Source organism: Nonomuraea sp. NPDC049684, assembly GCF_044465345.1.
GTDB lineage: Bacteria > Actinomycetota > Actinomycetes > Streptosporangiales > Streptosporangiaceae > Nonomuraea.
In genome coordinates this window covers 171532-624861 of sequence record NZ_JBITLO010000003.1, presented here as the reverse complement: position 1 = coordinate 624861, position 453330 = coordinate 171532, and the positions used below count along the sequence as shown (strand labels likewise).

The window sequence follows — 453330 nt, the reverse complement described above, 5'->3', positions numbered from 1 at the left end:
CTCCTGGACCTTGTTGGCCAGCGGCAGGTACTCCATCGCCTGGTAGACGCCCTTGAGCTCGCGCCCGGCGACCGGCAGGTCGCGCCACTGGGTGGCGCCGCCCGACAGCACCACCGCGTCGAACTGCTCGCGCAGCTCGGCCGCGGTGACGTCGACGCCGACGTTCACGCCGGTGCGGAACCGGGTGCCCTCGGCCCGCATCTGCTCCAGGCGCCGCTCGATGTGGCGCTTCTCCATCTTGAACTCGGGGATGCCGTACCGCAGCAGGCCGCCGAGGCGGTCGGCGCGTTCGAACACCACCACGTCGTGCCCGGCCCTGGTGAGCTGCTGGGCGGCGGCCAGGCCCGCGGGGCCCGAGCCGACGACGGCCACCTTCTTGCCGGTGCGCACCCGCGGCGGCTGCGGGGTCACCCAGCCCTCGGCGAAGGCGCGGTCGATGATCTCGACCTCGACCCGCTTGATCGCCACCGGGTCGGAGTTGATGCCGAGCACGCACGCCGCCTCGCACGGAGCCGGGCAGAGCCTGCCGGTGAACTCCGGGAAGTTGTTCGTGGCGTGCAGCCGCTCGATCGCCTCGCGCCAGTCGGTGCGGTAGACGAGGTCGTTCCACTCGGGGATGAGGTTCCCGAGCGGGCAGCCGTTGTGGCAGAACGGGATGCCGCAGTCCATGCAGCGAGCCGCCTGCCTGGTCAGCTTCTCCTGCGGGAAGTCCTGGTAGACCTCCCGCCAGTCGCTGATGCGGACGTCGACCGGGCGGCGCGCCGGCAGCTCCCGCTCGTGCGTGAGAAAACCCTTGGGGTCAGCCATCGAGTACGCCTCCCTAGCCCTGAACCGCAGCCGCCATGACGGCCTCGTCGATGTCCCTGCCTTCGGCGCGGGCGGCCTCGGCGGCCTCCAGCACCCTCTTGTAGTCGGTCGGCATGATCTTGCCGAACCGGGCGAGCGCGGCGTCCCAGTCGGCCAGCAGCTGCTTGGCCACCGGGGACGCGGTCTCGGCGAAGTGCTTCTCGACCGTCTCCTTCAGGAACTCCGCGTCCTGCGCGGTCAGCGGCTCGATGGCGACCATCTCCCGGTTGACCCGCTCGGGCCGCAGGTCGAGCAGGTACGCCACGCCGCCGGACATGCCGGCCGCGAAGTTGCGCCCGGTCGGCCCGAGCACGACCACCCGGCCGCCGGTCATGTACTCGCACCCGTGGTCGCCCACGCCCTCGACGACCGCCGTGGCGCCGGAGTTGCGGACGCAGAACCGCTCGCCGACCACCCCGCGGACGAACACCTCGCCGGACGTGGCGCCGTACAGGGCGACGTTGCCGGCGATGATGTGCCCGTCGAGCGGGGCCTCCTCGTGCGGCCGGACGGTGATCCGCCCGCCCGACAGGCCCTTGCCGAGGTAGTCGTTGGCGTCGCCGGTCAGCCGCAGCGTGATCCCGCGGGGCACGAACGCGCCGAAGGAGTTGCCCGCCGAGCCGGTGAAGCCGATGTCGATGGTGTTCTCGGGCAGGCCCTGGCCGCCGTACCGCTTGGTCACCTGGTAGCCGAGCATGGTGCCGACCGTGCGGTTGACGTTGCGGATGGGCAGCTCCAGCGTGACCGGGGTGCCGTCGTCGAGGGCGCCCTCGGCGAGCTGGATCAGGGTGTTGTCGAGGGCGTGCTCCAGGCCGTGGTCCTGCTCGACGGTGCGCCGCTTGGGCGTGCCGGCGGGCAGCTCGGGCTGGTGCAGGATCGGCGACAGGTCGAGCCCGCCGGCCTTCCAGTGGTTCTCGGCGGCCGTCGTGTCGAGCATCTCGACGTGCCCGATCGCCTCGTCGAGCGAGCGGAAGCCCAGCTCGGCCAGGTACTCGCGGATCTCCTCGGCGATGAACTCGAAGAAGTTGACCACGAACTCGGGCTTGCCGCTGAAGCGCTTGCGCAGCTCGGGGTTCTGCGTGGCCACGCCCACCGGGCAGGTGTCGAGGTGGCAGACCCGCATCATCACGCAGCCGGAGACGACCAGCGGGGCGGTGGCGAAGCCGTACTCCTCGGCGCCCAGCAGGGCGGCGATGACGACGTCGCGGCCGGTCTTGAGCTGGCCGTCCACCTGCACCACGATGCGGTCGCGCAGGTCGTTCAGCAGCAGCGTCTGCTGGGTCTCGGCCAGGCCGAGCTCCCAGGGCGCGCCAGCGTGCTTGAGCGAGGTCAGCGGCGAGGCGCCGGTGCCGCCGTCGTGGCCGGAGATGAGCACCACGTCGGCGTGCGCCTTGGACACGCCCGCCGCGACCGTGCCGACGCCGACCTCGGCGACCAGCTTCACGTGGACCCTGGCCTCCGGGTTGGAGTTCTTCAGGTCGTGGATGAGCTGGGCCAGGTCCTCGATCGAGTAGATGTCGTGGTGCGGCGGCGGCGAGATGAGGCCGACGCCGGGCGTGGAGTGGCGGGTCTTGGCGATCCACGGGTAGACCTTGTGGCCGGGGAGCTGGCCGCCCTCGCCGGGCTTGGCACCCTGAGCCATCTTGATCTGCAGGTCGGTCGCGTTGACCAGGTATTCGCTGGTGACGCCGAACCGGCCGGAGGCGACCTGCTTGATCGCCGACCTGCGGGTGGCGTCGTACAGGCGCTCGGGGTCCTCGCCGCCCTCGCCGGTGTTGGACTTGCCGCCGAGCCGGTTCATCGCGATGGCGAGCGTCTCGTGCGCCTCCATCGAGATCGAGCCGTACGACATCGCGCCCGTGGAGAAGCGCTTGACGATGCTCTCGACCGGCTCGACCTCCTCGATCGGGATCGACCGGCCCTTGCGCAGCTTGAACAGGCCGCGCAGGGTCATCAGCCGCTCGGCCTGGGAGTCCACGAGGCTCGTGTACTCCTTGAAGATCTCGTAGCGGCGGGTGCGGGTGGCGTGCTGGAGCTTGAAGACGGTCTCGGGGTTGAACAGGTGCGGCTCGCCCTCGCGCCGCCACTGGTACTCGCCGCCGACCTGGAGCCTGCGGTGGGCGTTCTCCGCCCGCGGGTAGGCGTGGCGGTGACGCTGGGCGGTCTCCTCGGCCAGCACGTCGAAGCCGACGCCGCCCAGCCGGGACGTCGTGCCGGTGAAGCAGGCGTCGATGACCTCCTGGCTCAGGCCGAGCGCCTCGAAGATCTGCGCGCCGGTGTAGGAGGCCACCGTGGACACGCCCATCTTGGACATGACCTTGATGACGCCCTTGCCGTACGCCTTGATCAGGTTGCGCACCGCCTTGTGCTTGCCGATCTGCAGCACACCGGTGTCGACCAGGTCCTCGACGGTCTCGATCGCCAGGTACGGGTTGACCGCGCCGGCGCCGTAGCCGATGAGCAGCGCCATGTGGTGGCACTCGCGTGCCTCGCCGGTCTCGATGACCAGCCCGATCTTGGTCCGGGTCTTCTCCTGGATCAGGTGGTGGTGCACCGCGCCGGTGAGCAGCAGCGACGGGATCGGGGCGAGCGCGTCGGAGGAGCCACGGTCGGACAGCACGATGATGCGCGCGCCGTCGGCGATGGCCGCGGACGCCTCGGCCCTGATCTCCTCAAGGCGCGCGAGCAGCGCCTGGCCGCCGCCGGCCACCTCGTACAGGCCGCTGATGACGTGCGGGTGGAAGCCCGGCAGGTCGTGCTCGTCGTTGATGTGGATGATCTTGGCGAGCTCGTCGTTGTCGATCACCGGGTACGGCAGCACGAGCTGGCGGCAGGAGGTCGGGCCCGGGTCGAGCAGGTTGCCCTCGGGGCCGAGCACGCTGGCCAGCGAGGTGACCAGCTCCTCCCGGATGGCGTCCAGCGGCGGGTTGGTGACCTGCGCGAACAGCTGGGTGAAGTAGTCGAACAGCAGCCGCGGCTTCTCGCTCAGCACCGCGACCGGCGTGTCGGTGCCCATCGAGCCGATCGGCTCGGCGCCGGTCCTGGCCATCGGCGACAGGATGATCCGCAGCTCTTCCTCGGTGTAGCCGAAGGTCTGCTGCCGCTTGACCAGCGCCTCGTGCGTGGGGATCTCCCGCTGCCGCGCGGGCAGCTCCTCGAACCTGACCAGCCCGGCGTGCAGCCACTCCTCGTATGGGAGCGCGGCGGCCAGCTCGGCCTTGATCTCGTCGTCCTCGATGATCTTGCCGCGGGCGGTGTCGATGAGGAACATGCGGCCCGGCTGCAGGCGGCCCTTGCGGACGACGTCCTCGGGCTTGAAGTCGAGCACGCCGGCCTCCGAGGCCAGCACGACCAGCCCGTCGGCGGTCACCCAGAACCGCCCGGGACGCAGCCCGTTGCGGTCGAGCACGGCCCCGGCCAGGGTGCCGTCGGTGAACGTGATCGAGGCCGGGCCGTCCCACGCCTCCATCAGGGAGGAGTGGAACTCGTAGAAGGCGCGGCGCGCCGGATCCATCTCGGTGTGGTTCTCCCACGCCTCGGGGATCATCATCAGCACCGCGTGCGGCAGGCTCCGGCCGCCGATGTGCAGCAGCTCCAGGGCCTCGTCGAAGCTGGCGGTGTCGCTGCCGTCGGGGTCGCAGATCGGGAAGAGCCGCGAGATGTCGCCCGGGATGTGGGCCGATGACAGCATCGCCTCGCGGGCCCGCATCCAGTTGCGGTTGCCCTTGACCGTGTTGATCTCGCCGTTGTGCGCCACGTACCGGTAGGGGTGGGCCAGCGGCCAGCTCGGGAAGGTGTTGGTGGAGAAGCGCGAGTGCACCAGCGCGATCGCGCTCTCGTAACGCTCGTCGCTCAGGTCGGGGAAGAACGGCTCCACCTGGTCGGGCGTGAGCATCCCCTTGTAGACCACCGTGCGGGCCGACAGCGAGGGGAAGTAGACGTCCGCCTCGTGCTCGGACCGCTTGCGCAGGCAGAAGGCCAGCCGGTCGAGGTCGAGGCCCTGCTCGCCGCCGGGGCTCGAGACGAAGAGCTGGGCGAAGTGCGGCATGACGGCGCGGGCGCTCGGGCCCGGCAGGGCGCGGTCGACGGGGACGTCCCGCCAGCCCAGCACCGTGAGGTTCTCCTCGGCCGCGATCTCCTCGATCAGGCCGGTGGCGACGGCCCTGGCCTGCTCGTCGGCCGGCAGGAAGGCGATGCCGGTCGCGTACGCGCCGGCCTCGGGCAGCGCGAACGGCACGCTCGCGCGGTAGAACTCATCGGGGATCTGCGTCAGGATCCCGGCTCCGTCGCCGGTGTCCGGCTCGCTACCCTTGGCTCCCCTGTGATCGAGATTGCACAACGCCGTCAGCGCCTTGACCACGATCGTGTGCCCACGGCGTCCTGCGACGTCGGCGACCATGGCGACACCGCAGGCATCATGCTCGTTGGCGGGGTGGTAGAGGCCCTGAGGCTCGGGGAATCCGAGGTGGGCAGCAGGCATTGAATCCCTCCCGTCGTCTTCGTCTGTCAAGAACTGCTCTACAGGCGGGGACGACGTTGGCCCTGCTGCATATCGTGGGTAGAGATTACCGCACGATGCCGGAATGGTGCCCGCCACGTCCGCATTGCGAACATTGCGCAGGGTTCCAGCATCCGAACTCCTCATCCCAAACCCCGGACCCGGCCATCAGAATTCCCAGTTCACGCCCCTGTTGTCCCATGACCCTCACAGACCCCGGACGCTCCCCCGAACGGGCCCGCCCCTCCCCGGCGGGCGGCCGGAGCCGGGCCCGCCCCTCGATAGGGTTGGCGTATGGATCGTGACGGGGTGGAGCGCCTGCTCGCCGAGGCGGGCGTCGACGGCAGGCGGCTGCGGCACGCCCTCACCCTCCTGTGCGACGGCCAGTGGTGGTCCCTGGCAGGTCTGGTCAGGGAGACCGCCACCTCCCGGCGGACCGTCGAGGCGCTGCTGCGCGAGGTGCGCCTGGAGCGCTCGGGCGAGAGGTTCCGGGTGCCGCCCGGCGACACGCCCGCCTATCAGGACCTGCTGGCCATGGCGCCGCCGCCCGAAGACCCGGTGGCCCACCTGCTCCCCCACTACCCCGGCGTGCTCGAACGCCTGACCGCGCTGGTCGCGGGCGCGCCGCGGGCCCGTCACGTGCTCGACCACGTCTCGGCCACTCCCGAGACGGCCCTGCGGCGCGCGCTGCTGCTCGGGGCGCGGTTCTGGCTGCCCGGGGCGCGGCTGCTGTGCGTCGGCGACCACGACCTGACCTCGCTGGCCGTCAAGCTGGTCCATCCCGAGACCGACGTCACGGTGGTCGACGTCGACGAGCGCATCCTGGCCTACATCGACGAGCAGGGGCTCGGGGTCCGCACGCGCTGGGCCGACCTGCGGCTCGGGCTGCCGGCCTCGGCGCGGGAGCACGACCTGGCCTTCACCGACCCGCCGTACACGCCGGAGGGGATCGGGCTGTTCGCGGCGCGCGCCGTGGAGGGGCTGAAGGACGACGGGCGGGTGCTGGTGGCGTACGGGGCCAGCGAGCGTACGCCGATGCTGGCGTTCAAGGTTCAGCAGGCGTTGTCGGAGCTCAACCTCGCCTATGAGGCGATCTATCCGGATTTCAATCGCTATTTCGGGGCGGAGGCGATCGGCTCGGCGGCCGACCTCTACCTGCTGCGTCCCACCACCAAGACCCGCCCGGCGGTCAACGCCCGGCTGGGCCGTCAGGCCACGGCCATCTACACCCAGGGCCCCCAGTCGGTCGAGTCGGCCCCGGCGGCGGTCCCGGCCTCCGATCTGGCCGGGTTCGAGGCTGACCTGCTGGTGGGCGAGTGGCCCAAGGAGCTGCCCCAGGGCCGGGTGCGGCTGGCGACCTGGCTGGCCAAGCCGTACGCGGCGGCCGTCGAGCGGGTGGCCGTCGCGCTGCCGCCGGGGCTGGAGGCGGCGCTCCCCCGCGTGCTGCTCGCCACCCGCGCGGCGCACGTACGCGTGTGGGGGGCCGACCTGCCCTCGCTGCCGGAGGCGCTGTCCGCCGTCTACGAGTTCCGCCGCACGGGCGGGGCGCTCGACGCCGTACGCCGCCCGCAACCCGCCGGGGCGGCCGGCGCGGTGCTGCGCAGGATCCTCGACAACGGCCACGCCAAGCTGGCCAACACCTGGCGGGAGGCGCTCATCGCGGTCGCCCGCGACCAGGGCACGGCGCTCACCAAGAACGAGGCCCGCACCCTCATCCGCCAGACCGCTCCCTGGTCCGACGACCTGACCCCCCTGGAAGCCCCCCTCCACCGCCTGACCGGCCTCGCCGCCGCCGTCTCCACCACCGTCACCGCCCTCACCACCACAACCCCCTGACCTCCCGGAAGCCCGCAGGAGCGGGTGGCTGGACGGGGTGGGCGGTCAGGTGGCGGCGAGGATGCGGTTCTGGACCACGCGGCCGAGGCCGTCGAGGGCGACCAGCGCCGTGACCAGGTCGTCGGCGGAGACCGTGCCGCCCGCCCAGCTCACCGTCACGTAGTGGCCCATGGCACGCGCCTGGGCACGGCTGCGGGCGGCGTCGAACGCGGCGTCCTGCCGGACGAAGCCGTCCTTGCCCAGGGCCGCCACCAGGGCGTCGGCCGCGCGGCCGTCGGGCAGGTTGAAGATGGCGAACTGCCCGGCCAGCCCGTCGCCCTCGTACGCCGCCGCCAGCACCTGCGTGCACCCGGACGCCGACGCCCCCCACAGGACCTCGTCGCAGTCGTCGTGCTCCTGCGTGGAGACCCGCCGCAGCGCGCCGAGCGTCTGCGTCTCGGCGGTGAAGACCTCCTGCGCGGTCAGCGGCGCGGCGTCGGCCTGACGGGAGTCGACGGCCGCGTAGAAGGCCGAGGTGGGCTCGCCCCGGAAGGCGGCCGGCCGCGGCTCCCCCGGACGCAGCCACAACCACCCGGCCACGGCGACCGCCAGCGCCCCCACGGCCGCCCCCGCCACCACGACGACACGACGGGACATCACGCGCACCCCACCCCGACGCGGGACATCAGGGCCGCTCCCTTGATCGCGACCGCCCGAGGCGACGTCACGAGGCCGGTCCCGTGATCGCGACGACGCGGCGGTAGACGGACTTCTCGGCCCCGCGCAGGGCCAGGGTGACGGAGACGAAGTCGTCCCGGGCGGTGGGGTCGAGGCCGTCGGTCTTGCCGAGCCAGACCAGGCCGACGTAGTGGCCGAGCGCGTAGCCGCCGCCCTCGGAGTAGCCGCCCGCCGGGAAGGCCGCCTTGGACGAGGTCAACGGCCGTGCCCAGCCGCCCCGGTAGAGCGTCTTCAGGGATTCGACCAGGTCGCCGGCCGACTGGCCGTCCTTGAGATTGAGCAGCGTGTACTGGCCGACGTAGCGGCCGTCGGAGCTGACGTACAGGCCGCGGGCCGCCTGGAGGCAGTCGGCGTCGGCCACCTTCTCCAGCAGGGCCGTGCCCCACAGGGCGGCCGAGCAGTCGGCGTCGATGCGCTTGGCGGCCAGCTTGAGCGTGAGCTTCTTGGAGACCGCGAGCTCGCTCTGCCCGAAGACCTCCTTGTCGGTGAGCTCCCGGCTGTCCTTGGCCCGGTCGGCCAGCGCCGCGAACAGCTTGGGCGAGCTCCAGCCCTGGTAGGACATGGGCATGGCGGCGTCCGGGCCGAGGACGGCGGCGCTGGCCTCCCGCTCGGGGGCGTAGTCGCCGAGCGAGCCGACGACCGCCACCAGCCCCGCCGCGCCCGCGACGACGCCGATGACCGTGGCGATGATGACGATCAGCCGCTGCTGCTCCGGGCGCAGGCCCCACTCGGTGAGCACCGGGAACTGCCAGTCGGAACGCGGTGTGCGGCGTCGTTTGCGCGACCCGGAGCCGGTCGGGATCTCGGCGGACTCCCCGGTCCTTCCGGACTCCGCGGACGATACCGACGCCCCGAACGCGGCGAAACCCTCTGCGTCGTCGTGCCCGCCACCGTCCGCGGGGGCGCTCCGGCGTCCCGGACGGGACTGCGCGCCGCCGTCGGTGGCCGCGGCTCGACGACCCGTACGGGCGGCCTCGGCCAGGTCGTCCATGCTCGCGGCCCAGACGGAGTCGTCGTCGTCCGACGCCCGCCTCCTCCCGCGAGCGGTTTCCCCGCCGTCGTGGGCGCGTCTCCCTCGGGACGCCTCTCCGCCCTCCTGGGCACGCCTGCCCCGGCTGGACTCCGGGCCTGCCTGGGAACGTCTGCCCCGCTGGGAACGTCTGCCGCGCGGCGCGTCGGCGTCGTCGGCAGGCATGGACGCCGCCGGCGCAGCGGGCTGCGCGGCCCGTCCGGCATCGGAAGCCGGGGACGCGGCCCGCTGACCGTCACTCCGCTCACCCCGAGCCGCCCACTGCGCGTCCGACCTCTGCGCACCGGCCCCGGCGGGCCACTGCGCGTCGGACCCTTGCGACCCAGAACCCACAGGCCACTGCGCGTTCGATCCCTGAGAGGCAGCGGGCCACTGCGCGTTGGAACCCTGCGAGCCCGGACGAGCCGCCCCCTGTGCGTCGGACCCCTGAGAGGCGGCGGGCCACTGCGCGTTCGAGCCCTGGGAGCCCGGACGAGCCGCCCACTGTGCGTCGGAGCCCTGAGGGGCGGGATGCGAAGGCCAGGAAGCGTCGGGCCCCTGGGGGGCGGGTGGGCGGGCGGCCCAGCCTGCGTCGGCGGGCTGTTGGGGGCGGGCGGCGCGGCGGGCCGCCCAGAGGTCCTGTCCGCCCTCGGCACCGGCCACCGGCTGCTCGGGGGCCGCGGCCTCGGCAGCGCGAGCAGCGGCACGGCGACGAGCCCTCCCGGACCCCGCGCCACGCCCGCCACGCGAACCACCGCCTCGCCCGCCGCCGACCCCGCCAGCAGCACCGCCGTCGGCCCCGCCAAGAGCGCCGCCGCCACCGACGCCACCGGCAGTGCCAGGAGCGCCGGGAGCGCCGAGAACACCGGGAGCACCCGAAGCACCCGAAGCGCCCGCAGCACCGGGAGCACCGCTGGAACGGCCGGAACCGTCATAGGTGCCAGGAGCACCGCCATACCCGCCCGAAGCGCCGCCGGAGCCGAAGGGTCCGCCGGTGCCCGGAGTGTTGTCGCCGGCGGAGTCGCCGGAGCGTCGTCCCGATCTCACAGCCCTGACGCCCCGATCAGGTTGCCCAGCCCGTACGTGATGCCCGCGGCCACCGCGCCCACCACGAGCTGCCGCAACCCCGAGTACCACCAGCTGCGCGCCGTCACGGCGGACACCAGCGCGCCCGCCCCGAACAACGCCGCGCACGACACCACGGCCGACAAGGTAAGCCCCTCGACTCCGAACAGGTACGGCAGGAGCGGCAGCACCGCCCCCACACTGAACGACAGGAACGACGACACCGCCGCCACCTTCGGCGAGGGCAGCGCGCCGGGAACGACACCCAGCTCGTTCTGGGCGTGGACCTCAAGGGCCCGCTCGGGATTGCGGGAGATCTGCCCGGCCACCGCCGCGGCGAGGTCGGGCTCGACCCCCTTGTCCACGAACGACTGAGCCAGCTCGGCCAGCTCGGCCTCCGGGTTGCCGGCGAGCTCCCGCTGCTCCACGGCGATCTCGGCCTGGGCCAGTTCGCGCTGGCTGGCCACGGAGACGTACTCGCCGCCCGCCATGGACAGGGCCCCGGCCGCCAGCCCGGCCACGCCGCTGAGGGCGACGACCTTGGTGCTGGCGGTGCCGCCCGCGACGCCGGCGATGAGCGCGAAGTTCGACACCAGGCCGTCCATCGCGCCGAACACCGAGGGCCGCAACCAGCCCCCGCTGACGTCGCGATGGCGATGGTGGATCTCCGCGCCGCCGGTCATCGCGGGTTCTTCTCCTTCGTCGCGGCACCGTCGTCGGCGTCGTCATCCGCGTCGTCGTCCGCGCCGGTGCCGGTGTCGGCGGGTTCGGCGGACTCGTCCGAGGCGGCCGAGGCGGCCGGCGCGTCGGACGAGCCGGGATCGGCCTGGCCGCTCTCGTGCGCCGGATCCACCGCCAGGTCGAGCGGCACGACCCGCTCCTCGGTGTCCTTGTTCCTGGTCACCCAGAGGTAGACCAGCGCGCCGACGAACAGCACGATGGACGTCCACTGGTTGAGCCGCAGGCTGAGGAAGGTCACCGCGTGGTCGACCCCGCCGACCGGGTCGATGCGCAGGCCCTCGATCCAGAAGCGGCCCAGCGTGTAGCCGGCGACGTACAGGGCGAACAGCCGCCCGTGCCGCAGCGCGAACCGCTTGCCCGCCAGGATGAGCAGGAAGCCGAGCGCGACGTCCCACAACGACTCGTACAGGAAGGTCGGGTGGTACAGGACGCCCGGCTCGCCGCCGTGGTCGACGTCGATCTCCAGGCCCCACGGCAGCGTGGTCGGGCCGCCGTAGAGCTCCTGGTTGAACCAGTTGCCCCAGCGGCCGATGGCCTGCGCGAAGGCGATGCCCGGCGCGACCGTGTCGGCGACGGCGCTCATGGAGATGCCGCGCTTGCGCACGGCCCACCACACGCCGACGCCGCCGAGCGCGATCGCGCCCCAGATGCCGAGCCCGCCCTCCCAGATGAACAGGGCCTGGTACGGCTCCTTGATCGCACGGCTGCCGAAGTAGGTCTGCCAGTCGGTGATGACGTGGTAGAGCCGGCCGCCGATCAGACCGAAGATCACCGCGGGGACGGCGATGTCGATGATCGTCCCCTTCTGGCCGCCGCGGGCGACCCAGCGCCGCTCGCTCAGCCAGACGGCGACGACGACGCCGAGCACGATGCACAGTGCATAGGCCCGGATCGGGATGATTCCGAGATACCAGACCCCCTGGGAAGGGCTGGGAATCGAGGCTAGGGGCATGTCAGGTGAGGGTAGCGCAGCCTGCGGCTACTTGGCGGCCTTCGTGACCGCATCGCGAAGTTGCTGCGGCGAGAACGCCGCCTCGCCGATGCCGGTGCCGTTGAGCTTCACGGTGGGCGTGCCCTCGATCGACTGCGCCGACATGATCTTCGCACTGTCGGTCAGCACGGCGGGCGCGTGCTTCTGGGACGTGACGCAACTCTCGAAATCGGGCGAGGTGACCCCGGCCTCCTTTCCCCACTCGACGAGCTGGTCGGTCTTGAACCCCTCGACGGTCTCGGCCGGCTGGTTCTTGTAGATCAGGTCGTGGAAGGCCATCCACTGCTTGCCGTCGGCGACGCAGCGGGCGGCCGCGGCCGCGCGTACGGAGTTGCCCTTCGTCGGCTCCCTGGAGAAGATCGTGATCGGGTGGAAGACGACCTTGGCCTTGCCCTCGGCGGCCAGGTTCTTGAAGGTCGAGCCGCTGACCCGCTCCAGCTCCTTGCAGACCGGGCACTGGAAGTCCTCGTAGACGTCGACCACCGGCTGCGTCACGCCCGCCTTGGCCATCACCGCGCTGCCGTCGGGCTGCAGGGTGATCGGCGCGAGCTCGGCCCCGGCCTCCTCCGACTTGGAGGAGCTGATCGTGTACCAGGCGCCGAGGCCGACCGCGGCCACCGCGACCACGGCCGCCGTGGTGTAGGTCACCAGCTTCCTGCGCTTCTCCTGGGCACGGGCCGCCGCCTGCTGCTCTCTGATCTTCTCGCGCGCCGACATGTTCTGGTCAGACTTGGTGCGCTGCGCTTTGTTCATCCTCGATCTCCTCTTCGTCACCTGTGTCCTCCTCGGCACCCGCCAGTCCGAGCGCCCCGTCGAGGGCGAACCGTCCCGGCGGGAAGCGGGCCGTCCATGCGCCGAGCAGCACCAGGCCGAAGTCGCGCAGGATGTCGAGCAGGTAGGCCGGCTCTTGCCCTGTCTCCAGCTGGCCGCCGCCGCCGAAGCAGCCGCAGTCGATCCGCAGGCCGTGCGCCCAGGCCCAGGCGATGCCGAACACGAAGGCGAACATGAGCAGCGCGGCGATCACCGCTGCCACCCTGGTCAGCAGACCGACGACCAGGAGCACGCCGACGACGATCTCCAGGATCGGCAGGACGTAGCCCACCATCTCGGCGATCGACTCGGGCAGCAACTGGTACGCCTTGACCGCGACCACGGAGTCGGACGGATTGCCGATCTTCAGCGCCCCCGCCGCGATCAGCACGCCCCCCAGGATCAGCCGGGCGACGGTCGTCACCCAGGGTATCGCCGATCTGCCGTTGTGTGACGGTTGTGACGCGGCCACGGGTGATCTCCTCTTTCTCTGCGCCGGGAATGCGCACAGTACCGGGACATCATCCGATCACGCTCGGGATAAGCGTCGGCTAAGGCAGAGTCCCGTTCATGAAATGGTAGGAAGTCCACGATACTGCTGCGCCCGGAATTCGCTCGGCGGCAGACCGGCGCGGCGGGTGAACAACCTGGTGAAATAGGCCGGGTCGTCGTAGCCGACACGCCGGGCCACGGCGGCGACCGGCAGGTCGGTGGTGGCCAGCAGGTCCTTGGCCCGGTTGAGCCTGATGGACAGCACGTAGTCCTTGGGGCTGCACCCGGCCAGCCGGCGCACGGCGCGGCGCAGCTCGGTCAGCGGCATGCCGAGGCGCCTGGCGTGCTCGGCGACCGGCACCGGCAGGCAGGCGTCCCTGGCCAGCCCGGCCAGCACCGGGTCGCCGTAGGGGTCCTCGTCGGCGCGGCTGCGCCTGAGGGCGACCAGGACCTCGTGCACGATGGCCGAGGTCTCCACCTCCAGGTACGGGCCGCCCCTGCGGCACGCCTGGGCGATGCGGCCGATGGCGTGGGCGGCCGGTTCGGCCGTGGTGAGCGGGGTGACGGGGTTGTCCGCGTCCACGAAGCCGAGGTCCTGGTAGGCGGTGGCGGCGGGGCCGGTGAAGTCGACGAACCACTCGTCCCAGCCGGCCTCGTCGGGCGCGTAGTGGTGGCGTACGCCGGGCAGGAGCCAGATGACGGCGGGCGCGACGACGTCGACGACGGGCCCCTCCCCCTGGCAGAACCAGCCGCGGCCCGCGGTCACCAGGACGGCAACGTGGTGCTGCAGGGTGCGCGGCCCGACCGTGGGCAGCCGCCCCTCCTGCCGCCCGACGCCGAGGCACACCAGGCCGAGCCCGCGATGGGCGGGGCCCGGGGTCAGGTACTGCATCCACTTGTCGTAGGGCGGGGTCATCCGGTCTCCGCGGGTGAGTCCAACAGGTTGTCTGGGTTTGTCCATGGCCGTTGACCTGCGGTCTTGGCAGGGTTGCGGGGCGCGAAATCCTACCGGAGGAAGAGTTATGGGTGTTTTCTCGGTCGAGAACGGAGTGTTCCGGCTCGACGGTGCGGAGTTCAGGGTGTTGTCGGGCGCCATGCACTACTTCCGGGTGCATCCCGGCCAGTGGCGGCACCGGCTGGCGATGCTGCGGGCGATGGGGCTGAACACCGTCGAGACGTACGTGCCGTGGAACCTGCACGAGCCGCGCAGGGGCGAGTTCCACCGGCTGGAGGAGCTGGGCGCGTTCCTGGACGCGGCGGCCGAGGAGGGGCTGCTGGCGATCGTGCGGCCGGGCCCGTACATCTGCGCGGAATGGGACAACGGCGGCCTGCCCGCCTGGCTCACCGGCCGGATCAGGACCTGCGACCCCGAGTACCTGGGCCACGTGGACCGCTACTTCGACCGGCTGCTCCCCCAGGTCGTCGAGCGGCAGGTGACCCGCGGCGGCAACGTGATCATGGTCCAGGTGGAGAACGAGTACGGCTCCTACGGCAGCGACCCGGCCTACCTGCGGCACCTGGCCGACGGCCTGACGGCCAGGGGCGTCGAGGTGCCCCTGTTCACCTCCGACGGCCCGGCCGACTGGTACCTGACCGGCGGCACCCTGCCGGGTGTGCTGGCCACGGTGAACTTCGGCTCCGACCCCGACCGGGCGTTCGCCGCGCTGCGCGAGCACCGGCCGGACGACCCGCCGTTCTGCATGGAGTTTTGGTGCGGCTGGTTCGACCACTGGGGCCACAAGCACATGACCAGGGACGCCGGTGACGCGGCCGCCGTCCTGGAGCGCATCCTCGAACTCGGCGCGTCGGTGAACCTGTACATGGCGCACGGCGGCACCAACTTCGGCACCTGGGCGGGCGCCAACCAGGCCGGCGAGCGGGCGATGGGCGACTGGCGGCCGACCGTGACCTCCTACGACTACGACGCGCCGATCGACGAGCGCGGGGCGCCGACCGAGAAGTTCTGGCGCTTCCGCGAGGTGTTGTCGCGCTTCGCGGGCGAGCCGCCGGCGGTGCCGCCGGTCCCGGCCGTGCTGCCGCCGGCGACGTTGCGGCCGGTCCAGTCGGTGCCGCTGGTCGACGCGCTGGAGGCGGTGGCGGGGCCGCCGGCGAGCGCGCCGGTGCCGCCGTCGTTCGAGGAGCTGGGGCTGGAGCACGGGCTGGTGCTGTACAGGGCGCAGGTGCCGGGGCCGCGCGGCGCGTACCGGCTGCGGCTGCCGGGGCTGCGCGACCGGGCGCACGTGTTCGTGGACGGCCGGCTCGCCGGGGTGTTCGAGCGCGACGCCGAGGAGCCGGAGGTGACGGTGTCCGGCCCCGCCACGGTGGAGCTGCTGGTGGAGTCGATGGGACGGACGAACTACGGGCCGCTGACCGGCGAGAGCAAGGGCCTGACCGGCGGGGTCCTGCACCACCAGCAGTACCTGAACGGGTGGAGCGCGCGGCCGATCCCGCTGCGGGACGTCTCCGCGGTGCCGTTCGCCGACGGCGCGCAGGCCGGGCCCAGGTCGTTCTTCCGGTTCGTCCTGGAGGTGGACGAGCCCGCCGACACGTTCCTGGCGCTGCCCGGCTGGGGCAAGGGGTACGTCTGGGTGAACGGCTTCTGCCTGGGCCGCTACTGGGACCGCGGCCCGCAGCGCACCCTCTACGTCCCGGCCCCGCTGCTGCGCGCCGGGACGAACGAGATCGTCGTCCTGGAGCTGGACCAGGTGGGCCCGGCCGTGGAACTGCGCGCGGAACCCGACCTGGGCTGACCCCCGCGGCACGACATGACGGAAGGCGCGCCCCCGCTCAGGGGACGCGCCTTCGTGATGATCGGGACAGCCCGCAGAGGGCTCAGCGGCGCACGCCGCGGGCCATGTCACCGGCCAGCGCCATGATCGACTCGCGCCCGGCGGCCTCGTCGGGCGCGTCGAGGATGCGGCGGATGAACGCCGACCCGACGATCACGCCGTCGGCGTAGCGGGCCACCTCGGCCGCCTGCGCGCCCGTGCCGACGCCCAGGCCCACGCACACGGGCAGGTCGGTGTGCGCGCGGGTGCGCTTGACCAGGCCCTCGGCCGCCGAGTTCACGCTCTCCCTGGCGCCTGTGACGCCCATCAGCGAGGCGGCGTAGACGAAGCCGGTGCAGCAGTCGACCACGGCCTTGATGCGCTCCTCCGTGGAGCTGGGCGCCACCAGGAACACCGTGTCGATGCCCGCCGCGGCCGAGGCGGTGCGCCACGGCTCGGACTCCTCCGGCGTCAGGTCGGGCGTGATCGTGCCCACGCCGCCCGCGTTGGCCAGGTCGCGGGCGAACCGGTCGGCGCCGTAGCGGTCGATCGGGTTCCAGTACGTCATGACGAGCGTGGCGGCGCCGGTGGCGGCGACCCCCTCGACGGTGCGCATCACGTCGGCGATGCGGGTGCCGTTGACCAGCGAGCGGTGCACCGCGTCCTGGATCGTCGGCCCGTCCATGAGCGGGTCGGAGTAGGGCAGGCCGATCTCGATGACGTCGCAGCCCGCCTCGACCAGGGCCGCGGCGGCGGCGATCGCGCCGTCCTTGGACGGGAAGCCGGCAGGCAGGTAGCCGACGAGCGCGGCCCGGTTGTCCGCCTTCGCCTTGGCGAAAACCGTCTGAAGAGTCGTCATGTCTGTCCGTTTCGAAGGTCGAGTCCCACCATGATGCCCTGACGCGGGCCGTCGTCCGGTCACCCGCGCCGCGCTGCCGAGGGCGTCAGAGGTTGAAGTACTTCATGGCGGTGCCCATGTCCTTGTCGCCGCGCCCGGACAGGTTGACCAGGATCGTCGACTCGGGGCCGAGCTCGCGGCCCAGCTTCAGCGCGCCCGCCAGCGCGTGGGAGGACTCGATGGCCGGGATGATGCCCTCGGTCCTGGCCAGCAGCGAGAACGCCGCCATGGCCTCGTCGTCGGTGACGCCGTGGTAGGTGGCGCGGCCGGAGTCCTTCAGCCAGGCGTGCTCGGGGCCGACGCCCGGGTAGTCGAGGCCGGCCGAGATCGAGTGGGACTCGATCGTCTGGCCCTCGTCGTCCTGGAGCACGTACGTGCGCGAGCCGTGCAGCACGCCCACCGAGCCGGCGGTGAGGGTGAGCGCGTGCTCGCCGCTCTCCAGGCCGTGGCCGGCCGCCTCGTAGCCGTGCAGGGCCACGCTCTCGTCGCCGATGAAGGCGTGGAAGATGCCGATGGCGTTGCTGCCGCCGCCGACCGCCGCGCACACGGCGTCGGGCAGGGCGCCGGTCAGCTCCTGCATCTGGCGGCGGGCCTCGACGCCGATGATGCGGGCGAAGTCGCGCACGATCTCGGGGAAGGGATGGGGGCCGGCGACGGTGCCGAACAGGTAGTGGGTGGTGTCGACGTTGGTCACCCAGTCGCGGAACGCCTCGTTGATGGCGTCCTTCAGCGTCTTGGAGCCGTTGTGGACGGGCACCACGGTGGCGCCGAGCAGCTTCATCCGGGCCACGTTGAGCGCCTGGCGCTCGCAGTCGACCGCGCCCATGTAGATGACGCACTCCAGGCCGAGCAGCGCGGCCGCGGTGGCCGTGGCCACGCCGTGCTGGCCGGCGCCGGTCTCGGCGATCACCCGCTTCTTGCCCAGGCGCCTGGTCAGCAGCGCCTGGCCGAGCACGTTGTTGATCTTGTGGGCGCCGGTGTGGGTGAGGTCTTCCCGCTTGAGCACGATGCGCGCGCCGCCGGCCTCCTGGCTGAAGCGCGGCACGTCGGTCAGCGTGGTCGGCCGGCCGGCGTAGGTGCGCAGCAGGTGGTCGAACTCGCGCAGGAACTCGGGGTCGGTCTTGGCCTTGTCGTAGACGGCGGCCACCTCGTCGAGCGCGGGGATCAGCGCCTCGGGCACGTAGCGGCCGCCGAAGATGCCGAACTTGCCGTGCAGGTCGGGGTCGTTGCCGTACGCGGCGCCACCGGCCAGGTCGGCGGCGCTGAGGATGGAGCCTTCGTTAGCCACTGCTATCCCTCTGCTGAGTGGTCGGGGCGCGTCGACGGGTGAGCGCCGGCGGTCACCAGCGCCTCCACGGCCTTGCGCGGATCCTTGCCGGTGACCAGGCTCTCCCCCACCAGGACGGCGTCGGCGCCACCCCTGGCGTAGGCGAGCAGGTCGTGCGGGCCGCGCACGCCCGACTCGGCGATCTTGATCACATTATCCGGGATCTTCGGCGCCAGCTTCGCGAAGACGTCGCGGTCGACCTCAAGAGTCTTCAAATTACGCGCGTTGACCCCGATGACCCGCGCCCCGGCGGCGACCGCCCGCTCCAGCTCCTCCTCGGTGTGCACCTCGACCAGCGGGGTGAGCCCGATGGACTCGGCCCGCTCGATCAGCGACACCAGCGCCTCCTGCTCCAGGCAGACGACCATCAGCAGCGCCAGGTCGGCGCCGTGGGCCCGGGCCTCCCAGAGCTGGTAGGAGGTGAGGATGAAATCTTTACGCAGGATGGGGATGTCGACGCGGGCGCGGACGGCCGCCAGGTCCTCCAGGCTGCCCCCGAACTTGCGCCGCTCGGTCAGCACGCTGATCACGTGGGCCCCGCCGGCCTCGTAGTCGGCCGCAAGCGCGGCGGGGTCGGCGATGGCGGCGAGCGCGCCCTTGGACGGGCTCGACCGCTTGACCTCGGCGATCACCGAGATCCTGTCACCCCCGAGGGCGGCCATCGCGTCTCTGGGCCCCTGGGCCCGCTCGGCTCGCCGCTTGAGCTCGTCGATCGACACGGCCTGCTGACGTGCGGCGAGATCGGCGCGCACCCCTTCGAGGATGTCGTCGAGGACACTCGGTCCTTCCGTCCGCTCACTCACGCGCTTGGGGTCCCTCCGGTTGACAGTGGGGGTGGCAGAGAGTTCGCCTCGCGTCCGCTCTCGGCCTTGTCCTGCGATGGTATCGGCCCCACCGGGGTCACCTCGCCACAGGGCCCGTACTACGGCGCGAGGAACGCCCCGAAGGGGAGGTTTCGGACGACCCAGTAGACCATCACGACCGCGAGGAAGGCCCACAGCCACGCCGGATGGGCCAAAGTGGTGCGCCGCGGCCTGCCCTGCCACGCCCGTACGACCCACCGGCCCCACCAGAACAGCAGGAACGGGATCATGGCGACGGCCAGCGGATTGAGCCCCAGGGCGGCCACCGGGTCGAGGTGGGCCAGCGCGTGGATGGTGCGCAGCGTGCCGCAGCCCGGGCAGTAGAGGCCGGTGACCCACAGGAACGGGCAGGTCGGATAGTGGCCGGGCTGGTTGGGGTCGACCACGCCGACCACCCCGAACACGGCGCCCGTCGCGGCCGCAACACCGAGCGGCGCGAGCAGGCCCTTCAGCCGCCCCGTCCCCCGCCGCCCGGTTGTTGCGATGTCCATGCTTTCAGTATCCCGCTTGTCAGTACGAGCCGTAGCTGCTCGTCGAGGCGGCGAGCAGCACGAACACCACCACGTAGAAGATGATGAGCAGGACGATGGCGATGATGCCGAAGATCAGGCTGCGCTTCCACCAGGTCTTGGCCTCCTCGGCGGCCTGCATGGCGCCCTGGACGTCGCCGACCTGCCACTTGGAGTTGACCTGCGACGACTTCACGATCGCCACGATGCCGAGGGGCAGGCAGCAGAACAGGGTGGTGAGGATCGCCGGGACCAGCTGGTTGTCCGGCGGGGTGCCGCCGGGGCCGTAACCGCCACCGGGGTAGCCACCGGGCGGCTGCCCGTAACCGCCGCCAGGGGGCTGGCCGTAGCCGCCACCGCTCGGGGGCTGCTGGCCGTAGCCGCCACCGGGGGGCTGCTCACCATAGCCGCCGCCACTCGGAGGCTGCTGGCCGTAGCCGCCGCCGTAACCGCCGCCGCTGGGCGGCTGCTGGCCGTAGCCGCCACCACCGCTCGGCGGCTGCTGCCCGTAACCGCCGCCGGGCGGCTGGGCGCCGTAACCGCCGTCGCCCTGGTTTCCGTAACTCATGCTCGTGACTCCTCATGTCGTCAGCGTGAAGCGAGTTGCGCGCGGCAGCCTAGCGATAAAGCATCCCCTACGTGGACTAACGCCCACGTTGCGGACAATTCGTAATCACACCGCAAGCGGGGCGTCACGCTGCGCCCCGCCCGTTCACGAGTAGTCGCTGACGGAGGCCGCCGAGCCGAGGCCGATCAGGGTCAGCCAGAAGCCGCCGAAGAAGATCCAGAAGAGCACGAACAGCACGACCATGATGTAGGAGGTCACCAGGCCGCCCATCGCCATGCCCTGGCCCTCCTCCCCCGTGCGCTTGATGCGGTTGAGCGCGATGTGGCCGAGGACGACGCCGACGATGCTGGTCGCGCCGCAGGTGACCAGGCCGACGATGCCCAGGATGAGCGAGGCCACCGCCATGCCGTTGGTGGAGCGGGGCTGGGGGGCGCCGTACTGGCCGTAGCCGGGCTGGCCGTAGCCCTGCTGCCCGTAATTCTGCTGGCCGTAGCCGGGCTGGGCGTAGCCGCCGCTCGGGGGCTGGGGCTGCTGGCCGTACCCCAGGGGCTCCTGGGGGTAGCTCGGCGGCTGCTGGTTGTAGCCGTAACCGCCGCCGCTGGGCGGCTGCTGGTTGTAACCGCCGCCGCTCTGGGGCTGCTGACCGTAACCGCCGCCGCTCTGCGGCTGCTGGCCGTAACCCCCGTTGTTCTGGGGCTGCTGGCCGTAGCCCGGGCCCTGGCCGTAGCCGCCGCCGGTGGGCGGCTGCTGGCCGTAGCCGCCGCCGGGGGGCTGCGCGCCGTAGCCCCCGCTGCCGCCCTGGTCCCCGTAGCTCATGAGCTGGCTCCTCTTGTCTTTTGACGAGTTGCACCGGCAGCTTATTGAGAAAACGTTTGCCAAGCAGACAGAGGTTCAGAACCGTGGAGATTTCGTAACTACCGACCTCAGCGGGGTTCCGGGGACTCCGTCGGGTCGTCGCCGCGGTCGAGCGCGTCCCACAGCTCGCGGTCCTCATGGCCCCTGCGGGCCGCGACCGCGCCCGCCCGCTCGCCGGCCGGCTCGCCCGCCCGCTCGCCCGCCCGCTCGCCCGTCGCGTCGGCCGCCCTGTCGTAGCGCGACGACATGCCCGCCCACCTGCCGCCGCGCACCGCGGCCAGCACGCCGCCGGCCAGGAGCAGGAACGCGCCGAGCCCGGCCACGACCGGCCAGCCCGGCACCGGCTCCCACGGCAGGCCGGCCACCGCGCGGACCGCGTTGTGCTCGCGCAGCCAGCCGGTCACGGTGTTCGAGGCCAGCCCCGCCCACGTGCCCGCCGCCGCGCCCGCGCCGCAGAGCGCGACCAGCGCGCCGACGACCCGGCGCCCGGCGCCCTTGGTCGCCGGCACGGCGACCACGCCCGCCAGCCCCGCCAGCCCCAGCGGCGAGAGCACGGGGCTCAGGTCGCCGCCGGTCGGCGCGGCCGCGTCGGCGGCCTGCGCGCCGAGCACCCGCACCCACACCTGACCGGCCGCCAGCAGCACGAGGCAGCTCCCCAGGACGGTCAGCGCCAGCCACGCCCACAACTCGCGCCGCCCGTTCCCGGAGCCTTTGCCGGAAACCTCACCAGACGTCATGCCGGAAGCCGCTAACCGAGCGAACCGGCGTCGAAGCAGGTGCGGTCGCCGGTGTGGCACGCGGCGCCGACCTGGTCGACCTTGAGCAGGATCGTGTCGCCGTCGCAGTCGAGGGCCACGCTCTTGACGTGCTGGACGTTGCCCGAGGTGTCGCCCTTGACCCACAGCTCGTCGCGGCTGCGCGACCAGTAGGTGGCCCGGCCGGTGGTGAGCGTGCGATACAGCGCCTCGTCGTTCATCCAGGCCATCATGAGCACTTCGCCGGTGTCGTGCTGCTGGGCGATGGCGGGCACGAGGCCGTCCGCGTTGCGCTTCAGCCGTGCGGCGATCTCGGGGTCGAGGGACATGCTGCCATTCAACCAGCCCGCCCCCGTGCTCCCGCCTCCGGCTGGGCCAGCGCCTGCGGCAAGGTGTCGTGGATGGGGAACAGGGCCGCCAGGTTCGTCCTGCGCAGCCGCCGCAGCACCTGGCCGTCGGAGGCCACCAGCGCCATCGTGCCGTCCCTGTCGCGCAACGCGGCGAGCTGGCGCACCAGGACCCCGAGCCCCGTGGTGTCGATGAAGGTCAGCCCGGTCAGGTCGACCACCAGCCGGGTGCCGTCGGCCGCCATCGCCTCGTCGAGGCACTTCCTGACCTGGGCGACGTTGTCCACGTCGACCTCGCCCGCGAGGGCGACCACCACGATCTCCCCGTGCCTGCTGTGCGTCGTCTCCAGAACGTCCACGCCCATGCCTTTCGTGACCCTTCCTGGGCGGCCCCGCCGAAAACGTACACCGGCGGAACGGGTGACGGTGTGTTTTGCCGAGAACGCGCTACGTGATCGCGGGCATCACGGTAATTTCTAGGCGACGCGTGCTAGGGAGGACACATCGTGGTGCACGTCGCGGGCTCGGTCCTCGACCCGGATCTGGGGGACCACGTCTGCCTGCCGTTCGAGGGCGAGCGGGAGCGCATGACGACGACCAGGCAGTTCACACTCAACGGGCTGCGCCGCCGGACCAAGGTGGTGATCATCACCCATGCGGAGACCCCTGAGCGCACCCGGGGCTGGCTGGCGCCGCTCGTCCCGGGGTTCGACGACGCCGAGGCGGCCGGGCAGGTGGAGATCCTGTCCTGCGCCGACACGCACTTCACCGACGGCCGCCTCGACCCCGACCGCCTGCTGCACGCCCTGGCCGACGCCCACCACCGGGCGCGCAGGCACGGCCAGCACGGCGTCTACGCCCTGATCGACGCCTCCTGGGGAGCGCGCGACGCGCAGGCCCAGGCGGCGTTCGAGGCCACCGCCAACGAGCTGTTCGGCGAGCGCTGGCTGGCCGCGGTGTGCCAGTACGACCGCGAGCTGTTCCCCCTCGACGCCATCGAGCACGCCACCGCGGTGCACCCCATCGCGCCCGAGCAGGCCCTGCTGCGCTTCGCCAGCACCTCCTCGCCGCCGGGGCTGCGGGTGTGGGGCGACGTCGACCTCACCAACAGGCCGGCGTTCGGCTCCGTGTTGTCGCCGCTGCAGAAGGAGCCGGGGCAGGTCGTGATCGACGCCTCCCACCTCGACTTCATCGACGCCGGCTCGGCCCGGCTGCTGACCGTCACGGCCGCGGCCAGGCCCTACGGCTCGACCGTGGTCGTCTGCGCCGAGCGGGTGGCCCGGGTGCTGCGGCTGGTCAGGGCGGACACGCACGTCGTCGTCCGCCGGGTGGGCGATGGGTAGGCAGGTGCTGCGCGCGACCTTCGCGCGCGGGCGCATCACGTTCCTGCGCAGGGCCGTGGCCGAGCAGGCCGCCTACGAGGGGCTGAGCGGGCGGCGCCTGGAGGACTTCGTGCTGGCGGTCAACGAGGTCACCACCAACGCGGTCCTGCACGGCGGCGGCCAGGGACGGCTGCGGCTCTGGTCGGGCGAGGGACGGCTGTGGTGCGAGGTCACCGACCAGGGCCCGGGGCTGCCGCCCGGCTGGATGGGCCAGGCGCGCCCGCCCGCGGGGCTGGAGTTCCGCGGGCGGGGGCTGTGGCTGACCCGGATGTTGTGCGACCACATCACGATCGTGTCCGGCCCGGCGGGCACGAGCGTGACGTTCGCCGCCGCCCTCGACTAGGACCGCGTGCTCAGGAGTGCGCCGCCGAGACCCAGGAGGCGTGCAGGTCGGCGTAGACGCCCGGCTGGGTGACCAGCTCGGCGTGCGGGCCGCGCTGCACCAGTCGGCCGGCGTCGAACACCAGCACCTCGTCGGCGTTCTCCGCCGTCGAGAGCCGGTGGGCGATCGAGACGGCCGTGCGGCCCCTGGTGACGCCCTCCAGCGCGCGGGCCAGGCGCACCTCGGTGGCCGGGTCGACGGCCGAGGTGGCCTCGTCCAGCAGCAGCAGGTCGGGGTCGGCGAGGTAGGCGCGGGCCAGGGCGACGAGCTGGCGCTCGCCCGCCGACAGCGACTCCCCGCGCTGGCCGACGGGCGTGTCCAGGCCCGCGGGCAGGCCCTCGACCCAGTCGGCCAGGCCCAGCTCGGTCATCGCGAGCTGGATCTCCTCGCGGGTGGCCGGCGGCCTGCCGTACCGGACGTTGTCCTCCAGGGTGCCGTCGAACAGGAAGCCGTCCTGGGGGACCATGACGATGCGTTCGCGCAGGGAGGAGAAGCGCACGTCGCGCAGGTCGTGGCCGTCCACCGTGACGCGGCCGCCGACCGGGTCCATGAGCCGGGTCAGCAGCTTGGCGAACGTGGTCTTGCCCGACCCGGTCTCGCCGACGACGGCGACGCGCGAGCGCGGCGGGATCTCCAGCGAGACCTCGCGCAGCACGGGCGGGCCGCCCGGGTAGGAGAAGTGCACGTTCTCGAAGGCCACCGAGATCGGGCCCCTGGGCAGCCGCACGCCCTTGTCGCCGGGGTCGGCGACGTCCGGCGGGGTGTCCAGGACGCCCAGGATGCGGCGGTACCCGGCCACCGCGTTCTGGGCCTCGTTCAGCACCTCGGTGGCGGTCTGCAGCGGCGAGACGAACAGCGTGACCAGGAAGAGGAAGGCCACCAGCTTGCCCGCGGTGATGTCGCCGGACACGCCGAGCCGGACCCCGAGCAGCACGATCCCGGCGATGGCCAGCGCCGCGACGATCTCGGTCAGCGGGAAGACGAAGCCGACGATGGTCTGCGCCTTGATCTGCGCGGTCCGGTTGGCGTCCACGGCCTTGTCGATGCGGTCGGCGGTACGCCGCTCTGAGGCGTAGGCCCTGATGACGGCCGCGCCGACCACGGACTCGCTGACCGCGGCCAGCATGTCGCCGGTCCGCTCGCGCACGGTCGTGTACGCCCGCGACAACAGCCGCTGGAAGCGCGGCAGCGCGATCATCAGCGGCACGAAGCACACCCACACCAGCAGCGTGAGCTGCCAGGAGTAGACCAGCATGAGCACGCTGGCCACGAAGAGCTGGCCGAACGCCACGATGATCATCAGCCCGCCCCACTGCATGAACGTGCTGATCTGGTCGATGTCGTTGGTGACCCGCGAGACCAGCGCGCCGCGCCGCTCGCTGTTCTGGGTGAGCACCGACAGGTCGTGCACGTGCCGGAACCCGCGCACGCGCAGGCTGGCCAGCGAGGACTCGGTGGCCTTGTACAGGCGCACGTTCATGACGTAGCCGGCCAGCGCGGTCAGCAGCACGGCCGCGGCGCACACCAGGACGGCCCGGGTGATGTACGGCAGGTCCGGCGTGCCGCTCTTGATGCCGGTGTCGATCGTCTGCTGCACCGCGATCGGCACGATGATCTTGCCGATGGTCGCCACGACGGCCAGTCCGAGCGTGCCGGCCAGGCCCTTGCGGAACTCGGGGGTGAGCGACAGGCCGTGCCAGATGGTGGCCAGCGCCGACCGCTCGACGTTGCCCTGGAGCGCCTCGCTCATGCGCTGACCTCTTCCTCTTCGGCGTCCCCCGCAGGCGACAGGTCGATGGCGGCCCGTTCGGCCTCCTCGCGCTCGTAGGCGGTCACCAGGTTGCGGTAGCCGGGGCAGCGCACGAGCAGCTCCTCGTGGGTCCCGCGGTCCACGACCCGGCCGTGGTCGAGGTAGACCACCTCGTCGGCCAGGGCGATGGTGGCCATCCGGTAGGCGACGACCACGACGGTGGAGGCGTGCGCGGTGTCCCGCAGCCCGTGCAGGATCTTGGCCTCGACCTGGGGGTCCACGCTGGAGGTGGCGTCGTCCAGGATGAGCAGGCGGGGGCGGCGGACCACCGCGCGGGCCAGCGCGATGCGCTGGCGCTGGCCGCCGGACAGCGAGGCGCCGCGCTCGCCGACGCGGGTGTCGAGCCCGTCGCCCAGGCGGCCGACGAAGCCGTCGGCCTGGGCCAGGCGCAGCGCCGCCCGCACGTCCTCGTCGGCGGCGTCCAGGCCGAGCGCGACGTTGCCGCGTACGGTGTCGTCGAACAGGAACGTCTGCTGCGGCACCAGGGCGGCGGAGGCGGCGATGGCGCCGTAGGGCAGGTCGCGCACGTCGACGCCGTCGAGCAGCACCTGCCCGGAGTCGGGGTCGACGAGCCGGACCAGGAGCTGGACCAGCGTCGACTTGCCCGACCCGGTCGGCCCCACCAGGGCCACGGTACGGCCGGGCGGCACGTCGAAGGTGACGTCGTGCAGCACCTCGGCCTGGTCGTAGGCGTAGGACACGCCGGCCACCTTCAGCTCGGCGGGCCCGGACGTGGCCACGGGCGTGTCGCCGTAGTCCATGGAGCCCTCGGCGTCGAGCACGGCCTGCACCCGCTGCCAGCCGACGACGCTGCGCGGCAGCTCGGCCAGCACCCAGCCCAGCGCCCTGATCGGGAAGGCCAGCAGCGTGAACAGGTAGGCGACCTGCACCAGATCGCCGGAGTCGATCGAGCCGGTGGACAGGCGCAGCGCGCCGACCGCCAGCACGGCCAGCACGCCGATCGTGGGCAGCGCCTCCAGCATGGGGTCGAACAGCCCGCGCACCCGGCCGACGGCGATGTTGGCGTCGCGCAGCTCGTGGGCGCGGCGGCGGAACCGGTCGGTCTCCAGCTCCTCGCGGCCGAGGGTCTTGATGACCAGGGCGCCGTCGAAGCTCTCGTGCGCGATCTCGCTCACCTCGGCGCGCAACTGCTGGGCGCGGGTGGCCAGGGGGCTGAGCCGGCGCTGGTAGATCAGGTTCAGCACGGCGATGGCCGGGAAGATCAGGAAGCCCACCAGCGCGAGCACCAGGTCGGTGAACAGCATGGCGACGGCCGCGGTGAACAGCATGACCAGCACGCCGACGGCCATCGGCAGCGGCGCGAGCGGCGCCCAGGCGGCCTCGGCGTCGGCGCTGGCGTTGGACAGCAGTTGCCCGGTCGGGTGCCGGTGGTGCCAGGACAGCGGCAGCCGCAGGTACTGCTTGGTCACGTCCCTGCGCGACCTGGCCTGCATGCGGTACTGCACGACGCCGGCCAGGATGCGCCGCCCCGCCACGCCGATCGCCTTGAGCAGCGCGGTGCCGATGATCAGCAGTGCTCCGGTCCACATGGCGCCGGCGGAGGTCCGGCCCTGGTCGAAGGCGGGCAGCACCACGTTCTGCGTCGCCCAGCCCAGTGCCCAGGCCGAGGCGACGGTCATGCCGCCGTAGACCGCGCTGGCCAGCGCGGCCATCGCGAACACGGCTCTCTCCGTGCGAATGGCCACCCCAAGGACCCGCAGTCCTTGACGCATGACGGCCGAGGTGACCTTGCTCGCCACTCGATATTTTTCCCTTCAAACGTCGATATTTCTATCTATGTCCCTATCACGGCCGATCGTCTCCTTATTCCCACAGGTAGGCTTGGCCGGGTGACTCACGCTCGTGGCGAACGCACCGCGCTCTGCGACCTGTTCGACCGGCTCGGCCCCGAGGCGCCCACGTTGTGCGAGGGGTGGACCACCTACGACCTGGCCGCCCACCTCGTCCTGCGCGAGCGCCGGCCGGACGCCATGGGCGGCATCGGGATCAGCGCGCTGGCGGGCTACACCGCCTCGGTCCAGAACGGCCTGAAGGCCAAGCACCCCTACCCCGAGCTGGTGGGCATCGTGCGGCGGCCGGGCGGCGTCTACGGCCTGCTGCCCTTCCTGGACACGGCGGTCAACACGCTGGAGTTCTTCGTCCATCACGAGGACGTGCGCCGCGCGCAGCCCGGATGGGAGCCGCGCGAGCTGCCGGCCGACCTCGACGAGCTCATCTGGAAGCGGGTGTCGGCGGGCGCCCGGATCATGCTGCGCCGCTCGCCGGTGCGCCTGGTGCTGCGCCGCACGGGCGGCGGAAGTGCGGCCGGCCGGGGTTCGGCCGGCGGGGTGGCGCTCGGCGGGGCGCGGGAGGGCGCCAAGGTGCAGGTCACCGGCACGGCCCAGGAGCTGCTGCTGTTCTGCTTCGGCCGGCAGGAGCACGCCCGGGTGGAGCTGACCGGCGACGACGCGGCGGTGAGCCGGGCAACCGAAGCCCGGCTCGGATTCTGACCGAAACCCTCGGCCCAGAAACCCCTCGTCTTAAACCTCCAGCCCGTACGATGGCACAGGAAAGAAGCCCCCCGGTTAGGATCTTGGACATCTTCACAGAAGATGACCGTGATCGCCCAGATCCGGGTATATACGGCTGGGAATGGACTGCAGGAGGCCCCCCATGCAGGTCAAGAAGGTGGCTACGTACGTTCTGGTGGCGTTCGTGGTCTTCTACCTGTTCACCCGGCCGGCCCAGGCGGCGGCCGCGGTCAACGGTGTGTTTGACGGAATTGTCCAAGGAGCCAACCAATTGGCGGTCTTCTTTACGAATGTTCTGACCTGATGTTCGCGTTCTGTCCGCGCTAGGTGCTTCCACGCGCTGACAGATCGTGTTACGCAGGCAGGATGAGAGATCGCCCCAGCGGCACCAAGATCAATCAGCTCGATCCGCAGGCCCGGCGCGTCCTCGAACGGGCAGAGCTTGAGGGCATCGAGCTGATCCGTTTCCTGTACGCCGACCACGGTGGCGTGGTCCGTGGCAAGGCGGCGTCCCGGTCCCGGTTGGCCGAACGGCTCAACTCGGGCATCGGGCACACGGTGGCCATGATGGCGATGAACATGCTCGACCAGCTCCAGGAGGTCGAGCATCTGGGTCCGGTGGGCGAGGTTCGCATTGTCCCCGACCCGGCCACGTTCGTCCCGTTGCCCCATGCACCGGGCGCCGCCGCGATGCTGTCGGACCTGCGCCGGCCCGACGGCTCGCCCTGGGAAGCCTGCGCACGCACGTTCCTCAAGGACGCCGTCGCGGAGCTGGCCGGCGACGGCTACCGGATCGAGGCGGCCTTCGAGCCCGAGTTCACGCTCGGCCGCCGCCTGCCCGACCTCAACGGCGGCCCCGACCGGCTGGTGCCGCTCGACGACTCTCTTTGCTATGCCGGCACGGGCTTCGACACCGCGCACGACTACACGATCAAGCTCATGCGCGCGCTGGAGACCCAGGGCCTGCGCGTCGAGCACTACCACCCCGAGCTCGGCCCCGGCCAGCAGGAGCTGTCGGTGCGCCACGCGCCCGCGCTGCGCGCCGCCGACAACCACGTGCTCTACCGGGAGACCGTGCGCGGCGTGGCGATGCGCATGTCGATGTGGGCCTCGCTGGCCCCCAAGCCGCTGGCCGACCAGGCCGGCAACGGCGCCCACCTGCACCTGTCGCTGTGGCGCGACACCCACAACCTGTTCGCCGAGGACGGCGCCGAACGCGCGCACTTCATCGGCGGCCTGATCGCCCACCTGCCCGGCCTGACCGCCCTGACCTGCGGCAGCGTCAACAGCTTCCGCCGGCTCGCACCCCGCATGTGGTCCAGCGCCTACGCGGTCTACGGCCCCGACAACCGGGAGGCGGCCGTGCGCGTGTGCTCGCCGCTGGGCGAGAGCGGCGAGCCGAACCTGGAGCTGAAGCCGTCGGACTCCTCGGCCAACCCGTACCTGTCGCTCGGCGCGGTCATCCACGCCGGGCTCGACGGCATCCGCCGCAAGCTCGACCCGGGCGAGGCCGTGGACGTCGATCCCGACACCGTGCCGGACCGCTATCCCCGCCTGCCCGGCTCCCTGGAGGAGGCGCTCGACGCGCTGGAGGCCGACGAGGTGCTCATGGAGGCGCTCGGGCCGTTGCGGCGCAGCGCGTACCTGGCGGTCAAACGCTCGGAGGCGGCCGCGTTCGCCGCCAAGGACGCCTCCTACGAGCTCTTCCACCACATGCGCGTGTTCTGACCGGCCGCCGGGCCCACGCCGCCGGCCCCGCACGGGCGGGGCCGACGGCCGGTCACCACGGACCAGGTGTCAATGGACCGGTGTCAGCGGACCGGGTGGCCCGCCATCCGCAGCGTCTCCTTGACGTCGCCGATCTTCAGCGTGCCGAAGTGGAACACGCTGGCGGCCAGCACGGCGTCGGCCCCGGCCTCGATCGCCGGCGGGAAGTCCTCCAGCCGGCCGGCCCCGCCGCTGGCGATCACCGGCACCCGCACCGCCGCGCGCACCGCGTGCAGCAGCTCCAGGTCGTAGCCGTCGAGGGTGCCGTCGCCGTCCATGGAGTTGAGCAGGATCTCGCCGACGCCCAGCTCCTCGCCGCGCGCCGACCACTCCACCGCGTCGATGCCGGTGCCGCGCCGGCCGCCGTGGGTGGTCACCTCGAACCCGCTGGGCATGCCCGGCGCCCGGCGGGCGTCGACCGACAGCACCACGCACTGCGCGCCGAACCGCCGCGACGCCTCGGTCAGCAGCTCGGGCCTGGCGATGGCCGCGGTGTTCAGGGACACCTTGTCGGCCCCGGCCCGCAGCAGCCGGTTGACGTCGTCGACCGCGCGCACGCCGCCGCCCACGGTGAGCGGGATGAACACCTGCTCGGCGGTCCTGCGCACCACGTCGAGCATGGTCTCCCGCTCGCCCGACGAGGCGGTGATGTCGAGGAAGGTCAGCTCGTCGGCGCCCTCCTCGTCGTAGCGCCTGGCCAGCTCGACCGGATCTCCCGCGTCGCGCATGTTCTCGAAGTTGACGCCCTTGACGACCCGCCCGGCGTCCACGTCGAGACAGGGGATCACTCTTACCGCTACGGTCATGCTCGCAGTGCCTCGATTTCGATCTCGACCAGCATTCGAGGGTCGACCAGCCCGGCGACCCTCACTCCTGTGCAGGCGGGCCGCACGTGCCCGAAGACTTCGTGAATGGCCCGGCCGACGAGGTCGAAGTGGCGCTGCTCCACCACGTAGTAGCGGACCATGACGACGTCCTCGCGGGTCAGGCCGCCGACCTCGACGGCGTCGAGCGCGATGTCGATGGCGGTCAGGCTCTGCCGGTAGGCGTCGCCGACGTGGCGTACCTCGCCGTCGATCGTGGCCGTGCACCCGGAGACGATCACGCGCTCGCCCACGACCACGGCGCGGGCGTAGCCGTACTTCTCCTCCCAGATGCCGCCCGAAAACACCCTCGGACCGGTGCTTTCCATGCTGACGCTCATTCCGCCCCCTCCCGGCGAAGCTAAACGCGTACCGCGGCCAGCGCGTCCTCCAGAGTGAACGCGTGAGCGTACAGGGCCCTGCCCACGATGGCTCCCTCCACTCCGTCCGGGACGAGAGAAGCCAGTGCCACCAGGTCGTCAAGACTGGACACGCCGCCACTGGCGATCACGGGCTTGTCGGTGTGTGCGCAGATCCGCCGGTAGAGGTCGAGATTGGGCCCCTGGAGCATGCCGTCCTTGGTCACGTCGGTGACGACGTAGCGGGGGCAGCCGTCGGCCTCCAGGCGGTCGAGCACCTCCCACAGGTCGCCGCCGTCCTTCGTCCAGCCGCGGGCGGCCAGCGTGGTGCCGCGCACGTCGAGGCCCACCGCGATCCGGTCGCCGTGCTCGGCGATGATCTTCCGGCACCAGTCGGGGTTCTCCAGGGCGGCGGTGCCGATGTTGACCCGGCGGCAGCCGGTGGCCAGGGCGGCGGCCAGCGACTCGTCGTCGCGGATGCCGCCGGACAGCTCCACCTTGACGTCGAGCTTGCCGATCACCTCGCTGATCAGCTCCTTGTTGGAGCCCCTGCCGAACGCGGCGTCGAGGTCGACCAGATGGATCCACTCGGCGCCCGCCTCCTGCCAGGCCAGCGCCGCGGCGAGCGGCTCGCCGAAGCCGGTCTCGGTCCCGGCCTCACCCTGGACGAGACGTACGGCCTGGCCATCGGCGACGTCCACGGCGGGCAGCAATACGAGCGACATTCAGGTCCTCCGGTCGAAAGCGAGGGTCACGACAACAGGTGCGAGCAGCAGGGAGAAGACGAACACGGCCAGGCTCACCGCCGGCGAGCCCCAGACCAGCCACGCGATCGCCTGCACGATCAGGAAGCCGAGCGCCACCGCGACGTTCTGGGCGCGATGGCGGCGGGCGATCAGGCCGCCCTGCCGGGCGAACCTGACCGGGCGCGGGATCAGACGGGCGGTCAGGGCGCGGCGCCGGGCGCGGCGCGCCTGCCGCTCCTCGTTGAGCCGGATCGCGCGCGCCCGCCCGGCCTCCCGCTCGGCCCGCCGGCGCGCCCGCTCCTTGCTCATACCGTCTCTAGCCAGTTCCTCAGCAGGGCGGCTCCGGCGTCGCCGGACTTCTCCGGGTGGAACTGGGTGGCCATGAGCGGGCCGTTCTCGGCGGCGGCCACGAACGGCACGCCGTGCTCGGCCCAGGTCACCACGGGCGCGGCGAAACCGGGGTCGGCCGGCTGCAGCTCCCACTCGCGCACGCCGTAGGAGTGCACGAAGTAGAAGCGGGTGTCGGCGTCGAGCCCGGCGAACAGCACGCTGTCGGCGGGCGCCTTGACCGTGTTCCACCCCATGTGCGGCAGCACGGGCGCCTCCAGCCGCTCGACCGTGCCCGGCCACTCACCGCAGCCCTCGGTCTCGACGCCGTGCTCGACGCCCCGAGCGAACAGGATCTGCATGCCGACGCAGATGCCCAGCACCGGCCGCCCGCCGGCCAGGCGGCGGCCGATGACCCGGTCGCCGTGGACGCCCTTCAGGCCCGCCATGCAGGCGGCGAACGCGCCGACGCCCGGCACGACCAGCCCCTCGGCGTCGAGCGCCGTGTCGAAGTCGGCCGTCACGGTGACGTCGGCGCCCACCCTGGCCAGGGCCCGCTCGGCCGAGCGCAGGTTGCCCGAGCCGTAGTCGAGCACCACGATCTTCTTGCTCACCACCACAACACCCCCGCCGTGATCGCCATCGCCGCGCCGAGCGCGCAGCACGCCGCGCCGACCTTGAGACCCTGCTTGGCCAGCGAGAACACGCCTCCGGCGAGGAACAGCCCGAGGAACACCATCACGCCCGCGATGAGGTTGTCGGTCATAGGACGCCCTTGGTGCTCGGCACGCCCGAGGCGCGCGGGTCGAGCTCGGACGCCTCGCGCATCGCCCTGGCCAGCGCCTTGAACTGGGCCTCGACGATGTGATGGGCGTTGCGCCCGTACGGCACGTGCACGTGCAGGCAGATGGCCGCCTGGGCCACCAGCGACTCCAGGATGTGCCGGGTCATCGTCGTGTCGTAGTCGGGGCCGATCATCGGGGCCATGCCCTCGGGCTCGGTGTGCACGAGGTACGGCCGCCCGGACAGGTCGACCGTGACCTGGGCCAGCGACTCGTCCAGCGGGCACGACGCGCTGCCGAACCGCCGGATGCCGGACTTGTCGCCCAGCGCCTGGCGGAAGGCCGCGCCCAGCGCCAGCGCGGTGTCCTCGATCGTGTGGTGGGAGTCGATGTGCAGGTCGCCCTCGGTCTTGACGGTCAGGTCGAACAGACCGTGCTTGCCGAGCTGGGCCAGCATGTGGTCGAAGAAGCCCACCCCGGTCGAGACGTCGACCAGGCCGGTGCCGTCGAGGCCCACCTCGACCAGGACCGAGGTCTCCTTCGTTGCCCGCTCCACGCGCCCTACGCGACTCACAGAACCTCCTCCATCGCGGCGCGGAAGGCCGCCATCTCCTCGCCGGTGCCGATCGACACACGCAGCCATTCTGGCGGGCCCACCTCGCGGATGAGCACACCGCGCGCCAGCAGCCCCTCCCACACCGCGCGCCGGTCGGGGAACCGCCCGAACAGCACGAAGTTGGCGTCGGAGTCGGCCACCGACAGCCCCTTGCCGCGCAGCCACGCGACCGTGGCGTCGCGCTCGGCGCGCAGCGCGTCGACCGTGCCGAGCAGTTCGGCGCGGTGGCGCAGCGCGACCCGCGCGGCCGTCTGGGTGAGCGTGGACAGGTGGTACGGCAGCCGCACCAGCAGCAGCGCCTGCACCACCGCCGGGTGCGCGGCCAGGTAGCCGAGGCGGGTGCCGGCCATGGCGAACGCCTTGGACATCGTGCGGGTGACGATCAGCCTCGGGTGGCGCGGCAGCAGCGTGAGCGCCGACGGAGTGCCCTGGCGGGCGAACTCGGCGTAGGCCTCGTCGATCACCACCACGCCCGGCGCGGCGGCGAGCACCGCCTCGATCGTCGACAGCGGCTGCGCGGTGCCCGTCGGGTTGTTGGGCGAGGCCAGGAAGACGATGTCGGGCCGGTGCTCCTCGATCGCCGCCACGGCCTTGCCGGGGTCGAGGGAGAAGTCGTCCTCGCGGGCGGCGCTGATCCACTCGGTGCTGGTGCCGGTCGTGAGGATCGGGTGCATCGAGTACGACGGCTCGAACCCGATCGCGGTGCGCCCGTGGCCGCCGAAGGCCTGCAGGATCTGCTGGAGCACCTCGTTGGAGCCGTTGGCCGCCCACACCTGCTCGGGGCTCAGCCCGTGGCCCAGGTAGGCGGCCAGGTCGGCGCGCAGCCCGGTGGCGTCGCGGTCGGGGTAGCGGTTGAGCTCGCCGGCGTTCGCGGCGACCGCCTCGGCCAGGTCGGCGACCAGCGCCGGCGAGGGCGGATAGGGGTTCTCGTTGGTGTTGAGCCGGACCGGCACGTCGATCTGCGGCGCGCCGTAGGGCGAGCGGCCCTTCAGGTCGTCGCGGATCGGCAGGTCGTCGAGCGTCACGTCGGTGGGCGTCACGCCGGGCGGCACGTCGGTGGGGTTCACTCTGACTCCGTGGGGACTCGCCAGTCGAAACGGGCGCGGATCGCGGCGCCGTGCGCCGGCAGGTCTTCGGCGTCGGCCAGCACCGACACGTGGGCCGCCGCGCCGGCCAGCGCGTCGCGCGTGTAGTCGACGACGTGGATGCCGCGCAGGAACGACTGCACCGACAGGCCGCTGGAGTGGCAGGCGCAGCCGCCCGTGGGCAGCACGTGGTTGGATCCGGCGAGGTAGTCGCCGAGCGAGACCGGCGCGTAGGGGCCGACGAAGATCGCCCCGGCGTTGCGGATCCGGGCCGCGACCTCGGCCGCGTCGGCGGTGTGGATCTCCAGGTGCTCGGCCGCGTACGCGTCGACGACCTTGATGCCGTCGTCGATCGAGGAGACCAGCACGATGCCCGACTGCCGGCCGCCGAGGGCCTCGGTGATGCGCTCGGAGTGGCGGGTGGCCGAGACCTGGCCCGGCAGCTCCTTCTCGACCGCCTCGGCCAGCTCAAGGCTGGTGGTGACCAGGACGGCGGCGGCGATCGTGTCGTGCTCGGCCTGGCTGATCAGGTCGGCGGCGACGTGCACCGGGTCGGCGGTCTCGTCGGCCAGGATGGCGATCTCGGTGGGGCCGGCCTCGGAGTCGATGCCGATGCGGCCCTTGAGCAGGCGCTTGGCGGCGGCGACCCAGATGTTGCCGGGGCCGGTCACCATGGTCGCGGGCGGGCACTCCTCGGTGCCGTAGGCGAACATGGCCACGGCCTGCGCCCCGCCCACGGAGTAGACCTCCTCGACGCCGAGCAGCGCGCACGCGGCCAGGACGGTGGGGTGAGGCAGCCCGCCGAACTCCTTCTGCGCCGGGCTGGTGACGGCCAGCGAGGCGACGCCCGCCTCCTGGGCCGGGACGACGTTCATGACCACGCTGGAGGGATAGACGGCACGGCCGCCGGGCACGTAGAGGCCCACGCGGTCGACCGGCACCCAGCGCTCGGTCACCGTGCCGCCGGGCACGACCTGCGTGGTGACGTCGGAGCGGCGCTGGTCGCGGTGGACCAGCCGGGCCCGCCTGATCGACTCCTCCAGCGCGGCCCTGACCCGGGGGTCGAGCTCGTCGAGCGCCCGCCGGACGGCGTCGGCGGGGACGCGGGCGGAGGCGATCTCGACACCGTCGAACCTGGCGGTCAGCTCCCGTACGGCTGCCGCCCCGCGATGGCGCACGTCGTCGCAGATGGGCCGCACCTTCTCCAGGGCGGCCTCGACGTCGAGCTCGGCGCGGGGCAGCACGTCGCGCAGGTCCGCAGGAAGGGAACCGCGCATGTCAATACGGGAAATCACCCTGACAGTCTACGGAGTCCGGGCCCCGGATCCGCTTCTGTCCAGAATGCGGGACGCAGGCAGGACGCCTTACGGGGGCCGCGAGCGCGGCGTTCGCCGACACCGCGCTCGCGGCCGCCGGAGCCCCGGACCGGGCCAAGCCGGGGCCGAGTGGCCGTGGCCGCCACGGGGGCGCGGTCACGGCCGGGGGAATGGCCTGGCCCCCTTCTGCCCGGCGCGCCAGGCGTCTAACACCCTGCGGCAAAGAAAACTCTCGGTGAGTTAAAAATAACCTTGCGGCTGTTTGCCCCGCTTGGCGCGGCGTAGGCGGTTCGTAACGCCTTTCGCATTACATGTCCATTATGTCCGCTCGCCTACTCTGGGCGGCATGGGACAGTGGCGAGCCCCCGGCGGCATCCTGGTGGAGGCGATCATCCTCGGTGATCGTCCACTGCTGCGCGTCTCCCACCGCGTCAACGGCCGGACGTACCTGCGCGGCTACTGCAAGACGGTGTCCGAACTGGACGAACACGGCGTGGACCTCGGCGAACTGGTGGAAGACACCCCGCTTGACCATTTGTAGACCCCGGCCCGCCACTGTCGATCAACCCCCCGGGGTACGGCATGATCCATGGTGGGGCTGCCGGCCTACGCGCCGATGATGGCCCAGCTGGGCACCCTGACCTCCGTCCAGGGCGAGGGCTGGGCCGTGGAGATGAAATGGGACGGCGTACGCGCCCTCGCCTACGTCGAAGGCGGCTCGGTCCGCCTGATGTCGCGCAACAACAAGAACATCACCCCCGCCTACCCCGAGCTGCAGCTCATGGCCGGCTCCACCGGCCGGCACGCGGCCGTGATCGACGGCGAGATCGTCGCCTTCGACGAGACCGGACGCCCCAGCTTCGCCGCCCTCCAGCCCCGCATGCACCAGCGCAACCCCGCCACCGTCGCCGAGCTCACCCGGGCGGTGCCGGTGACGTTCATGGCCTTCGACATCCTGCACCTCGACGCCGACAGCGTGATCGGCCGCCCCTACCGCGAGCGCCGCGAGCTGCTGGAGGGCACCCTGCGGCCCGGCTTCCGCTGGGAGGTGCCCGTGTGGTTCGCCGACCACGCCGACCGCGCCTTCGACTCCTCCCGCCAGCTCGGGCTCGAAGGGATCGTCTGCAAGCGGCTCGGCTCCCCCTACCGGCCCGGCCGGCGCAGCGGCGAATGGACCAAGGTCAAGAACGTCAGCGCCGCCGAGGTCGTCATCGGCGGCTGGCACCCCGGCGGCGGACGGCGGTCCGGCATGATCGGCTCGCTGCTGCTCGGCGCCTACGACCCGCGCGGCCGGCTGCTCTACGTCGGGCACGTCGGCACCGGCTTCACCCAGCAGATGCTGCGCGACCTCCAGGACCTCCTCACGCCCCTGGAACGCCCCGGCCCGCCCTTCGACGAGCCCGTCCCGCGCGAGCACGCCCGCCACGCGCGCTGGGTCGAACCCCGCGTCGTCGGCGAGGTCCAGTACGCCGAGGTCACCGGCGACGGCCGCCTGCGCCACCCGTCCTGGCGCGGCCTGCGGCCAGACCGCGAACCCGGCGAGGCGAGCACCGCCGAGTTCCTCGCCCCGGGGGACGCCGCGGCGGGCTGACCGGGCGCAGGACATGGCGCGACACGTCCCGCTTGGCCACGTTAAGCGATGAAGTCATGACTTACAGTGATCGGAATCGCTCCGGACCGCTCAAGGGGACATCGTGTCGAAGACCCTGGTCACCACGCTGGCCGCGCTCGCCGGCGTCTCGCTCACCACCGCACTCGCCAGCACGCTCACCACCGCACCAGCCACCGCCGAACCGCCCCCGCTCAGGGCCGCCACCGCGCAGAGCCCCGCCCAGCGGCCGGCGCAGAGCCCCGCCCAGAGCCCTGCCGCGACCAGAAACCGGGACCGCAGTCCGGGCGCCGCCTCGTCGCCGCTCATGCGACCCGGACGCGCCGCCCGCTACTGGACGCCCGGCAAACAGGCCAAGGCCAAGGCCGTCCCCCTCCCCCTCAGCACGTCCGTCCCCGACCCGGCCGACCACAGCGCCGCCGAGCGGCGCAGCGTGCCCGGCGCCAAACGGCTCACCCCCGGCGGCGACGCCAACGGCTACGCCCCCGTGCGCCGGCCGTACACCGCCGACGGCAGCAGCCGCGTCACCGGACGCCTGTTCTTCGTCAACGCCACCGGCCGCGACGACTCCTGCAGCGCCTCCGTCGTCCGCTCGGCCAGCAGGCTGCTGGTCATCACCGCCGCCCACTGCGTCTACAGCAGCCCCGACGGCTCGGCGTCCGGCACGTGGCACACCAACTTCGCGTTCGTCCCCGCCTACGACGGCCGCGCCGCCACCGCCGCGCAGCGCGAGCCGTACGGCAGATGGGGCGGACGGCGCGCCTGGAAGCCCGACGCCTACACCGGACGCACCGGCGGCGACTGGAACTCCGTCTACGACGTCGCGCTCGTCGAGGTCGGCGGCCGCAACCGCACCCTGCAGGACACCGTCGGCGCCCTCACCCCCCTGCGCAACGAGGGCGGCCGCTTCACCATCGCCACCACCGGCTACCCCGGCGTGCTCGGCCGCCGGCCCTACGACGGCCGCGACCAGCTCTGGTGCCTCGGCCGCACCCAGCAGGCCCGCGGCGAGAACACCACCGGCGACATGCTCGCCGCCCGGCTGGCCGGCGCCGGCGACCCGGCCGGACGGATGGAGACCTACAACTGCCACCTGGCCAAGGGCCACAGCGGCGGGCCATGGATCGTCCGCGGCAGCGACGACCTGGTCGGCGTGCTGTCGGCCGGCAAGGAGGACGGCGAGCCCGACGGCAACTCCGTCGCCACCGCGCTCAACGCCGAGGGCTACGGCGCGATCGTCCGCCAGGCCGACCCCAAGGGCGTCTACGACTCCCTCTCCCTCGACGCCGCCGGCCCCGGCGCGCCCGTCCGCCGCGGCGGCACCGCCACCGTCACCGCGACCGTCACCATGCGCGGGCTCATGGCCGCCGCCCAGGTGCCCGTCACCCTCACGCTCCCGTCCGGCGCCACCCTGACCTCCGTCGACGGCGCCGCCTGCCGCCACGGCGACCACCGCGCCGAATGCGTGATCGACGTCATCCACCCCGGCCGGCCGGTCCGCATCTCCGCCAAGGTCTCCGTCGGCCGCGACGCCGAGGCCGCCCTGCCGGTCACCATGCACGTCACCTCCACCCGCCTCGACCCCGCCCAGCGCGACAACTCCGCCGTCGTGCGCCTGCGCACCGCCACCGGTTAGGCCGCGGCCGGCGCCGGCTCCCGCAGCGTCCGCGCCAGCAGCCAGGCCAGCACCGGGAAGGCGATCAGGCAGGCCAGCGCCATCCTGAGCGAGGCGGCCTCGGCCACCGCGCCCACCAGCGGGCTGGTCAGGCCGCCCACGCTCACCGCCAGCCCCAGCGTGACGCCGCTCGCCGTGCCCACCCGGTTCGGCAGGAGATCCTGGCCCAGGGTCACATGCAGGGAGAACGGGACGTACAGGGCGACCGACGACGCGGCGACGAAGACGTAGACCAGCGGGCCCGGGGCCAGCACCACCCCCGCCACCGCGGGCGCCGCCGCCGCGTACGCCGCCCGCATCGCCGGCACCCTCCCCCACCGGGCCGCCAGCCGCCCGCCCAGCACCGTGCCCGCCGCCCCGCCCGCGAACAGCACGAACAACGCCGCCGCGCCCGCCGCGCCGCCGCCCACGTACAGGGCCACGAACGCGCTCAGACCGACGTACACCACCGACCGGAAGACGATCACCGACGTCAGCCGGACGAACCCCGGCCAGTCGTCACGACCCGCCGCCCGCACCGCCGGACGCGCCCCGCCCCGCCCGCCCGCCAGGGCCCGCACCGCCGGGAGCGTCAGCACCGCCCCCAGCACCGCCGGCCCGGCCAGCAGCGGCGAGGCCCCCAGCCCCCACGCCGACAACAGCGGCGTCACCAGCACCGGCGCCGCGGCGAACCCCAGCGTCCCGCCCAAGGAGAACCAGCTCATCCGCACATGACCGCCCTGGCTGGCGATCCTGGCCAGCCGCGCCGACTCCGGATGGTAGGCCGCCACCCCCAGCCCCGACACCGCCGCCGCCAGCCACGTCACCGCGTACGACCCCGTCACCCCGGCGCACGCCACGCCCGCCCCCGCCACCACCATGGCCGACGGGATCAGCCACGGCATCCGCCACCGGTCCGTCAGCAGCCCGAACACCGGCTGCACGACCGACGACGACAACGTGGCCGCCAGCACGATCCCCGACACCGCCACATAGCCGTACCCCCGCCCGGACACCAGGAACGGCACCAACGCCGGCACCGCTCCCTGGTAGAAGTCCACACACGCGTGCCCCGCAGCCAGCGACCGGATCCTGTTCACGCCCCCGATGATGTCCCCGGCCCGATCTGGCCTGCTTCCGATAAAATGCCAACCTATGCCGAATATCCGCCACACCCCCGTGGCGCCCACCGGCCGCCGCCCCCTGGCCCCCGGCACGGGCATCGACGCCCACCGGCACGACACCCACCAGATCGCCTACGCCTGCGCCGGCATGCTCTCCGTCACCACCGACGCCGGCACCTGGGTCGCCCCCGCCAACCGAGCCATCTGGGTGCCCGCGGGCACCGTGCACGAACACCGCGCCCACGGCAGCACCGACCTGCGCCTGGTCGGGCTCACCGGCAACCCGCTCGGCCTCGACCGGCCCGCCGTGCTCGCCGTCGGCCCGCTGCTGCGCGAGCTCGTCATGGCCTACACCGACGACGACGCCCCCGTGGGCGCGGAGCGCGAACGGCTGCTCGCCGTCCTGCTCGACCGGCTCAGACGCGCCCCCGAACAGCCCTTCCACGTGCCCGCCGCGCGCGACCCGCGCCTGGCCGCCGTCTGCGCCGCCCTGCACGACGACCCCGCCGACGGGCGCACCCTGGCCACCCTCGCCGCCGTGGCGGGCACCAGCGAGCGGACGCTCGCCCGGCTGTGCCGCCGCGAGCTCGGCATGAGCTTCCCCCAGTGGCGCACCCAGCTCCGCCTGCACCAGGCGCTGCTGCTGCTGGCCGACGGCCTGCCGGTGACCGTGGTCGCCCATCGCTGCGGCTGGGCCTCGGCCAGCGCGTTCATCGACGTCTTCCGGCGGGCGCTCGGGTACACGCCGGGCCGCGCCTTTACAATGTAGATTCGCTACACTTGTCAGACGTGAGCAAAACGAAAGGCAAGGGCGGCGGCACCCCGGCCACCATGGCGCTGACCAAGGCCAAGGCCGACTTCACGCTCCACCCCTACGACCACGACCCGAGCGCCCAGGCGTACGGCGAGGAGGCGGCCGACGCGCTCGGCGTGCCCTACGACCGCATCTTCAAGACCCTGGTCGCCGAGACCGACAGCGGCCTCGCGGTGGCGGTCGTGCCGGTGTCGGGCAAGCTCGACCTCAAGGCCCTGGCCTCGGCGCTGGGCGGCAAGCGGGCCGCCATGGCCGAGGCGGCCAAGGTCGAGCGGGTGACCGGCTACGTGGTGGGCGGCATCAGCCCGCTCGGCCAGCGCAAGCAGCTTCCCACCGTGGTCGACTCCTCGGCGCTCGACCACGAGACGATCTACTTCTCGGCCGGCCGGCGCGGGCTCCAGATCGAGACCGGCCCCGACAACCTGATCACCCTCACCCGCGCGGTCACCGCCCCCATCGGCAAGGCGGGCTGAGCCTCCCGCCGGGCGGCTACCGGGAGCGGTGGCGCGGGCGGCGGAACGACGGGTCGGGCGGGCCCTGCCCGAGCAGCCACTCGAACAGCCGCCGGTGGTGCCGGAAGAACGCGCGCTCGCCCTGCCGCCGGTTCTTCTTCTTGTCCTGCTCCAGCGCCTCGGCCTCCTTCAGGCCGGGCGTGAACCCGCCGCCGAACCGGCCCATGTCCGGCCCGGGGAACCCTCTCGGCCCGGTGTTCTCCAGGGCCTGCTGCATCGACTCCACCCAGATCGGGCCGGGCAGCGACGCCCCCTGCACGGCGCCGTAGTACTGGTCGCCGATCTGCACGCCCTGGAGCGGGTAGCGGTAGGAGCCCCGGATGTCGCCCAGGCTCACCGCCGCGGCCAGGTCCGGCGTGTACCCGGCGAACCAGGCCGAGGTGTAGCCGTTGTTGGTGCCGGTCTTGCCGGCGGCCGGGCGGCCGATGCTCTGCCCCTGCATGGTGCCCTTGTCGAACACCCCGGACAGGACGTGGTTGACCGCGTCGGCGACCGGCCGTTCCATGACCTGCTCGCAGGACGGCGGCACGTGCGCGCGCCGGCCGCTCCGGTCGGTGATCTCCACGATCGCCAGCGGCCGGCAGTGCACGCCGCGGGCCGCGAACGTGGCGAAGGCCCCCGCGACCGTCACCGGGTCCATCTCGTTGACGCCCAGTGTGAACGTCGGCACCTCGCGCAGCGGCCTGCCGTCGGCCCGCACCGCCCCGAGGGCCCTGGCCGTCTTGACCACGTTGCAGAGCCCGACCTTGCGCTCCAGCATCATGTAGAAGATGTTCACCGACTTCCAGGTGCCCGTCTCGATGCTGTGCGGGCCGCCCGAGCCCTCGCCGCTGGCGTTGAGAATGCGCGTGCCGGGGTCGTTGACCGGGCGGCCGGCGCAGTTGCGGTAGCCCTGCGCGGGCACCAGCTCGCCCGGCGTCTGGAAGCCGTCGCCGAACCGCCAGCCCTGCTGCAACGCCGTGGCCAGGGTGAAGACCTTGAACGTCGAGCCCGCCTGAAAGCCCTGGCCGCCGCCGTGCGCCACGTCGGCGGGCAGGTTGAAGGTGGTCCTCGGGCCGTTCTTCTTGTTGCCGCGGTTGCGGCCGAACTCCTTGCTGGCCGCCATCGCCCTGATCCGGCCGGTGCCGGGCTCGATCATGGCCTCCGCGGCCACCTCGGTGTCCTCCGGCGAGACGTGCCGCCGGATCGCGCGCTCGGCCGCGCGCTGCGCGACCGGGTCGAGGCCGGTCCTGATCACCAGGCCGCCCCTGGCCATCCTGGCCCGCCGCTCGGCCGGGGTGTTGCCGAACGCCGGGTTCGACAACATCTCGTTCTGGACGTACAGGCAGTAATAGGGGTACGGGCTCTGCCCGCAGCCGCCCGGCTCGGGCCGCAGCCGCAGCGCCAGCGGCGTGCTCTTGGCGGCGCCGGCCTGGGCCTGCGTGATCAGCTTGAGCCCGGCCATCCGGTCCAGCACGAGGTCGCGCCGCTCCTTCAGCCGCGCCTGGTGCGAGCGGCCGAGCGAGGGATCGGTCGAGTACGGCATCCGCACCGCCCCCGCCAGCGTGGCCGCCTGGGTCAGTGTCAGCTTGGAGGCGGTGGTGGAGAAGAAGCGCCGGGCCGCCGCCTCAACCCCGTGGGCGCCGGCGCCGAAGTAGGCGATGTTGAGGTAACGCTCAAGGATCTCGTCCTTGCGGTACTTGTGTTCCAGGGCCATCGCGTACCGCAGTTCGGTGATCTTGCGGGCCAGGTTGGGGGCGCGCGCCTTGTCCCGTTCAGCGTCGGTGCGTGCGCTCTCGACCAGGATGTTCTTGACGAGCTGCTGCGTCAGCGACGAGCCGCCCTGCCGGATGCCGCCCGCCTGCGTGTTGGTGAGCAGCGCCCGCAACGTGCCCCGGACGTCGAGGCCGCCGTGCTCGTAGAAGCGGGCGTCCTCGATGGCCACGATGGCCTTGCGCATCATGGGCGCCACGGACGCGAGCGGCACGGCCGTCCTGTTGGCCTCGTAGAACTGGGCGAACTGCCTGCCGTCCTTGTCCAGCAGCCTGGTCACCTGCGCCAGGGGCTCCTCGCGGGGCGCGGGCGGCAGGTCGACGAAGGTGTCGGCGACGTTCTTGGCGGCCAGGCCGCCGCCGCTCACCACGGGAACGGCCAGTGCCGCCGCCAGCACCCCGCCGAGCGCCCCCGCCATGGCGAGGCCACCGATGGATCTGAGTACGGTCACGCAGATGATCTGCAACCAGCAGATCATCGGCAAACGCCCACTTCCTCGGTCTTTACCGTTCTCTTCGGATGTTCAGACCAAGCGAGGCGAACTGCTCGTACGGCCGGTGGTAGCCCCGCTCGATGTGGTGCACGCCGCGCAGCGTGGACGTCCCGTCGGCCACCGCGGCGGCCAGCACGGCCGAGAACCCGGCCCGGATGTCGGGCAGCGTCACGTCGGCGCCCCTGAGCTTGGAGACGCCGCGCACCACGGCCGAGTGCCGGGCGTTGGTGTCGTGGTAACGGCAGGCAGGCCCGCCCAGGCACTGGTCGAACACCTCGATCTCGCAGCCCATCCGCTGCAGCGCGGGCACGTAGACCAGACGGTTCTCGAAGACCGTCTCGTGCAGCACCGACATGCCCTGGCTCTGCGTGAACAGCACCATGAGCGGGGTCTGCCAGTCAGTCATGAAGCCGGGGTGGGTGTCGGTCTGCACGGCCGCCGAGCGCAGCCCCTCGGGCGGGGCGGTGGCGCACAGGTACTCGTCGTTGATGTCGAACCGGGCGCCCATCCTGGCCAGCGTGGTGATCGCGGTGACCAGGCGGTCCTGGGGGCAGCCGTGCACGCGCACCTCGCCCCCGGTGATCAGCCCGGCCGCCAGGTAGGAGAACGCCTCGATGCGGTCGCCGTTCAGCCAGGTGGAGGCGCCGCGCAGGTGGTCGACGCCCTCGATGACGATCCGGCGGTCGGGCGACAGCTCGATCCGGGCGCCCATGCGCTGCAGGAACAGCGCCAGCTCCACCACCTCGGGCTCCATGGCGGCGTTCTTCAGCACGGTCTTGCCCTCGGCCAGCACCGCCGACATGAGGATCGTCTCCGTCGCCCCCACGCTGGGGTACGGCAGTTCGAGCCGGGCCCCGTTGAGCCGCTTGGCCTTGGCCGAGATGCCGGTGTCGCCCACCTCCACCTCGGCCCCCATCGAGCGCAACGCCTCCACGTGGAAGTTCACCGGCCGCCGCCCGATCGGGTCGCCGCCGACCAGCGGCACGAACGCCTCCCCCGCCAGGTGCAGCAACGGCCCGAGCATGAGGATGGGGATGCGGTTGAGCCCGGTGAACGCGTCGGGCACCCGCGGCCTGATCTCCGCCCCGCGCTCGATGCGGATCTCGGGACCGGCGATCTCGACGTGGATGCCGAGCGCCTCCAGCATCGCCGCGGTGATGCCCACCTCGCCCACGTCGGGGGCGTTGTGGATGCTGCTCTCGCCATTGCCCAGCATGGCGGCGACCATGTGCTTGGACACACCGTTCTTGGAGCCCCGTACGACGACGTCCCCGCGGAGGGGGCCGGAGGGCTCGATCAGCCAGACCTCTTCTGCAATCACGAAGCGAGCCTAACCGGGAGATACCATCGAGCTGGTTCGGATGCAGTTGTGAGGGGGAATGGCGTGACGAGGGAAGTACGCGCTTTTGCGGTAACTGTCCTCATACTCGCCACTCTCGGGGTCGCCGCCGGGCTGAGCTGGTCCGCGATCTCGCCGCGGGCTCCGTACCAGGTGACCGAGCACGGCCTGGTGCTGGCCGACCTCACCACGCAGGCGTTGATCGCGGCCGACGGCTGGTTCGCGGTGATCACGGGCGCGCTGGGGCTGCTCTGCGGCGGTCTGGCGTGGTTCGCCGGGCGGCGCTGGATGCTGGCGGTGCTGCTCGGGCTGTGCGCGGGCGGGGTGGCGGGCAGCTTCCTCACGTTGTGGGCCGGGTCCACGTTCACGGTCGGCGCGGTGGCGGTGGAGGCCGCGGCCGAGCCCGGGGTGCGGATCGTCCCGGGAGCGCTGAAGCTGACCGCCGAAGGGGTGCTGGTGGCCTGGCCGCTGCTCGCGGTCGGCCTGTTCGGGCTGCTGGAGGGCATGCACGGCTACCGCGAGTCGCCGTTGCGGCACCCGTACGGCATCGAGCCCTAGACCGGCGGGCGGCGCAGGCCGTGGCCGGTGGCCTGCTCGAACGCGCGGGCCACGCGCAGCACCCTGGCGTCGGCGAACGGCCGCCCGACGATCTGCACCCCGACCGGCAGCCCCTCGGGCGTGAACCCGGCCGGCACCGAGGCCGCCGGCGCGTGCAGCACGCTGATCCAGTACGCCGAGCGCATCCAGGCCAGGTAGTCGGGCAGCCTTTCGCCGTTGATCTCGCTCACGTGCGGCTGCTCCACCGGGAACGGCGGCACCTGGCTGACCGGCGCGATGAGCACGTCGTAGGTGTCGAAGAAGCCGGCCATGCGCTGGTAGAGGCCGCTGCGCAGCCGTTCGGCGCGGGCCAGGTCGGCGCCGGTGACCGTGCGGCCGCGCTCGACGTTCCAGCTCGTGTTGGGGCCGAGGCCGGTCAGGTCGCCGAAGGACAGCGCGTAGTACCAGGCGCGGTAGATCCGGAAGGCGTCCTCGGCGTCGGACAGGTCGAGCGCGACCTGCTCCACGTGCGCCCCCAGCGCCTCGAACACGGCCGGCGCCGTCGCGGTCACCGCGGCCGTGCGCGGGTCGACGGGCAGCCCGCCCAGGTCGGGGCTCCACGCCACCCGCATCCCGCGCACCCCCTGCTCGGGCTCGGGCGCGAAGGTCTCCTTGATCGCGTACGGCGAGCGGGCGTCGAACCCGGCGACGGCCCCGAGCATCAGCGTGAGGTCCTCGACCGTGCGCGCCATCGGCCCCGGCACGGCCAGCGTGTACCAGGCGGCCGTGTCGGAGGGGTCGGGGACGCGCCCCGGCGTGGGGCGCAGGCCCACGACGTTGCAGAACGAGGCGGGGTTGCGCAGCGAGCCGCCCATGTCGGAGCCGTCGGCCAGCGGGACCATGCCGGTGGCCAGGGCCGCCGCGGCCCCGCCGCTGCTGCCGCCGGCCGACCTGGCCAGGTCGTAGGGGTTCCTGGTGGCGCCGAAGACCTCGTTGACGGTGTGCGAGCCGGTGCCGAACTCGGGCGTGTTGGTCTTGCCGATCGTGATCGCCCCGGCGGCGCGCAGGCGGCGCACGATCAGGTCGTCCTTGTCGGGGACGTTCCGCGCGAACAGCGGCGAACCGTACGTGGTGCGGATGCCCGCGGTGTCCACCAGGTCCTTGTGGGCCACCGGGACGCCGTGCAGCGGCCCCTCGGGCTCGGCCGCGTCGGCCGCCCTGGCCGCCTCCAGCGCCCGCTCGGCCACCAGCGTCACGATGGCGTTGACCCGGGGGTTGACCTGCTCGATGCGGTCGAGGTGGGCCTGGAGCAGCTCGACGGCGCTCACCTGCCCGGCCCTGATCAGGCGGGCCATCTCGGTCGCGGTCAGGTAGTGCAGTTCGCTCACCCTGCGATCCTGCCCCACCCGCGCGCCGGGACACGACGGCGACCTTTGCCCACCTCCCCCGCCCGCCTTGGCATCCACGCACAAGACAGGCCGGGGAGCCTCGGCGCGGTCAGGCGCCGGGACGGGCCGGCCGGGGAGTCCGCAGAGGGTCAGGCGCCCAGGCAGGCCGGGCCGAGGAGCTGCTTGAGGTCGCCCATCAGCGCCGGTGACGGCGACACCCGCAGGCGGTCGTCGACCCGCATGACGGTCGTCTTCGGGCCGTTGTGCACCTGGAGGTGCACCTCCGAGGTGCCCGGATGCGTGGTGAGGATCTCCTTCAGCCGCCCGACCACCGGCGGCGTGCACCGGGTCAGCGGCAGGCTCACCAGCAGCGGCCCGCCCGCCTCCTGGGTCAGGTCGGGCGCGGTCACCTCCATGGCGATGATCTTCGCGACGTCCTCCCGCTTGTCGATGCGCCCCTTGACGAAGACGATCGCGTCCTCGGCCAGGATCGTCGAGCACAGCTGGTACGCCGACGGGAAGATCATCACCTCGATCGCGCCTTCGAGGTCTTCGAGCTGGGTGAGCACCCACGTGTCACCCTTCTTGGTGACCTTGCGCTGCACCCCGCTCAGGATGCCGCCCAGCGTCACGACCTGCCCGTCGGCCCGGCTCTCGTCCTGGACGGCGGCGATCGAGCAGTCGGCCCCCGCGGCCAGGATGTGCTCCACGCCGAACAGCGGGTGGTCGGAGACGTAGAGGCCGAGCATCTCCCGCTCGAACTGCAGCAGCGTGTTCTTGTCCCACTCCCCGGGCGGGATCTGCACGTCGAAGGTCTGGTCCTCGCCGCCGTCGATCGCGCCGAACAGGGAGTCCTGGCCGATGGCCTCGTTCTTCTTGATGTCGATGATCGCGTCGACGGCCTGCTCGTGCACCATGACCAGGCCCTTGCGCACATGGCCGAGCGAGTCGAAGGCCCCGGCCTTGACCAGCGACTCGATCACGCGCTTGTTGCACACGATCGCGGGCACCTTGCGCAGGAAGTCCTTGAAGTCGGCGAAGCGGCCCTTGGACTTGCGCGCCGCGATGATGCCGTCGACGACGTTGCCGCCGACGTTGCGCACCGCCGACAGGCCGAAGCGGATGTCGGTGCCGCGCGGGGTGAAGTCGAAGTCGGAGTCGTTGACGTCCGGCGGGAACACCTTGATGCCCATGCGGCGGCACTCGTTGAGGTAGAGGGCCGACTTGTCCTTGTCGTCCTTGACGCTCGACAGCAGCGCCGCCATGTACGCGGCCGGGTGGTTGGCCTTGAGGTAGGCCGTCCAGTAGGAGACCAGGCCGTAGGCCGCCGAGTGGGCCTTGTTGAAGGCGTAGTCGGAGAAGGGCAGCAGGATGTCCCAGAGCGTCTTGACGGCCTCGGAGGAGTAGCCGTTGTCCTTCATGCCGCTCTCGAAGGACTCGAACTGTTTGTCCAGCTCGGCCTTCTTCTTCTTGCCCATCGCCCGGCGCAGCAGGTCGGCTTTGCCGAGCGAGAACCCGGCGACCTTCTGCGCGATGGCCATGACCTGCTCCTGATAGACGATCAGGCCGTAGGTCGTGTCGAGGATCTCGGCCAGCGACTCCTTGAACTCCGGATGGATCGGGGTGATCTCCTGCTGGCCGTTCTTGCGCAGGGCGTAGTTGGTGTGGGAGTTGGCGCCCATCGGGCCGGGACGGTAGAGGGCGCCGACGGCCGAGATGTCCTCGAAGTTGTCGGGCTTCATCAGCCGCAGCAGCGAGCGCATGCCGCCGCCGTCGAGCTGGAACACGCCCAGCGTGTCGCCCCTGCCCAGCAGCTCGTACGTCTTGCGGTCGTCGAGCGGCAGCTTCAGCAGGTCGATCTGCTCGCCGGTGGTGGACTCGATCATCTTCAGGCAGTCGTCGATGATCGTGAGGTTGCGCAGGCCCAGGAAGTCCATCTTCAGCAGGCCGAGCGTCTCGCAGGTCGGGTAGTCGAACTGCGTGATGATCGCGCCGTCGGAGTCGCGGCGCATGATCGGGATGTGGTCGGTGATCACCTCGCGGGACATGATCACGCCGGCGGCGTGCACGCCCGTCTGCCTGATCAGGCCCTCCAGGCCCTTGCCGAGGTCCATCGTCGCCTTGACGTCGACGTCTTCCTCGTAGAGCCGGCGCAGCTCGCCGGCCTCGTTGTAGCGCGGGTGGTCCTTGTCGAAGATGCCCGACAGCGGGATGTCCTTGCCCATCACGGCCGGCGGGAACGCCTTGGACACCTTGTCGCCCAGCGCGTAGGGATAGCCCAGGACGCGACCGGCGTCCTTGATGGCGGCCTTCGCCTTGATGGTGCCGAACGTGGCGATCATGGCGACCTTGTCGGCGCCCCACTTCTCGGTCACGTAGCGGATCACGTCGCCGCGCCTGCGCTCGTCGAAGTCGATGTCGACGTCGGGCATGGAGACGCGGTCGGGGTTGAGGAAGCGCTCGAAGATCAGGCCGTGCGGGAGCGGGTCGAGGTCGGTGATGCCCATCGCGTACGCCACCAGCGAGCCGGCCGCCGAGCCACGGCCCGGGCCGACCGGGATGCCGTTCTGCTTGGCCCACATGATGAAGTCGGCGACCACGAGGAAGTAGCTCGGGAAGCCCATCTGCTCGATGATGCCGATCTCGTAGTCGGCCTGCCGCTTGTGCTCGTCGTCGTAGCCCTCGGGCCAGCGGCGGTCCATGCCCTCCCAGACGGTCTTGCGGAAGAACTCGCTCTCCGTCATGCCGTCGGGGATGGGGTAGGTGGGCATGAGGTTCTTGAACTCGAAGAACCCGGTCGGATCGACCTTCTCGGCCACCAGCAGCGTGTTGCGGCAGCCCTCGGCCCACAGGTCGGAGGAGTCGACGGCGCGCATCTCGTCGGCGGTCTTGATGTAGTAGCCGGACCCGTCGAAGCGGAAGCGGTCGGGGTCGGACAGCTGCTTGCCGGTCTGGATGCACAGGAGGGCGTCGTGGGAGGCGGCGTCGGACTCGTAGGTGTAGTGGGAGTCGTTGGTCACCAGCGGCGGGATGGCGAGCTCTTTGCTGATGCGGGTCAGGCCGTCGCGGACCCGGCGCTCGATGTCGAGGCCGTGGTCCATGATCTCCAGGAAGAAATTGTCCTTGCCGAAGATTTCCTGATATTTCGCGGCGGCCTTGAGGGCCTCGTCGTACTGGCCGAGCCGCAGCCTCGTCTGCACCTCGCCCGACGGGCAGCCGGTGGTGGCCATCAGGCCGTCGGCGTGCTCGGCCAGGATCTCGGCGTCCATGCGGGCCCACTTGCGCACGAAGCCCTCGGTGTAGGCGCGCGAGCTGAGCTTCATCAGGTTGTGCAGGCCGGTCTTGTTGCGCGCCCAGATCGTCATGTGGGTGTAGTAGCCACCCGCCGAGACGTCGTCCTTCTTCTGGTGCGGCTCGCCCCACAGCACGGGCTTCTTGTTGTGCCGCAGCTCCGGCGCGACGTAGGCCTCGATGCCGATGATCGGCTTGATGCCGGCGCCCGTGGCCTGCCGGTAGAAGTCGTACGCGCCGTGCATGTTGCCGTGGTCGGTGATCGCGATGGCGGGCATGCCCAGGTCGCCGACCTGTTTGAACATCTGCTTGAGCCGGGCGGCCCCGTCGAGCATGGAGTATTCGGTGTGCACATGCAGATGGACGAACGAGTCGCTGGACGACATGGAGCGGCGCCTCCCCGGGTCTGGATGCGATGGTGCGCTCCGACTCTAGTGGGCCTGACCGACATCCCGGAGCCGCCTCGCGCGCCCCGCGAACCCGGCGCGCCGGAAGCGTCGCGGCCACCGGCCTCGATATCGTCTCCCTCACGCAAAGTAATGAAGGAGACACCGGGTGCGCACGCAGTCCGACGAGGGGTACAGCCACGCGCTGGGCAACCGCCAGATCCAGATGATCGCGATCGGCGGCGCGATCGGGGTCGGCCTCTTCCTCGGCGCGGGCGGCCGCCTGGCCGCCACCGGGCCCGCGCTCGTGCTCTCCTACGCCACCGCCGGGCTGGCCGCCTTCTTCGTCATGCGGGCGCTCGGCGAGCTGGTGCTCTACCGCCCGGCCTCGGGGTCCTTCGTCGAGTACGCCGGCGAGTTCATCGGCCCGTGGGCGGCCTTCGCCAGCGGCTGGATGTACTGGGTCAACTGGGCCTTCACCGGCATCGCCGAGCTGACCGCCATCGCCGCGTACGTCCACTACTGGGCCGGCGGCTTCCCCCAGTGGCTGACCGCGCTGCTCGCGCTGGGGTTCGTGCTGGTGGTCAACCTGCTGTCGGTCCGCCTGTTCGGCGAGCTGGAGTTCTGGTTCGCGATGCTCAAGGTGCTGGCCATCGTGATCTTCCTGGTGGTCGCGCTGGTGCTGGTGGTCTTCGCCGTCGGCGAGGCCGGGCCGCGCAACCTGGTCGCGCACGGCGGCTTCTTCCCCACCGGCTTCCCGCTGGTGCTGATGAGCCTGCAGTCGGTGGTGTTCGCCTACGCCTCGATCGAGCTGGTCGGCATCACCGCCGGCGAGACCGCCCGGCCGCACGAGGTCATGCCGCGGGCGATCAACGGCGTCATCTGGCGCATCGCGATCTTCTACGTGGGCTCGGTGCTGCTGCTGGCGATGGTCCTGCCCTGGACGGCCTACAGCGCCGGCACCTCGCCGTTCGTCACGTTCTTCGCCGGGCTCGGGGTGCCCTGGGCGGCCGACGCGATGAACCTCGTGGTGATCACGGCCGCGCTCTCGTCCTGCAACTCGGGCCTGTACGCCACCGGGCGCATCCTGCGGTCGATGGCCACCAAGCGGGAGGCCCCCGCCTTCGCCGCCACGCTCAGCTCCCGGCACGTGCCGATCGGCGGGATCGTGTTCACCGCGGCCATGTTCCTCGGCGGCGTGGCGCTGTTCTACTACCTGCCCGAGCGCGCCTTCAACATCGCCACGGCGGTCGCCTCGCTGGGGGTGATCACCACGTGGGGGGTGCTGGTCCATTGCCAGACGCGGCTGCGCGCCACCGGGCACCGGTCGGCGTTCCCGATGCCGGGCTCGCCGTACACCAACTGGCTGACGCTCGGGTTCCTGGCGCTGGTGATCCTGCTGATGCCGTTCGCCGACCGCGATCAGCGGGTGGCCTTCTTCCTCATCCCGGCCCTGGTCGCGGGCATCGCGCTCGGCTGGCTGATGGTACGCCGCCGCCGCCGGACGCGGGAGGCCGCGCAGGAGGCGGGTTAGTCTCGTCCGGGCAGGATTCGCCACTCGGGGGAGGCCAAACTGGACAAGCTGGACGACACACTCGGCCGTACGGCACCCGCCACCCCCACCCCCAAGCCACCGAACGCCACCGGGCCCGTCACCGGGCCGCCGGACACCGCTGAGCCCGTCGCCGGGTCGCCGGACACCGTCGGGGCCGCCACCGCCACGGTGCCCGCCGCCATGCCCGCCACCATGCTTCCCGCGATGCCCGCCATCGAGCCCGCCATCGAGCCCGGCGCCGTGCCCTCGGCCCCGGTCGGAGCCGGGGTCGGGGCGGAGCGGCGGGGGCGGGAGCGGCGGGGGGCCGGATGGCGGGTCGCGGTGGCGGCCGCGGCGGCGGCGGGTGCCGCGCTCGCGCTGATCGGCGTGCCGCTGGGCGTCTACCCGAAGCTCGCCTGCGCCGTGCTCTCCCCCGGCTGCCCGTCGGGGCCGCTGCAGGAGCCGCGCGGCGACCTGCCGCGGCTGACCCGGCTGACGCCCGTCCAGGCCGCGCTGAGCGGCACGTACGTCGCGCTCGGCGACTCCTACTCCTCCGGCGAGGGCGTTTACGAGCAGGACGCCGGCCCGGTCAACGACGGCGCCGACCGCTGCCACCGCGCCCGCGGCTCCTACGTCCCGCTGGTGGCGAAGGCACACCCGTTCACCGGCGGCAGCGCCTTCTACGCCTGCAGCGGCGCCACCACCCGCCAGCTCCTGTCCGGCCAGTACGGCCAGCAGCCCCAGATCACCCGCGTCGGCCCGTCGGCCACCCTGGTGACGCTGAGCATCGGCGGCAACGACGCCGGGTTCACCGACGTCCTGACCGGGTGCATCGTCAAGCTGCCCTGGTCGTCGGCCTGCGTCGACCAGGACGCCGCGGTCGCCCGGCGCATCGCCGAGCTGCGGCCGAGCCTGACCAGGGTGCTCGGCGAGCTGCGCGCCCGCGCGCCGGGGGCCCGGGTCATCGTTCTCGGCTACCCCAGGCCGTTCCCCGCCTCGCCCGTCCGCACGGTCGACAACCTGAGCGTGGCCGACCAGCGGTGGCTCAACACCGTCACGCGCAAGCTCAACGACACGGTCGGCGCCGTCGCGGCCGAGCACGACCGCGGCCTGGCCGGCCTCGGCGCCCCCGGCAGCGTCGAGTACGTCGACGCCTACGAGGCGTTCACGGGCCACGAGGCCGGCACGCCGCAGCCGTACCTCAACAGCCTGGCCGTCGACATGGACCCGCTGACCGTCAACGCCCGCAGCTTCCACCCCACCGGCGACGGCTACCGCCGCTTCGCCGAGCTGATCAACCACCAGATCGCCACCGGCCCCGGCCGCCCGTTGCACAACTACCACCTCACCACCCCCTGAGCCCCCAATGCACGCCCCCGCACGACGTCCGGTCCCCGGACGGGCAGGTGGCCCACCCGCGGCTCGGGGGTGGCTCAGAGCGGGCTGGATGAGGGATCAGCGGCGGGCGCGTTCCTCTGCCAGGTGGAGGCCCGCTTCGATGACGGCGTTCATGACGGCCGCCAGCCGCTCCTCGCCCAGTTGGGGGGCCCGCGTCGCCATCCGGGCCACCAGCGCACGCTCCCGCGCCAGGTCCCGTCCGGCGAACCCGCCCACCGGCTTGAGCCGCTGCACGACGCCCGCCAGGGCGGCGCGCCGCTCCAGGAGGGTCGCCAGCGCCGCGTCGACCCGGTCGATCGCCTCCCGGCACTCGGCCAGCGTCTCCGGCGACTCGGGCCGCAGCAACGCGCCGACCAGCGTCACGGCCTCCTCGGCCGCCCGCACGTCCGCAGCCTCCTCCCCGCGCCCGGACGCGCCCGAGCCACCGGAGCCGCCAGAGGTGCCCGAGCCGCCGGGCCCGGCGATCACGAGGCCGTCGGCGCCCGCCGCCACGGCCGCCGCCGCCAGCCCCGGGTCGCGCGAGACGTCGGCCAGCACCGGACGCCCCGACGCGGCCCGCGCCGCCCGCAGCACCCCGAGGTCGAGCCGGCCCCCCTCGCACAGGACCACCTGGTCGTTCCCCTCGGCCGCGCAGTAGCCGGCCAGGCCCACCCACTCCTCCACCGACGCCGACGGCCGCCGCTCGACCACCACCGGCAGCCCGAGCCCGGCCGCGGCCCGCACCAGCGGGATGTCGCGCGTCCACGTGGCCCCCACCACCACGGCGTCGGCCAGCGCCGCGATCGCCGGCAGGTCGGCCGCCGAGTACGGCTCCACCAGCGTGGCCCGCTCCCCCAGCGCCTCACGCGCGTCGACCTGCCCCCGATGCGGGCGCAGGCTCACCCGCCCGCCGATCACCACGGCCGGGCCGTGACCCACGCGCAGCCCGCCGATCGTCACCATGTGCCGCTCCAAGGTCGATGTCATCTCGACTCCCCACTCGGGCCGGCCCAGCGAAGCCGGCAGGAAAAACCAAAAGGCAGAGACGGGGCGTCTCTGCCTTGTGCCGACTCCAGGTGGTCGCTAGCTGACGACCGGCCCTCCCGGAGCCGGCTCGGTAAAGATGTAGCGACAAGTCATGTCTGAAACCTTACACCCGCCTCCACCTGCTGGACGTTCCTTCTCATATGGCGGACTGACCTTCCGGCGAGTCGCCGATGATCCCTCGCTATGGGAGTATTTCTTGGCCGAGAGGGAGGGTTTGAGGCCGTTGATGTCGGATCGCAAGCAGGACGGACGCCGCATCGCCGGCCGGTACGAGCTGCTGGAGCCCATCGGCAAGGGCGGCATGGGCATCGTCTGGCGCGCCCACGACGAGCTCCTCGACCGCACCGTCGCCATCAAGGAAGTCCGTTACGCCGCTGCCCTGGGCGACGAGGTGCAGCTGCTCAACCGGCGCACGATGCGCGAGGCGCGGGCCGCGGCCAGGTTCGAGCACCCCAACGTGATCGTCGTCCACGACGTGATCGAGGAGGACGGCCGGCCCTGGATCGTCATGCAGCTGGTCCAGTCGCGCTCCCTGGGGGCGGTGATCAAGCAGGAGGGGCCGCTGCCGCCCGAGCGGGTGGCCGAGATCGGCGTCGCCGTGCTCGACGCGCTGCACCGGGCGCACGAGGCCGGGGTGCTCCACCGCGACGTCAAGCCCGAGAACGTGCTGCTGGCCGACGACGGCAGGGTGGTGCTGACCGACTTCGGCATCGCCACGCTGGAGACCGAGACGCAGCTCACCGTGACGGGCCTGGCGGGCACCCCCGCCTTCATCGCGCCCGAGCGGCTCAAGGGGCTGCCCGCGCGCCGCGAGTCCGACCTGTGGTCGCTGGGCGCGACGCTCTACACGGCCGTGGAGGGCCGCTCGCCGCACGAGCGCGGCATGGCGCTGGCCACGATGCACGCCGTCCTGACCGACGAGCCCGACCCCGCGCCGCACGCCGGGCCGCTGGCCGGGGTGATCAGCGGGCTGCTGGTCAAGGAGCCGGTGCAGCGCCTGACGTACGAGGAGGCCGCGCGGATGCTGCGCGAGGCCGCCACCGCGTCGAGCCCGGCGGAGACCAGGCGCTTCCCCAGCCGGAAGCTGCGCGCCGCCGTCCCGGCCCCGGACCCCGTCGAGGACGAGGACGACACCCCCACCGACCCCGACCTGGCCGTCCCCCCGCCCCGGTCCGCGCCCCGGTCCTCGTCCCGGCCCGCGCCCCGGACCGCTCCGAGGCCCGCGCCCACGCCGAGGGGCAGGGCCGCCGGCACGCCGCCGCCCGTCGAGACCGGCCGGCGGATCCCACCCTCGACCAGGGACTCCGCGCTCCCCGACGAGCCCACCGGCGAGCCCACGGTGGGCAGCCGCCAGGAGGGCCGCAAGTTCGGGCCGATCGCGCTGGCCGCCGCGGCGGTCGTGCTGGTCGCCGGGGTCGGCGGCTATCTCGGCCTGAGATCGGCCCCCGAGGACCACTCGTCCAGGCCGCCGCAGGCCAGGCAGTCGGCCAAGGCCCACACCTCGCCGTCCGGGCCCGCCTCGGGCTCCGAGTCGAAGCCGCCGGCCACGAGCACGCCGTCGGCTTCGCCGTCCTCCTCGCCCTCGGCCACGCCGGACAAGACGGAGGAGTCCGACCCGCTGCCCAGCGGCTGGAAGATGTACAAGGACAAGGAGCTCGGCTTCTCCATCGGGCTCCCCAAGGGCTGGAACGTCTGGGACCGCGGCGGCCGTCAGGTCAAGTTCAAGGGCCCCGGCGCGGCCTCGAACGCGTACCTGATGATCGAGGAGGCGGCCAAGCCCGGCAAGGACCCGTACAAGGACTGGAAGAAGCAGGAGCCGTCGCTCAAGCACAACTTCGGCGGCTACAAGAAGATCGGCATCAAGAAGGTCGACTACATGAAGGCCGCCGCCGACTGGGACTTCACCTGGAACACCAACACGGGCAAGACCCGGGTGCGCGACCGCGGCTTCATCACCGAGAACGGGAAGGCGTACGCCATCTACTGGCACACCCTCAACAGCCACTGGAAGAAGGACTACCACTTCTTCGAGGGGTTCAGCGCGACCTTCAAACCCGCCAAGTAGGCTTCCCCGCGTGGAAAGGCAGGTCAGCAACCGGTATCGCCTCATCGAGCCCCTCGGGGAGGGCGGCATGGGGGTGGTCTGGCGTGCCTACGACGAGCTGCTCGACCGTACGGTGGCGATCAAGGAGGTCCGCTACACGGGCGTGGGCGACGCCAAGCGGGCCGACCTCAACCGCCGGACCATCAGGGAGGCCAGGGCGGCCGGCCGCCTCGACCACCCGTCGGTGATCGTCATCCACGACGTCGTCGAGGAGGACGGCCGGCCGTGGATCGTCATGCAGCTCGTCCGGTCCCGTTCGCTGGCCGAGGTGATCGGCGAGCGCGGGCCGCTGCCGGCGGCGCTGGTGGCGATGGTCGGCGGCCGGGTGCTCGACGCGCTGCGGGCCGCCCACGCCACCGGGGTGCTCCACCGTGACGTGAAACCCGAGAACGTGCTGCTGGCCGACGACGGCAGGGTGGTGCTGACCGACTTCGGCATCGCCGCGCTGGAGGCCGAGTCGGGGCTGACGGCGACCGGCGGGCTGGTGGGCACGCCGGCGTACATGCCGCCGGAGCGGCTCAACGGCGAGGCCGCCCGTCCGGAGTCCGACCTGTGGTCGCTGGGGGCCACCCTCTACGCGGCGGTGGAGGGGCGGCCGCCGTTCAAGCGCGACTCGTGGGCGGCCACGGTGGCGGCCGTGCTGCGCGACGAGCCCGAGCCGCCCGTGCGGGCGGGGGCGTTGCAGCCGGTCGTCATGGGGCTGCTGCGCCGCGACCCGGCGGCCAGGATGCCGGCCGGCGAGGCGGCGCGCCTGCTCCACCAGGTGGCCACCGGGCAGCCGCTGCTGGCCGACCAGACCCCCATGTGGTCGACGCCCTTCCCGGCCCCGGGCCCCGCCGCCCCCGGCCCGTACCCCCCAGGCCCGTACCCCCAAGACCAGGCCCCGCACGGCCCGCACGCCACACCCAGTGGCCCCCACCCCACACCCAGCGGCCCGCACCCGCACCCAATGCCGAGCGGTCCCCATCCAACCCCCAGCGGCCCCTACCCGCCGCCGCAGGGATCGCAGCCCGTCACCGGCGACGCGCGGCCGCCGCACCGGACGGTCCCGGGAGAGCCGCGGCGGCGCGCCCGGACGATGTGGATCGCGGTGCCCGCCACGGCGGCCGTCCTGGCGCTCCTGGGCGGCGGCGGCGTGCTGCTCTACGACCAGTTGTCAGGGTCCGCCACGCCCACCCCGACGGCCGGCGCCCAGCCGCCCGCCACCGGCGAAGCCACCGCCTCGACACCGCCGTCGACACCGCCGTCGACACCGCCGTCGACATCGCCGCCGAAGTCCCCGACGCCCGAGCCGAGCCCCCAGCCGACCGAGGAGCCCACCGAGGAGCCCACCGGCGAGCCCACCGCGACGGCCCCGGCGGTGCCCGCCGGCTGGCGACCCCTCACCAGCGCCGCCGGCCGCTTCTCCATGGCCATCCCCAAGACCTGGACGGCCGCCAAGAACCCGACCAGGGACAGCATCCGCCTGTCCGGCCCCGGCACCCCCGGCGCGATGATCGTCGAGTGGACCGTCCCCGACATCCCGTGGAAGGACCCGCAACAGCACTGGATCGGCCTGGAGAAGGAGATCAAGGCCAAGGGCGAGTTCGACCAGTACACCCGGATCGGCATCACCCCCACCGAATACCTCGGCCTGCGCGCCTCCGACTGGGAGTTCACCCACATGCGCAAGGGGCAGCTCATCCACGTGATCAACCGCGGCTTCCACACCGCGGCCGGCCGCCCGTACGCCCTGTACTGGGAGACCCTCGACTCCCGCTGGGCCGCCGACCGGCACTGGTTCGACGCCTTCGTCAAGACCTTCCGTCCGGAATGACGCCGGAGCACGACGGCGCGCGCGAACGGGCCCGGTTCTGGCGGCATCCGGCGGTCCCCGGGACCGACCTGCTCAAGGCCCGCTACGTCACCCACCGCTTCTCCCGGCACGTCCACGACGGGTACGCCATCGGGCTGATCGTGGCGGGCGTGGAGGAGTTCGAGTACCGCGGAACCCTGCATCGGGCGGGCGCGGGCGAGCTGGTGCTGGTCAACGCGGACTCGGTGCACACCGGTCAGGCGGGCACGCCGGGCGGGTGGGCGTACCGGATGCTGTATCCGTCGGTCGAGGCGCTGGCCGGGATCGCGGCCGAGCTCGACGCGCCGGCGGGCACCCCGTACTTCCCCGAGCAGGTGGTGCGCGACCCGGAGCTGGCGGTGCTGCTCGGGCGGGCGCACCGGGCGGCCGAGCGCGGCGACGCGCTGGCCGCCTCCACGCTGTCGCGCACGCTGTTCGCCCGGCTGCTGAGCAGGCACGCCGCGCCCAGGCCGGACGCGAGCCCGCCGGGCGCGGGCCGGCAGGCGGTGCGCGAGGCGATGGCGCTGCTGCACGAGAGCCTGCTCGACCCGCCGACGCTGGAGACGCTGGCCGCGGCGGTGGGGGTGCGGCCGTTCCCGCTGCTGCGCGCGTTCAAGGCCGTGACGGGCCTGCCGCCGCACGCCTACCTCACCTCGCTGCGGGTGCGGCAGGCCCGCCGGCTGCTCCTTGAGGGGGTACGCCCGGCGCAGGTGGCGGCGGACGTGGGCTTCACCGACCAGGCCCACCTGAACCGGCACTTCAAACGTGTCGTGGGCGTGCCGCCCGCCGCCTACCAAAAGGCCGCAGGAACGTACAAGACCGGATATTTGCCCAGTTCATAAGCTGTTTCCCATGGAACAGACAACTCGCCGTTCCGCCGCGGTGCGTGACGGCCTCGGTGTGGGACTGGCCGTGGGGTTGTCCGGTCTCGCGTTCGGCGCGGCGGCGATCACCGCCGGGCTCAGCGTGCCGCAGGCGTGCGTGCTGAGCCTGCTGGCCTTCACCGGCGCCTCGCAGTTCGCGCTGGCCGGGGCGATCGGCGCCGGCGGCGACCTGACGGCCGCGGCCGCGGGCGCCCTGCTGCTCGGCGGCCGCAACACCCTTTACGGCCTGCGCCTGGCCGACCTGCTGAACGTCCGCGGCCCGCGCCGCCTGCTGGCCGCCCACGGCGTGATCGACGAGACCACGGCCGTCACGCTGGCCCAGCCGGACGAGCCCTCGGCCCGCACCGGCTTCCTGACCACCTTCGCCAGCCTGTACGTCGCCTGGAACCTCACCACCCTGGCCGGCGCGGTCGGCACGTCCTTCCTGGGCGACCCGCGGGTGCTCGGGCTGGACGCCGTGGGCCCGGCCACGTTCCTGGCCATCCTGTGGCCCCGGCTGGCGGCCAGCGGGCGGCTGCGGGTGCTGGCGGTGGCCGGGGCGGCGGTCGCGCTGGCGGCCAGCCCGTTCTTCCCGCCGGGCGTGCCGGTGCTGCTGTCGGCCGTCGCGGTGCTGGTGGTGATGGTGCGATGACGGTCTGGTGGGCCATCGTCGCGGTCAGCCTCGGCTGCTACGCGCTCAAGCTGGCCGGGCTGGCCGCGCCGCGCCGGGTGCTGGACCATCCGGCGGTGCGCAGGTTCGCCGAGCTGGTGCCCGTGGCGCTGCTGTCGGCTCTGATCGCGGTGCAGATGTTCACCGAGGAGGGCAGGCCCGCGTTCGACCCGGCGCGTACGGCGGGGCTGGTGGCGGCCGTGGTCGCCCTGGTGCTGCGGGCGCCGTTCCTCGTCGTCCTGGCGGCGGCGGCCGTCGTCACCGCGCTTGCCCGGATGTTTCTTGGGTAGTCGCCGTGCATGTCCGATTCTGCGGGGATGGTCGGTGGCCGCTACCGGCTGCTCAGGACGATCGGCCAGGGCGGTATGGGAACCGTGTGGCAGGCGCACGACGAGGTGCTCGGCCGTGACGTGGCCGTCAAGGAGGTGCTGCCGCCACCGGACCTGAGCGGCCCTGAGCGCGAGGTGTTCGCCGTGCGCACGTTCCGCGAGGCGCGGGCGGCCGGCCGGGTGGCGCATCCGGGGGTGGCGGCGGTCTACGACGTGCTGGAGGAGGGCGGGCATCCGTGGATCGTCATGCAGCTCGTGCACTCCCGCACCCTGGGCGAGACCATCCGCGCCGACGGCCCGCTGCCGCCGGCCAAGGTCGCCGCCATCGGGCTGCAGCTGCTGGAGGCGCTGCGCGCCGCGCACGCGGCGGGCGTGCTCCATCGTGACGTCAAGCCCGACAACGTGCTGCTGACCGAGGACGGCCGGGCGGTGCTGACCGACTTCGGCATCGCCACCACCGAGGACGAGGCCCCCGTCACCAGGACCGGCATCCTCATCGGCACCCCCGCCTTCATGGCCCCTGAACGGGCGGCCGGCGGCCAGGCCAGGCCCGCCTCCGACCTGTGGTCGCTGGGCGTGACGCTGTACATGGCGGTGGAGGGCCACTCCCCCTTCCACCGGGACAACGCCCTGGCCACGCTCGGCGCGGTCATGCACGCCGAGCCGGAGCCGCTGGCCCGCGCGGGCGTGCTCGCCCCCGTCCTGCTCGGGCTGCTGCGCAAGAACCCCGCGCAGCGCATGTCGCTGGAGGAGGCCGAGCAGCGGCTGAGGCTGGTCCTGACCGGCGGGCCGCTGGAGCAGACCGGCCCGGTGCCGGTGCCCCCGATGGCCGTACGCCGCCCGCGCAGGACGCCGATCCTGGCCATCGCGGCGGGCGCGCTGCTCGTGGGCCTGGTCACCGGCGGCGCGGCCTGGTGGACGAAGCAGTCGGACCAGCCGGTGCAGGGCCGCGCCCCGACGATCCCGGCGGTCGTCACCCCGCCCGGCAGCGACGCCCCGACGGACGCCCCGACGGACGCGCCGAAGACCGCCGTCACCGACTCCGAGCCGCCCCCCGCGACCTCGCAACCCGCGCGTCCCTCGCAGTCCGCCGCCCCCCGGCGCAGCGCCCCCTCGCCCACCAGCGGCGAACGGACCAGCACCCCCGCGAAGTCCCCGGCGAAGAAGCCGACGCCGACCAGATCGGCGGCCGAGCGGGACGAGCAGGACGACAAGAAGGACGACGCCCCCTCCAGAACCCCCGGCCAGATCGACCCCTCGCAGGACGGCGAGGAGTAGCGCCCGGCTCAGGCGTCGGCGGCGACGGCGTCGAGCGCCTTCTGCAGGTCCTCGGGGTAGTCGGTGCTGAAGGACATCCACTCGCCGGTGGCCGGGTGCTCGAAGCCGAGCGAGACCGCGTGCAGCCACTGCCGGGTGACGCCCAGCCGGGCCGCGAGCGTGGGGTCGGCGCCGTAGAGCATGTCGCCGACGCAGGGGTGGCGCAGGGCCGACATGTGCACCCGGATCTGGTGCGTACGGCCGGTCTCCAGCTTGATGTCGAGCAGCGAGGCCGCCCGGAACGCCTCGATCGTGTCGTAGTGGGTGACCGACGGCTTGCCGCCCGCCACCACGGCGAACTTGCCCTCGCCCGAGGGGTGGCGGTCGATGGGCGCGTCGACGGTGCCCCGGAACGGGTCGGGGTGGCCCTGGACCAGCGCGTGGTAGCGCTTGTCGACCGTGCGCTCCTTGAAGGCCCGCTTCAGCACCGAGTACGCGTGCTCGCTCTTGGCCACGACCATCGCGCCCGTGGTGTTGGCGTCGAGCCGGTGGACGATGCCCTGCCGCTCGGCCGCGCCGCTGGTGGCGATCGTGTGCCCGGCGCCGAGCAGGCCGCCGATCACGGTCGGGCCGGTCCAGCCGACGGTGGGATGGGCGGCCACCCCGATCGGCTTGTTGACCACGATGATGTCGTCGTCCTCGTAGACGATCGTCATGCCCGGCACCGGCTCGGCCACCGGCATCGGCGTGCTGACCGGGGGCGGCAGCGTCACCTCCAGCCAGGCGCCGGCGTGCACGCGGTCGGACTTGGCCGGCTGCCCGCCGTCGACCTGCACCTCGCCGGCGGCGATCAGCTCGGCCGCGCGGGTGCGCGAGAAGCCGAACAGCCGCGAGATCGCCGCGTCGACCCGCTCGCCCTCCAGCCCGTCGGGGACGGGCAGGCTCCGCCGCTCAGCCATCCTGGGGCTCCTTCCCGGTCTCCGCAGTGCTTCCCGTGGTGGTGTCGGTCTCCCTGGTGCCGTCGATCTGCACGTTGCGCCAGGCCAGCAGCACCGCCAGGATGCCGCCGCAGACGATCGCCGAGTCGGCGACGTTGAACACCGGGAAGTAGTCGATCACCGGGAAGTGACCGGGCAGCACCTCGATGAAGTCCACGACGTGCCCCTGGAGCTGCGTGGACCGGCCGAACCCCGACGGGTAGCGCAGCAGCCTGTCGGTCAGGTTGCCGAGCGCCCCGCCGAGGAGCAGCCCGAGAGTGATCGCCCACGGCAGGCTGTGGAGCTTGCGCGCGGTGCGCACGATCGCCACCACCACGCCCGCCGCGATGAACGTGAACACGAACGTCATCCCCGTGCCGATGCTGAACGCCGCGCCCGAGTTGAAGATCACCCGGAACTGCAGGACGTCCTGGAGGACGACGAGCGGCGCCTTGCCTTCGAGCGCTCGCAGCACGATCGTCTTGCTGATCAGGTCAGCCGCGTAGACGACGACCGCCAGCGAGGTGAGGATCGCGAGGAGACGTCCGCGCGGCCTGCCTAGCGGCGTTCCTCCTTCTGCTTGCAGGCCACGCACAGCGTCGCCCTCGGGAACGCCTGAAGACGTTCCTTGCCGATCGGCTTGTGGCACGATTCGCACACTCCATAGGTCCCTGCGTCGATCCTGGCGATCGCACGTTCGTTCTGCGCGACCAGATCGCGCGCATTCAGGGTAAGGGCGATCTCGCGTTCGCGCTCGTACGTCTTGGCGCCGGCGTCCGCCTGGTCGTCGCCCGCGCCCTGGGTGACGTCACCAGAGGCTATCTCCGACTCGTGGCGGAGGATGTCGGCCTCGAGCTCGTCGATCTCGGTCCGCAGCCTGCCGCGTACCTCGGCCAGCTCCTCTTCCGACCACATCGACGGTGTAGCGGTCTGCGTGACTGCCGCCATGGCTGCCTCCATGCTGATCAAGGCCGTGAATGGTGCGGGCAGCTTAGGATCCTCATAACGGAACGGCAAACGACCCGCCGGATGGTTTACCTCACCCGTACTATCCCGCCTCGCCCGTTCAACTCCTCCCCGGGGACGTCCATTCCCACAAATTTCCTCCTTGCGTACCAACGGCGCCGGCAGCGGGAGGAAACCTGGAAGTCTTCGGCTCCACTCTGCGTTATGGTTTGAGACTGCAAGGCGTTGATGGGGCCCCACCGCGAGCGATGCTGTGAGGGATATCACCCCGGAGCCGCCGGAAGAACGGCTCGGCAGAGCTCACTAGACCCGGCAGCAAGCGAATGAAGAGGGCCTCCCCGGAGGCCAAGAAGGGTGGTACCGCGGAGCCGCGAGGCTTCGTCCCTTCGCGCACGCCACAACCGGCCGACGACGCGTGGAGGTCCCGCCCGACATGTCTTCCCCATCATTCCGCTCTCTTCCCGCGCAGGTCGACCTGCCCGCGCTCGAGCGCGAGGTCCTCGACCGCTGGCGGGACGGGAAGATCTTCGAGCGGTCCGTCGAGCAGAACGCCGGCAACCCCTCCTGGGTCTTCTACGAGGGCCCGCCCACCGCCAACGGCCTGCCCGGCGTGCACCACGTCGAGGCCCGGGTGTTCAAGGACCTGTTCCCGCGCTACAAGTCGATGCGCGGCTTCAGCGTCCCGCGCAAGGCCGGCTGGGACTGCCACGGCCTGCCCGTCGAGGTCGGCATCGAGCGTGAGCTGGGCCTGACCGGCAAGAAGGACATCGAGGACTACGGCATCGCCGAGTTCAACGCCAAGTGCCGCGAGTCGGTGCTGCGGCACGTCGACGCGTTCGAGCAGATGACCGAGCGCATGGGCTACTGGATCGACCTGTCCCAGGCGTACCGGACGATGGACCCGTCCTACATCGAGTCGGTCTGGTGGTCGCTGAAGGTCGTCTTCGACAAGGGGCTGCTGTTCCGCGACTTCCGCATCACGCCGTACTGCCCGCGCTGCGGCACCGGCCTGTCCGACCACGAGCTGGGCCAGCCGGGCGGCTACGAGAACGTCTCCAGCCCGTCGGTCTACGTGCGCATGCCCGTGACGTCCGGGCCGCTGGCAGAGCTGGGCGCGGCGCTGCTGATCTGGACCACCACCCCCTGGACGCTGGTGTCCAACACGGCCGTCGCCGTGCACCCCGACGTCACCTACGTCGCGGCCAGGACCGCCGACGGCGAGGTGCTGGTGGTGGCCGAGCCGCTGCTGTCCGTCCTCGGCGAGGACGTCACCGAGGTGGCCCGCTGCACCGGCCGCGAGCTGGAGCGCACCCGCTACAGCCGGCCCTTCGACCTGGTCGACATCCCCGGCGCCCACTACGTCGTGCTCGGCGACTATGTCACCGTCGAGGACGGCACCGGCCTGGTCCACCAGGCCCCCGCCTTCGGCGCCGACGACATGGCCGTCATCAAGCGGTACGACATGCCGATCGTCAACCCGATCGGCCCCGACGGCCGCTTCCTCGACGACGTGCCCATGGTCGGCGGCCGCTTCTTCAAGGACGCCGACGAGGAGCTCACCGAGGACCTGCGCCGGCGCGGACTGCTGTACCGGGGCACCCACTTCGAGCACGCCTACCCCCACTGCTGGCGCTGCCACACCGCGCTGCTGTACTACGCGCTCCCGTCCTGGTACATCCGCACCACCGCGGTCAAGGACCAGATGCTGTCGGAGAACGCCGGCACCAACTGGTTCCCCGAGACCATCAAGTGGGGCCGGTTCGGCGAGTGGCTGCGCAACAACGTCGACTGGTCGCTGTCGCGCTCGCGCTACTGGGGCACGCCGCTGCCGCTGTGGGTGTGCTCGGCGGACGAGAGCCACGTCACCTGCGTCGGCTCGCTGGCCGAGCTGGGCACGCTGGCCGGCCAGGACGTCTCCGCGCTCGACCCGCACCGCCCGTACGTCGACGACGTGAGCTTCGACTGCCCCTCCTGCGGCGCGCTCGCCACCCGCGTGCCCGACGTGATCGACGCCTGGTACGACTCGGGCTCGATGCCGTTCGCGCAGTGGGGCGAGCACGGCAAGCCGGAGGGCGTCTACCCCGCGCAGTTCATCTGCGAGGCCACCGACCAGACCCGCGGCTGGTTCTACTCGCTGATGGCGGTCGGCACGCTGGTCTTCGGCCAGTCCTCCTACGAGAACGTGCTCTGCCTCGGCCTCATCCTGGCCGAGGACGGCCGCAAGATGAGCAAGCACCTGGGCAACATCCTGGAGCCGATCCCGCTGATGGACCAGCACGGCGCCGACGCGCTGCGCTGGTTCATGGCCTGCTCCGGATCGCCGTGGGCGGCCCGCCGGGTGGGGCACAACGCCCTGGAGGAGATCGTCCGCAAGGTCCTGCTGACCCTGTGGAACACCTCCTCCTTCTTCACCCTGTACGCCAACGCCGAGTCCTGGAGCCCGTCCGAGCCGGCTCCGCCGGCCGCCGAGCGTCCGCTGCTGGACCGCTGGGTGCTGGCCGAGCTGCACCGGACGGTCGCCGAGGTCACCGCGTCCCTCGACGAGTACGACACCCAGCGCGCCGGCCGCCGCCTGGCCGACTTCCTCGACGACCTGTCCAACTGGTACGTCCGCCGCTCCCGCCGCCGCTTCTGGCAGGGTTCGCGCGAGGCGTTCGCCACCCTGTACGAGTGCCTGGAGACGGTCACCCGGCTGATGGCGCCGATCACGCCGTTCGTCACCGACTACCTCTGGGACGTGCTGCGCGCGCCCGGCGCGCCCTCCTCGGTCCACCTGACGAGCTGGCCGCAGGTGCGCGAGGACCTGCTCGATCCGGCGCTGTCGGACCAGATGGCCCTGGTCCGCCGGCTGGTCGAGCTGGGCCGCTCGGCGCGCGCCTCCTCCGGCGTGAAGACGCGGCAGCCGCTGCGCCGGGCGCTGGTGGGCGCGCACGGCTGGCCGTCGCTGCCCGCCGAGCTGCGGGGGCTGGTGGCGGACGAGCTGAACGTCCAGGCTCTTGAGGACATGTCCGGATTCGACGCCGATCTCGTGTCGTACACGGTGAAGCCGAACTTCCGGGCGCTCGGCAAGCGGTTCGGGTCGCGTACCAAGCTGGTGGCCGCCGCGGTGACCGCCGCCGACGCCACCCGCGTGGCCCGTACGCTGCGTGGCGGCACCCCCGTCATGATCGAGGCGGACGAGCTGGGCGAGATCATGCTCGGCCCCGACGAGGTGATCGTCACCGAGCAGCCGCGCGCGGGCTGGGCCGTGGAGACCGGCGCCATCGGCACCGGCACCGGCGAGACCGTCGCCCTCGACCTGGAGCTGTCCGACGAGCTGCGCCGCGCGGGCCTGCTGCGCGAGGTGATCCGGCTGGTCCAGGAGGCCCGCAAGTCCTCCGGCCTGTCGATCACCGACCGCATCGACCTGTGGTGGACGTCCTCCTCGCCCGACCTGGCCGCCGCGCTGCGCTCCGGCGGCGGCACGGTCGCCGAGGAGGTCCTGGCCGCGTCCCTCACCGAGGGCGGTCAGGAGGACCTTCCGGCCCACCACGACGAGGACCTGGGCCTGACGTTCCACCTCCGCCGCGCCTGACCCCGCCCGCCGCGGAGCCTTCGCTCCCGGACCGGCGAACGGCGTGCCGGACCTGATCCGGCCGGCGAACGCGCGGGGGCGCCACCGATGATCTCGGTGGCGCCCCCGACGCGCATGACCGCCTCCTCTCGCCCGCGATACGCCGCTTCGTCCGGACATGGTCGGACAATGGGCGCATGACGTGGACCGACACGCCATGGGGCCCTTGGGAGGCGGCGCCTCTGGAGGAGGTCGTCGCGCTGCTGCGCGGGTCGGCCGCGCCGTGATGGGTGGCGGCGGCCACGCGCTGGAACCGACCGCCGGACGCGCCTGCCGCGAGCACGACGACGTCGACATCGCTCCGCCGCCCCCTGACAGACCTGACAATCACGCGGGACGGCTTCCGGCGCCTCGCACCGGAAGTCCAGCTCCTCCACAGGTCCACGGCCCGCGCCCCAAGGACGAGATCGACTTCGAGACCGTCCTGCCGCTGCTGGACGAAGGCCGCCGCCGCTGGCCGGCCGCGGCCCTGCGTACCGAGCACGCCACCCACCCGTCGCTCACCCGCCTGCACCACGGCCTGCACGCCGCCGCCACCGAACGCCACCCCTGACGCCCGCCCTCCGCGGACCCGGACGAGCCCGAAAGCCCGCCGGCGAATGCGCGGCGGGCCGGGGGCGGTCGGGTGTTACTTGGCCGTCTCGCGGTCGTGCTGGCACACCGGGCAACTGGTCAGACCGGCGTCCTCGGCCTCGGGGACCGTCATGGTCTCCACGCCCGTCTCCCCCGCGCCCCTGATCAGCGGGCAGGTGGCGCTGTGGTAGCGGCGGGTGCCGGTGATGACCTTGACCGTCCTCGGGCGGGCGGCCGGACCGGACGCGGCGCCGGTCTCGCCCTTCGAGCCTTCGCCCGTCTTGCCGGGCTTGGCGCCGGACGTCTCGCCCTTCGCCGCGCTCTCCTTGCCGGTCGTGCCGGGCTTGGCGTCCTTGCTCTCGCCCTTCGCCGCCGGGGCGGCCGCCCCCGCCGGACGGGCGGAGGGGGCCGGCGCAGCCCCAGAGGGCCGCTCGGACGCCCCGGAAGCCCCACCGGAGGGTTCCGGCTGGACCGGCAGCCCGGAGGACGTCACACGAGGCTGCGGAGCCGTGTCGGGGTCGGACGCGTCGTCACCGTCATCGGCGGGCCGCTCGGGCTGCTCGGCGGGCCGTGCGGGCCGGTCGGCGGGCCGTGCTGGCCGGTCGGCGGGCCGTGCTGGCCGGTCGGCGGGCCGTGCTGGCTGGTCGGCGGGCGACGGCCGGGCTGCCGAGGACGGCTTGCCCGGCGCGCTCTCGCTCGACTTGCCGGAAACAGCCGCGTCATCGCCGCTCTGCCCCGAAGCCGCCGCATCCGCGCCGGCCTTGGCCGCAGCCGCGCCCTTGGACGACTTGGCCGCAGCCTCACCCTCACCAGCCCCGGCAGCCGACGAGCTCTTGGACGGGCTCTTGGAGGCGGGGCTCGCGGGGGCGGCCGACGGGCCCTTGGCGTCGTCCGGCGAAGCGGGACGCGCGGGCCGCTCGCGCTCCGACGGCGGCCGGAAGTAGGAAGTCTCGATCTCCCCCTGCTCGTCGTCGTCCGGACCGGTCCCGGAATCGGGCGCAGGATCAGGCACGGCGGCGGAGGGGGACTTGGCCGGGTCGCTCGCCTTCGCGGCGGCGGCCGGACGGCCGAACCACCCGGTGGCGCCCTCCTCGCGGGGGGCGGCGGGCTCCGGGGCGGGGGTGGAAGCCTTCGTGTCGGGCTTCGGCGGTACGACCGGCGGGCGCAGGTCCCGGGTCTCCGCGGAGGTCTCGGCCCGGCTCTCCGCCACGGCGGAGGGGGTGACACCGGGGCCGGGGGCGACGACGGGCTCGGGGTCGGCGGCAGGCGGCAACTGCCGTCCGCCGAGCGCGGCGTCCGGAAGGCACGTGGTGCAGGGCGTGAAGCCCTCCTCGCGTGCCTCCTCGTAGGTGAGCTCCTCGTGATCCCGTCCGGCCAGCTGGCGGCAGCCCGGCACGTGGTATCTCCTGCGGCCCGGGATCACCAGCACGATCGCGTCCGGCGAGATGCCGCTCGCCGCGGGGCGGTGAGGCGCGGAGGCCGGAACGGCGGTCCGCTGAAGCGTCTGCGGGTGCGGTTGCGGGTGGGGTTGCGGCCGCGGGTGCGGCTGGGGCCCGGCAGGACCGGTCTGGTTGTACGGCAGGCCGGGCGGCGGGAGCGGGGCCGGAGGGGTGGCCGGCGCAGCGGCCCGCCCACCACCGGGAAACAGCTCGTGACGCCGCAGCAACGCCCCGATCACCAGGAACAGCGCGGACAGCACGCTGACCACGATGGACCACATGATCAGGAACGGCTTAGCCAGTACGAAGCCCGCGATCAGCAGCACGACCGCCGCGAGCACCAAACCAGCACTGATAAGGATCACAGGGGGCTCTTTCGAGTGACAGGTCCTAGTGACCCGTTACTTTACCGGCGGTCGTTGTGCGGACCGTCGCCGCCGGGGAAGGCGCCCTGCGGAGCCTCGCCGCCGAACGGGTTGGGGCCACCGGGAAGAGGCTGCTGGCCACCCTGGGGAACCGCGTGCGACATGGCGGGAGCCTGACCCTGCGGACCGGACATGACCGGGAACCCGCCGCTGCCCTCCGCGGAGACGTTGAGCTCGGCGAGCTGGTTCTCCAGGTAGAGCTTGAGGCGGCTGCGGTACTCGCGCTCGAAGCTGCGCAGCTCCTCGACCTTGCGCTCGAGCTCGTCGCGGGTCTGCACCAGCGAGCCCATCGCCTGGCGGTGGCGCTCCTGCGCGTCGCGCTCAAGCGTCTCGGCGCGGGCGCGGGCGTCGCCGATGACCTGCTCGGCCTGGCGGCGGGCCTTGGTGAGGATCTCGTCGGCCTCGCGGCGGGCGCGGGTCACCGTCTCGTCCGCCTCCCGGCGGGCGTCGGCGATCGCCTGGTCGGCGGTCTGCTGGGCGAGGGCCAGCACGCGGGCCGCGGTGTCCATGTTGTCCTCGGCGGGAGGCATGCTCATGGCCACGGGCTGCGGCTCGGGGGCTCGCATCGGCTGCGGCTCGGGGGCCCGCATGGGCTCCGGCTGCGGCGGCGCCATCATCTCCGGCTTCGGCTGCTCCTGGACGGGCGCGGAGGCCATGGGCATGCCCATGCCGCCCGGCACCTTCCCACGCAGGCACTCGGCCAGTTTGGCGCGTAGCTCCTCGTTCTCTTGGATCAGGCGGTCGAGCTCAGCCTCCACCTCGTCGAGGAAGGCGTCGACCTCCTCCTCGTCGTAGCCCGGCCGCAGCCGGGTGGTACTGAACTGCTTGTTCCGCACATCAGCGGGCGTCAGCGGCATTTTTTGGTCTCCTTGGCGCGCTTGGAGTCTGTCCGGAGGGACGGTGAACCCGAATCACTTCAGCGCGGACACGAGTTGGATCACGACCGCCACCCCACCAGCCCGCCTCACCGGCCGCCCAGTGACCCAGCGATCTGGATCAAGATCAGAACGACGATGAACAGGACAGTGAAGCTTAGGTCAAAGGCCACCGTACCCAACCGGAGCGGGGGAATGAAACGGCGGAGGAACTTGAGAGGTGGGTCTGTCGCGGTGTACGTGGCCTCCGCCAGCACCAGCACGACCCCGGAGGGCCGCCACTGCCGGGCGAACGCCTGCACCGTCTCAAAGATCATCCTGCCGATGAGCAGTACCAAATACAGAGACAGGACTACGACCAAGATCCCACTCACGATCTCCACGGCCCGGCCGCGCCTCCACTTCTGGTGTGCCCTCCCGGCCGCGCGTGGACCCGGTTGGGTGCGATGGACATACAGAGACTCTAACTCTGGTTGAAGAACCCGCGTTCCGCGATTCGGGCCTTGTCCTCGGCGGTCACCTCGACATTGGCAGGGGACAACAGGAACACCTTGTTGGTAACACGTTCAATGCTTCCATGTAGGCCGAAGACCAGACCTGCCGCGAAATCCACGAGCCGCTTCGCGTCGCTGTCAACCATTTCGGTCAGATTCATGATGACCGGGGTGCCGTCGCGGAAGTGCTCTCCGATGGTTCGGGCCTCGTTGTAGGTCCGGGGATGGAGGGTCGTGATGCGCGCCAGGTCGGTCGTACGGCGCTCCAGGATCGTCGTGGCGGGCCTGGGCGCGGGGACCCCGGAGTCGGCCTCCTCGTCGCGGTCCTGGACCGCCACGGGCCGTTCCTCGCCGGTCCGCTGGACATCGTCGTCGTAGGCGTACTCGTCGGTGTAGGTCTCGTACCTCTCGTAGCGGTCGTCCTCCACGAGACCGAGGTAGACCGCCATCTTGCGCATCGCGCCGGCCATCGCTACGTCGTCCTCCTGCTCATGGTCGCACTGGCTCGGACCCGTCGCCGGGGCCGAGGCGGCAGCCGTACCCCCTTGGAGCTCACCGCGGATCGACCTCTACTTGATCATGGGCCTGAAGACCCACTTGAGGGGACATTACCTGACGAAGGGCCTGCGACGACCGAGCAACGCCGTACCGATCCGCACGTGTGTCGCACCGTACGCGACCGCCTCGTCGAGGTCCTGGCTCATGCCCGCGGAGACCATCGTGGCCCGCGGATGCTGCTCCTGGACGCGGTCGGCGACATCGCGCAGCACGGCGAAGGCGCGGGCGGGCTCCTCCCCCAAGGGAGCGACCGCCATGACGCCGCCCAGCCACACTCCGTCGGCCAGCGCCACCTCGTCGGCCAGCGCGAGCACGTCGGCGGGCCGGGCGCCGCCCCTGGAGGGGTCGTCGTCGAGCGCCACCTGGATCAGGCAGCCGACCTTGCGGCCCTGCCGCACGGCCTCCTTGCTGATCGCCTCCAGCAGCCGGAGGCGGTCGAGCGAGTGGATCACGTCGGCGTACCCGACGACGGACCGCACCTTGTTGGTCTGCAACTGGCCGACGAAGTGCCAGGTCAGCGGCAGGCCGGCCAGCTCGTGCGCCTTGGGCGCGGCCTCCTGGTCGCGGTTCTCGCCGACGTCGCGCACACCCAGCTCGCACAGGATGCGCACGTCGTCGGCCGGTCTGGTCTTGGTGACCGCGATCAGGGTGACCTCGCCGCGGTCGCGGCCCACCGCGTGGCAGGCCGCGCCGATGCGGGCCTCGATCTCGCCGAGACCGGCCGCGATCTCGTCCCTCCGCACGCCTGCCTCCCTCTCCGTGCCTCCATCGCCTCGCAGTTCGGCCTGTACGCCGTACGCCACGATGGCCCCCTTTCCGTGCCGCGGGTCGGATCCCGGCACACACGACGGCGCCGCTCCCGTATGCCTGCGGGGAGCGGCGGTGGGTGGTGAGCTACTTGAGGAAGTCGGGGACGTCGAGCTCCTCCTCCTGCTCCTCGAAGATCACCCGAGGACGTTTGGGAGGCTCCGACATGCGGGAGGTGATGGGCGTGGGCGGGTTGGCCGGTTCGGGCGTGGGCCTCGGGATGGAGACCGGGGCCTGCGGCTCGTCGTCGCCGAGTGCGGTGACGGGCTCGGCGGCCTGGACCGGCTCGACCGGGCGCACCGGCTCAGGACGCGGCTCCGGGCGGGGCTCAGGACGCGGCTCCGGCCTGAACTCGCGCGGCTCCGGGCGAGGCTCGGGGCGCGGCTCGGGACGGAACTCCTGCCGGGGCTCGGGCCTGAACTCCTGGCGCGGCTCGGGCCTGAACTCCTGGCGCGGCTCCGACCTGAGCTCGGCACGCGGCTCAGGCCGCGGTTCTGGCCTCGGCTCGGGGCGCGGCGCGGGCGGCTCGGACTTCACGCTGGGCGAGGCCGGGACGCCGGGCCGCAGGGCCGAGGACGACACCGGCGCCGCCTGCTGCGCGGCCGGCCGGGCGGCGGGCCTGGGCAGCGGCTTCTCGGCCGGCGGCGGCACGTCGTCGAAGCCCGCCGCGATCACGGTGACCCGCACCTCGTCGCCGAGGGCGTCGTCGATGACCGTGCCGAAGATGATGTTGGCGTCGGGCGCGGCGGCCATCGAGACGAGCTGGGCCGCCTCGTTGATCTCGAACAGGCCGAGGTCGGAGCCGCCCGCGATCGACAGCAGCACGCCGTGGGCGCCGTCGATGCTCGCCTCCAGCAGCGGGCTGGAGACCGCCATCTCGGCGGCGGCGACCGACCGGTCGTCGCCGCGCGCGTGGCCGATGCCCATGAGCGCCGAGCCCGCGCCCGACATGACCGACTTGACGTCGGCGAAGTCGAGGTTGATCAGGCCGGGCGTGGTGATCAGATCGGTGATGCCCTGGACACCGGACAGCAGCACCTGGTCGGCCGCCTTGAACGCGTCGAGCACGCTCACCTGGCGGTCGGAGATCGACAGCAGCCGGTCGTTGGGGATCACGATGAGGGTGTCGACCTCGTCGCGCAGTGTCTCTATGCCGGCCTCGGCCTGCGAGGCGCGACGCCGCCCCTCGAAGCTGAAGGGCCGGGTCACCACGCCGATCGTCAGCGCGCCGAGCGACCGGGCGATGTTGGCCACGACCGGCGCGCCGCCGGTGCCCGTGCCACCGCCCTCGCCGGCCGTGACGAAGACCATGTCGGCCCCCTTGAGGACCTCCTCGATCTCCTCACGGTGGTCTTCGGCCGCCTTGCGCCCCACGTCGGGGTTGGCTCCGGCGCCCAGTCCGCGCGTGAGCTCGCGGCCCACGTCGAGTTTCACATCGGCGTCACTCATCAGCAGCGCCTGGGCGTCGGTGTTTATGGCGATGAACTCGACGCCCTTGAGTCCCTCCTCGATCATCCGGTTGACGGCGTTCACTCCGCCGCCGCCAATGCCGACGACCTTGATGACCGCGAGGTAGTTCTGCGGTGCTGCCACGACGAGGGGCCTTTCCGCTCGTTGACTTGCCATTTCGGTGCGGATCGTCTCCGCTTTTTCTCAGTTTTCGTAACTCTCAACCTCAGGTTGAGATTTAGATTTATGTCAACCTGAGGATTGATACGGACAGTAGGAGGCCCCTACCAGGCGGGTCAACTAACCGCGCCGCAAGCACGTCCGGCGTGTCGCGGGCTGTCCGATTCGCTCCGAAGTCGCGCCTGGTCGGGGCCTTCCTCTGCCGAAGCTCCGATCTACAGGCTCTCACGCCGCGACCCCCACCTCGCACAGGCACGCGATGCCCTTGCCACGGAGTTGCCAGACCCTGACACTCGTGATCACTTCAAGGTCACGACGTCGGGAGAGCTGACGTCGTACAGGGTGGCCTTGCGGCCCAGGAGCGAGACCAGGATGCGGCCTTTCTCCTGCGGCCTGTCGGTCCCGCCCCACAGGACGGTACGGCCGTCGGACAGCTCCAGCGTCACGCCCTCGGCCGAGGCCGCGCGCACCTGCCGGACCTTGCCCGCCACCACCGGCGGCAGCGCCTGGACGACCTGGAGCGCCGCCATGGTGGCCGGGTCGCCCGCGGCCGGCCGGTCGACCTTGAGCAACGGCAGCATGAACGGCGACGCGTCCTTGACCTCGATCACCACGCCCTGCTTGTCGACCACGGCGAACCGGCCGCCCGCGGGGATCACCGCCACCGGCTCGCGCTCGACGACCTCGATCTTGAGCGTGCCGGGCCACACCCGGTCGACCTTCGCCGTCGCGAGCTGCCGGATGCCGAGCACGCGGGCCTGGACGTCGGCCAGGTCGACCGTGGCCAGCGGATGCAGGTCGGGGACGGCGGCCTGCTGCTTGATGCGCTCGCTGGTGACTGTGAGATTTCCCACGATCTCGACCGACCGCACGCCCAGCACCGGCGAGAAGAACACCAGCCAGGCGGCCGAGCCGACCACCCCCGCCGTCAACAGCACCAGGAACGCGTTACGCGCCTTCATCGCCCTCCTCGCACGCCGGCTTCGAACGTACGCCGCCGGACCGCCCGGCGCCCGCCCGCCACGCCCGTACGGCTCAGGACAGGCGCGCCACGAGCTGCGGCCCCAGCTCGGTCACGTCGCCCGCCCCCATCGTCAGCACGATGTCGCCCGGACGCGCCCGCCCGGCCACCAGGTCGGGCACCGCCGCCCGGTCGGGGGCGTAGGCCACCCGCTCGGCGGGCAGCGGCACGCGCCCGGCCACCATCGCGCCGGACACGCCCGGCTCGGGATCCTCCCGCGCGCCGTAGACGTCGAGCACGATGACCTCGTCGGCCAGCCCGAGGGCGGCGCCGAAGTCGTCGGCGAAGAACCGGGTGCGCGAGTACAGGTGGGGCTGGAAGATCGCGATGACCCGGCCGGTGCCCGAGTAGGAGGCCACGACGTCGCGCGCGGCCCGCAGGTCGGCGGCCAGCTCGGTCGGGTGGTGGGCGTAGCTGTCGAACACCGCGACGCCGCCCGCCTCGCCCTTGGCCTCGAAGCGCCGCTTGGCCCCCGTGAAGGCCGCCAGGCCGTCTCTGACGTCCTCGAACGCCAGCCCCAGCTCGTCGGCCACGGCGATGGCGGCGGTGGCGTTGAGGGCGTTGTGCGCCCCGGGGACGGCCAGCCGCACGTCTCCCCTGCCCTCGATGGAGAAGACCGTGCCGAAGCCGTCGGGACGCACGCCGGTCACCCGGTAGTCCTCGCCCCGCTCGCCGTAGGTCCTGACCCGCAGCCCGCGCTCGCGCGCCCGCCCGACCAGCTCGGCGGCGCCCGGGTCGTCGGCGCAGACGATGAGCAGCGAGCCCACCCGGTCGGCGAAGCGGGCGAAGCTGTCGTGCACCGCGCGCGGGTCGCCGTAGTTGTCGAGGTGGTCGGCCTCGACGTTGGTCACCACGGCGATGTCGGGGGCCAGCATGAGGAAGGAGCCGTCGCTCTCGTCGGCCTCGGCCACGAACACCCGGCCCGTGCCCTCGTCGGCGCCCAGCCCGGTGGTGACGAGCTGGCCGCCCACGCAGTAGGACGGCTCGGCGCCGCACTTCTGCAGCGCCACGGTGAGCATGGAGGTGGTGGTGGTCTTGCCGTGGGTGCCGGCGATGGCCACGCCGGTGCGGCCGGCCATCACCGAGGCCAGCGCGGCGGCCCGCGGGATGATCCGCAGGCCCTGCTTGAGCGCCTCGCCCAGCTCGGGGTTGGAGTCGCGGATGGCGGTGGAGACCACGACGGTGTCGACGTCGCGGATGTGCGAGGCGGCGTGCCCGATGTGCACGGTCGCGCCCAGCTCGCGCAGCTCGGTCACCAGCTCGGAGCTGCGCGCGTCGCTTCCGGTGACGCGGACGCCGCGCTTGAGCAGGATGCGGGCGATGCCTGACATGCCCGCGCCGCCGATGCCGATGAAGTGCACGCGGCCGAGGTCTTCGACGGCTACGGGATCGACCAGCTTGACGAGACTCATCGGGCTATCTCCAACACTTTCCTGGCAAGCATGATATCGGCGTCCTTGCGCCCCAGCCGGGAGGCGGCCTCCGACATGACGGCGACCCGTTCGGGGTCGTGGAGCATGGGCAGCACGTTCTGGATGATCCAATCGGGTGACAAATCGGAGTCGTCGACCATCAGGCCGCCGCCGCCGCGCACGACGCGCTCGGCGTTGACGGTCTGCTCGCCGTTGCCGTGCGGCAGCGGCACGTACGCGGCCGGCAGCCCCACGGCCGTCAGCTCGGCGCAGGTCAGGGCCCCGCTGCGGCACAGCGCGACGTCGGCGGCGGCGTAGGCGAGGTCCATGCGGTCGACGTAGGGCAGCAGCACGTACTGGGGGTCGCCGGGCGGCGGCTCGTGCTCGACGGTGTTGTTCAGGCCGAGCACGTGGAGCACCTGGATGCCGGCCCGGCGCAGCACCGGCGCGGCGGCCAGCGCGGCCTGGTTGAGCGACCTGGCGCCCTGCGAGCCGCCGAACACCAGCAGCGTGGGCCGGTCGTTCTCCAGCCCGAACCAGGAGCGCGCCTTGTCGCCGGTGGACAGCCGGTCGAGGGTGACGATCTCGCGGCGCAGCGGGGTGCCGATGAACTCGGCCTTGGGCAGCGCGGCGTCGGGGAAGCCGGTGAAGACGTGGTCGGTCAGCCGGGCGCCCAGCCGGTTGGCCAGGCCGGGACGGGGGTTGGCCTCATGGACGACGATCGGCAGGCCCTTGCGCTTGGCCGCCAGGTAGGCGGGCGTGGCGACGTAGCCGCCGAACCCGACCAGGATGTCGGCGCCGACCCGGTCGAGGACGCCCGACACGGCGTTGATCGCCCCGGCCAGCCGGCCCGGCACGGTCAGCAGGCTCGGGGTGATCGCCCTGGGCAGCGGCACGGCCGGCACCAGTTCGAGTTCGTAGCCTCTGGCGGGCACCAGCCGCGTCTCCAGGCCGCGCTCGGTGCCCACGCAGGTGATGCCGACGCTCCGGTCAAGATGGCGCAGCGCGTCCGCAAGGGCGAGCGCGGGCTCGATGTGCCCGGCCGTCCCCCCACCGGCGAGGACCACCCTCATCTCGGTCACTCCCTAACGTCTCACTCGGCCTCTGGACGTACCCCCCAGGCCAAGCCAGCTTAGGCCCCGTGCGGCGGGTCCGGGGCCACGCGCGGCCAAGGCTTCGCGCGCGCCGGGCTCGCGTTTGGCGAACGACAGCAGGATGCCCAGCGCGGCGAGCGTGGGGAGCAGGGACGATCCGCCGTAGGAGACCAGCGGCAGCGGGATGCCGGTGATGGGCAGGACGCCGAGCACGGCGCCCATGTTGACGGTCGCCTGCCCGACGATCCAGGCCACCATGGCCGCCGCGGCCAGGCGGACGAAGCCGTCGTTGACCCGGACCGCCACCCGCAGCCCCGCGTAGCCGAGCAGGCCGAACAGCGCCACCACCATCAGGGTGCCCATCAGCCCCAGCTCCTCGCCGAGGATGGCGAAGATGAAGTCGCTCTCGCCATGGGGCAGCCAGCTCCACTTCTGGCGGCTGCTGCCCAGGCCGAGCCCGAACCAGCCGCCCGAGCCCATCGCGATCTGCCCCTGCACGGCCTGGTAGCCGGCGCCCTGGGCGTCGGCCCACGGGTCGAGGAAGGCCCCGATGCGCGCCATCCGGTACGGCTCCACCTTGATCATGATGACCGCGGCCAGCACCGCCAGCGCCAGGATGCCGCCGAACAGCTTGATCGGCGCCCCCACCACCCACAGCAGCGCCAGGAAGATCATGAAGAGCACGAGGGTGGTGCCGAGGTCGCGGCCGAGCAGGACCATGACGACCAGGATCGCGGTGCCGGGCATGAGCGGGATCAGCATCTGCCGCCACTCGATCCGGCCCTGCCTGGCCCGTCTGGCCAGCAGGTCGGCCCCCCACAGCACGAGCGCCAGCTTGGCCGGCTCGGACGGCTGGAGGGTGAACGGCCCGAGGTAGATCCACCGCTGCGCGCCCAGCTCGGACTCGCCGATGAACAGCACCATGACCAGCGCCAGCACCGCCAGCGCCATGAGCGGGTAGCCCGCCCAGCGGAAGAACTTCGGCGGCAGGCGCGAGCAGGCGTACATGACGGGCACGCCGACGCCGGCCGACAGCGACTGCTTGATGAACCACGAGAACGGGTTGCCGGTCTTCTGCTGGGCCTCGATCGCGGAGGCCGACAACACCATCATGAGCCCGAGCGCGAGCAGCAGCGCGCTGCACATGATGATCAGGTAGTAGGTCGTCAGCGGCTTGTCGAGCAGTTCCTTCAGCACGGCGCGCTGCTCGCGGACCCAGCTCGCCGGGCCCTCCTGGGCCTTGGTCCTGGGGGGCTCGCCGGCGGCCGGACGGGCGCCGGCGGTGCCGGTGCTACTGCTCACGCCGCCGCCTCAGCTCGTGGACGGCACGCGCGAAGGCCTCCCCTCGTGCCGGGTAGCCGGGGAACATGTCGAGCGAGGCGCCCGCTGGGGAGAGCAGCACGGTGTCCCCGGGGGAGGCCAGCCGCGCGGCTTCGGTGACGACGGTGTCCATCACACCAGTGTCTTGGCCCGGGATGTCCACGACGGGGACATTCGGCGCGTGTCGCGCGAGTGCTTCGGCGATCGCCGCGCGGTCGGCGCCCAGCAGCACCGCGCCGCGCAGCCGGGGCGCGGCCCGCCGGACCAGGTCGTCGACGTCGGCGCCCTTGAGCTGGCCGCCGGCCACCCACACGATCGACGGGTAGGCGCTCAGCGCGGCAGCGGCTGCGTGCGGGTTGGTGGCCTTGGAGTCGTCGACGTAGTCGACGTCGCCGACCCGGTCGACGTGGGACAGGCGGTGGGGGTCGGGCTTGAAGGCGCGCAGGCCCAGCCGCACGGCCTCGGACGGCACGCCGAGCGAGCGGGCCAGGGCGGAGGCGGCCAGCGCGTTGGCCACGTTGTGGGGGGCCAGGGGCCGGATGTCGGCGAAGGTGGCCAGCTCTTCCGCCGCCTCGACCGGGTCCTCCACGAACGCCCGGTCGACCAGCAGGTCCTCGACCACGCCGATCTGGCCGCTGCGCGGCGCCCGCAGCGTGAAGCCGACGGCGCCCTCGTAGGGCTCGGCCAGGCGGGTGCACTCGGGGTCGTCGGCGTTGTAGATCACCGTGCCGGCGCGTTCGTAGATGCGGCCCTTGGCGGCGGCGTACTCGGCCATGGAGCCGTGCCAGTCGAGGTGGTCGGGGGCGATGTTCAGGATCGCCGCGGCGTGCGGGGCCAGGGTGCCGGACCAGTGGAGCTGGAAGCTGGACAGCTCGACGGCCAGGGCGTCGTACGGCTCGGCGACGGCGCGCACGACCGGGACGCCCACGTTCCCCACGGCCAGGGCGTCGAGCCCGGCGGCCTGGAGGATCGAGGTGAGCATGCGCACGGCCGTGGTCTTGCCGTTGGTGCCGGTCAGCGCGAGCCAGGGCGCGGCGTGCGGCGGGCGCAGCCGCCAGGCCAGCTCCACCTCGCCGACGACCTCGACGCCGGCCGCCAGCGCGGCGGCGACCAGCGGGTGGTGCGGGGCCCAGCCGGTGGTGACGAGCCTGGTCGCGCCCTCGGGCAGGACCATCTCGCCGAACCTGGTCTCGACCCCGGCCCGGGCCAGCTCGGCCGCGGCGGCGAGCTGCCGCTCCCCCTCCACGGCCTCCACGACCACGACCCGCTCGCCGCGTCCGGCCAGCGCCGCGGCCACCGCGGTGCCGGAGACGCCGAGCCCGGCCACGCACGTCAACGTCATGGCTTGGGCATCCACTCGACGTAGAACAGCCCGAGCCCGAGCGCCGCGCAGAGCCCGGCGATCAGCCAGAACCGCACCACGATCGTGGTCTCGGCCCAGCCCTTCAGCTCGAAGTGGTGCTGCAGCGGCGCCATCCTGAACACCCGTTTCCCGGTCATCTTGAAGAACCCGACCTGGATGATGACGGACGCCGTGATGATCACGCACAGCCCGGCCAGGATGATCAGCAGGAGCTGCGTGCGGGTGGCGATGGCCAGGCCGGCCAGCACGCCGCCCAGGGCCAGCGAGCCGGTGTCGCCCATGAAGATCTTGGCCGGCGGGGCGTTCCACCACAGGAACCCGACCAGCGCCCCCAGCACGGCCGCGGCCACCACCGACAGGTCGAGCGGGTCGCGCACCCAGTAGCAGTTGGGCCCGAGCTGGTCGATGCAGTTGTTGCGGAGCTGCCAGTTGCCGATCAGCACGTACGCGCCGAGCACGACGCCGGTCGCGCCGCTGGCCAGGCCGTCGAGGCCGTCGGTGAGGTTCACGGCGTTGGAGAACCCGACGATCATGAACAGCACCCAGATGGTGAAGCCGACGATGCCGATCGAGGGGCCGATGTCGCGCAGGAACGACAGCCGGGTCTCGGCGGGGGTGATGCCGTAGACGTTGGGCTGGCGGGTGATCAGCACGGCGAACACGGCGCCGACGACGAGCTGGCCGAGGGCCTTGGCGCCGCTGCGCAGGCCCAGGCTGCGCTGCTTGTAGATCTTGATGAAGTCGTCGAGGAAGCCGACCGCGCCGAGGCCGGTCATCAGGAACAGCACGAGCATGCCCGACACCGTCGGCGGCGACAGCGTGGCCAGGTGGGAGCCGCCGTAGGCCAGCAGCGCGGCCAGCACGAACACGATGCCGCCCATGGTGGGGGTGCCGCGCTTGCCCAGGTGGGCCTGCACCCCCTCCTCGCGGATCTCCTGGCCGTAGCCGCGCCGCGAGAACAGCCTGATCGCCAAGGGGGTCCCCAGCATCGACAGGACCAGGCCCACCGCGCCGGCGATGACGATGTTGATCACTGAGCGGCACCTCCGAGGAGGAGCTCCGCCGTGCGTTCCAGGCCCATCGCGCGGGGGCCCTTGACGAGCACCGCGTCGCCGGGGCGCAGCAGGCCGGCCAGTGCGGCCGCCGCTGCCTCGGCGTCAGGGACGTGTACGATCCGGGTCATCTGGGGAGCATATGGCCCTCCGCCACCTGGCGGTCCCGCGACGGCCGAGGCCGCCTCGTTCGCGCCCTCCAGCACCGGGCCCGCGTCGGGACCGACGACGACCAGGCCCGTCAGGCCCGAACCGCCCGCCAGCCGCCCCAGTTCGGCGTTGAGCGCCGCGCTCTCCTCGCCCAGCTCGCGCAGCGCCGCGATGACCGCGAACCGCCGCCGCTCCTGCCCCATCACGCCGAACATGTCGAACGCGGCCCGCATCGAGTCGGGGTTGGCGTTGTAGGCGTCGTTGACCACCGTGACGCCGTCGGGCCGGTCGGTGACCTCCATGCGCCAGCGGCTGCGCGGCGTGGCCTCCGACAGCTCCTCGGCGATCGTGGCGACCGGCAGGCCGAGCTCGTAGGCCGCGGCGGCGGCGGCCAGGGCGTTCTCCACGGCATGGGCGCCGTAGAGCTGGAGCGTGACCGGCGCGGCCCCCGACGGGGTGCGCAACGTGAACGAGGCCCGCCCGCGCCCGTCGACCGTCTCCTGCTCGGCCCTGATGGCCGCGCCCTCGCCGCGCCCGAAGTACGTGACGCGCGCGTCGGTGCGCGAGGCCATCTGCGACACCAGCGGGTCGTCGGCGTTGAGCACCGCCACCCCGGTGCGCGGCAGGGCCTCGACCAGCTCGCCCTTGGCCTTGGCGATGGCCTCCTTGCCGCCGAACACGCCGAGGTGCGCGGTGCCGACGTTGAGCACGACGCCGATCGTCGGCGGCGCGATGCGGGTGAGGTCCTTGATGTGGCCGATGTTGCGGGCGGCCAGTTCGAGCACCATGAAGCGGGTGTCGACGTCGGCGCGCAGCACGGTCAGCGGGTGGCCCAGCTCGTTGTTGAAGCTGCCGACGGGCGCGATGGTCGGGCCCATCCGGCCGGCCAGCCTGGCCAGCAGGTCTTTGGTGCTGGTCTTGCCCGCCGAGCCGGTCACGCCGATCACGGTGGCCTGCGGCAGCGCGGCGGCCTGCGCGGCGGCCAGCTCGGCCAGCGCGACCGCGGCGTCGGGGACGATCACCGCCGGCGCGTCGACCGGCCTGGAGGCCAGGACGGCGACCGCTCCGGCCCGGATCGCCTGCGCGGCGTAGTCGTGACCGTCGACCCGCTCTCCGGCGAGGGCGACGAACAGCGATCCCGGCTCCACCGCGCGTGAGTCGATCACTACGGGCCCGCGCACCACGGCGCGGGGGTCTGCCATGCCCGACAGGGCGCCCGAGGTTATCTCGGCGATCCTGGCCAGCGGCAACGGGATCATCGGTGCTTCCTGCTTTCCTTGCGTGCGTCGATCGCTTCGGCGACCACTTCGCGGTCGTCGAACGGGATCACTTCGCCTGAGACGTACTGGCCCTGCTCGTGACCCTTGCCCGCGACGACGATCACGTCGCCGCGGCCGGCCCGGCCGACGGCCAGGTCGATCGCGGCCGCGCGGTCGGGCTCAATGATCACATGGGCGCGGTCGCGGGGCGGAACGCCGAGCGCTCCCTCCATCATCGCGGCCAGGATGGCGAGCGGATCCTCCGAGCGCGGGTTGTCGTTGGTGAAAATCGCCACATCGGCCAGCCGGGCGGCGATCTCGCCCATGATCGGGCGTTTGCCGGTGTCGCGGTCGCCGCCGCAGCCCAGCACGATCGTCAGCGTGCCCGCCGTCACCTCCCGCAGCGAGCGCAGCACCGACTCCACGGCGCCCGGCTTGTGGGAGTAGTCCACGAGCGCCTGGAACTCCTCCTCGGCGGAGGTGATGCGCTGCATGCGGCCGGGCACCCCGGTGAGGCTGCCCACGCCGTGCACGGCGGTCTGGAGCGGCACCCCCGACTCCACCAGGCAGACGATCGCGCCGAGCGCGTTGGCGACGTTGAAGGGACCGGGCAGCGAGATCTGCGCGTCGGCCTCGACCCCGCCGGGACCGGCCACCCGGAACGCGCTGCCGTCGGCGCCGAGCCGGACCTCCAGCGCCCGCCACTCCGCCTCCGGGTCGCCGAGCGCCGAGAACGTGGTCATCGGCACCTTGGCCCGGTGCAGCAGCTCCCGGCCGTGCGGGTCGTCGATGTTGGTCACGCCGACGCGGCTCAGCTCGGGCTGGAACAGCCTGGCCTTGGTGGCGAAGTAGTCCTCGAAGTCCTTGTGGAAGTCGAGGTGGTCCTGGGAGAGGTTGGTGAACAGGGCGACGTCGTAGAAGATGCCGTCGACCCGGCCGAGCGCCAGCGCGTGGCTGGAGACCTCCATGGTGGCCGCGGTGACCCCCTGCTCGCGCATCAGCGCGAACAGGGCGTGCAGCTGCGGTGCCTCCGGCGTGGTCAGCGTGGGCTCGAAGCGCAGGTCTCCGGCGGCGATCTCGACGCCGCCGACCAGGCCCGTCGTGTGGCCGGCCGCCCGCAGGCCGGCCTCCACCATGAAGGTGGTGGTGGACTTGCCGCTCGTGCCGGTCACCCCGATCACCTGGACGTCGTGGGCCGGCTGGCCGTAGACCCAGGAGGAGACCTGCCCGAGCAGCGCGCGCGGATCGGGCACGATCAGCACCGGCAGGCCGGTGGCCACGGCGGCCTCCCGCCCGGCCGGGTCGGTGAGGACGGCCACGGCTCCGCGCGCCATCGCCTCTGCGGCGAAGGTCGCGCCGTGCACGCGGTTGCCCGGCAGCGCCACGTAGAGATCGCCGCGCTGCACGGCGCGGGAGTCGATGGTGACGCCGGTCAGGGCGGCATGGGGCGACCTCGACGTGCCGGAATCGGCGTCGAGCATGGTCGCGAGCCCGGTCAGCGGACGGGGCGGGCTGGTCTTGGGACGCATAGACGACGGGGGACGCACGGCGAGAGCGTACCTTCCCTGCTCACTGTCCCGCGCGCGTACGCACCGGCGGCGCGTCCGAGCCTGTGGGAGGAATCTTCCTGCTCTTGATGGCGAACGTCATCACATCCTTGAACACGGGGGCCGCGAGCTGGCCGCCGAAATGGCCGTTCTTGGGGTTCTGGAGCACCGAGAGCACCACCAGCCGGGGCGCGTCCGCAGGCGCGAAACCGACGAAGGAGGCCGTGTAGCCGTCGTAGCGGCCCAGCTCGGCGTCGTAGCGGTCGGCGGTGCCGGTCTTGCCCGCCACCCGGTAGCCGGGGATGGCGGCCAGCGCGCCGGTGCCCTCGGCGCTCACCGCGGTCTCCAGCATCGTCGTGATCTCCTTGGCCGTCGTCTCGCTCACCACTCTGGTCTGCCTGCCCGCGGGAGCCGGGACGAACCTGCCGGAGGCGTCGGTGGTGCCCGCCACGATCTGCGGATCGACGCGGACGCCGCCGTTGGCGATGGTCTGGTAGACGCTGGCGGTCTGCAGGGCGGTCACCGACACGCCCTGGCCGTAGGCGACCGTGCAGCTCTGGCTGCCCGACCAGTTCTTGTAGTTGGGCAGCAGGCCCGCCTCGGCGTTGGGCACGCCGCCCGCCGGGGTGGTGCCGAACCCGAACGCCCTGAGCATCGCGTACAGGCGCTCGCTGCCGACCTTGCGGGCGGCCATGATCGTGGCGACGTTGCTGGACTGGGCCATGGCCTGCCGGAAGGTCATCGCCTCGGGCTTGTGGGCGTGGGCGTCGCGCAGCACCCGGTCGGCGCACCTGATGTTGTCGGGCACCTGGAACACCGTGTCGGGGGTGACCTCCTTGGCCTCCAGCGCGGCGGCGGCGGTGATCACCTTGTTGGTGCTGCCGGGCTCGAACACGTCCGCGGCGGCCTTGTTGACGTAGGAGGAGGCGGGGGCCCTGCGCCAGTTGCCCAGGTCGAGCTCGGGCGCGTTGGCCATGGCGATGATCTGGGCGGTCCTGACGTCCATGACGATGACCGCGCCGCTGCTCGCGCCGGACTCGCGCACCTGCTCGGCGACCGCCTTCTGGGCGGCCCACTGGATGTCGCGGTCGATGGTGAGCCGCACGTCCTGGCCGTTGACGGGCGCGGTGCGCTCGCTGCTGGTCATGGGGATGCGCAGGCCGTCGCGGCCGGTCTCGACCCGCTGCTTGCCGTCGCGGCCGGCCAGGATCGTGTTCTTGGCCTGCTCCATGCCGCCCAGGCCGTTGCCCTCGTCGCCGACGAAGCCGATGAGGCTGCCGGCCAGGTCGCCGGCCGGGTAGTCGCGGCGGTAGGTCTTCTTCGCGCTGAGCGCGGGCACGCGGGCCTGCAGCAGGCGGGTGGCCACGACCGGGTCGACGTCTCTGGCCAGGAGCTGGTAGCGGCTGCCGGTCCTGGACAGCTTGGCGGTCATCTCCTCGACGGTCTTGCCGAGCTGCCTGGCCAGGATCGCGGCCACGTTGGCGCGGACGTCCGCGGGGACCTTGGAGGGGTCGATGGACACCTCGCGGGCCTCCGACGTACGGGCCAGCGCGTTGCCGTTGACGTCGGTGATCGTGCCGCGCTTGGCGGGGATCTCCTCGACGTGCTGGCGCTGGCCGACGGCGGCGGCCTCGTAGACCTTGGAGTCGAGGCCCTGCATCTGGATCAGCCGGCCGGCGAAGATCGACAGGATGAACGTCATGCCGATCAGGCCGATGTTGATGCGCCGGCGCGGGCTGCCCAGGCGCAGCACCAGCGGGGGCCGCGGCGGGCGGGGCGGCGTGGGCGGGCGGCGCGGGCCCCTGGGGGGCGGCACGTCCGCGCCGCGGCGCAGCATGCCGCGCTCACGCCCGCGTGCCTGGTCCAGCCCGGAGGCGCGCACCTGGCCGGAGGCCGGACCGCGCGCCTGACCGGCCCTCGGACCGCGGGTCTGCTCGGGCCTGCCGGCGCGCCCCTGATCTGATCGGGAGCCCCGGCTCTGACCCGGCCCCGACCCGGGCCGCGCCGGCTCGGACCGCGAGCTGCGCCCCTCGTCCGGCCGGGGGCCGCGCCCCTGGTCCGGCCTTGAGCCGCGCGCCTGGTCGGATCTTGAGCCGCGGGCCTGGTCGGGGCCGGGGCCGTCGCCGCGGCGGCGCGGCCCCTCCTGCGGCGCCCTGTTCCGGGCGCCGTCGTCTCGGCCCTGGGCGGCACGGCCACGCGTCCGGTCGCTCTCGTCGCGGCCCTGGGCGGCGCGGCCACGCGGGCGGTCGTCGCCGTCGCGGCTCTGCGGGGTGCGCCCGCGCGGGCGGTCGTCGTCGTCGCGGCCCCGGGAGGCGGCGCGGTTACCGGAGTCGTCGCGGGAGTCGTCGCGCGGACGGCGGCGCGGGCCGTCGCCCGGGTCGCGGCGCGAGCGGGCGCCCTCGTCGTCGTCACGGGGCCGGGCGCGGTCGCCGTCGTCGCGGCGCTGCCGGCCACGGGAGCCGCCCGCGGAGTCGCGGCGGGCGCTGCCGCGCGCGTCGTCGCCGGGTTCGTGGGGCCTGCGGCCCCTCAGGTCGTCGTCGAACGGCAGGTCGAACGGGTCGGGAGGACGCTTGCGCGGCGAGTCGTCCGGCGCCGCCGGGCGGCCCGTCCCGTCGGAACGGGCAGAGCCCCCTCGCCCTGCCCGCCCCGGACCGCCCGGCGTACGACGAGCGGCGCCGGGCCCTCCAGGAGAGCCGGCGCCGCCAGCGCCGCGGCCGGGACGCTGTCCCCTGCCGCCTGAATCCCTCACCGCTCCGGGACCGCCTGGCCACTCGGCTCGCCCTTGTCCCAGGGCCGCAGGTTCTTGTCCAGGTGGTAGCCCTGCGCCTCGGCACGGTCGGCGATGTTCTGGGGCTGCATCTTGCGCTCGTACTCCAGCCGCAGCGCTTCCTTCTCCTGCTGGGCCACCGCGATCTCCTCGCGCAGCTTGGCGTCGGTGATGGCGTCGCGGTTGAGCATGATGTTGAGCAGCAGCAGGCTCACCAGCCCGCCGCACATCAACCCGACGACGAGCAGCACGAACGGCGCCCGCTGCCGCTTGGTCGAGGGTCGCCGCGCGGCGGGACGGCGCGCGGGCGCGGCGCTCTCGCCGGGACGCGCGGCCGCCGGCCGCCGGCCGCCGGTGTCAGGACGGGGCCGCGGCTTGGTCTGGTGCGAGACGCCCGGCCTGCGCGTGCCCGGCTTGGGCATGGCGCGGCGGACGGGCGCGACCCGGCCGGTCTCCTGCTCAATCGTCAACGCGGATCCTCTCTGCCGCCCGTAGCCGGGCCGAGGCCGCCCGCGGGTTGCGGGCGAGCTCTTCATCGCTGGGGAGCTCGGCTCCCCTCGTCAGCAGGCGGAACCTCGGCTGGTGTGCCGGTAGCGGGACGGGCAGCCCTGGCGGGCTGGTGTCCTTGGTTCGCGCCGTGAGGGCCTGCTTGGTGAGCCGGTCCTCAAGGGAGTGGTAGGAGAGCACGACGACCCGCCCACCCAGCGCCAGCGCGTCGAGCGCCGCGGGCAGCGCCGCCTCCAGGGCGGACAGCTCCGCGTTGACCTCGATGCGCAGCGCCTGGAAAGTCCTCTTGGCGGGGTTGCCGCCGGTGCGCCTGGTCGCCGCGGGGATCGCGTCGCGCACGATGTCGGCGAGTCTCTTGGTGGAGGTGATGGGCTCCTTGGCGCGTTCCTTGACGATAAGCCCCGCGACCCTCGGCGCGAAACGTTCCTCGCCGTAGTCGCGCAGGATTCGTGCCAGGTCGGCGGCCGGATAGGTGTTGACCACCCGCTCGGCCGTCAGCTCCTGCTCGGTGTCCATGCGCATGTCGAGCGGGGCGTCGTAGGAGTAGGCGAAGCCGCGTTCGGCCTCGTCGAGCTGCGGCGAGGAGACGCCGAGGTCGAACAGCACGCCGTGGACCGCGGCATGCCCGGCCTCGGCGACGATCTGGGCCAGGTCGCCCGAGGAGGCGTGGACCAGGGTGGTGCGGTCGGCGTAGGGGGCGAGCCTGCGGGTGGAGAAGTCGATCGCGAACGGGTCGCGGTCGATCCCGATGAGGCGCAGGGAGGGGAAGGCGGCGAGCAGGGCCTCGGAGTGGCCCCCGAGCCCGAGATTGGCGTCGACGACGACCGGCTCCGGCCCCGTCAGCGCCGGGCCCAGCAGCTCCAGTACGCGCTCGAGCATCACCGGAACGTGACCGCCCGTGCCTGCGTTGTCGTCCATCTCCAACCCCCCCTCTCGCGTCCTGCTCGCGGATGACGCGTATCGGTCAATCGTCAGTCATTCCTGGGTCCCCACCCGGCGCCGCCCGGCCAGGTCCCCATCCGCACCCTCTTCGTGGACGCCCGCCCTCTGACACCGGGGAAGGTGCATCAGTTGGCAGGCAGTGGTTGCGGGTGGAGACCTCGCCGAACGACATCACCGACGGATCGACCGTGATCACTACAAGATCCCTGGCAGCACCTCCTCCGACAGATCGGCGAACGCCTGCTCCTGCGCGTTGAGATAGGTGTCCCAAGCCTGGGAGTCCCAGATCTCCAGCCGGGTGTTGGCCCCGATGACGACGCAGTCACGCTCCAGGCCGGCGTATTGACGCAGGCTCTGCGGGATCGTGACGCGTCCCTGCTTGTCTGGTTTCTCGTCGGACGCGCTGGCGAAGAAGACGCGGCTGTAGTCACGCACCGCCTTGGCGGTGACCGGGGCGGTGCTGAGAGCCTCGGTTATGCGCTGGAACTCCTCTACTGGAAAGACGTAGAGGCATCGCTCCTGGCCTTTGGTGATCACAAGACCCTCCGCCAGCTCCTCACGGTACTTAGCCGGCAGGAACAGCCGTCCCTTGTCGTCAAGACGCGGTTGATGGGTGCCGAGGAACATCGGCGCCACCTCCCGTGCCTCAGCGAAGCGCTCAGCGCTGGTGCACCGGGCCCTCCACTGCGCACCACCATACTCCACTTCTCCCCACCGTCAACTGATTCGAACCGTCTTCATCATCAGTTTCCGTTGCGTTACCGCAGGTCAGGGCGGTGGAGCGGGGGTGGGGGGCGCCGGGGGGCGGGCCAACCCTCATGGGCGTGTCGAGGGTTGGAAAGACCGGCGGTATAGGGGCTCGCGGCAGACGCGAAGGCGGGGGTGGAGGAAAGTGGGGCGGCCGAGGGGGTCAGTGTCACGGGATTCGCACTGCTATGCGACAAGAACAGGAACATCAGCGGGGTTCCCTGGAATATCCACAAATGTCGCTCAAGAACCCGCAGCGTCGTAGGGTCGTACAGACAATGGAAAAGGAATGGCATGGCTCCCGTAATGGCACCGTGCGGGACAGCCGTCGCACTATGGAGGCCTGGTGGCACTAACCCATGACGTCCCTCCCCAGCTTGACGAGCTGGTCTCCACCGCCCACCGAATCCGGCAGGCCATCGAGTCGGTGATCGAGGGAAAGAGCGACGCCGTCCGTCTCACGCTGACCGTCCTGCTCGCCGAGGGCCACCTTTTGATCGAGGACGTGCCGGGGGTCGGCAAGACGATGCTCGCCAAGGCTCTGGCGCGCTCCATCGACTGCCCGGTGCGCCGCGTGCAGTTCACGCCCGACCTGTTGCCCAGTGACATCACCGGGGTCAGCGCCTACAACCAGCAGACGCGTGAGTTCGAGTTCAAGCCCGGGCCGGTGTTCGCCAACATCGTCGTGGGCGACGAGATCAACCGCGCCTCCCCCAAGACGCAGTCGGCGTTGCTGGAGTGCATGGAGGAGCACCAGGTCACCGTGGACGGCGTGACGTACCCCCTGGACGCCCCCTTCATGGTGATCGCCACCCAGAACCCCATCGAGATGGAGGGCACCTATCCCCTCCCCGAGGCCCAGCGCGACCGGTTCACCGCCCGGGTCGCCATGGGCTACCCGGAGCCGACCGCCGAGCTGGAGATGCTCGACGTGCACGGCAGCACCTCGCCGCTGGACAAGCTGGAGCCGGTCGCCACGACCGCAGAGGTGCGCGCGCTGATCGAGGCCGTGCGCGGCGTGTACGTCTCGCAGCCGGTCAAGAAGTACGCCATCGACCTCGTCGTGGCCACCCGTCACTCCCCCGACCTGCGGCTGGGCGCCTCACCCCGGTCCACGCTGCAGCTCGTCCGCGCGGCCAGGGCGCACGCGGCGCTGGCCGGACGCGACTACGTCATCCCCGACGACCTGCAGGACCTGGCCGTGCCCGTGCTGGCGCACCGGCTGCTGCCCAGCGTCGAGGCCCAGGGCCAGCGCCGGCTGCCCGAGCAGGTGGTGACCGACCTCGTCAGGCGCGTGCCGGTGCCGGAGACGCGAGCGTCGTGAGGGCCGGACTGCGGGCGCTGACCTCCCGCGGCAGGTCGTTCCTGGCCTCGGGGATCGCGGCGCTGCTGATGGCGCTGATCCTGGGTGAGAACGACCTGTTCAGGATCGGCGTGCTGGTCACGGCGCTGCCGCTGCTGGCCGCGCTGGTGGTGGCACGTACCAGGTACCGGCTGAGCTGCGCGCGGAGGCTGGACCCGCCCCGGGCGGAGGTGGGCGGGGAGGCCACGGTGACGCTGCGCCTGGAGAACGTGACCCGGCTGCCGACCGGGCTGCTGCTGATCGAGGACACCGTGCCGTACGCGCTGGGCGTGCGGCCGCGGTTCGTGCTCGACCGGGTCGAGTCCAAGGGCGTGCGTGAGATCGACTACCGGGTCCGGTCCGACCTGCGCGGCAGGTACACGATCGGGCCGCTGTCGGTGCGCATCGCCGACCCGTTCGGGCTGGTGGAGCTGACGCGGGCGTTCACGATCAGCGACACGCTGGTGGTGACGCCGCAGGTGGTGGCGCTGCCGCACGTACGGCTGTCGGGCGAGTGGACGGGCGGCGGCGACAGCCGCACCAGGAGCGTGGCCGCGGCCGGGGACGACGACGTGGCGCCGCGCGAGTACCGGCAGGGCGACGACCTGCGCCGGGTGCACTGGCGCTCGACCGCCCGGCACGGCGAGCTGATGGTGCGCCGCGAGGAGCAGCAGTGGCAGAGCCGCGGCGCGCTCCTGCTGGACACCCGCAGGCACGCCCACCGCGGCGAGGGCCCGCGCTCCTCCTTCGAGGTGGCGGTCTCGGCCGCCGCCTCGATCGGCGTGCACCTCGCCCACGAGGGCCTGGGCCTGCGGCTGGTGACCGACCAGGGCGCCGAGCACCTGACCGACCAGGGGCTCAGCTACTCGCTGCTGGACACGCTCGCCGTGGTGCGGCACAGCTCGGCCCGCTCGCTGGAGATGGGCGTCTCGGCCCTGCGCCAGGGCGGCGGCGACGGACTGATCGTGGCCGTGCTCGGCGCGCTCGACCCGGAGGAGGCCAGGGAGCTGGCCAGGCTGCGGCACAGCGGCGTCACCGGTGTCGCGGTCCTGCTCGACGCCGGCACCTGGGAGGGCGCCGGCCGGGGCTCGCACGAGAACTTCGACGCCGTGCAGGGCGTCCTGGCCGGTTACGGGTGGCGGATCGTCCGCCTGCCCGCCGGCACCTCCATCGCCTCGGTCTGGCCGGACGCCGCCAACCGCGGCAGGTACGCGCTCAACCCCACGGGAGGTGCGGCATGAGGCTGACGGCCGCCTCGGGTGTGGCCGCGTTCGCCGCGGCGATCCTGCTCTATCCGCTCTTCCAGGGCGGCGCCTGGTTCTGGACGTCGCTCGGCGCGGTGCTGGCCGTGATGGCCGCCGGGCTGGTCGGCTCCCGCCTGTCGCTGCCGGCCTGGGCCGCGCCGCTGGCCGGGCTGGCCGCGTTAGGGATCTTCCTGACCGTGGTCTTCGCCTCCGGCAAGGCGTGGGCGCTGGTCATCCCGACCAAGGAGTCGGTGTGGGAGCTGGGCCGGCTGCTCGGGGTCGGCTGGGCCGACATCCAGCGCTACGCCGCGCCCGTGCCGTCCACGGACGGCATCACGCTGCTGACCGCGGGCGGCGTGGGCGTCATCGCGATCGCCGTGGACCTGCTCGCCGCGCGGCTGCGGCGGGCGGCGCTGGCCGGGCTGCCGCTGCTGGCGCTGGCCACGGTCCCGGCGACGATCCTGGCCGAGCCGATCAGCTGGCCCGCCTTCATCATCGCCGCGCTCGGCTTCGTCAGCCTGCTGATCGCCGACGGGCGCGAGCGGGTGGGCCACTGGGGACGGGCGGTGCTCGTCCGCCGGACCAGGGCGGCGACCGGGCCGCGTCCGGACACCGGCGGGGCCAGGGCCGACACCAGCGGGCTGCGGCTGTCGGGCAAGCGCATCGGGTTCGCCGCCATCGCGCTGGCCGTGCTGCTGCCCGCCGCGCTGCCGGTGATGGAGCCGGTCTCCTTCTTCCAGTTCGGCGTGGGCGGCCGGGGCGGCGGCAAGGGCAACTCGATCAGCATCGCGAGCCCGATCGCGAGCCTGCGGGGGCAGCTCGAACTGCCCGAGCGGCGCGTGGTGCTCACCTACAACAACAACGACAACAAGCCCAGGTACCTGCGGATCTACGCGCTGGACACCTTCGACGGCCAGCAGTTCGGCATGACCGAGCCGAAGGGCTCGCCGGACAACAGGACGGAGAACGGCCCGCTGCCGCCGCCGCCGGGGCTGAGCGCGAGCACGAAGGTCAGCAACGTCGTCACCAAGATCCGGATGAGCGACGAGATCGAGCGGCTGCAGTTCCTGCCGCTGCCGTACCCGCCGCGGCAGATCCGGGTGGACGGCGACTGGCGCGCCGACGTGGGCACGCTGATGGTCTTCTCCATCCCCGACGAGGCGGCCGGCCTGGAGTACGAGGTCGCCACCAGCGAGCCGGCCGCCACGCCGGAGCTGCTGGAGTCGCTGGAGGGCGTCCAGCCGAGCGTGGACCGGCGCTACCTGAAGCTGCCGGACAACCTGCCGCCGGAGATCGTCCGGCTGGCGCGCTCGCTGACGGCGCAGACCAACTCCAACTACGAGGCGGCGGTGAAGCTCCAGCAGTTCTTCACCAAGGACGGCGACTTCCGCTACGACCTGCGCACGCAGGGCCACGGCAACTCCGCGCTGCGCGACTTCCTGCTGCGCGACCGCACGGGTTACTGCGAGCAGTTCGCGGCCTCGATGGCGGTGCTGGCCAGGATCGTCGGCATCCCGTCGCGGGTGGCGATCGGCTACACCGGCGGCACGAAGGTCGGCGACAACTGGACGGTCACGACCGGCGACTCGCACTCCTGGCCCGAGCTGTACTTCGAGGGCGTGGGCTGGCTGCCGTTCGAGCCGACGCCGGCCGGGTCGCTGGGGCAGGGCAGCGCGCGGGTGCCGGACTACACGGTCCCGCCGGCGCCTTCGACGACGCCGTCCACCTCGCCGAGCAGCGGCGCGACCGAGTCCGGCGCCGACGACCCGATCAACCCCTCGACCCGGCGCAACCCGCGCGAGCTCGACCGTGAGGGCCTGATCGCCACGGGCGGCCTGCCGCCGGACGACTCGATGCCGCTGATCGGCAAGCTCGGCATCGGCGCGGGCGCGCTGCTGCTGCTCCTGCTGGTCCCGGCGGCGCTGCGGCTGCTCACCAGGAACCGGCGGGTGCGCGCGCTGGGCTGGAAGGTCTCGCAACCGGCCGACGACCTGACGGCCAGGATCGCGACCGCCCACCACCCGTCGATCGCGGCCGTGTGGGCCGAGCTGGACGACGTGCTGTGCGACTACGGCATGACCCGCGGCGCCAGCGAGACCCCGCGGGCCCTGGCCCGGCGGCTGAGCCAGCAGTACGAGTTCGACGCCGAGTCGGCGGCCGCCATGACGGCCATCGCGACGACGGTCGAGCGGGTGCTGTTCGCCAGGGACCCGGGCACGATCGGGCCCATGAGAAAGGACCTGCGCAAGGTGCGGCAGGCCCTGGCGGCGACGGTGTCGCGGGGAAGGCGGGTGCGGGCGGTGCTGCTGCCGCCCTCGACGCTGCGGCGGCTGCGGGCGCTGGGCGAGCGCCTGCTGGACGGCTTCGACCTGCTGGAGAACATCAGGCTGCGGCGGACGGCGGCGCACAAGAGCGCCTGAGCCGCCCAGGACCGAGCGTGCGGTCGCTCCCCGGAAGGGGAACGGCCGCACGTTCGCGTATGGCGGAAGGTCCGGGGCCGGCGAGGAGCCGCGAGGAGGTCAGCGCTCGTCGTGACGACGGCGCCAGCGCTCCTCCATGCGCTCCATGAAGGTGCCCCGGTTGGCGCGCCTGGTCTGCCTGCCCGCGCCGCCCGCGCCCGGGGCCGGCGGCGAGTCGCCGAACCCGTTCATGCGCTTCCAGCTGGACAGACCCCACAGACACGCGGCGAGCATGACCACGAAACCGCCGACGCCGAGCGGGATCTGACTCATGACCACGCCGACCATCATGATCACGACGCCGAGCGCAAAGCCGATGGAGGCTTTGATCAGGCGACGCTTGTAATGGCTGCGCGGGTCACTGATCCTTACGGTGTTGGCCCACTTCGGGTCCTCGGCGTAGAGGGCCTGCTCGATCTGGTCGAGCAAGCGCTGCTCGTGCTCAGAGAGCGGCACGGCGCCTCCCAAGGACAGCCCCAGGACGGGGAAGACGGCAACGGACGACACGGGGTGTCCGAACCTCGCGGTCGGTTATCCCCAGAATACGAGGCTGTAGACGTAGGCGAAAGCAAACGTCCAACGCAGACCAAACCGGAGGTGACGTCATGGCTCCATTGTGGACCATCTCGCACCCCTTCCCCCAAAATCGCGACATCCTTCTCCTACCCGACTGACCGATCAAGTAGGACATGGGCGTCATGTCTCTATTTCATCAAGCTTGCCACGTACCAGCGACGCTGGGAGCACCGCATCGGGGCCAAATCTCCGGATCGCCTTGTCCATCGCCTGTTCGGCCTCGCGCCAGCCGGTCTCGCGCTCGCCCAGACCGAGCTGATGGGTGGCCTCGCCGGCCGGGCGGAGGTTCTCCATCCGGACCCCGACCAGGCGCAGGCGCACCCGCTGGAGACCGGCGGCCTCGAACAGCTCGCAGGCGGTCGCGTAGATCACCTGGGCCACGTCGGTCGGCTCCCGCAGGGTGCGCGACCTGGTGATCGTGGTGAAATCGGCCCGGCGCAGCTTCACACTTACAGTTCTGCCCACGTGGCCGCCCTTACGCATCCGGGCCGCCACGCGCTCGGCCAGGCGCAGCAGCTCGCGCCGGATCACCTCGGGGTCGTCGACGTCGGCCGCGAAGGTCTCCTCGTTGCCGATGCTCTTGTCGGGCACGTGCGCGGTCACCGGACGCTCGTCGCGCCCCCAGGCCAGCGTCGCCAGGTGGCCGCCGACGGCCTGCCCGAGCTCGCGCTGGAGCGTGCCCAGGGGCACCCTGGCCAGGTCGCCGACCGTGCGGATGCCGAGCCGTACGAGGGACTGCTCGGTGCGCTCCCCCACGCCCCACAACGCCGAGACCGGCAGCGGGTGGAGGAAGTCGACCACCTGCCCTTCTGGCACCACCAGCAGCCCGTCGGGCTTGCACTGCTTGGAGGCCAGCTTTGCCACGAATTTGCTGGAGGCCACCCCGACCGAGCAGGTGATGCCGTAGCGGTCGAGGACCTGCTCCCTGATCATGGCGGCGATCGCCGCGGGCGGGCCGAGCCGCCGCCGGGCGCCGCCGACGTCGAGGAACGCCTCGTCGGAGGCGATCGGCTCGACCAGCGGGGTGATCGAGTGGAAGATCTCCATGACGCCCTTGGAGACCTCGGAGTACTTGCCGTGGCTGGGCGGGATGATCGTGGCCTGCGGGCACAGCCGGCGCGCCCTGCTCATCGGCATCGCCGAGTGGACGCCGAACGCCCTGGCCTCGTAGGTGGCGCTGAGCACGACGCCGCGCCCGGCCGGCGAGCCGACGATCACCGGACGGCCCCGCAGCTCCGGCCGCTCCAGCAGCTCGACGCTGGCGAAGAAGGCGTCCATGTCGACGTGGAGAATCGGGCAGCCGCTGTCATCGACCCCGGTCCGCGGCGCGGGGCCGATGCCTGTGATCTGCTTGCGGGACACGCCTGCGAGTCTATCCGAACAGACGTTCCAGACTAGGGCCGGTGACCGAGGACGTGCACCTGGGTCGCGACGTCCCGCAGCACGGGGTGGACGGCGGCGGCCTGCTCCAGCGCCGCGAGCGCCTCGGCCGCGCCGGGCTCGCCGTCGACGAGCCGGCTGGGCACCAGGTCGGCGAAGACCCGCACGCCGTGGACCGCGCCGACGGTGAAGCCCGTGGCGGTCAGCAGCTGCGCCAGGGTCTCGGCGGTGAAGCGCCGCGGCGTGGGGTCGCGGTCGCCCCACGTGCCGCGCGGGTCGGCCAGCACGGCCCTGGCCTCGTCGAACTGCCCGGCCAGCGCCCGGTGGATCGCGCTGGCCACGGGGTTGGCGGCCAGCACGCTGACGGCGCCACCCGGGCGCAGCAGCCCGGCGACGGCGGCCAGCGCGCCGGTGGGGTCGTCGACGTACTCCAGGACGCTGTGGCACAGGACCAGGTCGGCGCTGTCGCGGTCGAGCAGGTCGCCGAGGTCGGCGGTGTCGCCCTGCAGGCCGCGCACGCCCACGCCCTTCTCCTTGGCCCGGCGCTCCAGCGCGGCCAGCGAGTCGGGGCTGGGGTCGACGACGGTGACGGTGTGGCCGAGCTCGGCCAGCGGCACGGCGAACCCGCCGGTGCCCCCGCCGGCGTCGACGATGTCGAGCGCGGCCCGGCCGACGGCCTCGGCACGCTCGGCCAGCACCGACCGCAACGCGCCCCACACGACGGCGGTGCGCACCGCCGGGGTCTTCGTGGTGACGCCTTCTGCTCGCAACGTCGGCTCGCCTCTCTCTCCTCCGCGGGCGGCCCTCGCCCTGTGCGGACGGGCCCAGCCTACGCCGTACGCGCCCTCGCCCGCAGGCCGGACCCTAACCGTCGAAGGCCGCCGCCACCCTCTTGGGCGCCCGCAGCCGCCAGGCGTCGGTCAGCAGCTCGGCCAGCTCGCCGGCCGCCACGGCCGCCAGGCGCACCAGCACCACGGCGTGCCCGTCGTAGTGGGGCGTGGAGAAGAACGTGCCGGGGACGGCGGCGATCAGCTCGTGCTTGAGCTCCACGCCGCCCACCGGCACCGCGAGCACGCCGTCCTCCTGCGTGATCCGGGCGAACCACCGGCCGCGCACGTAGAAGGCGGGCGTGCCGTACATGGGTTTCTCGGCGGTCTCGGGGAGCGCCAGGGCCAGGGCGCGCACCTCGTCTTCGGTCACCATGGGACCGATGCTCACACAGAAAGCCGGACAAGGCCGGAAAAGGGCGCGTCGCGGCTGGTGACGCGCCACTTCCCCGGACCGGCTCACGGCTCAGGGCTCGCGGCCCCGCGGCCAGGCCGGGGACCGCATCGGAAGGCCGCGCGGCGTGCCTTCCGCCGCCTCTTCGCGAGCCGTACGGACCGTCTGAGTGGAACGTACCCCGAAACGGCCTTCGCGGCCTTTGTCTAAAGGGTGAGGCTTGGCTTGAGTTGCTTGAACCGGGCCAGCAGCCCGTTGATGAACTGCGGCGACTCGTCGGTCGACAGCTCGCCCGCCAGGTGCACCCACTCGCTGATGACCACGCCCTCCGGCACGTCGGGCATCCACAGCAGCTCGTACGTGCCGCCGCGCAGCAGGTTGCGGTCGACGGCGGGCATGCGGTCGAGTGTCCAGCCCTCGGAGTAGGTGGTGATCAGCTCGTCGATGCGGGCGTGGTGGCGGGCCACGCCCTCGACGATGGCCGAGGTGTACTCGTTGACCGGCGGCTCCTGCCGCTCGACGCGCTCGGCGAGGATCCGCAGCGGATCCTCCGAGCGCAGCTCGGCCTCGAAGAGGATGTCAAGGGCGCGCCTGCGTGCTTTGCCGCGTGCAGACACCTCAGGCCCGGCCGAGGTATTCGCCGCTGCGGGTGTCGACCTTGACCTTCTCGCCGGTGGTGATGAACAGCGGCACCTTGATCTCGGCGCCGGTCTCCAGCGTGGCGGGCTTGGTGCCGCCGGTGGAGCGGTCGCCCTGCAGGCCGGGCTCGGTGTTGGAGATCAGCAGCTCGACGGCGGCGGGCAGGTCGACGTAGAGCGCCGAGCCCTCGTTGAAGGCGATCGTGGCGAGGGTGTTCTCCAGCATGTAGTTGGCGGCGGTGCCGACGGTGCGGGCGGGCACGTTGACCATGTCGTAGGTCTCGGTGTCCATGAAGACGAAGTCGTCGCCGTCCTTGTAGGAGTACTGCATCTCGCGCTTGTCGACGTTGGCCACGTCGACCTTCACGCCGGCGTTGAAGGTCTTGTCGACGACCTTGCCGGAGAGGACGTTCTTGAGCTTGGTGCGCACGAACGCGCCGCCCTTGCCCGGCTTGACGTGCTGGAACTCGACAACGCTCCAGAGCTCACCGCCCTCGAGCTTCAGCACCATGCCGTTCTTGAGGTCGTTGGTCGTCGCCACTCGTTCTCTCCCGCGTGTGGCCGCTCTAAAGGACGAGCAGCTCCTTGGTCGTCTTGGTGAAAAGTTCCGGCCCGCCCTCACGGGTCACGAGGGTGTCCTCGATGCGAACCCCGCCCCGCTCGGGGAGGTAGATCCCAGGCTCGACGGTGATCGGAACTCGATCCTCTAGTCTACCGGTCCTGGAGGGGCCCAGGAACGGGTCCTCGTGGATCTCCAGGCCGACGCCGTGGCCCAGGCCGTGCCGGAAGTGCTCGCCGTGGCCCGCCGCCTCGATCAGGCCGCGGGCGGCGGCGTCGACGTACTTGGCCGCGGCCCCCGGGGCCAGGGCGTGCCGGCCGGCCCGCTGGGCGCGCCTGACCAGGTCGTACAGGTCGCGCTGCCAGGCGGCGGGCGGGCCCAGGCAGACCGTCCTGGTCATGTCGGCGTGGTAGCCGTGGTACCGGGCGCCGAAGTCCATCGTGACCAGGTCGCCGGCGCGCAGCTCGCGGTCGGTGGGGGCGTGGTGCGGGATCGCGCCGTTCTCGCCGGCGGCGACGATCGTGTCGAACGCCGGCTTGTCGGCGCCCAGCTCGGTCATGCGGTTGTCGAGCAGGCGGGCCAGGGCGCGCTCGGTGAGGCCCGGCGCGATCAGCGGGAGCACGTCGGCGAAGGCCTGGTCGGTCAGGGCGCAGGCGGTGCGGATGAGCTCCAGCTCCGCCTCGTCCTTGACCGCGCGCAGCTCCTCGACCAGCGGGCCGAGCGGCACCAGGCCCCCGCCCTCGCCCCCGCCCTCCTTGAGGCCGGCCTCCAGGCGGCGGAAGGTCGCCACGGTCATGGCGGCGGCCTCGATGCCCACGCCCGGCGCGGCCAGCCGGCCGGCCACGTCGGGAGCCTCGACCGCGGGCACGTCGAGGGCGCGGGTCTTGTCGATGTAGCGGTTGTCGGTCGCCAGCAGCGCCGACCCGTCGGCCCTGACCAGGACGGCCGCGTTCGAGCTGACCAGCCCGGTGAGGTAGCGGACGTTGACGGGGGAGGTGACGAGGAGCGCGGGGACCTCGCGGGCGGGCAGCGCCGCGGCCAGGCGTGCCCGGCGCGCGGCGTGGTCGATGGTCATCCCGCCAATGTACGCGCGCCCCGGCCCCTCCCCCATCCCGGCCGGGCCGCCCCCGTCCCGGTCAGGAGAGGGCGAAGTCGTCCAGGAAGGAGGCGAGCGGGCCGGACAGGGGGACCTCGCCCTTCACCTGGGCGTTGCGCAGGTCCCGGTAGACGCCGGCGATCTGGCCGCGGGCGGGCTCGAAATGGCCGTCCTGGAGCTTCTTGGCGGCCTTCCTGAGCTTGTCGTGGACCTTCTCGGCGACATGGGGGTCGATGTCGCCGATGTCCTCCTGGGCCGTCACCGCCTCGTCGAACTTCACCAGCCAGTGGTCCCAGCCGCCCGCCGGGGTCTGCCCGGAGCCCAGGGTCGCCTTGGGGCCGACCGTCTGGACCAGGCTGGTGGAGTCGTCGCCCGGGGTGAGGTCGGTGGGAGTGACCTCGGGCGGCTCGGGGGTCGGGCTGGTGGTCGGCGTGACGTCCGGCGACAGGACGGGCGTGGGGGGCGTGCTCGCGCTCGGCTCGGCCACCGGCGTCTCCTTGCGCGAGCCGACCCACATCACCATGGCGACGGCCACCACCGCGATGACGGCGACGGCGATCCCCATCTGGAGCAGCAGCTTGTTCCCGGTACGCGGCGGCGCCTGGTCGAGCTCGGCGGACTCGTAGACGGCGGTGTCACCGGCCCGCGGGACGCCGTTGAAGTCGTAGACCTGGGTGTCGCCCGGCCGGCCCGCCGGGGCGCCGGCGGGGTTCGCGGCGGCGGCGTTCGCGGGGGCCGCTCCGGGAGCCGCGCCGGGACGGGCGATGGCGGCCAGGGCCCGGCGGACGGGCTCGCCGCCCGAGGGCCGCCTGGCGGGGTCGGGCGAGAGCATCGCGAGGACGAGCCGGTCCAGCTCGGCGGGGATCTCGGGCCGGATCGCACTGGGCGGGACGACCCCCTGCCCGGCACCCCCGGAACCCGCAGTTGCGGGGGCCGCGGGGGCCGCCGTCTCCGGGCCCTCGGTTCCGGGGGTTCCGGCGGCCGGGGTTCCGGGGGCGGGGGGCGGGGTGGCGCGCATGCCGGTTACCGGGAGGTCCGAGGCGGCGGGCGGGCGGCCGCAGAGGAGCTCGTAGCAGACGGCGCCGAGGGCGTACAGGTCGGCGGCGGCCGTGGCGGGACGGCCGGAGGCCCGCTCAGGGGCCAGGTAGCGGCGTTCGGCCTGGGACGGCTCCTCGTCCGGCAGCCCGAACCCGACGACCTTCAGCACGCCGCTGGCCGCCCGCCGGAAGCTGCCGGAGTCGATCTGCCCGTGGAACACCCCGGCGCGGTGCGCGGCGTCCAGCCCGGCGGCCGCCTGGCCGACCAGGTCGCACACCTCGACGATCGGCATGGGCCCCTCGGCCGCCAGGTCCTCCCCCACGCTGGTCCCGGTGAGGAACTCGGTCACCAGGAAGGGGGCGCCCTCCTGGTCGCCCACGTCGAGGACCATGGCCACGTTGGGGTGGATCACCCTGGCCACCGCCTGCGCGTGCTGCTTCAGCGCCTCCCTGGCGGCCTCGCCGGCCGCTCCAGCGCCCAGGATCTTCACGGCCACGACCCAGTCGGCGCGGGTGTCGTAGGCCCGCCACACCTCACCCATCGGACCGCTGCCGATGAGCTCGTCAAGCCGGTACCGGTCGGCGACCATCGAAGGCGTAGCGTCGGACATATCCCCGCCAAAAACTCGAAAAGTGGGCTATTTCCGACCCACCATAGGGCCCCCAGCCCCTCCCCGCCCCATGATCCACACTTCGCAGCCCCCGTCACGCCGCGCCGGCCGTCCCTCGACATGACGACTTTCGTTATTCACGATGAAGTGGATCGACCGGCTGGAGGTCCTGTTGAGCATCGGCCTCGTCCTCGGCCGCCTCGGGGCGCTCACCGCCCCGGGTCCGGCGTTCGTCCCGGCGCCGGGCGTGCCGCTCGCGGGGCTCGTGGCGGGCCTGTGCGCGCTCGGGGTCTCGGAGATCGTCCGCCGGGACGTGGCCCCGCTCACCGAGCTGTCGCACCAGGTCGAGATCGCCGTCGTCAACCTGTCGATCCTCAAGAACGGCCACGCCAAGGCCATCCGCTTCTCCACGCTGACCCGGCTGTGCGAGGCCCTGGGCTGTCAGCCCGGCGACCTGCTCACCTACGACTGAGGGCGGGCGGCCGTACGGCCACCCGCCCTCAGCGGAATCCCGGTCAGACCGCCGCGGGCTCCGGCGCGCGCGGCGCGCGGGCGGGCGCTGCCGGGGCGTCGTCGAGCGGCTGCGGCGGCGCGTTGAAGACCGCCTCGTCCAGACGGCCCTCCGAGCGGGCCACCAGGACCGGGACGACCATCTGGCCGGCCACGTTGGTCGCGGTGCGGATCATGTCGAGGATCGGGTCGATCGCCAGCAGCAGGCCGACGCCTTCCAGCGGCAGGCCCAGCGTGCTCAGCGTGAGCGTCAGCATGACGATCGCGCCGGTCAGACCGGCGGTGGCGGCCGAGCCGACGACCGAGACGAACGCGATCAGCAGGTAGTCCCCCACCCCGAGGTGCACGCCGAACACCTGGGCCACGAAGATCGCGGCCAGGGCCGGGTAGACCGAGGCGCAGCCGTCCATCTTGGTGGTGGCGCCGAAGGGCACGGCGAAGGAGGCGTAGTCACGGTCCACGCCGTTGCGCTCGACGGTGACGCGCTGGGTCAGGGGCAGCGTGCCGACCGAGGAACGGGAGACGAAGGCCAGCTCGATGGCGGGCCAGGCGTTGCGGAAGAAGGTGATCGGGTTGACCTTGCCCCAGACCGCGAGCAGCGTCGGGTAGACGGCCAGCAGGACGATGAAGCAGCCGACGTACACGCCGACGCTGAACTTGGCCAGCGGGGCCAGCAGGTCCCAGCCGTACGTGGAGACGGCCTTGCCGATGAGGCCGGCGGTGCCGATCGGGGCCAGGCGGATGACCCACCACAGGGCCTTCTGCACCAGTTCGAGCACCGAACGGCTGAGGTTGAGGAACGGCTCGGCCTTCTCGCCCACCGCCAGGGCCGCCGCGCCGAGGACGACCCCCAGGAACACGATCTGGAGGACGTTCACCTCGGTGAAGGCCGTGACGATGTTGGTGGGCAGGATGCCGGTGACGAAGTCGAGCCAGGTGCCGGCGCCCTCGGTGTCGACGGCCTTGGCCGCGCCGGTGTCGAGGGTGACGCCCTGGCCGGGGTTGATGATCAGGCCGAGCGCGATGGCGAAGGCCACGGAGACGAACGCGGTGATCAGGAACCACAGCAGGGTCTTGGTGGCCAGGCGGGCGGCGCCGTTGACGTTGCGCAGGTTGGCCACGCTGACCAGCACGGCGGTGAACACCAGCGGCGGCACGGCCAGCTTGAGGAGCTGGACGAAGATCTTGCCGACCTGGGTCAGCGTCTCGGCCAGCCAGGCCACGTCCCAGATCTTGGCGACGAACCCCAGGGCGACGCCGGCCACGAGGCCGAGCAGAAGCTGAAGGGAGAAGGTGAATCTCTTCACGGGAGGAAGGCTCCGGAAGTCAGGCATGCCACAGCGAAGGGGGCATGCGGGTGAGGAAGGGGGGAGTCTGGGGGACGCGCCGGTCAGCGACAGAGGGATCCGTGCAGACGGCACAGATCCACGTGCAGACGCTCGACGAGCCGCACGATGACCACAGAGAACCTCACGAGGACGTACAACACCATGCGAAACGGGGCATATTCCCGCTCGACATTGTGACGTGCGTCACACCCCTCCCGGAGCCCGTCCGATCAGCCGGCCAGCTCCTTGACCTTCTCCAGCAGGCGGACGCGCTCCTCGTGGGTACGGCCGAGCGGCGCGACGTTGAGCGTCGTCACCCCCGACTCCTTCAGCGCCGCGATCCGGTCGCGGACGAACCCCTCGCTGCCGATCAGCGACATGTTCTCCAGCAGCTCGGCGGGCACCAGCGCGGCGGCCTCGTCCTTCTTGCCCTCCAGGTAGAGGTCCTGGATCTGCTCGGCCTCCTTCTCGTAGCCGTAGCGCCGGGCCAGGTCGTTGTAGAAGTTCTTGCCCTTGGCGCCCATGCCGCCGATGTACAGGGCCGCCATCGCCCGGCCGAAGTCGCGCAGCCCGGCCACGTCGTCGCCGACGGCCAGCGCCGCCTGGGCGATCACGTCGAGCTCGCCCAGCTCGGGGTCGCGCTTCGCCCGGCCGGCGGCCAGCGAGGGGCCCCACACGTCGGCGGCCTTCTCCGGGTAGTAGAAGATCGGCTCCCAGCCCTCGGCCAGCTCGGCGGTCATCTCCACGTTCTTGGGGCCGATGGCCGCGACCACGATGGGGATGCGCGGGCGCACCGGGTGGTTGATGATCTTCAGCGGCTTGCCCAGCCCGGTGCCCTCCCCGGCGGGCAGCGGCACCTGGTAGTTGCGGCCCGCGTGCTCCAGCCGCTCGCGCCGCCACACCTTGCGGCAGATCTCGATGACCTCCCTGGTACGCCCGATCGGCGCGGTGTACGGCACCCCGTGGAAGCCCTCGATGACCTGCGGCCCGGACGTGCCGATGCCCAGCGTGAAGCGCCCGTCGGAGACGAAGTCCATGCCCGCGGCGGTCATGGCCAGCAACGTCGGCGTACGGGAGTAGATCGGCAGGATGCCCGAGGCGATCTGCACCCGCTCGGTCTTCGCCGCGATGTACCCCATCTGGCTGACCGCGTCGAAGCTGTACGCCTCGGCCACGAAGACGATGTCGAGGCCCGCCTTCTCGTAGTCGGCCAGCTCGGCGACCGTCTCCTTGAAACCGCCCGAGTAGTTGAGTGCCATACCGATGCGCATGCCGGGCTCCCGATGAACCGAATGTTGTTCCGTTGCGACGTCAACAGGTTAGCGTGTCGGCGTGTCGCGCGGCGAAGCACTAGCCTGGTTCGGGTGCTGAGCCGGGTCGTCGTCATCGCCTCCGCAGTGGTCGCCCTGGCCCTGGCGGGTCATTCGCTGATCCCGTCGCTCGGCGGGTTCACCCCGGTCCTGGAGAGCCTGCTCCCCTGGATGGGGGTGGCGGTGCCGCTGCTGCTGCTTCTCGCCCTGCTGGCGCGTTCCAGGGCGGCCGCGCTCGCGGCGCTGGCGCCCGGCCTGGTGTGGGCGGCGATGTTCGGCTCCACGCTGCTGGCCGCGCCGCCCGGCGGCCCCAGCGACCTGGCCGTCGGCACGGTCAACGTCGGCGTGCGCAACAGCGCCTCCGGTGAGGCGGTCAAGGCCATCGCCGAAGAGCTCGACCTGCTGGCCGCCCAGGAGCTGACCCCCGGCGGCCCCGCGGCCAAGCAGCTCAACAAGATGTTCCGCTACCACTACCCGGTCAGCACGGTCGGCCTGTGGAGCCGCTACCCGATCAGCGAGACCAGCCCCCTCGACGTCGGCATGGGCTGGCCGCGGGCGCTGCGCGCGGTGGTGACCACCCCCAAGGGCAAGGTCACCGTCTACGTCATGCACCTGGCCTCGGCCAGGCCCGGCCACACCGCCTCCCGCGACGCCTCCCTGGCCCACGCCCGCCGGCTCGTCGACGCCGACCCCAGCAAGCGCGTCCTGCTGCTCGGCGACCTCAACACCGCCACCACCGACCGCGGCATGCGCGGCCTGACCCCGCCGCTGACCGACGCCCAGAGCGTGGCCGGCGACGGGTTCGGCTTCACCTGGCCGGCCGAGTTCCCGATCACCCGGCCCGACCACATCCTGTTCAGGGGCATGACGGCGACCAAGGCGGGGGTGGCCCCGGCCACCGGCAGCGACCACCGCGCGGCGATCGCCTCGTTGCGTTTCTAGCGGCCTTCCAGCAGCTCCAGGTCCTGCGGCGTGTCGATGTCGGCCGGGTCGCCGTGCTCGTCGCAGGCGACCTCGGTGACCAGCCCGGGATGCGCCTTCATGAACGCCCGCGCCCCCACGTCGCCCACGGCCAGCTCCGCCACCCCGGCGAAGTGCTCGCGCGCGATCAGCACCGGGTTTCCCCGCCGTCCGCCGTACGTGGCCACCGCCAGCCCGGCCCCCGACGCGGCCAGCGCCCGCACCGCGCCCGCCCGGACGAGGGGCTGGTCCACCAGCGCGACCACCACGGCCGTCGCCTCCGGCGGCAGCGCGGCCAGCCCGGCCCGCAGCGAGGAGCCCATGCCGGTGCGCCAGTCCGGGTTGCGCACGCCGACCGCCCCGCGCACCTGCACGGTCGCCGCGCCCAGCACGACCACCACCGGACGGCAGCCGCCCTCCGCCAGCAGGCGCACCCCGCGGTCGACCAGCCGTTCGCCGCCGAACTCCACGAGCGCCTTGGGCGTGCCCAGCCGGGCGCCCTCCCCCGCGGCGAGCAGCAGCCCGGCGATCACGCGGGCTCCCCGTGGATGCGCCCGCCGGTCTGCGACAGGGGCCGGCCCGAGCCGCCCCACCGGAGCTGGATCAGCTCGGCGGCGATCGACACGGCCGTCTCCTCCGGCGTGCGGGCGCCCAGGTCGAGGCCGATGGGCGATCTCAGCCGGGCCAGCTCGGCCTCGGTGAGCCCCGACTCGCGCAGGCGGGCCAGCCGGTCCTCGTGCGTACGGCGCGAGCCCATGGCCCCGATGTAGCCCGCCTCGGTCCGCAGCGCCACCTCCAGCAGCGGCACGTCGAACTTGGGGTCGTGGGTCAGCACGCAGATCACCGTGCGCTCGTCCACCTGCACCGAGGCCAGGTAGTCGTGCGGCCACTTGACCACCACCTCGTCGGCCTCGGGGAACCGCTTGGCGGTGGCGAAGACCGGCCGGGCGTCGCAGACGGTGACGTGGTAGCCGAGGAACTTGCCCACCTTGGCGACGGCCGCGGCGAAGTCGATCGCGCCGAAGACCAGCATGCGCGGCGGCGGCGCGAACGACTGGACGAACACCGACAGGTCGTCCAGCCGCCGCTCGCCGTGCCCGCCGTAGTGCCTGATGCCGGTCAGGCCCTGGGCGAGCATGCCGCGGGCGTCGTCGTCCACGGCCTCGTCGAGGCGGTCGAGGCCCAGGGTGCCCGACGAGCGGCCGGGCCAGACGATCCGGCGGGCGCCGATCGGGCCGGGGCCGGCGACGATGGTGGCGACCGCGACCGGCTGGTGCGCCTCGACCGAGGCGAAGATCTCGCCCAGCTCCGGGAAGGTCTCGATGGAGACCGGCTCGACCAGGATGTCGATGATGCCGCCGCAGGTCAGCCCGACGGCGAAGGCGTCGTCGTCGCTGACGCCGTACCGCTGCAGGACGGGCGCGTCGGCCTCGGAGGCCAGCTCGAAGACCGCCCCCTCGACGCACCCGCCCGAGACGCTGCCCACCACCTCGTCGCCGCGCACCGCCATCGCCGCGCCCGGCGGGCGTGGCGCGCTGCTGAACGTGCTCACCACGGTCGCCAGCCCGAACCTGAGCCCCGACCTCCACCACCGCATGATCTCCGGGAGCACGTCACGCATGGGCGAGCCTTTCGCTGAGTTCCTCGTAGGCGGCCAGGCTGTGCCCGGCCACCAGATCGTCCAGATGCGGCAGGGCGGCCCGCATGCCTCCGGTCAGCGGCTGGTAATCCTCATATCCCTTGTGCGGATTGACCCAGATGAGCCGGTACGCCTGCCGGGCCAGCCTGGCGAGCTGTGCGCCCAGCAGCGCGGGGTCACCGCGTTCCCAGCCGTCGGAGGCGATGACCACGATCGCCCCCCGGGCGCTGTGCCGGGTCAGGTACTCCTTGAACTCCTCTCCGAGCCGGGTCCCGCCGCTCCAGTCGGGGATGGCCGCGGACGCCGCGTTCAGCGCCGTGCCGGGGTCGCGGTGGCGCAGCTCGGCGGTGACCTCGGTGAGCCGGGTGCCGACCGAGTAGACCCTCGTGGCCCGCGGCTCGCTCCTGACCAGCGCGTGGGCGAAGCGCAGCAGGGTCTCGGCGTAGGGGGCCATCGACCCGCTGACGTCCACGAACAGCACCACCTGCCGGGGCCTGGTCGTGTGCCTGCGGCGGCGGAGCCGGGCCACCTCGCCGGTGCGCAGCGCCTCGCGCACGGTACGGCGCCGGTCCAGCCCGCCCCGGTGGGCCCGCTCGAAGCGGCGGGAGCGGCGCGCGGCCCGGCCGCGGCCGAGCAGGGCCAGCATGCGGTGCACCTCGGCCCGTTCGGCCTCGGTGAGCCGGGCGACGTCCCGGTGCCGCAGCACCTCGGCGCGGCTGGCCGTGGCCGGGGCGGCGGCGTCCTCGCCCGGTCCCGCCTCCTCGCCGTCGCCGGCCGCCAGGTGCCGGGTGACGCTGGTCGTCCCGGCACGGGCCGCCGCCGCCCGCCGTCCGCCGAAGTAGGCGGCGAAGCAGCGGTCGTAGCGGGGCAGGTCGTCGGGCGTGGCGCACAGGGTGAGCCGGCCGGCCCAGTAGAACGCCTCCCGGTCCCCGGCGTCGAGGTGGCCGAGGGCCTGCAGCAGGCTCCGCGTCCGCTCGTGGTCGGCGTCCACGCCCGCCGCGCGCAACGTCCTGACGAAGCCCGTCACGGTCCGGACCGGCTCATCCACCGGACAGCAGCCCGTCGCCCAGGACGGCGGCGACGTCCTCGCGGTACTTCAGCGCGGCGCCCAGCGTGGCCGCGGCCAGGTCGGGGTCGAGCTCCCTGGCCCCGAGCGTCAGCAGCGCCTCGGTCCAGTCGAGGGTCTCGGCCACGCCCGGCGGCTTGACCAGGTCGGCCCCGCGCAGCCGCTCGGCCGCCCGCGCCACCTGCAGGGCCAGCTCCTCGGTGCAGCCGGGCAGGCGGCGCAGCAGGATCGCGACCTCACGGTCGAAGCTCGGGTGCTCCAGCCAGTGGTAGAGGCAGCGCCGCTTGAGCGCGTCGTGCACCTCGCGGGTGCGGTTGGAGGTCACCAGGACGACCGGCGGCGTGGCGGCCCTGATCGTGCCCAGCTCGGGGATGGAGACGGTGAAGTCGGACAGCACTTCGAGCAGGAACGCCTCGAACTCGTCGTCGGCCCGGTCGATCTCGTCCACCAGCAGCACGCTCGGCTGGGTCTCCACGGCCTTCAGCAGGGGACGGGCGATCAGGAAGCGGCGGTCGTAGATCTCCCCCTCCAGCCGGGCCGCGTCGGTGATCCCGGCGGCCTCGGCGGCCTTGAGGTGGAGGAGCTGGCGGGCGAAGTCCCAGTCGTACAGGGCCTGGGAGGCGTCGAGGCCCTCGTAGCACTGCAACCGGATCAGCGGGGCCTTGAGCAGCGTCGCGAGGGTCTTGGCCAGCTCGGTCTTGCCGACGCCCGCCTCTCCCTCCAGGAACAGCGGCCGCCCCATCCGCAGCGCCAGGAAGGCGGCCGTGGCCAGCCCCCGGTCGGCCAGGTAGTCGTGCCGGTCGAGCAGCTCGATGAGCTTGTCCGGCGACTCGATGTCCATTGCCCTGATTGTCCGCCGCAGCACGCCTTCAGGCTACGTCGCAACCCCGCTCCGGCGATATCGGCTCGCCCTCGTCATCGGGTTTCAGTCGCCGGACTCGGACGCCTCGCCGCGCTCGCGGATCAGCGCGGCCAGCTCGGCCGTGGCCCGGCGGGCGCGGGCCTTCTCCGAGCCCTGGATGCCCATGGCGCCGATCGTCCGGCCGTCGGAGAAGTCGATCTTCGGCCACGGGTCGCCCACCAGGAGGGTCACGTCGATGACCTCGGGCCAGGTGTAGCGGTGGACGCGCAGGGCGTTGACGACGGTCAGGCCCTTGTCGTCGGCCTCCACCCGGACCCGGCCCAGCAGGTGGAGCACGTACGCCACCGCCAGGCCGAAGCCCACGATCGCCACCCGGTCGGGCAGCTTGAACGGGTCGGCGATGAAGATCGCCATGAGGACCGCCCCCGCCACCACCACCAGGGCGAAGGCGTAGGGCACGATCCGGCCCCGGCGGGGACGCCAGGTCACGGGCAGGGGCGGCGGGGTCACGGGCTCGGGCACGAGGGAAACCTACCGCAGGTCAGTGGAGGTCCCTCAGGAGGAGTGCGGTCTCCAGGGCGGCCAGCGCCGACTCGTAGCCCTTGTCCTCCTTGCTGCCCGGCAGCCCCGAGCGGTCGAGCGCCTGGTCCATCGTCTCGCAGGTGAGCACGCCGTTGCCGACGGGCGTCTCCTCGTCGAGCGAGACGCGGGTCAGCCCGCTGGTGACCGAGTCGCAGACGTAGTCGAAATGGGCGGTCTCGCCCTTGATGACCGCGCCGAGGGCGACCACCGCGTCACAACGCCGGGCCAGGGCCTGGGCCACGACGGGGATCTCCAGCGAGCCGGGCACGCGGACCACGGTCGCGGTGGCGCCGCTGTCGTCGCACGCCTGCACGGCCCGCGCCACGAGCTGGTCGGTGATCTTGGCGTGCCAGCTCGCCGCCACCACGCCCACGACCAGGCCCGCCGCGTCCACCACGGCCACTCCGGGACGGCCTTCTCCACTCATGACGCCTCCGAGATCTCGTGCGGGACGCTGGAGGAGATGTCATGGCCGAGCCGCTCGCGCTTGGCCTCCAGGTACCGCTCGTTGTGCGGGTTCAGGGCCACGGGCATGGGCTCGCGGCCGAGCACCTTGATGCCGTAGCCGTCCATGCCCTTGAGCTTGGCCGGGTTGTTGGTGAGCAGCCGCACCGAGCGCACGCCGAGGTCGGCCAGGATCTGCCCGGCGTTGGAGAACTCGCGGGCGTCCACCGGCAGCCCCAGCTCGACGTTGGCGTCGACGGTGTCGCTGCCGTTGTCCTGGAGGCTGTAGGCCCGGAGCTTGGCCAGCAGGCCGATGCCCCGGCCCTCGTGGCCGCGCAGGTAGACGACGACGCCCCGGCCCTCCCGCGCGATGGCGCCCATGGCGTGGTCGAGCTGCACGCCGCAGTCGCAGCGCAGCGAGCCGAACACGTCGCCGGTCAGGCACTCGGAGTGGGCCCTGACCAGGATGTTCTCGCCGCCGCCGAGGTCTCCATAGACGAGCGCGACGTGCTCGCCGCCGTCGAGGGCGCTGGAGTAGCCGTAGGCCCGCCACATGCCGTACGCGTTGGGCAGCCGGGTCTCGGCGACCCTGGTGACCATGCTCTCGGCGCGGCGGCGGTGGTCGACGAGCTGCTCGATGGAGACCAGCGCCAGGTCGTGCTCGTCGGCGAAGCGGCGAAGCTGCGGCAGCCGGGCCATGGTGCCGTCGTCGTTGACCACCTCGGCCAGCGCCCCGGCGGGCGACAGCCCGGCGAGCCTGGCCAGGTCGACGGCCGCCTCGGTGTGGCCGCGCCGGGCCAGCACGCCGCCCTCGCGGTAGCGCAGCGGGAAGATGTGGCCGGGCCGGACCAGCTCGTTGGGCTCGGTGGCCGAGTCGGCGAGGGTGCGGATGGTCCTGGCGCGGTCGGCGGCGGAGATGCCGGTGGTGACGCCGTCGCGGGCGTCCACGGTGATCGTGTACGCCGTGCGCATGCGCTCGCGGTTCTGGGACACCATGAGCGGCAGCCCGAGCCGGTCGAGCTCCTTGCCGTCCATGGCCACGCAGATCATGCCGCTGGTGTGCCGGATGAGGAACGTGCACAGCTCCGGCGTGGCCTTCTGGGCGGCGAAGATCAGGTCGCCCTCGTTCTCCCGGTTCTCGTCGTCCACGACCACGACGGGACGGCCGTTGCGGATGTCCTCGACGGCCCGCTCGATCGGGTCGAGCCTGAACTCGCTCATGCCGCTGCCACCACTTCCGGACGGGCGGCGCGGTACTCGCGCAGCCACTTGGCGAAGCCCGTGAGGACCATGACGAAGAACACGGCGTAGACGGCGCCGGAGACGTAGAGGCCGGAGTTGAACGCCACCGGCACGCCCACCAGGTCGACCAGCACCCAGACGATCCAGAAGTCGACCAGCGCGCGGCCCTGCGCCCAGGTGGCGACTGCGCCGCCGACGAAGATGTAGGCGTCGGAGGCCACGACGGCCGGCGGCGCGCCCGGGTACCACGACAGGTCGAACGTCTTGAACAGCACCGTCACCACCGCGGTGCCCACCGCGAGCGCCGCCAGCATCCGCCACCGCTCGCCGCCCGTGGCGGGCCGGACGGACAGGGCGTGCTCCTGGGTGCCCTGCCGCCACTTCCACCACCCGTAGACGGCCAGCACGGCGAACAGGGCCTGCTTGAGCGCGTTGCCGGTGACGTGCGCGCTGATCGAGGCGAGGAACAGCAGCACCGAACCGGTGAACTGCACCGGCCAGGTCCACATGGACTTGCGCATCGCGAACGCCACCGTGGCGAGGGCGAACACGTTGCCCACCAGGTCGGTCCACTTCACCGGCAGACCGAAGATGTCAATCGATGCGTCCACCCAGCTCATCGGGTGCCCACCAGCCTCTCCACATACTTGGCGATCACGTCGACCTCAAGGTTCACCACGTCGCCCACCTGGCGGTCGCCCATGGTGGTCAGCTTCAGCGTGGTCGGGATGAGGCTCACGCCGAAGCTGTCGTCGTCAACCGTCGTGACGGTCAGGCTGATTCCGTCGATGGCGATCGAGCCCTTCTCGGCCACGTACCGGCTGAGCGGGCCGGGCAGGGAGAAGCGCAGGTCGTCCCAGTTCTCGCCGGGGGCGCGGGACAGCAGGCGGGCGGTGCCGTCGACGTGGCCCTGGACGATGTGGCCGCCGAGGCGCTGGTCGGCGCGTACGGACCGTTCGAGGTTGACCGCCGAGCCCGCGGTGAGGCCGCCGAGCGAGCTGCGGTCGAGCGACTCCCTGATGACGTCGACGGTGAACACGTCGTCCTTGACCTCGACGACCGTCAGGCAGACGCCGTTGACGGCGATCGAGTCCCCGTGGGCGGCGTCGGAGGTGACGAGCGGGCCGCGTACGGACAGCCGGGCGCCGCCCCCGACGTGCCCGCCCGCCGGCTCGATGGCGACGACCTCGCCCTTCTCCTCGATGATTCCGGTGAACATCACTTCTCCCTGCCTTGATGCGGAGCGGGCCGCGCGGTCAGCCGCAGATCCGGCCCGATGGGGGAAAACTCGTCGAAGGTGAGGCGGTGGGCGCCGCTGATCGTGCCGACGCCCGCCGGGCCGAGCGCGGCCCTGCCCTCGCCGAGGAGGGCGGGGGCGAGGTAGGCGATCACGCGGTCGATGAGGCCCTGCCGCAGGAACGCGCCGGCGAGGGTGGGGCCGCCTTCCAGGAACACGCCGACCACCTCGCGGGCGGCCAGCTCGCGCAGGAGGGCGTGCAGGTCGAGGCCGCCGTCCGCGTGCCGGGGCAGGCGCAGCAGGCCGGTCTTGAGCTCCGTCACGGCGTCGTCGGCGACGGCGACCAGCGTGGGGGCCTCGTCGTCGAGGACGCGGGCCGCGGGCGGCGTCCTGCCCTCGGTGTCCACGACGACCCGCAGCGGCGGGCGGGCGCCCAGGGGCCGGCCGGCCAGCGGCGGGCTCCCGGCCAGCAGCGCCCCCGCGTCGCCCTCCCCCGCGTCCGCCCCGGCGTTCTCCGGCAGGCGGACGGTGAGGTGGGGGTCGTCGGCCAGCACGGTGCCGATCCCGGCCACGATCGCGTCGCAAGCGGCGCGCAGCCGGTGCACGTCGGCCCGCGCCTGGGGCGAGGTGATCCATTGGCTGGTGCCGTCGGCGGCGGCCGACCTGCCGTCGAGGGTCGCGGCGAACTTCCAGGTCACGTGCGGCCTGCCGAGCCGGGCGTAGGTGAGCCATTCCTCGTTGACCCGCTCGGCCGCCTCGGCCAGCACGCCCTGCGTCACGCTCACCCCGGCCGCGCGCAGCCGCGCCGCGCCGCCGGCGGCCTTCGGGTTGGGGTCGGCCACGGCGACGACCACCCGGGCCACGCCCGCGTCGAGCAGCGCCCGGCTGCACGGCCCGGTGCGGCCGGTGTGGTCGCAGGGCTCCAGCGTCACGTACGCCGTGCCGCCGCGCGCCCGCTCGCCCGCCTGCGCCAGCGCCACGACCTCGGCGTGCGGCCCGCCCGCGTACGCGTGGAAGCCCTCGCCGGCGACCTGCCCGGCGGCCGACAGCACGACGCAGCCGACGACGGGGTTGGGGCTGGTGCCGCCATGTCCGCGCGCGGCCAGCTCGACGGCGCGCGCCATGTGCGCGGCGTCGGCGGCTGAGATGTCCACCCGGGTCTCCTACTCGCCAGTAGCTTCAAGCCACGGCGGGCCCCGGGGGTTTTCGGGTGCCGGCACGGCACCACGTCAGGCGCCCGGCTGGGACGCCGGACACCTCGCGCGCTTCCTCCCATCCGGACTTTAACCGTCGGTCCTGGAATTTCACCAGGTCAACCGGCCGATGGCATCGGCCGGGTCGCGGACTGTAACCGCCGGTTCGGACTTTCACCGACCCCGGAGCACGCTAGCTCTCTTCTTGTACCAGTTTGCCATGCCGATTACGGAAAGCGCGACCGCCCCCGTGCTATTTGAACAAGCGCTCGCTCAGGCGGCCATCAGCTTGCGCGCCCGGCGGGCCGAGGGCGCGTAGCGGACCTGCTCGGGGACCAGGCCGATGCCGGTGTGCAGGGCGCGCAGCGTGGCCGAGGCCCACAGGTCGCCGACGGGCGTGGCGGGCAGGCCGTACAGGCGGCGGGCCCAGCGCGGCAGCGTGGCCAGCGCCAGCACGGTCAGCGCGGGCACGGCGGGCCGCAGCGCGGACAGCGCGCCGGGCAGCGGCGTGTGCAGCGACAGCCGCAGCGGATGGGCCGCCTCGGGCACCAGCCGCAGTTCGGGACGCCGGCCGTCGATGTAGCCGCGCAGCTCGGCCACCGAGCCCGGCACGTCCTCCGCGCTCAGGCCCACGACCTCGGCGGCGCGCCGCCACTCGGCGACGAACCGGTCGGCGTCGGCGTCGGACAGCCGCACGCCGGCGCGGCGGGCCACCGTCAGGTAGGAGTCGACCTCGCCGACGTGCACCCAGCGCAGCGCTTCGGGGTCGTCGAGGTGGTAGGTCTCGCCGGTGTCGGGGTCGCGGGCGGTCAGCGTGGCGTGGATCTTGCGCACCCGGCGGCCGGCCCGCTCCACCTCCGCGCGGGTGCCGTACGTGCGCACCCGGACGAACTCGCTGGTCCGCAGGAAGCGCGACCACGCCTCGGCCGGGTCGAGCAGCGCCGAGTTCTGCAGCACGCCGCGCATCGCCCTGGGGTGCAGCCCCTGCATCAGCAGCGCCCGGAAGCCGCCGACGAGCTGGATCGGCTCCCCCATCACCCGCCAGGTCACCGACTCGGGGCCGAAGATCCCATAGTCGTCGTCCATAAGTGAACAGTTACCCCGATAGGTGGCGAAGCATGCCGAAAACCCCCGGCCGGGAACCGGCCGGGGGCTTTCGTCGAGGCTACGGAGATCAGCCGGTGAAGCCGATCGCCGTGTAGTCACGGGCCTGGTACCCGAAGGTGCCGAAGTTGGCCAGCGTCTTCTTGGTCGCCTGGATGGCCGGACGCTGGTACAGCGGGATGGTGTGCACCTGGTCCCAGATCAGCTTGTCGGCGGCGTTGGCCAGCTCGTAGGCCTTGGTCTGGTCCATCTCACCGACGGCGGCGTCGATCGCGGCGTCCAGCGCCGGGTCGCTGCCCTTGGGGAAGTTCGACTCGGAGCCGGTCTTGTAGATCTGCGGCAGGCCGCCGAGAGGCAGCGGCGTGCCGATCCAGGAGAACGGCACCAGGTCGAAGTCGCCCTTGATGATGTAGTCGGTGAAGAACTTGTCATCGGGGACCGGGCGGATCGTCAGCTTGATCCCGGCCTCCTTGAGCATGGCCTGGGTGAGCTCGCCCTCGGTCTTGGCGTACGGCACGCCCGCCGGGACGACGAAGCTCAGCGAGAACTCCTTGCCGTCCTTCTTGCGGACGTCGCCCTCCTGCTTCCAGCCGGCCGCGTCGAGCAGCTCCTTGGCCTTGGGCAGGTTGTACTTGCCCAGCTCGCCGGAGTTGTCGACGTACGCCTTGTGGTTGTTCATGAAGACGTGGTTGCCCAGCGTCTGCAGCGGCCACTCCATGTCCTTGAGGTCGGACTGGGTGATCACGTCACGGTTGATCGCGTACGCGACGGCCTGGCGGACCGACTTGTCCTTCAGGAACTCGCTCTGGTTGTTGACGGTGATGTGCCGCCAGTTCGGGCTGAGCGACTTGCGGATGTCCACGTTCGGGACTTCCTTGGCCCGCTTGAGGTCGGCCGGGCTGCCCGGCGGGATCTCCACCGCGTCCAGCTCGTCGTTGGCGAAGGCGTTCACCTGCGCGGCGGGCGTCTCGATGGTCCGGTAGATGACCTTGTCGAGCTTGGGCTTGCGGCCCCACCACTTGTCGTCGCGCACCACGGTGAGGGTCTTGGTGCCCTCGTTGATGCTCTCGACCTTGAAGGGCCCGGCGGTGACCGGGATCTTCTGCAGGTAGTCCTTCTCGTACTTCTCCGGGGTCTCCATGTGGGAGGCCGGGTAGAGGTGCGGCGAACGGGAGAACTGGCCCTGCCACTCGGGGTAGTTCTTGCCGTAGGTCACGATGGCGACCTTGTCGGAGTCACCCTTGGTGACCGACTCGATGCGGTCCCAGCCGTCGGTGGAGGCCGGCTTGAACTTCTTGTTCTTGCCGCTGTTGGCCTTCCACGCCGCCTCGAGGTCCTTCCAGGTGATCGGCGTGCCGTCCGACCACTGGGCCTTCTCGTTCAGCGTGTAGGTGACGACCTGCTTGCCCGACGACAGGTCCATCTTGACGTCGGTGAGGTAGTCGGGGTTCGCCTTGAAGTTGGCCTGGGAGTCGGCGACCATCAACATCGGCATCAGCGAGTCGAGCATGTCCGCCGTGTCCAGCTGGTTGCCGTCGACGTGGTTGCCGTTCCACTGGCTCGGCCACTGGCCGACCGCCAGGGTGAGCGTGCCGCCGTCCTTGACCTGCTCGTACGGGACGGGGTTGATCGAGATGCCCGGCAGCTCCGACATCTGCTGCTGAGCCTGCTGCGACTGCTCGGCGCTCGGCTTCTTGGCCTCGCCGCCACCACCGCCACAAGCCGCCGCGGCCATGGCGAGGACGGCGATACCCGCCGCCGCCCGGTAACGAACCTTCACTTTTCCTCCTGATCGTCCGAGGCCGTGATGACCTCGACTTCCTCCGCGTAGTGGCAGGCGGCGCCGTGGTCCACGGCGGTCGCGAGCCGGGCAACCGAGGGCTCTTCGTCCACGCAGCGCCGGCGTTCGGCCTCGGTGAGGAGGGCGAACTTGGGGCAGCGCGTGCGGAACCGGCAACCCGATGGCGGGTCGGCCGGGCTGGGCAGGTCGCCTTCGAGCAGGATCCGCTTGCGCGTGCGCTCCATGTCGGGGTCGGGCAGCGGGATCGCTGACAGCAGCGCCTGCGTGTAGGGGTGCGCGGGGCGTTCGTAGACCTCCTCGACCGTGCCGATCTCGGCGATCCTGCCGAGGTACATGACCGCGACGCGGTCGGCGAGATGCCGGACCACGGCCAGGTCGTGCGCCACGAACAGGTACGACAGCCCCAGGGTGTTCTTCAGCTCGTCCAGCAGGTTGATGACGCCGGCCTGGATGGACACGTCCAGTGCCGAGACCGGCTCGTCCAGGACGAGCAGCTTGGGCTCCAGGGCCAGCGCGCGGGCGATGCCGATGCGCTGGCGCTGGCCGCCGGAGAAGCTCTGCGGGTAGCGCTCGGCGTACTCGGGCGCCAGGCCCACCAGTTCGAGCAGCTCGGCGACCCGCTGGTTGACGTTCTTGCGCCCGTGGGCGCGCAGCGGCTCGGCGATGATGTCGCCGACCGGCATGCGCGGGTCGAGCGCCGCCATCGGGTCCTGGAAGACGATCTGCAGGTCGCCCCTGAGCGCCTTGCGCCCGGACGGGCCGAGCTTGGCGCTGTCCTGGCCGAGCACGACGATCCGGCCGCTCTGCGGCGGGGCGAGCTGCATGATCTGCTGCAGGGTCGTGGTCTTGCCGCAGCCCGACTCGCCGACCAGGGCCAGCGTCTCGCCCTCGGCGATGTCGAAGCTGATGCCGTCCACGGCGTGCACGGTGCCGACGCGGCGCTTGAACACCGCGCCCTTCATCAGCGGGTAGTGCCGGATGAGGTTGTCCAGCTCCAGCACGGTCGCGCGCTGCTCGCGCGGCACGCGGACCACCTCGCTGACCGGGATGACCGGGACCGGGAACACGTCCGTGCCGGTCAGGCCCTTGTACTCGATCTCGCGGGAGCGGATGCAGGCGACGTGCCTGCCGCCGCCGACGTCGGTGAGCGGGGGCTCCTCGTCGTCGCACGAGTCGATCTTCATCGGGCAGCGCGGCGCGAACGGGCAGCCCGGCGGCAGCGCCGCCGGGGAGGGCGGGTTGCCCTCGATCGGCACCAGCGGCCCCTCCTCGCCGTCGATCCTGGGGATCGAGGCGAGCAGTCCCATCGTGTACGGCATCCGCGGCCGGTAGTAGATGTCGTCGACGTTGCCCTGCTCGACCGGCTTGCCGGCGTACATGACCAGCACCCGGTCGGCCATGCCCGCGACGACGCCCAGGTCGTGCGTGATCATGACGATGCCGGCGCCCGTCTCGCGCTGGGCGGTCTTGAGCACCTCCAGCACCTGGGCCTGGATGGTCACGTCGAGCGCGGTGGTCGGCTCGTCGCAGATCAGCAGGTCGGGGTCGTTGGCGATGGCCATCGCGATCATCGCGCGCTGGCGCATGCCGCCGGAGAACTCGTGCGGGAACGCCTTGGCCCGGACGTCCGGGTGCGGGATGCCGACCAGGTCGAGCAGCTCGACGGCGCGCTTGGCGGCCTTGTCCTTGCCCAGCTTCTGGTGGACGCGCAGCGCCTCGGAGATCTGGTCGCCGATCGTGTACACGGGCGTGAAGGCCGACAGCGGATCCTGGAAGATCATGCTCATCGACTTGCCGCGGACCTTGACCAGGTCGTCTTCCTTCATCCCGATCAGCTCCTGGCCGTGGAGCTTGACCGAGCCGCTGATCTGGGCGTTGCGCGGCAGCAGGCCCATGATCGCCAGGGACGTGACGGACTTGCCCGAACCGGACTCGCCCACGATGCCCAGGACCTCGCCGCGGGCGACGTCGTAGCTGACGCCGCGCACGGCCTCGATGCCGCCGGGGAACGTCACGGTGAGGTCGCGTACCTCCAGGATGCTCATGAGTTGCTCCCCGGGTCGAGTGCGTCGCGCAGGCCGTCTCCGATGAGGTTGATGCTCAGGACCAGCAGCACCAGGAGCCCGGCGGGGAAGGCGAACAGCCAGGGGTAGCCGGTGGCGTTGCGGGAGCCCTCGGCGATCAGCGTGCCGAGCGAGACGTCGGGCGGCTGGATGCCGAAGCCGAAGAAGGACAGCGCGGCCTCGCCGATGACCGCGCCACTCACGTTGAGGGTGGCGTCGATGATCAGCAAGGAGGACAGGTTCGGCACGATGTGCCGGAAAATGATCTTCCAGCGGGGGATGCCCATGTAGACGGCCGCCTGCACGTACTCGCGCTCACGGAGCGAGAGCGTCATGCTGCGCACCACCCTGGAGGTGATCATCCAGGCGAACGCCGCCAGCAGGACCACGAACCAGAGCCAGGAGGCGCCGCGCAGGCGCGGCGAGGCGATCGCGATGATCAGGAAGCTGGGCAGCACGAGGAGCAGGTCGACGCCCCACATGAGGACGCGGTCCACCCAGCCGCCGAAGTACCCGGCGAAGGCGCCGACCATCGCGGCCAGGCCGGTCGAGATGAGCGCCACGAGCAGGCCGATGATGATCGACTTCTGCATGCCGCGCAGGGTGACGGCGTACATGTCCTGGCCGATCGAGGTGGTGCCCCACCAGTGGTCGGACGAGGGGCCCGACAGGAAGGCGAGGAAGTCCTTGTCCCTCCAGTCGTAGGCGCCGAAGGAGGGGCCGATGTAGGCCAGCGCCACCAGCAGCAGGAGGGCGATGAAGCCGTAGCGGGCCTGCCGGTTGCGCAGCATCCGCCCGAGAACAACCTTGGAACGCACTTAGCTCACCCGCACTCGAGGGTCGAGGGCCGCCACCAGCAGGTCCGACAGGAAGCCGGCGAACAGGACGCAGACGGAGGCGAACATGCTGACCGCGGCCACCGAGTTCACGTCGTTCTGGTTGATCGAGTCGACCAGCCAGGCGCCCATGCCGTTCCAGGCGAAGATCTTCTCGGTGAAGGTGGCGCCGGTGAGCATCGTGCCGAAGGCGAAGGCGAAGTACGTGGCCGCGGGGATCAGCGCGGTGCGCAGCGCGTGCTTGATCAGGGCCGTCCTGCGCCGCAGGCCCTTGGCCATCGCGGTGCGGACGAAGTCCTGGCCGAGCACGTCCAGCATCATGTTGCGCTGGATGCGGCTGTAGAAGGCGATCGAGCCCAGGCTGAGCGAGATGGTCGGCAGGATCAGGTGGTTCAGCCTGTTGGCGAACTGGTCCCAGCCGGACAGCTTGGGGTTGTACTCGCCGGTGAACTCGATCAGCGTGAAGCCGAGCCCGCGGTTGAGGTTGTAGGCGGCGATCGCGAGCAGCGTGGCCAGCACGAACACCGGCACCGCCATGATCACGAACGAGCCGACCCCGATCGCCCGGTCGGTTATCCGATACTGCTTGACCGCCGACAGCGCGCCGAGCGCCACTCCCAGGACGAACCCGACGATCGTGCCCACCAGCAGCAGCCGGAGGCTGACGAAGATCCGCCGGCCCATCTCGTCGTTGACCGAACCGCCGTTCCAGGTCTTGCCGAAGTCACCCGTGACGACGCCCTTGGCCCAGGTCGCGTAGCGCTCCAGGACGGGCGTCTTGTCGTTGAGGTTGTAGCTGTCGAGGGTGGCGTCGATGACTTCCTCGGCGACGGGAGGCTGGCGGCCTTCGTACGCGCCGCGGGGGTTCATGGTCGTCGCGGCGAGCATGTAAGCCAAGCTGGCCGCGATCGCGACCAAGATCAGATTGATCGCCAACCTGCGGAGCAGGTACTTGCCCATTACCCTCCGTTCGCACTGAACGAGGGCCCGGAAACCCCGGTAGGAGAAGACCCCCGCAATGGAAAAAGACCGTCTTACGCCGCGAAAAGTCATGACGCGGAACGGCGATCAAAACGCAGGATATCTAGCCAAACATCACAGTCAGCAATAGTTCGACATAACGGTAAGGTCACTAAGCATGGTGGGGGGCTGCCGTCGGTCATGGTCCTACATGGGGGTTGACCTGGGGAAATACGCGTTACCAAGATCGGTAACCGGCGCTATCGGATCAGCGTATGTCACAGAATCCTGACAAAAAATAACCCAATCTCAAAGTGACGCACGTCATACTGATCAATAGGCTGGGGATTGATATTTCGCGACGTCGCGGCTTTTGATCTCACGCGGGTGGTCGAGGCGGCTCCGTCGGAGGGCACGCTCCCGCCCGCCCGAAGCCGTCCCCGGGCCCTTCCCCCCACGCTCACGCTCCGCTCACCACCCCACCCGGCCCCACCCCCGCCTCCGCCCAAACCGGCCCCGCCACCCACCCCGGCTCCAAGTAGGCGGCGAACTTCCAGCGGGCCACATAGCGAGCCCCGCCTCCAGCAGGCCCACTCCCCCAGCCCCGCGCCTCCAGCAGGGCCACACCCCAGTGAGCCCCACACCCCCGGGGGCTTGCACCCGAGCGGACCTGCGCTTCCCTGAGCCCGCACCCGAGCGGGCCTGCACCCCGGGTGAGCCTGCACCCTCAGTGGGCCTGCACTCCCCTGGACCGCACCTTCAGTGAGCCGCACCCCAGTGGGCGCGCACCCAGCACACCGAGGCGCGGCGGCAGGACTGTAGTGCGCGCCTCATGGAGGGGTGGAGGAGTCACGGGAGCGCGCGGGGCACGCCCGTGGCGGGAAGGGACAGCGGGAACACGGGCAAGGGTGGAGCGGGTGGCGGCGAACGGTCGGCGAGCGCCAGGGAACCGCAGGCGAGCGCCGGGGAACGGTGGACGAGTGCCGGGGAACGGTGAGCGAGCGCCCGGAACGACAGGCGGGGGTTGAGGGGTGGGCGGTCAGCGGGTGGCGGCGGCGCGGAGGGCGTCGATGGCGGCCACCGGGTCGTCGGCCCCGTAGACGGCGCTGCCGGCCACGAACACGTCGGCGCCCGCCTCCGCGCAGCGCTCGATCGTCTCGGCCGTCACACCGCCGTCGACCTGCAGCCAGACCGACCCGCCGTGCCGCTCGATCATCGCCCGCGCCGCCCGCACCTTCGGCAGCACCATGTCGAGGAACTTCTGCCCGCCGAACCCGGGCTCGACCGTCATCAGCAGCAGCATGTCGATCTCACCGAACAGCCCCTCGAACGGCTCCACCGCCGTGGCCGGGTTGAGCGCGAGCCCCGCCCTGGCGCCGAGCGACCGGATCTCGCGCAACGTACGCACCGGCGCCTTGGACGCCTCCGCGTGGATGGTCACGCTGCCCGCCCCGGCCTCGGCGTACTGGGGGGCCCAGCGGTCGGGGTCGGCGATCATGAGGTGGCAGTCGAGGGGTGTCTGGGTGGCTTTGCGCAGGGACTCCACCACGGGCAGCCCGAGGGTGAGATTGGGCACGAAGTGGTAGTCCATGACATCCACGTGCAGCCAGTCGGCGTTCGGCACGGCGGCGGCCTCGTCGGCCAGCCGCGCGAAGTCGGCGGCGAGGATGCTGGGCGAGATCTGTACGGCCATGATGCGCCAGTCTATTGAACGGCCCGTCCCCCCTCGACTCCCCCTCCCACCGCCTCACCCGCGCCCACCGCACGGGCGCGCGACCAAGGGGCGGACGTGCGCCCAGCACGCGTGCGTCCGGCAGGCGGGCGTCCGGCAGGCGGGCGCCCAGCACGGCGCGGGCGAGAGACTAGCGGAGTCAGGGGCGTTTGCGGAGGAGGGCCAGGAACATGGCGTCGGTGCCATGGCGGTGGGGCCAGAACTGCGCGTGCGGGCCGTCGCCGAGCCCGTCGACCTCCGGCAGGTAGTCGCGCGCGTCGAGCTGCTCCACGTCGCCCCTGCGGCCCATGACGTCGCCGACCACGACGCGCGTCTCGGCCAGGTGCGGCGAGCAGGTCACGTACGCCACCACCCCACCCGGGCGCACGGCGTCGAGGGCCGTGCCGAGCAGCCGCCGCTGCAACGCGCCCAGCTCGGCGATGCTGGCCGGGTCGCGTCGCCACCGGGCCTCCGGACGCCGCCGCAGCGCGCCCAGCCCCGTGCAGGGGGCGTCGAGCATGACCCGGTCGAACACCCCGGGCCGCCAGGCGGGTTCGGTGCCGTCGGCGGTGACGACCGAGGCCGTCCTGGTGGTCTGCCAGACCAGCCGCGCCCGGTGGTACTGCACGTCGGCGGCCAGCACCCGCGCCCCACCGGGGAACGCCACGGAACCGCCGCCCGCCGCACCGCCGCCGCCCGGACGGCGCTCGCCGTCGAGACGCGCCACGTCACCGTCGAGGCCCGCCAGGTCGCCGTAGGTGGCGACGGCGTCGAGCAGGCCCGCCTTGCCGCCCGGACCGGCGCACATGTCGAGCCAGAGCTCGTCCTCGCCGTCGAGCGGCACGCGGGTCAGGGCGAGCGCCACGAGCTGGCTGGCTTCGTCCTGGACGGCCGCGCGCGTCTCGGCCACGGCCTCGATCTGCCCGGGATCGCCCTCGCGCAGGTAGGCCGCGTACGGCGAGTAGCGGCCGGGCGCGGCGCCGGACTCGGCCAGCTCGGCCACCGAGCTGCGCCCCGGCCGGGCGACCAGCGTCACCAGCGGCCGGACGTTGTCGGCGTCGAGCAGGTCGGCCAGCTCCCCGCCGCCGCCCAGCGCGTCGCGGAAGGCCGAGACGATCCACCGGGGATGCCCGTAGGCGACGGCCAGATGGCCGACCGGGTCCTGCTCGGAGTCGGGCGCGACGATGGGGATCCAGTCCTCCAGCTCGCGCGAGCCGATCTTGCGCAGCACCGCGTTGACGAACTTGGCCGCGCCCTGGCCGATGCGCAGGCGTACGAGATCGACGGTCGTGCCGACCGCGGCGTGCGGCGGGACGCGCATGCGCAGGAGCTGGTGGGCCCCCAGCCGCAGGGCGTCGCGCACGGCCGGGTCGGGCGCGCGGTCGCTGCACATCTCGATGATCGCGTCGTAGGTGCCGAGGCCGCGCAGCGTGCCGTAGGCCAGCTCGGTGGCCAGCGCCGCGTCGCGCCCGCGGATGTCGCGCTCGCGCAGCAGCCGCGGCAGGAGCAGGTTGGCGTAGGCGTCGCGCTCGTCGACCGCCCGCAGGAGGTCGAAGGCGGCGTTGCGGGCGTGGTCGCGGGCGGGGCGGCGCGGACCGCCGGCTCCGCGGGGCTTGGTGCCCGTGGATCCGGCCGGCGACCGGCGGGGGTCACGCGAAGGCATCGTCACTCGCAAGCCGGACGCCGCGCGCCCACTCGACCGCGCTCATCGCCCGCTTGCCCTGCGGCTGCACCTCGCCCAGCTCGACCGGGTCGGTGGCGGTGCCGACGAGCACGTGGCTCTTCGTGGCCAGGATCCGGCCGGGCGCGAGCCGGTCGGCCCGGACGGCGACCTTGGCCGGGCCGAGCTTCACCCGCTGCCCCCTGAACTCGCTCCAGGCTCCCGGCCCGGGGGTGCAGGCGCGGATCAGGCGGTCGACCCGCATGGCGGGCTTGGACCAGTCGACCCGCGCGTCGGCGACGTTGATCTTGGGCGCGATCGTCACGCCGTCGAGCGGCTGGGGACGGGCCTCCAGCGCGCCGTCCTCGACGCCGTCGAGCGTGGCGGCCAGCAGGCCGGCGCCGGAGACCGACAGGCGTTCGAGGAGGGAGCCGCTGGTGTCGGAGGTCAGGATCTCCTCGGTGACGACGCCGTAGACCGGGCCCGCGTCGAGCTCCTTGACGATCTGGAACGTCGTCGCGCCGGTGATCTCGTCGCCGTGCAGCACCGCGTGCTGCACGGGCGCCGCGCCGCGCCAGGCGGGCAGGACCGAGAAGTGCAGGTTGATCCAGCCGTGGCGGGGCACGTCGAGGGCCGACTGCGGCAACAGCGCGCCGTAGGCGACCACCGGGCAGCAGTCGGGCTCCAGCGCGCGCAGCGTGTCGAGGAAGGCGGGGTCGCCGACCTTGGCCGGGCGCAGCACCTCGATGCCGGCCTCCTCCGCGAGCTCGGCCACCGGCGAGGGGTGGACCTTGCGCCCCCGCCCTGACTGGGCGTCGGGACGGGTGATGACGGCCACGACCTCGTGCCGCGGCGAGTCGATCAGCATGCGCAGCGACGGCAGCGCCGTCTCGGGTGTGCCCGCGAAGACCAGCCGCATCGTCAGAGCGCCCTTCCGCCGGTGGCGTGCGGCGACATCTTGATCACGGGGGCGGACAGGCCGCTCCACTCGGCCTCGCGGATCGCCTTCATGGCCAGCTTGCGCTGCTTGGGATCCATGCGGTCGATGAACAGGATGCCGTCGAGGTGGTCGGTCTCGTGCTGGAAGCAGCGGGCCATCAGGTCGGTGCCCTCCAGCGTGACCGGCTCGCCGTGCATGTCGAAGCCCTTGGCCACGGCGCGGACGGCGCGCGGCGTCGGGTAGGACAGGCCGGGGAAGGACAGGCAGCCCTCCTCGCCCTCCTCGTCGAGGTCGGCGGACAGGTCGAGGTCGGGGTTGATGAGGTGGCCGAGCCGGTCGTCGACGTAGTAGGTGAACACCCGCAGGCCGACGCCGATCTGCGGGGCCGCCAGGCCCGCGCCCGGGGCGTCCATCATCGTGTCGGTGAGGTCCTTGACCAGCTTGCGGAGCTCCTTGTCGAAGTCGACGACCGGGGCCGCCGGGGTGCGCAGCACCGGATCTCCGAACAGCCGGATCGACTGGATCGCCAAGGGGCTCACTCCTGTTCTCGAACGTGGATCAGCCCAGTTTACCGGCGGTGGGCCGGCGGCCGGTCGTGGCGCAGGGAGCGGGCCTTCATCGCGGCCTTGCGCGCCGCCTTGGCCACCGCCCGGTCGTCGTGGGCGCCGGCGAGCATGTCGAGCACGGCCAGCGTGTCGGGGTGGCCGACCGCGGGCATCTCGCCGACGAGCTTGATCAGGTCTTCGCCCGGCTCGGGCATGTCGAGGCGGCCGGCGGCCGGACCGGACAGGTGCATGAGCGCGGCGAGGTTGTCGACCGCGATCCAGGTATGGTCCTCGGGGCTCAGCGGCGGGGCCTCAAGGTCGCGGATGTGCAGCCAGGAGGCGGCGTAGCGGCGGGTGAGCGGGTGGTCGAGCGCCTGCCGCACGGGCTGCTCGGCCTCGGGGCCGAGCTCCTCCAGGATCGCGCCGACCGCGCCGCGCTGCCCGGCGGTGCCGGAGGCGGCGATCTCGATCAGCTCGCGGGCGGCCTCCTCGGGGGGACGCCGCTCCAGCCAGCCCGCCACGGCGCTCTGCGTGGCGGTGCCCTTCACCAGCGCCTCGACCAGCTCGGCGGCCGACAGGTCGGCGAAGACCTGCACCTCGGCGGCGGTGGGCGCGTCGTGGCCCTCGCGCAGCAGGTCGCGCCGGACGGCCCAGACCCCGAGCGGCGTGAGCGCCGTGCGCCCGGCCTCGGTCTGCTCCACCAGCCCGCAGTACGTCAGCAGCGAGACCGCCTCCAGCAGCTCGGCCGGCAGCGCGGCGGCCAGCCTGCGCATCTCGACCGGGCCCGGCGCGCAGGCGACCTCGTGCGACTGCAGGATGCCCCTGGCCAGGTTGCCCACGGCGACGCCGGAGCGCACCGAGTAGATCGTGGCCAGCATCTCGGCCAGGTGGTCGTCGACCACGGAGGAGCCGGTCAGGCCCTCGTCGGCGCGGTCGAGGACGTCCATCACCACGCCGTCCCAGAACTCCAGCGTGGCCTCGACCGTGAGCTGCATCGACAGCGGGCCGCGGGAGGCCCGGCCGCCGAGGATGCGCAGCAGGCCGGTGTTGACCGCGACGATCCAGATCAGCCGCAGCCGCGACTCCTGGAGCCCCAGCTCTTCGGCGGCGGCCCTGGCGTCGGACTCGCTCAGCATGCCGTCGGCGCCCACCTCGCGGCTGCCCGTCCAGGCGGTCAGGCGGATGGCGTCGGCGACGAGCGGCACCGCGGGCACCGCGCGGGCCAGCTCGGCGTCGCTCGCCAGCAGGACCGGCGGGAAGGTCAGCGCCTCGTGCTCCACGGAGGTCTCCTCAGGTGGCCGTGGAGGCACGGCGGCCTGCTCATCGATCAGCTTGCGCAGCTCGGCGAGGTCGAAGACATTGTTTGCCACCCAGGAAACTTACTGCACAGCAGTCACAAGGACGTACTCAACGGATGGCCCGGGAGCGCGCCTTGAACGCCGCCTTGCGCGCCGCCTTGGCCACCGTGTCGTCGGGGATGGAGCGTCCGAGCAGCTCCAGAACCTCGACGACGTCGGGGTGGTCGACCCGCCACATCTCCTCGATCAGATGGGCCGGCGGACCGGACGCCGCCATGTTCTCGGCGAAGATCTCCGGATCCTCCCGCGCGGCCGGCATCGCCAGGGCGAGCATGTCGACGCTGACCCAGAGCAGTTCGTCCTGGGTGAGCGGCGGCGCGCCCAGACCACGTGCGGCCAGCCAGTGTATGACGTGCGGGCGCAACTCCTGGTCGTCGAGGTGGTCGCGCACCTGCGGCTCGGCCTCGGCGCCCAGCCGGTCGACGATGGTGATCGCGATGCCGCGGGCCACGGCGGGCGCGCCGGAGGCGGCGCTCAGCAGCTCGGCGGCGGCCTCGCCCGGCGCGCGGCCGGACAGCCAGCGGGAGATGTCCTGCTCGGCCAGCTCGGCGGGCAGCCCTTCGAGCAGCCCCTCGATGAGGCCGCGCGCGTCGGCCTCGCCCAGGTCGGGGGCCACGGGGGCGTCGAGGCCGAGCGAGAGGTAGTGCTCGCGCAGGCCCCAGACCGCCAGGGGCGTCAGCTCGGCCGACTCGCCGTCGATGCGGACCATGCCCCACCCGGCCAGCCGGTCGAGCGCCCCGGCCACGTCGATGCCGCCCTCGCCCGAGACCTCCTCCAGGTAGTCGGCGACTACCTGGAGCGGCACCGGCGCCTGGAGGCGGTAGAGCATGTCGAACAGGTCGTAGAGGCCCTCGTCGAGCTCGGCGTGGCCGGTGATCTCGCCGCCGGTGTCGTCCTCCAGCAGCCGGGCCACGGTCGCGGCCCAGGCGTCCAGCGGCTCGCCGTCGCCCGGTGGGGGGCCGCCGGCCAGCTTCGGAACGGTCCGCAGCGCCTCGGTCAGCTCCTCCTCCGAGGCCAGCCGGACGGCGGGCAGCGGGGTGCAGCCCGGGCAGTCGCACGGCGCCTCGCCCAGGTCGGGCAGCTCCCCGGACGGGATCGGCACCGCCTGTTCGAGCGATTCGGGCCCGATCGAGCTGAACAGGCTCTTGGCCATGCCGAAGTTGGCCGGGTCGGCCAGCGCCTCGGGCATGCGGGGGCCGATGTCGTCGAGCCGGGCGCGCATGCCGGCCACGGTGGCCGGGCTGGCGTGGCCGGCCTCGCCGAGGTAGTCCACCAGCGTGCGGGCGGCCGCCACGGTCTCGGGCGCGCTCTCCGGCGGCGCGATCACCTTGCGCGGGTAGATGGACAGCAGCAGCTCGTCGAAGGTCTCCGGCGTGAAGTCGCGCAGTTCGTTGACGTTGAGATAGTCGCTGGCGTAGTCGCAGAGCAGGCGGACCTCGTCCGCGTCCACTTCGACTTCCCGCGCGCGCCCCCATGCGCGCAGGTCGTCGATGGCCTGGTTCACCCATTCGATCGACACAGGGGCACGCTAACGGCTGACCAACAGATGAGCGAATCGGGGAAACGGTCTAAATCAGGTCGAGTGGGTCGACACTCACCCTCACGACATCTGGTGTCTTACGCGCCGCACGTACCCCACTGGCCCCCTTGAGGGCGGCCGACAACGCCGCCCCGCCGCCGCGCCGTACCCGGATCATGGCCCGCTCCAGGCCCGACTCGTCGACCGGGACGGGGCCGAGCACCTGGGCGTCCGGCGGGAGGCGCACCTCGTCGAGCATCTGCCGGACGGCGCTCGCCGAGCCCGTCAGCGTCGCCATCCGCACGGCGGGCGGGAACCCCAGCTCGGCCCGGTCGCCCAGTTCGCGCTCGGCGTGCGTGATCGGGTCCCACCGCAGCAGCGCCTGCACGGACGGCAGCCCGGCGTCCCCGAGCACCACCAGCTCGGCCGACGGCCGCAGCAGCGCGGCGGCGTTCATCCACCGGCGCAGCGTCTCCTCCCCCGCCCGCAGGTCGGCCCGGCCGAGCAGCGCCCACCCGTCGAGCAGCACGGCGGCCGCGTAGCCGCCCTCGGCCACCGGCTCGGCGCCGGGCGTGGCGACCACGAGGGCGCGCGCGGCGGGCACACTGGCCAGCACCCCGTCGCGGCCCGAGGTGCGCACCTGCACCGACGGGAAGGCCCGCCCCAGCTCTTCCGCGGTGCGCCGGGCGCCGGTGACGACCGCCCGCAACCGGGGGCTGCCGCAGGACGGGCACCGCCAGTCGGCGTCCACCCGGCCGCACCAGCGGCAGTAGGGGGCGGCGTGCCCGGCCCTGAGCGCGAGCGGCCCGTGGCACAGCGACTCGCCGCTCCCGTGCCCTTCCGGCGTCCCGCCCGTCGCGTCCGTGGCGGTGGCCAGAGCTCCGGCGTCCGGCTCCGCCGCGCCGAGAGCCGCCTGCGGACCCCCCGTGACCGGCGCGGCCAGGTGCGGGGCGATCCTGGTGGGCGGCAGGACGCAGCGCGCCGGGGCGCGGCAGTGCCGGCAGGCCAGCGCCGGGAGGTAACCGCGCCTGGGCACCTGCACCAGCACCGGCCCGCTCTCCAGCCCCTGGCGCAGCGCCCGCCAGGCCAGGCTGGGCAGCCTCGCCTGCCGGGCCGCCTGGTCCTTGGCCAGCTCGGCGTCCTCACCCGCGGGACGCACCCGCGGGGCCAGGCTCCTGATCGTGGTGCGCGCGGCCACGATGGGCCTGGCCCAGCGCGCGGCGATGAGCTGGGTGGCCTCGGCCGTACGCGCGTAGCCGCCGATCAGCATGGCCGCGCCCGTCCGGTGGGCGCGCAGGCCGAGGACCTCCCTGGCGTGGGGGTAGGGGGCCAGGCGTTCGGCGTGCAGGTCGTCGCCGTCGTCCCAGATGGCCACCAGGCCGAGCTCCGCGACGGGGGCGAACATGGCGGCCCGGGTGCCCACGACGGCGCGCACCTGGCCTCTGAGGACCTTCAGCCATCGCCTGTACCGCTCGGCGGGGCCGAGGTCGGCCGTGAGCGCCACATGCCTGCCGGGGCCGAGCAGCCGCTCGAACGCGGCGTCCGCCAGCGCGACGTCCTTGCCGTCGGGCACCACGAGGACCGCGCCCCGCCCGCCGTCGAGGGTGGCGAGCACCGCCTCCGCCATCGCTCCGGCCCATCCGGTGGCGCCGGGCAGCGCCGACCACACGGCCCGGGGGGCGCGGCCGTGGCGCAGCGCGTCCAGGAAGGAGGGGCCGGTCGGATAGGCGCCCCAGGCGCTCTTACGGCTTTCCGCCGCCCGTTCGTGGGCGTCCGTCCCGTTCACCCGCTCCGGACGAGCCTCCGCCCGTCCGCGCCCGGGGGCCTCCGCAGGTTCGGCCGCGGCCTGGTGCGGCGCGCCGACCCGTTGCGGTGCGCCGACCTGTTCGGGCCGCCCGTCCGCCGGGGCCACCGCTTCCAGCCCCCCTCCCGAGAACGCCTCGCGCGGGCCAGACGAGCCCTCCACGCCCCCGCTCTCCGCAGGCGTACCCGAAGCAACCTGCGCGACCGCAACAGCGGCAGGCTCGCTCCCGCCGACTCGGACGATGTCGGGCCCCCCGCTCCCGGCCACCTGGCCCGCGACAGGAGACGCACTCGCGACGGCCCGGGCCACGGCGGCGGAAGCACTCCGCGCCGCCTCACTTGAGGCGTCGGGCGCCGGGGCCAGGTCGGTGGTAGACGGGTCGGCGGCGGACAGATCGGCGGCGGACGGGCCAGCCGCAGACGGATCAGCGGCGGACGGGCCTGCGGGGGGCGGGTCAGCAGAAGGCGAGCCGGCGAGGGGCGAGGCGACGGAAGGCGGGCCGACAGGCGGCGGGGCGACGGAAGGCGGGGCGGCAGGCGGCGGAACCTCGGCCTCGGCCTTGGCGTGGCGCGGCGGAACGGCCAGGCGCAGCACGTCGGTGAGGGTGCCCGCGTAACGGTCGGCCACCGCGCGGGCCAGACCGGCGATCTCCGGCGTGAGCACCTGCTCGGGAGAGACCACCCGTTCGAGCGGCGTCAGCTTGCCCTCATGGTCGCTCTCGTCCACGCGCTCCAGCAGGAACGCGTCGATCAGCTTGCCCGCGAACCGCACCCGCACCCGCACCCCCGGCCGGGCCGCCTCGTGCATGGCGGCGGGCACCAGGTAGTCGAAGGGCCGGTCGAGGTGCGGCAGGGGACTGTCCACGACCACCCGCGCCACGGGCCGCTCGGGCGCCGCGACCACCGCCCCCTTGGTGTCCTTGGACGACGCAGGAGGCCGCACGGCGTCGAGCGGCAGGAGGGCGTCGTCGGAGTGGGTCACGCACTAACGTCTACCAGACCCCGCGCCCCGCCATCCCCACACCGCCGTCGCAGGGCACCGCGACGCGCCCCACCGTCCACCCGCTCCCCCACCAGCCCGAACAGCGCTCCCGCACCCCCACAGGACGACCGCGCAAAGGCGCGCAGACGCGACCGTTCGGCCTTCCGAGGCCGTTCCCGGTCCCGACGCCCGACGCCCGCCGACCGCCCCGACAAACCAGCCCGAGATCGTCACAGGGCCGCAGGCACGCCAGAAGAGAAAGTCAGCCCAGCAGGAACCCGAGAGCCCTCGGCCCAAGAGGTCAGGCGAACGCCCGCATTCAACCACCCCGGCCCACGACAAGTGCCGCACCCAACCCTCAAAAGGGCCGAATGCGGCACCTGCACGAAAACCAGAAACCCAGTGGGTCAGAGACCGGCAGCCGTCCGAAGGGCCTCGGCGCGGTCGGTGGACTCCCAGGAGAAGCCCTCACGGCCGAAGTGCCCGTACGCGGCGGTCTCGGAGTAGATCGGGCGCAGCAGGTCGAGGTCGCGGATGATCGCGGCCGGACGCAGGTCGAAGACGCGCAGCACGGCCGCCTGGATCTGCTCCACCGGCAGCTTCTCGGTGCCGAAGCACTCCACGAACAGACCCACCGGCTGCGCCTTGCCGATCGCGTACGCGACCTGCACCTCGCACCGGTCGGCCAGCCCGGCCGCGACGACGTTCTTGGCCACCCAGCGCATCGCGTAGGCCGCCGAGCGGTCGACCTTGGACGGGTCCTTGCCCGAGAACGCGCCACCGCCGTGACGGGCCATGCCGCCGTAGGTGTCGATGATGATCTTGCGGCCGGTCAGGCCGGCGTCGCCCATCGGGCCGCCGATCTCGAAGCGACCGGTCGGGTTGACCAGCAGCCGGTAGCCCTCGGTCTCGATCTCCAGCCCGTCGAGCACGGGGTCGACCACGTGCTCCTTGATGTCGGGGGCGAGCATCTCCTTGAGGTCGATCTCGGCCGCGTGCTGGGTGGAGACGACCACGGTGTCGAGGCGGACGGGCTTGTCGCCGTCGTACTCGATGGTGACCTGGGTCTTGCCGTCGGGGCGCAGGTAGGGAACCTTGCCGGTCTTGCGGACCTCGGACAGGCGCTGGGCGAGCCGGTGCGCGAGCGTGATCGGCAGCGGCATCAGCTCCGGCGTCTCGCGGCAGGCGTAGCCGAACATCAGGCCCTGGTCGCCGGCGCCCTGGCGGTCGAGCTCGTCGGCGTCGCCGCCCACGCGGTGCTCGTAGGCGTCGTCGACCCCCTGGGCGATGTCGGGCGACTGCGCGCCGATGGACACCGACACGCCGCAGGAGGCGCCGTCGAAGCCCTTGTGGGAAGCGTCGTAGCCGATCTCCAGGATCTTCTCCCGGATGACGCCGGGGATGTCGACGTAGGTCTCGGTCGTGACCTCGCCTGCGACATGGACCTGGCCGGTAGTGATCAGCGTCTCGACGGCGACCCGGCTCTTGGGGTCGTCCTTGAGCATGGCGTCGAGAATCGCGTCACTGATCTGGTCGGCGATCTTGTCCGGGTGGCCTTCGGTGACCGACTCGGAGGTGAACAGGCGACGTGACAACTCAGTGGCTCCTCATGCAGCGGCTGCTGACGGATGTGGGGCCCGGGACGGAAGAACACGCCAGGGCCTCGCCGAAGTCTAGCCCCACCCGGCGTCCGGTCGCGAAACCGTCCCGTGTCCGTGTCCGGTCACGTGTCCGGTCACGTGTCCGGTCACGTGTCAGGCCGTATGCCCGCTCACAGGTCGGGGAGGGGATCCGGCGGCAGCGTCTCGGGCGCGAAGACCTCGGCGTCGGCGGCGGAGACCACCGCCGCGTACTCCTCGTCGAACTCGAACACCGTGTTGCCGAGCTCGATGAACGGGCCGGGCAGGATCGGGCCGAGCCTGGTGTGCCGCGGGTACGTGGCGAACACCGCGACCGGGCGGTCGCTCCTGAGGGTCCGCGTGGTGAGCACCGAGACGGACGAATCGGTGACGACGATGAGGAAGTGGCCCGTTCCCGTCGGCCCCACGGACAACGCGGGGAAGACGTAACGGATCCCTCCCTGGTCTTCCAGCAATCTCCTGCAACGATCCCTGACAGCGGAACCCACCGGCATTCCGTCCCCCTTTGCCCCCAAGTATCGGTAGGCGTCCGGGGTGCCGCAACTGGCGATCAGGTAATCGTTCTTGCACGAAGGCGCGCGTCAGGACAGACGGGGCGCGACCAGGTCCCAGACGGCGTCGGCGACGTCGTCCTTGGGGCCGCGCGGCACCTCGACCGGCTCGCCGCCGGCGACCAGGACGGTGGCGGCGTTGTCGGGCGTGCCGAACGCCAGCCCCTCCCCCACCTGGTTGACGACCAGCAGGTCGCAGCCCTTCCTGGCCAGCTTGGCCTGCCCGTTGGCGAGCACGTCGTCGGTCTCGGCCGCGAACCCGACGATCACCCGGGGAGCTGCGCCGCCCTCGCGCCGCAGCCGGCCCAGCTCGGCCAGGATGTCGGGGTTCTTCGTCAGGCGGATGGGGTCGGGCTCGCCGTCGGTCTTCTTGATCTTCGTCTCGTGCCGGGACGCCGGGCGGAAGTCGGCCACCGCGGCCGCCATGACGACGGCGTCGGCCTTCTCGGTGGCGGACAGCACCGCCTCGCGCAGCTCGGCCGTGGACCCCACCCGCACCACGGCGGCCCCCGCGGGATCGGGGAGCGCGACGTTGGCCGCCACCAGGGTCACCTCGGCGCCGCGCGCGACCGCCGTGCGGGCCAGGGCGTACCCCTGCAGGCCGGAGGAGCGGTTGCCGATGTAGCGGACCGGGTCGATCGCCTCGCGGGTGCCTCCTGCGGAGATCACCACCTTGCGCCCGGCCAGGTCGCGCGGCCTGCCGCGCAGCACGCGCAGGCAGACCTGGAAGATCTCGGCGGGGTCGGGCAGGCGGCCGGGGCCGGTGTCGGCGCCGGTGAGGCGCCCCACGGCCGGGTCGATGACGACGGCCCCGCGCTCGCGCAGGGTCGCGACGTTGGCGCGGGTGGCCGGATGCTGCCACATCTCGGTGTGCATGGCCGGGGCGAACACGACCGGGCAGCGCGCCGTCAGCAGCGTGTTGGTCAGCAGGTCGTCGGCGAGCCCGTGGGCCGCCTTGGCCAGGGTGTTGGCGGTCGCCGGCGCCACCACGACGAGATCGGCGCGCTGGCCGATGCGGACGTGGGGCACCTCGTGAACGTCGTCCCAGACGTCGGCGGTCACGGGGTTGCCCGACAGGGCGGCCCACGTGGGCTCGCCCACGAAACGCAGGACCTCGCGGGTCGGCACGACCCGCACCTCGTGACCTGACTCGGTGAACAGCCGCAGCAGCTCACATGCCTTGTACGCGGCGATGCCGCCGCTGACGCCGAGGACGACCTTCATCGAAGGGGTCAGACCGCGCCTTCGATGGGCTCGGCGTTGAGCAGGCCCTCGGAGACCTCGCGCAGCGCGATGGACAGCGGCTTCTCCTGAGCATGCGTCTCGACCAGCGGCCCGACGTATTCCAGCAGGCCCTCGCCGAGCTGGGAGTAGTAGGCGTTGATCTGGCGGGCGCGCTTGGCGCCCATGATCACCAGGGAGTACTTGCTGTCGACGATGTCGAGCAGCGCGTCGATCGGCGGGTTGGTGATGCCCTCCGCGGCCGGGGTGGTGCCTGCCACGATTGTCAGACCTCTCGGTTGATGGTGGTGGTGACCCCCTGAGGGTCAGTCATCAAGGCTATCAGCCGGTGACACACTTCTTGGACACTCGTGTTCACCAGCGTGAGGTCGAACTCCGACTCGGCCGCCATCTCGACCCGTCCGGCCTTGAGCCGGCGCTCGATGACGTCCTCCGGCTCGGTGCCGCGGCCGCGCAGCCGCTTCTCCAGCTCCTCCCACGTCGGGGGGGCCAGGAAGACCAGCAGGGCGTCGGGCATGGTGGTGCGCACCTGCCTGGCGCCTTCCAGATCGATCTCCAGGACGGTCGGCACGCCCTGGGCGAGCTTGTCCAGCACCGGCTCGCGCGGGGTGCCGTAGCGGTTGCCCGCGAACTCGGCCCACTCCAGCAGCTCGCCGGCCTCGACCAGGCGGTCGAACTCCGCGCCGTCGACGAAGAAGTAGTGGACCCCGTTGACCTCGCCGGGACGGGGCCTCCTGGTGGTCACCGAGACCGACAGCCACACCTCGGGGTGTGCCCGCCGGAGCTCGGCGACGACCGTGGACTTGCCGACGCCCGACGGCCCTGACAGGACCGTCAGACGCCTCCTGCTCAGGGGGAGGAAGCCGACCTTCGCTCCCGATCCGACTGCCTCGTGGGCCCTTGCTTCGCCGGACCAGGACCTGTCGGTCACTTCCTACCCCCCGTTGAACCTGCGCTTTCTTGTGGAACAGAGATTAGCTCTCGTTGCCACCGAACTCGCGCTCGAGGGAAGCCCTCTGGTTCGCGCCGAGACCCCGCACGCGGCGGGACTCGGCGATGGCAAGCCGCTCCATGAGCTGCTTGGCGCGGACCTTGCCCACGCCGGGGAGCGATTCCAACAGTGCCGACACCTTCATCTTGCCGATGACGTCGTCGGTCTGCCCATCCTTGAGCACCTCAGCCAGAGAAACCGCGCCATGCTTGAGCCGGTTCTTGACCTCGGCACGCTCTTTACGGGCCTTGGCAGCCTTCTCAAGGGCTGCGGCGCGCTGCTCAGGGGTCAGGGGAGGAAGAGCCACGCCGGGTCACCTCGAATTTCTGTCGATGTACTCGGACGGGAAGGGAAACTAGCTGGTCATCGCCCCCTAAGCAACGTCAAGAGCGGTTTCTCTCCTCACAAAATCCACTTCATCACTGTCCGTGAGCGTAAAATTACACACTGCTGATCAAATCGCCCTCACTTCCCGCTTCGCGCGTCCGCTCGGGACGGCGTCCCGGAACAGGGCGAAGATCGCTGGCGCGATGCCGGCCGATGTCCGAAACCAGGGCCGGACCAGGACCGAAACCAGAATCGGGAAGGGTGCGCGAACGCCCGGCGGATGCATTACGATCTTGTGAAGCGAGGGCTGCGCGAACGGTCCGGCGACACCTGCCGCCATGCCCCCGCCCGCACGGAGAACCACCCTCCGCGCACGCGAAGCTCGTGCCCCCGCCCCCCGCGGACAAGCACCTCTCCGCCGCACGCCAGAAGCGCGCCTCCGCCCGCACGGAGAGGCTCAGCCGAGCGCACGCCGGAAGCGCGCCTCCGCCTGCGAGGAAGGCGGGTCTCCACGCCGCGGAGACCCCTCCCCTGCCTCGCGCCAGAACGCGCGCGCCGGGAGCCGGCACGGCGGCCCGGAGGCGGACGCCCGACCCCAGAACCGGCGCAGCAAGCTGGAGGCGGATGCCCGAGCCCAGGGCCGGCGCGGCGGACGGAAGGCGGACGCCCGGGACAGGAGCCAGCGGGACGCGGGTGGGTGCCCGGGGTGGTGGCCCGGGCGCCGGGGTCAGGAGGTGGTCGTGCGGCGGAGTGAGGCGGCGATGGCGGCGGCGGCCGCGCCCGGGTCCGCCGCGCCCGTGATCGGACGCCCGATCACCAGCAGGTCGGCCCCGTCGGCCAGCGCCTGCTCGGGCGTCGCCACGCGCACCTGGTCCTGGACGTCGGCCCCCTGAGGCCGCACGCCCGGCGTGATGAGGGTGATGCCGGGCCCCACCTCGGCCCGCACCGCCGCGACCTCGTTGGGCGAGCACACCAGCGCCGTGGCCCCGGCCTCGACCGACAGGGCCGCCAGGCGGCGCACGGCCTCGTCGGCCGGTCCGGCCAGGCCCATGCGGTCGAGGTCGGACTCGTCCAGCGAGGTGAGGATCGTCACAGCGGCGATCTTGGTCTGCGGGGCGGACTCGACCGCGGCCCGGATCATCGCCGCGCCGCCGGCCGCGTGCACGGTCAGGATGGCCGGACGCAGGCGGGAGACGGCCTTGGCGGCGCCCGCGACGGTGTTGGGGATGTCGTGCAGCTTGAGGTCGAGGAAGATCTGGACGCCGCTGGCGCCGCGCACGGAGGCGATCACGTCGGGGCCGTAGCGCAGGTACAGCTCCAGGCCCACCTTGATGGTGCTGACGTGCGGCGTCACCAGGCTCGCCCACCTGGCGGCGGTCTCCAGGTCGGGGGCGTCGAGGGCGACGGCGATGGGTGCGGGCGTCAAGGGGAGCTCTCCTCGGAGTCGACTAGAAGGTGCCGGGGAGCGCTCCCCGGCGGCCGGTGTGCCAGGCCGACGGCGTCGGCGAGGCGTTGGAAGCCGCGTGCCCGCAGCAGGTCCTCAAGCTCGCGCTCGATGCGCAGGCACGCGTAGGGGTCGTGGAACAGCGCGGTGCCCACCCCGACCAGGCAGGCGCCCGCCAGGATGAGCTGGAAGGCGTCCCGGCCGGTCATCACGCCGCCCATGCCGATCAGCGGCACCCCGGGCAGGGCCGCGTGCACCTGCCACACGCACCGGACGGCCAGGGGCAGGATGGCGGGCCCCGACAGCCCTCCGGTGACGGCGGCCAGCGACGGGCGCAGCGCCTCGGTGTCGATGGCCATGCCGAGCGGGTTGTTGATCATGGACAGGGCGTCCGCCCCGGCGTCCACGCAGGCGCGGGCGACCGAGACGATGTCGGCCACGTCGGGCGCGAGCTTGGCCACCACGGGGACGTCGTAGCGCATGATGGAGCGCACCGAGGCGATCACCTCGGCCGCGGCGCTGCCCTCGCGCGCGAAGACACGCCCTCTGTCCTCCATGTTCGGGCAAGAAAGGTTGACCTCCAGCGCGGTCACCCCGGGCGCGTCGGCGAGCCTGCGGGCCAGCTCGGAGTACTCGGCGACGGTGCCGCCGCCGATCGAGACGATGGTCTTGATGCCGCGCTGGGCCAGCCAGGGCAGCTCGCGCTCCAGGAACGCCTCGATGCCCGGCCCCTGGAGCCCGACGGCGTTGAGCATGCCGGAGGGCGTCTCGGCCATGCGCGGGGTCGGCCGGCCCGCCCGGGGGGCCATGGTGATGGACCGGGTGGTCAGCGCGCCGAGCCGGTGGAGGTCGAAGAACTGGGCGAGCTCCCGTCCGGAGCCCGCGCAGCCGGCGGCCGTGGTGACGGGGTTCGCCAGCTCGACGTGCGCCAGAAACGTACGCATATCAACTGACATGTCGTGCACCGCCTCCGGGGGCGCCGAGCGCGTCGAACGGGATCGTTCCCACGTCCTCGAAGCGCACCCGCTCCCCCCGGAACACCGGCCCCTCCGCGCACGCGCGGACCATCCTGGTCGCGCCGTCGTCGCCGATGACGGGGATGACGCACGTCATGCACACCCCGATGCCGCAGGCCATCTGTTCCTCGACGGCCACCTGCACGGGGATGTCGAACTCCATCGCCACCGCCGTCACCGCCCGCAGCGCCGGCATGGGCGCGCAGGCGTAGACGGCGTCGGCCCGGGTGTCGGCGATCACCGAGGGCAGCGCGTCGGTGACCTTGCCGCGCAGGCCGAGCGAGCCGTCCTCGGTGGTCAGGGTCGTCGTCTCGGCGATGCGGCGGGCCCGCATGGCGCCGAAGACGCGGTCGGCCCCGGCGCCGCCGAGCACGAAGTCGACCCGGCAGCCGCGCGCCAGCAGCGCGTCGGCCAGCGGGAACAGCACGGCCGAGCCGTACTCGGCGCCGACCAGCACGCAGTTGACCGGGTCGCGCGGCAGCGGGAAGGGCCGGCCGAGCGGCCCGACCAGGTCGAGCGTGTCGCGGGCGCGCCGCTCGGCCAGCCAGGACGTGCCCGGCCCGGCGGCGGTGAAGACGAGCTCGACCGTGCCGCCGTAGTCGGACTTGACGTCATGGATGGACAGCGCGCGGCGCGTCACCATCGACGTGTGGGCCCCGCCGACCGCCACGGAGACGAAGTGGCCAGGGCGGTAACGCTCGGCGATGCCGGGCGCCACCACCGTCAGCGCATGGTAGGCGTCGACCCGGCGCGTCGTCAGCACCGTGCCCGTCACCTGCACAGGTGTGCCGGCCAGTCGTCTTCACCTCCCGCGCGGGTCAGCCGCGTAGTGCCTGTGCGTGCTCCTGGAGTGACCGCACGCCGACGTCGCCGCGGACGATCGCCTGGATCCCGGCCGCCGCCGCGGCCAGCCCCGCGACGGTGGTGATGCACGGGATGCCGCGCAGCACCGCCGCGGTGCGGATCTCGTAGCCGTCCAGGCGCGGCCCGGACTGGCCGGGGCTGCCGAACGGCGTGTTGACGATCAGGTCCACCTCGCCGTCGAGAATCGCCTGCACGCTCGTAGGCTCACCTCCGGGCCCGGTCCCCTCGCTGTGCTTTCGCACGATCTTGGCATGGACACCGTTGCGGCGCAGCACCTCGGCCGTGCCCTCGGTGGCGAGGATCTCGAAGCCGAGGTCGGCCAGTGCCTTCACAGGGAAGATCATCGCACGCTTGTCCCTGTTGGCCACGGACACGAACGCGCGTCCCTTGGTCGGAAGTTCGCCGTAGGCCCCGGCCTGGGACTTGGCGAACGCCACGCCGAAGAACGCGTCGATGCCCATGACCTCGCCCGTGGAGCGCATCTCGGGCCCGAGCACGGTGTCGACGCCCCGGAAGCGGTTGAAGGGCAGCACGGCCTCCTTGACCGCGATGGACGCCTCCAGCGGCAGCGTGCCGCCGTCGCCGGTGGCCGGCAGCATGCCCTCGGCGCGCAGCGAGGCGATCGAGGAGCCGAGCATCACCCGGGCCGCCGCCTTGGCCAGCGGCGTGGCCGTCGCCTTGGACACGAACGGCACGGTACGGCTGGCCCGCGGGTTTGCCTCCAGGACGTACAGGACGCCGGCCGACATGGCGTACTGGACGTTCAGCAGCCCGCGCACGCCCACCCCGGCGGCGATGGCCTCGGTGGCGGCGCGGATGCGCTTGACGTCGTGGCTGCCGAGCGTGAGCGGCGGCAGCGCGCAGGCCGAGTCGCCGGAGTGGATGCCGGCCTCCTCGATGTGCTCCATGACGCCGCCGAGGAACAGCTCCTGGCCGTCGTAGAGCGCGTCGACGTCGATCTCGATGGCCTCGTCGAGGAACTTGTCCACCAGGACCGGGTGGCCGCCCTCCTGGGCCGCCATGTACGTCGTCAGCGTCTCGTCGTCGTAGACGATGGCCATGCCGGCCCCGCCGAGCACGTACGAGGGCCGCACCAGCACCGGGTAGCCGATCTCCCCGGCGATCTCCAGCGCCTCGGGCACCGTCAGCGCGGTGCCGTGCTTGGGCGCGGGCAGCCCGGCCTCGGCCAGCACCCGCCCGAACGCGCCGCGCTCCTCGGCCAGGTGGATCGACTCGGGCGAGGTGCCGACCACGGGCACGCCCGCGTCCTTCAGCGCCTGCGCCAGGCCGAGCGGCGTCTGGCCGCCGAGCTGCACGATCACGCCCACGACCGGGCCGGTCTGCTGCTCGGCGTGCACGACCTCCAGGACGTCCTCCAGCGTGAGCGGCTCGAAGTAGAGCCGGTCGGAGGTGTCGTAGTCGGTCGAGACGGTCTCGGGGTTGCAGTTGACCATGACGGTCTCGAACCCGGCCCGCGACAGCTCGAAGGAGGCGTGCACGCACGCGTAGTCGAACTCGATGCCCTGCCCGATGCGGTTGGGCCCGGAGCCGAGGATGATGACCTTCTCCCGCTCGCCGGAGGGGACCTCGGTCTCCTCGTCGTAGGTGGAGTACAGGTACGGCGTCCTGGCGGCGAACTCGGCGGCGCAGGTGTCGACGGTGTTGTAGACCGGCCGCACGCCGAGCGCGTGCCGCAGGCCGCGCACGTGGGCCTCCTCGACGCCGCGGAGCTCGGCGATCTGCACGTCGGAGAAGCCGTGGTGCTTGGCGCGGGTCAGCACGTCGGCGGTGAGCTCGGGCGCGGCGGCGATCTCCTGGGCCTCCTCCTCCAGCAGCAGGAGCTGGTCGAGGAACCAGGGGTCGACGCTGGTGGCCTCGAACAGCTCGGCCGCGGTCGCGCCCGCGCGCACGGCCTGCTGCATCGTGCGCAGCCGCCCGTCGTGCGGGGTGCGGCAGGCCGCCAGCAGCTCGTCCTTGTCCTGGACGGGCCCGGCCCAGGTGAAGGCGGAGTCCTTCTTCTCCAGCGAGCGCAGCGCCTTCTGCAGCGCCTCGGTGAAGGAGCGGCCGATGGCCATGGCCTCGCCGACGGACTTCATGTGCGTGGTCAGCGTGCGGTCGGCCCCGCGGAACTTCTCGAAGGCGAAGCGCGGCACCTTGACCACGATGTAGTCGAGGGTCGGCTCGAAGGAGGCCGGGGTCTCCTTGGTGATGTCGTTGGGGATCTCGTCGAGGGTGTAGCCGATGGCCAGCTTGGCGGCGATCTTGGCGATCGGGAAGCCGGTGGCCTTGGAGGCCAGCGCGCTGGAGCGGGAGACGCGCGGGTTCATCTCGATGACGATCATGCGCCCGGTGCGCGGGTCGACGGCGAACTGGATGTTGCAGCCGCCGGTGTCCACGCCGACCTCGCGGATGACCGCGATGGCCACGTCGCGCATGTTCTGGTACTCGCGGTCGGTCAGGGTCAGCGCGGGCGCGACGGTGACGCTGTCGCCGGTGTGCACGCCCATCGGGTCGATGTTCTCGATGGAGCACACGATGACGACGTTGTCCGCCTTGTCGCGCATGACCTCCAGCTCGTACTCCTTCCAGCCGAGGATGGACTCCTCCAGGAGCACCTCGGTGGTCGGCGAGGCGTCGAGGCCGGCGCCGGCGATGCGGCGCAGGTCGTCCTCGCCGTAGGCGAAGCCGGAGCCGACGCCGCCCATGGTGAAGCTGGGCCGGACGACCAGCGGGTAGCCCAGCTCGCCGGCGGCGGCCAGGCAGTCCTCCATCGTGTGGCAGATGACCGATCTGGCCGACTCGGCGTTGAGCCCGTGCTCGCGGGCGACCTTGGCGACGATCTCCTTGAACTTCTCGCGGTTCTCGCCCGCCTGGATCGCGTCGAAGTCGGCGCCGATCAGCTCGACCTCGTACTTCTCCAGCACGCCCGACTCGTGCAGCGCGACCGCGGTGTTCAGCGCGGTCTGGCCGCCCAGCGTGGGCAGCAGCGCGTCGGGGCGCTCCTTGGCGATGATCTTCTCGACGTACTCGGGGGTGATCGGCTCGACGTACGTGGCGTCGGCGAACTCGGGGTCCGTCATGATCGTGGCCGGGTTGCTGTTGACCAGGATGACGCGGAAGCCCTCGGCCCGCAGCACGCGGCAGGCCTGCGTGCCCGAGTAGTCGAACTCGCACGCCTGGCCGATCACGATCGGGCCGGAGCCGATCACCAGGACCGACCGGATGTCCTCACGCTTGGGCACGGCTCATGACCTCACAGAACTCGTCGAAGAGATAAGCGGCGTCGTGCGGCCCCGCGGCGGCCTCGGGGTGGTACTGGACGCTGAAGGCGCGCCCGTCGAGCAGGCGCAGGCCCTCCACGCACCGGTCGTTGAGGTTGACGTGGCTGACCTCGGCCGGGCCGTAGGGGGTCTCGAACGGCTCGCCGATCGGCGCCTCGACGGCGAACCCGTGGTTGTGGGCCGAGATCTCGACCTTGCCCGTGCGCACGTCCTGGACCGGCTGGTTGACGCCGCGGTGGCCGTAGCGCAGCTTGTACGTGGACAGCCCGAGCGCCCGGCCGAAGAGCTGGTTGCCGAAGCAGATGCCGAAGAACGGCACCCCGGCCTCCAGCACGCTCCGCAGCGCCGACACGTCGGCGGTGGCGGGGTCGCCGGGGCCGTTGGAGAAGAACACGCCGTCGGGCCCGACCGCCATGATCTGCTCGTACGTGGCCGTGGCGGGCAGCACGTGCACCTCGCAGCCGCGTTCGGCCATCCGGTGCGGGGTCATGCCCTTGATGCCGAGGTCCACGGCGGCGACGGTGAAGCGCTTGTCGCCGACCGCCGGCACGACGTACGGCTCGGCGGTGGCCACCTCGGCGGCCAGGTCGGCGCCCTCCATGGCGGGCGCGCGCCGCACCCGCTCGACGAGCTCCTCGACCGTCGCGGAGGGGGCCGAGAAGATGCCGGCCCGCATCGCGCCGCGCTCGCGCAGGTGGCGGGTCAGGGCGCGGGTGCCGGTGATGGCGATGCCGACCACGCCCTGCTGCTTGAGGTAGTCGTCGAGCGAGCGGTCGGCCCGCCAGTTGGAGACGACCCTGGACGGCTCGCGCACGACGTACCCGGCGACCCAGACGCGGCCCGACTCGGGGTCTTCGTCGTTGACGCCGGTGTTGCCGATGTGCGGGGCCGTCATGGCGACGATCTGCCGGTGGTAGGAGGGGTCGGTGAGGGTCTCCTGGTAGCCGGTCATGCCGGTGTTGAAGACCATCTCGCCGAACGTCTCGCCTTCGGCGCCGTAAGGAGTTCCGTGGAAGACGCGGCCGTCTTCCAGGACGAGCACCGCGGTGTTCAAACCAGCTTCCCTTCGAGAACGGTCGGCGTGCCGCGCAGGAACGTGGCGACCACCCGGCCGGGCAACGTCATCCCCTCGTACGGGGTGTTCCTGCTCTTGGAGGCGTAGGCGGAGGGGTCCACCTCGGTGCGGGCCGACGGGTCGTACAGCGTGATGTTGGCCGGCGCGCCCGGCTCCAGCGGACGGCCGTGGCCGGACAGGCGGCCGATGCGGGCGGGGGTGATCGACATGCGCTCGGCGACCCCGGCCCAGTCGAGCAGCCCGGTCTCGACCATGGCCTCCTGGACGACGCTCAGCGCGGTCTCCAGGCCGATCATGCCCATGGCCGCGGCCGGCCACTCGGTCTCCTTGTCCTCGACCGGGTGCGGGGCGTGGTCGGTGGCGACGACGTCGATCGTGCCGTCGGCCAGCGCGGCGCGCAGCGCCTGGACGTCGGCGTGCGTGCGCAGCGGCGGGTTGACCTTGTAGATCGGGTTGTAGGCGCCGACCGGGGACTCCTCGACGAGGTCGTCGGTGAGGAGCAGGTGGTGAGGGGTGACCTCGGCGGTGACGTTCCAGCCCTTGGACTTGGCCCAGCGGATGATCTCGACCGAGCCGGCGGTGGAGACGTGGCAGACGTGCAGGCGGGAGCCGACGTGCGCGGCCAGCAGGCAGTCGCGGGCGATGATCGCCTCCTCGGCCACGGCCGGCCAGCCGGTCAGGCCGAGCCTGCCGGAGACGACGCCCTCGTTCATCTGGGCGCCCTCGGTGAGCCTGGGCTCCTGGGCGTGCTGGGCGACGACGCCGTCGAACGCCTTGACGTACTCCAGGGCGCGGCGCATCAGCACGGCGTCGCTGACGCACTTGCCGTCGTCGGAGAAGACCCGGACCCGGGCGGCCGAGTCGGCCATCGCGCCGAGCTCGGCGAGCTGCCTGCCCTCCAGGCCGACGGTCACCGCGCCGACCGGCTGCACGTCGCAGTGGCCGAACTCGCGGCCGAGCCGCCACACCTGCTCGACCACGCCGGCGGTGTCGGCGACGGGCGAGGTGTTGGCCATGGCGTGCACGGCGGTGTAGCCGCCGCGGGCCGCGGACTGGGTGCCGGTCTGGACGGTCTCGGCGTCCTCGCGGCCGGGCTCGCGCAGGTGGGTGTGCAGGTCGACCAGGCCGGGCAGCGCGATCGCGCCGCCGCCGTCGACGCTCTCGCCGCCGGGGCCGGCGTCGAGGCCGGCGCCGATCTCGGCGACGCGCCCGTCGGCGATCCGGAGGTCCACCGGCTCCCCGCCGAGGATCCGCACGTTCTTGATGATCACTGGATCTCTCCCCCGAGCAGCAGGTACAGGACGGCCATGCGGATGGTCACGCCGTTGGCGACCTGCTCCACGATGGTGGAGCGCGGCGAGTCGGCCACCTCGGCGGCGATCTCCATGCCCCGGTTCATCGGCCCGGGGTGCATGACGATGGCCTCGTCCGGCATCTTGGCGAAGCGGTCGCGGTCGAGGCCGTAGCGGCGGGAGTACTCGCGCTCGCTGGGGAAGTAGGCGGCGTTCATCCGCTCCTTCTGCACCCGGAGCATCATGACCGCGTCGGACTTGGGCAGCACGGCGTCGAAGTCGTAGGACACCTCGCACGGCCAGGTGCCGACCGAGACGGGCAGCAGCGTGGGCGGCGCGACGAGGGTGACCTCGGCGCCGAGCGTGTTGAGCAGCAGCACGTTGGAGCGGGCGACCCGGCTGTGCAGCACGTCGCCGACGATGGTGACCCGGCGGCCGTCGAGCCCGCCGAGGCGGCGGCGCATCGAGAAGGCGTCGAGCAGCGCCTGCGTGGGGTGCTCGTGGGTGCCGTCGCCGGCGTTGACGACGCTGCCGCGCACCCAGCCGGCCAGCCGGTGCGGCGCGCCGGAGGAGCCGTGGCGGATGACGACGGCGTCGGCGCCCATGGCCTCCAGGGTGAGCGCGGTGTCCTTGAGCGACTCGCCCTTGGACACGCTCGACCCCTTGGCCGAGAAGTTGATGACGTCGGCCGACAGGCGCTTGGCCGCCGCCTCGAAGGAGATCCTGGTGCGGGTGGAGTCCTCGAAGAACAGGTTGACCACCGTGCGGCCGCGCAGCGTGGGCAGCTTCTTGATGGATCGTTCCGAGACCCTGGCCAGCTCCTCGGCGGTGTCGAGGATGAGCAGCGCGTCGTCCTTGGTCAGGTCGCCCGCCGAGATGAGGTGCCGGTTCATCGGTCGTCCTCCTTCATGAGCAGGACGGCGTCGCGGTCGTCGATCTCGGAGAGGTAGACCTTGACCTTCTCGCTCTTGGCGGTGGGCAGGTTCTTGCCCACGTAGTCGGCGCGGATGGGCAGCTCGCGATGGCCGCGGTCGACCAGCGTGGCGAGCTGCACGGCGGTCGGGCGGCCGAGGTCGTTGAGCGCGTCGAGCGCGGCGCGGACGGTGCGGCCGGAGTAGAGCACGTCGTCGACGAGGACGACCACCTTGCCGTCGATGCCGTCGGGCGGCAGCTCGGTGCGCCCGAGCGGGCGGACGGGGCCGCGGCGCAGGTCGTCGCGGTACATGGTGATGTCGATCGAGCCGACGGGGATCTTGAGCCCTTCGAACTGCTCGACGCGGTCGCCGAGCCGGCGGGCGAGCGTGGCGCCGCGGGTGGGGATGCCGAGGAGGACTACGTCACCGGCGCCCTTGGTGCGTTCGAGGATCTCGTGCGCGATCCGGGTCAGCGCCCGGTGGATGTCCGGGCCTTCGAGCACGGCCCTGGAATCGGACATGGAGGGATCTCACCACCTTTCCCGCCTCACGGGACGGGTCTTAAAAGGGTGTTGGTCGGGACACACAGTACCAGGGGCTACCTGGTACAACGTGAGCGCCCCGCCCTGCCGTCCGGGTGTGGCGGACGTCCCGGCCGGCCGTTCAGGCAGGCCGGCCCGGCGAATTTGGCAATTACCGACATACAGGTATAAAACCTGCTCTAAGTCTTCTCGGGGGAGGTTTCACATGGCGCTGTCGGCACGCGAGCGGTCGGTGCTCAAGGCCATCGCCCGGCAGGTCAGGGACGAGGACCCCGAGCTGTACGCGGCCATGTCCCGGCACGGCGCCCCCGCGTCGCTGGCCTGGCCGCTGGCGCTGATGGCGCTGTGCCTGGCGGTGTTCGCCGTCGTGCTGCTGCTGACCGGTTCACCCGGCCCCCTGCCGCACGCCGTGATCAGGTAAAACCCCCGCGACCCCGCGTGTCGGCGTCCTTCCCGTAGGGCACGTCCCCGAGGGCCGTACGCGCTCGGCGGCGGCTCTTCCTGGGGACTCGCGCGGGGGGCACGCATGGGGGAACCACGTCCGCCCTCGGAAGGCGTGACCACGGCGGCGCGCGGGAGGCGCCCGGCGGTGGCCGGCGGCCTCGGCCTCGGCGCGGCCGTCGCGCTGGTCATGGGGAACGTCGTGGGCACCGGCATCTTCCTGCTGCCCGCCTCGCTGGCCGCGTTCGGCACGGTGAGCCTGGTCTCCATGGTCCTGGTCACCGCGGGCGCCATCGCGATGGCGATCGTCTTCGGCCGCCTGGGCGGGCGCGTCCCGGCGGCGGGCGGCCCCTACGCCTACGCCCGCGAGGCGTTCGGGGAGTTCGCCGGGTTCTGGATCGCCTGGTCGTTCTGGCTGACCGCGTGGATCGGCAACGCGGCCATCGCCGTGGCCTGGGTGGGCTACGTCCAGTACCTGGCCCACGGGCTGTTCGGGCTCGACTGGGGCAGCACGCTCGGCGCGATCCTCATCGGCCTGACCGGGCTGTGGATCCCGGCCGTGGTCAACCTGGCCGGCGTGCGCAACGCGGCGGCCTTCCAGGTGGTCACCACGGTCCTGAAGTTCACGCCGCTGCTGTTCGTGGCGATCGTGGGCCTGTTCTTCGTGCACAAGGACAACTACCCGCCGTTCAACGCCAGCGGAGGCGGCTGGGTGTCGGCCGTCTCCCTGGCGGGGGCGGTCACGCTGTTCATCTACTCGGGCGTGGAGAGCGCCGCCATCGCGGCCGACCGGGTCAAGGACCCGGTCCGCACCATCGGCCGGGCCAGCGTCATCGGCGTGCTGGCCTGCGCCGTCATGTACATCCTCAGCACGGTCGCCGTCATGGGCACCGTGCCGCAGGAGGAGCTGGTCGGGTCCACCGCGCCCTTCGCCGCGGCGCTGGACCACATGTTCGGCGGCACCGGCGGCGGGCTGCTCATGGCGGCGTGCGCCGTCGTCTCCGGCATCGGCGCGCTCAACGGGTGGACGCTGCTGGTCGCCGAGATGCCGCTGGCCGCCGCCAAGGACGGCATGTTCCCGCCCGCCTTCTCCGCGGTCTCCCGCCGCGGCGCGCCCCTGACGGGCATCCTGGCCGGGACCGTCCTGACCTCGCTCATGCTGCTGGTGGGCTACGCCTCCGCCAACGCCTTCGACACGATCGTGCTGCTGGCCTCCTTCACCACGGTCATCCCCTACTTCTTCTCGGCCGCCGCGCAGCTGTTCTGGCTGGTCACCCGGGAGCGGCGGATCGACCGCGGGCGGCTGGCCCGCGACCTGGCCGTCGCGCTGCTCGCGCTGCTGTTCTCGTTCTGGATGGCGTACGGCTCTGGGCCCCCCGCCGTGCTCGGCGGGACGCTGATGCTGTTGGTCGGCGTGCCCGTCTACATCTGGCTGAAGGCCAGGCACGGCGAGTACGGCCCGCGTGATGTCCGCCGCGCTGAGGGGATATCTGAAAAATGACCTTTCATGTCGATTCAGAGGTCGGCCGACTGCGCCAGGTCCTGCTGCACAAGCCGGAGCTGGCCCTCAAGCGGCTGACCCCCAGCAACAAGGACGCCTTCCTGTTCGACGACGTGCTCTGGGTGCAGCGCGCGGTGGAGGAGCACGAGGAGTTCGAGCGGGTGCTGCGCGGCCGCGGCATCGTCGTCCACATGCTGGCCGACCTCCTGCGCGACGTGGTCGACATCCCCGAGGCCCGCAAGCACATCCTGGACGCGGTCATCGACGAACGCTGGCTCGGCCCGACCGCCATCGACGACATCCGCAACACCCTCGACGGCATGGACGCCGGCACCCTCCAGATGCACCTGACCGGCGGCATCACCAAGCGCGAGCTCGTCGCGATGGGCTGCGACCCCAAGTCGGTGGCCTTCCACACCACCGCCGACGACGACTTCGTCCTGCCGCCGCTGCCCAACCACCTGTTCACCCGCGACACCTCCTGCTGGATCTACGACGGCGTGTCGATCAACGCGATGCGCAAGAAGGCCCGCATGCGCGAGACGGTCAACCTGGAGGCCGTCTACCGGTTCCACCCCATGTTCGCCGCCGGCTTCGACCGGCCCTACGAGGGCGGCTTCCACTGCTGGCTGCCCGGCCACGCGATGGCGCCGGCGACCCTGGAGGGCGGCGACGTGCTGGTCATCGGGCGCGGCGCGGTGCTGGTCGGGATGAGCGAGCGCACCCAGCCGCAGGCGGTCGAGATGCTGGCCCAGCGGCTGTTCGCCGCCGGGTCGGCGAACCGGATCGTGGCGCTGGACATGCCGAAGGCGCGCGCGTTCATGCATCTCGACACGGTCATGACCATGCTCGACGTCGGGGTGTTCACCAAGTACGCCGGGCTCGGGATGTTGCCGGCGTACACCATCGAGCCGGGCGAGACCTCCAAGGAGCTGAGGGTCACCGACCACCCGCCCCAGGACATGCACAAGGCCATCGCCCACGCCCTGGACATGGACGACATCACCGTCCTGACCCCCCACCAGGACGTGTACGCCGCCGAACGCGAGCAGTGGGACGACGGCTGCAACGGCCTGGCCGTCGAGCCGGGCGTCGTCATCGCCTACGAGCGCAACACCACCACGAACAACCACCTGCGCGACAACGGCATCGAGGTCATCACCATCCGGGGCAGCGAGCTCGGCAGAGGGCGCGGCGGCCCGCGGTGCATGAGCTGCCCGCTGGAGCGCGACGGCATCTAGCGGACGTCCGGCCGGCACCCGGGCGGCCACAGGAAGGGGCGACATGGCGTTCAACCTGCGCAACCGCAGTTTCCTCAAGGAACTGGACTTCACGCCGGAGGAGTTCGGCTTCCTGCTGCACCTGTCGGCGGAGCTGAAGGCCGCCAAGTACGCCGGGATCGAACGGCAGCGGCTCAAGGGCAAGAACATCGCGCTCATCTTCGAGAAGACCTCCACCCGCACCCGCTGCGCGTTCGAGGTGGCCGCCCACGACCAGGGGGCGCACGTCACCTACCTCGACCCGGCCGGCTCGCACATCGGGCACAAGGAGTCGGTCAGGGACACCGCGCGGGTGCTGGGCCGGATGTTCGACGGCATCGAGTACCGGGGCAGCAAGCAGTCCTACGTCGAGGACCTGGCGGCCTTGTCCGGCGTGCCGGTGTGGAACGGCCTGACCGACGAGTGGCACCCCACGCAGATGCTGGCCGACATGCTCACCGTCCAGGAGCACAGCGACAAGCCGCTGCGCGAGGTGTCCCTGGCCTACCTGGGGGACGCCCGCAACAACACCGGCCATTCGCTGCTGGTCACCGGCGCGCTGCTCGGCCTGGACATCCGGCTGGTCACCCCGGCGGCGCTGCGGCCCGACCGGGACCTCGCGGTGCGGCCCGCCGAGGAGCTGGCCCGGTCCACCGGCGCCCGGATCACCATCACCGAGGACGTGGCCGAGGGCGTCAGGGGCGCCGACTTCCTCTACACCGACGTGTGGGTCTCGATGGGCGAGCCGAAGGAGGTGTGGGACGAGCGGATCGAGCTGCTGCTGCCGTACCAGGTGAACGACGACGTCGTCCGGGCCACCGGCAATCCGGACGTGAAGTTCATGCACTGCCTGCCCGCCTTCCACAACCGGGAGACCGGCGTCGGCGCCGACATCCACGCCAGGACCGGCCTGGAGGCGCTGGAGGTGACCGACGAGGTCTTCGAGTCGCCGCGCTCCATCGTCTTCGACGAGGCCGAGAACCGGCTGCACACCATCAAAGCGGTCATGGTCGCAACCCTGGGGGACTGAATGCGGGTCATCGTCGCACTCGGCGGCAACGCGGTGCTCAAGCGCGGCCAGAAGCCGGACGCCGACGTGCAGAGGGACAACATCGCCACCGCCGTCAGGACGCTGGCACAGCTGGCCGGCGAGCACGAGCTGGTCATCACCCACGGGAACGGCCCCCAAGTCGGCATGCTGGCGCTGGAGAGCGCCGCGGACCCCAACCTGAGCCGGCCCTATCCCTTCGACACGCTCGGCGCGCAGACGCAGGGCATGCTCGGCTACTGGATGCAGCAGGCGCTGCAGAACGCCCTGCCCGGCCGGCAGGTGCTCGCCATGGTCACCCAGACCCTGGTCAGCGCCGTCGACCCGGCCTTCGACGACCCCACCAAGTTCGTCGGCCAGATCTACGAGGAGGACGAGGCCCGCAAGCTGGCCGCCGAGTACGGCTGGACCGTCAAGCCCGACGGCGACCACTGGCGCCGCGTCGTCCCCTCCCCCGCGCCGCAGCGCATCGTGGAGACCCGGCTGATCCGCAAGATGATCCGCGAGGGCGTCGTGGTGGTCTGCGCGGGCGGCGGCGGCATCCCGGTCGTGCGGGACGCCCGCGGCCGGCTCGCCGGCGTCGAGGCCGTCATCGACAAGGACCTGACCGCCTCGATGCTGGCCGAGGCGCTGGAGTGCGACGCCTTCCTCATCCTGACCGACGTCCCGCGGGTGTACCGCGACTTCGGCGCCCCGGACCAGCGCGAGATCGCCTGCACCACCCCGCACGAGCTGCGCGGCCTGCGCTTCCCGGCCGGGTCGATGGGGCCGAAGGTCGAGGCGGTGTGCCGGTTCGTCGAGACGACCGGCGACATGGCCGCCATCGGCAGGCTGGACGAGGCCAAGGACATACTCGCCGGTTCCGCGGGCACGATTGTCACGCCCAACGGGATGTGGCCGTTGACGAGCACCCTCTAGGAGACCGACGTGACACTGGCCGCACGGCTGCTGCGCACCAAGCCGACCGAGCGCATCGTGGCCGAGGGCGGGCAGGGCGAGGGCGGCGAGCTGCGGCGCACGATGACGTTGTGGCAGCTCACGCTGTTCAGCGTGGGCGCCACGCTGGGCACCGGCATCTTCGTCATCCTCGGCCAGGCGGTGCCCAAGGCGGGCCCGGCGGTGGTGCTGGCGTTCGTGCTGGCGGCCGTCACGGCGCTGTTCTCGGCCCTGTCGTACGCCGAGCTGGCCGGGACGATCCCGGTGTCCGGGTCGTCCTACTCCTACGCGTACGCGACGCTGGGCGAGCTGGTGGCCTGGGTGTGCGGCTGGTGCCTCATGCTGGAGTACGCCGTGTCCGTCGCGGCCGTGGCCGTGGGCTGGGGCGAGTACCTCAACGCGTTCCTGCGCAGCCTGTTCGGCTGGACGCTGCCCGAGGCCGTCACCCGCTCCCCCGGCCAGGACGGCGGCGTGGTCAACGTCACCGCGATCCTCATCGTGCTCCTGGCCACCTGGCTGCTGCTCTACGGGGCCTCGGAGTCGGCCACCGCCAACGCGGTGTTCGTGCTGATCAAGATCGCGGTGCTGGTGTTCTTCTGCGTGGTGGCGTTCACGGCGTTCCAGGCCGGGAACTTCACCCCGTTCGCGCCGCTCGGGGTGGCCGGCATCACCGCGGCCGCCTCGCAGGTGTTCTTCTCCTACATCGGCTTCGACGCCGCCTCCACCGCCGGCGAGGAGGCCAGGAACCCCAAGCGCGACCTGCCCCTGGCCATCCTGCTGTCCCTGCTCATCGTCACCGCCGTGTACGTCCTGGTCGCCGTGGCCGCCGTCGGGGCCAAGCCGTGGACCGAGTTCGACCCGGAGAGCACCGAGGCGAGCCTGTCGCAGATCGTCGACCAGGCCACCGGCGCCGCCTGGCCGGGCATGATCGTCTCCTTCGGCGCGGTGATCGCCATCGCCAGCGTCGTGCTCACGGTCATCTACGGCCAGACCCGCATCCTGTTCGCGATGTCCCGCGACGGGCTCATCCCCCGGATCTTCCAGCGGGTGAACCCGCGCCACCAGGTGCCGGTCGCCAACACGCTGATCGTGGCCCTGTTCATCTCGGTCCTGGCCGGGCTGGTGCCGCTCGGCCAGCTCGCCGAGGCCACCAGCATCGGCACGCTGTTCGCCTTCCTCATCGTCAACGTCGGCGTGCTGGTCCTGCGCTACCGCAGCCCGGAGCTGCCGCGCAGCTTCCGCACGCCGCTCTTCCCCCTCACCCCGGCGCTCGGCGCGGTCTTCTGCGTCATCGTGATGGCCGGGCTGGCCGGCGTCACGTGGGCCGCCTTCGGCCTGTGGATGCTGGTCGGCCTGATCTGCTATTTCCTGTACGGCTACAGGCATTCACGGCTGAATGCCGAGGTGCGGTGACATGAAGTTCGACAAGGTGCTGGCCGGGTACATCGCCGAGCCGCGCGGCGGGGACGGGCTCGCGCTGGCCGTCGTGCTGACCCGGCAGACCGGGGGCAGCCTGACGGTCGCGACCGTCCAGCCGCCCGTGACGACCACGCCGGGCCCCGCCCGCGCCGACGAGGGCGCCTGGCGCTCCTATCTGCGCGAGCAGGCCGAGGCCGCGCTGGCGCAGGCCCGCGAGCTGGCCGGCGACCAGGCGGAATACGTCCGCCACACCAACAAGGGCAGCGGGCGCGGCCTGGTGGAGGTGGCCCGCAGGCGCGGCGCCGACGTCGTGGTCATCGGCTCCGCGCCCGGCGGCACCCGGTCGCGCATCACCGTCGGCAGCACCGCCGACCAGCTCCTGCACTCCTCGCCGGTGCCCGTGCTGCTCGCCCCGCGCGGCTACGGCGACGACCCGCCGGCCGCGTTCGAGCGCATCACCGTCGCCTACCGCCGCGGGCCCGGCGCCGACGCCGCCGTCCGGGGCGCGGCCAAGGCCGCGGTCACCCTGGACATCCCGCTGCGGCTGGTCACCCTGGTGGTCAGGACCGGCCGCCGCGTCCAGGTCGAGGAGGACATGCTCGTACGGCTGCGCGACCAGGCCGCCGCGGACCTGCGGGCGGCGGCGCGGGGGCAGCGGCGCAGGCTCCAGGTCGAGGTGGAGCTCCTGGAGGGCCGGAACGTGGCACAGGCGCTCGGCACGACCACGTGGCTGCCGGGAGAGCTGCTGGTGTGCGCCTCCAGCGACGCCGGGCCGCTGCGCCGGGTCTTCCTGGGCGACACGTCCATCAAGATCGTCCAGGCCGCGACCTGCCCGGTCATGATTCTGACCCGCGAGACCTGACGCTCGATTTCACTCGTCAAACTATGACGAAGTAGTGTTGCCATCGGTACAAGAGGGGCGTTTGTTGCGTTCCCTCCCGGACCGGATTCGGCATCTTTTTTCCAATCAGCTTGACCTTAGGCTCCCACCCCTTTACCGTCACTGTGCGTAACCACACCGCGCGGCGTTCTGGGGTAAACCCAGGGCCACGGCTACCGATGGTGCCGAGCCTGGCACCGTACCCCCCGGTGGCTGGGGCATATGCCGCAAGGGAGCACAATCTACTAAGAGCGATACATACGAGAGCCGGGGGGCCACACGATGCCGTCTGAGTACGCAAAGTCGCTGGGTGCACGACTCCGCGCCATCCGCACCCAGCAGGGCCTGTCCCTGCATGGAGTCGAAGAGAAGTCGCGCGGCAGGTGGAAAGCCGTGGTCGTGGGCTCTTACGAGCGTGGCGACCGAGCTGTCACCGTGCAGAAACTTGCCGAGCTTGCCGACTTCTACGGGGTGCCCGTCTCCGAGCTGCTGCCCGGAGGCGCCGCGCCGAGCCCGCTCGGGCCCACTCCCAAGCTTGTGATCGACCTGGAGCGCCTGGCGACACTGCCGAAGGAGAAGGCCGGAGCGCTTGCCCGTTACGCCGCCACCATTCAGAGCCAGCGTGGCGACTACAACGGCAAGGTCCTGTCGATCCGCCAGGAGGACCTGCGTTCGTTGGCTGTGATCTATGACAAGTCGCCCAGCGAGTTGACCGAGGAGCTCATCAGCTGGGGTGTGCTCGACGCCGAGGCGCGCCGGGCCGTCGAGTCGTTCTAGAACCCACCGCTTCACCCCCGAAGGGCCCGCCAATTCCCCTGGCGGGCCCTCCGTCGTACCGCCCCAAAATGAACTTTCAATTACCTCGGCGAACGCGACATTTGCCCCACCGAATCCTCAAAACCGATTCCCCGGCCCTCACGCACCCCCGACAGGCCAATGGGGCCGACGAACCGGAGCCCCACCGGCCCGACAGAGAGCCGGCAAAGACGCCCTAGAGGCAGCACGGGAGCCGCATACCGCCCCGCAGGCGTTGCGGACGGTCCCCTGCCCCCTTTTGGGCACGCGTGTCAGTGACAGCCGCCTTGCTTACGTTCATCGGCTTGGTTAGACCCCGCCACCCGCGCTCTTCCGCGCGGCGGCGTCGCCTGGAGAGCCGGGCGGCGGGGTCAGCCCGCCAGCGGCACGTCCACCGGAAGCTGGGGCTGGGCGGGGACGCCGAGCAGGTCTTCCACGGTCGAGACGAACGTCTCGGCCTCGGCCAGGATCTCACTGGCGTCGGCCGCGCTGATGCCACGGACGACGCCCGCCTCCGCGGCCGCGCGCTTGGCGGCGCTCACGGAGAAATAGGCGGCCCACTCGGCGAGGTGCGGCTCGGCCTCGGGCAGCAGCTCCCACGCGCTGCGCAGACGGCGCCTGCGGCCCTCCATGGGACGGGGACGGGCGGCCAGGATCGCCGCAGCCGCACGAAGAGCCGCCAGGTGGGCGGCCACATATCGGGATGCCGGGGTGCGAGCGGCGGTCGCCTCCGCCAGGCAGGAACGTGAATCGGTCAAGTGTGCCCGAACCGCAGGCGACAGCCGGGGCCCGGGCGTTTCTCTAGGCCGTGGTGCCATCTTGCGCGCCTCCTTGGAGTCGTGGGCGGCGGCCGGCGTCTCCGCCGGTGAGGCCAACACTCTCAGACGCCACCGACATTTCCGCCGGGCCGGCCGGACGAGGAGCTTCCCCTCTCCCCGTCCGGCCAGGACACGCCCACTCGTCTCCGCCGACGACGAGGACGCGCCCTTCGCCCGTGGAGCCTGGCCGCGGGAATCGCTTGGGGAAGCGAACGGCCGCGGCCAGGCCCTTGGGTGACGTTGAGCCGCGAGCCTCACCGCCACTAGGTCGAACATAATTTCGATCACGCTCGGTGTCAACCTGTTCCACGAACACAGGTTCGATGACCATGGAGCGAAACGATCGATCCGTCCCGTGACGTCCCTCCGTTCGGACATGATCGCCGCCCGGAACGCGCAAAGCCGCCGCCACCGGGGAAGGTGGCGGCGGCGGGACGGCCGGACCGGACGAGACGGCGGCTCAGGAGACGGAGATGGCCCCCGACGGACACAGGGACACCGCGCGCCGCACCGCCTCCTCCTGCCCTTCCTCGGGCACCTCGCGCAGCAGCACCACCGTGCCCTCGTCCTCACTCTGGTCGAACACCTCCGGCACCGTCAGGGCGCACATGCCCGCCCCGATGCACACCGTCGTATCCGCTGTGATCTTCATCGTGACCTACCAAGTGACAGGGAGGCGGTGCACTCCGTAGACGCTCATGTCCGAACGCATCGGCACCTCCTCAGGCGTTACGGCCAAGCGTAGGCCAGGCAGGCGGCGCAGCAGCGCCGGGTACGCGATGCGCATCTCGGTCCGGGCGAGCTGCTGCCCGAGGCACTGGTGGATGCCGTGGCCGAACGTCAGGTGCCCGCCGACCGGCCGGTGGACGTCGAGGCGGTCGGCGTCCTGGAAGCGGGAGGGGTCGCGGTTCACGGTGGGCAGGTGGAGGGCGATCGACTCGCCCGCCCTGACCAGGTGGCCCTCGATCTCGACGTCCTCCAGGGCGCTGCGCACCGGGCCGATGTGGATGATGGTGAGGTAGCGCAGCAGCTCCTCCACGCCGTTGTCCACCACCGAGGGGTCGTCGCGCATGGCGGCGAGCTGGTCGGGGTTGGTGAGCAGCGCGTACGTGCCCAGCCCCAGCATGTTGGCGGTCGTCTCGTGCCCGGCCAGCAGGAGCAGGAACGCGACCCCGGTCAGCTCCTCGTGGTTCAGCTCCCCGACGAGCCCGCTGAGCAGGTCGTCGGCCGGCTCGGCCCGCTTGCGCCCGATCAGCTCCGACAGGTACGCCCCGATCCTGGTGAACGCGGCCAGGGCGTCGTCGGCCTTGGTCTCCAGGTTGACCAGGATCCTGGTCTCCTCCTGGAACACCGCGCGGTCCTCGTACGGCACCCCGAGCAGCTCGCAGATCACCAGAGACGGGATCGGCAGCGCGAAGGACTGCACCAGGTCCGCGGGCGGCCCGGCGGCCTGCATGGCGTCGAGGCAGGAGTGGGTGATCTCCTCGATCCTGGGTTCGAGCGCCTTCATCCGCCGGACGGTGAACTGTCCCATGAGCAGCTTGCGGTAGCGCGTGTGCTCGGGTGCGTCCATGCGCAGGAAGAACCCGGGCGGCAGTTCCCGCTGGAGCTGCACCCGGGCGGGCACGACGGGGTGCAGCCGCTCAGGACGGTTGCTGAAGCGCGGGTCGGCCAGGATCGCGCGGGCGGCCGAGTAGCCGGTGACCAGCCAGCCGAGGTGGCCGTCGGCGAAGGTCAGGCGGTGCATGGTGCCCTGTTGTCGCAGGGCTGCGGCTTCCTCCGGCGGATCGAACGGCCGCCGGCGGGCGATGGGAAAGGTCAGGTCGGACATGCTGGCTCCCTTCCGAGCTCACCTCCCAGAAAACCTCAACCGATGCAAAACTTCAATGCATGAAATTCGTATATCGGTGTAGAGTTCCGTCATGGTAGGACTGCGGGAGCGCAAGAAGCAGCGCACGCGCCGGGCGCTGATCGAGGGCGCGCTCCGGCTGTTCGGCGAGAAGGGCTACGAGGAGACCACGCTGGCGGAGATCGCCGCCGCCGCCGAGGTCTCCACGCGCACCTTCTTCAGCTACTTCGCCAGCAAGGAGGACGTGCTGTTCTACGACTCCGAGCACCAGATCGAGCGCGCGCTGGCGTTCCTGTCCGCGCCCGCCCCCGGACAGCCGCCCGCCGACCTGCTGCGCGCCTTCATCGAGGACACGCTCTCGACGACGGACGACGGCCGCGACACCTGGTCGGAGCTCACGGCGCTGCGCCTCGACCTCATCATGCGCGAGCCGCCCCTCCAGGCGCGGGCGCTGCACCTGCTGTTCGACAGCCAGCTCCGGCTGGCCGAGGCCCTGTCGGCGGCCTATCCCGGCCGGCTCGACCGGGTGGAGGCGGCGGCGGCCGTTGGGTCGCTGATCGGCGCGGTGAAGCTGGCCGTGATGACCACGCTCAACGACGGCCTCCCGATGGAGCAGGCCCGCGACGCCGCCCGCCGGGCCGCCGACATCGCCCTCCACGGCCTCCCCCGCTGACCCGCCCCCGCCGATCCCCCGGCACGGCCGCGGGTGGCGGGTGACGGCGCGCGTCTGACAGGCTGTCGGCGCGGGCGGCGGACGACGGACCGGCCGTACGGGAACGGCCGCGTGAGGGGGATCGGTGCGAGAACGGACGGGCACTGTCGTCCTGCTGCTGTCGGGGCCGGTTCTGACGGCGGCGTACGCGGCCCTCAACTACGCGGCCCTGCGCACGGCGTCGGGGGCGCAGGGCGCCGGCCCGGCCGACCGGATCGTCTCCGGCGGCCTGACGTCGCTGGGCTCGGACCTGTGGTGGATCGTCAGGGGCGTCGCGCTGGTGGCGGGCGTCGCGACCGCGGGGATCGCCGTGGTGGGCCTGCTGCTGCGCCGGGCGGCCCGGGGGCGCGGCGCGCTGCTGGTGTCGTCGGGCGTGCTCATCCTGCCGTACACGCTCGGGCTGGCGGCGGCCGTCTACAACCCCGTGCCGCGGCTGGCCGGGTTCTACGACCATCCGGCCTTCGCCGACGCGCTCCCGCCGTACCAGTATGTGTCGGCCCTGCTTCTGCTGGTGGCGGCCCTGGCCCAGGCCGTGGGCATGGTCCGCGCGCACACCGCGGCCCGGAGGGTGTCACCGCCCCCGCGCTGACCCGCCGGGGCAGCGGTCGCTGACCCAGGTGGTCCAGCCCTGGCGGGCGCCGCCCGCGCCGGTCGCGGCCCACCCCGCGGGCGCCGGCCCAGAGCCGGGCGGGACGACGGCGGTGCAGACGCCGGCCGGCGGCGTGCCGTCGTAGAGCTCGGCCTCGGTCCAGGAGACGCGGTAGGCCAGGACGGCCCGGACGTTCCACGGCACCCGCCGGTCCACTCCCACCCGTCCCGGGCCCGTGAGGACGGGCAGCCAGTCGGACCCGGCGGCGGGCGCGGCCGGCGCCGACTTCGGCGCCAGGTCGGCGGCGAAGACCAGGTTGACCGCCGCCAGCACGGCCAGGACCCCCGGCCACCCCCCGCGGGCGGTCAGCAGGGCCGCGCCCGCCAGGCCCGCCAGCAGGGCGAGCGCCGCGAGGGAGGCGGCGACCAGGTCGAAGGAGTCACGCACCCGGCTGAGGAAGATCACCTCGGGGAAGTCGAAGGCGATGAACGCGTACCGCTGGAGCCGGTCCCCCGCGTACCAGACGACCACGCCGCCGGTCGCCGCGAGCAGCCCGGCCGCCGCGAGCGCGTGCCGGACGACGGTCCCGCGGCCGGCCCTGGCCAGCACGAGCAGCCCGGCCAGGGTCCAGGCGAGCGCCACGCAGGCCAGGTAGCGGCCGTAGGCGTAGTTGCCGATCCGGTGCTCGTCGGGGAGCGCGGCCGAGGAGGCGTAGGCGATGCCCAGGGTCGTGGCCAGCAGGACGGCCGCGAGCACGCGCCGCGGCCCCGGCGTCGACCGCCTGGTCACGAGGGCGACGGCGCCCGCGAGCCCGACCCCGGCCAGCCCCCAGGTCGCGGCGATCAGGTACCAGAGCTGCCCGGCCGCCCCCGCCAGCGCCCACGCCTGCCCGTCGAGGCCGCTCACCCGCTCGGCCAGCAGGCCGGACAGGTCACGCGCCCCGCCCGGGTACAGCGCCGCGGACAACGCCCGGTTGAGCACCGTCGCCGCCCCCGCCGCCGCCAAGGCCGCCACCAGCCCGGCCGCCGCACCCCTGCGGCACGCGAAGAACGTCCCCGCCGCGCCCCTGCGGCGGGCGATGAGCATCCCCGCCATCGCCAGCAGGGTCACCGCCAGGACGACGGTGCCGCGCAGGTGCACCGCCATGGCGTACCCCGCCAGGCCGCCCGCCAGCGCCCCCGCCCTGACCGACCCCCTGGCCACGAGGTCGTGCAGCGCGACCAGCCAGGCCAGGATCAGGGTGGGCAGGACCGCGTCGGCCAGCGCCAGCCCCGAGAACAGCAGCAGCGACGGCGACAACCCGCCCGCGAACGCCGCCGCCATCGCCGCCCGCGGCCCCGTCCCCAGCCGCCGCAGCAGCAGGTACGCCAGCGGGAACGCCCCCGCCGCCACCATCGACCCCACCGCGACGACCAGCCGGTAGGCCACCGCCGGGTCCGACGTGAACCAGAACACCGGCGCCAGCAGCAGCGCGTATCCGCCCTGGTAGAAGGTGAAACCGGTCAGATCCGCCCCGGGCCCGCCGGCCAGCCAGCGGGCGGCGATCAGGTATCCGGTCTCGTCCGGGTTGGCCACGGGCCCGGCGTGCTGCCGGAACAACCACAGCCGCAGCGCGACCTGCGCCACCCACCCGATCGCCGGCAACCACCACGAACGCGACCGGCCCCTGCGCCGCATGCGCGGGGCAGGAGCCGGAACACGCTCGACGAACGTCGTCGTCATGGAATTCCCCCTCAAGTCGGGGGAAGTCCAGCAAGAGGCGGATAACCCGGCCGTCACCGGATCCGGTTATGCGGACGTTATGCGCGCCTGAACGCACCTCTCACGTGCACCGGAACGCCCTTGCCGAGCAGGCCGGGCAGCACCTCGGCGACGTTCATCGGCATGCGCACGCAGCCGTGCGAGGCCGGGGAGAGCGGCACCGACAGCGCGCCGTGGAAGGCGATGCCGCCGTTGAAGAAGATCGGGTTGTAGAGCTGCCCCAGGTAGGACTTGTGCCAGCCGCTGGCCCGCCACGTCGTGCGGAAGTCGCCGGTCGGCGTGCGGGCCGAGCCGCAGAACCGCTGCTCCTTGCCCTGCCAGGTGGTCGTCTCGCAGTACGGGATGCCGCTGCCGGAGGAGACGTGGGTGATCAGCCGCACCTGGCCGCCGACGTACAGGACCATGATCTGCCTGGTCAGGTCGACCTCGGCGCGGGTCGGCTTGCCGTTGGCCACCAGCACCTTCGGGGTCCTCGGCTGCTCCAGCGCCTCCCACGTCCTGCGGGCGATCGTGCTGGTCGGCGTGATGCCGTTGACCTTCTGGAAGGCCCAGACGGCGGCGAGCGTGGTGCCGCCGTAACTGCCGTCGGCCTTGCCGGGCAGGTAGCCCAGAGCCGCCAGTCGCCGCTGCAACCAGGTGACGGACGTGCCCTTCGCGCCCAGCTTCAACGTCTTGCGCGGCGCCGTGACGGGCGCCGTGACGGGCGCTGCGAGGGGCGTCGTCGCCGGGCCCGCCTTGGCCCCCGCCGCGCTTGGCGCGGCGGGGGTGCCCGGCGCGCCGGCGATGCGGGTCGTCGCGGCTGACGGGTCCGCCTGCGCGCCGCAGCCCGTGAGTACGACGGCCCCAGCCGTCAGCAGAGCAGCCACTCCGGGCAGCCGTCGAGCCCCCACCGGTACCACCTCTCTTATCACGAACTATCCGGATCGATGGACCCTACACCACCCACCATGAACAGGTAATAAGCCGGTCAACCTGTTTAGAGTGTCCTCATGTCCGAGAAGTTGCCGGCGAACGCCGTCGTCGTGGAGGCCGCCCTGCGCGCGGCGGGCGCCACCGGAGAGATCGTCGTCCTGCCCGAGAAGGCTCCTACCGCGGCGACCGCGGCCGCCCAGCTCGGCTGCGAGGTGGGGGCGATCGCCAACAGCCTGATCTTCGACGCCGACGGCGCGCCGCTGCTGGTCCTGACCAGCGGCGCCCACCGGGTGGACGTCGAGCTCATCGCCCGTACGGCTGGCGTCGCCGAGGTGCGGCGGGCCACGCCGGAGTTCGTCAGGGCCGCGACCGGTCAGCCGATCGGCGGGGTGGCCCCGGTCGGCCATCCGGCGCCGGTCCGCACCCTGGTGGACAACTGGCTGAGCAAGCACGAGGTGGTGTGGGCGGCCGGCGGCCACCCGCTGACGGTGTTCCCGACGACGTTCGAGGAGTTGGTGGCGATCACCGGAGGCACTCCGGCCGACGTCGAGTAATGTGCGACGGGTGATCGAGTTTCGCGGGGCGGGCCCGGCCGAGTTCACCGAACGCCTGGACACGGTGATCGACATCTACACGGCGGCGATGAACCCGCCCCCCGAGCAGATCTTCGGCCGCAAGACCATCATGCGAAATCACGGCACATACCCCCATTTCCAGTGCTATCTCGCAGAACTGCGCGACCCGGCCGGGGTGGCGCGCCCCCGGATCGTCGGCTTCGCGTACGGCTTCCGCGGCGCGACCGGCCAGTGGTGGCACGACGTGGTGAGCAGGGCGCTGGCCGAGGAGGCGGGCGAGGAGGCCGCGCACGCCTGGATGGGCCACGCGTTCGAGCTGGCCGAGATCCACGTGCACCCCGACCACCAGGGCAAGGGCGTCGGCCGGGCGATGATCCGCACGCTGTGCGCCGGCCGCACCGAGCGCTCGGCCGTGTTGTCCACGCACGACCGCCCCACGGCCGCCCGCCACCTCTACGCCAGCATGGGCTTCACCGACCTGCTGACCCGCTTCGTCTTCCCCGGCGGCCACGAGGAGTACGCGATCGTCGGCCGGCCACTCCCCCTCGGCTGAGGGAGCCGCACATCACCGCAGGTAAAGCCGGTACTTGCCGGGTTTGCCGGAGCATGCCCGAGGGCATCTTCATGACAGAAAGTGACGGACACGTTACCGCGTGGATACCACCCCCTTGCCCGTCACCCGCCCGGTCCCCCTGCGGGCGGGTGACGGGCATTCGCTTGTACGGGGTGGGGCGGCGGGTCAGGCGGTGGCGGCGACCGGCGTCAGGCGCTGGAACACCTCGCGCGAGGCGCTGGACCGATTGAACGTGATGAAGTGGATGCCGGGCGCGCCCTCGTCGAGCAGCCGCTGGCACAGCTCCGCGCCGTGCTCGATGCCGAGCGCCCGCACCGCGGCCGGGTCGTCGGCGACCGCCTCGAAGCGGGCCGCCACCTCGGCCGGGAACGGCGCCCCCGACAGCTGCTCCGACCGCGCGATCGTGCTCATCTGCGTGACCGGCATGATGCACGGGATGATCGGCGTGTCACAGCCCTGGGCCGCCACCCGGTCGCGCAGCCGCAGGTAGTCGTCGGCCTGGAAGAACATCTGGGTGATCGCGTAGTCGGCCCCGGCGCGGCACTTGCGCACGAAGTATTCGGTGTCGGACTCGATCGACGGCGAGCGCGGATGCTTGTACGGGAACGCCGCCACCCCCACGCAGAATTCGCCCGCCTGCCGGATGAGCCGCACCAGCTCCTCGGCGTAGAGCACGCCCTCGGGATGCCGCACCCACTCGGCGGTCGGGTCGCCGGGCGGGTCGCCGCGCACGGCCAGGATGTTGCGCACCCCCGCGTCGGCGAAGCGGCCGACCAGGTGGCGCAGCTCGCGCAGCGAGTGGTTGACCGCCGTGAAGTGCGCCACAGGGGTGAGCGTGGTGTCGTGGGCCAGGCGCTCGACGATGTCGACCGTGCGGTCGCGGGTCGAGCCGCCGGCCCCGTAGGTCACCGAGACGAACGTGGGGCGCAGGGACTCCAGCTCCCTGATCGCCTTCCACAGCTGCCGCTCGCCCTCGTCGGTCTTCGGCGGGAAGAACTCGAAGGAGAACGACCGGCCACCGGTGGCGAGCAGCTCGCGGACGGTGGGGACACGATCGGGCAGGATGGAGGGTCGACCAAGCGCCATGTCCCAAGCGTACAGGCCGGTGTCCGGATCGGCCGCCCCTAGACCGGGGACCCGACCCCGAGTCCGCGCCCACTAGTCTCAAGGCATGACCACTGACGCCGCGAGCATGGACGCCCTGCGCACCCAGGTGGAGCGCGCCCTCGGGGAGTTCGTCGAACGGCAGCTGCCCGCCTCGGGCGACGCCGAGCTCGAACCGCTGCGCGCCGCCGCGGGCGACCTGCTGGCCGGCGGCAAGCGCCTGCGTCCCGCGTTCTGCTACTGGGGCTGGCGCGGCGCGGGCGGCACCGACGTGCCCGAGATCTTCACCGCCGCCGCGTCGCTGGAGCTGTTGCAGGCCAGCGCGCTCGTGCACGACGACGTGATGGACAAGAGCGACCTGCGCAGGGGCATGCCGGCCGCCCACCGCCGCTTCCAGTCCCTGCACGAGAAGGAGGGCTGGCACGGCTCGGCCGAGCAGTTCGGCGAGGGGGCCGCCATCCTGCTGGGCAACCTGCTGCTGGTGTGGTCGGGCGAGATGTGGCGCACCAGCGGCCTGCCGCCGGCGTCGCTGGCCGCCGCCCAGCCCGTCCACGACCACATGCGCACCGAGCTGATGTGCGGCCAGTACCTCGACCTGCTGGAGCAGGCCCACGGCGAGAACACCTTCGAGTCGGCGCTGCGGGTGGCGCTGTTCAAGAGCGGCAAGTACTCGGTGGAGCAGCCGCTGCGGCTCGGGCTGGTGCTCGCGGCCGGCGCGCTGGAGCCGTGGATGGACGAGCTGTGCACCGGCTACGGCCGCCGCGTCGGCATCGCCTTCCAGCTCAGGGACGACATCCTCGGCGTGTTCGGCGACCCGGCCCAGACCGGCAAGCCGGCCGGCGACGACCTGCGGGAGGGCAAGCGCACGATGCTGGTGGCCCGCACCCTGGCCGCGGCGCCCCCGGAGGCGGCCGCGACGGTGCGCAGGCTGCTCGGCGACCCCGCGCTCGACGAGGACGGCGTGAGCGCCCTGCGCCAGATCATCGCCGACAGCGGCGCGCTGCGGGAGTGCGAAGACCTGATCGCCGGTTATCTGGCCGACGCGCTGGCCGCGCTCGACGAGGCGCCGGTCACCGCCGGGTCGCGCGCGGCGCTGACCGAGCTGGCCATCGCCGCGACGTCCCGCAGGACCTGACCGCGCCGCCTGGCCTCAGGGAAAACCCCGGCATCTGGCCTCGACAAAAAGGCGGGCGCCCGTCGTAAACGGGCGCCCGGTCGGGTCAGGGGGTCAGGCGTTTGGCGAACTCGGCCGCCGCCGCTCCCGGGTCGTCCGCGTCGGTGATCGCGCGGACGACCACCACGCGGCTCACGCCGTACGACATGACCTCGTCGAGGTTGGCGAGGTCGATGCCGCCGATCCCGAACCACGGCCGCGGCGATCCGGAACCCGGGGCCGGGCCCAGCGAGGCCGCGTGCCGCAGCAGCGCCGGGCCGGGCGCGTGGCGGCCCGGCTTGGTCGGCGTGGGCCAGATCGGGCCGCAGCAGAAGTAGTCGACGCCCTCCTCCACGGCCGCGGCGGACGCCTCGGCGACGGAGTGGGTGGACCGGCCGATGACGATGTCGTCGCCGAGTATCTCTCGCGCGACCGTCACGGGAAGGTCGTCCTGCCCCAGGTGGAGCACGTCGGGCCGGGCGGCGAAGGCGATGTCCGCCCGGTCGTTGACGGCCAGCAGCTTGCCGTGCCGGTCGCAGGCGTCGCGGAAGACCTCCAGGAGCGCGAGTTCTTCGCGTGCCTCCAGGCCCTTCTCCCGCAGCTGGATGATGTCCACGCCGCCGGCCAGCACCGAGTCGAGGAACTCTGCCAGGTCGCCGCGGTCGCGGCGGCCGTCGGTGCAGAGATAGAGGCGGGCCTCAGAAAGCGAGGGCCTGGGCACGCCGCTTGACCTCCGTGTGACGGCCGGCCTTGATCGCCTCGATGGGCGACCCCGGCAGGGACTCGTCTGGGGTGAAGAGCCAGCGCAGCGACTCGACGTCGTCGTAGCCGGCGTCCTGCAACACGGTCAGTGTGCCGGGCAGGCCCTTCATCACGTCCTTCCCGTCGAGGAACACCGCGGGAACCTGTGGCCCGCCGCCGCCGCGGCGCACGCCGAGCAGCTTGTGGTCCTTGAGGAGTTGCTTGGCCCGCCCGATCGAGAGGTCGAGGCGTGAGGCCACTTCGGGGAGAGTGAGCCACTCGTCGACGAGCTGGTCGGTCTCCCGGTCGATCTGTGCAACAGAAAGCGTCACGAAACCACAACTACCACATGCCGTCCTTGCTCAAACAACACAATCCCGTAGGGGGACCTCTGGATCTACCAGGCGTTCTGTGTCGAGGCGATGCCCGCCTTCGATGATCCTACGGCCCTGCACGTAGTCCCGGGGCCGGTCGACGGCGAGCACGGCGGCGAGGGTGTCGCCGGACGTCAGCCAGACGGCCGACCACTTGCCCTCGGGCTCGCCCCGGTAGAGCAGGCGGTCGCCGGAGGGGTGGTGGCCGATGTACTGGACCATGTGACCGAACTGCTCGGACCAGAAGTAGGGCGCCGGGTCGTAGACGGCCTCCTCCCCCAGCAGGGTCGCGGCGGCGACCTCGGGCGAGCCGAGCGCGGTGTCCCAGTGCTCGACGCGCAGCCGGACGCCGTAGCGGCGCGACCACCAGGCCGCGCAGTCGCCGGCGGCGACCACGTTCGGCATGGACGTGCGCAGGTGCTCGTCGGTGACGACGCCGTTGTGCAGGTCGATGTCGGAGCCGGCCAGCCACTCGACGGCCGGCCGCACGCCGATGCCCGTGACGACCACGTGCGCCTGGACGAACTCGCCGCCCACCAGCCGCACGCCGCCCTCGTCCACCTCGTCGACCATGGTGTTCAGGCGCAGGTCGATGCCGTCGTACCAGTGCCGGGTGCGGGCGCCGATCTCCGGGCCGACGGCGTTGGCCAGCGGGGCGGGGCCCGCCTCGATCACGGTCACCGAGCAGCCGGCCTTGCGGGCGGCGGTGGCCACCTCGGCGCCGATCCAGCCGGCGCCGATGATCGCCACGTGGGCTCCGGCCACGAGCCCGGCGCGCAGCTCGTGGGCGTCGTCGAGGGTGCGCAGGACGTGCTGGGGGCCGTCGCCGGGCACGGTGATCGGCTCGGTGCCGGTGGCGATCACGAGACCGTCGTAGCCGAGCTGGCCCTCGGTCGTCTCCACGACGCCCTCGCGCAGGGCCTTGGCGGTGACGCCGGGCCAGAAGTCGACCTCCAGCGCGTCGAGGTCGGCCTCCAGGAAGCTGGAGTCGGCCGCGCCGGACAGGACGGCCTTGGACAACGGCGGACGGTCGTAGGGCCGATGGCGCTCCTGGCCGATCAGCGTGATCCGTCCGGTGAAGCCGCGCCCGCGCAGCGCCTCCGCGCTGCGCAGCCCGGCCAGGCCCGCTCCCACCACTACGACATGGTTCACGTTCATGACCATAACGGGGGCGGTGCCGGTGCGTCGCGCCGAGGCCGTAGGCTGGAGGCGCAAGACGCGCGGGAGTCCGGCCGTCACCGGGCTGAGAGGAAGGCTTGAGCGGGCCTTCGACCGCAAGACACCTGATCCGGATCATGCCGGCGAAGGGAGCGCGGATGAATGTGATCGTGGGCGGCGGGGTCGTCGGGTTGTCGATCGCCTGGCGGCTGGCCCGCGAGGGGTTGCCCGTCACGGTGGTCGATCCGGCCCCGGGCCGTGGGGCGTCCTACGCGGCGGCCGGGATGCTGGCGCCCGTCAGCGAGGTCGCCTACACCGAGGAGCCGCTGCTGCGGCTGGGGGCCGCCTCGCTGAGCCGGTGGCCGTCCTTCGCCGCCGAACTGGCCGCCGACGCCGGTCTCGCTTCGGGGCTTGGTGCAGGGCTTGGTACGGGCCTCGGTGCGGGGCTCGGGCCGGGTGGCGGCGCGGGCCTGAGCGGCGGTTCCGGTGGTCGTCCCGGTGGTACCGGTGGCGGGGCCGGGCGCGGGGGCTGGGAGGCGTTCGGGGGCTCGTTCGGGGTGATCGGGCCGGAGGGGGCCGCCGGCCGTGCGCTCGACCTGCGCGCCGACGGCACGCTCGACGTCGCCTTCGGGGCCGACGACCTCGCGGCGCTCGACGACCTGGCGGCGTTCATGGACAAGCTGGGGCTGCGGGTCGAGCGGCTGACCGGGCGCGAGTGCCGCCGTCTGGAGCCCATGCTGGCCCCTTCGGTGCGCGGCGGGCTGCTGGCCCCCGGTGACGCCTGGGTCGATCCGCGCCGGGTCACGGCGGCGCTGCTGGCCGCGCTCGACCGGCTGGGCGTACCCGTGGTGCGCGCGCGGGTGACCGGACTGCTGCGCGACGGCGACACCGCTCCAGACGCCGCGACAGACGCTGGGACCGGCTTTGGAACCGGCTCTGGGATTGGCCCTGGGTCCGGTGCTGGGCTCGGTGCTGGGACAGGCGGTGTGGCAGGGCCTGTGCCGGGGGCTGGGGCAGGTGCCGCGACGGGAGCTGTGACCGGGGTGCGGCTTGAGCCTGTGCCCGGTCAGCCTGAGCCGGCGGCGCGGGTGATCGAGGCCGAGCGGGTGGTGCTGGCCGCCGGGGCGTGGAGCGGAGAGCTGGCCGACGTGCCCGTCCGGCCGGTCAAGGGGCAGATCATGCGGTTGCGGTCGCCGCAGCCGCTGCTCGGCCGGTGCGTACGCGGGACGGTGCACGGCGCGCCCGTCTACCTCGTCCCCAGGGGCGACGGCGAGCTGGTGCTCGGGGCGACCCAGGAGGAGCTGGGGTTCGACACCCGGGTCACCGCTGGCGGGCTCTACGAGCTGCTGCGCGACGCCAGGGAGCTGGTGCCGGGCGTCACCGAGCTGGAGGTCGCGGACGTGGTCGCCGGGCTGCGTCCGGGCACCCCCGACAACCTGCCGATCATCGGGGCGGGCGGGGTCCCCGGGCTGGTGCTGGCGACCGGCCACCATCGGGGCGGCGTGCTGCTGGCCCCCCTGACGGCCGCCCTGGTCACAGCGACGGTGCTGACACCGGCCGCGACACCCCCGGCCACGACGACCCCGACGGCCACCTCGACAACGGCCCAGAAAGCCACACAGACAGCCACACAGACAGCGGCCCACACGGCGGACCAGGCGGCGGGTACTTCGGCGGGCGCGGGGATTCTGACGGGTGAGGAGGGCGAGCTGGCCGCGCTGTGCTCGCCCGCGAGATTTCGGGATATTTCATGATTGTGACGATCAACGGCGCCGCGCACGAGGTGGCCGACGGCACCACAGTGGCCCAGGCCGTACGGACGCTGACCACGGCCACCACCGGAGTGGCCGTGGCCGTGAACGACGAGGTGGTCACGCGCAGCTCGTGGGAGACGACGGCGCTCGGCGACCGCGACCGCGTCGAGGTGCTGACGGCGGTGCAGGGTGGATGAGCTGATCATCGCCGGGGAGAAGTTCGCCTCCCGGCTCATCATGGGCACCGGCGGCGCGCCCTCCCTCGACGTGCTCGACCAGGCCCTGGTCGCCTCGGGGACCGAGCTGACCACGGTGGCCATGCGGCGGCTCGACCCCGGCGCCCGCGGCTCGGTCCTCGACGTGCTGCGCCGCCGCGACATCAAGGTGCTGCCGAACACCGCGGGCTGCTTCACCGCGGGCGAGGCCGTGCTGACGGCCCGGCTGGCCCGCGAGGCCCTGGGGACGAACTGGGTCAAGCTTGAGGTCATCTCCGACGAGCGCACGCTGCTGCCCGACCCGATCGAGACCTTCGACGCGGCCGAGCGGCTGGTGGCCGACGGGTTCGTGGTGCTGCCGTACATCGGCGACGACCCGGCGCTGGCGCGGCGGCTGGAGCAGGCCGGCTGCGCGGCGGTGATGCCGCTGGGCGCGCCGATCGGCTCGGGGCTCGGGATCAGGAACCCGCACAACATCGAGCTGATCGTGGAGGCCGCCGGGGTGCCGGTGATCCTCGACGCCGGCATCGGCACGGCCAGCGACGCCGCCCTGGCCATGGAGCTGGGCTGCGACGCGGTGCTGCTGGCCACGGCGGTCACCCGGGCGCAGCGGCCCGAGCTCATGGCCTCGGCGATGAGGGCGGCCGTGGCGGCCGGGCGCCAGGCGCGGCAGGCGGGCCGCATCCCGCGTCGCCGCTACGCCGAGGCGTCCTCGCCGACGACCCCCTAGAGATCCCTTGATGATCCCCCTGAGGTCCACGGAGGGACCGGCTCGCGCCGGCCCTCCCGCCGGTCGGGGCCGTTCCGGCGGGAACGTCTCCGCATCGGTTTCGGGCGCGCGGGCCCTGCCGGTGGCAAAACGCCCGTAAACTCAGGGGGGTGGTGGATAAGACGACTGCGGACCCCCTGGTCGGGCGGCTCCTCGATGGGCGCTACCGCATCGAGAGCCGGATCGCCCGGGGCGGTATGGCGACCGTCTACCTGGCGCTCGACGTCCGGCTGGATCGCACTGTCGCGTTGAAGGTCATGCACCGCTCGCTCGCCGAGGACCCGGCCTTCGTCCGCAGGTTCATCGGCGAGGCCAAGTCGGTGGCCAGCCTGTCCCACCCCAACGTGGTGCACGTCTTCGACCAGGGCACCGACACCGACGTCGTCTACCTGTCGATGGAGTACGTGCCGGGCCGCACGCTGCGCGACATCCTGCGCGAGCGCGGCAGGCTGCCCGCCCGCGAGGCGCTGGAGATCATGATCCCGGTGCTGGCCGCCCTGGGCGCGGCCCACCAGGCCGGGATGGTCCACCGCGACGTGAAGCCCGAGAACGTGCTGATGACCGACGACGGCCGGGTCAAGGTCGTCGACTTCGGGCTGGCCAGGGCGATCGAGGCGACCAACCAGACCCGTACCGGCGTGATGATCGGCACGATCGGCTACATGTCGCCCGAGCAGGTCACCACCGGCGGCGCCGACGTGCGCAGCGACGTCTACGCCGCGGGCATCATGCTGTTCGAGCTGGTGACCGGGCAGCAGCCCTACGACGGCGAGACGCCGATGTCGGTGGCCTACCGGCACGTCCACGACACCGTGCCGCCGCCGTCGTCGCTGGTGCCCGAGGTGCCGCCGCTGATCGACACGCTGGTAGCGCACGCCACGGCCCGCGAGCCCCACGACCGTCCGGCCGACGCCACGGCGATGCTGGTGGAGGCGGTCGACGCCCACCGGATGCTGCCCCGGCTGAGCACCCCGCCGGCCATGACGGCGGTGTTCAACCAGTCGATGCCGCCGCGGCCGAGCGGCGCGGGCGCCCCGTCGATGCCGCTGGCCGCGCCGGCCCACACGCTGATCCAGCCGCGCGCCGAGGTGGCGCCGCCGGTGTCGCCGCCGCCGTCCAAGCGGTCGTTCCGGCCCAACTGGTTCCTGGTCCTGCTCGCCGCGGTCATGGTCGTCGCGGTGGCATTCACCGGCTGGTACTTCTCGCAGACCCAGTACGTGCAGGTGCCCGACCTGATCGGCCAGAACATGGTGGTCGCCGAGCGCGCCGCCACGAGCAAGGGCTTCAAGGTCAAGAAGATCGCCGGCGAGTACGACGAGGACACCGCCGAGGGGCTGGTGCTGCGTACCGACCCCGAGGGCAAGACCGAGGTCGAGAGCGGCAGCACGATCACGCTGGTGCCCTCGCTCGGCCCCAAGCGGGTGATCGTCCCCAGCGTCAGGGGCCTGACCAGCGACGAGGCCCGCATCAAGATCGCCGAGGCCGGGCTCACCGTGGGCAGCGTCAAGCGCCTGCCCAACGGCGAGGTCGAGCGGAACAAGGTGATCCGCAGCTCCCCCGAGGCCGGCGAGAAGGTCAAGGAGGGCGCGAAGGTCGGCATCTTCGTGAGCGCCGGCATGGTGATGCCCGACGTCACCGGCATGCCGAAGGACGAGGCCGCCGCCTACCTCGGCGGCCAGGGCTTCCAGGTGCAGGTCAACGAGGTCGACGACGACGCCGAGCCGTGCACGGTCATCGCCCAGGCGCCGAAGGCCAAGTCCGAGGTCGACAAGGGCACGCCCACGATGATCACGGTGGCGCGCTGCCAGACCGACTTCTGGGACTGGTTCAAGGGCGACAACGAGGCCCGCGACGACCAGGACTTCCGCCTGGTGCCCGCGGTCATCGGCAAGAACGTCAAGGACGCCAAGGCGGAGCTGGAGTCGCTGGGCTTCCACGTGCGGGTCCAGCGGCTGGCCAACGGCGGCGTCGTGCAGTACCAGCGGCCGTTACCGAACAGCGAGCGGCCGCCCGGCGCGACGGTCTTCCTCTGGCAGTAGCGCGCCGGGTCAGGCCAGGTGCCCGTGCAGGCGCACCCTGGCCAGCCCGCCGTCGGGGTAGATGTCGACCCGTACGTGGGTGACCGGTTCGGGGTGGCCGAGCCGGAAGCGGTGGGGCGTGTCGGGCTGCAACCGGGTCCTGGGCAGCAGCGTGACCTCGCGCCCGCCGGACAGCCCGGTGAGCGCGACGTGGCCGGGGGCGTTGAAGATGAGGTTCGTGGTGTCGATCTCGGCCAGGCGCACCAGACCCGGCCCGGCCAGGCGGATGAGCAGCCAGTCGTTGCCCGGCTCGCGGCGGCGCGCGGTCTCCCAGCCCTCCGCCTGGTGGCGGGCCAGGCCGGGGGCGATGACGTTGTTGGGCGCGGAGTAGAACTCGTCGGAGCAGGCGGTGACCAGGCCGCCGTTCTGGAGGGCGGCCAGGTCGAGGCTCAGCCCTTCGTAGACGGACAGGTCGGGGCGTACCTCGCCGTGCACGCGCAGGCGGGCGATGCCGCCGTCGGGATACATGTTCAGGCGTACGTGGGTGTAGCGGGTGTCGTCGCCGGTGACCTCGACATGGTGCTCGGCGTCGCCCTTGAGCGCGGTCCTCGGGACGATCTCCGTCCAGTCGGCGGCGGCCAGCTCGGCGGGCGAGGGATGGCCGGGCACGGCGGCGGCCTCGACCGAGGCGTACGGCGGGTAGTTGCCCTTGAACCAGGCCGTGTCGATCACCACGCCGCGGATCGCGCCCGGCAGGCCCAGCCGCACCAGCGCCCAGTCGTGGCCGGGGGTGCGGCGGCGGCGGGTCTCCCAGCCGTCGTACACCTGCCCCTTGTTGCCGAAGGTCTCGGCGCGGAAGCCGGGACGGCCCGGCCTGATCAGGCTCTCCTTCTCGGCGAAGGACTCGTCGCTGGCCGCCACGACCGCGCCGCCGAGGGTGCGCAGGGCCAGGTCGGGCAGGGTGGTGAAGCCGGGCATCTACTGCTCCCCGAGGATGAGTCGGCCGTGCGGCTCGCCGTCCACGGGACGGCCGCGCAGCCAGGTGGTCAGCACCGCGCCTTTGAGCACGCGGCCGTGGTAGGGGGTGACGGGGTTGCGGTGGTGCAGGCGGGCGGCGTCCACCGGGTTGTCGGCGTCGGGGTCGAAGGCGACCAGGTCGGCGTCGCCGCCGGGGCGGATCGCGCCCTTGCCGGGGAGTCCGGCCGTCTCGGCGGGCGCGGCCGACATCCAGCGGACGACGTCGGCGAGGGTGTGGCCGCGCCGGGCGGCCTCCGTCCAGACCGCGGACAGGCCGAGCTGGAGGGAGGCGACTCCGCCCCAGGCGGCGGCGAAGTCGGGCACCTTCAGGTCGGCGGGCGAGGGCGAGTGGTCGGAGACGACGCTGCTCAGCACGCCGCGGGCCAGGCCGTCCCACAGCAGCTCGCGGTTGGCCCGCGAGCGGATGGGCGGGCAGCACTTGTACGCCGTGCGCCCCTCGGGCACCTGCTCGGCCTCCAGCGTCAGGTAGTGGGGGCAGGTCTCGGCCGTGACCGCCACCCCGTCGGCCTGGGCCCGCGCCAGCACGTCGAGGCATTCGGCGCTGGAGACGTGCAGGACGTGCACGCGCGCGCCGGTCTCGGCGGCCAGCCCGACGACCGTGGCGACCGCGCTGCGCTCGGCGGCTCCCGGCCGCGACTCCAGGAACTCCCGGTACGTCGGCCCGCCCGGCTCGGCCAGCAGCTCGGGGTCCTCGGCGTGCACCACGACGAGCCCGCCGAACCCGGCCACCTCGGTCAGCACCGCCCGCAGCTCGGCCGTGGCGAGCGGCGGGAACTCCTCGACGCCCGAGGGGGACATGAAGCACTTGAAGCCCCGGACGCCGCGCTCGTGCAGCGGCCGGAGCTCCTTGAGGTTGCCGGGCACCGCGCCGCCCCAGAACGCGACGTCCACGTGGCACTGCCCGCGGGCGGCCCGCAGCTTGGCCTCCAGCGCCTCCACGCTGACGGTCGGCGGCACGGAGTTGAGCGGCATGTCCACGATCGTGGTCACCCCGCCGGCGGCGGCCGCCCTGGTGGCCGAGGCGAAGCCCTCCCAGTGGGTGCGGCCCGGCTCGTTGACGTGGACGTGCGCGTCCACCAGGCCGGGGAGCAGGGGCAGGTCGCGCAGGTCGATGTCCGCGGCGGCGTCGAGGGGCTCGGCGTAGTCGTACAGGGCCTGGACGCGTTCGCCCCGCACGGCGACGGCCGCGGCCCGCTCCCCCTCGGGCGTGACCACCCTGCGCGAGCGGACGACGAGGTCGTGGACGGTCATCCGGCCTCCAGATGCTCGGCGGCCACCCGGGCGGCCAGGCGTTCCAGCAGCGGCCCGGCCTCGGCCATGCACCGGGCCGGGTCGGGCTCCAGGTCGGTCAGGGCGTAGGCGGCCTCGATGCCGGCGTCCTTGAGCTCGGTGTCGCCGAGGGTGCGCCGGCCGCAGACCGCGACCACCGGCACGCCCGCCCTGGCCGCGGCCTGGGCCACGCCGATCGGCGCCTTGCCGCGCAGGGACTGCTCGTCGAGCGACCCCTCGCCGGTGATCACCAGCCGCGCGCCCTGGACGAGCGCGCCGAAGCCGAGCAGGTCGAGCAGGTACTCGATGCCGGGCCGCAGCTCGGCGTGGAGGAAGGCCAGCGCCGCGAACCCGACGCCGCCCGCCGCGCCCGCCCCGGGGGCTCCGGCCACGCCCATGGCGCGCGGGGTGTCGTCGTGCTCGACGGCGCCGAGCAGGCCGTGGGTCTGGGTGGCGACGGCGGCCAGCCGGGACAGGCCCGCCTCCAGCACCTTGACGTCCTCGGGCGTGGCGCCCTTCTGCGGCCCGTAGACGGCGGCGGCCCCGTGCGGGCCGAGCAGCGGGTTGTCCACGTCGCCCGCGACCACGAACTCCACCCCGGAGACGTCGGCGAACCCGGACAGGTCGATGCGGGCCAGCTCGCGCAGCGCGGCGCCGCCGTCGGGCAGCTCGGTGCCGTCGCCGTCGAGCAGGCGGGCGCCGAGCGCGCGGACCATGCCCGCTCCCCCGTCGGTGGAGGCGCTGCCGCCGAGCCCGAGGACGATCCGCCGGGCGCCCCTGCGCAGGGCGTCGGCGATCAGCTCCCCGGTGCCGTAGGAGGTGGCGGTCAAGGGGGCCGGTCCGGCGGACAGCCGCCGCAGCCCGGACGCCTCGGCCAGCTCGACCACGGCCGTCGGCGGGCCTCCGGCCGCCCGCCAGGCGTAGGCCGCGGGCACGCGTTCGCCGGTGGGCCCGGTGACCTCCACGGTGACGCGGTCGAACCCGCAGGCCACGGCCGCCTCGACGGTGCCGTCGCCGCCGTCGGCGACCGGCAGCTCGACCGTGGGCACCCCGAGCCCGGCCGACACCCGGGCCGCGACCTCGGCGGCCGTGAGGGAGCCCTTGAACTTGTCGGGTGCCACCAGAACCTGCTTTACCACTACGAACTCCCACAAGATGCTGAACAATGGCCGGACACGCCTTCCTGCCCGGTGCGAGCGGGCAGGAAGGCGTGACTCATCATCACATCAGCCCCCCGGCCGGCGGCGGCCGAGGGTAGGCGCCCTCGGTGAAAGTGCCCTCAAGGAGGGTGCCCTCAGTGAAACAGGCGTCCGCGCCCGCCGCCCATGGGCCGCGCGCACGAACCTGAGCCGTTCTGACGGGTTCTGAGGTGTGTGATCCTCCAATTAGGCTCACATCCCGTAAGGAGGCGTTTGATGCGCATATCTGAGCGGGAGAGGCGGCGCCGGCTGGGCGTGCGCCACAGCCTGGCGGCCAAGGCGGCGACCCCTGAGGAGGCGACGGCGTCCGTGGTGGCGCTGCACGCCACCGACCCGGCGACGGTGTTCCTGTCGGCGGGCGCCCGGCTCACCGCGCCCGGGACCGAGCCGGTCGAGCGGGCCCTGTACGAGGACCGCACGCTGGTGCGCATGCACGGGATGCGCCGCACGGTGTTCGTGGTCCCGGCCGCGCTGGTGCCCGTCGTGCACCACTCCTCCACGCTCGCGGTCGCCACGCGGGTGCGCAAGGCGCTGGTCAAGGAGCTCGCCGCGGCCGGCGGCTGGGACGAGGCGTGGCTGGCGGAGGTGGAGGCGTCGGTGCTGCGCGCCCTGGCGGCGGAGGGCACGGCGACCGCGGCCCGGCTCGGGGTGCTGGAGCCGCGGCTGCGCGAGCAGTTCCGGGTGGCCGCCGGCAAGCCGTACGAGGCCATGCACAGCGTCGGGCAGCGGCTGATCACGCTGATGGGCATGGAGGGCCGGCTGGTCCGCCAGGGCCGCCCGTCCGGCTCCTGGACGAGCACGCAGCACCTGTGGGCCGTCGCCCCGCCCATGGACGAGACCACGGTCCCGCAGGCCCAGGCGGAGCTGGTGCGCCGCTGGCTGGCCGCGTTCGGCCCCGGCACGGAGGCCGACGTCAAGTGGTGGACCGGCTGGACGCTGCGCGAGGTGCGCGCCGCGCTGGCCGCCGTCGGCGCGGTCGAGGTCGAGCTGGACGAGGGCGCGGGATACGTCCTGCCCGGCGATCTGGACGAGACGCCCGAGCCCGCGCCGTGGGCGGCGCTGCTGCCCGCCCTGGACCCCACGCCTATGGGCTGGCAGGGCCGCGACTGGTACCTGCCGAAGGAGCACCGGGCCGAGCTGTTCGACCGCAGCGGCAACGTCGGCCCGACCGTGTGGTGGGACGGGCAGGTCGTCGGCGGCTGGGGGCAGCGGCCCGGCGGCGAGATCGTGTGGCGGGCGCTCACCGACCTGGGCTCCGACGCCGTGGCGGCCGTGGAGGCCGAGATCGCCGGTCTGGCCTCCTGGCTCGGCGGCGTGCGGATCACACCCCGCTTCCGCACACCCCTGGAGCGCGCCCTGGCGGAGTAGGGCGCGCGAAGCCAGCACGGAGGCAGCGCAGGGGCCGCCCGCAGGCCGCCCGGGAGCCGCCCGCGGGCCGTCAGGAGACCACGCGGATGAACTCCTCCAGGGAGTAGCGCCCGTCCTGGTCGGAGTCGGCCTCCTGGCTGAGCGCCCCGAGGGCCTCGGCGGGCAGGTCGGGGAAGTGCCGCTTCAGCTCGGCCTCGCTGACGAAGCCGTCGCCGTCGGTGTCGATCTCGGCGAAGGTGCTCTTGAGCTGCGCCAGCCGCTCACCGGGGAGTTCTGCCGACACGGGACCGCCTTTCGGTACTGAATGCCACGTTCCGGACATTCACCACCCTAGTGCTGGATCTCCCTGCCCGCCGAGTGCCCGCGCTCGGCCGCCAGCCGCATCAGCCTGCGGTGGGCCTGCGCGCCCGCCCGTCCGGCCGCGTCGTGGGACGTCGTGCGCAGCTCGCCGTCCTCGACCACGGTCCGGCCGCCGACCAGGACGCGGGCCACCGGCGGCGGGGGCCCGAACACCAGCGCGCACACCGGGTCGGCCACGGCGGCGGCGAAGGGCCCGCCGGTGCGCCACAGGACGACGTCGGCCAGCTTGCCCGGCTCCAGCGAGCCGAGCTCGGCCTCGCGGCCCAGGTTGCGCGCCCCGCCCAGGGTGGCCAGCTCCAGCGCCTGACGGGCCGACAGCGCGCGGGGGCCGTACCTGGCCCGCTGGAACAGCAGGGCCTGCCGCATCTCCCCGGCCAGTGAGGTCAGCTCGGCGGAGGCGCTGCCGTCCACGCCGAGGCCGACGTTCACGCCCTGGCGCAGCATCTCCGACACGCGGGCGATCCCGGAGCCGAGGCGGCCGTTGGAGGAGGGGCAGTGGGCCGCGCCCGTGCCGGTGCGGGCGAGCTTGGCGATGTCGGCGTCGCTGAGGTGCACGGCGTGCGCGAGCCACACGTCGGGCCCCAGCCAGCCGAGCTTGTCCATGTAGTCGACCGGACGCAGCCCGAACCGCTCGACGCAGTGCTCGTCCTCGTCGAGCGTCTCGGCCAGATGGGTGTGCAGGCGGACGCCCTTGGCCCTGGCCAGGGCCGCCGACTCGGTCATCAGCTCGGCGCTGGCCGAGAACGGCGAGCAGGGCGCCACCGCGACCCGCACCATCGAGGACGGCGACGGGTCGTGGTGGGCGTCCACCGCCTGCGCCGTCGCGGCCAGCACGTCGTCGAGCTCCTCGACCACCTCGTCCGGCGGCAGCCCGCCCTGCGAGCGGCCGAGATCCATCGAGCCGCGCGCCGGGTGGAAGCGCAGGCCGATCTCCCGCGCCGCCTCGACCTCGGCCGCGAGCAGGTCGCCCCGGCCCTTGGGGAAGACGTAGTGGTGGTCGCTGGAGGTGGTGCAGCCGGCCAGCGCCAGCCAGCCGAGCCCGGCCGTGGCCGCGCCTTTGACGACCTCGGCGTCCATGGCGGCCCACACGTCGTAGAGCGCCACCAGCCACTCGAACAGTGTGGCGTCCTGGGCCAGCCCCTGGGAGGCCCACTGGTAGAGGTGGTGGTGGGTGTTGACCAGGCCGGGGGTGGCCAGGCAGCCGGAGCCGTCCACGCGGCGGGCGCCGGGGGTGGCGGGCGCGGGGCCGGGGCCGAGCGCGGCGATCCTGTCGCCCTCGACGACGAGGTGGCCGGACGGGATCTCGGGGCCGGCGACGGGCGCGATGTGCACGTTCTCGATCAGCAGGGTCATCGGGCCGCCTTCCGCGCGGCGGCCAGCCGGACCGCGTCGAGGATCTTCTCGTAGCCGGTGCAGCGGCACAGGTTGCCCGCCAGCGCCTCGCGGATCTCCGCGTCGGACGGCCTCGGCACGCGTTCGAGCAGGTCATGGGCCTGGACGACGAGCCCCGGGGTGCAGAACCCGCACTGCACGGCCCCGCACTCGACGAACGCCTCCTGCACCGGGTCCAGCCGGCCGCCCGCGGCCAGCCCCTCGACCGTACGCACCCGCCGCCCCTCGGCCTGCCCGGCGGCGACCAGGCACGAGCAGACCGGCAGCCCGTCGAGATAGACCGTGCACGAGCCGCATTCGCCCTGCTCGCAGGCGTTCTTGGAGCCGGGCAGCCCGATCCGCTCGCGCAGCACGTACAGCAGGCTCTCCCCCTCCCAGACGTCGTCCACGCTGTGGGCGCGGCCGTTGACGGTGACGTTCAGGCGCATCAGGCGGCCCTTCTCGCGAGGTGGTCGTTCCAGGCCCAGGTGAGCGTGCGCCGGGCCATCACGCCGACCGCGTGCACCCGGTAGGCGGCGGTGCCGCGCACGTCGTCGATCGGCGCGGCGGCCCGCGCGCACAGCTCGCCGAAGCGGGCCAGCAGGGCGGGGTCGAGCGGGGCGTGCCAGTCCAGCTCCCGGGCCAGCAGGTCCTCCGCCTCCAGGGCGCGGCGCGGCGTGGGCGCGGCCGAGCCGATCCCGGTGCCGACCCGCCGCTCGCCGGGGTGCAGCGCGACCGCGAACGAGCACACCGCGATCACCATGGCGTTGCGCGTGCCGACCTTGGAGAAGTACTGCGGCCCCCGGGCCGGTTCGACGCGCACGGCCCTGATCAGCTCGTCCGGCTCCAGGGCGTTGCGCTTGACCCCGAGGTAGAACTCGGCCGCGGGGATCAGCCGGGTGCCGCGCTCGCGCGACTCGACCTCGACGACCGCGCCCGCCGCCAGCAGCGGCGGATGGCTGTCGCCCGCGGGCGAGGCCGCGCCGAGGTTGCCGGCCACCGTGCCGCGGTTGCGGATCTGCGGCGAGCCGACCGTGCGCGCGGCCTGCGCGAGCCCCGGCAGCACGCCGCCCAGCTCGTCGACGACCGTGGCGTACGTGACCCCTGCCCCGATCCGGCAGACCCCGTCGGTCATGTGCCATTCGCGCAGCTCGGCCACCTGGTTGAGGTCGAGCAGCGCCTCCGGCCTGCGCACGTCGAAGTTGATCTCGACCATCACGTCGGTGCCGCCCTGGACGGGCAGCGCTCCGGGCCGGTCCGCCTTGGCGGCCAGCGCCTGCGCCCACGTGGTGGGCCGCAAGAAGTCCATCGTCCTCACTCCCAGGCGAATCCCGCGTCGGGTGCGTCCTCACGCAGCACACTGCCCTCGATCAGCCCGTAGGGACGGTCGGCGGCGTAGAAGACCTCGTTCTCGTTGTCCAGGCCGAACGGCGACAGGTCGACCAGGAAGTGGTGCCTGTTCGGCAGCGTGAGCCGCACCTCGCAGACCTGCGGGCAGGTCGTCAGCACCCGCTCGCCCATCGCGTAGAGCGTCTGCTGCAACGACAGGCTGTGGGTCTGCGCGAAGGCGTCCAGCAGGCAGGCGCGCACCTCCGCGTACGGCGGCCGCTCGCCCGTCCCGGCGTGCCGCCAGCGGGCGGTGACCGCGGTGGCCAGGACGCGGTCGGTCGTCGGCTGGAGGGTGGTGTACTCGTCCACGATGAAGCCGTGGAACTCCGAGCCGGTCGAGTTCAGCACGACCAGGTCCGTCAGGCCGGACACGACGGTGCTGCGGCCGTCCCTGTCGTGGTGGACGACGCAGGTGCGCACCTCGCCGCCGTCGCGCACGAAGGAGTGCCGCGACTCCCCGGGGATGCGGTTCCAGGCGTACTCCTCGATCTCCACCCGCGCGTGGTGGATGGACGGGTGCGCGGAGACGTAGTGGCGGGCCAGTAAGAGGGCGAAGTCCTCGATCTCGCCGACGCCGTGCTTCCTGGCGAAGGCGTAGGCGGTGTTCTTCTGCGTGTCGGTGGGCAGGACGGCGGCGTTCCCGCCGTTCCTGTGCGCCTCCTCCATGTCGCCCGACAGCGCGGTGCTGACGTTGATGTCCTTGAGGTGGTGGACGGCCCCGTCCCTGACCACGCGGACCAGCCTGGTCTCCGCCTTGCCGTAACGGTTGGGCCCGAGCTTGACGGTCATCTAGCTCCCTCGGTAGGTGGAGTAGGCGTACGGGCTGAGCAGCAGCGGCACGTGGTGGTGCGCCCCCGGGTCGGTGACGGTGAAGGCGATGACGACCTCGGGGTAGAAGGTGTCGGCCAGGTAGGCGCCGGTGTCGAAGACGACGCGGTGCACGCCCTCCCGGGTGTCCCAGCCCTTGATCCGGCCGTCCTCGTCGGTGCTGCCCCGGGCCAGCACCCGGCCCTCGTGCTCCAGCCGGACGCGCACCCCGGCGGCCGGGCGGCCCGAGACCGCGTCCAGGACGTGCGTCGAGAAGCTCAACTCCCCTCCCCTTCCATGAGCCTTCCCAGCCGCAGCCGGGTGATCTTCACCAGTTCGTCGCGGACGACCCCGCGCTCGGTCTCCTCGTCGTTGTCCAGCCGGGCGCGCAGCCGGGCCAGCAGCTCGGCCCCGCTCAGGCCGGTGGCGCAGACCAGGTAGACGTACCCGAACCGCTCCTCGTACGCGCGGTTGCCCGCCGCCAGTGCGGCCCGCAGCTCCGCGTCCCCTCGGGCGTCTCCTTGGGCGCCCGCCTGCTCCTCGCTCGACCAGCGCGCCTCCCGGCCGTCCCCGGACGGGCGTTCCCCGATGCGCGGGTGGGCCGCCAGCGCCTCCAGCACGTCGGGCCACGTCAGCTCGCGCACCGCCGTCTCGGCGGCCTCGGCGAGCCGTTCGCGGGCGGCGTAGGGCCTGCCGGCGGCCACCGCCGCGGCGAACGCGCGGGAGGCGCAGCAGGCCAGCAGCTCGGCCTCCGCCTCCGCGCGCGGCCGCCGGTTGAACCCGGCCAGGGAGTTGGACATGTCAGCAGTACACACACGGGCCCGGTTCCCGGTCCATCCGTGAGAACTCCCAAGTACGCAACGGGATGGCCAGGACTTTTCGTGTCATGCTCCAACCCGGCCCCGGCCGGGACGCCCCTGAGCTGCGCCTACACTGGGAGCCATCATGACCTTGACATCCCTGATCGGCGGGCACGTGTCCGTCACCGGCGGCCTGGCGACCGGCGGCCTGAAGTACATGGCCGAGATCGGCGCCGAGATGATCCAGGTGTTCGTCACCAACCCGCGCGGCTGGGCGCTCAACGACGGCAAGCCCGCCGAGGACGCCAAGCTGGCCGAGTCGGGCGTCACCGCGTTCATCCACGTGCCGTATCTGGTGAACTTCGGCTCGCCCAACCCCGAGACGCTGGCCAACTCCATCGCCGTCGTCCGCCACGGGCTGCGGCGCGGGGTCGAGACCGGCGCCAAGGGCGTCGTCGTCCACACCGGCTCGGCCGTCACCCAGTCCCGCGACGACGCGCTGCGGCAGATCCGCGAGACCCTGCTGCCGCTGCTCGACGAGATCCCCGAGGGCGGCCCCGACCTGCTGCTTGAGCCCATGGCGGGCCAGGGCGCGATGCTCTGCGCGACCGTCCAGGACCTGGAGCCCTATCTCGCCGCGCTCGACTGGCACCCGCGGGCCTGCGTCTGCCTCGACACCTGCCACGCCTTCGCGGCCGGCCACGACCTGGCCGCCGAGGGCGGGGTGCGGGAGACCTTCGACGCCCTGCACGCCATCGCGCCCGGCCGGCTCAAGCTCATCCACGCCAACGACAGCAAAGACGTGTGCGGCGCCAAGAAGGACCGGCACGAGAACATCGGCGCGGGCCACATCGGCGCGCAGCCGTTCGCCGAGATCATGCGGCATCCGGCGGTGGCGGGCGTGCCGATCTGCATCGAGACGCCCGGCAAGGCCGACAAGCACCGCGAGGACATCGAGCTGCTGAAGAAGCTGCGCGACGAGGAGTGATCCGGCGCGATCCCCGGCAACGGGGATGAAAGCCCGTCCTGGTCATCAATCGTGATAGGGGCGCCTGCTCGCACGATCCGGCCGCCCCCGAAGGCCGGATCGCGGGGCCGGGGTCCGTGGCCTCCGCAGGCGCCCCCTCACCTGATCGGCAGGCGGGCCCTACCCCCCGGTCAAAGGCCCGACAGCCGTGGTGACCTGGTTGGTCACCGGTGAAGCCGACGCATCAGGCCCTTGCTTGGGCCTTGCGGCCCGTCCCCCCCGATGCGCCGGGTGGCTTCCGATGCCGAAACACTACGGTCGCGATCTTGTGGGCGAAACCCTGTTTACGGTCAGCTCGCTGAACGGTCTGTAGTCATCGACATACGGAGGGTGTCCGGACGACGAGCGGTCACCGGGGAGCGACGAACGGCTCGTTCATGGGTCCTCCCAGCGCCCGGCAGCCCCCTGGAGGGCGCCACGGGAACCGGCGCCGAGGACCCGAACCCGACGTGACCTGGGGAATCTTTTACCATCGCGGCGGCGGACCGCCCGCCGCCCGAGGCCCGGCGCCCGCCGGACGCGCCCAGCTTCACGCCCACCCGTCGGTGCCGGCCCGCGCGGACGCGGGCGGGCCGGCGGTCAGGAGAAGGCGCCGCGATGCTGGCGGACGAGCTGCTCGCGCACCTGACGGCTGTGCCGCCGGCTGACCTGCAACGTCTCGGTGCCGACGGTGAGCGTGACCCGGCCGCCCTCGAAGCGCAGCTCGGTGACGTGCCGGGCCGAGACCAGCGTGCTGCGGTGGACGCGGATGAACCCCGCCTCCGACCAGCGGCGTTCGAGCGCGGCCAGCGACATGCGGACGAGGTAGCTGCCGTCGCCGGTGTGCAGCCGCACGTAGTCGCCCTTGGCCTCGGCGAACCAGATGGCCTGCTGCGGCACGAACCTGGTGCGGCCGCCCAGCTCGACCGGGATCACGTCGTCCTGGCTGGGCTCGGCGAGCGGCGCGGAGGCCGCCTCCAGCCGCCTGACCGCCTCCGCCAGGCGCTCGGCCCGGACCGGTTTGAGCAGGTAGTCGACGGCCTCCAGCTCGAACGCCTGCACCGCGCACTCCTCGTGCGCCGTGACGAACACCAGCTTGGGCGGGCTGGGGAAGCCGCCGACCAGCCGGGCGAGGTCGAGCCCGTCGAGGCCCGGCATCCGGATGTCGAGGAAGATCGCGTCGAGCCGCTCGCCGCCGCCGATCATCTGCACCATGTCCTGCAGCGCGGTGACGCCGTCGGACGCGGTGGCGACGTGTTCGATTCTCGTGTCCTGGCGCAGCAGGTAGGCGAGCTCCTCGAGAGCGGGCACCTCGTCGTCGACCGCCAGGACCCTCAGCATGGGCTCCACGCTGCCGTATGAAAGCAAAGGTCACAAGCGACACGCCAGCTCAGCGTAAGGAATTGGCTACAAGGAGGTAAGTTGCGTCTTCGGGACGCGCAGCCGTACCCGGGTGCCGGCGCCGAGGGCGGTCTCCACGACGAGGCCGTAGCCGTCGCCGTAGATCTGGCGCATGCGCAGGTCCACGTTGGCCAGGCCGATGCCGCCGCCCTCGCGGGCCGGCTCGCCGTCGAGCATGCGCCTGGCGCACTCGGGGTCCATGCCGGTGCCGTCGTCCTCGACGGTGATGTGGGCCTCGGGGCCGGCGTCGCGGACCACGACCCGCACCTCGCCGCCGCCGCGCCGGCCGCGCATGCCGTGCTTGATGGCGTTCTCCACCAGCGGCTGCAGGCACAGGAACGGCACCGGCACCGGCAGCACCTCGGGCGCGACCTGGAGGCTGAAGCGCAGCTTGTCGCCGAAGCGGGCGCGCTCCAGCAGCAGGTACCGGTCGACGCAGGTCAGCTCGTCGGCCAGGGTGGTGAAGTCGTGGGCCCGGCGCAGGGCGTAGCGGGAGAAGTCGGCGAAGTCGAGCAGGAGCTCGCGGGCGCGCTTGGGGTTCGTCCGGACGAACGAGGCGATCGTGGTCAGCGCGTTGTAGACGAAGTGCGGCGAGATCTGGGCGCGAAGGGCGCGCATCTCGGCCTCCAGGGCCCGCCTGCGGGAGGCGTCGAGGTCGGCCAGCTCCAACTGCCCCGACACCCAGCGGCCCAGCTCGGTCACGGCGCGCACGAGCGCCGCGCTGACCTCCTCGTCGAAGGCCGCCAGCGTGCCCACGACCGTGTCGTCCACGGTCAGCGGCACGACCACGGCCCCGTACGGCCGCCCGGCGAACACCTGCGCCCGCCCGGCGGCCAGGGTGGTGCGGGCGTAGGTGAGCACGTCGTCGGTGCACGGGCCGTTCCAGGCCAGCGCGGCGTCGGTGGAGGTGATCGCGACGGCGCGGGTGCCGAGCAGCGCGTGCAGGTGACGGACGGCCTTGCGCGCCGAGTCGCGGTCGAGCCCGCCGCGCAGGGCGGGCGCGGCCAGCCCCGCGACGTGCAACGCGGTGAAGGTGGCCTCGTGCTTGCCGCCTTCGGCCAGCGCGGGGCGGCGCGTCCTGGCGCAGGCGTAGCCGAGGAGGAAGAGCAGGAGGGAGAGCGCCACGCATGCGGTGGTCTGCATGCGCCAAACCGTAGCCAATAACCGGTCGTGTTCGGGTGGAAACCCACAGTGAAGTCTACGGGGGGCCCTCGCCGGGTTCCTCCTGGTAGGAGTAGCGCTGTTCCTGCCAGGGATCGGCCAGGTTGTGGTATCCGCGTTCCTCCCAGAAGCCGCGCCGGTCCTCCAGGAGGTATTCGACGGCGCGCACCCACTTGACGCTCTTCCACGCGTACAGGTGGGGGACCACGATGCGCACGGGGAATCCGCGGTCGGGGCTGAGCGGCTTCTCGTCCAGCTCGGTGGCGAACAGGGTGTCGGGGGCGGCGAAGTCGGACATGCGGAGGTTGGCGCTGTAGCCGTACTCGGCCCAGATCATGACGTGGCGCACGCCGGGGTCGGGCGGCGCCAGCTCCATGATCGTGGCCGGGGTGACGCCCCGCCATTCGTTGGCCATGAGGGAGAACTTGGTGACGCAGTGGAAGTCGGCGATGCGCGTGGCCCGGGGCAGCAGCTCGAAGTCCGCCCACGTCAGGCAGTGCTCCTCGCCGGAGGCCGTGGCGCCGAAGACGCGGAAGTCCCAGCTGTCCGGCTTGAACGCGGGCACCCTGCCGTAGTGGATCACGGGGCGGCCGCGCGGGACGTACTGGCCTGGAGGCAGGCGCGACTCCTCCACGATCACTCCCCTCACCGATCTCGCGTCTTGGGCCATCCTGCCATCGGCCCGCCCGCCCCCCGCGTCCGGGGCTGCGGCCGGGCCTTCCGTACTCAGGAGTAACTTGAGTACGGAAGCTCATGCGACGGCCTGGCCTGCGAGATCACCATGAACTCATGACCAAGCCCATCCGTCCCACGCAGACCGCCGCGTTCTACGTCCAGGCGGTCCTGTCGTTCGCCGTGTCCGTGTCGTCCGTGGTGATCGCGCTGATCTACCTGCCGGCCTCCGGCTGGATCAGGGCGTTCCTCGCGCTCGGCCTGCTGTACGTGGTCACCTCCACGGTCAACCTGTGCAAGGTCGTCCGCGACCGGCAGGAGCTCGCGGAGGTGACCAACCGCGTGGACCAGGCCAGGCTGGACAAGCTGCTGGCCGAGCACGACCCGTTCAAGGTCGACGCGGCCTGAGCTACAGCGTGTACTCCTGGATCGAGTCGGCGAGCTGCACGCACAGCTCCTCGGCGTCGAGCCGCTTCTCGATCTGCTTGAGGTCGTCGATCTTGGCCCGCGTCTCGGCGCGCTTGGGAGCCAGCAGGGAGCAGCAGTCCTCGTCGGGCAGCTCCGAGATCTCCAGCGTGCCGATGCGCCGGGCCTCGGCCATGATCTCAGTCTTGTCCCAGCCCACGAGCGGGCGCAGGATCGGCAGGTCGACCGCGTTGTCCTGGGCGGTGATGTTGGCCAGCGTCTGGGAGGAGACCTGGCCGAGCGCGTCGCCGGTGATCAGCGCGCCGGCGCGGATGCGGTGGGCGACCTCCTCGGCCGTCTTCAGCATGAGCCGCCGCTGGGCGATCACGGCCAGGCGGTCCTGGCCCGAGTTGCGGATCGACTGCTGCGCCTTGCCGAACGGCACCACCCACAACCGCGACCTGCCCTGGAACCTGTCGAGCTTCCTGACCAGCGCGTACGCCTTGTAGATCGACTCGGAGGTGGTGAACGGGATGCCGGAGAAGTGCAGGAAGTCGACGTGCAGGCCGCGCTTCATCATCCGGTAGGCCGCCACCGGCGAGTCGATGCCGCCCGACATGAGCACCAGCGCCCGGCCGCTGCTGCCGACCGGCAGGCCGCCCTGGCCGGGGATGCCGTCGGTGAAGACGAACACCTCGTCCCGGTCGACCTCGATGAAGACGGTCAGCTCGGGGTTCTTCAGGCTGACAGGCAGGTCGTACTCGTCGTTGATCGCGCCGCCGACGAGCCGGTCGAGCTCGTTGGAGCGCAGCGGGAAGCGCTTGTCGCGGCGGCGGGAGCGCACCGCGAAGCTGGCCTTGCGCGCCACCTCCTCGCGGTCGCGGATCAGCTCCAGGCCGGCCTTGAGCACGGTGTCGGGGTCCTTGGCCACCCGCCAGGCGCGGTGGATCCAGACCAGGCCGGGCACGTCGGCGACCCGCCGGGCCACCGCGTCGGCCTGCTCGACGTCCGAGCCCTCGGGCAGGAAGATCGCCACGACGCCGTGGCGGCGGCGCACGTCCGTCTTCAGGCCGAGGTCCTGCAGCGCGAAGCGGATGTTGTCGATCAGGCGGCGCTCGAACAGCTCACGGTTCTTGCCCTTGAGAACGATCTCGCCCAGCTTGAGCAGAACGCATGGCTCGCCCAGGGCGGACATCGTCATGGTGGAACCTCCGGGGAAGACGGGGAAAGCGCGGCCGCTAGGAAGGCAACGCCGCGACCTGTCGAGTTTAGTCCGCGTCGAGGCCCTGCTCGATCGCATATCGGACCAGTTCCACCCGGTTGTGCAGCTGGAGCTTGCTCAGCGTGTTCTGGACGTGGTTCTGGACCGTGCGGTGGGAGAGCACCAGGCGGTCGGCGACCTGCCGGTAGGTCAGGCCCTTGGCGACCAGCCTGAGCACCTCGGTCTCGCGCTCGGTCAGCCTCGGGCCGTCATTGTCCGCGCGTCCGGCGGCGGGGCTCGCGGCCAGCCGCCGGTACTCCCCGAGCACCAGCCCGGCCAGGCCCGGGGTGAAGACGGCGTCGCCCTCGGCGGTGCGGCGGACGGCGTCGAGGAACTCCTCCCGGCCGGCCGACTTCACCAGATATCCGGACGCGCCCGCCTTGACGGCCGCCAGCACGTCGTCCTGCTCGGCGCTGGCCGACAACACCAGGACCTTGGGTGCCGGCTCGGCCCCGGCCAGCCCGGCGGCCACCTCCGCGCCGGACATGTCGGGCAGGCGCAGATCCAGCACGACGACCTGGGGGCGTACGGCCGCGGCCGCCCTGATCGCCTGCCGCCCCTCCCCCACCACGGCCACGACCTCATAGCCCGCCTCGGACAGATCCCTGGCCACGCCGTCGCGCCACATGGGATGGTCGTCCACCACCATGACCCGCACCATGACGCCACTCTAACCGGGCCGGCCCCCGCCCTTCCGCGCCCGCCCGCAGGGAAGGCTGATCTCGATCTCGGTCCCGGCCGGCGTGGAGGCGACGGCGACCGTCCCGCCCAGGTCGGCCACGCGCCCGCGGATGGACTGCGCGACGCCCAGGCGGCCCTCGGCGGCGGCCCGCTCCAGGCGTCCCGCCGGGATGCCGGGGCCCTCGTCGCGGACGGTCACCATGACCACGTCGTCGCAGGACTCGGCGAACACCCAGGCCCGCGCGTCCGCGCCGCAGTGCTCGCGCACGTTGTCCAGCGCCGCCCCGACCGCGGCCGCCACGCCCGCGGCCGCCGGGGTGGGCAGGACGAGCGGCGTGGCCGGAGTGGAGACCGTCACCAGCGGCGAGCCGTGCCGCATGAGCAGGGAGCGCAGGTCCGTGGCACCGGTCGGGGCGGGACGGGCGGCGATGAGCTCGCGCAGCGCGGCCTCCTGCTCGCCGGCCAGGCGGCCCAGCTCGGCCGCCTCGCCGCCGATCTGCCGGCCGCGCCGCTGGACCAGGGCCAGCACCTGCAGGACGGAGTCGTGCAGGTCGCGGGCCAGCCGGTCGCGTTCGCGCTGGGCGGCCTCCATCTCGGCCGCGCGCTGCAGGCGCTCCTCGGCCTCCTTGGCCAGCCGGGCCACGTGCCCGACAACCACTCCTGACAGGAACAGCAGGACCGCGCCGTTGATCATCACCGGCGCCTCCGGGGCGCGCACGCGCAGCCACAGGTCCGCGGCGGCGACCAGGGCCGCCGCCACCGCGCCCGCGCGCCTGCCGCCGTACACGGCCCAGGCCAGGACGGGCCCGGCGACCCAGGTGGCGGGCACGGGCATGGTGCCCGCCACGCCCTGACGGGCGCCCTCCACGTACGGGGACGCCAGCAGGCAGGCCAGCGCCACCAGCAGGTCCACGGCCAGCAAGGGCCACCCGCGCAGCCTTTCTGACGCGTACGCATAGGTCGCCGCGGCCGTCCACAACGCCATCAGGGCGATCACCAGCCAGCCGGCGACGGGCTGCTCGTACCCGCGGTGCTGGGCCATCAGCACGGCGGCGTACAGCAACGACGCGGCGCGGAAGACCGCGATCGCGCGCCAGAAGGGCCGCTCGATGCTCATGAGACTCTCTCACGTTTCCGACACGCCGGTTGACAGATAGTTGCGTTATCCATGCGGAAGGGACAGACCGGATGACACAATCCGTCAACCCCTAATCACAAGGAATGTCGATATATGACCGCTGTTAATCATTTCACCCACGGACCGCTCACACCGCTGCTGGCGTACCTGATGTCGTGCCTGGGTTCGATGCTCGGACTGCGGCTCACCGCACAGGCGCACGCCAGCCGCGGCGCGTCGCGGGTGCGCTGGCTGATCGGCGCGGCCATCTCCATCGGCGGCACCGGGATCTGGGTCATGCACTTCGTCGCGATGATGGGCTTCGCGGTGGAGGGCACGCAGATCAAGTACGACGTGCCGCTCACCGTCGCCTCGGCCGCCGTGGCCGTCGTGGTGGTCGGCACCGGGCTGTTCCTGGTCTCCTACGGCCGCGGCCGGGCCCTGGCGCTGCTCGGCGGCGGCCTGCTCACCGGGCTCGGCGTGGCCAGCATGCACTACCTCGGCATGTACGCCATGAACATGAGCGCCCACGTCTCCTACGACCGCACGATCGTGGCCGGGTCCGTGGTGATCGCCGTCGTGGCCGCGACCGCCGCGCTCTGGTTCACGCTGCGGGTCAAGAAGCCGGTCTGGATCACAGGCGCGGCGCTGGTCATGGGCGTGGCCGTCTCGGGCATGCACTACACCGGCATGTACGCCATGCGGGTCTCCGTCGACGCCGAGCCCGGCATGGTCACCGGCGCCGACGCCCTCGACTTCCTCGTCCCCCTGATGACCGTGATCAGCCTGATCACGCTGACCATGCTGCTCATGGTGATCCTCGCGCCCTCGGAGGAGGAGCTGCACGAGGACGCCGAGATGGTCGCCCGTCTGGAGCTGCGCCGGCGCACCGCCCAGCAGCAGCGCCTGGCCTACCCCGCGCCGCCGGCCGCCCCCCGCCCGCAACAGCAGCCGATGATGCGCGCGCCCCGCAGGTAGCCCCCGGCGACGAGCGTCCGGACGGGGCCGGACGCGACGAGGGCGCGCCGGAGGTGGATCACCTCGGCACGCCCTGCGGTCGAGCTGTCTCCTGGGTACGGCTTGCGGCGCAAAGTGGGCCGCCGACTCGCTGCGCCCCAAGCCGTACCCCGAGGGGGGTTGTAAGCGGTAACCCCGCTGCCCAGAAGGTACGGCCCGGCGCTTGCAAGCCGCTTTCAGCCAGCCGTAGAAAGCCTCACCCGGCCGGCCGCCGTAGAAAGCCTCACCCGGCCGCGGCGACCTCAGCCGAAGAACACCTCGGCCTCGGAGTACCGGGAGGCCGGCACGGTCTTCAGCTCGGCCGTCGCCTCGTCGAGCCCGACCCGGACGATGTCGGTGCCGCGCAGCGCGACCATCGTGCCGTAGTCGCCCTCGTGCGCGGCGTCGATCGCCTGCAGCCCGAACCTGGTGGCCAGCACCCGGTCGTAGGCCGTCGGGGTGCCGCCGCGCTGGATGTGGCCGAGCACGGTGGTGCGGGCCTCCTTGCCGGTGCGCTTCTCGATCTCCTTGGCCAGCACCTCGCCGATGCCGCCGAGCCGGACGTGCCCGAACGCGTCGAGGGTGCCGGTCTGCAGCTCCATCTGGCCCTCGATCGGGTGGGCGCCCTCGGCCACGACGATGATCGGCGAGTAGCGGGTGCGGAAGCGGGACTCGACGTACTCGCAGACCCGGTCGATGTCGAAGGGCTTCTCGGGGATGAGGATCACGTTCGCGCCGCCGGCCATGCCCGCGTGCAGCGCGATCCAGCCCGCGTGGCGGCCCATGACCTCGCAGATCAGCGCGCGATGGTGGGACTCGGCGGTGGTGTGCAGCCGGTCGATGGCCTCCATCGCGATGTTGACCGCGGTGTCGAAGCCGAAGGTGTAGTCGGTGCCGGACAGGTCGTTGTCGATGGTCTTGGGCACGCCCACGACCTTGACGTCGCGGTCGTAGAGCTGCTTGGCCACGCCGAGCGTGTCCTCGCCGCCGATGGCGATCAGGGCGTCGACGCCGGTGGCGGCGAGGTTCTCCTTGATGCGGTCGACGCCGCCCTGGATCTTGATCGGGTTGGTGCGGGAGGATCCGAGAATGGTGCCGCCCCGCGGCAGGATGCCTCGTACGGCCTGGATGTCGAGCGGCATCGTGTCGCCTTCCAGGGGCCCGCGCCAGCCGTCGCGGAACCCCACGAACTCATGGCCGTACGTGCTCACCCCCTTACGCACCACGGCCCTGATGACGGCGTTGAGACCCGGACAGTCTCCGCCTCCGGTGAGCACTCCAATACGCATGGCGGGTTCCTCCCGATGGGGTTCACGAACCATTGCTCGGTGACAGCTCGCATTGTGCCTGCCGCGACGCTCAGTGGTCTAGACCAAACGCGCGGCCCTCGATCATTTCCCTGGAAGGAGCGATCGTCAACCCAGGGTTGACGATGCTTCATCGTCAACCTATGGTTGACGCATGGACGAAACCGTACGTCTCGACGACCTCATCGCCGCCATCAAGAGCCGTCATCCGGACGGCGACCCGCTCGGCCAGCTCTCCGACGCCGTCACGCTGGGCGAGCACCTCGGCGAGGTGGCCGACCACCTGATCGGCCACTTCGTGGACCACGCCCGCCACTCCGGCGCCTCCTGGACCGACATCGGCCGCAGCATGGGCGTGACCAAGCAGGCCGCGCAGAAGCGGTTCGTGGTCAAGGAGAGCGGCTCGCTCGCCGACGACCTGCGCAACTACGCCCGCTACACCGACAAGGCGCGGGTCGCGGTGGTCAAGTCCCAGGAGGAGGCGCGCCTGTCGGGGCACGACCACATCGAGGTCGGGCACCTGGTGCTCGGGCTGCTGCACATTCCCGAGGCGCTGGCCGCCTCGACCATGGCCGCGCTCGGGGCCTCCCCCGAGGCGGTCAGGGAGGCCGTCACGGCGGCCATGGGGCCCGGCGGCGGGCAGTCGCCCGTCACCCTGCCGTTCTCCGCGCAGAGCGCCAAGGCGCTGGAGCTGACGCTGCGCGAGGCCCTGCGGCTCGGGCACAACTACGTCGGCACCGAGCACCTGCTGCTCGGCGTGCTCTCCCTGGAGGAGGGCCCGGTGGTGCGGGCCCTCACCGACCTCGGCGTGCGCAAGGAGGCGGCCGAGCGGGAGATCAGGGAGCGGCTGGCGGCGATCCTGCGCGAGCGAAGCTCATAGCCGCCCCCGGGCCGCGCTCGGGCCGCCCCCGGCGGCCCTGGGGCCGCTCCCGGGGGCGGCGTTCGGCGGCGGTCCCGCGCGGTCCTGAGGAGGGTGGGCGGGGTGATCGGCGAGCCCGGCCGGGCCGGCGGCGAACCGGGTCAGCACGTTCGCCGTGGCGCGGCGGGTGAAGGCGGCCGCGGACTCCGGGACGCCGTGGCCGCAGCGCTTGCCGCGCATCGCGCACACCCAGCGCATCGTGCCCGAGGCGAACACCCCGGCCCCGCTCGGCGCGGTGTAGTACGTGCTCTGCGACGTCGTCCCGCGTCCTCCGCACGAGAACGGCGAGTCGGCCAGCACCTGCACGCCCTTCGGCGAGCCGCGCGAGACCTTGTCGGTCTCCGGGCCGACCATGCCGGGGAAACGCCGTCCCCGGGTGCCCGCGAAGATCCAGTGGCCGGGCCTGCGGACCGTGTAGGCGCCCTGGGCGGGGAAGCAGTCGTACATCTGGCCCACCAGGGCGCTCTCCGGGCGGGAGTCCCGCCACAGGGGACAGAGCCGCTCCTTGTCGCAGGCGACCGTCCTGCCCTTGATCGCGATGCGCCAGTAGACGGCGTTCGCGCCGAGGAAGGCGAGGTTCGTCCCGCTGTCCCTGGCCTTGGTGACGGCCGTGCGCATGGCGGGCGACCAGTACTCGTCGTGGCCGAGCGAGACCACGGCCCGGGCGCCGTCCAGCACGCCGGGGCCCAGGTCGAGGCTGGTGAGGTAGGCCAGGGGCACGCCGCTGCGCTCGGCCACGGCCAGGGCCGACTGCTCGAAGTCGAGGAACAGGCGGGCGCCGCCGCCGTCGTACGGGCGGTCGAAGGTGACCTCGCGCGAGCGGCCGGCGAACCCGCCGGGGCCCAGGTACAGGCTGCGGCCGCCCCACAGGTTGTACGCCTGCCAGGTGGTGACCGCGTTCACCATCACCACGCGGCCCCGGATGGAGGCCGAGCGGACGGTGATCGGCACGTACCGCTGGGCGCCGGTCGAGGCGTCGAGCCTGATCAGGTACGCGCCCTCCGTCCAGCCGCGGGTGTCCACGGTGAGCGAGGGCTTCCAGTGGGCGGCGGTCACCATGCCGTGCACGGTCCTGGCCGGAGGCTGGCGCACGCCCTGCACCTGCGGCGACTCCCACACCTTGGCCGGGCGCGCCCCCATCCTGAACGCGCCGGCGGTGAAGCGCGGTGCGGTGGTGGAGACGTGCAGCGCGAAGGACTCCCCGGGCAGGACGCTCACGTGGTCGGCGTAGCCCTCGATCTCGTGGTCGGTCCCGCGGGTGGTGATCCGCCACGACTCCCCCGCCTCCACCGGCGGCGGCGACGGAAGGTCCGGCTCCGACGGCTGCGGGACGGGCGGCGCGGGCGACGCGGACGGCGCCGGCCGCACGGGACCGCCGCCGCATCCGGCGGCCGGCAGGACGGCGATCAGCAGGGCGAGGAGCAGCAGGAGCTTGCGCACCCGGCCATCGTCGCGGCCCGCCACCGGGACGGGCCACGACTTGGCCAGATCCTTACACCGGCCCGCCCTCCTCGCCGCGGTCCTACGCGGGCAGCACGCAGGACGGGCTGGGCACCTGGTACGACTCACCGGTCGGCTCGGGCACCCCGTCCTTGAGCGTGAACGCGGTCACCTCGCCGGAGTTCTGGTTGGCGACGTACAGGCGGTCGCCGGCGATGGCGAAGTGGCGGGGCCAGACGCCGCCGGAGGGCACCTCGGCCACCGGCGACAGGTCGGCGGCGCGCAGCACCGAGACCGTGTTGGGCCCGCGGTTGGCGACGTAGACCAGGTCGCCGTCGAGCTGCAGGTGGCTGGGCGCGTTGTCACCCTCGGCGCGCGAGGCGGGCACGACGGTGCGGCGCTCGCCCTCGACGAGGGTCACGGTGCCGTCCAGCTCGCCGGCCACGTACAGGCGGTCGCCGGCGAAGGCGAAGTGGCGGGGGCCGGTGCCGGGGGCCAGGGTGATCGGGTCGAGCGGGGAGCCGTCCAGGCGGTAGCGGCGGATCTCGTCGGTGCCCAGGTCGGAGACGTGCAGGACGTCGTCGTGGAAGACGCACATGTGGGCGTGCGAGCCGGCCTGGCGGTCGGGGTCGGGGCCCGAGCCCTCGTGCCGCAGGACGATCGGGTCGCCGGTGAAGGCGCCGCGCTCGTCCAGGTGGTGCAGGCCGGCGGTGCCGTCGCCGTAGTTGGCCACGGCCAGCAGGCTGCCCGAGGGGTGCACGGCGACGTGGCAGGGGCTGTCGCCGTCGCTGGACCGTTCGTCCAGCGGGGACAGGCCGCCCTCGGTGGTGAAGGCGGTGAGCCAGCCGCGCTGGAGCTCGCCGGCCGCGTACAGCACGGGCAGGGTGGGATGGGCGGCCAGGAACGACGGCGAGGCCACGCGGGTCAGCTCGCCGCCCACCGTGACGATGCCGGGGCCGTAGCCGCCTATGTAGAGGTTCACAACGGGATCCTTCTTATGGTTGACTGTGGCAATGAGTTCGTTGACGGAGGCAAGGGTTTCTGAGATCAGAGCCTTCAACCGGTTCTATACGAAAGTGATCGGCGTCCTCCAGGCAGGCATGCTCGACTCGCCCTACTCGCTGACGGAAGTCAGGGTGCTGTTCGAGCTCGCGCACGCCGACAGCATGGAGACCGGCGAGCTGCGCGGGCTGCTCGACCTCGACGCGGGCTACCTGAGCCGGATCCTGGCCCGGTTCGAGGGCGACGGGCTGGTCGCCCGCGAGCGGTCGGCCGCCGACGCCCGCAAGCAGCTCGTCCGGCTGACCGAGGCGGGCGCGGCCACGTTCGCCGGGCTCGACCGCCGCTCGGCCGAGGAGATCGAACGGCTGCTCGGCGGCCTGCCCGAGGCCGACCGGGCGCTGCTGGTCGGCAGCATGGCGACGATCAGGCGGCTGCTCGGCGAGCCGGCCGCCCGCTCGTACGTGATCAGGCCCCCGCGCACGGGCGACCTGGGCTGGGTCGCCTACCGGCACGGCGCCCTCTACAGCGAGGAGTACGGCTGGGGCACCGAGTTCGAGCAGCTCGTGGCCAGGATCGTGGGGGCCTACGACCCCGCCCGCGACGCCGGCTGGATCGCCGAGGTCGACGGCGAGCGCGCCGGGTGCGTGTTCTGCGTGCACCAGGACGACACGACGGCCAAGCTGCGCATGCTGCTGGTCGAGCCGTCGGCGCGGGGTCTCGGGATCGGACGGCGCCTGGTGGCCGAGTGCGTGCGCCACGCCAGGGACCGGGGCTACCGCAGGATCACGCTGTGGACGCGCGACTGCCTGGTGAGCGCGCGGCGCATCTACCAGGCGGCCGGGTTCGAGCTGGAGTCGGCGGAGAAGGGCGCGGAGAACGGCGCCGAGGTCACCGAGGAGATGTGGTCGCTCGACCTCGCGGCCACCAGTTGAGCGGCCCGGCCAGGCGCATCAGGCTGGGCACCAGCACCGCCCTGATCACTGTGGCGTCCGCCAGCACCGCGACGGCCATGCCGACCCCCAGCATCTGCACGAACGCCACGCGCGCGGTGGCGTAGGCGGCGAAGGTGAGCGCCAGGATGCCGCCCGCCGCGGTGATCAGGGGCGCGCCGCGCCGCATGCCGGCGGCGACGGCCTGCTCGGTGTCGCCCGTCCTGTCGTGCTCCTCCTTGATCCTGGACAGCAGGAGGACCTCGTAGTCCATCGACAGGCCGTAGGCGACGCAGAGCATGAGGATCGGGATGCTCGGGTCGAGCGTGCCGGTCGGGGTGAAGCCGAGCAGGCCCGCCAGGTGGCCCTCCTGGAAGACCCAGACGAGGGCGCCGAACATGACGCCCAGGCTGAGGACGTTCAGCAGGGTCGCCTTGAGCGGGAGCACCAGGCTGCCGGTCATCAGGAACAGCACGGCGAACGTGACGCCCAGCATGAGCGCCAGCACCAGCGGCAGGCGGTCCACGACCGAGGCGCGGTAGTCGGCCAGCTCGGCGGGATAGCCGCCGACCAGGACCGCGAAGGGCGCCGGGACGGCCCGTACGGCCGCCACCAGCCGGACCGGGTCGCCGGCCAGCGCCTCTGCGGAGGGCACCACCGACAGCCAGGCGCCCTGCCCGCGGAAGCGGGCCGGGTCGCCGTCGCCGACCCTGCGCCCGGCCGCGTGGGCGCCGGCGGCGGAGTCGACCTGGGCGACCCCGGGAACCCGCGAGAGCCGCGCCGCGTACGCCGGGACGTCGGCGGCCCGCACCGCCCCCGCCGAGACGATCTGGATGGCGTCGGTCTCCTCCGCCGGGAAGGTCCGCCGGATGACCTCCTGGGTCTGCCGCGAGGACGCCTCCGGCGGCAGGACGCGGTCGTCGGCCGTGCCGAAGCGCAGGCCGAGGAAGGGCGAGGCGAGCACCAGCAGCAACGCCGCCGCCAGGCCGCCGGACACCACCGGCCGCCGCATGACCTGGACGGCCAGGCCGTGCCAGAACCCGGCGCCCCGGGGCCGCCCTGCCCGCCGCAGGCCCGTGCCGCGTCCGGGCCGCCGCGGCTTGGGCAGCATCGTGCCACCGGCCGAGGCCAGCACGGCGGGCAGCACGACCACCGCCGCGAACAGGCCGCCGGCCACGACCGCGATGCCCGCGTAGGCGAACGAGCGCAGGAAGTCGAAGGGCAGCACGAACAGCACGGCCAGGGCGGCGGCCACCGTGAGCCCGCTGAACAGCACGGTCCGCCCGGCGTGCTCGACGGCTCCGGCGACGGCCGCCGCGCGGTCGCGTCCGGCGGCGACCTCCTCGCGGAAGCGCTGGACGACGAACAGGCAGTAGTCGATGCCGAGCCCGAGGCCCATGGCGAGGGTGAGGTTCAGGGCGAAGGTGGAGATCTCCGCGAACGCCAGGACGCCGCGCAGCAGCCCCAGGCCGACCACCATGGCCGCCACCCCGGCCAGGATCGGCGCCAGGGCGGCCATCACGCGCCGCTGGTAGAGCCAGAGCAGCGCGAACGCCAGCGGGAAGATCACCAGCTCGGCCCGGACGAAGTCCTGCCTGGCCAGCGGCACGGTCTCGCGGAACACCTCCTCCCCGCCGCCGGCCCGCACCCGCAGCGGGCCCTGCTCGCCGACGATCCGCGGCACCAGCTCCGGCAGCACCCGCGTGCGCACGTGGTCGGCGTCGCCGGGGACGCGCACCACGATCAGCGCGTGCCGGCCGTCCCGGCTGCGCAGGGTGGCGGCCCTGCCCCTGGTCCAGTACGAGGAGGACTCCGCGACGCCGGCCGAGCGGCCGATGCGGTCGGTGAGCGCGCGGCCCGCCGCCGCGGCCTCGGGGTCGTCGACGGTGCCGGACCTGGGGGTGACCAGGAACACCAGGTCGGGGCTGCCGGTGCCGAACCGGCGGACGAGCTCGGCCTGGGCCCTGTCGGACTCCGAGCCCGGCGCCTCGAAGCGGGCCAGGGACAGGCGGGACACCGTACCGGCGGCCAGGACGCCCGCGACGACGAGCACGAGCGCGGCCAGCGCCAGCACGAGCCGGCGGCGGCGGACGAGGAGGTGGCCCAGCCTGCGCAGCGGCGGCTCGGCGGCGGCGGCCCGTGGGCCGCGGGCGGCGAGGTTCACGGCCACGCGGGCACCGCCCGCGCCGAGCCCGATGGGCAGGTTCGCATGGGATCTCCCGATGGAAACTCGGTAAACTACTCGTGTTTCGCTGTCGATCTCAGAAATACAAGTAAATGCTCGCATTTGTCAACGAGGTGACCCATGCCTGAACGCGCGGTCCGCAGGCAGGCGCGCGGCCTGAAGCGGATGGCCGAGATCCTCGACGCCGCGGAGTCGGTGATCGCCGAGATCGGCTATCCGGACATGACGACGAACCAGGTCGCCGCGCGGGCCGGGCTCTCCCCCGGGTCGCTGTACCAGTTCTTCCGGAACAAGGAGGAGATCCTGGACGGCCTGGTGTCCCGCTACACCGACGACCGGGACGAGTTCTGGGCCGCCCGGCTGGCCGCGGTCACCCCGGACGTCCCGCTGGAGGCGCTGGTGGGGCAGCTCGTGGACGAGAGCGTGGCGTTCAAGGCCGAGTCGCCGGCGTACTGGTCGCTGCTGTACGGGTCGGCCACCGGCGACCGGCTCGCGACGGCCGCGCAGCGCCTGCACGCCTCGCTGGCGGAGCGGATCGCGGCGCTGCTGCGGCGGCGTTCGCCCGGGTTGCCGCAGGAGCGGGCGCTGCTCAACGCGACGATGGCGCTGGCCATGGTGAAGGCGGTGCTGCCCATGCTGGGGCCGGCCACGCCGGAGCGCGGCGCGGAGCTCGTGGCCGAGCTCAAGCTCATGCTGGTGCGGTACCTGGCCTGAGGCCGCGAGGGCGGGGTCAGGGGCGGAAGGGGCCGCGGACCTCGAAGGTGTGGCCCTCGGTGCGGCCGCGCCTGGCCGAGAAGTAGAGCCGGTCGCCCCTCGGCGAGAACGCCAGCCCCGTGAGCTCGGCCCCCTCGTGCCCGGTGAGCCGCAGGAACGGCGTGACGGCCCGGTCGGGCGCGATGACGTCGATCTCCGTCGTCTCCCTGGCCACGTAGAGGTCGCCGGAGGGGGCGGCGGTGATCGCGCGCACGCCCTCGCACAGCCGGTCGAGCGTGGAGGTGTGCGCGTCGTAGGCCCACAGGCCGGTGTCGCCCTTGGTGGTGAAGTAGCAGACGCCGCCCGCGTAGTGGCAGCCGTCGCCGCCGTCGAAGTGGCGGGCGTCCTCGACCTGGTGGCGGGCCGCGGTGAGCAGCGCGGCCGGGGACGGCACCGGCCGCCATCCGCCCGAGGCGCACAGCACCTCCAGCGTGCCCTCCGTCAGGTCGCCCCAGTCGCCGGGACGGAAGCGGTAGAAGCAGCCGTCGTGCTCGTCCTCGGTCATGTAGACGACGCGCCGCTCGGGGTCGCAGGCGGCGGCCTCGTGCCGGAAGCGGCCCATGGCCAGGCGGGGGCGGGCGGCGCGGGCGCCGTAGGGGTCGCACTCGAAGACGCGGCCGCGGTCGCCGAGCTCGCACGACAGCCAGGTGTGCCACGGCGTGGCGCCGCCGGCGCAGTTGAGGTCGGTGCCGGACAGGATGCGGTAGGCGTCGGCGACCGTGCCGTCGGCGCCGAAGCGCAGCGCGGAGGCGCCGCCGAGCAGGGGCAGCTCGGAGTTGGAGACGTAGATCCAGCCGGCGCCGTCGGGGAAACAGGCGCCGCCGTCGGGCGCGGCGTGCCAGGTGAGCCCGGCCACCTTCTCGCCCGACCGGGCCACCACCCGGCCGGTGAAGCCCGGCGGCAGCGCGAGCCCGTCGGCGGACGCCGGCGTGAGCGGCCCGTACGGGCTGATGCCGCCCTGCAAGAGCGGGCCCGTGCGGAGGAGAGTCTTGTGGGACATCGTGGGGCCTCCCTCTAGGTGCCACGCTAGTCGACCGCACCGACATGAATGGCAAGGACTCGTGACATCAAACTCTGCGCAAACCCCGCGCTCCTGTCGTGGCGTGAGATCGCCGGAGGCCCTGGACGATGCGTGACAGTCCGTACCCACTGGACGGAAGATCGCCCACTTAGGGGGCGGACACGCGAAAGCCCGGGCACTGTGGTCGTGCCCGGGCTTTTCGGGTGCTGCGGCCGGCGGCCGCGCGCGGTCAGCGCTGGGCCTGGAACATCCAGTGCTGCTTGTCGATGTCCTGCGTCACGGCGATGAGCAGGTCCTGGCTGACGGGGTCGGCCTCGTCGGTGGCGCGGATGCGCTCGTACATGCGCTTGCTGATGCCGTCGAGGATGTCGGTGATCGTCGCCACGACCTTGCCGTCCTCAAGCCAGCCGCGCTCGGGCTGCTGGAGCTGGGTGGACCTGGCGACGGTCGCCGAGCGCCCGTCGGGGTTCACGCCGAGGGCGACCGCCCGCTCGGCGATGGTGTCCATGTGGGCACGGGCCAGGTCGGTCAGCTCGTCGAGCTGGAGGTGAATCGGGCGGAAATGGGCGCCGACCAGGTTCCAGTGCGCCTGCTTGGCGATCAGCGACAGATCGATGAGATCGACCAGGGCGCCCTGCAGGGCTTCGGCGACAGTGTTCTTGGCTTCGCCCGAGAGCGGACCGGAGATCGTAGCCATGTCGTATTTCCTCCCCTTCAGTACTGCTTTTCCCTATTTGGAACGTCATCCGGGGCCGGATTCTTCCGATCTTTCGGTTGTTGACAGTGTAATAGTGACAGTGTCACTGTGGAGGTATGAGCGACACCTGGACCATCGGCGAGCTGGCCGAGCACGCGGCGCGGGCGCTGCGCGCCGGCGCCCAGCCGGTCAACGGCCGGGTCCGCGACGTGCCCGGGGTACGCCTGATCAGGTGGTACACCACCATCGGCCTCGTGGACCCGCCCCTGACCCGGCGCGGCAGGATCGCCCGCTACGGCCGGCGGCACCTGCTGCAACTGGTGGCCGTCAAGCGCATGCAGGCGGCGGGGCACTCGATCGCCGAGGTCCAGGCCGCGCTGGCCGGTGCGACGAACGCCACACTGGCGGCGGCCGCCGGGCTCACCGACGCGCCCACCGGTCTCGCCGCGCTCGCCGACGCGCCCACCGGGCTCGCCGGGCTCACGGACGTGCCGTCCGCGGGTGAAGGGCGGGCGGCTTCTCGTCCCGCCACGGACGGGCGGGCCGGAGGCGGCGGCGAGCCGGGCCGCGACAGGTTCTGGGCCGAGCGGCCGGTCCGCCGCGCCCCGGCCGGGAGCGATCCCCCCGCCGGCGCCGACCCGGAAGCCGGGCATGCCGGGGGCGGGGCGGCCGCGGGGGTCGTGCTCGCGGACGGGGTTCGGGTGGTGTGGGACGGGGGGCGGCCTCCGTCGCAGGACGACGTTCAGGCGGTGCTGGCGGCGGCTGGGCCGCTGCTCGCGGTGCTCGTAGAGAGGAGACTGCTGTGAAGATCACTTCGCTGGAGCCCGCACGGTGCCTGCCGGTGCCGGAGGCCGGGTTCGGCGCGCTGCTGACCGAGCGCGGCAACCTGCCGCTGGACAGCGTGGACGTGCACGCCGACATCGCCGGGCTCGTCGCCGGGGTCGAGGTCGAGCAGGGGTTCCGCAACCCGTTCGACGTCACGCTGGAGGCGACCTACGTCTTCCCGCTGCCCGACCGGGCGGCGGTGACGGCCTTCAGGATGGAGGCCGACGACCGGGTCGTGGAGGGCGTGCTGAAGGAGCGCGGCCAGGCCAGGGCCGACTACGACCAGGCGCTGCGCGAGGGCAGGCGGGCGGCCATCGCCGAGGAGGACCGGCCCGACGTCTTCACCATCAGGGTGGGCAACATCCTGCCCGGCGAACGCGTCTCGATCAGGCTGACCATGAGCCAGCCCCTCCCCTACGAGGACGGCGCGGCGACCTTCCGGTTCCCGCTCGTCGTGGCCCCTCGGTACGTCCCGGGCACCCCGCTCGACGGCGACCCGGCGGGCTCCGGGGTGGCGCCGGACACCGACGCCGTCCCCGACGCGTCGAGGATCACGCCGCCGGTGCTGCTGCCCGGCTTCCCCAGCCCGGTGCGGCTCTCGCTCACCGCCCGCGTCGACGCCTCCGGGCTCGACCTGCGGGAGCTGGCCTCCAGCCTGCACGTGGTGGAGGAGGACGGCCACACCGTGCGTCTGCGTCCGGGCGAGCGCCTCGACCGTGACTTCATCCTGCGGCTGTCGTTCGAGGCGTCCACGTCCCTGCAGTTCGACGGGCGGGGGACGTTCGCGCTCACCGTCGTCCCGCCCGCCCTCCAGGCCGCCCGCGCGCCGCGGGACGTGGTGCTGGTGCTCGACCGTTCGGGCAGCATGGGCGGCTGGAAGATGGTCGCGGCGCGGCGGGCGGCGGCGCGCATCGTCGACACGCTGACCGCTCACGACCGCTTCGACGTGCTGACCTTCGACTCGGTGGTCGAGGCGGCGTTCGAGGGGCTGGTGGAGGCGTCCGACCGCAACCGCTACCGCGCGGTCGAGCACCTGGCGCGGGTCGACGCGCGCGGCGGCACCGAGCTGCTCGAACCGCTGCGCCGCGCCGTCGCGCTCCTCGGCGCGCCCGGCGACAGGGAGCGGGTGGTGGTGCTGGTCACCGACGGCCAGGTCGGCAACGAGGACCAGATCCTGGAGCAGGCCGGCGGCGCGCTGTCGGCGATGCGGGTGCACACGGTCGGGATCGACCGGGCGGTGAACGCCGGGTTCCTCGGCCGGCTCGCCGGGCTGGGCGCCGGCCGCTGCGAGCTGGTCGAGTCCGAGGACCGGCTCGACGCGGCGATGGAGCAGATCCACCGCAGGATCGGCGCGCCGCTGGTGACGGACCTGTCCCTGCAGGGCCTGGAGGCCGAGCCCGGAACGGTGACCCACCTCGGCTCGATCTTCCCCGGGGTCCCGCTCCGCGTGTACGGACGGTGCCGCGAGGGCGCCGAGGCCGTCACCGTGCGCGGCACGTCGGCCGGAGGGCCGTGGGAGGAGCGGGTCACGGGGGTGAGCACCGGCAGTCCCGCCCTCCGCGCCGTCTGGGCCCGCGCCCACCTGCGCGAGCTGGAGGACCGGTACGCCATGGGCGAGCACGGCCTGGAGTCGCGGATCGTCGAGGTCTCGCTGGAGAACGGCGTTCTGTGCAGGTTCACGGCGTACGTGGCGATCGACACGAGGCAGGTCGCGGAAGGCGCGCCCGAGCACCGGGTCATCCAGCCGGTCGAGCCGCCCAGCGGGTGGGAGCTGCCGCCGAACCCGTCCATGGGTGGGGGGTTCGTGGCGCAGGCGATGACGATGGCGCGTCCCGCGAGCGCGCCCCGGATGATGCCGCCGGCTCCGTCGTCCTTCGACCAGGGCTTCGACCAGGGCTTCGGCGCGCCTCCTCCGGTCGGCGGTCCCTCCCCGGCCGACGCCCCCTTCCCGGTGGCCCCGCCCCTCATGGGCGGCCCGGCCGGTCCTGCGCCGTCCGCGCCCGGTTCCGGTGGCGGGCCTGGGCATGGGGCCTCGCCCAAGTTCGCGCCTCCGTCGTCGCCGCGCCCGGCGCTCCGGCTGGAGTCGGTCAGGCCGCAGCTGAAGGCCGAACTGGACCGGCTCAAGGCGATGCGCGTACCGGACGCGCCGTACCTGGCCGACCTGGGCTCGCGGCTGGCGGCGCTGGCGGCGTACCTGGGCGGGAACGCGGCGCTGGCGGCGCTGGCCCGCGACCTGGAGGCGGCCGAACGTCCCGGCACGGACCTGCGCGCCCTGCACGACCACGCCGTCGAGGCGTTGGCCGCCCTCACCGGCGCCCCCGCCGACCACGCCCCGGCCGACCCGGCTCCGCCCACCCCGCCGGCCGATCCCATCGCGCCGGGCGACCCGCTGCCCACGGACGGCCCGCTCGCCCCGGGCGACCCCGAGCCCGGCAAGCGCCACCGCCCCTTCTGGAAGCGAGGCTGACGCTCACCTGACCCGGCCCCGGCAGCGCTGCCGGGGCCGGCGTTCCCGGGCAGTTGTGGCGAATGGCCGAACGGGTCCCGCCGTGCCGTACCGGACTTGGCGGTAGCGCGGTTTCCAGAACCGTCTTTTACCGCCGAAGGCGGAAATTCTGGATTCTTTGCTGATTTCACTGCCTCATCAGCTCGACACTCTGGACGCCCGAGGTGATCGGCCATGGCGGGCGCCCAGAGACGGCGGAACCCCACGCCGAGCCTGTCGCTGCGAACGACCAGGCACACCCATTATGAATTGCACGCCCGGCGATATCTCCGCCGCGATATTCCGGCGTCCCCGATAAAAGGCGTGCCATTCCCATGTGCCGGCATCCCCCGCGGCCTCCTATTCTGGACGGGTGAGCACACTCGTCCTGGACGGCGGCCTGTCCACCCATCTGGAGTCGCTCGGCGCGGATCTGCGCGACGAGCTCTGGTCGGCGCGCCTGCTGCTGGAGCAGCCCGAGCTGATCAGGCGGGTGCACGCCGACTACTACGCGGCGGGCGCCGACGTGGCGACCACGGCGAGCTACCAGGCCACCATCCCCGGCTTCCAGCGGCGCGGGCTCGACCGGTCCGAGGCCGAGCGGCTGATCAGGCTGTCGGTCGAGCTGGCCGGGCAGGCCCGCGACGAGGCCGGTCACGGCCTGGTGGCGGCCTCGGTCGGCCCCTACGGCGCCTATCTGGCCAACGGCGCCGAGTACACCGGCGACTACGACCTCGACGAAGACGGCCTGCTGGCCTGGCACCGTCCGCGCTGGGAGATCCTGGCCGCCGCCGGCGCCGACCTGCTGGCCTGCGAGACCATCCCGTCCTACGCCGAGGCGCGGGCGCTGGCCGGGCTGCTGGCCTCCACGCCGGGGGTCAAGGCGTGGGTGAGCTTCTCCTGCCGCGACGCCGAGCGCATCAACGACGGCACCCCGATCGACCGGGCCGCCGCGCTGTTCTCCGGGAACCCGCAGGTGGTGGCGGTCGGCGTCAACTGCACGGCGCCGCGGCACATCCCCGGGCTGGTCGCCCGCCTGTCCGGCGGCCTGCCCGTCGTGGTCTACCCGAACTCGGGCGAGACGTGGGACGCCGAGCGGCGCCGGTGGCTGGGCCTGTCCGACCCGGTCGAGTACGGCCTGGCCGCCAAGGAGTGGGAGCGCGCCGGGGCGTCGCTGATCGGCGGCTGCTGCCGCACGACCCCCGAGCACATCCGGCAGATCCGCGCCCACCTGACCTGACCGCCAGGCCCGCCCCCCGGCGAGCCGTCACCGACACACCCACCACCCGGCCGCCGCACGCACGCCGTACCCACGAACCGCAAAACCCGCGCACGCCGTACCCACGAACCGCCGAACCCCCGCGCACGCCGTACGGACGAAGCGCCGGCCGCGGGACCCCCGCGCGCGCCGCGCCCGCGGGCGTGGGCGCGCACGGGGGGGTGAGCGGCCGGAACGGGCGGACCGTCAGGCGGTCGCCGGGGCCGTGGTGCGGCGGCGGCCGAGGAGGGCGTCGAGCGCCAGGGCGCCGCCGCCGGTGAATCCCACCGCCAGGCTCGCCGCCGCCAGCGCGAGGACGAACTCGTAGCCCCCCTCACCGGCGCCGAAGCCGCTGGAGCCGTGGACGAACACGATCGCCCCGATCATGTCGAGGGCCAGCAGCGTGCCCGCGATCGGCAGGGCGGCGCCGAGGATCAGCGCGATCCCGCCGGCCACCTCCAGCACCGCCACGGCCGGAGCGGCCACTCCGGCCAGCGGGATGCCCGCGGACTCGAAGAACTTCGTGGTGCCCGCGATGCCCATGTCGGCGAACTTCTGGTAGCCGTGCACCAGGAAGATCACGCCAATGGCGATCCTGGCCAGCAGCAGGGCGATGGGACGCGCCCGGTCGATCATGGACCCTCCAAGGGAGTCGTTCAGATTTGAACAACCACTCTACCGGTAGTTCAAATCTGAACAACAAGTACACTTGGGACGTGACGGACACCCGCTGGCTCGACGAGACGGAGATGGCCGCGTGGCGCGCCTTCCTGTCGGCCTCCCACCTGCTCGAACGGCGCATCGAGGAGCAGCTCAAGGCCGCGGCCGGGCTGACGCACCCGCAGTACGAGATCCTGGTGCGCCTGTCGGCCGCCCCCGAGCGCCGGATGCGCATGACCGAGCTGGCCCGGGGCGTGGTGGTGTCGAAGAGCGCGCTGACGTACCAGATCACGCAGTTGGAGAAGGCGGGGCTGGTGGAGCGCGCCACGTGCCCGTCCGACGACCGCGGGGTGCTGGCGGTGCTCACGGAGGCCGGCGAGCGCTGCCTGGAACGCGTCGCCCCCGGGCACGTCGAGGTCGTGCGGGACTACCTGATCGACCGGCTCACCCGCGCGGAGCTGACCTCACTGACCAGCGCGATGACGAAGAGCGAACAGGCACTCAGAAGCTGACCGCATGGGCGGCCAGGCCCTCAGGAGCCGGTCTTGGCGGCGGCGCGGCGGGCACGTTCCATCTCGACCCGGGCGCTGGCGGCGTACTTGTCGACGTACTCCTGGCCGGACAGCTCCATCAGCGCGTACATGATCTCGTCGGTGACCGCGCGCAGGACCAGCCGGTCGTCCTCCATGCCGTAGTAGCGGGAGAAGTCGAGCGGCTTGCCGAACCGCACCCCCGGACGGATGCCGAGCTTGGGGAACAGCCGGCCGGGCGGCATCATCTCGTAGGTGTTGACCATCGCCCACGGGATGACCGGCACCCGCGACTCCAGCGCCAGCCGGGCCACGCCGGTCTTGCCCTTGTAGAGGCGGCCGTCGGGCGAGCGGGTGCCCTCGGGGTAGATGCCCAGCACGTTGCCCTCGCGCAGGATGCGCAGGCCGGTGCGGAGCGCGGCCTCGCTGGCCTTGCCGCCGGAGCGGTCGATCGGCACGGTGCCGACGCCGCTGAAGAACAGCCGGGTGAAGAAGCCCTTGACGCCGGTGCCGGTGAAGTAGTCGGCCTTGCCGAGCGAGATCACCTTGCGGCGGATCTGCAGCGGGCCGAAGAAGTGGTCGGCGAAGGAGAGGTGGTTGCCGGCCAGGATCGCGGGACCCTGCTTGGGTACGTTGTCCCCGCCCTCCGTCCACGGGCGGAAGAGCATGAGGATCGGCTTCAAGATGGCCTTGACCACCCAGTAGAACACCCGGTCACCTCTTCCCCAGGACATCGTCATCGAGCAGAGTCATCTTCCCATCCCTGGCGAGATGCAACTACACCAGCTCTCGCACAATCACCCCTGAACGTGCGACGATCGGGCAGTTCCGGGATGAAATTGCGTCAAGGAGCTGTTATGCCGCTCATGCCAGGCGCGGAGCCCTACCACCACCGAGCGGGTCAGGTCGGAGTGCTGCTGTGCCATGGGTTCACCGGCACGCCGCAGTCGCTGCGGCCCTGGGCCGAGTACCTGGCCGGCCATGGGGTCAGCGTCTCGCTGCCCCGCCAGCCGGGACACGGCACCACGTGGCAGGAGATGAACCGCACCCGCTGGGAAGACTGGTACGCCGAGGTGGAGAAGGCGTTCGCCGACCTCCAGGGCCGCTGCTCGGAGATGTTCGTGGCGGGCCTGTCGCTGGGCGGCTGCCTGGCCCTGCGGCTGGCCGAGGTGCACGGGGACGCGGTCAGGGGCGTGGTGGTGGTGAACCCGTCCATCGCCGGCGACGTGCCGCTGCTGAGGCTGGCGCCGCTGCTGAAGTGGTTCCTGCCGTCGGTGCCCGGCGTCGCCAACGACGTCAAGAAGCCCGGCGTCACCGAGCTGGCCTACTCCCGTACGCCGGTCAAGGCGGCCGCGTCGCTGCCGGGGCTGTGGTCGCTGGTGCAGGCCGACCTGGCGAAGGTCACCCAGCCGCTGCTGGTCTTCCACAGCCGCGACGACCACGTGGTGAAACCGACGAGTGTGGCGATCATTCGCCAGAAGGTCCCGCAGGCCACGATCGAGGAGCTCACGGACAGCTACCATGTTGCGACGCTTGACAACGATGCCGACAGGATCTTTGCCGGTAGCCTCGACTTCATCCGGACACATGCCTCGGTACCCTTGCAGAGGGACTGATCGCACCCAGGGGGAAGTCGCGATCGCTGCGGAGAGGCCCATCTAGGTGACGCCCCAGAGTGACGAGGACGAGGTCTGGCGGCAGATCGTCGCGTCCTTCAACGACACAGCCGAGCGCGACTCGGCCGACCAGCCATGGCCGGACAGCGAGAACGTGCCCGCCGAGCCCACCCGCAGGGTGGTCAAACCGTCCGAGGAGCCCGAACCCGGCCAGGACGCGCCCCACCGTGCCGATCACGTCGATCACGACGACCGCGACGAGCCCGGCCGCGACGACGACGAGGACGAGGGGCACTTCGAGCCGCCTCCCCCGCCGCCGCTGCCCAAGCTCGACCTGCCGACCAAGCTCGCCTGGGTGGCGCTGTTCGGCGGGCCCGCCTACCTGCTGGTGGCGGCGATGGCGAGCTGGCAGATGGAGGGGTGGGCGCTGTTCACCGCGGTGGCGGCGTTCATCGGCGGGTTCGTGGCGCTGGTCGTGCGCATGGGCGACGGCCCGCCCAACGACTCGGGCTGGGACGACGGCGCCGTCCTGTAGACCGGCGGGCTACGACTTGGCCGTGGTGGTGCGGGGGGCGAAGGACTCCACCACGTCGGTGTAGCGGTCGGCCGCGTCGACGGCGTGGCCGACCGCCCACAGCGCCCCCTTGCCGGCCAGGTAGGCCACCGCCTGGAGGCGCACGCTGCTGCGGCCCTTCTCCGCGGCGCCGCGGATGATCTGGCAGGCGTCCTTCTCGCAGCGCATCACGAACGGCTGGGCCGCCTGCTCCGGGTCGTAGCCGGTCATCCAGTAGCGGCCCTTGCCGTCGCCGGTGACGCCGTAGAGGCGGGCGCCGGTGGCCGGGATCGCCAGGCGCTGCCAGCGCTTGCCGTTCCAGGTGAGCACGAGCGGCGAGATCTCGCCGGGGCCGTGGTAGACGCCGCCGACGGCCACCGCCCGCTTGGAGCTGTCGACCTGGATGTCGCGCAGGTAGCCGCCCGGGACGGCGGGCACGGACATCGACTTCCAGGCCCCCGACGCGTAGTGCATGATCAGCGGCGCGCCGCCGGTGTCGCCGACGGCGAAGCCCGAGGCGACCGCGTAGAGCGCGCCCTTCTCCTTGGTCTCCTGGACGGTCCAGGTGTTGCCCTGGCCGGTGAGGATGAGCCCGTACTTCTCCCGGCTGCCGACCGCGACCACCCGGCCGGGCTTGGCGTCGATGCCGCCCAGCCAGTCGCCGGCGTGCAGCCCCTGCGGCCGGACCCGGTCGAAGCCCGTGACGTCGCCGTGGGCCAGGTAGGGCAGGCCGTCGTGGCCGTCGCCGACCGCCCACACGTCGGAGGCCCCGGCGGCGGCCAGGCCGCGCAGGTTGCCCGCGGCGGTGGCGTCGCGCACGGCAACCTCGGCCCAGGAGGTGCCGTTCCAGTGGCGGATCGTGCCGCGGTTCTTCCAGACGTCCCAGATCTCCTGCTGGCCGACCGCCCACACGTCGCCCGGCGAGACGGCGAGCACGTCGGAGAGCGAGCCGTCGGCGTCGAGGCGCGCGCTCGTCGACTTCTGCCACGCCTCGGCGGCGGGACGGGGCTCGGCATGCGCGGCGGGCGTGACCTGCGGCAAGGCCACGGACGTCGCCAGAAGGACGGAGAGCGCACGCCGCTGAGAGCGACGGGTCATGAACAAATGCTACGGGCTGCCCCGGGCGGCTCGCCCGTCAGAGTCCAACCTGCAACTCGGCGAGCACCGGCAGATGGTCGCTTGCCCCGGCCAGATCGGCGTTCCCGGCCGCCACTCCCCCGCACGACAGGACGCGTGCCTCGCGCGCGGCGAACACCGCGTCGATGCGCTCGGCGGGCCGCGCGGCGGGGAAGGTCAGCCCGTCGCCCGCGGGCGCGACGGCGTGGCAGTCGGACAGCCGGGCGGCCAGGAAACGCCAGGCCGGCTGGTGCCCGCGCTCGTTGACGTCGGCGCCGACCACGATGGCGGCGTCGTGCGCGGCGGCCGTTCGTTCCATCAGGGACACGGCCTCGCCGGCGTGCCGCAGCCGGGCGGCGAGGTGCAGGTCGAGGTGGAGCGAGCCGACGGCCAGCCGCGCGCCGCCGATCTCGACGACGGCGACGGCCAGCACCCGGCGTTCCAGGCCGGGGAACGCCTTGAGCCGGTGCAGCCGCGCCTCCAGCACCCGGGCCCGCGGCCCGGCCAGCACGCACACGCCGCCGGCGCGGCCGGGCGTGGCCACGCGCAGCCCGCCGGCCTCGGCCAGCGCCCGGCGCCTGGCCCGCCACCGGGCGAACCGCGGCGCCTCCTGGACGCACACCAGGTCGGCCCGCATGGCGGCGAGCACCCGGCGCAGCGCGGGCACGTCGTCGCGCATGCTGCGCACGTTGTACGAGGCGACCCTGACCAGCACGCCGTCGCGCCTGCCTCGCGTGCCGGACGAGGGAGCCACGGCCGGCACGCGCTAGCGCCGCCTGGCCAGGTCAGCGGCCCCGACCACCCCCGCGGACGCGCCCAGCTCGGCCAGCCGGATCTCGGCGAGCGGCCGGTGGCCGTGGCCGGTGAGCTGCCTGGCGAACACCTCGCGGGCCTCGTCGAGGAACAGGTCGGCGGCCCGGGAGACGCCGCCGCCGACGATGAAGCAGCCGGGGTCGAGGACGGCGGCCAGGTCGGCCATGCCCTGGCCGAGCCAGTCGGCCAGGCTGCGGAAGGCGGCCAGCGAGGCCTTGTCGCCCAGCCGCGCGGCCTCGGTGACCTCTTCGCCCTCGATCCGGCCGCCGGACAGGCCGAGCAGGATCTCGGCGCGGTCGGGCTGCCGGGCGGCGATCTCCCTGGCCTCCTTGACCAGGGCCTGGCCGCTGGCGTACTGCTCCCAGCAGCCGATGTTGCCGCAGCCGCACACCCGTCCGTCGGGCACGACCTGCATGTGGCCGAGCTCGGCGCCCATGCCCCAGCGGCCGCGGTAGAGGGCGCCGTCGATGACGATGCCGCCGCCGATGCCGGTGCCGAGCGTCAGGCAGACCACGTGGGACTGGCCGCGCCCGGCGCCGAACCTGGTCTCGCCCCAGGCCATGGCGTTGGCGTCGTTCTCGATCACGACGGGCAGGCCGACCAGGTCGCTGATCTTCTTCTGCAGCGGCTCCTCGCGCCAGGCGAGGTTGGGGGCGAAACGCACGATCGAGCGGGTCTCGTCGACGAACCCGGCCGCGCCGACGCCGACCGCCTCGACGTCCCTGCCCTGCGACAGCTCGCGGACGACGTCCGCGACCGTGTCGGCGACCACGTCGGGCCGGTCGGCCGCGGTCGGCCTGAGCGTGTGTTCGACGATCTCGCCGTTGTCGTCGACCACGCCCGCGGCGACCTTGGTACCGCCGATGTCGACACCGATCGTGAGCATGCCGCGTGTCTCCCTATCCCAGATCTATGTGTTCCACGTCGCCGCGGTCGCGGTCCCGGGTGTCGCGCTGCGGCTCGCGGGGGGCGGGCCTGCTCAGCGCGTCGAACGCCCCGCGCACCGCGGCGAACAGCTCGCCGCCCGCGGCCACCAGGTGGCCGGTCACGTCGGAGCCCGACTCCCGCTGCGCCGCGATCGCCCGGCACACCGGGCAGGCGCGGCAGATGTACTCGTCGTGGGGCTCGGACACCGCCTCGCTCCACACGTCCCGCTCCTTGCGGGCGCCGCCGCCCGTGAAGGAGTTGTAGACGGTCTTGCCGACCTGGCGCGTGGCGCGCCCCTGGATCGTCTCGAACAGCTTGCGCGCCTCGTCGGCCACGGTGCCGATGGGGTCCCTGCTGGGATCTCTGTCGTTGTTCTCGGTCATCTGGCCCTCCCTGCGTATGGTTCGCTCATCCTGCTCAACTCATTCGGAGCCGGATTCGCTCCCCACACTGAACCGTATTCTCAGCGCGCCGTCGCGGAGCACGGCAGAGCCGATCTTCCTGCGGGCCAGCGCCGCGGGCAGCGCCAGGATCCTGCGGTACGGGCCGGCGGTGATGATGAGCTCGTCGCCCTTGCGGGCCAGGTCGACGTCGTCGTGGTCGGCGCCGGGCAGGGCGAGCGTCAGCTCGTCGGCGCTCAGCCGCAGCGGCGGCTCGACGGCGGGCGCCGCGAACGGGTCGGTCTCCCCGTAGACGGAGGCGCCCAGCTCGGCCAGCGCGCGCCGGCCGACCGGCTCGGCGGGCAGGTAGGGAACGGTGTGGACGGGCAGCGGCGCGAACGACTCCTCGGCCTCGGCCAGCAGCCTGGCCTGGGCGCTGACCCAGTTGGCCCGCCACTCGTCGGCGCCGCCTGCCGGGAAGACGCGGTTGGCGATGACGGCGTCGACGCGGTACCCGTACAGGTTGAGCGAGGTGAGGGTGCGCCTGGCCTCGGCGAGCACCACCGCCTCGGGGGTGAGCACGAGCCGCACGGACGCGCTGTCGCCGGTGAGCAGCTCGCGCACCTCCATCAGCCCGCGGTGGAAACGCTCGGCGGCGTTCATGACGTCGTCGCCCGGCGCGCTGACCCTGGCCACGCTGCGCATGAACGGCGAGACGACCTTGACCAGCTTGCGGCCGACCGGCATGAGCCTGGTGACGTGCCAGTCGAGCGCCTCGGGCAGGGCCAGCAGCCGCAGCGTCTCGGCGGTGGGGGCGCAGTCGATCACGATGACGTCCCAGGCGCCCTGGCGGGCGTGCTCGCGCAGTTCGAGCAGGGCGATGACCTCCTCGGCGCCGGGCAGGACGGTGATCTCCTCGGAGGTGATCTCGTCGAGGCCCAGCTCGGTGAGCACGCCCCTGGCGTAGTGCTGCAGGTCGCCCCAGTGGCGCTCCAGCGTCTTCTGCGTGTCGACCTGGTGCAGGTGGAGGCCCGGCGCGATCTCGCCGGGCTCGACGGCGAGCGCGTCGGCCAGCGAGTGGGCGGTGTCGGTGGAGACGATCAGCGTCTTGAGCCCGCGCTCGGCGGCCAGCGTGGCGGTCGCGGCGGCGGCGGTGGTCTTGCCCACGCCGCCCTTGCCGGTGAACAGCAGGACCCGGGGGCTCACCGGGTACGGCCCTCGACGCGCTTCTTCAGTCCCTTGAGCGCGGTGTCCACGATCACCTTCTCGGCCTTGCGCTTGATCATCCCGATCATGGGCACCGTGAGGTCGACGGTGAGCTCGTACGTCACGTCGGTGCCACTGCCCGTCTCGGCGAGCTGGTAACTTCCGCGCAGGTCGCCGACCATCTTGCCCGGCTCGGCCACCTGCCAGCGCACGCCGTCGTCGCCGTCCCAGGTGTAGGCCAGGGTGTAGGTGTCGTTGATCACGCCCGCGTCGAGGACGAACCGCACCTGCTCGGGCCGCCCGTCGGCGCCCGTGGTGACGACCTCGGCGCGCTTGATCGATCCGGCCCATTCCGGATAGGCGGGGAAGTCGGCGATGACCGCCATGACCTCTGCGCGGCCGGCGCCGATGGTGGTGCTCGAAGTGGTGCGATCAGCCATGCGACCACCGTAATGCAGAATCCGCCCGTTGCGGCGGAGCGCCGGTCACGGGCCGCCCGGCTCACCATTCCAGGACGAACGGCTCACCTCTTCCCCGGAAGTGGCCGACGTTCACGCACTCGGTGCGGCCCACGCGGGCGCGGCGGTGGAGAGGCTGGTGGACGTGGCCGAACAGGGCGTAACGCGGCTGGGTGCGCCGGATGGCCGCCAGCGTGGCCTCGCTGCCGCGCTCGAAGCGCCTGGCCACGACGTCGTAGAGCAGCTCGGGCACGGCGGGCGGGATGTGGCAGCACAGCACGTCGACCTCGCCGATCGCCTCGACCTTGGCGGCGTACTCCTCGTCGCCGATCTCGTACGGGGTGCGGTAGGGGGTCTTCAGGCCGCCGCCGACGAAGCCGAAGCGCAGGCCGCCGATCTCCACCACCTCGCCGTCGAGCACCTGATGGCCTGGTTTGAGGTAGTCGGGCCACAGGCGGGGAATGTCCACGTTGCCGTAGGTGAGGTAGGCGGGGGTGGGCATGGCCGCGAAGAGGGTGGCGTACTGGGCGCGCACGTTGCGCTCGATGTGCTCGCGCGGGTCGCCGTCGAGGGTGGCCCACAGGCGCGCCGACATGGCCCTGGCCTCGTCGAAGCGCTTGGCCGTGCGCAGGGCGATGAACTCGGCGGCCCGCTCCGCGCCGAACAGGTCGGCGAAGATGCCGTTGGCGTGGTCGTCGTAGTCGATGAAGAGGATCAGGTCGCCCAGGCACACCAGCGCGTCGGCGCCCTCGCCCGCGCGGGCCAGCGCGTCGGCCCTGCCGTGCACGTCACTCACCACGTGGACCCTCATGGGGAAATCCTAGGTGGGACGGCTGCTAGCGTGATGAACGCCCTTCATAACGCTCCCATGACGATGCTACCGGCGCGTAACTTAAGGCGGTAACGTCCAGGCGGTCCCCGTAGAGGAGTTGAAAGTTCGTGCGCGAGTACAGCGTCCCCGTCCTGGTCGATGTGCCTGCCTCAGCAAGCCTGCCCGACACGGTCTTCGACCGGGCCGAGCGGGAGCCCGGCACCGTGATCATGCGCCGCAAGACCGACGACGGCTGGCCCGTCGTGACCGCGGGCGAGTTCCGCGACCAGGTGGTCGAGGTGGCCAGGGGGCTCATCGCGGCCGGGATCGAGCACGGCGACCGGGTCGCGCTGATGTCGCGCACGCGTTACGAGTGGACGCTGGTCGACTACGCCCTCTGGTCCGTCGGCGCGGTCACCGTCCCCGTCTACGAGACGTCGTCGGTGGAGCAGGTCCGGTGGATCCTGGCCGACAGCGAGGCCAAGGCGGCCTTCGTCGAGCTCGACGCGCACGAGGAGACCGTCCGCGAGGCCGCGCCCGAGCTGAAGGCCGTCTGGCGGGTCGAGGGGCGGCTCGACGCGGAGGGCGTGCCCGGCTCGGCCGTGGAGGAGCGCAGGAAGAAGGTCGTCGCCGCCGATCTGGCCACGATCGTCTACACCTCGGGCACCACCGGCCGTCCCAAGGGCTGCCGGATCACCCACGACAACCTGCTGTTCACCGCGCTCAACGTGCTGCGCGGGCCGCTCGACCCGCTGTTCAGCTCGAAGGACCCGGCGGCGCTGCTGTTCCTGCCGCTCGCGCACATCTTCGCGCGGATGATCCAGGTGGTGCTGGTCGAGGCCGGCGCGATCATGGCGCACACCCCGAACATGAAGAACGTCGCCCCCGACCTCCAGGACTTCAAGCCGACGTTCCTGCTGGGCGTGCCGCGCGTGTTCGAGAAGGTCTACAACGGCGCCGAGCAGAAGGCCGCCGCGGGCGGCAAGGGCAAGATCTTCGCCCGCGCCGTCGACGTGGCGGTGGCCTGGAGCAAGGCCGAGGCGTCCGGCGGCGCGCCGCTCGGCCTGCGGCTGCGTCACCTGCTGTTCGACCGGCTGGTCTACGCCAAGCTGCGGGCGGCCACCGGCGGCCGGCTGTCGGCCGCCGTCTCCGGCGGCTCGGCGCTCGGCGACCGGCTCGGCCACTTCTTCCGGGGCGTCGGCATCGAGGTCTTCGAGGGCTACGGCCTGACCGAGACCTCCGCCCCCATCTCGGTCAACATGCCGGGCGCCAACAAGATCGGCACGGTCGGCAAGCCGCTGCCGGGCGTCTCGGTCCGCATCGGCGACGACGGCGAGATCCTGGCCAAGGGCCGCAACGTCTTCCACGGCTACTGGAAGAACGACGCCGCCACCGCCGAGGCGGTCGACGCCGACGGCTGGTACCGCACGGGCGACGTGGGCGAGCTCGACGCCGACGGCTACCTGCGCATCACCGGCCGCAAGAAGGAGATCCTGGTGACGGCCGCGGGCAAGAACGTCGCCCCCGGCCCGCTGGAGGACGCGCTGCGCGCCCACCCGCTGGTGTCCCAGGCCATGATCGTGGGCGAGGGCCGTCCGTTCGTCGCCGCGCTGGTCACGCTCGACCCCGAGGCGATGCCCGCCGGTCGCGGCGCGGCCGAGCTGCGCACCGACCCGGCGATCCTGGCGCAGGTCCAGGAGGCCGTCGACCGGGCCAACGGCATGGTGTCGAAGGCCGAGCAGATCAAGAAGTTCACGATCCTCGACACCGACCTCACCGAGGAGAGCGGCCACCTGACGCCGACGCTGAAGGTCAAGCGCAACCTGGTGATGCGCGACTACGCCAAGGAGATCGACGAGCTCTACGGCCACTAGCCGTCAGGCGGCCCCGACGAGCTCGCCTGCCAGCTCACCGGCCAGCTCGCCTGCCAGGTCACCGGCCGGGTCGCCGGCCCGCTCGGTCGCGGTCAGGATCGCGGCCAGGGCCTGGCGGGCGGCCTGGAGCTCGGCGAGCTGCTCGTCCAGGCCGGTGAGCCGGCCGCGGAGGTGGCCGAGGGTGCACGGGTCCAGCACCTCGCCGGAGCCGGAGGCGCACGGCAGCACGTCCTTGATCACTTTGGTCGGCAGGCCGGCGGCGAGCAGCGTGCGGATGCGCCGGACCACGACGGGCGCGTCCGTCCCGTAGCGCCGGTGACCGCCGTCGGCCCGGTACGAGGTCAGCAGCCCCTGCTCCTCGTAGTAGCGCAGCAGCCGGGGGCTGACCCCGGTCTCCGCGGAGAGCGCGCCGATCTTCACGTGATGCTCCTCACACCCGCTTGCATCTCGCATCGATGTGAGCTTCTAGCGTGACGTCCATGAGAGAAATTCCTCGCGAGACTGTACAGACATTCACCATTGGCGGGGACCTGGAGGTTCGCCGGATCGGCTACGGGTCGATGCGGCTGGCCGACGCCCCCGATCCCGCGCGCTCGGCGATGGAGGCGCCCATCTGGGAGGCGCCGGCGGACCGGGCGGGCGCCGTGGCGGTGTTGCGCCGGGCGGCCGAGCTGGGCGTGAACCTCTTCGACACCGCCGACTCCTACGCGCTCGGCGCCAACGAGGAGCTGATCGCCGAGGCGCTGCACCCGTACGGGGACGGTGTGGCGGTGGCCACCAAGATCGGCGTGCTGCGGCCCTCGCCGGCCGAGTGGGTGCCGCTCGGCCATCCGGCCTACCTGCGCCAGCAGGCCGAGCTGAGCCTGCGCCGGCTGCGGGTGGAGCGCATCGACCTGCTCCAGCTGCACCGCCTGGACCCGGCCTACCCGCTCGAAGACCAGATCGGCGCGCTCAAGCAGCTCAGGGACGAGGGCAAGGTCCGGCACATCGGCCTGTCGGAGGTGAGCGCCGGGGAGCTGCGCCGGGCGGCGGAGATCACGCCGATCGCGGCCGTGCAGAACATGTACAACCTGGCCACCCGGCAGCACGAGGACGTCGTGGAGCACGCCGCCGCGCACGGCATCGCGTTCCTGCCGTTCTTCCCGATCGCGGCCGGCTCCCACGCCGGGCCCGGCACGCCGCTGGCGGCGGTGGCGGCCGAGATCGGCGTCACCCCGGCCCAGGCGTCGCTGGCCTGGCTGCTGCGCCGCTCCCCCACGGTGATCCCGATCCCCGGCACCTCCTCGATCGGGCACCTGGAGGAGAACGTGGCGGCGCTGTCGGTGGAGCTCTCCGACGAGCAGCACGACCGGCTGTCGGCGGCGGCCGCCGTCTCGCCTTCGTGACGGGCCTCACCTTCACGACGAACCTCACCCTTCATGACCGGCCTCACCTTCATGACGGGCCTCACCTCCATGACCGGCCTCAGTCCGTGACGGGTCGCGGCTCCGCCAGGACGAGCCGGCCCGCCCGTTCCGACAGCGCCTGCCTGGCCGGCTCCGGCAGGCCGGTGTCGGAGACGACCACGTCGGCCTCGCCCAGCTCGGCGATCGTGCTGATGCCGACGGTCCCCCACTTGGTGTGGTCGGCCAGCACGACGAGCCGGGAGGCCGCCTCGACCAGCGCGCGGTCGGTCTCGGCCTCCATCAGGTTGGGGGTGGTGAAGCCGGTCCGCGCGGTCATGCCGTGCACGCCCAGGAAGAGCAGGTCCACGTTGAGCCGGCGGATGGCGGCGACCGCGACCGGGCCTACCAGGGCGTCGGACGGGGTGCGCACCCCGCCGGTGAGCACGACCGTCTGGTCGGGACGGCCGGCGTGCTGGAAGACGTCGGCGACCCGGACGGAGTTCGTCACGACGGTCAGGCCGGGGATCTGGCCCAGGTGGTGGGCGAGCGTCCAGGTCGTGGTGCCGGCCGACAGGGCCACGGCCGTGCCGGGGCGCACGAGCGCGGCGGCGTGCCCGGCGATGGCCTGCTTCTCCTCCTCCTGCTGCACGGACTTGGCGGCGAAGCCGGGCTCGTTCGTGGATCCGATGGTGGTCGCGCCGCCGTGCACCTTGGCCAGCAGGCCGCGCTCGGCCAGCAGCTCCAGGTCGCGCCGGATCGTGATGTCGGAGACGCCGAACGTGCGCACCAGGTCCACGACCCTGACGCCGCCGTTCTGCCGGACGAGGTCCAGGATCGCCTGCTGACGCTGCGGGGCGAGCATCGCATCACCAGATCCCAACAGGTTCCGACACATCCCGTCCGCATCATGACATGGCATCGACTCGGTGAATGCGTCGAAAACGCCATGAAACAGTGCGTTGACAGCGGTGGGGCTTCGTCTTTCGATGAATGGGTGTGAGCGAACTCGGGGGAATCTGAAGGGTCCGGCAAGGAGGAACCATCATGGACCGACACATGCCGATCTCCCGCCGTCGTCTTCTCGGAGCCGCCGCGTTCGGCGTGCCCGCCGTCCTCGCCGGGTGCGGCTCCGGCAGCCCCTCCACTGGGCCCGGCAGGTCGTCCGGCGGCGGCCTGGGCACGGTCACGATCGGCTCGAACGCCTCCGACGAGGTGCCCAAGAAGGCTCTGGAGACCGTGCTCAAGGGCTTCACCCAGGCCGTCCCGAAGGTCAACACGGTCGACCACAACACGTTCCAGGAGAACATCAACCGCTATCTCAAAGGCACGCCCGACGACGTGTTCACCTGGTTCGCCGGGTACCGGATGCGCTTCTTCGCCGAGCAGGGCCTGGCGACCGACATCTCGGACGTGTGGCGGGAGATCGGCGGCGACTACACGCAGGCGTTCAAGGACCAGTCGACCGGCGCCGACGGCAAGCAGTACTTCGTGCCGTTCACCTACTACCCGTGGGCCGTCTTCTACCGCAAGAGCCTGTGGCGGGCCAAGGGGTACGAGCCCCCGAGAACCCTGGACGAGTTCACCGCCCTGGCCAGGAGGATGAAGGCCGACGGGCTGATTCCGATCGCGTTCGCCGACAAGGACGGGTGGCCGGCGATGGGCGCGTTCGACATCCTGAACATGCGCACGAACGGCTACGACTTCCACATCTCGCTCATGGCCGGCAAGGAGTCGTGGACCGACCGCAGGGTCCGGCAGGTCTTCGACACCTGGCGGGGGCTGATGGAGTACCACCAGCCTGCGGCGCTCGGGCGTACCTGGCAGGAGGCCGGGCAGTCGCTCGCGCAGAAGAAGACCGGCATGATCCTGCTCGGCATGTTCGTCGCCCAGCAGTTCCCCGAGGCCGACCGCGACGACATCGACTTCTTCACCTTCCCCGAGATCGACCCGGCCCACGGCACCGACTCGATCGACGCCCCCATCGACGGCTACATGATCTCGGCCAAGGCCCGGAACGTGGACGGCGCCAAGGCGCTGCTCAAGCACCTGGCCAAGGGCTCGTCCCAGAACGAGGCGACCAGGCTCGACCCGGGGACGCTGGCGTCCAGCTCCAAGGCCGACACCAGCGGCTACAGCGCCCTGCAGAAGCGCGGCGCCGAACTGGTCTCCCAGGCCACCCACCTGGCGCAGTTCCTCGACCGCGACACCCGGCCGGACTTCGCCTCCACCGTGATGATCCCGTCCCTGCAGGCGTTCGTCGGCGCGCCGGACGAGATCGACTCCCTGCTGGCGAGCATCGAGAAGCAGAAGGCCACCCTCTTCCGCTGATGACCGTCAGAACCCGTCGCTACTCCGCCCGGGACGTGACCGTGCTGGTCATCGGGCTGGGGATGGCCGTCATCGTCAACGTGGGCCTGATCTGGGGGCCCGCGCTGGCCTCCGTCGCGCTGTCCGGCACCGACTGGAACGGCATCGGGCCGATCGAGTGGGTGGGCGGGCGGAACTACCACGACCTGGCCACCACCTATCCGCCGTTCTGGTCGGCGGTGCGCAACAACGTGTTGTGGCTGGGCTTCCTGGGGCTGGTCGCGACGCCGTTCGGGCTGTTCTGCGCGGTGCTGCTGGACCGGCGGCTGCGGTGGTCGCGGGTCTACCAGAGCGCGCTGTACCTGCCGGTCGTGTTGTCGCTGGCCGTGGTGGGCTTCATCGCGCAGCTCGTCTACTCCTCCGACTACGGCGTGCTGAACGCGGTCACCGGCCTGACCGTGGACTGGCTGGGCGACCGTTCGATCAACATCTGGGTGGTGATGGTCGCGGCCGGCTGGCGGCACGTCGGCTACGTCATGATCATCTACCTGGCCGGGCTCAAGGCCGTGGACCCGGCGCTGAAGGAGGCCGCCGCCATCGACGGGGCCACCGAGGCGCAGGCCTTCTTCCGCGTGGTGTTCCCGACGCTGCGGCCGGTCAACGTGATCGTGCTGGTCATCACCGTGATCGAGGCGCTGCGCGCGTTCGACGTCGTCTACGCCGTCAACAAGGGCAGGAACGGCCTGGAACTGCTGTCGGTGCTGGTCACCGAGAACATCGTGGGCGAGGCCGGCCGCATCGGCTTCGGCTCGGCCATCGCCGTGATCCTGCTGGTGATCTCGCTGGGGTTCATCGTCACGTACCTGTCGCAGCTGTTCAAGGAGGAGCGATGACGCTCACCGCGCCCGCCGCCGCTCCCCCGGCGCAGGACCGGCGGCCGCCCGCGCGCCGGCCCGTGCGGCCGCTGCGCATCCTGCTGCACGCCTTCCTCGCGCTGGTCGCGCTGGGCTGGGTGCTGCCGCTGGCCCTGTCGGTCTACGCCTCGCTGCGGCCGTACGAGGAGACGGCCCGGCTGGGCTACCTGTCGGTGCCCGAGCACCTCACGCTCGGCTACTACGGCGAGGCATGGAGCCAGGCCGAGCTGCCCCGCTACTACCTGAACACGCTGATCATCGTCGTCCCCGGGGTGCTGGTCACGCTGGCGCTGGCCTCGTTCACGGCGTTCGCCGTCGCGCGGGTGCGCGTCCCGGGGCGCAAGGCGCTGCTGATCGTGTTCACCGCCGGGAACCTGATGCCGCCGCAGGTGCTCATCACCCCGCTGTACACGCTCTACACGCTGGTGCCGCTGCCCGCCTGGCTGTCGGACTCCCAGTCGCTCTACGACTCCTACCTCGGGCTGATCCTCATCCACGTGGCGTTCCAGTTCGGCTTCTGCGTCTTCGTCATCGCGAACTTCATGCGGACGATCCCGGAGGAGATCACCGAGGCGGCGCTCGTGGACGGCGCGAGCGTGTGGAAGCGCTACTGGCGGCTCACGCTGCCGCTGTGCCGGCCGGTGCTGGCGGCGCTGGCCACCCTGGAGTTCACCTGGATGTACAACGACTTCCTGTGGGCGCTGGTGCTGATGTCCTCGGGCGACAAGCTGCCGGTGACCTCGGCGCTGAACAACCTGCGCGGCCAGTTCTTCACCGACTACAACCTGCTGGCGGCCGGGTCCCTGCTGGTGGCGCTGCCCACGCTGGTCGTCTTCCAGCTCCTGCACAAGCAGTTCGTCGCCGGGCTCACGCTGGGCTCGACCAAGGGTTAGGAGGGGCGCAGCAGGGCGTGGAAGCGGGTGGCGACCTGCTCCCACGTCCACTCGCGGGTGATCCAGTCGCGGCCGCGGGCGCCCATCTTGCGGGCGCGCGCGGGGTCGCGGAGCAGGTCGGTGACGGCCTGGGCGACGTCCGCGACGTCCGCGCCGTCCACGACGAGGCCCGTCTCGCCGGGACGTACGGCGTCCGGGGCGCCGCCGGAGTCGCCCGCGACCACCGGCAGGCCGGTCGCCGACGCCTCCAGGAAGACGATCCCGAGGCCCTCGACGTCCACGCCGTTCCAGCGGGTGCGGCAGGGCATCGCGAAGACGTCGGCCGCCGCGTAGTAGCCGGGCAGGCTCGCGGCGGGGACCGTGCCGGTGAACCTGATCGACTCGTGCCCGCCCGCCAGGCGCTCCAGCCGCGACCGGTACGGGCCGCCGCCCACGAGCAGCAGCACCGCGTCCGGCACCGCGCGCAGCACCCTGGGCCAGGCCCGGATGAGCTGGTCCTGGCCCTTGCGCGGCACCAGCCGGGACACGCAGGCCACCACCGGCCGGCCGTCGAGGCCGAGCGCCGCCTTGGCGGCCCGCGGGTGGAACTGGTCGGCGTCGACGCCGGGCGCCAGGCGGACGAGCTTGTCCGGCGGGATCGCGGCGGCCAGGCGCTGCCGCGTGTAGTCGCCCAGGTAGGTCACCACGTCGGCGTGCGCGCCGATCCTGCGCAGCACCGAGCGGAAGCCCGGCGCGCCCGCCCACGACGCCTCGTGGCCGTGGGTGAGCATCACCACCCGCCGCGCGCCCGCCGCGCGCAGGCGGGGCGCGAGCAGGCCGAGCGGCGCGGCCGCGCCGAAGACGACGGTCTCGGCGCGGTGCTCGGCCACCAGCCCGGCCGCCCTGCGCGCGACGGCCGGGGTGGGCAGCATCAGCCGCGTCGGGTGCCGGACGACCCGGTACGGCTGACGCCGGTCGAACTCCTCGCTTCCCGGCCAGGCGGGGGCGTAGACGGCCACGCCCGGCGTGCGGAGCGCGAGTCCGTGCACGAACGACTGGATGCCGCCCGGCCTGGGCGGGAAGTCGTTCGTCACGAAGACCACGTCGGTCACGGTTCGGGGACGCCGTTCAGTCTCGCCCACGAGCGGGCCAGGGCGATGCGCTCGGGGCTGGAAGGATGGGAGGCATAGAGCACATATTCCACCGCATCCGGCGACAAGTCGGAAATGTTGGTTATGGCGAGGCGTTTCTGCATCGCGACGAACGTGGCCGGATCCCTGGTCAGGTCGAGGGCGTGCACGTCGGCCCGCGCCTCGACGTGCCGCGTGATCAGGTTCTGGGCCGGGTCGGAGACCAGCGAGGCCAGCGTCATCAGCCCCATGAGCACGCCGACCGCCCGCGGGTCGGCCACCGAGGCGATCCCCGTCCGCCGCCGCAGCGGGCCGACCAGCAGGAACAGGCCGATCGCCCCGAAGGCCGCCAGCAGGCCGCCGAGCAGCGTGCCGTCGAGCACGTCGGCGTGCTTGGCGTGGCCCAGCTCGTGCGCGACCACCAACTCGACCTCCGACTCCGGTGCCTTGAGCAGCGTGTCGTAGACGACGATCCGGCGGGTGGCCCCGAAGCCCGACACGTACGCGTTGAGCGCCGTCGTGCGCCGCGAGGCGTCGGCGACCAGCACGTCCTCGACCGGGACGCCGTCCCGCTCGGCCATGGCCAGCAGCTCCGAGCGCAGCGAGCCCTGCGGCATGGAGGTGAAGTCGTTGAACAGCGGCTCGAACACCACCGGGTAGACGTACGACACGCCCAGGGTGAGCGCGAACGCGCCCACGGCGGCCGGGATCCACCAGCGGCGCACCTTGCGGGCCAGCGCCACGAGGGCGAGCAGCATGACGGCCATCAGCAGCACGCTGACGCCGGTGTTCTTGAGCCGGTCGGCGGTCCAGCCCGCCCAGTCCTGGGTGGACAGGCCGTAGTCGCGCAGGATCGTCTCGAACCACATGCCGAGCGGCCACCGCAGCGCCTCGGTGATCGCGGTGAGCACCACCACGCCGAGGACCACCCGCACCCACCACGGGCCCCTGAGCACGCCCAGCACCTTGGCCGCGAACGGCGTCAGGACCAGCAGCCCGGCGAACAGGACCGTGAGGCCGAGCGAGATGTAGCCGGGCAGGGAGGTGGCCGCGTCGAACGCCTGCGCCCTGGCGATCTGGGCGGCGCTGAAGTCGCGGGCGGGGTCAGCGGTGACGGCGGGCGCGCCCGCCGCCAGGACCCGCCAGGGGGTGGTGAACCCGGCCACGGCCAGGATCACGCCGCCGACCAGGGCGAGGGCGGCGCCGGCTGCGCGCCTGGAGCGGGATTCCGCGCGTTGCCGTTCGCGGGCGATCAGGTGCTCCGCCGTTCCCGTCAGCTTGCCGGTTCCTGGACGGACGGCGTCCTCGGCGAAGGTGGCGGCGGGGTCGCCCTTGCCCTTGCCGTGCCCCTTGCCCTTGCCCTTGCCCGTGCCGTGCCCCTTGCCCTTGCCCTTGCCCTTGCCGTTGCCTTTTCCGGGGTCGTCCGTGTCCGCGGGGGGCTGGGGGGCGCGGGTGGCGTGGGGGCGGTCGTCGGGGGTTGCGGGCTGGGGGTGGCGGGGGTCCTCGGTGTCGGGGTCGGCGTCCGCGTCGGGGCGGGCGTCCGGATCGTCCGGGTCGTCGGGGTGGCCCGGGGATTCGGGGGGCTGGTTGGTGCCGGACGGCTCCTGCGGCGCGCCGTCGCCGGGCCGGTCGCCGCCGCCGCCGTCCCTGATGGCCACACCGCCGCCGTGTGCCGCCGCGACCGCCGTGCCGGGCTCGTCGGCCCCTGCGGCGACCGCTCCGGCGGGCTCGTCCCCTTCCCGGGGCGGGTCGTTCCGCTCGCTCATCTGCCTCCCCTTCACGCGAGCTGCTGTCGTACGTACTCGCGCCACCGTGCCGCCAGCGTCTCGGCGGTGAGCCCCACGGAGGCGAGCGCCTGATCGACGCCGGCCACGCGGGCATCACGGTAGAGCCGTACCAGGGTCCCGTCACCGAACCGGTCTGCGAGGAAGCGACACGCCATCCAGGCCTCCTGGTACGCCCGCGCGAGCCGTCCGGGATCGGCGGCCGTGGGGGCGAAAGCCGCAGGTCCGGGCAACTCGCTCGGCAGCCGCCCTGCCCGTACGTCGGCGGCGAGTTCGGCGGCGGCCGTCCCGGCGGGGAGCCCGGCGTCGCGGTAGGCCACGTAGTCGGCGAACCCCTCGTACAGCCAGACGGGCAGCCGGTCGGTGCCCGCGGCGACGTGGGTGAGCTCATGGGTGAGGACGACGTCGCGTCCCGTGGGGGTGAGCCGGGCGAAGGAGCCGGGCACGACGATCACCCTGGCGCCGTCGGCCACCGCGGCCAGGCCGTCGAGCGGGCCCGTGCTCGCCAGGCGGGCCGCCTCGGCGTCGGAGTCGGGCACGACGACCAGCGCGCGTACCGGCCGGCCGAGCACCGCGGACACCCGCCGTCCTGCGAGGTCCGCGCGGCGGGCCAGATCGGCCAGCAGGCCGGGGTCGGCGCGGTGCCCCACGACCACGGACCGCGCGCCGCGGGCCACCCGACCGCCGTCGCTCCACAACCCGCGCGCCCCGGCGGGCAGGACGGCGGCGGGCGGCGCGTCGGCGACCACGAGAACCGCCGTCGCCAGCAGCAGGACCGAAAGGAGCCGGCGCGGACCGCGGAGGGACGGACGCACCTGCGAGGACACGGCCCGATGCTAGTAGGTCCACGCCCCTCCCTGCCCCTCCAAGAGACCGGCCCCCGCACGAGACCGCCCCTTCACGAGACCGGCCCCCGCGCGAGAACGGCCCCTTCATGGGGCCGGGCATGCGACAGGCCCCGGCCCGGACCGGGGAGGGTCCGGGCGGGGCCCGTTGTCACGCGCCGGGACGCACCGCGCCGACGAACGACGACTTCCGCCATCCGCCCAGTTTGTCGATGCGCACCCGTTCGCCGGTCCGCGGCGAATGGACCATCTTGCCGTGGCCGACGTACATGCCGACGTGGCCCAGCCCGTTGAAGAACATCAGGTCGCCCGGCTTGAGATTGCGCCAGGAGACCTTGCGCTTGATGCGGGCGAACTGGCTGCTCGCCACGCGAGGGAGTCGCACCCCGGCCTTCTTCCAGGCGTACTGGACGAGTCCGGAGCAGTCGAACGCACCAGGGCCCGTGGCCCCGTACCGGTACGGGTCGCCGACCTGGTGCCTGGCGACGGCGACGGCCCTGCGGGCCTTCGACGTCTGCCGGGCGGCTCTGGCCGCCTTGGCCGACCTGACGGTCTTCGCCGACCTGGCCGACCTTGCGGTGGCCGCCTTGGCGGTGCTGGACACCGCGGTGAGCCTGGCGGCCGATTCGCTCACCGTCTGCGCCCCGGCCGGCACGGCATGGAGAACCGCACCTCCGGCCGTCACGGTCATCGTGAGTGCGACGCCCCTCAGGGCAAGACGGGACAGACGGGGGTTATGCAGGGAGGTAGACAGGATTTCTCCTTGTGTCTTCCACGAACGCCTACCGGGTTAGCTGACGGATTCGGGCCTGGAAGTCGCCCTACGGCGCGATGACGCGCCGATTCACCCCTGATCCCGGGGGATTACGGGATCTTTGGGTCCCCGGCTCCGTGCCTCCTGGCTGCACGGACTCGGCAGGTCGCCGCCCGATGGTTGTGCCTGAACGGGGATATCGGCGGCGACCGCTGGATTTTTATCTGGTCCGCATCGGGGTTCCGATGTCGATTCGCGGTGCGCATGGCTTGCTGACCGCGACGCCAGAAACTACGCCGAAGGTTCAAGATTTGGCAAAGGGAGACACGGCCTGTAAAGATCAGATAAAGGTGTAAGTAAAGGGTGAAACCCCTGTTGGAGCCGAGGGTTCCGTTACCGGTTTGTGACCCTTCTCACACTTCACGGCACACCCGATTGTCAGGGCCCTTTCACCCCGTTTGTCCCGTTCGTCCCAACGGTCGCGGGCACGCCGAAGCGGCCCGCGATTCCGGTCGCGGACAGTCCCCGGAGGGGATTCAGGGGCGGATCGCTCCGACGAGGGGGCGGCCGTAGTCGGCGAGGCGGACGACCTTGACGACGTCGCCCGTCTGCGGCGCATGGACGATCTTGCCACCGCCCGCGTAGATGCTGACGTGCCCGAGCCCCTCGCTGAAGATGAGGTCCCCCGGCTGGAGGTCCTTGAGGTCCACCTTGCGGCTCGCGCCCCAGGCCCACTGCTGCCACGTCGTACGCGGCAGCGAGACTCCGGCGGCCCGCCAGGCGGCCTGCGTCAGCCCTGAGCAGTCGTAGCCGCGCGGGCCCGTGCCTCCGTAGATGTACGGCTTGCCCACCTGGGCGAAGGCGAAGCCCAGGACGGCGGCCGCGCTGCCCGAGGCCGGACCGGTGTACTTGATGCCGGTGCTGTTGGGGTTGCCCGGGTTGTAGGCCCCCAGCTTGTCCAGGAGCTTCTTCTGCTGGCCGACCAGCTTCAGCACCTCGGCCCGCTCCCGCTGGACGGCGTCCCGCTCCTTGTCGGCGTCGGCGAGCGCGGTCTCGGCGTTGTCGCGCTCGGCCTTGAGCCCCTTGTTCTCGCGGTCGAACGCGGCCAGCTTCTCCAGCCGCTCGCGCGAGAGCTGCCCGGCCATGGCCAGCCCGGCCAGCAGGTTCTCGGGGTCGTTGACGCCGACCATGCCGGGCAGCGAGGTGACGTCCCCGCCCAGCTTGTACGAGTCCACCGCCACCCTGATGATCTCGGCACGGAGGTCGGCGACCGTCTGCAGCTTCTGCTTGTAGCGGTCGTTCAGCCTGGTGTAGGCGTCCTTGGCCTTCTTGTAGTTCTCGGTCGCCGTGTTGTACCGGTCGACGACCTTGTCGGCCTTGTCGTTCAGCTTCTCCAGCTTGGCCTTGGCCTGTTTGAGGGTGGGCTTGGGATCAGCGAGCGCCGCACCCATCGGGACCGTCATCAGTCCGATCGCGAGACCCGCGGCCACCGTCACCCGGCCAAACCTCACAGCGTCGCCTCCCAGGGATTACACCTGGGGCGAAATAGTACAGAAGTGGCGGGTGGGGTCTCGCCAATAGTGCTAATTCGTAACTTATGCGCGGCCCAACCGGCGCAGCAGCAGACCGGACGGAACCGGTCTGGCTCCCATCCGGCGGACGGACTCGGCGACCTCGCGGTCGGAGGAGACGACGGCGATGGCCCGGCCGGGCGGCTCGGCCCGGACGAGCTGGCGGATCAGGTCGTCGGCGATCTCCCCCGGCGCGCTGAACAGCACCCGCACCCCGCGCGGCGCCACCACCTGCACCGGCGCGTTGAGCTCGGCGCCGTCGAAGATCACCGTCACCTCGACCCGGGTCTGGGCGACCAGCCCGCCGAGGCCGGTCATCAGCCGGTTGCGCTGGTCGGCGAGGGTGAGCGTGCCGTAGCCGGTCTTCGTGACGTTGTAGCCGTCGATGATCAGGTGGACCTGCGGCAGCGCCAGGAGCTGGTCGAGGAGCTGCGGGTCGTCGTCGGCCAGGGCCCGGGCGGGCACGCCGCGCACCCCCGGGCGCTCGCCGGTGCTGGCCGCGACCGAGTCGGCGGGACGGCTGATCGTGGTGGGCAGCGCCAGCTCCCTGCGCAGCCCGGCCGAGGCGTCCTGGAGGGCGTCGAGCAGCACCCTGATGCGGGCGTCCTCGATGCTGCGGCCCTCGCGGGCGGCCCGGCGGGAGGCTTCGAGCTGCCTCTCCACGTCGGCCAGGCGCTCGCGCAGGCGGCGCAGCTCGGCCTCGCCCGCGTTGCCGGCGGTGGAGGCGGCGTGCCGGGCGTCGTCGGCGGCCTGTTCCATCTCCTCGGCCCGGCGGGTGGCGGCCTTGGCCCGCTCGCGGGCGTCGTGGAGCTTGCGCCGCAGGTCGGAGTTCTCGGCGCGGGCCGCCTTGATCTGCTCGCGCAGCCGGTCGGCCTCCTCCTTGGCGGCGGTCTTCTGGGCGGCGAGCTGCTCGCGCAGCCGCGTCACGGCCTCCTCGCGCTCGGACCCCTCGGCCGCCACGGCGGACTGCTCCAGGTCGGCGCGGGCGGTTTCGATCATCTCCGCCCAGCCGGGCGGCCTGGTGAGATAGGCTGCGGCAGCCACCAGCACGGGGTCGGCGGCGGGCGGCACGCTGCCCTCGGCCAGCGCGGCGACCAGCTCGGGCCAGCCGGCGGCGACGGACTCCGCGACCAGTTCGCGGAACTTCTTGTCGTTCTCCAGTTGCGCGGCGATCGGCGCGCTGCCCAGTTTGGCGCGCTTGCGCGGGTCGAACTTGGCGATGCCGCGCAGCGGCGGCGGCACGGAGACGGCGGGCATCGTGCCGAGAACCTGCGCGGCCAGGTCGACGACGTTGAGGCGCACCTGCTCGGGAAGCGGGCGAGACAGGCCTTCACCCGCTGAACTCATCCCACTTGTCCCTTCGTGACATGCCCTTTCAGACAAGGGTACGGCTCTTGCGTACCTGACCGTAACGGTCCCTTGAACCTAGACAAGCGCTTGGTAGGGGGTATACGACTGAGCCGGGGCAGCGATCCGGCGTGGAGGTGAGCGGTGACGGAACAGATGCGCACGTCCACGCGTGACCTGGAGGAACTGCGCGAGCGGGCGTCCCGCTGGCTGCGCGGCCGGGTCGGCGGGGACGCCACGGTGTCGGAGCTGTCGCGGCCCGCCGGCAACGGCATGTCGAGCGAGACGCTGTTCTTCACCGCCACCTGGGCCGCCGGGACCCGCAGGTGCGTGGCCAGGCTCGCACCTGCGGAGGAAGCCGTTCCGGTGTTCCCCTCCTACGATCTGCGGGCCCAGTTCGAGGTCATGCGGCTGGCCAGGGAGAAAGCTGGGATCCCAGCGCCCAGGCCGCTCTGGTTCGAGCCCGACCCCGCGCCTCTCGGGACGCCGTTCTTCGTCATGGAGCGGGCCGAGGGCGACGTGCCGCCGGACGTCATGCCGTACACGTTCGGGGGCTGGCTGCACGACGCCTCCCCCGGCGACCGGCGGCGGCTGCAGGAGGCGAGCGTCGGGCTCGTGGCGGCGCTGCACGAGACGCCGTACACCGGGCAGGACGTCGCGGTGCTCGGCCCGCTCGCCCCCGGCGGCACGGACGGCCTGCGCGCGCACGTCGAGGCCCAGCGCGCCTACTACCGGTGGGCGCACGGCGCACGGCCGATCCCCGTGCTGGAGCGGGCCTTCGACTGGCTCGGCTCACACTGGCCGGACGATCCCGGCCCCGACGTCCTGACCTGGGGCGACGCCAGGATCGGCAACGTGATGTACCGCGACTTCACGCCGGTGGCGGTGCTGGACTGGGAGATGGCCGCCGTGGGCCCGCGCGAGCTGGACGTCTCCTGGATGATCTTCCTGCACCGCTTCTTCCAGGACCTCGCGGTGACGATGGGCCTGCCCGGCATGCCGGACTTCATGCGCCGCGACGACGTATGCCAGAAATATCGCGAAATAACTGGCTACGAGCCCCGCGACCTCGACTTCTACGAGATGTACGCCGCCCTCCGCCACGGCATCATCATGGCCCGGGTGTGGCAGCGCCGGATCCACTTCGGCGAGCAGCCCATGCCGGACGACCCCGACGACCTGGTGCTCCACCGGGCCGCCATCGAGGAGCTGCTCACCCGCTAGCGTCGTAGACCAGCAGCGCGATCTGCACCCGGTTGTTCAGGTCGAGCTTGGTCAGGATGCGCGAGACGTGCGCCTTGACCGTGGGCACGCTCATGAACAGCTCGCGCCCGATCTCGGCGTTCGACCGGCCCTGCCCCACGGCCAGCGCGACCTCGCGCTCCCGCTCGCTCAGCCGGCCGAGCAGCCCCCGCGCCCGCTCGGTGCGGTCGCGCCCGCCCCCGTCGGACACGTGCGAGATGAGCTGCCGGGTCACCGCCGGCGACAGGATCGGCTCCCCCGCGGCCACCCGCCTGACGGCGTCGACCAGGTCGCCGGGCGGGATGTCCTTCAGCAGGAACCCGGCCGCCCCCGCGCGCAGCGCCCGCACGACCTGGGCGTCGGCGTGGAACGTGGTCAGCACCACGACCTCGGGCGGCGCGGCGGTGCGGCGCAGCGCCTCGGTCGCGGTGAGCCCGTCGACGCCCGGCATGCGGATGTCCATCAGGACGATGTCGGGCCGGTGCTCGGCCACCCGCGGCGGCACCTCGGCCCCGTCGGCCGCCTCGCCCACGATCTCGATGTCCGCGGCCCCGCCGAGGATCATCGACAGCCCGGCCCGCACCATCGCGTCGTCGTCCACGATCAGCACCTTGATCGGCGCGTCCATCGGCCCTCCGTCGTTCAACGTCCGTCCCCGTCCTGCTCCGGCGGCCACGGCAGCCAGGCGCGCACCCGGAACTCGCCGCCGGTCACGCCGTGCTCCAGCCGGCCGCCGGCCAGCTCGGCCCGTTCGGTCAGCCCGATGAGCCCGGCGCCCGCCCCCGGCATGCGCGTGCCGTGCCGCGACCACACCGGGTTGCGCACCTCGGCCGTGACCCCCTCGCCCGGCTCGCCCGCCACGGTCACGGTCACCGGCGCGCCCCCCGCGTGCTTGCGCGCGTTCGTGAGCGCCTCCTGCACGATGCGGTAGACGTTGCGGCCCGCCCCGGCCGGGACGCCGGCCGGGACGCCGGCCGGGACGCCGGCCGCGGCGGCCAGGTCGAGGCGTACGTCCATGCCGGCCTGGCGGCACTCCTCGACCAGCGCGGGCAGGTCGGCGAGCGTCGGCTGCGGCCGGTCGGGCACCGGGTCGGCGGCCCCCGGCGGGGTGTGGCGGAGCACGCCGATCACCTCGCGCAGGTCCTGGAGCGCCAGGTGGGCGTTGCTCCTGATCGCCCCGGCGGCCCTGGCGACGTCCTCGGCGGGCGCGTCGGGACGGAACTCCAGCGCCCCGGCGTGCAGGCTGAGCATCGAGATGCGGTGGGCCAGCACGTCGTGCATCTCGCGGGCGATGCGCTCGCGTTCGAGCCGTTTGGCGTCCTCGGCGGCGGTCTCGGCCCGTTGCCTGAGCGACCAGACGAGCTGCCGCCTGGCCCGGATGACGATGCCCCAGGCGTACACGGTGAGCACGATCGTGACCCCGAACGCCGCGTTCCACAGCGGGCTCAGCTCTTCCTGGGGCCGCAGCAGCACGTACGGGGCCAGGGTGACCAGCGACAGCAGCGCGAGCGGCCCGGAGACCTTGAACGGCCGGTGCACCGCCACCGTGAACAGCGCCACCACCGAGGCCCCGCCGACGAGCTCCAGATAGGCCGACAGCAGGGTCGTCACCAGCGCGAACGCCACCGGCCAGCGCCGCCGCAGCCACACCCCCGCGCAGGCCAGGGCCCCCACGATCTGCTCGACGGCCAGCAGCGGCTCCGGCTCGTGCCGGATCTCCTCCAGGCTGACGAACGTCAGGCCGCAGGCCAGCAGGAACAGCGCGATGTCGGAGATCCAGTCGAGGGTCGAGCGCCGCACCCGGCCCCCGCGCCCGTCGCCGAGCAGCGTGGACGGCAACGCCCACCGGTATTCCAGGGCCGGATCGCCCTCCCCCCGCAGTTCCCTCACATTCGTCGAGGTTATGCCCTGCGCGGGAGCCGGCGACAGCGACCAAAGTCGGTGTCGCCGCAGACCGATGGCCGAGGCGGGCGGACCGCCGCCGCGGCGAGTGTGGACGGCATGAAAGCGGTGGTGGAGGTGTTCGGCTGGCTGCTGATCCTGCAAGGGGTCGGCGGGCTGCTCAACACGCTGTTCGGCTGGTGGGGGTGGGCGCACGGCCTGCTCGTGGTCAATGTCCTGCCCTTCCTCGACGGTTACGAGGTCTTCGCGGCCGTCGTGATCGGCGTGCTCGGGTTCGCGCTGCTCGCGGTGGCCGACGCGGCGGGGCGGACGGCCGGCGGGGCGGAGGAGGGCCGATGAGCGGGACCGAGCTGCGTCCGCCGCGGCACCGTCCCGACCGCCGGGCGGTGGCGTGGTGGACGGTGCAGTGGCTGGTCCTGATGGTCCCCGTGGCGGTGGCGGCCGTGGGCGCGTACCTGGTGTTCACGCCGCGCACGCCGGGGCTGGGGGTGGCGGCGTGGGCGTTCGCCGGGGTGTGCCTGCTGGTGGCGCTGGCCGAGCCGCGGGCGGCCTACCGGGTGCAGCGGTGGGAGGTCACCGAGGAGGCGGTCTACGTCCGCCAGGGGTGGCTGACGCACACGTGGAAGGTGGCGCCGATGTCGCGGATCCAGCGGGTCGACACCGAGCGGGGGCCGGTGCAGCGGCTGTTCGGGCTGGCCGACGTCACCGTGACCACCGCCTCCTCCGCCGGGGCCGTCAAGATCACCGCCCTGGACCACCGGCTCGCCGCGGACCTGGCCGAACGGCTCACCGCGCGCACCCAGGCGACGCCCGGGGACGCGACGTGACCGGCTGGCAGCGGCTGTCGGGCCGGGGGCTGGGGAACGCGGCCGTCAGGTCGCTGGCGTTCGTGGCCGGCGCCGTGGCCGCGCTGGCGCGGTTCCTGGTGGGCCGGGACTGGGAGGCGGGCGGCGTCGTCGCCGCGTGCGCGGGGGCCGCCGTGCTGATCGTGGCGGGGGCGGTGGCCTACGAGGCGGCCCGGCTGCGGACGACCGCCTGGCGGCTCACCGCCGACCGGCTCGAACTGCGCTCCGGCGTGACCGTCCGGCAGCACCGGGCGGTCCCGCTGGACCGGGTGCGCAGCGTGGACCTGCGCGCCGACCCGGTGCGCCGGGCGTTCGGCCTGGCCGTGGTCAGGGTCGGCACGGGCGAACGCGCGGCCGAGGGCTCGGAGCTGGTGCTGGACGCCCTCGACCGGCACTCGGCCGAGATGCTCCGCCGCACGCTGCTGCGCCAGGACGCGCCCGCGCCCGAGGACGGCCCCCTGGCCGAGCTGCGCTGGTCGTGGATCCGGTACGCGCCCCTGTCGGTCTGGACGTTCACCGGGGCGGCCGTGGTCCTGGGCGCGGCCTACAAGGCGCTCGGCGCCGTCGGGCTCAAGGACTTCACCGACCGGGCGGCGAGCGGCCTGTGGAGCTGGGTGAGCGCGCAGCCGTGGCTGGCGGTCCCGCTGGTCCTGGCGCTCAACGCGGCCGTCGGCGCGCTCGGCGCGTTCCTGCTGTACGCCGAGTCCTGGGGCCGCTACCGCCTGGAACGCGAGCCCGGCCGGCTCAGGCTGCGCCGCGGGCTGCTGACCACGCGGTCGCTGACCCTGGAGGAACGGCGGCTGCGCGGCGTCGAGATCAGCGAGCCGCTGCTGCTGCGGCTGGGCGGCGGCGCCCGCGTCAAGGCCGTCGCGACCGGCCTGGCCAAGACCGACGACGAGACCGAGGACGTGGCCGCCCTCACCCCACCGCTCCCCCGCGCCGAAGCCGCCCGCATCGCCGCCGCAATCGCGAACACGCCGGCAGGCGCCGGAGCCAGGGCAGGCGTCGGCACAGGAGCCCGCACAGGCTCCGGCACGAGAGACAGCGCGGCGATCGGCCCAAGGGACGGCGCGGGGCTCGGCACGAGGGACAGCGCGGGGGACGGCGCGGGGGACGGCGCGGCGATCGGCGCGGGGGGCGGGTCGTTGATCGCGCATCCGGCGGCGGCCGGGCGGCGGCGGGTCGTGCGGGCGCTGGTGGCCACGGTCGTGCTGGCGGCGGGCGCGGGGCTCGCCTGGTGGCTGCTGCCCGCGTCGTGGCCGCGCGCGTGGGTGTGGGCGGCGCCCGTCCTGGCGCTCCCGGCCGGGTTGTGGCTGGCCGCCGAGAGCCGGCGCGCTCTCGGTCACGCGCTGGGCCCACGGCATCTGGTCATGCGCCGCGGCGCGCTCGTCCGCCGTACGGTGGCGCTCGACCGGGCGGGCATCACCGGCTGGACGTTCCGGCAGTCGTTCTTCCAGCGTCGCTCGGGCCTGCTGACCGTCTCGGCCTGCACGGCCGCGGGCAGCGGCCACTACGAGGTGCTGGACGTGGGTCGCAGCGACGGCCTCGACCTGGCGGCACGCGCGCTGCCGGGACTGCTGGACCCGTTCCTGACCAGCGGACCGGGCGGCGCACCGGGCGGCGGACGATCCGGCGGAAGGAGCGGCTGACGGCAGGCCGCGTGATCCACCACGGTTGCCCATGCCCCTGTAGCGGACAAGCGTGATCGCGCGGCCCGGCAGCTTGCTGGTCAATACGCTATTTGTCGCGCTTGCAACCGAGTTGCAGCCTTGTTAACCGTTGGCGTAAATCGCCCACCGGGAGGACCGCCCGACGCCTGCGCCCTGGCGTCCGGCGCGGGGGCTCAGCTTCCGGCTGGTTGTTTGGCCAGTTCGGCGAGGTATGCCCTGGCCAGGGCGAGGGCGCCGTCCTGTGCCTCCTTGCGGGGCATGAGCCGGGCCTTGGGCGAGTTCGCCGGCTCGCCCTTCGGCCGCTCGGCGCCGGAGTAGTCGACCCTGACCACCAGCGCGCCGGTGCGCGCGATAACCGTGCCGCTGGAGGCCGACACCTCGCCCTGCCGGGTCTGCACGAACTGGCCGTACGCCTGGTCGCCGAGCCCCTCGATGTCGCTCAGCCGGCCCCACGTGATGCCGCCGATGGACGATCCGGCGGTGTTCTTGTCGCCGCCGTACTCGCCCGCGTAGTACGCCTTGGCCGCGCCCGGGTCGATCGCGCCCGCCCGGTTGGTGAAGCGGTGGGTGGTGATCAGCATGCTGCGGATCTTGACGTTCCCGGCCGCGCCCGGCAGGTCGAGGTTGAGCCAGCGGCACTCGGTCTCGTCGTCGTTGCCCGACTCGGTGGCGCGCGCCCTGGTGGTGGGCTCCGGCACCAGGCGGGTGGCGGCCTCCGTGACGGCCTGGCAGGCGGGCGGGAAGGCGGCCAGCTCGGTGGGCGAGGGCGTCGGGCGGGCGGCCGGGCTCTGGGTGGCCGTGGCCTGGTCGGGCTTGGCCAGCACGCCGGGGTGTTGCGCCTGCCAGGCGGCCACCCCCTTGGCGAAGTACGCGATCAGGCCGCTGACCTCGCGGATCGCGTTGTCCTCCGTGATGGATCTGGTGCTCTCGTTGGACAGGATCTGCGCGTCCTTGCGCTGCTGCCCGGCCTGGAACTTGACCCGGATCGTCATGTCCCCGACCTGGGCGTGGGCCTGGCCGAAGGAGTACCACAGCAGCTTGCCGTCGCGCCGCCAGGTGTACTGGGCGAACGCACCCTCGCCGACGCCGGGGACGTCCTTGACCGGGGAGACGTACTCCTTCTCGTCGGGGTCGAGCGAGGGCTTGGCGGTGGCGCCGTACTTGGCGCCCTGGAACTCGATCTCGTAGGAGTTCTGGGCCATCGAGCGGCCGGTCTTGGCGCCGTCGCCCTTGTGCTGCTCGATCCTGACGTCGATCTCCCTGCTGCGCCAGAACTCGCCGAACGAGATGCGCTGGTTCTGCCAGTTGCAGGTGAAGGCGACGGTGTAGTCGGAGTCCCTGGAGGACTTGGTCACCGTCGCGCCGGGGGCCAGCCGTTCGGCCTCGTCCGCGGGCAGCATCGAGCAGGCGTCCGGGCCGGGCGCGGCGGCGGCGGGCACCACGGACCGCGCCGCGGACGACGACGGCCCGGCGGCCGTCCCGGCGCCGCCCTTGCCGGACAGCAGCAGGTAGGCCCCCACGCCGCCCCCGGCCACCAGCACCACGAGGGCCGCGGCGAGGGTCGGCATCAACCAGGCCGGGCGGCGTCCGGGCCGACCGGCGGGCGGCCCGCCCATCGGCCCCGTGGGCGGCAACGACGGCGGCCCCCACTGAGGCTCCGGCGGCGGCCCCCACTGCGGACCAGGCTGCGGACCAGGCTGCGGACCAGGCTGCGGACCAGGCTGTGGGCCAGGCTGTGGGCCAGGCTGTGGGCCAGGCTGTGGGCCCGCCTGTGGACCGGGCTGCGGGCCCGGCTGCGGGCGAGGCGGCGGGCCCGGTCGCGGCGCGGAGGCCGGGCCCGGCGGCGGCGCCGGCGGCCTTCCCTGCGGCTCGAACCGCCTGCCCGGCACCGGATGAGGGGTGGTCGGCGGCTCGTACTCGCTACCGGGATTCACTGCGACTCCTGAGATTGCCGTGACTTGCGGTGAGACATGGCGAAGCGCCCCTTGCAGCACGCGTGACGGTCATCCCGGCAGCGCCCCGGAGACCAGCCGGGCGATCCGCAGGGCCGTCTCCTTGTCGACCGGCGTCTTGACCGACACCTCGTCGCGGTGCCAGACCACCTCGCCGAGCAGGTTGCTGGACCGGAAGAGCACGATGCTGTCGGACCGGCCGACCGTGCTGGAGGACATCAGCAGCTCGAAGCGGTTCTGCACGAACGCCGCCTCCCCCACCCCCGCGACGTCCACGACCTCGCCGGCGGCCGCCCGCGCCCGGGTGCCCTGCGCCGCGTTCCTGGTGCCCTTCTCGCTGGCGAACCGGCGCGCGGCCACCTGCGGCCCGCCGAGGTCGCCGTCGGGCTTCTCGATCCAGGTCCGTACGGTGATCCGCCGGGCCCGCCGCTCCTCCAGCCCCGCCACCCACTGGCACTCGCCCTCCCGGGTGGCGCTGCGCCGGACGGCGCCCTTCGCCAGCTCGGCGGCCTGGGCGTCGCCCAGCAGGCGGCAGGGGTCGGGGGCGGCGGCGTACCGGCCGGTATCGGGCTGACCGGCCACGGCGTCCACGGCGTACCAGCCGGCGCCGAGCACCGCGACGCCGGACGCGACGGCCACCGGCAGCAACCACCGCCGGCGCCGCCCCGGGACCGGGCCCGAGCGCACCGGCGCGCCGCTGAGCACCTGCCGGACCTGGGCCGCCGTGGGACGGGCGGCGGGCTCCTTGGCCAGCATCGCCATGAGCAGCCCGCCCAGCTCGCGGCCCGCCCGCTCGGGGAAGGGCGGGTCGTGCAGCAGCACCGCCGCCGCGACCGCGGCGGGAAGCTGCCGCTCGAACGGCGCCCGCCCCTCCACGGCGGTGTACAGGCTCGCGCCCAGCGACCACAGGTCGGACGCCGGGCCCGGCGCCTGCTCGTTGAGCCGCTCGGGCGCCATGTAGCCGGGCGAGCCGCCGCTGCCGCCGTCGCCCTGACCGCCCATGGGGACGGCGATGCCGAAGTCGGTCAGCATGGCCGAGCCGTCGGCGTCGAGCAGGATGTTGGCCGGTTTGACGTCGTGGTGGAGGATGCCGTGGGCGTGCGCGACCTCCAGCGCCGAGAGCACCTGCAGCCCGATGCGGGCGGCGTACGGGGGCGGCAGCGGCCCGTTCTCCCTGATCACCTTGTCCAGGGACCGGCCGGTGACCAGGTCCATGATGATCCACGGCTGGTCGCCGTCGAGCACCACGTCGTGCACGAGCACGATGGCCGGGTCGCGCAGGCGTCCGGCCGACCTGGCCTCGTGGATGGCGCGGCCGGCGAACTCGGACCGCTGGCGGGGGCTCAGCCCCTGCGGCACCCGCACCTGCTTGACGGCGACCTCGCGGTCGAGCGTCTCGTCCAGCGCCCGCCACACCGTGCCCGCGCCGCCCTGCCCGAGCTGCTCGACCAGCCGGTAGCGGCCGGCCAGCAGGTAGTGGTCACTTCGCACGGCGCAACGCCTGCTCGCTCGCCCGGGCCGCCTTGATCGCCGCCTGCCGGACGTCCTCGTCGGTCGGCTTGTCGGCCAGGGTGGCGTACTGGACGGCCACCACCAGGTTGGCGATCCGGTAGTAGACGTGGGCCGAGTGGACGCGGCCGGTCCTGCCCTTCAGCTCGAACGCGAACGCCTCCTCGCCGAGGCCCGTCAGGTCGTGGACGGGGGTGCGCGTGGAGCGCATGTTGGCCTTGACGCCGATCTCGGGCCAGGTCCAGTCGATCTGGTCGTACTTGGCCCAGTAGCGCTTCTGGTTCTGGAACAGCGTGCGGGCCGTGGCGGCGGTCATCGACCAGGGGTCGACGGTGTCGGAGTCCTTCTGCACCTGCAGCCCGATGCCGGTGCCGGCGGCCGGCCAGCCGCATTCCGGGCCCACCTCGTTGCTGTCCGGCTGGGCCTTGGGCGGGCTCTGGGTGCGCAGCAGGCCGCCGACGTCCTGCGGGGTGAGCAGGGTGCACACGTCCATCGGCACGGTGAACGCGGCCGGCGGCCCGTCGTCGTCGCGCAGCACGACGAAGCCGGTGGCCCCGGCGGCGACCACCAGCACGGCCGCGACCGCGCCCCACAGCAGCAGCGGCCGGCCGCGCCGGCCCACCCGGCGGGGCGCGGTCACCTGCTCGCCGGCCGCCAGGACGGGCGGCGGGCCGCCCGCGGCCACCTGCCTGAGCGCGTGCACGACGTTGCGCGGATCGGGACGGGCGTCAGGGTGGCGCGCCATCATGGCGGCCAGCAGCGGCCCGAGCGGCCCCGGCGCGACCGGCACCGGCTGCGTCACGGTCGCCCTGACCCGCTCGGCGATCGAGCCCTGGTAGGCGTTCCCGCCGGTCACGGCGACGAACAGGGTCGCGCCGAGCGACCACAGATCGCTGGACGGGCCGCCGGGCTCGCCCTCCAGCCGCTCGGGCGCGATGAACCCGGGCGAGCCGATCATGAGCCCCTGCTCGGTGAGCGCGGCCTGCCCCTCCTGCCGGGCGATGCCGAAGTCGGTCAGCACCACCCTGCCGCTGTCGGTCAGGAACACGTTGCCCGGCTTGACGTCGCGGTGCTGCAGCCCCTGGGCGTGGGCGGCCTCCAACGCCTCCAGCACGTCGGCGCCGACGCGGGCGGCGTACTCGGGGGGCATGGGGCCGAACTCGCGCACGGTGTCGGCCAGCGTACGGCCCCGCAGCAGCTCCATGACCAGCCACGGCCGCTCGTGCTCGACGATGACGTCGTGCAGCGCCACGATGCCGGGATGGCGCAGCCGGGCGGTGACCTGCGCCTCGCGCACGGCCCTGGTGACCGCGTCGGCGCGGTACTTGGACGGCATGCCCTCGGGCAGGGTGAGCTCCTTGACCGCGACCTCGCGGTCGAGCATCTCGTCCTTGGCCAGCCACACCTTCCCCATGCCGCCGGCGCCGAGTGGGCGCAGCAGGGCGTAGCGGCCGGCAAGTCTTCCCGCGGACATAAAGGGAAGGGTAACTAAGGATCAAGAAGGATGGTTATTTGAGCACGTTTCCCGTTCACCCCACCATGCCCTCCCGGGTGCTCTTCCCCGCGCTCCGGCGCGGTCCGGCGGAGTAACTGTCGGTCCCCCTCTCTATGGTCTTGGAACGTGGACGCGGTTCAAGGCACCCTCGACGAGCTCGGCACCCCGCTGAGCGACGTCACGTTCGTCGTGTTCGACCTGGAGACCACCGGCGGCTCGCCGGCCGAAGACTCGATCACCGAGATCGGCGCGGTCAAGGTGCGGGCGGGTGAGGTGCTGGGCGAGTTCTCCACCCTGGTCGACCCCGGCGGGCCGATCCCGCCGTTCATCTCGGTGCTGACCGGCATCACCGACGCCATGGTGGTGGCCGCCCCGCGCATCGAGGCGGTGCTGCCGAGCTTCCTGGAGTTCATCAAGGGCTCCACGCTGGTGGCCCACAACGCGGGCTTCGACACCCGCTTCGTCAAGGCCGCCTGCGCCGCCCACGGCTACCCCCCGCCCGCCAACCCCGTCGTCGACACCGTCGACCTGGCCCGGCGGGTGCTGACCCGCGACGAGACGCCCAACGCCAAGCTGTCCACGCTCGCCCGGTTCTTCCGCAGCCCCACCGAGCCGTGCCACCGCGCCCTCCAGGACGCCAGGGCCACCGTCGACGTGCTCCACGGGCTGATCGAGCGGGCCGGCTCCTTCCAGGTCCACACGCTGGAGGAGCTGAAGTCGTTCGTCCGCGCCCCCACGCCGGAGCAGCAGCGCAAGCGCCACCTGGCCGAGTCCGTCCCGCACGCCCCGGGCGTCTACTTCTTCGAGGACGACCGCGGCGAGGTGCTCTACATCGGCAAGAGCACCAACCTGCGCAACCGCGTGCGCTCCTACTTCACGGCCGCCGAGACCCGCCCGCGCATCCGCGAGATGATCGGCATCGCCGAGCGCGTGCGCCACGTCGTCTGCGCCACCGGGCTGGAGGCCGAGGTCAGGGAGCTGCGGCTGATCGGCGGCGCCAAGCCGCGCTACAACCGCCGCTCGCGCTTCCCGGAGAAGGTGGTCTGGCTCAAGCTCACCGCCGGCCCCTTCCCCCGCCTGTCGATCGTGCGCGAGCTGAAGGACGACGACGCCACCTACCTCGGCCCGTTCAGCAGCTCCCGCCTGGCCGACGAGGCCCGCATCGCCCTGCACGAGGCCGTGCCGCTGCGCCAGTGCACCCAGCCGATCAGCCTGCGCACCCGCCGGGCGGCCTGCGTCCTGCACGAGATGGGCCGCTGCGGCGCGCCCTGCGCGGGCAAGGAGAGCCCGGAGGAGTACGCCGCGCACGTCGAGAGCGCCCGCCGGGCCATGACCTCCGACGCCTCGCTCGTCTACACCGCCGTGTCGGCCCGCATGGAGCGCCTGTCGGTCGAGCAGCGCTACGAGGAGGCGTCCGTCGACCGCGACCGGCTGGCCGCGTTCGTCCGGGCGGCGGCCCGCATGCAGCGCCTGAGCGCCATCACCCGCATCCCCGAGCTCGTGGCCGCCAGCCCGGCCTTCGACGGCGGCTGGGACATCCACGTCGTCCGCTACGGGCGGCTGGCCGCGGCCGGCGTGATGCCGAAGGGCGCCCACCCCACGCCGTTCGTCGCCTCGCTCAAGGCCATGGCCGAGGCGGTCATCCCCGGCCCCGGCCCGGTCCACGCGGCCAGCGCCGAGGAGACCGAGTGCATCCTGCGCTGGCTGGAGTCGCCGGGCGTGCGGCTGGTCGAGGTCGACGGCGTGTGGTCGATGCCCGCCCGGGGCGCCGCCCGCCACAAGGCCCGCATCGATCTGGCCTACCGCGGGCTTGATCAGCGCCGCGACCGAGAGGGACGGCCTTTGCGATGACCGGATACAGTTAATACATGGTCACGGCAATCGTCCACATCAAGGCCGAGGTAGACCGGATCCCGGAGGTCGCCCAGACGATCGCCGAGATCGACGGGGTCAGCGAGGTCTACTCCATCACCGGCGAATGGGATCTGCTCGCCATGGTCAGGGTCGCCCGCTACGAGGAGGTGGCCGAGGTCATCCCCGGGCGGGTCAACAAGGTCGACGGCGTCGAGCACACCGAGACGCACATCGCCTTCCGCACTTACTCCAGGCACGACCTCGACGCCGCCTTCTCGATCGGCTTCCCCGAATCCGACTGATCCCCTCCCCCACGATCCCCGCGCAGGCCCCCGCGTAAGTCCCGCTTCCGCGTTCCCGCGTCCGCTTCCGCGTTCCCGCGTCCGTTCCTGCGTTCCCGCGTCCGTTCCCGCATTCCCGCGTCCCGTTTCGCGTCCGTCGCCTGCGGGCCGTTCTCCGCGTCCGTTCATGGGCCCGGCCGTTCTCCGGCCGGGCCCATGCGCGTTCCCGGCCCTGAACCGGTCCGGCGGGCGAGCCGTCGGCGGGCGGCCCGGAACGTGGAACGGCCCGGACGGGGAAACCCCGTCCGGGCCGATCTCGATCAGGCGAAACCCTAGTGGGTGAGGCTCCGGTCGTCGCCGGAACCGATCGCGGCGTGCTCGCCGTGCTCCCCGTGCTCGCCGTGGTGCCCCTCGTCGAGCGGGATCTTCTCCCCGCCGTACGCCTTGGACATCCGGCCGCGGAGCTTGCCGAGCGGGCCGCGCATGCCCTTGGGCGGGATGCCGGAGGCGTCCTCGTCCACGGGCAGGGCCGGCACCGCCTCCTTGCCCCGCATGTGGGCTTCAAGGTCGTCGGACGGCGGCGTGTGCACCTCGATGAACTCACCGTGCGGCAGCCGCTTGATGACACCCGACTCCACACCGTGCCCGATGACCGCGGCGTCGCTGCGCTGCAGGCCGAGGCACATGCGGTAGGTGATCAGGTAGGCCAGCGCCGGCCCCACGAACACCAGAGCCCGGCCGATGTACGTCGTCCAGTTGAGGCTGATGTGGAAGTTGGCCGAGATCTCGTCGTTGGCGCCGAGCAGCCACAGCACACCGTAGAACGTCATCGCCGAGATGCCGATCGCGGTGCGGTGGGGGTTGTTGCGCGGACGGTCGGCGACGTGGTGCTCGCGGTTGTCCCCGGTGACCCACCGTTCGATGAACGGGTAGAGCGCGAGACCGGTCATGATGATGCCCATCGGCACCAGCGCCGGGATGATCACGCTCAGCGGCAGCGTGCCCGCGTGGGCCGTGCCGAACAGGTTCCACTCCCACGGCGGCATGAGCCGCAGCGAGCCTTCGAGGAAGCCCATGTACCAGTCGGGCTGCGAACCGGCGGAGATGTCCGCCGGCGTGTACGGCCCGAACAACCAGATCGGGTTGATCTGGGCGAACGTCGCCAGCCCCGACACCACGGCGAGCGTGAACAGGAAGTAGGCGCCCGCCTTGGCCATGAAGGCCGGGTAGAACGGCGCGCCCACCACGTTCTGGTTGTTCCGCCCCTTGCCCGGCATCTGCGTGTGCTTCTGCACCCACATGAGCACCATGTGGGCCGAGACCAGCGCCAGCAGGATGCCCGGGATGAGCAGGATGTGCAGCGAGTAGAACCGGGAGATGACGTCCTCGCCCGGATACTCCCCGCCGAACAGGAAGAACGTGATGTACGTGCCCACCAGCGGCAGCGAGATCGCCACGCCCTCGGTGATCCGCAGACCGGCGCCGGAGAGCAGGTCGTCGGGGAGGGAGTAGCCGGTCAGGCCCTCGGCGAGCGCCAGGGTCAGCAGCAGCACGCCGATGATCCAGTTGAGCTCGCGCGGCTTGCGGTAGGCGCCGGTGAAGAACACCCGCAGCATGTGCACCGTCATGCCGGCCACGAAGAGCAGGGCCGCCCAGTGGTGCATCTGCCTCATCAGCAGACCACCCCGGACGTCGAAGCTGATCTCCAGCGACGACGCGTAGGCCTCCGACATCATGACGCCCTTGAGCGGCGCGTACGAGCCGTCGTAGGCGATCTCGCCCATGCTCGGCTTGAACCACAGCGTCAGGAACGTACCGGTGAGCAGCAGGATGATGAACGAGTAGAGCGCGATCTCACCCAGCAGGAACGACCAGTGGTCAGGGAAGATCTTGCGCAGGTTGCGCTTGAGGAAGTTCGCCCCGCCCAGACGTTCGTCGAGGAAGGTCGACGGCCCGGCGATGGCCTTCGGTACGGCGTTCAGGTCGCTCATGCCTGGCCTCCCTTCTCCCTGGCCTCGGCCTCGGCGTCGCCGCGTTCCCAGAAGCTGGGACCGACGGGCACGTTGAAGTCACCCTGGGCGATCAGATAGCCCTCGCTGTCGACGGTGATGGGCAGCTGCGGCAGCGGCCGGGCGGCCGGGCCGAAGATGACCTTCGCGCCGTCGGCCGCGTCGAACGTCGACTGGTGGCACGGGCACAGGATGTGGTGGGTGGTCTGCTCGTAGAGCGCCGCCGGGCAGCCGACGTGCGTGCAGATCTTGGAGTAGGCGACGATGCCGTCGTGCGTCCAGTTCTGCTTGACGCCGCCCTTGAGCTCCTCCGGACGGAACTTGATCAGGATCAGCGTGGCCTTGGCGAGGGCGTTGAGGTCGTGCTCGTAACCCTCGGGGACCACCGACAGGATGCCGCCGGGCGAGTTGAAGTCGGCCGCGCGGATCGGCTGGCCGGTGCCCTCGACGACCAGGCGCAGCGGCTTGCCCTCCTTGGTCTTCTCACCCCAGACCGTGTGGCGCAGCAGCTTGTTGAACTTCGCGCCGGGCATCTTGGAGTTGTCGAGGTCGCGCAGCAGCACCAGCGGCACCAGGCCGAGCGGCGCGGCGGCCAGCAGCAGCGTGCGGCGCATCAGCTTGCGCTTGACGAAGCCGCTCTCGTTGGCGCCCTGCAGGAACGTCTCGGCGACGACCTCGCGGTCATCCTCGTCGGAGGCCATCGTGTGGCGCTCCTGGACCAGCGCGTACTTCGGCATCATCTGGCGGACCCAGACCACGATGCCGACCGCGAGGCCGAGGACGGCCAGGGTCAGCGTGCCGCCGAGGGCGAGGTTGGAGACCCCCGTCGCCTCGGGGCTGCCGACCTGGAACACCACATAGGAGATGAGGAAGGCGATGCCGGCCAGGAAGGTGATCGCGAAGCAGAGCGCCACGATCTTCTCGGCCTTGCGGGCCTTGGCCTCGTCCGGCAGCGTCACGCCCGGGACGTCGCGGTCGGCGACGTCTTCCTTGTCCGCGGCGCCCAGCATCGACGTGCCCGGCGCGGGAGTGCCGATGACGCGCTTGGGCACGCGTTCGTCCGGCTGCTCGATCTCGTGCTCGTTGTCTGTCATGACTTCTGTCGCTTCTTCGCGGTGATCCAGATGGCGGCGAGGGCTAGGGCGGCGATGCCTACCACGAACGCTACGAGACCTTCGGTGACCGGGCCGATGCGCCCGAGGCCGAACCCTCCGGGGTCCTTCTGCTCACGGACCTGGGTGATGTACGCGATCATGCTGCGCTTCTCCTCAGGCGTGATCGTCGAGTCGTTGAAGACCGGCATCGCCTGCGGGCCGGTGACCATCGCCTCGTAGATCTGCGTCGGTGAGGACTCGTTGAGGTTGGGCGCGTACTTGCCCTGCGTCAGGGCACCGCCGGAACCGGCCCAGTTGTGGCACTGGATGCAGTTGGCCCGGAACAGCTCGCCGCCCTTGCCGGCGTCACCGAGCTTGGGGTCGACCTGCTCCTTGCCCGGGACCTGCGGGCCGCCGCCGAGCGACTGCACGTAGGCGGCGACCTGACGGGTCGTCTCCTCGGTGACCCAGTGGGCCGGGGGCTTGCGCGGCGCCTGCGGGCCGGGGTTGGCGGCGGGCATGCGGCCGGTGCTCATCTGGAAGTCGACCGCCGCGGCGCCGACGCCGACGAGCGTGGGGGCGGTGTTGGTGCCCTCCGCGTTCATGCCGTGGCAGCTCGAGCAGTGGGCCACGAACAGGCTCTTGCCCTCGGCCACGTCGTCGACCTTGCCTGCCGCCAGCGCCGCGTCGGCAGGCTTGCCCGCCTGGACAAAGGCGGCGTATACCATCCCGACCAGCGCCAACGCCAAAATCAGGACGGCGTATCTCGCGAGGGGATGCCGCCGCCAAGCGGTGATCCTAGTCACAGAGATCCCGTTCCTTAACGAATGATGTAGATGGTCGCGAAAAGACCGATCCAGACGACGTCTACGAAGTGCCAGTAGTAGGACACGACGATCGCGCTGGTGGCCTGCTCATGCGTAAAGCGCTTCGCGGCGTACGTGCGTCCCAGCATGAACAGGAACGCGATCAGGCCACCGGTCACGTGCAGGCCGTGGAAGCCCGTCGTCAGGTAGAACACCGAGGTGTAAGCGTTGGCGGACAGGGTCGCGCCCTCTGACGCCAGCTCGCCGTACTCGTACAGCTGACCGGCGACGAAGATCGCGCCCATCAGGAAGCTGACGATGTACCAGAAGCGGAGCTTGCCGACCTGCCCCTTCTCCGCGGCCCACACGCCCAGCTGGCACGTCACACTCGACAGGACCAGGATGATCGTGTTGACCGTCGCGAACGGGATGTTCAGGTGAGCGCCTTCTGCCTCAACGCCTGCAGGAAGGAAGGCAGGGCCCCACTCGATGCCCTTCCCCTCGCTCACCGACCGGATGGTGAAGTACATCGCGAACAGCGCCGCGAAGAACATGAGCTCAGAGGACAGCCAGACGATCGTCCCGACACTGACCAGGTTCGGCCGCCGGTACGACTGTGCTGTCGTCGTCGAAGTTATTGCGGATGCTGTCGCCACGGGCAGCATTATTGCGGCTCCGGTGTTCGGTCCGGCCAACGACCCCCCGTTAGGAGGAACAAACCGGCCATCAACCTGGGATAATTGGGACAAAACGCCTGTCAGACCCGGTGGCCTGGGATTGCATCCCGGCGCAACGGTACGATCCAGGTGACCATACAGCTTCGACCGATAGCGAGCGCGACAGTGACGTCCTCTGGGAGCACCGACGACACGATGAGGGTCCTCGTCTACAGCGACGACGCCACCACCCGGGCCGAGGTCCGCCAGGCGATCGGCCGGCGGCCGGCGGCCGACCTGCCCCTCGTCGAGATCATCGAGTGCGCCACCGAGCCCAAGGTCCACCAGTGGCTCGGCTCCGGCGAGATCGACGTGGCGGTCCTCGACGGCGAGACCCAGCCCGCCGGCGGCATGGGCATCTCCCGCCAGGCCAAGGACGAGGTCTACGACTGCCCGCCCGTCTGCCTGATCATCGCCAGGCGCGACGACCGCTGGCTGGCCGACTGGTCCAAGGCCGACGCCGTCGTCCCGCAGCCCATCGAGCCCATGGTCCTGGCCGACACCGTCGCCGACCTCATGCGCCGCCGTTCCGCCACCCGACTCAACGCGAAGTAGGTGCCCATGGACTCCCGGACGACCTGGCCGGCCCTGTTCTCCGCGCTCCTTTCCGGCGAGCACCTGTCGGCCGACGAGACGGCCTGGGCGATGCGGGAGATCTTCTCGGGCAACGCCACCTCCGCCCAGATCGCGGGCTTCGCGCTGGCCCTGCGGGCCAAGGGCGAGACGGTGGCCGAGGTGGTGGGCCTGGCCCGGACGATGCTGGAGTTCTCCACGCCGCTGACCGTCGAGGGGCCCGTCCTCGACGTCGTCGGCACGGGCGGCGACCGCGCCCACACCGTCAACGTCTCCACCATGGCCGCCATCGTGGCCGCCGCGGCGGGGGCCAGGGTCGTCAAGCACGGCAACCGCTCGGCCTCCTCGCTGTGCGGGGCCGCCGACGTCCTGGAGCACATGGGCATCAGGCTCGACCTGACGCCCGAGCAGACCGCGCGGGTGGCGCGCGAGGCGGGCATCGCCTTCTGCTTCGCGCCCGTCTACCACCCGGCGCTGCGCTTCGCCGGCCCGGCGCGCAAGGAGATCGGCGTCCCGACGGTCTTCAACTTCCTGGGCCCGCTGACCAACCCGGCCCGGCCCAGCGCCCAGGCCATCGGCGTCTACGACGCCCGCATGCTGCCCGTCATCGCCGGCGTCTTCGCCGAGCGCGGCGTGTCCGCCCTGGTCTTCCGCGGCGACGACGGGCTCGACGAGCTGACCATCACCGGCACCTCCACGGTGTGGGTGGTCCGCGACGGCACGGCCACCGAGGCCAGGTTCGACCCCGCGATCCTGGGCATCCCCCGGGCCGACGCGGGCGCGCTGCGCGGCGGCGACGTGCAGTTCAACGCCCAGGCCGTGCACGACGTGCTGGGCGGCAAGAAGGGGCCGGTGCGCGACGCCGTCCTGCTCAACACCGCCGCCGCGCTGGTCGCCCACGACGGCGCCGGCGACGACCTCGACACCGCGATGATCAAGGGCTACGAGCGCGCCACGCAGGCGATCGACTCCGGCCTGGCCTCCGACACGCTGCGCCGCTGGATCGAGGTCAGCAGCTCCTACCGCCCGTCGTGAGCGTGAGCGCGCCGCTGAGGCGCGCTCACGTCCTTCGCCGGTACGTATTGCCGAAAGGCCCTGGCAGAGCCTCCAGGGCCTGCTCAGGGCCGGTGGGCGGTCAGCGGCTCAGAAGGTGATGCTCGGGCCGTCCTTGAGCGTGCTCCACTTGAGCCAGTCCTTCCAGTTCTCCTGCCAGTGGCCCCACCCGTTGGTGGGCTCCAGCTTGCGCGGCGAGCCGGTGATGATGATCGGGTCCCCGATCAGGGTGTTCTTGATGAACCAGGCCGCGTTCTCCGGGCTGACGTTCACGCAGCCGTGGCTGACGTTGGAGTTGCCCTGGGAGCCCACCGACCAGGGCGCGCTGTGCACGTACTCGCCGCTGTTGGAGATGCGCACGGTGTTGTAGACGGTGAGCTGGTAGTAGCCCGACTGTCCCGGGCCGATGCCGGGCGAGGTCATGACGGTCACCGGCTCCCGCGACATCGCCAGGTGCACGCCCGAGGTGGTGTAGTACTTCCACTGGCCGCCCTGCCCGGCGCTCATCGGCATGGTGCGGATGCGCTTGCCGTCCCGGCGGACCGTCAGCACGTGCTCGTCGGTGCTGCCCCGGGTGATCTGGGAGCGGCCGATCTTGAAGTCGAGGGTGACGTCGCGCTTGCCGTACAGGCCGGGGCCGCCGCGCACGCCGGCCAGCTTCGCCTCCAGCCGCACCTTCGTGTACGCCGGCCAGTACTCCTCCGGCCGGAAGTCCACATGGCTGTCGTCGAACCAGTGCCAGGCCCCGTCCACCGGCTTGGAGCTGCGGATGGTCAGGTTGCGCTCGACGGCCACCCGGTCGCTCACCGGCTTGTCGAAGGCGATCATGACGGGCATGCCGATGCCGACCGTCAGCCCGGTGTCGTCCTTGTTGGGGGTGATCGTCTGGATGTCGAAGGTCTTGTCGCCCTTGACGGTGCTGAACGTGCTGGAGGTCTCGCTCTGCTTGCCCGAGGCGTCCACGCTGACGACAGTGACCGTGTAGCCGGCGCTGGGCCGGGCGGTGGTCGTGCTGCGCCAGCGGGTGCCGTCGCCGCTCAGGACGCCCTTCAGCCGGCCCGCCTTGCCGCCGTCCACCCGGACGCTCTTGATCGTGCCGCCGTGCGCGGACACCACCACGGGCTGGTCGGTGGCCACGTTCACGGCCTTGTCCTGCGGTGTGACGCCCACCGCCGGCTGCCGCGCGACCGCGGTCAGCTCCTTCGTCTCGTTCGCCGCGCCGCTCAGCGAGCACGCCGTGAGCAGCGCCAGGGCCAGCAGGCCGGCCGATCCATTCGCCACGCGTCTCACGAGTGACCCCCTCGCCCAAGATCCAACCTTCTCCTCCCTTATTACCCTGAGTGATCTATTCACGACATCCGTGACCTGGTAAAGAACACGAAAAAGCGGGCGTCCTCCCCTATGGGAAGGACGCCCGCTTCGAGTCGCTTGTCAGTGCGAGAAGTTGCCCCGGTAGTACTGGAACACGAACCCGATCATGGCCATGATGATCAGGAACACGCCGATCAGGAACATCCAGAAGCCGATCACGAACCCGGCGAAGGCGAAGGCCGCCGCCAGGCACAGGAACAGCGGCCACCAGCTGCTCGGGCTGAAGAAGCCGATCTCGCCGGCGCCCTCGCTGATGTCAGCCTGCTTGTCGTCCTCCGGCTGGGCGCCGATGCGCCGCGCGGTGAACATCAGGTAGTAGCCCACCATGAAGGCGAACCCGACCGAGATCGCCATGGCGGTGGTGCCCACGGGCTCACCGTGGCCGGTCGCGGCCTTGGTCCAGAACCAGTAGCCGACGTCGACACCGGCGAAGAACAGGCCGCACAGCAGGAACAGCCAACCCTGGACCTTCATCAGGCCTCCACCTCCGTGGCGGACTTGGCGGACATGTGCGGGTAGTGCAGGTCGAACGCCGGGCGCTCGGACCGGATGCGCGGCAGCGAGGTGAAGTTGTGCCGCGGCGGCGGGCAGGAGGTCGCCCACTCCAGCGAGCCGCCGTAACCCCACGGGTCGTCGACGGTGACCTTGACGCCCGAGCGCCAGGTCTTCCAGACGTTGTAGAAGAACGGCAGCGTCGAGGCGCCCAGGATGAACGCGCCGACCGACGAGATCATGTTCAGGTCGGTGAAGCCGTCGGCCGCGCTGTAGTCGGCGTACCGGCGGGGGAAGCCGACCATGCCCAGCCAGTGCTGGACGAGGAAGGTGGTGTGGAAGCCGATGAACAGCAGCCAGAAGTGCACCTTGCCCAGCTTGTCGTCGAGCATCTTGCCGGTGAACTTGGGCCACCAGAAGTAGAAGCCGGCGAACATGGCGAACACGACCGTGCCGAAGACCACGTAGTGGAAGTGGGCGACGACGAAGTAGGTGTCGCTGATCTGGAAGTCGAGCGGCGGCGAGGCCAGGATGACGCCGGTCAGGCCACCGAGCAGGAAGGTGATCAGGAAGCCGACGGAGAACAGCATCGGCGCCTCGAACGACAGGTGACCCCGCCACATCGTGCCGATCCAGTTGAAGAACTTCACGCCCGTCGGCACCGCGATGAGGAACGTCATGAACGAGAAGAACGGCAGCAGGACCTGCCCGGTCGGGAACATGTGGTGCGCCCAGACCGTGATGGACAGACCGGCGATCGCGATGGTGGCGCCGACCAGGCCGATGTAGCCGAAGATCGGCTTACGGCTGAAGACCGGCAGGATCTCGGTCACGATGCCGAAGAACGGCAGCGCGATGATGTACACCTCGGGATGGCCGAAGAACCAGAACAGGTGTTGCCACAGGATCGGCCCGCCGTTGGCCGGGTCGAAGATGTGCGTGCCGAGCTTGCGGTCGGCCTCCAGGGCCAGCAGCGCGGCGGCCAGCACGGGGAAGGCCATCAGCACGAGCATGCTGGTCAGCAGCACGTTCCAGGTGAAGATCGGCATGCGGAACATGGTCATGCCGGGCGCGCGCATGCAGATGATCGTGGTGATGAAGTTCACCGAGCCGAGGATCGTGCCGAGACCCGACAGGGCCAGGCCCATGATCCACAGGTCGCCGCCGATGCCGGGCGAGTGGATCGCGTTCGACAGCGGCGTGTAGGCGAACCAGCCGAAGGAGGCCGCGCCGCCCGGCGTCAGGAAGCCGGACACCGCGATGATGCTGCCGAACAGGTAGAGCCAGTAGCTGACCATGTTCAGGCGCGGGAAGGCCACGTCGGGGGCGCCGATCTGGAGCGGCATCAGCTCGTTGGCGAAGCCGGCGAACAGCGGCGTCGCGAACATCAGCAGCATGATCGTGCCGTGCATGGTGAACAGCTGGTTGAACTGCTCGTTGCTGGTGATCTGCAGCCCTGGCTGCGCCAGCTCGGCCCTCATGATCAGCGCCATGACGCCGCCGATCAGGAAGAAGGCGAACGACGTGATCAGGTACATGTGTCCGATGATCTTGTGATCAGTCGAGGACAGCCACTTGGCGATGATCTGGCCCTTGGTGACGGGCCGGACCGGTGCGCGAAGCGGTTCTTGGATGGCGGTCACTGGGCACTCCCAGCCTGGGTCGCGATGTACTGGTCGAACTCAGCCTGCTTGACGAGCTTCACCGAGAACAGCATCCGGCTGTGGTCGACGCCGCACAGCTCGGCGCACCGGCCGGCGTAGACGCCCACGCGGTCGTCGCCGAGCGTCTTGATCTCGAACTTGCGCCCCGGGTTGCCCTCGGGGATGCCGGGGATGATGTCCCGCTTGAACAGGAACTCGGGCACCCAGAACGAGTGGATCACGTCGTCGGTGGAGAGGTCGAACTCGACCTTGGTGTTCGTCGGCAGGACCAGCTGAGGGCCCTGGTGGTAGTCGTGCACCGGCATGCCTGCCACGGGCTGCGTCGTCTTGCCGTTGTAGGTCGTGGTGAAGCGCCAGCTCCACTGGTAGGCCTCGACCTTGACCTTGACGGGCGCGTCACCCGCGACGTCCGTGAGGGCCTTGCTGTCGCGGGCGGTGAAGAAGAAGAACACCGACACCATGACGAGCGGGACCACCGTGTAGAGGATCTCGATCGGCAGGTTGTAGCGCACCTGGGGCGGCAGTTCGGCCTTCCCCCTGCGCTTGCGGTGGAAGATCGCGGCCCAGACGATCAGGACGATGACGACGACGCCCGTGGCGAGTGCGGCGATCCAGGCCCCGTTCCACAGATGCTGAACGACCTTGGCCTGCTCGGTCACGCCCTCGGGCAGCAGGCCGTTGGACCAGTCGAACTTGGGAACGTCATTAGCACACGCCGTAGCAGTGGCCAGCAGCAACGCCAAAGCGGCGGCGCGCGGCACCCTGCGCCGGGCCAACGAACGCCGCGTCGTACGGCGAGTCGGACTCACGGATCGCCTACCCCACAGATGAAGCCCAAGAGTCTTTCCCTTGGGTGCTCGTATTTCCAAATGCACAGCTGATTGCAGACACATTAGCGTGCAGGTGTCCCGCCCTACCGCGCGACCCCTCGATGGCGCCGCAAGTGGGACGATGAGTCTCGTGGCGTATTTCGACGCGGCCTCGAGCGAGCCGCTGCACCCTCAGGCACGCGAGGCGCTGCTGGCGGCGATCGACGTCGGCTGGGCCGACCCCGCGAGACTGTACACCCAGGCCCGCCGCGCTCACCTGCTGCTGGAGCAGGCCCGCACGGAGGTGGCCGAGGCGCTCGGAGCGCGCCCCGACGAGGTGTCGTTCACCTCGTCCGGCACGCAGGCCGCGCATCTCGGCGTGCTCGGCACCCTACACGGCAGGCGCAGGGTCGGGCGTCATCTGGTCACCAGCGCGGTCGAGCACTCCAGCGTGCTGCACGCGGCCGGCGTGCACGAACGCGACGGCGGCACGGTCGAGACCGTGGGCGTGACCCTGGAGGGGCGGGTCGACCTCGACGCGTTCACCGAGGCGGTCGCGCGTCCCGGCACGGCGCTGGCCTGCCTCCAGACGGCCAACCACGAGGTGGGCACGGTGCAGCCGGTCGCCGAGGCCGCCGCCGCGTGCCGGGCGAGCGGGGTGCCGCTGCTGGTCGACGCGGCCCAGACCGCGGGCCGCATGCCGATCCCGCCGGGCTGGTCGGTGCTGACGGCGAGCGCCCACAAGTGGGGCGGCCCGGCCGGGGTCGGCGTGCTGGCGGTGCGCAAGGGCACCCGGTTCCGCTCGTTCCTGCCCGAGGACGAGCGCGAGCGGCGGCGGGTGCCGGGCTTCGAGAACGTGCCGGGCATCGTGGCCGCGGCGGCGGCGCTGCGCGCGATGAGCGCCGAGGCGGCGCAGGAGCAGGCGCGGCTGTCCACGCTGGTCGCCCGGATCAGGGAGACCGTGCCGAAGGTCGTGCCGGACGTCGAGGTGATCGGCGCCCCGGTCGTCCGGGCGCCCCACATCGTGACCTTCTCGTGTCTCTACGTCGACGGCGAGGCGCTGCTCACCGAGCTGGACAAGGCGGGATTCGCCGTATCGTCCGGAAGCTCGTGCACCGCTAGTACGCTTCGTCCATCGCACGTCCTCGAAGCGATGGGCGTGCTGACGCATGGAAATGTCCGGGTGTCGCTGCCCAGGGGCACGTCCGCGGCCGAGGTCGACCGGTTCCTGGCCGTGCTGCCCGATCTGGTGCGCCGCATCCGGCACGACGCAGGAGTCGCATGACCGAGGTAACTCAGCCGTCATTGACGATCGACGCGCTCGGGAAGAAGTGCCCGATCCCGATCATCATGCTCGCCGAGCAGATCAACCACGTGCCGCTCAACGCCGTGGTGGCGGTGCTGGCCGACGATCCGGCGGCCTACACCGACGTGCCGGCGTGGTGCCGGCTGAAGTCCCACCGCCATGTGGCCTCGTACGAGCTGCCCGAGGGCGGCTGGGCGATCCACGTGATGCGCAACTACTGACGGTTTGTGGGTAGAGCCCTCCCCTGACGGCACATCGACCATTCGGGGGAGAACATGGCCAAGGGGAACGAGACCGCCCGCGACGTGATGAGCACGGGCGCGGAGTGCATCGCCGCGCACGAGACGCTCGACCGGGCGGCCCAGATGATGCGCAGCAACGACGTGGGCGCGCTGCCCGTGTGCGGCCCCGACGACCGGGTGACCGGCATCATCACCGACCGCGACATCGTGATCAAGTGCGTCGCGGCCGGTCACGACCCCGCGCAGGTGACGGCGGGCGAGCTGGCGACCGGCCTGGTCTGGGTGACGGCGGACGCCACCGTGCAGGAGGCGCTGTCGCGCATGGAGCAGAACCAGATCAAGCGGCTGCCGGTGCTGGAGAACGAACGGATCGTCGGCATGATCAGCGAGGCCGACCTCGCCCGGTGCCTGCCGGACGACCAGCTCGCCGAGTTCGTGCACCGGGTGTACGCCAAGCGCTGACACCCGTACGGGGACCGCCCCGCCACGCCTGCGGGCGGGCGGGGCGCACGCATGTCAGGGGTGGTAGCAGCGCACGTGGCCGGCGATGTCGGCCGCGGCCTCGGCGCCGTAGGCGGCCGTGAAGCGCTCCAGGAAGACCTTCTGCCCCAGCTCGTACTCCTGACCGCCGACGCGCTCCAGCACGTGCGTGGCCGTCAGGTTGCCGATCTGGCCGCAGCGCTCCAGCGGCAGGCCCCAGGCCAGGCCGGACAGGAAGCCGGCCCGGAAGGCGTCGCCGACGCCCGTGGGGTCGGCCTTGCCGCGCTCGGGGGCCGGGGCGACCTGGATGGACGGCTCGCCCTTGCGGTCGATGACGGCGCCCTTGGGGCCGAGCGTGGTGACGCGGACGCCGACCCGGTCGAGGATCTCCTCGTCGGACCAGCCGGTCTTCTGCTCGATGAGCCCCTTCTCGTAGTCGTTGGAGAACAGGTAGGCGGCGCCGTCGACGAGCTGCCTGATCTGCTCGTCCTCCATGCGGGCGAGCTGCTGGGAGATGTCGGCGGCGAAGGGGATGCCGCGCTGGCGGCACTCGTCGGTGTGCCGCAGCATCGCGTCGGGGTCGTTGGGGCTGATCAGCACCAGGTCGAGGCCGCCGAGGCGGGAGGCGACCGGCTGCAGCTCGATCAGCCGCGCCTCGGCCATCGCCCCGGTGTAGAAGGAGGCGATCTGGTTGTGGTGCTCGTCGGTGGTGCACAGGAAGCGCGCGGTGTGCTGCGTCTCGGAGATGTGCACGGACTCGCAGTCGACGCCGTGACGCTCCAGCCAGGAGCGGTAGTCGGCGAAGTCGTTGCCGACGGCGCCCACCAGGATCGGCTTGAGGCCGAGGCAGCCCATGCCGAAGGCGATGTTGGCCGCGCAGCCGCCGCGACGGATCTGAAGGTCGTCGACCAGGAACGAGAGCGACACCCGGTCGAGCTGCTCGGCGATGAGCTGATCGCCGAAGCTTCCTGGGAACGTCATCAGGTGGTCTGTCGCGATGGAGCCGGTTACGGCGATGCGCACGGGATTCTTCTTCCTCGTTGTCAGCAGGCCAATGAGCCCCACGAGAATACGCGAAGGTCCCGCTCGCACAAAGGCGGGCGGGACCCCACAGGCCGAAGCCGTGACCCCTTAGTTGAACGAGTCGCCACAGGCGCAGGAGCCGGTGGCGTTGGGGTTGTCGATGGTGAAGCCCTGCTTCTCGATCGTGTCGACGAAGTCGATGCTGGCGCCCATCAGGTAGGGGGCGCTCATGCGGTCGGTGACCACGCTGACACCGCCGAAGTCCGTCACCACGTCACCGTCCATGGAACGGTCGTCGAAGAAGAGCTGGTAGCGCAGGCCGGAGCAACCACCCGGCTGCACGGCGACCCTCAGCTGCAGACCTTCCTCACCCTGCTGCTCCAGCAGGCTCTTGACCTTCGCGGCGGCCGCGTCAGTCAGGATCAGGCCCTGCGTCGTGGTCTCGCTGCTCTCAACCGTCATCTGCTGACTCCCTAACCCGGCTGTCTGTTTCCGACGTCCTACTGATGACGCTACCAACACCTCGCCCATGCCACACATTCCCGGGTCCCCTACCCCCGGAATAACCACGTTCGTCCATGTGTCATAGTGAGTATCGTCAAACCGACGATAAGGGGGTATGGCGATGGCCACCCAGACTGGGCTGCCGCTCTTCGTCCTCGGGCAGGGCGCCGATCCGCACAGCGAGAAGGGCGTCGACTGCCCCGGCGAGCTGCCGCCCGCGTCCGACCCTGACCTGGTCGAGCGCGCCCGCAAGGCCAAGGAGGCGCTGGGCGACCGCCTGTTCGTGCTGGGCCACCACTACCAGCGCGACGAGGTCATCCAGTTCGCCGACGTGACCGGCGACTCCTTCAAGCTGGCCCAGCAGGCCGCCGCGCGGCCCGAGGCGGAGTTCATCGTCTTCTGCGGCGTGCACTTCATGGCCGAGTCCGCCGACATCCTCACCGGCGAGGCCCACAAGGTGGTGCTGCCCGACCTGGCCGCCGGGTGCTCCATGGCCGACATGGCCACGTTCGACCAGGTGGAGGAGTGCTGGGAGGCCCTTGAGGACGCCGGTCTGGCCGGCGAGGTGGTCCCCGTCACGTACATGAACTCCAGCGCCGACATCAAGGCGTTCTGCGGGCGCAACGGCGGCGTGGTGTGCACCTCCTCCAACGCCAGGAGGGCCCTGGACTGGGCGTTCGAGCAGGGCCGCAAGGTGCTGTTCCTGCCCGACCAGCACCTCGGGCGCAACACGGCGGTGCTCGAGATGGGCATGTCCCTGGAGGACTGCGTGGTCTGGAACCCCCACCGCCCCGGCGGCGGGCTGACCCGCGAGCAGCTCGACCGGGCGCGGATGATCCTGTGGAAGGGCCACTGCTCGGTGCACGGCCGCTTCACGGCCGAGTCCGTCGACGACGTGCGCGCGCGCATCCCCGGCGTGAACGTGCTGGTCCACCCCGAGTGCCGGCACGAGGTGGTGCTCAAGGCCGACCACGTGGGCTCGACCGAGCACATCATCAAGACCCTCCAGGCCGCTCCCGCCGGGTCGAGCTGGGCCGTCGGCACCGAGCTGAACCTGGTCAAGCGGCTGGGCGCGATGTTCCCCGACAAGAACGTCTCGTTCCTGGACCGGACGGTCTGCTACTGCTCCACGATGAACCGGATCGACCTGCCGCACCTGGTGTGGGCGCTGGAGTCGCTCGTGCTGGGCGACGTCGTCAACCGGATCACGGTGGACGAGGACACCGCGCACTGGGCCAGGGTCGCGCTGGACCGCATGCTGGCGCTCCCGTAACGCCCTCCCCCGACGGGCCGGGCCCGTGGCGAGGAGCGCCCGCCCTCGCCGCGGGCCCGGCTCTTTCCGGCCCCGTCCGGTACGGTACGGCGCGGTCAGGCGAAGTCGTAGCCGACGCGGACGCCGACCGTCAGCGTCTGGCGGCCGGGGCTGACCGAGGACGCGCTCTCGGCCGCCGCGGCCATCGCCACCAGCGGCTGGGGGCCGCCCCTGACCTCCTCGGAGATCGACACGACCGGGCCGAGCGGGCGTCCGGCCAGCTCGGCGTAGTGGGCGGCCTTGGCCGCGGCGTCCCTGAACGCCCTCGTCCTGGCCTCGCCGAGCACCGACGCCGGGTCGGACAGCTCGAAGGCCACGCCGTTGAGCCGGGCCTCCTCGCCCACGCCGGCGACCGTGTCGATGACGGCGTCGGCCCGCGACAGGTCCCTGACCACCACCTCGACGCCCTGGGCCGCCCGGTAGGCGGAGACCTTCGGGTAGACCTCGTACTCGGGGCCGAGCGAGAGCTCGACCGTGCGCACGTCGTGGGCCGCGACGCCGGCCCCGGCCAGCGCGTCGGCCAGCCGGGCCGCGGCGGCCCTGACCGCCGTGAACGCCTCGGACGCCGACGCCCTGCGCACCTCGACGCCCGCCAGCAACCGCAGGACGTCGGGCGCGGCCTGCACGCTGCCCTCACCGACGACGGAGATGTCCACGCCTGCCCCCCTCGACTGGGTTCGCCTCGATCCTACGGGCGAGTCCTGCCCCCGCCCACGGCCGGTTCACATGGCGGCTCACACTCCGGCTCATACGGCGGCTCATACGGCGTCGACGATCGCGCCCGGATCGTCCAGCTCGACCTGGTGTCCCGAGCCGGGCAGCAGCACCAGCTTGGCGTCGAGGCAGGCCGCCAGGCTCTGCCTGCGGGCGTCCCGGCCGCCCGCGCCGAGCACGGTGACCGGGATGTCGGGAAAGGGATGACCGGCCCGGATGTCGCGGAGATCGGCGGCCATGTCGCGGCGGGCCAGCCACTCCCCCGCCACCGCCGCGGGCACCTTGCCCATCCGGTACACGCCGAAGGGGTCGCCCATGCCCGTGACCAGGCGGTGCGCCGGCGGCCCGGTCAGGCGGGCCAGCACGTTCGCGCCCCACGTGCCGCCGAGCGCGGGCAGCCACGCGCCCAGGACGGCGGCGAGCGCGAGCGGCCGGCGCACGGGCGGCGGGCTGGGGTCGACCAGGACGAGCTTGGCCACGCAGAGCGGGTGCAACCGGGCGAACGCCTCGGCGTGCCAGCAGGACAGGCCGTGCGCGACCAGCGTGATCTGGGACGGCTGCGCGGGGGCCAGCGCGGCCAGCCGGGCCACCTCGCCGTACAGGGTGGGCCGGTCGGTCGCCGGCGGGCTGAGGCCGAGCCCCGGACGGTCGAAGCGGACGACCCGGTGGCAGGCGGCCAGGCCGGCGGCCACGGCGTCCCAGTGGAACCAGGCGCCGCCGAGGCCCGCCGTGATGAGCACGCCGGGGCCCGCCCCCTGGTCCAGGACGTGCGGGGGGCCGCCGGGAGCCTCGTCGTCGTCGTGGACGAGCAGCCTGAGCGCCACGTACACGACCCAGACGGCGACCATCGTGAGCTGGATCCGGTGAGCGACGCCGGCCAGCCGCCCGGCGGCCAGGGCGGCCAGCATGAGCCCGGTCGCCCCCGCGCTCAGGCCGGTGAACAACCACGACACCCACGAGCGCCAGTGCGCGGACAGCACCGCCATCGCGGTCAGCACGGCCGTCATGGCCAGCGCGCCGGCCACCATGTGGAGCCGGTGCGAGACCCCCTCGCCGCGGCAGGTGGGGTCGCTGAGCACGGCGCAGTCGAGCGGGACCAGGCCGGAGACGACCGTCAGCAGCCCGAAGGCGGCCAGCGCCAGCCAGCCGGCCCACTCGCGCGCCACCCTGGGCACCGTCGCCACCGCGGCCAGGCAGGCCAGCCCGGACAGCACGTCGCTGACCCGGAACAGGCGCGTCCACGGCTGGTCGCGGGCGGCCAGCTCGCTCACGTAGCCGTCGGTCCTGTCCACGGCGGGCGTGGTGAACTGGCCGGTGATCCAGGCGCTGTACAGCACGGCCGCCACGATGAGCGCCGAGGCCGCGGCGACGAACAACCTTCGCTCCACGTGATGATTAGAACACCATCCGTGGTCAAAGGCCCGGAGCACCCCATACCGGGAACCATCGGCCGAGGTCGGCCTCCAGCGGCAGCTCGCCGTCCAGGGCGCCTCTGGCCTGCAGTTCGAGGGCGTTGTCGCGCCTGTTCCCGGGCAGCGGCGCGAACGGGTAGAACGTGCCGCGCTTGTACAGGTAGACCACCGCCAGCCGCCTGCCCGCCGGGTCGGCGAACGACACCAGCGAGCACAGCAGCGAGGGCCCGAACCCGGCCGACTCCAGCGAGGAGTTGACCGCGTGCAGCTCGGTGACCAGGTCGCTGACGTCGTCCGGCGCGCGGCGGACCAGCAGCCAGGTGTAGCCGTAGCCGTCGTCGGACTCCTCGACGCGCCCGCCGAGCAGCGCCTTGACGTCGCTCTCCAGCGTGGCGAACGCGCCGCCCTCCGCGGCCCTGAACGACACCGAGCCGAGACCGGTGGGGACGAGACCGGTCGCGGCCTGGAGCGTCACGGCCGCGGACGGCAGCGCGAACAGCGCGTCGAGGTTGGGCTTGACCGGCTTGGACCGGCCCAGCAGCGAGTCGAGCCAGCCCATGCCGCCTCAGCCCCTTCCGAGCTGCTTGGAGATGGACGCGAGGAGTTCGAGCCGGCGCTCCAGCGGCGGATGCGTGGAGAACAGGTTCGCCAGCGTCTCCCCCCTGGCCAGGGCCGGCGCGAAGTAGAAGGCGTTGAACGGCGCCGCCTCGCGCAGGTCGGTGGTCGGGATCCTGGCCATGTCGCCGGTGACCTTGGTCAGCGCGCTGGCCAGGGCCGAGGGACGCTGCGTGAGCAGGGCTCCGGCCCGGTCGGCGGCCAGCTCGCGGTAGCGCGACAGGGCCCGGGTGAGCAGGAAGCTGATGGCGTACACGACGATCGAGACGAGCATGATGATCAGCCCGACCGGCACGCCGCCCTGGCCGTTGTCCCGGCGTCCGCCGAAGCCGGCGTACAGGGCGAACCTCGTCATCAGCCCGGCGACGATGCCGAGGAACGAGGCGATCGTCATGACGGCGACGTCGCGATGGGCGACGTGCGACAGCTCGTGCGCCAGGACGCCTTCGAGCTCCTGAGGCTCCAGGCGGCGCAGGATGCCCGTCGTCACGCAGACGACGGCCCGCTTCTGGTTACGGCCGGTCGCGAAGGCGTTCGGGACGTCGGAGTCGGCGATCGCCACCCGCGGCTTGGGCATGTCCGCCAGCGCGCACAGCCGGTCGATGAGGCCGTGGAGCTCGGGGGCCTCCTGTGGGGAGACCTCCCGTCCGTGCATCGCGAACAGGGCGATGCGGTCGGACAGGAAGTACTGCACCAGCAGCAGCCCCCCGGCGAGCACCAGCACGGTCAGCGCGCGCACGCCGAGGGCGATCAGCACGCCGACGAACGCCACGTAGAGCAACCCCAGCAGGAACATCGTCACGACCATGCGGCGGGTCAGGCCGCTGTCGGACGCGAACCGCGTGCCCACGGGACTCAGCCCGGAATGAGGCCTTGGTCGCCCAGCATCTCCCGGACCTCCTCGATCGAGGCGTCCGCGGGGGGAAGGATCAGCTCTGACGGCTCAAGGCTGTCGTCGGGAAGCGCCTTGCCCACATGGCGCACCTTGTCGAGCAACGCGTGCAGCTTGACGCGGAAGGCCCCCTCGTCACCGGTCTCGATGGCGGCCTCCAGCTCGCTGTCGAGCTCGTTGAGCACCACGATGTCGTCCGGCGAGATCTCGACCTGGCCCTCGCCCATGATTCTGACGATCATGCGTTCTCCCCGGGCTGACGCAGCTGCTGGGTGTGACCCTGCTGCGGCTGGGCCTGCTGCTGGGGCTGCCCCTGCTCGATGGCGCTCTTGGGCGCCGGGCCCTGGCCCAGCTCGGCCTTCATGCGGGCCAGCTCCAGCTCGACGTCCATGCCGCCGCCCATGCGGTCGAGCTCGGCCTGGATGTCGTCGCCGCGGGTGCCGCTGAAGTCGTCGAGCGCGCCACTGGCCAGCAGCTCGTCGATCGCGCCCGCGCGGGCCTGCATCTGCGCCGTCTTGTCCTCGGCGCGCTGGATCGCCAGGCCGACGTCGCCCATCTCCTCGGAGATGCCGGAGAACGCCTCGTTGATGCGCGTCTGGGCCTCGGCGGCGGTGTAGGTCGCCTTGATCGTCTCCTTCTTCGTGCGGAAGGAGTCGACCTTGGCCTGCAGCCGCTGGGAAGCCGTGGTCAGCTTCTCCTCCTCGGCCTGCAGGTTGTCGTGCTGGACCTTGAGGTCGGCCATCTGCCCCTGCAGATTGGACCGCCGCTGCAGTGCCTCGCGCGCGAGGTCCTCGCGCCCGACGGACAGCGCCTTGCGGCCCTGGTCCTCATAGCGCCTGGCCTGCGCCTCCAGGCCGTTGATCTGCAGTTCTACCCGCTTGCGCGAGGTGGCCACGTCGGCCACCCCTCGACGCACCTTCTGCAGCAACTCGAGCTGCCGCTGATAGGAGTAGTCAAGCGTCTCGCGCGGATCCTCCATCTTGTCCAGGGCCTTGTTGGCCTTGGACTTGAAGATCATCGAAAGTCTCTTCATCACGCTCATGCGCGTCGGCCGTCCCCTTCTAGGTCGTGCTGGTGTTCACCCAATGCAGCGCAGCCGCCTTGGGATTACCCTACGCATAACGCACGGGGGCGTCACTAAGTTGCAGTCCAGGTAGGGTTGACGTGTGTTGCGACGCCGATCCCAAACCTCCGTGGACGACACCCCCGTCCCCGTTGACGATCCTAAGCCCCAGGGTAAAGGTCGTCCCACACCCAAGCGCCGGGATGCCGAGGGCAGACGACGCCAGCCGGTCTCCGCGCCGAAGGACCGCAAGGAGGCCTATCGGCAGATGCGCGCCAAGCAGGCCGCCGAGCGCGACCGGGCCCGCAAGGGCATGCTCGCAGGTGACGAGCGTTATCTCCCGGTTCGCGACAAGGGTCCGGGGCGCAAGTTCGCCCGCGACTGGGTCGACTCGCGGCGCCTGCCCAGCCAGTACTTCCTGCCGTTCTCGCTACTGATCCTGCTGGCGACCTGGATCCCGTGGCCGATCGAGATCCGCGCCAAGGTGCTCAACATCGTCATCGCGGTCGGCTGGCCGATCATGATGATCGGCGTCCTGGCCACCTCCCTCTACGTGGCGTGGAAGGTGAAGAAGGAGGTCGCGGCCAAGCTCCCGGACGAGAGCGTGAAGGGCGTCGGCTTCTACGCGGCGATGCGCGCTTTGCAGATCCGCAAGCTGCGGTTCCCGCCGCCCACGGTGCTGCCGGGCGGGCGGCCCGCGCCGCCCAAGAAGTAGCCCCGTTTTCCCGATTTTTCGGGAAACGGCTTATCGGCGACGCCCGCGTGCCCATCACCGTCCGGTGGTGGGCACTCTCGCTTCCCGCCTTCCGCGCCTTCCCGGCCGTCCCGCGGGCCGGGTCCCGGCCGCTCAGCGGGACGGTCTCCAGCGCAGGAGGCCGCCGGTGACCACCGGGCGGCGGCCGTCGATCGCGCCGCCCCGTTCGAGGGCGTCGGCGACGGTCCGCAGCAGCGTGTACGACGACCGCAGCCGCCTGCCCGTGACCCCGGCCACCGTCCCGTCGGCCGAGCTCACGGTGGCGTACGCCGTTGCGCCGTCGGCGGCCGTGTAGGACAGGATCGGGATCAGCAGGCCGTCCCACGACCCGGCCGGACGGCTGGCGCACAGCTCGCGCCAGGCGTCCCTGATGCCGCGGACGGTGAGGTGGTCGCCGGCCCCGGGACGGAAGCCCAGGACGCCGGCGCCGCGCGCGCCGTTGTGGCGCAGCAGGGAGGCGCGCAGGGCGTCGGGGAAGTCCACGCCCATCTGCGACTCGGCCACGGCGATCGTGCGCGCCCTGACCGGGCCGCCGAGCGTGCGGTAGGTGCGGGGGGCGTTGCTCCTGAGCCAGCGTTCGATGCGGCGCCACTGGGCGTCCACGGCCCGCTTGACGTCGGGGGCGACCCGGCGGGGGTCGATCGGGCGGCGCCGGGGCGCGCAGTTGGGCGCCTGGGCGGCGGAGGCGGCTGGCGTGGGCTGCACGGTCTGCAGGGTCTGTGCGGGCTGCGTGGTCTGTGCGGGCTGTGCCGGTGCCGCGGGGTCGGCCGGGGGCTCCACGGGCGTCACGGGCGTCGCGGGCTCGGGGTCGGCCTGCTGCTCGGTGACGGCGCGCATGAGGGCCAGGGCGCCGTCCTGCACCGACGTGCCCATCAGGGCGACCCCCAGCGTCAGGGTCACGACGACCGCGATGACCAGCCACGACAGGACCGTTCCCGCACCTCGGCGCCGCGGCGCGGGCGCCGGGACGGACGGCGGCGGCTCGGCCCGCGGCAGGCGGGCCCGGCGGCGCAACCGCACCGCGAGGGCGATCAGGACGGCCGCGGTGAGAGCCTGGCGGACGAGCTTGAGCACGTCGCGCACCCTATCCCGAATCGAATCGGCTCATGTGACGCTCTAAGGTCGAACGTATGGAATTCCGACACCTCGGCCGCAGTGGTCTCATGGTCAGTGAGATCAGCTACGGCAACTGGCTCACCCACGGCTCCCAGGTCGAGGAGGACGCCGCCAAGCTGTGCGTGCAGGCGGCGCTCGACGAGGGCATCACCACCTTCGACACCGCCGACGTCTACGCGGGGACGAAAGCCGAGGAGGTGCTCGGCCGGGCGCTCAAGGGCGTCCGCAGGGAGTCGCTGGAGATCTTCACCAAGGTCTACTGGCCCACCGGCCCCGGCAAGAACGACCGCGGGCTGTCCCGCAAGCACATCACCGAGTCGATCCACGCCTCGCTGCGCCGCCTCCAGACCGACTACGTCGACCTGTACCAGGCCCACCGCTTCGACAACGAGACGCCCCTTGAGGAGACCCTCAAGACCTTCGACGACCTCGTCCGCCAGGGCAAGGTCCTCTACGTCGGCGTCAGCGAGTGGACGGCCGAGCAGATCGGCCGCGCGCTGAAGATCGCCGACGAGATGGGCTTCGACCGGATCGTGTCGAACCAGCCGCAGTACTCGATGTTGTGGCGGGTCATCGAGTCGGAGGTCGTGCCGCTGAGCGAGCGCGAGGGCATCGGCCAGATCGTCTGGTCGCCGATCGCGCAGGGCGTGCTCACCGGCAAGTACCTGCCCGGCCGGCAGCCTCCGCAGGGCTCGCGGGCGACCGACGCGAGCGGCAGCGCCATGATCGCGCGGTACATGAACGACGACGTGCTCACCCGCGTCCAGGAACTGCGTCCGATCGCCGACGACCTCGGCCTGACCATGGCCCAGCTCGCCGTGGCCTGGGTGCTGCAGAACCCGAACGTCTCCAGCGCCATCGTCGGCGCCACCCGCCCCGAGCAGGTGCGCGACAACGTCAAGGCGGCCGGCGTCAAGCTGGAGGACGACGTGCTCAAGCGCATCGACGACGTGCTCGGCACGGTCGTGGAGCGCGACCCGGCCAAGACGGTGAGCCCCGCCACCCGTCCGTGACCCGGAACCGTCCGGAGTGACCCGGTGAAACGGAAAACCCCTTGAGCCGCAATGCGCTCAAGGGGTTTCCGTTTTCTCGCGGATCACTCCGGACGCAATGACAATCCCGTGTATTCGACGCGGTCCTCGTCGAGCAGCGCCACCTGCTCGACGCCGGATTCGAGCAGGTCACGCCAGTTCTCCCCGAGCCAGGACTCCGCATCGGCCTGACTCGGAAAAACCTCTCGCGGCAAAGGGCGGTCCGTCACCTCACCACCATTTGCATTTTCATAACGCCACCGCCATGTCATGCCATACGCTCCTTCTCCGCGGGTTCGCCGGCGCCTTCCCTCCGACGGCACTGGAACCCTACTCCCGAGCTCGGAGGTCCATCGATGCTGCGCGCGGGCCGTGTTGCCGCGGCGGTCGTCCTGGGGGCGGCCGCCGTGATCCTTCTCCCCTCCTCCGCGCTCGGCTCACCCTCCTCGCGGCCCGGCGGTCCCGCGCCGGGGGCCGTGCGGCTGTGGGGGGTCTGGCGCAGCGACGGCACGGCGTGGCTGGCGTCCACGGCCGCGTACGAGCCGGCGGACGGCTCGGTCGTCGGGTGGCGCTTCGCGGTCTCGGCCGACGGGTCGGTGGGCGAGCCGCCGGGGGGTGAGCTGCCGTCGTTCCCGGCGGTGTGCGTCCAGGACGCGGCCGGCTCGGGGCACAAGCGGGTGGCGGTCGCGGTGGACTTCGGGGACGGGGAGGGCGACGTGCCGCCGGGTGACCGGCCGCCGGCGCACCCGCTGCTGCGCTGCGTCACGGGCGCCGAGGACGCGACCGCCGCCCAGCTCCTGGCCTCCGCGGCCAGGGTCGGCGTGAACGGGCGCGGCGAGGTCGTGTCGGTCAGCGGCTACCCGTCCCAGGGGGTGGGGGCGGTCCCGTCGCAGGGCGTGGGGAGCGTCCCGTCCCAAGGTGGGACCGCCTCGTCCCGGGAGGCGGGCGCCGCCGAGCGGGCCGCCGGGCCCGCGGGCGCGCCCGGCGGGGTTCCGGCGCTGCTGATCGCGGGCGGCGCGGGCGTGCTGTTGCTGCTCGCCGGGGGCACGGCCCTGGCCGCCCGCCGCCGCACCGGCTGACCCGCTATCTCCTGAGGGCCGGGCAGGCCGGTTCGGGCCGGTTCGGGCCGGTCAGGTCGGTTCAGGCCCGTAAGGCGGGTTCGGGCCGGTCAGGCCGATTGGCTGGTCGGGGTGGTCGGTAGCCTCAGGGCGGTGAAGCTTCTTCTCTCCGGGACCGGTGGCGCGCAGGGCTGGCCGGTGGACGGGTGCCCGTGCGCCTCGTGCGCCCGGCTCCCCCAACCCCGTCGCCGCCCCTTCGACCTGCTCGTGGACGACGCGGCGCGGTTCCCCTTCACCGGCCCCGGCGCGTTCGGCGACGGCCTCGGCCTGGTGACGGCCGACGGCGCGGCGCTGCTGTGCCTGCCCCCGGGCCGGGAGGCCCCCTCGGACGGCCCCGCCCGCTACGACGTCGTCGTCCTGGACCTGCTGGACCGCCCGCAGCGGCTCGGCGAGCTGCGCCGCGCCGGGCTGGCCGACGACCGGACCACCGTGGTGGCCGCGTGGCTGGACCACCGGATCAGGTCGGAGGAGGAGCTGGCCAGGCGGCTGCGGTTGTGGGGGGCGGTGGCCGTGCCGGACGGGACGGTCCTGGAGAGCGGCGGAACGGTCCGCGGGACGCCGCCGCGGCGGGCGTTGCTGCTCGGCGGGTCCAGATCGGGCAAGTCGGCCGAGGCGGAGCTGCGGCTGGCGGCCGAGCCGTACGTCACCTATGTCGCCACCGGCGGCGACGGCGCGGCGGACGGCGAATGGGCGGCGCGGGTACGGGCGCACAAGGAACGGCGGCCAGCTCACTGGGACACGGTGGAGACGACGGACCTGACCGGGGTCATCGCGGCGGCGAGCACGCCCCTGCTGATCGACGGGCTGGGCACGTGGCTGGCGGCGGTGTTCGACGAGCACGGGGCCTGGGACGGCGACCGCACGCCGGTCGCCCGGCGCTGCGCGGAGCTGGTCGAGGCGTGGCGCGGCACGCCGGTGCCGCTCGTGGCGGTCTCGGACGAGGTGGGGATGGGCGTGGTGCCCGCCACGTCCGCCGGCCGGGCCTTCAGGGACGCGCTCGGCAGGCTCAACGAACGGCTCGCCGCCGAGTCCGAGTACGTCGCCCTGGTGGTCGCGGGACGCCTTCTGGAACTGTGAGTGGCCCCCGGGCGCCGGGGCTACGGGCGGACGGCTCGGGCGTACCAGCGGCCGTCGAGGCGGTCGACGTGCAGCGGACGGCCGAAGCACTCGGACAGCAGGCCGGGCGTGAGCACCTCCGACACCGGCCCGGCGGCCAGCAGCCGCGAGTCGCGCATGAGCAGCGCGTGCGTGGTGGTCGCGGGCACCTCCTCCAGGTGGTGGGTCACCGTGACCGTGGTCAGCACCGGACGGGTGGCGGCCAGCTGCTCGACCGCCGTGACGAGGTCCTCGCGGGCCGGCAGGTCGAGCCCGGCGAACGGCTCGTCGAGCAGCAGCACGGCGGGCTCGGCCATGAGCGCCCTGGCCACCCTGATCCGGGCCCGCTCCCCTTGCGAGCACACCCGGAACGGGCGCTCGACCAGGTCCTTGCAGCCCAGGTCGGCCAGCAGGCGGGTGGCGCGCTCGCGCTCGTTGTCGCCGTACTTGTCCCACAACGGGACGCTCGTGCCGGTGTGGCCGGTCAGGACCACCGTGTGGGCGGTGGCGCCCTCCTCCTCCAGCAGGTCCTCGTCGATCAGCCGCTGGCTGGCCGCGACCAGGCCGATGTGGCGGCGCAGCTCCCGCAGGTCGACCCGGCCGAGCCGGTGGCCGAGCACGCTGACCGCGCCCTCGCTCGGGTGGCGCACCGCCCCGGCCAGGGAGAGCAGGGTGGTCTTGCCCGCGCCGTTGGGGCCGAGGATCACCCAGTGGTCGCCGTACGCCACCTGCCAGTCGATGCCGTCGAGCAGCGTTTTGCCGACAACCCGGACAGCTACACCTTCGAGTTCAAGCACGTGCATTCCCGCCACATTAGTCGGCCCTAGGATCGGGCGTTATGCCGCTTGCTGAGCTGACCCATGGGCTGCGCTTCGCGATCGGCATGCTCAGCGCCGTTCCGGTGCGGGTCGACCGGGTCGATCGGGAGATCGCCGGGCCCGCCATGGTGGCGGCCCCCGCGGTCGGGCTGGGGCTCGGCGCGGTGGCGGGCCTGGCGCTGCTGCTGCCGGGGCCGCCGCTGCTGGGCGCGGCGCTCGCGCTCGGGCTGCTGGCCACGCTCACCCGCGGCCTGCACCTGGACGGGCTGGCCGACCTCGCCGACGGCCTGGGCAGCGGCCGGCCCGCCAACGACGCCCTCGACATCATGAAAAAGTCGGACATCGGGCCGTTCGGGGTGATGACGCTGGTCATCACGCTGCTCGTCCAGGCGGCGGCGCTGACCGGGGCCGGTTATCCCGCCCTGGTGACCGCCTGCGTGGCCGGGCGGCTGGCGCTCACCTGGGCGTGCCGGGCGAACGTGCCCGCCGCCCGGCCCGGCGGGCTCGGGGCGACGGTGGCGGGCACCGTGAGCGATCCGGCGGCGTGGCTGGCCACGGCGGCCGCCCTGGCCGTGACCGCCGGGCTGGGGCTGGCGGCCGGGACGTGGGCGCCCCCGATCGCGCTGGCGGCCGGGCTCGGGGCGGCGCTGCTGCTGCTCCGGCACGCCCGGCGGCGCCTCGGCGGCGTCACGGGGGACGTGTTCGGCGCTCTGGTGGAGACCGGCACGGCGGCCGCGCTGGTGGTGTGCGCGATCCTGGGCTGAGCGGCGATCCGGGCCGAGCGGACGCGGGGTCAGGCGACCGGCTGCGGGGCGCGGGCCGGCAGACGGCGGACGAGGACCACGCACAGCAGCGCGAGCGGGACCCAGCCGACCAGCCCGGTGAGCCCGGACACCGCGGTGTCGGGCGGGGCCGCGGCGTCCCCGAGCAGCAGCACGGCGGGCAGCACCGCGTTCAGCGAGCCGTGCGCGACCACGCAGGGCCACACGCTGCCCGTACGCAGCCGCAGCCAGCCGATCGCGATCCCGGCCAGCACGCAGAAGCCGGTGAACTGCAGCGCCGCCCACGACCCGAGGCTCGGGTAGTTGTAGCCGAGCAGGGTGAGCGGGGCGTGCCACAGCCCCCAGATCGCCCCGGACAGCGCCAGGCCGCCGAGCGGGCCGTACGTGGCCGACAGCCGGGGCAGCAGCCAGCCCCGCCAGCCCCACTCCTCGCCCAGCGCCGGGATCGCGTTCAGCACCGGGCCCGCCAGCACGCCGACGGCGATCTGCAGGTAGAGCGCCGGGCCGGGGTCGGCCGGCGGCTGCACGCCCGCGGCCGCGAGCTGGGCCCGGAACAGGCTGAACCGGTCGAGGTCGAGCGGGAACAGCCCGACGGCGGTGCTGAGCCCGGCGCAGACGGCGATCAGCAGCGGCACGCCCAGCCAGGCGGCAAGCACGTACCGGCCGGTGCGGCCCTTGCTCTCCCCCAGCGTCAGGCCGGTCTCGGCGGCCCAGCGCCGCCAGGGCGCGCGCGACAGCGCCCACGCCCCGAGCACCCCGGCGGTCGGCGTGAACATCATGACCGCGGCCAGCCCCTTGGCCGCGGGCGAGCCGAGGCCCGCGCCGAGCCAGATGGGCAGCGCCACCAGCCAGGACAGCCCGAAGGCGAGGACGAGGAAGACGGGAAGCTGTTTTCTCATGACCGTGCACGCTCCGCGACGAGGGCGTTGATGAGGGAAGCGCCGCGCTCGGCGTCGTCGATGCTGATCGCCAGCCGCCCGCCTGAGCGGTAGCCGACGACCAGGCACTCGCCGCCGCGCAGCATGATGGTGGCCGCGCCGGGCAGGCCGCGGAAGCCCCAGCCGCCGACCTCGCTGGGCCTGCGATCCTCGGTCCAGGCCCGGTCGATCCGCGACAGCGGGATCCGGCGCGCCGGGACGCCGAACGGCCCGAAGCCGATGACGAGCGCGTCGTCGCCGACCCGTACGGACAGCGTCGCCGACGCCAGGCCCGCGACCAGCACGATCACCGCCCCGGGCAGGGCGGAGGCCAGGGTCGCCGGCGACAGGACGCCGGCCAGGCGCAGCCCGCACAGCACGACGACCGCCGCCGCGGCCACCAGCGACAGCGCGACCAGCCAGGGGTTGACCAGCCGGCTGACCCAGACCGTGCGGCGGCCGGGCCGCAGCTTCAGCGCCGGGGGCGGCGCAACGGCCTCGACCGGGTCGGGCCCGCCCCTGCCGAGGTACCCCGCGAGCGCGCCCACGCCGAGCGACCCGGCGATGACCAGCGGGACGTGCCAGCCCGGCAGGTCCGCGGCCGTCCAGTCGGGCACGTCGAGGTTGGCCGCCAGCGTGGAGGCCTGCGTGCCGAGCACCAGGACGCCGCCGCCGAACAGCCCGCCCCACCACAGCGCCCGCCCGTTCCGGTGCCGCAGCGCCCACCCCCGCGCGGCGACGGCCAGGAACGCGATCCACACCGCGGTCCACACCGCCGCCACCGTCAGCACGTGGGCCTGGAAGGACGCCGAGCCGTCGACGCCCGCCGCGCCCCAGTGGGTGGCCAGCGGGTCGGGCAGCCGGTCGCGCAGCCCCATGGGGCCCAGGACCAGGGCCGCCGTGACGGCCGCGCCCCACGCGGCCGCGGGGATTCGGGGGTTCATGGCAGATCCTCCAGGATGGTGATGAGGTCCTCACGGCGGTAGCCGTGCCTCTTGGCCTCCTCCAGCAGCTCCCGGGCGCGCTGCACGAGCAGCGCGCGCCCGTCGGCCTGGCCCGCGACGCTGACCCCGCGGCCCCGCCGGAACTCCAGCAGCCCCTCGTCGCGCAGGTCGCGCAGCGCGCGCAGCACGGTGTTGGGGTTGATGCCGAGCGCCCTGGCGAGGTCGCGGGCCGGCGGAAGGCGGTCACCGGGCGTGTAGGAGCCCTCGCCGATGGCGCGGCGGATGGCGCCGGCCACCTGTTCGTGCAGGGGCCGTGCGTCGTTGAGATCGAGCGCGAGCAACATGATGCTAATGACACTAGCACCATGAAACGGAATGCGCCCGACCAGCATTTGTAGGATGAACCCCTGTTTGTGAGTACGCAGAAACCGTGGATAGCATCGGTTTACGTGACCACTGTGCGGCTGAACTCAGCAGACCCAGTCTCTGTCGACACCGACGCCCTGATCGTCGGCTTCCGGCCCGGCCAGGACGGCCCCCGCCCGGCCACGGGCGCTGAGTCCCTCGACGCGGCTTTCGGCGGCAACCTCGCCACCTCCCTCAGCTCGCTCGGCTTCTCCGGCAAACCCGGAGAGCTGGCCAAGCTGCCCACGTTCGGCGCCGTCCAGGCCCCGGTGCTCGTCGCCGTCGGCCTGGGCGACTCCTCCGACCACGAGTCCCTTCGCCGCGCCGCCGGTGCCGCCGTGCGGTCGCTGGCCGGCACCGCGCGCGCCGCGCTGGCCCTGCCGGCCGACGACGACGCCCAGGCCGAGGCCGTCGCGCTGGGCGCGCTGCTCGGCGCGTACGGCTTCGACCGCTACCGCACGGGCGAGCCGCCGAAGGCCCCCGTCTCCGAGATCACCGTCCTGTCCGGCGGGGGCGAGTCCGCCGCCGAGCGGGCCGGCGTGCTGGCCGAGTCGGTCTCGCTCGTCCGCGACCTGGTCAACACGCCGCCGTCCGACCTGTGGCCGGCCAAGTTCGCCGAGATCGCCGAGCAGGAGGGCGCCAAGCACGGGCTGAGCGTCGAGGTCCTCGACGAGAAGCAGCTCAAGGACGGCGGCTACGGCGGCCTGGTCGGCGTCGGCCAGGGCTCGGTCAACCCGCCGCGCCTGGTCCGCGTCGCCTACAGCCACCCCGAGGCGGGCAAGACGCTGGCGTTCGTGGGCAAGGGCATCACGTTCGACTCCGGCGGCCTGTCGCTCAAGCCGTCGGCCGCCATGGACTGGATGAAGTCCGACATGGGCGGCGCGGGCGCCGTGCTCGGCGCGCTGGTCGGCATCGCCCGGCTCGGCCTGCCGGTCAACGTCGTCGGCTACCTCTGCCTGGCCGAGAACCTGCCGAGCGGCACCGCCCAGCGCCCCTCCGACGTCATCCACAGCTACAGCGGCAAGACCGTCGAGGTGCTCGACACCGACGCCGAGGGCCGCCTGGTGCTCATGGACGGCATCGCGCGCGCCGCCGAGGACGACCCCGACCTGATCGTCGACATCGCCACGCTGACCGGCGCGCAGATCGTCGCGCTCGGCTGGCGCACCGCGGGCGTCATGGCCAACGACGACGCCGTCCGCGAGCTGGTCGTCGAGGCCGCCACCGCCGCGGGCGAGGGCGCCTGGGGCATGCCGCTGCCGGAGGAGCTGCGCAAGGGCCTCGACTCGCCGGTCGCCGACATCGCCAACCTCCACCCCGAGCGCTTCGGCGGCATGCTCACCGCCGCCATCTTCCTCAAGGAGTTCGTGCCCGACGGGGTGCGCTGGGCGCACATCGACATGGCCGGACCGGCCTACAACAAGGGCGAGGCGTACGGCTACACCCCCAAGGGCGGCACCGGCGCCATCACCCGCACCCTCATCGGACTCGCAGAGCGGCACGCGAGCATCTGAAACAAATGAAAAGATGACGGCATCACGAACACCCCGACAAGGAGCCTTCCTGTGGCCTATGACATCGTCGTCCTAGGTGGCGGCAGCGGCGGTTACGCCTGCGCCCTCCGGGCGGCCGAGCTGGGCAAGTCGGTCGTCCTCATCGAAAAGGACAAGATCGGCGGCACCTGCCTCCACAGGGGATGCATCCCCACGAAGGCCCTGCTGCACTCGGCCGAGGTCGCCGACGAGACCCGCGAGAGCGCGTCCTTCGGCGTCAAGGCCAGCTTCGAGGGCATCGACGTCCAGGGCGTGCACGCGTTCAAGGACAAGATCGTCACGCGGGCCTGGAAGGGCGTCCAGGGCCTGCTCAAGGGCGCGGGCGTGACGGTGGTCGAGGGCGAGGGCCGTCTGGTGGGCCCGCGCAGCGTGCAGGTGGGCTCGGAGGTCTACGAGGGCGCCAACCTCGTGCTGGCCACCGGCTCGGCCCCCCGCACGCTGCCCGGCCTGGAGATCGACGGCGAGCGGGTCATCACCAGCGAGCACACCCTGAAGATGGACCGCGTGCCGTCGTCGGTGATCGTCCTGGGCGGCGGCGTGATCGGCGTCGAGCTGGCCAGCGTCTACCGCTCCTTCGGCGCCGAGGTCACCATCGTCGAGGCGCTGCCGCACCTGCTCCCGACCGAGGAGGAGTCCAGCTCCAAGCTGCTGGAGCGGGCCTTCCGCCGCCGCGGCATCAAGTACGAGCTGGGCGTCTTCTTCGACTCCGCCAAGACCACCGAGACGGGCGTCGTCGTCACCCTGGCCAACGGCAAGACCCTCGACGCCGAGATCCTGCTCGTCGCGGTCGGCCGCGGCGCGGTGTCGTCCGGCATGGGCTTCGAGGAGCAGGGCGTGACCGTCGAGCGCGGCGCCGTCGTGGTCGACGAGCACTGCCAGACCTCGGTCCCCGGCGTCTACGCCATCGGCGACCTGATCCCCACGCTGCAGCTGGCCCACGCCGGGTTCGCCGAGGGCATCATGGTGGCCGAGCACATCGCCGGCCTCAACCCGCCGCCGATCGACTACGCCGGCGTGCCCCGCATCACCTACTCCGACCCCGAGGTGGCCTCGGTCGGCATCACGTCGGCGCAGGCCGCCGAGCGCGGCATCGAGATCGTCGAGCAGGTCTACGACCTGGCCGGCAACCCCAAGAGCCAGATCCTCGGCACCTCCGGAGCGGTGAAGGTCATCGCCCAGAAGGACGGCCCGGTCGTCGGCGTCCACATGGTGGGCCGGCGCATCGGCGAGCTCGTCACGGAAGGCCAGCTGATCTACAACTGGGAGGCGCTGCCCGCAGAGGTCGCCCAGCTCATCCATGCACATCCGACCCAGTCCGAGGCAGTCGGTGAGGCGATGCTGGCCCTGGCCGGCAAGCCGTTGCACGTACACAACTAGTCCAGCCCTCGAGATCAGAACGCGAGAGAAGAATAACGATGCCGGTCTCCGTACAGATGCCCCAGCTCGGCGAGAGCGTGACCGAGGGCACGGTAACCCGTTGGCTGAAGAAGGAGGGCGAGCGCGTCGAGGCCGACGAGCCGCTCCTCGAGGTCTCGACCGACAAGGTCGACACCGAGATCCCGTCGCCTTCCGCGGGTGTCCTCACCAAGATCGTCGTGGCTGAGGACGAGACGGTCGAGGTCGGCGCCGAGCTCGCCATCATCGACGAGAACGCCCAGCCGGGCGCCGCCGCCCCGGCACCGCAGGCCGCTCCCGAGCCCGAGCCGGAGCCCGAGCCCGCCCCGGCTCCCCCGGCCTCCTCCATCCCGCAGCCGGCCCCGGCCCAGCCCGCTCCCCAGCAGGCCGCTCCGGCTCCGGCCCCGCAGGCCCCGGCCCCGCAGGCCGCTCCGGCCCCGGCTCCGCAGGCCGCTCCGGCCCCGGCTCCGCAGGCCCCGGCTCCGCAGCAGCAGCCCGCCGCCGAGCCCACGCCGCTGCCGTCCTCGGGCGACAGCCCCTACGTGACGCCGCTGGTGCGCAAGCTCGCCAACGAGCACGGCGTCGACCTCGACTCGATCAGCGGCACCGGCGTCGGCGGCCGCATCCGCAAGCAGGACGTGCTGGAGGCCGCCAAGTCCCAGCGCGAGCAGGCCGCCCCGGCCGCGGCTCCGGCCGCCCAGCCGGCCGCCGCCGCCCCGGCTCCCGCCGCCGCCCAGGCCGCCCCGGCCGCCGCGGCGCCCGAGCCGGTCGAGGTCGACACCACGCTGCGCGGCCGTACGGAGAAGATGACGCGGCTGCGTCAGACCATCGCCAAGCGCATGGTCGAGTCGCTGCAGACCGCGGCGCAGCTCACGTCGGTCGTCGAGGTCGACGTCACGAAGATCGCCCAGCTCCGGGCGCGGGCGAAGGACGACTTCTTCCGCCGCGAGGGCGTGAAGCTGACCTTCACCCCGTTCTTCGCGATGGCCACCGTCGAGGCGCTCAAGCAGCACCCCAAGCTCAACGCCACGATCAACAACGAGACCAACGAGGTCACGTACTTCGACGTGGAGAACCTGGGCATCGCGGTCGACACCGAGCGCGGCCTGCTCGCGGCGGTCGTCAAGAACGCCGGCGACCTCAACCTCGCCGGCATCGCCCGCAAGGTCACCGACCTGGCCGAGCGCACCCGCAACAACCAGGTGACGCCCGACGAGATCACCGGCGGCACGTTCACGCTGACCAACACCGGCAGCCGTGGCGCGCTGTTCGACACGCCGATCCTCAACCAGCCGCAGGTGGGCATGCTCGGCACCGGCGCGGTCGTCAAGCGGCCCGTCGTGCTCGACACGCCCGAGGGCGAGGTCATCGCGGTGCGTTCGATGGTCTACCTGGCGCTGACCTACGACCACCGCCTGGTCGACGGCGCCGACGCCGCCCGCTTCCTGACGACGATCAAGCGTCGCCTGGAGGAGGGCCGCTTCGAGGCCCAGCTCGGGCTCGCGTAGTCATCGCACGTGAAGGCCGGGTGGCTCCTTCGGGGGGCCGCCCGGCCTTTGGCGTACTGTGGACAGCATGGCGATCATCGTGACCGGGGCTTCGGGCCTGATCGGTACGGCGCTGGTCGGGGCGCTGCGCGACGAGGGGCGGGAGGTCGTCCGCCTGGTCCGGCGGGAGCCCGCGGGGCCGGGAGAGGCTTTCTGGGACCCGTCGGCGGGGGTGATCGACCGGGCCGCGCTCGAAGGGGCCGAGGCCGTGGTGCACCTGGCCGGGGCCTCGGTCGGCGACCGGCGCTGGACCGCGGACTACAAGCGCGAGCTGGTGCGCAGCCGCGTCGAGGGCACCCGGCTGCTGGTCGACGCCCTGCGCGCGCTCGGCAAGCCGCCCGAGGTGCTGCTGTCGGCCTCCGGCGTCGACTTCTACGGCGACACGGGCGGCCGGGAGATCGACGAGAGCCAGGGCAGGGGCCAGGGGTTCCTGGCCGAGCTGTGCGAGCGCTGGGAGCGGGAGGCCGAGCGGGCCGCCGAGGCCGGGTGCCGGGTCGCGCGGCTGCGCACGGCGATGGTGCTGAGCCGGCACGGCGGGGCGCTCGGGCGCATGTTGCCGATCTTCCGCATGGGCCTGGGCGCGCCGCTGGGGACGGGCCGGCAGTACTGGTCGTGGATCTCCCTGGACGATTGGGTGGCCGCCGCCCTACATATCCTAAAAAATCGGGATATCGAGGGTCCGGTCAATTTCGGGTCCCCCTCTCCGGTCACCAACGAAGAATTCACCCGGACTCTGGGTAAATGCCTGCGTAAAGGCACAGTTCCCATGCCCGTACCGGCGTTCGCCCTGTCCATCGGGGTGGGCGAATTCGCCCGCGCGGGGCTGCTGCCGAGCCATCGCATGATCCCGCGGAAACTGCTTGACAGCGGCTACGGCTTCACGCATACCCGTCTCGACGAGGCGCTGCGCGCCGTACTGTAGGGTGCCGTTCGTCCTTCAGCACGCGGGAGATCCGACATGAGCAGGTCCGGGCAGTCGCACATTCTGGCCATCGGGGGCGGGTCGTTCCGCCCGAGCGAGCGTCACAACTTCATCGAGGCGAGCGGGCTGCTGCGGTACGGCCTCGACCTGACCGGCCAGGACCGCCCCAAGCTCGGCCTGGTCGCCACCGCCCTCGGCGACTCCTCCGACTGGCTGCTGAAGATGTACGGCGCCTTCTCCGGCTGGGACGTCGAGCTGAGCCACCTGACCGTCTTCCCCATGCCCAACGTGGAGGACGCGCGGGCCTGGGCGCTCGAACAGGACATGATCTACGTCAGCGGCGGCAGCGTGGCCAACTTGATGGCGTTGTGGCGGCTGCACGGCCTCGACGAGGTCTTCGAGGAGGCCTGGCGGGCCGGCGTGGTGCTGTCCGGGCAGAGCGCGGGCGCCCTGTGCTGGCACGTGGGCGGCAACACCGACTCCTTCGGCCCGGCGCTGCGCCCGTGGGCCGACGGGCTCGCGCTGCTGCCGTACTCGTGCGGGGTCCACTACAACGCCGAGCCGCAGCGCCGCCCGCTGCTGCAGGAGTCGGTCGCCTCCGGCGAGCTGCCCGGCGGGTACGCCGCCGACGAGGGCGTCGCCCTGCACTACGTGGGCACCGAGTTCATCCAGGCGGTCACCGTCGACCCGCGGGCGTACGCGTACCGGCTGGAGTACGACGGCTCCAACGGCGTCAAGGAGTTCAGGATCGAGCCACGCCTGTTGACCTCCTGATTACCCTGACAGGGTGAGGGAACGGCACAATAGGCTCATGCGCCCCATCCACGGGGACGATCCCCACGCGCTGGCCGTCGTCCGCCTTGGTGTGGACGTCCCCTACGAGCAAGCCTGGTCGTTGCAGCGCTGGATGCACGGCAAGCGGGTCGCCGGCGAACTGGGCGACGCGGTCCTGATCCTGGAGCACGCGCCCGTCTACACCGCGGGCAGGCGCACCCTGCCCGGCGACCGTCCCTCCGACGGCACCCCCGTCGTCGACGCCGACCGGGGCGGCCGGGTCACCTGGCACGGCCCCGGCCAGCTCGTCGCCTACCCCATCGTCGCCGTCGCCGACGTGACCCGTTACGTCTGCGCCCTTGAGGAGACGATGATCCAGGTGTGCGCCGACTTCGGCGTCACCGGCCGGCGGGTGCCGGGGCGTCCGGGCGTGTGGGCGGCCGGCGACGCCGCCCTGGGGCTGCCCGACCGGCAGCTCGGCGCGGTCGGCATCCGCGTCGCGCGCGGCGTGACGATGCACGGGTTCGCGCTCAACTGCGCCAACGACCCCCGGTGGTTCAACCGGATCACGCCGTGCGGGCTGCCCGACGCGGGCGTCTCCTCGCTCTCGGCCGAGACCGGCCGCCGGATCGTGGTCGAGGAGGTCATCCCGATCGCCGAGAAGCGGCTGGCCGAGGCGCTCGGCAGGGAGCCGTTCGACCTGCACGAGGAGGACCTGCTGCGCAGGTGACCGAATCGGCATCGAACAGCGGTTGAATCCGGATTTTCCCGGCTTAACATCGCCGTGTGAAGCGTTCCGCCGCTCTCGTCCTCGCGCTCCTGGTTCACCTGCTCACGCTGGCCTTCCTCGCGCTGGGCGCGTGGGCCGTGCTGGCGCACCTCGACTCCCTCGTCGCATGGCTGGTCGGCGGCGTCAGCCTGGCTCTGGGATGGGCGCTGCGGCCCCGTCTTCCCCGTCTGCCGGCCGACGCCGAGGTGCTCGACCGCGCCGCGGCCCGCGAGCTGTACTCCCTGGCCGACCGCGTGGCCGTCCGGGCCCGTGCCAAGAGGCCGCGCCAGGTCGCGGTCCGTGACCTGGCCACCGAGACCGTCTATGACCATGTGGGCGTGCTGCGCACGCCGGTGCTGGTCGTCGGGCTGCCGTTGTGGCTGGCCCTGACGCCGCGGCAGCGGGTGGCGCTGCTGGCCACCGCGTACGCGCGGATCCCGGCCGGCGAGGAGCTGATCGTGGACGGCGCCCTGTTCACGCTGGCCGCCTGGCACGACGCCCTGCTCGGGGCGAGCGCGCCGCTGAAGATCAGGGAGGAGGCCCAGGTCGCGATCGCCAAGTCCTCGCTGGGCGCGATCGACCACCCCGGCACGACGTACGAGGCGGCGGGGTTCTTCGGCCGGATGATCGGGCGGGTGCTGGGCGGCCCGGTGCTGCTGGCGGAGTACGCGCTGACGGCGCTGGCCCGCGCCGGGCGGGCCCGCGCGGAGGAACGCCGGGAGGCGATCGCCCGGCGGGTGGTGTCCGAGGACGAGCTGGACGAGCTGCGCGGCCTGGCCGCCGGCGGCTACCTGGCGCCCATCCAGGCCGCGGCGCTGCGCGGCGAGAGCGTCACCGCGATCAGGCAGGGCGCGCTGGCCCGCCACCGGCTCACCGACGACGGCGTGCTGACCTCGGCGCCGCACTCGGAGCTGCTGGGCACCGCCGAGTCCGCGCTGATCGACGAGGAGCTGCTGCGCCACTACACCAGGGCGATCCGCGGCTTCGGGCTCATCACCTGACCCTCGACCGGTCCGGTTCGGCGGCGGACGTAAGCTGGACGGGTGACCGTTGCTCCTGATGGCCGAAAGCTCCTCCGCCTGGAGGTGCGCAACGCCGAGACCCCTATCGAGCGCAAGCCCCCGTGGATCAAGACCAAGCTGAAGACGGGCCCCGAATACACCGAGCTGAAATCGCTCGTGCGCCGGGAGGGCCTGCACACGGTCTGTGAAGAGGCGGGCTGTCCCAACATCTACGAGTGCTGGGAAGACCGCGAGGCGACCTTCCTCATCGGCGGCGACCAGTGCACCCGCCGGTGCGACTTCTGCCAGATCGACACGGGCAAGCCCAAGGAATACGACCGCGACGAGCCGCGCCGGGTCGCCGAGTCCGTCCAGCAGATGGGCCTGCGCTACGCGACCGTGACCGGCGTGGCCCGCGACGACCTGCCCGACGGCGGCGCCTGGCTCTACGCCGAGACCGCCCGGCAGATCCACTCGCTGCTGCCCGGCTGCGGCGTCGAGCTGCTGGTGCCCGACTTCAACGGCAACCGCGACCAGCTGGAGGAGGTCTTCTCCAGCAAGCCCGAGGTGTTCGCCCACAACGTCGAGACGGTGCCGCGCATCTTCAAGCGCATCCGCCCCGCCTTCCGCTACGAGCGTTCGCTCGGGGTGATCACGACGGCCCGCGAGGCCGGGCTGGTCACCAAGTCCAACCTGATCCTGGGCATGGGCGAGACCCGCGAGGAGGTCGTCGAGGCGATGCGCGACCTGCACGCCGCCGGCACCGACCTGCTGACGATCACCCAGTACCTGCGGCCGACGCCGCGCCACCACCCGGTGGAGCGCTGGGTCAAGCCGGAGGAGTTCGTCGAGCTGCAGGCCGAGGCCGAGGCGATCGGGTTCGCCGGGGTGCTGTCGGGGCCGCTGGTGCGCTCGTCGTACCGCGCGGGCCGGCTCTACCAGCAGGCCATCGCGGCCCGCCAGACCACCTGAGCGCCGCTGATCCTGCTCGATCCTGCTTGATCCTGCTTGATCCTGCTTGATCCCGTTTGAGCGGAGCCCCGGGCTGTTTGCCCGGGGCTTTTCGCGTCCCTAGCATGGCAGGGCTGCCGAGGGAGGGGCGAGGCCATGGCGACCGTGATCCGCACCAGCGACCTGCCCGCGCGCAGCCGTCACGACGCCTGGCGCGGCATCGTCTGCGACACGCTCGGGCCGCTCGACCTGCGCATCGATTCCGGCGCGCCGCTGCGGGGCGAGATCGAGCTGGGGCAGTTGGGCCCCGTGGGCGTGGGCCGGGTGCGCACGTCCACGCCGCACAGCGTCCACCGCACGGCGCGGTTGATCCACCGCGACAACCCCGAGCTCTACCGGGCCGTGCTGGCCGTCTCGGGCAACCCGGTGCTGCGCCAGGACGGCCGCGAGATCCGCCTGGACAAGGGCGAGTTCGCCATCTACGACTTCACCCGCCCCTACGAGGTGGCCTACGACTCGGCCGTCCAGCTCGCGGTGTTCAGCTTCCCGCACGAGCTGCTGCCGCTGCCCTACGACGACGTCGCCCGGCTGACCGCGGTGCCCGTCTCGGCGCGCGAGGGCACCGGCGCGCTGGCCGTGCCGCTGCTGCGCCGGGTCACCCAGGACTACGACGACTACACCCCGGCCAGCGCGGCCAGGCTGGCGACGGTGGTGATGGACCTGGTCACCACGGCCCTGGCCGAACGGGCCGAGCAGGCCGACGCGGTGCCCGAGGACGCCCGCCGCCGCGCCCTGCTGCTGCGCGTGCGGGCCTTCATCGACCAGCGTCTTGGCTGGTCCGACCTCGACCCGGCGATGGTGGCCGAGGCGCACCACGTCTCGGTGCGCTACCTGCACCGGCTGTTCGAGTCCGAGAACACGACGGTGGCCGCCTGGATCAGGCACCGGCGGCTGGAGCGCTGCCGCGCCGACCTGCTGGGCGCCCGCCACCTGCCGGTCGGCGAGGTCGGGGCGCGGTGGGGGCTGCCCGACTCGGCGCACTTCAGCAGGCTGTTCAAGCGGGCGTACGGGCTGCCGCCGGCCGAGTTCCGGCGCGCCAACGCCGTGCGCTGATCGTCAACCGTCCTGGCGCTGGGATCCAAGACGCGCGAGGTCGTGGCCAGCAGACTGAAGGTGTCGCAAAACACCTCAGATGCCTAGGAGCACGACATGCAGCTCTTCCTCAACCTCCCGGTCAAGGACCTGGACCGGTCGCAGAAGTTCTTCACCGAGCTCGGCTTCACGATGTACGGCATGGCCGAGGGCATGGCCTCGATGCTCGTCAACGAGCAGACCCAGGTGATGCTGCTCACCGAGCCGACGTTCTCCACGTACGTCACCAAGGAGATCGCCGACGCCACCACCAGCACCGAGGCCATCCTGGTGCTCGGCATGGAGAACCCGGCCCAGGTGGACGAGCTGGTGGACAAGGCCCTCGCGCTCGGCGCCACCCCGGCCGGCGTGCCGCAGGAGGCCGGGTTCCGCTACCAGCGCGGCTTCGCCGACCTCGACGGGCATCACTGGGAGGCCCTCTGCCTGGTCCAGCCCGCGTGAACGGCCACGCCACCTCGGCGGACGGCACCGTGCTGGCCTTCGACAGCTACGGCGCCGGGCCCGCGGTCGTGCTGGTCAACGGCGCGTTCGGCGACCGGGCGCACCCCACGCTGGCGGGCGTGGCCGCCGCGCTGGCGCCCTGGTTCACGGTCGTCAACTACGACCGCAGGGGCCGGGGCGGCAGCGGCGACACCCGGCCGTACGCGGTCGAGCGGGAGATCGAGGACCTGGCGGCGGTCATCGGCGCGGCGGGCGGGACGGCCATGGTGTTCGGGGGCTCGTCCGGCGCGGCGCTCGTGCTGGAGGCCGCCGCCCGGGGGCTCGGCATCACGAGGGTGGCGGTGTGGGAGCCGCCGTACCACGTGGACGACGACGCTCCCCCGCTGCCGGACGACTTCGCCGCGCAGCTCGACGCGCTGTGCGACGCGGGCCGCTGGGAGGAGGCGGTCGAGCGGTTCATGGTGGAGGCGGCCGAGGTGCCGGTCGAGGCCGTGGCCGCGATGCGGGCCGACGCGTCGTGGAGCCACCTCAAAGGCGTGGCCCGGACGCTGGCCTACGAGGCCGCCGTCCTCGGGCCGGGCAACCGGCTGCCGTCCGCCACGCTGGCCGCGATCGTCCAGCCGCTGCTGGTGCTGAGCGGGGAGCGCAGCCCCCGGTGGATGGCGGGCGCGGCGCGGGCGGTCGCGGCGGGCGTGCCGGGGGCGCGGCACCGGGTGCTGGAGGAGCAGGCCCACGCCGTGACGCCGGAGGCGCTGGTGCCCGAATTGCTGGAGTTCTTCGCCCGGTGACAGGCTTTGCGTAACGTAAAGGTCACAAACCTATCGAGTGCTCGGTTTTCTGGTGAACACTGATGCCGTGGAACTCGACGAACTGATCGCCCGGCTCGACCTCGCCACCAAGATCCGCCTGCTCACCGGGGCCGGCATGTGGTCCCTTCCGCCGATCCCCGAGATCGGGCTCGACCGGCTCGTGATGAGCGACGGCCCGATCGGCGTCCGCGGTGAGCAGTGGACCTCCGCCGACCCGTCCATCGCGCTGCCCAGCCCGACCGCGCTCGCGGCCACCTGGGACGTGGAGCTCGTCCGGCGGGCCGGCGCGCTGCTGGCCCAGGAGGCCCGGCGCAAGGGCGTGCACGTGCTGCTCGCGCCCACGATCAACCTGCACCGCTCCCCGCTCGGCGGCCGGCACTTCGAGTGCTTCTCGGAGGACCCGTACCTGACCGGCGAGATCGGCGCGGCCTACGTCGAGGGCGTGCAGGAGGGCGGCGTGGCCACCACGCCCAAGCACTTCGTGGCCAACGACTTCGAGACCGACCGCTTCACCGTGGACGTGCGGGTCGACGAGAAGACGCTGCGCGAGGTGTACCTGCGGCCGTTCGAGCGGGTGGTGCGGGCCGGCGCGTGGGGGCTGATGACGGCCTACAACTCGGTCGGCGGCACCACCATGACCGAGCACTCCGCCCTGGTCAACGGCGTGCTGAAGGACGAGTGGGGGTTCGACGGGCTCGTCGTGTCCGACTGGACGGCCGTGCGCAGCACCGAGGCCGCCGCCCTCGGCGGCACCGACGTGGCCATGCCCGGCCCGTTCGGCCCGTGGGGGGACAAGCTGGAGGCCGCCGTCCGGGAGGGGCGGGTGCCCGAGTCGGTGATCGACGACAAGGTGCGGCGGGTCCTGCGGCTGGCCCGCCGGACGGGCGCGCTCGGCGGCGAGGACCGTACCGCCCCCGGCCCCATCGACGGCATCGCGCTGGCCCGCGAGGTGGCCGCGCGCGGGTTCACGCTGCTCGCCAACGACGGCGTGCTGCCGCTGCGGGACGTGCGCACGCTCGCGCTCATCGGCTCGGCCGCCGCCGAGGCCCGGGTCATGGGCGGCGGCAGCGCCCAGGTCTTCCCCGACCGGATCGTCTCGCCGCTGGCCGGGCTGAGCGCGCTGGAGGGCGTCGAGGTCCGGCACGCCGTCGGGACCGACCCGCGGATCCGCCTGGCGCCGCTGGCCTGCCCGGTCGTGGCGCAGTTCCTCGACGCGGACGGCGGCCTGCTGGCCGAGCATCCGCTGGCGGCGGCCGAGGCGCGGTGGGTCGGCCAGCTGCCGCCGGACGTGGACGGCGAGCGGCTCGGGGCGGTGCGGCTGCGGGCGGCGTACACGCCGGGCACGTCGGGGAGGCACGAGCTGTCGGTGGCGGGCGTGGGCGCCTTCACCGTCACGGTGAACGGCGAGACCGTCCTCGACGCGGCGATCGAGCCGGAAGGGGGCGATCCGGCGGCCGCGTTCCTGTCGCCGCCGGAGCGGCGCTTCGCCGTCGAGATGACCGCGGGCGAGCCGTACGAGCTGAGCGTGACGCATCCGGCGGGGGCCTTCGGGGGCATGGCGTTCGTGGCGTACACGCTGGGCCACGCCGACCCGGCGCCGGGCCCGGACGAGCTGATCGCCGAGGCCGTGCGGGTGGCGGCCGGCAGCGACGTGGCGGTGGTCGTGGCCTCGACCACGCCGGAGGTCGAGAGCGAGGGCTTCGACCGCGAGACCCTGGCGCTCCCCGGCCGCCAGGACGAGCTGATCCGCGCCGTGGCCGCGGCCAACCCGCGCACGGTGGTCGTGGTCAACGCGGGCTCGCCGGTGGAGATGCCGTGGGCGGACGAGGTCGCGGCGGTGCTGCTGACCTGGTTCCCCGGGCAGGAGGCCGGGAACGCGCTGGCCGACGTGCTGTCGGGCCGCGCCGAGCCCGGCGGCCGCCTGCCCACCACGTGGCCCGCGGCGCTCGCGGACGCCCCCGTCACGAACGTGACCCCCGTGGACGGCGCTGTGGCCTACGACGAGGGCACGTCCATCGGGTACCGGGCCTGGGAGCGGTCGGGGCGGGCTCCGGCCTTCTGGTTCGGCCACGGCCTCGGCTACACGACCTGGAGCTACGACTCCATCGCCGCCGAGGGCGCCACCGTGACCGTCGCGCTGACCAACACCGGCGACCGCTTCGGCCGCGAGGTCGTGCAGATCTACCTCTGCCGGGGCGACGACCGCCGCCTGGCCGGGTTCGACGTGGTCGAGGCCGAGCCGGGAGAGACCGTGATCACGACCGTCTTCCTGCCCGACGGCGCCTTCCAGGTGTGGGAGGACGGCTGGCGCACGGTCGAGGGCGAGTACACGGTCCAGGCGTCGCACCACGTCGCGGACCCCAGGCTGTCGATCACGGTGAAGATCTAGCGACAAAGGCCAGCCGCATTTTCCATAGTGCACCAGTTGGTTTGTATCCTTCTGAGCATGGCAAAGTCCGAGGATCCAGAGAAGCCGGGGCGCATCAAGCAGCTCCGCATGATCGCGCAGATCATCAAGCAGGCCAATCCCAAGGGGATGCCGATCGTCTTCCTCTCGGCGGTGGGCACGCTGGCTGTGGTCGTCGTGATCGGCCTGGTCACGGACTACCTGTGGTATTCGGTGTTCATCGGCGTCCTGGCCGCGCTCACCGTCGGGCTGGTCGTCTTCGGCCAGCTCGCCCAGAAGGCCCAGTACTCGATCCTGCACGGCCAGACCGGCGCGGCCGCCGCGGTCCTGCAGGGCATGCGGGGCAACTGGCAGGTCACCCCGGCCATCGCGGTCAACCGTGACCAGGACCTGGTCCACCTCGTCGTCGGCTACCCGGGGGTCGTGCTGGTCTCCGAGGGGCCGGGCAACCGGGTGGGCAGGATGCTCGCGGCCGAGAAGAAGCGGGTCGCGCGCGTGGTGCTGGGCGTCGAGATCTACGACATCCAGTGCGGCGACGGCGAGGGCCAGGTGCCGATCGCCAAGCTCCAGCGGCACATCATGAAGCTGCCGCGCAACCTGAAGAAGCCCTCGGTCAACGAGGTCAAGGACCGGCTGCGCTCGCTGCCGAAGAACCTGCCGATGCCGAAGGGCCCGATGCCCAAGGGGGCCCGCATGCCGCGCGGCCCGAAGATGCGCTAGTGCTGTCGGTCTCCTCGCGGGCCAACCGCCACTGGTGGGACGGCAACGCCGACGACTACCAGGTCGAGCACGGCGGCTTCCTGGGGGACACCGGGTTCGTCTGGTGCCCCGAGGGCGTCGACGAGGCCGAGGCGCACCTCCTGGGCGAGGTGCGCGGCCGGCGGGTGCTGGAGATCGGCTGCGGCGCGGCGCAGTGCGCGCGGTGGCTGGTGACGCAGGGGGCCCGGGTGGCCGCCTTCGACATCTCCCACCGGCAGTTGCGCCACTCCCAGCGCATCGACCTCGACACCGGCCTGCGCGTGCCCGTGGCGCAGGCCGACGCCGAGTCGCTGCCGTTCGCGTCCGGCGCCTTCGACCTGGCCTGCTCGGCGTACGGTGCGCTGCCGTTCGTGGCCGACCCGCTGGCGGTCTTCCGCGAGGTGCGCAGGGTGCTGCGGCCGGGCGGCCGGTTCGTGTTCTCGGTGAGCCACCCGATCCGATGGGCCTTCCCCGACGATCCCGGCCCGCGCGGGCTCACCTCCGACCGCTCCTACTTCGACCGCTCGCCCTACGTCGAGCGGGACGACGACGGCACCCCCTCCTACGTCGAGCACCACCGCACGATGGGCGACTGGATCGGCCTGCTGGCCGCCTCCGGGCTGACCCTTACCCGCCTGCTGGAGCCGGAGTGGCCGCAGGGGCACGAGCGGGCGTGGGGCGGCTGGAGCCCGCTGCGCGGCCGGCACCTCCCCGGCACGGCCATCTTCACCTGCGCGAATACCTAGCCGCCAGGGCGGCGAAGACCTCCTTGGGCTCCCAGCGGGTCTCGTCGAGCATCCTGACCACGCCGTAGGAGCCGAGGTCGTCGGCGCCGCGCCGGTTGTAGGCGGCGAAGGTGAACCAGAACGCGGCCGCCAGGCCCTCGGCCTCGAAGACGTCGAGCAACTCCTCCAAGTAGCGGACCTGCTCGCCCTCGTCGGGCACGGCCCCCTCGGGCACCAGGTACGCCGAGCCGCCCCGCTCCCCCGCGCCCTTGTAGGCGCAGGTGCCGAACTCGGTGGCGGCCACCGGCTTGCCGTGGGCGAAGTGGGCGCGCAGCTCCGCCGGGAAGCCGGCGGCGTTGTGGGCGGCGCGGTAGGCGTCGACGCCGACGATGTCGAAGGGCGTCCAGTCGATGAACTCCCACGGGCCCGACGCGTAGGTGAGCCGGCCGCCGAACCGGGCCCTGACCGCCGCGGCGGCCTCGGCCAGGAAGGCGTTGAAGCGGGGCGCGACGTCGGCGGCCGTCGTCTGCCACCAGGCGAGGTCGGCCGTCGTCATGGCCTGCAGGCGCTCGCCGTACGTGGCGCCGGGGATGAAGCCGTGGCAGAACGCGCTGGACTCGCACCCGGCGACCAGCACCACCTCGGCGCCGGCGCGGCGCAGGGACTCGGCGCGGGCGGCGCAGTCGGCGTAGAGGGCGACGGCCTGCTCGGGGGTGGCGTCCACGGGGAAGGGCGCGAACCACACCTCCAGACCGGCCGCCGCGGCCCGCTCGGCCGCGACGGAGAGCCGGTCGGGATCGCCGCCGGAGACGCGGACGGCCGTGCAGTGGAGCTCGTCGGCGATCACCCGCATCTCGCGGGCGACGACGCCGGGATCGAAGGTCCGGCGGCTGAGCTGCGGGCCGTTCAGAAACCCAGTGTCGTAGTTAATCCCTTTTATCACTATTTTCCCTCTTTTATGGATGAGAAGCCGTTTTCGAGGAGGTCGAAGGCCGTCTCGACGTCGTCCGCCAGCAGCCGGCCCGCCTCCTCCAGCGCCGAGCCCGAGACGAGCCGGTGGAAGAACGTCTCCTGCAGCGTGTTGATCGTGGCGGTGATCTGGGCCGCCATGAGCTGGGCGATCAGGCCGCCCGCGGGCGTGCCCATGGCCTCGGCCAGCGCCGCGGCCAATGCGTGCCGCTCCCCCGCATGGGTCTGCTGGACGGCCGCCAGCAGCGCCGGGGCGGCCGCGATCACCCGGACGCGGGTCAGCAGCCCCTCCACGTCCACCTCCCGCGCGCCCCGGGCGGCCATCGACCGGTAGTGCTCGCGCAGCGCGCCGAGCGGCGAGAGGCCCGGCGCGCGGCCCGCCACGATCGCCGCCGTGTCCTCGGCGACGCCGTCGAGGGCCAGGCACTCCTTGCTGGGGAAGTACGCGAACAGCGTGACCTTCGCGACCCCGGCCGCCTCGGCGATCTCGTTGACCGTCACCGCGTCGTAGCCGCGCTCGGCGAACAGGCGCAGGGCCGTCTCCGCGATGCGCCGCCGCGTCTGCTCCTTCTTGCGCTCCCTGAGCCCCGCCATCATGGCTCCACGATAACCGTACCGGGTAAGAAAACAAACCCGGTACGGTTTTTACTCCGCAGTGCTCATCGGCGCGCGGGCGGCCAGACCGGCGGTGGCGGCCAGCATGGCGGCGCTGAGCGCGAAGACGCCGAGCACGCCGGTCGCCCCCGCCACCACGCCCGCCACGGCGGGAACCAGCACCTGACCCAGCCGGTTGCCGGTCAGGCGCAGCGCCAGCGCCGTGCCGCGCTCGCCCGCCCGCGCGCGACCGGCCACCCAGGACAGCGTCAGCGGCTGGCCCAGCCCCAGCGCGAACCCCATCAGCGCGACGACCGGCACCGCGGCGGCCGTGCCGCACAGCGGCAGCGCGGCGACGGTGACCGCGGCGGCGACGGTGCTGGTCACCAGGACGGCGCGGCGGCCGTACCGCAGGACCAGGCGTTCCATGGCGAGCCTGCTCGCCATGGTGGTGGCGGCCCGCAGCGCCAGCAGCGCGCCGACCGCGAGCACCCCGGCGCCGCGGCTCTGCCCCCAGGCCGGCAGGTACGCCAGCACCAGGTCGATCGTGGACACGGTGGCCAGGCTGGTGACCAGGGCCTGCCACATGCCCTCCTGGCCGAGCGTGCCGCGCAGCGGGAAGCGCCGGACGGCGGCCCGCCCGCGCGCCGGGCCCGGCCCGCCGATCCACAGGCTCGCCAGCCCCGCCACCAGCCCGAACCCGGCCGCCACGACGAGGGCGGGCCCGACGGCGGCACCACCCGGACCGTCCGCGCCGCCACCGGCGGCGAGCGGGCCGCCGGCCACCAGGGCCGCGGCGGACGGCCCGGCGAGCTGGCCGAGCGAGGTGAACACGGTGAAGCGCGCGTAGGCGCGGTCGTGGCCCCCGGCGGCCACCCGGTTGGCGATGACGGCCTGCTGGGCGACGACCGACAGCAGGTGCCCGAGCCCGAACAGCGCATTGAGCAGCACCAGCGCCCACAACGAGCGGGCCGCGGCCAGGGCCAGGGCGCTGCCGGTGATCAGCGCGGCGCCCAGCAGGGCCGCGCCGCGCTCGCCGGAGGCGTCCACCCAGCGCCCGACGGAGACGGCCACGAAGAGCGGCAGCACCGAGAACCCGGCGGTGATGAGCCCGATGCCCAGGTTGCCCGCGCCGATCTCGATGGCCCGGTAGCTGACCATCGGACGGGCCGCGAACGTCGCCGCCTGCACGCACACCGCCGCCACCATGAGCGGGCCGAACCACCGGCCCGCCCCGGCCCGGCCGGTCGTCACATCCGGACGACCACGGTGTTGGACACCCGGTCGTGCACCCCGCGGTGGTCACGGTCCCAGATCAGGGCCGGCAGCGCCAGGCCGAGCAGGACGGTGCGCACCAGCACGGGCAGCAGGCGCGGGGCGCCGCCGTCCATGGCGGCGACGCGGATGCCGGCCAGCCGGTGGCCGAACGTCTGGCCCATGAAGCCGACGAGCAGCAGGTATTGGAGCGCGAACACCAGCACGGGCGCCCACGGGGACTCGGCCGGGTTCATCCTGAGCAGCAGCTGCACGACGAACCAGGTGCAGATCATCCAGTCGACGACGAGCGCGGCGATCCTGCGCCCCCACCCGGCGACCGATCCGCTGCCCTCCTCGGGCAGCCCGAGACGCTCGCCCGGGTATCCGAGGTCGATCCCGGCGGACCGGATGCCGCCCAGCCAGGTCTGCGTCCACCGAGGCTCGTTGCTGCTCATGACGTCAACGGTATCCGGCCCCCGGGCCGGTCGGCATCGTGACCCAACCGCGCTCTGCCCTCGCCATCATGGTCGCCATGCCACACGGGGATGACCTTGACGCGCGCTTCAACGAAGTGGTCGCGCAGATCGACGAGGGCGAGCGCCGCAGGATGCGCTCGTCGGCCGCCAAGGGGGCAAAAGAAGGCGTCGCGCGGCAACGCGCGCCACGCCCGCCGCGGCGGGACCGCTTATCCGCCGGCCACGCGCCGGTCGACCGCGGCCCGCGCCGGCTCGGGCGCATGTCGGTGGCGCTGATCGCGCTGTGCGCGATCGTCGGCGCCGCGGGGGTCGTGGTCACCTACCGTCCCGACCTGCTCGGCGGGAACCCCGGCCTGGAGGCCCTGCCCGTGCCCGCGAACCCCGTGGCGGCGGACGACCCCTTCGCCGGCTCGCCCGCCGAGCGCTACGCCGACGGCGCCGCGGGCTTCGTGATGCCGGCGGCCAGGGCGCTGGGCGGGCTGTCGAAGGCGGACGTGGCCAAGGGCCTGGAACGCACCCGCGCCCTGCTGTCGGCCGCCCTGCTCGACCGCGAGACGCTGCTGGGCGGCCGGCCCAAGGCCTTCGCCCGGCTGCTCGACGCCGACCAGCGCGAGGAGTTCTCCAAGGACCTGGGCGGCAAGAAGTACGACAGCCGCCAGATGGTCAACAGCTTCGCCCCCGGCAGCGCCGAGCTCGCCACCGACCTGGTCAAGGTCAACGGCACCGCCCGCCTCGGCGCCTTCCGGGAGGACGGGCTGCACGGCGTCAAGGTCGAGGTGAACTACCTGGCCGTCTACGCCGTGCGCCGCCCCGGCGCGCCGGCCACCACCATGCGGCTGGTCTCGCAGCTCACCGGCGAGGTGCAGCTCTACCGCTCGGACGGCAGGCCGGCCCTGTACGTGAAGTGGGGCATGAGCAGCACCCCGGCCGACTGCGACATCGACGACGGGTTCGTCCATCCCGTCTACGAGGACGACCCGCCCGGTTCCGTCGCGCCGACGGGCCCGGCCACCGACCCCTACGACCTGGACGACCGGCCGGATTTCGACGGAGGCTGCGACACGTCCCAGGGGACGTGACCCTGCGTAACACATGCGAAACAATCGAGACACCGTACGGAAACGGCCGCGCCCTAGCGTCGGCATGATGGCCAGTCCCTCAGGGAGGTTCGAGAGTGTTCAACTCCGCCGACGACGTCCTGAAGTTCATCAGTGACGAAGGGGTGCAGTTCGTCGATGTCAGGTTCACCGACCTGCCGGGGACGACGCACCACTTCACCTTCCCGGTCGAGAACTTCGGCGCGAACGTCTTCACCGACGGGCTCATGTTCGACGGCTCGTCCATCCGCGGCTTCCAGGCGATCCACGAGTCGGACATGCTGCTGCTGCCCGACCCGTCCAGCGCGGTGCTCGACCCGTTCCGCCAGCACAAGACGCTCAACCTCAACTTCTTCGTGCACGACCCGCTGACCGGCGAGGCCTACAGCCGCGACCCGCGCAACGTGGCGCGCAAGGCCGAGGAGTACCTCAAGGGCACCGGCATCGCCGACACGGCCTACTTCGGCCCCGAGGCCGAGTTCTACATCTTCGACGACGTGCGCTTCGAGACCAAGGCGAACGCCGGCTACTACTACATCGACTCCATCGAGGGCGCCTGGAACACCGGCAAGCGGGCCGAGGGCGGCAACCTGGGCTACAAGCCGCGCTACAAGGGCGGCTACTTCCCGGTCCCGCCGATGGACCACTTCACCGACCTGCGCTCGGAGATGGTGCGCAACCTCATCGAGTGCGGCATCGACGTCGAGATGCAGCACCACGAGGTCGGCACGGCGGGCCAGGCGGAGATCGACTTCAGGTTCGGCACGCTGCTCAAGACGGCCGACAACCTGATGCTCTACAAGTACGTCATCAAGAGCACCGCTCTTGAGTACGGCCACACCGTCACGTTCATGCCCAAGCCGATCTTCGGTGACAACGGCTCCGGCATGCACTGCCACCAGTCGCTGTGGAAGGACGGCTCGCCGCTGTTCTACGACGAGGTCGGCTACGCGGGCCTGTCCGACACCGCCCGCTACTACATCGGCGGCCTGCTGCGGCACGCGCCGTCGCTGCTGGCCTTCACCAACCCGACGGTCAACTCCTACCACCGCCTGGTCCCGGGCTACGAGGCCCCGGTCAACCTGGTCTACTCCCAGCGCAACCGCTCGGCCTGCGTGCGCATCCCGATCACGGGGTCCAACCCGAAGGCCAAGCGCATCGAGTTCCGCGTGCCCGACCCGTCGTGCAACCCGTACTTCGCCTTCTCGGCGATGCTGATGGCGGGCATCGACGGCATCCGCAACAAGATCGAGCCGCCGGAGCCGGTCGACAAGGACCTCTACGAGCTGCCGCCGGAGGAGGCCCGCCAGGTGCCGCAGGTGCCGGGCTCGCTGCCCGAGGTGCTCGACGCGCTGGAGGCCGACCACGACTACCTGCTCGAAGGCGGCGTGTTCACGCCCGACCTGATCGAGACGTGGGTGTCGTACAAGCGGGAGAACGAGGTCGACCCGATCCGCCTGCGTCCGCACCCGCACGAGTTCGAGCTGTACTACGACGTGTGAGACCGCGGTTCCCCCATCGGGAGAACCCGGCCCGAAGGGGCCCGGCGCCGGCGACGGCGCCGGGCCCTTTCTCGCTCACTCCTGGGGGACGGCTCTGCCACCCGACGCCTCCGCAACGGGTGGTTACGAGGGATCTGGCGGGGTTTGCGGAACGCGGTTACCTTGATCCCAGATCACGCAACCGGCCATCGGCCGAACGCGCCCGAAGGATCTGGAGGACCGTCATGAGGATCAGACGAGGGCTGTTAGCCGCGGTGCTGGCCGCCGGCGCGCTCTGTCTCGGTTCGACCCCGGCTCACGCCATTCCGCCGCCGCCGCCCGGCGGCGACCTCCTCGTCGTCTTCGCCTACTTCAACGGCGACCAGCTCGTCGGCCAGCGGTGGTTCGGCTGCGGCCAGCCCGCCGGCGAGTGGGGCGTCCTGTCGGGCACCCAGAAGGTCTACTTCACGCCCTGCTGAGCCGTGAGCGGGGGCCGCCCCGTGGTCAGAAGTCGAAGCGGGGCTCCGGCGCGGTGAGGATCTCCGACTTCGGCGACACCGGCCACAGGGCGGTCAGCTCGTCGTAGAGGGCCGTGGCCAGGCGTTCGACGTCCGCGCGGGCCGTCTCGTGCAGGGCCTCGGCCACGATGAGCACCTCGGTGGTGGTGTCGCGGACCGCCGACAGGCCGCTCTGCCGGTTGGTCCAGCGGCGCGCGTGCGCCCGGCCGTCCGCGTCGGCGAAGATCACTTCTCCGGCGGCCGGGTGCTCCGTCTCGCCGGAGAAGGTCAGGTACGTCTCCTCGCCGGAGGCGTACCGCACCTCGACGAAGCCGGAGACGCGGGAGACGTCGAACACCGCCACCGGCACGGCGAAGGCGATCGAGATCGCGTTGCACAGGTCGATCAGGGGATGCAGGCGCGGCAGCGCGCCCTCCTTCCTGAAGCGGCGCAGCAGCGACTCCGACGCGCACCGGTACTGCGTCGGCTTGAGCCCCATCCGGGTGAACGCCCGCCGCCACGCCTGGATCTCGGGCAGCTCGCTCTCGGGGGCGGCGCGCCGGGCGGCCAGGTCGCCGTAGCGGGCCACCTGGTCGTCGACGCGGGCGGCGGCGTCGACGCCCGCCGCGTGGAGCGCGAAGGGCACCAGGTCGGGAAAATCCCGCCAGATGTCCGCGGAATGCTGGAAACGCACTGTCACCTCGCCGGTCGTCTGACTCGTGCGGCTCACGATACTGCGGCGGCCTCCTGGCGTCCCCGCGCGGCATGCCGGGCGCGGGCGGCGGCCAGGGCGTAGCAGCCGAACGTCACCGCCGTCAGGACGGCCGCGGCGAGCAGGGGCCGCCCGACGACGCCCAGCACCGCCACGCCGAGGGTGGCGCCGACCTGCCGGGAGGCGTTCAGCACGCCGCCCGCGGTGCCCGCCGTGCCCGCGGGGGCGGCGTTCACCATGCCGGCCATCAGCGCCGGGAACACGAACGACAGCCCGAACCCCATGACCACCAGCCAGGGCGTGAGCACGTCGGTGAAGGCCACCCCCGCCAGGCCGGTCGCGAGGAGGGCCAGACCGCCCAGGATCGGCGGACGGGGGCCGTAGCGGGCCACCAGGCGGCCGGTGAGCAGCGGGTTCACCGTCATGGGCAGGGTGAGCGGCAGGAAGGCGAGCCCGGCGGCGACCGGGGACAGGTGGCGGGTGTCCTGGAGGAGGAGGGTGAGCACGAACAGCGCGCCGGAGAAGGCGAAGTTGGCGACCGTCCCGGCCAGCAGCTCCGGCCAGGTCGCGGCGAGCAGGCCGCCGGGCAGGGCGGGGGCGTGGCTGCGGCGTTCGACCAGCACCAGCGCCACCAGGACGGCCACGGCCAGCCCGGCGGCGAGCGCGGAGGAGTCGATCAGGGCCTCGGCGACCAGGCCGAGCAGCACGCAGGCCAGGGCCTGGACCTGCCAGTCGATCCGCCGGGACCCGCGCGGGGAGGCGACGTCCCGCATGATCAGCAGGCTGGCCACGGCGAAGGGCACGTTGACCAGGAAGACCGCGCGCCAGCCGGACAGTCCGACCAGGAGGCCGCCGAGCAGGGGGCCGGCGGCGAGCGCCGAGCCGGTGACGGCCGCCCACAGGCCGGTGGCGCGGGCGCGGGCGGCGGGCGCCGGGTGCATCTCGGCGAGCAGCCCCAGCGAGCCGCCGGTGCACAGCGCCGCCGCCACGCCGAGCAGCGCGCGCAGCACGACCAGCACGCCGAGGTCCGGCGCCGCCGCGCTGAGCAGCGACAGCGCGCCGAACAACGCCACCCCGGCCTTGAAGACGCGGGCCGCGCCGAACCGGTCGGCCACGGCTCCGGCGGTGAGCAGCGACGCGGCGAAGGCGACGGTGTAGGCGTTGACCGCCCACTGCTGCCCGGCCAGCGAGCCGCCGAGGGAGGCGCGCAGGTCCGGCAGCGCGATCGTCAGCACGGTCGTGTCGAGGATCACCAGGAAGTAGGCGAGGGAGAAACCGAACATTCGCATGCCCACAGCCTGCTGAAACGCCACTTTTCCCCTCAACAGGCGGCGCCGTACGGGGCATTCGGGAAAACCTTATGCTGCTTTATATGGACTTGCGGCAGTTGAGGGGCTTTGTCGCCGTCGCGGGGGCGGGCACCGTCACCGGCGCGGCGAACGCGCTCGGCCTGGCCCCCGCGTCGGTGTCGGAGCAGGTGCGCAGGCTGGAGGGCAGCCTCGGCGTGCCGCTGTTCGAGCGCACGCCCCAGGGCATGCGGCTGACCGAGGCCGGCGCCGCGCTGCTCGGCCGCGCGCAGGGCCTGCTCGACCACGCCGAGGAGGTGCGCCGCGCGGTCACCGGCCGGCGCCGCCGGGTGCGCGTCGGCGCGCTGGAGATGCTGGCCGCCGCCCGGCTGCCCGCCGTGCTGCGCCGCCTGTCCGAACGCCGTCCCGACCTGGACGTGGACGTGCGCTCCCTGATGCGGCACGACCTGCTGGCCCAGGTGGCCTCCGGCGACCTGGACGCGGCGCTCCTGCTCGACCTCGGCCCGCGGATCGGCGGCCTCGGCTTCACCCCGCCGCCCGGCATGGACTTCCTCGACGTCGGCGAGGTCGCGCTGTCGCTGGTCGCCGCGCCGGACGGCGAGCGGGAGCCGCTGCTGGTGAGCCCGCCCGGCTGCTCGATCCGGCTCGCGGCCGACCAGGCGTTCGGCCCGGACGTGCCGCGCAGGGAGCTGACCAGCATCGCCACCGCCCGCGAGTGGGCCCGGCAGGGCTTCGGGCAGGCCCTGCTGCCGGACTTCGCGCTGGGCGCCGACCTCGACTCCGGCGCGCTGGTCGCGCTCGACTGCCGGGCGCCCGCGCTGGCCCTGCGCCTGGTCTGGCTGCGCGGGCGCGAGGAGTCGCTGCGGGACGTGCTGTACGCCATGAGTGCCTGACCCGTCTACCGGTCCTTGCGCCGGGCCTTGATGCCGGTGATGCGGCGGAACACGTCCCACCAGAAGGGGGCGCCGAACAGCAGGGCCACGTACGTCAGCAGGTAGCCGGGCCAGTGGGTGGGGGTGGTGAGCCGGCTCCACCAGGCGGCGCCGTTCCAGTGCAGCGTGGGGTCGCCCTCGGCCGGGATGGCGATGCTGACCAGCGCGTGCTGGAGCATCTGGACCATCGCGGGCTCGCTGAGCGTCTCGGTGATGCACGGCACGGGGTCGGACCCGCCGCACCGGGCCTTGAGCTCGTCGTAGGCCGCCGGGCCCGCCTCGGCCACGGCGGTCACCGAGGCGCGGAAGGCGTTGTCGCGCAGCAGCGTCTTGCCGTACTCCAGGCCGTCCATGGTGAACAGCAGCGTGACCAGGAGGCCGAGGACGGCCACCACCCACTTGACGTAGCGCTTGTACAACATCGACAGGCGTTCCATCTCGCCGTCGAACCAGGTCTCGACGCCCTGCCTGAACCGGTCGAGGTCGCGCTGCGCGGTCTCCCAGACGCCGCGCAGGTGGCCGTACAGGGGGCTGCCCATCTCCTTGAGCTTGGCCAGGAAGCCCTCGACGCCCTCGGGCTCGGCGGCCGCCATCTCCATCAGGGCGACGGCGAAGCGCCCCGGCGGGATGTTGGCGATGCTCGTCCGGCCCTTCGTCGGGTGGTCGATCTCCTGGACGCGTTCGTACAGCAGCTTGACCATGGCGTCCTGCGCCTTGGGCTCGGCGACCGGCAGCGTGCCGGGCTCGGCGGGCGCGGGCTGGTCGCTGTGGGCCGGCCGGGGATCGCGGGAGAACGGCAGCGCGGCGAACACGTCGCGCACCTTGGCGGGCAGCCACGACCTGCCCTGCGCGTCGGCGCCGTCGAGGGTGTCCCGCAGGTAGGCCCACAGGAACTTGCTGCGGATCGCGAGCAGGCGCACGAACGCCTCGTTGACCCCGCTCACCAGCAGTGAGAGCAGCAGGAACGACACCACCAGGCCGAGGGCCAGGTCCACGTAAACGGATAACACCTGCGCCTTGATACACCCGGCCGCGGACCGGGATCAACCCCCGTAGAAGACGCGCTCGACGACCTGGCGGGCGCGGCGGGTGACGCGGCGGTAGTCGTCGAGGAAGTCCTCCGAGCCGTCGGGCGGGTAGCCGAGCGTACGGGCGATGAGCCGGCGCTCCCCCGCCTCGGCCGGCACGCTGTCCCCCGGCCTGCCCCTGACCAGCATGATCGCGTCGCGGACCCTGGAGGCGAACCGCCACGCCTCGGCCAGCACGCGCTCGTCGGCCGGGTCGAGCAGCCCCTCGGCCGCCGCCGCGCGCAGCGCCGCGACGGTACGGGTGGTGCGCAGGGCCGGCACGCCGCCGGCGTGGCAGAGCTGGAGGAGCTGGGCCACCCACTCCACGTCCGACAGCCCGCCGGGGCCGAGCTTGGTGTGCAGGGCGGGATCGGCGCCGCGCGGCAGCCGCTCGGCCTCCATGCGCGCCTTGAGCCGCCTGATCTCCCTGATCGCGTCCTCGGGCAGCCCGCCGGCCGGGTATCGCAGCTCGTCGATCATCGACGTGAACGCGTCGCCGAGCGAGGCGTCGCCGGCCGAGAAGCGGGCGCGCAGCAGCGCCTGCGCCTCCCACGGCGAGGACCAGCGGGCGTAGTAGGCGCGGTAGGAGGCCAGCGTGCGCACCAGCGGCCCCTGGCGGCCCTCGGGGCGCAGGTCGGGGTCGATGAGCAGCGGCGGGTCGGGCGCGGGCAGCGACAGCAGCCGGCGCAGCTCGTTGGCCACGGCGAAGGCGGCGTCGGTGGCCTCCCGCTCCTCGACGCCGGGCAGCGGCGAGTGCACGAACATCACGTCGGCGTCGCTGGCGTACGAGCACTCCATGCCGCCGAGCCGGCCCATGGCGATGACCGCGAACCTGGTCACGTCCTGGGCCTTGGCCAGCGCGGCGTCGAGCGCGGCCTGCAGGGTCACGTCGGTGAGCGTCGACAGGGCCGTGCCGACGGCCTCGATGTCGAGCAGCCCCGAGATGTCGGCGACGGCCGTGCGGAACAGCTCCCTGCGGCGCAGCCCGCGCACGGCCGCCACCGCGGTCTCCGGGTCGCCGGCGTGCCGGGACACCGCGGCCGACGCCTCGCCGCGCAGCGACTCGGGCGAGCGCACGGCCAGCTCGGTGTCGGAGCCGAGCATCGCGACCGCGTCGGGGGCGTGCATGAGCAGGCCGGTGGCGTAGCGGCCGGTGCCGAGCACCCGCGCCATGCGGGCGGCCACCGCCGTCTCGTCGCGCAGCAGCCGCAGGTACCAGGGGGTGCTGCCGAGCTTGTCGCTGACCTGGCGGAAGCCGAGCAGCGCCGCGTCGGGGTCGGGCGTGTCGGCGAACCAGCCGAGCATGACGGGCAGCAGCGTGCGCTGGATGGCCGCGCGCCTGGACACGCCCGTGGACAGCGCGGCGATGTGCCGCAGCGCGCCGTTGGGGTCGACGTAGCCGAGCGCCTCCAGCCGGGCCGCCGCCGCGGCCGTGGACAGCCGCGCCTCCGACTCCGGCAGCCGGGCCACCGCCTGGAGCAGCGGCCGGTAGAACAGCTTCTCGTGCAGCCGCCGCGCCTCCATGGCGTGCCGCCGCCACCGGGCGGTGAACTCCCCCACCGGGTCGGCCTGCATGCCGAGGGCGCGGCCGAGCCTGCGCAGGTCGGCCTCGTCGGTGGGCAGCAGGTGCGTACGCCGCAGCCGGTGGAGCTGCAACAGGTGCTCGACCCGGCGCAGGAACGCGTACGCCTCGGCGAGCCCGCGCGAGTCGTCGCGGCCGACGTAGCCGCCGCGGGAGAGGGCGGCCAGGGCCGGAAGGGTGCCCCGGCGGCGCAGCAGCGGGTCGAGCCTGCCGTGCACGAGCTGCAGGAGCTGGACGGCGAACTCGATGTCGCGCAGCCCGCCGGGCCCCAGCTTGAGCTGCCGCTCCCCCTCGGCGCGCACGTGCGACTCGACGCGGCGGCGCATGGCCTGGACGTCCTCGACGAAGTGCTCGCGGGTGGCGGCCGTCCAGACCAGGTCGTTGACCGCCTGGACGTAGGACTCGCCGAGCTCCTGGTCGCCCGCCACCGGACGGGCCTTGAGCAGCGCCTGGAACTCCCAGGTCTTGGCCCAGCGGCGGTAGTAGGCCAGGTGGCTGGCCAGGGTGCGGACCAGCGGGCCGGACCGCCCCTCGGGGCGCAGGCCGGCGTCGACCTCCCACAGCGAGCCCTCCTGGGTGGCCGCCGTGCAGGCCCGCATCATGGCCTGGGCCAGCCGGGTCGCCGACCGCAGCGCCTTGGTCTCGTCGGCGCCCTCGCGCGGCTCGGCGACGAAGATCACGTCGACGTCGCTGATGTAGTTGAGCTCGCGCGCGCCGCACTTGCCCATGCCGATGACCGCCAGGCGCGCCTCGGAGTCGTCGACCTCGGCGCGGGCGATCGCCAGGGCGGCCTCCAGCGCCGCGCCGGCCAGGTCGGACAGCTCGGCCATGACCTCCGGGAGCGTGGCCTGCCCGGTCAGGTCGCGGGCGGCCAGGTGCATGAGCCGGCCCCGGTAGGCCACCCTCAGCGCCACCAGCGGGTCGGGGGCGCCGGCGCGCGGCTCGGGCTCGTCCGGCTCGGCGCCGACGGCGCGCAGCAGCGCGGCGCGCGCCTCGCCCAGCTCGGGCTCGGCCAGCAGGGCCGTCTGGCCGGGGTGGCGGACCAGGTGCTCGCCGAGCGCGGCGCTGACGCCGAGCACGGCGAACAGGCGCGCCCTGAGCCGCTCGTCCTCGCGCACCGCGGTCAGGACGGCCGGCTCGCGCTCGGCCAGGCGGGTCAGCGAGACCAGGGCCTGGTCCGGATCGGCCACGGCGACCAGGAACTCCAGGAGGTCGTCGAGGTCGGCGGGGGTGCGGTCGAGCAGTTGCGCGGCCCTGGCGCCGTCGGCGAAGCCGAGCTTGGCCAGGCGTGCGGCGGTCGATTCGATCCTGGGCACCTGCTCATCTTGACAGGTGGCTTCGGGAAGGCCGTAGAGTACAACGCAACGTAGCGTTGCGTTTTGCTGAGGAGGGGGACGACATGAGCCGGATGCCCGCGGCGGTGACCTGGGGATTGCTGGCGGCCTGGGCCGTGCACGACGCCGAGGAGTTGGCGACCATGGCGGGATGGGCGCGGCGGGCCCGTCCCCGGCTGGAGCGGATGTACCCGGGGGTGCCGTGGGAGCGGCTGGAGGTGTCGCAGGCGCGGGTGAACGTGGCGATCGGGCTGATGGGCGGCGTGGTGGCGGGGGCCTCGGCGCTGGGGGCGCGCAGCGGCGGGCGCAGCCCGGTGTTCCAGGCGGTGCTGGCCGGGTTCGGGCTGCACGGGGTCGTCCACCTGGCGCAGGCGGTCGCCACGCGCGGGTACACGCCCGGGGTGGCGACGGCGCCGCTGGTGGTGATCCCGTTCTCGGCGTGGGCGTGGCGGCGGCTGCGGCGGGCGGGGGTGGTGGCGGCGCCGGGGCGGTCGGCCGCGTTCGGGCTCGCGGCGCTGCCGCTGACGGTGGGGGGCGTGCACGCGGCCGCCCACCTGCTCACCCGCCGCCGCACGCGGGCCGCCGAGCCGTCGGCCGCGGACGGCCTCGGCCGCGACCGCTGGTTCTGACCCGCGCCGACGCCACGCCGTCCGGCCCGAGCCGGGTGGCCAGGCCGGACAGTGGGGGCGGTGAGGCTGCGGGTTCCGGAGCGGCGGGTTCCCGGGGGCGGTGGGTTCCCGGGGGCGGCGGGTTCCCGGGGGGCGTCAGGCTGGGCGGGAGGCTTCGGCTGCCTGGGCGACCACCTGGGCGAACGCCTCCGCGACCGGGCGCCAGGTCGCGACCAGGGCGGGCCCGGCGGCCTTGACGGCGGCGTTCAGGTCCTCGGCCGCCTCCAGGTCCGACTCCGCCGTCCAGGAGGTGAAGATCTCCGGGGTGGCCTCGGGGTGGAACTGCACCGCCCAGGCGCGCTCGCCGACCCGGTAGGCCTGGTTCGGGTACCGGTCGCCGGTCATCAGCGGCACCGCGCCCGCCGGCAGACGGGTCATGGCGTCCTGGTGGTACTGGACGGCGACGGCCCTGGCCGGGACGCCCGACAGCAGCCGGTCGGAGGCCGCGGCGGGCAGCGCGACCACCTCGCACGCCCCCACCTCCAGGCCGTTCCCGCCGCGCTCGACCGTGCCGCCGAGCGCCATGGTGAAAAGCTGGGCGCCGAGGCAGATGCCGAGCGTGGGCGTGCCCTCCTCCACGGCGCGGCGCAGCAGGGCGCGGGTGGCGGGCTGCCAGGGGCTGCGCTCGTCCTCCCAGGCGGCCGCGGCGCCGCCGAGCACGATCAGGCCGTCGGCGGCCCGCTCCGGCACCGGCTCGCCCTGGTACGGCCGTACGACGTCGCAGATGGGTCCCAGCCAGTCCGCCAGGTGGCCGAGCCCGGCGCCGGCCTCGTGCTCGATCACGGTGATGCGCATATCGGGTAATTTATCCGCATTTTCTGGCGAAAAAGCCCTTACGCCCGTCCTGCGAAGTGCTCACGCGAAGGGCGGTGATCCCCGGCCCCGGACGGCGTCCCTAGGATCCGGCTATGAGATTCGACGAAGTGGACGGGCTCCGCGTCGCCACGTTCGGCACCGGCCCGCGTAAGGTCATCGCGGTCCACGGCATCAGCGCCTCGCTGATGGCCTGGGGCGCGGTCGGGCGGCGGCTGCCCGAGGAATGGTCGCTGATCGCGATGGACCTGCGCGGCCGCGGTCACAGCGCCTCCCTGCCCGGCCCGTACGGGCTGCCCCGGCACGCCGAGGACGTCCTGCGCGTCGCCGAGCACGTCGGCGCGGGCCCGGACGCGGTGCTGGCCGGCCATTCGATGGGCGCGTACGTGGCCGTGCTGGCCGGGGCCGAACGCGACTTCGAGCGGGTCGTCCTGGTGGACGGCGGCCTCCCGCTGCCCCTGCCCGAGGGCGAGGACCCCGACGCCGCGCTGGCGGCCACGCTGGGCCCCGCGCTGGCCCGGTTGCGCCGGACGTTCGCGACCCCGGAGGAGTACGTGGACTTCTTCAAGGCCCACCCCGCCTTCGTCGGCCGCTGGAGCCCCGACGTGGAGGCGTACGTGCGCTACGACCTCGACGGACCCGAGGGCGCGCTGCGCTCGCGGGCGGTCGGCGAGGCCGTGATGGCGGACGGGCGCTGGATGCGCACCGAGAGCACCCGGATCGGCGCCGCGCTGGCCGCGATCAAGGCGCCGACCTTCCTGCTCAGGGCCCCGCGCGGCCTGCTGAACCAGGACACCGGCATGCTCCCCGACGAGGTCGCCCGCACCTGGACCGCCCGCGTGCCCGGCCTGCGCGACGAGGTCGTGCCCGACTGCAACCACTACACGATCCTGTTCGACGAGCAGCCGGTGACGACCGTCCTGGAACGGATCGCCGGGGCATGAGAAAGGCCCCCGAGCCGAGCTCGGGGGCCGTCCTGATGCGCAGGTCAGCGTGGAGCGATCCACGTGGCGCGGGCGGCGGCCACCAGGGTGCCGTCGTCCTCGTAGATGCCGCTCTCGCCGTACATCTTGCGGCCGTCGCGGCCGGTCGGACGGGCCACGACGGAGTAGCGGCCACCCGGCAGCACCGGGCCGCCGATCTGCACGACCAGGCGGCCGAGCAGGGCCGACTCGCCGGGGCCGAAGTGCGCCCAGCCGGTGATGCAGTCGAGCACCGCGCCGATGATCGAGGCGGGCACGCCGTCCTCGCCGCTCACCGTGAACGGCACCCGCCAGCCGGCGGCGACCAGGTCGGAGCCCTCCACCGGGCCGGGGAAGATGCGCAGGCCGTCGCCCGGCTCGCGCAGGCCGCAGGCGAAGCACTCGGCGAACGGGTGGGCCTTGAGGCCGACGAACCCGGCCTCGGCGCGGGCGGCGTCGGTGAACGGCACGAAGCCGGGCCCGGTCAGGGTCTCGGCGACGGGGATGGCCTCGACCAGGACCTTGTCGCCGTCGGACAGCGAGACGCTGTTGGCGACGTGCTCCAGGCGCAGCTCGGTCTCCAGGGGCGTGGGCGCGTGCAGCGTGACCTCGACCGCTGATCGGCCGCCGTTCAGCGCCTCTGCCATGGTGCCCGCGATCCAGCCGCCGTTGGCGACTCCCACCGGGCCCCGGAAACGCTCGGGAACGGTCAACACGGTCTGCAGGGCAGCCGTCGTCATGCCACACCCTCCAATATCGCCCCAGAAGGCGAGAAGTCCGGAAATATCGTAAAGAGTAGGCCGATTTTACTGGACTCCCGGATTACCACGATGCTGGGGGTCCCTGACCGACGGCCGACTCATGCCATAACGCCACAGGCGTGGCCGAAACTTCCCCGGCCGCCCCCGGCCGTCCCCTCCCAGGGTCGGCGCCGTCCATGGCACGGATGTGACTCGGGGGTGAGGAACAACGAAAATCGGCCCCAACCCGGAGCCGTATCTGTATCCGGGGTGAGACCGATCAAGGCGTCGCCAGTACCTTATCCCGTGATTTCCCCGCCCCGGGCCCATTCCCGGTGAATCCCGTCGGACCGTTCCGGCGGCCGGGCCCGCTCGCCGCGCGCTCCCGCGCCCTATGCTGGCGCGAACAGGGGTCGAAGCGAATCCGATCGGGCGGGGTGGGTCTGTGCAGCGGGCGACGTTACGCTTTCCGCCCGGGTCGCTGGTCGTGCTGACCGGGCTGCCCGGCGCCGGCAAGACCACGCTGCTGCGCCGTCTGTACGGCCTCCACGGCGCCGAGAGCGCGCCCGTCGCCGCCGACGCGGTCGTGGTGATCGACTCGGGGCAGTCCCGCCTGCGCTGGGACGGCCGCATCCCCTGGGCCCCACGTCCGGTGCGCCGCGCCGTGGTGTTCGCCACCCACCTGAGCCGCATCAGCCGGGCGCTGGCCGGCGGGCGGGCGGTTCTCGCGCACAACCGGGGCTGCGCCACGTACGTGCTGAGGGGGTTCGCCTGGCTGGCCCGCAGGCAGCGGGCGAGCTTCCACCTGCTGCTGCTCGACGCGCCGCCGGAGGTGGCGGTCGCCGGGCAGCACGCCAGGGGCCGGGTGGTCGCGCCCCGCACGTTCGCCCGCCACCGCCGCCGCTGGGAGAGCCTGCTGGCGCGGGTGACCGGCGGCGACCCGGCCCCGGCCGTCAGCGCGCACGTGCTCACCCGGGCCGAGGCCGACCTGCTGGAGCACATCGTCTTCGACAGCGCCGACCGCGCCCCCGCCGACTGACGGCGTCCGGGGACGCGGACGCACGAGGAAGGACCCCGTCATGAAGCAGTACCTGCTCACCCTGTTCGAGCCCGACGGCCCGCCCCCCGAGCCCGCGGTCCTGGAGCCCATCATGCGCGACATCGGCGCGGTCGAGGCGGAGATGCGCGCGGCCGGCGCGTGGGTCTTCTCCGGCGGCCTGGCCCCGGCCGAGCAGGCGTCGGTGATCCGGATGCGCGCGGACGAGCCGTTCACCACCGACGGCCCCTACACCGAGGGCAAGGAGCACGTCGGCGGGTTCACCGTCATCAGGGCCCCCGACCTGGACGCCGCGCTGGAGTGGGGGCGCCGGCTGGCCCGCGCCGTGGGCGTGCTGCCGGTCGAGGTGCGCGAGTTCAAGGGCTGAGGCCGGGCGGGTCTCCCCCGCCCGGCCTCACAACACCGGCAGGTAGCGGCCCAGCTCGAACTCGGTGACCGTACGGCGGTACTCGCGCCACTCGGCCCGCTTGTTGCGCAGGAAGAAGTCGAAGACGTGCTCGCCCAGCGTCTCGGCCACCAGCTCGCTGCGCTCCATGACGGCGATGGCCTCGTCGAGCGAGCCCGGCAGCGGCTGGATGCCCAGGGCCCGGCGCTCGGCGCTGGTCAGGGTCCAGACGTTGTCCTCGGCGGCCGGCGGCAGCTCGTAGCCCTCCTCGATGCCCTTGAGCCCGGCGGCCAGCACCAGCGCGAAGGCCAGGTACGGGTTGCACGCCGAGTCGAGCGAGCGGAACTCGATGCGGGTCGAGCCGCCCTTGTGCGGCTTGTACATGGGCACCCGGACCAGCGCCGAGCGGTTGTTGTGCCCCCAGCACACGTAGGAGGGCGCCTCGCCGCCCTGCCCCGCGATGGCCTCGGCGCCGCCCCACAGCCGCTTGTAGGAGTTGACCCACTGGTTGGTGATGGCGGTGATCTCGGCGGCGTGCCGCAGCAGGCCCGCGATGAACGAGCGGCCGATCTTCGACAGCCGGTAGTCGGTGCCGGCCTCGTGGAAGGCGTTGCGGTCGCCCTCGAACAGCGACATGTGCGTGTGCATGCCCGAGCCGGGGTGCTCGGTGAACGGCTTGGGCATGAACGAGGCCCAGATGCCCTGCTCCAGGGCGACCTCCTTCATGATCAGCCGGAACGTCATGATGTTGTCGGCCGTGGTGAGCGCGTCGGCGTAGCGCAGGTCGATCTCCTGCTGGCCGGGGGCGCCCTCGTGGTGGCTGAACTCGACGGAGATGCCCATCGACTCCAGCATCATGATCGCCTGGCGCCGGAAGTCGTGGCCGGAGCTGTGGGGCGTGTGGTCGAAGTAGCCGCCGGAGTCGATCGGCTCGGGCCGCTGGCCCGCCTCGGGACGGTTCTTCAGCAGGAAGAACTCGATCTCGGGATGGGTGTAGAAGGTGAAGCCCATGTCGGCGCACTTGGCGAGGGTGCGCTTGAGCACCCAGCGCGGGTCGGCGTGCGACGGGGTGCCGTCGGGCATCAGGATGTCGCAGAAGATGCGCGCCGCGCCCGGCGTCTCGCTGCGCCAGGGCAGGATCTGGAACGTCGAGGGGTCGGGCTTGGCCAGCATGTCGGACTCGTAGACGCGGGCGAAGCCCTCGATCGCCGAGCCGTCGAAGCCGATGCCCTCGGCGAAGGCGCCTTCCAGCTCGGCGGGCGCGATGGCGACGGACTTGAGGAAGCCGAGGACGTCGGTGAACCAGAGCCGGATGAACCGGATGTCGCGTTCCTCTAGCGTGCGGAGCACGAACTCCTGCTGGCGGTCCAAGGCGTCCCCTCTTGCAGACAGTGCTGGTCTCTGTATCAGCATGCCGTGCCCGTGTTTCGCACACGTTACGGGGGGTGCCGGTGCGAGCCTCACTGACAAAGGGGCCGCCCAGATCTACTGTGATCACGCAGTTAGTCTCGGGGGAGGCATTGGTGGCTATCGACCTGCTCAATCACAAGCTCGATCGGGCGTTCGACCACATCGACGCGAACGGCAACGGCGTCGTCGAACGGGAGGACCTGCTGGGGCTGGGCGCACGCCTGCTGGTGGGTTTCGGGGAGTCCCCCACCTCGGTCACCGGCAACCGGCTCGTCGGCAGCTTCGACGGCATCTGGTCGACGTTGTCGCGGGCGCTCGACCGCGACGGCGACTCCGGCATCGCGCGTACGGACTTCCGCGGCGGGATGACGGCGGCGTTCGTCACCGGCGACCGGTACGAGCCGGTGTTCCGGCCGGCGACGGTGGCGGTGGCCCAGCTCTGCGACGGCGACGGCGACGGCCTGATCCGGCCGGGCGAGTTCCGTACGATGCTCAGCGCGTTCGGCACCGCCTACGACGACGTGGACGAGGCGTTCGACCGGCTCGACCGGGAGGGCAGAGGCGCGCTCACCGTCGAGGAGCTGATCCACGCGGCCGAGGACTACTACCGCAGCTCAGACCCGAACGCCGCGGGCAACTGGCTTTACGGTCCGCTGTGAACACGGCCGTGAGCACCACCGTGTTCGCCACGGTGCGCACCGCGCTCCGCTCGGTCCTGCACTGGAAGCCGATGCTGCCGCTGCCGCGCAAGGGCGGCTCGCCCGCGCTGGCGCTGCTGCCGCTCGTCGAGCGGGTGCCGGCGATGGGGGCGCCCTGCCGGATGCACCCGGCCGTGTACGCCATCGAGGCCGCGGTCATCGACTGGGCCAGGCGGACGGGCCTGCGCGCCGACGCCGGGGTGGGCTTCCACCGGATGGCCGGGCGCGCGTTCGCCGAGTTCGACGCGGCCGCGGCGGCGCTGTTCGCCCAGTGGCTGACCTGGCTGTTCCACCTCGACGACGAGCTGGACGAGGGGTCGTGCCCGCTGGACATCTTCGGCGGCATGCTCAAGGGCGCGGCCCGGCACCCGCTGGAGGCGGCCTTCGCCGACCTGTGGCGGGTGACCAGCGCGCGGATGAGCGACCAGTGGCGGGCCCGCTTCGCGGTCAACCTGCGCCGCCAGGCCGACGCGTGCCGCACCGAGGCCGACAACCGGGCCGCCGGGCGCATGCCGACGCTGGAGGAGTACCCGGCCCTGCGCAGGGGCACCGTGGGCCCCTACCTGTACGACCTGGTGGAGCCGTGCCTGCGGGTCGAGGTGCCGGCCTGGGTGGTCCAGTGCGACCCGTGGCGGGAGCTGGTGGAGGCGTGCAGCGACGTCACGGCCTGGTGCAACGACGTGGCCTCGCGGCCCAAGGAGCGCGGCGACGTGCACAACCTGGTCGTGCTGGCGGTGCGGCAGCTCGGGCTGGGCGAGCGCGAGGCCGTCGCGTGGGTGCTCGACCGGATCGCCGGGCGCTGCCAGGACATGAACCGGGCGGCCAGGCGGCTGCCGCTCGACGACCTCCCGCCCAAGGCGGCCAGGGACGTCAGCAAGGTCGCCTGCGCCTACCTGGCCGCGCCGCGCGCCCACCTGGACTGGCTGCTGGAGTCGTCCCGGTACGCCTGAGGCGATCGGCGGCGGCCGGTCAGGGGGAGGCGCCGGCGAGCATGTCGCCGGCCGCCGTCCGGCGGTAGACGACCTGCTTGCCCAGGCGCAGGCCCACCGCCAGCCCGCCGTCGCTGAGCACCCCGAGGTGCTGGCTGACCGCGCCCGGCGTGAGCGACATCCGGACGGCCAGCGCCGAGGTGGTGCTCGGCTCGGCCAGCGCGAGCAGGATCTGCGCCCGGCTGCGGCCGATGAGCGCGGCCAGCGCGCCGGGGGCGGGCGGCGGGCCCTGCTCCCACAGCGTGCCGACGCCGAGCACCGGATAGACGAGCATCGACTGGTACGGAGCCGACATCACGGCCACCGACGGCCAGTAGAACGCGCTCGGCACCAGCAGCAGCCCGTCGCCGTGCAGGCCGCCCGCGTGGCACCAGGGCCGGTCGATGAGCAGCCGCTCCCCCGTCCACTCCACGGCCGGGCCGAGCCCGGCGAACAGCTCCCTGGCCCCGCCCTGGGCGAGCTGGCGGGAGCGGCGCAGCACGTCGCGTTCGAGCAGCCCGTAGACGCGCGGCCAGAACTCCTCGAAGCAGACCCGCCAGTACGTCTCCAGCGCCTCGGCCACCCGGGCCACGCCGGCCGCCGGGTCCGCCATGAACCGGTCGAGCAGCGCCCGGTCGGTGCCCGCGATGGTCGCGGCCTCCGTGCGGGCGCGTTCCGGCGGCGTGCCGCGGACCTGCGCCAGCTCGGCGGCGAAGTCGGGCAGCGGCGTCTGCGGGGGCGGGGTGATGAAGTCGGCCAGGTAGCCGGTCGGCGGCACCAGCGCGAACAGCTCGTCGAGGTCGAGCCCGGCCAGCCGGGGGCGCACGGCCTTGATCCAGGGCAGGTGGATCGACTGCCTGGAGGGATCCTGGAGGGTGCGCAGGCTCGCGACCAGCTCCCACATGGGCGAGAACGCGAACCGGATGCGCGCGACGTCCTCCGGCTTGAGGTCCCAGGTGACGGCCATGGTTTTAGTGTGCACTAAATCGATGGCACCGCGGCCCGCCGGGCCCGACCCTTGACCCGTGTCTAGCACCGCTGTTGAGAAGCCTTCCTTCCTCCGCGCCCAGATCGGCGGACTGCCGCGGCCCTTCTGGGCCCTGTGGAGCGGCACCCTCGTCAACCGCCTGGGCACCCTGGTCATGCCGTTCACCGGCGTGTACCTGACCCACTCCCGCGGCATGTCGGTGACCGCCGTGGGCCTGGTCATGGGCGTCTACGGCGCGGGCTCGCTGCTGTCGCAGATCCTGGCCGGCGTGCTCACCGACCGGATCGGGCGGCGGGTCACGCTGGCGGGCGGCATGGCGGCCACCGCCGCCACCATGCTGGCGCTGGGTTACAGCACCTCGCTGCCGGCGATCGTGGCCTCCATGTTCGTGCTCGGGCTGGTGATCGACATCTACCGGCCGGCGTCCAGCGCCCTGGTGGCCGACCTGGTGTCGCCGTCGGAGCGGGCCCGCGCGTACGGGCTGCTGTTCTGGGCGATCAACCTGGGTTACGCGGTCGGCATGACGGCCGGCGGCTGGCTGGCCAGTGTCGGGTTCGCCTGGTTGTTCTGGATCGACGCGGCCTCGTGCCTGATCTTCGCCGCGCTGGTGTGGCGGGCGGTGCCCGAGACCCGGCCGCCGGCGCGCGAGTCGTCCGGCGGGTTCGGCGTCGTGCTGCGCGACCGGCTGATGGTGGCCTTCACGCTGGTCGTGCTCGGCAACGCGCTGGTCTACCTGCAGACCGTGACCATGCTGCCGGTCGCGATGACGTCGGTGGTGAAGCTGACGCCGGGGCAGTTCGGCCTGGCCATGGCGCTGAACGGGGTGCTGATCGTCGTCGTGCAGCCGCTGGTCTCGGGCTGGCTCGGGCGCAGGGACCCCTCCCGCACGTTCGCGCTCGGGCTGGCGGTCATGGGGGTCGGGTTCGCGCTGACGGCCTTCGTCACCACGACGTTCTGGCTGGCCGTCACGATCGCGGTGTGGACCGTCGGCGAGATCATCACCGCGGGCATCTCGGGGACGATCGTGGCCGCGCTGGCCCCCGAGCACCTGCGGGGGCGGTACTCGGGGCTGTTCGGCTTCGCCTGGTCGCTGGCCTCGGTGCTGGCGCCGCTGATGGGCGGCCCGCTGCTGGCGGCCGGGCCGAAGACGCTGTGGTTCGCCGTGGGCGGCGTCGCGCTGGTCTCGGCGGCGGGCATGCTGGCCCTCGGCCCGGCGATCCGGCGGCGCTGACGCCGGCCTGAGGCCCTGGGCGGCGCTCCACGGATTTCGCCGCCGTTGAGAGAATTTTGATCGGATGTTGGCCGGTTCCCGATAATTTCCTGCCGATCACGGAAGGAAATGGTGGGATGCGCCACGCAGCATGGGCGCGCCGGGCGGTGACGAGGCTGGCCACTCCCCGCGTCGCGATCGGGATCGCCACGTTCGCCGTCGTGCTGGAGCTGGCCGACATCTGGGTGACCGCCCAGTTGCCGCCGTCGCCGTACACGCCGCTGCCGTTCGCGCCGGAGGACATGGCGGGCACGGCCTTCCCGGTCTTCGGCGCGATCCTCGTGCACAGCAGGCCGCGGCTGGTCATCGGCTGGCTGCTGTGCCTGGGCGGGGCGAGCGCCGCGGCCAACATCCTGTCGGCCAACCTCTACCAGTTGCTCGACGGGCAGCCGGGGCAGCGCTGGCCGGTCGTCCACCTGACCTGGAACGTCTGCGAGCTGACGCTCGGCGTGCTGCTGCCCCTGCTGTACCCGGTGGGCAGGCTGCCGTCGCGGCGCTGGCGGCCGGTGATCGCGCTGGCCGTGGCCGGGCAGGCGCTGGACTGGGCCGGGCTGCTGACCGACCGGCCGGAGCTGCGCGAGGCCGGGCACGGCACGCTCTCGGCGAGCATGGTGCTGGCCTTCGCCTCGCTGGTCGTGCGCTTCCGGCACGGCGACGCGGTCGAGCGGCGGCAGCTCCTGTGGCTGCTGGTGGCCCTGCCGGGCCTGCTGGTGCCCTGGATGCTCGGCGCGGACGTCTGGTGGGTGGCCTCGCTGGCCATCCCGCTCATCCCGGCGGCCATCGCCGTGGCGGTGCTGCGCTACCGGCTGTTCGGCATCGACACGCTGATCAGCAGGGCCCTGGTGGGCACCGGCCTGGCCATCGTGATCACCCTCGTGTACGTGGCGGTCAGCGCGGCGCTCAGCCTGTTCCTGTCGGAGGTGGACCGGATCGCCGGGATCCCGGCGGCCCTGTTCGCCGGGGCGTTCTTCCAGCCGATGCGCCGCGGCCTGCAACGCGGCGTGGACCGCCTGCTGTACGGCAGCACCGGCGTGCCCGGCACGCTGGCCCGGCGGCTGCGGCACCGGCTCCAGCACACCGACCCGGTGCACGGCCTGCTGGCCACGCTCGACGTCCTGCGCGAGGGCCTGTCGGTGACCGGCGTGGCGGTCGAGGCCGACGGCGCGGTCACCACGTCCGGCGCGGTGGGCGCGGCGGCCAGGACGATCCCCCTGGTGTGGCACGGCGAGCCGGTCGGGCTGCTGCTGATCGGGCCGACGGACCGGCGCAGGTTCCCCGCGGCCCACGACGAGCGGGTGATCGCCACGATCACGCCGTACATCGCCGACGCCGCGCACGCCGTACGGCTGACGGCGGCGTTGCAGCGCTCGCGCGAGCGCATCCTGACCGCGCGGGAGGAGGAACGGCGGCGGCTGCGCCGCGACCTGCACGACGGGCTCGGCCAGTCGCTCACCGGCATGGCCATGTCGATCAACGCGGCCCGGCTGACCGTGCACAGCGCCCCCGAGCAGGCCGACCGGCTGCTGGCCGGGCTGCGCGCCGGCATGGACGCCGTGACCGGCGACATCCGGCAGCTCGTCTACGGACTGCGCCCGCCCGCCCTGGACGAGCTGGGCCTGGCCGGCGCGATCGAGGAGCTGGCCGGGACGCCGATCGAGACGTCGGGCGAGCTGACCGGCCTGCCCGCCGCGGTCGAGGTCGCGGCCTACCGCATCGTGCAGGAGGCGCTCACCAACGCCCGCAAGCACGCCTGCGCCTCGCGGATCACGGTGGCGCTGCGCCGCGACGACCGGCTGCGCGTCACGGTCGTCGACGACGGGATCGGCCTGCCGCCGGACGCGCGGCCCGGCGTCGGGCTGGGCTCGATGCGCGAACGGGCCGCCGAGCTCGGGGGCACCTGCGCCGTACGAGCGGGACCGGGAGGCGGCACGGTTGTCCACGCCGAACTCCCCCTGTGACAATTCGCCATATGCCCGGACGTGTTCTCCCTCTACGCTTACCCCTGACATGCTGACATTCACCGCACTGGGACCGTTCCACGCCTGGAGCGACGGCGTCCCCCTCGACCTCGGCGGCCAGCGGCAGCGGGCGGTGCTCGCCCGTCTGCTCGTGGCGGGCGGCCGGGCCGTGCCCGTGCACACCCTCATCGACGAGCTGTGGCCGGGCGATCCGCCCGCGCAGGCCCTGTCCACCATCCAGGGCTACGTCTCCCGGCTGCGGCGGGCGCTGGAGCCCGGCCGCGCGCCGCGCGAGGAGGCCGAGGTGCTGGTCTCGGCCGCGCCCGGCTACGCGCTGCGCGCCGCGCCCGAGCAGGTGGACTCGTGGCGGTTCGAGGGCCTGGTGAAGACCGAGGGGCCGCCGCCGCAGGTGTGGGCGGCCATGGAGAGCGCGCTCGGGTTGTGGCGCGGGCCGGCGCTGGCCGAGTTCGCCGAGCTGACCTGGGCGGCGACCGAGGCGGGCCGGCTGGAGGAGCTGCGGCTGATCGCGGTCGAGCGGCGCGCCGACGCCGGTCTCGCGCTCGGCCGGGCCACCTCCCTGGTGGCCGACCTGGAGGCGCACGCCTCGGCCCATCCGCTGCGCGAGGAGGCGTGGCGGCTGCTGGCCCTCGCGCTGTACCGGATGGGCCGCCAGGGCGACGCGCTGGCCGCGCTGCGCCGGGCCCGCGCGGTGTGGCGGGACGAGCTGGGCCTCGACCTGTCGGCCGGGCTGCGCCGGCTGGAGGCCGACATGCTGGCCCAGCGACTGGAGGAGCCGCCACCGCCGCCCGCGCCGTCGCCCGCGCCGTCCACTGCGCCGTCCGCCGCGCCGGCTGCGGCCGCCGGCGAGCGGGTGCTGCGCGTGCTGGTGGCCGACGACCAGGCGCTCGTACGGGCGGGGCTGCGCGCCATGCTCGACAGCGAGGACGGCGTCGCGCTGGCCGGCGAGGCCGCCAACGGCGAGGAGGCCATCGCGGGGGTGCGCGCGCACCGGCCGGACGTCGTGCTGCTGGACATCCAGATGCCGCACCTGGACGGCCTGGCCGCCGCCCGCCGGATCCTGGCCGGGGAACGCCCGCCCAAGGTCGTCATGATGACGACGTTCGGCAGCGACGAGAACCTGTACGCGGCGCTGCGCGCGGGCGTGAGCGGCTTCGTGCTGAAGACCTCGGCCCCCGAGCAGTTCCTGGCCGCGATCAGGGCCGCCGCCGTCGGGGACGCGCTCATCGACCCGGCGGTCACCACCCGGCTGATCTCGGCGTTCGCCGGGCGCACCGACCCGGCCTCGCCGCCGGCGCTGGCCGGGCTCTCCGACGCCCGGCTCGACGTGCTCAAACTCGTCGCGCGCGGGCTGACGAACCGGCAGATCGGCCAGACGCTCGCACTGCCGGAGGAGGAGGTGTCGGTGCTGGTGAAGTCGCTGCTGGACCACCTGGGGCTGTTCGACCGGGCGCAGCTGGTGATGGCGGCCTACGAGTCCGGATTGGTCACTCCTGGCGACATGGGACACTTTTCGTCGCTTTGACGATAAAAATCGGGTCGTACTAGGCTAATGACGTGGCACAACTGCGCATAGCCCTGGCACAGACGAACCCGACCGTCGGCGACCTGGCCGCCAACGCCGAGCGGCTGGTCGCGTGGACCCGTGACGCCGCCGAGCAAGGCGCTCACCTCGTCGTCTTCACCGAGATGTTCCTCACCGGTTATCCCGTCGAGGACCTGGTGCTGCGCACGTCCTTCGTGGACGCCAGCGTCAGGACCCTGGAGGAGGTGGCGCGCAGGCTCGACCGCGAGGGACTGGGCGACCTCCCCGTGGTCGTCGGCTACGTCGACCGCGCCGGCCTGGCCCCCCGCGTGGGGCAGCCCAAGGGCGCGCCGCTGGACGCGGCCGCGCTGCTGCACAAGGGCGAGGTCGTCACCCGCACGGCCAAGCACCACCTGCCCAACTACGGCGTGTTCGACGAGTACCGCTACTTCGTGCGCGGCGACCGGTTGCCGATCTTCCGGCTGCACGGCGTGGACGTGGCGATCGCCGTCTGCGAGGACCTCTGGCAGGAGGGCGGGCCGGTGTCCGTCGTCGGCCAGGCGGGCGCCGGGCTGCTGGTGGTCCCGAACGCCTCGCCGTACGAGAAGGAGAAGGACGACGTACGGCTGGAGCTGTGCGCCCGCAGGGCGCGCGAGGCCGGCTGCGCGCTCGCCTACGTCAACCAGGTCGGCGGCCAGGACGAGCTGGTCTTCGACGGCGACTCGATCGTCGTGGACGGCTCGGGCGAGCTGGTCGCGCGGGCCGGCCAGTTCCGCGAGGAGCTGCTGATCGCCGACCTCGACCTGCCGGTCGCCGACGCCGAGCCCGGGACGTTCCCCTACGACGCCCTCGACGGCACCACGATCACCGTGGAGCGCCGGGTGCTCTCGCAGGAGCCCGTCGCGCCCTACCCGGCCGCGCCCGCCCGCGTCGCCGAGCGGCTCGACCTGCACGCCGAGGTCTACTCGGCCCTGGTGCTCGCGGTACGCGACTACGTGGCCAAGAACGGCTTCCAGTCGGTCATCCTGGGCCTGTCGGGCGGCATCGACTCGGCCCTGACGGCGGCCATCGCCTCCGACGCGATCGGCCCGTCCCGGGTGCACGTCGTGCTCATGCCCTCGCGCTACTCCTCCGACCACTCGCTGGCCGACGCCGAGGACCTGGTGGCCAGGCAGGGCATCAACTCCAGGATCGCGCCGATCGCCGAGATCGTCACGGCCTTCGAGAAGGAGATCGAGCTGTCCGGCCTGGCCGCGGAGAACCTCCAGGCCAGGGTGCGCGGCATGATCCTCATGGGCCTGTCGAACGAGCACGGCCACCTGGTGCTCACCACCGGCAACAAGAGCGAGCTGGCGACCGGCTACTCCACCCTCTACGGCGACTCGGCCGGCGGCTTCGCCCCGATCAAGGACGTGCCGAAGACGATGGTGTGGGAGCTGTCCAAGTGGCGCAACGCGCACACCTGCGAGGGCTTCCTGATGGACGTCGAGCAGCCGATCCCGGAGAACTCGATCACCAAGGAGCCCAGCGCCGAGCTCCGTCCCGACCAGCGCGACACCGACTCGCTGCCGCCGTACGAGGTGCTGGACCGGCTGCTGGACGACTACGTGGAGAAGGACATGGGCTCGCAGGAGCTCATCGCGGCCGGGCACGACCCGGCGCTGGTCACGCGGGTGATCAGGCTGGTGGACCTGGCGGAGTACAAGCGCCGCCAGTACCCGCCGGGCCCGAAGATCACGCCGAAGAACTTCGGGCGCGACCGCCGTCTGCCCATCACCAACCGGTGGCGCGAGACGACGAGCTGACCCGCCCGGCGGCGGCCTGCGGGGTGCAGCCGGCGCAGGCCGCCTGCACCCGGACCTTCCGAACAGGCCGCCCAGGAACGACGAACGGAGGCCGTCCCGAGGGACGCGCCTCCGTGGCGGGTGCGGACGGCTCAGGGCTCGGCGCGGTCTCCGGCCAGCCCGCGCAGGACCATGTCGACCACCCGTTCGGCCAGGTCGGCCGGCAGGTCACCGGCCGGGCCCCACTTCGACTGCCACATCATCGTGCCCGAGAACAGGGCCATCGCCAGGTCGACGTCGAGGTCGGGCCGGAGCTCGCCGGTGGCGACGCCGCGCTCGACCACCGAGCGCAGCGCCTCCCTGCGCGGCTCGACGGCCCGCTTCACGAAGCGCTCCATCAGCCGGGGATAACGATCGGCCTCGCTCATCGCGATGTTCATCACGCACCGGGTGCGGGCCTGGCCCGCCTCCCGGCGCATCGCGTCGAGCAGGGAGATCAGGTCGTCGCGCACGGAGATGCCGGACAGCGGCGGGAGCGGCGCCTTCAGCGTGGAGAGGGCGTCGACGACCAGGTCCTCCTTGTTGGACCAGCGCCGGTAGATCGTCGTCTTGCCGACGCCCGCCCTCGACGCGATGGCCTCGATCGACAGCTCCGACACCCCCATGCCCTCGCCGATCAGGTCGAGGGTCGCGTCGATGATCGCCTTCTCGGCCTTCTCGCTGCGCGGACGGCCCGCCGGGCGGGCAGTCCCTGAATCCTGGATCGTCATCGCGGCCTCACACTACCGCTGGTTCCTTCTGTTCCGCCTGCTGGACCGGGCGCGCCTTGCCCGGCATCCACTTGGCCACCACCGCGACGCCCACCAGGCCGATCACGGCCGACACCACCGCCGTGACGTGCATGCCGTCGACGAAGGCGGCGAAGGCGGGCTTGATCAGCGCATGGCCGCGCTCGCCGAGACTGCCGGCGAACTCCATCGTCGCCATGATCGACTCACCGGCGGCGTGCGGGGCGTCGGCGGGCAGCGCCGAGGCGATCTCGCCGCGGTAGCTGCTGGACAGGACCGAGCCGAGCACGGCCACGCCGAGCGCGCCGGCGACCTGGCGGACGGTGTTGCTCATGGCCGAGCCCACACCGGCCTTCTCCCTGGGCAGCGCCTCCATGATGGCGGTGGTCGCGGGCGGCATGATGTTCGCCATCGCCGCGCCCTGGACGAAGAAGATGATCTCGATCAGCACCACGGGCGTGTCGACGTCCATCAGCGCGTAGCTGCCCAGCGCCGCGGTGACCACGAGCATGCTGACCGTGGCCGACAGCTTGGCGCCGAAGAGCTGGTTCACCCGCTGGCTGAGCGGCGCGAAGATGAGCTGCGCGGCGGCGAACGGGATCATCAGGGCCCCCGCCTGGATCGGGCTGAAGCCCAGCACGATCTGCAGGTAGAAGGTCAGGAAGAACATCCCGCCCATCATCGCGAAGAAGACCAGGCCCATCATGCCGATGGCCGAGCTGAACCGTACGTTGCTGAAGTTGCGCACGTCGAACACCGGGTTGTCGATGCGACGCTCCCACCACACGAACACGCCCAGCACGAGCAGGCCGGCCACCGTCGGGACGATCACGTCGGCGCTGGCCAGGGTGCCCTGGTCGCCGCCGCGGATGATGCCGTAGACCAGCGCGACCAGACCGATGATCGACAGCAGCACGCCCACCGGGTCGAGCTTGGACGGCTTCGGGTCACGCGACTCGGGCACGAAGGCGGCGATGAGCACCATGCTGATCACCACGATCGGCACGTTGATCAGGAACACCGAGCCCCACCAGAAGTGCTCGATGAGCAGGCCGCCGGTGATCGGGCCGATCGCCACCGCGAGCCCCACGCCACCGGCCCAGATGCCGATCGCCTTGCCACGCTCACCGGGCGGGAACACGTTGGAGATGATCGCCAGCGTGGCCGGCATGATGGCCGCGCCGCCGATGCCCATCGCCGCCCTGGCGAGGATCAGCTGCATCGGGTCCTGGGAGTAGGCGCTGGCCAGCGAGGCCAGGCCGAACAGCGCCATGCCGATGAACAACATGCGCTTGCGGCCCGTGCGGTCGCCGATCACGCCGAAGGTGAACAGCAGCCCGGCGAACACCAGCGTGTAGGAGTTGATCGCCCACTCCAGCTCGCCCTGCGTCGCGCCCAAGCCGGCATGGGGGTCGGCGATGGTCTTCATCGCCACGTTGAGGATCGTGTTGTCCAGCACGACCGCCAGGAGGCTGAACACCAGCACTCCCAGGATGCCCCACCTGCGTGGATGCCCCGCGTTCTGATCCATGAGAACGTCCTTAATTTCGATACGACCAAGTTTCGCAACGACACCGTATCGCAAGGTATTCCGATACGCAACGGTCCCGTTTCGTAACTTTCGACTGACGGGCGGAGTGCGCACGGGGAAACAACAGGGAAACCCCGTTCACCCCCGCACACAGGGCCGCACGCCACCCCCGCACAGGCCGTCACGAAGCCTGCGGACACCACTGACGCACCCACCGGCCCGGCGGCCGGCAGGCTGGAACCGCCCCGCTCAGCTCTTGGTCACCGCCGCAGGCAGGACCTGCCCCTTGGCGTCGCCCGGGCTGCCCGCGACCGGCGTGCCCCCGGACGGCGGACGCCGCCGCCACAGCGGCAGCGCGACCACCACCATGACCACCCCGACCAGCCCCGCCACGACGAACGCCCACGTCGGCCCGCTGCCGTCGATGATCGCCCCGGCGATCGGCGAGGACGCGGCGCCGCCGATGAGCAGGGCCGTGCCGTGCAGGCCCATCGCCTCGCCCCTGGCCGCGGCGGGCACCCAGCGGCTGAGCACGTCGACGGTGGAGGACAGCGCCGGGGCGCACAGCAGACCGGCGGGCAGCATCGCCAGGATCAGCCACCGCCAGTCGGCGCCGGCCAGGCCCACGGGGATGGTCAGCAGGCCCATGCCCGCGATGAGCACCAGGGGCGAGAAGCCGCGCGACAGCCCGCCGTAGACGAAGCCCCCGACCAGCGAGTAGAGGCACCAGATCGCCACGGCGAGGCCGACCCACCGCGTCTCGCCCGCGGTGTTGATGGTGGCCACCAGGCCGAGCTCGGTCGCGGTGAGGATGAACGTGGCCGCCGCCGTGGTGCCGAGCAGGGCGACGAAGCCGGGCGTGAGCCACTGCCGCCGCGGCACCTTCACCACCGGCTCCTCCAGCTCGACGGCCGACCGGGTGGGCGGGTTGAACACGATCAGGCCGAGGCCCGCGGCCGTGATGCCGACGCCGATGAGGGCCAGCGTCGTGGTGCTGCCCAGCGTGGTGATGCCGGCCGCGGCGAGCGCGGGACCGGTCATGTACGACAGCTCGACCAGCATGGAGTCGAGCGTGAACCCGGTGCGCCGCTGCTCCGGCGGCACCAGCGCGGCCAGCGACTGCCTGGTCAGGCTGAACACCGGCAGGTTGAGCAGGCCCGCCAGGGCCGCCGCGACGGCGAGGGCGGGCAGCGGCAGCGCCCACGCGCACGACCAGAACACCGCCTGGGCCAGGGTGGTGACGACGAGCACGGGACGCACCCCGTGGCGGTCGACGAACCGGCCCGACAGCGGCGAGCCGACGGCCATGCCGACCGTGCTGGCCATCGTCACCACGCCGGCCTCGACGTAGCCGAGGCGCAGCCCGAAGACCACGTGGAGGGTGAGCGCCATTCCCATGGCGGTGGCCGGGACGCGCGCGAGCATCCCCACCAGGAGCAGAGTGCGGACGCCGGGCAGCCGGAAGAGCCTGCGGTATTGGTCGAGAGCCATGGTGTGTCGTTTACCTCCGCGTCGATTGTGTCAAGAGGCACCGACAGTTTCGCCACCGGATTTCTCCTCGTGACATCATCGAAGGAGTCCGGGGACGTCACTGGGACGCCTCGAGACGTTTCTGGAGGTAGTCCATGTCATCTACCACGTCTTCCACCGCGCTGTACGGCGGCGCGTCCGGCCGCCGGGTCACCGTCCGCGACCTCGCGGCGGCCAAGGAGCGCGGAGAGCGGTGGCCCATGGTCACCGCCTACGACGCGATGACGGCCCGGGTGTTCGACCAGGCGGGCGTGCCCGTCCTGCTGGTCGGCGACTCCGCGGCCATGGTCGTCTACGGCTTCGACTCCACCCTCCCGGTCACCCTCGACCACCTCGTCCCGCTCACCGCGGCCGTGGTGCGGGGGTCGTCGCGGGCGCTCGTCGTGGCCGACCTGCCGTTCGGGTCGTACCAGGGGTCGCCGCAGCAGGCGCTGGAGTCGGCGGCCAGGTTCATGAAGGAGGCGGGGGCGCACGCGGTCAAGCTGGAGGGCGGCCGGCGGGTGCTGCCGCAGGTCGAGGCGCTGGTGTCGGCGGGCGTGCCGGTCATGGCGCACCTCGGGCTCACGCCGCAGTCGGTCAACGCGCTCGGCGGCTACCGGGTGCAGGGGCGCGGCCAGTCGGGCGACGAGCTGATGGCCGACGCCAAGGACCTGGAGCGGGCCGGGGCGTTCGCGGTGGTGCTGGAGTGCGTGCCGGCCGATCTGGCGCACCGGGTGACCACGTCGCTGTCGATTCCGACCGTCGGCATCGGGGCGGGGCCGTCAACGGACGCGCAGGTCCTGGTGTGGCAGGACCTGATGGGGCTGACGCCGCGCCCGGCCAAGTTCGTCAAGCGCTACTTCGACCTGGCCTCGGAGATGGACCGCGCGGTGCGGGCCTTCGCCGACGAGGTGACCTCGGGGGCCTTCCCGGCCCCCGAGCACACCTACTGCTGACACCTGCAGCCGACCGCGCGCCCCGCGCGTCCGGGACGGGCTCACCCCGCCGCGTCGTAGAGCGTGGCGGGGTCGGTGTTGGAGCCGCAGACCACGACGGCCACCCGCTCGCCCGCCGCGGGCCGGTAGGCCCCCGACAGCAGGGCCGCGTACGCCGCCGCGCCGGCGGGCTCGGCCACCAGCCGGTGCCGCTCCCAGAGCGTCCGCCGGGCCGCCACGATGGCGTCGTCGTCCACCAGGACGCTGTCCACCCCGGCCCCCGACAGCACCTCGAACGCCAGCCCGCCGAGCTGCGTGGCGCCGAGCGCGTCGGCCGCCACGCCGCCCACCGGCACCGGCACCGGACGGCCCGCGCGCAGCGCCTCGTGCAGCGTGGGGATGGCGTACGGCTCCACCGCCACGATCCGCGGCGCGGCTCCCCCGGCGCGGGCCCCCAGGGTGATCCCGCCGGCGAGCCCGCCGCCGCCCACGGCCACCACCACCGTGTCCACGCCCCCGGTCTGCTGCATGATCTCCAGCCCGGTCGTGCCCTGCCCGGCCAGCACCTCGGCCTGGTCATAGGCGTGCACGGCCAGCGCGCCGGTCTCGGCGGCGCGCTTGGCGGCGGCCTCCGCGGCCTCGGAGTAGATCGCCCCGGTCTGGGTGGTGTGCGCGCCGAGCGCCTTGAGCCCGGCCACCTTGACCGGGTTCGTCACCTCCGGCACGAAGATCTCGGCCCGCACGCCCAGCGCCCTGGCGGCGTGGGCGACGGCCAGCCCGTGGTTGCCGCCGCTGGCCGCGATGACCCCGGCGGCGGGCAGCGAGCCGGCCGACAGGATGCGGTTGAACGCCCCCCGCACCTTGAAGGAGCCCGAGTGCTGCAGCAACTCCAGTTTCAGTGACAGGCCCGGCGAGATCTCCAGGACGGGCGTGCGCAGCACGTGCCCTTCGATCCGGCCGGCCGCGTCGAGGACGTCCTGGTGAGTGACGGTGGTCACGGCTCTCCTTCGGTCGTGCGCCCGCAACGGGCGGGTATGAGCCGACGTTATCCGAGCGCCTGGGCCAGGTCCGCCCAGAGGTCCTCGGGATGCTCGATGCCCACGGCCACGCGCACCATGCCCTCGCTCACGCCGTGCCTGGCCAGGTCCTCGGGGCCGAGGAAGCGGTGGGAGGTGGTGGCGGGCTGCATGACGCGGGTCTCGACGCCGCCGAGCGAGGGGGCGATGCGCGCCAGCCGTACGGACCGCATGAACGCCTCCCCCGCCGCCCGCCCGCCGGCCAGCTCGAAGGAGAACACGCCGCCGAAGGCGGGCAGCAGTTTGGCGGCCAGCTCGTACGACGGATGCGCGGGCAGCCCCGGCCAGTGGACGGCCGTCACGGCGGGGTGCCCGGCGATCCGGCGGGCCAGCAGGTCGGCGTTGGCGCAGTGGCGTTCCATGCGCAGCGGCAGCGTCTGGATCCCGCGCAGCGTCAGCCAGGCCGTGAAGGGCGCGGCCGCGGCCCCCAGTTCGGTGGCGAAGTGCCAGACCCTGCCGTACAGGTCGGGGTCGGCGAAGACGGCGATGCCGCCGATCACGTCACCGTGGCCGGACAGGTACTTGGTGGCGGAGTGCACGACGACGTCGGCGCCGTGCTCAAGGGGGCGGCAGAGCACGGGCGTGGCGAAGGTGTTGTCCACCATCGACAGGACGCCCAGCTCGCGGGCCGTGGCGCACATCGCGGGCAGGTCGGCGACCAGGCCCATCGGGTTGCTGATGGTCTCCAGGTAGACCAGCCGCGTCTCGGGCCGGACGGCGGCGCGCAGCGCGGCGGGGTCGTTCTCGGGGACGTGCGTGACGGCGACGCCGAACCTGGCGGCCAGGTCGTTGAGCATCGTGGCGGTGCCGCCGTACAGGGAGCGCTGGGCGATCAGGTGGTCGCCGGGCTTGAGCAGGGCCAGCAGCACGGTGTTGATCGCGCCCATGCCGGAGGCGGCGGCCAGCGCGGCGGCGCCGCCTTCCAGGCCGGACACCGCCAGCTCCAGGGCGCGCACGGTGGGGTTGGTGTCGCGGCCGTAGACGAAGGCGTCGTCGGGGCGGGTCATCGCCACGCCCATCAGCTCGGGGTCGTCGAAGGCGAACCCGGCGCTCTGGTAGATGGGCATGCCGATCGGCCGGCTGCCCTCGACCGGGGGCTGCGGCAGGTGGACGGCACGCGTCTCAGGGCGAAAATCACTCATGTCATCGAATATCCCCCTGATTGGCTCCTGAGTGCAGAGCCAATACCGGATAATTGGTCCATGAAGAGGGCCAATCCCGACGAGCTCGTCCACCTGCTGGGCCGGTGGGCCTCCGGGCGCGGGCCGCTCTACCTGCTGCTCGCCGCCCGGTTGCGGGCGCTCGTCGACGACGGCGTGCTGCCGCCCGGCGAACGGCTGCCGCCCGACCGGGTGCTGGCCGACCGGCTCGCGGTCGGCCGCGGCACGGTGGTCGCCGCCTACGAGCTGCTCCAGCAGGAGGGCCGGGTGACGCGCCGCCAGGGCAGCGGCACCCGCGTCGCGCCGGGCGACCCGCCGGCCACCAGGGCGGCCGACGGCGTGGCGGCCAACCCGCTGATGCTCAACCTCCTGCACGCGCCCGACGGCGTGCGGCTGCTGACCTGCGCGGCGCCGGACGACCCGCCGCCGGCGCTGTTCGAGGCGTACCAGGAGGCGGGGGCGCGGGTGGCGGGCCTGCGCGACCTGGGCTACCACCCGGCGGGCGACCCCGCGCTCCGGGAGGCGCTGGCGGGCTACTACGGCGCGCGCGGCCTGCCCACCACGGCGGACCAGATCATGGTGACGACGGGCGCGCAGCAGGCGCTCACGCTGCTGGCCGGGCTGCTGGTGGCGCCGGGCGACACCGTGCTGACCGAGTCGCCGACCTACCCGGGCGCGCTGGAGGTGTTCAGGCACGCGGCGGCCGTCGTCAAGCCCGTGGACCTGGGTGACGACCAGGCACGGCGGACCGTGCGCGAGCGGCCGGCGCTGGTCTACTGCGTGCCCACCGCGCGCAACCCCGACGGCGCGGTCATGGACGACGCGGGCCGCAGGCGGCTGGCCGCCCTGGCCGCCGCGCACGACGTGCCGCTGGTCGACGACGAGGTCTGCGCCGAGCTGTGCTTCTCGGGCGGGACGCCGGCGCCGGTGGCCGCCTTCGGCGGGGGCGAGCGGGTCGTCACCGTCGGCTCGCTGAGCAAGCTGGTGTGGGGCGGGCTGCGGGTGGGCTGGATCCGCGCGGCGGCGCCGCTGGTCTCGCGGCTGGCCAGGCTGCGGGCCGTGCACGATCTCGGCGGCGAGGTCTTCAGCCAGCTCGCCGCCGTCGCGCTGCTGCGCCGCCTCGGCGAGGTGCGCGAGTCCCGCGTACGGGCCCTGCGCCGGCGGCACGACCACCTGTGCGCCGAGCTGCGGGCGCACCTGCCGTCCTGGACGTTCGAGCCGGCCCGGGGCGGCCAGACCGTCTGGGTGCGCCTGCCGCGCGGCGACGCCGGCTCCTTCGCCCAGATGGCGCTCCGGCACGGCGTCGCGGTGCCGCCGGGCGGCTCCTTCGACCCGCTGGGCGGCCACGCCGCCCACCTGCGCCTGCACTTCCTGTTCCCCGAGGAGGAGCTGTCGCGGGCGGTGCGCGACCTCGCGGCGGCCTGGGCGGCCTACGACGGCGCCGGGAAACCCGTCTCCCGGCACGCCCTCGTCGTCTGACAGGGTGAGGGCCATGGAAACGACCTTCGTACTGGTGCACAGCCCTTCCGTCGGGCCCTCGACGTGGGCTCCGGTGGCCGAGTCGCTGGGGCGGCGCGGCCGGGCGGCCGTCGTCCCCGACCTGACCGGCGTGTCCGCCGGCGGGGCGCCGTACTGGCCGCGCGTGGTCGCGGCGGTGCGCGCGGCCGTGCCCTCCGGCGGGCCGCTGGTGCTGGTGGCGCACAGCAACGCCGGGTTCTTCGTGCCGGTGATCAAGGAGGGGCTGGGCGACCGGGTGGTGGCCTGCGTGTTCGCCGACGCGCACGTGCCGCCGCCCCAGGGGCTGGTCAGGACGGCCGAGGAGAGCTTCGTGCCGTTCCTGCGCGGCCTGGCGGGCCCCGACGGCGTGCTGCCGCGCTGGACCGACTGGTGGGACGAGGAGGACATCGTCGCCATGCTCCCCGACCCCGCCCAGCGGCTGCTGGTCACGGGCGAGCAGCCGCGGCTGCCCCTCGACTACTACACCCAGCCCGTCCCCGTGCCCGCCGGCTGGGACGCGGTCAGGTGCTCGTGCCTGTGGTTCGGGCCGCCGTACGAGGAGGTGGCCCGCGACGCGGCCGGGCGCGGCTGGCCGGTGACCCGGCTGCCCGGCCTCCACCTGCACCAGGTGATCGACCCCGAAGGGGTCACGGACGCGCTGCTGAAGCTGTCCAGGAAGTCGTGAATTCTTCACTGTCGGCCCCCTGACCCGTCCGGCCATAGTCGGACACATGATCGAGGTGACCGAGCTCAGGAAGAACCACGGGACATTCGCGGCGGTCAGGGGCGTCTCGTTCCGGGTGGGCGAGGGCGAGATCTTCGCCCTGCTCGGCCGGAACGGCGCCGGCAAGACCACCACGGTCGAGGTGCTGGCCGGCTTCCAGCGGCCGGACGGCGGCACCGTACGGGTCGCCGGCCTCGACCCCTGGTCCGACCGCGCGGCCGTCCGGCAGCGCGTCGGCGTCATGCTCCAGGAGGCCGGGTTCTTCCCCGACCTTACCGTCGCCCAGACGGTCGCGGTGTGGCGCGACTTCACCCCCGCGCCGCGTCCGGCCGGGGAGGCGCTCGACCTGGCCGGCCTGACGGACAAGGCCGGCACCAGGGTGCGCCAGCTCTCCGGCGGCGAGAAGCGGCGGCTCGATCTGGCGCTCGCCCTGCTCGGCCGCCCCGACGTGCTGTTCCTCGACGAGCCCACGACCGGCATGGACCCCGAGGCCCGCGCGAACACCTGGGAGGTCGTCTCCGGCCTGGCCGCCCGCGGCACGACGATCCTGCTCACCACCCACTACCTGGAGGAGGCCCAGCGCCTGGCCTCGTCCATGGCGATCATGGACGAGGGCGAGATCGTCGCGGCCGGCGGGATGGCCGAGACGCTGGCCGCGCGGGGCGGACGGGTGACGTTCCGGCTGCCCGCCGGGATCGCCGCGGACGACCTGCCGCTGCCGGCCACGGCGGACGGCGGCACCGCCGTCTGCCGGAGCGAGGACCCCGACCTGGCCGCGCAGACGCTGCTGACGTGGGCCGCCGGCCGCGGGCTGCGGCTGACCGGCCTGGAGGTCCGCGCGGCCACCCTCGAAGACCTCTTCCTCGACCTGCCCAGGAGCGCCCGATGAGCCTGACCGCCACCTACCGTCTCGGCACCCGCCTGTTCTGGCGCGACCGGGCCATGCTGGCCGCCTCCGTGATCACCCCGGTCGGGCTGGCCGTGGGCATGCCGGCGCTGATGCGGCACGTCACCGGGGGCGGCGTGCCGTTCGCGACGACGGTGTTCCACAGCTCGCTGGCGATCGTGCTGGCGCTCACCGCGTTCATGAACATCGCGGTCGCCCTGACCAACCGGCGCGACCAGCTCGTGCTCAAGCGGCTGCGGGCCGGGCTGCTGACCGACGCGCAGATCCTGGCCGGCCAGATCGCCAGTACGGCCACGCAGACCTTCCTGGTGATCGTGCTGTGCGCGGTGGCCGTGCGGTTCGCCGCCGGGGTGCCGCTGCCGGACGACCCGCTGCTGTTCGCCGCCATGACCGCCGCGGGCTCGGCCGTCATGGCGCTGCTGGGGGCGGCGTACACGGCGGCGATCCCGCGCGGCGAGCTGGCCGGGGCGTTCGCCATGCCGGTGTTCCTGGTCGCCGGGGTGTCGGCGGGCGCGATGGGGCCGATCCCGCTGCCCTCGTGGCTGAGCCCGGTGCTGGACCTGCTGCCCACCTCGGCCGTGGTGCACGCGGTGCAGACCGGGGAGGCGCTCGTGCCGGCGCTCGTCCTGGCCGGTTGGGCGGTGGTGGGCGTGGCGGCGATCCGGCTGTGGTTCCGCTGGGAACCGCGCCGGTCCTGAGTCGGACATAATCGCTGCTGTGGTGGTCTCGTCCTCGGCGCAGAGGCTCGCGCGCGTGCTCATCACGGGCGTCTCGGTCGTCTATTCGCTCATCGGGCTGCTCTATTTCATGGGCGGCCCGGCGGTCGGGCTGCTCGCGGCGGCCGTGACGGTCGCCGTCGTCTCCACCCACTACGTCAACATGCGGGCCGCCCTGCGCGGCGGGCGCCCGCCGCTGTTCCCGGCCACGCCGGTGCTCCAGGCCGTCGTCACCTACGCGGGCGACTACCTGCTGCCGAGCGGCTGGTCGTCGATCGCCGCCCCGCTGCTGGCCGGGACCCTGCTGGTGTTCCTGGCGCTGCGCCGGGCCGTGCCGCTGGTCGTCCTCATGATGCTGTACGAGGGCGCCACCATGTGGATCGGCCTCCAGTACGCCGTGATCACCCTGTTCTACGTGATCGCCATCCCCGTCACCGGGTCGATGATCTACGCCCTGGTCCGGCTCGTCCGGGTCGCCGCCGAGCTGGAGGAGGCCAGGGCCGAGCTGGCCGACGCCGCCGTCCTGAAGGAGCGCCTGCGCATCTCCCGCGACCTGCACGACGGCCTGGGCCGCAGCCTCACCGCCATCGCGCTCAAGGGCGACCTGGCCGCCCGCCTGATGGACCGCGACCCCGCCTCCGCCCGCGGCGAGGTGGGCGAGCTGGTACGCGTCGCCCGCGAGGCCGCCCAGGACGTCCGCCACGTGGCCCGCGGCTACCGCGCGATGTCGCTGAGCGGCGAGACCGACCGCGCGGCGGCGCTGCTGGAGTCGTCGGGGGTGAGCTGCCAGGCGCACCTGGCCGACGTGCCGCTGCCCCGGCGGGCCGAGGAGGCGCTGGCGTGGGGGGTGCGCGAGGCGGTCACCAACGTCCTGCGCCACAGCAGGGCCACCACCTGCACGATCACCACGTCGCTGCGGGACGGCCGGGTCCGCCTGGAGGTCGCCAACGACGGCGCGGCCGGCACGCCCGGTGGTGAGTCCGATGGTGAGCCCGGTGGCGAGCCCGGTGGCGGCCTCACGGGGCTGGCCGAACGGGCCGCCCAGGCGGGCGGCACGTGCGCCGCGGCCCCCACGGACGGCGGCGGCTACCTGCTGACCATGGAGGTTCCGGCGTGATCCGGGTGCTGCTGGCCGAGGACATGCACATGATCCGCGCCGCGCTCACGGCCCTGCTCCGGCTGGAGCCGGACATCGAGGTGGTGGCGGAGGTCGTCCGCGGCGACGAGATCGTGCCGGTGGCCCTCGACGTCCGGCCCGACGTGGCGGTCGTGGACATCGACCTGCCGGTGACCGACGGCATCACCGCCGCCGCCGAGCTGCGCGAACGGCTGCCGTCCTGCCGCATCCTGGTGCTCACGGCCATGGGTCAGCCCGGCCACCTGCGCCGGGCGCTGGCCGCGGGCATCGAGGCGTTCCTGGTCAAGGACGCGCCGGGCGACCGCCTGGCCGAGGCCATCAGGCGCACCGCGGCCAGCCTGCGCGTCCTGGAGAGCGAGCTGGTCTCCTCGGCCATGGAGTACGGCGAGAGCCCGCTCACCCCCCGCGAGACCACCGTGCTGCGGCAGGCCGCCAGGGGCGCGACCGCCGAGGAGATCGCCGCCGGGCTGCACCTGTCGCCGGGCACGGTGCGCAACTACCTCACCGCCGCGATCACCAAGACGGGCGCCCGCAACAAGATCGACGCCGTCCGCGTCGCCGAGGACGCGGGCTGGCTCTAGACGTCGGTGACGCGCAGCCCGGCGTGGGCCTTGTAGCGGCGGTTGATCGAGATGAGGTTGGCGGTCAGCGCCTCGACCTGGTGGGCGTTGCGCAGCCGGCCGCCGTAGACGCCGCGCACCCCCGGGATCAGCTCGGCCAGTGCCTGCACGGTGTCGGTGGCCTCCCGGTCGTCGCCGAGCACCAGCACGTCGAGGTCGACCTTCTCCACGGCCGGGTCCATCAGCAGCACGGCCGACACGTGGTGGAAGGCCGCCACGACCCGGCTCTCGGTCAGCACCGCGGCGGCCTGCTGGGCGGCGCTGCCCTCCGCCACCGGCAGCGCGTAGGCGCCCTGCTTGTCGAAGCCCAGCGGGTTGACGCAGTCGACCACGATCTTCCCGGCCAGCTCGGCGCGCAACGACTCCAGCAGCGCCTTGTGCCCCTCGTACGGCACCGCCACGATCACGACGTCGGCCTCGGCCGCCACGTCGGCGTTGGCCCCGCCCCGCGCGCCCGAGCCGATCGAGCCGGCCGCCTCCTGGGCCCGCTCGGCGCTGCGCGAGCCGATCAGCACCGTGTGCCCGGCCAGCGCGAACCGCCGCGCCAGCCCCTTCCCCTGGTCGCCGGTGCCGCCGAGGATCGCGATGGAGAGCCCGTTCACATCTGTCATGGCTCCGATCATGCCAGCCTTGGCCGCGCGGTCCGCAGGCCGGGGGCGGCACCCGGCCGCGAACGGGCCACCTGCGCCGCGCTCCTCGTGCACCATGGAGGCATGGACTCAGGTTCGGTGGCATTCCTGCGCGAGCTGCTGGCCACGACGGGCTGGCTCGAACGCACCCGCGAGCTGGGCCTGGCCCTGCGGACCACCCGCTCGCCCGGCGGCCTGCTGCTGGTCGGCCCTCCGGACGACGAGCCCTGGCACGTCACCGCCCACCTCAGCGACGAGGCCAGGTTCTCCGGGCTGCCGCAGCTCGCCCCCACTCTGATCCGCTGGTCGCCGCCCGCCGACGCCCCCGCCCACCTGCGCGTCGGCCTCGACCGCCTGCGGCAGGCGGGCCGCGGCGAGACCCTGTTCGTGCTGTCGGAGCAGGCGGCGCCCGTCCCGCTGCTGGAACGCGTCGACGACGCCCGCCGGACGGGGGCGACCATCCTGGCGATCGAGGGCGCCGACTCCGAGCTGAGCGGGCTGGCTCACGACGCCATCGCCGTCCCGGCCACCGGGCTGATCACCTTCGACGGCGCCCAGCACCTGGTCAGCGCGGCGGCCGGGGAGGTCGAGCGGCGGGCGGGGCTGCGCGAGCGCCTGGCCCGCCTGCTGGAGAAGGTCAGCGGCCCCCGCCTGTCGGAGTAGCGGCGGCAATCGGGTCGAGGGGGGCACCGGTCAGGGGTGGGCGGCGAGGCGGGGGCCGAGGGCGGCACGCAGGCTCTCGGTGGCCTCCTCGATGGCGCCGATCACCACCGCCTGCACCGGGTCCGGCTCGCCCGACCGCGTCCTGCTCACCCGGGTGACCGCGTCCAGGCGGCGCGCCCCCACCTCCCGTACCTCGCTCACCCGCACCTCGCCCTCCGGCACGTCGAGCAGCGCCAGCGCGGGGACGATCGCCACCCCGTGCCCGGCGGCCACCAGCGCGAGCACCGGCGAGAAGTCGGTGACGACGTGCGTCCTGCGCGGCTCGACCCCGTGGATCCCGGCGAGCCGGTCGAGCGCCTGCCCGCACGCCTGGTCCGGCTCGGCGGCCACCCAGGGCAGGCGCATCAGGTCGGCCGTCGACTCCGGCTCGGGCCAGTCCGGCGGCAGCACGACCCGGAACTCGTCCACGTGCAGCGGCCGGACGTTCAGCGACGGCTGCGCCGGGACCGGCAGGCTCATGTCCTGCTCGGTGATGAGCAGGTCGACGGCGCCCAGGCGCAGCTCCTGAAGGGCGGGCTGGCCGTAGACCTCGTGGATGACCGGCGTGATGCGGGGGTGGCGCTCGGCCAGGGCGCGCATCGCGGGCACCAGCATGTGCTTGATGGCCGTGGGGAAGGCGGCGATCCGCACCGGCCCGGCCAGGCGTTCGGTGAACCTGGTCAGCTCCTTCCTGGCCTCGCTCAGCTCCTCCTCGACCCGCTCGGCGTACCCGGCGAGGACGCGTCCGGCCGGGGTGAGCGAGACGCGGCGCTGGGAGCGGTCGATGAGGGCGAGCCCGACCTCGCGTTCGAGCTGGGCGAGCTGCTGGGAGACCGCGGAGGGGGTGAGGAACAGCGCCTCGGCCGCGCGCATCACGCCGCCGCGGCGGGCGACCTCGTGCAGGACGCGCAGGCGTCGAGGATCAATATCCATGCAGGTCAGCTTACGTCTACCTTTAGCTTTCTTTATTTGTGCTTTAAGGCCAAAAATCCAGAGAATATCGGCCATGGATCTCCTCCTCGACGCCGTCGGCTGGGCCGGAGCCGCCCTGCTGCTGGCCGGGTACGCCCTGGTCTCGTCCGCGCGGCTGTCCGGCGACGGCGCGACGTACCAGGTCGTCAACCTGCTCGGCGCGCTCGGGCTCATGGTCAACAGCGCCTACAACGCCGCCTGGCCCTCGACCGGGCTGAACCTCGTCTGGGCCGCCATCGGCACGGTGGCCCTCGTCAGACTCGTCCGGGTGGGAGCCGCCGAATGATCGTCGAACTCAGCCACCGCATCACCGAGGGCATGATCACCTACCCCGGCGTCCCGGGGCCGACGCTGGGCACGCACCTGAGCAGGGAGGACTCGCGCGAGGTCTACGCCCCGGGCACCGAGTTCGAGATCGGCGTGATCACGCTGGCCGCCAACACCGGCACCTACCTGGACACCCCGCACCACCGCTACGCCGGCGGCCACGACCTGTCGCAGGTGCCGCTGAGCAGCCTGGCCGACCTGCCCGGCCTGCTGGTGGACGCCTCAGGAGGAGACCGCGAGGTGGTGCTCGACACCGCGCTCGACGTACGCGGCCGGGCCGTGCTGATCCACACCGGCTTCGACCGCCACTTCGGCACCGGCGCCTACTTCCGCGACCACCCGTACCTGGCGCCCGCGTCGGCGGCGTGGCTGGCCGAGCAGGGCGCGGCGCTGGTCGGCATCGACTCGCTCAACATCGACGACACCCCGCCGCACGGCGAACGCCCCGCCCACACGATCCTGCTGAAGGCGGGGATCCCGATCGTCGAGCACCTGACGGGGTTGTCGGCGCTGCCCGGGGAGGGGTTCAGGTTCCATGCCGCGCCCCCGATGATCGCGGGCATGGGCACCTTTCCCGTGCGGGCCTACGCCGTCGTGCCGTAGGCGGGGGTCACTCGTCCTCCTGCTCGGCCTCGTCCCACGCCTTGTTGCGGTCGGCGGCGCGCTGCAACGCGCCCGCCGCCTCCTCCTCCGAGGCGTAGGGACCCATCCGGTCCTTGTTGGGGCAGCCCTGGTCGGGCTCGACCCGCATGTGCTTGAGACAGAACCACCACTGGCCTTCGCTCACATGGTCAATTCTGCCCCGTAGACTCGTGTTTCATGACGACACTGCTCCAGCCCGGGCGAGTCTCGCCCGTCCGGAAGGTCCCCGCCCACATCGAGCGGCCGGAGTACGTCGGCAAGAAGCGCCCCACGACCGGCGAGTCCGACGTGAAGACCCCCGAGATCATCGAGCGCATGCGCGTGGCGGGCCGCATCGCCGCGCAGGCGCTCGAAGAGGTCGGCCGGCACATCGCCCCGGGCGTCACCACCGACGAGCTCGACCGCATCGGCCACGAGTTCCTGATCGACCACGGCGCCTATCCCAGCACGCTGGGCTACAAGGGCTACCCCAAGTCGCTGTGCACCTCGATCAACGAGGTCATCTGCCACGGCATCCCCGACGACACCGTGCTGCGCGACGGCGACATCGTCAACATCGACATCACCGCCTACATCGGCGGCGTCCACGGCGACACCGACGCCACCTACCTGGTGGGCGAGGTCGACGAGGAATCGCGCCTGCTGGTCGAGCGCACCCGCGAGGCCATGATGCGGGCCATCAGGGCGGTCGCCCCCGGCCGCCAGCTCAACGTGGTCGGCCGCGTCATCGAGGCGTACGCCAAGCGCTTCGGCTACGGCGTCGTGCGCGACTTCACCGGCCACGGCATCGGCACGACCTTCCACTCCGGCCTCATGGTCCCCCACTACGACGACCCGTCGCTGCGGGTCGAGCTGGTGCCGGGCATGACGTTCACCATCGAGCCGATGCTCACGCTGGGCACGATCGACTACGACATCTGGCCCGACAAGTGGACCGCGGTGACCAAGGACCGCAAGCGCACGGCCCAGTTCGAGCACACCATCGTGGTCACCGAGTCGGGCAGCGAGATCCTGACCCTCCCCTGACCGGCCCCGGCCGTCAGCGCCGCGTGGGGATCGCCCCGCTCACCGTCGTGCCCTCGCCGGGCACGCCGTTGACCGACAGGGTGCCGCCGAGCTCGGCGAACGCGGCCCGCATCCGGGCGATCCCGCGCCCCGCGCCGCCCTCGGCGAAGCCCTGGCCGTCGTCGCTGACCGTCAGGCGCAGTCCGCTCGGGCCCGTGGTCACCGCCACCGCGACCGTACGGGCCCGGCTGTGGCGCTCGACGTTGGACAGCGCCTCGCGCATCGTCTCCATGACGCCGCCCGACACCCGTGCGGGCACGTCCGTGCCGGGCAGCGCCCAGGTCTCGACGGCGATCCCCGTCCGTTCCGACCATTGCGTCAGGAGGCCCTCGAGCGCCTCGGCCAGGCTCTGCCCCCCGCGCATGCGTGTCTCTTCCGCCAATGGTCTCGCCTTCCTCGGCACCCCGGGCCCGCGCCGGTCCCCACTCCGGCGCCCCGCACGCGTCGCGCAATCCCCCCTCAAGGTCTGCGCACGCTAGCTGATGAGGTTATGCCCTTCTCCCCTGTGAGACAGGCTACCCGGCGGTCCTGGGACCTGTGAGCGGAGGATAGGGTGCCATGGCCGAACCGCTACTCGCCCTTGTCAGCGCGGTTGAGACGGGCGAGATAGTCGTTGTAGGAGTCGAGTTCGGTGTCTCGTGCGCCGCCCCGGTCGGCCTTGCGGTCGGCGCGCCGGGCCTGCCGTTCGTCGTCGCGGTACCACTGGGCCGCGATGGCCAGCAGCACCAGCAGCGTCGGGATCTCGCCGAAGCCCCACGCGATGGCCCCGCCGTCCTGCTGGGTCTGGAGCAGGTTGTCGCCCCACGTACGGCCGAGCGGCTCGTACCAGCCGGCGGCGATCACCGAGCCGGTCATCATCAGCGCGATGCCGAAGAAGGCGTGGAAGGGCATGGTGACGAAGAGCATCAGCAGCCGGCCGACGTACGGCAGCCGGCTCGGGCCCGGGTCGACGCCGATGATCACCCAGAAGAACAGGGAGCCGCTGAGCAGGAAGTGCAGCGTCATCCAGATGTGCCCCAGATGCTCCTGCATGGCCGACTCGAACAGCGGCGTGAAGTAGAGGGCGTAGGTGGAGCCGACGAAGATGGCCGTCGCCACGACCGGATGGGACATGACCTTGACCACCCGGCTGTGCAGGATCGTGGTGATCCACTCCCGGGGGCCCCGGTCGCCCCGCCTGGCCGCCGGCTTGAGCGCCCGCAGCGCCAGCGTCACCGGGCCGCCCAGCACCAGGAAGATCGGCACGATCATGGACAGCGTCATGTGCTCGATCATGTGCACGTCGAACAGGACCTTGGCGTAGCGGGCCAGGCCGCTCTGGGTGGCGAGCACCAGCAGCGCGATGCCGATGAACCAGGCGGCGGTGCGCCCCCACGGCCAGGAGTCGCCGCGCCGCATCAGCCGGTAGACGCCGGCGCCGTAGAGCCCGGCGAGCACGGCGGCCACCGCGGCGAAGAACAGGTCGAACCACCACAGCGAGAACACGTTCGCGATCGTGATCTCCGGCGGGACGGGGAAGCCGAGCAGCTCGAAGGCCCGGTCGGCGGGCACGCTGAACTCGGGGGGCGGCGTGCGCGACAGCGCGACGGCCAGCCCGACGGTGGCCAGCATGAGCAGCGTCTCCCCGCCGGCCAGCCGGGTGAACGCCCTGGGCCGGCCCGCCTCCAGGTCGACGAGCGTGCGCTGCCGGTGCCAGTAGCCGACGTAGCCGAGCAGCACGAAGGCGACGATCTTGGCCAGGGCCAGCAGGCCGTACTGGGTGGTCCACAGGTCGGACAGCGCGCCGAGCCGGGCGACCAGGCTGAACACGCCGGACAGGCCGACCGCGACGAAGCACCACAGCGCCAGCGCGGAGAACCGGGCGGCCGCCACGGTGAGCTGCGGCTGCCCGCGCATCGCGTGCGCGGCCAGCACGACCAGCCCGCCCACCCACAGCGCGAGCGCCAGCAGGTGCAGCGAGACCGCCGAGGTGGCCAGGTCGTGGTTGGGCGAGGAGGAGGTGTGGCCGGTCAGCGGCGGCGGCAACATCGTCACCAGCGCGAACACCAGCAGGCCGGCCGCGGCCCCGGCGGTGATCGCGCCGCGTGAGAACAGCGCGATGGCCACCCCGAACAGCACCACCAGCGTGAGCGCCACACCCTGGGTGGTCTGGGTGGCGGTGCTGGTCAAGTACTCCCGGTTGAGGATCTGCGGGACCGTGCGGCCCCAGGAGTCGGCCGTGGTGAACACGATGGCCAGGAACGCCGAGGCGGCCCAGCCGAGCGCCGTCCAGGACGAGGCCCTGACGTAGAGCAGGCCCGGCTTGCCGAGCAGGCCCTTGTCGTTGGGCAGCAGCAGGGCGGCCGTGAGCAGCAGGCCGACGGTGAGCACGCCGGTGACGTCCATCAGCAGCTTGGACACCGGCAGGCCCCACCTGACCACCGCCCCGGCGTCGGGCAGCCCGGGGATGATCCTGGGGAACGCCCGGCCACCGGCGATCATGCCGATCACCAGGGCGGCGACCGCCGCCCCCGCACCCGCGAGCGCGAGCCGCGCCGTTCTGCTCATGGCTTCTTCTTCCGCGCGCTGAACAGGAACCCGATGCCGATGCCGACCAGCGCGCCGATCACGATGACCAGCCAGGTCGGGAAGCCGCCCTTCGGCGTGGCCGCCGCCTGGTCGGCCGCGGGAGCGACCGGAGCGCCGGAGGAGGGAGCGGGAGCGGCGGTGGAGGGCGCGGCCGACGCCCCGTCGGTGGGCGACGCGCTCGGCGAGGCCGCCGGAGCCGCCTTGACCGTGAAGGGGATCTCGCCCTCGATGGGATGGCCGTCGGAGGAGACGACCCGGTAGGCGAGGGTGTACTTGCCGCCCGGCAGCGGCCCCTTGACCGCCTGCCGCACCACCGCGCCGTCGACCTCGGGCTTGCCCTCCTGGAAGACGGCCTCATCCGCGCCCCGGACGATGACGAACGGCATGCGCACCTTGGCGGTGAACTCCAGCCTGACCTCGTCGAGGGCCTCGACCTCGGCGCCCTTGGCCGGGTCGCTGCTCTTGAGTGAGTCGTGGGCCAGCGCCGGAGTGGCGGTGCCGAGCACGAACAGGGCGGCGAGAATCGCGGTGAGTGCCGCGAGCGGGGAACTCTTCATGGCACCCCCAAGGCTACCGACGCCACCGCCCGGTCCTGACCTCGCTACAGCCCCGCGCAGGCGAGGGCCCGCTGGTAGGCGTCCACGGCGCCGTCGGAGTCGCCCAGCTGCTCCATGGTCTCGGCGGTGGCGTACCAGGTGGCCGCCGATCGGCGGGAGTCGGGCAGCGGCGCCAGCCAGTCGCGCACCGGGAGCACGTGGGCGCGGGCCTCCTCCATCCGCCCGACTCCGCCGTAGACCCGGCTCAGCAGCAGGTCGGCCTCCGCGCCCAGCGCCGAGCCCGAATACGGCAGCAGTTCCTGGCCCGCCTTGGCCTGCTTGACGGCCTCGTCCAGGTTTCCGGTCATGGCCTCGGCGACGCCCAGCTCGATGCGCACGCGGGCCCGCTCGATGGGGCTGGTGGAGGTCTGCTCGTGCTCGACGACGCCCTGGCGCAGCATGTCGCGGGCGGCGGCGGCCTCGTGCGGCCGGGCCTTCAGCCGCCTCTGGGCGAGCGCGAGCCGCATGATCGCGATGCTGCGGGGCTGCCCGTGCTCCAGTTGCACGGCCATGGCCCGCTCGGCGAAGGCCAGCGCCTCCTCGGTGTGGCCGGTGATGGCCGCCGTGTTGGAGGCCATCCAGTTGGCCGCCACGAGCGAGCGCGGGGTGCCGAGGGCGTCGGCCGCGTTGAGCAGCTCGGCCGCGAACTGCCGGGCGCGCAGCAGGTCGCCGCGCTCCATGTACGCCGCCAGCAGGCTGCCGCCGAGCTCCACGAGCAGATCGTTCCAGGCGGGCCGCGCCGAGGCGTTGAGTATGCGCTCGGCGACCTCGACGGCCTCGGTGAGCCGCTCGCTCTCCCGGTAGCTGCGGCACAGGTTGATGGCGATCTCGATCCGGCGCTCGGCCGACAGCTCCTCCTCCCGGAGGCGCAGCAGGATGGCGATGGCGCCGTCGAGGTCGCCGCCCGCCTGGGTGGCGAGTGCGAGCCCGAATTCGGTGTCTTGACGAAGGGCCGTCAACCCTGTCAGGTTGTTGTTCGCCAGCAACTCGGTGAAACGTGTACGCGCTTCGGCGACCTCACCGTTCTCCAGCGCCAGACGCGCGTAGCCGAGTGCCAGCTCGATGTCCTCCATCTGCTCGGCGGTCACGCCGTTGATCAGATAGGACAGCGAACAGTCGAGTTTCTGTGCCAGCAGCTCCAGGACGGCGGGGGTAGGGGTACGCTTGCCACTCTCGATCAAGGAGACGTAGCTGTCCGACAACTCGGGGTGTGCCAGCTGTGCCTGTGACAGGCCGCGCTGTCGCCGAACGGTCTTAATACGGAGGCCGACCAGGTCAGATGTGGTCACAGTCGTTGCTCCCTGAGATGATGAAGTCCGAGCAACCCCACATAGGCGAGGGAGAACCCCCATGCGCATGCGTATTGCCCTGTCTGCGCTAGCCACCGTGCTCATCGCAGCGGTGGCTGTCGCAGGCAATGTTACGGCGGCGAACGCCGAGACGTCTGCACTCTATTCGGGCCAGGACTTGGCGCACTGCTGCTGAGCGGCTGACCTCACCGGGAGGGGGTGCGTCGCGCACCTGCGGGGCCGGCACCGCACCCGGCCTTCGAAGGTGTGAAAGCGCACCATGAGGACGACGTCCTCAAGCCCATCGATGTGCCCCCTCTTCCTCCGTCTGGCCGAGAGCGTACCTGACGGCGTCTACATTCGATCTACAGTCGCGTGGCCGCTTCACCTCCTCGGGATTGTGATTACGCTGCCCTGATGAGCGGACGCGGGGCCGTAACCGGGGAGGACGCGTGAGCGACGACATCTACATCCGCCTTCTCGGCGCCGTTCACGCCGAACGTGGCGTCCAGCCCCTCGATCTCGGTCCCGCCAGGCAGCGGGCCACGCTTGCGATCCTCGCCTCGGCCGCCGCCCGGCCGGTCTCGGTGAACCGGCTCGTCCAGGGCATGTGGGGCGACGAGCCGCCGCGCAACGCCGAGCAGAGCGTCTACACCTACGTCGCGGGCCTGCGCCGCGTCTTCGAGCCCGGCCGCGGGCGGCGCGCCCCGTCGCGGCTGCTGCCGGGCACCGGCGCCGGATACGTCTTCGACATCGCTCCCCAGCAGGTCGACTCCGTGCGCTTCGCCGCGCGGCTCGACGACGCCCTGCGCTGCCGCCGTGAAGGCGACGACCGCCGGGCCGTGCGGATCCTGGACGAGGCCCTGGCGATGTGGCGCGGCACCGCGCTGAGCGGCCTGACCGGCCCGTTCGCCGAGCGGGAGCGCGCCAGGCTGGAGCTGTTACGCCTGACCGCGCTGGAGCAGCGGTACGAGAGCCTGTTGCACCTGGGCCGCCACCACGAGCTCACCGACGACCTGCGCGACCTGACCGCCCGCCACCCGCTGCGCGAGCGCGTCCGCGAGCTGCTGATGCTGGCCCTCTACCGGTCGGGCCGCCAGGCGGAGGCGCTGGAGGTCTACGAGGAGGGCCGGGTCCTGCTCCTGGAGGAGCTCGGCCTGACGCCGGGCGAGGGGTTACGCAAGTGTCACCAACTGGTGCTGCGCGGGGAGCCCGGACCGTGGCGCGGCGACGGGGTGCCGCACCAGCTCCCGCGCCACCTGGCGGGGTTCGTGGGCCGCTCCCGCGAGCTGGAGGAGCTGGAGCGGCGGCTGGCCCCGGACGGCGGGCGTCCGCCGACCCCGCTGGTGATCGTCTCCGGGCCGCCGGGCGTCGGGAAGTCCACGCTGGCCGCCCAGGTCGCCCACCTGGTCCAGGAGCGCTTCCCCGACGGGCAGCTCTTCGTCAACTGTCGCGGCGCCACCCCGGAACTGCCCGCGCTGACCGGGCTCGACCTGCTCGGCCGGTTCCTGCGGGGGCTGGGGGTGGCGGCCGACGCCGTACCGGCCGACCTGGACGAGGCGGCGGCGATGTGGCGCAGCCTCCTGCACGGCCGCCGGGTCCTCGTCCTGCTGGACGACGCCGCCGACCTGGCGCAGATCCGCCCGCTGCTGTCCACCCCCTTCGGCACCGCGCTGCTGGTGACCAGCCGCGAGAGCATGACCTGGGGCGAGGACTCCTACCAGCTCGAACTCGGCCGGATGTCCCCCGCGGAGTCGGCCGCGATGCTGGCCGGGCTGGCCGGGGAGGAGCGCGTGCGGGCCGGCGCGGGCGACACCGCCGAGCTCGTACGGCTGTGCGAGGGCCTGCCCCTGGCGCTGCGCATCGCGGGGGCCCGCCTGGCCAGCCGCCCCGACTGGAGCATCGCCACGATGGCCGGCCGCCTGGGCGACGAACGGCGGCGGCTGCACGAGCTGGTCGCCGGCGACCTGGCCGTACGGTCCAGCCTGGCGGCCGGCTACACCGCGCTGGAACGCAGCCCCCGCCCCCTCGACCGGCTGGCCGCCCGCACGCTGTCCCTGCTGGGCCTGCTGCACGTGCCCGAGATCACCGCCGAGGCGGCCGCCACGCTGCTCGACTGCGACCCCGCCGACGCCGACCTGGCCCTGGAGCGGCTGGCCGACGCGCACCTGCTCGACCGTCCCAGGCCGGGCCACTACCAGCTGCACGACCTCGTCCGGCTGTTCGCGGGCGAGCTGCGCCCACCCGACCCCAAGAAGCCGGTCCTGCGCGCGCTCGCGTACTACACCGCCTCCACGCACCTGGCCAGCGGCGTCCTGGACCCGCACCGCGTCCGGCGCGGCACCGCTCCGGAGTCGGCCGCGCACATGGTGGCCGGGCGCGAGGAGGCGACGGCCTGGCTGCTGGAGGAGGAGGCCGTCCTCGCGGCCGCGGCCCGCCAGGCGTTGTCCGCCGAGGACGACGACATCGCCGCGATGGGCGTGGCGCTCACGCTCGCCCTGGAATGGGCCTACCAGCGCAGCTACCGGACGCTGGAGATGATCGAGCTCAGCTCCATGGCCCTGACCGTGTGCGAACGGCTCGGCGACGCGGAGAGCACGATGCACGCGCGGGGTCTGCTGGCCAACGCCCTGCGCATGCAGGGGCGGATAGAGGAGGCCGTCGAGCACCTGCGGGCCGAGCTGGCCCTCGCCAGACGGCTCGGCGACGCCTTCTCCGAGCAGCGCGCGATGGGCAACCTCGCCAACGCGTACTTCAACGGCGGCCACTACGAGCAGGCGATCGGCTGCGCCGAACAGCAACTCGCCATCGCCGACCTCATCGGCGCGCGGGTCGGCGCCCGGTACGCCATGCTCATCATCGGCGAGGCCCGTCAGGCCCTCGGCCGGGCGGAGGAGGCTCGCGAGATCCTGAGCTCGGCCCTGTCCGAGGCCGAACAGGTGGGCGACAAGACCCATCAGGCGCAGCTGCGCGCCGTCCTCGGCCGGGTGCATCTGGATCTGGGCGAGCCGGAGCACGCCCTGCCCCACTACCTCATCGCCCTGGAGCTGATCGAACGGGCCGGCTACCGCGTGGGACGGGTGCGCGACCTGGTCGGGTTGTCGCGCACGTACCGCGCCATGGGCGAGCTCGACCTGGCGCTCGCGCACGTCACCGAGGCGGTGGCCGGGGCCGACGGGCTGGCGGAGTGGGAGAGGGAGGCCAGGGAAGAGCAGGCCGCCGTGCACGAGGCCCGCGCGAGGCACCGGTGACCGACGGCGTGGCCATCCGCCTGCTCGGCCCGGTGACGGGCGTGCTCGACGGCCAGGAGATCGATCTGGGGGCCGCGCGCCAGCGCGCGGTCGTCGCCATGCTGGCCTCTCCCCCGGGCCGCGTCGTGACCATGGGACAGCTGGTGGAGGGCCTGTGGGGCGCGAACCCGCCGGCCAGCGCCGGGCAGAGCGTCTACACGTACGTGGCCGGGCTGCGGCGCACGCTCGAACCCGGACGCAGGCCGGGCCAGCGGTCCAGGGTGCTCGTCGGCGAGGCGGGCGGATACCGGCTGCTCGTCGATCCGCGCCAGGTGGACTCCTGCGTCTTCGCCGAGCTGCTGGAGACGGTCGACGTTCGCGGGCCGGACGACGACGACGCCCTGCGCACACTGGACCGGGCGCTGGCGCTGTGGCGGGGCGTGGCTCTGAGCGGCCTGACCGGCCCGTTCGCCGAGACCGAGCGCATGCGGCTGGACGAGCTGTTCCTCGGCGCCACCGAGACGCGCGCCGAGCTGCTCATCCGCCTCGGCCGGCCCCGCGAGGCCATCGCCCCGCTGCGCGAGCTGACCGGCCGCCACCCGCTGCGCGAACGGCTGCACGAGCTGCTCGTCCTGGCCCTGGACGGTGACGGCCGCCAGGCGGAGGCGCTCCAGGCGTTCGAGGAGGCCAGGCGCGTCCTCGACGCGGAGCTCGGCGTCCTGCCCGGCGAGGGGCTGCGCGCGGCGCACAGACTGCTGCTGTCCGGGGGCGAGGAGGAGCCCGAGCCGGCCCGTCCCGCCGTCCCCCGGCAGTTGCCGCGCGATCTCATCGGGTTCGTCGGCCGGGCCGCGGAGACGACCTGGCTGAGATCTCTGCTGTCGCCGGCGGACGGCCCTCCCCACCCGTTCGTGGTGATCTCGGGGCCGCCCGGCGTGGGCAAGTCGGCGCTGGCCGTCCACGTGGCACACCAGGTGGAGGGCCGGTTCACCGACGGGCAGCTCGCCGTCGGGCTGCGCGGCGGCACGCCGGGCGTCTCCCCGCTGCCGCCCCACGAGATCGCGGGGCGGCTGTTGCGCGGCCTCGGCGCGGCCAACGAGGACATCCCCGCCGACCTGGACGAGGCCGCCGCGCTGTGGCGCAGCAAGCTGCACGGCAGGAAGCTGCTGGTGCTTCTGGACGACGCGGCCGGTCTGGCGCAGGTCAGGCCGTTCCTGCGCACCCCGCTGGGCGTCAGCCTCCTCGTGACCAGCAGGGAGTCCTTCAGCGCCGGGGACGACTGCGTGCAGCTGCGGCTGGGCCGCCTCACCTCGTCCGACGCCGCGGTCATGCTCTCGGGGCTGGCCGGCGCCGACAGGGTGCAGGCCGACGCCGAGCGGACCGCCGCCCTGGTGAGACTGTGCGACGGTCTCCCGCTGGCGCTCCGGATCGCCGGCGCCCGCCTCGCCGACCACCCCGGGTGGAGCCTGGGCGCGCTCGCCGACCGGCTCGCCGACGAGCGAGGCCGCCTGCGCGAGCTGGCGGCCGGGGACCTGGCCGTGCGCTCCAGCCTCGCGAGCAGTCACCACGGCCTGGCCACCGGTTCCCGCCCGCTCGATCGGCTGGCCGCCCGCGCCCTGCCGCTGCTGGGGCTGCTGCACGTGCCCGACGTGACGGCCGAGCTGACGGCGTTGCTGCTCGGCAGCTCCGTCGAGGAGGCGGAGCGGGCCCTGGAGCGGCTGGCCGACGCGAACCTCCTCGAACGGGCCGATGACCGGCGTTACGCGCTTCACGACCTGGTCAGGCTCTTCGCCGGCGAGCTGCGCCCGGCGGACTGGAAGGAGGCCCTGCTGCGAGCCTTGTCCTATCTGGCCGCGTCGGCGCGGTCGGCGAGCGTCACCGTCGACCCGCACCGGGTGCAACTCGCCCGGCACGTCGAGGGGCCCGTCCGGGAGCACGCGGACGCCGGGCGGGCGGCGGCCTGGCTGCGTGCGGAGCGGCAGGTGCTCAACGCGGCGGCCGTCCAGGCTCTGGACTCGCCGGACGACGACCTGGCGGAGCTGGGCGTGACGCTGACCTTCGCGCTCCTTTGGCAGCAGCAGCGCGAGCACGCGGGTCAGGAGATGATCGATCTCAACGTGCCGGCCCTGCGGGTGTGCGAGCGGCTCGGCGACGAGCGCCTGGCCCTGGTCGCGCACGACAACATCGCCAACGGCCTGCGCCTGACGGGCCGGGCCGAACAGGGGGTGCCGCACCTGGAGGCGGCGCTGGAGCTGGCGGCCAGGATCGGCGACTCCTTCGGCGAACTGCGCGCGCTCGGCAACCTCGCCAACCTCCACGTCACGGCGCAGCGCTACACGAAGGCGCTGCCCTACGCCGAGCGCCAGCTGGACGTGGCACGGGCGACCGGCTCGCAGGTCGGTGTCCGCTTCGCCCTCATCGTGATCGGCAAGAGCCTGCTCGGCCTGGGACGCGCCCGCGAGGCGTACGAGCCGCTTTGCGAGGCCTTGGACGGAGCCCTCGCGGCGGGCGACGACACCCATGAGGCGCATGTCCGCCTGGCGCTCGGCGATGTCCTGATCCAGCTCGGCGACCCCGAGCACGCCCTGGAGCACCTGCAGGTGGCGCAGTCACTGCTCGGCTCGACAGGTCACCGGTTCAACGTGAACGCCCTCATCTCGCTGTCGCAGGTGTCGCGCGCGCTCGGCAGGCTCGACGAGGCCCTGTCCTACGCCGACGACGCGGTGCGCATCACGGAGAGGTTCGGCTACGTCTCCTGGGAGCAGCGGGCCAAGGACGAGCAGGCGGCCGTGCGGGCGGCGATGAGGATCGCGGCGGGCCGCTCATGAGCGCGCCCGGTCTCGGTCTGCGCCTCCTCGGGCCGGTCTCGTGCGCCGTCGACGGCGAGGAGGTCGATCCGGGGCCGCCGCGGCAGCGGGCGGTCCTGGTGATGCTCGCGGCCGCCCCCGGGCAGGTGGTCACCAAGGAGCGGCTGCTGGAAGGGTTGTGGGGCGATCGCCCGCCGTCGAGCGCCCAGCAGAGCGTCTACACCTACGTCGCGGGGCTCAGGCGCGCGCTGGAACCGGACCGGAACCCGGGTGAGCGGCCGGGCCTGGTGGTGAGCGCCGCGGGCGGGTACCGGTTGCTGGTCGAGCCGGACCGCGTGGACGCGATCGCCTTCACCCGTCTCACCGAGACGGCCCACAGGTCGGCCGAGGCGGGCGCGCAGGCGGAGGCGCTCCGGGCCTACGACCAGGCGCTGGGGCTGTGGTGCGGACGCCCGCTCGACGACGTGCCGGGGCCCTTCGCCGAGGCGGAGCGGGCCAGGCTGGAGGACCTGCACGCGGGCGCGGTCGAGGGGCGGGCCGCGGCCAGGATCCTGCTCGGCGCGCCGCACGAGGCCGTCCCCGAGCTCAGGTCCCTGATCGCCCGGCATCCGCTGCGCGAGCGCCCGTACGAACTGCTCATGCTGGCGCTGGACGCCTGCGACCGGCGGCCGGAGGCGCTGCGCGTGTACGCCGAGGCGCGGCACGTCCTCAGCGATCAGCTGGGGGTGGAGCCCGCCACGGGCTTACGGCAGGCGTACGCCCTGGTGAGCGCCCGAACCGCGGCCGGCTGGGAGGCTGGGCCGGTCCCCAGGCAGCTGCCGCGCGATCTCATCGGCTTCGTGGGCAGGCCGCGCGAGATCGCCCACCTCCATGGCCTGCTCGCCCCCGATGACGGCGCCGAGCCGCATCCGCTGGTCGTGATCTCGGGGGCGCCCGGCTCCGGCAAGTCCGCGCTGGCCGTGCGCGTCGCGCACGCCGTACGGCACCGCTTCCCGGACGGGCAGGTGTTCGTCCACCTCCGCGGCGGGACGCCGAACGTGCCGCGGCTGGACCCGCACGACATCGTCGCCCGGCTGCTGCGCGCGATCGGCACCCGCAACGAGGAGGTGCCGCCCGGCCTGACGGAGGCGGCGGCCCTGTGGCAGGCCAGGGCCGCGTCCAAGAGGCTCCTCGTGCTCCTGGACGACGCCGCCGACCTGGAGCAGGTCCACTGGCTGCTGCCGGCGCCGGCCGGCGTCTCCGTCCTCGTGACCAGCAGGGAGTCGCTGAAAGCGGAGGACGATCTCGTCCGGGTCCGGCTGGGCCGGCTCTCTTCCGCCGAGGCCAGAACGATGCTGGCCCGGCTGGCCGGGGAGGACCGGTTCGGCGCCGACCCCGCCGGCACCGCGTCGCTGATCCGCCTGTGCGACGGCCTGCCGCTGGCGCTGCGCATCGCCGGGGCGCGCCTTGCCGACCGCCCGGACTGGACCGTCGGCGAGCTGGCCGGCAGGCTCGCCGACGCCCGGACCCGACTGGGGGAGCTGGAGGCGGGCGATCTCGCGGTCCGGTCCGGGCTGGCGGCGAGCTGGAGCCATCTCACGCACAGCGAGCGCGCCGTCGATCGGGCGGCCGCGCGGATGCTGGCCCTGCTCGGGCTGCTCCACGTCCCCGACCTCTCCGTGGACGCGGCCGCCCGGCTGGCCGGCGTGCCCGAGGGGGAGGCCGGGCGCGCGCTGGACCGCCTCGGCGACGCCCACCTGATCGAACGGGACGCGCGGGGCCGCTTCCAGCTGCACGACCTCGTCCGGGTGTTCGCCGGCGAGCTGGTCCCCGCCGAGGACCGCAAGGCCCCGCTGCTGCGGGTGTTCGCCTACTACGCGGTCAGCCTGCGGTCGGCCGCCCATACCGCGGACCCGAACCGGGTCCACCCGACGCACCTCGCGGTGGCCGGTCCGGGCCGCGCCTTCCAGGACGCCGCCGAGGCGAACGCCTGGATCGAGCAGGAGGAGGCCGTCCTGCTGGCCGCCGCGGCCCAGGCCATGGCCGACCCGGACGACGACCTCGCCCGCACGGGGGCCGCCATCGGCCTGGCCATGTTGTGGCCCCAGCAGAAGGCCTACCGGGTGGCCGATCTGATCTCCGTCGGCAACCAGGCGCTGTCGGTGGCCGAGCGCCTCGCCGACGACGAGACCGCCATGCACGCCCACAGCCAGGCCGCGGCCGGCGAGTACTTCAAGGGCGACCTCACCGCCGCACTGGACCACCTCGACCGGCACCTGACCCTGGCCAGACGGCTCAACGACCGCTTCGACGAGCAACGGGCCCACGGCAACCTGGCCGCCACGTACGTGAAGGCGCAGAGGTACGACCGGGCCCTTGAACACGGGCTGGCCCAGCGCGAGATCGCCCGGGAGATCGCCTCGGAGGTCGGCGAGCGGTACGCCCTCCTGCAGATCGGCAACGCCTACCGGCACATGGGCCGTCTGGAGGAGGCGGCGCTCGCGCTGGAGGAGGCGGCGGCGATGGCCGGGCGGGCCGGCGACGCCTCGCTGGAGGCGCACATGCGCCACGCGCTCGGCGGCCTCCGGCTCGACCGCGGTGACCTGGAGGCCGGGCTCGCCCAGCTCGGACGGGCGCTCGACCTCGCTGTGGCGGGCGGTACGAAGCTCCTGCAGGTGCAGTGCCTGATCCAGCTCGCCCGCGCCAACCGGCTGCTGGGGCGGCGCACGGTGGCGGCGGAACGCCTGGCCGAGGCGGAGTCCCTGGCGCTGGCCCTGGACAGCGCGTCCTGGCTGGAGCGCGTCGCCGAGGAGCGGGCGGCGGGCGCGGCGGACCGGGAGAGGTGAGGTCAGGCGGGTGGGGTGGTGTCGCGGAGGGCGAGGAAGAAGTCGACGCGGTCGGACATCGCCGACAGGTTCCTGCCAGTCAGCTCCTCGATCCTGCGGACGCGGTACCGGACCGTGTTGACGTGCACATGGAGTCGTTCGGCGCAGGCGTTCCACGAGCCCGCGCAGTCGAGGAAGACGTCGAGCGTGCGCACGAGGTCCGACTGGTGGCGGCGGTCGTAGGCGAGCAGCGGGGACAGCAGCCGGTCGGAGAAGGAGCGGCGCACGTCGCCGGGCACGGTGGCCAGGAGCAGCGCGTGGGTGTAGATCTCGTCTCTGGTGACCACGCCGCCGTCGCGGGCCTGCGCCAGCCGCAGGGCGTGCCCGGCCTCCTCCACGCCGCCCTTGAGCGCGGCGGCGCCGGTCAGCGCGCCGCTCAGGCCGACGCTCAGGCGGGTGCCGGGCAGCGCGGCCAGCACGGCGGCCCCGGCCCGCATCCGCGCGGCCAGCTCCCCGACGCTCCTCCCCCGCAGCGCCACGAACGCCACCGCCCCACCACCCGCCGCAGCCCCGCCGCCCGCGACCGGGCCGCCGACTCCCGGCGGCGTTCTCCCGGAGCCGTCGGGGACGGGGGCGGCGACGGCCTCGCGGGTGAGAAGTTCCTCCAGGATCTGGCCGCCGAGGACGGCGGGCGCCGGGCCGCGGGTGGCGCCGGGGCGCGGGGCGGTGGCGCTGACCACGGCGTACGGCTCGTCCGCGTCGATCCCGCAGGTGCGCAGCCGGGCGTTGAGCTCGGCCGCGTCGGAGTCGGCCAGGGCGGCCGCCACGAGCTGCCCCGCCAGGCGGCGCTCGACCCGGCGGCCCTCCTCCAGGCGGCCGCGTTCGAGTGCCACGCAGGCGGCCAGCTCGTAGCCGAGGTCGGCGCGGCCGAGCAGGTCGCCGTCGCAGGCCAGGACCCAGCCGGCCGCCCGGTGGCCGCGTCCGACGGCGAAGAGCGTCGCGCCGCCGGCCAGGGCGGGCAGCCGGGGCGCGGTCAGGTACGCCCTGGCCAGCCCCGCCGGGTCGGCGGCCGTACCGACGACCACCGCCCCGGACGCGGACAGGACGGCGCCCGTGACGCCCAGCTCGGCGGCGGTCAGCTCGAACAGCCCGCGCAGGTCGGCGCCCTCGGCCAGGGCCGCCACGAGCCTGCGGTGACGCCCGAGCGCGTCGCGCACGTCGCCGGACAGCCGGGGCGCGACCAGCTCGGCCAGCGTGCGGAAGGAGACCTCGACCGGCACCTCGACCAGCGGCAGCCCGGCCCGCCGGCAGGCCGAGACGAGGTCGGCGGGCACGTGCCCGAGCCGGGCCGCGCCCGCGCCGAGTGCGGACACCCCGCCCTCGACCAGGGCGGTGACGAACCGGGCGGAGTCGGCGGCGGTGTCGCGCCACATCAGCCCGGTCAGCACCAGCTCGCCGCCGGACAGGTAGCGCCCCGGCTCGGGCAGGTCGGTGATGTGGACCGTGCCGAACTCGCGCTCCGGGTCGCCGGCCAGCAGCCTGAGACCCAGCTCGTCGATCGCCAGCAGGTCACTGATGCGCACTTGGAGGAATATACAAGCCCGGTCTGTCAAGCGATGACCGGGATTTCACGTCATGGGCATAGGAGGCCGGGCCGGGCCGGTGCTCTACTCGGAGAATGACGGAGACGGTCCACCCCACCAGGTCCGAAGGCGTCGGCGGGTCGGAGGGGGTCGGCACGAGCGCGCGGCGGCCGGACGCGACGCTGAAGGTGACCGGCGAGTTCGCCTACGCCTCCGACCTGTGGCTCGACGGCATGGTGTGGGGCGTGACGCTGCGCAGCCCGCACCCGTCGGCCTGGATCCGGTCGATCGACGTGGGGCCGGCGCTGCGGATGCCGGGTGTGCTGGCCGTCCTGACGCACGAGGACGTGCCGGGCGAGAAGTTCTACGGCCTCGACCACAAGGACCAGCCCGTGCTGGCCATCGACCAGGTCCGCCACCAGGGCGAGCCGGTGGCGCTGGTGGCCGCCGACCATCCGGAGACCGCGCGCAGGGCCGCGCGGGCCGTCGTGGTCGGCTACGAGCCGCGCCCGGCGGTGACCGATCCGCGCGAGTCGCGCGAGTACGTCCGGCGCCAGCCGGTGCGCAAGGGCGACACGTTCGAGGCCGAGGTCGTCGTCACCGGCGAGTACGAGGTCGGCATGCAGGACCAGGCGTTCCTCGGCCCGGAGTCGGGTCTCGCGGTCCCGGCCGAGGACGGCGGCGTGGACCTGTTCATCGCCACCCAGTGGCTGCACGTGGACCGCGACCAGCTCGCCCCCTGCCTGGGCCTGCCGCCGGAGAAGGTCCGGCTGACGCTGTCGGGCGTCGGCGGCGCGTTCGGCGCCCGCGAGGACCTGTCGATGCAGGTGCACGCGTGCATGCTGGCCCTGCGACTGAACCGCCCCGTCAAGATCGTCTACGGTCGCGAGGAGTCGTTCTTCGGCCACGTGCACCGCCATCCGGCCCGGATGCGCTACGAGCACGGCGCGACGCGCGACGGCAGACTGGTCTACGTCAAGGCCGACATCCTGCTGGACGGCGGCGCGTACTGCTCCTCCTCCCCCGCCGTGGTCGGCAACGCCGCCTCGCTGGGGGCCGGGCCGTACGAGGTGCCGAACGTGTGGATCGACGCGGCGGGCGTCTACACCAACAACCCGCCGTGCGGGGCGATGCGCGGGTTCGGCGCGGTGCAGGCGTGCTTCGCCTACGAGTCGCAGATGGACCGGCTGGCCGAGGCGTGCGGGCTGTCGCCGGTCGAGATCCGGGCGCGCAACGCCGTCTCCCAGGGCTCGGCGCTGGCGACCGGCCAGGTGATCGACTCCCCCGCGCCGCTGGCGGGCATGTTGCGCGAGCTGGAGGCCATGCCGCTGCCCGCCCCGCGTACGGGGGCGGACCTGCGCGTGCTGCCGGGCGGCGTCTCCCAGACCACGCACGGCGAGTCGGTGCGGCGCGGGATCGGCTACGGCGTCGGCATCAAGAACATCTGCTTCTCCGAGGGCTTCGACGACTACTCCACCGCCCGGGTGCGGGCCGAGCTGGTCGGCGGCGAGCCGCGGGTCACCGTGCACACCGCCGCCGCCGAGGTGGGCCAGGGGCTGGTCACGGTCCAGGCCCAGATCGCGCGCACCGAGCTGGGCATCGAGGAGGTGACCGTGGCGACCGCCGACACCGCCGTGGGCTCGGCGGGCTCGTCGTCGGCCTCGCGGCAGTCCTACGTGACGGGCGGCGCGGTCAAGGCGGCCTGCGAGGCGGTGCGCGAGCGGTTCGAGGGGCTGCCGCCGCGGGAGGCGCTGGCCAGGTTCGGGCCGATCGAGGAGACCCGCGAGTACCGCCACCGGCCCACGAAGCCGATGGACCCGGTGACCGGGCAGGGCGACTCGCACACGCAGCTCGCGCTGTGCGTGCACCGCGCGGTGGTGGACGTGGACGTCGAGCTGGGGCTGGTCAAGGTGGTGGAGCTGGCCGCGGTGCAGGACGTGGGCAAGATCATGAACCCGCAGGCACTGGAGGGCCAGATCCACGGCGGCACGGCCCAGGGCCTCGGGCTGGCGCTCATGGAGGAGATCCAGGTACGCGACGGCCGCGTGCTGAACCCGTCGTTCACCGACTACCTGATCCCCACCATGCTCGACATGCCGCCCATGCAGCTGAAAATCCTGGAAAATCCGGACCCGTCCGCGCCGTACGGCCTCCGCGGCGCCGGCGAGCCGCCCACGCTCTCCTCCACCCCGGCCGTCGCCGCCGCCGTACGCGCCGCGACCGGGCTCCGGTTGACTCGCGTTCCGATCAGGCCGGAAGATATCGCCTTGTCCGAACACGGGGAGGTATCCGATGGCAAGCGGTCGTGAAGCCGCCGAGGCGGAGTTCAGTCGCTTCGACACCGACGGCGACGGTCTGCTGACCGCGGCCGAGATCAGGCAGGCCAACGAGGCGCTGGGGGTCCACGGCGCGTCCGAGGAGGAGATCGAGGCGTTCATCAACGCCGCCGACACCGACGGCGACGGCCGGATCGGCCTGGAGGAGTTCGTCGGCCTGGTCGGCCACGGGCGGCACGAGAAGGCGTGATCATGTCCCCCGCCGGGTAGGTGACCCGCACTCCCCTCGATCATGACGAGGGGGACGTGTGGTGCTCGACAGACTCTTCGAGCTGACCGGGCGGGGGACGACCGTCGGACGCGAGGTCCGCGGCGGCCTGACCACTTTCATGGCGATGGCCTACATCATCCTGCTCAACCCGATCATCCTGGCCGGCGCGCAGGACGTCACCGGCGCCCGGCTGTCCATCGCCGAGCTGACCACCTCGACCGCGCTGGCCGCCGCGCTGTCCACGCTCCTCATGGCCTTCGTCGGCAACGCGCCGTTCGCGCTGGCCGCCGGGCTCGGGCTGAACGCGGTGGTCGCCTACCAGGCCGCGCCGCACATGACCTGGCCGCAGGCGATGGGCCTGGTCGTGCTGGAGGGCGCGGTCATCATCGTCCTGGCCGTCACCGGCCTGCGCACCCTGATCATGAACGCGATCCCGCTGGCGCTCAAGCACGCGATCAGCGTCGGCATCGGCCTGTTCATCGCCCTGATCGGCCTGGTGGACGCGGGTTTCGTCGCCCGGGGCACCGGCACCCCCGTGCAGCTCGGCGCGACCGGCCATCTCACGGGCTGGCCGGTCACGCTCTTCTCCTTCGGCCTGCTGCTGATGATCGTCCTGTACGTGCGCAGGACCCCGGCCGCCATCCTCGTCAGCATCGCGGTCACCGCGGTGCTGGCCGTCCTGGTCAACTCGCTGCTGACCGTCCCCGCCAAGGAGTGGGGGGTGGTCGTGCCGCACATGCCCGAGTCCCTGGTCTCGGCGCCGAGCTTCGGGCTGGTGTGGCAGTTCGACCTGTTCGGCGGGTTCGCCAGGGCGGGCGCGCTGACCGCGACCGTGGTGCTGTTCACGCTGGTGCTGTCCGGCTTCTTCGACGCGATGGGCACGATCATCGGCGTCAGCGACGAGGCCGGGCTCGTCGACCAGATCGGACGGGTGCCGCGGCTGGGCCGCATCCTGACCGTCGACGGCGTCGCGGGCATGATCGGCGGCTCGGTCAGCGCCTCGGCCAACACCGTCTTCGTCGAGTCGGCCGCGGGCGTGGGCGAGGGGGCGCGCACCGGTCTGGCCAGCGTCGTGACCGGGGCGCTGCTCGGGCTGACGCTGCTGTTCACGCCGATCGCCGCGGTGGTGCCGGCGGCCGCGGCGGCGCCCGCGCTGGTGCTGGTCGGGGCGCTGATGATGACGCAGTCCAAGAACGTGCCCTGGACCGACATCGAGCTGGCCGTCCCGGCGTTCCTGACGATCGCGCTGATGCCGTTCACGTACTCGATCACGAACGGGGTGGGGGCCGGGGTGATCTCGTACACGCTGATCAAGGCGGCCAGGGGCCGGTTCGCGGAGATCCCGTGGCTGTTGTGGGCCGTCTCGCTGGTCTTCCTGGCCTACTTCGGCATCGACGCCCTCCGGGCCCTGTTCGGTTAGCGGATGTCAGCGCTGTTGCAGGCCACGCCGTTGTGGTCGAGGTCGGGATACCAGGAGTACTCCTCATGCCGTCCGCGCGTGTAGGGGCCGTCGCCGGCGGCCTGGGCCTCCTTGCAGCTCGCGTACCGCCTGTCGGGCACGCGGGCGACGCCCGCGGGGGCGGTCGTGCCGGTGGTCGCGGTGCCCTGGCCGGTGTCCGCGGGCTGCTGCGGCTGCTGGTCCGTCGGCTGCTGGTTCGTGGGCTGCTGCTGGTCCGTCGGTTGCTGGTTCGTGGGCTGCTGGTCCGTCGGCTGCTGGGGCTGCTGGTCGGTGCCCGGCTGCGACGGCTGGGACGGCGGCGTGCCGAGCATCCGGACCACCAGCGCGTCGGCCTCCTCCTTGGTGAAGCCCGCGATGCTCAGGCTGTCGCCGTCCATGCTCTGCGTGACGACCGGCGCGGCCAGGACCGTCTTCGGCGTCTGCTCGCCTTCGGGCGCCAGCACGATCGCGACCTGCCGCTGCGTGGGCTGGAGCTCGTCGATGAGCCGCACCAGCCGGTCCTTGAAGACCGGCGCGACCGCGATGCGCACCGAGTAGGAGTTGTCGGTCCCCCGGACGGCCTCGATCCGCTGCACGGCGCCGACCGTGACGCCGTCCTCCAGGAGGTAACAGGTGGTCTGCTGCTCGTCGAGCACGGCCGGGTCACCCGGGCAGGGCGCGGTCTTGGTCTCCTTGACCGGCGCGAAGTGGATGGGCGTGGCCAGGCGCTGCGGCGGCGCGCCGCCGAGGAGGGGGCTGTCGGGGCTCTTGGTCATCAGGACGGCGACCGTGCCGAGCACGCCCGCCACGACGACCACGAGCACCAGCGAGACGGTCAGCACGATGGTGGTGAGACGGCTGGCCTTCGGCTCCCCGGGCTCCTCCGGCTCTTCCGGCTCCGCGGGAGGCGCCTCTACCGGTCTGTCCATCGTTGACGACCCCATCCTGACGTTCGGGCTGCCGGTGAGCTTATCGAGGACGGGCAGCAGCGGGGTAATCAGCCGAAAAATCCTCACCTGTCTGTGAGATCGGAGGAAAAATGGAAATGAGAACGCAGGTTGTCGGCAACTTTCCACGCGAACGAGGGATGACCCCATGAAGGTCGGAGTTCCCCGCGAGGTCAAGAACAGCGAGTACCGCGTCGCACTCACCCCCGCGGGCGTCCACGAACTGGTCCGCCACGGGCACCAGGTCCACGTCGAACGGCACGCGGGCCTCGGCTCGGCCATCCCGGACGAGGACTACGCCGCGGCGGGCGCCGTCATCGCGCCGCACGCCGACGAGGTGTGGGCCACGTGCGACCTGATCATGAAGGTGAAGGAGCCGGTGGCCGAGGAGTACCACCGGATGCGCAAGGGCCAGATCCTGTTCACCTATCTCCACCTGGCCGCCTCGGGCCCCCTGACCAGGGCCCTGCTCGACTCGGGCGTCACGTCCATCGCGTACGAGACCGTGCAGAACAGGGACGGCTCGCTGCCCCTGCTCGCCCCGATGTCGGAGGTGGCCGGACGGCTGGCGCCGCAGGTCGGCGCGTACCACCTGATGCGCTCGCAGGGCGGCAGGGGCGTGCTCATGGGCGGCGTGTCCGGCGTGCGGGCGGCGAACGTCGTGGTGATCGGCGCCGGGGTGTCCGGGATGAACGCCGCCGCCATCGCGCTCGGCATGCAGGCCGAGGTGCTGCTCCTCGACCGCAACATCGACAAGCTCCGCCAGGCGGACATGATCTACCAGGGCCACTGCCAGACGGTCGCGTCGAACACCCTGGAGATCGAGAAGGCCGTGCTGGAGGCCGACCTGGTCATCGGCGCGGTGCTGGTGCCGGGGGCCAAGGCGCCCATGCTGGTCACCGACGACCTGGTGAGCCGGATGAAGCCGGGCTCGGTGCTGGTGGACATCTCGATCGACCAGGGCGGCTGCTTCGAGGGCTCGCGGCCGACCACGCACGCCGAGCCGACGTACCGGGTGCACGAGTCGGTCTTCTACTGCGTGGCCAACATGCCGGGCGCGGTGCCGCACACCTCGACGTTCGCGCTGACCAACGTGACGCTGCCGTACGCGCTGGCCGTCGCGGGGAAGGGCTGGCGCGAGGCGGTCCGCACGGACGCCGCCCTGGCCGCGGGCGTGAGCACCCACGAGGGACGCCTGACCAGCCGGCCGGTGGCCGAGGCGCACGGCCTGGAGTGGTCGCCGCTGGAGGAGGCGCTGGCCTGAGCCGGGTACGGGACAGGCCCGGTCGCGCGGAACGGGACCGGGCCTTGGCCGTCACCGATCGCCGCGTTACGGTGAGTCACGAGACCATGACGATCCGTGACAACGGAGGCTTGGATGGATCCGGTGCTCCTGCGCGGCAGCGCGGAACGCAACTTCGACGACCTCGACACCGACGGCGACGGCTTCCTGACCAAGGACGACTACATCGCGCTGGCCCGCAACCGCATCCTGCGGGCCGGCGCCCGGCCGGACACCCCCGAGGGGCGGAAGGTCGTGGCGGCGTTCCTCGACACCTGGGACGTCCACGTCCACGCCCTCGACGCCGACCACGACGGCCGGATCAGCAGGGAGGAGTACGTCGAGTCCTTCCAGGCGCTGGTGCGCACGGGCACGCTCGACGGCGTGCTGAACCCCATGTTCCGCGCCACCTTCGACCTCGCCGACCACGACGGCGACGGCGAGCTCACCGCCGCGGAGTTCCGCACGCTGTGGAACCGCGACGACGGGCTCTCGGCCGCCTTCCAGCGGGCCGACGCCGACGGCGACGGCCGCATCAGCTTCGAGGAGTACGCGCGCCTGCGCCGCGGCCTGCTCGTCGGCGACCTCTAGCGGAACCCTTGAACAGCCGTCGAGGGCCCGGCCGGAGCCGGGCCCTCGACGTCGCGCGAAGGGGGTGTTACTTGGACTGGCTGGGCGAGGGCGCCAGCGTCTCCATCGGGGTGTTGCCGGTCGGCTCGGGCGGCAGCGGAGCCTGGTCCGACGTGGTGGTGATGGCGTCGGCGCCGCCGCACACGGCGCCCGGCTCGGGGGTGTCACGGCCGTTCTGGTACTTCTTGATGAAGGCCGGGAGCTTGGGGTCGGACGGGTCCTGGAGCTTGAGCTGGTGGCCCCACGTCGAGGCGACGATCGGCGCCGGCAGGCCCGGGTAGGGGCTGACCAGCATGTAGTCCTGCTGGCCGGTGGAGGTCGCCACTTCCTTCAGCGCGTCGAGCTGCGCCTTGGGCAGGTCGGGGCGGTAGGTGATCCAGACCGCGCCGTGCTCCAGCGAGTGCACCGCGTGCTCGTTGTGGATCGGCTTGTCGTAGACCGCGCACTGCTGCCAGTAGTTGTTGTGCTCGCCGCCGACGGGCGGGACCTCCTTGTACGTGACCGACTTGGCGACGTGCTGCCCGGCCTCGTACTTGTAGTTGGCCACCGCGTCGAGCGAGGTCGCGCGCGCCTGGTTGACCAGGTAGACGCCGACCACGCCGACGAGGAGCACGACGATGAGACCGCCCGTCCCCCACATGAGCAGTGCGGCGCGGCGTTGTTTGCGCTGCTGCTCGGCCCGCATCTTCTGCAGATGCTCGCGCCGCGCCTGCGCCTTCTCCTTCGTCATCGTCCCTCCATCGGCGTACCTGACTGCGGTCACCCTATGCCCTACCGGCGTATGCGGAGAATAAGAGGCGCATAAGCGTCGGATCACAGCTTGCGCGGGGATGGGTACGCTGGACGGGCCATGGAAAAGCCCGCCAGAAAACCCGTTCTGATCGTCTGCGCCGTGCTGGTGCTCCTCGCCGCGGCGTTCCTGCTGTTCGGCCGCGACTCCACCCCCGGAGACTCCTCGCCCGAGGCCGGGTTCGCCCGCGACATGGCCACGCATCACGCGCAGGCCGTGGAGATGGCGTTCGTCATCCGGGACAAGAGCCCGGCCAAGGAGATCAGGAACCTCGCCTTCGACATCATCACCACGCAGTCCAACCAGCGCGGCATGTTCCAGGGCTGGTTGCAGCAGTGGGGTCTCGACCAGGCGACCGACCAGCGCCCGATGGCCTGGATGGCGGGCCACGGCCACGGGGCCACGCCCGCCGCTCCCGGCACGGCTCCGGGCTCGATGCCCGGCATGGCCTCGCCTCAAGAGCTGGCCAAGCTCAAGGAGCTGCAGGGCGTCCAGGCCGAGGTGCTGTTCCTGCAGCTCATGATCCGCCACCACGAGGGCGGCGTGGAGATGGCCGAGGGGCTGCTCAAGCTGTCCAAGCGGGACGAGGTGGCCGGCATGGCCCAGAAGATCGTCCAGGGGCAGAGCGGTGAGATCAGGCTGATGACCGACCTGCTCAAGCAGCGGGGGGCGCAGCCGTACCCGTCGATCCTGGCTCCCTGAACCCCGCGCGGGGCGGCGTGAGAGGCTGGAACCCCGGAGCGCGGAAGGGCGGGCGCCATGATCACCGCAAGGGCTGAGACGGTCGTCGTGGGGTCGGGCCCCAACGGGCTGACGGCCGCGGTCATGCTGGCCCGCGCCGGGCGCGAGGTGCTGCTGCTGGAGGCGGCCGACCGGTTCGGCGGCGGGCTGCGCTCCGGCGAGCTGACGCTGCCCGGCCGGGTGCACGACCTGGGCGCCACCGTGATGGCGATGGCGCTGGCCTCGCCGGCGATGCGGGCGCTCGACCTCAAGGGGGTCGAGTTCGCCCATCCCCCGGTGGCCGCGGCCCATCCGCTCGACGACCGTCCGGCCGTGCTGCTGCACCGCGACGCGGCCCGTACGGCCGAAGGGCTCGGCCGCGACGGCCGGGTCTGGCAGGCGACCGCGGGCGCGGCGGCGCGGGCCGGGTTCCCGCTCATGGAGGTGCTGCTCAGCCCGCTCGGGCCGTGGCGGGCCGGGCCGCGCACGTTCGCGCGGGCGGCCGGGTTCGGGGCCGCGGCCGCGCTGCCGGCCACGACGTTCGGCCGCCGGGCGCTGCGCACCGTCGAGGGGCGGGCGCTGCTGGCCGGGCTGGCCGCGCACTCCATGCTCGACCTGCGCTCGCCCGTCAGCGCCGGTTACGGGCTGGTGCTCGGGGCGCTGGCCCACCTGGTGGGCTGGCCGCTCGTGCGCGGCGGCTCGCAGGTGCTGGCCGACGCCCTGGTGGCCGAGCTGCGCTCGCTGGGCGGCGAGGCGGTGACCGGCCACCGGGTCGAGCGGCTCGACGAGCTCGACGCCCGGACGGTGGTGCTCGACGTGACGCCCCGGCAGTTCCTCGCGATGGCCGACCTGCCCGCCGGTTACCGCCGCGGCCTGCGCCGCTACCGGTACGGGCCCGGCGTCTTCAAGCTGGACTGGGCGCTCGACGGCCCGGTGCCCTGGCGTGACCCGGAGGTCGCGCGGGCCGGGACCGTGCACCTCGGCGGGACGCTGGAGGAGATCGCGCTCGCCGAGGCCGAGGTCGCCGCCGGACGCCACTCGCCCCGCCCGTACGTGCTGGTCGTCCAGCCGTACGCGGCCGATCCGACCAGGGGCGGGCACACGCTGTGGGCCTACTGCCACGTCCCCAACGGCTGGGCGGCGGACCTGACGGACGTCGTCGAGGCCCAGATCGAGCGGTACGCGCCCGGCTTCCGCGACAGGGTGCTGGCCAGGCACGCGACCGGCCCCGCCGCCCTGGAGGCGGGCAACCCCAACCTGGTCGGCGGCGACATCGGCGGCGGGCTCAACGACCTGGTCCAGCTCGTGCGGCGGCCGGTCTGGTCGGCCGCGCCGTGGCGCACCCCGCTGCCCGGGGTGTTCCTCTGCTCGTCCTCGACGCCGCCGGGGCCCGGCGTGCACGGGATGGGCGGCTGGCAGGCCGCCCGCCTGGCCACGCAGGCGGAGCGGCACGCCTCCTGACCGGCGGTCAGGCCCGCATCTCCTCGGCGACCGCCGCCGCGAACGCGTCGACGTCCGCCTCGGTGGTGTCGAAGGCGCACATCCAGCGCACCTCGCCGGTCGCCTCGTTCCAGGTGTAGAAGCGGAAGCGCTTCTGCAGCCGCTCGGTCACGTCCGCCGGCAGGATCGCGAAGACCGCGTTGGCCTCCACGGGCCGGGGCAGCGTGACGCCCGGGATGCGCCCCACGGCCTCGGCCAGCCGCCGCCCCATGGCGTTGGCCTGCCGCGCGTTGCGCAGCCACAGGTCGCCCGAGAGCAGCGCCTCGAACTGCGCCGAGACGAACCGCATCTTGGACGACAGCTGCATGAACGTCTTGCGGATGTAGTCGACGCCGGTGGCCGCCGACGGGTTGAGCACCACGACGGCCTCGCCGTACAGCAGGCCGATCTTGGTGCCGCCGAAGGAGAGCACGTCCACGCCCGCGTCGGTGGTCAGGGCCCGCATCGGCACGTCGAGCGCGGCGGCGGCGTTGGTCAGCCGCGAGCCGTCGAGGTGGACGAGCAGGCCGAGCTCGTGCGCATGGGCGCAGATCGCGGCGATCTCCTCGGGCGTGTAGACGGTGCCCCACTCGGTGGTGTTGGAGATGGACACCACCTTGGGCTGGGCCCGGTGCACGTCGCCGAAGCCCCACGCCTGGCGGTCGATCAGCTCGGGGGTGAGCTTGCCGTCGGGCGTGGGCACGGTGAGCAGCTTGATGCCGCCCGCCACCTCGGGGGCGCCGCCCTCGTCGGTGTGGATGTGGGCGCTCTCGGCGCAGATGACCGCCTCCCAGTGGGCGGTCATCGCGCGCAGCGAGACCACGTTGGCCGCCGTGCCGTTGAAGACCGGCCAGGCCCGCGCCCCGTCGCCGAAGTGCCGCTGGAAGACCTGCTGCAGCGCCTCGGTGTAGACGTCGTCGCCGTAGGCGATCTGGTGACCGCCGTTGGCCTGGACGATGGCCTGGAGGATCTCCGGGTGCACGCCGGCGTAGTTGTCGCTGGCGAACGCCTTGAGCTGGGGGTCGTGCCGGGGGATCAAGAAGTGAGGTCCAATCGGGTGCCGTTGATGTCTGCGGCGGGGCGGTCGTAGAGGCCGGCGATCGCCTCCGCCAGGTCGCCGACGTCGGTGAAGCCGGGGAACTTCGCCTCCGGCTTCGCGGCCCTCATCGCGTCGTTGACCAGGGCCTTCACCACCAGTATGACCGCCGCGGCCGTCGTGCCGGACAGCGCGTCGGCCAGGGAGAGCGTCCACGCCTCCGAGGCCGCCTTGGCCGCCGCGTAGGCCGCGCCGCCCGCCGTGGGGCGCTGGGCGGCCTTGGCGGAGATGATCACGAACCGGCCGTTGTCGCTCTTGCGCAGCAGCGGCTCGAAGGCCAGCGACACGTGCTGGAGCGTGCGGATCAGCAGGTCGTGCAGGTCGTCCCAGTCCTCCAGGCGGGTCTCGGCGAAGGTGCGCGAGCCGCGCCAGCCGCCGACCAGGTGGACCACGCCGTCGACCCGGCCGTGCTCGGCGTCGATCCGGGCCGCGAGGTCCTGGACGGCCGCGCGGTCGAGCAGGTCGACGTCGTCCTTGTCGACCCCGATCACGGTGTGCCCCTGCTTGCGGAAGTGCTCGGAAACGGCTTCACCCGTGGGGCCGCCGGCCCCGGTCACCAGGATGATCATGCGCGGATCCCCTTAGTCGACTCGACCACGTCTGTCAGCTTACGGCGCAGCGCCTCGTAGAACATGCTGAGCGGGAACTCGTCCGGCAGCACCGCGTCCACCTTGGCCTTCTGCTCCTCGGGCAGGGCCTGGACGCCCTTGGCCCACACCGAGCCGGGCGCCGGCGGCACGTACGCGCTGACCAGCTCGTGCGCGGCCAGCCAGTGCGCCAGCTTGGAGCGGTCGATGCTGTCGCGGTACAGCTTCTCGACCTCGCCCCGCAGGTCGGCCACGCCGTCCGCGACCCGCTCCCAGTCGATGGTGAGCCGGTTGTCGGTCCAGCGGACGATGTCGTTGCGGTGCAGGTACGCGAAGAGCAGCTGGCCGCCGAGCCCGTCGTAGTTGCGCACCCGGTCACCGGTGACCGGGAACCTGAACAGCCGGTCGAACAGGATGGCGAGCTGCACGTACCGGGCGTGCGGCACGCCCTTGCCCTCCAGCTCCACGGCCTCGCCGAACGCCGTCAGGTCGCAGCGCAGCTCCTCCAGCGAGTACAGCCAGTACGGCATCCGCTGCTTGATCATGAACGGGTCGAACGGCAGGTCGCCGTGGCTGTGCGTGCGGTCGTGGATCAGGTCCCACAGCACGAACGTGTCCTGGGCGAGCTGCTGGGAGTCCAGCAGGCGGGCGGCGTCCGGCGGCAGGTCGAGCCGGAGCGTGGCGGCGGCCGCCGCCGAGACCCGGCGGAACCGGGCGGACTCGCGGTCGGCGAAGATGCCGCCCCAGGTGAAGCGGGCCGGGGCCTGGCTCACCGCGACCGTCTCGGGGAACAGCACGGCCGAGTGGGTGTCGTAGCCGGAGGTGAAGTCCTCGAACGCGATCGGCACGAACATCGGGTTGTCGTAGCCGCCCGCCTCCAGCCTGGCCAGCCAGTCGGGCCAGATGGTGCGGATCCAGACGGCTTCGAGGTTGCGGCTGAGGTTGCCGTTCTGGGTGTACATGGGGAACACCACGACGTGCTCCAGGCCGTCCACGCGCTGGGTGTCGGGGTGGAAGAGGTCCAGGGCGCGCAGGAAGTCGGGCACGCCGAGGTCCTGGTCGGCCCAGGCGGCCAGGTCGTCCTGGACGGCCTGGAGGTACGCGGCGTCATGGGGGAAATAAGGCGAAATTTCGCCAACGCGGCGGCCGATCTCGGCGACCAGCGCCTTGGCCCGCTCCTTCTCCTCCGGCACCGAGCCGTCCTTGACCTGCAGCGGCTTCAGCTCCTCCACGGCCTCCTTGAGCCGGGCGAACAGCGCGGCCTTGGCCTCGTCCCGGGACCCGGCGGCCTCGTCGCCGCCGGGGACGCGGGCGGCCCAGGTGATCACGTTGCCCCAGAGCCTGCGGTGGTCGTAGTCCTCGATCGAGTCGTCGCCGAACAGGTCGGAGTCGGCGAACACGACGACCCGGCCCTTGCCGTGCCGCAGGGCGAGGGCCAGCGGCGCGCCCGCCGGGTCGGCGGTGGCCGAGGTGGCGAACAGCACCGTCGCCTCCTCGGGGGCGGTCAGGACGCCCGAACGGTAGAAGCAGGCCCGCTGGACGCCGGCCAGCACGCCGTCGCCCGTGGCGCGCTCGGCGAGCACCCAGGTGGCGACCTCGCGGTGGGCGTTCCTCGGGTCGCGCACGGTCGTGTGCCCGACGCCGACGCCGAAGCGGGCGAGCAGCTCGGCGACGTTGTTGCCGTACTTGTCCTGCTCCTCCTCGGCCAGCACCACGAGCCCGCCGCCCTCGGCCACGAACGCCTCGACGGCGTCCAGCTCGGCGGCGGCGAAGACGGGGCTGCCGTGGCCGGTGGTGCGCTCCCACCGGTCGCCGGACGGGTGGGCGATCACCAGGACGTCCTGGCCGGCCAGCGCCCCGGCCGTGAGGGCGCCCTCGGTGTGGGCGAGCACGTCGTGCCCCAGATGGCGCAGCGCGGCGGCCGCGCGCGCGTAGCTGTTGTCGTCGGGATGGGCGGGGTTGATGGTCTCGGCGACCTCGCGGCGGATGGTCCACGACTCGCTGTGGGCCTCGTCGAACAGCACCCGGGGGAACGATGGCATGAAATATCTCCTGTTACTACCGCCTTCTCACGGAAAATATACACATACGTACCCCCCTGTCCGTCAAACCTCAGGCCGCACCGGGGCGCACAACCCCTGATTCGTAGGCGAAGACGACCGCCTGGGCCCGGTCCCGCAGGCACAGTTTCATCAGCACCCTGGCCACGTGCGTCTTGACCGTGGCCTCGCCGACGTACAGGTCTCTGGCGATCTCGGCGTTCGTCAGCCCCCTGGCCAGCAGCCGCAGCACCTCCAGCTCGCGCGGCGTCAGCTCGGCCAGCATCGGCGAGGGCGGGGGGTCGGCGCGCCCGGCGAAGGTGGCGATGACCCGGCTGGTCACGGCCGGGTCGAGCAGCGCGTCGCCGGCGTGCACCACCCTGATCGCCTCCAGCAGCTGCTCGGGCGGCGACACCTTGAGCAGGAACCCGCTGGTGCCGGCGCGCAGCGCGGCGTAGAGGTTCTCGTCGGTGTCGAACGTCGTGAGCGTGATGACCTTGGGCGGGGAGGGCGTGTCCAGCAGTTCCCTGGCCGCGGCGAGCCCGTCGAGCCGGGGCATGGAGATGTCCATGAGGACGATGTCGGGTCTGGTGCGGCGGGCCACCGCGATGGCCTCGCGTCCGTCGCCGGCCTCGCCGACGACCTCCATGCCGGGGTCGCTCTCGACGACCATGCGCAACCCGGCCCTGACCATCGCCTGGTCGTCGGCGATGACGATTCTTATGCCCACAGGCGGAGGGTAGACGGCCGATGCCCGGCTTGGACACCCAGGTCAAGCCGGGCACAAGTCAGTTACAAGTCTACGAAAGGCGCACGCTCTGCCTGATGCGCGTCTGGACGGCGTCGTCGCAGGTGTTCTTGGCGCAGAAGTACATCACGAGCATGGTCTTGGGCTGACGGTCGATGACGTAGCTGACGAATCCGAGCCGGGTGCCGCCGGCCGGGTCGTGCAGCACGCCGTCGAAGCGGGTGGCCGGGCTGCTGCCCGCCTGGTCCTGGACCGGCTTGCCCAGGTCCACCTGGCCGGGCAGCAGGTTGTCCATCTTGCTCTTCATCTGCTCGGAGTCGCCGCCCGCGTCGAGGGTGTCGGAGACCTGGACGTACACGCCCACGGCGCTGTCGGGGTCGTCGGCGACGATCTGGGAGATCGCCGACCAGTCGGCGCCCGGACCGGCCACGAACAGCGACTCGAACTCGGTGGCGTGCGGCGAGGCCACCGCGAACAGGTCCTGGTGGGTGCGCGCGGACCAGTCGCCGGGGTACTCGAAGGCCAGCGGCGCGGCGGCGCTGGCGGCGTAGCGCGACCAGGTGTCGCCGCGGTGGTTGAAGATGATCATCGCGACCAGCGTCAGCGCGGCCACGGCGGCCACCAGCGTGACCGCCACGATCGGCAGCCGCCCCGGCCGCCTGGCCGGAGCGGTGGGATGGGTGGGGGCGGCGCGCCGGGAATGGGCCTCGTGCGGCCCCGAGGGCTGCCCCAGGCCGTGCGGGCCGGTGCCGGGCACCGCGTACGGGCTCTGCTGCGGGCCGGTCCGTGGGACGGCCTGAGGCCCCGTACGCGGGCCGGTCAGCGGGCCCGCCGCTCCCGGGACCGGCGCGGCGTGCGGGCCGGTGCGCGGGACGGCGTGCGGCACCGGATGCGGCCCCGACGGGTGCCGGCCGCCCGGCTCGGCCTCCAGGCCGCTGAGCGCGTCGCGCAGCGCGGTCACGAACTCGACGCAGGTGGCGTAACGCTGCTCGGGCGCCTTGGCCAGCGCCCGCGCCATCACGACGTCCACCTGCGGCGGCAGCTCGGGACGCAGCTGCGACAGCGGCGCGGGCTGCTCGGCCAGGTGCGCCCACAGCAGCGCGATGTCGTTCTCCCGCTGGAACGGCAGCCGCGCGCTCAGCGCCTCGTAGACCACGCAGGCCAGCGCGTACTGGTCGCACCGGCCGTCGATGTGCTCCTTGTTGATCTGCTCGGGCGACATGTACCGGGGCGTGCCGATGAACTGGTCGGTCTGGGTCAGGCCGGAGATCGACGAGCGGTGCTTGGTGATGCCGAAGTCGGTCAGGTAGACGTGGTCGCCGGCCAGCAGGATGTTGGCCGGTTTCACGTCGCGGTGGATCAGGTCGTGGGCGTGCGCGGCGTCGAGCGCGGCGGCCGTCTGGGCGAAGATCTGGCTGGCCTGGGCGAGCGGCAGCGGGCCCCGGTCGTAGATGAGCCGGCGCAGGTCGAGGCCGTCCACGTAGCGCATGGCGATGTACAGCACGCCGTCGGCGTCGGCGTTGGCCTCGTAGATGGGGATGATGTTGGGGTGCTCGATGCTGGCGACCGTCCTGGACTCCAGGATGAAGCGCTGGCGGAACCTGTCGTCCACGGAGAGCACCGGGTTGAGGATCTTCAACGCCACGCGGCGGCTGAGCCGGGGGTCGAGCGCCAGGTAGACGACGGCCATGCCGCCCTTGCCGACGATGTCCTCGATGTAGTACCCGGCCACCTCCTGGCCGATGAGCGATCTGTCGTTCAATTGCATCACGTCTCGATGGGATGGCCGCAGTAGCCGCAGAAACGATGGGCCGGGCCGAGCCTCATGCCGCACGAGGTGCAGTATTTGACCGGCGGCGAGTCGGGGGCGGTCATCACCTGCTGCTGCTGCGGGACCGCCTGGAACGGCTGCGAGCGGCGCACGACGACGGTCTGGCTGGCGCCCTCGTCGAACGGCGAGGGCACCGGCAGGGGCTCCGGCAGCTCGACCGGTCTGTCCGGGGCCCGCCGCCGCCACAGCAGGAACACCAGGCCGGCCCCGGCGATGAGCAGCAGCCCGGCCGCCACCAGGAACGGCCACAGCGGCGTGGAGCGCGACGGGGGCGCCGCCGCCTGCTTGGTGCCCTGGTCCTCGGGCCCGCCGCGCTTGGCCAGCGACGTCTTGAGCAGCGTGGCGGCCACCACGTTGCCGGGGTAGAGCTCCAGCACGCGCTGGAAGCCCGGCGCCGCCTCGGTGTAGTACCTGGTGTGGTAGCGGGTCAGCGCGGCCTCGAAGGCGGTGTCGATCGCGCCTCTGCGCGGCGCGACCTTGGCCGCGGCCAGGGTCGCGGTGATCTCCCTGACGCCCAGCATGGTGGCGGTCTTGCCGCCGCCGATGAGCATGCCGATGACGTGCCCGTCCTTGTCGCCGATCACCGGCGCGCCGGCCAGGCCCTGGTCGACCAGCGCGCCCAGCTTGACCGGCTCGTCCACCTTCTTCTCGGGGTCGGCGAACGGCCTGCCGGACACGCCGGCCTGGCCGCCCTTGGCCAGGTGGGCGATCTGCACGGTCTCCTGGACGCCGGGTCCGGGCCGGCCGAGGAAGCCGGCCACGTTGGTCGGCGAGCCCTCCTGCTCGGGCACCTTGTCGGCGAGCGGCGCGGTCGGCATGCCGACGCCGCCGGCGGCGGGCGTGAGCGGGACCAGCACGGCGGGGGTGTCGGGGGTCTTGCCGGCCTTGATGCACTTGTACTTCAGGCCCTGGCCGGGCGGCGAGACGTTGGTGAACACCGTGATGTCGGTGGTCACGTCGATGATGCAGGTGGCGGTGCTGGTCTTGGGCGGGTAGCACTCCTGCAGGTGGTGGTCGAGCAGGTCGTCCTTGAGCTTGTGCTTCTGGTAGTCGAGCGGGATCTTCACCTTGTGGTGCTCGGCGAAGATCTTGTTGGCGGCGTAGACGGCGACGTCGTCCGGGTTGACGGCGTTGCGCCTGAGCGTGACGACGTCGCCCTCGGGGTTGACGACGGTCCCCGTGCCCGACGCGAACGGGATGTCGTAGGAGCGCTCCACGTGTTTCAGCTCGCCGATGTGGTCGAGCAGGGTGATCTCCACATGGGACACCGCCTCCACCCGCACCACGGCCGGCGTCACCAGGTCGGTGATCCCGCTGGGATGGTTGTGGGCCGCGGCGGGGAGAGCCGCGGGGATCGCGAGCAGCACGAGCGCCGCCGCCATGCCGCCCGCCAGAGCTGTGATGCGCGCCATCTTGGCTCCAAACACTGAATACGTCCAGGTTCCCAATCAGATGCCGTAAGTCAAGAGATCGATACATAGACAAGCGCTTGCTCGGGGATCTACCGTACCGGGATGGGGTTCGCGATCGGCGTCGACGTCGGCGGCACCTTCACCGACGTGGTCCTGAGCGGCCCCGGCGGGGTCGCCGCCGTGGCCAAGTGTCTGAGCACCCACGACGACCCCATCGCGGGCATACTCACCGGCGTTACTCGCGCGCTCGGATCCGTGGACCCCGCCCGGGTCACCCGGGTCGTGCACGCCACCACGCTGGCGACCAACGCGGTGCTCGAACGCACCGGCGCGCGGGTGGCGTTCGTGACCACCAGGGGCTTCCGCGCCGCCGTCCCGCTCGGGCGGCACGCCCGCGTGGAGGAGGACCGGTACGACCTGCGCTTCACCCCGCCCCCTCCCCCGGTCGCGCCCGGCGACTGCTTCGAGGTGGACGAGCGCGTCTCGGCCCGCGGCGACGTGCTCACCCCCCTGGACCCGGGCTCGGTACGGCGGGCCGCCGCGGAGATCGCCCGGCGCGGCATCACCTCGGCGGCCGTCTGCCTGCTGCACTCCTACGCCGAGCCCGCCCACGAACGGCGGGCCGCGGCGATCCTGCGCGAGCACGTGCCGCACGTGGTGGCCTCCTGCGAGATCTGGCCCGAGATCCGCGAGTACGAGCGCGCCACCACCACCATCATGTCCGCCTACATCGGCCCGCTGATGACCTCCTACCTGTCGCGCCTGCGCGAGCGCCTGGCCGCGATCGGGATCGACGCGCCCGTGCACGTCATGGAGTCCGGCGGCGGCGTCGTCTCGGCCGAGCTGGCGGCCCGGCGGGCGGTGTCCACGATCGAGTCGGGCCCGGCCGCCGGGGTGCTGGCGGCGGCCGGGACCGGGCTGCCGGACGTGATCTCGTTCGACATGGGCGGCACGACGGCCAAGGCGTGCGTGGTGCGCGGGGGACGTCCGGAGATCACCCACGAGTTCCACGTGGGCGGCAAGGGCAGCTTCGGCGGGCGGCGGGCGGGCACCGGCGTGCCGATCAAGACCCCGGCCATCGACCTGGCCGAGGTCGGCGCGGGCGGGGGCAGCATCGCGTGGCTGGACCCGGCGGGCGCGCTGCGCGTCGGGCCCCGGTCGGCGGGCTCCTCCCCCGGTCCCGCGTGCTACGGGCTCGGCGGCGGCGAGCCGACGGTCACCGACGCCGACCTCGTGCTCGGCTACCTCTCCCCGGCCTCGACGCCGCTGTCGGCGCCGCTGTCGGAGCCGCTCGCGGCCAAGGCCGTGGACCGGCTGGCCGGGCCGCTCGGGGTGTCCCGGGAGGAGGCGGCGCACGCCGTGCACGAGATCGTCAACGCCTCGATGGCCGCGGCCGTGCACGTGGTGACGGTCCAGCGCGGGATCGACCCGCGGGGGTTCGCGCTGGTGGCCTTCGGCGGCGCGGGGCCGATGCACGCGGCCGGGGTGGCGCGGCGGTTCGGGATCGCGACGGTGGTGGTGCCCGCGTACTGCGGGGTGGCCTCGGCGGCCGGGCTGCTGGCGGGGGCGCTCTCGACGGACCGGGTGCTGTCGCGGCTGGACGCGGGCGACCCGGAGGAGGTGTTCGCCGCGCTGGCCGCCGACGCCGCCGCCGATCTGGGCGTCGCCCGGGTGCGGGTGGCCCGGTCGGTGGACGTGCGCTTCAAGGGCCAGTCGCACGACCTGACCGTGGAGTGGGCGGAGTCGCGGGAGGAGCTGGCGTCACGATTCTTCGCGAAATATGCGCAGGTGTATGGGATTGCCCAGCAGGGGGAGATCGAGCTGGTCAGCTACCGCGTCCGCGTCACGGACGCCACCGCCCCCGCGCCCGCCACCGCGCCCGCCACCGCGCCCGCCACCGCCGCCCCTCCCCGCCGGCCCGAGCCGCCCGGCGGCGGCGCGGAGGGCCGCAGGAGGGCGTACTTCCCCGAGGCCGGGGGGTGGCTCGACGTCCCCGTGCACCCGCGGCGGACGCTGGACCGGGTGCGCGGCCCGGCGATCGTCGAGGACGCCGGGTCCACGATCGTCGTCCCGCCCGGCTGGCGGGCCGCGGCCGGCCCGTCCGGCGCGGTGCGCCTGACCCTGGAGGGCGCCGCGTGAACGACGCGCTGACCGCCGAGGTGCTGAGGAACGCGCTGGTCGTGGCCGCCGAGGAGGCCAGCATCGTGGTGGTGCGGTCGGCGTACTCGACGTTCATCGTGGAGGGCTCCGACGCCTCGGCGGCGATCCTGGACGCCGGGGGCAGGCTGGTCGCGCAGTCCATGGCGACCACGCTGATGAACAGCATGGCCCTGAAGGTCGCGCTGCCCGAGTTGCTGAAGGACGTCCCGCCGCACACCATGCGGCCCGGCGAGGCGTACGCGCTCAACGACGCCTACCGGGGCGGCGTGCACACCAACGACCTGCTGGTCTACCGGCCGGTGTTCGCCGGCGGGGTCCCGGCGTACTTCACCGCCACCATGATCCATGTCTCGGACCTGGGCGGGCTGTCGGCCGGCGGGATGGCGCCGCTGGCCACCGACATCTTCCTCGAAGGGCTCCAGCTCCCGCCGGTCCGCCTGGCCACCCGGGACGGCCTCGAACCGGCCGTGGAGGCCGTCCTGCGGGCCAACAGCCGCACGCCCGACAAGGTCATGGGCGACGTGCGGGCGCTGGTGGCCGGGACGGCGGTGGCCGCAGCCCGCGTGGAGGCCCTGATGGCCGAGTACGGCGTGGCGGGCCTGGCCGCGGGCGTCGAGGACTACCTGGACCACACCGAGACCAGGACCCGCGCGGCGCTGGCGGAGCTGCCCCGGGGCCGGTTCGAGGCGTCGTACCCGATCGACGACGACGGGGTGCGGCCGGGGGTGGCGCACCACGTGCGGGTCGCCGTCACGCTGGGCGGGGACGCGGCCGTCCTGGACTTCACCGGCACCGGGCCGCAGGTGCCCGCCGCGATCAACGCCTCGGCGTCGCAGTCGCTGGCGGCGGCCGTCTTCGCGGTGCGCTGCTTCCTGGACCCGACGATCCCGATGAACGACGGCTGCCTGCGCGCGATCGAGGTCGTCCTGCCGGCGGGCTCCCTGCTGAACGCCCGTTCCCCGCATCCGTGCGGCGGCCGGTACGTCCCCATCTACGCCGCCATGGAAGCGGTGTTCCAGGCGATGTCGGACGCGATGCCGGACCGCGCGATCGCGGCCAGCGGGATCCTCCAGCCGTTCTCGATCGCGGCGGTGGGGGCGCCGTACTGGATCCACCTGTCCTACGACTTCGGCGGAGTGGGCGCCCGGCAGGGGCTGGACGGGCCGGACGCGACGGGCGTGCACTTCGGCATCGGCCGCAACTCGGTGCCGCAGGCCGAGCCGGTGGAGAGCCGCTGCCCGCTGATCGTGGAGTCGGTCGAGACGATCGCCGACTCCGGCGGCCCCGGCCGCTTCCGGGGCGGGCTCGGCTCGCGTACCGTCTACCGCTTCCTGGCCGACTGCCACGTCACCACCCGCGGCGACCGCCTGCGCCTCCCGCCCCCGGGCCGGGACGGCGGCCTGCCCGGCAGGGTGGGCGGCTTCCACAAGCGCCACCCGGACGGGCGGGTGGAACGCCTGGCCTCGAAGGTCAACAACGTGCGGTTCGCGGCGGGCGAGGCGTTCGTCGTGGAGACCACGGGCGGCGGCGGCCTCGGCCCCCCGTCGGAAAGGGACCCGGCGGCGATCCTCGCCGACCTGGAGTCAGGCCACATCACCCCCGAAGGCGCCGAGAAGGACTACGGCTTCGCCCTCCGGGGACCGGTCAGGACGGCCGGGTCGAAGCTCACCGGATAGGGAGCCGAGAGACTGACCGTGGTGCCCGCCTCATACGCGACGGGCCCCTTGTAGGAGTCGTCGTCGAGCTCGTAGACGTAGAGCGTCGGCCCCTCGTCGGGCTCCACACGCCAGTAGAGGGGAATCCCGGCTGCCGCGTAGGCCAGCACTTTGCTCGTACCGTCGAGTAGTCGGGCGTGCGGGCCCGCGACCTCCACGGCCAGCAGCACATCGCTGGCCACGAGCGGCCCCGACCCGCAGGCTTTCTCGGGCACCACGACGAGGTCGGGGATGTAGAGGCACCCCTCGCCGGCGCGAACGCCGACGCCCGGCAAGGGCTCCAGCCCGGGCGTGGCCGCGTCGTCGAGGATCACCAGCAGCCGGCTGATCACTCGTTGGTGATCGGGGGTGGAGGGAGGACTCACCACCAGGCTCCCGTAGACACGCTCGTAACGGTTCCCGCCGTTGGGGAACGTAAGGAGGTCATCGTCCGGGCCGGGAAGAACGGTGCACCTTGTGGGGGGTTCGATCGCCAATGCGGTCACCCACTCAGTATCGGGAGTCACGCCCTTGTCCACATGCTACTTCCCCCAAAATGCTCACCTGTAGTCACCGGGGCGCCACGCCTCGGCGCCGCGGCGGACGGCTGTGTGGACGGCGCGGGCCGCGCGGGCGCCCCACTCCGAGCGGGGGCCGCCGAAGAGCTGCTCGGGGCCGTCCTGCGGGACGACCACGCACACGGCGTCCGAGGCGGTGCCCGTGCAGGGGTAGCCGGCCTCGATCAGCGCCTGGGTCTTGGCCTCGGTGACCGTCATGACAAGGTTCACCAGGGCGGCGTCGGTCATGGCGACGGGCAGGACGGTCACGATGTTGACGGTGCCCGCCCGCATGGGGGCGAGCTCGGGGTCGGCGGCGCCCTCGGGGGCGGCGGCCCAGGTGGGGACGCGCAGCCCGACGGTGGCCACGGCCTCGGCTCCCCCGTCGGCGGCCCGGACGTACCGGTCGACGGAGGCGGCGGTCAGCATGCCGACGCCGGGGCCGGGCGGCCCCAGCTCGACCAGGTGGTCCACCGGGTCCATCCGGGCGTAACCGGCCACGACCTGGGCGTTCAGCACCCATTCTCGGGGGCCGATGCCGCCGCCGAGCATGGCCGAGGAGATCATGCGGAAGCCGGGCCCGAACTCCCACAGCAGGGACCCCAGCCGGGTCCCCTCCTCCACGCGATAGGTCAGCTTCACGTCCCACCTCGCACCAGGTGCACCACGGGCCGCCCGTCGGGGCCCGGCTCGATCTTGACACGGGCGTCGAAGTGCCGTCCGATCAGCGCCTCGGTGAGCACCTGGTCGGGGCGGCCGGTGGCGGCGGCGCGGCCGTCGGCCAGCAGCATCAGGCTGTCGGCGTACAGGCCGGCCACGGTCAGGTCGTGCAGGGTGGTGACGACGGTCAGGCCGTCGGCGCGGCGCAGGCGGTCGACGAGCTCCAGCACCTGCTGCTGGTGGCCGAGGTCGAGCGCGGTGGTGGGCTCGTCGAGCAGCAGCACGGGGGCCTGCTGGGCCAGCGCCCTGGCCAGCACGACGCGCTGGCGCTCGCCGCCGGACAGCTCGCCGACGCGGCGTCCGGCGAAGGAGGTCAGGTCCAGCCGGTCCAGCACGGACGCGGTCACCTCGCGGTCGTGCCGGCTCTCGCGTCCCAGGTAGGGGATGTACGGCGTGCGTCCCAGCAGGGCGTAGTCGAAGACCGTCATGTCGGGCGGCAGGGCGGGCGTCTGCGGGGCGTAGGCCAGCAGCCTGGCGCGCTCGCGGGGCTTGAGCGCGGCGAGCGGGCGCTCGTCGAGCACGACCTCGCCCCGCTGCGGGACGATCGCGCCCATGACGGTCTTGAGCAGCGTGGACTTGCCCGCGCCGTTGGGCCCGATGATCGCCAGCCACTCGCCGCGCCGCACGTGCGCGTCCACGCCGGTCAGCACGTCGCGCTCGCCCAGGCGCACCGACAGGGCCCGTACGCCGATCACGTGGCCACCCGCCTGGTCATACGCAGGACGCCGACGAAGAACGGCGCCCCGACGAACATCGTGACGACCCCGATGGGCAGTTCGGCCGGCGCGATCACGGTACGGGCGATGAGGTCGGCCGCCACGAGGAAGGCCGCGCCGCCGATCAGCGACAGCGGCAGCACGATCCGGTACGAGCCGCCCGCCAGCCGCCGGACGACGTGCGGCACGACCACGCCGACGAACCCGATGAGCCCGCTGACCGCGACGGCCGACGCGGTGGCCAGCGAGGCGGCCACGAGCACGGTCAGGCGCACCCGCCCGGCCCGTACGCCGAGGCTGCCGGCCTCCTCGTCGCCGACGCTGAGCACGTCCAGCATCCTGCCGTGCAGCAGGAGCAGGACGGAGGAGACCGCGGCGTACGGCAGCACCAGCAGGAGCTGGTCCCATCCGCCGCCGACGTCGCCGAGGATCCAGGAGTAGATGCGCTCCAGCTCCTCGACCTTGAGCTGCTGGACGAACGTCTGGATCGCGGTCAGGAACGACGTGACCGCCACCCCGGCCAGCACCAGGGTGGCCGTGCCGCCACCGGCGCCGCCGGAGCGGCCGGCCGCGTTGCCCAGCGTGTACGCCAGGAACACCCCGCCCACCGCCCCGGCGAAGGCGGCGACGGGGATGCTCGCGCTCGCGCCGGGCAGCAGCACGATGGCCAGCGTCGTGGCCAGCCCGGCGCCGGAGGCGGCCCCCAGCAGGTACGGGTCGGCCAGCGGGTTGCGGAACACGCCCTGGTACCCGGCGCCGGCCATGGCCAGCAGGCCGCCCACGACCGCGGCGACGAGCACCCTGGGCAGGCGCAGCTCGTACAGCAGGCCCTGCTCGACCGGCGCGAGGCCCGAGTCGGCCGAGACGAACGGCAACCAGTCCGCCACCTGGAGGACCACCTGCCACGGCGAGATGTCCGCCGCGCCGCCGAGCAGCCCGGCGACCATCGTGAGGGCCAGCACGGCCAGGGCGCCCGCCACCCAGACCGGACGCGCCCTCGACGGCTGCGCCTTGCCTGTCACCGTCAGCCCGCGCCGCCGGCCTTGGCCACGGCCGCGCCGATCGCCTGGGCCAGGTCCACGACGCGCGGGCCCCAGCGGGAGGCGAGGTCGTCGTCGAGCTGGATCACCTGGTCGTTCTTGACGGCCGAGAGGTTCTTCCAGCCGGGCCGCTTGGCCAGCGTCTCCTTGCTCTGCTGGCAGCACTTGACGTCGGCCAGGAAGATCAGCGCGGGGTCGGCCTGGGCGACGAACTCGGCCGACAGCTTGGGGTAGCCGCCCGCCGCGTCCGGGGCCTGGTCGGCGATGTTGGTCAGCCCGAACATGCCGTAGACCTGGCCGATGAACGTCTTGGACGTGGCGGCGTAGGGCGTCTGGTCGAGCTCGTGGTAGTAGGTGAGCTTCTTGTCCTTGGGGGCGTCGGCGGCCAGCTTGGCCATGGCCGCCTTCATGCCGGAGACGACCTCGTCGGCCTTGGCCTTGTTGCCGGTGGCCGCGCCGATCTCGCCGATCTCCTCGTACGCCTCCTCCAGCCCGGTGGCGGCCGGTTCGAGCAGGACGGGGACGTTCACCTTGGCCAGCTCGGCGACGATCTTGTCCTGGTCGTTGGAGAGGATGACCAGGTCGGGCTTCTTGGCGATGATCGCCTCGACGTTCGGCTTGAAGCCGGACAGGTCGCTCTTGGGGGCCTGCGGCGGGTAGTTCGACTGGTCGTCCACCGCGACGACCTGGGGGCCGGCGCCGACCGCGAACAGCGTCTCGGTGTGGGTGGCCGAGAGGGAGACGATGCGTTCCGGCTTCTTGGCGAGGGTGACCTTGCCGTTGCCCGCCTCGACGGTGACCGGGAAGTCCCCGGTGCTCGCCGCGGTGGTGGCAGGGGGGTCGGCGGGGGAGTTCGAGGGGGCGACATTGGCGCCGGTCTGGCCACATCCGGCCAGGACGAGCGTTCCCAGCAGCGCGCCCGCGAAGGCCGTGCGTACGGGCCTCACGAGTAGTCCTTTCACACTGTCGGAACCGAGAGACCCGCGATGAGCGACGGATCACCCTTTTCCACGAGGGTTGATGACGTCGGCGCAGAGGCAGGCGACCTGGCTATGACAGTTGCGGGACAGCGCCGGAATCGCACCGGACTTCGCTGCAGCACTGCGCGTCGGACAAACGTTATCAATGCCCCAGACTTCCTCGACGTCAAGGGGTCTCGGGGTCAGGCGGCGAAGGCCACGGGATCAGGCGGCGAGCTGCGCCTCCGCGGCGGCGATGATCTCCTGGAGCCGCAGGCCGTGCGCCGCGTCCAGCGGGTGGCCGCCGCCGCGCCGGACGGTCTGGGCGAACTCCTCGGCCACGACCTCCAGGGGGTCCTCGTCGCCGGGCAGCAGGACGGCGTTGCCGGTCCTGCCGTACACCTCGAAGGTCGAGGGCGGCAGGTCGCCGACGGCCGCCATGCACAGGGACGCCTCGCTGACCGCGCCGCCCTCGTGCTCCAGCAGCAGGCCGGTCCAGCCGAGCGGGTTGCCGTGCGCGCGCACGCCGACGATCCGGCCGAGCGCGGCGTCGAGCAGGTCGATCACGTGCGGGCCGACGTCCAGCAGGGCGCCGCGCTCCAGCCGCCACGGGGTGGCGAACGGGTTGCCGCCGAGCAGCGCGCCGGAGATGTTGGCGGCGTGCCCGCCGAACGGCTGGATCTCGGCGCAGCGGGCCAGGAACGCGCGGGTCGGGGTGGCGTAGCGCATGGTGAGCATCATCTGCGAGGGGACGCCCGTCTCCGCCACGGCCTCGGCCACGCGCATGGCCCCCTCGACGGAGTCGGCGAGCGGCTTCTCCAGCAGCAGCGCCTTGCCCGCGTGGGCGGCGCGGACGGCCAGCTCGGCCTGCACGCCGGGCGGCACGCAGAACGCCACGGCCTCGCAGGCGTCGAACAGCTCCTCGACCCGCTCGTACACGGGGGCGCCGAGCCTGGCGGCCTGCTCGGGGCGGCGGGCCCAGACGCCGGCGAGCCGGGTGTGGGGGCCTTTGGCCAGCATCGGCGCGTGCGCCATCTCCGCCCAGGGCCCCGCCCCGATCAGCCCGACCGCGACCGGCTCCATCCGTCCCCCTTAGTCCGCTTTTCTCCCGACCTTAGATCCCTCGGCCGGGCTCCCGCCCACCGGCCCCTCCGGTCAGGCGCGGGAGCGGTGGATGGCGTGCTCGGGGCGGTGGACGAGGGTGCCGCCGTCGAGGGCGACAGTCTGGCCGGTGATGCAGCGGGACTCGGCCGAGGCCAGGAAGGCGACCAGATCGGCCACGTCCTCGGGGGCGCAGGGCCAGGGCAGGAGGCGTTCGGCGGCCTTGTCGGCGAGCTGCTCCGGGGTGAGGGCGCGCTCGGCGGCGGCGGTCATGACCAGGGCGGGGGCGACGGCGTTGCAGCGGATGCCGCGGTCGCCGTACATGGTGGCGACGTAGCGGGTGAAGCCGACCAGGGCCGCCTTCGAGGTGCCGTACGCGGCGTGGTCCACGTCGCCGGTCAGGCCCGACACCGAGGACGTCAGGACGATCGCGCCGCCGTCGCGCATCACCGGGACGACGTGCTTGACCAGCAGCATCGCGCCCCGCAGGTTGACCTCCATCGTGCGGTCCCAGACGGCGGCGTCCATGGCGGTCAGGTCGCGGTCGCGGCCGTAGACGTCGCGGTCGAGGCAGGCGGCGTTGGAGTGCAGCACGTCCACCCGGCCGAAGGCGGCCACCAGCGCGGCCACCGACTCCTCCACCTGCTTCTCGTCCGACACGTCGCAGGTCAGCGCCATGGCGGCGCCGCCCCGGGCGCGTACGGCGGCGGCGGTGGCGCGGGCCGGGGCGGCGCGCAGGTCGAGCACGCCCACCCGGGCGCCCTCGGCGGCCAGCCGGGCCGCGCAGGCCGCGCCGATGCCCGACCCCGCCCCCGTCACCAGCGCCACCCGCCCGCCGAACCGGCCGTTCATGGTGCCGGCGGTCACCACTCCACCGCCAGCGCGCTCAGCCCGCGTCCCACCAGCGACCTGCGGTAGACGACGGGCGCGTCCGGGGCGAGCCGCAGGCCGGGCAGGCGGCGCCCGAGGACGTCGAGCGCGGTGCGCAGTTGCAGGCGGCCGAGCGCCGCCCCGACGCAGAAGTGGATGCCGTACCCGAAGACCAGGTGGTCGGCGGCGTTGGGACGGTCGATCACGAACCGTTCCGGGTCGGGGAAGACGGTCTCGTCGTGCCCGGCGGAGTCGGTGGACAGCAGGACGAGCGAGCCCGCCGGGATCGTCACGCCGTGCAGGACGACGTCCTGGACGGCGTACCGGAAGGAGCCCAGCGAGGCGCCGTCGATCCGCATGCACTCCTCGACCGCCCCCGCGATCGAGGCGGGCGGCACCGGCCAGGCGTCCTCGCGCAGCAGCCGCAGGACGCTGTTGCCGAGCTGGTTGGGGACGGTGTCGTTGCCGCCGAGCAGGATCGTGGAGATCAGCTCGACGACCTCCCGATGGCTCAGCTCGTCGCCGATCAGCGAGGTCATCAGGGACGTGAAGTCGTCCCGCGGGTCCTTGGCGCGGGCGGCCACCAGGCGGTCGACGTAGTCGAGGTAGGCCAGGAAGCTGTCGGCCAGCTCAAGCTGGCGGGCGGGCGGCTGCGGCGACAGGAACAGCATGAACCAGTCCTTGACGTGCGCCTGCACGAACGCCTCGTCGGCCTCGGGCACGCCGATGAAGCGGGCGGTCAGCTTGACCGACGGCTCGTGCCCGATCTCGGCGACGAAGTCGGCCCGGCCCCTGGGGGCGACCCGGTCGAGGACGTCCTCGTTCAGCCGCCGGAAACGCTCCTCCATGGCGGCGACGGCCCGCGGCGTGAAGGCCCGGGAGACCGAGCGGCGCAGGCGGGTGTGGTCCGGCGGGTCCACGTTGGCCACGAAGCTGGACAGGAACGAGCCGTGCTCGCCCAGCTTGGCGCGGGTCTGCGGGGTGAGGCTGCGGGAGATCGTCAGCGACCCCTCGGAGGAGAAGCGGGCCGGGTCGCCGTACGCGGCGCGCACGTCGGCGTGGCGGGTCAGCACGTACGCGCCCAGATGCTCGCTGCGGAACACCGGCTGTGCGGCGCGCAGGCGGCGCAGGAAGTCGTACGGCGCGGCGACGTGCCAGTCGGCGGCGACGTCGAAGTCCTGCGCCGAGGCGGGGGTCGTCGCAGAGGTCATCGCAGGATCCTCCTGGGGTTGTCGACGAGCATCTGGTGGAGCTGGTCGCCGGTGACGCCGCGTCTGCGCAGTTCGGGCACGACGTCGCGGGAGATGTGCAGGAGGTGGTAGTTCGGGTGGCGCCGCCGTACGACGTCGGGGTCGAACCGGTCATTGAAACAGTACGAATCGTGACCCAGAACCATTTTTCCGGCGTGCCCGCGTTCGCACATCGCCGCCACCACCGCCACCCGGTCCTCGAACGAGCTGATCGTCTCGATGCCGAACCGGTCCATGCCCAGGTACGAGCCGCCCGCCACCAGCTCCTCCAGGTACGCCAGGTCGGTCGAGTCGCCCGCGTGCCCGATCACCACCCGGTCCAGGTCCACGCCGAGCGAGCCGAGCAGCCGCTGCTGCTCCAGCCCGCCCCTGGAGGCGCTGTGCGAGTGCGTGGTGATCGGCGCGCCGGTGGCCAGATGGGCCTCGGCCACGGCCCGGAACACCCGCTCGCACCCCTTGGTCATCCCGAGGTGGTCGGAGGCACATTTCAGCATGGCCGCCCTCACCCCGGTCCGCCCGATCCCCTCGGCGATGTCGCGGACGAAGAACTCGGCCAGCCGGTCCGGGCCGCCGAACAGCGACCCCGGCCCCCGGTTCCCGAAGTACGGCGGCAGCGCGTCGTAGGTGTAGAGCCCGGTGGCGGCCACGATGTTCACCGACGTCAGCTCGGCCACCCGCTGGACGGCCGGGACGTACCGGCCCAGCCCGACGACGGTCAGGTCGACGATGGTGTCGATCCCCTCGGCCTTGAGCGCGTCCAGCTTGGCCGCCGCCTCCCGGGCCCGCCGCTCCAGGTCCCAGCCCTCGGGGACGTCCGGCCAGTTCCACAGGATCTCCGGGCTGAGCCCGAACACGTGCTCGTGCATCAGCGTCGCCCCGAGGTCGGCGACCGGTCCCCTCACGGTCTCAGGCACGGGAACCTCTCGTGCTCGAAGGGCCGGTTGACCTCCAGGCCGAGCCCGTCGGTCTGCCGGTACGGCAGCCCGGTGTAGAGGGCGTCGGCGTCGAAGTAGGTGACGGTGAACGACAGGCGGGCGGCCTCGCGCCGGTTGGCGGGCGCGCCGTGCACGGTCAGCGCGTGGTGCACGGTGGCGTCCCCGGCCCGCAGGTCGAGCGGCGGGGACAGCTCCAGCTCCGCGATCCAGGGATGCTGGGTGAGCTGGTCGTCCCCGGCGCGGGTGAAGCTGCGCCCGAGCAGGCCGCAGCGGTGTGAGCCGCTGTAGAAGCGCAGCGACCCCATGTCGGCGGGCACGTCGGCGAGGGCCAGCCACACGGTCAGCATGGCCGAGCGGTCCATGGGCATCCACGGGAAGTCCTGGTGGAACTCGGTGGCGCCGTGCTCGCCCGGCTCCTTGACCAGCAGGTTGGTGACCTGCACGCGCACGGCCCGCACCCCGCCCAGCAGCCGTACGGCGTTGCGGCCCATGGCCGGGCTGGTGCTCAGCGCGCCGAACAGCTCGTCCTCGGCGGCGACGTCGCGGGACTGCCCGAAGGCCCGGTCGACCGGCGTGTCCCCGGCCCGGGTGCGCGACCGCAGGCGTTCGCGGGCCCGTTCGCGCAGCTCGCCGACCGTGTCGGGGGCGACCAGCCGGTCCAGGCGGACCCAGCCGTGCTCGCCGAAGAACGCCACCTCGTCGTCGGTCGCCTGGCGTACCGGGATCTCCATGGCCACCAGTGTGCCACTCCAAGCAAGCGCTTGGTAAGATCCGGGTCGAGGAGGATGCCGTGCGACGGTTCAGGTTCGGTGCGGTGCTGCGCGGGGCGCGGTCCGGCAAGGAGTGGGCCGAGCGGGCCAGGCGGCTGGAGGCGTCCGGCTTCGACGTGCTGCTGGTGCCCGACCACCTGGTCGGCCCGCGCTTCGCGCCCGTCGCGGCGCTGACGGCGGCGGCCTGCGCCACCACCCGGCTGCGCGTGGGCACGCTGGTGTTCGCCAACGACTTCCGGCACCCGGCCGTGCTGGCCAAGGAGGCCGCCACCCTGGACCTGCTCTCCGGCGGACGCCTGGAGCTGGGCCTCGGCACCGGCTGGATGGCCGACGAGTACGAACGGGCCGGGCTGCGGCTGGACCCGCCCGGCGTGCGCCTCGACCGGCTGCGCGAGGCCCTGGAGGTGATCAAGGGCCTGTGGGCCGGGGGCCCGCTGACGTACGAGGGCGCGCACTACCGCCTGGCCGGGCTGGCGCAGGAGCCCCGGCCGGTGCAGCGCCCGCGCCCGCCGATCCTGCTGGGCGGCGGCGGCCCCCGCATGCTCGCCCTGGCCGCCGAGCACGCCGACATCGTCAACCTCGGCACCCGCGTCAAGGCGGACGGCACCGGCCCCGACCCGCGCGACGCCGGGCCGCAGGCGTTCCTCGCCAAGCTGGCGCTGCTGCGGCGCAGCCCCCGCCACCACCTGCTGGAGATCGGCACCAGCGTGATGCAGGTGGGCGAGCGCAAGCCGGAGGAGTCGTGGAGCGCCGCCGACACCTCGCGGCTCGGCGACACGCCGCAGGTGCTGCTCGGCACCCGCCGCGACATCGTGGACCGGCTTCGCCACTGGCGCGACGCGCACGGCGTCTCCTACTTCGTGCTGCACCACGAGCGTGACCTGGCCGCCTTCACCCCTGTCGTCGAGGAGCTGGCGGCCCTGCCGGATGATGGACCTCATGGATGAGATGTTGTTGCTGAGGCACGGAGCCACCGAATGGAGCACGGCCGGCCGGCACACCGGCCGTACCGACCTGCCGTTGACGCCCGACGGGGAGGACCAGGCCAGGGCGCTGGCGCCGCTGGTCAAGGCGTCCGCGTTCGGGCTGGCGCTGGTCTCCCCCGCGCAGCGGGCCCGCCGTACGGCGGAGCTGGCCGGTTTGACGGACTACGAGGTCGACCCCGACCTGTGGGAGTGGGACTACGGCGGCTACGAGGGCATCACCACGCCGGACATCAGGAAGACCCGGCCCGGCTGGTACCTGTGGCGTGACGGCGTGATCCCCGGCGACGCCGAGCATCCCGGCGAGAGCGCCGCCGAGGTGGCCGCGCGCGCCGACCGGGTGATCGAGCGGGCCCGAGGGGCCGAGGGGCGGGTCGTGCTGGTGGCGCACGGCCATTTCCTGCGCGTGCTGGCCGCCCGCTGGCTCGGCCTCGACCCGGCCGACGGCCGGCTGCTGCGCCTGGACACCGGCACCTACTCCCGGCTCGGCTTCGAGCACGCCGAACCGGTCCTGCTGAGCTGGAACTCACCGGTCGCCTGACCAGGGACGCCGGAGTCAGTCGCACCCGAGGGTGGCGGCGGCGTGGATCAGGTCCTGGACCAGGTCGCGGTCGCCCTCCGACGCGTGCGGGAAGGCGTCCGGGGGCCACCGGCCGGCCACCAGCCGGCAGAAGTCCACCGCGCCCGCCGAGATCAGCCCGGCGTCCCGGCCGGGGGCGCGCGAGAGCGGGACCGTCCAGGTGCCGCCCCCCGGCCCGGTCAGCACGACGGTGACCGAGACGTCGCGGCGCGGCCCCCTCAGCGCCCGGGGCAGCAGCGCCAGGCCGAACTCGGCGACCAGGCGCACGTGCCCGGCCCGGGGCGGCGCGGGCGGGCGGCCGGTCGCCGCCCTGATGTCGTCGGCGTGCGTCCAGGTCTCGAACGTGCGCTGCACCAGGGCCTGGCGCAGCGGCGCGCGGGCCGGGCGCACCCCCGCCAGCGCCACCTCCACCCCGAGCAGCACCTCCCCGGCCCTGGAGAGCCGTTCCAGCAACGCCCCGGCCTGCTCCCGCCAGCGCCGGTGCTCCCCCGCCCGCTCCCCCGCCCGCTCCCCTGCCCGCTCCCCTGCCCGCTCGCCCGCCCGCTCCCGGGCCGCGCCCGCGCCGGGCAGGCCCATGAAGCAGGCCACGGTGGCGTCGTTGGCGGCCAGGTGCCCGACCAGGTCGCGGACCGTGCCGTGCCGGGCGATCGGCGCGTCCCACTGGGACGGGCCCAGCTCGGCGAGCAGGTCGTCCATGAGCGCCACCTGCTCGGCGTACGGCACGGTCACGGACGCCACGCCCCCGGCGGCGGGCGCGCGCCGGCGGCGGGCCCCCGACAGCACGGCCGCGCGCAGCTCGGGCGGCGGCCCGGCCGGCGGGCGCCGCGGACCCGCGGGCGCGGCGGCGGCGCGCGGTTCCGGCTGCGCGGCGAGGGGATCGGCCTCGCCCCCGCCGTAGAGGTACGGGTCCGTCATGGCTGCCTCCGCAGCCGACGCTAACCCGGCCGCGGTCCCCGCGCCAGACGGCTGCCGGGAAACGGCGCGAGCAGGGTCTCGCGCCAGGGGCCTTCGAGGTAGCCGCGGGCCCGCCTGCCCCAGTCGAGCAGCCGGGAATCGGGCGCGACCTCGTCGTCGAGGCCGAGCGCGGCGTCGCGGGCCCGCTGGGTGGCCAGGTGGTCCTCCAGCGAGACGGCCCACATGGTGACGGCCTCGGTGTCGCAGAACAGCACCTCGTACAGGCCGGTCAGGGTGTGGCCGTGCTCGGCCAGCAGGGGGGCGCGCTCGGTGCGGACGGCCTCCAGGTAGTCCAGCGCGGCCCCGGGCCGGACGCGGGCGCTCTCGAAGAGGTAGAACTCGGCGGCGGGAGCCTCGGCGAGCGGCGGGCAGCCCGGCGCGGCGCCGAGCGGCCGGGAGAAGGCGGAGAAGCGCAGGTCGTCGATGTCGGACAGGAACAGGCGCTGGTCCACGCCCTGGTAGATGCCCATCATCTGGCGCCAGCCGCCGTCCCACCCGCCGTGGCAGTCCCACAGCGTGACGGCCTTGAACTGGGGGTGGCCGGTGATGCCCACGGCGTAGAAGGCGCCGACGAGGTCGATCTCGCGCGACCTGATGGACATGCCGGTGGTCAGGGCGGGCTCGGCGCGGCTCTCGTCCTCGCGTTTGTAGCGGGTCAGCCAGGTCAGGTACTCCAGCGGCCGCCTGGAGTTCATCGGCCGGAAGTCGACCTCTTCGAGCAGGTGGATCGCACGCCGCACCACGCCTCCTCTACCAAGCATTTGCTTGGCACGAGGATAGCGATCAGGTCAGCGCCTGGGAAGGCCGCGGCCCCCTGCCGGTCAGCCACTCCAGCACCCGGCGGTGCCCGGAGGCGGCGTCCTCGAAGTGGCCCCAGTGCCAGTAGCGCGGCTGGTCGCGCAGGCCGGTCACCCAGGTGCGGTAGGAGATGGCGGCGCCCGCGGGCGCCACGCCGTACGTGCGGACCACGACCTTGCCGCCCGGCGCGAGCAGCACGTCGTCGGCGATCGGGTACAGGTTCATCTGGTCGAGCATGACGACATCCTGACCGGCGGAAAGTCCCCGCCGGTTACGCCTCCGGCGCGCCCCCGTTACGGAAGCGCGCCGGAGGTGAACAGGCTGTTACACGAGAAGGCCGTCGAACTCGCCGTCCTTCGCGCCGAGCACCAGGGCCCGGATCTCGTCGCGGGTATAGATGAGAGCAGGGCCGTCGGGGAAGCGCGAGTTGCGGACCGCGATCCCTCCGTCGGGAAGCTCCGCGAGCTCCACGCAGTTGCCCTGCGAGTTGCTGTAGCGGCTCTTGCGCCAGGCGACCTGGGTGAGGTCGGCCGCGGGCATGCCGTTGTAGGTGTGGTTCATCTACATCTTTCTGAGAAGACCGCCGATGAGCTCGACGGTGCCCCCTGGCGTGGTGCTTTCCACGCACAGTTGCTCCATGGCGGTGAGGTACGGGTCGATGTCCTCACGTTTGTCCAGGTACAGGGCACCCCAGAGCTGCTCGACGTAGACAACGTCCGACAAATCGGACTCGGGAAACCGCAAGATGCTGAACGCGCCCCCCTCGGCGGCGTGCTTGCCGAACCTGAAGGGCATCACCTGGAGGGTGATGTTGGGCAGGGCGGCGACTTCCAGCAGATGCTGGAGCTGCTCGGACATGACCTCTCGCCCGCCGATGGTCCGCTTGAGCGCCGCCTCGTCGATGACGGCCCACAGCTTGGGGCCGTCCTTCTGGGTGAAGCGCTCCTGGCGCTGCATGCGCATGTGCACGCGGCGCTCGATCTTGTCCGGACTCGCGTCGGGGTTGCCGAGCTGGAAGACCGATCGCGCGTACGAGGCCGTCTGCAGCAGGCCGGGCACGAACTGCACCTCATAGGTGCGGATCACGCTCGCGGCCTCCTCCAGGCCCACGTACGTCGTGAACCACGAGGGCAGCTCGGCGGAGTACTTGTGCCACCACCCGGGGGTGTTGGCCTCGCGGACCATCTCCAGCAGGGCACGGCGTTCGGCATCGTCGACGACGCCGTACAGGGTGAGCAGGTCCTCCACGTCACGTGTCTTGAACCCGACACGCCCGAGCTCCATACGGCTGATCTTGGACTCGGACGCCCGGATGTGGAACCCGGCCTGGCCGCGGTCGAGCCCGGAGGCCTCGCGCAGGCGCCTGAGGCTCGCACCCAGCATGATGCGCCGAACGGTCGAGCCGGAGCCGGGCGGATCAATGGACACGTGCTGCTCCTTGTGTCGTTTCCTTGAAGACACAGTCTGTCACTTGGCGGCCGAAAGATCATGGGCCGCGGACAAGATCCCCTTTCCCCCATATTGACCACTTGAGGAGAACCGTAGCGGTTGCACGAGTTGTCTGCACGTGCATTCGCTCTTGCACCTGCACGAGAGATTGCCGCAGAATGATCACGTGCAATCCACCACCGCGCCCGGCCAGTGGACCACGTTCGACTGGTGGCCGCCCGTCGGCTGGTGGCCGGAGGCGGCTCGCGATCTCCTGGTGACCGGCCCGTCCGCGAGCGCCACGTACGTGCTCCCGCCCACCGCCTCCTCGGTCCATTCCGCGCGCAGCTTCACCACGGGGACACTGTCCGGCTGGGGGCTCGGCGAGCTGGTCGAGAACATGGAACTGGTGGTCTCCGAGCTGGCCACCAACGCCCTGCGCCACGGCCTGCGCCTCGACGAGCCCCACTGCCAGCGCCCGGTCCACATGTCCCTGGTGCGCCGCGGCTCGCTCGTCACCAGCGCGTTCACCGATCCCGGCACCTCGGTGCCCGTGCTGCGATACCCTGGCCCCCTTGACACCGGCGGCCTGGGTCTCCACATCGTCGAATCACTCAGCCTCCGCTGGGGGTGGTCGGCACTCGCGCCCCACGGCAAGATCGTCTGGGCAGTCCTCTCCTGACGGAGGGGTGCTCTGCACTACCGTGGATGGTCATGGCTCACGGTGAGTCCCACGCGACCCCATGAGAGTGCTGACAGATGGAAGATCACCTGCTCGGCTGGCTGCGCACACTAGACGAAAACCGGCTTGCCCGCATCCTGGCCAACAGGCCCGACGCCATCGCGCCGCCCTGGCCCCGCAGGCTCGACACGCTGGCCCAGCGCCTGGGCAACGGCTTCGCCGTCATGGAGGCCATGCGGGGGCTGCCGCTGCCCGCCCTGCAACTGGCCGAGGCGGGCCTGACCATGAGCCGGCCGACGCCCGAGGGGCTGGCCGCCTTCCTCGGCGTCCCGGGCGAGACGGTGGCCCCCTGGCTCGACCATCTGTACGACCACGCGCTGGCCTGGCCCGACGCCGACGGCGTGATCCATCTGGCCGAGGGCGTGGCGCGCTGGTGGGCGGCCCCGCTCGGCCTGGGCGAGCCGCTGGAGCACTACCTCAACTCCTGGACGATCAGCAACGACGCCCTGCGCGCCCTGGCCCGCGTGCTCGGCCTGCCCGCCCACGGCAACAAGCGGCGCACGATCGCCCGCGTCATCGAGCTGCTGTCCGACCCCGGCCGCCTCGACCGGCTGACGGCCACCGCCCCCGACGGCACGCTCGCGCTGCTCGGCCGCCTCGCCTGGGACGGCCCCGCCCGCGACGTCGACGGCGGCCGGTTCGTCACCCCCGGCACGCCGGAGAAGTGGTGCGCCGACCACGGCCTGCTGTTCCGCCCGAGCTGGCACGTCGCCGAGATCCCCCGCGAGGTGGCGCTGTGCCTGCGCGGCCCCGGCTACCATCCGCCGTTCCAGCCCGAGGCGCCCGAGGTGGCCTCGATCCCGGTCGACCCCGAGGAGGTCGACCACCTGATGACGCTGGCCGCGCCGCACGTGGTCGAGCGCTGCGCGGCCCTGCTCGACAACACCTCCAAGACCCCGCTGCCGCTGCTCAAGACCGGCGGCGTGGGCGTGCGCGAGGCCCGCAGGGTCGCCAAGGAGACCGGCTGCGACGAGGACGAGACCCGCCTGCTGCTGGAGGTCTGCGCGGTGGCCAGGCTGCTGGCCTGGGACGAGCAGTCGGGCGGCATGATCCCCACCGAGCGCTTCGACCGCTGGCGGCTCGACGAGGGCTCGGCCCGGCTGCGGGTGCTGCTGTCGGCGTGGTGGCGGATGGAGCGTTCGTCCCTGCGCAAGGTCGACGGCAAGTACGCCACCGTGCTCGGCGACGACCCCTCGGGCAGCGCGGTGGCCAGGGTGCGCAGGGCCGTGCTGGCGGCGCTGGCCCATCTGCCGGCCGGCACCGCCTTCGCCGACCGCGACAGCCTCGTGCGCAACGTCCACTGGCACGCCCCGCTGCTCGACCAGGCGCTGCTGGCCGAGTGCGCGCCGGCCGTGCTGGAGGAGGCCACGCTGCTCGGCCTGCTGGCCAACGGCGCGCTCACCGACCTCGGCCGCGCCCTGGCCGGGCTGACCGCCGACCCCGGCGACGAGAACGACGACGCCGTCCCGCAGGTCGAGCACGATCCGGTGCTGGCCGAGGCGTCCACCAGGGCGCTGGCCAGCGTGCGCAGGAGCGCGCTGTTCGGGCCCGACCTCACCGCCGTGGTGACCGGACCGCCGTCGGCCGAGCTGGCGGCGCTGCTCGACCGGGTGGCCGAGCGGGAGTCGCGCGGCGCGGCCTCGGTGTGGCGCTTCACCATCGAGAGCGTGCGCGGCGCGCTCGACCACGGCTACGACGCCGACGAGCTGCTCGACGAGCTGGCCACGGTCGGCACGATCCCGCAGCCCCTTGAGTACCTGGTGCGCGACACCGCGCGCCGGCACGGCGAGGTGACGGTCTCCACGGTCGGCTGCGTGGTGCAGGCCGGCGACACCGCGCTGCTCGCCGAGATCGCCGGGCACCGGCGGCTGGCCCGGCTGGGCCTGCGGCTGCTGGCCCCCACGGTGCTGATCAGCGCGGCGCCGGCCGAGCGCACGCTGGCCGCCCTGCGCGAGAACGGCTACTCCCCCGTGCCCGTCTCCGACACCGGCGAGATCACCATCCACCGGGCCAGGGCCGAGGAGCCGCACAACGGCAAGCTGATCCTGCTGCCCGGCGGGCAGGTGGCCGAGCTGTCGGAGTTCACGCCCGGCTCCGAGCCGCACGCGCCGTACGTGATCGCCGAGCCGGCCCCCGACCCGCACGAGCACGCCCGCCGCCTGGTCGCGGCCGGCCGGGACGAGTCCGGCAAGCACGGCCGCACCTGGGCGATCATCGGCAGGATGGCGACCAGGCTGCCGACCGCCCAGCAGTCGCTGCTCGGCTTCGTCGTCGACCGGGGGGTGCGGGCCGGCATCACGCTGGCCGACGGCCTGACGGCCACGATCAGCCACGGCGAGCTGCGCGCCGGGGCGCTCGACGCCTGGTGCGAGGAGGCGGGCGACTACCTGGAGTTCCCGCTCGCCGAGATCGTCGAGGTGCGCGGGGCCTACTGAAGCTTCTTGGCCTTCTTCAGGTTCGACACCAGCTCCTCCAGGAACGTGGCGTAGCCCTGGTAGCTGAAGGGGGCCTCGGCGCGCCACGGGTAGAACTGGCCCGCCTTGACCGCCGGGAGCTTGGCGAAGGTCGGCTTCTTCAGCATCTCCTCGGGCTTGAGCGACTGGGTGCGGGTGTCGTAGAGGATCACGTCGGCGTCGTAGGTGTCGGCGTTCTCCCAGCTCAGGGTCTGGAAGAAGCCGCCGTCGTCCACCTTCGCGGGCTTGACGATGTTCAGGCCGTTCTCGGTGAGATGCACGATGTCGGGGTACTCGGGCGGGTTGACGACCCACATGGCGTCGGCGCCGCCGGACATCATGAGGATCTTGAGGTCCTTGAAGGCGGCCAGCTCCTTGGTCGCGGCCTCCATGCGGGCCTTGGCCTCGGGCACGCCCTGGAGGTCGGCGCCGAGTGACCTGGCCAGTTCCTCGTACTTGCCGATCACCTGGGTGGCGCTGCGGCCGGTGAGCATGACGCCGGCGGTGGGGGCGACCTGCTCGATGGTCTCCTTCGACTTCGCCGGCACGTACCACAGGTCGCCCTTGACGTACATGCTGCTGACCAGCAGGTCGGGCTGGAGGGAGATGTACTTCTCGACGTTGAACTCGTCCCAGACGTTGCCCAGGCCCTCGACCTTGGCGATGTCGACGTTGCCGACCTGGGGGTCCCTGGATCCGTCGGCGAGCTTGTGCGGGCCGAAGACGGCGACCGGGCGCACGCCGAAGTCCCACAGCGCGGCGGCGGCGCCCACCTGGGCCACCACCCGGGACGGGCGTGCGGGCAGGTCCAGCTTCTTGTCGCGGTCGTCGGTGAACGTCCAGCCCTGGGCGGCGGTGGCGGCGGGCGCGGCGGAGGCGCTCGCGCCGCCGTCGCCCGCCGCCCGGGTGCCGCCGCCGCAGGCCGACAGTGTCAGGGCCGCCGCGAGCCCTGCCGTGGCGGCCAGGAAGCCTCTGCGCGCGAGTACCGGTCCCGACATGTCCATCTCCTAAGGTTAGGCTTGCCTTCTTACGGAGACATTAGATTAGCCTTGCCTAAGTTTGACCGCTACGAGAGGGGGTCGGGTGCGCCCGGCTGAGGACACGGCTGAGCCCGCCGGCGGGCGACCGTCGGCCACCGGGGAGGGGCCGCGACCCCGCCGGTCCGGTTCCGCGCCGGAGACCGGGGAGGGTCCGGCGTCACGCCGGTCCGCGCCCGCGACCGGGGAGCGGCCGCGGCGGTCCGCGTCCGTGCTGGTGGTCGGGCTGGTCGTGACCGCGGGGGTGCTGGCGCTGGTGGCGATGGCGAGCGTGGCGCTCGGGGCGCGGTCGGTGCCGTTCTCGACGGTGATCGACGCGCTGCTCGCCCCGGACGGCTCCAGCGACCACGTCGTCATCCGCGAGCTGCGCATCCCGCGCACGCTGCTCGGCATCGGCGTCGGCGCGACTCTGGGCCTGGCGGGAGCGCTCATCCAGAGCCTGACCCGCAACCCGCTGGCCGACCCCGGGCTGCTCGGCATCAACGAGGGCGCCGCGCTCGGCGTCACGCTGGCGCTCGCCGTGTTCGGCCTCTCCGACCCCGCCGTGTACGTCTGGTTCGCCTTCGGCGGCGCCGCGGTGGCCTCCGTCGTCGTCTACGCGCTGGCCGCGGCCGGCCGCTCCGGCGCCGGCCCGGTGCGCCTGGCGCTGGCCGGGGTCGCGCTCGGCATGGTGTTCACGGCCGTCGCCTCGGCGATCCTGCGCATGGACGCGCAGACCTTCGACCGGATGCGGTTCTGGCTGACCGGCTCGCTGGCCGGGCAGAGCGCGGACACGCTGGTGCGGCTGGCGCCGTTCATGGTGGCGGGGCTGGCGCTCGGGCTGACGCTGGCCAGGCCGCTCAACATGCTCTCGCTCGGCGACGACGCCGGTCGCTCGCTGGGCGTCGCGGTCGGCAGGACGCGCGTCCTCACCGGCGTGGCCGTCACGCTGCTGTGCGGGGCCGCGACCGCCGCCGCCGGGCCGCTGTGGTTCGTCGGGCTGGTCGTGCCGCACGCCGTGCGCGCGCTGGTCGGCGGCGACCAGCGGTGGGTGCTGCCGTACTCGGCGCTGGCCGCGCCGGTGCTGGTGCTGGGCGCCGACGTCGTCGGGCGGCTGGTCGCGCGTCCTGGAGAGGTGCAGGTGGGCATCGTGTGGGCGGTGATCGGCGCGCCGATCTTCATCCTGCTGGCCCGGCGCAGGCGGGTGGCGGCGCTGTGACCGTACGTCTCGGTCCCTGGTCCGTACGGCTCGCGCCCCGGTCCCTGCTCGTCTGCGCCGCCCTCGTGGCGGTCGGCTGCGGGGTGGGCGTGGCGGCCATCGCCACCGGCGAGTTCACCGTCTCCGTGCCCGACATCCTGGACGCCCTGTTCGGCCAGGGCACGCCGGTCGCCGAGCTGATCGTGAGCAAGCTGCGGGCCCCGCGCGTGGTCACCGGGCTGCTGGTGGGGGCGGCGTTCGGGGCGGGCGGCGCGATCTTCCAGAGCCTGACCAAGAACCCGCTGGGCAGCCCCGACTTCATCGGCTTCACCGCCGGCGCCTCGACCGGCGGCATCCTCGCCGTCGTCGCGGGCGGCTCGGCCATGACGATCGCGGGCGGCGCGCTGGCCGGTTGCGTGGTCACCGCCGTCCTGGTCTACGCGCTGGCCTTCCGGCGCGGCGTGCAGGGCTACCGGCTGGTGCTGGTCGGCATCGGCGCCAACACGCTGCTGCTGGCGGTCAACAACTACCTGCTGACCAGGGCCAACATCAACGACGCGGCCACCGCGGGCGCGTGGCTGACCGGCAGCCTCGGCGGGCGCGGGTGGGACCACGCGATCCCGGTCGCGGTGGCGCTGGCCGTCCTGCTGCCGGTGTGCGCGCTGGTGGCGCGGCCGATGCGGATGATCGAGATGGGCGACGACGCGGCCAGGGCCATGGGCGTCAAGGTCGAGGCCGTACGGGCCGCGGCCGTCACCGCCGGGGTGCTGCTGACCGGCGTGGCCACCGCGGCGGCCGGGCCCGTCGTCTTCGTCGCGCTGGCCGCGCCGCAGATCGCCCGCCGGCTGACCCGCTCCCCCGGCGTCACGATGGGCGCCTCGGCGCTCACGGGCGCGGTGCTGCTGACCGCCTCCGACCTGGTCGCCCAGCGGCTGCTCGCCCCGACCCAGCTTCCCGTCGGGGTGGTCACCGCCGCCGTCGGCGGCACGTACCTCGCCCTGCTGCTGCGAAAGGACCGCCACTGATGGCTGCGTCGCCCGGGACCCCCCGCCTGACCGGAACCGGCCTCACCCTCGCCTACGACCAGCGCGTCGTGGCCACCGAGCTCAGCGTGGCCATCCCGGACGAGTCCTTCACCGTGATCATCGGCCCGAACGCGTGCGGCAAGTCCACGCTGCTGCGCGCGCTGGCCAGGATGCTCAGGCCCAGGAAGGGAGCCGTGCACCTGGACGGCAGCCTGATCACCGCGCTGCCGTCGAAGGAGGTGGCGCGGCGGCTGGGCCTGCTGCCGCAGAGCTCGATCGTGCCCGACGGGATCAGCGTGGCCGACCTGGTGGCCCGCGGCCGCTACCCGCACCAGCGGCTCATGCGCCAGTGGTCGAGGGCCGACGAGGCGGCCGTGGCCGAGGCCATGCGCGCGACCGACGTCGCCGGGCTGGCCGACCGGATCGTGGACGAGCTGTCCGGCGGGCAGCGGCAGCGGGTGTGGCTGGCCATGGCGCTGGCCCAGGAGACGCCGATCCTGCTGCTGGACGAGCCCACCACGTTCCTGGACATCTCCCACCAGATCGAGGTGCTCGACCTCTGCGCCGACCTGCACGAGGCCGGCCGGACCATGGTCGCCGTGCTGCACGACCTCAACCAGGCGTGCCGGTACGCCACCCACCTGATCGTCATGCGGGCCGGCGCGGTCGTGGCCGAGGGCGTGCCGGCCGAGATCGTCACGCCCGAGCTGGTCCACCGGGTGTTCGACCTGCGGTGCGAGATCATCCAGGACCCGCAGTCGGGCACGCCGATGATCGTGCCCGAGGCGCGACGGCGGGCGCCCGCCTCCGCCCGAGCCTGACCCTGCCTCTGCCCCTGACCCGCCTGACCCGCCTGACCCGCCTGACCCGCCACCCGCCTGACCCGCCTGACCCGCCTGAGCCGACGCGGGCTAGACCGGGCGGGCGAGGGCGGCGGCCAGGGCCGTGATGCCCGCGGCGGCGCGCTCGCGGCCGTACTCCTCGCGCAGCACCCCGGCCGCCTCCGCGCCCATCGCGGCCAGCAGGGTGTGGGCGAGCACGTCGGCGTCGGCGCCGGGCCGGGCCTCGGCCAGCAGGATCGCGACGTGGCGGTGCCAGAAGCGGTAGGCGCCGATGCGGTAGCGGGCCCCCGGGCTGGCCGTCTCGGACATCCGCACCAGGTCGAGGTGGGCGTAGAGGTAGTCGAGGTAGGCGGCCGTGAAGGCGGTCAGGCGCTCGGCGGCCGGCGCGCCGGGGCCGACCGGCGGCGGCCCGGACAGCACGCGCTCCTGCAGGTCGCGCTCGCGGGCGTCCAGCAGCGCCACCGCCAGGCCCGACTTGTCGCCGAACCTGCGGAACAGCGTGCCCTTGCCGACGCCCGCCTCGGCGGCGACCGCGTCCATCGACACGGCCTCGACGCCCTTCTCGGCGAACAGCCGCGCGGCGGCCGCGAGCACCTTCTCCCTGTTGCGCGCCGCGTCCGCGCGCTCTTTGACCGGCTTGCCGGTCAGCAGCTCCAGCGGCTCGCTTGACGAACCGGACTGCGGTCCGTTAGGTTCCTGGCCGTTCACACATCCGGACTCTAGTCCATTTCGCCGGGAGGCCACAATGACGATCACCCGCGAGGAGCTGCACGCCCGTCTGGGCAGCGTGACCGTGCTCGACACGCTCGGCGGCTCCTACTACGCCCAGCAGCACCTGCCCGGGGCCGTCGCCCTGGTGGAGAGCGAGGTCGCCGAGCGCGCCGCCGAGCTGCTGCCCGACAAGGACGCCACCATCGTCACCTACTGCTCCAACCCCGCCTGCGGCAACAGCAAGGCCGTGGCCAACCGGCTGACCGCGCTCGGCTACACCGACGTGCGCCGGTACGTCGAGGGCATCGAGGACTGGGTCGGGGCCGGCCTGCCGGTCGAGTCGTCCCTGTGACCGGTGCCGCTCAGCGGACGCCGCAGCGGCGCACCGCGAGCAGCGCCAGCGCGCGGGTGACCTCGCGCAGCTCGGCCAGCTCGACCTGCTCCCTGGGCGCGTGCGCGAACCGGACGTCCCCCGGGCCGTAGTGCAGGGTCGGGACGCCGCCGGCCGCGTACAGGCGCAGGTCGCTCCCGTACGGCGCGGCGGCCTCGGCCGGACGGCGGCCCGCGACGTCGGCGACGGCCTCGTTGACCGCGCCGAGCAGCTCGTGCCCGGCGGGCAGCCGGCCGCTGGCGAACTGGCCGCCCGGCCAGGTCACCGTGGGCGGGTTGGCCCGCAGCCACGGGTGTCCGGTCGAGGCGACGGCCTCCTCGAAGGCCGCCCGCGCCGCGGCCGGGTCCTCGTCCAGCCGCACGCCGAGACGTCCCTCGGCGACCAGCAGGTCGGGCACGGTGCTCGCCCAGTCGCCCGCCCGCACGGTGCCGACCTCGATCGGGTACGGCATCGGGTTGTCGCCGAAGAGCTCCGGCACGTCCCGGTTGCGGTCGGCCTCCAGACGCCTGATCGCCTCGAACACCGGCCAGAAGACCTCGATCGCGTTGACGCCCTCGTACCGCGTGGCGCCGTGCGCGGCGCGGCCGGCGATCTCCAGCCGGAAGGTCTGCGCGCCGGCGTTGGCGGTGATGACCGCGCCGCTGGTGGGCTCGGTGATCACCGCGGCCTCCGCCGTGTGGCCCCTGGCCAGGGTGGCGAACGCGCCGAGGCCGCCGTCCTCCTCGCTGATCACGCAGTGCACCGCGAGCGGCCTGGCCAGGCGCACCCCCGCCCGCTTCAACGCCCGGACGACGGCCAGGTTGGCCACCAGGCCGGCCTTCATGTCGCAGGCGCCCCTGCCGTGCAGCACGTCGCCGGTGATCCGGGCGGCGAACGGGTCGCTGCCCGCCCACTTGGCCAGGTCGCCGGTCGGGACGACGTCGACGTGGCCCTGGAGGGCCAGCGCCGGCACGCCCTCGCCCTCGGTCACGGCGACGACGCCGTAACCCTCCTGCCTGGGGGCCTCGGTGCCGGGGAAGCCGGCGCGCGCGGTGAGGTCGGCGAGGTCGAGTTTCCAGACGTCCACGTCCAGGCCGGCCTCGGTGAGCAGGCGGGCGAAGCGGTGCTGGAGGTCGGACTCGGCGTCGGTGCCCGTGACGCTCGGGACGCGCACCGTCTCGGCCAGCAGGCCGACGGTCTCCGCCTCGTCGATGGCGTTCAGGACCCTGGCTTCCACGTCGCGCATGGAGCACACTTTCTCACGCCGTGAACGCCTTTCACGACATATGGCAATACAGGACGTGCGTAGCTGGATGAGCTGGATCATGGTGACGCCGTTCGCCCTCTGGGCGGCGGTGCGGCTGAGCGGGTTCGAGCCGGACTGGCCGTGGGTGCCGGTGGTCGCGTTCACGCCGCACGCGGCGGCAGGGGCGGCGCTGGGCCTGGCACTCGCCGGGCTGCTGCGGCGGTGGGCGGCGGGGGCGGTCGCGCTGGTCACGGTGCTGGCGCTGGGCGTCACGGTGCTGCCCCGCGCGGTGCCCGACCCCGCGCCGGGCGCCCGTGGCGCGGCGCTGCGCGTGCTGGCCGCCAACCTGCTGGTGGGGACGGCCGACGCGACGGAGCTGACCGGGCAGGTCAGGTCGCTGCGGCCGGACGTGCTGACGTTGCAGGAGTTCACGCCCCTCGCCGAGCGGCGGCTGGAGGCGGCGGGGCTGCGCGAGCTGCTGCCGTACGCGGTGACGCGGCCCGCCGAGGGGGCGGGCGGCTCGGCCGTGTACGCCCGCCACCCCCTCACCGCCGGCGAGCTGATCAAGGCGGGCGGGTTCGGCCAGGCCACGGCCGTGCTGAAGCATCCCGGCGGGGCCCGGGTGGAGATCGTCTCGGTGCATCCGTGCGCCCCCAAGCGGTTGGGCAGGCAACCGTGCTGGCTGGCCGGGCTGGAACGCCTGCCACGCGGCGACGGACGGCTGCGCGTGCTGGCCGGCGACTTCAACGCCACCCTCGACCACCTCCCGCTGCGCGAGCTGCTGGCCGCCGGCTACCGCGACGCGGCCGACGCCATGGGCCGGGGCCTGTCCACGACGTGGGGCGGGTGGGGGCCGCTGCCCGGCGTGACGATCGACCACGTGCTGGCGGCCGACCGCATGGCGGTGCGGGACTTCCGGGTGCTCGCGCCGGTCGGCAGCGACCACCGTCCGGTGTACGCCGAGCTCCTGCTGCCCTGACCCCGCTCTCGTGCCCCGGCGCCGGGGCAGGGCGGGACCTGGGACGATCGCGGGATTCCGGAGCTGCGGCGGCTCGTAAACTGTGACCCGTGGAAGCGCCCAAGTTCGAGATTCAGATGCTGCACGACCGAGTGATGATCCGGCTGGAGCAGGAGGCCGAGGAGCGGCGCAGCGGCTCCGGCATCGTCATCCCCGCGACGGTCAAGATGGCCAACCGGCTGGCGTGGGGCGAGGTCTGCGGCGTCGGCACGAACGTGCGCGCGGTCAAGGTCGGCGACAAGGTGCTGTTCAACCCGGAAGACCAGTTCGAGGTCGAGGTGCACGCGCGGGTCTACCTCGTCATGCGCGAGCGCGACCTGCACGCGGTGGCCACCCAGGAGACCGACCACGGCACGGGCCTGTACCTATGACACGGGGGTCCTGGCGAAGTTGAGCCACAGCTCGGCGGCCCAGGTGGCGGCGGGCACGTCCGCGAGCACCCGCGTCGTCCGGCCGGTCAGGTCGAGCACCGCCAGGCGGCGGCTCCTCCCGGCCGTCGTGACGGCGATCAGGTGGGTGTCGTCCCACCAGCCGAACAGGGCCTCCGGCCTGACGGCCACGCGCTGGGCGATCGTGCCGGTGGCCAGGTCGATCAGGCACACCTGCTCCTTGAACCGCGAGGGGCACCACGTCGTCAGGCGTTTGCCCGAGGGCGCGTAGGAGTCCTCGGGGCCGGTCGGCAGGCCCACGTCCGCGTACGTGCGCAGCACCGCGCCGTCCGTGGGGCGGTAGACGCGCAGGCCGGCGCCGTACATGCTGACGAGGTTGCCGTCGGGGCTCCACCAGAAGCCGGCCCGCCGGGCGAGGCCCGCGACGCGGACCGTGCTCGCGGTGCCCGCGCGCACGTCCACCACCGTGAAGCCGAGCACCCGCCAGGTCCCGCCGCTCTTCTGCTCGACGGTGAGCGCGACCTTCCTGCCGTCCCTGGACCAGGAGGCGTAGGCGGCCGTCATGGGCTTCTTGACGGTACGGATCCGCGCGGTCTTGCCGGTGGCCCGGTCGGTGACGACCACGGAGTCGTAGCCCGCCCGGTACGAGGACGGCACCCCGGCCGTCAGGCGGCCGTCGGGCGAGACCGCCACCTCCGACAGCCCCTTCTGCCGGGTGAAGGCGTCGCCGGTGGCGGCGCGCAGGTACGTGCGCCCGGTGCCGAGGCCGTACGCGCTGAGCCGGACCGGGTCGCCCGATTTCTCGTGATATTTCATGCCGCCGGTTTCCGGCAACGTCAGGTCCGCCCGAGCGGCGGCCGGGGCGAGGAACGTCAGCGACAGCGCGACGGCGAGGTGAGCGAGCACGCCCGCAGAATAGGCAGGGAAAGGCGGCGATTCCGGGAACGATAACGACCCGGTCTGAAAGCCCCTCCGGAACTAGACGAAACGCTGGGCGATCTCCAGCAGGTCGATGCCGAGCGTCAGCATGCCGAAGTAGACGATCACCGCGGCGGCGGCCACGGTCACCAGCAGCACGAGGATGCGCACCGTCCAGCCCTGCCGCTTGTACCACTGCGTCCAGGCGTGCAGCGTCCGCTTGCCGAACTCCAGCACCCGGTGGGCCCAGTGGAACTCGGTGGCCAGCACCGCCAGCCCGGCGAACACCACCAGCCAGCCGGGCCCGGGGAACGGCACCATGATCAGGCCGCCGATCACCATCACCGCGCCGATGACGCCGACCACGATCTTCAGCGTGAGCGCGCCCGCGCGGGTGGACCGTACGCCGTCGAGCCACCCTTTCAGACCGCTGCGGCGGGCGGGCATGGCGGACTGTTCGGCGGCCTCGTCCTTCATCAGGTCGGCGTCGCCCGTCTCGGAGTTCTGGATCGGCACGTCTCCCCCGTGTCGTCGGCTGCCTCTCAGGATACGGCTCACATCGACAGGAACACTTGCAGACCACTAGCAGGTCGCCAAACAGGACGAAGAGTAAAATTTCCCGCCAGAAGGGAGGGGATTCCGGCAACTATCGGTTAATGTCTGCTATGCCCGAGGTCATCCTTCGCACCGTCACCGGCCCCATCCGCGCGGCAGCGGTGAACGGCGCCGTACTCCCCCACGAGCACCTGCGCAACGACATGCGCTGGGCGGTCGGCATCGACTCCGACCCCCACCGCTGGCTCGACGAGGAGACCACTGTCACCGCGGAGCTCCGCGAGCTGCGCCAGTCCGACGAGCTCAACCTGGTGGTCGAGCTGACCTGTCTCGGCATGGGCCGCGACGCCGCCGCCCTGGCCCGCATCGCGGCGGGCAGCCGGGTGCCGGTGATCGCCTCGACCGGCTTCTTCGCCCAGCCGTTCACCGACGTCGGCGACGAGGACGTCGAGCAGCTCACCCGGCGCCTGATGACCGAGATCTCCAGCGGCGTGGACGGCACGGGCGTCTTCCCCGGCGTGATCGGCGAGGTCGGCAGCTGGGGCGCCGAGCCCACCGCCCGCGAGGAGCGCTGCCTGCGCGCCGCCGCCCGCGCCTCCCGCCAGTCGCGCCTGCCCGTCGCCACCCACGGCCAGAACGCCCTGGCGCTGCTGGAGATCCTGCTCGGCGAGAACCTGCCCGGCTCCCGCGTGGCCGCCGCCTACTCCGGCGACCTGGGCGGCGCCCGCAAGATCGCCGAGGCGGGCGCGTACGTCAGCCTCAGCGTCCTGGCGCTCGGCCCCGATCAGGCGGCCAGGATCGCACTCGGCCTCATCGAGGACGGCCACGCCGACCGCCTGCTCCTCAGCACCGGCCTCAGCCGCGTGGCCCAGGTCCAGCGGTACGGCGGCTGCGGCTACGCCCACCTGTTCCACAGCCTGCTCCCCCGCCTGCGCGAGGCCGGCACCGGCGAGGACGTCATCCGCCTGATCATCCACGACAACCCCTTGCGCTGGCTGACCGACGGCATGCGCTAACCCACCCCACCTGCGCCCGACGGAACGCACCGACCCGGACCGGTACCTCTCGTCAAGATCGTCTTGGGGCGGCCGGGTGGGCGGTGATCGGACCGTGCCGCCCAGAACTCGCTAGGATCGGGGCGACACGAGCCTGGCCGGGTGGGGGATGGTGAGCGAGCACACGCAACGCGGCGGGCGCCTGCGCAGGCCGTTCGCGGCGCTGTCGCGCCTGAGCCGGGTGGGTGACATCCCGGTCGTCGTCATGCTGGCCTGGGCCGGGTGGCTGGCCGTCCCGTGGTCGTTCAGCGGTCTCGCGCAGGCCAGGGCCGCGGCAGCGGCGGCCGCCGCCGACACCGAGCCGCCGCCCTCCTCCCACGCCTCCGACACCGCCCCACCGCCGTCCGCGCTCGGCCCGCACACCGCGTCGCCGTCCCCGCTCGGCTCGCACAGCACGCCGCCGTCCCCGCACGGCCTGCACACCGCGTCGCCGTCCGCGTTCGCGTCCCACGCCTCGACGCCGTCCGCTGTCGTCACGGGTGTGCCTGGTGCTGGGGGCGGGGCGCTGTGCGGTCCGGGGGCTGGGGATGCGGCTTCCGGGCGGGGGGCGTGGCCGGTGGGTGCGGCCTGGGGGATCCCGGCGCCCGCGGTCGCCCACCCCGCCGCCACCGTTCGTCCCGCCCGCCCCACCGCCGCCACCGATGCCTTCGCGACCACCACCCCGCGCACGCCGGACGCCGCCCCGCATGCGGTGGGGGGCGTGGCCGGGCAGGGCACTGGGTTCGGGGGGTCGGGGGGTGCCCTTGGTGCGGCTGAGGTGGTGGCGGCCGAGCGGGCGCGGATCGCCGGGGAGGTGCACGACGCCGCCCTGGCGGCCGAGCGGGCGCGGATCGCCGGGGAGGTGCACGACGCCGCCGGGCACGGCCTGGCCGCCATCGCGATGCAGGCCGGGCTCGCGCTCGTCGCCCTCGACGACGACCCCGAGCAGGTACGGGCCTCGCTGCGGGCGATCAGGGAGACCAGCACCACCGCCCTGGCCCACCTGCGCGCCGCGCTCGACGGCATCGACCCGCCGGCCGCCGACCTGCCCGGTCTCGTCGCGGGCGTACGCGCCGCGGGCCTGCCGGTCGACGTCGAGCCCGCCGATCCCGCCGTGCCCGCCCACCTCAGGGACGCCGTCTACCGGGTGGTCCGCGAGTCCCTCACGAACGTGCTCCGGCACGCCGGCCCGACCAGGGCCTCGGTACGCGTGGCCGACGGCCCGTGCGGGTTCGTCCTGGAGGTGGCCGACCGCGGCGCGGGCTGGACCGGCGCCGCCGAGGGGCGCGGGCTGGCCGGGATGCGCGCCCACGTCACCGAGGCGGGCGGCCGGCTCACCGCCGGACCCCGCGAGGGCGGCGGCTTCCAGGTGACCGCCCGCTTCCCCCGGTACGAAGCATGACCACCCCCACCCCAGGCCCCCACCCCCCAGGCCCTCACCACACAGGCCCGGACGCACACACCTCCGGCTCAGGCTCGCTCCCGCCAGGCCCTGACACGCACGCCCCCGGTCCAGCCCCCTTCCAGACAGGCCCGGACATGCACGCCCCCGGCACAGCCCGGCCCGGGACGGCCGCCCTGCCCCCCGCAGACGCCGGGGAGCGCCCGATCAGGGTGGCGGTTGCCGATGATCAGGCCGTCGTGCGGATGGGGCTGCGGGCGTTGCTGGACCGGGAGCCCGGCATGGAGTGCGTGGGCGAGGCGGCCGACGGCGCGGCGGCGCTCGACCTGATCCGCCGTACCCGTCCCGACGTTCTGCTGCTCGACATCCGCATGCCCGGCACCGACGGCCTGTCCGCGTTGCGCGCCGTGGCCGCCGATCCCACGCTGGCCGGCACCCGGGTCGTCGTGGTGACCACGTTCGCCGTCGACGAGTACGTCTTCGCCGCCCTCCAGGCCGGGGCGAGCGGGTTCGTGCTCAAGGACAGCGCGCCCGACGAGCTGGTCAACGCCGTGCGCGTGGTGGCGGCGGGCGAGGCGCTGCTGTCGCCGTCCATCACCAGGAAGGTCATCGGCCTGTTCGGCCGCGGCGGCGCCGAGCCCGTCGAGGGCCTGGGCACGCTCACCCCGCGCGAGCGCGAGCTGGTGGCGTGGGTGGCGACGGGCCGGTCCAACGACGAGATCGCCAGGGAGCTGGTGATCAGCCCCGACACTGTGCGCACGCACGTCAGCCGGGCCATGGTCAAGCTGCGCGCCCGCGACCGGGCCCAGCTCGTGGTGTTCGCCATGCGGGCCGGGCTCGCGCCGCCCGTCTGAGCCGGCCCCGCGCCCCCGGAGCCGGACCGGGCTTGCGGTCTACCGCAGGAAGCCCTCGTAGTTGCGCTGCTGGAGCTGGGCCTCGATCTGCTTGACCGTGTCCAGCCCGACGCCGACCATGATGAGCACGCTGGTCCCGCCGAACGGGAAGTTCTGCTGGGTGCCGGGGTCGCGCAGGATCGCGAACGCCACCAGCGGCAGCAGCGCCAGCACGCCGAGGTAGAGGGCTCCGGGCGCGGTCAGCCGCGACAGCACGTACGCCAGGTAGCGGGCCGTCGGCGCGCCCGGCCGGATCCCCGGGACGAACCCCCCGAACCGCCGCATGTTGTCGGCCACCTCGACGGGATTGAAGGTGATCGCGACGTAGAAGTAGGCGAAGGAGACGATCAGCAGCACGTACACGCTCATGTAGAGCGGATGGGTTCCGGCGGTCAGGTTGCGCGAGACCCAGGCGCCCGCCTCCGCGCCGAGCAGCGGCGCGGCCAGCGTCGGCACGTAGAGCAGCGACGAGGTGAAGATCACCGGCACGATCCCCGCCTGGTTCACCTTGAGCGGGATGTACGTGCTGCTCCCCCCGTACATGCGCCGCCCCACCATGCGCTTGGTGTACTGGACGGGCACCCGCCGCTGGGCCTGCTCGACGAACACCACCGCCGCCACCAGGCACAGCCCGGCCGCCAGCATCACCGCGAACCCGAACGGCGTGAGCACGAAGATCTTCGCCATGTACCCCGGGAACACCGCCACGACCTGCGTGAACATCAGGATCGACATGCCGTTGCCGATCCCCCGGTCGGTGATCAGCTCGCCCATCCACATGACCACGCAGGTGCCCGCGACCATCGTCGCCACGATCACCGTCACCGCGAGCAGCCCCTGGTCGCGCAGCAGCGGACGGGCGCAGCCGGGCAGCAGGTTCCCCGACCGGGCCAGGGTGACGACGGTGGTGGCGTTCAGGACGGCGAGGCCGACGGTCAGGTAACGGGTGTACTGGGTGATCCGCGCCTGCCCGTTGGACCCCTCCTTCCTGAGCGTGTCGAGCCGCGGCACCACGACGGCGGACAGCTGCAGGATGATGCTGGCCGTGATGTAGGGCATGACGCCCAGCGCGAACACCGAGAGCTGGAGCATCGCGCCGCCGCTGAGCATCTGCATCATGTCGAAGACGCCGCCGCTCGCCGAGCCCACGCACTGCCGCACGGCCACGACGTCCACGCCGGGGGCGGGCATGATCTGGCCGAGGCGGAACAGCACGATCAGCCCCAACGTGAACAGCAGTTTCCTGCGCAGCTCCGGCACCCGGAACGCTCTGGCGAAGACGGTCAGCATGAGCAGGAAGTCTGTCCGCGGGCGGGCCGGACGTCGTCCGCCCAGGCGAGGCACCCGCGTACGCAGATCCGCGTAGGTTGGGCGCATGACGACGGTGTGGGTGATCAGCGGGCCGCCGGGGGCGGGCAAGTCCACGGTGGCGGCCGAGCTGCTGGCCCGCCTGTCGCCGGTGCCGGCCCTGCTGGACAAGGACACCGTCTACGGCGACCTGGTGGCGGAGGTCCTGCGGGCCCACGGCCGCGACCAGGGCGAGCGCGAGGGCCCCTGGTACGACCGGCACGTCAAGCACCACGAGTACACCGGCCTGACCAGGATCGCCGCGCAGATCCGCGGCCACGGCTGCCCGGTGCTGCTCGACGGCCCGTTCACCGCGCAGGTGCACGACGCGGCGCGGTGGGCGCGGTGGGTGGCGGAGCTGGGCGGCCCGCCCGTGCGCCTGTTGTGGGTGCGTTCGGACGGGCCGACGCTGCGCGCCCGGCTGGAGGCGCGCGGCCTGGCCAGGGACGCGGGCAAGCTGGCGGCCTTCGCCGACTACCTGCGGAACATCCGGGTGGACGAGCCGCCCGTCGTCCCGCACCTGGAGATCGACAACCGGCGGGGCGCACCGCCGGTCGGCGACCAGCTCACGGCGGCGGGCACACCGCCGCGATCAGCTCACGGCGGCGGGTACACCGCCGCGAACACGGCCGGCAGCCGGGGGACGAGCCGGGTGAACCGCCCCTCCTCGTAGGAGGCGCCCGGCTCGTTGCTGAGCTGCTGGGACACGGGCCCGGCGATCAGGCTCGCGGCCAGGGCCAGCCCCTCCTCGCCCGCGGCGTCGGGATGCAGCTCGCCGCGCCCGACGGCGGCCCTGATCAGCTCGGCGAAGTGCTCGTGGACGGCCAGCGCGGGCGCGTACGCCTCGGGCGATGGCGCGAACCCCGGCACCGGCCGCCAGAACATCAGCTGGGCCAGCACCTGGTTCTCCATGATCCACCGCGCTCCGGCCTCCAGGGACGGCCCCATGGCCGCCAGCCCCGGCTCGTGCGGCTCGGCCCCCCGCCGCACGGCCTCCAGGTAGCCCTCCTGCCCGCGCCTGAACAGGGCGTCGTAGACCGCGTGCCGGGACGGGAAGTACTTGTACAGCGACGGCGGCTGGATGCCGAGCCGCCTGGCCACGGTCGCCAGGCTCAGCCCCGCGACGCCCTCCTCCGCCATCACGTCGAGGGCGATGCCGAGGATCTCGGCCTGCGTCTCGGCTCGCCGTCGTGCTCGCCGGTCGGGAATGTCTGCCACATGTATTAGCTTAGGCTATAGGTAGTAGCCAAAGCTATGGGGGTGTGACACGTGTCGCGCGACATCGAGCTGATCGGCCTGCGGCAGAACAATCTCAAGGACGTCTCGCTACGGCTGCCCAAGGAGCGGCTGACGGTGTTCACCGGCGTGTCGGGGTCGGGCAAGTCCTCGATCGTGTTCGGCACCATCGCCACGGAGTCGCAGCGGCAGCTCAACGAGACCTTCAGCGCGTTCGTCAGGAACCGGCTGCCCAAGCACGAGCGGCCGCGCGCCGAGCGCATGTCCGGCCTGACCGCCGCCGTGATCGTGGACCAGAAGCCGGTCGGCGGCGGCGCCCGCTCGACCGTGGGCACGATGACCGAGGTGCACGCGATCCTGCGGGTGCTGTTCTCGCGGCGCGGCGAGCCGTCGGCGGGGCCCGCGACGGCGTACTCGTTCAACGACCCGCAGGGCATGTGCCCGGTCTGCGATGGTCTGGGGAAGAAGGTGGAGGCCGACGTCGGCAAGCTGCTCGACGAGGACCTCTCGCTGAACGAGGGCGCGATCCGCATGGCGCCGCCCGGGTCGTACGTGTGGCAGCTCTACGCCAGGTCGGGGCTGTTCGACCCGGACAAGCCGCTGCGCGACTTCACGGCGCAGGAGCGCGACCTGCTGCTGTACGGCGGCGGCTTCAAGGTCAGCCGGGGCGAGTACACCAACACCTACGAGGGGCTGGTCACCCGGTTCGAGCGGGTCCACCTCAAGCGCGACCTCGACCAGCTCGACAAGGCGGCGGCGCCGTACGTGCGGCAGGCCACGTGCCCGGAGTGCGAGGGCCGGCGGCTCAACGCGGCCGCGCTGGCCTCGCGCATCGACGGCCTGTCCATCGCCGACCACTGCGCGATGGAGGTGACCGACCTCATCGGCGTGCTGGAGGGCCTGGGCGACCCGGTGGCGGAGGCGGCGGTGGAGTCGTTGCGCCGGATCGACGCCATCGGCCTCGGCTACCTCAGCCTCGACCGCGGGACGCCGACGTTGTCGGGCGGCGAGGCGCAGCGGCTCAAGACCGTGCGGAACCTGGGCAGCAGCCTCACCGGCATGACGTACATCTTCGACGAGCCCAGCGTGGGGCTGCACCCGCGCGACGTCCACCGGCTCGGCGACCTGCTGGTCGAGCTGCGCGACAAGGGCAACACGGTGCTGGTCGTCGAGCACGACCGCGACCTGATCGAGCTGGCCGACCACGTGGTGGACATGGGGCCGGGCGCGGGCACGCGGGGCGGCCGGGTGGTGTTCGAGGGCACGGTGGCGGCGCTGACGTCCGGCGGCACGCTGACCGGCCGCATGCTGCGGCGGGTCACCGGGCTCAAGGACGCCGTGCGCGCCCCGGCCGGCTGGCTGACCGTCGAGGGCGCGAACGCCCACAACCTCAAGGACGTCACCGTACGCGTGCCGCTCGGCGTGCTCACCGCGGTCACCGGCGTGGCCGGGTCGGGCAAGAGCACGCTGATGCGCCAGGAACTGGTCGCCCGGCATCCGCACGTGGTGCTCATCGACCAGTCGGCCATCGGCGGCTCGCCGCGCTCGACCCCGGCGACGTACCTCGACGCCATGGACCCGCTGCGCAGGCTGTTCGCCCGGGCGAACGGGGTGCGGCCGGGCATGTTCAGCTTCAACTCGGCGGGGGCGTGCCCGGTGTGCAAGGGGCGCGGCGAGATCAGGACGGACCTGGCGTTCATGGACCCGGTGACCCGGGTGTGCGACGCGTGCGGGGGCAGCCGGTACAGCGAGCAGGCGCTGTCGTACACGGTGGAGGGCCGCACGATCGCGGACGTGCTGGCGATGACGGCCGAGGAGGCCGCCGGCCTGTTCGACCTGCCGGGCATCGGCGGGCTCGGCGCGCTGGGGCTCGGCTACCTGACGCTCGGGCAGCCGCTCAGCACGCTGTCCGGCGGGGAGCGGCAGCGTCTCAAGCTGGCGCACCGGATGCGCGAGCGCGGCCAGGTGTACGTCTTCGACGAGCCGACGACCGGGCTGCACATGGCCGACGTGGACACGCTGCTGGCCCTGCTCGACCGGCTGGTGGACGGCGGCGACACGGTCATCGTCGTCGAGCACGACCTCGACGTGGTCAAGCACGCCGACTGGGTCATCGACCTCGGCCCCGAGGCGGGCCGGCACGGCGGTGAGGTCATCTTCGAGGGCACCCCGGCCCAACTGACCGAAGCATCCACCTATACCGCGAAATATCTGGTCAAGTCACTCGATAGTCGTCGTCCCGGACGTCCAGCACGGCCATGTGACCGGGAAGATGACCGATCGCGTACTCCACGCCGCTCGCCATGACCGCCGCCTGCGGCGTCACCCCGCAGGCCCAGAACAGCGGCACGTCCCCCGGCCGGAGCTCCACCGGTTCACCGAAGTCGGGACGCCCCAGGTCGAGCACGCCGATCGCGGCCGGGTCGCCCACGTGCACGGGCGCGCCGTGCACCCGCGGATACCTGCCGCTCACCTCGACGGCCTTCGGCACCAGCTCCTCCGGGACCGGCCGCATCGAGACGACCAGCGGGCCCGACAGCGAGGCGGTGGACTCGCACGGCACGTTCGTGCGGTACATCGGCACGTTCCTGCCCTGCTCCAGGTGCCGTACCGGGACGCCGGCGGCCAGCAGCGCCGCCTCGAAGGTGAAGCTGCAGCCGATGAGGAACGGCACGAGGTCGGCCCGCCACTGCCCGGTCACCTCGTCCAGGTCGGCCACGGGCTCGCCGTCGCGGTAGAGGCGGTAGCCGGGCAGGTCGGTACGCAGGTCGCCGCGGAACAGGGCGGTCGACCAGGCGCCCGGCTCGCCCACGTCCAGCACGGGGCAGGCCTGGGGGTTGCGGTGGGCGAACAGCAGCAGCTCGTACCGCAGGGCGGCGGGCACGGCGATCAGGTTGGCCTGCGTCCAGCCGCGGCACCAGCCCGCGGTGGGCACCCGTTCGCCGACGCGGAAGCGGGCCCGCGCCTGCGCGGGGGTCAAGGTGGCGACGTCCACCTCTCGACACTATGGCGACCAGCCCACGGGGTCCACAAAGCAACCCACCACGTACCCCCACACCCCCACCACACGAGCACTCCACACCAGCCGCACCCCCAGACCACCGGACCACAGCGAGCACCGCACCCCCGGACCACAGCGAGCACTCCACACCGCCTGCACCACCCCACCCCCATCACGATCCGGTCCGGGGCCGCACCCCACCCGCGTGTGCGGCTATAGCGGGGTTTTCCGGGTAGCGGGCCGGTTGTGCGATTAGACGTCAACCTCCTCGACTACCTGCTCATCGCGGTCTACTTCGCCACCGTGCTCGCCATCGGGATCGCCGCCCGCCGCCGGATCAGCTCCAGCCTCGACTTCTTCCTCGCGGGCCGCGGACTGCCCGCCTGGATCACCGGGCTGGCGTTCGTGTCGGCCAACCTGGGCGCGATCGAGATCCTCGGCATGGCGGCCAACGGCGCCCAGTACGGCGCGATGACCGTGCACTACTACTGGATCGGCGCCGTCCCCGCGATGGTGTTCCTCGGCATCGTGATGATGCCCTTCTACTACCGCTCGAAGGTGCGCAGCGTCCCGGAGTTCCTGCGCAGGCGCTTCAACGGCGCCACCCAGCTGCTGAACGCGCTCATGTTCGCGGTCGCGCAGATCCTCATCGCCGGGGTGAACCTGTACGCGCTCGCCCTGGTCATGGAGGCCCTGCTGGGCTGGCCGCTGCCGGTGTCGGTGGTGGTCTCGGCGCTGATCGTGCTCTCCTACATCACGCTCGGCGGCCTGTCCTCGGCCATCTACAACGAGGTGCTGCAGTTCTTCGTGATCCTCGCCGGGCTGATCCCGCTGACCGTGCTCGGCCTGGTCAAGGTCGGCGGCGTGGCCGGGCTGTTCGACAAGGTACGGCAGAGCGCGCTCGGCGAGGGCGGCCTGCACACCTGGGCCGGGACCGACGGCTCCAACCCGATGCAGGCCCACTGGATCGGGATCGTCTTCGGGCTGGGCTTCGTGCTCTCCTTCGGCTACTGGACGACGAACTTCGCCGAGGTGCAGCGCGCCCTGTCGGCCAGGAACACCAACGCGGCCCGCATGACGCCGATCATCGCCGCCTTCCCCAAGCTGTTGATCCCGCTGGTCACGGTGCTGCCGGGGATGATCGCGCTGGTGCTCTTCGGCGACCTGGGCAAGGGCCGGGACTACAACGACGCGATCCCCCTGCTCATGCGCGACCTGCTGCCGAACGGCGTGCTCGGCGTCGCGGTGACCGGGCTGCTGGCCTCGTTCATGGCGGGGATGGCGGCCAACATCAGCGGCTTCAACACGGTGTTCACCAACGACATCTGGCAGGCGCACGTACGGCCCGACCGGCCGGACCGCCACTACCTGAACGTCGGGCGCGTCGCCACCGTCGCCGGCGTGGCGCTCGGCGTGGGCACGGCGTTCATCGCGGCCGGCTACTCCAACATCATGAACTACCTTCAGGCGCTGTTCAGCTTCTTCAACGCGCCGCTGTTCGCGACGTTCGTCGTCGGGCTGTTCTGGCGGCGGATGACGCCGTGGGCCGGCTTCTGGGGGCTGCTGGCGGGGACGCTGAGCGCCTTCGCGTCGTACTTCGCCTACAAGGCCGGCGTGGTGGACTTCGGCACCGAGCTGAACGCCAGCTTCTGGGGCGCGGGCATCGCCTTCGCCGTGGACGTGCTGGTGTCGGTGATCGTCACGCTCGTCACCACGCCCAAGCCGGAGCGGGAGCTGCGCGGCCTGGTGTACGGCCTGAGCGCCGCGGACCTGGAGGACGACGCCCTCGCCGGCGACACACGCTGGTACCGCTCGCCGGTGCTGCTCGGCACCGGCGCCGTGATCCTGGCCGCCCTGTTGTACGGAGTGATCCTGTGAGCGACATCCGGATGGTGATCGGCGGGCTGTTCCTGCTGTACGGCGTGATCCTCGTCGTGGCCGGCCTGCTGGGGGACGCGGTGAACCTGTGGACGGGCCTGCCGATGGCCGTCTTCGGCGCCGCCTTCGTCCTGTGGGCCCGCCTCCGCCCCCTCAAGCCCTGACCGCACCGCATTCGCCGTACCCGCGGGGCCCGCAGGCCGTACGCCCGGCCTGCGGGCTCCCCATCCGTCCGGAGGGCTGCGCGTCCGTTCAGTACTCGACCTCGAAGGTGTGGGGGCCGAGGCCGTACCCGTCGCCCCGCGGGACGACGTACCCCCGGCCCGCGAGGACGGCCAGGCTGTCGCGCACCTCGTCGTCCTCCAGGCCGGTCGCCCGGATCACCGCCTCCAGGCCGGCCACGCCGCCGGACCCGACCACCTGCGAGGCCACCGCCTCGTAGACGTGGATGTCGACGTCCGACAGCTCCTGCACGTCATGCCCCTCGGACATCAACGTTGCCTCGCCCCCTCCCTCAGCCTGGCCGGATCGACCTCGCGGTCGGGGAACCTGCGAAGGTATTCCGCCTCTAGCTCATGGGTACGGGAAGTGTGACGTGCCAGAGCATCGTCTGATCCATGGAAGAATGTGTCACTACGAGTGGCATGGAGTTGCCGCAGCTCGCGTACCACATCCTCGTCGCTGAGCTGGGCCGGATCTATTCCCATCGTCGTCATGGGTTCCCCCTACCCCAGACACCCCCGACAATATCTGTCACAATTCCTGACATATAGCCATTGTTTGGGAGCGATTCGTCGCCTTACCTTCCCGGTATGGACCTCGAGCTCAGGCACCTCAGGATCGTCCGCGCGGTAGCGGACGCGGGAAGTGTGAGCAAGGCCGCGTCCCTGCTCGGGCTGGCACAGCCGGCCCTCACCGCCCAGCTCAAACGGATCGAGAGGGTGCTCGGCGGCGCCCTGTTCGAACGTGACCGCCACGGGGCGCGCCCCACGCGGCTCGGCGAGCTGGTGCTCGCCCGGGCGCGCGTGCTGCTCCCCGCGGCCAAGGAATTGCAGGACGAGGCCGTACGATTCGCCCACACTCCCTCCCCCGGCTTCCGCATCGGCGCCACCAACGGCCCGATACTCGGCGGCCTGGTCGACCGGCTGGCCGCGGAGCGCACGGTCACCACGTTCACGTCGTGGTCAACGCACGAGCTGATCAACATGGTCGAGCTCGGCCGCCTCGACTACGTGCTGACCGGCGCCTGCGGCGACTCCGGCACCCCCACAGGAACGCTCCTGTGGGAGACGATCAGCGTCGACCCGGTCTTCGCCCTCGTCGGCGAGGACCATCCGCTCGCCAAGGAGAAGGAGGTGGAGCTGGCCGACCTGGCCGGCGAACAATGGGCCGTCACCCCCGGCGACGGCTGCTTCGCCGACTGCTTCGCCATGGCGTGCGCCCGAGCCGGCTTCACCCCCGGAACGATCTACGAGACGGACGTCCCGACCTGCACCCACCTCGCCCAGGTGGGCCGCGCCGTGGTGCTCTGCCAGGCGACCCACCAGGCCCTGCCGGGCCTGGCCATGGTCCCGCTCTCCGGCGCGCCCCTGCGCTGGCGGCAGCTCCTCGGCCGCCATCCCACCGCCCCCGACGCCACCTGGGTGGTCGCCCAGGCCAAACAGGCACACACCGAGGCCGTACGCCGCAGTCCGGTCTACTCCGATTGGCTCGTACGCAACCCGGCGTACGGCACCGCGCCATAACACCCTGATAGGAGTGAAGTAATAACTCCTCGCCCCCTGGGCCCGCCGTTACCGTGACGGCACCCCCAGCGGCGGGAGACAACCCAGCTCCACCCGCCGGCGCTGATCGCGAACGCGGTCGGCGCATCAGCCATGTCCGGCCCCCACCGCCACCACCATATGTCCGGCCCCGACCGCCACCACCATCCGGGGCCCCACCCCACCCTGACCCGCCACCCGCCTCCAGGCAAGGTGCCAGGACCTCGAACCCCAAGGTGCCATGCCACCTCGAACCCCAAGGTGCTATGCCACCTCGTACTCCCACCCGGGCCGCCACTCGAACGGCGCGTCCACCAGGTCCTCAAGCGGAGTGCCGTCCAGCAGGTGCTGCAACGCCCACCGAGTGGCCGAATGGGACACCACCAGCACCGTGGCCCCCTGCCACTCCTCCCGCAGATCGTCGAGGAACGCCGCCGTCGCCGCCACGACCTGCCGATAGCTCTGCCCGCCCGGCCACGGCGTGTCGATGTGCCGCCGACGCAGGGCCGCGACCTCGCTCACCGGCCGCCCGTTGTAACGGCCGTAGTCGCACTCCCTGAGCCGCGCGTCGAGCCTGACCTCCTTCCCACCCCCGAACGCCACCTCCACCGTCTCGACCGCCCGCCGCAGATCCGAGCAGTGGACGACGTCCACCCCCCGCCTCCGCACCCCGAGCTCGGCGGCCAGCTCCCGCCCCCGCTCGGACAACTCTCCAGGCAGCCACCCGGTGGCGACACCGACCTCGTTGTCCACAGTGATGGAGTGCGTCTCGTACACCACCTTGATCGCCATATCGGCACCGTACCTCTGCCCCCAACCCCTCCCATTCCGCCCACAGCAAACACAACCCCCAACCGAGACCCGAATATGATCGACACGACCCCACCAACCTTGCCCGGCATGGAATGATGTCCGCGGGACCCCGTCCCCATCCGGCCGTGCGGCACTCCCGGATCCGATGCTCTAGCCTTGACATGCGCGAGCCTCACCAAGATCCACCTGCCACACACCGCATGTCACAACTGAATCCAGGGGCGGTAGCTCAGCCGGTCAGAGCATCGGACTCATAATCCGTGGGTCGTGGGTTCAAGTCCCACCCGCCCTACTCTTCAATACCGCGTTCGACCTGGGGTTTCTCGGTTTTTCGCCGGCCTCGGATCTCGTTTTTGATCATGGCTGGTTGCTCGGTGGTTGCTCTTGTGTACGGACCGTGTAATACGGTAGATCATTTAGACCGCCATCGTCAGCTCAGACCCCAGCGACAGTCACCAGAAGATCAAGCCAGATGGTCTGCACGGCGTTGCTGGTCAGCGCTGGTCTTATGTGCGGTCAAGCCTTGTCCAAGCCGGCTCGTCCTGCCCACCAGGCCGCTCGTGACCAGCAGGTAAAAGATCCGCTGCTTCTCGCGGCGATCCTCTCGGCCCCATTTACAGCACGGGCTAGTAGTGCTTTGTTAGGTCTGCTTATGCCTGCTGCGGCGTGACGGTTACAGCCTTCGATGGCAGGTAGGGCATGCGCCGGTCCAGGTCGCGAGTAGCAGTTGCAACTCGCGGATGACCTTGTAGAGGGTCAGACCGGCGCAGCCGCTTTTGGGTCGAGTCGCAGCATGGTGATGAACAGGTGTGCGGCGGTGACGAGGGTGACGTGGCGGTGCCAGCCGGTCCAGGATCGGCCTTCGAAATGGTCCAGCCCCAGGCCGGTCTTCATTGCCGTGCCCCGGCCGGGGGCCCCAGTCGGCCCGCACAGGCCCGTCATGGGGCCGCAGCGAGGATGTTCGGGGCCACCGGATGCCCCGGGGCGGTCGGTATCGACGCCCACCTCCGTTGCCCATGTCAAGCGATATCCGCTGGTCACATTCCGGCCCACGCCCCGGCAGAGCCTGAGGCGTACTGCTGCCTGCCTCGGTCGCAGGACGCCGGCCTCGCGCGGAGGGCCCTTTTAATCCGTCGGTTCCGGGTTCGAGCCCCGGGCGCCCTACCACTCCGACCTGGGGTTTCTCGTCTGTGCAAGATCCTGATTCTTGATCTGGGTCATGTTTGGGTCACGTCTGGGGCAACCGGATTCTTCGGACTTTTCTGGCGGTCGTGCGCGCCGTCGTCAGCACCAGCCGGGCCGTTGCCTCCGCCGCCTCGTGGTACAGCTCCGGCAGCACGGACGTGTAGGTGTCCGCGGTCAGCACGATGCTGGCGTGCCCGAGTTGCCCCTGAACGGTACGCACATCCACTTGCGCAGCCAGCGCGGTCGAGGCGGCTCCATGACGGAGGTCGTGGAGCCGCACCGGCGTTCGGCGCCTATGGACAGACCAAGCTGGCCAACCTGCTGTTCACCCGCGAACTGCAGCGCCGCCTGAACAGGGCCGGCTCACCGATCCTGGCCACGGCAGCGCATCCCGGCTGGGCAGCCACCGGATTCACCATGACCACCGGCCGGCGGATTTCTGACCACGCCCTCGCCCTGGGAACGCGGCTCCTGGCCCAAAGCCCCGAAGGCGGGGCCCGGCCGACCCTGCTGGCTACCGTCGGCGACGTCCCCGGCGCCAGCTTCTCCGGACCCAGCCGGTTCGGCGTACGCGGCCCTGCCGCCCTCGAAGAATTGTCCGGCGAAGCACTCGACGATGACGCCGCGCAAAGCTCTGGGAGGTTTCCGAACTCCTCACTCATGTCACGTTCCCCTGCCCGCCGCCTGAGCAGTAGATCCCGCCGCAGCAGCCCCGGCCACGATCCGCTGAGGGCAAGGCGTGGCCCGGGCGGCCAGGCCGAGGACGGTGTCCGGGATTGGGTTCGGGCTGGACGCCAACCACGACACCCAGCCCGGCGGCGTCGCAGAACGACACCTTGGACAGGTCGGCAACGGGCGGACGACGGTGGCGGGGATGGGCCACAGACCTGCCCGGTGCGGCGATCGAGGGCCGTCATGAGGTGCTCCGATCCTGCAGGCGAAGACCGGCCTTCGGATGCCAGCCGGTGAGCTGGAGCAGGCGTCGCACCTGCGGAGAGGGCGAGCGTAACGTCAGAACCTGGCCGTCGCGCATGCCGGCGGCGGGGGTGACCAACGCGCGCAGCCCGCCGACGTCGCAGAACACCAGGCCGCTCAGATCGACGCAGAAGCTGCCACCTCTCGCCATCGAGGCCAGTGCCCTGGTCAGGACAGGCAGGGTGGCGTAGTCGAGCTCGCCTTCGATCCGCAGGCCCGTGGAATCGACGAGCGGCGTGATACGCAAGAGCGGATCGGCGACCGTGTCAGGCGTGCGGATGCCGGCTGTGTCCGCGGTGTCCATGCTGACTCCTACGGGCGGGGAGTACGGAATAAGGTGGCCGCGCGTGTGAGGTAGCCATGAACACGTGGTGCGGGAGCCGGCGTGAGTGGAGCAGTCCGGTGCGATGTACTGATCATCCCGTGGGCTCGGCCCAGTGGATAGCGGCAATCTGCCTCACGCTCATTATCAGCCGTGATCACCGGGGGTCGGCGCGCGCGTGGTGACGCGATGGGTTTGACGGCCGCACCGCTCGTGGCGTCTCATGGGGAACCACTGGGGCGCTCTCCCGTTGTCCTCGGCCGGCAGATGGAGCAGGCCGGCCGGCGGCACCGGATCGCACTCGGAGCTCAAGGACGGCATGGTGACTTGCATTGACCGCTCAACCTGCGCAGCCGCCGGGTCCGAACGACGGCGTGGATCAGGCCCTGGCCGACGTCTTGACGGCGATCGGCACGGCCTCGCTCGCCCTCGCCGTCCAGCGTGCGACGAACATGGCCTGCCATGGTGACCGGCGGCGGCTGGCCGTCTGCCTCGACGCGATGGGGCCCGGCCGGCTCGCCGAGGTGGCCGCCGCCGCCCGGTTGCTGGGCGCCGCGGCCGAGCAGGCGCTCGCCAGGAGGAATCCGTAGCGGTCGGCCGGTGCCGGCCCCTTCACGTCTCGCGCGACGATGGGCCGACACAAAAAAGCCCCGCGCCATGACGCGAGAATGTTCTCGCACGCCACAGCACAGGTTGAGCTTTTCGCGATGTTCAGCCGGTGATCAGCTCTTGTCGCGAATCACATCGTAGTCGGAGAACTTGATCGGACCGTCGCACAGTTTGACCATGTGCGCGTTGAACCGGTCGGTTTCCGGCAGCTTGCTGTTACGCTGGGCCTCCTCGTAGGAGGAGAATTCGACGAGGGCCACGTAGTGGTCGGGACGGTCGTGGTGCTTCGCCACGACCTCGCGCTTCACATGGCGCTTTCCTTCGGTCTGCGTCCGCCACTCGTTCATGAGCGACTCGACTTCCGTGGCGTGTTTGGTACTGAATTCGAGAATCTGTACGAAGCTCATGAGAGCCTCCCCTTTTCCTTGCTTGCATTCCTCATTCAATACCAACCCGAAATAAATAGCAAGGAAATTTCAAACAAACGTGCGAAATCCGCTCTCGGCATGAGGCGACGGAAGGCCCGCACCGGGGAATATCCACCCGATTTCATGGTCCGGCGGTTCTCTACGTGACGATCCGCATGATCCGGTGGCGTCTCATAAAATCGCCCGCAGGCCCGCTATCGCCGCAGCTGATGAGACTGACTGGGATCGCGACTTTCCGCCGAGGCGGCTGAGCACGTTGACTGGCACGTGACCAGCCGGCGCACCTTGCGTCGCTGTCACCGTGAGGGGGTCGTCATGACCCTGGACGCACAAGGAATGGCCGCGACCGACCGCGTGGACATGAACGGTCAGGCCCCGCGCTGCGATCACATCCACCAGCTCCCCCAAGCGCGGTACGGACCGCCCGAATGCCAGGAATGTCTGGCCCTCGACCAGACCTGGACGCGCCTGCTGGTGTGCCTGACCTGCGGCTGGGTGGCCTGTTCCGACGATTCGCAGGGCGGCCACGCCAAGGCCCACTACCAGGAGACCGACCACCCGGTGGCCGCCGCCCTGGCACCGAGGTCGACCTGGCGCTGGTGCTACGTGCACCGGCGGACCGTATAGATGAGAAAAAGGCTGCTTCATGACTGTTTCCGAACGACCGGTGCAACACCGGCAGGACTACGACGGAACCTCGCCCTTCCCCGGGGCCGGCGAGCACGTGCCGGCCGGGCGGGCGCAGACCACGCTGACCGGGGCGATCGTGATCGCGCCGTTCGCCGCGCTCGGCGCGGTGATCTACCTGGCGTGGGGGCATGGGGTCGCGCTCACCGACGTGCTCCTGGCCGCCGCCTTCTACGTGGTGACCGGTCTGGGGGTGACGATCGGCTTCCATCGGCTGCTCACCCACGCCTCCTTCACCGCCCGGCCCTGGCTGCGCGTGAGCCTGGCGGTCGCCGGGTCGATGGGCTTCCAGGGCAACGTGATCGACTGGGTGGCGGTGCACCGCCGCCATCACGCCTTCACCGACCGGCCCGGCGATCCCCATTCGCCCTACCGGTACGGAACCAGCCTGCGCGGGCAGCTTCGGGGGCTTGCCCACGCCCACCTGGGCTGGCTGTTCACCGACGACCAGACTCCGGCCGGGCGTTACGCCCCTGACCTGCTGGCCGATCCGGCCATGACCCGCGTGGCCCGCGCCTTCCCCGCGCTGTGCGGGCTGTCGCTGGCGCTGCCGTTCGCAGCGGGCTGGGCGATCACCGGCACTCTGTACGGCGGCGTGACCGCCTTCCTGTGGGCCGGGCTCATCCGGATCGCGCTGCTCCAGCACGTCACCTGGAGTGTCAACTCGCTGTGCCACCTCATCGGCAGCCGGCCCTTCAAGACCCGCGATCACGACCGGGCGACGAACTTGTGGCCGCTGGCCCTGTTGTCGTTCGGTGAGAGCTGGCACAACGGCCATCACAGCGAGCCGACCTGCGCCCGCCACGGTCTCGACCGCGGCCAGATCGACCCGTCCAGCGGGGTGATCCGCCTGTTCGAACGGTTCGGCTGGGCGAGCAACGTGCACTGGCCTGATCCCGAACGTCTCCGGCGCCGCCGTACCGGCCCGCTCTCACCGGCCGGACACTGACACCGGATGCCCCCACCGCTCATCAGTTCCTGTGATAACCGGCGCGGCCATTGCTCGTTTCCCCCTCGCAAGCCGGGACAGACACTGAGGCTCCAAGCCGCCTGACCGCGGCGGAGCAGCGAAGGAAGATCACAATGAGTTTACGTTGGGAAATCAGCAACAAGGTCCAGGCCTTCAAAGGCTGGGCCAGGCAACGCTTCGGCCGCGTCACCGACAACCGGCATCAGCAGGCCGCAGGCAAGAGGGACCAGGCCGCAGGCAATCTGAAGCAGGCCGGTGACAAGGCCAGGAACGCCTTCAAACGCTGATCCCCGCTTCGACGAACCGCCCGGTGGGTCCCAGGTCCCGGATCGGGATCCCGTCCGGACGCGGGCGAACTCGTCAACGGTCCCATCGTCTCCGCCAGCCTCGCAGGCACGAAGATGGAGGCAGAACCGATGCGCGTCGCATCATTGGTGCTGATCCTGTGGCTGATCGTCGGTGCCGTCGCCGCAGGCCAGCGCAAGTACTACACGGCACCGGTGGAGAACTGCAACCAGGTGGCCACGATCGCGGTGACGATCCTGGCCGGCCCCCTCAACTACCTCGGCATGAACCCGAAGATCGACTGCCAGACGCCTCAGCCCAGCAAGTAGGGCCTCGCCTCCAGAAGTTGACATACCCACGAGGAACCTAGAGTGGGAGACCACGGGCGCATCGGCACCGCCTGGGAGAGGAAGGGTGTCGGGCATGGAGTTACGGCAGTTGCGCTATTTCGTGACGCTGGCCGAAGAGCTGCACTTCGGCCGCGCCGCCGCCCGCGAGCACATCGTGCAGTCGGCGCTGAGCCAGCAGGTCCAGCGGCTGGAACGCGAGCTCGGCGTGCGGCTCCTGGACCGCAGCACCCACCACGTCGACCTGACCTCCGCCGGAGCCGCCTTCCTCATCGAAGCCCGCCAGATCCTCCACCATGTCAGCCGGGCCACGCAGGCCGCGCGCAACGCCGCCGCGTCCGCGCCCACGCTGCGCGTCGGCATCATCGACGCCGGCTACGACACCATGCCGCAGATCCTGCGCGCACTCCAGGACAACCGTCCCGGCATCACGATCCACCAGATCGAAGCGGGCACCCCCGAGCAGTACCGGCAACTGGCCGACGGCCGCCTCGACATCGCCATCGGACACGCCTCCCGGACCCCGGCCGACGTGGCCTCCAAACTCGTCAGGCTCGATCCCCTCGGCGTGCTGGTCCCCGACGACCACCGCTTCGCCGACCTCGACGGCGTACCCGTCGCCGCCCTCGCCGACGAGCTGCTCCTGCTCGGCGAGGAATCGCAGACGCCGGAGCTCAACCAGTTCGTCCTCGCGCTGTGCCGCTCGGCCGGGTTCGAGCCCGCTCTCTACGAAGGCACCGTCGAGAGCTCCCGGGCCGCCGCCGACCTCGTACTCCAGCACCGCTGCGTGCACTGCGTCCCCTCCTCCTTCCGCTCCTCCAACCGGCCCGGCACCACCTGGCGGCCCCTGACCGACCCCACCACGTACTACCCCTGGTCCCTGCTGTGGCACGACGCCAACCCCTCCCCGCACATCGCCGACGTCATTGACACCGCCCGCCACCTGGCCGAACGACTCGACTGGCTCGAACCCGTCGCTCCGGCCACCGAACCGCCGTCCGGCGAAGACGCGCCAGGTCGGAGCGCATCCTGCTCCCCCAGCAGGCCATCGACCTCGGCCTCGCGCACCAAACCGTACGACGCTGGTAAGCGCGCCCCACCGACGCCGCCACCGGGCCGTGAGCTCAAGTGATCGCGGGGGTAGCGGTGATCAGCTCCCGCGATGAGCTTTGCTGCGAACGCCCCTGTCCGTCTCCGGACAGGTGGCGTTGACTGGCGGTATCCGGTCACCTGTCCTAAGGCGGGACGCCGGCGATCGGAACGGAGGCGATCATGTCCGCCGAGGCCGTCATGTGGGTGGCTCTCATCGTGGGGGTGATGGTCATGGTTCCGGCCATCGGCTTCTTCTTGCTGCGCAGGCGTCGGGGTCGCCTTCGCGAGCGATTCGGCCCCGGTTACGAGCGCATGGCCGCCGCGGCGGGCGATCGGCGGGCGGCCGAGCGTGAGCTGCGAGCCCGCCGGACGCGATCAGGGCCACTCGACGTACAGCCGCTCGATCCCGAGGCGCGCCGCGGCTACGCCGGCCGGTGGGCAGCGGTGCAGGAGCGTTTCGTGAACGAGCCGAGTCCCGCGGTCTGCGAGGCAGATCTGCTGGTGCGGGCCGTCATGGCCAAGCGCGGATACAGCACCGAGGACTTCGCCCAGCAGGTCTCCGACTTGTCGCTGCGCCACAGCCGCACCTTGGTGCGCTACCGTCAAGCCCACGAGATCAGCGGGCGCGCCGGGGACGGGTGGGTGTCGATCCACGAACTGCGGCAGGCCATGACGCACTATCGCGCCTTGTTCGACGACCTCATCGGCGGCGACCAGCGGCCCCTCGGAGCTCAGGCCGCCGCCGCGCTGGCACCCTTGACCCGCCCATCTGGAGCTGCAGGTTCCGCCGGTAAGGTCACGGGCGCCCAACAGGTCGCGAACCGGAACCATGATCGATGAGTCCATGACGTGGTCGTCATACCATGGAAACTCAGGGTAGTGCCCGACCGATGGCGCTGCCTCACCAGGAGAGACGAAGCCGCCTTTTCACCGATGACGGATCCTCTGCCCGGACGCCAAGGTGGACTCCTCGGGCCACTGGCTGTTCTTCATCGCGTTGACCGGGGCAGCCACCACTTCGCTCTGTTTCATCACGCCCGCCGTTCGGCGCCGGCTGCTGTTTCGTACGGGGCTGAAGGAGAAGATCGTGCACCGCGCCAACGAACGGCGGGAAGGTTGCCCTACATGGATTCACCTCAGGAGCGCCTGTCGAGATTGGTGCCCCCGATCCTGGCGAAGATCGCCGCGTGGTGCGCGTGCCTGATCGTCATCGGCATCGTGGCCAACTTCGTCCTCGGCTTCGTGGCGACGATGCGCATCCTCGCCCTGCCGGTGGCGGTCGCCCTGCTGCTGACCGCGCTGCTGTTCCCGCTCACCCGACACCTGCGCGCGTCGGGGCTGCGGTCGATCCACGCCACCTGGATCACCATGCTCGTCGCCCTCGCCGTGCTGAGCGGGACGGGCTGGATCATCGGCGTACGGGCCAACGAGGAGTTCCCCGGCCTGGTGACACAGGTCAGGCAGACGGCCAAGACGGTGGAGAACTGGCTCTACACCGGCCCTCTGCACCTGGAGCCCCTCCAGCTCAGCGGCTGGGTGGACGAGATCGCCAAGCTGGTCACCGAACGGCAGCAGCAGATCACCTCGACCGTTCTGGCAGGGACCGTGGTGGTGGTGGAGGTGCTGGCCTCGATCGTGCTCCTGCTGTTCGTGACGTTCTTCCTGCTCAAGGACGGTGACCAGATCTGGTCCTGGTTCCTCAAGGGGGTCGGCCGGATGGCGCCACGGGTCGACCGGGCCGGCCGGACCGCCTGGACCACGCTGTCGCACTACGTGCAAGGCACGGTGGCCGTGGCCGCGGTGCACGGCGTGCTCATGGGCGTGGTGCTGGCCGTCATGGGCGTCCCGCTGTGGGCGGCACTGGCCGTACTGATCTTCCTGGCCAGCTTCGTCCCGATCGTCGGCATCCTCTTCGCCGGCGCGGTCGCGACGCTGGTCACGCTCGGCGCGAAGGGCCCCATCTACGCACTGATCTTCATCGGCATCCTCATCGTCGAGCAACAACTGGAGAACCACGTGCTCCAACCGCTGATCGTCGGCCGGGTGCTGCACTTCCACCCCCTGGCGATCATCATCGTGCTGGCCGTCGGCGGCATCCTGGCCGGGATCGCCGGCGCGGTCGTGGCCGTCCCGATCACCGCCATCCTCTACCGGGCCGTGCCCGAACTCTTCAAGAGCGACCCGATCCCCCTCCCCCCAGGGCCGGCGCCCGGCGAAGGTGCACCAGCGGCCACCAGCAGCCGCGGCGACGAGGCGGTCTGACGCGCCGGCCTCACCGCTGGTCGTGCCGTACAACCCCTCTTCTTCCTGGTGATCGGTCCTGAAGATGGCCCCTTCGCCGTTCGCTTGTTTCCGCCCCTTCCGCGCGGGTGTTGGCTCAGGGTGAGTTCGACCGTAGCCGCCGGCAACCGGCCGGCCCCCTGCTTCGACCGGTCCGGAAGACCGATCCCGCAGACATCGAGGCACCGCCCTAGGGAGAACGGCCATGGGCATCATCGCTTGGACCATCCTCGGACTGGTCGCCGGACTACTGGCCAGAGTGCTGGTCCCCGGCAAGGACCAGCAAGGTCTGATCATCACTCTCGTGCTCGGCATCGCCGGCGCGCTGCTGGGCGGCTTCGTGGCGACCCAGGTGTTCCACGTCTCCGGCATTCAGGGCTTCTTCAACCTGTCCACCTGGGTCTGCGCCGTCGTCGGCGCGGCAGTGCTGCTGCTCGCCTACAACCTGGTCACCGGCCGGCGCACTGGCCGAGGTTCAGGCCGCTGGGCCGGCCGCCGATGACCCCGTCCAGCCCGCCCCCGGAGCTCGCGTTCCCGCCACAGAGGAGGTGAGGTGCAGGGGGAAGCGCCGGGGCCGTACCGCAGATCGCATCCGATCCGAGCCGTGCGGTAGGGCCCTGCGTTCCGGCGGGTGGCCCGTGACCGTCGATCCACATCCCGGCCGCTGCCTCTGCCCGTGCTCACCAGCCGTGTGCGAAAGGCATCGACATCTGCAGGAGGCAGACATGACCATCGTTACCATCCTCTGGGTGGCCGTCGCCGTGGCGGTGATCCTGGCACTGGCCATCGGCTACGTCTTGCTACGCCGCCGCCGGGAAGGGCCGCGCCGGCGCTTCGGCCCCGAATACGAACACGCCCTGAACGAACAGGACAGTCGTGGAGAGGCCGAGCAGGAGCTGCGTGCCCAGGAGAAACGCTTCGCCACCCTCGACATCATCCCGCTCACCCCCGCCTCCCGGCAGACCTACGCGGAGCGCTGGACCCGGCTGCAAGAGCGGTTCGTGGACGTGCCGGGTCCCGCCGTCACCGAGGCCGACCAGCTGGTCACGGCCGCGATGGCCGAACGCGGCTACCCCACCGGGGGCTTCCGGCAGCAGCTGGCGGACCTGTCGGTGGTGCACGGCCGCACCCTTCACCATTACCGGCAAGCCCACCGGATCAGCGGGCGCGCCGCCTCCGGCGACGCCTCCACCGAGGACCTGGGGCAGGCCATGGTGCACTACCGCGTGCTGTTCGAGGAACTCCTCGCCAACGACGACGAGCACCGCCCGCAACCAGCCGCAACCCCCCCACGAGCAACCAGCACTCGCCGACGAGCAGGCGAGCCGCTGACCAAGCGACTGGCCGCGTCTGGAGGTCACGATGAGGGTGAGGAGCGGCGTCAAGTCCGCGAGCCGCGAGGCGCCCACTGATGGGTCTGCCTGGTGTGCGGGGACCCAACGCGTGGTGATCGCTTCTGGAGATGGATCCATTCCGAATCGCCTGTGTCTGTACCGCGCCCGTGGGTGTGCTCTGGAGGTGAAAGCGTTCGACCCCGGCCGCGGCGATCACGCAGCGGCCGGAACCCTGCTTCGACCGGTCCGGAAGACCGGTCTCGTGCGGACATCGACGCACCGCCAGAGGAGTGCCGCCATGGGCATCATCGCTTCGATCGTCCTCGGGCCGGTGCCCGCCGTGGCAGACCTGCAGCCCGGCGGATTCGACGTGCGCATCGTGGGCGTCATGCTGATGCTCGGCGGTGTCCTCGCTGTGTCGATTCTCCTGCTCCGCACCCAGTCGCGTTGGAGTGGGTCGACCGTCCGAAGCCGACAGGACGCCATGGACGACCTGGCAGGCCACAATGCCAGGCGGCGCGGCAGTCACGAGCCCGCACCCGACGCCGATCTCCGCCGGACGCCCGGACAGTCAGACGCAACGGCCAGGCGGGACGGTTGAACAGGTTTGCCCCTGAGAGGCGAACATGTCCACGATGACCACCATCGTCGCCATCGTGATGGTGTGGACGGTGGTCGCAGCCGTCGGCTTCGTCGTGGTGCGGCTGGGCTGGGAACAGATTCGCCGGCACGCCGGTCGCCGAGATCACAGCTCGACGTCGCGCCGGCTCTGGCGGTCCTTGCGGCCGATCAGCTGGTCACAGCCACCCAGGACGAGCGGAAACATCCCAGCAAGACACCTGAGACAGCGGCCGCCACCCTCTGACAGACTCGTCTACGGCCCGGCGATCCCGCCCGGCGCGCCGACGGGGCCGTCCGAGCCGCTGCTCACCCCCGAGCCTGCCGACCGACCGGCCCAGACGGCCACCGGCTCAGGTTCCAGGTCGCCGGCCAAGGCACGCTCATGACCGCACCACCGCGACGGAGTTGCGCGCGCCGTACAAGATCCCGAGGGCGACGGATCCGAGCATCACGGTGCCGATCGCCCCTCTGCCCTGAGAGCCCACGACGACCAGATCCGCCATGGCGGAAGCTCCGATGAGAGCATTGACGGGGTGGGCGCGACGGACGTCCTCGATCACCGGAACCTGCGGATATCGCTGCCGCCACCCCTGAAGGATGGCGGCCGCGGTCCGGCTCTGGGTAGCGTGAATCTCGTCCAGGTCATAGGCGTCGTCGGGGATGTGAGCGTGCGCCGGAGGTTGCCACGCGCAGAGCGCGCGCAACGTGCTCGCACGCAGCATCGCCTGCTCGAAGGCGTAGCCGAGGGCGGGTTCGCAGGCGTGATAGTCGTCGAGCCCGACCACGACCTCCCCGTGGACGGTGTCATGGTCGGATCGGACGACGACCACCGGGCCGTGCGCGTACCCGGCCACGTGGGTGCTCACCGAGCCCAGCACGGCCCCGGGGAAGCCACCGAGGCCGGTGCCGCCGATCACGATCTCGGCGCAGTCACCGGCCCGGCTGCGCAACACCGCCGCGGCGGCGCCCTGAAGCCGCTCGCAGCCGACGTCGATGCCGGGCTGTCGCTTGCGCGCCGCCGCCTCGGCGTCGCTCAGCACGCTCTGCGCGCTGAGCATGATGACGTCGTCCTGGCCCGGGGTGGAGAATCTCGCGATCTCGTACGGCGAGCGGTCCACGGCGTGCACGATGCGGAGCCGGGCCGCCATGCGAGCGGCGTCGTCGGCGGCCCACTCGACGGCCGAGGTGGCGGCATCCGAACCGTCGGCGCCCACGACAATGACACGATTCATGGCTACTCCAGATTTGTGCCGGCATTTTACTGATGACGTGAAGAACGAATACACTGGACCGGGCCGGCACATTTAGGCGCCGTTGACGGTCGCCACATCAACGCTTGAACATCCTTTTGGATTTCTCGCTGGGCCGCCCCGGATCATTTCCGGCTCGGTCGGCCATGCCTCTCGACTCCAGATGCTGGTTTCCGGTGGCACGGCCGAAGTAGAGCATGATCCAACCCCGGACGGCCCGCATCCTGGACTTGATCCTCCATGACGGACTCATGGCGCCTCCCTTCTGCTGCTCTCGAACCCGGCACCAGGCTGCTCTTCCAGGCGAGAACAGACAACAGGCAATCACCGACCCGATTATCACCACAATCGATAACAGCGCCTGCCGGCGACATGATGTTTTTCCTTGCCTCGCAAAGCGAGGTAGAGTAACAAATACCGAGGACATTTCGAGCGTTGGCATCCAGGTTGGCGTCGCCCGCGGCGACAGACCACTTCCGGCCCCGTGACGGGGGCCCGACAGGCCAGGCGATCACGATGACGACACCCCTCTTCCCGTCCAGCCCCGTTCTCGCGGCCGAGGCCGCCCCCAGGCTCAGCCTGAACACCGTCCTCGACCGGCGAGGCACCGTCGACGGGGCATGGTGGCCGCGCACCCGTGACGCCGCCGCCGAACTGCCCGCCCTCATCTCCGCCGTCGACCAGCGGCTCGGCAGGGCAGTCCTGCGCGTGGGCCTGCACCTGGACGCCTGGGATCACATCCCGCGCCGCATCCCGGCCCGCGGCCGCCAGGTCAGAGTGGGCTGGTTCCGCAGCGCCGACCCGCACCTGATCACCCTGAGCATCGCCGGAACCGTGCCCATCACCCTGCTGGTCATCCCGCCCGGCACCGCGGACGGCCCAGCCACGGCCGCGCTGGCGTTCGCAGCCGCAGGCACGGCCGGAGTCCGTCCCGCCGACATCCTTCACCCCGCACACCCGGAGGAGGGCTCACCCGGCCGGGACGACTCAGCCTCCTGGGAGAACGAGGGCGGCCGCATCACGGCCTCCGTACCAGCACGGCCCGTCACCATCTGACACACGCCGAGCCGTCGTTCCCGGTGGACACGGACCTCCGATGAGACGGGGCACGGCTCGATCTCTTCAGCGCGGATCCGGCGGCGCGCTCATCCCCTCACAAACGAGCAGGTTCTCGTGTCCGGCCGGGTCCTGGCTCACAGCCGGCCCCGCGCCCGCAACAGACCTCTGCCGAAGAGACGTCCGGACCGCCTGGCGCTCCCGAGCAGTGGCCATGCGGCCTCCTCCTACCTGCGACTCCCGGACAAGAAGGGAACTCGACCATGAGCTCGCCAACCCCGTTGGCCATGCAAGCCCCCACTCCCGCGGTCAAGCCGTACCCGATCCAGGTGCACGCCCAGCAGGACGACCCTCTGTCACGCTGGCTGTGGCTGGTCAAATGGCTGCTGATCGTGCCCCACGTGCTGATCCTGATCCCGTTGTGGATCGCCTTCTGTGTGCTCAGCCTCGTGGCGCTTGCCGCGATCGTGATCACCGGCCGGTATCCGCGGCCGCTCTTCGACTTCAACGTCGGCGTCATGCGGTGGAACTGGCGGGTAGGCTACTACGCCTACAACGCGCTCGGCACCGATCGCTACCCGCCGTTCGCGCTGCGGGAGATCCCCGGCTACCCGGCCGGGCTGAACGTCGCGTACCCGACGCGGCTGCACCGCGGTCTCGTCCTGGTGAAGTGGCTCCTGGCCGTCCCGCACCTCCTGATCGTCGGGATCCTGTTCAGCGGCAGCGCCTGGATCGGCTGGCAGGCCGGCGGCGACGCATGGGACTGGGGCGGCGGCGGTCTGGTCGCACTGCTCGTCCTGATCGCCGGGATCGCGCTCACCGTCACCGGCCGCTACCCCCGCCCCCTGTTCGACCTCATCCTCGGTCTGAACCGCTGGGGTCTGCGGGTCGCCGGCTACGCGGCGCTCATGACCGACCGATACCCGCCCTTCCGGCTCGATCTCGGCGGAGACGAGCCCGGCGGCGCCGCCGTCTCGAGCAAACAGCCTTGCGCCTGCCGACAATGCCATCCATGCAGGTCAAGCGGCATGTGAGTACTCATGGAGGACACCGCCAAGCCGGGCTCGTCGGCATATGTTCAAATCAGTGATTCGCTCTGGCCCCGTGATCGGCTCCGGGACGGGACGCAGCGGGGCGGCTTGGGCCAGGGCTTGATGTGCGCGGTGCTGGTTGTAGAACCGTTCGTACTCGCGTAGAGCGTGCCGCAGGTGGTGTTCGTTCCAGACGAGGCAGCGGTCGAGAAGCTCGTGGCGGCAGGACTGCACCCACCGCTCCATGATGGAGTTCATCCGCGGCATCCGGATGCCGCGGAGTACGGTCTTGATGCCGGCCTCGGCGAGTACCAGTCCATGATGACCGGGAACTTCCCATCCCGGTCTCGAAGCAGAAAGCGCGGCCGGCAGCCTGCATCATCCAGTACATCAGCAGGTTCTTGATCGCCTGGGTGACCCAGTTGGTGCTCGGGTGAGCGGTGGTGCCGAGCACGCGGACGCGTCCGGTGGCGTGCTCGATGGCCGCCAGGACGTACTGGCGTTGCGCGCTGAGGGTGATGGTCTCGATGAAGTCGCAGGCCAGTAGGGCGTCGGCTTGCGAGCGCAGAAAGTCGGTCCACGTGGTGGAAGCCCGATCGGGTGCCGGGTCGAGGCCTGCCTGTTTGAGGATCTCCCAGACGGTGGACGGCGCGACCTTGATGCCGAAGCGTGGTGAGCTCTCCGTGGACCCGCCGATAGCCCCAGCTCGGGTTCTCCGGGACCAGGCGCAGAATGAGGGCGCGGATGGAGGGGACCGTGGGTGGGCGCCCGGGGCGCTTGGGCCGGCAGATACGGCCGTGACGCTGTTTCATCAGATCGCGGTGCCGGCGGAGGATGGTGTCCGGTCGGACGAGGAGCCGCAGCCGGTGTAGGGCCTCGCGGGGCAGCGAGGTCAGGAGAGCGGCAAGAAAGTCTGGTCTTCGGGTGCGAATCTCACTCTGGTGTCGGCGCCAGAGTTGGCGTTCAAGCACGGTGATCTGGTGACGCCAGGGCGAGAATCTCCACGTCCTTGTCCCGATTGCTCATGGGTAGCAGTCGCCGGGCGGCGAAGGTGTTGGTGATGGTCAGGTAGGCCAGGCGAAGGAGCACGGCCGACCATCTTGCCGCACGCACTTTCCTCTCCAAGGTGGCCGGAACTCGCGCACGCCACGCGAAGCCCTCGTAGGGTCATGACTTGGGCGGACGTCATTATCGGCAGGTGCAGTGCCCCTGAACGGGCCCTCCTGAACGGGCCCTCCTGAACGGGCCCTCCTGAACGGGCCCTCCTGAACGCGTCGCCACCTCGCGCAGGGCCACCTTCATGCGTCAGGGGCGCCTCTGGATCACAACAGACTGACCGCTTTGTCCACAGCGCCGGCCACGTCCCCATCAGGGGGGTAGAGCAGCGTCCGGCCAGGCACCAGCCCCAGCGCGGTGGGCAGCTTCAGGGCGCGTTCCCACCTGGCGAACACCTGCTCAGGATCGGGACCGTCGCCTCCGAGCAGCAACACGGGCAAGGTCGATGCCGCCAGAACCTCGGTCATGTCCTCGATGGCGGGGAGCTTCAGCCAGGTGTAGGCGGTGTTCCGTCCCAGCGCGCAGGCGATGGTGACCGACTGGATCACAGCCTCCGGCGACAGGTCGTTGCAGATCTTGCCGTTGCTCCATCGGGAGATGAACGGTTCCACCATCGCGATCAGCTTGCGGTCGCTGAGTGCGTTCACGGCCCGGGCCGTGTTCTCCAGGACGGAGGGCGTCGCCGCGTCCTCCAGCGCGATCCTGGTGAGCGTCTTGCCCCCGTCGAAGCCCATGGCGGCGATGGTCTCCGCGTCGTAGGCGGTGAAGCGGTCATCGATCTCGAAGGCCGAGCCGATCAGGCCGGTCCGGTTCATCGATCCGAACACCGACTTGCCGTCCAGCACGCCGAGCAGCAACAGGTCTTCCAGGATGTCGGCCGTGCCCATGACTCCGGTCACCCCAGGGCGTTCCAGCGCCACGCAGAGCCGGTCCAGGAGGGCGCCTCGATCGGCCATGGCCATCGAATCTCCGCCGGCGCCGAGCGCGCCACGCGCCGGGTGATCGGCTGCGATGATCATCGCACGGCCGTGCTCTCCCACCACGGAAGACGCCGGCACGCGGCGCTTCGCCGCCTCGGCAATCGCCTCGGGGTTGTGGACTCGCGTGCGTACAAGGTCGGCCACCCTAGCAGCCATGCCACTCCTCCATCGGAGACTTTGTAAGGACATAGTTTTGTCCTTACAAAATTACCCACCCGTGCTGTGGGAGTCAACGCTCACTCTGAGCAGCGGAACACTTGCGCCGCTTCACCATCGATCGCGTGGCTCTGGCCGTAGGCGGTGGCGGTAAGTGACTGTCACGGCAGCAGGATGCGAGGGTGAGAGCGGCGTTCACGGCGGCGCGGTCAAGCTCGATGCCGTTGGCGAAGCCGTGCAGGAGAGGCAGGTCAGCGGCGCGGATGGTCGTGATCCAGGCGGTGAGCTCGTCATCGTTGCCTTCAACCGGGGACAGGAGCGCAGCGAAGCCGCGGATAGGGCGGGCGAGTCCGGGCAGCTCGGGACAGGCTGCGGTGAGCTCCTGCACCAGCCGAATGTCGCGATCACGTAGTCGGTCGTGGTGGGTGAGCAGCAGGCGTGCCAGGCGGCGCGGGGTGGCGACAGGTCGTTCTCCTTCGGCTCGGCCCTGAGTCATGTAGCGGTAGAGCGGGTTGAGACTGCCGGTGTAGCCGAAGTCCTTGATCTCCCGGAACAGCCGCACATGTTGGCGATGATGAGCGTCGGCGACGGCCGCGCCTCCGCCTTCTTCGACTACCGCACCGACGGCGACCGGCGCAGGCGTCGCTGAAGGAGCTGGGCGAGCTCCACGGCGACATGGGCTGGCTGGCCCCCCCAGGCCCTGGAGGGGTTGAAGACGGCTGAGTCGGTCTGCTTCGACAGCATCAGCCAGATGGTGGTCGACCGGTGGAGCAAGGGCAGGGTCGTGCTGCTCGGCGACGCCGCCTGGTGCGTGACGCTGTTCGCCGGCTACGGCTCCTCGCTGGCAGTGGGCGGCGCGGACCTCGGCGCGGCAGTGGAGCGCGACTGCGACGACGTCCTGGCCGCCTGGCCGCGCTGCCGGACGGGGAGGCCGAGCTGCGGCCGGAGGCGGAGAAGCAGCAGCAGCTCGGCCGCCGGGTCAAGGGCGTCAACGCCCCGCGCAACCCGCTGGTGCTGGAGCTGACCCAGCTTCCCCTGCGGCTGTCGTCGTGGGGCCGGTGCGCCGGCTGGTCGAGCGCAAGTTCCAACTGGCGGGCCGAAGGAGAGGGAAATGCGGGTACTGGTCCTGGGCGGCACCCACCACGTCGGACGCGCCGTAGTGGAGGTCGCGCTGCGGCGCGACGACACCGTCACCACTGCGCCCACATAACGGCGATGGTCAAGAATACGTGGTTGCTCGGTGGTTGCTCGCGTGTACGCAATACCGCACGGCATCGTCATCACTTCCCGACACGACGGCGGGAAGAATTCCGTCCACTGCGATAGAAGAGGTCACTCCGCGACACTGAGCGACACAGAAGGAACCGACTCATAATCCGTGGGGCGTGGGTTCAAGTCCCACCCGCCCTACTCTTCAAAACCACGTCCGACCTGGGATTTCTCGGTTCTCGCCAGCCTCGGATCCCGTTTTTGATCATGACTGGTCGCTCGCTGGTTCAGACGGCCGCCGCCAACTCAGACCCCGAAGACGACCGCTAGAAGATCAAGCCAGATCGTCGGCTGCACGACCTGTGCGACGACGGCTGACGACAACAAGGCAAGCCCGCCGGAGGTTCAACGGGCCTGCCCAGGTTCGGTGGTTCAGGTGGTGGCCTCGCCGGTACGGGGCGGCGGGGTGATCAGCCGTGCCGTCTGGGCACCAACTGCTGAGGTGTTGACGAGCGCCGCGGTGGATTCCGCGGCGGCGCGGGCCACCTCCGGGTAGACGCTGGTGCAGGTGTCGCGGGTGAAGGTGGACGAGACGTGCCCCAGCGTCTCCTGCTCGGCTATGCAGGCTGACGTTCGAAGCGGTCGCCGCGCTGGCCGGCACCAGCCGTCCGGTGCTCAGCCGCCGATGGCCCATCCGCGCCGAGCTTGCTCTCGCGGCCTTGGAACGCGCCGCCCCGCCCGGCATTGAGGTCCCTGACACCGGCAGCCTGCGCTCGGATCTGATCGAGCTACTGCGGCAGACGGTGAAGGGGCTGGGCAGCGTACGCGGCGAGGTACTGGCCGGATCGGCCGCCGAAACGGCCCGCGACCCGGACGCCGCCGCCCTGCACGCTTGGATCGCCAGCTCCACCCGCGGGGACGCGGCGGCGACTGTCCTGGCCAGAGCGGCGGAGCGGCACGAGATTCGCGCCGTGAACCTTCCGCCACGGGTGCTCCAGCTGCCCTTCGACCTGGTCCGCAACGAGGTGGTGCTCCACGGCCGCCCGCCGGCCGACGACGCGATCGCCTCCATCGTCGACGACATCCTCCTTCCCCTCATCCGCCAGCTCACCACCGCCCGGCCGGGGATGTCTGATGAAGGCTGGGGCCACATGGGGATGCTGCTGGAGCAACGCCAGTTGGATCCGGCACGGGTCGCCGAGCGGCTGCCCCGATTGCTTGACCAGGCGTTCTTGGCTGAGATCGGCTGGGACACCGACCGGACGTTGCTCCAGCCGCCGAGCAATCACGCTCTGCTGGGCCGGGTTGGGCGCAGTGCGTCGTGCCCGGCTGCCTGGTGGACGCAGCGACTCATGCCTTCGGGTGCCAGGACCTCGGTGACCTCGGCGCCGGGCCTGACGTAGCGCATGGCGGTGCGGGGGTTCTTGTGCCGGGTCCTGCCCACGATGAGCCGCAGCGGTACTTCGGCCTCGCCGAGGTGGCTCACGGCGCTGTGGCGCAGCCGGTGCAGGTCGAGCCCGGCGTACTTCTCCAGCGTGACGCGGGCGCGGTCGTAGCCGAGGCGGGCGCGGCCGGTGTGCGGGCAGATGTCGGCGGCGGAGCGGCGTGCCGGGAGGGACGACGTTCGGACAGGAACAGCGGGCAGTACGCGACGGCCGGCCACCGCTCGCCGGCGGCCGCGAACGCCTCGGCGGCCGCCTCCTCGGCGATATCAAGGTCACCGAAATGCCTGGTCAGGAAGGTGATCACCCGCGCCCACTCGTCGTGGTAGGCGTGGGTGATCACTTCCCGGACGTCGGTCAAAGGAACGGCCGCACCTCGATCTTCCGGTCGCAGACCTTCGACGCCTCGGCGGCGAGCTTGAGCGCCACATCCAGATCGGGGGCCTCCCACACCCAGATGCCGGCGAGGTACTCCTTCGACTCCATGAAAGGCCCGTCGCTGAACATCGCCTGCTCGCCCCGGTTGTCGATGACCGTGGCCGCGCCGGTGTCCGCGAGTCCGCCCGAGAAGACCCAGTAGCCCTCGGCGATCAGTCGTTCGTTGAACGCGCTGATGGCAGGCCGCCGGTCCGTGTCATCGGGATTGCCCCTGTCGTCGATCACGGAGACCAGGTACTGCATCTGAAGATCAACTCCCGTGGTGCCAAATCAGCGTGGTGCGGTGGTCAGGGACTTCAAGCCGCCGGCTCGTACTGCGGGCGCCCAGCCGGCCGGTAGACCTGGATCGACACACCCTTGGAGTCGACCCGCGATTCCACCAGGTCGAGCGCGAGATCCGGGCCCTCGTCGGGGAACAGCCGCGCGCCCTGGCCGACGACCACCGGGATGGTGATCAGAGTCATCTCGTCGACCAGGTCGTTCTCCAGCAGCCACTGGACCAGGATGCCACTGCCGTGCACCTGCAGCTCACCCCCGGGCTTGGCCTTCAGCTCACTGATGGCCGCCGCGAGGTCGCCGCGGACGACGGTCGTGTCCTGCCACCGCGGGGCGGTGAGCGTGGTCGAGGCAACGTACTTGGGGGCCTCGTTCAAGGCCACGCCGATGGGATGCGCGCGCATCTGGTCGATGGATCCCCAGGAGCCGGCGAACAGCTCGTAGGTGTGCCGGCCGAACAGGAACGCCTCGGCGCGCTGGAAGGTCTGCGTGATGAACGTCCTGGTCTCGTCGTCGCCCTTCCCCCGGGCCCAGCCGCCGCGCTCGAATCCGTTCCTGCGGTCGTCCGACGCGGCGCCGTTTCCCTGCATCACGCCATCGAGGGTGACCTGAGTCATGGTCGTCAGCTTCATGTTGCGGTTCCTTTGTCGTGCGCTGCCCCTTGTGGGCGGCTTCACCCCTGCTACGAACGCCACCGCCCCGATCCGACACCGCCTCCCGGATTTTTTTGAAAGAACTGGCCGGAGCTCCGGTCTCGTCAGCGATCCGGCAGCGCGACGGCTTCGCGGCGACGCCGCTCCGCCTCCTTGATCGCGCCCAGCGCGGACGGGGCTTCGGGACCAGATCGATCACGAAGACCTGGGAGGACGGGTAGCCGGGCCTGGCGCCGGCTGGGATGTTGGTCAGGCGGCCTGGTCGGCCAGGGCGGCGCTCTGTTGCGGTGCGGCGTGAGCGGGGCGGGGAGGCGCTGGACCGCCGGCGCTGAGAGACGTGCCAGTCCGCTGCTCACTCCCGTGTTCAATCCGCCCGGCGAGAGGCTGCCATGACGCCAGGCGCCTGGCCGATGACTCGTGAAGTCACAACGCAAGGCGGAGGACTATCGTCTGACCATGGCCTTCGAGCGCGAGATCCGCAACGGCGCCGGCGACGGCAGACAACCCGAACGAGTCTGGATCCCTGTCGGGCTCGTACTGCTGGTCGGGCCGCCGGCCTCGGGCAAGAGCTCCTTCAGCCGGGCGCTGGTCGACCAGGGCAGGATCGATCCCGAGGCCATCGTGTCCAGCGACACCATCGCCGAGCACTACCTCACCACTGCTGTCGACCGTGAGTCAGCCGACCCCCAGATCTTCCAGGAACGAGATCGCCGAATCACTGCGCGACTTTCGACGGGCCGCACCGTGATCGCCGAGTCAACCAACGTGCTCCACCACGCGCGCGCCAGGCTGCTCGCCATCGCGGACAGGTTTCAGATGCCGGTCACCGCACTGCGCTTCACCCAGCCCGAGGAGGTCCTGCTGGAGCAGAACCAGGAACGGCGGAAGGCCCTACCGGCGGCCGAGGTCTCCCGATACGCCGCGCTCATGGCGATGCACGCCGGCCCTGACCAGCTTTACGCAGAAGGCGTGTCATTGGTGCACGACGTCCCCGGACGCACGCAACACCTCACCGCCTCCCAGGCTGCGCGGCTCTTCGAGTTCCGCACGGCCGGCTGAACACCCGGGCGATCCTTCTTCACCAGCGGCGCCCGGCTCGACAGGGCGACCGCCACCCGCCTAAGCGCCGCGGCCTGTCACTGACCCATCCCGGTCTGGGCTACCCGGGCCTGCGACAAGACGTGACATTTCACGTAGTCGGCGCTTCAATTGCTCGATTATGGACGATGCCGATGTGGCCGCGGAGCGCGTGATCTCGCCGATTCTCGTTGGCCGGGACACGGAGCTGCGGCGGTTACTGGCGGCGGTGAGGCGTCCCCCGGCTGTCGTCATGATCGAGGGCGAGGCGGGCATCGGAAAGACGCGGCTGGTCGGCGAGCTGGCGGCCGCCGTCGAGCTGCGCGACCGGCCCACGCTCGTCGGCGGATGCGCGCAGATCCGTGAGCCGTTCCCGCTCGGTCCCGTCATCGAGGCACTGCGCGGCGCCGCTGGGAAGCTTCCCGCGGTGGGCCTGTCGCCGGTGACCGGTGCTCTGCACCCGCTGCTGCCCGAACTCGCCGCCGTCCTGCCGGCCGCACCCGGCCCGCTCGACGACCCCGCCGGGCTGCGGCACCGCGTGTTCCGCGGGCTCGCGGAACTGCTCGCCGCGCTCGGCCAGGTCGTCCTGGTGCTGGAAGACCTGCACTGGGCCGACGAGCAGACGATCGAGTTCCTCGGCTACCTGCTCAGCGACCCGCCGCCCGGACTCGGCCTCGTGCTCACCTTCCGTGCCGAGGAGGCCGGTCCCGGCCTGCGGGCGCTCACCGCACGGCTGCGGCCGGAGCTCACCCACGCCCACCTCGCCCTGGCCCCGCTGGACGCCGCGCGGACCAACGAGCTGACGGCCTCGATCCTGGGGACCGCGCAGGTGTCGGACGAGTTCGCCGCCTACCTGTGCGAGCGGACATCCGGCCTGCCGTACGCCATCCAGGAGCTGGTCGCGCTGCTGCGCGCCCGCGGCGTCCTGGTCCAGCGCGGCACCAGATGGGCGCGTAAGACGCTCGACGAGCTCGGCGTCCCGGCCGGGGTCCGTGACTCGGTGCTGGAGCGGGTGCGCGGCCTGAGCGCGAACGGGCAGGCGGTGGCGGAGGCCGCGGCGGTGCTGCAGGTGGCCGTGCCGGTACGGGAGCTCGTGGCCACCTGCCGCGTGCCGGAGCAGGACGCCCGCGAAGGCCTGGACGAGTTGCTCGACCGCGGCCTGTTCGTCGAGCGGGGCGGCACGGCGGGGTTCAGGCACGCGCTGGCAGTCCAGGCGGTGTACGGGAGCATCCCGCTGTCCAGACGCCAGGACCTGCACGTCCGCGCGGCCAAGGCGGTGGCGGGGCAGAGTCCCACACCTCTGGGCCAGATCGCACACCACCATCACCATGCCGGTCAACTCGACGCCTGGGTGGAGGCCGCAGAGAAGGCGGCGGACCAGGCCGTGGCACTGGCCAACGACGCGGAGGCCGAGCGCCTGCTGGAGGCGGTGCTGCGGCACGCGCCTCTCGACCCGGCGCGAGAGGGCAGGCTCGCGGCGAAGCTGGGCTGGGCGGGCGGCTACGCGCTGGCCGCCGACGAGCTCATCGGCCTGCTGCGCGGCGCTGCCGATCGCCAGCCGCCCGGACCGGTGCGCGGCGAGCTGAACTACCTCATCGGGCTGAAACTGGAGACCGGGGGCGCCTCGCCGGAGCTGGCCCGCCGGGCCATGGCCGAGGCCGTCGGCGATCTCGCGGACCGGCCCGTGCTCGCCGCCTACGCGATGGCGGCCCTGGGCATGCCGAGAACCCCCGGTGTCCCGCTCGCCGAGCACCTGCGCTGGCTCGACGGGGCCCTGGAACGGCTCAACGAGATCGCGGAGCCTGAACGGCGCATCTCCGTGCTCGGCAAGGTCGCCATGGTGCTGACCCTCGTCGGCGACCCGCGCGGGGCGAGCCTGACCGGGCAGGTCGTGGCGCTGACCGGCGGGCGTCCGACCAACCGGTGGGAGGTGGTGGCCTACGAATCCGTCGGAGAGGTCGCCTGCCTGGCCGGACAGCACGACACCGCGCACCGTCTGCTGGACGCTGCGCTGGCCGAGGCGGCCGAGCACGATGTCACCGGCCTGATCGAGTCCAGGTGCCGGTTGAACCTGGCGACGCTGGCGTACTGCCGGGGTTCGTGGGACGGCGTGGAGGACGAGCTGGAAGCGTTGCGGGTCCGCTTCGCCGACCTGCGGAGTTACCGCCTCACGGCGGACACCGTGGCCGGCTGCCTGGCCCTCGCGCGCGGGCGCGCCGACGCCGCGCTTCTCGGCGACCTGGTGCGGGCGAACCTGGAGGCGGGCGCGGCCGACGTGCTCGCGCTGCCGGTGAGCGCGCTGCTGCGGCTGGCCGTCGCGCAGGACGGGGCCGGGGAGGCGGTGGCGCGTACCGGCGAGGCGTTCTCGCTGTGGGCGGCCAAGGGGCTGTGGCCGGTGGGTGTCCGCGCGGTTCCTGCGCTTGCCGAAGCCCTGGTGGGGCTGGGCAGGGCCGAGGAGGCCGGGGAGCTGGTGGCACGTCTCGAAGGCGAGCTCGCCGCGCTGGACGCGCCGCTCGCGCGGGCCGCGCTCGACCATGCGTGGGGCTTCCTGTCCGCCGACGCGGTGCGCTTCGTGGACGCGGCGGCGTCGTACGACCGGCTGGGGGCGCTGTACGAGGCGGCGCAGGCGCGCGAGCACGCGGCCGGGCTGCTGCTCACCGCCGGTGACGAGCGGGGGCCGTCGATGCTGGAGGCCGCCCTGCACGCGTACGGCGGGCTCGGCGCCGCCTGGGACCTCGACCGGGCCGGCCGGCTGAGCAGGCGCTGGGGCCTGCCCGGGCCCGCCCGGCACCGCGGCGGCCCGCGCGGTTACGGGTCCGCCCTCTCCCCCAGGGAGGACGCGGTGGCCAGGCTGGCCGCCACCGGGCTGACCAACAAGGAGATCGCCAGGGAGCTGTTCCTGTCGGCCAAGACCGTGGACAAGCACCTGGGGTCGGCCATGCGCAAGCTGGGCCTGCGCTCCCGGGCCGGGCTGGCGCACCGACTCGACGCCTGACTATTGGGGTGTTTGCCCCATAGGTAGCCCTCTGTCGCTCCTGTGAAGCTAGGCGCATGCCCGAAGAGCCCGATCCGACGGACGAGCAGGACACACCCGAGCCCGAGGCCGAACTCGAAGAGGGCTGGGTCGACGCATGAGGAGAGAGGCAGAACCCCCGATGCCAACCACCAGAAGGCGGCCGTGGCCGCGCGTGTTAGCGGGCGCGGCCGTAGCGGCGCTGGCCGCGGGCCTGCTGACCCCGGCGACGGCCCTCGCCGCGCCCGATGACGGCGACCCCCGCGTCGTCGCGCTCCCCGCGGCCGCCGGCGGCGAATGGAACCTCACCCTGATCACCGGCGACACCGTCCGGGTCACCAGGGACGACGGCGGACGCTACACCGCGACCCCGGAGGCCGTCCGCCGCCCCGACGGTCACGTCCCGCTGTTCCGCAGCGAGTCCGGCCCGGAAGGGGTCTTCGTGATCCCCGCCGACGCCCAGCCCGCCCTCGACGCGGGCGTCCTGGACCGCAAGCTGTTCGACGTGCGCTACCTGGCCGAGAACGGCTACGCCGACGGCACGGCCGACCGCCTGCCGCTGATCGTCCAGTACCCGGGCGCCCAGAAGAGCATCGCCCGTGCCCTGCCCGACAGCACCGCCACCCGGTCGCTGCCGAGCATCCACGGCACGGCGCTCACGGTCGACAAGGCCAAGGCGGACGAGTTCTGGGCCACCCTGCGCGGCGCGGCCACCGGCAGGACGACGCTGGCCGGCGGTGTCGGCAAGGTCTGGCTGGACGCCAAGGTCAAGGCGGACCTGGCCGAGAGCGTGCCGCTGATCGGCGCCCCCGAGGCGTGGAAGGCCGGCTTCGACGGCTCGGGCACGACGGTCGCCGTGCTGGACACCGGCGTCGACGCCACCCACCCCGACCTGGCCGGCCGCATCGCCGGCAGCCGCAGCTTCGTCGAGGGCCAGGAGGTGACCGACCACCACGGCCACGGCACCCACGTCGCCGCGACCGTGGCGGGCTCCGGCGCGGGCTCGGACGGTTCACGCAAGGGCGTCGCCCCCGGCGCCAGGCTCGTCATCGGCAAGGTGCTGGCCGACTCGGGCTCGGGCAGCGTCTCCGACATCATCGCCGGCATGGAGTGGGCCGCCACCGAGGAGAAGGCGAAAATCGTCTCGATGAGCCTCGGCGGCGATCCCACCGACGGCACCGACCCGCTGTCCCAGTCCGTCAACGACCTGAGCGCCTCGACGGGCGCGCTGTTCGTGATCGCCGCGGGCAACGACGGGCCCGGCAAGGAGACGATCGGCGCGCCCGGCGCCGCCGCGTCCGCGCTGACGGTCGCCGCCACCGACAAGTCCGACCAGCTCGCGAGCTTCTCCAGCCGCGGTCCGAGGGCCGTCGACGGAGCGCTCAAGCCGGACATCGCCGCCCCGGGCGTGGGCATCGTCGCCGCCCGCGCCGCGGGCACGTCCCTGGGCAGCCCGGTCGACGACCTGTACAGCAGCCTGAACGGCACTTCGATGGCGACCCCGCACGTCGCGGGCGCGGCCGCGCTGCTGGCCCAGCAGCATCCGTCCTGGGACGGCCAGCGGCTCAAGGCGGCGCTGATGTCGACCGCCAAGGACGCCGGATTCTCCGCCTACGAGCAGGGCGCCGGTCGCGTCGACGTGGCCAGGGCCGTCTCCCAGGCCGTCACCTCCACCACGCCGAACCTGGACTACGGCATCGTCCCGGTAGACGTGAACGACACCGCGGACAAGACGCTCACCTACGCCAACGACGGCACCGCCGAGGTGACGCTGACCCTCGCCGCCACCCTGGGCGAGAACAAGGACACGCTGACGCTGAGCACCCCGTCGGTGACCGTCCCGGCGGGCGGCACCGCGTCCGTCACCGTCACCCTGCACCCGGACGGCCTGCCCAAGGGCGGCCACACCGGCGCCGTGGTGGCCACGGGGCCGTCCGGCACGCGCGTCACGACCCCGGTGGGGCTGCGCCGAGGGCCCAAGCTGGTGCCGCTGACCGTGCACCTCGTCGACAGGTACGGCAATCCGCCGTCGCCGATGTTGACCTGGGTGGCGGCGAGCGCGGTCGACGTCGTCGACAGCTTCAGCCCCGCCCAGGGCACGTTCGTCGCCGACGGCGTCTACCGCTACATGCTCGAACCGGGCACCTACAGCGTCCAGGCCGGCATCCAGCACAACACGGTCGACAGCGGGCCGCCCCCGGTCGCCCAGCTGTACGACCCCGAGGTGGTCGTGCCGGAGAAGGGCGCCGAGATCACCCTCGACGCCCGCGAAGCCGAACTGCTGCGCTTCACGACGCCCAAGCCGATCGACTGGCGGCACGCCCGAGGCAGCTTCTCCCTCGTGCGCACGGCCTGGGACGGCACCCCCATCACCTCCGGGAACATGGGGGCCCTCGGCATGAACGACTGGTACATCACCCCCACCAAGAAGGTCACCAAGGGCAAGCTGCTGTTCTCGATGAGCGCCACGGCCGCCAACCCGCAACTGGCCGTACGCGCCGTGGGCCCGCAGCGGTACGCGATCGACGCCAGAACCTACGAGTACTTCGACGGTGGGCTGGGCTTCGACCTCGGCTGGGAGATGCCGTTCCCGGCCGGCACCCACCGCTACGACCTCGCGTACGTCGGCGGCGGCGCGAACCCTCAGGGTGACCTGCGCGGCAAGCTCGCGCTGATGACGATCGACCCCAGTGACACATGCCTCACCGACCTCGATCGGGTGCGGGCGCTGAAGGCCGCGGGCGCCGCCGGGATCGTGCTGTTCGCCAACGTCGTGGCCCCCGGCTGCTCGATCCCCACCTGGCCCAGCGGGGACGAGAAGCCGGAACTGCCGGTGATCCAGGTCTTCAAGGCCGTCGGCGACAAGCTCCGCGCCCGGCTCGCGGACGGCCCGGTGACGCTGGAGATCACCAACAACCCGAGCGTCGACTACACCTACCAGCTCCAGGACTACGAGGACGGCAGGGTCCCCGAGCCCGTCTACCGCTTCACCGACGGCCGGCTGCGGGCCGTGGACACCTCGTTCCACGCGCCGACGAGCCTCGACAGCCAGATGGAGATCTGGCACAGCCTCAAGCCGTTGCAGCGGGTGTCGTTCGCGACGGCCTTCCACTTCGCCGCCCCCTCCAGGCGGATCGAGTACTTCAGCGTGTCGGGCGCGGACACCCTGCGCAAGGGGAGCGTCATCGGCACCAGCACCAGGCCCTGGGGGCTGGACACGACGATCGAGAAGCCCGGCAGGGCCACCATGCGCTGGGGCACCGGTCCGGCCACCCCGGGCGGCATGGTGATCCCGGAGGTCCCCGGCGTCCTGAACAAGGTGTTGTGCGCGATGTGCCGGCTCGGCGACACGTTCCTGCCCGCCTACACGTACGTGACCGGCGACGGGCGGCTGGCCGGGCCCGGCGGGCTCTACAACGCCGACGTGAAGCTGTCCAGGGACGGCAAGGAGCTCCCGCGCATCGCAGGCGCGGCGGTCCCGATGTTCACGCTGCCCAAGGAGGAAGGCGTCTACCGGCTCGAACAGAGCGGCTCGGGCAACGCCAACGTCTGGACCTTCCACTCCAAGGCCCGCGACAAGGACACCGTCCCGCCGACGACCGACTGCCACCCGATCATGGGAACGTCCGGCTCGTGCAACCCGCAACCGCTGGTGTTCGTCGGGTACGACCTGGGTGACACCCAGGCCCTGGACAACACCGTACGCGCCGGTGGGCGGCACACGTTCCAGATCGACGTGACCCATTCCCCGTCGGCCGAGCGCATGCCCGCGGTCGCGGGGCTGAAGCTGGCCTACAGCACCGACGACGGCCGGACCTGGAAGGACGCCAAGGTCCGCAGGGTACGCACCGGCGTCTACACCACCACGCTCACCTACCCCGCCCTCGCCGACACCAAGAGGGCCGTCACCCTCAAGGCCGAAGCCTGGGACACCGGAGGCAACAGGGTCGAACAGACCACCACCCGCGCCTTCCCCCTGCGCTGACCCCCGCAGCCGACCCGTACCCGCCGCCTGGCCAAGGACGGCGGGTTCCGGCTTGTCATGCCGTCACCCCGGCCAGGCTCCCGGGCCCTCCCCCTCCACCGTGCCTGCCCCCCTTCCCCGGCCTCCCATCCCCGCCCCTGTCACCTCGTCACTCCCCGTCCGCAGCCGCTCCGCCGGCCGGTGGAGCGCGGACGGCATGTGAGGTGCAACGCAACGGCGTCCGCCTTGAACTCCGGCGGGCATGACCTCATCGCCCCGTGGAACTCCTCGTCTCCGGATCTCCGTCATCCGGTGGCCAAGGTGTCCACGCTTCGGGGAGAGGCCCCAGGTGCCTGCGGTTGCCGACTTCGCACCCGCGCAAGTCATACCCCTGCTAGAGCTTGTCTCAAAGGATCGTGAGCCAGTCGTTGATAGCGGCGATGTGGACGGTTGCTTCGCATCGGACGGCGAGCTTGTCGTACCGTGTGGCGATGCCACGATGGCGTTTGAGCCGGTTGATGCCGCACTCGACGGCTGAGCGGGCGCGGTAGTCGTCTGGGTCGAAGGACGGCGGGCGGCCACCGCGGCTGCCGCGCCGTCGCCGGGCAGCGACGCGGTCGGCCGGCTCGGGGATGGTGCACCGGATCTTGCGGGCGCGCAGGTGCTGCCGGATCGCGCGGGAGGAATACGCCTTGTCAGCCCGGACGATCTCGGGGCCGGGGGCGCGGGCGACCGGGCCCGAGCCGGGGCACCTTGATAGCGGCCATGACCGCGGGGAACTGTGGCGCGTCGCCGCGCCGCCCGGCTGTCACCACCAGGGCAAGCAGACGCTGACCTTGTTCACAGGCCAGATGCAGCTTGGTCGACAGACCGCCCCGGGAACGTCCTAGGGCGTGATCGGCGGGTTCGGCCTGTACTCCGCCGGGTGGTTCGACCTGCGCTTGGCCGCGCCTCGACGCGCCGGCCGCATGCTGGTGGGCGCGGCAGACGGTGGAGTCCACCCCGACCTGCCAGCCGACCAGGCCTCGGGCGTCGGCCAGGGCTTGCAGGCGGGTGATCTGCTGCCACAGGCCGGCGCGTTGCCAGCGGCGGAACAGGCTGTAGACCGCCTGCCAGGAGCCGTAACACTCCGGCACGTCCCGCCATGGCGCGCCCACCCGTACCCGCCAGCGGATCCCGTCGATCAGCTGCCGTTTACTCCACCGCGGCGGCCGACCTGGCCTTTTGGGTACCGGCAGCAGCGGTTCCAGCCACGTCCACTGCGCATCGGTGAGGTCGAACCGCCGTGTCACCGCTAAGGTGGCCACGAGGTCTCCGGGTTATTGTTTCTTCTTGGTCGTTGAACCCTTTACCGGAGACCTCTCTGCGTGTCCGGCTACGACACGCCGTTGATCAACACTTCGAGACAGGCTTAGGCCATTTGCGTGGCATGCGACAAGTTCCGGCAATCAGGGGAAGGAGATACGGCATGGTGATCGGGCGTGCTCCTTGACCTCGCCCATGTCGTCCTCACAAGAGCCTTCACCGACGTGTGCTCAATACGCGCATTGCGATCAACAGATTTGAATAGAGTCGCCATTCTCTTTAGTCACATACTCTTCCCACATCGCCGGGTCTCCGTAACGATTCCATTCATCTCGACTCAGACGATATCCATCGTTCACCTGAGAGCAGACATACCCCTTAGGGTCCTTTCTGATTTTTTCCAGATCGCGAAAATCCCAGATCGATCCAGCGTCGAGAGAAGTCAGAGCCACCCCTCCGTCTGCACTGATCGCGGAGGCTACACCTACGCTCGACTCGTTGAACAGGTCGGTAATACGAGCAGGGCGTGATTTCACTTTCATATCCCAAAGCGAGAAGTATCCGAGCATCGAAAATCGCGAACTGGAGCGATAGCCAGCAATGAGTCCCAGGTTTCCATCAGCACTCAGCGATACAGATGCCACGTCGCTGATAGGGACAGGCACGACGGCTTCGAGCTTGGGTTGAGCCCGCTCAGCAAGGTTCCATATCATGTACTTACCCGACCCGCCGATGAGAAGAACCGTTCCACCGGCATCAAGGCTCACCGAGCCTACATATCTCTCCGAGTTTCCCAGCACGGCCAGTTGCTCTGGATTTGCTGGATCCGTCAAATCCCAGACCCGAGTTTCCAGACGCCCCAAAGGCCCACCGACAGAGACCGCCGTCTTCCCATCATCACTCACGGCCATGGCGCGCAGCGCTCCGGGAGCAGTGATGACAGACAACTTCTCAGGACGCATGCGATTCGCGAGACTCCAGATGGCAATACGGCCATCCACACCGGCCGTTACGGCCAGATTGCCGTTCTTGACGAGCTCGACGTGATCGACGCCCTGCTCGTTCTCGGATCCAGCGAATCGGTCATCATATAGGTCTGCCAGCCGTCTCGGTCTGGCCGGGTCGGACAGACTCCATAAGCGGGATTCGCCATCGCTGGCTCCAGTGAGCGCAAGAGTTCCATCAGAACTCAGCGCCAGAGAGTTGATGTGCGCACGGAGCCCCTTGAATTCTCCAACTTTTTTGGCCATGGAGTAATCAGGATAGGATTGGTCTCGCCAGTCGGACTTCCGGTCGATCTCCCAGACGACAACTTTCCCAGATCCCGCCGTCAGCCCTTTGGCGCCATTTCCGCTTATTTCCAGAGCATCGCTTACGCCATCCCCGACGAATTCTTCACCAAGATCCGGAACAATCGAATCAATCAATCCCGATTTGGTGACTTCGTCTGCGTGAATCCCTACCGCAAGTGCACCTATTCGCTTCGCCAGGTCCGGCGAACCGTCTCGCACATCCGCTCCATGGAAAGCGAGCTTCTGGGCGAGAAGAACCCTACGCTGGTAATCGATGGCGTTCCGTTGGCCTATGTAGCCGTAAATGACAAAGAAAGAGAAGCCGACCAGCAATGCGGCAATGAGTGCGGAGAAGATCTTCTTCAAGCGCCGTCCCTCTTGATCTAGGCCCAGGGCACATACGTCTTGGAAAGCTCCTTCACCTGATTAGGGATGACAGAGCAATGTTGAGCAGGCTTTCCGGGCCAGCAATCCCAGCGAACATGCAAGTCCGTGATGATCTTAATCCCTTTTGTGCCAGCTTTTATAGCACTTAGAAGATCATCATGCTCTGCGTTGACGATCCCCATCACAAGCTCCACGATGGCCTTCACTCCCGCACAGCCTGCGGCTATTGGCGCGGTCTTTGGACTAAGAGAGAATCCTACTGCACAGGCGTCCAGCCCCGCCTTGAAGACAGTGATCCACACACTATCGGACTTTCCATCACCATCTCCCAACGCTTTTGCGTCCGCCTTCGACAAATACGTGACGCAACGCGCATCATATTCTCCGATGAGCTGAGATGGGTCTGCTGGCGTCCACTGCTGCTTTTCATTTTTTGTTTCACAGACGGCGAAGGAGACGTCCTGCCACTTGTGGAATCCCACGCAATTGTTTCCGGAGCTGTCGCCATTTTTGTGGGCCCTGGCGCTCCCTTTACAGTTGGTGATGACGTTCGACCATATTCCTTCGCACGTCTGTCGCTCCTTGAACTCGCCCTTCCTATAGCTTTCCCGGCAGGCCGTGGTGGCGACGACACCGAGGGCACATTCATTTCGCGACAATCCCTTGTCGATGCAATTCAGGAAGTTGCCCTGCATGTCTGAGCAATCCACCAAGGCGGTCGACCGGCATCTGTGATTTGCCTCGGCGAAGTCGTTACATGCTTTCGGATCCCCTGCGGATCTAACGTCTTCCCGACAGCTCCTGTAGTCACCTCGAACACTGGCGCAGCCCGTTTCGTTGCCATAATCATATTTCTGATAGCACCGCCGGACCTCTTTCTCCTGACCGGCGCAGACATTGTGAGAGTGCACCGATTTCGGCTTCGAACTGCCCCCGGTTCTGCAGTCCAGGTAACTATCGGCATGGCTTCCGCAGATGTCACGATCGTTCTGTCCATTCCCCCCCTTCCTGCAGTCGTAGTAGTCGCTTTTCATTTCCGTGCACAGCTTTTTGGCCGACGCGGACTTTCCGTACTCCTTTGTGCATTCCTTGTACTCCTTGGCCCCTTCCTTGCAGATGGCGGAATTTTTCTTCTTGCCCGTACAGGGGTCCTTTACTGTCTTTGCTTTGTGGCCGTCGAGGTCGACGTGAGTGAGGGGATTGTCGTTGGCGTAGGTGTAGCGATTGAGCTGAATGGAGGGGTCGGGGCTCTGGGTGAGGGTGTCCCAGGAGATGAAACTGCCGGTGGAGGGCTGGTACCAGCGGGCCGCCATGTTGACCTTGCCGGTGGACGGGTCCGTGTAGCCCCCCTGATAGCCCAAGGTGTGCTTGGCGCCGGCCTGGGCCGTAACCTCCCCGAAGGGGTTGTAGGCGATCGAGTCGACCAGCGAGGTTCCGCCGGCTGTAAAGGTGGCGAGCAGGTCGCCACGGATCGAGTCGCAGAACGCCAACTGCGCCGACCCGGTATCAGCCAAGCTCAAGGTCCGGCCGAGCGCATCCCGTCCGAAGGACGCCTTCTTCACACCGTTGGCGTCGGTCACCGTCACCAGATCATTGCTGGCGCCGTCGTAGGCCATCCGCGTGACTTGGCCACTCTCGGTGCGAGTGGAGACCCGGTCGAGCGCGTCGTAGTCATAGGTCACGCCGGTGTCGTTGATGAGCCGCCCGAAGGCGTCGAACTTGGTCATCCGGACCATCCCGTCGGAGGACTCCTTCAGCGTCCCCCTGGCGGAGTACTTGTAGGTGATCCCATCCCCTGACATGAGCCGGTTCCGCTCGTCGTAGGTGAACACCTTCGCCCCGGCTCGCACCCTGTTCCCTGCGGCATCCCACTCATAGGTGGTTTTGACGGCGTCAGGCCCCGTCCATGAGGTGAGCCGGTTGGCCCAGTCGTACTCGTACGTGTGGGTCCCCGCGCCCACCGTGCCCAGCACCGTCTTGGACGTCATGTTGTCGTCCACGTCGTAGTCATAAGCGATCGACGCCAGGGACGCTCCACCTGAAGTGGTCAGATCATCCTTTATCAACCGGTTGAGCGCGTCATAGCCGTAGGCCCGCCGTGCCCCCGATGCCCCATAGGCCATCGACGTGAGCCGGTTGCCCTTGTCATAGGCATAATCGATCGTGCTGCCGGCGACCGGGTCGATCGCCTGAGTCAACCGGTCGGCGTCGTCCCAGGCGAACGAGGCGGTACCCGTGGCGTCCACCCGCTGCACCAGCCGGTTGTTGGCATCGTAGCCGTAGACGGAGATATCCCCGCCGGTGCCCGTGGTCTTCACCAACAGACCCCGGTCATTGTGCACGAACCCGAGCTCGTCAGCTGTCGTGAGCCGCCCGGCAAGGTCGTAACTGAAGTTCTTGGCCTCGGTGTCCACCTCGGCCCCGCTGCCGGTTTGCTTGATCAGTCGGTTCAGCTCGTCAAAGGTCCGGTCGATCCGCACCCCGCCCGGCGCCAAGCTGGCCACCGAATTCCCGGCTGCGTCGTAGACGTTGGTCCAGGTGCGATCAGCCGCATCGGGGTTTGCCGCCGTGGCCGGCTCGATCAACGACTCGATCATGCCGAGGCTGTTGTAGGTGGTGTAGGTCGTATTACCGCGCCCATCGGTCGAGCGCGTCATCGCGCCGACCGCGTCGTAGCCCATGCTGGTCGTGATCGTCTCGTTCGCCGAGACGGGCTCCTTCAGCTCGATCAACCGGTTACCCGCGTCATAGATCCGGTTGACAGTGTGCCCGGAAGCCGTAGTGCTGCTGATCAGGTTTCCCGCCAGGTCGTAGCCAACCTTCCTGGTCCGCAGCACCTCTCCCGAAGCGTTCACCTCCTGCGTCTCGATCTGACGCCCAGCGAGGTCAAAAACCGCTGTCGAACCAAGCCCGAGCGCGTTCTTGGTCGACGTCGTCCGGCCCGCAAGGTCGTAATCGAAGGTAGTGGTATTGCCCTCGCCGTCGGTCACCGAGGTGAGCCCGCCGGTGGCGTCGTAGATCCGGGTGGAGCTGTCACCTGTCGGCCGAATGCTCTTGGTCAACCGCCCAGCGTCGTCGTACTCCAGCTTGGTCACGTACGTGGACAGGGTCGGTTTGCGCTCGATGGTGGTCAGCGTGATCTGACGTCCCATATCGTCGTAGGTCGACTCCGACCGGGCGCCGGTCGGGTCTGTCGTCGACAGAACCTCACCCAGCAGGTCGTAGGTGAATGTGGTGATACCCGCCTGCGCATTACCGGCCCTGGCATTGGTCACCTGCACCTTACGGCCCAGCGCGTCATAGGTGGCCGTGGTGGTCTGCCCTCGCGGATTGGTCGCGCTGATCAACTGTCCGGCCGCGTCGTACGTCGCGGTCTGGGTCGGTGTAATCGACTGCCCGCCCGGCGCGGCGTAGGCGGGCATCGTCTGAGCGATGAGCCGCCCGGCCCGGTCCAGTGTGCTGGAGGTCATCCGCCCCTCGGCGTCGACCTGCTGGGTTTGCTCGCCAAAGGTGTTGTAGCCGAGCCGGGCCGTCGGCCGCTCCACCGCCGGGGCCTGGCCGTACCGTTCGACCGTGACCGCGGGAAGCTGTACCTGGACCGGCTTGCCGAACGCGTCGTAGCTGACCGAGGTGGCGTAGGCCGCCGGGTCCACGCCGTCGGCGTTGCCGCGCGGGTCGACCATCTCCGTCACCAGTCCCCGGTCATCCACCTTCATAGTGGTGATCAGGTCGGCGTCGTCATTCTTCACCGTCTGACGGATCGGCTGGTTCCCTTCGTCGTAGGAGACTTCGACCACTTCGGTACGGCTCGCGCCTGCAGCACTGCGACTCACCTTGGTGACGTTGCCGTTGGCGTCATATTCGTAGGCGGTCATCCTGGCCAGCTTGGCCGGGTCAGTGGTGTGCGAGGTCATCCGCCCAGCCGCATCATAGACGGCCTGCACCGTCAGAGTCCCGCCGCCAGTGATCTGCCGCGTCAGCTGACCAGCCGCGTCGAACACGTTCTCTGACAGCACCACGTCGCGACCGGTGGCCGACCCGTTCAGCTTGGCCGCCTTGGCGATGCTCTTCTCCGGCAGGTTGTCGCCGAAGTATGTGTAGCCGGTGGTCCTGCCCATCGCGTCGGTCTTGGACGCGAGCCGGCCTCCCGGGTCGTACGCCAGGGACTCCATCACCAAGTCGGTGGCTGCCTGCGGGGCGAGCGGACTGCCCGTCCATCCCTTGAGCACCGTCGTGGCCAGTTCTCCACGCGGGGTGTAGGTATAGGTGGTCGTGGTGCCGCGCAGGTCGGTGGTACTGACCTTCTGGCCCTTGTTGTCATAGGTGGTACGGCTTACGCCGCCCTCGGGCCCGGTGACGGTCTCCACCCTGCCGTGGGCGTCGTAAGTGTATGTCGTCGTCCGGGTCTCATCGCCGCCTGTCAGATCCGCAACCTGCTCTGTGAGGACGAGTCCGTCAGCGTTGTAGGTCGCGCTCCACTGCTGGGTGTGGGTCTTTCCAGTGATGTCGTTCTTCACACCCGGCCCGGTCCGGGTCACCGGCTTGCCCATGCCGTCCAGGGTGAGGGTAGTGGTCAGGCCGTCGGGGTGAGCGTCCGAGATCTCTGTGGTGCTCACCACCCGGCCCAGTGCATCGTGCCGATTGGTCTTGATGAGCCCGGTCGGACCGGTTTCGGAAACGAGGTCACCGGAGGCGGTGTAGGCGAAGCGTGTCTCGTTACCCTTGAAATCCTTGCTGACCTTCACCAGCCCCGCCGGAGTCGACCCGCCGCCCTCGGCTGGCTCGGTGCCGTCGGTGTAGGTGGTGGAGGTGCTGCGTCCCGCCGGGAAGTCCAGCGTGGCCGGGGTGGTCTCCTTGACCTGCTCACCGAAAGCGTTGAACGACCAACTCACCATGTAGCGCTCGTCCGTGGCCGCGGCCGAACGAGCGTCACGCTGAGAGATCTTCTGGTCATTGCGCGGGTCGAAGGCGTCCTCGGTGTTGATGAAGTAGGAGAAGTACTGCGTCTGACAGTTGCCCGCCGCGCGGCAGCTCTGGCGTGACAGCACGTTGCCGCGCGCGTCCTGGGTAACCTCGACCACGTTGGCGTTCGGGTCGATCACCTTGGCGACGTAGCCTCCGATGTCGTAGGCCCACTTGGTGGTGGCGCCGACCTGGTCAGTCTCCGACACAGCCCGGTAGCCCCGCTGCGCATCGGCGACGTAGGTGACCACACTCTCCTGCGGGTCGGTCACCTTCACCGTAGCGAAGGTCGAGACGGTGGTTTGCTTGGCATAGACGACATCCGACAGCTTCCACTGTCCACCGTTGGCGTCGGTATGCGTGACCAGCCGGCCGCCATCAAGGTCGTAGGTGTTGACCGCCCACGCCCGGCCCGTCGGCTGCGTCACCTTGGTCAGCTGCGGCTGCGGCTTACCTGCCGCGAAGTGCCGCTGGACGGCCGCCGCGCCGAGCGGCTTGCCGTAGATCGCTACCTCGTCGATGTCGCCGTTGAACGGGAACGGCGCGCTCCCGCTCGTCGTGGACGGCCATGCCGACGAGCCCTGACCGGAACCAATCCGAGTTTCGCCCAGGTCGCCGTGCTGGATCTCCCCGGCCAGCGTGCCCACAGCGATACCGTCCAGGAACAACGTCTGGGTGTGCTCGGACGGGGTCGAGCTGGTGGCTGGCTTGGTCTCCGTCGCCGACAGCACCACGTGGTGCCAAACGCCGTCGTTCACCGCCCCGGCGGAGGTGATCGGTGTCTGCGCGATCGTGGACAGGCCAGTGAAGAACTGGCCACGTAGCTTACCGTCGGTGCCCACGTAGACCGCTGGCATGGATGTCGGAGCCGTGGAATCGCCCGCCGGCGGTATGCGGGGCGTCTCCGTATTCTCGACCGTGTTCTGCATGCCGATGACCGTGCCGGAGGCTGTGGTTTTGAACCACGCCTCCACCGCGACTTCCCCGCCCTGGCCGCTGACCGCGTTGCGCGGCAGCTGCACGAAGGTCGAGCCGACCATGCCCTTGAAGCGCATCGCCGTGTCCGGCGATCCGGCCGCCGCGCCCGAAACCCGCACACTGAGGTCGGCCGGCGTCTGTCCGTTCAGCTTGGCCTGTTCCTCGGTGATGTTCCAGCCCGCCGCGTTCGCGACGACGGTGCCGGTACGGGTGTCGGCCTCGTTGAGCCGATAGTAGTACTCCGGCCGCGAGTCAGTGATCACGCTCTTGTACCGCGAGGCCGTCCCGTAGCTGTAGCTGTTGCAGGCGGTCGATGAGGTAGGCGGGCATACCTTGACCAGCAGATCACCCTCGTAGCCGTACGTCCAGGTGAGCGGCTTGCCGTCGACCGGGTCAGTTGACACACTCGCCACGTGGTTCCCCGCCCAGGTGAATGTCAACGACCGGCCACCGGTCCCGCTCACCTTGGCCAGCTTGCCATCGATTCCGCGTGTCAGGTCCTGCCCCCGTCCCCGGCGATCGGTGATCTTGGTGAGAAGACCGGACGCGTCGAACCAGTAGGAGGTGGCCGACTTGTCCATCAACCGCCAGCCACCCGCCTGCTCGGCGGCCATCGTCGCGAACGTCCCCTGTGGGGGCGCATATCTCCCGTTGCCCGTAGGCGCGAAGCGCAATTGCTCGCCGCTCGGGTAGGTCACCAGCAGACTGCCGGTCGGCTCCGCCTCTATCCGCATGTCGTACCGGGTCGTCCAGCCAGCACCGAACATGCCGTCGTTGCGCGGGTCCAGGCTGTTGTAGGTACGGCTCATCGACAGCGGCGGCCCCACCGCCGATACCGAGGCGTCGATCACGGTGTGCCCGTAGTTGCCCGAAACGTGATTGAACTCGCGGTCCTGTGTGCCGGCGGTCAGCAGCCCGTTGATGTTGCCCTGCTCTGGTACGGGAGTGAAGGTCCGCCACGAAGAGGTCACAGTGGTGTACGTGGTGGCTGCCTTGGCCATCCACGAGTACGTCTCACCCCACTTCAGGCGGCTGTCGTTCACCTGCCATGTGCCCTCCTTGGTCCAATCCTTGGTCTCGGCGGCCGAGTCCTTGCACCAGCGCCAGTTCGGCGCGCTGCCGGCGCACAGCTGGAACCAGTACTTGACCTCGCCCTTGTTGAAGGGCCGGGCATTCGCCGAGAGCACCGGCGTCAGGGTGCCGACCTGGCTGTTGTGGGCCGGGGAGAACGACTCGAACGGCAGCGCCGTCACGGTCGCGTACACCCAGTCCGACCACGGTCCTGATACACCCGACGTGGTGGTGGCGCGGGTGCGCCAGCGGATCTGCCAGCCGTCGGTGAGCTTGTCAGCAGGAACGGCGGCCCAGGCGCTGGTGCCGGAGGCGTATTCCTTGTCCGAGGCGCCGGTCCAGATCAGGCCCGTGCCCTGGTCGCTCTTGGCCGGATCGTGCTCGACCTCCACGTTCAGCTTGCTGGGGCGGTTCTCCGGGTCCGTCACCCGGGCGTACATCCAGGGGGTCAGCGACTCGGCGGTCCAGGAGGTGGTGCCGCGGATGGCCGGGTCCATGCCGAGACCGTCCACGCTGGGCTTGCGCAGGTCCACGGTGGCGGCCTGCCATGGCGACCATTCGCCTTCGGCGCCGGCGGTGGTGATGCCGCGTACCCGCCAGCGGACTTTCATGCCGTCGGTCAGCTTCCCGGCCGGTACCTGTAGCCAGGCGTTGCCGCCGGAGGCGTACGACGTGGTGCCCTTGCCTGACCAGATCGGCCCGGCGCCCTGCCCGGCGGCCGGGTCGTACTCGACCTCCGCGCCCAGCACCAGCTTCGAGCCGCCGGCGTCCGTCACCTTCGCGTACAGCCACGGCGTGACGGAGGACAGGGTCCACGTGTCGCTGCCGCGAGTGGCCGGGACTGCGCCCAGGCCGTTGCCGGCCGTGCCGCTCACCGACACCGTGGCCGGCTGCCACTCCGACCAGGGGCCGGCCGTACCGGACGCGGTGGCCACGCGGACGCGCCAGCGGACCAGCCAGCCGTCCTTCAGCTTGCCAGAGTCCACCGCCGGGGTCTGCAGGGAGCACCTGCTCCAGGTCGAACACGACCCGGTCGACACCGCGCTGTTGCCGGACCAGATCAGTCCGCTGCCCTGCGTGGTCGCAGAGGGGTCGTGCTCCACCTGCGCTTCCAGCCGCAACGACCGTACTTCAGGATCCTCGCCGTAGGCGGAGAAGGTCGGGGTGGTGGACGTCAACGTCCACAACCCGGACACAGGCTGACCTGGAGCGGCGGAGATGTCGGATATGACCGGCTTGGAGGTGTCCACCCGGCCGGCCTGCCACTCCGTCCACGGGCTGGCCGCGCCGGACGCGGTGGCCACGCGGACGCGCCAGCGGACCAGCCAGCCGTCCTTCAGCTTGCCTGACGTCACGGCCGGGGTTTGAAGCGAGCATCTGCTCCAGGTCGGGCAAGATCCGGTCGACACCGCGCTGTTGCCGGACCAGATCAGTCCGCTGCCCTGCGTGGTCGCAGAGGGGTCGTGCTCCACCTGCGCTTCCAGCCGCAACGACCGTACTTCAGGATCCTCGCCGTAGGCGGAGAAGGTCGGGGTGGTGGACGACAACGTCCACAACCCGGAAGCCAACTGGCCCGGGGACGCCGACACGTCGGAGACCACAGGCTTGGCGGTGTTCACCTGACCGGCCTGCCACTCCGACCAGGGGCCGGCCGCGCCGGACGCGGTGGCCACGCGGACGCGCCAACGGATCAGCCAGCCGTCCTTCAACTTGCCAGACTCCACCGCCGGCGTCTGCAACGAGCACCTGCTCCAGGTCGAACACGACCCGGTCGACACCGCGCTGTTGCCCGACCAGATCAGTCCGCTGCCCTGACCGCCGGCCGAGGGATCGTGCTCCACCTGCGCTTCCAGGCGCAACGACCGTACTTCAGGATCCTCGCCGTAGGCGGAAAAAGTCGGGGTAGTGGACGACAACGTCCACAACCCGGAAGCCAACTGCCCTGGAGCGGCGGATGCGTCCGACAGCACGGGCTTGGAGGTGTCCACCCGGCCGGCCTGCCACTCCGTCCACGGGCCCGCCACTCCGGCCGAGGTCGCCACCCGCGCTCGCCAGCGGACCAGCCAGCCGTCCTTCAGCTTGCCTGACGTCACGGCCGGGGTTTGAAGCGAGCATCTGCTCCAGGTCGAACACGACCCGGTCGACACCGCGCTGTTGCCCGACCAGATCAGTCCGCTGCCCTGCGTGGTCGCAGAGGGGTCGTGCTCCACCTGCGCTTCCAGCCGCAACGACCGTACTTCAGGATCCTCGCCGTAGGCGGAGAAGGTCGGGGTGGTGGACGACAACGTCCACAACCCGGAAGCCAACTGGCCCGGAGAGGCCGACTCGCTGGAGAGCACGGGCTTGGAGGTGTCCACCCGTGCCACCTGCCACTCCGACCACGCACCCGCCACCAGGGCACCCGGGGACGCGGTGGACTGCACGACGGCGCGTACGCGCCACCGGATCGACCAGCCGTTCTTGACCCCCGTCACCGCGGGAGCCGAGTGCGATGCGGTACACGTCTGTCCGGTGAAGCAGGTTTCGGCGAAGGTCGTGCCCTGCCCGGACCAGATCAGGCCACTGCCCTGCCCGGTCGCGGCCGGATCGTGCTCGACCTCGGCTTCCAGGACGCCGGGACGCCGGTCCGCGTCGGAAATTGTGGCGCTGAAGACCGGGCTGGAGGTCGGCAACGTCCACACGCCGGAGACCAGTTGGCCGACCGACGCGGTCGCCTCGCTCACCACGGGCCCAGGCGGGATCGTCTTGAACACCGATGTGTCCACCTTGGCAGACACCCACGCCGACCACGGCCCCGACACCCCTGAGCCGGTCGTCGCCCGCGCTCTCCACCGGATCTGCCAGCCGTCGGTCAGCTTCCCGGCCGGGACCAGCGTCCAGGCGTTGGTTCCCGACGCGTAAGCCTTGTCCGACGAACCCGCCCAGACCAGGCCGGTTCCCTGAGTCGCCGCAGCCGGGTCGTGCTCGATCTCGACGTCGAGCTTGCTGGGCCGGCGGTCCGGGTCGTTCACCTTGGCGTAGAGCCACGGTGTCACCGACCCGGCCGTCCAGGACGCCGAGCCCTGCAACGCCGGATCCATGCCCAGGGATTCGACCGCCGGTTTGTTGAGATCGATACGTGCCTGGACCCAGTCCGTCCACGGGCCGGTGATGCCCTTGGCGGTCTCCCCGCGAGCACGCCAGCGGATCTTCATGCCGTCGGTCAGCTTCCCGGCAGGCACCTGCACCAAGGCGTTGTCGCCGGAGTTGGACGGCTGGGCGCTCTTGCCGGTCCAGATCAGGCCGGAGCCCTGGCCGGTGGCGGCCGGGTCGTGCTCGATCTCCACCGCGAGCCGGGAGTCGCCGTTCTCCGGGTCGGTCACCTTGGCGTACAGCCACGGCGTCGTCGATGCAGCTGTCCAGGCTCCGGAATCCCAGGTCGCCGGGGTCATCGACAAGCCTGCCACCGACGGTTTGCGGAGGTCGACGGTGGTGGCGTTCCAGTCCGACCACGGGCCCGTCACGCCGGTGGTCGTCTCTCCGCGCACTCGCCAGCGGACCTTCATGCCGTCGGTCAGCTTCCCAGCCGGGACCTGGACCCACGCGTTCGCGCCAGACGTCGCGGCGGTCGCGCCCTTGCCCTCCCAGATGACCCCCGAGCCTTGCTCCACAGCATCGTGCTCGATCTGCACCCACAACCGCGACGACCGCGAATCCGGGTCGATGACCTTGCCATAGACCCACGGCGTCACCGACGAAGCCGTCCACGACAGCGCGCCCTTCGTCGCCGGAGTCCAGCCCGCGTCGGAGGTCGCCGGCTTGCCGACATCCACCAGACCGACCTGCCAGTCCGACCATGAGCCCGCCACGCCGCCGGTGGTCTCCCCGCGTACCCGCCAGCGGACCTTCATCCCGTCGGTCAGCTTCGCGGCCGGCACCTGGACCCACGCGTTGCCACCGGAGGCGTAGCTCGTGGTGCCCTTGCCTGACCAGATCAGGCCGGAGCCCTGCCCGGCGGCCGGGTCGTACTCGACCTCCGCGCCCAGCACGAGCCTCGAGCCACCGGCGTCGGCCACCTTCGCGTACAGCCAAGGCGTAACCGACGCCAATGTCCACACGTCACTACCGCGGGTAGCGGGAACCGCCCCCAGACCACTCCCAGCAGTCCCACTCACCTGGACCGTGGCCGCCTGCCAGGCCGACCACGCACCCGCCGCCCCTGACGACGTCGACGCCCGGACCCGCCAGCGAACCAGCCAGCCGTCCTTCAACTTGCCCGACTCCACCGCAGGCGCCTGCAAGAAACACCTGCTCGTGGACGAACACGATCCGGTCGACACCGCGCTGTTGCCCGACCAGATCAGTCCGCTGCCCTGCGTGGTCGCAGAGGGGTCGTGCTCCACCTGGGCTTCCAGGCGCAGCGACCGCGCCTCGGGGTCCACTCCGTACGCGGAGAAGGTCGGCTGTGTGGATGTCAACGTCCATAACCCGGACGCCGACTGCGCTGGCGACGCCGACACCTCCGACACCACCGGCTTGGACGTGTCCACCCGCGCCGTCTGCCATTCCGACCAGGGGCCCGCCACTCCGGCCGAGGTCGCGACGCGGACGCGCCAGCGAACCAGCCAGCCGTCCTTCAACTTGCCCGACTCCACCGCCGGCGTCTGCAACGAGCACCTGCTCCAGGTCGAACACGACCCGGTCGACACTGCGCTGTTGCCCGACCAGATCAGGCCGCTCCCTTGCGCGACGACCGAGGGGTCGTGCTCTACCTGGGCTTCCAGGCGCAGCGACCGCGCCTCAGGATCGGCGCCGTACGCGGAGAAGGTCGGCTGGGTCGAGGGCAGCGTCCACAAGCCCGACGACAGCTGCCCCGGCGACGCCGAAACGTCTGAAAGCACCGGCTTGGACGTGTCCACCCGTGCGGGCTGCCACTCCGACCACGGACCCGCCGCGTTCGACGAGGCGGCCACGCGGACGCGCCAACGGATCAGCCAGCCGTCCTTCAGCTTGCCCGGAGTCACCGCCGGGGTCTGTAATGAGCACCAGTTCCAGGTCGTACACGATCCGGTCGACTCTGCGCCGGCAGCCCACCAGATCAGCCCCGACCCCTGGACGGGAGCCGAAGGATCATGCTCGACCTGCGCCTCCAGCCACAGCGACCGCGCCTCAGGATCCACACCGGACGCGGAGAAGGACGGTTCCGTGGACGACAACGTCCACAACCCGGACGCCAGCTGGCCCGGAGAGGCCGTCGCGTCCGACACCACCGGCTTGGACGTGTCCACGCGCGCGGACTGCCACTCCGACCAGGGGCCCGCCACCTGGGCGGACGTGGACACGCGCACCCGCCAGCGAACCAGCCAGCCGTCCTTCAACTTGCCCGACTCCACCGCCGGCGTCTGCAACGAGCACCTGCTCCAGGTCGAACACGACCCGGTCGACATCGCACTGTTGCCTGACCAGATCAGCCCGCTGCCCTGCCCGGCAGCAGACGGATCATGCTCGACCTGCGCCTCCAGCCGCAATGACCGCGACTCCGGATCAGCGCCATAGGCAGAGAAAGTGGGCTGCGTCGACGGCAGCGTCCACAAATTCGACGACAACTGCCCCGGCCACGCCGACACCTCCGACACCACTGGCTTGGAGGTGTCCACGCGGCCGGCCTGCCACTGCGACCACGGGCCCGCCACCAGCGCACCAGAACCGTCAGTGGATTGCACCACCGCACGCACCCGCCACCGGATCAACCAGCCGTTCTCCACCTCTCCGACGGCCGGCGACGAGTGCGAAGCCGAACACTCCTGTCCCGTGAAACAGGTCTCCTCGAACGTCGTGCCCTGCCCGGACCAGATCAGCCCGCTACCCTGCCCGGTCGCGGCCGGATCGTGCTCGACCTCGGCCTCCAGAACACCAGGACGCCGGTCCACATCGGAGATCGCGGCGTTGAAGACCGGGCTGACGCTCGGCAGAATCCACACACCGGAGACCAACTGGCCCAGCGGCGCCGTTACCTCGCTCACCACCGGCCCAGGCGGAATCGTCTTGAACACCGTGGTGTCCACCCGTGCCGACACCCACGCCGACCACGGCCCCGACATGCCCGACGTGGTCGTAGCCCGTGCTCGCCAGCGGATCTGCCAGCCGTCGGTCAGCTTCGCGGCCGGCACCAGAGTCCAGGCGATCGTCCCCGGCGCGTACTCCTTGGAGGAAGAGCCCGCCCAGATCAGGCCGGTGCCCTGCGCCGCCGCGGCCGGATCGTGCTCTACCTCGACATCGAGCTTGCTGGGCCGGTTGTCCGGATCGCTCACCTTCGCATACAGCCACGGCGTCACCGACCCCGCCGTCCAGGCCGCCGAACCGGGCAGCGCCGGATTCATGCCCAGCGACTCCACGGACGGCTTACGTAGGTCAATGACGGAGGCAGACCAGTCGGACCACGGGCCGGCCACGCCGGTGGTGGTCTCTCCGCGCACCCGCCAGCGCACCTTCATGCCATCGGTCAGCTTCCCGGCCGGAACCTGCACCCAAGCGCCGCCTCCGGAGGCGTACGCGGTGGTGCCCTTGCCCTCCCAGATCACGCCCGTGCCTTGTCCGGCGGCGGCCGGGTCGTGCTCGATCTGCGCCTCCAGCCGCGACGCGCGCGAGTCCGGATCGGTGACCTTGGCATAGACCCAGGGCGTGGTGGAGGACGCCGTCCACGACAGCGTGCCCTTGGTCGCCGGAGTCCAACCGGCATCGGACACGGCGGGCTTGTTGACATCGACCGTGGCCGTCTGCCAGGTCGACCATTCGCCTTCGGCGCCTGCCGTGGTGACGCCGCGTACTCGCCAGCGAATCCTCATACCGTCGGTCAACTTGGCGGCCGGCACCTGGACCCACGCATGGCCACCGGAGGCGTAGCTGGTGGTTCCCTGGCCGGACCAGATCAGGCCGGTACCCTGTTCGGTCGCCGCCGGGTCATGCTCGATCTCCGCGCCCAGCACCAGTTTCGAACCGCCCGCGTCGGTCACCTTCCCGTACAGCCACGGGGTGACCGATGCCAGCGTCCAGGCATCGGTTCCACGCGTGGCCGGAACGGCGCCCAGACCGTTACCCGCAGTGCCGCTCACCCGAACCGTGGTCGCCTGCCATCCCGACCAGGGACCCGCCGCGCCGGTCGAGGTCGAGGCCCGCACCCGCCAGCGGACCAGCCAGCCGTCCTTCAACCTGCCCGACGTCACCGCAGGGGTCTGCAGGGAGCACTTGCTCGTGGCCGAACATGAGCCGCTCGACACCTGGCCGCTGTCGGACCAGATCAGCCCCGAACCCTGCGCCGGAACCGACGGGTCATGCTCAACCTCGGCTTCCAGCTTCAACGAGCGCCACTCCGGATCCGCACCGGACGCGGAGAAGTACGGAGTCACGGACGACAACGTCCACAACCCGGACGCCAACTGCCCCGACGACACCGACAGATCCGACACCACCGGCTTGGAAACGTCCACCCGTGCGGACTGCCACTGCGACCAGGGGCTTGTCGTCTCGGACGAAGTGGCGACGCGTACGCGCCAGCGAATCAGCCAGCCGTCCTTCAACTTCCCGGACGTCACCGCAGGGGTCTGCAGGGAGCACTTGCTCCAGGTCGAACATGAGCCGCTCGACA

418 protein-coding genes, 1 tRNA gene, 2 pseudogenes and 3 riboswitches (2 of these 424 cut by a window edge) are annotated in these 453330 nt (G+C 72.2%); of the genes and pseudogenes, 171 read left to right on the top strand and 250 right to left on the bottom strand.

Annotated elements, in window-relative coordinates; translation table 11 throughout:
- A protein-coding gene (locus tag ACIBST_RS13190; protein WP_397171450.1) for a glutamate synthase subunit beta crosses the window boundary here: on the bottom strand, positions 1-807 show its 5' portion. It extends 672 nt beyond the left edge of the window; 807 of the gene's 1479 nt are visible here — the first part of the coding sequence; its start codon is at positions 805-807; its stop codon lies off the left edge, out of view.
- Positions 808-820: 13 nt separating this feature from the next.
- Positions 821-5326, bottom strand: coding sequence for a glutamate synthase large subunit (gltB, locus tag ACIBST_RS13185; protein ID WP_397171448.1), 4506 nt, complete (start codon positions 5324-5326; stop codon positions 821-823).
- Between the two features lie 312 nt (positions 5327-5638).
- Between gltB and ACIBST_RS13180 the strand changes: the two genes are divergently transcribed.
- Entirely contained in the window at positions 5639-7180 is a 1542-nt protein-coding gene (locus ACIBST_RS13180; protein ID WP_397171447.1) for a bis-aminopropyl spermidine synthase family protein, read from the top strand.
- A gap of 45 nt (positions 7181-7225) precedes the next feature.
- On the opposite strand, the gene ACIBST_RS13175 is transcribed toward ACIBST_RS13180, so the two are convergent.
- The 7 genes from ACIBST_RS13175 to ACIBST_RS13145 all read right to left on the bottom strand — a co-directional run bounded on the left by ACIBST_RS13175 (position 7226) and on the right by ACIBST_RS13145 (position 13921).
- Positions 7226-7816, bottom strand: a complete 591-nt coding sequence (locus ACIBST_RS13175) for a hypothetical protein (protein WP_397171445.1) — start codon at positions 7814-7816, stop codon at positions 7226-7228.
- Between the two features lie 67 nt (positions 7817-7883).
- On the bottom strand, positions 7884-8888 hold the full coding sequence (locus ACIBST_RS13170; RefSeq protein WP_397171444.1) for a hypothetical protein: 1005 nt from the start codon (positions 8886-8888) through the stop codon (positions 7884-7886).
- A 1061-nt stretch (positions 8889-9949) separates the two neighbouring features.
- Positions 9950-10654 (bottom strand): VIT1/CCC1 transporter family protein, encoded by a 705-nt coding sequence (locus ACIBST_RS13165; RefSeq protein ID WP_397171442.1) that lies wholly within the window; start codon positions 10652-10654, stop codon positions 9950-9952.
- On the bottom strand, positions 10651-11580 hold the full coding sequence (gene lgt / locus ACIBST_RS13160) for a prolipoprotein diacylglyceryl transferase (protein ID WP_397171441.1): 930 nt from the start codon (positions 11578-11580) through the stop codon (positions 10651-10653). The genes ACIBST_RS13165 and lgt overlap by 4 nt, the downstream gene beginning before the upstream one ends.
- Before the next feature lie 111 nt (positions 11581-11691).
- The gene (locus ACIBST_RS13155; protein ID WP_397171439.1) at positions 11692-12456 is read right to left on the bottom strand and encodes a DsbA family protein; all 765 of its coding nucleotides are present in this window, start codon (positions 12454-12456) and stop codon (positions 11692-11694) included.
- Complete coding sequence (locus ACIBST_RS13150; RefSeq protein ID WP_357968163.1) at positions 12428-12937, bottom strand: MauE/DoxX family redox-associated membrane protein; 510 nt, start codon at positions 12935-12937, stop codon at positions 12428-12430. The genes ACIBST_RS13155 and ACIBST_RS13150 overlap by 29 nt, the downstream gene beginning before the upstream one ends.
- 144 nt (positions 12938-13081) lie before the next feature.
- On the bottom strand, positions 13082-13921 hold the full coding sequence (locus ACIBST_RS13145) for a helix-turn-helix transcriptional regulator (RefSeq protein WP_397171437.1): 840 nt from the start codon (positions 13919-13921) through the stop codon (positions 13082-13084).
- Between the two features lie 106 nt (positions 13922-14027).
- Here ACIBST_RS13145 and ACIBST_RS13140 point away from each other — a divergent pair, with 106 nt between their 5' ends.
- Complete coding sequence (locus ACIBST_RS13140; RefSeq protein WP_397171435.1) at positions 14028-15755, top strand: beta-galactosidase family protein; 1728 nt, start codon at positions 14028-14030, stop codon at positions 15753-15755.
- An 82-nt stretch (positions 15756-15837) separates the two neighbouring features.
- Here ACIBST_RS13140 and trpA read toward each other — a convergent pair whose 3' ends face one another.
- From trpA to ACIBST_RS13095, 9 genes are all read right to left on the bottom strand, one after another.
- A complete protein-coding gene (gene trpA / locus ACIBST_RS13135) occupies positions 15838-16632 on the bottom strand; it encodes a tryptophan synthase subunit alpha (RefSeq protein WP_357968156.1) in 795 nt (264 codons plus the stop codon).
- An 85-nt stretch (positions 16633-16717) separates the two neighbouring features.
- Positions 16718-17941, bottom strand: coding sequence for a tryptophan synthase subunit beta (gene trpB, locus ACIBST_RS13130; protein ID WP_397171651.1), 1224 nt, complete (start codon positions 17939-17941; stop codon positions 16718-16720).
- A gap of 20 nt (positions 17942-17961) precedes the next feature.
- Positions 17962-18801: an indole-3-glycerol phosphate synthase TrpC gene (gene trpC, locus ACIBST_RS13125; protein ID WP_125630391.1), complete on the bottom strand. Its 840-nt coding sequence runs from the start codon at positions 18799-18801 to the stop codon at positions 17962-17964.
- A 119-nt stretch (positions 18802-18920) separates the two neighbouring features.
- Positions 18921-19352 (bottom strand): DUF2752 domain-containing protein, encoded by a 432-nt coding sequence (locus ACIBST_RS13120; protein WP_397171433.1) that lies wholly within the window; start codon positions 19350-19352, stop codon positions 18921-18923.
- Positions 19353-19371: 19 nt separating this feature from the next.
- Positions 19372-19938, bottom strand: coding sequence for a CD225/dispanin family protein (locus ACIBST_RS13115; protein ID WP_397171432.1), 567 nt, complete (start codon positions 19936-19938; stop codon positions 19372-19374).
- 144 nt (positions 19939-20082) lie between these two features.
- Positions 20083-20754 carry a DUF4190 domain-containing protein gene (locus tag ACIBST_RS13110; RefSeq protein WP_397171431.1) on the bottom strand — a complete coding sequence of 224 codons (672 nt, stop codon included), beginning with the start codon at positions 20752-20754 and terminating at the stop codon, positions 20083-20085.
- Between the two features lie 107 nt (positions 20755-20861).
- Positions 20862-21530: a Trp biosynthesis-associated membrane protein gene (locus ACIBST_RS13105; RefSeq protein ID WP_397171429.1), complete on the bottom strand. Its 669-nt coding sequence runs from the start codon at positions 21528-21530 to the stop codon at positions 20862-20864.
- Between the two features lie 11 nt (positions 21531-21541).
- On the bottom strand, positions 21542-21877 hold the full coding sequence (gene hisI / locus ACIBST_RS13100) for a phosphoribosyl-AMP cyclohydrolase (protein WP_397171427.1): 336 nt from the start codon (positions 21875-21877) through the stop codon (positions 21542-21544).
- A gap of 8 nt (positions 21878-21885) precedes the next feature.
- Positions 21886-22260, bottom strand: coding sequence for an STAS domain-containing protein (locus tag ACIBST_RS13095; RefSeq protein ID WP_397171425.1), 375 nt, complete (start codon positions 22258-22260; stop codon positions 21886-21888).
- A 141-nt stretch (positions 22261-22401) separates the two neighbouring features.
- Between ACIBST_RS13095 and ACIBST_RS13090 the strand changes: the two genes are divergently transcribed.
- Together ACIBST_RS13090 and ACIBST_RS13085 are read left to right on the top strand one after the other, a co-directional pair.
- On the top strand, positions 22402-23238 hold the full coding sequence (locus ACIBST_RS13090) for an MEDS domain-containing protein (protein ID WP_397171423.1): 837 nt from the start codon (positions 22402-22404) through the stop codon (positions 23236-23238).
- Positions 23231-23620 carry an ATP-binding protein gene (locus tag ACIBST_RS13085; protein ID WP_397171421.1) on the top strand — a complete coding sequence of 130 codons (390 nt, stop codon included), beginning with the start codon at positions 23231-23233 and terminating at the stop codon, positions 23618-23620. Before ACIBST_RS13090 ends, ACIBST_RS13085 begins: the two co-directional genes overlap by 8 nt.
- Positions 23621-23630: 10 nt before the next feature.
- Here ACIBST_RS13085 and ACIBST_RS13080 read toward each other — a convergent pair whose 3' ends face one another.
- Both ACIBST_RS13080 and ACIBST_RS13075 read right to left on the bottom strand, forming a co-directional pair.
- Positions 23631-25409 (bottom strand): ABC transporter ATP-binding protein, encoded by a 1779-nt coding sequence (locus ACIBST_RS13080; protein ID WP_397171419.1) that lies wholly within the window; start codon positions 25407-25409, stop codon positions 23631-23633.
- Entirely contained in the window at positions 25406-27202 is a 1797-nt protein-coding gene (locus tag ACIBST_RS13075; RefSeq protein ID WP_397171650.1) for an ABC transporter ATP-binding protein, read from the bottom strand. Before ACIBST_RS13075 ends, ACIBST_RS13080 begins: the two co-directional genes overlap by 4 nt.
- A gap of 117 nt (positions 27203-27319) precedes the next feature.
- On the opposite strand from ACIBST_RS13075, the gene ACIBST_RS13070 reads away from it, so the two are divergent.
- From ACIBST_RS13070 to ACIBST_RS13060, 3 genes are all read left to right on the top strand, one after another.
- Positions 27320-27979 carry a TIGR03085 family metal-binding protein gene (locus ACIBST_RS13070; protein WP_397171417.1) on the top strand — a complete coding sequence of 220 codons (660 nt, stop codon included), beginning with the start codon at positions 27320-27322 and terminating at the stop codon, positions 27977-27979.
- Between the two features lie 163 nt (positions 27980-28142).
- Positions 28143-28304 (top strand): hypothetical protein, encoded by a 162-nt coding sequence (locus tag ACIBST_RS13065; RefSeq protein ID WP_185844438.1) that lies wholly within the window; start codon positions 28143-28145, stop codon positions 28302-28304.
- 62 nt (positions 28305-28366) lie between these two features.
- Entirely contained in the window at positions 28367-29728 is a 1362-nt protein-coding gene (locus tag ACIBST_RS13060) for a glutamine synthetase family protein (protein WP_397171415.1), read from the top strand.
- Between the two features lie 83 nt (positions 29729-29811).
- Here the strand turns inward: ACIBST_RS13060 and hisF are convergent, their stop codons facing one another.
- The 9 genes from hisF to hisD are packed head-to-tail and all read right to left on the bottom strand — an operon-like array spanning position 29812 to position 35840.
- On the bottom strand, positions 29812-30573 hold the full coding sequence (gene hisF / locus ACIBST_RS13055; protein WP_352358369.1) for an imidazole glycerol phosphate synthase subunit HisF: 762 nt from the start codon (positions 30571-30573) through the stop codon (positions 29812-29814).
- Complete coding sequence (locus ACIBST_RS13050; RefSeq protein ID WP_397171413.1) at positions 30570-30959, bottom strand: Rid family hydrolase; 390 nt, start codon at positions 30957-30959, stop codon at positions 30570-30572. Before ACIBST_RS13050 ends, hisF begins: the two co-directional genes overlap by 4 nt.
- A 32-nt stretch (positions 30960-30991) precedes the next feature.
- Positions 30992-31714 (bottom strand): bifunctional 1-(5-phosphoribosyl)-5-((5-phosphoribosylamino)methylideneamino)imidazole-4-carboxamide isomerase/phosphoribosylanthranilate isomerase PriA, encoded by a 723-nt coding sequence (priA, locus tag ACIBST_RS13045; protein WP_397171411.1) that lies wholly within the window; start codon positions 31712-31714, stop codon positions 30992-30994.
- Entirely contained in the window at positions 31715-32044 is a 330-nt protein-coding gene (locus tag ACIBST_RS13040; RefSeq protein ID WP_397171409.1) for a hypothetical protein, read from the bottom strand.
- Positions 32041-32676, bottom strand: a complete 636-nt coding sequence (gene hisH, locus ACIBST_RS13035) for an imidazole glycerol phosphate synthase subunit HisH (RefSeq protein WP_397171407.1) — start codon at positions 32674-32676, stop codon at positions 32041-32043. The genes ACIBST_RS13040 and hisH overlap by 4 nt, the downstream gene beginning before the upstream one ends.
- Positions 32673-32828 (bottom strand): hypothetical protein, encoded by a 156-nt coding sequence (locus ACIBST_RS13030; protein ID WP_352326349.1) that lies wholly within the window; start codon positions 32826-32828, stop codon positions 32673-32675. The genes hisH and ACIBST_RS13030 overlap by 4 nt, the downstream gene beginning before the upstream one ends.
- Complete coding sequence (hisB, locus tag ACIBST_RS13025; RefSeq protein WP_397171406.1) at positions 32825-33418, bottom strand: imidazoleglycerol-phosphate dehydratase HisB; 594 nt, start codon at positions 33416-33418, stop codon at positions 32825-32827. Before hisB ends, ACIBST_RS13030 begins: the two co-directional genes overlap by 4 nt.
- Entirely contained in the window at positions 33415-34527 is a 1113-nt protein-coding gene (locus ACIBST_RS13020) for a histidinol-phosphate transaminase (RefSeq protein ID WP_397171404.1), read from the bottom strand. The genes hisB and ACIBST_RS13020 overlap by 4 nt, the downstream gene beginning before the upstream one ends.
- Entirely contained in the window at positions 34524-35840 is a 1317-nt protein-coding gene (gene hisD, locus ACIBST_RS13015; RefSeq protein WP_397171403.1) for a histidinol dehydrogenase, read from the bottom strand. Before hisD ends, ACIBST_RS13020 begins: the two co-directional genes overlap by 4 nt.
- 367 nt (positions 35841-36207) lie before the next feature.
- Here hisD and ACIBST_RS13010 point away from each other — a divergent pair, with 367 nt between their 5' ends.
- From ACIBST_RS13010 to ACIBST_RS13000, 3 genes are all read left to right on the top strand, one after another.
- The gene (locus ACIBST_RS13010) at positions 36208-36402 is read left to right on the top strand and encodes a hypothetical protein (RefSeq protein ID WP_397171401.1); all 195 of its coding nucleotides are present in this window, start codon (positions 36208-36210) and stop codon (positions 36400-36402) included.
- A gap of 48 nt (positions 36403-36450) precedes the next feature.
- Positions 36451-37452 (top strand): non-homologous end-joining DNA ligase, encoded by a 1002-nt coding sequence (ligD, locus tag ACIBST_RS13005; protein ID WP_397171399.1) that lies wholly within the window; start codon positions 36451-36453, stop codon positions 37450-37452.
- A gap of 103 nt (positions 37453-37555) precedes the next feature.
- Positions 37556-39106, top strand: a complete 1551-nt coding sequence (locus tag ACIBST_RS13000) for a trypsin-like peptidase domain-containing protein (protein WP_397171397.1) — start codon at positions 37556-37558, stop codon at positions 39104-39106.
- Here ACIBST_RS13000 and ACIBST_RS12995 read toward each other — a convergent pair.
- Positions 39103-40224, bottom strand: coding sequence for an MFS transporter (locus ACIBST_RS12995; RefSeq protein WP_397171396.1), 1122 nt, complete (start codon positions 40222-40224; stop codon positions 39103-39105). The genes ACIBST_RS13000 and ACIBST_RS12995 overlap by 4 nt on opposite strands.
- 55 nt (positions 40225-40279) lie before the next feature.
- Between ACIBST_RS12995 and ACIBST_RS12990 the strand changes: the two genes are divergently transcribed.
- Positions 40280-41017, top strand: coding sequence for a helix-turn-helix domain-containing protein (locus tag ACIBST_RS12990; protein WP_397171395.1), 738 nt, complete (start codon positions 40280-40282; stop codon positions 41015-41017).
- Positions 41018-41079: 62 nt separating this feature from the next.
- Positions 41080-41535 carry a Cys-tRNA(Pro) deacylase gene (gene ybaK, locus ACIBST_RS12985; protein ID WP_397171649.1) on the top strand — a complete coding sequence of 152 codons (456 nt, stop codon included), beginning with the start codon at positions 41080-41082 and terminating at the stop codon, positions 41533-41535.
- A gap of 16 nt (positions 41536-41551) precedes the next feature.
- Here ybaK and ACIBST_RS12980 read toward each other — a convergent pair whose 3' ends face one another.
- Positions 41552-43804, bottom strand: coding sequence for a transglycosylase domain-containing protein (locus ACIBST_RS12980; RefSeq protein WP_397171393.1), 2253 nt, complete (start codon positions 43802-43804; stop codon positions 41552-41554).
- A 25-nt stretch (positions 43805-43829) separates the two neighbouring features.
- On the bottom strand, positions 43830-45140 hold the full coding sequence (gene murA / locus ACIBST_RS12975) for a UDP-N-acetylglucosamine 1-carboxyvinyltransferase (RefSeq protein WP_397171391.1): 1311 nt from the start codon (positions 45138-45140) through the stop codon (positions 43830-43832).
- Between the two features lie 63 nt (positions 45141-45203).
- Here murA and ACIBST_RS12970 point away from each other — a divergent pair, with 63 nt between their 5' ends.
- On the top strand, positions 45204-45716 hold the full coding sequence (locus ACIBST_RS12970; RefSeq protein ID WP_397171389.1) for a hypothetical protein: 513 nt from the start codon (positions 45204-45206) through the stop codon (positions 45714-45716).
- On the opposite strand, the gene ACIBST_RS12965 is transcribed toward ACIBST_RS12970, so the two are convergent.
- Positions 45713-47083 (bottom strand): amidase, encoded by a 1371-nt coding sequence (locus tag ACIBST_RS12965; protein ID WP_397171388.1) that lies wholly within the window; start codon positions 47081-47083, stop codon positions 45713-45715. The genes ACIBST_RS12970 and ACIBST_RS12965 overlap by 4 nt on opposite strands.
- Positions 47084-47232: 149 nt before the next feature.
- Positions 47233-50760, bottom strand: coding sequence for a DNA polymerase III subunit alpha (gene dnaE / locus ACIBST_RS12960; protein WP_397171386.1), 3528 nt, complete (start codon positions 50758-50760; stop codon positions 47233-47235).
- 169 nt (positions 50761-50929) lie between these two features.
- Between dnaE and ACIBST_RS12955 the strand changes: the two genes are divergently transcribed.
- On the top strand, positions 50930-52294 hold the full coding sequence (locus ACIBST_RS12955; RefSeq protein WP_397171384.1) for an amino acid permease: 1365 nt from the start codon (positions 50930-50932) through the stop codon (positions 52292-52294).
- A 225-nt stretch (positions 52295-52519) separates the two neighbouring features.
- Entirely contained in the window at positions 52520-53653 is a 1134-nt protein-coding gene (locus tag ACIBST_RS12950; protein WP_397171382.1) for an SGNH/GDSL hydrolase family protein, read from the top strand.
- Positions 53654-53749: 96 nt separating this feature from the next.
- On the opposite strand, the gene ACIBST_RS12945 is transcribed toward ACIBST_RS12950, so the two are convergent.
- A complete protein-coding gene (locus ACIBST_RS12945; RefSeq protein ID WP_397171380.1) occupies positions 53750-54658 on the bottom strand; it encodes a chorismate mutase in 909 nt (302 codons plus the stop codon).
- Positions 54659-54944: 286 nt separating this feature from the next.
- On the opposite strand from ACIBST_RS12945, the gene ACIBST_RS12940 reads away from it, so the two are divergent.
- From ACIBST_RS12940 to ACIBST_RS12915, 6 genes are read left to right on the top strand one after another with little or no spacing between them, the layout of a single operon-like run.
- Positions 54945-56783, top strand: coding sequence for a protein kinase (locus tag ACIBST_RS12940; protein WP_397171378.1), 1839 nt, complete (start codon positions 54945-54947; stop codon positions 56781-56783).
- A gap of 10 nt (positions 56784-56793) precedes the next feature.
- Positions 56794-58638 (top strand): serine/threonine-protein kinase, encoded by a 1845-nt coding sequence (locus ACIBST_RS12935; protein WP_397171376.1) that lies wholly within the window; start codon positions 56794-56796, stop codon positions 58636-58638.
- Entirely contained in the window at positions 58635-59498 is an 864-nt protein-coding gene (locus ACIBST_RS12930; protein ID WP_397171375.1) for an AraC family ligand binding domain-containing protein, read from the top strand. Before ACIBST_RS12935 ends, ACIBST_RS12930 begins: the two co-directional genes overlap by 4 nt.
- 10 nt (positions 59499-59508) lie before the next feature.
- Positions 59509-60171 carry an AzlC family ABC transporter permease gene (locus ACIBST_RS12925; protein ID WP_357968077.1) on the top strand — a complete coding sequence of 221 codons (663 nt, stop codon included), beginning with the start codon at positions 59509-59511 and terminating at the stop codon, positions 60169-60171.
- Positions 60168-60479: an AzlD domain-containing protein gene (locus ACIBST_RS12920; RefSeq protein WP_397171373.1), complete on the top strand. Its 312-nt coding sequence runs from the start codon at positions 60168-60170 to the stop codon at positions 60477-60479. The genes ACIBST_RS12925 and ACIBST_RS12920 overlap by 4 nt, the downstream gene beginning before the upstream one ends.
- Positions 60480-60488: 9 nt before the next feature.
- A complete protein-coding gene (locus tag ACIBST_RS12915; RefSeq protein ID WP_397171371.1) occupies positions 60489-61796 on the top strand; it encodes a protein kinase in 1308 nt (435 codons plus the stop codon).
- 8 nt (positions 61797-61804) lie between these two features.
- Here ACIBST_RS12915 and ACIBST_RS12910 read toward each other — a convergent pair whose 3' ends face one another.
- Genes ACIBST_RS12910 through ACIBST_RS12900 form a run of 3 tightly spaced genes read right to left on the bottom strand, consistent with a single transcriptional unit; the run spans position 61805 to position 63700 of the window.
- Positions 61805-62734 carry an RluA family pseudouridine synthase gene (locus ACIBST_RS12910; RefSeq protein WP_397171369.1) on the bottom strand — a complete coding sequence of 310 codons (930 nt, stop codon included), beginning with the start codon at positions 62732-62734 and terminating at the stop codon, positions 61805-61807.
- Positions 62727-63347 (bottom strand): signal peptidase II, encoded by a 621-nt coding sequence (gene lspA, locus ACIBST_RS12905; RefSeq protein WP_397171368.1) that lies wholly within the window; start codon positions 63345-63347, stop codon positions 62727-62729. The genes ACIBST_RS12910 and lspA overlap by 8 nt, the downstream gene beginning before the upstream one ends.
- A complete protein-coding gene (locus ACIBST_RS12900) occupies positions 63311-63700 on the bottom strand; it encodes a TraR/DksA C4-type zinc finger protein (RefSeq protein WP_357705396.1) in 390 nt (129 codons plus the stop codon). Before ACIBST_RS12900 ends, lspA begins: the two co-directional genes overlap by 37 nt.
- Positions 63701-64151: 451 nt before the next feature.
- Between ACIBST_RS12900 and ileS the strand changes: the two genes are divergently transcribed.
- Together ileS and ACIBST_RS12890 are read left to right on the top strand one after the other, a co-directional pair.
- On the top strand, positions 64152-67292 hold the full coding sequence (gene ileS, locus ACIBST_RS12895; protein WP_397171367.1) for an isoleucine--tRNA ligase: 3141 nt from the start codon (positions 64152-64154) through the stop codon (positions 67290-67292).
- Positions 67293-67554: 262 nt separating this feature from the next.
- Positions 67555-67884 (top strand): hypothetical protein, encoded by a 330-nt coding sequence (locus ACIBST_RS12890; protein ID WP_397171365.1) that lies wholly within the window; start codon positions 67555-67557, stop codon positions 67882-67884.
- Positions 67885-67959: 75 nt separating this feature from the next.
- Here the strand turns inward: ACIBST_RS12890 and ACIBST_RS12885 are convergent, their stop codons facing one another.
- From ACIBST_RS12885 to mraZ, 18 genes are all read right to left on the bottom strand, one after another.
- Entirely contained in the window at positions 67960-69708 is a 1749-nt protein-coding gene (locus ACIBST_RS12885) for a hypothetical protein (protein WP_397171364.1), read from the bottom strand.
- 41 nt (positions 69709-69749) lie between these two features.
- Positions 69750-70625 carry a DivIVA domain-containing protein gene (locus ACIBST_RS12880; protein ID WP_352325076.1) on the bottom strand — a complete coding sequence of 292 codons (876 nt, stop codon included), beginning with the start codon at positions 70623-70625 and terminating at the stop codon, positions 69750-69752.
- A 107-nt stretch (positions 70626-70732) separates the two neighbouring features.
- Positions 70733-71026, bottom strand: a complete 294-nt coding sequence (locus ACIBST_RS12875) for a YggT family protein (protein WP_125630468.1) — start codon at positions 71024-71026, stop codon at positions 70733-70735.
- Positions 71027-71106: 80 nt separating this feature from the next.
- Positions 71107-71607 (bottom strand): cell division protein SepF, encoded by a 501-nt coding sequence (locus ACIBST_RS12870; RefSeq protein ID WP_125630470.1) that lies wholly within the window; start codon positions 71605-71607, stop codon positions 71107-71109.
- A 138-nt stretch (positions 71608-71745) separates the two neighbouring features.
- On the bottom strand, positions 71746-72438 hold the full coding sequence (locus ACIBST_RS12865) for a YggS family pyridoxal phosphate-dependent enzyme (protein WP_397171362.1): 693 nt from the start codon (positions 72436-72438) through the stop codon (positions 71746-71748).
- 151 nt (positions 72439-72589) lie between these two features.
- Positions 72590-74095, bottom strand: a complete 1506-nt coding sequence (gene ftsZ / locus ACIBST_RS12860) for a cell division protein FtsZ (RefSeq protein WP_397171361.1) — start codon at positions 74093-74095, stop codon at positions 72590-72592.
- A gap of 335 nt (positions 74096-74430) precedes the next feature.
- Positions 74431-75093 carry a cell division protein FtsQ/DivIB gene (locus ACIBST_RS12855; RefSeq protein WP_397171359.1) on the bottom strand — a complete coding sequence of 221 codons (663 nt, stop codon included), beginning with the start codon at positions 75091-75093 and terminating at the stop codon, positions 74431-74433.
- A gap of 73 nt (positions 75094-75166) precedes the next feature.
- A complete protein-coding gene (gene murC / locus ACIBST_RS12850; protein ID WP_397171357.1) occupies positions 75167-76564 on the bottom strand; it encodes a UDP-N-acetylmuramate--L-alanine ligase in 1398 nt (465 codons plus the stop codon).
- Positions 76561-77637 (bottom strand): undecaprenyldiphospho-muramoylpentapeptide beta-N-acetylglucosaminyltransferase, encoded by a 1077-nt coding sequence (gene murG, locus ACIBST_RS12845; protein ID WP_397171356.1) that lies wholly within the window; start codon positions 77635-77637, stop codon positions 76561-76563. Before murG ends, murC begins: the two co-directional genes overlap by 4 nt.
- 12 nt (positions 77638-77649) lie before the next feature.
- Positions 77650-78960 (bottom strand): putative lipid II flippase FtsW, encoded by a 1311-nt coding sequence (gene ftsW, locus ACIBST_RS12840; RefSeq protein WP_397171354.1) that lies wholly within the window; start codon positions 78958-78960, stop codon positions 77650-77652.
- Entirely contained in the window at positions 78950-80320 is a 1371-nt protein-coding gene (murD, locus tag ACIBST_RS12835; protein WP_397171352.1) for a UDP-N-acetylmuramoyl-L-alanine--D-glutamate ligase, read from the bottom strand. Before murD ends, ftsW begins: the two co-directional genes overlap by 11 nt.
- A complete protein-coding gene (gene mraY, locus ACIBST_RS12830; RefSeq protein WP_352325068.1) occupies positions 80317-81375 on the bottom strand; it encodes a phospho-N-acetylmuramoyl-pentapeptide-transferase in 1059 nt (352 codons plus the stop codon). The genes murD and mraY overlap by 4 nt, the downstream gene beginning before the upstream one ends.
- A complete protein-coding gene (gene murF / locus ACIBST_RS12825; protein ID WP_397171350.1) occupies positions 81372-82802 on the bottom strand; it encodes a UDP-N-acetylmuramoyl-tripeptide--D-alanyl-D-alanine ligase in 1431 nt (476 codons plus the stop codon). Before murF ends, mraY begins: the two co-directional genes overlap by 4 nt.
- On the bottom strand, positions 82799-84331 hold the full coding sequence (locus ACIBST_RS12820) for a UDP-N-acetylmuramoyl-L-alanyl-D-glutamate--2,6-diaminopimelate ligase (RefSeq protein WP_364332241.1): 1533 nt from the start codon (positions 84329-84331) through the stop codon (positions 82799-82801). The genes murF and ACIBST_RS12820 overlap by 4 nt, the downstream gene beginning before the upstream one ends.
- Positions 84332-84371: 40 nt before the next feature.
- Positions 84372-87098: a penicillin-binding transpeptidase domain-containing protein gene (locus ACIBST_RS12815; protein ID WP_397171348.1), complete on the bottom strand. Its 2727-nt coding sequence runs from the start codon at positions 87096-87098 to the stop codon at positions 84372-84374.
- Positions 87095-87586, bottom strand: a complete 492-nt coding sequence (locus tag ACIBST_RS12810; RefSeq protein ID WP_397171346.1) for a hypothetical protein — start codon at positions 87584-87586, stop codon at positions 87095-87097. The genes ACIBST_RS12815 and ACIBST_RS12810 overlap by 4 nt, the downstream gene beginning before the upstream one ends.
- On the bottom strand, positions 87576-88541 hold the full coding sequence (gene rsmH / locus ACIBST_RS12805) for a 16S rRNA (cytosine(1402)-N(4))-methyltransferase RsmH (protein ID WP_397171345.1): 966 nt from the start codon (positions 88539-88541) through the stop codon (positions 87576-87578). The genes ACIBST_RS12810 and rsmH overlap by 11 nt, the downstream gene beginning before the upstream one ends.
- A 219-nt stretch (positions 88542-88760) precedes the next feature.
- A complete protein-coding gene (gene mraZ, locus ACIBST_RS12800) occupies positions 88761-89192 on the bottom strand; it encodes a division/cell wall cluster transcriptional repressor MraZ (protein ID WP_352326976.1) in 432 nt (143 codons plus the stop codon).
- Between the two features lie 466 nt (positions 89193-89658).
- Here mraZ and ACIBST_RS12795 point away from each other — a divergent pair, with 466 nt between their 5' ends.
- Genes ACIBST_RS12795 through ACIBST_RS12785 form a run of 3 tightly spaced genes read left to right on the top strand, consistent with a single transcriptional unit; the run spans position 89659 to position 94318 of the window.
- On the top strand, positions 89659-90636 hold the full coding sequence (locus ACIBST_RS12795) for a MoxR family ATPase (protein ID WP_352326975.1): 978 nt from the start codon (positions 89659-89661) through the stop codon (positions 90634-90636).
- Positions 90633-91895 (top strand): DUF58 domain-containing protein, encoded by a 1263-nt coding sequence (locus ACIBST_RS12790; protein ID WP_358293949.1) that lies wholly within the window; start codon positions 90633-90635, stop codon positions 91893-91895. Before ACIBST_RS12795 ends, ACIBST_RS12790 begins: the two co-directional genes overlap by 4 nt.
- Positions 91892-94318, top strand: coding sequence for a transglutaminaseTgpA domain-containing protein (locus ACIBST_RS12785; protein ID WP_397171343.1), 2427 nt, complete (start codon positions 91892-91894; stop codon positions 94316-94318). Before ACIBST_RS12790 ends, ACIBST_RS12785 begins: the two co-directional genes overlap by 4 nt.
- 99 nt (positions 94319-94417) lie before the next feature.
- Here the strand turns inward: ACIBST_RS12785 and ACIBST_RS12780 are convergent, their stop codons facing one another.
- From ACIBST_RS12780 to ACIBST_RS12745, 8 genes are all read right to left on the bottom strand, one after another.
- Positions 94418-94813, bottom strand: a complete 396-nt coding sequence (locus ACIBST_RS12780; RefSeq protein ID WP_397171341.1) for a DUF3040 domain-containing protein — start codon at positions 94811-94813, stop codon at positions 94418-94420.
- A 240-nt stretch (positions 94814-95053) separates the two neighbouring features.
- The gene (gene dinB / locus ACIBST_RS12775; RefSeq protein ID WP_397171339.1) at positions 95054-96295 is read right to left on the bottom strand and encodes a DNA polymerase IV; all 1242 of its coding nucleotides are present in this window, start codon (positions 96293-96295) and stop codon (positions 95054-95056) included.
- 32 nt (positions 96296-96327) lie between these two features.
- Positions 96328-97083 carry a methyltransferase domain-containing protein gene (locus ACIBST_RS12770; protein WP_397171337.1) on the bottom strand — a complete coding sequence of 252 codons (756 nt, stop codon included), beginning with the start codon at positions 97081-97083 and terminating at the stop codon, positions 96328-96330.
- A gap of 94 nt (positions 97084-97177) precedes the next feature.
- Entirely contained in the window at positions 97178-97516 is a 339-nt protein-coding gene (locus ACIBST_RS12765; RefSeq protein WP_397171336.1) for an MmcQ/YjbR family DNA-binding protein, read from the bottom strand.
- A 224-nt stretch (positions 97517-97740) separates the two neighbouring features.
- Positions 97741-98151 (bottom strand): transcription antitermination factor NusB, encoded by a 411-nt coding sequence (nusB, locus tag ACIBST_RS12760; RefSeq protein ID WP_189647945.1) that lies wholly within the window; start codon positions 98149-98151, stop codon positions 97741-97743.
- A 1-nt stretch (position 98152) separates the two neighbouring features.
- Entirely contained in the window at positions 98153-98713 is a 561-nt protein-coding gene (efp, locus tag ACIBST_RS12755) for an elongation factor P (RefSeq protein ID WP_352326968.1), read from the bottom strand.
- A 25-nt stretch (positions 98714-98738) separates the two neighbouring features.
- Entirely contained in the window at positions 98739-99806 is a 1068-nt protein-coding gene (locus ACIBST_RS12750; protein ID WP_397171334.1) for a M24 family metallopeptidase, read from the bottom strand.
- Positions 99807-99867: 61 nt separating this feature from the next.
- A complete protein-coding gene (locus tag ACIBST_RS12745) occupies positions 99868-101475 on the bottom strand; it encodes a serine/threonine-protein kinase (protein ID WP_397171332.1) in 1608 nt (535 codons plus the stop codon).
- A 298-nt stretch (positions 101476-101773) separates the two neighbouring features.
- Here ACIBST_RS12745 and ACIBST_RS12740 point away from each other — a divergent pair, with 298 nt between their 5' ends.
- Complete coding sequence (locus tag ACIBST_RS12740) at positions 101774-101947, top strand: helix-turn-helix domain-containing protein (RefSeq protein WP_397171648.1); 174 nt, start codon at positions 101774-101776, stop codon at positions 101945-101947.
- Between the two features lie 43 nt (positions 101948-101990).
- On the opposite strand, the gene ACIBST_RS12735 is transcribed toward ACIBST_RS12740, so the two are convergent.
- Positions 101991-103292 carry a dicarboxylate/amino acid:cation symporter gene (locus tag ACIBST_RS12735; protein ID WP_397171331.1) on the bottom strand — a complete coding sequence of 434 codons (1302 nt, stop codon included), beginning with the start codon at positions 103290-103292 and terminating at the stop codon, positions 101991-101993.
- A gap of 251 nt (positions 103293-103543) precedes the next feature.
- Positions 103544-104584 carry an LLM class F420-dependent oxidoreductase gene (locus ACIBST_RS12730; RefSeq protein WP_397171329.1) on the bottom strand — a complete coding sequence of 347 codons (1041 nt, stop codon included), beginning with the start codon at positions 104582-104584 and terminating at the stop codon, positions 103544-103546.
- 93 nt (positions 104585-104677) lie between these two features.
- Between ACIBST_RS12730 and ACIBST_RS12725 the strand changes: the two genes are divergently transcribed.
- Positions 104678-105565 carry an endonuclease/exonuclease/phosphatase family protein gene (locus ACIBST_RS12725; RefSeq protein ID WP_397171327.1) on the top strand — a complete coding sequence of 296 codons (888 nt, stop codon included), beginning with the start codon at positions 104678-104680 and terminating at the stop codon, positions 105563-105565.
- Here the strand turns inward: ACIBST_RS12725 and ACIBST_RS12720 are convergent.
- The 36 genes from ACIBST_RS12720 to pyrR all read right to left on the bottom strand — a co-directional run bounded on the left by ACIBST_RS12720 (position 105562) and on the right by pyrR (position 146288).
- Positions 105562-106116, bottom strand: a complete 555-nt coding sequence (locus ACIBST_RS12720; protein WP_397171326.1) for an NTP transferase domain-containing protein — start codon at positions 106114-106116, stop codon at positions 105562-105564. The genes ACIBST_RS12725 and ACIBST_RS12720 overlap by 4 nt on opposite strands.
- Positions 106113-107204: an XdhC/CoxI family protein gene (locus tag ACIBST_RS12715; RefSeq protein ID WP_364331475.1), complete on the bottom strand. Its 1092-nt coding sequence runs from the start codon at positions 107202-107204 to the stop codon at positions 106113-106115. The genes ACIBST_RS12720 and ACIBST_RS12715 overlap by 4 nt, the downstream gene beginning before the upstream one ends.
- Positions 107197-108270, bottom strand: a complete 1074-nt coding sequence (locus ACIBST_RS12710; protein ID WP_397171324.1) for a VWA domain-containing protein — start codon at positions 108268-108270, stop codon at positions 107197-107199. The genes ACIBST_RS12715 and ACIBST_RS12710 overlap by 8 nt, the downstream gene beginning before the upstream one ends.
- Entirely contained in the window at positions 108263-109129 is an 867-nt protein-coding gene (locus ACIBST_RS12705; protein WP_397171322.1) for an AAA family ATPase, read from the bottom strand. Before ACIBST_RS12705 ends, ACIBST_RS12710 begins: the two co-directional genes overlap by 8 nt.
- Before the next feature lie 84 nt (positions 109130-109213).
- A complete protein-coding gene (locus tag ACIBST_RS12700; protein ID WP_397171320.1) occupies positions 109214-109672 on the bottom strand; it encodes a PH domain-containing protein in 459 nt (152 codons plus the stop codon).
- A 19-nt stretch (positions 109673-109691) separates the two neighbouring features.
- Complete coding sequence (ribH, locus tag ACIBST_RS12695) at positions 109692-110159, bottom strand: 6,7-dimethyl-8-ribityllumazine synthase (RefSeq protein ID WP_352327123.1); 468 nt, start codon at positions 110157-110159, stop codon at positions 109692-109694.
- A complete protein-coding gene (locus ACIBST_RS12690; RefSeq protein WP_397171318.1) occupies positions 110156-111397 on the bottom strand; it encodes a bifunctional 3,4-dihydroxy-2-butanone-4-phosphate synthase/GTP cyclohydrolase II in 1242 nt (413 codons plus the stop codon). The genes ribH and ACIBST_RS12690 overlap by 4 nt, the downstream gene beginning before the upstream one ends.
- Positions 111394-112038 (bottom strand): nicotinamide riboside transporter PnuC, encoded by a 645-nt coding sequence (pnuC, locus tag ACIBST_RS12685; RefSeq protein ID WP_397171316.1) that lies wholly within the window; start codon positions 112036-112038, stop codon positions 111394-111396. The genes ACIBST_RS12690 and pnuC overlap by 4 nt, the downstream gene beginning before the upstream one ends.
- On the bottom strand, positions 112035-112637 hold the full coding sequence (locus ACIBST_RS12680) for a riboflavin synthase (protein WP_397171314.1): 603 nt from the start codon (positions 112635-112637) through the stop codon (positions 112035-112037). Before ACIBST_RS12680 ends, pnuC begins: the two co-directional genes overlap by 4 nt.
- A complete protein-coding gene (gene ribD / locus ACIBST_RS12675; protein WP_397171313.1) occupies positions 112637-113809 on the bottom strand; it encodes a bifunctional diaminohydroxyphosphoribosylaminopyrimidine deaminase/5-amino-6-(5-phosphoribosylamino)uracil reductase RibD in 1173 nt (390 codons plus the stop codon). Before ribD ends, ACIBST_RS12680 begins: the two co-directional genes overlap by 1 nt.
- A gap of 104 nt (positions 113810-113913) precedes the next feature.
- Positions 113914-114044: riboswitch (FMN riboswitch) on the bottom strand.
- 77 nt (positions 114045-114121) lie between these two features.
- Complete coding sequence (locus ACIBST_RS12670) at positions 114122-114934, bottom strand: oxygenase MpaB family protein (protein ID WP_397171311.1); 813 nt, start codon at positions 114932-114934, stop codon at positions 114122-114124.
- 88 nt (positions 114935-115022) lie between these two features.
- The gene (locus ACIBST_RS12665) at positions 115023-116732 is read right to left on the bottom strand and encodes an ABC transporter family substrate-binding protein (RefSeq protein ID WP_397171309.1); all 1710 of its coding nucleotides are present in this window, start codon (positions 116730-116732) and stop codon (positions 115023-115025) included.
- Positions 116729-118798, bottom strand: a complete 2070-nt coding sequence (locus ACIBST_RS12660) for a dipeptide ABC transporter ATP-binding protein (RefSeq protein ID WP_397171307.1) — start codon at positions 118796-118798, stop codon at positions 116729-116731. The genes ACIBST_RS12665 and ACIBST_RS12660 overlap by 4 nt, the downstream gene beginning before the upstream one ends.
- On the bottom strand, positions 118795-119634 hold the full coding sequence (locus tag ACIBST_RS12655) for an ABC transporter permease (RefSeq protein ID WP_397171305.1): 840 nt from the start codon (positions 119632-119634) through the stop codon (positions 118795-118797). Before ACIBST_RS12655 ends, ACIBST_RS12660 begins: the two co-directional genes overlap by 4 nt.
- Complete coding sequence (locus ACIBST_RS12650; RefSeq protein ID WP_397171303.1) at positions 119635-120612, bottom strand: ABC transporter permease; 978 nt, start codon at positions 120610-120612, stop codon at positions 119635-119637.
- 1039 nt (positions 120613-121651) lie between these two features.
- On the bottom strand, positions 121652-122305 hold the full coding sequence (rpe, locus tag ACIBST_RS12645) for a ribulose-phosphate 3-epimerase (protein WP_397171301.1): 654 nt from the start codon (positions 122303-122305) through the stop codon (positions 121652-121654).
- Positions 122306-122483: 178 nt separating this feature from the next.
- Complete coding sequence (locus ACIBST_RS12640; protein WP_397171299.1) at positions 122484-123986, bottom strand: RsmB/NOP family class I SAM-dependent RNA methyltransferase; 1503 nt, start codon at positions 123984-123986, stop codon at positions 122484-122486.
- A complete protein-coding gene (fmt, locus tag ACIBST_RS12635) occupies positions 123973-124902 on the bottom strand; it encodes a methionyl-tRNA formyltransferase (RefSeq protein WP_397171297.1) in 930 nt (309 codons plus the stop codon). Before fmt ends, ACIBST_RS12640 begins: the two co-directional genes overlap by 14 nt.
- Positions 124903-124904: 2 nt before the next feature.
- Positions 124905-125453: a peptide deformylase gene (gene def / locus ACIBST_RS12630; protein ID WP_357967963.1), complete on the bottom strand. Its 549-nt coding sequence runs from the start codon at positions 125451-125453 to the stop codon at positions 124905-124907.
- A 38-nt stretch (positions 125454-125491) separates the two neighbouring features.
- Positions 125492-126838 carry a hypothetical protein gene (locus tag ACIBST_RS12625; protein WP_397171295.1) on the bottom strand — a complete coding sequence of 449 codons (1347 nt, stop codon included), beginning with the start codon at positions 126836-126838 and terminating at the stop codon, positions 125492-125494.
- A 37-nt stretch (positions 126839-126875) separates the two neighbouring features.
- A complete protein-coding gene (locus tag ACIBST_RS12620) occupies positions 126876-128345 on the bottom strand; it encodes a hypothetical protein (RefSeq protein ID WP_397171293.1) in 1470 nt (489 codons plus the stop codon).
- Positions 128346-128394: 49 nt separating this feature from the next.
- Positions 128395-131130: a primosomal protein N' gene (locus tag ACIBST_RS12615; RefSeq protein ID WP_397171292.1), complete on the bottom strand. Its 2736-nt coding sequence runs from the start codon at positions 131128-131130 to the stop codon at positions 128395-128397.
- Between the two features lie 407 nt (positions 131131-131537).
- Positions 131538-132725: a methionine adenosyltransferase gene (metK, locus tag ACIBST_RS12610; RefSeq protein WP_352322591.1), complete on the bottom strand. Its 1188-nt coding sequence runs from the start codon at positions 132723-132725 to the stop codon at positions 131538-131540.
- Positions 132726-132901: 176 nt separating this feature from the next.
- Entirely contained in the window at positions 132902-133225 is a 324-nt protein-coding gene (locus tag ACIBST_RS12605; protein ID WP_352322592.1) for a hypothetical protein, read from the bottom strand.
- A 126-nt stretch (positions 133226-133351) separates the two neighbouring features.
- Complete coding sequence (gene coaBC / locus ACIBST_RS12600) at positions 133352-134545, bottom strand: bifunctional phosphopantothenoylcysteine decarboxylase/phosphopantothenate--cysteine ligase CoaBC (RefSeq protein WP_397171291.1); 1194 nt, start codon at positions 134543-134545, stop codon at positions 133352-133354.
- A gap of 8 nt (positions 134546-134553) precedes the next feature.
- Positions 134554-134823, bottom strand: a complete 270-nt coding sequence (rpoZ, locus tag ACIBST_RS12595) for a DNA-directed RNA polymerase subunit omega (protein WP_043638590.1) — start codon at positions 134821-134823, stop codon at positions 134554-134556.
- Between the two features lie 5 nt (positions 134824-134828).
- Positions 134829-135416 (bottom strand): guanylate kinase, encoded by a 588-nt coding sequence (gmk, locus tag ACIBST_RS12590; protein WP_352353665.1) that lies wholly within the window; start codon positions 135414-135416, stop codon positions 134829-134831.
- Between the two features lie 121 nt (positions 135417-135537).
- A complete protein-coding gene (gene mihF / locus ACIBST_RS12585) occupies positions 135538-135861 on the bottom strand; it encodes an integration host factor, actinobacterial type (RefSeq protein WP_020541698.1) in 324 nt (107 codons plus the stop codon).
- A gap of 747 nt (positions 135862-136608) precedes the next feature.
- Positions 136609-137307, bottom strand: coding sequence for an orotidine-5'-phosphate decarboxylase (gene pyrF, locus ACIBST_RS12580; RefSeq protein WP_397171289.1), 699 nt, complete (start codon positions 137305-137307; stop codon positions 136609-136611).
- Complete coding sequence (locus ACIBST_RS12575; protein WP_352353184.1) at positions 137304-138281, bottom strand: dihydroorotate dehydrogenase; 978 nt, start codon at positions 138279-138281, stop codon at positions 137304-137306. The genes pyrF and ACIBST_RS12575 overlap by 4 nt, the downstream gene beginning before the upstream one ends.
- A complete protein-coding gene (locus ACIBST_RS12570) occupies positions 138271-139122 on the bottom strand; it encodes a dihydroorotate dehydrogenase electron transfer subunit (RefSeq protein WP_352322596.1) in 852 nt (283 codons plus the stop codon). The genes ACIBST_RS12575 and ACIBST_RS12570 overlap by 11 nt, the downstream gene beginning before the upstream one ends.
- A gap of 37 nt (positions 139123-139159) precedes the next feature.
- A complete protein-coding gene (gene carB / locus ACIBST_RS12565) occupies positions 139160-142447 on the bottom strand; it encodes a carbamoyl-phosphate synthase large subunit (RefSeq protein WP_397171287.1) in 3288 nt (1095 codons plus the stop codon).
- On the bottom strand, positions 142434-143540 hold the full coding sequence (gene carA / locus ACIBST_RS12560) for a glutamine-hydrolyzing carbamoyl-phosphate synthase small subunit (protein ID WP_397171285.1): 1107 nt from the start codon (positions 143538-143540) through the stop codon (positions 142434-142436). Before carA ends, carB begins: the two co-directional genes overlap by 14 nt.
- Positions 143537-144832 (bottom strand): dihydroorotase, encoded by a 1296-nt coding sequence (locus tag ACIBST_RS12555; RefSeq protein ID WP_397171283.1) that lies wholly within the window; start codon positions 144830-144832, stop codon positions 143537-143539. The genes carA and ACIBST_RS12555 overlap by 4 nt, the downstream gene beginning before the upstream one ends.
- Complete coding sequence (locus tag ACIBST_RS12550; protein WP_352353188.1) at positions 144829-145746, bottom strand: aspartate carbamoyltransferase catalytic subunit; 918 nt, start codon at positions 145744-145746, stop codon at positions 144829-144831. The genes ACIBST_RS12555 and ACIBST_RS12550 overlap by 4 nt, the downstream gene beginning before the upstream one ends.
- Complete coding sequence (gene pyrR / locus ACIBST_RS12545) at positions 145743-146288, bottom strand: bifunctional pyr operon transcriptional regulator/uracil phosphoribosyltransferase PyrR (protein ID WP_364331544.1); 546 nt, start codon at positions 146286-146288, stop codon at positions 145743-145745. The genes ACIBST_RS12550 and pyrR overlap by 4 nt, the downstream gene beginning before the upstream one ends.
- 226 nt (positions 146289-146514) lie before the next feature.
- Here pyrR and ACIBST_RS12540 point away from each other — a divergent pair, with 226 nt between their 5' ends.
- The 8 genes from ACIBST_RS12540 to ACIBST_RS12505 all read left to right on the top strand — a co-directional run bounded on the left by ACIBST_RS12540 (position 146515) and on the right by ACIBST_RS12505 (position 154570).
- A complete protein-coding gene (locus tag ACIBST_RS12540; protein WP_397171281.1) occupies positions 146515-146730 on the top strand; it encodes a DUF3040 domain-containing protein in 216 nt (71 codons plus the stop codon).
- 105 nt (positions 146731-146835) lie between these two features.
- Positions 146836-148251 (top strand): amino acid permease, encoded by a 1416-nt coding sequence (locus ACIBST_RS12535; RefSeq protein WP_397171280.1) that lies wholly within the window; start codon positions 146836-146838, stop codon positions 148249-148251.
- The gene (locus tag ACIBST_RS12530) at positions 148248-149492 is read left to right on the top strand and encodes an arginine deiminase (RefSeq protein WP_397171278.1); all 1245 of its coding nucleotides are present in this window, start codon (positions 148248-148250) and stop codon (positions 149490-149492) included. Before ACIBST_RS12535 ends, ACIBST_RS12530 begins: the two co-directional genes overlap by 4 nt.
- Positions 149493-149535: 43 nt before the next feature.
- Positions 149536-150540 carry an ornithine carbamoyltransferase gene (gene argF / locus ACIBST_RS12525; RefSeq protein ID WP_364331553.1) on the top strand — a complete coding sequence of 335 codons (1005 nt, stop codon included), beginning with the start codon at positions 149536-149538 and terminating at the stop codon, positions 150538-150540.
- Positions 150541-151476, top strand: coding sequence for a carbamate kinase (gene arcC, locus ACIBST_RS12520; protein WP_397171276.1), 936 nt, complete (start codon positions 150541-150543; stop codon positions 151474-151476).
- 9 nt (positions 151477-151485) lie between these two features.
- Positions 151486-152907 carry an amino acid permease gene (locus tag ACIBST_RS12515; protein WP_397171274.1) on the top strand — a complete coding sequence of 474 codons (1422 nt, stop codon included), beginning with the start codon at positions 151486-151488 and terminating at the stop codon, positions 152905-152907.
- Position 152908: 1 nt separating this feature from the next.
- On the top strand, positions 152909-153775 hold the full coding sequence (locus ACIBST_RS12510) for a universal stress protein (protein ID WP_397171272.1): 867 nt from the start codon (positions 152909-152911) through the stop codon (positions 153773-153775).
- Between the two features lie 300 nt (positions 153776-154075).
- Positions 154076-154570, top strand: a complete 495-nt coding sequence (locus ACIBST_RS12505; RefSeq protein WP_026214021.1) for a transcriptional regulator — start codon at positions 154076-154078, stop codon at positions 154568-154570.
- Between the two features lie 389 nt (positions 154571-154959).
- Here the strand turns inward: ACIBST_RS12505 and ACIBST_RS12500 are convergent, their stop codons facing one another.
- The 3 genes from ACIBST_RS12500 to ACIBST_RS12490 form a co-directional block, all read right to left on the bottom strand.
- Positions 154960-155346 (bottom strand): SAV_6107 family HEPN domain-containing protein, encoded by a 387-nt coding sequence (locus ACIBST_RS12500; protein WP_352322609.1) that lies wholly within the window; start codon positions 155344-155346, stop codon positions 154960-154962.
- A gap of 520 nt (positions 155347-155866) precedes the next feature.
- A complete protein-coding gene (locus tag ACIBST_RS12495) occupies positions 155867-156058 on the bottom strand; it encodes a (4Fe-4S)-binding protein (RefSeq protein WP_357705325.1) in 192 nt (63 codons plus the stop codon).
- Between the two features lie 6 nt (positions 156059-156064).
- The gene (locus ACIBST_RS12490; RefSeq protein WP_397171270.1) at positions 156065-157237 is read right to left on the bottom strand and encodes a cytochrome P450; all 1173 of its coding nucleotides are present in this window, start codon (positions 157235-157237) and stop codon (positions 156065-156067) included.
- 91 nt (positions 157238-157328) lie between these two features.
- Here ACIBST_RS12490 and ACIBST_RS12485 point away from each other — a divergent pair, with 91 nt between their 5' ends.
- A complete protein-coding gene (locus ACIBST_RS12485; RefSeq protein ID WP_397171268.1) occupies positions 157329-157928 on the top strand; it encodes a TetR/AcrR family transcriptional regulator in 600 nt (199 codons plus the stop codon).
- Between the two features lie 124 nt (positions 157929-158052).
- The gene (locus ACIBST_RS12480; RefSeq protein ID WP_397171267.1) at positions 158053-158556 is read left to right on the top strand and encodes a hypothetical protein; all 504 of its coding nucleotides are present in this window, start codon (positions 158053-158055) and stop codon (positions 158554-158556) included.
- Here ACIBST_RS12480 and ACIBST_RS12475 read toward each other — a convergent pair.
- Both ACIBST_RS12475 and ACIBST_RS12470 read right to left on the bottom strand, forming a co-directional pair.
- Positions 158539-160278, bottom strand: a complete 1740-nt coding sequence (locus ACIBST_RS12475) for a hypothetical protein (RefSeq protein WP_397171265.1) — start codon at positions 160276-160278, stop codon at positions 158539-158541. The genes ACIBST_RS12480 and ACIBST_RS12475 overlap by 18 nt on opposite strands.
- Before the next feature lie 77 nt (positions 160279-160355).
- Positions 160356-161207, bottom strand: coding sequence for a L,D-transpeptidase family protein (locus ACIBST_RS12470; RefSeq protein ID WP_397171263.1), 852 nt, complete (start codon positions 161205-161207; stop codon positions 160356-160358).
- A 99-nt stretch (positions 161208-161306) separates the two neighbouring features.
- Here ACIBST_RS12470 and ACIBST_RS12465 point away from each other — a divergent pair, with 99 nt between their 5' ends.
- Complete coding sequence (locus tag ACIBST_RS12465) at positions 161307-161783, top strand: YbaK/EbsC family protein (RefSeq protein WP_397171262.1); 477 nt, start codon at positions 161307-161309, stop codon at positions 161781-161783.
- Positions 161784-161793: 10 nt separating this feature from the next.
- Positions 161794-162357 carry a GNAT family N-acetyltransferase gene (locus ACIBST_RS12460; RefSeq protein WP_397171260.1) on the top strand — a complete coding sequence of 188 codons (564 nt, stop codon included), beginning with the start codon at positions 161794-161796 and terminating at the stop codon, positions 162355-162357.
- A 186-nt stretch (positions 162358-162543) separates the two neighbouring features.
- Here the strand turns inward: ACIBST_RS12460 and metF are convergent, their stop codons facing one another.
- Positions 162544-163464 (bottom strand): methylenetetrahydrofolate reductase [NAD(P)H], encoded by a 921-nt coding sequence (gene metF, locus ACIBST_RS12455; RefSeq protein ID WP_357967900.1) that lies wholly within the window; start codon positions 163462-163464, stop codon positions 162544-162546.
- Positions 163465-163549: 85 nt separating this feature from the next.
- Here metF and ACIBST_RS12450 point away from each other — a divergent pair, with 85 nt between their 5' ends.
- Complete coding sequence (locus tag ACIBST_RS12450) at positions 163550-164617, top strand: polyprenyl synthetase family protein (RefSeq protein ID WP_397171258.1); 1068 nt, start codon at positions 163550-163552, stop codon at positions 164615-164617.
- Positions 164618-164702: 85 nt separating this feature from the next.
- Here the strand turns inward: ACIBST_RS12450 and thiE are convergent, their stop codons facing one another.
- The 3 genes from thiE to ACIBST_RS12435 are packed head-to-tail and all read right to left on the bottom strand — an operon-like array spanning position 164703 to position 166908.
- The gene (thiE, locus tag ACIBST_RS12445) at positions 164703-165356 is read right to left on the bottom strand and encodes a thiamine phosphate synthase (RefSeq protein ID WP_397171256.1); all 654 of its coding nucleotides are present in this window, start codon (positions 165354-165356) and stop codon (positions 164703-164705) included.
- Entirely contained in the window at positions 165334-165708 is a 375-nt protein-coding gene (locus ACIBST_RS12440; RefSeq protein ID WP_397171254.1) for an Rv2175c family DNA-binding protein, read from the bottom strand. The genes thiE and ACIBST_RS12440 overlap by 23 nt, the downstream gene beginning before the upstream one ends.
- 30 nt (positions 165709-165738) lie before the next feature.
- Positions 165739-166908: an NAD(P)/FAD-dependent oxidoreductase gene (locus ACIBST_RS12435; RefSeq protein ID WP_397171253.1), complete on the bottom strand. Its 1170-nt coding sequence runs from the start codon at positions 166906-166908 to the stop codon at positions 165739-165741.
- Positions 166909-166960: 52 nt separating this feature from the next.
- Positions 166961-167077: riboswitch (TPP riboswitch) on the top strand.
- Between ACIBST_RS12435 and ACIBST_RS12430 the strand changes: the two genes are divergently transcribed.
- From ACIBST_RS12430 to pknB, 4 genes are all read left to right on the top strand, one after another.
- Positions 167067-168662 (top strand): FAD-dependent oxidoreductase, encoded by a 1596-nt coding sequence (locus tag ACIBST_RS12430; RefSeq protein WP_397171251.1) that lies wholly within the window; start codon positions 167067-167069, stop codon positions 168660-168662. (Overlaps the previous riboswitch by 11 nt.)
- Positions 168659-168859 carry a sulfur carrier protein ThiS gene (gene thiS / locus ACIBST_RS12425; protein WP_352331034.1) on the top strand — a complete coding sequence of 67 codons (201 nt, stop codon included), beginning with the start codon at positions 168659-168661 and terminating at the stop codon, positions 168857-168859. The genes ACIBST_RS12430 and thiS overlap by 4 nt, the downstream gene beginning before the upstream one ends.
- A complete protein-coding gene (locus ACIBST_RS12420) occupies positions 168852-169607 on the top strand; it encodes a thiazole synthase (protein WP_397171250.1) in 756 nt (251 codons plus the stop codon). Before thiS ends, ACIBST_RS12420 begins: the two co-directional genes overlap by 8 nt.
- A gap of 152 nt (positions 169608-169759) precedes the next feature.
- Positions 169760-171685, top strand: a complete 1926-nt coding sequence (pknB, locus tag ACIBST_RS12415) for a Stk1 family PASTA domain-containing Ser/Thr kinase (protein ID WP_397171248.1) — start codon at positions 169760-169762, stop codon at positions 171683-171685.
- A 9-nt stretch (positions 171686-171694) separates the two neighbouring features.
- Here pknB and alc read toward each other — a convergent pair whose 3' ends face one another.
- The 3 genes from alc to ACIBST_RS12400 are packed head-to-tail and all read right to left on the bottom strand — an operon-like array spanning position 171695 to position 175092.
- The gene (alc, locus tag ACIBST_RS12410; protein ID WP_397171246.1) at positions 171695-172642 is read right to left on the bottom strand and encodes an allantoicase; all 948 of its coding nucleotides are present in this window, start codon (positions 172640-172642) and stop codon (positions 171695-171697) included.
- Positions 172643-173953 carry an allantoinase AllB gene (gene allB, locus ACIBST_RS12405; RefSeq protein WP_397171244.1) on the bottom strand — a complete coding sequence of 437 codons (1311 nt, stop codon included), beginning with the start codon at positions 173951-173953 and terminating at the stop codon, positions 172643-172645. It abuts the gene before it with no gap.
- Positions 173950-175092 carry a glycerate kinase gene (locus ACIBST_RS12400; protein WP_397171242.1) on the bottom strand — a complete coding sequence of 381 codons (1143 nt, stop codon included), beginning with the start codon at positions 175090-175092 and terminating at the stop codon, positions 173950-173952. Before ACIBST_RS12400 ends, allB begins: the two co-directional genes overlap by 4 nt.
- A 294-nt stretch (positions 175093-175386) precedes the next feature.
- Here ACIBST_RS12400 and ACIBST_RS12395 point away from each other — a divergent pair, with 294 nt between their 5' ends.
- The gene (locus ACIBST_RS12395; RefSeq protein ID WP_397171240.1) at positions 175387-176538 is read left to right on the top strand and encodes a winged helix DNA-binding domain-containing protein; all 1152 of its coding nucleotides are present in this window, start codon (positions 175387-175389) and stop codon (positions 176536-176538) included.
- 70 nt (positions 176539-176608) lie between these two features.
- Here the strand turns inward: ACIBST_RS12395 and ACIBST_RS12390 are convergent, their stop codons facing one another.
- The 7 genes from ACIBST_RS12390 to uraD are packed head-to-tail and all read right to left on the bottom strand — an operon-like array spanning position 176609 to position 181265.
- Positions 176609-176821 (bottom strand): EF-hand domain-containing protein, encoded by a 213-nt coding sequence (locus tag ACIBST_RS12390; RefSeq protein WP_357967865.1) that lies wholly within the window; start codon positions 176819-176821, stop codon positions 176609-176611.
- A gap of 47 nt (positions 176822-176868) precedes the next feature.
- Positions 176869-178251, bottom strand: coding sequence for an 8-oxoguanine deaminase (locus tag ACIBST_RS12385; RefSeq protein ID WP_397171239.1), 1383 nt, complete (start codon positions 178249-178251; stop codon positions 176869-176871).
- Entirely contained in the window at positions 178248-178718 is a 471-nt protein-coding gene (locus ACIBST_RS12380; RefSeq protein ID WP_397171237.1) for a (2Fe-2S)-binding protein, read from the bottom strand. The genes ACIBST_RS12385 and ACIBST_RS12380 overlap by 4 nt, the downstream gene beginning before the upstream one ends.
- Positions 178718-179578, bottom strand: coding sequence for an FAD binding domain-containing protein (locus ACIBST_RS12375; protein WP_397171236.1), 861 nt, complete (start codon positions 179576-179578; stop codon positions 178718-178720). Before ACIBST_RS12375 ends, ACIBST_RS12380 begins: the two co-directional genes overlap by 1 nt.
- Positions 179579-179583: 5 nt before the next feature.
- On the bottom strand, positions 179584-180447 hold the full coding sequence (gene pucL, locus ACIBST_RS12370; protein WP_397171234.1) for a factor-independent urate hydroxylase: 864 nt from the start codon (positions 180445-180447) through the stop codon (positions 179584-179586).
- The gene (gene uraH, locus ACIBST_RS12365; RefSeq protein ID WP_397171232.1) at positions 180448-180747 is read right to left on the bottom strand and encodes a hydroxyisourate hydrolase; all 300 of its coding nucleotides are present in this window, start codon (positions 180745-180747) and stop codon (positions 180448-180450) included. It lies immediately after the preceding gene.
- Complete coding sequence (uraD, locus tag ACIBST_RS12360; protein WP_397171230.1) at positions 180744-181265, bottom strand: 2-oxo-4-hydroxy-4-carboxy-5-ureidoimidazoline decarboxylase; 522 nt, start codon at positions 181263-181265, stop codon at positions 180744-180746. The genes uraH and uraD overlap by 4 nt, the downstream gene beginning before the upstream one ends.
- 145 nt (positions 181266-181410) lie before the next feature.
- On the opposite strand from uraD, the gene ACIBST_RS12355 reads away from it, so the two are divergent.
- A complete protein-coding gene (locus ACIBST_RS12355) occupies positions 181411-182253 on the top strand; it encodes a deoxyribonuclease IV (protein WP_397171229.1) in 843 nt (280 codons plus the stop codon).
- Positions 182254-182871: 618 nt separating this feature from the next.
- On the opposite strand, the gene ACIBST_RS12350 is transcribed toward ACIBST_RS12355, so the two are convergent.
- The 3 genes from ACIBST_RS12350 to ACIBST_RS12340 form a co-directional block, all read right to left on the bottom strand.
- A complete protein-coding gene (locus tag ACIBST_RS12350; RefSeq protein WP_397171227.1) occupies positions 182872-183612 on the bottom strand; it encodes a LytR/AlgR family response regulator transcription factor in 741 nt (246 codons plus the stop codon).
- A 66-nt stretch (positions 183613-183678) separates the two neighbouring features.
- A complete protein-coding gene (locus ACIBST_RS12345) occupies positions 183679-184815 on the bottom strand; it encodes a sensor histidine kinase (RefSeq protein WP_397171225.1) in 1137 nt (378 codons plus the stop codon).
- Positions 184816-184870: 55 nt separating this feature from the next.
- Positions 184871-185467, bottom strand: coding sequence for a molybdopterin-dependent oxidoreductase (locus ACIBST_RS12340; protein WP_397171223.1), 597 nt, complete (start codon positions 185465-185467; stop codon positions 184871-184873).
- A 155-nt stretch (positions 185468-185622) separates the two neighbouring features.
- Here ACIBST_RS12340 and ACIBST_RS12335 point away from each other — a divergent pair, with 155 nt between their 5' ends.
- Positions 185623-185913 carry a YiaA/YiaB family inner membrane protein gene (locus ACIBST_RS12335; RefSeq protein ID WP_397171221.1) on the top strand — a complete coding sequence of 97 codons (291 nt, stop codon included), beginning with the start codon at positions 185623-185625 and terminating at the stop codon, positions 185911-185913.
- Between the two features lies 1 nt (position 185914).
- On the opposite strand, the gene thiI is transcribed toward ACIBST_RS12335, so the two are convergent.
- The 3 genes from thiI to macS all read right to left on the bottom strand — a co-directional run bounded on the left by thiI (position 185915) and on the right by macS (position 188969).
- Positions 185915-187111 carry a tRNA uracil 4-sulfurtransferase ThiI gene (gene thiI, locus ACIBST_RS12330; RefSeq protein WP_397171219.1) on the bottom strand — a complete coding sequence of 399 codons (1197 nt, stop codon included), beginning with the start codon at positions 187109-187111 and terminating at the stop codon, positions 185915-185917.
- Between the two features lie 67 nt (positions 187112-187178).
- Positions 187179-187832, bottom strand: a complete 654-nt coding sequence (locus ACIBST_RS12325; RefSeq protein ID WP_397171218.1) for a response regulator — start codon at positions 187830-187832, stop codon at positions 187179-187181.
- A 9-nt stretch (positions 187833-187841) separates the two neighbouring features.
- Complete coding sequence (gene macS / locus ACIBST_RS12320) at positions 187842-188969, bottom strand: MacS family sensor histidine kinase (RefSeq protein WP_397171216.1); 1128 nt, start codon at positions 188967-188969, stop codon at positions 187842-187844.
- A gap of 114 nt (positions 188970-189083) precedes the next feature.
- Here macS and ACIBST_RS12315 point away from each other — a divergent pair, with 114 nt between their 5' ends.
- Positions 189084-189947: an MHYT domain-containing protein gene (locus ACIBST_RS12315; RefSeq protein WP_397171215.1), complete on the top strand. Its 864-nt coding sequence runs from the start codon at positions 189084-189086 to the stop codon at positions 189945-189947.
- 281 nt (positions 189948-190228) lie between these two features.
- On the opposite strand, the gene ACIBST_RS12310 is transcribed toward ACIBST_RS12315, so the two are convergent.
- Positions 190229-191254: a 6-phosphofructokinase gene (locus ACIBST_RS12310; protein WP_397171213.1), complete on the bottom strand. Its 1026-nt coding sequence runs from the start codon at positions 191252-191254 to the stop codon at positions 190229-190231.
- Positions 191255-191426: 172 nt separating this feature from the next.
- On the opposite strand from ACIBST_RS12310, the gene ACIBST_RS12305 reads away from it, so the two are divergent.
- Positions 191427-192152 carry a Clp protease N-terminal domain-containing protein gene (locus ACIBST_RS12305; RefSeq protein WP_397171211.1) on the top strand — a complete coding sequence of 242 codons (726 nt, stop codon included), beginning with the start codon at positions 191427-191429 and terminating at the stop codon, positions 192150-192152.
- Here the strand turns inward: ACIBST_RS12305 and ACIBST_RS12300 are convergent.
- On the bottom strand, positions 192147-193631 hold the full coding sequence (locus ACIBST_RS12300) for a N,N-dimethylformamidase beta subunit family domain-containing protein (protein WP_397171209.1): 1485 nt from the start codon (positions 193629-193631) through the stop codon (positions 192147-192149). The two genes, ACIBST_RS12305 and ACIBST_RS12300, sit on opposite strands and share 6 nt — an antisense overlap.
- Before the next feature lie 82 nt (positions 193632-193713).
- Entirely contained in the window at positions 193714-194613 is a 900-nt protein-coding gene (locus ACIBST_RS12295; protein WP_397171208.1) for a lactonase family protein, read from the bottom strand.
- A 94-nt stretch (positions 194614-194707) separates the two neighbouring features.
- On the opposite strand from ACIBST_RS12295, the gene ACIBST_RS12290 reads away from it, so the two are divergent.
- On the top strand, positions 194708-195565 hold the full coding sequence (locus tag ACIBST_RS12290; RefSeq protein ID WP_397171207.1) for a GNAT family N-acetyltransferase: 858 nt from the start codon (positions 194708-194710) through the stop codon (positions 195563-195565).
- On the opposite strand, the gene ACIBST_RS12285 is transcribed toward ACIBST_RS12290, so the two are convergent.
- Positions 195522-197732, bottom strand: a complete 2211-nt coding sequence (locus ACIBST_RS12285) for an MMPL family transporter (protein WP_397171205.1) — start codon at positions 197730-197732, stop codon at positions 195522-195524. The two genes, ACIBST_RS12290 and ACIBST_RS12285, sit on opposite strands and share 44 nt — an antisense overlap.
- A 135-nt stretch (positions 197733-197867) precedes the next feature.
- Here ACIBST_RS12285 and ACIBST_RS12280 point away from each other — a divergent pair, with 135 nt between their 5' ends.
- On the top strand, positions 197868-198461 hold the full coding sequence (locus tag ACIBST_RS12280; RefSeq protein WP_397171204.1) for a TetR/AcrR family transcriptional regulator: 594 nt from the start codon (positions 197868-197870) through the stop codon (positions 198459-198461).
- 16 nt (positions 198462-198477) lie between these two features.
- Here the strand turns inward: ACIBST_RS12280 and ACIBST_RS12275 are convergent, their stop codons facing one another.
- Together ACIBST_RS12275 and ACIBST_RS12270 are read right to left on the bottom strand one after the other, a co-directional pair.
- The gene (locus ACIBST_RS12275; protein WP_397171202.1) at positions 198478-199500 is read right to left on the bottom strand and encodes an alkaline phosphatase PhoX; all 1023 of its coding nucleotides are present in this window, start codon (positions 199498-199500) and stop codon (positions 198478-198480) included.
- Between the two features lie 250 nt (positions 199501-199750).
- Positions 199751-200218, bottom strand: a complete 468-nt coding sequence (locus ACIBST_RS12270; protein ID WP_397171200.1) for a Dps family protein — start codon at positions 200216-200218, stop codon at positions 199751-199753.
- 116 nt (positions 200219-200334) lie between these two features.
- On the opposite strand from ACIBST_RS12270, the gene ACIBST_RS12265 reads away from it, so the two are divergent.
- The 3 genes from ACIBST_RS12265 to mmuM all read left to right on the top strand — a co-directional run bounded on the left by ACIBST_RS12265 (position 200335) and on the right by mmuM (position 204768).
- Complete coding sequence (locus ACIBST_RS12265) at positions 200335-201024, top strand: helix-turn-helix domain-containing protein (RefSeq protein WP_397171199.1); 690 nt, start codon at positions 200335-200337, stop codon at positions 201022-201024.
- On the top strand, positions 201021-203510 hold the full coding sequence (locus ACIBST_RS12260; RefSeq protein WP_397171197.1) for a VIT domain-containing protein: 2490 nt from the start codon (positions 201021-201023) through the stop codon (positions 203508-203510). Before ACIBST_RS12265 ends, ACIBST_RS12260 begins: the two co-directional genes overlap by 4 nt.
- 391 nt (positions 203511-203901) lie before the next feature.
- Positions 203902-204768, top strand: a complete 867-nt coding sequence (gene mmuM / locus ACIBST_RS12255) for a homocysteine S-methyltransferase (protein WP_397171195.1) — start codon at positions 203902-203904, stop codon at positions 204766-204768.
- A 225-nt stretch (positions 204769-204993) separates the two neighbouring features.
- On the opposite strand, the gene ACIBST_RS12250 is transcribed toward mmuM, so the two are convergent.
- Complete coding sequence (locus ACIBST_RS12250; protein WP_397171193.1) at positions 204994-205422, bottom strand: DoxX family protein; 429 nt, start codon at positions 205420-205422, stop codon at positions 204994-204996.
- Positions 205423-205502: 80 nt separating this feature from the next.
- On the opposite strand from ACIBST_RS12250, the gene ACIBST_RS12245 reads away from it, so the two are divergent.
- Positions 205503-205958, top strand: a complete 456-nt coding sequence (locus ACIBST_RS12245; RefSeq protein WP_352353253.1) for a MarR family transcriptional regulator — start codon at positions 205503-205505, stop codon at positions 205956-205958.
- A gap of 20 nt (positions 205959-205978) precedes the next feature.
- On the opposite strand, the gene ACIBST_RS12240 is transcribed toward ACIBST_RS12245, so the two are convergent.
- Entirely contained in the window at positions 205979-206686 is a 708-nt protein-coding gene (locus tag ACIBST_RS12240; protein WP_352353255.1) for a lysophospholipid acyltransferase family protein, read from the bottom strand.
- A gap of 147 nt (positions 206687-206833) precedes the next feature.
- On the opposite strand from ACIBST_RS12240, the gene ACIBST_RS12235 reads away from it, so the two are divergent.
- On the top strand, positions 206834-207592 hold the full coding sequence (locus tag ACIBST_RS12235; protein WP_397171191.1) for an alpha/beta hydrolase: 759 nt from the start codon (positions 206834-206836) through the stop codon (positions 207590-207592).
- A gap of 46 nt (positions 207593-207638) precedes the next feature.
- A complete protein-coding gene (locus tag ACIBST_RS12230; RefSeq protein WP_397171189.1) occupies positions 207639-208127 on the top strand; it encodes a hypothetical protein in 489 nt (162 codons plus the stop codon).
- 9 nt (positions 208128-208136) lie between these two features.
- On the opposite strand, the gene ACIBST_RS12225 is transcribed toward ACIBST_RS12230, so the two are convergent.
- The 7 genes from ACIBST_RS12225 to ACIBST_RS12195 form a co-directional block, all read right to left on the bottom strand.
- Positions 208137-209243: a hypothetical protein gene (locus tag ACIBST_RS12225; protein ID WP_397171188.1), complete on the bottom strand. Its 1107-nt coding sequence runs from the start codon at positions 209241-209243 to the stop codon at positions 208137-208139.
- 37 nt (positions 209244-209280) lie between these two features.
- Complete coding sequence (locus tag ACIBST_RS12220) at positions 209281-210015, bottom strand: endonuclease/exonuclease/phosphatase family protein (RefSeq protein WP_397171186.1); 735 nt, start codon at positions 210013-210015, stop codon at positions 209281-209283.
- A 12-nt stretch (positions 210016-210027) separates the two neighbouring features.
- Positions 210028-210960, bottom strand: a complete 933-nt coding sequence (locus ACIBST_RS12215) for an ROK family glucokinase (RefSeq protein ID WP_397171185.1) — start codon at positions 210958-210960, stop codon at positions 210028-210030.
- 13 nt (positions 210961-210973) lie between these two features.
- The gene (locus ACIBST_RS12210; protein ID WP_397171183.1) at positions 210974-211384 is read right to left on the bottom strand and encodes a hypothetical protein; all 411 of its coding nucleotides are present in this window, start codon (positions 211382-211384) and stop codon (positions 210974-210976) included.
- 39 nt (positions 211385-211423) lie between these two features.
- Positions 211424-212587, bottom strand: a complete 1164-nt coding sequence (locus ACIBST_RS12205) for an ArsA family ATPase (RefSeq protein WP_397171180.1) — start codon at positions 212585-212587, stop codon at positions 211424-211426.
- Positions 212584-213027, bottom strand: coding sequence for an SRPBCC family protein (locus ACIBST_RS12200; protein WP_397171178.1), 444 nt, complete (start codon positions 213025-213027; stop codon positions 212584-212586). Before ACIBST_RS12200 ends, ACIBST_RS12205 begins: the two co-directional genes overlap by 4 nt.
- 61 nt (positions 213028-213088) lie before the next feature.
- Positions 213089-213856: a metallophosphoesterase gene (locus tag ACIBST_RS12195; RefSeq protein ID WP_397171177.1), complete on the bottom strand. Its 768-nt coding sequence runs from the start codon at positions 213854-213856 to the stop codon at positions 213089-213091.
- Positions 213857-213984: 128 nt separating this feature from the next.
- Between ACIBST_RS12195 and ACIBST_RS12190 the strand changes: the two genes are divergently transcribed.
- Positions 213985-215730: an AMP-dependent synthetase/ligase gene (locus ACIBST_RS12190; RefSeq protein WP_397171176.1), complete on the top strand. Its 1746-nt coding sequence runs from the start codon at positions 213985-213987 to the stop codon at positions 215728-215730.
- Positions 215731-215733: 3 nt separating this feature from the next.
- Here the strand turns inward: ACIBST_RS12190 and ACIBST_RS12185 are convergent, their stop codons facing one another.
- Positions 215734-216150 (bottom strand): MerR family transcriptional regulator, encoded by a 417-nt coding sequence (locus tag ACIBST_RS12185; protein ID WP_397171175.1) that lies wholly within the window; start codon positions 216148-216150, stop codon positions 215734-215736.
- A 59-nt stretch (positions 216151-216209) separates the two neighbouring features.
- On the opposite strand from ACIBST_RS12185, the gene ACIBST_RS12180 reads away from it, so the two are divergent.
- Positions 216210-217115, top strand: a complete 906-nt coding sequence (locus tag ACIBST_RS12180; RefSeq protein ID WP_397171173.1) for an aldo/keto reductase — start codon at positions 216210-216212, stop codon at positions 217113-217115.
- Positions 217116-217194: 79 nt separating this feature from the next.
- Here ACIBST_RS12180 and ACIBST_RS12175 read toward each other — a convergent pair whose 3' ends face one another.
- Positions 217195-217977 (bottom strand): DeoR/GlpR family DNA-binding transcription regulator, encoded by a 783-nt coding sequence (locus ACIBST_RS12175; RefSeq protein WP_397171171.1) that lies wholly within the window; start codon positions 217975-217977, stop codon positions 217195-217197.
- A 182-nt stretch (positions 217978-218159) separates the two neighbouring features.
- Between ACIBST_RS12175 and ACIBST_RS12170 the strand changes: the two genes are divergently transcribed.
- From ACIBST_RS12170 to ACIBST_RS12160, 3 genes are read left to right on the top strand one after another with little or no spacing between them, the layout of a single operon-like run.
- On the top strand, positions 218160-219443 hold the full coding sequence (locus ACIBST_RS12170) for an ABC transporter substrate-binding protein (RefSeq protein WP_397171169.1): 1284 nt from the start codon (positions 218160-218162) through the stop codon (positions 219441-219443).
- Positions 219443-220315 carry a carbohydrate ABC transporter permease gene (locus ACIBST_RS12165; RefSeq protein ID WP_397171167.1) on the top strand — a complete coding sequence of 291 codons (873 nt, stop codon included), beginning with the start codon at positions 219443-219445 and terminating at the stop codon, positions 220313-220315. The genes ACIBST_RS12170 and ACIBST_RS12165 overlap by 1 nt, the downstream gene beginning before the upstream one ends.
- Positions 220312-221229: a carbohydrate ABC transporter permease gene (locus tag ACIBST_RS12160; protein WP_397171165.1), complete on the top strand. Its 918-nt coding sequence runs from the start codon at positions 220312-220314 to the stop codon at positions 221227-221229. The genes ACIBST_RS12165 and ACIBST_RS12160 overlap by 4 nt, the downstream gene beginning before the upstream one ends.
- Here the strand turns inward: ACIBST_RS12160 and ACIBST_RS12155 are convergent.
- The 6 genes from ACIBST_RS12155 to ACIBST_RS12130 all read right to left on the bottom strand — a co-directional run bounded on the left by ACIBST_RS12155 (position 221226) and on the right by ACIBST_RS12130 (position 228639).
- Positions 221226-222320: a glycosyltransferase family 4 protein gene (locus ACIBST_RS12155; RefSeq protein WP_397171164.1), complete on the bottom strand. Its 1095-nt coding sequence runs from the start codon at positions 222318-222320 to the stop codon at positions 221226-221228. The two genes, ACIBST_RS12160 and ACIBST_RS12155, sit on opposite strands and share 4 nt — an antisense overlap.
- Complete coding sequence (locus tag ACIBST_RS12150) at positions 222317-224104, bottom strand: M48 family metallopeptidase (protein WP_397171163.1); 1788 nt, start codon at positions 224102-224104, stop codon at positions 222317-222319. Before ACIBST_RS12150 ends, ACIBST_RS12155 begins: the two co-directional genes overlap by 4 nt.
- Before the next feature lie 11 nt (positions 224105-224115).
- Positions 224116-224949, bottom strand: a complete 834-nt coding sequence (locus ACIBST_RS12145; protein ID WP_397171162.1) for a hypothetical protein — start codon at positions 224947-224949, stop codon at positions 224116-224118.
- A gap of 169 nt (positions 224950-225118) precedes the next feature.
- Positions 225119-225601 (bottom strand): C40 family peptidase, encoded by a 483-nt coding sequence (locus tag ACIBST_RS12140; protein WP_397171161.1) that lies wholly within the window; start codon positions 225599-225601, stop codon positions 225119-225121.
- A 130-nt stretch (positions 225602-225731) separates the two neighbouring features.
- Positions 225732-225895, bottom strand: a riboswitch (cyclic di-AMP (ydaO/yuaA leader).
- A gap of 362 nt (positions 225896-226257) precedes the next feature.
- Positions 226258-227184, bottom strand: coding sequence for an NlpC/P60 family protein (locus tag ACIBST_RS12135; RefSeq protein ID WP_397171160.1), 927 nt, complete (start codon positions 227182-227184; stop codon positions 226258-226260).
- Positions 227185-227316: 132 nt separating this feature from the next.
- Positions 227317-228639: an NYN domain-containing protein gene (locus tag ACIBST_RS12130; protein WP_397171159.1), complete on the bottom strand. Its 1323-nt coding sequence runs from the start codon at positions 228637-228639 to the stop codon at positions 227317-227319.
- Positions 228640-228783: 144 nt separating this feature from the next.
- Between ACIBST_RS12130 and ACIBST_RS12125 the strand changes: the two genes are divergently transcribed.
- Positions 228784-229863 (top strand): phosphotransferase family protein, encoded by a 1080-nt coding sequence (locus ACIBST_RS12125; protein WP_397171158.1) that lies wholly within the window; start codon positions 228784-228786, stop codon positions 229861-229863.
- Here the strand turns inward: ACIBST_RS12125 and ACIBST_RS12120 are convergent.
- Complete coding sequence (locus tag ACIBST_RS12120) at positions 229853-230509, bottom strand: response regulator (RefSeq protein ID WP_397171156.1); 657 nt, start codon at positions 230507-230509, stop codon at positions 229853-229855. The genes ACIBST_RS12125 and ACIBST_RS12120 overlap by 11 nt on opposite strands.
- A 14-nt stretch (positions 230510-230523) precedes the next feature.
- Positions 230524-231771, bottom strand: coding sequence for a sensor histidine kinase (locus tag ACIBST_RS12115; RefSeq protein WP_397171154.1), 1248 nt, complete (start codon positions 231769-231771; stop codon positions 230524-230526).
- A gap of 111 nt (positions 231772-231882) precedes the next feature.
- Between ACIBST_RS12115 and ACIBST_RS12110 the strand changes: the two genes are divergently transcribed.
- From ACIBST_RS12110 to ACIBST_RS12100, 3 genes are read left to right on the top strand one after another with little or no spacing between them, the layout of a single operon-like run.
- A complete protein-coding gene (locus ACIBST_RS12110) occupies positions 231883-232122 on the top strand; it encodes a hypothetical protein (RefSeq protein ID WP_397171152.1) in 240 nt (79 codons plus the stop codon).
- Positions 232119-232610, top strand: coding sequence for a PH domain-containing protein (locus tag ACIBST_RS12105; RefSeq protein ID WP_397171150.1), 492 nt, complete (start codon positions 232119-232121; stop codon positions 232608-232610). The genes ACIBST_RS12110 and ACIBST_RS12105 overlap by 4 nt, the downstream gene beginning before the upstream one ends.
- Complete coding sequence (locus ACIBST_RS12100) at positions 232607-234277, top strand: PH domain-containing protein (RefSeq protein WP_397171149.1); 1671 nt, start codon at positions 232607-232609, stop codon at positions 234275-234277. Before ACIBST_RS12105 ends, ACIBST_RS12100 begins: the two co-directional genes overlap by 4 nt.
- A 194-nt stretch (positions 234278-234471) precedes the next feature.
- Here the strand turns inward: ACIBST_RS12100 and ACIBST_RS12095 are convergent, their stop codons facing one another.
- From ACIBST_RS12095 to ACIBST_RS12085, 3 genes are all read right to left on the bottom strand, one after another.
- A complete protein-coding gene (locus ACIBST_RS12095) occupies positions 234472-235866 on the bottom strand; it encodes a hypothetical protein (RefSeq protein ID WP_397171148.1) in 1395 nt (464 codons plus the stop codon).
- Between the two features lie 435 nt (positions 235867-236301).
- Positions 236302-237741, bottom strand: coding sequence for a serine/threonine-protein kinase (locus ACIBST_RS12090; protein ID WP_397171147.1), 1440 nt, complete (start codon positions 237739-237741; stop codon positions 236302-236304).
- On the bottom strand, positions 237731-239233 hold the full coding sequence (locus ACIBST_RS12085; RefSeq protein ID WP_397171145.1) for a serine/threonine-protein kinase: 1503 nt from the start codon (positions 239231-239233) through the stop codon (positions 237731-237733). The genes ACIBST_RS12090 and ACIBST_RS12085 overlap by 11 nt, the downstream gene beginning before the upstream one ends.
- A 147-nt stretch (positions 239234-239380) precedes the next feature.
- Between ACIBST_RS12085 and ACIBST_RS12080 the strand changes: the two genes are divergently transcribed.
- Together ACIBST_RS12080 and ACIBST_RS12075 are read left to right on the top strand one after the other, a co-directional pair.
- Complete coding sequence (locus tag ACIBST_RS12080; protein ID WP_397162238.1) at positions 239381-241105, top strand: DEDD exonuclease domain-containing protein; 1725 nt, start codon at positions 239381-239383, stop codon at positions 241103-241105.
- 17 nt (positions 241106-241122) lie between these two features.
- Positions 241123-241410 carry an Lrp/AsnC family transcriptional regulator gene (locus tag ACIBST_RS12075; RefSeq protein WP_125630767.1) on the top strand — a complete coding sequence of 96 codons (288 nt, stop codon included), beginning with the start codon at positions 241123-241125 and terminating at the stop codon, positions 241408-241410.
- Positions 241411-241721: 311 nt separating this feature from the next.
- On the opposite strand, the gene ACIBST_RS12070 is transcribed toward ACIBST_RS12075, so the two are convergent.
- Genes ACIBST_RS12070 through ACIBST_RS12055 form a run of 4 tightly spaced genes read right to left on the bottom strand, consistent with a single transcriptional unit; the run spans position 241722 to position 245963 of the window.
- Positions 241722-243380 carry a cytochrome bc complex cytochrome b subunit gene (locus tag ACIBST_RS12070; protein ID WP_397171144.1) on the bottom strand — a complete coding sequence of 553 codons (1659 nt, stop codon included), beginning with the start codon at positions 243378-243380 and terminating at the stop codon, positions 241722-241724.
- The gene (locus ACIBST_RS12065; RefSeq protein ID WP_397171142.1) at positions 243377-244492 is read right to left on the bottom strand and encodes a Rieske 2Fe-2S domain-containing protein; all 1116 of its coding nucleotides are present in this window, start codon (positions 244490-244492) and stop codon (positions 243377-243379) included. Before ACIBST_RS12065 ends, ACIBST_RS12070 begins: the two co-directional genes overlap by 4 nt.
- Positions 244489-245298: a c-type cytochrome gene (locus tag ACIBST_RS12060; RefSeq protein ID WP_397162240.1), complete on the bottom strand. Its 810-nt coding sequence runs from the start codon at positions 245296-245298 to the stop codon at positions 244489-244491. The genes ACIBST_RS12065 and ACIBST_RS12060 overlap by 4 nt, the downstream gene beginning before the upstream one ends.
- A gap of 14 nt (positions 245299-245312) precedes the next feature.
- Positions 245313-245963, bottom strand: coding sequence for a heme-copper oxidase subunit III (locus tag ACIBST_RS12055; RefSeq protein WP_125630774.1), 651 nt, complete (start codon positions 245961-245963; stop codon positions 245313-245315).
- 207 nt (positions 245964-246170) lie between these two features.
- Between ACIBST_RS12055 and ACIBST_RS12050 the strand changes: the two genes are divergently transcribed.
- Together ACIBST_RS12050 and trpD are read left to right on the top strand one after the other, a co-directional pair.
- Entirely contained in the window at positions 246171-246569 is a 399-nt protein-coding gene (locus ACIBST_RS12050) for a hypothetical protein (RefSeq protein ID WP_397171140.1), read from the top strand.
- A gap of 6 nt (positions 246570-246575) precedes the next feature.
- Positions 246576-247622, top strand: a complete 1047-nt coding sequence (trpD, locus tag ACIBST_RS12045; RefSeq protein WP_397171139.1) for an anthranilate phosphoribosyltransferase — start codon at positions 246576-246578, stop codon at positions 247620-247622.
- A gap of 108 nt (positions 247623-247730) precedes the next feature.
- On the opposite strand, the gene ACIBST_RS12040 is transcribed toward trpD, so the two are convergent.
- The 4 genes from ACIBST_RS12040 to ACIBST_RS12025 form a co-directional block, all read right to left on the bottom strand.
- Complete coding sequence (locus ACIBST_RS12040) at positions 247731-248930, bottom strand: Ig-like domain-containing protein (RefSeq protein WP_397171138.1); 1200 nt, start codon at positions 248928-248930, stop codon at positions 247731-247733.
- A 141-nt stretch (positions 248931-249071) separates the two neighbouring features.
- A complete protein-coding gene (locus ACIBST_RS12035) occupies positions 249072-249485 on the bottom strand; it encodes a cytochrome c oxidase subunit 4 (RefSeq protein WP_397162242.1) in 414 nt (137 codons plus the stop codon).
- On the bottom strand, positions 249485-251146 hold the full coding sequence (gene ctaD, locus ACIBST_RS12030; protein WP_397171136.1) for a cytochrome c oxidase subunit I: 1662 nt from the start codon (positions 251144-251146) through the stop codon (positions 249485-249487). The genes ACIBST_RS12035 and ctaD overlap by 1 nt, the downstream gene beginning before the upstream one ends.
- Entirely contained in the window at positions 251143-251943 is an 801-nt protein-coding gene (locus tag ACIBST_RS12025; RefSeq protein ID WP_397171134.1) for a cytochrome c oxidase subunit II, read from the bottom strand. Before ACIBST_RS12025 ends, ctaD begins: the two co-directional genes overlap by 4 nt.
- 175 nt (positions 251944-252118) lie before the next feature.
- Here ACIBST_RS12025 and ACIBST_RS12020 point away from each other — a divergent pair, with 175 nt between their 5' ends.
- The 3 genes from ACIBST_RS12020 to ACIBST_RS12010 are packed head-to-tail and all read left to right on the top strand — an operon-like array spanning position 252119 to position 253986.
- Complete coding sequence (locus tag ACIBST_RS12020) at positions 252119-253261, top strand: cysteine desulfurase family protein (protein WP_397171132.1); 1143 nt, start codon at positions 252119-252121, stop codon at positions 253259-253261.
- A complete protein-coding gene (locus ACIBST_RS12015) occupies positions 253258-253503 on the top strand; it encodes a sulfurtransferase TusA family protein (RefSeq protein ID WP_352353344.1) in 246 nt (81 codons plus the stop codon). The genes ACIBST_RS12020 and ACIBST_RS12015 overlap by 4 nt, the downstream gene beginning before the upstream one ends.
- Positions 253504-253557: 54 nt before the next feature.
- Positions 253558-253986 carry a CBS domain-containing protein gene (locus ACIBST_RS12010; protein ID WP_358294148.1) on the top strand — a complete coding sequence of 143 codons (429 nt, stop codon included), beginning with the start codon at positions 253558-253560 and terminating at the stop codon, positions 253984-253986.
- 54 nt (positions 253987-254040) lie between these two features.
- On the opposite strand, the gene ACIBST_RS12005 is transcribed toward ACIBST_RS12010, so the two are convergent.
- Together ACIBST_RS12005 and erpA are read right to left on the bottom strand one after the other, a co-directional pair.
- A complete protein-coding gene (locus tag ACIBST_RS12005) occupies positions 254041-255027 on the bottom strand; it encodes a carbohydrate kinase family protein (RefSeq protein ID WP_397171130.1) in 987 nt (328 codons plus the stop codon).
- Positions 255028-255135: 108 nt separating this feature from the next.
- Positions 255136-255489, bottom strand: coding sequence for an iron-sulfur cluster insertion protein ErpA (gene erpA, locus ACIBST_RS12000; protein WP_049566397.1), 354 nt, complete (start codon positions 255487-255489; stop codon positions 255136-255138).
- A gap of 157 nt (positions 255490-255646) precedes the next feature.
- On the opposite strand from erpA, the gene nadA reads away from it, so the two are divergent.
- On the top strand, positions 255647-256804 hold the full coding sequence (gene nadA, locus ACIBST_RS11995; RefSeq protein ID WP_397171128.1) for a quinolinate synthase NadA: 1158 nt from the start codon (positions 255647-255649) through the stop codon (positions 256802-256804).
- A gap of 95 nt (positions 256805-256899) precedes the next feature.
- Here the strand turns inward: nadA and ACIBST_RS11990 are convergent, their stop codons facing one another.
- From ACIBST_RS11990 to ACIBST_RS11965, 6 genes are all read right to left on the bottom strand, one after another.
- A complete protein-coding gene (locus ACIBST_RS11990; protein ID WP_357993062.1) occupies positions 256900-257499 on the bottom strand; it encodes an SIMPL domain-containing protein in 600 nt (199 codons plus the stop codon).
- Positions 257500-257601: 102 nt separating this feature from the next.
- Complete coding sequence (locus ACIBST_RS11985; protein ID WP_397171126.1) at positions 257602-258945, bottom strand: alpha/beta fold hydrolase; 1344 nt, start codon at positions 258943-258945, stop codon at positions 257602-257604.
- 25 nt (positions 258946-258970) lie between these two features.
- Positions 258971-259528 (bottom strand): hypothetical protein, encoded by a 558-nt coding sequence (locus ACIBST_RS11980; RefSeq protein WP_397171125.1) that lies wholly within the window; start codon positions 259526-259528, stop codon positions 258971-258973.
- Positions 259529-259534: 6 nt separating this feature from the next.
- Positions 259535-260434, bottom strand: coding sequence for a zinc metalloprotease HtpX (htpX, locus tag ACIBST_RS11975; RefSeq protein WP_397171123.1), 900 nt, complete (start codon positions 260432-260434; stop codon positions 259535-259537).
- 5 nt (positions 260435-260439) lie between these two features.
- Positions 260440-260718 (bottom strand): hypothetical protein, encoded by a 279-nt coding sequence (locus ACIBST_RS11970; RefSeq protein ID WP_397171121.1) that lies wholly within the window; start codon positions 260716-260718, stop codon positions 260440-260442.
- On the bottom strand, positions 260715-261518 hold the full coding sequence (locus tag ACIBST_RS11965; protein WP_352323075.1) for a PspA/IM30 family protein: 804 nt from the start codon (positions 261516-261518) through the stop codon (positions 260715-260717). The genes ACIBST_RS11970 and ACIBST_RS11965 overlap by 4 nt, the downstream gene beginning before the upstream one ends.
- A gap of 124 nt (positions 261519-261642) precedes the next feature.
- On the opposite strand from ACIBST_RS11965, the gene ACIBST_RS11960 reads away from it, so the two are divergent.
- Positions 261643-262254, top strand: a complete 612-nt coding sequence (locus ACIBST_RS11960) for a DUF3043 domain-containing protein (RefSeq protein WP_397171119.1) — start codon at positions 261643-261645, stop codon at positions 262252-262254.
- 132 nt (positions 262255-262386) lie between these two features.
- On the opposite strand, the gene ACIBST_RS11955 is transcribed toward ACIBST_RS11960, so the two are convergent.
- Positions 262387-263367, bottom strand: a complete 981-nt coding sequence (locus tag ACIBST_RS11955; RefSeq protein ID WP_397171117.1) for a hypothetical protein — start codon at positions 263365-263367, stop codon at positions 262387-262389.
- Between the two features lie 56 nt (positions 263368-263423).
- Between ACIBST_RS11955 and ACIBST_RS11950 the strand changes: the two genes are divergently transcribed.
- A complete protein-coding gene (locus tag ACIBST_RS11950) occupies positions 263424-264422 on the top strand; it encodes an aldo/keto reductase family protein (RefSeq protein WP_397171116.1) in 999 nt (332 codons plus the stop codon).
- An 83-nt stretch (positions 264423-264505) separates the two neighbouring features.
- Here the strand turns inward: ACIBST_RS11950 and ACIBST_RS11945 are convergent, their stop codons facing one another.
- Positions 264506-264712 (bottom strand): hypothetical protein, encoded by a 207-nt coding sequence (locus tag ACIBST_RS11945; RefSeq protein WP_225273734.1) that lies wholly within the window; start codon positions 264710-264712, stop codon positions 264506-264508.
- 84 nt (positions 264713-264796) lie between these two features.
- Between ACIBST_RS11945 and ACIBST_RS11940 the strand changes: the two genes are divergently transcribed.
- Positions 264797-265519 carry an SCO2322 family protein gene (locus tag ACIBST_RS11940; protein ID WP_397171115.1) on the top strand — a complete coding sequence of 241 codons (723 nt, stop codon included), beginning with the start codon at positions 264797-264799 and terminating at the stop codon, positions 265517-265519.
- 132 nt (positions 265520-265651) lie between these two features.
- Positions 265652-266635: a bifunctional adenosylcobinamide kinase/adenosylcobinamide-phosphate guanylyltransferase gene (locus tag ACIBST_RS11935; RefSeq protein WP_397171113.1), complete on the top strand. Its 984-nt coding sequence runs from the start codon at positions 265652-265654 to the stop codon at positions 266633-266635.
- Positions 266636-266655: 20 nt separating this feature from the next.
- Here ACIBST_RS11935 and ACIBST_RS11930 read toward each other — a convergent pair whose 3' ends face one another.
- A complete protein-coding gene (locus ACIBST_RS11930) occupies positions 266656-267456 on the bottom strand; it encodes an ABC transporter ATP-binding protein (protein WP_397171111.1) in 801 nt (266 codons plus the stop codon).
- A 35-nt stretch (positions 267457-267491) separates the two neighbouring features.
- Between ACIBST_RS11930 and ACIBST_RS11925 the strand changes: the two genes are divergently transcribed.
- Positions 267492-268235: an adenosylcobinamide-GDP ribazoletransferase gene (locus ACIBST_RS11925; RefSeq protein WP_397171109.1), complete on the top strand. Its 744-nt coding sequence runs from the start codon at positions 267492-267494 to the stop codon at positions 268233-268235.
- 29 nt (positions 268236-268264) lie between these two features.
- Here ACIBST_RS11925 and ACIBST_RS11920 read toward each other — a convergent pair whose 3' ends face one another.
- From ACIBST_RS11920 to ACIBST_RS11910, 3 genes are read right to left on the bottom strand one after another with little or no spacing between them, the layout of a single operon-like run.
- Positions 268265-269152 (bottom strand): lysostaphin resistance A-like protein, encoded by an 888-nt coding sequence (locus ACIBST_RS11920; RefSeq protein WP_397171108.1) that lies wholly within the window; start codon positions 269150-269152, stop codon positions 268265-268267.
- Complete coding sequence (locus ACIBST_RS11915) at positions 269149-270114, bottom strand: hypothetical protein (RefSeq protein ID WP_397171107.1); 966 nt, start codon at positions 270112-270114, stop codon at positions 269149-269151. The genes ACIBST_RS11920 and ACIBST_RS11915 overlap by 4 nt, the downstream gene beginning before the upstream one ends.
- Positions 270111-270458, bottom strand: coding sequence for a GntR family transcriptional regulator (locus ACIBST_RS11910; RefSeq protein ID WP_387647671.1), 348 nt, complete (start codon positions 270456-270458; stop codon positions 270111-270113). The genes ACIBST_RS11915 and ACIBST_RS11910 overlap by 4 nt, the downstream gene beginning before the upstream one ends.
- 105 nt (positions 270459-270563) lie before the next feature.
- Here ACIBST_RS11910 and ACIBST_RS11905 point away from each other — a divergent pair, with 105 nt between their 5' ends.
- The 14 genes from ACIBST_RS11905 to ACIBST_RS11840 all read left to right on the top strand — a co-directional run bounded on the left by ACIBST_RS11905 (position 270564) and on the right by ACIBST_RS11840 (position 285724).
- On the top strand, positions 270564-272033 hold the full coding sequence (locus ACIBST_RS11905) for a leucyl aminopeptidase (protein WP_397171106.1): 1470 nt from the start codon (positions 270564-270566) through the stop codon (positions 272031-272033).
- 51 nt (positions 272034-272084) lie between these two features.
- On the top strand, positions 272085-273449 hold the full coding sequence (gene lpdA / locus ACIBST_RS11900) for a dihydrolipoyl dehydrogenase (RefSeq protein ID WP_352323062.1): 1365 nt from the start codon (positions 272085-272087) through the stop codon (positions 273447-273449).
- A 38-nt stretch (positions 273450-273487) separates the two neighbouring features.
- Positions 273488-274975, top strand: coding sequence for a 2-oxoglutarate dehydrogenase, E2 component, dihydrolipoamide succinyltransferase (sucB, locus tag ACIBST_RS11895; protein ID WP_397171104.1), 1488 nt, complete (start codon positions 273488-273490; stop codon positions 274973-274975).
- A gap of 67 nt (positions 274976-275042) precedes the next feature.
- On the top strand, positions 275043-275936 hold the full coding sequence (locus tag ACIBST_RS11890) for a TIGR01777 family oxidoreductase (protein WP_397171103.1): 894 nt from the start codon (positions 275043-275045) through the stop codon (positions 275934-275936).
- Positions 275937-275972: 36 nt separating this feature from the next.
- Positions 275973-276710 (top strand): Type 1 glutamine amidotransferase-like domain-containing protein, encoded by a 738-nt coding sequence (locus ACIBST_RS11885; RefSeq protein WP_397171102.1) that lies wholly within the window; start codon positions 275973-275975, stop codon positions 276708-276710.
- A 37-nt stretch (positions 276711-276747) separates the two neighbouring features.
- Positions 276748-277440: a lipoyl(octanoyl) transferase LipB gene (lipB, locus tag ACIBST_RS11880; RefSeq protein ID WP_397171101.1), complete on the top strand. Its 693-nt coding sequence runs from the start codon at positions 276748-276750 to the stop codon at positions 277438-277440.
- A gap of 56 nt (positions 277441-277496) precedes the next feature.
- Positions 277497-278480: a hypothetical protein gene (locus ACIBST_RS11875; protein WP_397171099.1), complete on the top strand. Its 984-nt coding sequence runs from the start codon at positions 277497-277499 to the stop codon at positions 278478-278480.
- 42 nt (positions 278481-278522) lie between these two features.
- The gene (gene lipA, locus ACIBST_RS11870; RefSeq protein ID WP_352323056.1) at positions 278523-279452 is read left to right on the top strand and encodes a lipoyl synthase; all 930 of its coding nucleotides are present in this window, start codon (positions 278523-278525) and stop codon (positions 279450-279452) included.
- A gap of 135 nt (positions 279453-279587) precedes the next feature.
- Positions 279588-280544: a helix-turn-helix domain-containing protein gene (locus ACIBST_RS11865; protein ID WP_397171097.1), complete on the top strand. Its 957-nt coding sequence runs from the start codon at positions 279588-279590 to the stop codon at positions 280542-280544.
- A gap of 96 nt (positions 280545-280640) precedes the next feature.
- Complete coding sequence (locus ACIBST_RS11860) at positions 280641-281024, top strand: VOC family protein (protein ID WP_352353397.1); 384 nt, start codon at positions 280641-280643, stop codon at positions 281022-281024.
- Positions 281021-281812, top strand: a complete 792-nt coding sequence (locus ACIBST_RS11855; protein ID WP_397171096.1) for an alpha/beta fold hydrolase — start codon at positions 281021-281023, stop codon at positions 281810-281812. The genes ACIBST_RS11860 and ACIBST_RS11855 overlap by 4 nt, the downstream gene beginning before the upstream one ends.
- A 67-nt stretch (positions 281813-281879) precedes the next feature.
- Positions 281880-284222: a glycoside hydrolase family 3 C-terminal domain-containing protein gene (locus ACIBST_RS11850; RefSeq protein ID WP_397171095.1), complete on the top strand. Its 2343-nt coding sequence runs from the start codon at positions 281880-281882 to the stop codon at positions 284220-284222.
- A 57-nt stretch (positions 284223-284279) separates the two neighbouring features.
- Positions 284280-284960: a DUF4191 domain-containing protein gene (locus ACIBST_RS11845; protein WP_397171093.1), complete on the top strand. Its 681-nt coding sequence runs from the start codon at positions 284280-284282 to the stop codon at positions 284958-284960.
- Positions 284960-285724: a class I SAM-dependent methyltransferase gene (locus ACIBST_RS11840; protein WP_397171091.1), complete on the top strand. Its 765-nt coding sequence runs from the start codon at positions 284960-284962 to the stop codon at positions 285722-285724. Before ACIBST_RS11845 ends, ACIBST_RS11840 begins: the two co-directional genes overlap by 1 nt.
- Here ACIBST_RS11840 and ACIBST_RS11835 read toward each other — a convergent pair.
- From ACIBST_RS11835 to ACIBST_RS11820, 4 genes are read right to left on the bottom strand one after another with little or no spacing between them, the layout of a single operon-like run.
- The gene (locus tag ACIBST_RS11835) at positions 285705-286646 is read right to left on the bottom strand and encodes a hypothetical protein (protein ID WP_397171089.1); all 942 of its coding nucleotides are present in this window, start codon (positions 286644-286646) and stop codon (positions 285705-285707) included. The two genes, ACIBST_RS11840 and ACIBST_RS11835, sit on opposite strands and share 20 nt — an antisense overlap.
- A complete protein-coding gene (locus ACIBST_RS11830; RefSeq protein ID WP_397171087.1) occupies positions 286646-287269 on the bottom strand; it encodes a TetR/AcrR family transcriptional regulator in 624 nt (207 codons plus the stop codon). Before ACIBST_RS11830 ends, ACIBST_RS11835 begins: the two co-directional genes overlap by 1 nt.
- Before the next feature lie 48 nt (positions 287270-287317).
- Entirely contained in the window at positions 287318-288520 is a 1203-nt protein-coding gene (locus ACIBST_RS11825) for an MFS transporter (RefSeq protein WP_397171086.1), read from the bottom strand.
- Positions 288517-288978 (bottom strand): RDD family protein, encoded by a 462-nt coding sequence (locus tag ACIBST_RS11820; RefSeq protein ID WP_397171085.1) that lies wholly within the window; start codon positions 288976-288978, stop codon positions 288517-288519. Before ACIBST_RS11820 ends, ACIBST_RS11825 begins: the two co-directional genes overlap by 4 nt.
- A 77-nt stretch (positions 288979-289055) precedes the next feature.
- Between ACIBST_RS11820 and ACIBST_RS11815 the strand changes: the two genes are divergently transcribed.
- The 3 genes from ACIBST_RS11815 to ACIBST_RS11805 all read left to right on the top strand — a co-directional run bounded on the left by ACIBST_RS11815 (position 289056) and on the right by ACIBST_RS11805 (position 292056).
- Positions 289056-290078 (top strand): hypothetical protein, encoded by a 1023-nt coding sequence (locus ACIBST_RS11815; RefSeq protein ID WP_397171083.1) that lies wholly within the window; start codon positions 289056-289058, stop codon positions 290076-290078.
- Between the two features lie 95 nt (positions 290079-290173).
- A complete protein-coding gene (glnA, locus tag ACIBST_RS11810) occupies positions 290174-291598 on the top strand; it encodes a type I glutamate--ammonia ligase (protein ID WP_352323044.1) in 1425 nt (474 codons plus the stop codon).
- A 224-nt stretch (positions 291599-291822) separates the two neighbouring features.
- The gene (locus tag ACIBST_RS11805; protein ID WP_352353417.1) at positions 291823-292056 is read left to right on the top strand and encodes a hypothetical protein; all 234 of its coding nucleotides are present in this window, start codon (positions 291823-291825) and stop codon (positions 292054-292056) included.
- Between the two features lie 25 nt (positions 292057-292081).
- Here ACIBST_RS11805 and ACIBST_RS11800 read toward each other — a convergent pair whose 3' ends face one another.
- Both ACIBST_RS11800 and ACIBST_RS11795 read right to left on the bottom strand, forming a co-directional pair.
- Positions 292082-292804, bottom strand: coding sequence for a B3/4 domain-containing protein (locus ACIBST_RS11800; protein ID WP_397171081.1), 723 nt, complete (start codon positions 292802-292804; stop codon positions 292082-292084).
- Positions 292801-294075, bottom strand: coding sequence for an MFS transporter (locus tag ACIBST_RS11795; RefSeq protein WP_397171079.1), 1275 nt, complete (start codon positions 294073-294075; stop codon positions 292801-292803). The genes ACIBST_RS11800 and ACIBST_RS11795 overlap by 4 nt, the downstream gene beginning before the upstream one ends.
- Positions 294076-294158: 83 nt before the next feature.
- Between ACIBST_RS11795 and ACIBST_RS11790 the strand changes: the two genes are divergently transcribed.
- The gene (locus ACIBST_RS11790) at positions 294159-294986 is read left to right on the top strand and encodes a LysR family transcriptional regulator (RefSeq protein WP_397171077.1); all 828 of its coding nucleotides are present in this window, start codon (positions 294159-294161) and stop codon (positions 294984-294986) included.
- A 5-nt stretch (positions 294987-294991) separates the two neighbouring features.
- On the opposite strand, the gene ACIBST_RS11785 is transcribed toward ACIBST_RS11790, so the two are convergent.
- Both ACIBST_RS11785 and ACIBST_RS11780 read right to left on the bottom strand, forming a co-directional pair.
- Entirely contained in the window at positions 294992-296035 is a 1044-nt protein-coding gene (locus tag ACIBST_RS11785; protein WP_397171076.1) for a hypothetical protein, read from the bottom strand.
- Between the two features lie 33 nt (positions 296036-296068).
- Positions 296069-298990, bottom strand: coding sequence for a bifunctional [glutamine synthetase] adenylyltransferase/[glutamine synthetase]-adenylyl-L-tyrosine phosphorylase (locus ACIBST_RS11780; RefSeq protein WP_397171074.1), 2922 nt, complete (start codon positions 298988-298990; stop codon positions 296069-296071).
- Between the two features lie 83 nt (positions 298991-299073).
- Here ACIBST_RS11780 and ACIBST_RS11775 point away from each other — a divergent pair, with 83 nt between their 5' ends.
- The gene (locus ACIBST_RS11775; RefSeq protein ID WP_397171073.1) at positions 299074-299637 is read left to right on the top strand and encodes an HXXEE domain-containing protein; all 564 of its coding nucleotides are present in this window, start codon (positions 299074-299076) and stop codon (positions 299635-299637) included.
- 135 nt (positions 299638-299772) lie between these two features.
- Here the strand turns inward: ACIBST_RS11775 and ACIBST_RS11770 are convergent, their stop codons facing one another.
- The gene (locus tag ACIBST_RS11770) at positions 299773-300471 is read right to left on the bottom strand and encodes a type 1 glutamine amidotransferase (protein ID WP_397171071.1); all 699 of its coding nucleotides are present in this window, start codon (positions 300469-300471) and stop codon (positions 299773-299775) included.
- 113 nt (positions 300472-300584) lie between these two features.
- On the opposite strand from ACIBST_RS11770, the gene ACIBST_RS11765 reads away from it, so the two are divergent.
- Positions 300585-301433 (top strand): alpha/beta fold hydrolase, encoded by an 849-nt coding sequence (locus ACIBST_RS11765; RefSeq protein ID WP_397171069.1) that lies wholly within the window; start codon positions 300585-300587, stop codon positions 301431-301433.
- Between the two features lie 44 nt (positions 301434-301477).
- On the opposite strand, the gene ACIBST_RS11760 is transcribed toward ACIBST_RS11765, so the two are convergent.
- Entirely contained in the window at positions 301478-302191 is a 714-nt protein-coding gene (locus ACIBST_RS11760) for a PaaI family thioesterase (protein ID WP_397171067.1), read from the bottom strand.
- 445 nt (positions 302192-302636) lie between these two features.
- On the opposite strand from ACIBST_RS11760, the gene ACIBST_RS11755 reads away from it, so the two are divergent.
- A complete protein-coding gene (locus ACIBST_RS11755) occupies positions 302637-303230 on the top strand; it encodes an AAA family ATPase (RefSeq protein ID WP_397171065.1) in 594 nt (197 codons plus the stop codon).
- A gap of 40 nt (positions 303231-303270) precedes the next feature.
- Entirely contained in the window at positions 303271-303615 is a 345-nt protein-coding gene (locus ACIBST_RS11750) for a YciI family protein (RefSeq protein WP_397171064.1), read from the top strand.
- A gap of 27 nt (positions 303616-303642) precedes the next feature.
- Here the strand turns inward: ACIBST_RS11750 and glnA (ACIBST_RS11745) are convergent, their stop codons facing one another.
- On the bottom strand, positions 303643-305004 hold the full coding sequence (gene glnA / locus ACIBST_RS11745) for a type I glutamate--ammonia ligase (protein ID WP_352353441.1): 1362 nt from the start codon (positions 305002-305004) through the stop codon (positions 303643-303645).
- A 152-nt stretch (positions 305005-305156) separates the two neighbouring features.
- On the opposite strand from glnA (ACIBST_RS11745), the gene ACIBST_RS11740 reads away from it, so the two are divergent.
- Positions 305157-305702, top strand: a complete 546-nt coding sequence (locus ACIBST_RS11740; protein WP_397171062.1) for an EF-hand domain-containing protein — start codon at positions 305157-305159, stop codon at positions 305700-305702.
- Between the two features lie 8 nt (positions 305703-305710).
- Positions 305711-306691: a terpene synthase family protein gene (locus tag ACIBST_RS11735; RefSeq protein WP_397171060.1), complete on the top strand. Its 981-nt coding sequence runs from the start codon at positions 305711-305713 to the stop codon at positions 306689-306691.
- A 19-nt stretch (positions 306692-306710) separates the two neighbouring features.
- Here the strand turns inward: ACIBST_RS11735 and ACIBST_RS11730 are convergent, their stop codons facing one another.
- Positions 306711-307676 (bottom strand): DUF5937 family protein, encoded by a 966-nt coding sequence (locus ACIBST_RS11730; RefSeq protein ID WP_397171058.1) that lies wholly within the window; start codon positions 307674-307676, stop codon positions 306711-306713.
- Positions 307677-307734: 58 nt separating this feature from the next.
- Here ACIBST_RS11730 and ACIBST_RS11725 point away from each other — a divergent pair, with 58 nt between their 5' ends.
- The 4 genes from ACIBST_RS11725 (at position 307735) to ACIBST_RS11710 (ending at position 314273) form a co-directional block, all read left to right on the top strand.
- Positions 307735-308928, top strand: a complete 1194-nt coding sequence (locus ACIBST_RS11725; RefSeq protein WP_397171056.1) for an MDR family MFS transporter — start codon at positions 307735-307737, stop codon at positions 308926-308928.
- Positions 308929-309044: 116 nt separating this feature from the next.
- Positions 309045-310925: a sensor histidine kinase gene (locus ACIBST_RS11720; protein WP_397171054.1), complete on the top strand. Its 1881-nt coding sequence runs from the start codon at positions 309045-309047 to the stop codon at positions 310923-310925.
- Positions 310926-310974: 49 nt separating this feature from the next.
- Positions 310975-312468 (top strand): BTAD domain-containing putative transcriptional regulator, encoded by a 1494-nt coding sequence (locus tag ACIBST_RS11715; RefSeq protein ID WP_397171053.1) that lies wholly within the window; start codon positions 310975-310977, stop codon positions 312466-312468.
- Between the two features lie 32 nt (positions 312469-312500).
- Complete coding sequence (locus ACIBST_RS11710) at positions 312501-314273, top strand: NAD+ synthase (protein ID WP_397171051.1); 1773 nt, start codon at positions 312501-312503, stop codon at positions 314271-314273.
- Positions 314274-314404: 131 nt separating this feature from the next.
- Here the strand turns inward: ACIBST_RS11710 and ACIBST_RS11705 are convergent, their stop codons facing one another.
- The 3 genes from ACIBST_RS11705 to ACIBST_RS11695 all read right to left on the bottom strand — a co-directional run bounded on the left by ACIBST_RS11705 (position 314405) and on the right by ACIBST_RS11695 (position 318062).
- Positions 314405-315022 (bottom strand): TetR/AcrR family transcriptional regulator, encoded by a 618-nt coding sequence (locus ACIBST_RS11705; protein WP_397171049.1) that lies wholly within the window; start codon positions 315020-315022, stop codon positions 314405-314407.
- A gap of 7 nt (positions 315023-315029) precedes the next feature.
- A complete protein-coding gene (locus ACIBST_RS11700) occupies positions 315030-316571 on the bottom strand; it encodes an MFS transporter (RefSeq protein ID WP_397171048.1) in 1542 nt (513 codons plus the stop codon).
- 249 nt (positions 316572-316820) lie between these two features.
- Positions 316821-318062 carry an MFS transporter gene (locus tag ACIBST_RS11695; RefSeq protein WP_397171047.1) on the bottom strand — a complete coding sequence of 414 codons (1242 nt, stop codon included), beginning with the start codon at positions 318060-318062 and terminating at the stop codon, positions 316821-316823.
- 134 nt (positions 318063-318196) lie between these two features.
- Between ACIBST_RS11695 and panB the strand changes: the two genes are divergently transcribed.
- Positions 318197-319036, top strand: coding sequence for a 3-methyl-2-oxobutanoate hydroxymethyltransferase (gene panB / locus ACIBST_RS11690; protein ID WP_397171045.1), 840 nt, complete (start codon positions 318197-318199; stop codon positions 319034-319036).
- 41 nt (positions 319037-319077) lie between these two features.
- Here panB and ACIBST_RS11685 read toward each other — a convergent pair whose 3' ends face one another.
- Together ACIBST_RS11685 and ACIBST_RS11680 are read right to left on the bottom strand one after the other, a co-directional pair.
- Positions 319078-320013, bottom strand: coding sequence for a serine/threonine dehydratase (locus tag ACIBST_RS11685; protein WP_397171044.1), 936 nt, complete (start codon positions 320011-320013; stop codon positions 319078-319080).
- 47 nt (positions 320014-320060) lie between these two features.
- Entirely contained in the window at positions 320061-321233 is a 1173-nt protein-coding gene (locus ACIBST_RS11680; protein ID WP_397171042.1) for a trans-sulfuration enzyme family protein, read from the bottom strand.
- Positions 321234-321293: 60 nt separating this feature from the next.
- Here ACIBST_RS11680 and ACIBST_RS11675 point away from each other — a divergent pair, with 60 nt between their 5' ends.
- The 6 genes from ACIBST_RS11675 to ACIBST_RS11650 are packed head-to-tail and all read left to right on the top strand — an operon-like array spanning position 321294 to position 326814.
- On the top strand, positions 321294-322730 hold the full coding sequence (locus tag ACIBST_RS11675; RefSeq protein WP_397171040.1) for a PLP-dependent aminotransferase family protein: 1437 nt from the start codon (positions 321294-321296) through the stop codon (positions 322728-322730).
- Positions 322731-322743: 13 nt separating this feature from the next.
- Positions 322744-323433, top strand: coding sequence for an alpha/beta hydrolase (locus ACIBST_RS11670; protein WP_397171038.1), 690 nt, complete (start codon positions 322744-322746; stop codon positions 323431-323433).
- A gap of 46 nt (positions 323434-323479) precedes the next feature.
- Entirely contained in the window at positions 323480-324361 is an 882-nt protein-coding gene (locus tag ACIBST_RS11665; RefSeq protein ID WP_397171037.1) for an ABC transporter ATP-binding protein, read from the top strand.
- Positions 324358-325077 carry an ABC transporter permease gene (locus ACIBST_RS11660; protein ID WP_397171035.1) on the top strand — a complete coding sequence of 240 codons (720 nt, stop codon included), beginning with the start codon at positions 324358-324360 and terminating at the stop codon, positions 325075-325077. The genes ACIBST_RS11665 and ACIBST_RS11660 overlap by 4 nt, the downstream gene beginning before the upstream one ends.
- 19 nt (positions 325078-325096) lie before the next feature.
- Positions 325097-326212, top strand: a complete 1116-nt coding sequence (locus ACIBST_RS11655; RefSeq protein WP_397171033.1) for a sensor histidine kinase — start codon at positions 325097-325099, stop codon at positions 326210-326212.
- On the top strand, positions 326209-326814 hold the full coding sequence (locus ACIBST_RS11650; protein ID WP_397171031.1) for a DNA-binding response regulator: 606 nt from the start codon (positions 326209-326211) through the stop codon (positions 326812-326814). Before ACIBST_RS11655 ends, ACIBST_RS11650 begins: the two co-directional genes overlap by 4 nt.
- Here ACIBST_RS11650 and npdG read toward each other — a convergent pair.
- A complete protein-coding gene (gene npdG, locus ACIBST_RS11645; RefSeq protein WP_357967513.1) occupies positions 326811-327464 on the bottom strand; it encodes an NADPH-dependent F420 reductase in 654 nt (217 codons plus the stop codon). The two genes, ACIBST_RS11650 and npdG, sit on opposite strands and share 4 nt — an antisense overlap.
- A 102-nt stretch (positions 327465-327566) precedes the next feature.
- On the opposite strand from npdG, the gene ACIBST_RS11640 reads away from it, so the two are divergent.
- Complete coding sequence (locus ACIBST_RS11640; RefSeq protein ID WP_364331988.1) at positions 327567-328145, top strand: hypothetical protein; 579 nt, start codon at positions 327567-327569, stop codon at positions 328143-328145.
- Positions 328146-328175: 30 nt separating this feature from the next.
- On the opposite strand, the gene ACIBST_RS11635 is transcribed toward ACIBST_RS11640, so the two are convergent.
- Positions 328176-329117 (bottom strand): LysR family transcriptional regulator, encoded by a 942-nt coding sequence (locus ACIBST_RS11635; protein ID WP_397171029.1) that lies wholly within the window; start codon positions 329115-329117, stop codon positions 328176-328178.
- A gap of 73 nt (positions 329118-329190) precedes the next feature.
- On the opposite strand from ACIBST_RS11635, the gene ACIBST_RS11630 reads away from it, so the two are divergent.
- Together ACIBST_RS11630 and ACIBST_RS11625 are read left to right on the top strand one after the other, a co-directional pair.
- Positions 329191-329442, top strand: a complete 252-nt coding sequence (locus ACIBST_RS11630; RefSeq protein WP_397171028.1) for a hypothetical protein — start codon at positions 329191-329193, stop codon at positions 329440-329442.
- Complete coding sequence (locus tag ACIBST_RS11625) at positions 329439-330086, top strand: cyclase family protein (protein ID WP_397171026.1); 648 nt, start codon at positions 329439-329441, stop codon at positions 330084-330086. Before ACIBST_RS11630 ends, ACIBST_RS11625 begins: the two co-directional genes overlap by 4 nt.
- Before the next feature lie 7 nt (positions 330087-330093).
- On the opposite strand, the gene ACIBST_RS11620 is transcribed toward ACIBST_RS11625, so the two are convergent.
- Positions 330094-330270, bottom strand: coding sequence for a hypothetical protein (locus ACIBST_RS11620; protein WP_352323881.1), 177 nt, complete (start codon positions 330268-330270; stop codon positions 330094-330096).
- Positions 330271-330302: 32 nt separating this feature from the next.
- Here ACIBST_RS11620 and map point away from each other — a divergent pair, with 32 nt between their 5' ends.
- Positions 330303-331151, top strand: a complete 849-nt coding sequence (map, locus tag ACIBST_RS11615) for a type I methionyl aminopeptidase (RefSeq protein ID WP_397171024.1) — start codon at positions 330303-330305, stop codon at positions 331149-331151.
- A 13-nt stretch (positions 331152-331164) separates the two neighbouring features.
- Here map and ACIBST_RS11610 read toward each other — a convergent pair whose 3' ends face one another.
- The 4 genes from ACIBST_RS11610 to ACIBST_RS11595 all read right to left on the bottom strand — a co-directional run bounded on the left by ACIBST_RS11610 (position 331165) and on the right by ACIBST_RS11595 (position 335643).
- Positions 331165-331554: a sensor histidine kinase gene (locus tag ACIBST_RS11610; protein ID WP_397171023.1), complete on the bottom strand. Its 390-nt coding sequence runs from the start codon at positions 331552-331554 to the stop codon at positions 331165-331167.
- Between the two features lie 206 nt (positions 331555-331760).
- Positions 331761-333737, bottom strand: coding sequence for a cytochrome c oxidase assembly protein (locus tag ACIBST_RS11605; protein WP_397171021.1), 1977 nt, complete (start codon positions 333735-333737; stop codon positions 331761-331763).
- A complete protein-coding gene (locus ACIBST_RS11600; protein ID WP_397171019.1) occupies positions 333734-334315 on the bottom strand; it encodes a copper resistance protein CopC in 582 nt (193 codons plus the stop codon). The genes ACIBST_RS11605 and ACIBST_RS11600 overlap by 4 nt, the downstream gene beginning before the upstream one ends.
- A 44-nt stretch (positions 334316-334359) precedes the next feature.
- Entirely contained in the window at positions 334360-335643 is a 1284-nt protein-coding gene (locus tag ACIBST_RS11595) for a helix-turn-helix domain-containing protein (RefSeq protein WP_352323870.1), read from the bottom strand.
- Positions 335644-336095: 452 nt separating this feature from the next.
- On the opposite strand from ACIBST_RS11595, the gene ACIBST_RS11590 reads away from it, so the two are divergent.
- Genes ACIBST_RS11590 through ACIBST_RS11580 form a run of 3 tightly spaced genes read left to right on the top strand, consistent with a single transcriptional unit; the run spans position 336096 to position 344502 of the window.
- Positions 336096-338894 carry a BTAD domain-containing putative transcriptional regulator gene (locus ACIBST_RS11590; RefSeq protein WP_397171017.1) on the top strand — a complete coding sequence of 933 codons (2799 nt, stop codon included), beginning with the start codon at positions 336096-336098 and terminating at the stop codon, positions 338892-338894.
- Positions 338891-341698 carry a BTAD domain-containing putative transcriptional regulator gene (locus ACIBST_RS11585; RefSeq protein WP_397171015.1) on the top strand — a complete coding sequence of 936 codons (2808 nt, stop codon included), beginning with the start codon at positions 338891-338893 and terminating at the stop codon, positions 341696-341698. The genes ACIBST_RS11590 and ACIBST_RS11585 overlap by 4 nt, the downstream gene beginning before the upstream one ends.
- Entirely contained in the window at positions 341695-344502 is a 2808-nt protein-coding gene (locus ACIBST_RS11580) for a BTAD domain-containing putative transcriptional regulator (RefSeq protein ID WP_397171014.1), read from the top strand. The genes ACIBST_RS11585 and ACIBST_RS11580 overlap by 4 nt, the downstream gene beginning before the upstream one ends.
- A 2-nt stretch (positions 344503-344504) precedes the next feature.
- On the opposite strand, the gene ACIBST_RS11575 is transcribed toward ACIBST_RS11580, so the two are convergent.
- Positions 344505-346064 (bottom strand): PucR family transcriptional regulator, encoded by a 1560-nt coding sequence (locus tag ACIBST_RS11575; protein WP_397171012.1) that lies wholly within the window; start codon positions 346062-346064, stop codon positions 344505-344507.
- A gap of 95 nt (positions 346065-346159) precedes the next feature.
- Between ACIBST_RS11575 and ACIBST_RS11570 the strand changes: the two genes are divergently transcribed.
- The 3 genes from ACIBST_RS11570 to ACIBST_RS11560 all read left to right on the top strand — a co-directional run bounded on the left by ACIBST_RS11570 (position 346160) and on the right by ACIBST_RS11560 (position 350031).
- Entirely contained in the window at positions 346160-348373 is a 2214-nt protein-coding gene (locus ACIBST_RS11570; RefSeq protein ID WP_397171010.1) for a molybdopterin cofactor-binding domain-containing protein, read from the top strand.
- A complete protein-coding gene (locus ACIBST_RS11565) occupies positions 348357-348590 on the top strand; it encodes an EF-hand domain-containing protein (RefSeq protein WP_352323877.1) in 234 nt (77 codons plus the stop codon). Before ACIBST_RS11570 ends, ACIBST_RS11565 begins: the two co-directional genes overlap by 17 nt.
- Before the next feature lie 61 nt (positions 348591-348651).
- On the top strand, positions 348652-350031 hold the full coding sequence (locus ACIBST_RS11560) for an NCS2 family permease (RefSeq protein ID WP_397171009.1): 1380 nt from the start codon (positions 348652-348654) through the stop codon (positions 350029-350031).
- Here ACIBST_RS11560 and ACIBST_RS11555 read toward each other — a convergent pair.
- Entirely contained in the window at positions 350028-350978 is a 951-nt protein-coding gene (locus ACIBST_RS11555) for an excalibur calcium-binding domain-containing protein (RefSeq protein ID WP_397171007.1), read from the bottom strand. The genes ACIBST_RS11560 and ACIBST_RS11555 overlap by 4 nt on opposite strands.
- 166 nt (positions 350979-351144) lie before the next feature.
- On the opposite strand from ACIBST_RS11555, the gene ald reads away from it, so the two are divergent.
- Positions 351145-352260, top strand: coding sequence for an alanine dehydrogenase (gene ald / locus ACIBST_RS11550; protein ID WP_397171006.1), 1116 nt, complete (start codon positions 351145-351147; stop codon positions 352258-352260).
- Positions 352261-352374: 114 nt separating this feature from the next.
- Positions 352375-352869 carry an EF-hand domain-containing protein gene (locus tag ACIBST_RS11545; protein ID WP_397171004.1) on the top strand — a complete coding sequence of 165 codons (495 nt, stop codon included), beginning with the start codon at positions 352375-352377 and terminating at the stop codon, positions 352867-352869.
- A gap of 67 nt (positions 352870-352936) precedes the next feature.
- On the opposite strand, the gene ACIBST_RS11540 is transcribed toward ACIBST_RS11545, so the two are convergent.
- The gene (locus tag ACIBST_RS11540; protein WP_397171002.1) at positions 352937-353638 is read right to left on the bottom strand and encodes a DUF3105 domain-containing protein; all 702 of its coding nucleotides are present in this window, start codon (positions 353636-353638) and stop codon (positions 352937-352939) included.
- A 120-nt stretch (positions 353639-353758) separates the two neighbouring features.
- Between ACIBST_RS11540 and ACIBST_RS11535 the strand changes: the two genes are divergently transcribed.
- Positions 353759-354400: a DUF305 domain-containing protein gene (locus tag ACIBST_RS11535; RefSeq protein WP_397171000.1), complete on the top strand. Its 642-nt coding sequence runs from the start codon at positions 353759-353761 to the stop codon at positions 354398-354400.
- Between the two features lie 57 nt (positions 354401-354457).
- Positions 354458-355879: a phytoene desaturase family protein gene (locus tag ACIBST_RS11530; RefSeq protein ID WP_397170999.1), complete on the top strand. Its 1422-nt coding sequence runs from the start codon at positions 354458-354460 to the stop codon at positions 355877-355879.
- A 7-nt stretch (positions 355880-355886) separates the two neighbouring features.
- Here the strand turns inward: ACIBST_RS11530 and ACIBST_RS11525 are convergent, their stop codons facing one another.
- The 6 genes from ACIBST_RS11525 to ACIBST_RS11500 all read right to left on the bottom strand — a co-directional run bounded on the left by ACIBST_RS11525 (position 355887) and on the right by ACIBST_RS11500 (position 363610).
- Positions 355887-356936 carry a low specificity L-threonine aldolase gene (locus tag ACIBST_RS11525; RefSeq protein WP_352353523.1) on the bottom strand — a complete coding sequence of 350 codons (1050 nt, stop codon included), beginning with the start codon at positions 356934-356936 and terminating at the stop codon, positions 355887-355889.
- On the bottom strand, positions 356933-357562 hold the full coding sequence (locus ACIBST_RS11520) for an SDR family NAD(P)-dependent oxidoreductase (protein WP_397170997.1): 630 nt from the start codon (positions 357560-357562) through the stop codon (positions 356933-356935). The genes ACIBST_RS11525 and ACIBST_RS11520 overlap by 4 nt, the downstream gene beginning before the upstream one ends.
- A complete protein-coding gene (locus ACIBST_RS11515) occupies positions 357559-359622 on the bottom strand; it encodes a DUF6421 family protein (protein WP_397170995.1) in 2064 nt (687 codons plus the stop codon). Before ACIBST_RS11515 ends, ACIBST_RS11520 begins: the two co-directional genes overlap by 4 nt.
- Before the next feature lie 70 nt (positions 359623-359692).
- Entirely contained in the window at positions 359693-360349 is a 657-nt protein-coding gene (locus tag ACIBST_RS11510; RefSeq protein WP_397170994.1) for a response regulator, read from the bottom strand.
- A 70-nt stretch (positions 360350-360419) separates the two neighbouring features.
- Positions 360420-362135 (bottom strand): serine/threonine protein kinase, encoded by a 1716-nt coding sequence (locus ACIBST_RS11505; RefSeq protein ID WP_397171645.1) that lies wholly within the window; start codon positions 362133-362135, stop codon positions 360420-360422.
- Positions 362135-363610 (bottom strand): hypothetical protein, encoded by a 1476-nt coding sequence (locus ACIBST_RS11500; protein ID WP_397170992.1) that lies wholly within the window; start codon positions 363608-363610, stop codon positions 362135-362137. Before ACIBST_RS11500 ends, ACIBST_RS11505 begins: the two co-directional genes overlap by 1 nt.
- A 102-nt stretch (positions 363611-363712) precedes the next feature.
- Here ACIBST_RS11500 and ACIBST_RS11495 point away from each other — a divergent pair, with 102 nt between their 5' ends.
- Together ACIBST_RS11495 and ACIBST_RS11490 are read left to right on the top strand one after the other, a co-directional pair.
- Entirely contained in the window at positions 363713-365749 is a 2037-nt protein-coding gene (locus tag ACIBST_RS11495) for a hydantoinase/oxoprolinase family protein (RefSeq protein ID WP_397170990.1), read from the top strand.
- Positions 365746-367446 (top strand): hydantoinase B/oxoprolinase family protein, encoded by a 1701-nt coding sequence (locus ACIBST_RS11490; protein WP_397170988.1) that lies wholly within the window; start codon positions 365746-365748, stop codon positions 367444-367446. Before ACIBST_RS11495 ends, ACIBST_RS11490 begins: the two co-directional genes overlap by 4 nt.
- Here ACIBST_RS11490 and ACIBST_RS11485 read toward each other — a convergent pair.
- From ACIBST_RS11485 to ACIBST_RS11440, 10 genes are all read right to left on the bottom strand, one after another.
- The gene (locus ACIBST_RS11485) at positions 367389-367853 is read right to left on the bottom strand and encodes a Uma2 family endonuclease (protein WP_397170986.1); all 465 of its coding nucleotides are present in this window, start codon (positions 367851-367853) and stop codon (positions 367389-367391) included. The two genes, ACIBST_RS11490 and ACIBST_RS11485, sit on opposite strands and share 58 nt — an antisense overlap.
- Before the next feature lie 171 nt (positions 367854-368024).
- A complete protein-coding gene (locus ACIBST_RS11480) occupies positions 368025-368663 on the bottom strand; it encodes an adenosylcobinamide amidohydrolase (protein ID WP_387647836.1) in 639 nt (212 codons plus the stop codon).
- A complete protein-coding gene (locus ACIBST_RS11475) occupies positions 368660-369436 on the bottom strand; it encodes an ABC transporter ATP-binding protein (RefSeq protein ID WP_397170984.1) in 777 nt (258 codons plus the stop codon). The genes ACIBST_RS11480 and ACIBST_RS11475 overlap by 4 nt, the downstream gene beginning before the upstream one ends.
- Positions 369433-370479: a FecCD family ABC transporter permease gene (locus ACIBST_RS11470; RefSeq protein WP_397170982.1), complete on the bottom strand. Its 1047-nt coding sequence runs from the start codon at positions 370477-370479 to the stop codon at positions 369433-369435. The genes ACIBST_RS11475 and ACIBST_RS11470 overlap by 4 nt, the downstream gene beginning before the upstream one ends.
- A 2-nt stretch (positions 370480-370481) precedes the next feature.
- Positions 370482-371444, bottom strand: coding sequence for an ABC transporter substrate-binding protein (locus ACIBST_RS11465; protein WP_397170980.1), 963 nt, complete (start codon positions 371442-371444; stop codon positions 370482-370484).
- A 237-nt stretch (positions 371445-371681) separates the two neighbouring features.
- Complete coding sequence (locus tag ACIBST_RS11460; RefSeq protein ID WP_397170978.1) at positions 371682-372539, bottom strand: Gfo/Idh/MocA family protein; 858 nt, start codon at positions 372537-372539, stop codon at positions 371682-371684.
- A gap of 72 nt (positions 372540-372611) precedes the next feature.
- Positions 372612-373424 (bottom strand): SDR family NAD(P)-dependent oxidoreductase, encoded by an 813-nt coding sequence (locus ACIBST_RS11455; RefSeq protein WP_397170977.1) that lies wholly within the window; start codon positions 373422-373424, stop codon positions 372612-372614.
- Positions 373421-374638, bottom strand: a complete 1218-nt coding sequence (locus tag ACIBST_RS11450) for a cytochrome P450 (RefSeq protein WP_397170976.1) — start codon at positions 374636-374638, stop codon at positions 373421-373423. Before ACIBST_RS11450 ends, ACIBST_RS11455 begins: the two co-directional genes overlap by 4 nt.
- Complete coding sequence (locus ACIBST_RS11445) at positions 374635-375591, bottom strand: phosphotriesterase (protein WP_397170975.1); 957 nt, start codon at positions 375589-375591, stop codon at positions 374635-374637. The genes ACIBST_RS11450 and ACIBST_RS11445 overlap by 4 nt, the downstream gene beginning before the upstream one ends.
- Positions 375576-376343: a phytanoyl-CoA dioxygenase family protein gene (locus ACIBST_RS11440; protein WP_397170973.1), complete on the bottom strand. Its 768-nt coding sequence runs from the start codon at positions 376341-376343 to the stop codon at positions 375576-375578. The genes ACIBST_RS11445 and ACIBST_RS11440 overlap by 16 nt, the downstream gene beginning before the upstream one ends.
- 59 nt (positions 376344-376402) lie before the next feature.
- Here ACIBST_RS11440 and ACIBST_RS11435 point away from each other — a divergent pair, with 59 nt between their 5' ends.
- Positions 376403-377329, top strand: coding sequence for a TIGR03621 family F420-dependent LLM class oxidoreductase (locus ACIBST_RS11435; protein ID WP_397170971.1), 927 nt, complete (start codon positions 376403-376405; stop codon positions 377327-377329).
- Positions 377322-377906, top strand: a complete 585-nt coding sequence (locus ACIBST_RS11430) for a histidine phosphatase family protein (RefSeq protein ID WP_397170969.1) — start codon at positions 377322-377324, stop codon at positions 377904-377906. The genes ACIBST_RS11435 and ACIBST_RS11430 overlap by 8 nt, the downstream gene beginning before the upstream one ends.
- A 15-nt stretch (positions 377907-377921) precedes the next feature.
- Here ACIBST_RS11430 and ACIBST_RS11425 read toward each other — a convergent pair whose 3' ends face one another.
- The 5 genes from ACIBST_RS11425 to ACIBST_RS11405 form a co-directional block, all read right to left on the bottom strand.
- Entirely contained in the window at positions 377922-378860 is a 939-nt protein-coding gene (locus ACIBST_RS11425; RefSeq protein WP_397170968.1) for a maleylpyruvate isomerase family mycothiol-dependent enzyme, read from the bottom strand.
- A 20-nt stretch (positions 378861-378880) separates the two neighbouring features.
- Positions 378881-379639 (bottom strand): hypothetical protein, encoded by a 759-nt coding sequence (locus ACIBST_RS11420; protein ID WP_397170966.1) that lies wholly within the window; start codon positions 379637-379639, stop codon positions 378881-378883.
- A 43-nt stretch (positions 379640-379682) separates the two neighbouring features.
- Complete coding sequence (locus ACIBST_RS11415) at positions 379683-379934, bottom strand: hypothetical protein (protein WP_352353565.1); 252 nt, start codon at positions 379932-379934, stop codon at positions 379683-379685.
- 87 nt (positions 379935-380021) lie between these two features.
- Positions 380022-380258 (bottom strand): DUF397 domain-containing protein, encoded by a 237-nt coding sequence (locus tag ACIBST_RS11410; protein ID WP_352323675.1) that lies wholly within the window; start codon positions 380256-380258, stop codon positions 380022-380024.
- Complete coding sequence (locus ACIBST_RS11405) at positions 380259-381080, bottom strand: helix-turn-helix transcriptional regulator (RefSeq protein WP_352323686.1); 822 nt, start codon at positions 381078-381080, stop codon at positions 380259-380261.
- 232 nt (positions 381081-381312) lie between these two features.
- Here ACIBST_RS11405 and ACIBST_RS11400 point away from each other — a divergent pair, with 232 nt between their 5' ends.
- Complete coding sequence (locus tag ACIBST_RS11400; protein ID WP_352353567.1) at positions 381313-381807, top strand: ATP-binding protein; 495 nt, start codon at positions 381313-381315, stop codon at positions 381805-381807.
- 77 nt (positions 381808-381884) lie between these two features.
- Complete coding sequence (locus tag ACIBST_RS11395) at positions 381885-384302, top strand: helicase-associated domain-containing protein (RefSeq protein WP_397170965.1); 2418 nt, start codon at positions 381885-381887, stop codon at positions 384300-384302.
- Here the strand turns inward: ACIBST_RS11395 and ACIBST_RS11390 are convergent.
- Positions 384296-385318 carry an ABC transporter substrate-binding protein gene (locus ACIBST_RS11390; protein WP_397170964.1) on the bottom strand — a complete coding sequence of 341 codons (1023 nt, stop codon included), beginning with the start codon at positions 385316-385318 and terminating at the stop codon, positions 384296-384298. The two genes, ACIBST_RS11395 and ACIBST_RS11390, sit on opposite strands and share 7 nt — an antisense overlap.
- 250 nt (positions 385319-385568) lie before the next feature.
- Between ACIBST_RS11390 and ACIBST_RS11385 the strand changes: the two genes are divergently transcribed.
- The 3 genes from ACIBST_RS11385 to ACIBST_RS11375 are packed head-to-tail and all read left to right on the top strand — an operon-like array spanning position 385569 to position 388380.
- On the top strand, positions 385569-386555 hold the full coding sequence (locus tag ACIBST_RS11385; RefSeq protein WP_397170963.1) for a FecCD family ABC transporter permease: 987 nt from the start codon (positions 385569-385571) through the stop codon (positions 386553-386555).
- On the top strand, positions 386552-387559 hold the full coding sequence (locus ACIBST_RS11380; protein WP_397170961.1) for a FecCD family ABC transporter permease: 1008 nt from the start codon (positions 386552-386554) through the stop codon (positions 387557-387559). The genes ACIBST_RS11385 and ACIBST_RS11380 overlap by 4 nt, the downstream gene beginning before the upstream one ends.
- Complete coding sequence (locus ACIBST_RS11375) at positions 387559-388380, top strand: ABC transporter ATP-binding protein (RefSeq protein ID WP_397170959.1); 822 nt, start codon at positions 387559-387561, stop codon at positions 388378-388380. Before ACIBST_RS11380 ends, ACIBST_RS11375 begins: the two co-directional genes overlap by 1 nt.
- Before the next feature lie 90 nt (positions 388381-388470).
- Here the strand turns inward: ACIBST_RS11375 and ACIBST_RS11370 are convergent, their stop codons facing one another.
- Positions 388471-389109: a TetR/AcrR family transcriptional regulator gene (locus tag ACIBST_RS11370; RefSeq protein ID WP_397170957.1), complete on the bottom strand. Its 639-nt coding sequence runs from the start codon at positions 389107-389109 to the stop codon at positions 388471-388473.
- A 37-nt stretch (positions 389110-389146) separates the two neighbouring features.
- On the opposite strand from ACIBST_RS11370, the gene ACIBST_RS11365 reads away from it, so the two are divergent.
- Positions 389147-389464, top strand: a complete 318-nt coding sequence (locus tag ACIBST_RS11365) for a rhodanese-like domain-containing protein (RefSeq protein ID WP_352323684.1) — start codon at positions 389147-389149, stop codon at positions 389462-389464.
- Positions 389465-389474: 10 nt separating this feature from the next.
- Here ACIBST_RS11365 and ACIBST_RS11360 read toward each other — a convergent pair whose 3' ends face one another.
- On the bottom strand, positions 389475-390728 hold the full coding sequence (locus tag ACIBST_RS11360) for an ArgE/DapE family deacylase (protein ID WP_397170955.1): 1254 nt from the start codon (positions 390726-390728) through the stop codon (positions 389475-389477).
- Between the two features lie 55 nt (positions 390729-390783).
- Here ACIBST_RS11360 and ACIBST_RS11355 point away from each other — a divergent pair, with 55 nt between their 5' ends.
- Both ACIBST_RS11355 and ACIBST_RS11350 read left to right on the top strand, forming a co-directional pair.
- A complete protein-coding gene (locus ACIBST_RS11355; RefSeq protein WP_397170954.1) occupies positions 390784-391707 on the top strand; it encodes an endonuclease/exonuclease/phosphatase family protein in 924 nt (307 codons plus the stop codon).
- 89 nt (positions 391708-391796) lie between these two features.
- Positions 391797-392117 (top strand): co-chaperone GroES, encoded by a 321-nt coding sequence (locus ACIBST_RS11350; protein WP_352327236.1) that lies wholly within the window; start codon positions 391797-391799, stop codon positions 392115-392117.
- On the opposite strand, the gene ACIBST_RS11345 is transcribed toward ACIBST_RS11350, so the two are convergent.
- Both ACIBST_RS11345 and ACIBST_RS11340 read right to left on the bottom strand, forming a co-directional pair.
- Positions 392112-393041: a hypothetical protein gene (locus ACIBST_RS11345; RefSeq protein WP_397170953.1), complete on the bottom strand. Its 930-nt coding sequence runs from the start codon at positions 393039-393041 to the stop codon at positions 392112-392114. The genes ACIBST_RS11350 and ACIBST_RS11345 overlap by 6 nt on opposite strands.
- Positions 393042-393113: 72 nt before the next feature.
- The gene (locus tag ACIBST_RS11340) at positions 393114-393569 is read right to left on the bottom strand and encodes a TIGR02611 family protein (RefSeq protein ID WP_397170952.1); all 456 of its coding nucleotides are present in this window, start codon (positions 393567-393569) and stop codon (positions 393114-393116) included.
- Between the two features lie 149 nt (positions 393570-393718).
- On the opposite strand from ACIBST_RS11340, the gene ACIBST_RS11335 reads away from it, so the two are divergent.
- The 3 genes from ACIBST_RS11335 (at position 393719) to ACIBST_RS11325 (ending at position 396898) form a co-directional block, all read left to right on the top strand.
- Entirely contained in the window at positions 393719-394624 is a 906-nt protein-coding gene (locus ACIBST_RS11335) for a phosphotriesterase (protein WP_397170950.1), read from the top strand.
- A 148-nt stretch (positions 394625-394772) separates the two neighbouring features.
- Entirely contained in the window at positions 394773-396044 is a 1272-nt protein-coding gene (locus ACIBST_RS11330) for a histidine kinase (RefSeq protein WP_397170949.1), read from the top strand.
- 206 nt (positions 396045-396250) lie between these two features.
- On the top strand, positions 396251-396898 hold the full coding sequence (locus ACIBST_RS11325; protein ID WP_397171644.1) for a response regulator: 648 nt from the start codon (positions 396251-396253) through the stop codon (positions 396896-396898).
- A 39-nt stretch (positions 396899-396937) separates the two neighbouring features.
- Here the strand turns inward: ACIBST_RS11325 and secY are convergent, their stop codons facing one another.
- Positions 396938-398227, bottom strand: a complete 1290-nt coding sequence (gene secY / locus ACIBST_RS11320; protein ID WP_397170948.1) for a preprotein translocase subunit SecY — start codon at positions 398225-398227, stop codon at positions 396938-396940.
- Positions 398228-398312: 85 nt separating this feature from the next.
- On the opposite strand from secY, the gene ACIBST_RS11315 reads away from it, so the two are divergent.
- On the top strand, positions 398313-398957 hold the full coding sequence (locus ACIBST_RS11315; RefSeq protein ID WP_397170946.1) for an AAA family ATPase: 645 nt from the start codon (positions 398313-398315) through the stop codon (positions 398955-398957).
- On the opposite strand, the gene ACIBST_RS11310 is transcribed toward ACIBST_RS11315, so the two are convergent.
- A complete protein-coding gene (locus tag ACIBST_RS11310) occupies positions 398882-399502 on the bottom strand; it encodes a TetR/AcrR family transcriptional regulator (RefSeq protein ID WP_397170944.1) in 621 nt (206 codons plus the stop codon). The two genes, ACIBST_RS11315 and ACIBST_RS11310, sit on opposite strands and share 76 nt — an antisense overlap.
- 51 nt (positions 399503-399553) lie before the next feature.
- Between ACIBST_RS11310 and ACIBST_RS11305 the strand changes: the two genes are divergently transcribed.
- The gene (locus ACIBST_RS11305) at positions 399554-401827 is read left to right on the top strand and encodes an excinuclease ABC subunit UvrA (RefSeq protein ID WP_397170943.1); all 2274 of its coding nucleotides are present in this window, start codon (positions 399554-399556) and stop codon (positions 401825-401827) included.
- On the opposite strand, the gene ACIBST_RS11300 is transcribed toward ACIBST_RS11305, so the two are convergent.
- Positions 401736-402515: a putative hydro-lyase gene (locus ACIBST_RS11300; protein ID WP_397170942.1), complete on the bottom strand. Its 780-nt coding sequence runs from the start codon at positions 402513-402515 to the stop codon at positions 401736-401738. The two genes, ACIBST_RS11305 and ACIBST_RS11300, sit on opposite strands and share 92 nt — an antisense overlap.
- A gap of 252 nt (positions 402516-402767) precedes the next feature.
- Between ACIBST_RS11300 and ACIBST_RS11295 the strand changes: the two genes are divergently transcribed.
- Positions 402768-404399, top strand: a complete 1632-nt coding sequence (locus tag ACIBST_RS11295; protein WP_397170941.1) for a sodium:solute symporter family protein — start codon at positions 402768-402770, stop codon at positions 404397-404399.
- Positions 404396-404563, top strand: a complete 168-nt coding sequence (locus ACIBST_RS11290) for a hypothetical protein (RefSeq protein ID WP_352353608.1) — start codon at positions 404396-404398, stop codon at positions 404561-404563. The genes ACIBST_RS11295 and ACIBST_RS11290 overlap by 4 nt, the downstream gene beginning before the upstream one ends.
- Positions 404564-404651: 88 nt before the next feature.
- Here ACIBST_RS11290 and ACIBST_RS11285 read toward each other — a convergent pair whose 3' ends face one another.
- Both ACIBST_RS11285 and ACIBST_RS11280 read right to left on the bottom strand, forming a co-directional pair.
- On the bottom strand, positions 404652-404891 hold the full coding sequence (locus tag ACIBST_RS11285) for a hypothetical protein (RefSeq protein ID WP_397170940.1): 240 nt from the start codon (positions 404889-404891) through the stop codon (positions 404652-404654).
- Positions 404891-405106 (bottom strand): DUF6158 family protein, encoded by a 216-nt coding sequence (locus ACIBST_RS11280; protein WP_397171642.1) that lies wholly within the window; start codon positions 405104-405106, stop codon positions 404891-404893. The genes ACIBST_RS11285 and ACIBST_RS11280 overlap by 1 nt, the downstream gene beginning before the upstream one ends.
- Before the next feature lie 105 nt (positions 405107-405211).
- On the opposite strand from ACIBST_RS11280, the gene ACIBST_RS11275 reads away from it, so the two are divergent.
- Entirely contained in the window at positions 405212-406144 is a 933-nt protein-coding gene (locus tag ACIBST_RS11275) for a LysR family transcriptional regulator (RefSeq protein ID WP_352353612.1), read from the top strand.
- A 282-nt stretch (positions 406145-406426) separates the two neighbouring features.
- On the opposite strand, the gene ACIBST_RS11270 is transcribed toward ACIBST_RS11275, so the two are convergent.
- Entirely contained in the window at positions 406427-406954 is a 528-nt protein-coding gene (locus ACIBST_RS11270) for a histidine phosphatase family protein (RefSeq protein WP_397170938.1), read from the bottom strand.
- A gap of 239 nt (positions 406955-407193) precedes the next feature.
- Here ACIBST_RS11270 and ACIBST_RS11265 point away from each other — a divergent pair.
- A tRNA-Ile gene (locus ACIBST_RS11265) sits at positions 407194-407267 on the top strand.
- 464 nt (positions 407268-407731) lie between these two features.
- Here ACIBST_RS11265 and ACIBST_RS11260 read toward each other — a convergent pair.
- The 3 genes and pseudogenes from ACIBST_RS11260 to ACIBST_RS11250 all read right to left on the bottom strand — a co-directional run.
- Positions 407732-407869, bottom strand: a pseudogene (locus tag ACIBST_RS11260) (IS701 family transposase); the annotation flags it as partial.
- Positions 407870-408203: 334 nt separating this feature from the next.
- Complete coding sequence (locus ACIBST_RS11255) at positions 408204-408386, bottom strand: hypothetical protein (RefSeq protein ID WP_397170937.1); 183 nt, start codon at positions 408384-408386, stop codon at positions 408204-408206.
- A 687-nt stretch (positions 408387-409073) separates the two neighbouring features.
- Positions 409074-409439 carry an STAS domain-containing protein gene (locus ACIBST_RS11250; RefSeq protein WP_358302909.1) on the bottom strand — a complete coding sequence of 122 codons (366 nt, stop codon included), beginning with the start codon at positions 409437-409439 and terminating at the stop codon, positions 409074-409076.
- A 350-nt stretch (positions 409440-409789) separates the two neighbouring features.
- Between ACIBST_RS11250 and ACIBST_RS11245 the strand changes: the two genes are divergently transcribed.
- Positions 409790-410047 carry a hypothetical protein gene (locus tag ACIBST_RS11245; protein WP_397170936.1) on the top strand — a complete coding sequence of 86 codons (258 nt, stop codon included), beginning with the start codon at positions 409790-409792 and terminating at the stop codon, positions 410045-410047.
- Positions 410048-410179: 132 nt separating this feature from the next.
- Here the strand turns inward: ACIBST_RS11245 and ACIBST_RS11240 are convergent, their stop codons facing one another.
- Complete coding sequence (locus ACIBST_RS11240) at positions 410180-410473, bottom strand: hypothetical protein (protein WP_397170934.1); 294 nt, start codon at positions 410471-410473, stop codon at positions 410180-410182.
- 336 nt (positions 410474-410809) lie between these two features.
- Between ACIBST_RS11240 and ACIBST_RS11235 the strand changes: the two genes are divergently transcribed.
- The 12 genes from ACIBST_RS11235 to ACIBST_RS11180 all read left to right on the top strand — a co-directional run bounded on the left by ACIBST_RS11235 (position 410810) and on the right by ACIBST_RS11180 (position 418496).
- A complete protein-coding gene (locus ACIBST_RS11235; protein ID WP_397170933.1) occupies positions 410810-411121 on the top strand; it encodes a UBP-type zinc finger domain-containing protein in 312 nt (103 codons plus the stop codon).
- A gap of 19 nt (positions 411122-411140) precedes the next feature.
- Positions 411141-412130, top strand: coding sequence for an acyl-CoA desaturase (locus ACIBST_RS11230; RefSeq protein WP_397170931.1), 990 nt, complete (start codon positions 411141-411143; stop codon positions 412128-412130).
- A gap of 134 nt (positions 412131-412264) precedes the next feature.
- Positions 412265-412438: a CsbD family protein gene (locus ACIBST_RS11225; RefSeq protein ID WP_397170929.1), complete on the top strand. Its 174-nt coding sequence runs from the start codon at positions 412265-412267 to the stop codon at positions 412436-412438.
- A gap of 129 nt (positions 412439-412567) precedes the next feature.
- The gene (locus ACIBST_RS11220) at positions 412568-412765 is read left to right on the top strand and encodes a hypothetical protein (RefSeq protein WP_358302926.1); all 198 of its coding nucleotides are present in this window, start codon (positions 412568-412570) and stop codon (positions 412763-412765) included.
- 94 nt (positions 412766-412859) lie between these two features.
- Positions 412860-413915: a LysR family transcriptional regulator gene (locus ACIBST_RS11215; RefSeq protein ID WP_397170928.1), complete on the top strand. Its 1056-nt coding sequence runs from the start codon at positions 412860-412862 to the stop codon at positions 413913-413915.
- A 140-nt stretch (positions 413916-414055) separates the two neighbouring features.
- Entirely contained in the window at positions 414056-414715 is a 660-nt protein-coding gene (locus tag ACIBST_RS11210) for a hypothetical protein (RefSeq protein WP_358302933.1), read from the top strand.
- 121 nt (positions 414716-414836) lie between these two features.
- On the top strand, positions 414837-415079 hold the full coding sequence (locus tag ACIBST_RS11205) for a DUF6328 family protein (protein ID WP_397170926.1): 243 nt from the start codon (positions 414837-414839) through the stop codon (positions 415077-415079).
- Positions 415001-416137: an AI-2E family transporter gene (locus ACIBST_RS11200; RefSeq protein ID WP_397170924.1), complete on the top strand. Its 1137-nt coding sequence runs from the start codon at positions 415001-415003 to the stop codon at positions 416135-416137. The genes ACIBST_RS11205 and ACIBST_RS11200 overlap by 79 nt, the downstream gene beginning before the upstream one ends.
- Before the next feature lie 223 nt (positions 416138-416360).
- On the top strand, positions 416361-416657 hold the full coding sequence (locus ACIBST_RS11195) for a GlsB/YeaQ/YmgE family stress response membrane protein (protein ID WP_397170922.1): 297 nt from the start codon (positions 416361-416363) through the stop codon (positions 416655-416657).
- A 223-nt stretch (positions 416658-416880) separates the two neighbouring features.
- Complete coding sequence (locus ACIBST_RS11190; protein ID WP_397170920.1) at positions 416881-417567, top strand: hypothetical protein; 687 nt, start codon at positions 416881-416883, stop codon at positions 417565-417567.
- Positions 417568-417787: 220 nt separating this feature from the next.
- Positions 417788-418090: a hypothetical protein gene (locus tag ACIBST_RS11185; protein WP_397170919.1), complete on the top strand. Its 303-nt coding sequence runs from the start codon at positions 417788-417790 to the stop codon at positions 418088-418090.
- Between the two features lie 34 nt (positions 418091-418124).
- A complete protein-coding gene (locus ACIBST_RS11180) occupies positions 418125-418496 on the top strand; it encodes a hypothetical protein (protein ID WP_397170918.1) in 372 nt (123 codons plus the stop codon).
- Here ACIBST_RS11180 and ACIBST_RS11175 read toward each other — a convergent pair.
- Positions 418491-419342: a universal stress protein gene (locus ACIBST_RS11175; RefSeq protein WP_397170917.1), complete on the bottom strand. Its 852-nt coding sequence runs from the start codon at positions 419340-419342 to the stop codon at positions 418491-418493. The genes ACIBST_RS11180 and ACIBST_RS11175 overlap by 6 nt on opposite strands.
- 534 nt (positions 419343-419876) lie before the next feature.
- Between ACIBST_RS11175 and ACIBST_RS11170 the strand changes: the two genes are divergently transcribed.
- Together ACIBST_RS11170 and ACIBST_RS11165 are read left to right on the top strand one after the other, a co-directional pair.
- A complete protein-coding gene (locus tag ACIBST_RS11170; protein WP_397170915.1) occupies positions 419877-420416 on the top strand; it encodes a DUF5994 family protein in 540 nt (179 codons plus the stop codon).
- 287 nt (positions 420417-420703) lie between these two features.
- Positions 420704-421450: a DUF4389 domain-containing protein gene (locus ACIBST_RS11165; RefSeq protein ID WP_397170913.1), complete on the top strand. Its 747-nt coding sequence runs from the start codon at positions 420704-420706 to the stop codon at positions 421448-421450.
- Here the strand turns inward: ACIBST_RS11165 and ACIBST_RS11160 are convergent.
- The 3 genes and pseudogenes from ACIBST_RS11160 to ACIBST_RS11150 all read right to left on the bottom strand — a co-directional run.
- Entirely contained in the window at positions 421436-421741 is a 306-nt protein-coding gene (locus ACIBST_RS11160; protein WP_397171640.1) for an integrase core domain-containing protein, read from the bottom strand. The two genes, ACIBST_RS11165 and ACIBST_RS11160, sit on opposite strands and share 15 nt — an antisense overlap.
- 1028 nt (positions 421742-422769) lie before the next feature.
- The gene (locus ACIBST_RS11155; protein WP_397170912.1) at positions 422770-423639 is read right to left on the bottom strand and encodes an aldolase; all 870 of its coding nucleotides are present in this window, start codon (positions 423637-423639) and stop codon (positions 422770-422772) included.
- Positions 423640-423817: 178 nt separating this feature from the next.
- Positions 423818-424198 (bottom strand): annotated as a pseudogene (locus ACIBST_RS11150) (ISL3 family transposase); the annotation flags it as partial.
- 150 nt (positions 424199-424348) lie between these two features.
- On the opposite strand from ACIBST_RS11150, the gene ACIBST_RS11145 reads away from it, so the two are divergent.
- Both ACIBST_RS11145 and ACIBST_RS11140 read left to right on the top strand, forming a co-directional pair.
- Positions 424349-424663 (top strand): FAD-dependent monooxygenase, encoded by a 315-nt coding sequence (locus tag ACIBST_RS11145; protein ID WP_397170910.1) that lies wholly within the window; start codon positions 424349-424351, stop codon positions 424661-424663.
- A 904-nt stretch (positions 424664-425567) separates the two neighbouring features.
- Positions 425568-426251 carry a TetR-like C-terminal domain-containing protein gene (locus ACIBST_RS11140; RefSeq protein ID WP_397170908.1) on the top strand — a complete coding sequence of 228 codons (684 nt, stop codon included), beginning with the start codon at positions 425568-425570 and terminating at the stop codon, positions 426249-426251.
- Positions 426252-426330: 79 nt separating this feature from the next.
- Here the strand turns inward: ACIBST_RS11140 and ACIBST_RS11135 are convergent, their stop codons facing one another.
- From ACIBST_RS11135 to ACIBST_RS11125, 3 genes are read right to left on the bottom strand one after another with little or no spacing between them, the layout of a single operon-like run.
- Positions 426331-426651, bottom strand: a complete 321-nt coding sequence (locus tag ACIBST_RS11135) for a hypothetical protein (RefSeq protein ID WP_397170907.1) — start codon at positions 426649-426651, stop codon at positions 426331-426333.
- Complete coding sequence (locus tag ACIBST_RS11130; RefSeq protein ID WP_397170905.1) at positions 426648-426971, bottom strand: YciI family protein; 324 nt, start codon at positions 426969-426971, stop codon at positions 426648-426650. Before ACIBST_RS11130 ends, ACIBST_RS11135 begins: the two co-directional genes overlap by 4 nt.
- A 53-nt stretch (positions 426972-427024) precedes the next feature.
- Positions 427025-427636: a dihydrofolate reductase family protein gene (locus ACIBST_RS11125; RefSeq protein WP_397170904.1), complete on the bottom strand. Its 612-nt coding sequence runs from the start codon at positions 427634-427636 to the stop codon at positions 427025-427027.
- A 477-nt stretch (positions 427637-428113) separates the two neighbouring features.
- Between ACIBST_RS11125 and ACIBST_RS11120 the strand changes: the two genes are divergently transcribed.
- The 3 genes from ACIBST_RS11120 to ACIBST_RS11110 all read left to right on the top strand — a co-directional run bounded on the left by ACIBST_RS11120 (position 428114) and on the right by ACIBST_RS11110 (position 435732).
- Positions 428114-428716, top strand: a complete 603-nt coding sequence (locus ACIBST_RS11120) for an AAA family ATPase (RefSeq protein WP_397170902.1) — start codon at positions 428114-428116, stop codon at positions 428714-428716.
- Between the two features lie 160 nt (positions 428717-428876).
- A complete protein-coding gene (locus ACIBST_RS11115; protein ID WP_397170900.1) occupies positions 428877-431729 on the top strand; it encodes an ATP-binding protein in 2853 nt (950 codons plus the stop codon).
- 160 nt (positions 431730-431889) lie between these two features.
- Positions 431890-435732 carry a S8 family serine peptidase gene (locus tag ACIBST_RS11110; protein ID WP_397170899.1) on the top strand — a complete coding sequence of 1281 codons (3843 nt, stop codon included), beginning with the start codon at positions 431890-431892 and terminating at the stop codon, positions 435730-435732.
- Positions 435733-436117: 385 nt separating this feature from the next.
- Here ACIBST_RS11110 and ACIBST_RS11105 read toward each other — a convergent pair.
- From ACIBST_RS11105 to ACIBST_RS11095, 3 genes are all read right to left on the bottom strand, one after another.
- A protein-coding gene (locus ACIBST_RS11105; protein WP_397171639.1) for an IS5 family transposase occupies positions 436118-437003 on the bottom strand; the annotation gives its coding sequence in 2 pieces (ribosomal slippage) (positions 436118-436408 and positions 436410-437003; 885 coding nt in all).
- A gap of 261 nt (positions 437004-437264) precedes the next feature.
- A complete protein-coding gene (locus ACIBST_RS11100) occupies positions 437265-438674 on the bottom strand; it encodes a WD40 repeat domain-containing protein (protein ID WP_397170898.1) in 1410 nt (469 codons plus the stop codon).
- A 17-nt stretch (positions 438675-438691) separates the two neighbouring features.
- Positions 438692-452797 (bottom strand): RHS repeat-associated core domain-containing protein, encoded by a 14106-nt coding sequence (locus tag ACIBST_RS11095; RefSeq protein WP_397170897.1) that lies wholly within the window; start codon positions 452795-452797, stop codon positions 438692-438694.
- On the opposite strand from ACIBST_RS11095, the gene ACIBST_RS11090 reads away from it, so the two are divergent.
- Positions 452787-453330, top strand: the 5' end (the start) of a protein-coding gene (locus tag ACIBST_RS11090; RefSeq protein WP_397170895.1) for a hypothetical protein. The gene runs 641 nt beyond the window's last position; only the first 544 of its 1185 coding nucleotides appear in the window; the start codon lies at positions 452787-452789; the stop codon falls past the right edge of the window. The genes ACIBST_RS11095 and ACIBST_RS11090 overlap by 11 nt on opposite strands.

What these genes read in the sequence shown, in the direction of transcription:
- ACIBST_RS13080 (WP_397171419.1), bottom strand. Translation starts at nt 25,409, where the DNA reads ATGAGCGAGGCGCTCCAGGGCAACGTCGAGCGGTCGGCGCTGGCCACC.
- ACIBST_RS12855 (WP_397171359.1), bottom strand. Translation starts at nt 75,093, where the DNA reads ATGAAGGCGCGTAACGCGTTCCTGGTGCTGTTGACGGCGGGGGTGGTC.
- ACIBST_RS12085 (WP_397171145.1), bottom strand. Translation starts at nt 239,233, where the DNA reads ATGTCCGCGGGAAGACTTGCCGGCCGCTACGCCCTGCTGCGCCCACTC.
- ACIBST_RS12150 (WP_397171163.1), bottom strand. Translation starts at nt 224,104, where the DNA reads ATGAGCGAGCGGAACGACCCGCCCCGGGAAGGGGACGAGCCCGCCGGA.
- ACIBST_RS13165 (WP_397171442.1), bottom strand. Translation starts at nt 10,654, where the DNA reads ATGACCGGCGGCGCGGAGATCCACCATCGCCATCGCGACGTCAGCGGG.
- erpA (WP_049566397.1), bottom strand. Translation starts at nt 255,489, where the DNA reads ATGACGGTTGAGAGCAGCGAGACCACGACGCAGGGCCTGATCCTGACT.
- hisF (WP_352358369.1), bottom strand. Translation starts at nt 30,573, where the DNA reads ATGACCGTAGCGGTAAGAGTGATCCCCTGTCTCGACGTGGACGCCGGG.
- ACIBST_RS12915 (WP_397171371.1), top strand. Translation starts at nt 60,489, where the DNA reads ATGTCCGATTCTGCGGGGATGGTCGGTGGCCGCTACCGGCTGCTCAGG.
- ACIBST_RS11500 (WP_397170992.1), bottom strand. Translation starts at nt 363,610, where the DNA reads ATGGCGCGCATCACAGCTCTGGCGGGCGGCATGGCGGCGGCGCTCGTG.
- ACIBST_RS12075 (WP_125630767.1), top strand. Translation starts at nt 241,123, where the DNA reads ATGGTCACGGCAATCGTCCACATCAAGGCCGAGGTAGACCGGATCCCG.
- ACIBST_RS12375 (WP_397171236.1), bottom strand. Translation starts at nt 179,578, where the DNA reads ATGGACTTCTTGCGGCCCACCACGTGGGCGCAGGCGCTGGCCGCCAAG.
- ACIBST_RS12345 (WP_397171225.1), bottom strand. Translation starts at nt 184,815, where the DNA reads ATGCAGACCACCGCATGCGTGGCGCTCTCCCTCCTGCTCTTCCTCCTC.
- ACIBST_RS11635 (WP_397171029.1), bottom strand. Translation starts at nt 329,117, where the DNA reads ATGGATATTGATCCTCGACGCCTGCGCGTCCTGCACGAGGTCGCCCGC.
- ACIBST_RS12065 (WP_397171142.1), bottom strand. Translation starts at nt 244,492, where the DNA reads ATGACAGACAACGAGCACGAGATCGAGCAGCCGGACGAACGCGTGCCC.
- ACIBST_RS12235 (WP_397171191.1), top strand. Translation starts at nt 206,834, where the DNA reads ATGCCGCTCATGCCAGGCGCGGAGCCCTACCACCACCGAGCGGGTCAG.
- ACIBST_RS12550 (WP_352353188.1), bottom strand. Translation starts at nt 145,746, where the DNA reads ATGAACCGGCACCTCATCTCGGCGGGCGACCTGACCAAGGACGACGCG.
- ACIBST_RS11555 (WP_397171007.1), bottom strand. Translation starts at nt 350,978, where the DNA reads ATGGACAGACCGGTAGAGGCGCCTCCCGCGGAGCCGGAAGAGCCGGAG.
- thiI (WP_397171219.1), bottom strand. Translation starts at nt 187,111, where the DNA reads ATGACGATGTCCGCCCTGGGCGAGCCATGCGTTCTGCTCAAGCTGGGC.
- ACIBST_RS11860 (WP_352353397.1), top strand. Translation starts at nt 280,641, where the DNA reads ATGCAGCTCTTCCTCAACCTCCCGGTCAAGGACCTGGACCGGTCGCAG.
- ACIBST_RS11630 (WP_397171028.1), top strand. Translation starts at nt 329,191, where the DNA reads ATGGATCTCCTCCTCGACGCCGTCGGCTGGGCCGGAGCCGCCCTGCTG.
- ACIBST_RS13115 (WP_397171432.1), bottom strand. Translation starts at nt 19,938, where the DNA reads ATGAGTTACGGAAACCAGGGCGACGGCGGTTACGGCGCCCAGCCGCCC.
- ACIBST_RS11915 (WP_397171107.1), bottom strand. Translation starts at nt 270,114, where the DNA reads ATGAACCCCCGAATCCCCGCGGCCGCGTGGGGCGCGGCCGTCACGGCG.
- ACIBST_RS13175 (WP_397171445.1), bottom strand. Translation starts at nt 7,816, where the DNA reads ATGTCCCGTCGTGTCGTCGTGGTGGCGGGGGCGGCCGTGGGGGCGCTG.
- hisI (WP_397171427.1), bottom strand. Translation starts at nt 21,877, where the DNA reads ATGTCCCTCGACCCCGAGATCGCCGCACGGCTGAAGCGCAACGCGGAC.
- ACIBST_RS13040 (WP_397171409.1), bottom strand. Translation starts at nt 32,044, where the DNA reads ATGAGCAAGGAGCGGGCGCGCCGGCGGGCCGAGCGGGAGGCCGGGCGG.
- ACIBST_RS11865 (WP_397171097.1), top strand. Translation starts at nt 279,588, where the DNA reads ATGGCGACCGTGATCCGCACCAGCGACCTGCCCGCGCGCAGCCGTCAC.
- ACIBST_RS11930 (WP_397171111.1), bottom strand. Translation starts at nt 267,456, where the DNA reads ATGCACGTGCTTGAACTCGAAGGTGTAGCTGTCCGGGTTGTCGGCAAA.
- ACIBST_RS11910 (WP_387647671.1), bottom strand. Translation starts at nt 270,458, where the DNA reads ATGTTGCTCGCGCTCGATCTCAACGACGCACGGCCCCTGCACGAACAG.
- dnaE (WP_397171386.1), bottom strand. Translation starts at nt 50,760, where the DNA reads ATGTCGTCCAGCGACTCGTTCGTCCATCTGCATGTGCACACCGAATAC.
- ACIBST_RS12215 (WP_397171185.1), bottom strand. Translation starts at nt 210,960, where the DNA reads ATGCTCACGATCGGTGTCGACATCGGCGGTACCAAGGTCGCCGCGGGC.
- ACIBST_RS12165 (WP_397171167.1), top strand. Translation starts at nt 219,443, where the DNA reads ATGACCGTCAGAACCCGTCGCTACTCCGCCCGGGACGTGACCGTGCTG.
- ACIBST_RS11790 (WP_397171077.1), top strand. Translation starts at nt 294,159, where the DNA reads ATGGACTTGCGGCAGTTGAGGGGCTTTGTCGCCGTCGCGGGGGCGGGC.
- ACIBST_RS13105 (WP_397171429.1), bottom strand. Translation starts at nt 21,530, where the DNA reads ATGACGTCTGGTGAGGTTTCCGGCAAAGGCTCCGGGAACGGGCGGCGC.
- ligD (WP_397171399.1), top strand. Translation starts at nt 36,451, where the DNA reads ATGGTGGGGCTGCCGGCCTACGCGCCGATGATGGCCCAGCTGGGCACC.
- ACIBST_RS12680 (WP_397171314.1), bottom strand. Translation starts at nt 112,637, where the DNA reads ATGTTCACCGGAATCATCGAGGAGAAGGGCGAGGTCGTCGCCATCGAG.
- ACIBST_RS11360 (WP_397170955.1), bottom strand. Translation starts at nt 390,728, where the DNA reads ATGCGCGACGTGGAAGCCAGGGTCCTGAACGCCATCGACGAGGCGGAG.
- ileS (WP_397171367.1), top strand. Translation starts at nt 64,152, where the DNA reads ATGTCTTCCCCATCATTCCGCTCTCTTCCCGCGCAGGTCGACCTGCCC.
- ACIBST_RS11285 (WP_397170940.1), bottom strand. Translation starts at nt 404,891, where the DNA reads ATGTCCGAGGGGCATGACGTGCAGGAGCTGTCGGACGTCGACATCCAC.
- ACIBST_RS12325 (WP_397171218.1), bottom strand. Translation starts at nt 187,832, where the DNA reads ATGGTGCGGGTCATGGTGGTGGACGACCATCCCATGTGGCGCGACGGC.
- arcC (WP_397171276.1), top strand. Translation starts at nt 150,541, where the DNA reads ATGCGGGTCATCGTCGCACTCGGCGGCAACGCGGTGCTCAAGCGCGGC.
- ACIBST_RS11505 (WP_397171645.1), bottom strand. Translation starts at nt 362,135, where the DNA reads ATGCAATTGAACGACAGATCGCTCATCGGCCAGGAGGTGGCCGGGTAC.
- ACIBST_RS12640 (WP_397171299.1), bottom strand. Translation starts at nt 123,986, where the DNA reads ATGCCTTCGCGTGACCCCCGCCGGTCGCCGGCCGGATCCACGGGCACC.
- ACIBST_RS11125 (WP_397170904.1), bottom strand. Translation starts at nt 427,636, where the DNA reads ATGAAGCTGACGACCATGACTCAGGTCACCCTCGATGGCGTGATGCAG.
- murC (WP_397171357.1), bottom strand. Translation starts at nt 76,564, where the DNA reads ATGAGTCTCGTCAAGCTGGTCGATCCCGTAGCCGTCGAAGACCTCGGC.
- ACIBST_RS11535 (WP_397171000.1), top strand. Translation starts at nt 353,759, where the DNA reads ATGGAAAAGCCCGCCAGAAAACCCGTTCTGATCGTCTGCGCCGTGCTG.
- ACIBST_RS11765 (WP_397171069.1), top strand. Translation starts at nt 300,585, where the DNA reads ATGAGATTCGACGAAGTGGACGGGCTCCGCGTCGCCACGTTCGGCACC.
- ACIBST_RS11170 (WP_397170915.1), top strand. Translation starts at nt 419,877, where the DNA reads ATGACGACACCCCTCTTCCCGTCCAGCCCCGTTCTCGCGGCCGAGGCC.
- ACIBST_RS12930 (WP_397171375.1), top strand. Translation starts at nt 58,635, where the DNA reads ATGACGCCGGAGCACGACGGCGCGCGCGAACGGGCCCGGTTCTGGCGG.
- ACIBST_RS11945 (WP_225273734.1), bottom strand. Translation starts at nt 264,712, where the DNA reads ATGACATGGCGGTGGCGTTATGAAAATGCAAATGGTGGTGAGGTGACG.
- rpe (WP_397171301.1), bottom strand. Translation starts at nt 122,305, where the DNA reads ATGGCCGTACAGATCTCGCCCAGCATCCTCGCCGCCGACTTCGCGCGG.
- ACIBST_RS12170 (WP_397171169.1), top strand. Translation starts at nt 218,160, where the DNA reads ATGGACCGACACATGCCGATCTCCCGCCGTCGTCTTCTCGGAGCCGCC.
- ACIBST_RS12385 (WP_397171239.1), bottom strand. Translation starts at nt 178,251, where the DNA reads ATGACCCTGCTGATCGAGAACGTGCACATCGCGCCCGTCGCCGGCCCC.
- ACIBST_RS11120 (WP_397170902.1), top strand. Translation starts at nt 428,114, where the DNA reads ATGGCCTTCGAGCGCGAGATCCGCAACGGCGCCGGCGACGGCAGACAA.
- ACIBST_RS11365 (WP_352323684.1), top strand. Translation starts at nt 389,147, where the DNA reads ATGACGATCACCCGCGAGGAGCTGCACGCCCGTCTGGGCAGCGTGACC.
- ACIBST_RS11760 (WP_397171067.1), bottom strand. Translation starts at nt 302,191, where the DNA reads ATGACGACGGCTGCCCTGCAGACCGTGTTGACCGTTCCCGAGCGTTTC.
- murF (WP_397171350.1), bottom strand. Translation starts at nt 82,802, where the DNA reads ATGATCCCGTTGCCGCTGGCCAGGATCGCCGAGATAACCTCGGGCGCC.
- ACIBST_RS12540 (WP_397171281.1), top strand. Translation starts at nt 146,515, where the DNA reads ATGGCGCTGTCGGCACGCGAGCGGTCGGTGCTCAAGGCCATCGCCCGG.
- npdG (WP_357967513.1), bottom strand. Translation starts at nt 327,464, where the DNA reads ATGACAGATGTGAACGGGCTCTCCATCGCGATCCTCGGCGGCACCGGC.
- ACIBST_RS11770 (WP_397171071.1), bottom strand. Translation starts at nt 300,471, where the DNA reads ATGCGCATCACCGTGATCGAGCACGAGGCCGGCGCCGGGCTCGGCCAC.
- ACIBST_RS12395 (WP_397171240.1), top strand. Translation starts at nt 175,387, where the DNA reads ATGCGCATATCTGAGCGGGAGAGGCGGCGCCGGCTGGGCGTGCGCCAC.
- ACIBST_RS11970 (WP_397171121.1), bottom strand. Translation starts at nt 260,718, where the DNA reads ATGATCGTCAGAATCATGGGCGAGGGCCAGGTCGAGATCTCGCCGGAC.
- ACIBST_RS11610 (WP_397171023.1), bottom strand. Translation starts at nt 331,554, where the DNA reads ATGCGCGGGGGGCAGAGCCTGGCCGAGGCGCTCGAGGGCCTCCTGACG.
- ACIBST_RS12535 (WP_397171280.1), top strand. Translation starts at nt 146,836, where the DNA reads ATGGGGGAACCACGTCCGCCCTCGGAAGGCGTGACCACGGCGGCGCGC.
- ACIBST_RS11235 (WP_397170933.1), top strand. Translation starts at nt 410,810, where the DNA reads ATGACCCTGGACGCACAAGGAATGGCCGCGACCGACCGCGTGGACATG.
- ACIBST_RS12870 (WP_125630470.1), bottom strand. Translation starts at nt 71,607, where the DNA reads ATGGCCGGCGCGATGCGCAAGATGGCGGTCTACCTCGGTCTCGTGGAG.
- ACIBST_RS13180 (WP_397171447.1), top strand. Translation starts at nt 5,639, where the DNA reads ATGGATCGTGACGGGGTGGAGCGCCTGCTCGCCGAGGCGGGCGTCGAC.
- ACIBST_RS12980 (WP_397171393.1), bottom strand. Translation starts at nt 43,804, where the DNA reads ATGATCTGCTGGTTGCAGATCATCTGCGTGACCGTACTCAGATCCATC.
- ACIBST_RS12765 (WP_397171336.1), bottom strand. Translation starts at nt 97,516, where the DNA reads ATGGTGACCGAAGACGAGGTGCGCGCCCTGGCCCTGGCGCTCCCCGAG.
- ACIBST_RS11805 (WP_352353417.1), top strand. Translation starts at nt 291,823, where the DNA reads ATGAGGATCAGACGAGGGCTGTTAGCCGCGGTGCTGGCCGCCGGCGCG.
- ACIBST_RS11925 (WP_397171109.1), top strand. Translation starts at nt 267,492, where the DNA reads ATGCCGCTTGCTGAGCTGACCCATGGGCTGCGCTTCGCGATCGGCATG.
- ACIBST_RS12380 (WP_397171237.1), bottom strand. Translation starts at nt 178,718, where the DNA reads ATGCGCCTGAACGTCACCGTCAACGGCCGCGCCCACAGCGTGGACGAC.
- ACIBST_RS12310 (WP_397171213.1), bottom strand. Translation starts at nt 191,254, where the DNA reads ATGCGTATTGGAGTGCTCACCGGAGGCGGAGACTGTCCGGGTCTCAAC.
- ACIBST_RS12510 (WP_397171272.1), top strand. Translation starts at nt 152,909, where the DNA reads ATGAAGTTCGACAAGGTGCTGGCCGGGTACATCGCCGAGCCGCGCGGC.
- ACIBST_RS11750 (WP_397171064.1), top strand. Translation starts at nt 303,271, where the DNA reads ATGAAGCAGTACCTGCTCACCCTGTTCGAGCCCGACGGCCCGCCCCCC.
- ACIBST_RS12435 (WP_397171253.1), bottom strand. Translation starts at nt 166,908, where the DNA reads ATGAACGTGAACCATGTCGTAGTGGTGGGAGCGGGCCTGGCCGGGCTG.
- ACIBST_RS12690 (WP_397171318.1), bottom strand. Translation starts at nt 111,397, where the DNA reads ATGAGCGAGTTCAGGCTCGACCCGATCGAGCGGGCCGTCGAGGACATC.
- ACIBST_RS12010 (WP_358294148.1), top strand. Translation starts at nt 253,558, where the DNA reads ATGGCCAAGGGGAACGAGACCGCCCGCGACGTGATGAGCACGGGCGCG.
- ACIBST_RS12355 (WP_397171229.1), top strand. Translation starts at nt 181,411, where the DNA reads ATGACCTTGACATCCCTGATCGGCGGGCACGTGTCCGTCACCGGCGGC.
- ACIBST_RS11410 (WP_352323675.1), bottom strand. Translation starts at nt 380,258, where the DNA reads ATGAACCACACCTACAACGGCATGCCCGCGGCCGACCTCACCCAGGTC.
- ACIBST_RS11415 (WP_352353565.1), bottom strand. Translation starts at nt 379,934, where the DNA reads ATGCTCGACCAGATGAACCTGTACCCGATCGCCGACGACGTGCTGCTC.
- ACIBST_RS11830 (WP_397171087.1), bottom strand. Translation starts at nt 287,269, where the DNA reads ATGATGGCGGGGCTCAGGGAGCGCAAGAAGGAGCAGACGCGGCGGCGC.
- ACIBST_RS11275 (WP_352353612.1), top strand. Translation starts at nt 405,212, where the DNA reads ATGGACCTCGAGCTCAGGCACCTCAGGATCGTCCGCGCGGTAGCGGAC.
- ACIBST_RS12745 (WP_397171332.1), bottom strand. Translation starts at nt 101,475, where the DNA reads ATGTCCGACGCTACGCCTTCGATGGTCGCCGACCGGTACCGGCTTGAC.
- ACIBST_RS12505 (WP_026214021.1), top strand. Translation starts at nt 154,076, where the DNA reads ATGCCGTCTGAGTACGCAAAGTCGCTGGGTGCACGACTCCGCGCCATC.
- ACIBST_RS11115 (WP_397170900.1), top strand. Translation starts at nt 428,877, where the DNA reads ATGGACGATGCCGATGTGGCCGCGGAGCGCGTGATCTCGCCGATTCTC.
- ACIBST_RS12910 (WP_397171369.1), bottom strand. Translation starts at nt 62,734, where the DNA reads ATGGCTGAGCGGCGGAGCCTGCCCGTCCCCGACGGGCTGGAGGGCGAG.
- ACIBST_RS12160 (WP_397171165.1), top strand. Translation starts at nt 220,312, where the DNA reads ATGACGCTCACCGCGCCCGCCGCCGCTCCCCCGGCGCAGGACCGGCGG.
- ACIBST_RS12900 (WP_357705396.1), bottom strand. Translation starts at nt 63,700, where the DNA reads ATGGCGGCAGTCACGCAGACCGCTACACCGTCGATGTGGTCGGAAGAG.
- ACIBST_RS11965 (WP_352323075.1), bottom strand. Translation starts at nt 261,518, where the DNA reads ATGAGCGTGATGAAGAGACTTTCGATGATCTTCAAGTCCAAGGCCAAC.
- ACIBST_RS11330 (WP_397170949.1), top strand. Translation starts at nt 394,773, where the DNA reads ATGGTGAGCGAGCACACGCAACGCGGCGGGCGCCTGCGCAGGCCGTTC.
- ACIBST_RS11180 (WP_397170918.1), top strand. Translation starts at nt 418,125, where the DNA reads ATGACCACCATCGTCGCCATCGTGATGGTGTGGACGGTGGTCGCAGCC.
- macS (WP_397171216.1), bottom strand. Translation starts at nt 188,969, where the DNA reads ATGAGCATCGAGCGGCCCTTCTGGCGCGCGATCGCGGTCTTCCGCGCC.
- ACIBST_RS12265 (WP_397171199.1), top strand. Translation starts at nt 200,335, where the DNA reads ATGAGCGACACCTGGACCATCGGCGAGCTGGCCGAGCACGCGGCGCGG.
- ACIBST_RS12945 (WP_397171380.1), bottom strand. Translation starts at nt 54,658, where the DNA reads ATGACATCGACCTTGGAGCGGCACATGGTGACGATCGGCGGGCTGCGC.
- ACIBST_RS11430 (WP_397170969.1), top strand. Translation starts at nt 377,322, where the DNA reads ATGGATGAGATGTTGTTGCTGAGGCACGGAGCCACCGAATGGAGCACG.
- ACIBST_RS11605 (WP_397171021.1), bottom strand. Translation starts at nt 333,737, where the DNA reads ATGAGCAGAACGGCGCGGCTCGCGCTCGCGGGTGCGGGGGCGGCGGTC.
- lipB (WP_397171101.1), top strand. Translation starts at nt 276,748, where the DNA reads ATGCGCCCCATCCACGGGGACGATCCCCACGCGCTGGCCGTCGTCCGC.
- ACIBST_RS11980 (WP_397171125.1), bottom strand. Translation starts at nt 259,528, where the DNA reads ATGGGCTGGCTCGACTCGCTGCTGGGCCGGTCCAAGCCGGTCAAGCCC.
- ACIBST_RS12015 (WP_352353344.1), top strand. Translation starts at nt 253,258, where the DNA reads ATGACCGAGGTAACTCAGCCGTCATTGACGATCGACGCGCTCGGGAAG.
- coaBC (WP_397171291.1), bottom strand. Translation starts at nt 134,545, where the DNA reads ATGAAGGTCGTCCTCGGCGTCAGCGGCGGCATCGCCGCGTACAAGGCA.
- ACIBST_RS11215 (WP_397170928.1), top strand. Translation starts at nt 412,860, where the DNA reads ATGGAGTTACGGCAGTTGCGCTATTTCGTGACGCTGGCCGAAGAGCTG.
- murD (WP_397171352.1), bottom strand. Translation starts at nt 80,320, where the DNA reads ATGACGTTGACGTGCGTGGCCGGGCTCGGCGTCTCCGGCACCGCGGTG.
- ACIBST_RS12035 (WP_397162242.1), bottom strand. Translation starts at nt 249,485, where the DNA reads ATGAAGGTCCAGGGTTGGCTGTTCCTGCTGTGCGGCCTGTTCTTCGCC.
- pyrR (WP_364331544.1), bottom strand. Translation starts at nt 146,288, where the DNA reads ATGTCCGATTCCAGGGCCGTGCTCGAAGGCCCGGACATCCACCGGGCG.
- ACIBST_RS12820 (WP_364332241.1), bottom strand. Translation starts at nt 84,331, where the DNA reads ATGCGTCCCAAGACCAGCCCGCCCCGTCCGCTGACCGGGCTCGCGACC.
- ACIBST_RS11195 (WP_397170922.1), top strand. Translation starts at nt 416,361, where the DNA reads ATGGGCATCATCGCTTGGACCATCCTCGGACTGGTCGCCGGACTACTG.
- ACIBST_RS11225 (WP_397170929.1), top strand. Translation starts at nt 412,265, where the DNA reads ATGAGTTTACGTTGGGAAATCAGCAACAAGGTCCAGGCCTTCAAAGGC.
- ACIBST_RS11665 (WP_397171037.1), top strand. Translation starts at nt 323,480, where the DNA reads ATGATCGAGGTGACCGAGCTCAGGAAGAACCACGGGACATTCGCGGCG.
- ACIBST_RS11270 (WP_397170938.1), bottom strand. Translation starts at nt 406,954, where the DNA reads ATGGCGATCAAGGTGGTGTACGAGACGCACTCCATCACTGTGGACAAC.
- thiS (WP_352331034.1), top strand. Translation starts at nt 168,659, where the DNA reads ATGATTGTGACGATCAACGGCGCCGCGCACGAGGTGGCCGACGGCACC.
- ACIBST_RS11700 (WP_397171048.1), bottom strand. Translation starts at nt 316,571, where the DNA reads ATGGATCAGAACGCGGGGCATCCACGCAGGTGGGGCATCCTGGGAGTG.
- pnuC (WP_397171316.1), bottom strand. Translation starts at nt 112,038, where the DNA reads ATGAGCTGGGTGGACGCATCGATTGACATCTTCGGTCTGCCGGTGAAG.
- ACIBST_RS12465 (WP_397171262.1), top strand. Translation starts at nt 161,307, where the DNA reads ATGTCCGAGAAGTTGCCGGCGAACGCCGTCGTCGTGGAGGCCGCCCTG.
- ACIBST_RS11405 (WP_352323686.1), bottom strand. Translation starts at nt 381,080, where the DNA reads ATGCTGGGTGCGAGCCTCAGGCGCCTGCGCGAGGCCTCCGGGCTCGAC.
- ACIBST_RS11820 (WP_397171085.1), bottom strand. Translation starts at nt 288,978, where the DNA reads ATGAGCAGCAACGAGCCTCGGTGGACGCAGACCTGGCTGGGCGGCATC.
- ACIBST_RS12485 (WP_397171268.1), top strand. Translation starts at nt 157,329, where the DNA reads ATGGTAGGACTGCGGGAGCGCAAGAAGCAGCGCACGCGCCGGGCGCTG.
- ACIBST_RS11395 (WP_397170965.1), top strand. Translation starts at nt 381,885, where the DNA reads ATGGAAGATCACCTGCTCGGCTGGCTGCGCACACTAGACGAAAACCGG.
- ACIBST_RS12050 (WP_397171140.1), top strand. Translation starts at nt 246,171, where the DNA reads ATGAGGGTCCTCGTCTACAGCGACGACGCCACCACCCGGGCCGAGGTC.
- ACIBST_RS12705 (WP_397171322.1), bottom strand. Translation starts at nt 109,129, where the DNA reads ATGGACATCGAGTCGCCGGACAAGCTCATCGAGCTGCTCGACCGGCAC.
- ACIBST_RS11815 (WP_397171083.1), top strand. Translation starts at nt 289,056, where the DNA reads ATGCCACACGGGGATGACCTTGACGCGCGCTTCAACGAAGTGGTCGCG.
- ACIBST_RS12180 (WP_397171173.1), top strand. Translation starts at nt 216,210, where the DNA reads ATGAGAGAAATTCCTCGCGAGACTGTACAGACATTCACCATTGGCGGG.
- murG (WP_397171356.1), bottom strand. Translation starts at nt 77,637, where the DNA reads ATGAGGGTGGTCCTCGCCGGTGGGGGGACGGCCGGGCACATCGAGCCC.
- trpD (WP_397171139.1), top strand. Translation starts at nt 246,576, where the DNA reads ATGGACTCCCGGACGACCTGGCCGGCCCTGTTCTCCGCGCTCCTTTCC.
- ACIBST_RS12095 (WP_397171148.1), bottom strand. Translation starts at nt 235,866, where the DNA reads ATGCCGACCCTCGCCGCGGCCCTCGTGGTGCTGGTGGCCGGGGGCGGC.
- ACIBST_RS11580 (WP_397171014.1), top strand. Translation starts at nt 341,695, where the DNA reads ATGAGCGCGCCCGGTCTCGGTCTGCGCCTCCTCGGGCCGGTCTCGTGC.
- gltB (WP_397171448.1), bottom strand. Translation starts at nt 5,326, where the DNA reads ATGCCTGCTGCCCACCTCGGATTCCCCGAGCCTCAGGGCCTCTACCAC.
- ACIBST_RS11425 (WP_397170968.1), bottom strand. Translation starts at nt 378,860, where the DNA reads ATGACGGACCCGTACCTCTACGGCGGGGGCGAGGCCGATCCCCTCGCC.
- ACIBST_RS11715 (WP_397171053.1), top strand. Translation starts at nt 310,975, where the DNA reads ATGCTGACATTCACCGCACTGGGACCGTTCCACGCCTGGAGCGACGGC.
- ACIBST_RS12225 (WP_397171188.1), bottom strand. Translation starts at nt 209,243, where the DNA reads ATGACCCGTCGCTCTCAGCGGCGTGCGCTCTCCGTCCTTCTGGCGACG.
- ACIBST_RS12305 (WP_397171211.1), top strand. Translation starts at nt 191,427, where the DNA reads ATGGACGAAACCGTACGTCTCGACGACCTCATCGCCGCCATCAAGAGC.
- ACIBST_RS11775 (WP_397171073.1), top strand. Translation starts at nt 299,074, where the DNA reads ATGAGCCGGATGCCCGCGGCGGTGACCTGGGGATTGCTGGCGGCCTGG.
- ACIBST_RS11565 (WP_352323877.1), top strand. Translation starts at nt 348,357, where the DNA reads ATGGCAAGCGGTCGTGAAGCCGCCGAGGCGGAGTTCAGTCGCTTCGAC.
- ACIBST_RS12135 (WP_397171160.1), bottom strand. Translation starts at nt 227,184, where the DNA reads ATGACGGTCCCGATGGGTGCGGCGCTCGCTGATCCCAAGCCCACCCTC.
- ACIBST_RS12730 (WP_397171329.1), bottom strand. Translation starts at nt 104,584, where the DNA reads ATGCGCATCGGTATGGCACTCAACTACTCGGGCGGTTTCAAGGAGACG.
- ACIBST_RS13010 (WP_397171401.1), top strand. Translation starts at nt 36,208, where the DNA reads ATGGGACAGTGGCGAGCCCCCGGCGGCATCCTGGTGGAGGCGATCATC.
- ACIBST_RS13145 (WP_397171437.1), bottom strand. Translation starts at nt 13,921, where the DNA reads ATGACCCCGCCCTACGACAAGTGGATGCAGTACCTGACCCCGGGCCCC.
- ACIBST_RS11640 (WP_364331988.1), top strand. Translation starts at nt 327,567, where the DNA reads ATGGACTCAGGTTCGGTGGCATTCCTGCGCGAGCTGCTGGCCACGACG.
- ACIBST_RS11280 (WP_397171642.1), bottom strand. Translation starts at nt 405,106, where the DNA reads ATGGGAATAGATCCGGCCCAGCTCAGCGACGAGGATGTGGTACGCGAG.
- ACIBST_RS12880 (WP_352325076.1), bottom strand. Translation starts at nt 70,625, where the DNA reads ATGCCGCTGACGCCCGCTGATGTGCGGAACAAGCAGTTCAGTACCACC.
- trpA (WP_357968156.1), bottom strand. Translation starts at nt 16,632, where the DNA reads ATGACGACTCTTCAGACGGTTTTCGCCAAGGCGAAGGCGGACAACCGG.
- ACIBST_RS11230 (WP_397170931.1), top strand. Translation starts at nt 411,141, where the DNA reads ATGACTGTTTCCGAACGACCGGTGCAACACCGGCAGGACTACGACGGA.
- ald (WP_397171006.1), top strand. Translation starts at nt 351,145, where the DNA reads ATGAAGGTCGGAGTTCCCCGCGAGGTCAAGAACAGCGAGTACCGCGTC.
- ACIBST_RS12495 (WP_357705325.1), bottom strand. Translation starts at nt 156,058, where the DNA reads ATGAAGATCACAGCGGATACGACGGTGTGCATCGGGGCGGGCATGTGC.
- rsmH (WP_397171345.1), bottom strand. Translation starts at nt 88,541, where the DNA reads ATGGACGACAACGCAGGCACGGGCGGTCACGTTCCGGTGATGCTCGAG.
- ACIBST_RS12055 (WP_125630774.1), bottom strand. Translation starts at nt 245,963, where the DNA reads ATGCTGCCCGTGGCGACAGCATCCGCAATAACTTCGACGACGACAGCA.
- ACIBST_RS11110 (WP_397170899.1), top strand. Translation starts at nt 431,890, where the DNA reads ATGCCAACCACCAGAAGGCGGCCGTGGCCGCGCGTGTTAGCGGGCGCG.
- ACIBST_RS12020 (WP_397171132.1), top strand. Translation starts at nt 252,119, where the DNA reads ATGAGTCTCGTGGCGTATTTCGACGCGGCCTCGAGCGAGCCGCTGCAC.
- ACIBST_RS12490 (WP_397171270.1), bottom strand. Translation starts at nt 157,237, where the DNA reads ATGTCCGACCTGACCTTTCCCATCGCCCGCCGGCGGCCGTTCGATCCG.
- ACIBST_RS11600 (WP_397171019.1), bottom strand. Translation starts at nt 334,315, where the DNA reads ATGAAGAGTTCCCCGCTCGCGGCACTCACCGCGATTCTCGCCGCCCTG.
- uraD (WP_397171230.1), bottom strand. Translation starts at nt 181,265, where the DNA reads ATGTCCAACTCCCTGGCCGGGTTCAACCGGCGGCCGCGCGCGGAGGCG.
- metF (WP_357967900.1), bottom strand. Translation starts at nt 163,464, where the DNA reads ATGGCGCTTGGTCGACCCTCCATCCTGCCCGATCGTGTCCCCACCGTC.
- priA (WP_397171411.1), bottom strand. Translation starts at nt 31,714, where the DNA reads ATGTCGCTCGTATTGCTGCCCGCCGTGGACGTCGCCGATGGCCAGGCC.
- secY (WP_397170948.1), bottom strand. Translation starts at nt 398,227, where the DNA reads ATGCTGACCGTCTTCGCCAGAGCGTTCCGGGTGCCGGAGCTGCGCAGG.
- ACIBST_RS12250 (WP_397171193.1), bottom strand. Translation starts at nt 205,422, where the DNA reads ATGATCGACCGGGCGCGTCCCATCGCCCTGCTGCTGGCCAGGATCGCC.
- ACIBST_RS11250 (WP_358302909.1), bottom strand. Translation starts at nt 409,439, where the DNA reads ATGGACACCGCGGACACAGCCGGCATCCGCACGCCTGACACGGTCGCC.
- ACIBST_RS13085 (WP_397171421.1), top strand. Translation starts at nt 23,231, where the DNA reads ATGGGTAGGCAGGTGCTGCGCGCGACCTTCGCGCGCGGGCGCATCACG.
- ACIBST_RS11890 (WP_397171103.1), top strand. Translation starts at nt 275,043, where the DNA reads ATGGCGATCATCGTGACCGGGGCTTCGGGCCTGATCGGTACGGCGCTG.
- sucB (WP_397171104.1), top strand. Translation starts at nt 273,488, where the DNA reads ATGCCGGTCTCCGTACAGATGCCCCAGCTCGGCGAGAGCGTGACCGAG.
- ACIBST_RS11695 (WP_397171047.1), bottom strand. Translation starts at nt 318,062, where the DNA reads ATGGCTCTCGACCAATACCGCAGGCTCTTCCGGCTGCCCGGCGTCCGC.
- map (WP_397171024.1), top strand. Translation starts at nt 330,303, where the DNA reads ATGACGACACTGCTCCAGCCCGGGCGAGTCTCGCCCGTCCGGAAGGTC.
- ACIBST_RS11530 (WP_397170999.1), top strand. Translation starts at nt 354,458, where the DNA reads ATGATCACCGCAAGGGCTGAGACGGTCGTCGTGGGGTCGGGCCCCAAC.
- ACIBST_RS11220 (WP_358302926.1), top strand. Translation starts at nt 412,568, where the DNA reads ATGCGCGTCGCATCATTGGTGCTGATCCTGTGGCTGATCGTCGGTGCC.
- ACIBST_RS12575 (WP_352353184.1), bottom strand. Translation starts at nt 138,281, where the DNA reads ATGTCAGTTGATATGCGTACGTTTCTGGCGCACGTCGAGCTGGCGAAC.
- ACIBST_RS11130 (WP_397170905.1), bottom strand. Translation starts at nt 426,971, where the DNA reads ATGCAGTACCTGGTCTCCGTGATCGACGACAGGGGCAATCCCGATGAC.
- ACIBST_RS12785 (WP_397171343.1), top strand. Translation starts at nt 91,892, where the DNA reads ATGAGGCTGACGGCCGCCTCGGGTGTGGCCGCGTTCGCCGCGGCGATC.
- ACIBST_RS13095 (WP_397171425.1), bottom strand. Translation starts at nt 22,260, where the DNA reads ATGGGCGTGGACGTTCTGGAGACGACGCACAGCAGGCACGGGGAGATC.
- ACIBST_RS13110 (WP_397171431.1), bottom strand. Translation starts at nt 20,754, where the DNA reads ATGAGCTACGGGGACCAGGGCGGCAGCGGGGGCTACGGCGCGCAGCCC.
- ACIBST_RS12750 (WP_397171334.1), bottom strand. Translation starts at nt 99,806, where the DNA reads ATGACCATCGACCACGCCGCGCGCCGGGCACGCCTGGCCGCGGCGCTG.
- ACIBST_RS12715 (WP_364331475.1), bottom strand. Translation starts at nt 107,204, where the DNA reads ATGCGTGACGTGCTCCCGGAGATCATGCGGTGGTGGAGGTCGGGGCTC.
- ACIBST_RS12130 (WP_397171159.1), bottom strand. Translation starts at nt 228,639, where the DNA reads ATGAGTTCAGCGGGTGAAGGCCTGTCTCGCCCGCTTCCCGAGCAGGTG.
- ACIBST_RS11440 (WP_397170973.1), bottom strand. Translation starts at nt 376,343, where the DNA reads ATGGAGATCCCGGTACGCCAGGCGACCGACGACGAGGTGGCGTTCTTC.
- ACIBST_RS12990 (WP_397171395.1), top strand. Translation starts at nt 40,280, where the DNA reads ATGCCGAATATCCGCCACACCCCCGTGGCGCCCACCGGCCGCCGCCCC.
- ACIBST_RS12105 (WP_397171150.1), top strand. Translation starts at nt 232,119, where the DNA reads ATGAGCGGGACCGAGCTGCGTCCGCCGCGGCACCGTCCCGACCGCCGG.
- mraZ (WP_352326976.1), bottom strand. Translation starts at nt 89,192, where the DNA reads ATGTTCCTCGGCACCCATCAACCGCGTCTTGACGACAAGGGACGGCTG.
- ACIBST_RS11450 (WP_397170976.1), bottom strand. Translation starts at nt 374,638, where the DNA reads ATGACCTCTGCGACGACCCCCGCCTCGGCGCAGGACTTCGACGTCGCC.
- ACIBST_RS13155 (WP_397171439.1), bottom strand. Translation starts at nt 12,456, where the DNA reads ATGAACAAAGCGCAGCGCACCAAGTCTGACCAGAACATGTCGGCGCGC.
- ACIBST_RS11335 (WP_397170950.1), top strand. Translation starts at nt 393,719, where the DNA reads ATGCCCGAGGTCATCCTTCGCACCGTCACCGGCCCCATCCGCGCGGCA.
- ACIBST_RS12650 (WP_397171303.1), bottom strand. Translation starts at nt 120,612, where the DNA reads ATGGGCAAGTACCTGCTCCGCAGGTTGGCGATCAATCTGATCTTGGTC.
- ACIBST_RS12670 (WP_397171311.1), bottom strand. Translation starts at nt 114,934, where the DNA reads ATGGACGACGACTATGGGATCTTCGGCCCCGAGTCGGTGACCTGGCGG.
- ACIBST_RS12120 (WP_397171156.1), bottom strand. Translation starts at nt 230,509, where the DNA reads ATGGACGCGCCGATCAAGGTGCTGATCGTGGACGACGACGCGATGGTG.
- allB (WP_397171244.1), bottom strand. Translation starts at nt 173,953, where the DNA reads ATGACCGTCCACGACCTCGTCGTCCGCTCGCGCAGGGTGGTCACGCCC.
- ACIBST_RS11155 (WP_397170912.1), bottom strand. Translation starts at nt 423,639, where the DNA reads ATGGCTGCTAGGGTGGCCGACCTTGTACGCACGCGAGTCCACAACCCC.
- pucL (WP_397171234.1), bottom strand. Translation starts at nt 180,447, where the DNA reads ATGACCGTCAAGCTCGGGCCCAACCGTTACGGCAAGGCGGAGACCAGG.
- ACIBST_RS11190 (WP_397170920.1), top strand. Translation starts at nt 416,881, where the DNA reads ATGACCATCGTTACCATCCTCTGGGTGGCCGTCGCCGTGGCGGTGATC.
- panB (WP_397171045.1), top strand. Translation starts at nt 318,197, where the DNA reads ATGTCATCTACCACGTCTTCCACCGCGCTGTACGGCGGCGCGTCCGGC.
- ACIBST_RS12950 (WP_397171382.1), top strand. Translation starts at nt 52,520, where the DNA reads ATGCCCGCCATCGAGCCCGCCATCGAGCCCGGCGCCGTGCCCTCGGCC.
- ACIBST_RS11210 (WP_358302933.1), top strand. Translation starts at nt 414,056, where the DNA reads ATGTCCGCCGAGGCCGTCATGTGGGTGGCTCTCATCGTGGGGGTGATG.
- ACIBST_RS12940 (WP_397171378.1), top strand. Translation starts at nt 54,945, where the DNA reads ATGTCGGATCGCAAGCAGGACGGACGCCGCATCGCCGGCCGGTACGAG.
- ACIBST_RS12210 (WP_397171183.1), bottom strand. Translation starts at nt 211,384, where the DNA reads ATGACCGAGAACAACGACAGAGATCCCAGCAGGGACCCCATCGGCACC.
- nadA (WP_397171128.1), top strand. Translation starts at nt 255,647, where the DNA reads ATGGCGATGGCCACCCAGACTGGGCTGCCGCTCTTCGTCCTCGGGCAG.
- ACIBST_RS11920 (WP_397171108.1), bottom strand. Translation starts at nt 269,152, where the DNA reads ATGAGAAAACAGCTTCCCGTCTTCCTCGTCCTCGCCTTCGGGCTGTCC.
- ACIBST_RS11680 (WP_397171042.1), bottom strand. Translation starts at nt 321,233, where the DNA reads ATGAGTGATTTTCGCCCTGAGACGCGTGCCGTCCACCTGCCGCAGCCC.
- ACIBST_RS12430 (WP_397171251.1), top strand. Translation starts at nt 167,067, where the DNA reads ATGAATGTGATCGTGGGCGGCGGGGTCGTCGGGTTGTCGATCGCCTGG.
- ACIBST_RS12270 (WP_397171200.1), bottom strand. Translation starts at nt 200,218, where the DNA reads ATGGCTACGATCTCCGGTCCGCTCTCGGGCGAAGCCAAGAACACTGTC.
- ACIBST_RS13075 (WP_397171650.1), bottom strand. Translation starts at nt 27,202, where the DNA reads ATGCGTCAAGGACTGCGGGTCCTTGGGGTGGCCATTCGCACGGAGAGA.
- ACIBST_RS12350 (WP_397171227.1), bottom strand. Translation starts at nt 183,612, where the DNA reads ATGCTGAGGGTCCTGGCGGTCGACGACGAGGTGCCCGCTCTCGAGGAG.
- ACIBST_RS11670 (WP_397171038.1), top strand. Translation starts at nt 322,744, where the DNA reads ATGGAAACGACCTTCGTACTGGTGCACAGCCCTTCCGTCGGGCCCTCG.
- ybaK (WP_397171649.1), top strand. Translation starts at nt 41,080, where the DNA reads ATGGCGCTGACCAAGGCCAAGGCCGACTTCACGCTCCACCCCTACGAC.
- ACIBST_RS13065 (WP_185844438.1), top strand. Translation starts at nt 28,143, where the DNA reads ATGCAGGTCAAGAAGGTGGCTACGTACGTTCTGGTGGCGTTCGTGGTC.
- ACIBST_RS11200 (WP_397170924.1), top strand. Translation starts at nt 415,001, where the DNA reads ATGGATTCACCTCAGGAGCGCCTGTCGAGATTGGTGCCCCCGATCCTG.
- ACIBST_RS13120 (WP_397171433.1), bottom strand. Translation starts at nt 19,352, where the DNA reads ATGGACATCGCAACAACCGGGCGGCGGGGGACGGGGCGGCTGAAGGGC.
- ribH (WP_352327123.1), bottom strand. Translation starts at nt 110,159, where the DNA reads ATGAGTGGAGAAGGCCGTCCCGGAGTGGCCGTGGTGGACGCGGCGGGC.
- ACIBST_RS13140 (WP_397171435.1), top strand. Translation starts at nt 14,028, where the DNA reads ATGGGTGTTTTCTCGGTCGAGAACGGAGTGTTCCGGCTCGACGGTGCG.
- ACIBST_RS11950 (WP_397171116.1), top strand. Translation starts at nt 263,424, where the DNA reads ATGGAATTCCGACACCTCGGCCGCAGTGGTCTCATGGTCAGTGAGATC.
- ACIBST_RS11375 (WP_397170959.1), top strand. Translation starts at nt 387,559, where the DNA reads ATGGCTGCGTCGCCCGGGACCCCCCGCCTGACCGGAACCGGCCTCACC.
- ACIBST_RS11185 (WP_397170919.1), top strand. Translation starts at nt 417,788, where the DNA reads ATGGGCATCATCGCTTCGATCGTCCTCGGGCCGGTGCCCGCCGTGGCA.
- ACIBST_RS11495 (WP_397170990.1), top strand. Translation starts at nt 363,713, where the DNA reads ATGGGGTTCGCGATCGGCGTCGACGTCGGCGGCACCTTCACCGACGTG.
- ACIBST_RS11240 (WP_397170934.1), bottom strand. Translation starts at nt 410,473, where the DNA reads ATGAGCTTCGTACAGATTCTCGAATTCAGTACCAAACACGCCACGGAA.
- ACIBST_RS13060 (WP_397171415.1), top strand. Translation starts at nt 28,367, where the DNA reads ATGAGAGATCGCCCCAGCGGCACCAAGATCAATCAGCTCGATCCGCAG.
- ACIBST_RS11845 (WP_397171093.1), top strand. Translation starts at nt 284,280, where the DNA reads ATGGCAAAGTCCGAGGATCCAGAGAAGCCGGGGCGCATCAAGCAGCTC.
- ACIBST_RS11540 (WP_397171002.1), bottom strand. Translation starts at nt 353,638, where the DNA reads ATGACGAAGGAGAAGGCGCAGGCGCGGCGCGAGCATCTGCAGAAGATG.
- ACIBST_RS12450 (WP_397171258.1), top strand. Translation starts at nt 163,550, where the DNA reads ATGACCACTGACGCCGCGAGCATGGACGCCCTGCGCACCCAGGTGGAG.
- fmt (WP_397171297.1), bottom strand. Translation starts at nt 124,902, where the DNA reads ATGCGGCTGGTCTTCGCGGGCACACCCGAGACGGCGCTGCCGTCGCTG.
- ACIBST_RS12200 (WP_397171178.1), bottom strand. Translation starts at nt 213,027, where the DNA reads ATGGCTGATCGCACCACTTCGAGCACCACCATCGGCGCCGGCCGCGCA.
- ACIBST_RS12660 (WP_397171307.1), bottom strand. Translation starts at nt 118,798, where the DNA reads ATGAGCATCCTGGAGGTACGCGACCTCACCGTGACGTTCCCCGGCGGC.
- ACIBST_RS12530 (WP_397171278.1), top strand. Translation starts at nt 148,248, where the DNA reads ATGACCTTTCATGTCGATTCAGAGGTCGGCCGACTGCGCCAGGTCCTG.
- ACIBST_RS12315 (WP_397171215.1), top strand. Translation starts at nt 189,084, where the DNA reads ATGACCGCTGTTAATCATTTCACCCACGGACCGCTCACACCGCTGCTG.
- ACIBST_RS11515 (WP_397170995.1), bottom strand. Translation starts at nt 359,622, where the DNA reads ATGCCATCGTTCCCCCGGGTGCTGTTCGACGAGGCCCACAGCGAGTCG.
- ACIBST_RS11795 (WP_397171079.1), bottom strand. Translation starts at nt 294,075, where the DNA reads ATGCGAATGTTCGGTTTCTCCCTCGCCTACTTCCTGGTGATCCTCGAC.
- ACIBST_RS11165 (WP_397170913.1), top strand. Translation starts at nt 420,704, where the DNA reads ATGCAAGCCCCCACTCCCGCGGTCAAGCCGTACCCGATCCAGGTGCAC.
- ACIBST_RS12195 (WP_397171177.1), bottom strand. Translation starts at nt 213,856, where the DNA reads ATGAGGGTCCACGTGGTGAGTGACGTGCACGGCAGGGCCGACGCGCTG.
- ACIBST_RS11660 (WP_397171035.1), top strand. Translation starts at nt 324,358, where the DNA reads ATGAGCCTGACCGCCACCTACCGTCTCGGCACCCGCCTGTTCTGGCGC.
- ACIBST_RS11315 (WP_397170946.1), top strand. Translation starts at nt 398,313, where the DNA reads ATGACGACGGTGTGGGTGATCAGCGGGCCGCCGGGGGCGGGCAAGTCC.
- ACIBST_RS12280 (WP_397171204.1), top strand. Translation starts at nt 197,868, where the DNA reads ATGCCTGAACGCGCGGTCCGCAGGCAGGCGCGCGGCCTGAAGCGGATG.
- ACIBST_RS12335 (WP_397171221.1), top strand. Translation starts at nt 185,623, where the DNA reads ATGACCAAGCCCATCCGTCCCACGCAGACCGCCGCGTTCTACGTCCAG.
- ACIBST_RS12920 (WP_397171373.1), top strand. Translation starts at nt 60,168, where the DNA reads ATGACGGTCTGGTGGGCCATCGTCGCGGTCAGCCTCGGCTGCTACGCG.
- ACIBST_RS13030 (WP_352326349.1), bottom strand. Translation starts at nt 32,828, where the DNA reads ATGACCGACAACCTCATCGCGGGCGTGATGGTGTTCCTCGGGCTGTTC.
- ACIBST_RS11520 (WP_397170997.1), bottom strand. Translation starts at nt 357,562, where the DNA reads ATGATCATCCTGGTGACCGGGGCCGGCGGCCCCACGGGTGAAGCCGTT.
- ACIBST_RS12475 (WP_397171265.1), bottom strand. Translation starts at nt 160,278, where the DNA reads ATGACGACGACGTTCGTCGAGCGTGTTCCGGCTCCTGCCCCGCGCATG.
- ACIBST_RS12275 (WP_397171202.1), bottom strand. Translation starts at nt 199,500, where the DNA reads ATGTCCCACAAGACTCTCCTCCGCACGGGCCCGCTCTTGCAGGGCGGC.
- ACIBST_RS11460 (WP_397170978.1), bottom strand. Translation starts at nt 372,539, where the DNA reads ATGGAGCCGGTCGCGGTCGGGCTGATCGGGGCGGGGCCCTGGGCGGAG.
- ACIBST_RS11720 (WP_397171054.1), top strand. Translation starts at nt 309,045, where the DNA reads ATGCGCCACGCAGCATGGGCGCGCCGGGCGGTGACGAGGCTGGCCACT.
- ACIBST_RS12110 (WP_397171152.1), top strand. Translation starts at nt 231,883, where the DNA reads ATGAAAGCGGTGGTGGAGGTGTTCGGCTGGCTGCTGATCCTGCAAGGG.
- ACIBST_RS12925 (WP_357968077.1), top strand. Translation starts at nt 59,509, where the DNA reads ATGGAACAGACAACTCGCCGTTCCGCCGCGGTGCGTGACGGCCTCGGT.
- ACIBST_RS12070 (WP_397171144.1), bottom strand. Translation starts at nt 243,380, where the DNA reads ATGAGCGACCTGAACGCCGTACCGAAGGCCATCGCCGGGCCGTCGACC.
- ACIBST_RS11570 (WP_397171010.1), top strand. Translation starts at nt 346,160, where the DNA reads ATGACGGAGACGGTCCACCCCACCAGGTCCGAAGGCGTCGGCGGGTCG.
- alc (WP_397171246.1), bottom strand. Translation starts at nt 172,642, where the DNA reads ATGCCCGGCTTCACCACCCTGCCCGACCTGGCCCTGCGCACCCTCGGC.
- ACIBST_RS11625 (WP_397171026.1), top strand. Translation starts at nt 329,439, where the DNA reads ATGATCGTCGAACTCAGCCACCGCATCACCGAGGGCATGATCACCTAC.
- ACIBST_RS13050 (WP_397171413.1), bottom strand. Translation starts at nt 30,959, where the DNA reads ATGGAAAGCACCGGTCCGAGGGTGTTTTCGGGCGGCATCTGGGAGGAG.
- ACIBST_RS13170 (WP_397171444.1), bottom strand. Translation starts at nt 8,888, where the DNA reads ATGGACGACCTGGCCGAGGCCGCCCGTACGGGTCGTCGAGCCGCGGCC.
- ACIBST_RS11885 (WP_397171102.1), top strand. Translation starts at nt 275,973, where the DNA reads ATGAGCAGGTCCGGGCAGTCGCACATTCTGGCCATCGGGGGCGGGTCG.
- ACIBST_RS11705 (WP_397171049.1), bottom strand. Translation starts at nt 315,022, where the DNA reads ATGACGATCCAGGATTCAGGGACTGCCCGCCCGGCGGGCCGTCCGCGC.
- ACIBST_RS11730 (WP_397171058.1), bottom strand. Translation starts at nt 307,676, where the DNA reads ATGGCCGTCACCTGGGACCTCAAGCCGGAGGACGTCGCGCGCATCCGG.
- ACIBST_RS11675 (WP_397171040.1), top strand. Translation starts at nt 321,294, where the DNA reads ATGAAGAGGGCCAATCCCGACGAGCTCGTCCACCTGCTGGGCCGGTGG.
- ACIBST_RS11390 (WP_397170964.1), bottom strand. Translation starts at nt 385,318, where the DNA reads ATGTCGGGACCGGTACTCGCGCGCAGAGGCTTCCTGGCCGCCACGGCA.
- ACIBST_RS11940 (WP_397171115.1), top strand. Translation starts at nt 264,797, where the DNA reads ATGCTGCGCGCGGGCCGTGTTGCCGCGGCGGTCGTCCTGGGGGCGGCC.
- ACIBST_RS11175 (WP_397170917.1), bottom strand. Translation starts at nt 419,342, where the DNA reads ATGAATCGTGTCATTGTCGTGGGCGCCGACGGTTCGGATGCCGCCACC.
- ACIBST_RS12175 (WP_397171171.1), bottom strand. Translation starts at nt 217,977, where the DNA reads ATGCTCGCCCCGCAGCGTCAGCAGGCGATCCTGGACCTCGTCCGGCAG.
- ACIBST_RS11545 (WP_397171004.1), top strand. Translation starts at nt 352,375, where the DNA reads ATGGATCCGGTGCTCCTGCGCGGCAGCGCGGAACGCAACTTCGACGAC.
- argF (WP_364331553.1), top strand. Translation starts at nt 149,536, where the DNA reads ATGGCGTTCAACCTGCGCAACCGCAGTTTCCTCAAGGAACTGGACTTC.